At 63.4% G+C, this 449,737-nt stretch carries 445 protein-coding genes, 3 tRNA genes, 1 other RNA gene and 11 pseudogenes (1 of these 460 cut by a window edge); 270 read left to right on the top strand and 190 right to left on the bottom strand.

Translation table 11 applies throughout. From position 1 onward, the window contains the following. Positions 1-947: the 3' portion of an FAD-dependent oxidoreductase gene (locus tag X756_RS159335; protein ID WP_031197325.1), read on the top strand. 283 nt of this gene lie to the left of the window's left edge; the window shows 947 of its 1,230 coding nt (coding positions 284-1,230); the start codon falls outside the window, past its left edge; its stop codon occupies positions 945-947. A 127-nt stretch (positions 948-1,074) separates the two neighbouring features. Here X756_RS159335 and X756_RS159340 read toward each other — a convergent pair whose 3' ends face one another. From X756_RS159340 to hslV, 5 genes are all read right to left on the bottom strand, one after another. Then, positions 1,075-2,031 (bottom strand): DUF1402 family protein, encoded by a 957-nt coding sequence (locus tag X756_RS159340; protein WP_023728855.1) that lies wholly within the window; start codon positions 2,029-2,031, stop codon positions 1,075-1,077. A 276-nt stretch (positions 2,032-2,307) separates the two neighbouring features. Then, positions 2,308-3,621 carry an ATP-dependent protease ATPase subunit HslU gene (hslU, locus tag X756_RS159345; RefSeq protein WP_023672325.1) on the bottom strand — a complete coding sequence of 438 codons (1,314 nt, stop codon included), beginning with the start codon at positions 3,619-3,621 and terminating at the stop codon, positions 2,308-2,310. A 1-nt stretch (position 3,622) separates the two neighbouring features. Further along, positions 3,623-4,225, bottom strand: a complete 603-nt coding sequence (locus X756_RS159350) for a DUF2585 domain-containing protein (protein WP_023728854.1) — start codon at positions 4,223-4,225, stop codon at positions 3,623-3,625. Positions 4,226-4,229: 4 nt separating this feature from the next. Beyond that, positions 4,230-4,757, bottom strand: coding sequence for a GNAT family N-acetyltransferase (locus tag X756_RS159355; protein WP_023728853.1), 528 nt, complete (start codon positions 4,755-4,757; stop codon positions 4,230-4,232). Continuing rightward, the gene (gene hslV / locus X756_RS159360; RefSeq protein ID WP_023672322.1) at positions 4,747-5,298 is read right to left on the bottom strand and encodes an ATP-dependent protease subunit HslV; all 552 of its coding nucleotides are present in this window, start codon (positions 5,296-5,298) and stop codon (positions 4,747-4,749) included. The genes X756_RS159355 and hslV overlap by 11 nt, the downstream gene beginning before the upstream one ends. 237 nt (positions 5,299-5,535) lie before the next feature. Between hslV and X756_RS1000000168615 the strand changes: the two are divergent. From X756_RS1000000168615 to coaA, 10 genes and pseudogenes are all read left to right on the top strand, one after another. Continuing rightward, positions 5,536-5,778: pseudogene (locus X756_RS1000000168615) on the top strand (imidazoleglycerol-phosphate dehydratase); the annotation flags it as partial. A gap of 4 nt (positions 5,779-5,782) precedes the next feature. After that, positions 5,783-6,211 (top strand): annotated as a pseudogene (locus X756_RS1000000168610) (imidazoleglycerol-phosphate dehydratase); the annotation flags it as partial. Positions 6,212-6,215: 4 nt separating this feature from the next. Then, entirely contained in the window at positions 6,216-6,692 is a 477-nt protein-coding gene (locus X756_RS159365; RefSeq protein ID WP_023728852.1) for a DUF2628 domain-containing protein, read from the top strand. Between the two features lies 1 nt (position 6,693). Continuing rightward, positions 6,694-7,344, top strand: a complete 651-nt coding sequence (hisH, locus tag X756_RS159370) for an imidazole glycerol phosphate synthase subunit HisH (RefSeq protein ID WP_023728851.1) — start codon at positions 6,694-6,696, stop codon at positions 7,342-7,344. A 1-nt stretch (position 7,345) separates the two neighbouring features. Continuing rightward, positions 7,346-7,636 carry a DUF1330 domain-containing protein gene (locus X756_RS159375; RefSeq protein WP_023672318.1) on the top strand — a complete coding sequence of 97 codons (291 nt, stop codon included), beginning with the start codon at positions 7,346-7,348 and terminating at the stop codon, positions 7,634-7,636. 3 nt (positions 7,637-7,639) lie between these two features. After that, positions 7,640-8,386: a 1-(5-phosphoribosyl)-5-[(5-phosphoribosylamino)methylideneamino]imidazole-4-carboxamide isomerase gene (gene hisA / locus X756_RS159380; RefSeq protein ID WP_023672317.1), complete on the top strand. Its 747-nt coding sequence runs from the start codon at positions 7,640-7,642 to the stop codon at positions 8,384-8,386. Continuing rightward, positions 8,383-9,219: an arginase family protein gene (locus X756_RS159385; RefSeq protein WP_023672316.1), complete on the top strand. Its 837-nt coding sequence runs from the start codon at positions 8,383-8,385 to the stop codon at positions 9,217-9,219. The genes hisA and X756_RS159385 overlap by 4 nt, the downstream gene beginning before the upstream one ends. Continuing rightward, positions 9,216-10,022: an imidazole glycerol phosphate synthase subunit HisF gene (hisF, locus tag X756_RS159390; protein ID WP_023728850.1), complete on the top strand. Its 807-nt coding sequence runs from the start codon at positions 9,216-9,218 to the stop codon at positions 10,020-10,022. The genes X756_RS159385 and hisF overlap by 4 nt, the downstream gene beginning before the upstream one ends. An 8-nt stretch (positions 10,023-10,030) precedes the next feature. Further along, on the top strand, positions 10,031-10,354 hold the full coding sequence (locus X756_RS159395; RefSeq protein ID WP_023672314.1) for a phosphoribosyl-ATP diphosphatase: 324 nt from the start codon (positions 10,031-10,033) through the stop codon (positions 10,352-10,354). 132 nt (positions 10,355-10,486) lie between these two features. After that, entirely contained in the window at positions 10,487-11,446 is a 960-nt protein-coding gene (coaA, locus tag X756_RS159400; protein ID WP_023728849.1) for a type I pantothenate kinase, read from the top strand. On the opposite strand, the gene X756_RS159405 is transcribed toward coaA, so the two are convergent. The 5 genes from X756_RS159405 to X756_RS159425 form a co-directional block, all read right to left on the bottom strand. Next, entirely contained in the window at positions 11,433-12,572 is a 1,140-nt protein-coding gene (locus tag X756_RS159405; RefSeq protein ID WP_050589217.1) for a phosphatase PAP2 family protein, read from the bottom strand. The two genes, coaA and X756_RS159405, sit on opposite strands and share 14 nt — an antisense overlap. Before the next feature lie 58 nt (positions 12,573-12,630). Beyond that, entirely contained in the window at positions 12,631-13,719 is a 1,089-nt protein-coding gene (locus X756_RS159410) for a phosphatase PAP2 family protein (protein ID WP_084569847.1), read from the bottom strand. A 79-nt stretch (positions 13,720-13,798) separates the two neighbouring features. Then, on the bottom strand, positions 13,799-14,437 hold the full coding sequence (locus X756_RS159415) for an alpha-ketoglutarate-dependent dioxygenase AlkB (protein ID WP_023728846.1): 639 nt from the start codon (positions 14,435-14,437) through the stop codon (positions 13,799-13,801). A 158-nt stretch (positions 14,438-14,595) separates the two neighbouring features. Further along, positions 14,596-15,030 (bottom strand): alternative ribosome rescue aminoacyl-tRNA hydrolase ArfB, encoded by a 435-nt coding sequence (gene arfB / locus X756_RS159420; protein ID WP_023672309.1) that lies wholly within the window; start codon positions 15,028-15,030, stop codon positions 14,596-14,598. A gap of 86 nt (positions 15,031-15,116) precedes the next feature. Next, complete coding sequence (locus X756_RS159425) at positions 15,117-16,727, bottom strand: phosphoenolpyruvate carboxykinase (RefSeq protein ID WP_023728845.1); 1,611 nt, start codon at positions 16,725-16,727, stop codon at positions 15,117-15,119. A 346-nt stretch (positions 16,728-17,073) separates the two neighbouring features. Between X756_RS159425 and X756_RS159430 the strand changes: the two genes are divergently transcribed. The 13 genes from X756_RS159430 to X756_RS159490 all read left to right on the top strand — a co-directional run bounded on the left by X756_RS159430 (position 17,074) and on the right by X756_RS159490 (position 35,147). Next, positions 17,074-17,775: a response regulator transcription factor gene (locus X756_RS159430; RefSeq protein WP_010912942.1), complete on the top strand. Its 702-nt coding sequence runs from the start codon at positions 17,074-17,076 to the stop codon at positions 17,773-17,775. An 84-nt stretch (positions 17,776-17,859) separates the two neighbouring features. Next, entirely contained in the window at positions 17,860-19,641 is a 1,782-nt protein-coding gene (locus X756_RS159435; RefSeq protein WP_023728844.1) for a sensor histidine kinase, read from the top strand. A 12-nt stretch (positions 19,642-19,653) separates the two neighbouring features. Further along, positions 19,654-20,115, top strand: coding sequence for an HPr kinase (locus X756_RS159440; protein ID WP_023728843.1), 462 nt, complete (start codon positions 19,654-19,656; stop codon positions 20,113-20,115). A gap of 164 nt (positions 20,116-20,279) precedes the next feature. Then, positions 20,280-20,681 (top strand): PTS sugar transporter subunit IIA, encoded by a 402-nt coding sequence (locus tag X756_RS159445; protein WP_023672304.1) that lies wholly within the window; start codon positions 20,280-20,282, stop codon positions 20,679-20,681. Then, on the top strand, positions 20,678-20,968 hold the full coding sequence (locus tag X756_RS159450; RefSeq protein ID WP_023672303.1) for an HPr family phosphocarrier protein: 291 nt from the start codon (positions 20,678-20,680) through the stop codon (positions 20,966-20,968). Before X756_RS159445 ends, X756_RS159450 begins: the two co-directional genes overlap by 4 nt. A 207-nt stretch (positions 20,969-21,175) precedes the next feature. Beyond that, positions 21,176-22,576 (top strand): adenosylhomocysteinase, encoded by a 1,401-nt coding sequence (ahcY, locus tag X756_RS159455; protein ID WP_023681401.1) that lies wholly within the window; start codon positions 21,176-21,178, stop codon positions 22,574-22,576. A 306-nt stretch (positions 22,577-22,882) separates the two neighbouring features. Next, on the top strand, positions 22,883-25,447 hold the full coding sequence (locus tag X756_RS159460; protein WP_023672300.1) for a PAS domain-containing sensor histidine kinase: 2,565 nt from the start codon (positions 22,883-22,885) through the stop codon (positions 25,445-25,447). An 8-nt stretch (positions 25,448-25,455) separates the two neighbouring features. After that, the gene (tsaE, locus tag X756_RS159465; RefSeq protein ID WP_023672299.1) at positions 25,456-26,967 is read left to right on the top strand and encodes a tRNA (adenosine(37)-N6)-threonylcarbamoyltransferase complex ATPase subunit type 1 TsaE; all 1,512 of its coding nucleotides are present in this window, start codon (positions 25,456-25,458) and stop codon (positions 26,965-26,967) included. Between the two features lie 14 nt (positions 26,968-26,981). Beyond that, positions 26,982-27,686, top strand: a complete 705-nt coding sequence (locus X756_RS159470; RefSeq protein ID WP_027049083.1) for a nucleotidyltransferase family protein — start codon at positions 26,982-26,984, stop codon at positions 27,684-27,686. Then, on the top strand, positions 27,683-30,820 hold the full coding sequence (gene addB / locus X756_RS159475) for a double-strand break repair protein AddB (protein ID WP_023728842.1): 3,138 nt from the start codon (positions 27,683-27,685) through the stop codon (positions 30,818-30,820). The genes X756_RS159470 and addB overlap by 4 nt, the downstream gene beginning before the upstream one ends. Next, positions 30,817-34,338, top strand: a complete 3,522-nt coding sequence (gene addA, locus X756_RS159480; protein ID WP_023728841.1) for a double-strand break repair helicase AddA — start codon at positions 30,817-30,819, stop codon at positions 34,336-34,338. The genes addB and addA overlap by 4 nt, the downstream gene beginning before the upstream one ends. 72 nt (positions 34,339-34,410) lie before the next feature. Further along, on the top strand, positions 34,411-34,734 hold the full coding sequence (trxA, locus tag X756_RS159485; RefSeq protein ID WP_023672297.1) for a thioredoxin: 324 nt from the start codon (positions 34,411-34,413) through the stop codon (positions 34,732-34,734). Between the two features lie 131 nt (positions 34,735-34,865). Continuing rightward, complete coding sequence (locus tag X756_RS159490) at positions 34,866-35,147, top strand: cupin domain-containing protein (RefSeq protein WP_023681396.1); 282 nt, start codon at positions 34,866-34,868, stop codon at positions 35,145-35,147. Positions 35,148-35,585: 438 nt separating this feature from the next. On the opposite strand, the gene X756_RS159495 is transcribed toward X756_RS159490, so the two are convergent. The 6 genes from X756_RS159495 to X756_RS159520 form a co-directional block, all read right to left on the bottom strand. Then, positions 35,586-36,005 carry a VOC family protein gene (locus X756_RS159495; protein WP_023693068.1) on the bottom strand — a complete coding sequence of 140 codons (420 nt, stop codon included), beginning with the start codon at positions 36,003-36,005 and terminating at the stop codon, positions 35,586-35,588. 27 nt (positions 36,006-36,032) lie between these two features. Next, positions 36,033-37,358: a folylpolyglutamate synthase/dihydrofolate synthase family protein gene (locus X756_RS159500; RefSeq protein ID WP_023728840.1), complete on the bottom strand. Its 1,326-nt coding sequence runs from the start codon at positions 37,356-37,358 to the stop codon at positions 36,033-36,035. A 62-nt stretch (positions 37,359-37,420) separates the two neighbouring features. Beyond that, positions 37,421-38,347, bottom strand: coding sequence for an acetyl-CoA carboxylase, carboxyltransferase subunit beta (gene accD, locus X756_RS159505; protein ID WP_023687437.1), 927 nt, complete (start codon positions 38,345-38,347; stop codon positions 37,421-37,423). A gap of 101 nt (positions 38,348-38,448) precedes the next feature. Continuing rightward, on the bottom strand, positions 38,449-39,288 hold the full coding sequence (gene trpA, locus X756_RS159510) for a tryptophan synthase subunit alpha (protein WP_023693067.1): 840 nt from the start codon (positions 39,286-39,288) through the stop codon (positions 38,449-38,451). 2 nt (positions 39,289-39,290) lie between these two features. After that, positions 39,291-40,541, bottom strand: coding sequence for a tryptophan synthase subunit beta (gene trpB, locus X756_RS159515; RefSeq protein ID WP_023687439.1), 1,251 nt, complete (start codon positions 40,539-40,541; stop codon positions 39,291-39,293). Between the two features lie 90 nt (positions 40,542-40,631). Further along, positions 40,632-41,291, bottom strand: a complete 660-nt coding sequence (locus X756_RS159520; RefSeq protein WP_023693066.1) for a phosphoribosylanthranilate isomerase — start codon at positions 41,289-41,291, stop codon at positions 40,632-40,634. A gap of 109 nt (positions 41,292-41,400) precedes the next feature. Here X756_RS159520 and X756_RS159525 point away from each other — a divergent pair, with 109 nt between their 5' ends. After that, positions 41,401-41,619: a hypothetical protein gene (locus tag X756_RS159525; protein WP_023672288.1), complete on the top strand. Its 219-nt coding sequence runs from the start codon at positions 41,401-41,403 to the stop codon at positions 41,617-41,619. 18 nt (positions 41,620-41,637) lie between these two features. Here the strand turns inward: X756_RS159525 and X756_RS159530 are convergent, their stop codons facing one another. The 4 genes from X756_RS159530 to X756_RS159545 form a co-directional block, all read right to left on the bottom strand. Continuing rightward, positions 41,638-42,396 carry a M48 family metallopeptidase gene (locus tag X756_RS159530; RefSeq protein ID WP_023693065.1) on the bottom strand — a complete coding sequence of 253 codons (759 nt, stop codon included), beginning with the start codon at positions 42,394-42,396 and terminating at the stop codon, positions 41,638-41,640. Between the two features lie 199 nt (positions 42,397-42,595). Further along, a complete protein-coding gene (locus tag X756_RS159535; protein WP_023672286.1) occupies positions 42,596-43,081 on the bottom strand; it encodes a DUF2852 domain-containing protein in 486 nt (161 codons plus the stop codon). Positions 43,082-43,198: 117 nt separating this feature from the next. Next, positions 43,199-44,341 (bottom strand): benzoate/H(+) symporter BenE family transporter, encoded by a 1,143-nt coding sequence (locus X756_RS159540; protein WP_023728839.1) that lies wholly within the window; start codon positions 44,339-44,341, stop codon positions 43,199-43,201. A 6-nt stretch (positions 44,342-44,347) separates the two neighbouring features. Then, positions 44,348-45,118 (bottom strand): alpha/beta hydrolase, encoded by a 771-nt coding sequence (locus X756_RS159545; protein ID WP_023728838.1) that lies wholly within the window; start codon positions 45,116-45,118, stop codon positions 44,348-44,350. 268 nt (positions 45,119-45,386) lie between these two features. On the opposite strand from X756_RS159545, the gene infC reads away from it, so the two are divergent. The 8 genes from infC (at position 45,387) to X756_RS159585 (ending at position 52,488) form a co-directional block, all read left to right on the top strand. After that, positions 45,387-45,923, top strand: a complete 537-nt coding sequence (infC, locus tag X756_RS159550) for a translation initiation factor IF-3 (protein ID WP_023744911.1) — start codon at positions 45,387-45,389, stop codon at positions 45,921-45,923. A gap of 132 nt (positions 45,924-46,055) precedes the next feature. After that, entirely contained in the window at positions 46,056-46,694 is a 639-nt protein-coding gene (locus tag X756_RS159555) for an isoprenylcysteine carboxylmethyltransferase family protein (protein WP_023681388.1), read from the top strand. Positions 46,695-46,877: 183 nt separating this feature from the next. Next, a complete protein-coding gene (gene rpmI / locus X756_RS159560) occupies positions 46,878-47,081 on the top strand; it encodes a 50S ribosomal protein L35 (RefSeq protein WP_006201248.1) in 204 nt (67 codons plus the stop codon). 39 nt (positions 47,082-47,120) lie between these two features. Continuing rightward, complete coding sequence (gene rplT, locus X756_RS159565) at positions 47,121-47,522, top strand: 50S ribosomal protein L20 (protein ID WP_023672281.1); 402 nt, start codon at positions 47,121-47,123, stop codon at positions 47,520-47,522. Between the two features lie 251 nt (positions 47,523-47,773). Next, positions 47,774-48,871 (top strand): phenylalanine--tRNA ligase subunit alpha, encoded by a 1,098-nt coding sequence (gene pheS, locus X756_RS159570; protein ID WP_023696008.1) that lies wholly within the window; start codon positions 47,774-47,776, stop codon positions 48,869-48,871. Then, positions 48,868-49,314 carry a GFA family protein gene (locus tag X756_RS159575; RefSeq protein ID WP_023714491.1) on the top strand — a complete coding sequence of 149 codons (447 nt, stop codon included), beginning with the start codon at positions 48,868-48,870 and terminating at the stop codon, positions 49,312-49,314. The genes pheS and X756_RS159575 overlap by 4 nt, the downstream gene beginning before the upstream one ends. Positions 49,315-49,316: 2 nt before the next feature. After that, positions 49,317-51,725, top strand: coding sequence for a phenylalanine--tRNA ligase subunit beta (gene pheT, locus X756_RS159580; RefSeq protein ID WP_023703775.1), 2,409 nt, complete (start codon positions 49,317-49,319; stop codon positions 51,723-51,725). Between the two features lie 160 nt (positions 51,726-51,885). Beyond that, complete coding sequence (locus X756_RS159585) at positions 51,886-52,488, top strand: nucleotidyltransferase family protein (protein WP_023728837.1); 603 nt, start codon at positions 51,886-51,888, stop codon at positions 52,486-52,488. Positions 52,489-52,636: 148 nt separating this feature from the next. Here X756_RS159585 and X756_RS159590 read toward each other — a convergent pair whose 3' ends face one another. Then, a complete protein-coding gene (locus tag X756_RS159590; protein ID WP_023703777.1) occupies positions 52,637-53,632 on the bottom strand; it encodes an aldo/keto reductase in 996 nt (331 codons plus the stop codon). A 96-nt stretch (positions 53,633-53,728) separates the two neighbouring features. On the opposite strand from X756_RS159590, the gene X756_RS159595 reads away from it, so the two are divergent. The 4 genes from X756_RS159595 (at position 53,729) to X756_RS159610 (ending at position 57,057) form a co-directional block, all read left to right on the top strand. Next, positions 53,729-54,619 carry a LysR family transcriptional regulator gene (locus X756_RS159595; RefSeq protein ID WP_023728836.1) on the top strand — a complete coding sequence of 297 codons (891 nt, stop codon included), beginning with the start codon at positions 53,729-53,731 and terminating at the stop codon, positions 54,617-54,619. Between the two features lie 150 nt (positions 54,620-54,769). Continuing rightward, positions 54,770-55,348, top strand: a complete 579-nt coding sequence (locus X756_RS159600) for a cytochrome b (protein WP_023728835.1) — start codon at positions 54,770-54,772, stop codon at positions 55,346-55,348. A gap of 68 nt (positions 55,349-55,416) precedes the next feature. Then, entirely contained in the window at positions 55,417-55,992 is a 576-nt protein-coding gene (locus tag X756_RS159605) for a YceI family protein (protein WP_023728834.1), read from the top strand. Positions 55,993-56,070: 78 nt separating this feature from the next. Beyond that, complete coding sequence (locus X756_RS159610; protein ID WP_023728833.1) at positions 56,071-57,057, top strand: Gfo/Idh/MocA family oxidoreductase; 987 nt, start codon at positions 56,071-56,073, stop codon at positions 57,055-57,057. Positions 57,058-57,141: 84 nt separating this feature from the next. Here the strand turns inward: X756_RS159610 and X756_RS159615 are convergent, their stop codons facing one another. Together X756_RS159615 and X756_RS159620 are read right to left on the bottom strand one after the other, a co-directional pair. After that, positions 57,142-57,990: an alpha/beta hydrolase gene (locus X756_RS159615; protein WP_245264447.1), complete on the bottom strand. Its 849-nt coding sequence runs from the start codon at positions 57,988-57,990 to the stop codon at positions 57,142-57,144. A 53-nt stretch (positions 57,991-58,043) separates the two neighbouring features. Next, positions 58,044-58,409 carry a VOC family protein gene (locus tag X756_RS159620; protein ID WP_023728831.1) on the bottom strand — a complete coding sequence of 122 codons (366 nt, stop codon included), beginning with the start codon at positions 58,407-58,409 and terminating at the stop codon, positions 58,044-58,046. A gap of 147 nt (positions 58,410-58,556) precedes the next feature. Between X756_RS159620 and X756_RS23540 the strand changes: the two genes are divergently transcribed. Then, entirely contained in the window at positions 58,557-58,865 is a 309-nt protein-coding gene (locus X756_RS23540; RefSeq protein WP_023681378.1) for a hypothetical protein, read from the top strand. A 32-nt stretch (positions 58,866-58,897) separates the two neighbouring features. After that, entirely contained in the window at positions 58,898-59,788 is an 891-nt protein-coding gene (locus X756_RS159625; protein WP_023728830.1) for a sigma-70 family RNA polymerase sigma factor, read from the top strand. 30 nt (positions 59,789-59,818) lie between these two features. Here the strand turns inward: X756_RS159625 and X756_RS159630 are convergent, their stop codons facing one another. Beyond that, positions 59,819-60,547 (bottom strand): GntR family transcriptional regulator, encoded by a 729-nt coding sequence (locus X756_RS159630; protein ID WP_023728829.1) that lies wholly within the window; start codon positions 60,545-60,547, stop codon positions 59,819-59,821. 160 nt (positions 60,548-60,707) lie between these two features. On the opposite strand from X756_RS159630, the gene X756_RS159635 reads away from it, so the two are divergent. Beyond that, entirely contained in the window at positions 60,708-61,250 is a 543-nt protein-coding gene (locus tag X756_RS159635) for an autotransporter (RefSeq protein WP_023728828.1), read from the top strand. 100 nt (positions 61,251-61,350) lie between these two features. On the opposite strand, the pseudogene X756_RS1000000169700 reads toward X756_RS159635, so the two are convergent. From X756_RS1000000169700 to X756_RS159645, 3 genes and pseudogenes are all read right to left on the bottom strand, one after another. Beyond that, a pseudogene (locus X756_RS1000000169700) lies at positions 61,351-61,515 on the bottom strand (LysR family transcriptional regulator); the annotation flags it as partial. Positions 61,516-61,547: 32 nt separating this feature from the next. Next, positions 61,548-61,624 (bottom strand) — tRNA-Arg (locus X756_RS159640). Between the two features lie 195 nt (positions 61,625-61,819). Next, complete coding sequence (locus X756_RS159645; protein ID WP_023728827.1) at positions 61,820-63,352, bottom strand: HAMP domain-containing sensor histidine kinase; 1,533 nt, start codon at positions 63,350-63,352, stop codon at positions 61,820-61,822. Between the two features lie 367 nt (positions 63,353-63,719). On the opposite strand from X756_RS159645, the gene rpmH reads away from it, so the two are divergent. The 6 genes from rpmH (at position 63,720) to yihA (ending at position 68,573) form a co-directional block, all read left to right on the top strand. After that, positions 63,720-63,854, top strand: coding sequence for a 50S ribosomal protein L34 (gene rpmH / locus X756_RS1000000167100; protein WP_008833937.1), 135 nt, complete (start codon positions 63,720-63,722; stop codon positions 63,852-63,854). A 16-nt stretch (positions 63,855-63,870) separates the two neighbouring features. Continuing rightward, positions 63,871-64,224: a ribonuclease P protein component gene (rnpA, locus tag X756_RS159650; RefSeq protein WP_023681360.1), complete on the top strand. Its 354-nt coding sequence runs from the start codon at positions 63,871-63,873 to the stop codon at positions 64,222-64,224. Positions 64,225-64,238: 14 nt separating this feature from the next. Beyond that, entirely contained in the window at positions 64,239-66,053 is a 1,815-nt protein-coding gene (gene yidC, locus X756_RS159655) for a membrane protein insertase YidC (RefSeq protein WP_023728826.1), read from the top strand. 340 nt (positions 66,054-66,393) lie between these two features. After that, positions 66,394-66,960 carry a fasciclin domain-containing protein gene (locus tag X756_RS159660; RefSeq protein ID WP_023673244.1) on the top strand — a complete coding sequence of 189 codons (567 nt, stop codon included), beginning with the start codon at positions 66,394-66,396 and terminating at the stop codon, positions 66,958-66,960. A 318-nt stretch (positions 66,961-67,278) separates the two neighbouring features. Next, the gene (locus X756_RS159665; protein WP_023681358.1) at positions 67,279-67,917 is read left to right on the top strand and encodes a CatB-related O-acetyltransferase; all 639 of its coding nucleotides are present in this window, start codon (positions 67,279-67,281) and stop codon (positions 67,915-67,917) included. After that, the gene (yihA, locus tag X756_RS159670; protein WP_023673242.1) at positions 67,914-68,573 is read left to right on the top strand and encodes a ribosome biogenesis GTP-binding protein YihA/YsxC; all 660 of its coding nucleotides are present in this window, start codon (positions 67,914-67,916) and stop codon (positions 68,571-68,573) included. The genes X756_RS159665 and yihA overlap by 4 nt, the downstream gene beginning before the upstream one ends. Positions 68,574-68,639: 66 nt before the next feature. Here yihA and X756_RS159675 read toward each other — a convergent pair whose 3' ends face one another. Beyond that, a complete protein-coding gene (locus X756_RS159675; RefSeq protein ID WP_023710413.1) occupies positions 68,640-69,383 on the bottom strand; it encodes a TetR/AcrR family transcriptional regulator in 744 nt (247 codons plus the stop codon). Between the two features lie 146 nt (positions 69,384-69,529). Here X756_RS159675 and X756_RS159680 point away from each other — a divergent pair, with 146 nt between their 5' ends. Both X756_RS159680 and X756_RS159685 read left to right on the top strand, forming a co-directional pair. After that, the gene (locus X756_RS159680) at positions 69,530-70,711 is read left to right on the top strand and encodes an HlyD family secretion protein (RefSeq protein WP_023728825.1); all 1,182 of its coding nucleotides are present in this window, start codon (positions 69,530-69,532) and stop codon (positions 70,709-70,711) included. A 21-nt stretch (positions 70,712-70,732) separates the two neighbouring features. After that, positions 70,733-72,328, top strand: coding sequence for a DHA2 family efflux MFS transporter permease subunit (locus tag X756_RS159685; protein WP_023728824.1), 1,596 nt, complete (start codon positions 70,733-70,735; stop codon positions 72,326-72,328). 117 nt (positions 72,329-72,445) lie between these two features. Here X756_RS159685 and X756_RS159690 read toward each other — a convergent pair whose 3' ends face one another. The 5 genes from X756_RS159690 to X756_RS159710 form a co-directional block, all read right to left on the bottom strand. Further along, positions 72,446-73,993: an FAD-dependent monooxygenase gene (locus X756_RS159690; RefSeq protein ID WP_050589216.1), complete on the bottom strand. Its 1,548-nt coding sequence runs from the start codon at positions 73,991-73,993 to the stop codon at positions 72,446-72,448. A gap of 151 nt (positions 73,994-74,144) precedes the next feature. Continuing rightward, positions 74,145-74,645 (bottom strand): peptide-methionine (R)-S-oxide reductase MsrB, encoded by a 501-nt coding sequence (gene msrB, locus X756_RS159695; RefSeq protein ID WP_023728822.1) that lies wholly within the window; start codon positions 74,643-74,645, stop codon positions 74,145-74,147. A 211-nt stretch (positions 74,646-74,856) separates the two neighbouring features. Beyond that, positions 74,857-75,414, bottom strand: coding sequence for a fasciclin domain-containing protein (locus X756_RS159700; RefSeq protein WP_023687459.1), 558 nt, complete (start codon positions 75,412-75,414; stop codon positions 74,857-74,859). Positions 75,415-75,634: 220 nt separating this feature from the next. Further along, positions 75,635-76,357, bottom strand: a complete 723-nt coding sequence (locus X756_RS159705) for an anti-sigma factor (RefSeq protein ID WP_023728821.1) — start codon at positions 76,355-76,357, stop codon at positions 75,635-75,637. Beyond that, positions 76,354-76,893 carry a sigma-70 family RNA polymerase sigma factor gene (locus X756_RS159710; RefSeq protein ID WP_023673234.1) on the bottom strand — a complete coding sequence of 180 codons (540 nt, stop codon included), beginning with the start codon at positions 76,891-76,893 and terminating at the stop codon, positions 76,354-76,356. Before X756_RS159710 ends, X756_RS159705 begins: the two co-directional genes overlap by 4 nt. Before the next feature lie 303 nt (positions 76,894-77,196). Here X756_RS159710 and X756_RS159715 point away from each other — a divergent pair, with 303 nt between their 5' ends. After that, positions 77,197-77,466: a hypothetical protein gene (locus X756_RS159715; protein ID WP_023728820.1), complete on the top strand. Its 270-nt coding sequence runs from the start codon at positions 77,197-77,199 to the stop codon at positions 77,464-77,466. A 100-nt stretch (positions 77,467-77,566) separates the two neighbouring features. Next, positions 77,567-78,460: an acetylglutamate kinase gene (gene argB / locus X756_RS159720; protein ID WP_013528489.1), complete on the top strand. Its 894-nt coding sequence runs from the start codon at positions 77,567-77,569 to the stop codon at positions 78,458-78,460. A 42-nt stretch (positions 78,461-78,502) separates the two neighbouring features. On the opposite strand, the gene X756_RS159725 is transcribed toward argB, so the two are convergent. From X756_RS159725 to X756_RS159735, 3 genes are all read right to left on the bottom strand, one after another. After that, positions 78,503-78,901, bottom strand: coding sequence for a RidA family protein (locus X756_RS159725; RefSeq protein WP_023687463.1), 399 nt, complete (start codon positions 78,899-78,901; stop codon positions 78,503-78,505). Positions 78,902-79,013: 112 nt separating this feature from the next. Further along, a complete protein-coding gene (bchE, locus tag X756_RS159730) occupies positions 79,014-80,561 on the bottom strand; it encodes a magnesium-protoporphyrin IX monomethyl ester anaerobic oxidative cyclase (RefSeq protein WP_023728819.1) in 1,548 nt (515 codons plus the stop codon). A 111-nt stretch (positions 80,562-80,672) separates the two neighbouring features. Beyond that, the gene (locus X756_RS159735) at positions 80,673-81,149 is read right to left on the bottom strand and encodes an Lrp/AsnC family transcriptional regulator (RefSeq protein ID WP_023728109.1); all 477 of its coding nucleotides are present in this window, start codon (positions 81,147-81,149) and stop codon (positions 80,673-80,675) included. A gap of 139 nt (positions 81,150-81,288) precedes the next feature. Between X756_RS159735 and phhA the strand changes: the two genes are divergently transcribed. Continuing rightward, entirely contained in the window at positions 81,289-82,125 is an 837-nt protein-coding gene (phhA, locus tag X756_RS159740) for a phenylalanine 4-monooxygenase (protein ID WP_023728818.1), read from the top strand. Between the two features lie 196 nt (positions 82,126-82,321). Here phhA and X756_RS159745 read toward each other — a convergent pair whose 3' ends face one another. The 3 genes from X756_RS159745 to X756_RS159750 form a co-directional block, all read right to left on the bottom strand. Then, the gene (locus tag X756_RS159745; RefSeq protein ID WP_023728817.1) at positions 82,322-83,761 is read right to left on the bottom strand and encodes a GMC family oxidoreductase; all 1,440 of its coding nucleotides are present in this window, start codon (positions 83,759-83,761) and stop codon (positions 82,322-82,324) included. Further along, positions 83,758-83,928: a hypothetical protein gene (locus X756_RS1000000169265; protein ID WP_023681346.1), complete on the bottom strand. Its 171-nt coding sequence runs from the start codon at positions 83,926-83,928 to the stop codon at positions 83,758-83,760. The genes X756_RS159745 and X756_RS1000000169265 overlap by 4 nt, the downstream gene beginning before the upstream one ends. A 179-nt stretch (positions 83,929-84,107) precedes the next feature. Beyond that, positions 84,108-84,869 (bottom strand): GGDEF domain-containing protein, encoded by a 762-nt coding sequence (locus X756_RS159750; RefSeq protein ID WP_023728816.1) that lies wholly within the window; start codon positions 84,867-84,869, stop codon positions 84,108-84,110. Between the two features lie 175 nt (positions 84,870-85,044). Between X756_RS159750 and X756_RS159755 the strand changes: the two genes are divergently transcribed. Next, positions 85,045-85,764, top strand: a complete 720-nt coding sequence (locus X756_RS159755; protein ID WP_023687469.1) for a pyrimidine 5'-nucleotidase — start codon at positions 85,045-85,047, stop codon at positions 85,762-85,764. Between the two features lie 80 nt (positions 85,765-85,844). Here X756_RS159755 and X756_RS159760 read toward each other — a convergent pair whose 3' ends face one another. Further along, positions 85,845-86,690, bottom strand: coding sequence for an LOG family protein (locus X756_RS159760; protein ID WP_023681343.1), 846 nt, complete (start codon positions 86,688-86,690; stop codon positions 85,845-85,847). A gap of 148 nt (positions 86,691-86,838) precedes the next feature. On the opposite strand from X756_RS159760, the gene dapD reads away from it, so the two are divergent. From dapD to X756_RS159775, 3 genes are read left to right on the top strand one after another with little or no spacing between them, the layout of a single operon-like run. Further along, positions 86,839-87,693: a 2,3,4,5-tetrahydropyridine-2,6-dicarboxylate N-succinyltransferase gene (gene dapD, locus X756_RS159765; RefSeq protein WP_023673222.1), complete on the top strand. Its 855-nt coding sequence runs from the start codon at positions 86,839-86,841 to the stop codon at positions 87,691-87,693. Beyond that, positions 87,690-88,094: a DUF805 domain-containing protein gene (locus X756_RS159770; RefSeq protein ID WP_081725464.1), complete on the top strand. Its 405-nt coding sequence runs from the start codon at positions 87,690-87,692 to the stop codon at positions 88,092-88,094. Before dapD ends, X756_RS159770 begins: the two co-directional genes overlap by 4 nt. A gap of 21 nt (positions 88,095-88,115) precedes the next feature. Then, positions 88,116-88,886, top strand: coding sequence for a hypothetical protein (locus X756_RS159775; protein WP_023728815.1), 771 nt, complete (start codon positions 88,116-88,118; stop codon positions 88,884-88,886). Between the two features lie 58 nt (positions 88,887-88,944). On the opposite strand, the gene X756_RS159780 is transcribed toward X756_RS159775, so the two are convergent. Then, positions 88,945-89,958 (bottom strand): 2-dehydropantoate 2-reductase, encoded by a 1,014-nt coding sequence (locus tag X756_RS159780; protein WP_023728814.1) that lies wholly within the window; start codon positions 89,956-89,958, stop codon positions 88,945-88,947. Positions 89,959-90,073: 115 nt separating this feature from the next. Between X756_RS159780 and dapE the strand changes: the two genes are divergently transcribed. After that, positions 90,074-91,264, top strand: coding sequence for a succinyl-diaminopimelate desuccinylase (dapE, locus tag X756_RS159785; RefSeq protein WP_023725314.1), 1,191 nt, complete (start codon positions 90,074-90,076; stop codon positions 91,262-91,264). Positions 91,265-91,266: 2 nt separating this feature from the next. Next, on the top strand, positions 91,267-91,872 hold the full coding sequence (locus X756_RS159790; RefSeq protein ID WP_023673217.1) for a hypothetical protein: 606 nt from the start codon (positions 91,267-91,269) through the stop codon (positions 91,870-91,872). Here the strand turns inward: X756_RS159790 and truA are convergent. The 4 genes from truA to def are packed head-to-tail and all read right to left on the bottom strand — an operon-like array spanning position 91,869 to position 94,625. Then, positions 91,869-92,624: a tRNA pseudouridine(38-40) synthase TruA gene (gene truA / locus X756_RS159795; RefSeq protein ID WP_023681338.1), complete on the bottom strand. Its 756-nt coding sequence runs from the start codon at positions 92,622-92,624 to the stop codon at positions 91,869-91,871. The genes X756_RS159790 and truA overlap by 4 nt on opposite strands. An 11-nt stretch (positions 92,625-92,635) precedes the next feature. Continuing rightward, complete coding sequence (locus X756_RS159800; protein ID WP_023728813.1) at positions 92,636-93,142, bottom strand: N-acetyltransferase; 507 nt, start codon at positions 93,140-93,142, stop codon at positions 92,636-92,638. Beyond that, complete coding sequence (gene fmt, locus X756_RS159805) at positions 93,139-94,089, bottom strand: methionyl-tRNA formyltransferase (RefSeq protein WP_023728812.1); 951 nt, start codon at positions 94,087-94,089, stop codon at positions 93,139-93,141. Before fmt ends, X756_RS159800 begins: the two co-directional genes overlap by 4 nt. Before the next feature lie 5 nt (positions 94,090-94,094). After that, on the bottom strand, positions 94,095-94,625 hold the full coding sequence (def, locus tag X756_RS159810; protein ID WP_023673213.1) for a peptide deformylase: 531 nt from the start codon (positions 94,623-94,625) through the stop codon (positions 94,095-94,097). Positions 94,626-94,728: 103 nt separating this feature from the next. On the opposite strand from def, the gene X756_RS159815 reads away from it, so the two are divergent. After that, positions 94,729-95,982 carry a DNA recombination protein RmuC gene (locus tag X756_RS159815; protein ID WP_023692996.1) on the top strand — a complete coding sequence of 418 codons (1,254 nt, stop codon included), beginning with the start codon at positions 94,729-94,731 and terminating at the stop codon, positions 95,980-95,982. Between the two features lie 101 nt (positions 95,983-96,083). On the opposite strand, the gene X756_RS159820 is transcribed toward X756_RS159815, so the two are convergent. From X756_RS159820 to X756_RS159835, 4 genes are all read right to left on the bottom strand, one after another. Further along, on the bottom strand, positions 96,084-96,890 hold the full coding sequence (locus X756_RS159820; protein ID WP_023728811.1) for a class I SAM-dependent methyltransferase: 807 nt from the start codon (positions 96,888-96,890) through the stop codon (positions 96,084-96,086). Positions 96,891-96,971: 81 nt separating this feature from the next. After that, positions 96,972-97,376: a GFA family protein gene (locus X756_RS159825; protein WP_023728810.1), complete on the bottom strand. Its 405-nt coding sequence runs from the start codon at positions 97,374-97,376 to the stop codon at positions 96,972-96,974. Between the two features lie 77 nt (positions 97,377-97,453). Then, on the bottom strand, positions 97,454-98,407 hold the full coding sequence (locus tag X756_RS159830) for a cation diffusion facilitator family transporter (protein WP_023728809.1): 954 nt from the start codon (positions 98,405-98,407) through the stop codon (positions 97,454-97,456). A 110-nt stretch (positions 98,408-98,517) separates the two neighbouring features. Next, positions 98,518-99,327, bottom strand: a complete 810-nt coding sequence (locus X756_RS159835) for a transglutaminase family protein (protein ID WP_023728808.1) — start codon at positions 99,325-99,327, stop codon at positions 98,518-98,520. Between the two features lie 71 nt (positions 99,328-99,398). Here X756_RS159835 and X756_RS1000000169260 point away from each other — a divergent pair, with 71 nt between their 5' ends. Together X756_RS1000000169260 and sugE are read left to right on the top strand one after the other, a co-directional pair. Beyond that, on the top strand, positions 99,399-99,665 hold the full coding sequence (locus tag X756_RS1000000169260; RefSeq protein WP_032999253.1) for a hypothetical protein: 267 nt from the start codon (positions 99,399-99,401) through the stop codon (positions 99,663-99,665). Between the two features lie 214 nt (positions 99,666-99,879). Then, positions 99,880-100,194, top strand: coding sequence for a quaternary ammonium compound efflux SMR transporter SugE (gene sugE / locus X756_RS159840; RefSeq protein WP_023681326.1), 315 nt, complete (start codon positions 99,880-99,882; stop codon positions 100,192-100,194). Positions 100,195-100,281: 87 nt separating this feature from the next. Here sugE and X756_RS159845 read toward each other — a convergent pair whose 3' ends face one another. After that, positions 100,282-100,710 carry a DUF6481 family protein gene (locus X756_RS159845; RefSeq protein WP_023673205.1) on the bottom strand — a complete coding sequence of 143 codons (429 nt, stop codon included), beginning with the start codon at positions 100,708-100,710 and terminating at the stop codon, positions 100,282-100,284. Positions 100,711-100,944: 234 nt separating this feature from the next. Between X756_RS159845 and X756_RS159850 the strand changes: the two genes are divergently transcribed. The 7 genes from X756_RS159850 (at position 100,945) to pmtA (ending at position 108,954) form a co-directional block, all read left to right on the top strand. Continuing rightward, positions 100,945-102,006: an LLM class flavin-dependent oxidoreductase gene (locus X756_RS159850; RefSeq protein WP_023728807.1), complete on the top strand. Its 1,062-nt coding sequence runs from the start codon at positions 100,945-100,947 to the stop codon at positions 102,004-102,006. Positions 102,007-102,116: 110 nt separating this feature from the next. Further along, the gene (locus X756_RS159855; protein WP_023681324.1) at positions 102,117-103,286 is read left to right on the top strand and encodes an AI-2E family transporter; all 1,170 of its coding nucleotides are present in this window, start codon (positions 102,117-102,119) and stop codon (positions 103,284-103,286) included. A gap of 82 nt (positions 103,287-103,368) precedes the next feature. Continuing rightward, on the top strand, positions 103,369-103,572 hold the full coding sequence (locus X756_RS159860; RefSeq protein WP_023714466.1) for an arylamine N-acetyltransferase: 204 nt from the start codon (positions 103,369-103,371) through the stop codon (positions 103,570-103,572). Between the two features lie 22 nt (positions 103,573-103,594). Next, positions 103,595-104,593, top strand: a complete 999-nt coding sequence (locus X756_RS159865) for an LLM class flavin-dependent oxidoreductase (RefSeq protein WP_023673201.1) — start codon at positions 103,595-103,597, stop codon at positions 104,591-104,593. 371 nt (positions 104,594-104,964) lie between these two features. Then, entirely contained in the window at positions 104,965-106,881 is a 1,917-nt protein-coding gene (dnaK, locus tag X756_RS159870) for a molecular chaperone DnaK (protein ID WP_023673200.1), read from the top strand. Positions 106,882-107,100: 219 nt separating this feature from the next. Continuing rightward, positions 107,101-108,231 carry a molecular chaperone DnaJ gene (gene dnaJ / locus X756_RS159875; RefSeq protein ID WP_023681322.1) on the top strand — a complete coding sequence of 377 codons (1,131 nt, stop codon included), beginning with the start codon at positions 107,101-107,103 and terminating at the stop codon, positions 108,229-108,231. 117 nt (positions 108,232-108,348) lie between these two features. Further along, positions 108,349-108,954 (top strand): phospholipid N-methyltransferase PmtA, encoded by a 606-nt coding sequence (gene pmtA, locus X756_RS159880; RefSeq protein WP_023687484.1) that lies wholly within the window; start codon positions 108,349-108,351, stop codon positions 108,952-108,954. A gap of 95 nt (positions 108,955-109,049) precedes the next feature. On the opposite strand, the gene X756_RS159885 is transcribed toward pmtA, so the two are convergent. Continuing rightward, the gene (locus X756_RS159885; RefSeq protein WP_210164338.1) at positions 109,050-109,949 is read right to left on the bottom strand and encodes a LysR family transcriptional regulator; all 900 of its coding nucleotides are present in this window, start codon (positions 109,947-109,949) and stop codon (positions 109,050-109,052) included. A 131-nt stretch (positions 109,950-110,080) separates the two neighbouring features. On the opposite strand from X756_RS159885, the gene X756_RS159890 reads away from it, so the two are divergent. The 4 genes from X756_RS159890 (at position 110,081) to X756_RS159905 (ending at position 112,420) form a co-directional block, all read left to right on the top strand. Beyond that, the gene (locus X756_RS159890; protein ID WP_023728805.1) at positions 110,081-110,692 is read left to right on the top strand and encodes a LysE family transporter; all 612 of its coding nucleotides are present in this window, start codon (positions 110,081-110,083) and stop codon (positions 110,690-110,692) included. A 120-nt stretch (positions 110,693-110,812) separates the two neighbouring features. Further along, positions 110,813-111,409: an NADPH-dependent FMN reductase gene (locus X756_RS159895; RefSeq protein ID WP_023728804.1), complete on the top strand. Its 597-nt coding sequence runs from the start codon at positions 110,813-110,815 to the stop codon at positions 111,407-111,409. After that, complete coding sequence (gene pyrF, locus X756_RS159900; protein ID WP_023728803.1) at positions 111,406-112,119, top strand: orotidine-5'-phosphate decarboxylase; 714 nt, start codon at positions 111,406-111,408, stop codon at positions 112,117-112,119. The genes X756_RS159895 and pyrF overlap by 4 nt, the downstream gene beginning before the upstream one ends. A gap of 13 nt (positions 112,120-112,132) precedes the next feature. Continuing rightward, a complete protein-coding gene (locus X756_RS159905; RefSeq protein WP_023687489.1) occupies positions 112,133-112,420 on the top strand; it encodes a DUF1330 domain-containing protein in 288 nt (95 codons plus the stop codon). Here the strand turns inward: X756_RS159905 and X756_RS159910 are convergent. The 8 genes from X756_RS159910 to X756_RS159945 form a co-directional block, all read right to left on the bottom strand. Beyond that, positions 112,375-113,691, bottom strand: coding sequence for a low temperature requirement protein A (locus X756_RS159910; protein WP_245264446.1), 1,317 nt, complete (start codon positions 113,689-113,691; stop codon positions 112,375-112,377). The genes X756_RS159905 and X756_RS159910 overlap by 46 nt on opposite strands. Positions 113,692-113,781: 90 nt before the next feature. Further along, positions 113,782-114,843: a hypothetical protein gene (locus X756_RS159915; protein WP_023728801.1), complete on the bottom strand. Its 1,062-nt coding sequence runs from the start codon at positions 114,841-114,843 to the stop codon at positions 113,782-113,784. Between the two features lie 103 nt (positions 114,844-114,946). Then, the gene (locus tag X756_RS159920) at positions 114,947-115,822 is read right to left on the bottom strand and encodes an SMP-30/gluconolactonase/LRE family protein (RefSeq protein WP_031237829.1); all 876 of its coding nucleotides are present in this window, start codon (positions 115,820-115,822) and stop codon (positions 114,947-114,949) included. Further along, entirely contained in the window at positions 115,822-116,463 is a 642-nt protein-coding gene (locus X756_RS159925; RefSeq protein WP_023687493.1) for a 2-dehydro-3-deoxy-6-phosphogalactonate aldolase, read from the bottom strand. Before X756_RS159925 ends, X756_RS159920 begins: the two co-directional genes overlap by 1 nt. Before the next feature lie 22 nt (positions 116,464-116,485). After that, complete coding sequence (locus X756_RS159930; protein WP_031237828.1) at positions 116,486-117,430, bottom strand: 2-dehydro-3-deoxygalactonokinase; 945 nt, start codon at positions 117,428-117,430, stop codon at positions 116,486-116,488. A gap of 5 nt (positions 117,431-117,435) precedes the next feature. After that, complete coding sequence (locus X756_RS159935) at positions 117,436-118,203, bottom strand: SDR family oxidoreductase (protein ID WP_023692985.1); 768 nt, start codon at positions 118,201-118,203, stop codon at positions 117,436-117,438. Between the two features lie 169 nt (positions 118,204-118,372). Further along, positions 118,373-119,722: an EAL domain-containing protein gene (locus tag X756_RS159940; RefSeq protein ID WP_023681311.1), complete on the bottom strand. Its 1,350-nt coding sequence runs from the start codon at positions 119,720-119,722 to the stop codon at positions 118,373-118,375. 100 nt (positions 119,723-119,822) lie between these two features. Beyond that, the gene (locus X756_RS159945) at positions 119,823-121,622 is read right to left on the bottom strand and encodes a hypothetical protein (protein ID WP_023728798.1); all 1,800 of its coding nucleotides are present in this window, start codon (positions 121,620-121,622) and stop codon (positions 119,823-119,825) included. A gap of 124 nt (positions 121,623-121,746) precedes the next feature. Between X756_RS159945 and X756_RS159950 the strand changes: the two genes are divergently transcribed. The 3 genes from X756_RS159950 (at position 121,747) to gshB (ending at position 124,164) form a co-directional block, all read left to right on the top strand. Then, on the top strand, positions 121,747-122,751 hold the full coding sequence (locus tag X756_RS159950; protein ID WP_023728797.1) for a glycosyltransferase: 1,005 nt from the start codon (positions 121,747-121,749) through the stop codon (positions 122,749-122,751). A 4-nt stretch (positions 122,752-122,755) separates the two neighbouring features. Next, entirely contained in the window at positions 122,756-123,130 is a 375-nt protein-coding gene (locus X756_RS159955) for a GtrA family protein (protein WP_023728796.1), read from the top strand. Between the two features lie 80 nt (positions 123,131-123,210). Then, positions 123,211-124,164 carry a glutathione synthase gene (gshB, locus tag X756_RS159960; RefSeq protein ID WP_023728795.1) on the top strand — a complete coding sequence of 318 codons (954 nt, stop codon included), beginning with the start codon at positions 123,211-123,213 and terminating at the stop codon, positions 124,162-124,164. A gap of 92 nt (positions 124,165-124,256) precedes the next feature. On the opposite strand, the gene X756_RS1000000168595 is transcribed toward gshB, so the two are convergent. Beyond that, positions 124,257-124,835, bottom strand: a complete 579-nt coding sequence (locus X756_RS1000000168595; RefSeq protein WP_156941326.1) for a hypothetical protein — start codon at positions 124,833-124,835, stop codon at positions 124,257-124,259. Positions 124,836-124,867: 32 nt separating this feature from the next. Between X756_RS1000000168595 and X756_RS1000000169695 the strand changes: the two genes are divergently transcribed. The 3 genes from X756_RS1000000169695 (at position 124,868) to X756_RS159970 (ending at position 128,354) form a co-directional block, all read left to right on the top strand. Continuing rightward, the gene (locus X756_RS1000000169695; RefSeq protein WP_031237823.1) at positions 124,868-125,287 is read left to right on the top strand and encodes a hypothetical protein; all 420 of its coding nucleotides are present in this window, start codon (positions 124,868-124,870) and stop codon (positions 125,285-125,287) included. Positions 125,288-125,506: 219 nt separating this feature from the next. Continuing rightward, the gene (locus X756_RS159965) at positions 125,507-126,571 is read left to right on the top strand and encodes a glycosyltransferase (protein WP_156933398.1); all 1,065 of its coding nucleotides are present in this window, start codon (positions 125,507-125,509) and stop codon (positions 126,569-126,571) included. A 250-nt stretch (positions 126,572-126,821) separates the two neighbouring features. Continuing rightward, entirely contained in the window at positions 126,822-128,354 is a 1,533-nt protein-coding gene (locus tag X756_RS159970) for a YifB family Mg chelatase-like AAA ATPase (protein WP_023701949.1), read from the top strand. Positions 128,355-128,561: 207 nt separating this feature from the next. On the opposite strand, the gene X756_RS159975 is transcribed toward X756_RS159970, so the two are convergent. Then, on the bottom strand, positions 128,562-130,733 hold the full coding sequence (locus tag X756_RS159975; protein ID WP_023728792.1) for a malate synthase G: 2,172 nt from the start codon (positions 130,731-130,733) through the stop codon (positions 128,562-128,564). A 123-nt stretch (positions 130,734-130,856) separates the two neighbouring features. Continuing rightward, on the bottom strand, positions 130,857-132,878 hold the full coding sequence (locus tag X756_RS159980) for a hydantoinase/oxoprolinase family protein (protein ID WP_023728791.1): 2,022 nt from the start codon (positions 132,876-132,878) through the stop codon (positions 130,857-130,859). 195 nt (positions 132,879-133,073) lie between these two features. On the opposite strand from X756_RS159980, the gene X756_RS159985 reads away from it, so the two are divergent. The 3 genes and pseudogenes from X756_RS159985 (at position 133,074) to X756_RS159990 (ending at position 135,056) form a co-directional block, all read left to right on the top strand. After that, positions 133,074-134,051 carry a threonine/serine dehydratase gene (locus X756_RS159985; RefSeq protein WP_023673293.1) on the top strand — a complete coding sequence of 326 codons (978 nt, stop codon included), beginning with the start codon at positions 133,074-133,076 and terminating at the stop codon, positions 134,049-134,051. Between the two features lie 8 nt (positions 134,052-134,059). Further along, positions 134,060-134,439 (top strand): annotated as a pseudogene (locus tag X756_RS01000000165165) (nuclear transport factor 2 family protein). Between the two features lie 17 nt (positions 134,440-134,456). Beyond that, entirely contained in the window at positions 134,457-135,056 is a 600-nt protein-coding gene (locus X756_RS159990; protein WP_023728790.1) for a DNA-3-methyladenine glycosylase, read from the top strand. A gap of 4 nt (positions 135,057-135,060) precedes the next feature. On the opposite strand, the gene X756_RS159995 is transcribed toward X756_RS159990, so the two are convergent. From X756_RS159995 to X756_RS160010, 4 genes are read right to left on the bottom strand one after another with little or no spacing between them, the layout of a single operon-like run. Further along, complete coding sequence (locus tag X756_RS159995; protein WP_023681282.1) at positions 135,061-136,197, bottom strand: ABC transporter permease; 1,137 nt, start codon at positions 136,195-136,197, stop codon at positions 135,061-135,063. Beyond that, a complete protein-coding gene (locus tag X756_RS160000; protein WP_023673289.1) occupies positions 136,194-137,114 on the bottom strand; it encodes an ABC transporter ATP-binding protein in 921 nt (306 codons plus the stop codon). Before X756_RS160000 ends, X756_RS159995 begins: the two co-directional genes overlap by 4 nt. Beyond that, positions 137,111-138,064 carry an HlyD family efflux transporter periplasmic adaptor subunit gene (locus X756_RS160005; protein WP_023728789.1) on the bottom strand — a complete coding sequence of 318 codons (954 nt, stop codon included), beginning with the start codon at positions 138,062-138,064 and terminating at the stop codon, positions 137,111-137,113. Before X756_RS160005 ends, X756_RS160000 begins: the two co-directional genes overlap by 4 nt. After that, entirely contained in the window at positions 138,061-138,765 is a 705-nt protein-coding gene (locus tag X756_RS160010) for a DUF1956 domain-containing protein (protein ID WP_023728788.1), read from the bottom strand. Before X756_RS160010 ends, X756_RS160005 begins: the two co-directional genes overlap by 4 nt. Before the next feature lie 90 nt (positions 138,766-138,855). On the opposite strand from X756_RS160010, the gene X756_RS160015 reads away from it, so the two are divergent. The 3 genes from X756_RS160015 to X756_RS160025 all read left to right on the top strand — a co-directional run bounded on the left by X756_RS160015 (position 138,856) and on the right by X756_RS160025 (position 141,220). Then, entirely contained in the window at positions 138,856-139,353 is a 498-nt protein-coding gene (locus X756_RS160015; protein WP_023728787.1) for a CYTH domain-containing protein, read from the top strand. Positions 139,354-139,439: 86 nt separating this feature from the next. Beyond that, positions 139,440-140,378, top strand: a complete 939-nt coding sequence (locus X756_RS160020) for a CHAD domain-containing protein (RefSeq protein WP_023728786.1) — start codon at positions 139,440-139,442, stop codon at positions 140,376-140,378. A 41-nt stretch (positions 140,379-140,419) separates the two neighbouring features. After that, on the top strand, positions 140,420-141,220 hold the full coding sequence (locus X756_RS160025) for a hypothetical protein (protein ID WP_023728785.1): 801 nt from the start codon (positions 140,420-140,422) through the stop codon (positions 141,218-141,220). Between the two features lie 7 nt (positions 141,221-141,227). Here X756_RS160025 and X756_RS160030 read toward each other — a convergent pair whose 3' ends face one another. Beyond that, positions 141,228-141,818, bottom strand: coding sequence for a TetR/AcrR family transcriptional regulator (locus tag X756_RS160030; protein WP_023728784.1), 591 nt, complete (start codon positions 141,816-141,818; stop codon positions 141,228-141,230). A 122-nt stretch (positions 141,819-141,940) separates the two neighbouring features. On the opposite strand from X756_RS160030, the gene X756_RS160035 reads away from it, so the two are divergent. Both X756_RS160035 and X756_RS160040 read left to right on the top strand, forming a co-directional pair. Next, positions 141,941-142,768: an oxidoreductase gene (locus X756_RS160035; RefSeq protein ID WP_031237821.1), complete on the top strand. Its 828-nt coding sequence runs from the start codon at positions 141,941-141,943 to the stop codon at positions 142,766-142,768. A gap of 64 nt (positions 142,769-142,832) precedes the next feature. Continuing rightward, the gene (locus X756_RS160040; protein WP_023703852.1) at positions 142,833-143,129 is read left to right on the top strand and encodes a YciI family protein; all 297 of its coding nucleotides are present in this window, start codon (positions 142,833-142,835) and stop codon (positions 143,127-143,129) included. Positions 143,130-143,271: 142 nt separating this feature from the next. Here X756_RS160040 and X756_RS160045 read toward each other — a convergent pair whose 3' ends face one another. After that, the gene (locus X756_RS160045; RefSeq protein ID WP_023728782.1) at positions 143,272-144,648 is read right to left on the bottom strand and encodes an adenylate/guanylate cyclase domain-containing protein; all 1,377 of its coding nucleotides are present in this window, start codon (positions 144,646-144,648) and stop codon (positions 143,272-143,274) included. A gap of 83 nt (positions 144,649-144,731) precedes the next feature. Beyond that, positions 144,732-145,502 carry a helix-turn-helix transcriptional regulator gene (locus tag X756_RS160050; protein ID WP_023728781.1) on the bottom strand — a complete coding sequence of 257 codons (771 nt, stop codon included), beginning with the start codon at positions 145,500-145,502 and terminating at the stop codon, positions 144,732-144,734. Between the two features lie 115 nt (positions 145,503-145,617). On the opposite strand from X756_RS160050, the gene X756_RS160055 reads away from it, so the two are divergent. Further along, positions 145,618-146,478, top strand: a complete 861-nt coding sequence (locus tag X756_RS160055; RefSeq protein WP_023728780.1) for an ATP/GTP-binding protein — start codon at positions 145,618-145,620, stop codon at positions 146,476-146,478. Positions 146,479-146,496: 18 nt separating this feature from the next. On the opposite strand, the gene X756_RS160060 is transcribed toward X756_RS160055, so the two are convergent. Both X756_RS160060 and X756_RS160065 read right to left on the bottom strand, forming a co-directional pair. Then, a complete protein-coding gene (locus tag X756_RS160060) occupies positions 146,497-148,242 on the bottom strand; it encodes a SulP family inorganic anion transporter (protein ID WP_023728779.1) in 1,746 nt (581 codons plus the stop codon). Positions 148,243-148,321: 79 nt separating this feature from the next. Then, complete coding sequence (locus tag X756_RS160065; RefSeq protein WP_023673276.1) at positions 148,322-148,591, bottom strand: helix-turn-helix transcriptional regulator; 270 nt, start codon at positions 148,589-148,591, stop codon at positions 148,322-148,324. Between the two features lie 79 nt (positions 148,592-148,670). Between X756_RS160065 and X756_RS1000000168590 the strand changes: the two genes are divergently transcribed. Beyond that, positions 148,671-148,862, top strand: a complete 192-nt coding sequence (locus X756_RS1000000168590) for a hypothetical protein (RefSeq protein WP_155924000.1) — start codon at positions 148,671-148,673, stop codon at positions 148,860-148,862. A gap of 16 nt (positions 148,863-148,878) precedes the next feature. Here the strand turns inward: X756_RS1000000168590 and X756_RS160070 are convergent, their stop codons facing one another. After that, the gene (locus X756_RS160070) at positions 148,879-149,589 is read right to left on the bottom strand and encodes a phosphatase PAP2 family protein (RefSeq protein ID WP_023703857.1); all 711 of its coding nucleotides are present in this window, start codon (positions 149,587-149,589) and stop codon (positions 148,879-148,881) included. A gap of 4 nt (positions 149,590-149,593) precedes the next feature. Continuing rightward, positions 149,594-149,935: a hypothetical protein gene (locus X756_RS160075; RefSeq protein WP_023673273.1), complete on the bottom strand. Its 342-nt coding sequence runs from the start codon at positions 149,933-149,935 to the stop codon at positions 149,594-149,596. 240 nt (positions 149,936-150,175) lie between these two features. Between X756_RS160075 and X756_RS160080 the strand changes: the two genes are divergently transcribed. Next, positions 150,176-150,400 (top strand): hypothetical protein, encoded by a 225-nt coding sequence (locus tag X756_RS160080; RefSeq protein WP_023673272.1) that lies wholly within the window; start codon positions 150,176-150,178, stop codon positions 150,398-150,400. 15 nt (positions 150,401-150,415) lie between these two features. On the opposite strand, the gene X756_RS160085 is transcribed toward X756_RS160080, so the two are convergent. The 3 genes from X756_RS160085 to X756_RS160095 all read right to left on the bottom strand — a co-directional run bounded on the left by X756_RS160085 (position 150,416) and on the right by X756_RS160095 (position 152,959). Further along, positions 150,416-151,096 (bottom strand): GNAT family N-acetyltransferase, encoded by a 681-nt coding sequence (locus tag X756_RS160085; RefSeq protein ID WP_023710370.1) that lies wholly within the window; start codon positions 151,094-151,096, stop codon positions 150,416-150,418. Next, on the bottom strand, positions 151,093-151,578 hold the full coding sequence (locus tag X756_RS160090; protein ID WP_023728778.1) for a MarR family transcriptional regulator: 486 nt from the start codon (positions 151,576-151,578) through the stop codon (positions 151,093-151,095). The genes X756_RS160085 and X756_RS160090 overlap by 4 nt, the downstream gene beginning before the upstream one ends. 232 nt (positions 151,579-151,810) lie before the next feature. Then, a complete protein-coding gene (locus X756_RS160095) occupies positions 151,811-152,959 on the bottom strand; it encodes an NAD(P)/FAD-dependent oxidoreductase (RefSeq protein ID WP_050589226.1) in 1,149 nt (382 codons plus the stop codon). A gap of 187 nt (positions 152,960-153,146) precedes the next feature. On the opposite strand from X756_RS160095, the gene X756_RS160100 reads away from it, so the two are divergent. Continuing rightward, on the top strand, positions 153,147-154,178 hold the full coding sequence (locus X756_RS160100; RefSeq protein WP_023728776.1) for a phosphatidylglycerol lysyltransferase domain-containing protein: 1,032 nt from the start codon (positions 153,147-153,149) through the stop codon (positions 154,176-154,178). A 188-nt stretch (positions 154,179-154,366) separates the two neighbouring features. Here X756_RS160100 and X756_RS160105 read toward each other — a convergent pair whose 3' ends face one another. Further along, positions 154,367-155,128, bottom strand: a complete 762-nt coding sequence (locus X756_RS160105; protein WP_023681263.1) for an ABC transporter permease — start codon at positions 155,126-155,128, stop codon at positions 154,367-154,369. Continuing rightward, positions 155,125-156,051: an ABC transporter ATP-binding protein gene (locus X756_RS160110; RefSeq protein WP_023728775.1), complete on the bottom strand. Its 927-nt coding sequence runs from the start codon at positions 156,049-156,051 to the stop codon at positions 155,125-155,127. Before X756_RS160110 ends, X756_RS160105 begins: the two co-directional genes overlap by 4 nt. A 270-nt stretch (positions 156,052-156,321) precedes the next feature. Here X756_RS160110 and X756_RS160115 point away from each other — a divergent pair, with 270 nt between their 5' ends. After that, positions 156,322-157,683 carry a cytochrome ubiquinol oxidase subunit I gene (locus tag X756_RS160115; RefSeq protein ID WP_023728774.1) on the top strand — a complete coding sequence of 454 codons (1,362 nt, stop codon included), beginning with the start codon at positions 156,322-156,324 and terminating at the stop codon, positions 157,681-157,683. Between the two features lie 108 nt (positions 157,684-157,791). Then, entirely contained in the window at positions 157,792-158,796 is a 1,005-nt protein-coding gene (locus X756_RS160120) for a cytochrome d ubiquinol oxidase subunit II (protein WP_023701932.1), read from the top strand. Positions 158,797-158,960: 164 nt separating this feature from the next. Here the strand turns inward: X756_RS160120 and msrA are convergent, their stop codons facing one another. The 3 genes from msrA to X756_RS160135 all read right to left on the bottom strand — a co-directional run bounded on the left by msrA (position 158,961) and on the right by X756_RS160135 (position 160,860). Then, positions 158,961-159,683: a peptide-methionine (S)-S-oxide reductase MsrA gene (gene msrA, locus X756_RS160125; protein ID WP_023728773.1), complete on the bottom strand. Its 723-nt coding sequence runs from the start codon at positions 159,681-159,683 to the stop codon at positions 158,961-158,963. 111 nt (positions 159,684-159,794) lie between these two features. Further along, entirely contained in the window at positions 159,795-160,079 is a 285-nt protein-coding gene (locus tag X756_RS160130) for a hypothetical protein (protein WP_023728772.1), read from the bottom strand. Positions 160,080-160,158: 79 nt separating this feature from the next. Next, positions 160,159-160,860 carry a DUF1223 domain-containing protein gene (locus tag X756_RS160135; RefSeq protein WP_023728771.1) on the bottom strand — a complete coding sequence of 234 codons (702 nt, stop codon included), beginning with the start codon at positions 160,858-160,860 and terminating at the stop codon, positions 160,159-160,161. Between the two features lie 194 nt (positions 160,861-161,054). Here X756_RS160135 and X756_RS1000000167085 point away from each other — a divergent pair, with 194 nt between their 5' ends. Continuing rightward, complete coding sequence (locus X756_RS1000000167085; RefSeq protein WP_156941324.1) at positions 161,055-161,570, top strand: endonuclease domain-containing protein; 516 nt, start codon at positions 161,055-161,057, stop codon at positions 161,568-161,570. Further along, complete coding sequence (lepA, locus tag X756_RS160140; protein ID WP_023673259.1) at positions 161,567-163,372, top strand: translation elongation factor 4; 1,806 nt, start codon at positions 161,567-161,569, stop codon at positions 163,370-163,372. The genes X756_RS1000000167085 and lepA overlap by 4 nt, the downstream gene beginning before the upstream one ends. 298 nt (positions 163,373-163,670) lie before the next feature. Here lepA and X756_RS160145 read toward each other — a convergent pair whose 3' ends face one another. Continuing rightward, the gene (locus tag X756_RS160145) at positions 163,671-164,840 is read right to left on the bottom strand and encodes an ATP-dependent helicase (protein WP_023728770.1); all 1,170 of its coding nucleotides are present in this window, start codon (positions 164,838-164,840) and stop codon (positions 163,671-163,673) included. A 744-nt stretch (positions 164,841-165,584) separates the two neighbouring features. Here X756_RS160145 and X756_RS160150 point away from each other — a divergent pair. The 4 genes from X756_RS160150 to X756_RS160165 all read left to right on the top strand — a co-directional run bounded on the left by X756_RS160150 (position 165,585) and on the right by X756_RS160165 (position 167,895). Then, positions 165,585-166,097, top strand: coding sequence for a hypothetical protein (locus X756_RS160150; protein ID WP_023728768.1), 513 nt, complete (start codon positions 165,585-165,587; stop codon positions 166,095-166,097). A gap of 294 nt (positions 166,098-166,391) precedes the next feature. Further along, the gene (locus tag X756_RS160155) at positions 166,392-166,739 is read left to right on the top strand and encodes a hypothetical protein (RefSeq protein ID WP_023728766.1); all 348 of its coding nucleotides are present in this window, start codon (positions 166,392-166,394) and stop codon (positions 166,737-166,739) included. Positions 166,740-167,055: 316 nt separating this feature from the next. Then, positions 167,056-167,427 (top strand): hypothetical protein, encoded by a 372-nt coding sequence (locus tag X756_RS160160; protein WP_023728764.1) that lies wholly within the window; start codon positions 167,056-167,058, stop codon positions 167,425-167,427. Positions 167,428-167,523: 96 nt separating this feature from the next. After that, entirely contained in the window at positions 167,524-167,895 is a 372-nt protein-coding gene (locus tag X756_RS160165) for an endonuclease domain-containing protein (RefSeq protein WP_023728763.1), read from the top strand. A gap of 110 nt (positions 167,896-168,005) precedes the next feature. Here the strand turns inward: X756_RS160165 and X756_RS160170 are convergent, their stop codons facing one another. After that, complete coding sequence (locus X756_RS160170) at positions 168,006-168,326, bottom strand: hypothetical protein (protein WP_023728762.1); 321 nt, start codon at positions 168,324-168,326, stop codon at positions 168,006-168,008. Between the two features lie 164 nt (positions 168,327-168,490). Here X756_RS160170 and mbfA point away from each other — a divergent pair, with 164 nt between their 5' ends. After that, positions 168,491-169,474, top strand: a complete 984-nt coding sequence (gene mbfA / locus X756_RS160175) for an iron exporter MbfA (protein WP_023728761.1) — start codon at positions 168,491-168,493, stop codon at positions 169,472-169,474. A gap of 160 nt (positions 169,475-169,634) precedes the next feature. Here mbfA and X756_RS160180 read toward each other — a convergent pair whose 3' ends face one another. The 3 genes from X756_RS160180 to X756_RS160190 form a co-directional block, all read right to left on the bottom strand. Next, a complete protein-coding gene (locus X756_RS160180; RefSeq protein ID WP_023728760.1) occupies positions 169,635-169,979 on the bottom strand; it encodes an antibiotic biosynthesis monooxygenase in 345 nt (114 codons plus the stop codon). Beyond that, positions 169,976-170,332: an NIPSNAP family protein gene (locus tag X756_RS160185; RefSeq protein ID WP_023728759.1), complete on the bottom strand. Its 357-nt coding sequence runs from the start codon at positions 170,330-170,332 to the stop codon at positions 169,976-169,978. The genes X756_RS160180 and X756_RS160185 overlap by 4 nt, the downstream gene beginning before the upstream one ends. 85 nt (positions 170,333-170,417) lie before the next feature. Continuing rightward, positions 170,418-170,621 carry a DUF1127 domain-containing protein gene (locus tag X756_RS160190; protein ID WP_023728758.1) on the bottom strand — a complete coding sequence of 68 codons (204 nt, stop codon included), beginning with the start codon at positions 170,619-170,621 and terminating at the stop codon, positions 170,418-170,420. 69 nt (positions 170,622-170,690) lie between these two features. On the opposite strand from X756_RS160190, the gene X756_RS160195 reads away from it, so the two are divergent. Next, positions 170,691-171,395, top strand: coding sequence for a winged helix-turn-helix domain-containing protein (locus tag X756_RS160195; RefSeq protein WP_023728757.1), 705 nt, complete (start codon positions 170,691-170,693; stop codon positions 171,393-171,395). A 111-nt stretch (positions 171,396-171,506) separates the two neighbouring features. On the opposite strand, the gene ligD is transcribed toward X756_RS160195, so the two are convergent. Together ligD and X756_RS160205 are read right to left on the bottom strand one after the other, a co-directional pair. Then, positions 171,507-174,017, bottom strand: coding sequence for a DNA ligase D (ligD, locus tag X756_RS160200; RefSeq protein WP_023728756.1), 2,511 nt, complete (start codon positions 174,015-174,017; stop codon positions 171,507-171,509). Positions 174,018-174,028: 11 nt separating this feature from the next. Beyond that, positions 174,029-174,895 (bottom strand): Ku protein, encoded by an 867-nt coding sequence (locus tag X756_RS160205; protein WP_023681243.1) that lies wholly within the window; start codon positions 174,893-174,895, stop codon positions 174,029-174,031. Between the two features lie 345 nt (positions 174,896-175,240). Here X756_RS160205 and X756_RS1000000167075 point away from each other — a divergent pair, with 345 nt between their 5' ends. The 3 genes from X756_RS1000000167075 (at position 175,241) to X756_RS160215 (ending at position 176,313) form a co-directional block, all read left to right on the top strand. After that, positions 175,241-175,390: a hypothetical protein gene (locus X756_RS1000000167075; RefSeq protein WP_196813601.1), complete on the top strand. Its 150-nt coding sequence runs from the start codon at positions 175,241-175,243 to the stop codon at positions 175,388-175,390. A gap of 179 nt (positions 175,391-175,569) precedes the next feature. Beyond that, positions 175,570-175,995: a DCC1-like thiol-disulfide oxidoreductase family protein gene (locus X756_RS160210; RefSeq protein WP_031237814.1), complete on the top strand. Its 426-nt coding sequence runs from the start codon at positions 175,570-175,572 to the stop codon at positions 175,993-175,995. Between the two features lie 63 nt (positions 175,996-176,058). Continuing rightward, positions 176,059-176,313 carry a hypothetical protein gene (locus tag X756_RS160215; RefSeq protein WP_023728754.1) on the top strand — a complete coding sequence of 85 codons (255 nt, stop codon included), beginning with the start codon at positions 176,059-176,061 and terminating at the stop codon, positions 176,311-176,313. Here the strand turns inward: X756_RS160215 and X756_RS160220 are convergent. Beyond that, entirely contained in the window at positions 176,276-176,737 is a 462-nt protein-coding gene (locus tag X756_RS160220; RefSeq protein WP_023728753.1) for a RidA family protein, read from the bottom strand. The two genes, X756_RS160215 and X756_RS160220, sit on opposite strands and share 38 nt — an antisense overlap. Before the next feature lie 235 nt (positions 176,738-176,972). On the opposite strand from X756_RS160220, the gene X756_RS160225 reads away from it, so the two are divergent. Next, positions 176,973-177,341, top strand: coding sequence for a YciI family protein (locus tag X756_RS160225; RefSeq protein WP_023681239.1), 369 nt, complete (start codon positions 176,973-176,975; stop codon positions 177,339-177,341). Between the two features lie 7 nt (positions 177,342-177,348). After that, positions 177,349-178,593, top strand: coding sequence for a DUF6596 domain-containing protein (locus tag X756_RS160230; protein WP_023728752.1), 1,245 nt, complete (start codon positions 177,349-177,351; stop codon positions 178,591-178,593). 9 nt (positions 178,594-178,602) lie between these two features. Here X756_RS160230 and X756_RS160235 read toward each other — a convergent pair whose 3' ends face one another. From X756_RS160235 to X756_RS160245, 3 genes are all read right to left on the bottom strand, one after another. Further along, positions 178,603-179,229 (bottom strand): glutathione S-transferase family protein, encoded by a 627-nt coding sequence (locus X756_RS160235; RefSeq protein ID WP_023681237.1) that lies wholly within the window; start codon positions 179,227-179,229, stop codon positions 178,603-178,605. A 199-nt stretch (positions 179,230-179,428) separates the two neighbouring features. After that, positions 179,429-180,403 carry a cysteine synthase A gene (gene cysK / locus X756_RS160240; RefSeq protein ID WP_023672045.1) on the bottom strand — a complete coding sequence of 325 codons (975 nt, stop codon included), beginning with the start codon at positions 180,401-180,403 and terminating at the stop codon, positions 179,429-179,431. Positions 180,404-180,653: 250 nt separating this feature from the next. Then, positions 180,654-181,268 (bottom strand): LysE family translocator, encoded by a 615-nt coding sequence (locus X756_RS160245; protein ID WP_023728751.1) that lies wholly within the window; start codon positions 181,266-181,268, stop codon positions 180,654-180,656. 178 nt (positions 181,269-181,446) lie between these two features. On the opposite strand from X756_RS160245, the gene X756_RS160250 reads away from it, so the two are divergent. After that, entirely contained in the window at positions 181,447-182,352 is a 906-nt protein-coding gene (locus tag X756_RS160250; RefSeq protein ID WP_023741988.1) for a hypothetical protein, read from the top strand. A gap of 23 nt (positions 182,353-182,375) precedes the next feature. Here the strand turns inward: X756_RS160250 and X756_RS160255 are convergent, their stop codons facing one another. From X756_RS160255 to hrcA, 3 genes are all read right to left on the bottom strand, one after another. Then, positions 182,376-183,725 carry a sorbosone dehydrogenase family protein gene (locus X756_RS160255; RefSeq protein ID WP_023728749.1) on the bottom strand — a complete coding sequence of 450 codons (1,350 nt, stop codon included), beginning with the start codon at positions 183,723-183,725 and terminating at the stop codon, positions 182,376-182,378. Between the two features lie 106 nt (positions 183,726-183,831). After that, the gene (locus X756_RS160260; protein WP_023728748.1) at positions 183,832-184,032 is read right to left on the bottom strand and encodes a hypothetical protein; all 201 of its coding nucleotides are present in this window, start codon (positions 184,030-184,032) and stop codon (positions 183,832-183,834) included. 36 nt (positions 184,033-184,068) lie between these two features. Beyond that, the gene (gene hrcA / locus X756_RS160265; RefSeq protein ID WP_023681233.1) at positions 184,069-185,154 is read right to left on the bottom strand and encodes a heat-inducible transcriptional repressor HrcA; all 1,086 of its coding nucleotides are present in this window, start codon (positions 185,152-185,154) and stop codon (positions 184,069-184,071) included. A 148-nt stretch (positions 185,155-185,302) separates the two neighbouring features. Here hrcA and rph point away from each other — a divergent pair, with 148 nt between their 5' ends. The 4 genes from rph to hemW all read left to right on the top strand — a co-directional run bounded on the left by rph (position 185,303) and on the right by hemW (position 188,424). Then, a complete protein-coding gene (rph, locus tag X756_RS160270; RefSeq protein WP_023710344.1) occupies positions 185,303-186,019 on the top strand; it encodes a ribonuclease PH in 717 nt (238 codons plus the stop codon). A gap of 190 nt (positions 186,020-186,209) precedes the next feature. After that, complete coding sequence (locus X756_RS160275) at positions 186,210-186,620, top strand: VOC family protein (RefSeq protein WP_023728747.1); 411 nt, start codon at positions 186,210-186,212, stop codon at positions 186,618-186,620. Then, positions 186,620-187,267: an RdgB/HAM1 family non-canonical purine NTP pyrophosphatase gene (rdgB, locus tag X756_RS160280; RefSeq protein ID WP_023692946.1), complete on the top strand. Its 648-nt coding sequence runs from the start codon at positions 186,620-186,622 to the stop codon at positions 187,265-187,267. The genes X756_RS160275 and rdgB overlap by 1 nt, the downstream gene beginning before the upstream one ends. Continuing rightward, complete coding sequence (hemW, locus tag X756_RS160285; protein WP_023710342.1) at positions 187,267-188,424, top strand: radical SAM family heme chaperone HemW; 1,158 nt, start codon at positions 187,267-187,269, stop codon at positions 188,422-188,424. The genes rdgB and hemW overlap by 1 nt, the downstream gene beginning before the upstream one ends. 24 nt (positions 188,425-188,448) lie before the next feature. Here the strand turns inward: hemW and X756_RS160290 are convergent, their stop codons facing one another. After that, the gene (locus X756_RS160290) at positions 188,449-188,637 is read right to left on the bottom strand and encodes a hypothetical protein (protein ID WP_023672058.1); all 189 of its coding nucleotides are present in this window, start codon (positions 188,635-188,637) and stop codon (positions 188,449-188,451) included. Between the two features lie 7 nt (positions 188,638-188,644). Continuing rightward, positions 188,645-188,830: a hypothetical protein gene (locus X756_RS160295; protein ID WP_023681229.1), complete on the bottom strand. Its 186-nt coding sequence runs from the start codon at positions 188,828-188,830 to the stop codon at positions 188,645-188,647. Positions 188,831-189,002: 172 nt separating this feature from the next. On the opposite strand from X756_RS160295, the gene rsmI reads away from it, so the two are divergent. Further along, positions 189,003-189,911, top strand: a complete 909-nt coding sequence (rsmI, locus tag X756_RS160300) for a 16S rRNA (cytidine(1402)-2'-O)-methyltransferase (protein ID WP_023728746.1) — start codon at positions 189,003-189,005, stop codon at positions 189,909-189,911. Next, positions 189,904-190,281 carry a YraN family protein gene (locus X756_RS160305; protein ID WP_023698068.1) on the top strand — a complete coding sequence of 126 codons (378 nt, stop codon included), beginning with the start codon at positions 189,904-189,906 and terminating at the stop codon, positions 190,279-190,281. The genes rsmI and X756_RS160305 overlap by 8 nt, the downstream gene beginning before the upstream one ends. A gap of 176 nt (positions 190,282-190,457) precedes the next feature. Here the strand turns inward: X756_RS160305 and X756_RS160310 are convergent, their stop codons facing one another. After that, positions 190,458-191,264 (bottom strand): undecaprenyl-diphosphate phosphatase, encoded by an 807-nt coding sequence (locus X756_RS160310; protein ID WP_023687560.1) that lies wholly within the window; start codon positions 191,262-191,264, stop codon positions 190,458-190,460. Positions 191,265-191,432: 168 nt separating this feature from the next. Between X756_RS160310 and X756_RS160315 the strand changes: the two genes are divergently transcribed. The 9 genes from X756_RS160315 (at position 191,433) to X756_RS160355 (ending at position 200,605) form a co-directional block, all read left to right on the top strand. Next, positions 191,433-192,125 (top strand): glutathione S-transferase family protein, encoded by a 693-nt coding sequence (locus X756_RS160315; RefSeq protein WP_023728745.1) that lies wholly within the window; start codon positions 191,433-191,435, stop codon positions 192,123-192,125. Then, entirely contained in the window at positions 192,106-193,260 is a 1,155-nt protein-coding gene (gene queG, locus X756_RS160320; protein WP_023728744.1) for a tRNA epoxyqueuosine(34) reductase QueG, read from the top strand. The genes X756_RS160315 and queG overlap by 20 nt, the downstream gene beginning before the upstream one ends. Next, positions 193,257-194,186 (top strand): SDR family oxidoreductase, encoded by a 930-nt coding sequence (locus X756_RS160325; RefSeq protein ID WP_023728743.1) that lies wholly within the window; start codon positions 193,257-193,259, stop codon positions 194,184-194,186. The genes queG and X756_RS160325 overlap by 4 nt, the downstream gene beginning before the upstream one ends. A 34-nt stretch (positions 194,187-194,220) precedes the next feature. Then, on the top strand, positions 194,221-195,315 hold the full coding sequence (gene mepA, locus X756_RS160330; RefSeq protein ID WP_023687564.1) for a penicillin-insensitive murein endopeptidase: 1,095 nt from the start codon (positions 194,221-194,223) through the stop codon (positions 195,313-195,315). A 137-nt stretch (positions 195,316-195,452) separates the two neighbouring features. Beyond that, on the top strand, positions 195,453-196,472 hold the full coding sequence (locus tag X756_RS160335) for a glucokinase (RefSeq protein ID WP_023728742.1): 1,020 nt from the start codon (positions 195,453-195,455) through the stop codon (positions 196,470-196,472). A gap of 423 nt (positions 196,473-196,895) precedes the next feature. Beyond that, positions 196,896-198,755 (top strand): ABC transporter ATP-binding protein, encoded by a 1,860-nt coding sequence (locus tag X756_RS160340; RefSeq protein ID WP_023681221.1) that lies wholly within the window; start codon positions 196,896-196,898, stop codon positions 198,753-198,755. Continuing rightward, positions 198,752-199,573 carry a 4-hydroxy-tetrahydrodipicolinate reductase gene (gene dapB, locus X756_RS160345; protein ID WP_023728741.1) on the top strand — a complete coding sequence of 274 codons (822 nt, stop codon included), beginning with the start codon at positions 198,752-198,754 and terminating at the stop codon, positions 199,571-199,573. Before X756_RS160340 ends, dapB begins: the two co-directional genes overlap by 4 nt. A 27-nt stretch (positions 199,574-199,600) precedes the next feature. Continuing rightward, a complete protein-coding gene (locus tag X756_RS160350; RefSeq protein ID WP_023728740.1) occupies positions 199,601-200,221 on the top strand; it encodes a 2,3-bisphosphoglycerate-dependent phosphoglycerate mutase in 621 nt (206 codons plus the stop codon). A gap of 299 nt (positions 200,222-200,520) precedes the next feature. Next, a tRNA-Leu gene (locus X756_RS160355) sits at positions 200,521-200,605 on the top strand. Positions 200,606-200,706: 101 nt separating this feature from the next. Here X756_RS160355 and X756_RS160360 read toward each other — a convergent pair. From X756_RS160360 to X756_RS1000000167060, 3 genes are all read right to left on the bottom strand, one after another. Further along, positions 200,707-201,051 (bottom strand): low affinity iron permease family protein, encoded by a 345-nt coding sequence (locus X756_RS160360; RefSeq protein WP_023672069.1) that lies wholly within the window; start codon positions 201,049-201,051, stop codon positions 200,707-200,709. Between the two features lie 200 nt (positions 201,052-201,251). Next, the gene (locus tag X756_RS160365) at positions 201,252-201,560 is read right to left on the bottom strand and encodes a DUF1236 domain-containing protein (protein ID WP_023681217.1); all 309 of its coding nucleotides are present in this window, start codon (positions 201,558-201,560) and stop codon (positions 201,252-201,254) included. Between the two features lie 48 nt (positions 201,561-201,608). Continuing rightward, positions 201,609-201,869 carry a hypothetical protein gene (locus X756_RS1000000167060; RefSeq protein ID WP_245264444.1) on the bottom strand — a complete coding sequence of 87 codons (261 nt, stop codon included), beginning with the start codon at positions 201,867-201,869 and terminating at the stop codon, positions 201,609-201,611. Positions 201,870-202,045: 176 nt separating this feature from the next. Here X756_RS1000000167060 and X756_RS160370 point away from each other — a divergent pair, with 176 nt between their 5' ends. Next, positions 202,046-202,345 carry a DUF1236 domain-containing protein gene (locus X756_RS160370; protein ID WP_023672073.1) on the top strand — a complete coding sequence of 100 codons (300 nt, stop codon included), beginning with the start codon at positions 202,046-202,048 and terminating at the stop codon, positions 202,343-202,345. Positions 202,346-202,390: 45 nt separating this feature from the next. Here X756_RS160370 and X756_RS1000000170515 read toward each other — a convergent pair whose 3' ends face one another. Then, the gene (locus X756_RS1000000170515; protein WP_348529816.1) at positions 202,391-203,050 is read right to left on the bottom strand and encodes a hypothetical protein; all 660 of its coding nucleotides are present in this window, start codon (positions 203,048-203,050) and stop codon (positions 202,391-202,393) included. A 408-nt stretch (positions 203,051-203,458) separates the two neighbouring features. Between X756_RS1000000170515 and X756_RS1000000169255 the strand changes: the two genes are divergently transcribed. The 3 genes from X756_RS1000000169255 to X756_RS160395 all read left to right on the top strand — a co-directional run bounded on the left by X756_RS1000000169255 (position 203,459) and on the right by X756_RS160395 (position 208,853). Beyond that, a complete protein-coding gene (locus X756_RS1000000169255; protein ID WP_084569837.1) occupies positions 203,459-206,650 on the top strand; it encodes an amino acid permease in 3,192 nt (1,063 codons plus the stop codon). Between the two features lie 230 nt (positions 206,651-206,880). Then, a complete protein-coding gene (locus X756_RS160390; RefSeq protein WP_023728736.1) occupies positions 206,881-208,548 on the top strand; it encodes an FAD-dependent oxidoreductase in 1,668 nt (555 codons plus the stop codon). After that, positions 208,548-208,853, top strand: coding sequence for a UBP-type zinc finger domain-containing protein (locus X756_RS160395; protein ID WP_023672079.1), 306 nt, complete (start codon positions 208,548-208,550; stop codon positions 208,851-208,853). Before X756_RS160390 ends, X756_RS160395 begins: the two co-directional genes overlap by 1 nt. A gap of 315 nt (positions 208,854-209,168) precedes the next feature. On the opposite strand, the gene X756_RS1000000167050 is transcribed toward X756_RS160395, so the two are convergent. From X756_RS1000000167050 to X756_RS1000000168570, 6 genes are all read right to left on the bottom strand, one after another. Beyond that, positions 209,169-209,342, bottom strand: a complete 174-nt coding sequence (locus X756_RS1000000167050; RefSeq protein ID WP_023728735.1) for a hypothetical protein — start codon at positions 209,340-209,342, stop codon at positions 209,169-209,171. Between the two features lie 150 nt (positions 209,343-209,492). After that, positions 209,493-210,674 carry a PLP-dependent aspartate aminotransferase family protein gene (locus tag X756_RS160400; RefSeq protein WP_023728734.1) on the bottom strand — a complete coding sequence of 394 codons (1,182 nt, stop codon included), beginning with the start codon at positions 210,672-210,674 and terminating at the stop codon, positions 209,493-209,495. After that, positions 210,671-212,104, bottom strand: a complete 1,434-nt coding sequence (locus X756_RS160405) for a pyridoxal-phosphate dependent enzyme (RefSeq protein WP_023687574.1) — start codon at positions 212,102-212,104, stop codon at positions 210,671-210,673. The genes X756_RS160400 and X756_RS160405 overlap by 4 nt, the downstream gene beginning before the upstream one ends. Before the next feature lie 227 nt (positions 212,105-212,331). After that, positions 212,332-213,699 (bottom strand): FAD/NAD(P)-binding protein, encoded by a 1,368-nt coding sequence (locus tag X756_RS160410; protein ID WP_023672083.1) that lies wholly within the window; start codon positions 213,697-213,699, stop codon positions 212,332-212,334. 16 nt (positions 213,700-213,715) lie between these two features. Further along, positions 213,716-214,192, bottom strand: coding sequence for an Rrf2 family transcriptional regulator (locus tag X756_RS160415; RefSeq protein ID WP_023728733.1), 477 nt, complete (start codon positions 214,190-214,192; stop codon positions 213,716-213,718). Positions 214,193-214,606: 414 nt separating this feature from the next. Further along, positions 214,607-214,768, bottom strand: coding sequence for a hypothetical protein (locus X756_RS1000000168570; RefSeq protein ID WP_023706948.1), 162 nt, complete (start codon positions 214,766-214,768; stop codon positions 214,607-214,609). Positions 214,769-214,997: 229 nt separating this feature from the next. Between X756_RS1000000168570 and tauA the strand changes: the two genes are divergently transcribed. From tauA to X756_RS160435, 4 genes are all read left to right on the top strand, one after another. Beyond that, entirely contained in the window at positions 214,998-216,011 is a 1,014-nt protein-coding gene (gene tauA, locus X756_RS160420; RefSeq protein WP_023710332.1) for a taurine ABC transporter substrate-binding protein, read from the top strand. Positions 216,012-216,171: 160 nt separating this feature from the next. Then, complete coding sequence (locus tag X756_RS160425; RefSeq protein WP_023728732.1) at positions 216,172-216,963, top strand: taurine ABC transporter ATP-binding protein; 792 nt, start codon at positions 216,172-216,174, stop codon at positions 216,961-216,963. Continuing rightward, positions 216,960-217,820 (top strand): ABC transporter permease subunit, encoded by an 861-nt coding sequence (locus tag X756_RS160430; protein WP_023687579.1) that lies wholly within the window; start codon positions 216,960-216,962, stop codon positions 217,818-217,820. Before X756_RS160425 ends, X756_RS160430 begins: the two co-directional genes overlap by 4 nt. Positions 217,821-217,901: 81 nt before the next feature. Further along, positions 217,902-218,084 carry a hypothetical protein gene (locus tag X756_RS160435; RefSeq protein ID WP_023672089.1) on the top strand — a complete coding sequence of 61 codons (183 nt, stop codon included), beginning with the start codon at positions 217,902-217,904 and terminating at the stop codon, positions 218,082-218,084. Between the two features lie 136 nt (positions 218,085-218,220). Here the strand turns inward: X756_RS160435 and X756_RS160440 are convergent, their stop codons facing one another. Beyond that, positions 218,221-218,508 (bottom strand): GIY-YIG nuclease family protein, encoded by a 288-nt coding sequence (locus X756_RS160440; RefSeq protein WP_023687581.1) that lies wholly within the window; start codon positions 218,506-218,508, stop codon positions 218,221-218,223. Positions 218,509-218,905: 397 nt separating this feature from the next. On the opposite strand from X756_RS160440, the gene X756_RS160445 reads away from it, so the two are divergent. The 4 genes from X756_RS160445 to X756_RS160460 all read left to right on the top strand — a co-directional run bounded on the left by X756_RS160445 (position 218,906) and on the right by X756_RS160460 (position 222,682). Further along, positions 218,906-219,859 carry a sulfonate ABC transporter substrate-binding protein gene (locus X756_RS160445; RefSeq protein ID WP_023687582.1) on the top strand — a complete coding sequence of 318 codons (954 nt, stop codon included), beginning with the start codon at positions 218,906-218,908 and terminating at the stop codon, positions 219,857-219,859. A gap of 69 nt (positions 219,860-219,928) precedes the next feature. Beyond that, complete coding sequence (gene ssuD, locus X756_RS160450) at positions 219,929-221,098, top strand: FMNH2-dependent alkanesulfonate monooxygenase (protein ID WP_023728731.1); 1,170 nt, start codon at positions 219,929-219,931, stop codon at positions 221,096-221,098. Further along, positions 221,095-221,871 carry an ABC transporter permease subunit gene (locus X756_RS160455; protein WP_023692926.1) on the top strand — a complete coding sequence of 259 codons (777 nt, stop codon included), beginning with the start codon at positions 221,095-221,097 and terminating at the stop codon, positions 221,869-221,871. The genes ssuD and X756_RS160455 overlap by 4 nt, the downstream gene beginning before the upstream one ends. A 7-nt stretch (positions 221,872-221,878) precedes the next feature. After that, positions 221,879-222,682 carry an ATP-binding cassette domain-containing protein gene (locus tag X756_RS160460; protein WP_023687585.1) on the top strand — a complete coding sequence of 268 codons (804 nt, stop codon included), beginning with the start codon at positions 221,879-221,881 and terminating at the stop codon, positions 222,680-222,682. Positions 222,683-223,002: 320 nt separating this feature from the next. Here X756_RS160460 and X756_RS1000000169250 read toward each other — a convergent pair whose 3' ends face one another. Then, positions 223,003-223,188, bottom strand: a complete 186-nt coding sequence (locus tag X756_RS1000000169250; RefSeq protein ID WP_023672095.1) for a hypothetical protein — start codon at positions 223,186-223,188, stop codon at positions 223,003-223,005. Between the two features lie 310 nt (positions 223,189-223,498). Between X756_RS1000000169250 and X756_RS160470 the strand changes: the two genes are divergently transcribed. The 4 genes from X756_RS160470 (at position 223,499) to X756_RS160485 (ending at position 226,688) form a co-directional block, all read left to right on the top strand. Next, a complete protein-coding gene (locus tag X756_RS160470) occupies positions 223,499-223,858 on the top strand; it encodes a septal ring lytic transglycosylase RlpA family protein (RefSeq protein ID WP_023672096.1) in 360 nt (119 codons plus the stop codon). Positions 223,859-224,109: 251 nt separating this feature from the next. Beyond that, positions 224,110-225,387, top strand: coding sequence for a polyhydroxyalkanoate depolymerase (locus X756_RS160475; protein ID WP_023728730.1), 1,278 nt, complete (start codon positions 224,110-224,112; stop codon positions 225,385-225,387). A gap of 192 nt (positions 225,388-225,579) precedes the next feature. After that, the gene (locus tag X756_RS160480; RefSeq protein ID WP_023698094.1) at positions 225,580-226,197 is read left to right on the top strand and encodes a transglutaminase-like cysteine peptidase; all 618 of its coding nucleotides are present in this window, start codon (positions 225,580-225,582) and stop codon (positions 226,195-226,197) included. Between the two features lie 284 nt (positions 226,198-226,481). Continuing rightward, positions 226,482-226,688: a hypothetical protein gene (locus X756_RS160485; RefSeq protein WP_023672099.1), complete on the top strand. Its 207-nt coding sequence runs from the start codon at positions 226,482-226,484 to the stop codon at positions 226,686-226,688. A 95-nt stretch (positions 226,689-226,783) separates the two neighbouring features. Here X756_RS160485 and X756_RS160490 read toward each other — a convergent pair whose 3' ends face one another. The 4 genes from X756_RS160490 to X756_RS160505 all read right to left on the bottom strand — a co-directional run bounded on the left by X756_RS160490 (position 226,784) and on the right by X756_RS160505 (position 229,552). Continuing rightward, a complete protein-coding gene (locus X756_RS160490; protein ID WP_023672100.1) occupies positions 226,784-227,152 on the bottom strand; it encodes a helix-turn-helix transcriptional regulator in 369 nt (122 codons plus the stop codon). Beyond that, on the bottom strand, positions 227,152-227,670 hold the full coding sequence (locus tag X756_RS160495; RefSeq protein ID WP_023692923.1) for a Smr/MutS family protein: 519 nt from the start codon (positions 227,668-227,670) through the stop codon (positions 227,152-227,154). Before X756_RS160495 ends, X756_RS160490 begins: the two co-directional genes overlap by 1 nt. Beyond that, entirely contained in the window at positions 227,667-228,767 is a 1,101-nt protein-coding gene (locus X756_RS160500; RefSeq protein ID WP_023728729.1) for a murein transglycosylase A, read from the bottom strand. The genes X756_RS160495 and X756_RS160500 overlap by 4 nt, the downstream gene beginning before the upstream one ends. An 80-nt stretch (positions 228,768-228,847) precedes the next feature. Further along, positions 228,848-229,552, bottom strand: a complete 705-nt coding sequence (locus X756_RS160505) for a Tim44/TimA family putative adaptor protein (protein ID WP_023672103.1) — start codon at positions 229,550-229,552, stop codon at positions 228,848-228,850. Between the two features lie 196 nt (positions 229,553-229,748). Here X756_RS160505 and X756_RS160510 point away from each other — a divergent pair, with 196 nt between their 5' ends. Together X756_RS160510 and secB are read left to right on the top strand one after the other, a co-directional pair. After that, positions 229,749-230,249, top strand: a complete 501-nt coding sequence (locus tag X756_RS160510; protein ID WP_023698096.1) for an FxsA family protein — start codon at positions 229,749-229,751, stop codon at positions 230,247-230,249. Between the two features lie 139 nt (positions 230,250-230,388). Beyond that, positions 230,389-230,889 (top strand): protein-export chaperone SecB, encoded by a 501-nt coding sequence (secB, locus tag X756_RS160515; protein WP_023672105.1) that lies wholly within the window; start codon positions 230,389-230,391, stop codon positions 230,887-230,889. Positions 230,890-231,148: 259 nt separating this feature from the next. Here the strand turns inward: secB and dnaQ are convergent, their stop codons facing one another. The 5 genes from dnaQ to X756_RS160540 all read right to left on the bottom strand — a co-directional run bounded on the left by dnaQ (position 231,149) and on the right by X756_RS160540 (position 234,890). Beyond that, the gene (gene dnaQ, locus X756_RS160520) at positions 231,149-231,853 is read right to left on the bottom strand and encodes a DNA polymerase III subunit epsilon (protein ID WP_023728728.1); all 705 of its coding nucleotides are present in this window, start codon (positions 231,851-231,853) and stop codon (positions 231,149-231,151) included. Between the two features lie 125 nt (positions 231,854-231,978). Further along, positions 231,979-232,563 carry a dephospho-CoA kinase gene (coaE, locus tag X756_RS160525; protein WP_023698098.1) on the bottom strand — a complete coding sequence of 195 codons (585 nt, stop codon included), beginning with the start codon at positions 232,561-232,563 and terminating at the stop codon, positions 231,979-231,981. 27 nt (positions 232,564-232,590) lie between these two features. Next, entirely contained in the window at positions 232,591-233,418 is an 828-nt protein-coding gene (locus tag X756_RS160530; protein ID WP_023698099.1) for a shikimate dehydrogenase, read from the bottom strand. Then, complete coding sequence (locus tag X756_RS160535) at positions 233,411-234,010, bottom strand: Maf-like protein (protein ID WP_023698100.1); 600 nt, start codon at positions 234,008-234,010, stop codon at positions 233,411-233,413. The genes X756_RS160530 and X756_RS160535 overlap by 8 nt, the downstream gene beginning before the upstream one ends. Positions 234,011-234,068: 58 nt before the next feature. Next, positions 234,069-234,890, bottom strand: coding sequence for a pyruvate, water dikinase regulatory protein (locus X756_RS160540; protein ID WP_023672110.1), 822 nt, complete (start codon positions 234,888-234,890; stop codon positions 234,069-234,071). A 400-nt stretch (positions 234,891-235,290) separates the two neighbouring features. Here X756_RS160540 and hemE point away from each other — a divergent pair, with 400 nt between their 5' ends. The 9 genes from hemE to X756_RS160585 all read left to right on the top strand — a co-directional run bounded on the left by hemE (position 235,291) and on the right by X756_RS160585 (position 245,935). Further along, a complete protein-coding gene (gene hemE / locus X756_RS160545; RefSeq protein ID WP_023728727.1) occupies positions 235,291-236,322 on the top strand; it encodes a uroporphyrinogen decarboxylase in 1,032 nt (343 codons plus the stop codon). Continuing rightward, positions 236,322-236,864: a protoporphyrinogen oxidase HemJ gene (gene hemJ / locus X756_RS160550; RefSeq protein WP_023692917.1), complete on the top strand. Its 543-nt coding sequence runs from the start codon at positions 236,322-236,324 to the stop codon at positions 236,862-236,864. The genes hemE and hemJ overlap by 1 nt, the downstream gene beginning before the upstream one ends. Positions 236,865-237,026: 162 nt before the next feature. Further along, the gene (gene rho, locus X756_RS160555) at positions 237,027-238,292 is read left to right on the top strand and encodes a transcription termination factor Rho (protein ID WP_023672113.1); all 1,266 of its coding nucleotides are present in this window, start codon (positions 237,027-237,029) and stop codon (positions 238,290-238,292) included. Positions 238,293-238,462: 170 nt separating this feature from the next. Further along, positions 238,463-239,443: an EamA family transporter gene (locus X756_RS160560; protein ID WP_023728726.1), complete on the top strand. Its 981-nt coding sequence runs from the start codon at positions 238,463-238,465 to the stop codon at positions 239,441-239,443. Between the two features lie 414 nt (positions 239,444-239,857). Next, positions 239,858-241,180 (top strand): tRNA uridine-5-carboxymethylaminomethyl(34) synthesis GTPase MnmE, encoded by a 1,323-nt coding sequence (gene mnmE, locus X756_RS160565; RefSeq protein ID WP_023728725.1) that lies wholly within the window; start codon positions 239,858-239,860, stop codon positions 241,178-241,180. A 436-nt stretch (positions 241,181-241,616) separates the two neighbouring features. Continuing rightward, on the top strand, positions 241,617-243,491 hold the full coding sequence (gene mnmG / locus X756_RS160570) for a tRNA uridine-5-carboxymethylaminomethyl(34) synthesis enzyme MnmG (RefSeq protein WP_023728724.1): 1,875 nt from the start codon (positions 241,617-241,619) through the stop codon (positions 243,489-243,491). After that, a complete protein-coding gene (gene rsmG / locus X756_RS160575) occupies positions 243,488-244,120 on the top strand; it encodes a 16S rRNA (guanine(527)-N(7))-methyltransferase RsmG (RefSeq protein WP_023728723.1) in 633 nt (210 codons plus the stop codon). Before mnmG ends, rsmG begins: the two co-directional genes overlap by 4 nt. Before the next feature lie 65 nt (positions 244,121-244,185). After that, the gene (locus tag X756_RS160580) at positions 244,186-244,983 is read left to right on the top strand and encodes a ParA family protein (protein WP_023672118.1); all 798 of its coding nucleotides are present in this window, start codon (positions 244,186-244,188) and stop codon (positions 244,981-244,983) included. Between the two features lie 61 nt (positions 244,984-245,044). Next, positions 245,045-245,935, top strand: coding sequence for a ParB/RepB/Spo0J family partition protein (locus tag X756_RS160585; RefSeq protein WP_023728722.1), 891 nt, complete (start codon positions 245,045-245,047; stop codon positions 245,933-245,935). 272 nt (positions 245,936-246,207) lie between these two features. Here the strand turns inward: X756_RS160585 and holA are convergent, their stop codons facing one another. Continuing rightward, positions 246,208-247,251 (bottom strand): DNA polymerase III subunit delta, encoded by a 1,044-nt coding sequence (holA, locus tag X756_RS160590; protein WP_023728721.1) that lies wholly within the window; start codon positions 247,249-247,251, stop codon positions 246,208-246,210. 497 nt (positions 247,252-247,748) lie between these two features. On the opposite strand from holA, the gene X756_RS160600 reads away from it, so the two are divergent. From X756_RS160600 to X756_RS160610, 3 genes are all read left to right on the top strand, one after another. After that, a complete protein-coding gene (locus tag X756_RS160600) occupies positions 247,749-248,618 on the top strand; it encodes a sugar ABC transporter permease (RefSeq protein WP_023728719.1) in 870 nt (289 codons plus the stop codon). Then, on the top strand, positions 248,615-249,439 hold the full coding sequence (locus X756_RS160605; protein ID WP_023728718.1) for a carbohydrate ABC transporter permease: 825 nt from the start codon (positions 248,615-248,617) through the stop codon (positions 249,437-249,439). The genes X756_RS160600 and X756_RS160605 overlap by 4 nt, the downstream gene beginning before the upstream one ends. A 71-nt stretch (positions 249,440-249,510) precedes the next feature. Next, positions 249,511-250,986, top strand: coding sequence for a M81 family metallopeptidase (locus X756_RS160610; RefSeq protein WP_023728717.1), 1,476 nt, complete (start codon positions 249,511-249,513; stop codon positions 250,984-250,986). A 161-nt stretch (positions 250,987-251,147) separates the two neighbouring features. On the opposite strand, the gene X756_RS160615 is transcribed toward X756_RS160610, so the two are convergent. From X756_RS160615 to X756_RS160640, 6 genes are all read right to left on the bottom strand, one after another. Continuing rightward, a complete protein-coding gene (locus tag X756_RS160615) occupies positions 251,148-253,202 on the bottom strand; it encodes a M3 family metallopeptidase (RefSeq protein ID WP_023728716.1) in 2,055 nt (684 codons plus the stop codon). A gap of 88 nt (positions 253,203-253,290) precedes the next feature. Continuing rightward, entirely contained in the window at positions 253,291-253,704 is a 414-nt protein-coding gene (locus X756_RS160620) for a hypothetical protein (protein WP_023728715.1), read from the bottom strand. 67 nt (positions 253,705-253,771) lie between these two features. Next, entirely contained in the window at positions 253,772-254,416 is a 645-nt protein-coding gene (locus X756_RS160625) for a carbonic anhydrase (RefSeq protein ID WP_023668613.1), read from the bottom strand. Between the two features lie 149 nt (positions 254,417-254,565). Further along, complete coding sequence (locus X756_RS160630) at positions 254,566-255,330, bottom strand: DUF429 domain-containing protein (RefSeq protein ID WP_023728714.1); 765 nt, start codon at positions 255,328-255,330, stop codon at positions 254,566-254,568. Next, positions 255,327-256,211, bottom strand: coding sequence for a pyridoxal kinase PdxY (pdxY, locus tag X756_RS160635; RefSeq protein WP_023668615.1), 885 nt, complete (start codon positions 256,209-256,211; stop codon positions 255,327-255,329). Before pdxY ends, X756_RS160630 begins: the two co-directional genes overlap by 4 nt. 133 nt (positions 256,212-256,344) lie before the next feature. Further along, the gene (locus X756_RS160640) at positions 256,345-256,596 is read right to left on the bottom strand and encodes a hypothetical protein (RefSeq protein ID WP_023728713.1); all 252 of its coding nucleotides are present in this window, start codon (positions 256,594-256,596) and stop codon (positions 256,345-256,347) included. Positions 256,597-256,759: 163 nt separating this feature from the next. Here X756_RS160640 and X756_RS160645 point away from each other — a divergent pair, with 163 nt between their 5' ends. From X756_RS160645 to ppa, 7 genes and pseudogenes are all read left to right on the top strand, one after another. Further along, positions 256,760-257,392 carry a LemA family protein gene (locus tag X756_RS160645; protein ID WP_023681434.1) on the top strand — a complete coding sequence of 211 codons (633 nt, stop codon included), beginning with the start codon at positions 256,760-256,762 and terminating at the stop codon, positions 257,390-257,392. A 239-nt stretch (positions 257,393-257,631) separates the two neighbouring features. Further along, positions 257,632-258,402, top strand: coding sequence for a YgcG family protein (locus X756_RS160650; RefSeq protein WP_245264455.1), 771 nt, complete (start codon positions 257,632-257,634; stop codon positions 258,400-258,402). Between the two features lie 49 nt (positions 258,403-258,451). Beyond that, positions 258,452-258,907, top strand: a pseudogene (locus tag X756_RS160655) (YgcG family protein); the annotation flags it as partial. A gap of 107 nt (positions 258,908-259,014) precedes the next feature. After that, a complete protein-coding gene (locus tag X756_RS160660) occupies positions 259,015-259,833 on the top strand; it encodes a YgcG family protein (RefSeq protein ID WP_245264454.1) in 819 nt (272 codons plus the stop codon). A 6-nt stretch (positions 259,834-259,839) separates the two neighbouring features. Next, the gene (locus tag X756_RS160665) at positions 259,840-260,478 is read left to right on the top strand and encodes a TPM domain-containing protein (protein ID WP_023728709.1); all 639 of its coding nucleotides are present in this window, start codon (positions 259,840-259,842) and stop codon (positions 260,476-260,478) included. A 168-nt stretch (positions 260,479-260,646) separates the two neighbouring features. Next, complete coding sequence (locus tag X756_RS160670; RefSeq protein ID WP_023668622.1) at positions 260,647-261,153, top strand: GNAT family N-acetyltransferase; 507 nt, start codon at positions 260,647-260,649, stop codon at positions 261,151-261,153. A 123-nt stretch (positions 261,154-261,276) separates the two neighbouring features. Then, a complete protein-coding gene (ppa, locus tag X756_RS160675) occupies positions 261,277-261,810 on the top strand; it encodes an inorganic diphosphatase (protein WP_023668623.1) in 534 nt (177 codons plus the stop codon). A gap of 227 nt (positions 261,811-262,037) precedes the next feature. On the opposite strand, the gene X756_RS160680 is transcribed toward ppa, so the two are convergent. Together X756_RS160680 and X756_RS160685 are read right to left on the bottom strand one after the other, a co-directional pair. Continuing rightward, on the bottom strand, positions 262,038-262,634 hold the full coding sequence (locus tag X756_RS160680; protein ID WP_023693212.1) for a hypothetical protein: 597 nt from the start codon (positions 262,632-262,634) through the stop codon (positions 262,038-262,040). 256 nt (positions 262,635-262,890) lie between these two features. Then, entirely contained in the window at positions 262,891-263,508 is a 618-nt protein-coding gene (locus X756_RS160685) for a TetR/AcrR family transcriptional regulator (RefSeq protein ID WP_023728708.1), read from the bottom strand. A 73-nt stretch (positions 263,509-263,581) separates the two neighbouring features. Here X756_RS160685 and X756_RS160690 point away from each other — a divergent pair, with 73 nt between their 5' ends. Further along, positions 263,582-264,865 (top strand): MFS transporter, encoded by a 1,284-nt coding sequence (locus X756_RS160690; RefSeq protein ID WP_031237802.1) that lies wholly within the window; start codon positions 263,582-263,584, stop codon positions 264,863-264,865. 263 nt (positions 264,866-265,128) lie between these two features. Then, on the top strand, positions 265,129-266,703 hold the full coding sequence (locus X756_RS160695; protein WP_023700189.1) for an alkaline phosphatase: 1,575 nt from the start codon (positions 265,129-265,131) through the stop codon (positions 266,701-266,703). A gap of 47 nt (positions 266,704-266,750) precedes the next feature. On the opposite strand, the gene X756_RS160700 is transcribed toward X756_RS160695, so the two are convergent. After that, the gene (locus tag X756_RS160700; protein ID WP_023753187.1) at positions 266,751-267,029 is read right to left on the bottom strand and encodes a hypothetical protein; all 279 of its coding nucleotides are present in this window, start codon (positions 267,027-267,029) and stop codon (positions 266,751-266,753) included. Between the two features lie 197 nt (positions 267,030-267,226). On the opposite strand from X756_RS160700, the gene typA reads away from it, so the two are divergent. After that, positions 267,227-269,056, top strand: a complete 1,830-nt coding sequence (gene typA, locus X756_RS160705; RefSeq protein ID WP_023681424.1) for a translational GTPase TypA — start codon at positions 267,227-267,229, stop codon at positions 269,054-269,056. 55 nt (positions 269,057-269,111) lie between these two features. Here typA and X756_RS160710 read toward each other — a convergent pair whose 3' ends face one another. Beyond that, complete coding sequence (locus X756_RS160710; protein ID WP_023712046.1) at positions 269,112-269,741, bottom strand: DUF1062 domain-containing protein; 630 nt, start codon at positions 269,739-269,741, stop codon at positions 269,112-269,114. A gap of 340 nt (positions 269,742-270,081) precedes the next feature. Beyond that, the gene (locus tag X756_RS160715) at positions 270,082-271,116 is read right to left on the bottom strand and encodes an L-idonate 5-dehydrogenase (RefSeq protein WP_023688852.1); all 1,035 of its coding nucleotides are present in this window, start codon (positions 271,114-271,116) and stop codon (positions 270,082-270,084) included. A 137-nt stretch (positions 271,117-271,253) separates the two neighbouring features. Here X756_RS160715 and X756_RS160720 point away from each other — a divergent pair, with 137 nt between their 5' ends. Further along, positions 271,254-271,865 carry a LysE family translocator gene (locus tag X756_RS160720; RefSeq protein ID WP_023688853.1) on the top strand — a complete coding sequence of 204 codons (612 nt, stop codon included), beginning with the start codon at positions 271,254-271,256 and terminating at the stop codon, positions 271,863-271,865. Between the two features lie 26 nt (positions 271,866-271,891). Here X756_RS160720 and X756_RS160725 read toward each other — a convergent pair whose 3' ends face one another. After that, entirely contained in the window at positions 271,892-272,455 is a 564-nt protein-coding gene (locus tag X756_RS160725) for a peroxidase-related enzyme (protein WP_023728706.1), read from the bottom strand. Between the two features lie 130 nt (positions 272,456-272,585). Here X756_RS160725 and X756_RS160730 point away from each other — a divergent pair, with 130 nt between their 5' ends. Further along, positions 272,586-277,376: an NAD-glutamate dehydrogenase gene (locus X756_RS160730; RefSeq protein WP_023728705.1), complete on the top strand. Its 4,791-nt coding sequence runs from the start codon at positions 272,586-272,588 to the stop codon at positions 277,374-277,376. Positions 277,377-277,638: 262 nt separating this feature from the next. After that, complete coding sequence (locus X756_RS160735; RefSeq protein ID WP_023728704.1) at positions 277,639-279,018, top strand: MFS transporter; 1,380 nt, start codon at positions 277,639-277,641, stop codon at positions 279,016-279,018. 117 nt (positions 279,019-279,135) lie between these two features. Here X756_RS160735 and purH read toward each other — a convergent pair whose 3' ends face one another. The 3 genes from purH to X756_RS160750 all read right to left on the bottom strand — a co-directional run bounded on the left by purH (position 279,136) and on the right by X756_RS160750 (position 283,718). Further along, complete coding sequence (gene purH, locus X756_RS160740) at positions 279,136-280,752, bottom strand: bifunctional phosphoribosylaminoimidazolecarboxamide formyltransferase/IMP cyclohydrolase (protein ID WP_023728703.1); 1,617 nt, start codon at positions 280,750-280,752, stop codon at positions 279,136-279,138. Between the two features lie 106 nt (positions 280,753-280,858). Next, on the bottom strand, positions 280,859-282,658 hold the full coding sequence (locus tag X756_RS160745) for a heparinase II/III family protein (protein WP_023728702.1): 1,800 nt from the start codon (positions 282,656-282,658) through the stop codon (positions 280,859-280,861). A 217-nt stretch (positions 282,659-282,875) separates the two neighbouring features. Beyond that, on the bottom strand, positions 282,876-283,718 hold the full coding sequence (locus X756_RS160750; RefSeq protein ID WP_023698251.1) for an AraC family transcriptional regulator: 843 nt from the start codon (positions 283,716-283,718) through the stop codon (positions 282,876-282,878). A gap of 93 nt (positions 283,719-283,811) precedes the next feature. Between X756_RS160750 and X756_RS01000000165160 the strand changes: the two are divergent. Beyond that, positions 283,812-284,749: pseudogene (locus X756_RS01000000165160) on the top strand (phytanoyl-CoA dioxygenase family protein). A gap of 19 nt (positions 284,750-284,768) precedes the next feature. Here X756_RS01000000165160 and X756_RS160755 read toward each other — a convergent pair. Together X756_RS160755 and htpX are read right to left on the bottom strand one after the other, a co-directional pair. After that, positions 284,769-286,154, bottom strand: coding sequence for an RsmB/NOP family class I SAM-dependent RNA methyltransferase (locus X756_RS160755; RefSeq protein WP_023712036.1), 1,386 nt, complete (start codon positions 286,152-286,154; stop codon positions 284,769-284,771). Further along, complete coding sequence (gene htpX / locus X756_RS160760; protein ID WP_023728700.1) at positions 286,145-287,170, bottom strand: zinc metalloprotease HtpX; 1,026 nt, start codon at positions 287,168-287,170, stop codon at positions 286,145-286,147. The genes X756_RS160755 and htpX overlap by 10 nt, the downstream gene beginning before the upstream one ends. Before the next feature lie 105 nt (positions 287,171-287,275). Between htpX and X756_RS160765 the strand changes: the two genes are divergently transcribed. Then, a complete protein-coding gene (locus X756_RS160765) occupies positions 287,276-287,482 on the top strand; it encodes a DUF1674 domain-containing protein (protein WP_023688862.1) in 207 nt (68 codons plus the stop codon). 109 nt (positions 287,483-287,591) lie between these two features. Here the strand turns inward: X756_RS160765 and X756_RS160770 are convergent, their stop codons facing one another. Next, the gene (locus X756_RS160770) at positions 287,592-288,257 is read right to left on the bottom strand and encodes an HAD-IA family hydrolase (protein ID WP_023693195.1); all 666 of its coding nucleotides are present in this window, start codon (positions 288,255-288,257) and stop codon (positions 287,592-287,594) included. 180 nt (positions 288,258-288,437) lie between these two features. On the opposite strand from X756_RS160770, the gene X756_RS160775 reads away from it, so the two are divergent. Together X756_RS160775 and X756_RS160780 are read left to right on the top strand one after the other, a co-directional pair. Further along, positions 288,438-289,307 carry a transglutaminase family protein gene (locus X756_RS160775; protein ID WP_023688863.1) on the top strand — a complete coding sequence of 290 codons (870 nt, stop codon included), beginning with the start codon at positions 288,438-288,440 and terminating at the stop codon, positions 289,305-289,307. Between the two features lie 387 nt (positions 289,308-289,694). Beyond that, entirely contained in the window at positions 289,695-290,963 is a 1,269-nt protein-coding gene (locus X756_RS160780) for a cyclopropane-fatty-acyl-phospholipid synthase family protein (protein WP_023688864.1), read from the top strand. Positions 290,964-291,029: 66 nt separating this feature from the next. Here the strand turns inward: X756_RS160780 and X756_RS160785 are convergent, their stop codons facing one another. Both X756_RS160785 and acs read right to left on the bottom strand, forming a co-directional pair. Beyond that, entirely contained in the window at positions 291,030-291,767 is a 738-nt protein-coding gene (locus X756_RS160785; RefSeq protein ID WP_023688865.1) for an MOSC domain-containing protein, read from the bottom strand. A 9-nt stretch (positions 291,768-291,776) separates the two neighbouring features. Continuing rightward, positions 291,777-293,732, bottom strand: coding sequence for an acetate--CoA ligase (gene acs, locus X756_RS160790; protein ID WP_023688866.1), 1,956 nt, complete (start codon positions 293,730-293,732; stop codon positions 291,777-291,779). A gap of 305 nt (positions 293,733-294,037) precedes the next feature. Here acs and X756_RS160795 point away from each other — a divergent pair, with 305 nt between their 5' ends. Beyond that, complete coding sequence (locus tag X756_RS160795) at positions 294,038-294,310, top strand: usg protein (RefSeq protein WP_023668649.1); 273 nt, start codon at positions 294,038-294,040, stop codon at positions 294,308-294,310. A gap of 60 nt (positions 294,311-294,370) precedes the next feature. Here X756_RS160795 and X756_RS160800 read toward each other — a convergent pair whose 3' ends face one another. Both X756_RS160800 and X756_RS01000000165155 read right to left on the bottom strand, forming a co-directional pair. Then, positions 294,371-295,405: an aldo/keto reductase gene (locus X756_RS160800; RefSeq protein WP_023688867.1), complete on the bottom strand. Its 1,035-nt coding sequence runs from the start codon at positions 295,403-295,405 to the stop codon at positions 294,371-294,373. A 43-nt stretch (positions 295,406-295,448) separates the two neighbouring features. Then, positions 295,449-296,593: pseudogene (locus tag X756_RS01000000165155) on the bottom strand (MFS transporter). Positions 296,594-296,716: 123 nt separating this feature from the next. Between X756_RS01000000165155 and X756_RS160805 the strand changes: the two are divergent. After that, positions 296,717-297,625: a LysR family transcriptional regulator gene (locus X756_RS160805; protein WP_023700207.1), complete on the top strand. Its 909-nt coding sequence runs from the start codon at positions 296,717-296,719 to the stop codon at positions 297,623-297,625. A gap of 51 nt (positions 297,626-297,676) precedes the next feature. Here the strand turns inward: X756_RS160805 and X756_RS160810 are convergent, their stop codons facing one another. The 4 genes from X756_RS160810 to X756_RS160825 form a co-directional block, all read right to left on the bottom strand. After that, complete coding sequence (locus tag X756_RS160810; protein WP_023700208.1) at positions 297,677-298,726, bottom strand: aldo/keto reductase; 1,050 nt, start codon at positions 298,724-298,726, stop codon at positions 297,677-297,679. Between the two features lie 132 nt (positions 298,727-298,858). Continuing rightward, entirely contained in the window at positions 298,859-299,260 is a 402-nt protein-coding gene (locus X756_RS160815; RefSeq protein WP_023728699.1) for a type II toxin-antitoxin system VapC family toxin, read from the bottom strand. Next, positions 299,260-299,514, bottom strand: a complete 255-nt coding sequence (locus X756_RS160820) for a type II toxin-antitoxin system Phd/YefM family antitoxin (RefSeq protein WP_023684084.1) — start codon at positions 299,512-299,514, stop codon at positions 299,260-299,262. Before X756_RS160820 ends, X756_RS160815 begins: the two co-directional genes overlap by 1 nt. 89 nt (positions 299,515-299,603) lie before the next feature. Then, a complete protein-coding gene (locus X756_RS160825) occupies positions 299,604-300,266 on the bottom strand; it encodes a YggS family pyridoxal phosphate-dependent enzyme (protein WP_023728698.1) in 663 nt (220 codons plus the stop codon). A gap of 148 nt (positions 300,267-300,414) precedes the next feature. Here X756_RS160825 and leuS point away from each other — a divergent pair, with 148 nt between their 5' ends. Beyond that, positions 300,415-303,042: a leucine--tRNA ligase gene (leuS, locus tag X756_RS160830; protein WP_023728697.1), complete on the top strand. Its 2,628-nt coding sequence runs from the start codon at positions 300,415-300,417 to the stop codon at positions 303,040-303,042. Continuing rightward, positions 303,029-303,625 carry an LPS assembly lipoprotein LptE gene (gene lptE, locus X756_RS160835; protein WP_023698237.1) on the top strand — a complete coding sequence of 199 codons (597 nt, stop codon included), beginning with the start codon at positions 303,029-303,031 and terminating at the stop codon, positions 303,623-303,625. Before leuS ends, lptE begins: the two co-directional genes overlap by 14 nt. An 89-nt stretch (positions 303,626-303,714) precedes the next feature. On the opposite strand, the gene fsa is transcribed toward lptE, so the two are convergent. Beyond that, positions 303,715-304,371 carry a fructose-6-phosphate aldolase gene (gene fsa / locus X756_RS160840; protein ID WP_023698236.1) on the bottom strand — a complete coding sequence of 219 codons (657 nt, stop codon included), beginning with the start codon at positions 304,369-304,371 and terminating at the stop codon, positions 303,715-303,717. A 90-nt stretch (positions 304,372-304,461) separates the two neighbouring features. Here fsa and X756_RS160845 point away from each other — a divergent pair, with 90 nt between their 5' ends. The 4 genes from X756_RS160845 (at position 304,462) to X756_RS160860 (ending at position 310,800) form a co-directional block, all read left to right on the top strand. Further along, complete coding sequence (locus X756_RS160845; protein WP_023728696.1) at positions 304,462-306,645, top strand: primosomal protein N'; 2,184 nt, start codon at positions 304,462-304,464, stop codon at positions 306,643-306,645. Positions 306,646-306,925: 280 nt separating this feature from the next. Next, positions 306,926-309,130 carry a TonB-dependent receptor gene (locus X756_RS160850; RefSeq protein ID WP_050589214.1) on the top strand — a complete coding sequence of 735 codons (2,205 nt, stop codon included), beginning with the start codon at positions 306,926-306,928 and terminating at the stop codon, positions 309,128-309,130. A 15-nt stretch (positions 309,131-309,145) separates the two neighbouring features. Further along, positions 309,146-309,520: a hypothetical protein gene (locus tag X756_RS160855; protein ID WP_155923829.1), complete on the top strand. Its 375-nt coding sequence runs from the start codon at positions 309,146-309,148 to the stop codon at positions 309,518-309,520. Continuing rightward, on the top strand, positions 309,517-310,800 hold the full coding sequence (locus X756_RS160860; protein ID WP_023728693.1) for an MFS transporter: 1,284 nt from the start codon (positions 309,517-309,519) through the stop codon (positions 310,798-310,800). The genes X756_RS160855 and X756_RS160860 overlap by 4 nt, the downstream gene beginning before the upstream one ends. A gap of 11 nt (positions 310,801-310,811) precedes the next feature. On the opposite strand, the gene X756_RS160865 is transcribed toward X756_RS160860, so the two are convergent. Continuing rightward, positions 310,812-311,978, bottom strand: a complete 1,167-nt coding sequence (locus X756_RS160865; RefSeq protein WP_023728692.1) for an MFS transporter — start codon at positions 311,976-311,978, stop codon at positions 310,812-310,814. A gap of 121 nt (positions 311,979-312,099) precedes the next feature. Between X756_RS160865 and X756_RS160870 the strand changes: the two genes are divergently transcribed. The 5 genes from X756_RS160870 to X756_RS160890 all read left to right on the top strand — a co-directional run bounded on the left by X756_RS160870 (position 312,100) and on the right by X756_RS160890 (position 318,902). Beyond that, a complete protein-coding gene (locus X756_RS160870) occupies positions 312,100-313,887 on the top strand; it encodes an IucA/IucC family protein (protein WP_031237796.1) in 1,788 nt (595 codons plus the stop codon). Next, complete coding sequence (locus X756_RS160875; protein ID WP_023728690.1) at positions 313,884-314,948, top strand: GNAT family N-acetyltransferase; 1,065 nt, start codon at positions 313,884-313,886, stop codon at positions 314,946-314,948. The genes X756_RS160870 and X756_RS160875 overlap by 4 nt, the downstream gene beginning before the upstream one ends. Further along, positions 314,945-316,765: an IucA/IucC family siderophore biosynthesis protein gene (locus X756_RS160880; RefSeq protein ID WP_050589212.1), complete on the top strand. Its 1,821-nt coding sequence runs from the start codon at positions 314,945-314,947 to the stop codon at positions 316,763-316,765. Before X756_RS160875 ends, X756_RS160880 begins: the two co-directional genes overlap by 4 nt. Then, a complete protein-coding gene (locus X756_RS160885; protein WP_023728688.1) occupies positions 316,762-318,096 on the top strand; it encodes a SidA/IucD/PvdA family monooxygenase in 1,335 nt (444 codons plus the stop codon). Before X756_RS160880 ends, X756_RS160885 begins: the two co-directional genes overlap by 4 nt. Positions 318,097-318,206: 110 nt before the next feature. Beyond that, on the top strand, positions 318,207-318,902 hold the full coding sequence (locus X756_RS160890) for an aspartate/glutamate racemase family protein (protein WP_023726135.1): 696 nt from the start codon (positions 318,207-318,209) through the stop codon (positions 318,900-318,902). A 16-nt stretch (positions 318,903-318,918) separates the two neighbouring features. On the opposite strand, the gene X756_RS160895 is transcribed toward X756_RS160890, so the two are convergent. Beyond that, positions 318,919-319,107: a hypothetical protein gene (locus tag X756_RS160895; protein WP_023728687.1), complete on the bottom strand. Its 189-nt coding sequence runs from the start codon at positions 319,105-319,107 to the stop codon at positions 318,919-318,921. Between the two features lie 138 nt (positions 319,108-319,245). On the opposite strand from X756_RS160895, the gene X756_RS160900 reads away from it, so the two are divergent. From X756_RS160900 to lepB, 7 genes are all read left to right on the top strand, one after another. Continuing rightward, positions 319,246-319,641: a DUF4345 family protein gene (locus X756_RS160900; RefSeq protein WP_023712021.1), complete on the top strand. Its 396-nt coding sequence runs from the start codon at positions 319,246-319,248 to the stop codon at positions 319,639-319,641. Between the two features lie 246 nt (positions 319,642-319,887). Next, a complete protein-coding gene (locus tag X756_RS160905; protein ID WP_023688887.1) occupies positions 319,888-320,448 on the top strand; it encodes a F0F1 ATP synthase subunit delta in 561 nt (186 codons plus the stop codon). Next, a complete protein-coding gene (gene atpA / locus X756_RS160910; protein WP_023684101.1) occupies positions 320,448-321,977 on the top strand; it encodes a F0F1 ATP synthase subunit alpha in 1,530 nt (509 codons plus the stop codon). The genes X756_RS160905 and atpA overlap by 1 nt, the downstream gene beginning before the upstream one ends. 34 nt (positions 321,978-322,011) lie before the next feature. Further along, positions 322,012-322,896 (top strand): F0F1 ATP synthase subunit gamma, encoded by an 885-nt coding sequence (locus X756_RS160915; RefSeq protein ID WP_023728686.1) that lies wholly within the window; start codon positions 322,012-322,014, stop codon positions 322,894-322,896. 70 nt (positions 322,897-322,966) lie between these two features. After that, complete coding sequence (gene atpD, locus X756_RS160920) at positions 322,967-324,538, top strand: F0F1 ATP synthase subunit beta (RefSeq protein WP_023668673.1); 1,572 nt, start codon at positions 322,967-322,969, stop codon at positions 324,536-324,538. 109 nt (positions 324,539-324,647) lie between these two features. After that, entirely contained in the window at positions 324,648-325,055 is a 408-nt protein-coding gene (locus tag X756_RS160925) for a F0F1 ATP synthase subunit epsilon (RefSeq protein WP_023668674.1), read from the top strand. A 525-nt stretch (positions 325,056-325,580) separates the two neighbouring features. Next, positions 325,581-326,327, top strand: coding sequence for a signal peptidase I (gene lepB, locus X756_RS24845; protein ID WP_032892998.1), 747 nt, complete (start codon positions 325,581-325,583; stop codon positions 326,325-326,327). 28 nt (positions 326,328-326,355) lie between these two features. Here lepB and X756_RS160930 read toward each other — a convergent pair whose 3' ends face one another. Next, positions 326,356-327,864 carry a mannitol dehydrogenase family protein gene (locus tag X756_RS160930; RefSeq protein WP_023728685.1) on the bottom strand — a complete coding sequence of 503 codons (1,509 nt, stop codon included), beginning with the start codon at positions 327,862-327,864 and terminating at the stop codon, positions 326,356-326,358. A 175-nt stretch (positions 327,865-328,039) separates the two neighbouring features. Here X756_RS160930 and uxaC point away from each other — a divergent pair, with 175 nt between their 5' ends. From uxaC to recQ, 9 genes are all read left to right on the top strand, one after another. Beyond that, positions 328,040-329,449 carry a glucuronate isomerase gene (uxaC, locus tag X756_RS160935; protein ID WP_023728684.1) on the top strand — a complete coding sequence of 470 codons (1,410 nt, stop codon included), beginning with the start codon at positions 328,040-328,042 and terminating at the stop codon, positions 329,447-329,449. A gap of 38 nt (positions 329,450-329,487) precedes the next feature. After that, the gene (locus X756_RS160940; protein WP_023728683.1) at positions 329,488-330,465 is read left to right on the top strand and encodes a TRAP transporter substrate-binding protein; all 978 of its coding nucleotides are present in this window, start codon (positions 329,488-329,490) and stop codon (positions 330,463-330,465) included. 166 nt (positions 330,466-330,631) lie between these two features. Further along, entirely contained in the window at positions 330,632-331,099 is a 468-nt protein-coding gene (locus tag X756_RS160945) for a TRAP transporter small permease (protein WP_245264453.1), read from the top strand. Further along, positions 331,100-332,380 (top strand): TRAP transporter large permease, encoded by a 1,281-nt coding sequence (locus tag X756_RS160950; RefSeq protein ID WP_023684106.1) that lies wholly within the window; start codon positions 331,100-331,102, stop codon positions 332,378-332,380. Between the two features lie 38 nt (positions 332,381-332,418). Continuing rightward, entirely contained in the window at positions 332,419-333,195 is a 777-nt protein-coding gene (locus tag X756_RS160955; RefSeq protein WP_023700229.1) for a FadR/GntR family transcriptional regulator, read from the top strand. Between the two features lie 23 nt (positions 333,196-333,218). Next, the gene (gene kduI, locus X756_RS160960; protein ID WP_023728681.1) at positions 333,219-334,076 is read left to right on the top strand and encodes a 5-dehydro-4-deoxy-D-glucuronate isomerase; all 858 of its coding nucleotides are present in this window, start codon (positions 333,219-333,221) and stop codon (positions 334,074-334,076) included. Beyond that, positions 334,073-334,840 (top strand): 2-dehydro-3-deoxy-D-gluconate 5-dehydrogenase KduD, encoded by a 768-nt coding sequence (gene kduD / locus X756_RS160965; RefSeq protein WP_023728680.1) that lies wholly within the window; start codon positions 334,073-334,075, stop codon positions 334,838-334,840. The genes kduI and kduD overlap by 4 nt, the downstream gene beginning before the upstream one ends. Before the next feature lie 10 nt (positions 334,841-334,850). Continuing rightward, positions 334,851-335,189, top strand: coding sequence for a cupin domain-containing protein (locus X756_RS160970; protein WP_023728679.1), 339 nt, complete (start codon positions 334,851-334,853; stop codon positions 335,187-335,189). Between the two features lie 264 nt (positions 335,190-335,453). Then, on the top strand, positions 335,454-337,292 hold the full coding sequence (gene recQ / locus X756_RS160975; RefSeq protein WP_023728678.1) for a DNA helicase RecQ: 1,839 nt from the start codon (positions 335,454-335,456) through the stop codon (positions 337,290-337,292). A 1,316-nt stretch (positions 337,293-338,608) separates the two neighbouring features. Here the strand turns inward: recQ and X756_RS160980 are convergent. Then, positions 338,609-339,547, bottom strand: coding sequence for an AraC family transcriptional regulator (locus X756_RS160980; protein ID WP_023728675.1), 939 nt, complete (start codon positions 339,545-339,547; stop codon positions 338,609-338,611). Between the two features lie 125 nt (positions 339,548-339,672). Here X756_RS160980 and X756_RS160985 point away from each other — a divergent pair, with 125 nt between their 5' ends. After that, entirely contained in the window at positions 339,673-340,566 is an 894-nt protein-coding gene (locus tag X756_RS160985) for an SDR family oxidoreductase (protein WP_023728674.1), read from the top strand. A 276-nt stretch (positions 340,567-340,842) separates the two neighbouring features. Here X756_RS160985 and X756_RS160990 read toward each other — a convergent pair whose 3' ends face one another. Then, a complete protein-coding gene (locus X756_RS160990) occupies positions 340,843-341,889 on the bottom strand; it encodes a class I SAM-dependent methyltransferase (RefSeq protein ID WP_023668687.1) in 1,047 nt (348 codons plus the stop codon). 267 nt (positions 341,890-342,156) lie between these two features. Between X756_RS160990 and X756_RS160995 the strand changes: the two genes are divergently transcribed. After that, positions 342,157-344,136: an EAL domain-containing protein gene (locus tag X756_RS160995; RefSeq protein ID WP_023728673.1), complete on the top strand. Its 1,980-nt coding sequence runs from the start codon at positions 342,157-342,159 to the stop codon at positions 344,134-344,136. Between the two features lie 140 nt (positions 344,137-344,276). Here the strand turns inward: X756_RS160995 and X756_RS161000 are convergent. Next, positions 344,277-344,366 (bottom strand) — tRNA-Ser (locus tag X756_RS161000). A gap of 369 nt (positions 344,367-344,735) precedes the next feature. On the opposite strand from X756_RS161000, the gene X756_RS161005 reads away from it, so the two are divergent. From X756_RS161005 to X756_RS161020, 4 genes are all read left to right on the top strand, one after another. Then, positions 344,736-345,443, top strand: a complete 708-nt coding sequence (locus X756_RS161005) for a 50S ribosomal protein L21 (protein WP_023700236.1) — start codon at positions 344,736-344,738, stop codon at positions 345,441-345,443. A 99-nt stretch (positions 345,444-345,542) separates the two neighbouring features. Beyond that, positions 345,543-345,812 (top strand): 50S ribosomal protein L27, encoded by a 270-nt coding sequence (rpmA, locus tag X756_RS161010; RefSeq protein ID WP_015315190.1) that lies wholly within the window; start codon positions 345,543-345,545, stop codon positions 345,810-345,812. Between the two features lie 132 nt (positions 345,813-345,944). Further along, entirely contained in the window at positions 345,945-346,532 is a 588-nt protein-coding gene (locus X756_RS161015) for a GNAT family N-acetyltransferase (protein ID WP_023688901.1), read from the top strand. A 21-nt stretch (positions 346,533-346,553) separates the two neighbouring features. Next, positions 346,554-347,087, top strand: coding sequence for a GNAT family protein (locus tag X756_RS161020; protein ID WP_023728672.1), 534 nt, complete (start codon positions 346,554-346,556; stop codon positions 347,085-347,087). An 11-nt stretch (positions 347,088-347,098) separates the two neighbouring features. Here X756_RS161020 and X756_RS161025 read toward each other — a convergent pair whose 3' ends face one another. Continuing rightward, the gene (locus tag X756_RS161025) at positions 347,099-347,962 is read right to left on the bottom strand and encodes an endonuclease/exonuclease/phosphatase family protein (protein ID WP_023728671.1); all 864 of its coding nucleotides are present in this window, start codon (positions 347,960-347,962) and stop codon (positions 347,099-347,101) included. A gap of 167 nt (positions 347,963-348,129) precedes the next feature. On the opposite strand from X756_RS161025, the gene obgE reads away from it, so the two are divergent. The 5 genes from obgE (at position 348,130) to X756_RS161050 (ending at position 353,822) form a co-directional block, all read left to right on the top strand. After that, positions 348,130-349,161, top strand: a complete 1,032-nt coding sequence (gene obgE / locus X756_RS161030; protein ID WP_023668691.1) for a GTPase ObgE — start codon at positions 348,130-348,132, stop codon at positions 349,159-349,161. Between the two features lie 2 nt (positions 349,162-349,163). Then, positions 349,164-350,342 carry a glutamate 5-kinase gene (gene proB / locus X756_RS161035; RefSeq protein ID WP_023712014.1) on the top strand — a complete coding sequence of 393 codons (1,179 nt, stop codon included), beginning with the start codon at positions 349,164-349,166 and terminating at the stop codon, positions 350,340-350,342. 3 nt (positions 350,343-350,345) lie between these two features. Next, positions 350,346-351,632 (top strand): glutamate-5-semialdehyde dehydrogenase, encoded by a 1,287-nt coding sequence (locus tag X756_RS161040; RefSeq protein ID WP_023712013.1) that lies wholly within the window; start codon positions 350,346-350,348, stop codon positions 351,630-351,632. A 203-nt stretch (positions 351,633-351,835) separates the two neighbouring features. Further along, entirely contained in the window at positions 351,836-352,468 is a 633-nt protein-coding gene (locus X756_RS161045) for a nicotinate-nucleotide adenylyltransferase (RefSeq protein WP_023728670.1), read from the top strand. A 73-nt stretch (positions 352,469-352,541) separates the two neighbouring features. Beyond that, positions 352,542-353,822: an MFS transporter gene (locus X756_RS161050; protein WP_023728669.1), complete on the top strand. Its 1,281-nt coding sequence runs from the start codon at positions 352,542-352,544 to the stop codon at positions 353,820-353,822. Positions 353,823-353,837: 15 nt separating this feature from the next. On the opposite strand, the gene X756_RS161055 is transcribed toward X756_RS161050, so the two are convergent. Next, complete coding sequence (locus X756_RS161055) at positions 353,838-354,692, bottom strand: mechanosensitive ion channel domain-containing protein (protein WP_023728668.1); 855 nt, start codon at positions 354,690-354,692, stop codon at positions 353,838-353,840. A 241-nt stretch (positions 354,693-354,933) separates the two neighbouring features. On the opposite strand from X756_RS161055, the gene rsfS reads away from it, so the two are divergent. The 8 genes from rsfS (at position 354,934) to X756_RS161095 (ending at position 363,276) form a co-directional block, all read left to right on the top strand. Next, a complete protein-coding gene (gene rsfS / locus X756_RS161060) occupies positions 354,934-355,311 on the top strand; it encodes a ribosome silencing factor (protein ID WP_023668698.1) in 378 nt (125 codons plus the stop codon). Positions 355,312-355,373: 62 nt separating this feature from the next. Then, positions 355,374-355,856, top strand: a complete 483-nt coding sequence (gene rlmH, locus X756_RS161065; protein WP_023728667.1) for a 23S rRNA (pseudouridine(1915)-N(3))-methyltransferase RlmH — start codon at positions 355,374-355,376, stop codon at positions 355,854-355,856. Between the two features lie 122 nt (positions 355,857-355,978). Then, positions 355,979-357,337, top strand: coding sequence for a murein hydrolase activator EnvC (locus X756_RS161070; protein WP_023728666.1), 1,359 nt, complete (start codon positions 355,979-355,981; stop codon positions 357,335-357,337). A gap of 1 nt (position 357,338) precedes the next feature. Further along, the gene (locus tag X756_RS161075; protein WP_023668701.1) at positions 357,339-358,664 is read left to right on the top strand and encodes a S41 family peptidase; all 1,326 of its coding nucleotides are present in this window, start codon (positions 357,339-357,341) and stop codon (positions 358,662-358,664) included. Between the two features lie 180 nt (positions 358,665-358,844). Then, positions 358,845-360,026, top strand: a complete 1,182-nt coding sequence (locus tag X756_RS161080; RefSeq protein ID WP_023728665.1) for a divergent polysaccharide deacetylase family protein — start codon at positions 358,845-358,847, stop codon at positions 360,024-360,026. Between the two features lie 2 nt (positions 360,027-360,028). Next, entirely contained in the window at positions 360,029-360,544 is a 516-nt protein-coding gene (locus X756_RS161085) for an RNA pyrophosphohydrolase (RefSeq protein ID WP_023728664.1), read from the top strand. A 272-nt stretch (positions 360,545-360,816) separates the two neighbouring features. Beyond that, the gene (gene alr, locus X756_RS161090; RefSeq protein WP_031237791.1) at positions 360,817-361,926 is read left to right on the top strand and encodes an alanine racemase; all 1,110 of its coding nucleotides are present in this window, start codon (positions 360,817-360,819) and stop codon (positions 361,924-361,926) included. A 93-nt stretch (positions 361,927-362,019) separates the two neighbouring features. Next, the gene (locus X756_RS161095; protein ID WP_023728662.1) at positions 362,020-363,276 is read left to right on the top strand and encodes a D-amino acid dehydrogenase; all 1,257 of its coding nucleotides are present in this window, start codon (positions 362,020-362,022) and stop codon (positions 363,274-363,276) included. 104 nt (positions 363,277-363,380) lie between these two features. Here the strand turns inward: X756_RS161095 and X756_RS161100 are convergent, their stop codons facing one another. The 3 genes from X756_RS161100 to X756_RS161110 form a co-directional block, all read right to left on the bottom strand. Further along, on the bottom strand, positions 363,381-365,534 hold the full coding sequence (locus X756_RS161100) for a phosphatidylserine/phosphatidylglycerophosphate/cardiolipin synthase family protein (protein ID WP_023728661.1): 2,154 nt from the start codon (positions 365,532-365,534) through the stop codon (positions 363,381-363,383). Beyond that, positions 365,531-365,971 carry a hypothetical protein gene (locus X756_RS161105; RefSeq protein ID WP_023728660.1) on the bottom strand — a complete coding sequence of 147 codons (441 nt, stop codon included), beginning with the start codon at positions 365,969-365,971 and terminating at the stop codon, positions 365,531-365,533. The genes X756_RS161100 and X756_RS161105 overlap by 4 nt, the downstream gene beginning before the upstream one ends. Before the next feature lie 123 nt (positions 365,972-366,094). Next, positions 366,095-366,976, bottom strand: a complete 882-nt coding sequence (locus X756_RS161110; protein ID WP_023728659.1) for a LysR family transcriptional regulator — start codon at positions 366,974-366,976, stop codon at positions 366,095-366,097. Positions 366,977-367,341: 365 nt separating this feature from the next. Here X756_RS161110 and X756_RS161115 point away from each other — a divergent pair, with 365 nt between their 5' ends. Next, the gene (locus X756_RS161115) at positions 367,342-368,838 is read left to right on the top strand and encodes a CoA-acylating methylmalonate-semialdehyde dehydrogenase (RefSeq protein WP_023728658.1); all 1,497 of its coding nucleotides are present in this window, start codon (positions 367,342-367,344) and stop codon (positions 368,836-368,838) included. Positions 368,839-369,041: 203 nt separating this feature from the next. Further along, positions 369,042-369,341: a hypothetical protein gene (locus X756_RS161120; RefSeq protein WP_023728657.1), complete on the top strand. Its 300-nt coding sequence runs from the start codon at positions 369,042-369,044 to the stop codon at positions 369,339-369,341. 36 nt (positions 369,342-369,377) lie between these two features. Here the strand turns inward: X756_RS161120 and X756_RS161125 are convergent, their stop codons facing one another. Next, positions 369,378-370,031 (bottom strand): GntR family transcriptional regulator, encoded by a 654-nt coding sequence (locus X756_RS161125; protein WP_156941346.1) that lies wholly within the window; start codon positions 370,029-370,031, stop codon positions 369,378-369,380. A gap of 105 nt (positions 370,032-370,136) precedes the next feature. On the opposite strand from X756_RS161125, the gene X756_RS161130 reads away from it, so the two are divergent. The 13 genes and pseudogenes from X756_RS161130 to X756_RS161190 all read left to right on the top strand — a co-directional run bounded on the left by X756_RS161130 (position 370,137) and on the right by X756_RS161190 (position 385,095). Next, positions 370,137-371,030: a dihydrodipicolinate synthase family protein gene (locus X756_RS161130; protein WP_023728655.1), complete on the top strand. Its 894-nt coding sequence runs from the start codon at positions 370,137-370,139 to the stop codon at positions 371,028-371,030. Between the two features lie 51 nt (positions 371,031-371,081). Further along, positions 371,082-372,419, top strand: a complete 1,338-nt coding sequence (locus X756_RS161135; protein WP_031197165.1) for an FAD-binding oxidoreductase — start codon at positions 371,082-371,084, stop codon at positions 372,417-372,419. Between the two features lie 13 nt (positions 372,420-372,432). Further along, positions 372,433-373,434, top strand: coding sequence for a 4-hydroxyproline epimerase (locus X756_RS161140; protein WP_023728653.1), 1,002 nt, complete (start codon positions 372,433-372,435; stop codon positions 373,432-373,434). A gap of 580 nt (positions 373,435-374,014) precedes the next feature. Further along, complete coding sequence (locus X756_RS161145) at positions 374,015-374,917, top strand: branched-chain amino acid ABC transporter permease (protein WP_023668715.1); 903 nt, start codon at positions 374,015-374,017, stop codon at positions 374,915-374,917. A gap of 4 nt (positions 374,918-374,921) precedes the next feature. Continuing rightward, complete coding sequence (gene livM, locus X756_RS161150) at positions 374,922-376,517, top strand: high-affinity branched-chain amino acid ABC transporter permease LivM (RefSeq protein WP_023668716.1); 1,596 nt, start codon at positions 374,922-374,924, stop codon at positions 376,515-376,517. Next, positions 376,517-377,524: pseudogene (locus X756_RS161155) on the top strand (ABC transporter ATP-binding protein); the annotation flags it as partial. The gene livM and the pseudogene X756_RS161155, both read left to right, overlap by 1 nt. A gap of 119 nt (positions 377,525-377,643) precedes the next feature. Then, entirely contained in the window at positions 377,644-378,372 is a 729-nt protein-coding gene (locus X756_RS161160) for an ABC transporter ATP-binding protein (RefSeq protein ID WP_023668718.1), read from the top strand. A gap of 112 nt (positions 378,373-378,484) precedes the next feature. After that, on the top strand, positions 378,485-378,832 hold the full coding sequence (locus tag X756_RS161165) for a DUF6867 family protein (RefSeq protein ID WP_023668719.1): 348 nt from the start codon (positions 378,485-378,487) through the stop codon (positions 378,830-378,832). 137 nt (positions 378,833-378,969) lie between these two features. Next, entirely contained in the window at positions 378,970-380,091 is a 1,122-nt protein-coding gene (locus X756_RS161170; protein WP_023668720.1) for a branched-chain amino acid ABC transporter substrate-binding protein, read from the top strand. 283 nt (positions 380,092-380,374) lie between these two features. Beyond that, positions 380,375-383,833, top strand: coding sequence for a pyruvate carboxylase (gene pyc / locus X756_RS161175; RefSeq protein ID WP_023728652.1), 3,459 nt, complete (start codon positions 380,375-380,377; stop codon positions 383,831-383,833). 148 nt (positions 383,834-383,981) lie between these two features. Next, complete coding sequence (locus X756_RS161180; protein WP_023668722.1) at positions 383,982-384,242, top strand: DUF2312 domain-containing protein; 261 nt, start codon at positions 383,982-383,984, stop codon at positions 384,240-384,242. Between the two features lie 93 nt (positions 384,243-384,335). Further along, a complete protein-coding gene (locus X756_RS161185; protein ID WP_023728651.1) occupies positions 384,336-384,776 on the top strand; it encodes a hypothetical protein in 441 nt (146 codons plus the stop codon). Positions 384,777-384,783: 7 nt separating this feature from the next. Then, on the top strand, positions 384,784-385,095 hold the full coding sequence (locus X756_RS161190) for a hypothetical protein (RefSeq protein WP_031196451.1): 312 nt from the start codon (positions 384,784-384,786) through the stop codon (positions 385,093-385,095). A gap of 62 nt (positions 385,096-385,157) precedes the next feature. On the opposite strand, the gene msrB (X756_RS161195) is transcribed toward X756_RS161190, so the two are convergent. From msrB (X756_RS161195) to X756_RS161215, 5 genes are all read right to left on the bottom strand, one after another. After that, positions 385,158-385,562: a peptide-methionine (R)-S-oxide reductase MsrB gene (gene msrB / locus X756_RS161195; protein WP_013529102.1), complete on the bottom strand. Its 405-nt coding sequence runs from the start codon at positions 385,560-385,562 to the stop codon at positions 385,158-385,160. 100 nt (positions 385,563-385,662) lie between these two features. Further along, positions 385,663-386,460, bottom strand: a complete 798-nt coding sequence (locus X756_RS161200) for a hypothetical protein (RefSeq protein ID WP_023712004.1) — start codon at positions 386,458-386,460, stop codon at positions 385,663-385,665. A 16-nt stretch (positions 386,461-386,476) separates the two neighbouring features. Beyond that, positions 386,477-387,667 (bottom strand): VWA domain-containing protein, encoded by a 1,191-nt coding sequence (locus X756_RS161205; protein ID WP_023728650.1) that lies wholly within the window; start codon positions 387,665-387,667, stop codon positions 386,477-386,479. A 306-nt stretch (positions 387,668-387,973) separates the two neighbouring features. Beyond that, positions 387,974-388,420, bottom strand: a complete 447-nt coding sequence (locus X756_RS161210; protein WP_023668728.1) for a GNAT family N-acetyltransferase — start codon at positions 388,418-388,420, stop codon at positions 387,974-387,976. A gap of 58 nt (positions 388,421-388,478) precedes the next feature. Further along, complete coding sequence (locus X756_RS161215) at positions 388,479-389,342, bottom strand: LysR family transcriptional regulator (protein WP_023698426.1); 864 nt, start codon at positions 389,340-389,342, stop codon at positions 388,479-388,481. Between the two features lie 142 nt (positions 389,343-389,484). Between X756_RS161215 and X756_RS161220 the strand changes: the two genes are divergently transcribed. Then, complete coding sequence (locus tag X756_RS161220) at positions 389,485-391,023, top strand: MFS transporter (RefSeq protein WP_023728649.1); 1,539 nt, start codon at positions 389,485-389,487, stop codon at positions 391,021-391,023. A 43-nt stretch (positions 391,024-391,066) separates the two neighbouring features. Here the strand turns inward: X756_RS161220 and X756_RS161225 are convergent, their stop codons facing one another. Beyond that, complete coding sequence (locus tag X756_RS161225; RefSeq protein ID WP_023728648.1) at positions 391,067-391,906, bottom strand: MoxR family ATPase; 840 nt, start codon at positions 391,904-391,906, stop codon at positions 391,067-391,069. A 149-nt stretch (positions 391,907-392,055) separates the two neighbouring features. Between X756_RS161225 and ssrS the strand changes: the two genes are divergently transcribed. From ssrS to X756_RS161245, 5 genes are all read left to right on the top strand, one after another. Further along, positions 392,056-392,211: non-coding RNA, 6S RNA (gene ssrS, locus X756_RS1000000167035), on the top strand. Positions 392,212-392,303: 92 nt separating this feature from the next. After that, entirely contained in the window at positions 392,304-392,888 is a 585-nt protein-coding gene (locus tag X756_RS161230) for a 5-formyltetrahydrofolate cyclo-ligase (RefSeq protein WP_023728647.1), read from the top strand. 83 nt (positions 392,889-392,971) lie between these two features. Then, positions 392,972-393,499: a DUF3592 domain-containing protein gene (locus X756_RS161235; RefSeq protein ID WP_023728646.1), complete on the top strand. Its 528-nt coding sequence runs from the start codon at positions 392,972-392,974 to the stop codon at positions 393,497-393,499. 56 nt (positions 393,500-393,555) lie between these two features. Then, positions 393,556-394,380, top strand: a complete 825-nt coding sequence (locus X756_RS161240) for a YmdB family metallophosphoesterase (protein ID WP_023728645.1) — start codon at positions 393,556-393,558, stop codon at positions 394,378-394,380. Between the two features lie 73 nt (positions 394,381-394,453). Beyond that, positions 394,454-395,215: a TerC family protein gene (locus X756_RS161245; protein WP_031205303.1), complete on the top strand. Its 762-nt coding sequence runs from the start codon at positions 394,454-394,456 to the stop codon at positions 395,213-395,215. Between the two features lie 22 nt (positions 395,216-395,237). Here the strand turns inward: X756_RS161245 and X756_RS161250 are convergent, their stop codons facing one another. The 3 genes from X756_RS161250 to X756_RS161260 are packed head-to-tail and all read right to left on the bottom strand — an operon-like array spanning position 395,238 to position 396,614. Beyond that, positions 395,238-395,720 (bottom strand): SRPBCC family protein, encoded by a 483-nt coding sequence (locus X756_RS161250; RefSeq protein WP_023728643.1) that lies wholly within the window; start codon positions 395,718-395,720, stop codon positions 395,238-395,240. Positions 395,721-395,748: 28 nt separating this feature from the next. Continuing rightward, the gene (locus X756_RS161255) at positions 395,749-396,111 is read right to left on the bottom strand and encodes a glyoxalase/bleomycin resistance/dioxygenase family protein (protein ID WP_023728642.1); all 363 of its coding nucleotides are present in this window, start codon (positions 396,109-396,111) and stop codon (positions 395,749-395,751) included. Between the two features lie 20 nt (positions 396,112-396,131). Continuing rightward, positions 396,132-396,614, bottom strand: a complete 483-nt coding sequence (locus X756_RS161260; RefSeq protein WP_023728641.1) for an SRPBCC domain-containing protein — start codon at positions 396,612-396,614, stop codon at positions 396,132-396,134. Positions 396,615-396,665: 51 nt separating this feature from the next. On the opposite strand from X756_RS161260, the gene X756_RS161265 reads away from it, so the two are divergent. From X756_RS161265 to X756_RS161280, 4 genes are all read left to right on the top strand, one after another. After that, positions 396,666-396,989 (top strand): helix-turn-helix domain-containing protein, encoded by a 324-nt coding sequence (locus tag X756_RS161265; protein ID WP_023728640.1) that lies wholly within the window; start codon positions 396,666-396,668, stop codon positions 396,987-396,989. Between the two features lie 179 nt (positions 396,990-397,168). Further along, a complete protein-coding gene (locus X756_RS161270) occupies positions 397,169-397,918 on the top strand; it encodes a YebC/PmpR family DNA-binding transcriptional regulator (RefSeq protein WP_023728639.1) in 750 nt (249 codons plus the stop codon). A gap of 82 nt (positions 397,919-398,000) precedes the next feature. After that, positions 398,001-398,789 carry an RDD family protein gene (locus X756_RS161275; RefSeq protein ID WP_031237788.1) on the top strand — a complete coding sequence of 263 codons (789 nt, stop codon included), beginning with the start codon at positions 398,001-398,003 and terminating at the stop codon, positions 398,787-398,789. Then, positions 398,786-399,097: a SelT/SelW/SelH family protein gene (locus X756_RS161280; protein WP_023668742.1), complete on the top strand. Its 312-nt coding sequence runs from the start codon at positions 398,786-398,788 to the stop codon at positions 399,095-399,097. Before X756_RS161275 ends, X756_RS161280 begins: the two co-directional genes overlap by 4 nt. A 33-nt stretch (positions 399,098-399,130) precedes the next feature. Here the strand turns inward: X756_RS161280 and X756_RS161285 are convergent, their stop codons facing one another. Next, positions 399,131-399,610, bottom strand: a complete 480-nt coding sequence (locus tag X756_RS161285) for a DUF1772 domain-containing protein (RefSeq protein WP_023728637.1) — start codon at positions 399,608-399,610, stop codon at positions 399,131-399,133. Position 399,611: 1 nt separating this feature from the next. Further along, positions 399,612-400,439, bottom strand: coding sequence for an NAD(P)H-binding protein (locus tag X756_RS161290; RefSeq protein WP_023728636.1), 828 nt, complete (start codon positions 400,437-400,439; stop codon positions 399,612-399,614). Between the two features lie 118 nt (positions 400,440-400,557). Between X756_RS161290 and X756_RS161295 the strand changes: the two genes are divergently transcribed. Next, positions 400,558-401,199: a TetR/AcrR family transcriptional regulator gene (locus tag X756_RS161295; RefSeq protein ID WP_023728635.1), complete on the top strand. Its 642-nt coding sequence runs from the start codon at positions 400,558-400,560 to the stop codon at positions 401,197-401,199. A 183-nt stretch (positions 401,200-401,382) separates the two neighbouring features. On the opposite strand, the gene rpmE is transcribed toward X756_RS161295, so the two are convergent. Then, positions 401,383-401,604, bottom strand: coding sequence for a 50S ribosomal protein L31 (gene rpmE, locus X756_RS161300; protein WP_023668748.1), 222 nt, complete (start codon positions 401,602-401,604; stop codon positions 401,383-401,385). 205 nt (positions 401,605-401,809) lie between these two features. Here rpmE and X756_RS161305 point away from each other — a divergent pair, with 205 nt between their 5' ends. Further along, positions 401,810-403,612 carry an ABC transporter transmembrane domain-containing protein gene (locus X756_RS161305; protein ID WP_023698435.1) on the top strand — a complete coding sequence of 601 codons (1,803 nt, stop codon included), beginning with the start codon at positions 401,810-401,812 and terminating at the stop codon, positions 403,610-403,612. Between the two features lie 10 nt (positions 403,613-403,622). Here X756_RS161305 and X756_RS161310 read toward each other — a convergent pair whose 3' ends face one another. After that, positions 403,623-405,110: a carboxypeptidase M32 gene (locus X756_RS161310; protein ID WP_023684161.1), complete on the bottom strand. Its 1,488-nt coding sequence runs from the start codon at positions 405,108-405,110 to the stop codon at positions 403,623-403,625. A 146-nt stretch (positions 405,111-405,256) separates the two neighbouring features. Here X756_RS161310 and X756_RS161315 point away from each other — a divergent pair, with 146 nt between their 5' ends. Continuing rightward, positions 405,257-405,610 (top strand): DUF1304 domain-containing protein, encoded by a 354-nt coding sequence (locus tag X756_RS161315; RefSeq protein ID WP_023728634.1) that lies wholly within the window; start codon positions 405,257-405,259, stop codon positions 405,608-405,610. Between the two features lie 79 nt (positions 405,611-405,689). Here X756_RS161315 and X756_RS161320 read toward each other — a convergent pair whose 3' ends face one another. From X756_RS161320 to X756_RS1000000166530, 7 genes are all read right to left on the bottom strand, one after another. After that, on the bottom strand, positions 405,690-406,115 hold the full coding sequence (locus X756_RS161320) for a hypothetical protein (RefSeq protein WP_023728633.1): 426 nt from the start codon (positions 406,113-406,115) through the stop codon (positions 405,690-405,692). A gap of 239 nt (positions 406,116-406,354) precedes the next feature. Next, positions 406,355-407,386 (bottom strand): peptidoglycan -binding protein, encoded by a 1,032-nt coding sequence (locus X756_RS161325; RefSeq protein WP_023728632.1) that lies wholly within the window; start codon positions 407,384-407,386, stop codon positions 406,355-406,357. Position 407,387: 1 nt separating this feature from the next. Further along, the gene (locus X756_RS161330) at positions 407,388-408,413 is read right to left on the bottom strand and encodes a MotA/TolQ/ExbB proton channel family protein (protein WP_023728631.1); all 1,026 of its coding nucleotides are present in this window, start codon (positions 408,411-408,413) and stop codon (positions 407,388-407,390) included. A 179-nt stretch (positions 408,414-408,592) separates the two neighbouring features. Beyond that, positions 408,593-409,213: a hemolysin III family protein gene (locus X756_RS161335; RefSeq protein WP_023694587.1), complete on the bottom strand. Its 621-nt coding sequence runs from the start codon at positions 409,211-409,213 to the stop codon at positions 408,593-408,595. A 206-nt stretch (positions 409,214-409,419) separates the two neighbouring features. Then, positions 409,420-410,220 (bottom strand): inositol monophosphatase family protein, encoded by an 801-nt coding sequence (locus X756_RS161340; protein ID WP_023684166.1) that lies wholly within the window; start codon positions 410,218-410,220, stop codon positions 409,420-409,422. 22 nt (positions 410,221-410,242) lie between these two features. Beyond that, entirely contained in the window at positions 410,243-410,809 is a 567-nt protein-coding gene (gene efp, locus X756_RS161345) for an elongation factor P (RefSeq protein ID WP_023668757.1), read from the bottom strand. A 141-nt stretch (positions 410,810-410,950) separates the two neighbouring features. Beyond that, positions 410,951-411,814: a LysR family transcriptional regulator gene (locus X756_RS1000000166530; protein ID WP_023728630.1), complete on the bottom strand. Its 864-nt coding sequence runs from the start codon at positions 411,812-411,814 to the stop codon at positions 410,951-410,953. A gap of 101 nt (positions 411,815-411,915) precedes the next feature. Here X756_RS1000000166530 and X756_RS161350 point away from each other — a divergent pair, with 101 nt between their 5' ends. Beyond that, positions 411,916-412,932, top strand: a complete 1,017-nt coding sequence (locus tag X756_RS161350; RefSeq protein WP_023728629.1) for an NAD(P)-dependent alcohol dehydrogenase — start codon at positions 411,916-411,918, stop codon at positions 412,930-412,932. A 9-nt stretch (positions 412,933-412,941) separates the two neighbouring features. Here X756_RS161350 and X756_RS161355 read toward each other — a convergent pair whose 3' ends face one another. The 3 genes from X756_RS161355 to X756_RS161365 form a co-directional block, all read right to left on the bottom strand. Beyond that, complete coding sequence (locus X756_RS161355; RefSeq protein ID WP_023698442.1) at positions 412,942-414,006, bottom strand: tetratricopeptide repeat protein; 1,065 nt, start codon at positions 414,004-414,006, stop codon at positions 412,942-412,944. A 46-nt stretch (positions 414,007-414,052) separates the two neighbouring features. Continuing rightward, on the bottom strand, positions 414,053-414,700 hold the full coding sequence (locus X756_RS161360) for a thiamine phosphate synthase (protein ID WP_023728627.1): 648 nt from the start codon (positions 414,698-414,700) through the stop codon (positions 414,053-414,055). A 143-nt stretch (positions 414,701-414,843) separates the two neighbouring features. After that, positions 414,844-415,761, bottom strand: coding sequence for a DMT family transporter (locus X756_RS161365; protein WP_023728626.1), 918 nt, complete (start codon positions 415,759-415,761; stop codon positions 414,844-414,846). 128 nt (positions 415,762-415,889) lie between these two features. On the opposite strand from X756_RS161365, the gene X756_RS0133525 reads away from it, so the two are divergent. Next, complete coding sequence (locus X756_RS0133525; protein ID WP_023704892.1) at positions 415,890-416,327, top strand: Lrp/AsnC family transcriptional regulator; 438 nt, start codon at positions 415,890-415,892, stop codon at positions 416,325-416,327. Here X756_RS0133525 and X756_RS161370 read toward each other — a convergent pair. Beyond that, on the bottom strand, positions 416,284-416,781 hold the full coding sequence (locus X756_RS161370) for a GNAT family N-acetyltransferase (protein WP_023728625.1): 498 nt from the start codon (positions 416,779-416,781) through the stop codon (positions 416,284-416,286). The genes X756_RS0133525 and X756_RS161370 overlap by 44 nt on opposite strands. A gap of 256 nt (positions 416,782-417,037) precedes the next feature. Here X756_RS161370 and X756_RS161375 point away from each other — a divergent pair, with 256 nt between their 5' ends. Next, positions 417,038-417,808, top strand: coding sequence for a sulfite exporter TauE/SafE family protein (locus X756_RS161375; RefSeq protein ID WP_023668765.1), 771 nt, complete (start codon positions 417,038-417,040; stop codon positions 417,806-417,808). Between the two features lie 7 nt (positions 417,809-417,815). Here X756_RS161375 and X756_RS161380 read toward each other — a convergent pair whose 3' ends face one another. Next, positions 417,816-418,367 (bottom strand): DUF2269 family protein, encoded by a 552-nt coding sequence (locus X756_RS161380; protein ID WP_023711980.1) that lies wholly within the window; start codon positions 418,365-418,367, stop codon positions 417,816-417,818. Between the two features lie 311 nt (positions 418,368-418,678). On the opposite strand from X756_RS161380, the gene X756_RS161385 reads away from it, so the two are divergent. The 6 genes from X756_RS161385 (at position 418,679) to X756_RS161410 (ending at position 423,299) form a co-directional block, all read left to right on the top strand. Then, complete coding sequence (locus X756_RS161385; RefSeq protein ID WP_023728623.1) at positions 418,679-419,059, top strand: hypothetical protein; 381 nt, start codon at positions 418,679-418,681, stop codon at positions 419,057-419,059. A gap of 384 nt (positions 419,060-419,443) precedes the next feature. Further along, positions 419,444-419,974 carry a DUF1465 family protein gene (locus tag X756_RS161390; RefSeq protein WP_023728622.1) on the top strand — a complete coding sequence of 177 codons (531 nt, stop codon included), beginning with the start codon at positions 419,444-419,446 and terminating at the stop codon, positions 419,972-419,974. 67 nt (positions 419,975-420,041) lie between these two features. Next, complete coding sequence (gene ruvC, locus X756_RS161395) at positions 420,042-420,548, top strand: crossover junction endodeoxyribonuclease RuvC (protein ID WP_023668769.1); 507 nt, start codon at positions 420,042-420,044, stop codon at positions 420,546-420,548. 10 nt (positions 420,549-420,558) lie between these two features. Continuing rightward, the gene (gene ruvA / locus X756_RS161400) at positions 420,559-421,179 is read left to right on the top strand and encodes a Holliday junction branch migration protein RuvA (protein WP_023728621.1); all 621 of its coding nucleotides are present in this window, start codon (positions 420,559-420,561) and stop codon (positions 421,177-421,179) included. A 43-nt stretch (positions 421,180-421,222) separates the two neighbouring features. Continuing rightward, complete coding sequence (gene ruvB, locus X756_RS161405; RefSeq protein ID WP_023688958.1) at positions 421,223-422,260, top strand: Holliday junction branch migration DNA helicase RuvB; 1,038 nt, start codon at positions 421,223-421,225, stop codon at positions 422,258-422,260. A gap of 136 nt (positions 422,261-422,396) precedes the next feature. Then, a complete protein-coding gene (locus tag X756_RS161410) occupies positions 422,397-423,299 on the top strand; it encodes a metallophosphoesterase (RefSeq protein WP_023728620.1) in 903 nt (300 codons plus the stop codon). 144 nt (positions 423,300-423,443) lie between these two features. Here X756_RS161410 and X756_RS161415 read toward each other — a convergent pair whose 3' ends face one another. Beyond that, a complete protein-coding gene (locus tag X756_RS161415; protein ID WP_023728619.1) occupies positions 423,444-424,694 on the bottom strand; it encodes a cellulase family glycosylhydrolase in 1,251 nt (416 codons plus the stop codon). A gap of 65 nt (positions 424,695-424,759) precedes the next feature. Between X756_RS161415 and X756_RS01000000165150 the strand changes: the two are divergent. From X756_RS01000000165150 to ftsH, 9 genes and pseudogenes are all read left to right on the top strand, one after another. Next, positions 424,760-425,324: pseudogene (locus tag X756_RS01000000165150) on the top strand (YbgC/FadM family acyl-CoA thioesterase). Between the two features lie 311 nt (positions 425,325-425,635). Next, positions 425,636-426,346 carry a protein TolQ gene (tolQ, locus tag X756_RS161420; protein ID WP_023673844.1) on the top strand — a complete coding sequence of 237 codons (711 nt, stop codon included), beginning with the start codon at positions 425,636-425,638 and terminating at the stop codon, positions 426,344-426,346. 9 nt (positions 426,347-426,355) lie between these two features. After that, positions 426,356-426,808: a protein TolR gene (gene tolR, locus X756_RS161425; protein ID WP_023673843.1), complete on the top strand. Its 453-nt coding sequence runs from the start codon at positions 426,356-426,358 to the stop codon at positions 426,806-426,808. Positions 426,809-426,815: 7 nt separating this feature from the next. Next, a complete protein-coding gene (locus X756_RS161430) occupies positions 426,816-427,973 on the top strand; it encodes an energy transducer TonB (RefSeq protein ID WP_023728618.1) in 1,158 nt (385 codons plus the stop codon). Between the two features lie 38 nt (positions 427,974-428,011). After that, positions 428,012-429,316 (top strand): Tol-Pal system beta propeller repeat protein TolB, encoded by a 1,305-nt coding sequence (gene tolB, locus X756_RS161435; RefSeq protein WP_023673841.1) that lies wholly within the window; start codon positions 428,012-428,014, stop codon positions 429,314-429,316. A 249-nt stretch (positions 429,317-429,565) separates the two neighbouring features. Next, a complete protein-coding gene (gene pal / locus X756_RS161440) occupies positions 429,566-430,072 on the top strand; it encodes a peptidoglycan-associated lipoprotein Pal (RefSeq protein WP_023684182.1) in 507 nt (168 codons plus the stop codon). Positions 430,073-430,283: 211 nt separating this feature from the next. After that, the gene (gene ybgF / locus X756_RS161445) at positions 430,284-431,366 is read left to right on the top strand and encodes a tol-pal system protein YbgF (protein ID WP_023726183.1); all 1,083 of its coding nucleotides are present in this window, start codon (positions 430,284-430,286) and stop codon (positions 431,364-431,366) included. Between the two features lie 51 nt (positions 431,367-431,417). Then, positions 431,418-432,824 carry a tRNA lysidine(34) synthetase TilS gene (gene tilS / locus X756_RS161450; RefSeq protein WP_023728617.1) on the top strand — a complete coding sequence of 469 codons (1,407 nt, stop codon included), beginning with the start codon at positions 431,418-431,420 and terminating at the stop codon, positions 432,822-432,824. A gap of 103 nt (positions 432,825-432,927) precedes the next feature. Further along, complete coding sequence (ftsH, locus tag X756_RS161455) at positions 432,928-434,853, top strand: ATP-dependent zinc metalloprotease FtsH (RefSeq protein WP_023728616.1); 1,926 nt, start codon at positions 432,928-432,930, stop codon at positions 434,851-434,853. Between the two features lie 66 nt (positions 434,854-434,919). Here the strand turns inward: ftsH and X756_RS161460 are convergent, their stop codons facing one another. Further along, positions 434,920-435,288 (bottom strand): helix-turn-helix domain-containing protein, encoded by a 369-nt coding sequence (locus tag X756_RS161460; RefSeq protein ID WP_023704885.1) that lies wholly within the window; start codon positions 435,286-435,288, stop codon positions 434,920-434,922. 185 nt (positions 435,289-435,473) lie between these two features. Between X756_RS161460 and X756_RS161465 the strand changes: the two genes are divergently transcribed. Together X756_RS161465 and X756_RS161470 are read left to right on the top strand one after the other, a co-directional pair. Next, positions 435,474-436,238 carry an SDR family oxidoreductase gene (locus X756_RS161465; RefSeq protein WP_023728615.1) on the top strand — a complete coding sequence of 255 codons (765 nt, stop codon included), beginning with the start codon at positions 435,474-435,476 and terminating at the stop codon, positions 436,236-436,238. A 19-nt stretch (positions 436,239-436,257) separates the two neighbouring features. Then, a pseudogene (locus tag X756_RS161470) lies at positions 436,258-437,136 on the top strand (NAD(P)-binding domain-containing protein); the annotation flags it as partial. Between the two features lie 73 nt (positions 437,137-437,209). On the opposite strand, the gene X756_RS161475 reads toward X756_RS161470, so the two are convergent. Further along, positions 437,210-437,662, bottom strand: coding sequence for a hypothetical protein (locus X756_RS161475; protein ID WP_023728613.1), 453 nt, complete (start codon positions 437,660-437,662; stop codon positions 437,210-437,212). A 240-nt stretch (positions 437,663-437,902) separates the two neighbouring features. Further along, entirely contained in the window at positions 437,903-438,901 is a 999-nt protein-coding gene (locus X756_RS161480) for a hypothetical protein (protein ID WP_023728612.1), read from the bottom strand. A 343-nt stretch (positions 438,902-439,244) separates the two neighbouring features. On the opposite strand from X756_RS161480, the gene glmM reads away from it, so the two are divergent. The 5 genes from glmM (at position 439,245) to serA (ending at position 445,702) form a co-directional block, all read left to right on the top strand. Further along, positions 439,245-440,597, top strand: coding sequence for a phosphoglucosamine mutase (gene glmM / locus X756_RS161485; RefSeq protein ID WP_023728611.1), 1,353 nt, complete (start codon positions 439,245-439,247; stop codon positions 440,595-440,597). Positions 440,598-440,848: 251 nt separating this feature from the next. Continuing rightward, the gene (locus X756_RS161490) at positions 440,849-441,664 is read left to right on the top strand and encodes an outer membrane protein (protein WP_023728610.1); all 816 of its coding nucleotides are present in this window, start codon (positions 440,849-440,851) and stop codon (positions 441,662-441,664) included. Between the two features lie 230 nt (positions 441,665-441,894). After that, positions 441,895-442,665, top strand: a complete 771-nt coding sequence (locus X756_RS161495) for an outer membrane protein (RefSeq protein WP_023728609.1) — start codon at positions 441,895-441,897, stop codon at positions 442,663-442,665. A gap of 201 nt (positions 442,666-442,866) precedes the next feature. Continuing rightward, on the top strand, positions 442,867-444,042 hold the full coding sequence (locus tag X756_RS161500; protein WP_023728608.1) for a phosphoserine transaminase: 1,176 nt from the start codon (positions 442,867-442,869) through the stop codon (positions 444,040-444,042). 58 nt (positions 444,043-444,100) lie between these two features. After that, complete coding sequence (gene serA / locus X756_RS161505) at positions 444,101-445,702, top strand: phosphoglycerate dehydrogenase (RefSeq protein WP_023728607.1); 1,602 nt, start codon at positions 444,101-444,103, stop codon at positions 445,700-445,702. A 63-nt stretch (positions 445,703-445,765) separates the two neighbouring features. On the opposite strand, the gene X756_RS161510 is transcribed toward serA, so the two are convergent. Both X756_RS161510 and X756_RS161515 read right to left on the bottom strand, forming a co-directional pair. Continuing rightward, the gene (locus tag X756_RS161510) at positions 445,766-446,230 is read right to left on the bottom strand and encodes a DUF2231 domain-containing protein (protein WP_023711969.1); all 465 of its coding nucleotides are present in this window, start codon (positions 446,228-446,230) and stop codon (positions 445,766-445,768) included. 105 nt (positions 446,231-446,335) lie between these two features. Next, positions 446,336-447,241 carry a DMT family transporter gene (locus tag X756_RS161515; protein WP_023699181.1) on the bottom strand — a complete coding sequence of 302 codons (906 nt, stop codon included), beginning with the start codon at positions 447,239-447,241 and terminating at the stop codon, positions 446,336-446,338. 208 nt (positions 447,242-447,449) lie between these two features. On the opposite strand from X756_RS161515, the gene X756_RS161520 reads away from it, so the two are divergent. After that, a complete protein-coding gene (locus tag X756_RS161520; RefSeq protein ID WP_023728606.1) occupies positions 447,450-448,748 on the top strand; it encodes an adenylosuccinate synthase in 1,299 nt (432 codons plus the stop codon). A 75-nt stretch (positions 448,749-448,823) separates the two neighbouring features. Beyond that, positions 448,824-449,737 (top strand): annotated as a pseudogene (locus X756_RS161525) (hypothetical protein); the annotation flags it as partial.

Below are 449,737 nucleotides of genomic sequence, written 5' to 3'. Positions count from 1 at the left end.
GTTCGGCCCTGCCCTACGACAAGCTGCTGCTGGCGACCGGCTCGACACCGCGCAAGCTGCCGATGCCGGGATTGGGGTCGCGCTGCGTCTACCTCCGCACCTTTGCCGACGCGCTGGCCATTCGCGCCCACCTCAGCCCGGCAAACCGCATCGCCATCATTGGTGGTGGCTTTATTGGCCTGGAGCTCGCCGCTTCGGCGCGCAAGCTCGGGGCCAGCGTCACGGTCATTGAGGCGCAGCCGCGCATCCTCATGCGCGGGGTGCCGGCGGAGATCGCTGAAATCATCCATCAGGCGCATGAGGCCGAAGGCGTGACCGTGCTCACCGGTCAGGGCATCGCTGATATCGCCGACGACGGCGCTGAGGTGCACATCATGCTCGCCGATGGGCAGGACATCGTCGCCGATCTCGCCGTCATCGGCATCGGCGCCGTGCCGGTGACCGGGCTTGCCGCGGAAGCGGGCCTGACCGTCGATAACGGCATCGCCGTCAATGGCGAACTCCAAACAATCGATCCCGACATCTTCGCCGCCGGCGATTGCTGCTCGTTTCCGCTCGCTGTCTATGCTGGCCGGCGGGTGCGGCTGGAAGCCTGGCGCAATGCGCAGGAACAGGGTGCGCTGGCCGCGAAGAACATGCTGGGCGCCCGCGAAGCGCATGCCGCGGTGCCATGGTTCTGGTCGGATCAGTATGGTTTGTCGCTGCAGATCGCCGGCCTTTCGGACGAGGGCAAAAGCACGGTCCGCCGCGATCTCGGCGACGGTGCTTTTATTCTGTTTCATCTGGCCGAGGATGGCAGGCTGGTGGCGGCGAGCGGCCTCGGTACGGGCAATGCCGTGGCGCGCGACATCAGGCTGGCCGAGATGCTGATCGCCAAGCGGGCTAGGCCGGCGCCGGAGGCGTTGGGGTCGCCGGATGTGAAGCTGAAGTCGTTGCTGGCAGCGTGAAGGACTGACTTACCCTCCCCTTGTGGGGAGGGTCGCTGCGAAGCAGTGGGGTGCGGCACCGGCCCCCACCCCGACCTGCGGTCCGACCTCCCCACAAAGGGGGAGGTAGACGGCTGAGCTAAGCCCGCTAAAACAGCGCCTTCAGCTCGTCCAGCTTGTCGTTGACCAGCCAGCCGTAATAATTCTCTTCCGGCAGTTTGACCGTCTCACCCGCCGCGCGGCGCTTGTCGTTCTCTGCTTTCAGCGCATAGGCGCGCTGCTCGGGATTGCCGACATTGTAGAGCGTCGCGGTCAGCCCCGGATTGCCTGAGATGTCGAAGCCGGCAATGTTTTTGTAGGCGTCGATCGACTTCCTGATCGTCGCTGCGACGTAGGGCAATGTCAGATCCGGATCCATGATGGTCTTGTAGACCCCATTGGGATCGCCGACATCGAGTTCGGGCAGCCCCGACACCTTGTGCACCAGATCGCTCATCTGCAGCGCGGTCAGCGGGTTGAGCTGGCCGAGGCCAAAGGTCTGGCCGGCATAATAGGGCTGGAAGAAGGTGGCGCCGAAGCGGTCGTTGGGAAAGCTGGTGCCGTCGACGGTCTTGCCGCGGAAGGAGCGGTTCCACACCTGCTCGCGGCATTCCCACAGGTCGTAGCTGTCCGACATTGTGCACTTCTTGAATTCCGGCCGCTGCACGAAATCGGTGATGTCCTCGCCGTCATAGGCGAAGGACAGCTTGCTGGAGAGGTAGGAGATCGCCTTGACGTAGTAGGTCTGCAGCCGGTCGTAGGCATCGACATTGTAGGTGTGCTCGCCGACGATGGCGCCGACGATGTGCAAGGGGTTGATGCCGTAACCGGCAGCCGCCTTCCTGATCTTGGCGCGCAATTCGGCGTCGTTCTGCAACAGAGCGTAGACCTTGCGGTATTTGGCCTGGAAGGTGGTGTTGGTGGCCTGGGTGCGGCGGCTGGAGGCGCCCGGTATGTCAGGCTGCACGACATTGCGGTTGCCCGCCGGCACCAATGTCGCCGCGTCAGCCGCGAACAGCGTCGCCACCAGCGTCAAGCCGAGAATGAGCAGGATCAGTTTTTTCATGCGCCGCCGCCTAGAGAATTGCCGCGCAAACTAGGTAAAGCTCCCGGTCGAGTCGAGAGCGCCCTTGCAGCCGGCAAGACGAAAGATGGCCGCATGATACCATCCGGCCACACACGATGATGTTTGCCGGAAACTGTTGCCTAAGCATCGGCCCAAAAATCGAAACCGATTTTTGGAAAGTCCGATGCGTCGATTCAATACTGTTAGAGCGACCTTTGCGCGTCCAAAGGACGCGCGGCGCTCTAATACCGGCGCCGGATGAACCGGCGCCCTCGTTTAAAGGATGAATCGCGACAAATCTGTGTTTCGCGAGAGGTCGCCGACATGCTTTTCCACATAGGCGGCATCGATGGCGACGCTGGTGCCGTTGCGGTCGGGCGCGTCGTAGGAGATCTCGTCCAGCACGCGCTCCATCACCGTCTGCAGGCGTCTCGCTCCGATGTTTTCGACGCTAGCGTTGAGGTCGACAGCGATGCCGGCCAGCGAATCGATGGCATCGTCGGTGAAGGTGAGGTCGACGCCTTCGGTCTTCATCAGCGCGATATACTGCTTGATGAGGCTGGCCTCGGTCTCGGTGAGGATGCGAATGAAATCGTCCTTCTCCAGCGCCCGCAACTCGACACGGATCGGCAGGCGGCCCTGCAATTCCGGCAACAGGTCGGACGGCTTGGAGACATGGAAGGCGCCCGAGGCGATGAACAGTATGTGGTCGGTCTTCAACGGTCCGTATTTGGTCGCCACCGTCGTGCCTTCGATCAGCGGCAGCAGGTCGCGCTGCACGCCTTCGCGCGAGACGCCGGCGCCCATGCCGCCTTCGCGCGAGGCGATCTTGTCGATCTCGTCGAGGAAGACGATGCCGTCATTTTCGGTCGCGTCGAGCGCCCGGCGCACCACCTCGTCCTGGTCGAGCAGCTTGTCGGACTCGTCGTTGACCAACAGCGCGTAGGACTCCTTGACCGTCGTCTTGCGCGCCTTGGTCTTCTTGCCACCCATCGCCTTCGACAGCATGTCGTTGATGTTGAGCACGCCGATATTAGCGCCCGGCATGCCGGGGATCTCGAAGCCGGGCATGCCGCCGGTGCCGGTGTCGGCAACTTCGATCTCGATCTCCTTGTCGTCGAGCTCGCCGTCGCGCAGCTTCTTGCGGAAGGAATCGCGGGTCGCCGGGCTCGCCGTCTTGCCGACCAGGGCTTCCAGCACGCGCTCCTCGGCATTGAGGTGCGCGCGCGCCTTCACGTCCTCGCGCATCTTCTCGCGCACCAAGCCGATGGCGATCTCGACCAGATCGCGGATGATCTGCTCGACATCGCGGCCGACATAGCCGACTTCGGTGAACTTGGTGGCCTCGACCTTGACGAAAGGCGCACCGGCGAGTCGCGCCAGGCGGCGCGAGATCTCGGTCTTGCCGACGCCGGTCGGGCCGATCATCAGGATGTTCTTCGGCATCACTTCTTCGCGCATCTGGCCTTCCAGCTGCTGGCGGCGCCAGCGGTTGCGCAAGGCAATGGCCACGGCGCGCTTGGCGTCCTTCTGGCCGATGATGAAGCGGTCGAGTTCCGAAACGATTTCACGGGGAGAGAAGGTGGTCATATCACTGAATTCCACTTTGCCACTGCTTGATGGACTCGAACGGATGCAGCAGCATGATCACGTTGAGCGTCAGATTGTCCCGGATGAGGTAGCCGACACCCAGTTCGAAGATGAGGGCGAGGCCGACGATGCTCCATATAGGTAGCTTTCTGGCCATCACAAACCCCAGCACCATGGCCAGCGTGTCGGACACCGAATTGATGATCGAGTCGCCATAGTAATCCAGCGAAATGGTGCCGGCGCGGTAGCGCTCGATGATGAACGGGCTGTTTTCCAGGAGTTCCCAGCCGCCCTCGATGACGACGGCGAAAGCCAGGCGCAGACCGATTGGCGAGCGCGGGAAGAGGACCCAGGCCAAGGCGTAGAACAGGAAGCCGTGGATGATGTGCGAGAACGTGTACCAGTCGGAAATATGCTGGGAATTCTCCGAACTGTTCACCACACCGTGCCAGAGTTTGACGTAACCGCAGGTGCAGATCGGCGTGCGGCCCATGCCGTAAAGCGCGCCGGCCTGGAAGATGAGCAGAGCGAGCACGAGCAGAAGCCCCATCCGCCAGCTGTCTTCATAGGCCGAGTAATTTTTGGCAGTGCCCGGTGTCGCCATCAACTCATTCCCCTTCTTCCGCGTCGCTCTCTTCGGCATCGACGGCCATCAGCACGACGTCCCCATATCTAGAGTGTCTGCGATCGATAGCCCTGAAGCCCGCCTTTTCATAGGCGCGGATGGCGCGGCCATTGTCGGGATGCGGATCGATTATGATGCGCGGCGCGCCTTCCTCGAACAGTTGCTCGACGAATTGCCTGACGATCGCCGAGCCATGACCTTTGCCGACAAGGTCCGGCACGCCGATCGACAGGTCGATGCCGAGCGTGCCAAACGGCTGGTCGGCATAGGGATGGCCGTCATCCAGATGCGGATCGTAGCTCTGCAGATAGGCGATCGGCCTGCCGTCGAGCTCGACGATCAGCGGCTCTACAGAAATAGAGTCAATGTGCTCCCGGATTTCGGCGATTTCCGTCTCCGGATCGTCCCACCATTCGGCGACATGCGGCTCGGCCAGCCAGCCGGCGATCATCGGCAGGTCTTTTTCGGTAACCGGTCGAAAATCATAGAGCACCGGCGGGTTAGCCGGCATCGAGCGTTTCGACAACAAAGTTGTTGTTGGTGTAGACGCAAATGTCGGAGGCGATCTGCATCGCCTTGCGGGCGATCTCCTCGGCATCCTTGTCGCTGTCCATCAGCGCGCGGGCAGCGGCCAGCGCATAATTGCCGCCGGAACCGATGGCCATGACGCCGAATTCGGGCTCCAGCACGTCGCCGGTGCCGGTGAGCGCCAGCGAAACCGACTTGTCGGCCACCAGCATCATCGCTTCCAGCCGGCGCAGATAACGGTCGGTGCGCCAGTCCTTGGCGAGCTCGACGCAGGCGCGCGTCAACTGGTCGGGATATTGTTCGAGCTTGGCTTCCAGCCGCTCCAGAAGGGTGAAAGCATCCGCCGTGGCGCCGGCGAAACCCGCAATGACATTGCCGCCTTTGCCGATGCGGCGCACCTTTTTGGCGTTGCCTTTCATGATGGTCTGGCCAAGGCTGACCTGGCCGTCGCCGGCGATCACCACCTTGTTGCCCTTGCGCACCGTCACGATGGTCGTGGCGTGCATACTCAGTTCATTCGACATTTTTAGCTCCGATTCGCGCGATCCCGATAAGGCGATTGGCGCGCGGTACGAGTGATTTCGATCGGCCATATGTATGCATGGGGCGGGTGATTGCAAACGGCGTCCGCCATGGCCGGTGGCTGTCCGCATCGCAACTGGCAATCGCCGGATCATGCTGCTAGAAGGCTTTCGTTTTCAAGCAAATGACAGCTTGGAACCCCGTCTTGAGTTTCGAACCCCTCAGCCAAGGACAAGGTCATGGCGTCCCGTTCCGCCGAAGTCAGCCGCAAGACCAAGGAAACCGAGATCAGTGTCTCGGTCCATGTCGACGGCACCGGAAAATCCGACATGTCGAGCGGCGTCGGCTTCTTCGACCATATGCTGGACCAGCTGTCGCGCCACTCGCTGATCGACATGACGGTGAAGGCCAAGGGCGACCTGCACATTGACGACCACCACACGGTCGAGGACACCGGCATTGCGATCGGCCAGGCGCTGGCCANCCAAGGGCGACCTGCACATTGACGACCACCACACGGTCGAGGACACCGGCATTGCGATCGGCCAGGCGCTGGCCAAGGCGCTGGGCGAGCGGCGCGGCATCATGCGCTATGCCTCTGTCGACCTTGCCATGGACGAGACGCTGACGCGGGCCGCGATCGACGTGTCGGGCCGTCCGTTCCTGGTCTGGAATGTCGCCTTCTCGTCCCCGAAGATCGGCACGTTCGACACCGAACTGGTGCGTGAATTCTTCCAGGCGCTGGCGCAGAATGCCGGTATCACGCTGCATGTCACCAACCATTATGGCGCCAACAATCACCATATTGCCGAGACCTGCTTCAAGGCGGTGGCGCGCGCGCTGCGTTTCGCATTGGAGCGCGACCCGCGCCAGCCGGAAGCGGTTCCCTCCACCAAGGGATCTCTGAAAGGGTAGGCTGATGGCCATCTATGTCGTGATGGAACCGCCAGGCCGCACCGAGGCGGCCGACGCACCCATTTTTGTCCGCGACGGTTTTTCCTGGCTGGCTTTCCTGGTGGCGCCGCTGTGGCTCGCCTGGCACAGGCTGTGGATCGAGGCGGCGCTCGCTTTCGTCGCCATGGGCCTGCTTTCGCTGCTTGGCGAAAGACTGGGGCTGGATTGGGCCGGCTCCGCACTGTCTTTACTGGTCTCGCTCTATATCGGGCTGGAAGGCCAAGGGCTGCGGATCGCAGCGCTGCGCCGCGGCGGCTGGCATGAATGGGGCGTCGTCGAAGCCGACAATCCTGACGATGCCGACATCCGCCAGTCACTGGACGCCGAGGCGCTTGCCGACGAGCCGGCGCCGCTGCCGCGCATCGTGCCGGACGCCAGCCTGGCCCGGCCGACGCAGACCGGGCTGACGCTGGGCCTGAGCCATACGCCGGGAAAAGCCTGAGATGCGGGTTGCCATCATCGATTACGGGTCGGGCAATCTGCGCTCGGCCACCAAGGCCTTCGAGCGCGCCGCGCATGAAGCCGGCATTGCCGCTGCCATCGAGCTGACCGCCGACGCCGAGCGGGTGCGCAGCGCCGACCGCATCGTTTTGCCCGGCGTCGGCGCCTATGCCGATTGCGCGGCGGGCCTGCGCGGCGTCGCCGGCATGTGGGAAGCGGTGGAAGAGGTAGCGATCGCCAAGGCGCGGCCGTTCCTCGGCATCTGCGTCGGCATGCAGCTGATGTCGGAGTGCGGCCTGGAAAAGACCGTGACCAAGGGCTTCGGCTGGATTGCCGGCGACGTCAAGGAGATCACGCCCGCCGATCCGGCACTGAAGATCCCGCAAATCGGCTGGAACACCATCGATCTGGAGCGCAAGCACCCGCTGTTTTCGGGTATTGCGACCGGGCCCAAGGGTCTGCACGCCTATTTCGTTCATTCCTACCATCTCGACGCGACAAGGCCGGACGAAGTGCTGGCCGTCGCCGATTATGGCGGCCCGGTAACGGCGGCGGTCGCGCGCGGTAACCTTGCCGGCATGCAATTCCATCCGGAAAAGAGCCAGGCGCTCGGCCTGGCACTGATCACCAACTTCCTGCGCTGGAGGCCTTGAGATGAGCAAGAAGGGCTACTGGATGGCGATGGTCGATGTGACCGATCCGGAAAACTATCCGAAATACATCGCCGCCAACAAAGCGGCGTTCGACAAATACGGCGCGAAATTCCTGACGCGAGGCGGTCAGTCGTCAAGCCCGGAAGGGCCATCCGGCAATCGCCATGTGATCGTCGAGTTCGAAAGCTACGAGGTCGCGCTGGCTTGCTTCCATTCCCCCGAATACCAGGCAGCGCTGAAATTCCGGCGCGCTTATTCGACCTCGCATTTCGCCATTGTGGAAGGGGTCTGAACGGTGATCCTGTTTCCGGCCATCGACCTCAAGGACGGCAAGTGCGTGCGGCTGAAGCACGGCGATATGGCGACCGCGACCATCTACAATGACGACCCTGCGGCCCAGGCCAAGGCCTTCGAAGAGCAAGGGTTTGAATGGCTGCATGTCGTCGACCTCAACGGCGCCTTCAAGGGCCAGAGCGTCAACAGCGCGGCGGTCGGCGCCATCCTCAAGGCGACGAAAAACCCGGTGCAGCTCGGCGGCGGCATCCGCACGCTGGCGCAGATCGAGGACTGGCTCGACCGCGGGCTGGCCCGCGTCATCCTCGGCACGGTGGCGGTGCGCGATCCCGACCTGGTCCGGGAAGCCTGCAAGGAATTTCCTGGAAAGATCGCCGTGGGCATCGACGCCAAGGGCGGCAAGGTGGCGGTCGAAGGCTGGGCCGAGGCCTCCAGCCTCGGCGTCATCGAACTGGCGCAGAAATTCGAAGGCGCCGGCGTTGCCGCCATCATCTACACCGACATCGACCGCGACGGCGTTCTGACCGGCATCAACTGGGACGCCACGATCGATCTCGCCGACGCGGTGTCGATCCCGGTCATCGCCTCGGGCGGGCTGGCCTCGATCGCCGACATCGTGCGCATGACCATGCCCGACGCAAAGAAACTCGAAGGCGCCATCTCCGGTCGCGCGCTCTATGACGGGCGCATCGACCCGGCCGAGGCGCTTGCGGTGCTGCAGGGCAAGGCGATGGAGACCCGGCCGTGAAAATCTCCATCATCCTGGCCTCCTATGACAGCGGCCACTATCACGGCGGCATGGGCCGAGGCCCGGATGCACTCATCGCCGGCGGGCTTGTCGACGCGCTGACGCTCTCCGGGCATGACGTCGTCGTCACCGATATCGGCAGGGTTGGCGACGAACAGCAGCGCGAGATCGCCACCGGCTTTGCCGTGTGCGGTGCCCTCTCCGGCGAGGTCCGCATCGCCATAGACCGCGGCCGGTTTCCCATCGTGCTCGCGGGCAATTGCCTGACATCGGCCGGTGCGGTTGCCGGCGAGGATGCCGATGCGATCATCTGGGCCGACCAGCATGGCGATCTCAACACCCCGGAGACGTCCATCTTCGGCTTTCTCGATGGCATGGCGCTGGCCACGGTTCTCGGCCTGTGCTGGAAGCCGATGGCCTCGGCCATCCCCGGCTTCAGGCCGATCGATCCGGCGCGCTGCGTGCTGGTCAACGCACGCGATCTCGATCCGGCCGAAACGGAGCTGTTGAAGACGTTGCCGGTCATCCGCACCGAATGCCCGGACTGGGCCACGGCGTGCGGCAGGCTGAAGGCGCCGGATGCGAAGCGGGTGCACCTGCATCTCGATCTCGACGTGCACGACCCCGGGGCGCTGCAGGCCAACCGTTACACCACGCCCGGCGGCCCGGAGCCGAAACAGCTGCGCCAGGCTGTCTGCGGCATGGCCGGCCTGCTGCCGATTTCCGGCATCACCATTTCCGCCTACGATCCGGCGTTCGATGCGCAGGCCGAGGTTCCGCCGCTGGTCGGCGAACTGCTCAGCGAGTTGCTGGCGACGATGGAGAAGGGCTGATGCTGAAGGCCCGAGTCATCCCTTGCCTCGACGTCAAGAACGGCCGCGTCGTCAAGGGCGTCAATTTCGTCGACCTCATCGATGCCGGTGATCCGGTCGAGGCGGCCAAAGCCTATGACGCGGCCGGCGCTGACGAGCTTTGCTTTCTCGATATCACCGCGTCGTCCGACAACCGTGAAACCATCTTCGACGTCGTCGCCCGCACCGCCGAACAATGCTTCATGCCGCTGACCGTCGGCGGCGGCGTGCGCCAGGTGGCCGATATTCGCAAACTGTTGCTGGCCGGCGCCGACAAGGTGTCGATCAACACTGCGGCGGTGAAGAACCCCGATTTCGTCGCGGAAGCCGCCGACAAGTTCGGCAACCAGTGCATTGTCGTCGCCATCGACGCCAAGAAGGTGTCGGCACCCAATGAAGCCGACCGCTGGGAGATCTTCACCCATGGCGGCCGTGAAAAGACCGGCATCGATGCGGTCGAGTTTGCGCGAAAAATGGTCGAACGCGGCGCCGGCGAGATTCTTTTGACCTCGATGGACCGTGACGGCACCAAGGCCGGTTACGACATTGCGCTGACCCGCGCGATAGCGGATGCGGTGCGCGCGCCGGTCATCGCGTCGGGCGGCGTCGGCACGCTCGACCATCTGGTCGAGGGCATTCGCGACGGCCACGCCGGCGCCGTGCTCGCGGCCTCGATCTTCCATTTCGGCACTTACACGATTGCGGAAGCCAAGGCGCATATGGCCGAGGCCGGGCTGCCGATGCGGCTGGACTACCCGGTTCAATCCACTCCACAAAGGCTGTAGGCTGCGCCATGGCTGAATTTTCGCTGTCCGATCTGGAAACGATCATTGGCGAACGCGCCCGTTCCGGCGACCCGGACTCGTGGACGGCAAAACTGTTCGCCAAAGGCATCGACAAGGCGGCGCAGAAGCTTGGTGAAGAGGCAGTCGAGACGGTGATTGCCGCCGTCAAAGGCGACAAAAATGCCCTCGTTTCCGAAAGTGCCGATCTCATATATCATTGGCTCGTCGTGCTTGGCATGGCCGGCGTTTCGCTGGGCGAGGTGCTGAAGGAGCTTGAGGGCCGTACCGGCCGTTCGGGCGTCACTGAAAAGGCATCCCGGCCGAAAGGCTGACCGCGAGAGCCGGATGATTTCGGGCCGAGGCCTTAAATCTGAATCCGTCTCTAAATTGATAGAGGGAGCATGATGTCGCCCGAAAACCGCTTCACACTTTTCGGCCTCATGCTCTAGAGGGCAGGAAACTCGATGGACCAGCTCGCTCCGACCGAGAAATATTCCCCCTATCGTTTCTTCTCGGCCGAGCAATGGTCGAACTTCCGCGCCGACACGCCGATGACGCTGGGCGAAGACGAGATCAACCGTCTGCGCTCACTGAACGATCCGGTCGACCTGGAAGAAGTCAAGCGCATCTATCTGTCGCTCTCGCGGCTGCTTTCGGCGCATGTCGAGGCCAGCCAGTTGCTGTTTCGCCAGCGCCAGGCCTTCTTCAACGCGCTGGATGTGGTCAAGACACCGTTCATCATCGGCATTGCCGGTTCGGTTGCGGTCGGCAAATCGACCACGGCGCGCGTGCTGAAGGAGCTTCTGGCGCGCTGGCCGTCGAGCCCCAAGGTCGATCTCATCACTACCGACGGGTTCCTGCTGCCCAACAAGGTGTTGCGACGCGACAATCTGATGGAGCGCAAGGGCTTTCCCGACAGCTACGATGTCGGTGCGCTGCTGCGTTTCCTCTCGGGCATCAAGTCGGCGCAGCGCAATGTCGGCGCGCCCGTCTATTCGCATTTGACCTATGACGTCATTCCCGGCGAGTTCGTCACCATCGACCGGCCAGACATTCTGATCTTCGAAGGCATCAACGTTCTGCAACCCGGCAAATTGCCGAAGGACGGCAAGATAGTGCCGTTCCTGTCGGATTTCTTCGATTTCGCCATTTATATCGACGCCGACGAAAAGCTGATCCACCAATGGTACATCGCCCGCTTCATGCGCCTGCGCGAGACGGCCTTCCGCAATCCGGACTCCTTCTTCCACCGCTATTCGCAGCTTTCGGAAGACGCCGCGCGCGCCATTGCGGAAGGCTTGTGGGCCAACATCAACCTGAAAAACCTGCGCGAGAACATCGTGCCGACACGAGCGCGGGCCGACCTCATCCTGCGCAAGGGCGCCAATCATCTGGTCGAGGAAGTGGCGCTCAGGAAACTGTGACCGCCGCCTCCGGGCTGGTCGCGATATCGGCCGATTGCGTATCCTGCGCCGGTCGCCGGACATAGCGCCGGTCGGCCGGGACGAGTTTGCGCGCCGCGACATAGACAATCACCGAGACAGCAGCTGCGGCATAGCCGTCGATTGCATAGTGCCACGCCAGATAAACCGAGCTGACGGCAACAAAGGCCACATAGACAAACGCTACAGCGCCGAGACGGCGATTGTACTCCCATGCAAAAAGTGCGTTGAGCATCGCCAAGCCGACATGCACGCTGGGAAAGGCCGAAATGCCTGACGCGAAACCGGTCTGCCTGGCCTCATGAAGCCTCCACAAATATTGCTGGTAGGAAACAGCGGAATTGGAGGATTCGGCGCCGCGGGCCAGGAATGCGAGCTGTTCGCCAAACCGCGCCGTGTCGCCCGTGACCATCCCGTAAAACGCCGGACCAGCCGACAGGAACAGTCCAGCCAATATGTTGCCGACGACGATCCAAACCACCATGAAGCAGATGACATAGCGCGTTCGAACCGACGCCGTCCGGGGCGATGTCGCGACGAAGAACAAGGCGCCAAAATTGAGGACAAACCAGAATACGTTGTAATTCCACTCGATGGCAGCCCGCACGAAATCGTTTTTGGCCACCAGATAGAGCCAGCGCCACGGATCGGCGCCGAAATGCAGGAACGCATCGATGTCGGCATGCAGCACGTCAAATGGAAAGCCGTCCTGCCAGACCGGCATTCCGTTCTTCACCGAGGTGAATGTGCCTTGAAAGATCATGAGCGCCATGAGGAGGCATAGACCCGAGAGCGAATATGCCAGCCGCGATGTCGAGAACACATATTTCGCCGCCAGACGGCGCCTGATGTCGGTGCGATGTATAAGCAGGCTTATGTCAACAATAATGGCGAAGGTCGGCAGCATCAGGCCGTTCAACAATATCCACCGCCCGAAATATATCGAATACGCGCTGCGGTCGGCCGCGCCTATTGCATACAGAAAAGCTAGTCCGGCCAATGTGTAGACGACGATGAACAGATAAACGCCTGAATCCCGGCGAATCAGCGGGATCGCTTGTTTGATGACTGCCCACAACTGACGGAAAACCACACTGCTCTTTGTCATTGTCCCGAGCCGACGTTGCAATGCCCGGGCACTTTATAAGGAAAATCTGTAGAATCGGTTAGTGCTGTGCGAGGACGCGCTCGCTCAAGAAAGTGTCGTCATTCGCCAGCCCCAATTTGCCACAGCCCCACCAGATGGCGAGCGCCGCGGCAATGCCGACAATTCCGTCCACGGCATAGTGCCACCCGAGGTGAATCGAGCCGAAGAACAACAAGACACCAAAGGCCAGCATGGCGTGACCGAACCTGCGATCAATTGAGTACGCGACAGCCACAAACAGCGCCGCCTGCGCGTTGTGCATGCTGGGCATGGCCGAAATGCCACCGGGCAAATCGACACGGCCAGTATAGACCTCCCAAAGAAAATCCTGTGTCAAGGATGACGACAGCGGATAGATCGAGGCAACCTCGTCGAGATAGCGCATCAGATCGGCATATGGCGAGGGTGCGCCCGGCACCATTTCCGCAAAGTAACAAGGTCCTGCCGAGGAGAACAACGTTGCTATGACCAGGCCGATCAGGATCCACGAAATGACCGTCGCCCGCCAGTAGCGAAGGCGGATCCGCTCAGGCACGCGCGGACTGACAAGCAACCCCACCCAGAACAAGAACACCAGCAGCATCCACAGAGTGTACACTATGTCCAACAGGCGAGTTACCCAAGGCATGCCGACGACCGGCTGAATGATTTGCCACGCCTGATTCCCACCCAGGAGATTTGCATCCCAGTGGGAGAAAGTTTCGTCCCACTGGAAGGGGGCGACAATCGGAATCATCATTTTGTTGTAGAGGAATGCCGCCATGAAGAGAGCCAACACGACGCTAGCGCAGAAACCCCGCGCAAGGGTATTCGACATGCCTCCGAGGGAAGCGACCGCGATGCTGACTGGTGACCCATGGCGACCCTGAACGAGCGCGCAGGAACCAACCACGGCAACAAGGATAGAGCCCAGCAAAGGCAAAAAGCGCACAATTCGACCGGTATATTCAACAATATGGGGCAGGATCGAATCGCCCCTGATTCTCGCGATGAGAAAGGTCAACACGACAAATGCGAAGATCATTGCACTGCGGCGGCCCTCACGCGCGAGCCATGCGGGAAACCGGTCCACATGCGAAGGACTTTGCACGATTTCAGAAGAAGCCATAGGAACGGCCCCAATCTTTTTGAGAACATTCCTTTGTGTCGCACCTATACTTTAACAAACAGTAAGTCGAAGAATACCTCTACTGCTCCAGGGTACGGTTGACCCGCCGCAGCGTCAGATTGATCCGGCCGCCATTTTTCAGCAGCGCCGAGGTCGACGGGTAGATGCGGTCGACGCCATGGAAGCAGAGCCGGCCTTCGCCGCCGAGCACGACGACGTCGCCGCTTTTCAGGCGGAACGATTTGGTGCCGCCGTCGCGTGTGGCCCCCCTGCCCGTCACTTGGCCGACCCGGAACAGGCAATCGTCGCCAAGTGACACCGAGACCACAGGCGCCGAAAAATCGGCTTCGTCGCGATCCTGGTGCAGGCCCATTTTGGCGTCCTGCGTATAGAAATTGACCAGGCAGGCCTCTGGCGGATTCGGATAGGCGGCGACCTCCCGCCACAATTGCATCAGCGCGTCCGGGATCGGCGGCCATGGCTCTCCGGTGAGTGGGTGCGTTGGCTGGTAGCGATAACCCAGTTCCCTGTCGGTGACCCAGCCGAGCGTGCCGCAATTGGTCATGCGCACGCTCATCTCCTTGCCGGTCCGCGGCATCGCCGGCACGTACAGCGGCGCCCGCTGTACAATGGTCCTCACCTCTTCGACCAGCGCTTCCTGCGCCGCGCGGGACAGATAACCAGGCATGTGGCGGACGCCTTTGGGCAGAACGAGCATGACTTCGCCTCCGGTTGATACTGAAACCATGCCACCGCCAATCAGAAACAGCGACCCGAAAGCCACGGTTGTCGGCCTCCCTTTCTGTGGCAATGGTGAAACCTTGCGGCTGCGGCTCCGAAGGGGAAGCCGCTTTATGCACGCAGTCGGCGCGGTCCTTAGTCGTTCTCTACCCGGCCGCGCAGCTTTTTGATCGTGCCGCGCCCTGCCTTGCTTTGCAGCCGCCGCTCCACCGAGCCTTTCGACGGCCTGGTCTTCTTGCGCGGCGGCGGCGGCGGTTCCGCGGCCTTGGCGACCAGCGCCGTCAGCCTTGCCCGGGCATCGGCCCGGTTCTGCTCCTGGGTGCGGAAGCGGCCGGCCTCGATGACGATGACGCCGTCCTTGGTGGCGCGCTGGCCGGCGAGCTTGATCGTGCGCGCGCGCACGCGTTCGGACAGGCCAGCCGCATTGGCGGCGTCGAAGCGCAATTGGACGGCGGTCGCCACCTTGTTGACGTTCTGGCCGCCGGGACCCGACGAGCGGATGAAATCCTCGTGTAGGTCGCCCGGATGGATTACGGCTTCGTCTGATATGATGATGTCGTCGATCGGCATGCCGCAGTCATGGCGCGGCGGACCAAAAAAGAAAAGGCCCGATCGAGACCGCGCCTTTCAAGGATGCTTCGGTGAAGACGCCTCGACTATTCCGCAGCTTCCTGCAGGCGGGGTGCTGCGCCGAGCACGACGGCATCGACATGGCTCTCGAATTTCTCGAAGTTGACGGCGAACATGCCGACCAATCGCGCTGCCTGCCGGTCATAGGCTGCCTTGTCGGCCCAAGTCGAACGCGGGTCGAGAATGGCGCTGTCGACGCCAGGCACAGCAACCGGCACCTCGAAGCCGAAATTGGCGTCGGTGCGGAAACCGGACGCCTTCAGCGAACCGTCAAGCGCTGCGGCCAGCAAGGCGCGCGTCGCCTTGATCGGCATACGCTTGCCGGTGCCGTAGGCGCCGCCGGTCCAGCCGGTGTTGACCAGCCAGCAATCGGCGCCGTGGCGGGCGATCAGCTCGCGCAGCAGATTGCCGTATTCCTTGGGGTGGCGCGGCATGAACGGGGCGCCGAAGCAGGTCGAGAACGTCGCTTCCGGCTCGGTAACGCCCTTCTCGGTGCCGGCCACCTTGGCGGTGTAGCCGGAGAGGAAGTGGTACATCGCCTGCGCCGGGGTCAGCCGTGCGATCGGCGGCATGATGCCGAAGGCATCGGCGGTCAGCATGATGATGTTTTTCGGGTGGCTGGCCCGTCCGCTCTTCGAGGCATTGGGGATGAAATCCAGCGGATAGGCGCAGCGCGTGTTTTCGGTGAGCCGGCCGTCGTTGAAGTCCGGCACGCGGTCGGCGTCGAGCACGACATTTTCCAGCACCGTGCCGAAGCGCTGCGTGGTGGCGAAAATCTCCGGCTCGGCCTCGGCCGACAGCCGGATCGTCTTGGCGTAGCAGCCGCCTTCGAAGTTGAAGATGCCGTGCGGTCCCCAGCCATGCTCGTCGTCGCCGATGAGCGTACGTGACGGATCGGCCGACAGCGTCGTCTTGCCCGTCCCGGAAAGCCCGAAGAAGATCGCCGCGTCGCCGGCCGGGCCCTCATTGGCCGAGCAGTGCATCGGCATGACGCCCTTTTCCGGCAGCAGATAGTTCAGCATGGTGAACACCGACTTCTTCATCTCGCCGGCATAGGAAGTGCCGCCGATCAGCACGATCTTGCGGGCGAGATCGACCGCAATCACCGTATCGGTGCGGCTGCCGTGACGGGCCGGATCGGCGCGGAAGGACGGCAGGTCGATGATCGTCATCTCCGGCACGAAATCCTCGAGCTCGGCGGCCTGCGGGCGGATCAAAAGATTGCGGATGAACAGCGAGTGCCAGGCGAATTCGGTGATGACCCGCGTCGGCAGCTTCAGATCGGCATCGGCGCCGCCGACGAGGTCCTGCACATAGAGATCCCTATTCGCGGCTTGGACAAGGAAATCGGCGAGCAGCATTTCGAACTGGCCCGCCGAAATCGCCTTGTTGTTGTCCCACCAGACATGGGGCTCGGTGGCGCCATCGCGGACGACAAACTTGTCCTTGGGCGAGCGGCCAGTGTGCTGGCCGGTCTCGGCAAGCAGCGCGCCGCCGGCGGTCAACCGGGCCTCGCCACGACGGATCGCTGCCTCATAAAGGGCGGCCGCACCAAAATTATAATGCACCGTGCCGGTGGTTTTCAGGCCGATACGATCGATCGCGCAAGCAGAATTGCGTTTGCCGACTTCCGACATCAAGGGTCCCTTCTTCTGGATTCGCCGCACTTTGCCGGCGCGTTTCCGGCGAGCCCGCGTTAGGGGCTGAGACGGTGAGAACCAGAAAACTCGAATGATATCAAATTATTAATCGATTTAAAAATTTTGAAAGTTGTTTAAATCGTTTATATGTGCAAAAAATCACGGTGGTTGCCCAAAGGATTGGCACACAGTGTTCGTCCAACCCGTGTAGAGGTTCCGATGGGGCCGCCGGCAAGCCGTCCACGACAGCGGTTGGAGCCTGTGCCACATTTTGTACCTAATTTGTCCTGCAAAAGCCCCTTCTCTAAGACAGAAGGGACAGCTCATGAGGGAGCCGCTTGAAATGGCAACAATCGCGCTTGTCGATGACGACCGCAACATTCTGACATCGGTGTCGATCGCCCTCGAGTCCGAGGGGTATCGCGTCGAGACCTACACGGATGGTGCGTCGGCGCTGGAAGGCCTGGCGGCGCGGCCGCCGAATCTCGCCATCCTCGACATCAAGATGCCGCGCATGGACGGCATGGAGCTGTTGCGCCGGATGCGGCAGAAGTCCGACCTGCCGGTGATCTTCCTGACCTCGAAGGACGATGAGATCGATGAGCTTTTCGGCCTCAAGATGGGCGCCGACGATTTCATCCGCAAACCGTTCTCGCAGCGCCTGCTGGTCGAACGGGTGCGCGCCGTGCTGCGCCGCGCCAGCGCCCGCGAAGCTGCGGCAAAGGCGCCCAGCCAGCAGGCCCGTTCGCTGGAACGCGGCCAGCTCGTCATGGACCAGGAACGCCATACCTGCACCTGGAAGGGCGAGCCGGTGACGCTGACGGTCACCGAATTTCTCATCCTGCACTCGTTGGCGCAGCGCCCCGGCGTGGTAAAAAGCCGTGATGCGCTGATGGATTCGGCCTATGATGAGCAGGTCTATGTCGACGACCGCACCATCGATAGCCACATCAAGCGGCTGCGCAAGAAGTTCAAGGCCGTCGATGACGACTTCGAAATGATCGAAACCCTTTACGGAGTCGGATACCGGTTCCGCGAAGCTTGAGTTGATGCATGTCGCCCAAAAGTGGTCGCGTTTTTGGGACGACGACATGCATAAAACCAAAGACTAGGCGGGAGCTGCTATTCGATGGCAGTGGATGTACAGCGGAGCAGACGAACGAGCGCTGTCAGGCGGTCGCGGATTCTGCCCGCATTCCTGTCGAGGTTGACGGTGCCGATGCGCCGCTTCCTCGGCCACCACATCTTTTCCAGCCTGACCCGGCGCATCCTGTTCCTCAACCTGGCCGGCCTCGCCGTGCTGGTCACCGGCATCCTCTATCTCAACACCTTCCGCGACGGGCTGATCGACGCCCGCGTCGAAAGCCTGATGACGCAGGGCGAGATCATCGCCGGCGCCATTGCCGCGTCGGCGACGGTCGAGACCGATTCGATCAGCATCGATCCAGAAAAACTGCTTGAACTGCAGGCCGGCGAAAGCCTGGGGCCGGGCTCCGACCAGCTCGACAATCTGGATTTCCCGATCAATCCCGAGCGCGTGGCGCCGGTGCTGCGGCGGCTGATTTCGCCGACGCGCACCCGGGCCCGCATCTATGACCGCGACGCCAATCTGCTGCTCGATTCGCGCCATCTCTATTCGCGCGGCCAGATCCTGCGCTACGACCTGCCGCCGGTCGAGGACGAGCAGCCGGATATGCTGGAGCGCGTGCAGAAATTCGTCTTCGACTTCTTCCGCAACAAGGACCTGCCCGTCTACCATGAGCAGCCCGGCGGCAACGGTGCGGCCTTCCCGGAAGTGGTCAAGGCGCTGACCGGCAGTCCATCGACGATCGTGCGGGTGAGCGAACAGGGCGAGCAGATCGTTTCGGTGGCGGTGCCGATCCAGCGCTTCCGTGCCGTCCTCGGCGTGCTGATGCTGTCGACGGAAGGCGGCGACATCGACAAGATCGTCGCCGCCGAACGCAAGGCTATTTTGCGCGTGTTCGGCATCGCCGCCCTGGTCACCGCCATCCTGTCGATGCTGCTCGCATCCACCATCGCCAATCCGCTGCGCCGCCTATCGGCGGCGGCAGTGCGGGTGCGGCGCGGCGTCAAGAGCCGCGAGGAGATCCCCGACTTTTCCGACCGCCAGGACGAGATCGGCAATTTGTCGGTCGCGGTGCGCGACATGACCAATGCGCTCTATGCCCGCATCGAGGCGATCGAAAGCTTCGCCGCCGATGTCTCGCACGAGTTGAAGAACCCGCTGACCTCGCTGCGCAGCGCGGTGGAGACCTTGCCGCTTGCCAAGAACGACAATTCACGCGGCAGGCTGATGGAGATCATCCAGCACGATGTCCGGCGTCTCGACCGGCTGATCACCGACATTTCCGATGCCTCGCGCCTAGACGCCGAACTGGCGCGTGAGGATGCCGCCACGGTCGATTTGAAGAAATTCATCACCGATCTCGTCGCCGTGTCGCGCGAAGCGACGCGCAACAAAAAGGCTGTCGAGATCGAATTCAAGGCCGCCAAGCTGCCGCAAGGCGTCAAAGGCTATTTCGTCACCGGCCATGATCTCAGGATCGGCCAGGTCATCACCAATCTGATCGAGAATGCCCGCTCCTTCGTGCCGGAGGACCACGGCCATATCGCCATTTCCCTGGCACGCTCGGGCAAGGTCAACATCGTCACCGTCGACGACAACGGCCCCGGAATCCGCACCGACGCCATCGACCGCATCTTCGAGCGCTTCTACACCGACCGCCCGGCGGGCGAGGCGTTCGGCCAGAATTCGGGGCTTGGCCTGTCGATATCCAGGCAGATCGTCGAAGCCCATGGCGGCACGCTGACCGCCGAGAACATCCCCGGCACCAAGCCCGGCGACATCAAGGGCGCGCGCTTCGTCGTTACGCTGCCGGCCGAAGGCTGATCGCGGCTGCGCATGCCCGATCCCACCGCGGAACCCGAGAACATCCATGCCACCGCAGTCCTGATTGGCGAGCGGGGCGTCCTGATCACCGGGCCGTCCGGCTCGGGCAAGACAACGCTGGCGCTGGCGCTCATCGACCATTTCAGCCGGCGCGGGCTGTTTGCGCGGCTGATCGGCGACGACCAGCTGTTTGTCGCGGCGCGTTTCGGGCGGCTGGTCTGCCATGCGCCCGCCAGCATTGCCGGCCTCGCAGAGGTGCCCGGGCTTGGTCCGAAGCCGCTTTTGTTCCAACCTGTGGGGGTCATCGACCTGGCAATCCGGATGGTTTCCGCAGACGCGATCGCGCGTTTCCAGGAAGAGTCGAGCGCGACCATTGCCGGCTGTGTGGTGCCGCGCATCGACCTCGTTCAGCGCAACGTCACTGCGGCTTTGCCGGCGGTAATGGCGCGGCTGGCGATTGCGCCTTTCGTATGATCCGCCGCCGGTTTTTTGCTGCAATGCGTCAAATTGGCCATGGCCGACGCAATTTTGGGCTTGTCAACGCGCCGCGCGTCGACAAGATAGCGCTCCCGCCGCCTGGGATGGCCGGCGAGCATAAAAAGCGCCTGTGAAGCGGCGATGACGGGAGCCACCATAGAATGATCGGACTCGTGCTTGTAACGCACGGTCAACTGGCCGCCGAGTTCCGCCATGCCGTGGAACATGTCGTGGGGCCACAAGACAATTTCGAAACCGTGGCAATCGGCGCCGATGACGATATGGAGCAGCGTCGGCGCGATATCGTCGACGCCGTCGGCCGCGTCGACACCGGGACCGGGGTCATCGTTCTGACCGATATGTTCGGCGGCACGCCTTCCAACCTCGCCATTTCGGTGATGGAATCCGGTCGCACCGAGGTCATCGCCGGCATGAACCTGCCGATGCTGATCAAGCTGTCGTCGATCCGCAAGGGCGACAACATGGCGACCGCGCTCGACGAGGCGCAGGCCGCGGGGCGCAAATACATCAATGTCGCAAGTCAGCTGCTGAGCAGCAAATGAACGCGCTGTCGCCCGGTGAGATCGTGCGCGAGTTCCCGATCGTCAACCAGCGCGGCCTGCATGCGCGCGCCTCGGCGAAGTTCGTCCAGGTCGCCAGCGGCTTCGACGCCACCGTCCATGTCGAGAAGGATGGTCTCAAGGTCGGCGGCACCTCGATCATGGGGCTGATGATGCTGGCGGCGAGCCCCGGTTATTCGATCCGCGTCACCGCCAGCGGCGCTGAAGCCGCAGCGGCGATGGACGCGCTGGAGCAGCTGGTCGCCTCGCGCTTCGGCGAAGAGTGCTGAAGTTTTTGCTTTGAACGCCGTTGTCCCAAAACCGCGGGATACTTTTGGGCGGCATGCATCCCCGTAAAACACATACGCGCATAAAGATTTCTTTATATCCCATTGTCGTCTTGGCGGCGATCTGCTAGTCAGGCCGGCATTCCGCGCCCTTCGACGCGCCGTGTGGCGCAGGCGCATTCTGAAGACAAATCACACCGGAGCACTGCCATGACAGGTAGCAAGGACTATGTGGTCGCCGACATCTCGCTTGCCGGCTGGGGCCGCAAGGAACTCGATATCGCCGAAACCGAAATGCCGGGCCTGATGGCCTGCCGCGAGGAATTCGGCGACAAGAAGCCGTTGAAAGGTGCGCGCATCACCGGCTCGCTGCACATGACCATCCAGACTGCGGTGCTGATCGAGACGCTGAAGGCGCTTGGCGCCGATATCCGCTGGGCCTCGTGCAACATCTTCTCGACCCAGGACCATGCGGCCGCAGCCATCGCCGAGGCCGGCATCCCGGTGTTCGCCGTCAAGGGCGAGTCGCTCGAGGAGTATTGGGACTACACCGACAGGATCTTCCAGTGGGCCGATGGCGGCCTCTCCAACATGATCCTCGACGATGGCGGCGACGCCACGATGTACATACTGATCGGCGCCCGCGCCGAGGCCGGCGAGGACGTGCTGTCCAACCCGCAGAGCGAGGAAGAGGAATACTTCTACGCCCAGGTCAAGAAGCGCCTGAAGGCCTCGCCCGGCTTCTTCACCAAGCAGAAGGAAGCCATTCGCGGCGTCACCGAAGAGACGACGACGGGCGTCAACCGGCTCTACCAGCTGCAGAAGAAGGGCCTGCTGCCGTTCCCCGCGATCAACGTCAACGACTCGGTCACCAAGTCGAAGTTCGACAACAAATATGGCTGCAAGGAATCGCTGGTCGACGGCATCCGCCGCGGCACCGACACCATGATGGCCGGCAAGGTTGCGGTCGTCTGCGGCTATGGCGACGTCGGCAAGGGCTCGTCGGCTTCGCTCAAGGGCGCCGGCGCCCGCGTCAAGGTCACCGAAGTCGATCCGATCTGCGCGCTGCAAGCGGCGATGGACGGCTTTGAAGTCGTCACGCTGGAAGATGCCGCACCGACCGCCGACATCGTCATCACCACCACCGGCAACAAGGATGTCGTCACCCTCGACCACATGCGCTCGATGAAGGACATGGTGATCGTCGGCAATATCGGCCACTTCGACAATGAGATCCAGGTCGCGTCGCTGCGCAACCTGCAATGGACCAACGTCAAGCCGCAGGTCGACATGATAACCTTCCCGGACGGCAAGCGGATGATCCTGCTGTCCGAGGGGCGCCTGCTCAACCTCGGCAACGCGACCGGTCATCCGAGCTTCGTGATGTCGGCTTCGTTCACCAATCAGGTGCTGGCGCAGATCGAGCTCTACACCAAGCCCGGCCAGTACCAGAACCAGGTCTATGTGCTGCCCAAGCACCTCGACGAGAAGGTGGCGCGTCTGCATCTCGACAAGCTTGGAGCCCGCTTGACCGAACTTTCCGGCGAACAGGCCGCCTATATCGGCGTGACCCCGCAGGGTCCGTTCAAGCCGGAACACTACCGCTATTAGCCAAAGCGGCGTTTACCACTAGATATTGAAGCCGGGCGATTGACTTTTCGCCCGGCTTCTTTTTTGCGCGGATGATTCTTCACGCCGATTCCAGCACGCGCTATTGTGCTGATTCGTGGGCCGGGACGAGGCCGGCGTACGCATCGAGAGCATGATTCGAACCGAAGGACCGCGTCAGCGAAAAGTGGGAAGCGGTTTTCGGAAAAGATCATGCCTTTAGAAAAGAGTTAGGTCAGAAGGGCGTTTCCATCAAACGTGATCCTGATCTAGGCGGTCTTGCATTCAGGCGGCGAAGAGGACCAAGGCATGCCGGGGGAAAACCCGCCTCGCGCGGGATCGGCCGTTTCCGGCGGCCATGACGATTCCGATAGCAATGGCTCCGTCACGACAGGCGGTGGCCTGAAGAGGCGCGTTGGCGCCCGCACCGCCGGCTTTCTTGCCACCTCAGCTCTTGCCGGCCCGCTCACCTCGTTTGCCGCCCATGCCGAGCCGGCCATTGCGCAGAAGGCCGGACTGTCGGTCAGCGCGGTCGAAGTCATCCAGCTCGCCATGTTCGTCGGCGTCATGGGCGCGGCACTGGTCTCGGCCATCTTCCTGATCCGCGAAAGAGCCCGCACCTCGGCGCAGAATGTCGAACTCAGAGCCCGCATTGCCGACATCAATGCGGCGCTGCAGCGCTCCGAGGCGCTGCTCAATCTGCGTGACCAGCGCGTCATCGTCTGGGCGTCGGAGAACAAGAAGCCGGAGCTGATCGGCACGCTGCCGCTGGAAAGCGGTGCGCCGGACGACCGTGCAGCCTTCCTCGCCTTCGGCCGCTGGCTGATGCCGCGCTCGGCGGCGGCGCTCGAAAATGCCGTCGCTGGTCTGCGCGAGAAAGCGAAACCCTTTGATCTCGTGATCGAATCGCAGGCCGGGGCGCCGCTTGAAGTGCATGGCCGCAAGAGCGCCGCGCATGTGCTGGTGCGCTTCGTCTCGCTGTCGGAAACTCAGAGGAGCCAAGCCAGGCTGAAGATCGAGAACCAGCGGCTGGCCGCCGACTACGAGACCATGATCGGCCTGCTCGACGCCTTGCCGATGCCGGCCTGGCTGCGCGCCACCGACGGGCGGCTGAAATGGGTCAACCGTGCCTATGCCGGAGCGGTCGAGGCACCGAACGCCGAGACCGCGGTGCGCGAAGCCAAGGAATTCCTCGGCGCCCAGGCGCGCGAACAGATCGCCGCGCAGCACAAATCGCGCCCGATCTTCGAACAGACGCTGTCGACGGTGATCGAGGGCGACCGCCGGGTGTTCGCCGTCACCGACTTCGCCGGTGCCGACGGCTCGGCCGGTCTTGCCTGCGACACCAGCGCCACCGAAACCATTCGCGGCGAATATGAGCGCACGGTGCGCAGCCATGCCGACACGCTCGACCAGCTCAACACGGCGGTGGCGATCTTCGATGCCAACGAGAAGTTGCGCTTCTTCAACCAGGCGTTCCAGAAACTGTGGGGGCTGGACCCGGGCTTCCTGCACAGCGCGCCCGACAATGCGCTGCTGCTCGACCGGCTGCGCAGCGAAGGCAAGATCGCCGAGCAGCCGGAATGGCGGCGCTGGAAAGAAGGCCTGCTTGGCGCCTACCGCGCGGTGGAATCGCAAGAGCATTGGTGGCATCTGCCCGACGGCAAGACCATCCGCGTGGTGGCCAACCCGCAGCCGAAGGGCGGCGTGACCTGGGTGTTCGAGAACCTGACCGAGAAGATGGACCTCGAAAGCCGCTACCAGACGGCGGTGCGGGTCCAGGGCGAAACGCTCGACAATCTGGCCGAAGGCGTCGCCGTGTTCGGTCCCGATGGGCGGCTGCGCCTGTCGAACCCGGCCTTTGTCGCGCTGTGGGGACTGAGCCAGGATGTGATCAAGCCCAACGTCCATGTCTCAGCGATCCGCGATCTCAGCGACCAGCGCGCCGTCGACAGCCCGTGGGGCGGGTTCGTCGCCGCCATCACCGGTTTCGACGACGAGCGCCGCGACCGCCATGGCCAGACCGAACTGAAGAACGGCACAGTGCTCAGCTACGCCGTCATCCCGCTGCCCAACGGCCAGGTGATGATGACCTTTGTGGACGTCACCGACAGCGTCAATGTCGAGCGCGCGCTGAAGGACAAGAACGAAGCGCTGCAGAAATCCGACCAGCTGAAGAACGAGTTCGTGCAGCATGTCTCCTACGAGCTGCGCTCGCCGCTGACCAACATCATCGGCTTCACCGAGCTTCTGTCGCTGCCGGCGACCGGGCCGCTCAGCCCAAAGCAGCGCGAATATGTCGAGCATGTCGGCTCGTCATCCTCGGTGCTGCTCACCATCGTCAACGACATACTCGACCTCGCCACCGTCGACGCCGGCATCATGCAGCTCGACATTTCGGAAGTAAGCGTCGAGCGCACCATCGAGGCCGCGGCCGAACTGGTCGCCGACCGGCTGCAAGAGCATTCGATCAAGCTCCGGATCGACGCCGCTGCGGCGCCGAAGAGTTTTCACGGCGACGAGACCCGGGTTCGCCAGATCCTCTACAATCTGCTCAGCAACGCCGCCAATTACGCGCCGGAGGCGAGCACTATCACGCTTGCCTGCCGGCATTTGGAGCAAGGTGTGGAATTCTCCGTCCATGACAACGGCCCCGGCATGCCGCCGGACCTGCTCGATTCGGTGTTCCGCCGCTTCGAGCCGCGCACCAATGGCGGGCGCCGGCGCGGTGCGGGCTTAGGCCTGTCGATCGTCAAGAGCTTTGTCGAGCTGCACGGCGGCAGCGTGCGCATCGAGACCGGCAAGGACAAGGGCACCACCGTCATCTGCACCTTCCCCGATGCACCGTCGGGCATCCGCGCCGCGGCCGAGTAGCGCGCTCGATGACCGTTGTTGTGCTGGAGCGTTTTCTCGCCGACGAGGCTGCGACCGCAAGGCTCGGCGAAGACCTGGCCATGGCGCTGCGGCCGGGCGACGTGCTGGCGCTCAAGGGCGATCTCGGCGCCGGCAAGTCGACGCTGGCGCGGGCCCTGATCAGGGCGCTGGCCGATGATGCCGGCCTCGATGTGCCGAGCCCTACCTTCACCTTGGTGCAAAGCTACGACACGCGCATCCCCGTGCACCATTTCGATCTCTATCGCCTGTCCTCGGCCGGCGAGATGGACGAGCTGGGTTTCGACGAGGCGCTGCTGCAGGGCGCTGCCCTTGTCGAGTGGCCGGAACGGGCGGAGGCCGCTCTTCCGAGAACGTCGATCTGGATCGAACTCGTCCATCAGGACGAAGGACGATTGGCGAAACTATCGGGCCAAGGCGTTGCCTTCGAACGCGTGGCCCGATCGCTGGCGATGCGCGATTTCCTCAAAACGGCCGGTTGGGGCGACGCCGCGCGGCGCCATTTCGTCGGCGACGCCTCGGCGCGCTCTTACGAGATTGTTTCGCTCGCCGGCCTTGCGCCGCGCGTGCTGATGAATTCGCCAAGGCTGGTGCTGGGGCCGCCGGTGCGCGACGGCAAGCCCTATGCCGTGATCGCCCACACGGCGCAGTCGGTCACCGCTTTCGTCGCCATCGACAAGGCGCTGCTGGCGCAAGGTGTCAGTGTCCCAAAAATCCATGCCGAGGATCTCGAACGGGGCTTTCTGCTGCTGGAGCATCTGGGCTCGGAAGGTTTTCTCGACGGCAATGATGAGCCGGTGGCCGAGCGCTACGCGGCAGCGGCCGAATTGCTGGCGATGATGCATGGCAAGACCTGGCCGCAGCGCATGGAGGCCGTGCCGGGCGTCTTCCACGAGGTGCCGCCCTTCGATCGCGCCGCCATGCTGATCGAAGCCGATCTCTTGGTCGATTGGTATGTGCCGATGGTGACCGGCAGCCCGGCAAGCGAGGCTTTACGCGCCGGCTATCACAGGGAATGGAACGCGGTTCTCGATCGGCTGGACACACAGGAATACACGCTGATGCTGCGCGACTTCCATTCGCCCAACATCATCTGGCGCGGTGACCGCAAAGGCCACGACCGGCTGGGCATCGTCGATGTCCAGGACGCGCTGATGGGTCCGGCGGCCTATGACGTTGCGTCGCTGGCCATGGATGCCCGCGTCACCGTTTCGCCCGATATCGAGCAGCGGACCGTGGACGCCTATGTCGCTGCGCGCCACGCCGCCGGCGGCTTCGATGAGGACGCCTTCCGCGCGGCCTATGCGATCATGGCGGCGCAGCGCAATTCGAAGATCCTCGGCATTTTCGTGCGGCTCGAAAAGCGCGACGGCAAGCCCTATTATCTCCGACACCTGCCGCGCATCCGCGATTATCTCAGGCGGGCGCTGGCGCACCCGGCGCTGGCTCAGTTGAAGGAGTTTTACATGGCACATGGCCTGCTGGAGGAACGGCTCCCGTGACCTTGACCACAGCGATGGTGCTGGCGGCTGGTCTTGGCAAGCGCATGCGGCCGATCACCGACACCATGCCGAAGCCGCTGGTGCGGATCGCCGGCAGGACCTTGCTCGACTGGGGGCTGGACAGTCTCGAAGCGGCCGGCGTCGAGAAAGCCATCGTCAACGTGCACTATCTGCCGGACCAGATCGTCGCCCATATCGCCCACAGGCGGGCGCCAAAGATCGTCATTTCCGACGAGCGCGACGCACTGCTGAATTCGGCGGGTGGCATCGTCAAGGCATTGCCGCTGCTGGGCAGCGACCCCTTCTACATCATCAACGCCGATACGTTCTGGATCGACAGCGGCCAGCCCAGCCTCGAGCGCCTTGCCCTTGCATGGGACGGCGCGAAAATGGATATTCTGCTGATGCTTACCGATCTCGACTCGGCCACCGGACACGGTGTCGGCACGGATTTCCTGATGGCGCCGGATGGCGGCCTGCGGCGCTCGAAAGGCGATCCGGCCGGGTTGATCTATGCCGGAGCGGCAATCGTCAATCCCGCCATCTTCAGGGATGCGCCGGCCGGGGCGCATTCGCTCAACACCCATTTCGACAAGGCAATCGCCTCTGGCCGTCTGTTCGGCATGCAGATGCGCGGAAGCTGGATCACCGTCGGCACTCCCGACGCCATTCCGCAGGCGGAAGCGGCCGCCGCCGAAGCTCTCGCGAAGGTGGTATGAGCGGCGCGCGCCGCGTTCTTTCGATCCCGCCCGGAGCGCCATTCCTGCCGACTCTGGCCGAGGCCTTGCTGGCCGGACGGCTGGTGCCCGGCTTCCGGTTCGACGGCGATCCGCTGGCGCTGGCTGATGTCACCATCTATGTGCCGACACGGCGCGCGGCCCGTGCGCTGCGCGGCGCTTTTGTCGACGCGCTTTCGGGACCGGAGGGGAGCCGCCGTTCGGCGATCCTGCCGGTCATCCGCCCGCTCGGAGAGTTCGACGAGGACGAAGCCGCCTTCGACGCCGGCACGCCGACCGAGCTTGAAATGGCGCCGCCGATCGCAGCCATCGAACGCCTGCTGCTACTGGCGCCGCTGGTGCGGGCCTGGAAGCGCACCTTGCCGGCGCATGTCCTTGATATGTTCAACGAAGAGATCGTCGTGCCGGCCTCCGCCGCCGATGCGATCTGGCTGGCGCGTGACCTCGCCCGGCTGATGGACGAGATCGAAACCGAAGGCACGGACTGGACCAGGCTTGCCGATCTGGTCACCGGCAATCTTGCCGGATGGTGGCTTGTGACGCTCGATTTCCTCCGTATCGTCACCGAGGCCTGGCCGAAATTACTGGAGGAGCGCGACCGCTCCAACCCGGCCGCGCACCGCAATGCGCTGATCCGGCGCGAGGCGAAGCGGCTGGAACGCAACCCGCCCAAAGGCCCGGTGATCGCCGCCGGCTCGACGGGCTCTATTCCCGCCACGGCCGAACTGCTTGCCACGGTCGCCAGCCTGCCCAACGGCGCCGTGGTGCTGCCCGGGCTCGATGGGATGCTGGACGAACCGTCTTTTGCCGCGATTGGGGCGCCCGGTGCGCGGCCGGCACTGCTTGGCCACCCGCAATACGGCATGGCCAAGCTGATCGGCAAGATTGGCGTGCTGCGTGGCGATGTCGAGGAAGTGGTCTCCGCCGAGCCCGCACTGGCGCTCCGCGCGGCCCTTGTCGGCGAGGCGCTGCGGCCGGCCGAGACCACGGAATTATGGGCCGAGACCCGCATATGCTTCAACGCCGTAGACATCGCCGAGGCCTTCGCCGACGTGACGCTGGTCGAAGCCGCCAGCGAACGCGACGAGGCGGCGGCGATCGCCATCGCGCTGAAAACCGCCGTGGAACAGCCGGGGCACAGGGCAGCGCTCGTTACCGGCGACCGCGGGCTGGCGCGGCGCGTCTCGGCCGAGCTGTTGCGCTTCGGTGTGATCGCTGACGATTCCGGCGGCACGCCGCTCGCCAACACGCCTGCAGCCAGCCTGCTGCGGCTCACACTTCACGCGGTATTCCGGCCCGGCGATCCCGTCGGCCTTTTGTCGCTGCTCAAGCATCCGCTGCTCGGGCTCGGACTTGAGCGCACCGGCGTGCGCCATGCCGCCGAGCTCATCGAACTCGTGGCGCTGCGCGGCGGCACCGGACGCCCAGACATCGCCGCCTTGCCAGCACTGTTCGAGGAGCGTCTCGCCGGGCTGAGCGGGGACAAGCGCCAGCCCTTCTGGTTTTCGCGCCTGAGCGTGCGCGGCATCGACGATGCCCGCGATATGCTGAGCCGGCTTGTGGCGGCGCTGGCGCCGCTGACTGCCTTTCGATGTGAAGAGAATGCCGATCTCGTCGCGTTGACCAGAGCGAGCGTCGCCGCGCTGGAAAATCTCGGCCGCACGGCGGAGGGCAGCCTGGCTGAATTTTATGCCGGCGACGCCGGCGAGAAACTCGCCGAGCTGCTGCGCGGTGTGGTCGCCGCGTCTGCATCGTTCGACTTCCCGGCCGACGAATGGCCTGATGTGATGGACGCGCTGGTAGCACCGGAAACGGTCAAGCCGGGGCAAGGCACAGACCGCAACATCGCGATATGGGGCGCGCTGGAGGCACGGCTGCAGAGCGTCGACACGCTTGTCATTGGCGGGCTGAACGAAGGCGTGTGGCCACGCAAGCCGGAAAGCGATCGCTTCATGTCGCGGTTGATGAAGACCGGCATCGATCTCGAGCCGCCGGAGCGGCGCATCGGCCTTGCCGCCCACGACTTCCAGATGGCGATGGGGGCGAAAAAGGTGGTGCTGACGCGCTCCGCCCGCGCCAGCGACGCACCGGCGGTGCCGTCGCGCTGGTTGCAGCGCATCCTCACCTTCATCGGCAAGGATCCTGCGGCCGCATTGCGCGGGCGCGGCGACGAAATGCTTGCCTGGGCGCGCGCGCTCGATGCCGGCGAGCGGCAGCATTTCGCGCCGCGACCGCAGCCGAAACCGCCGCTGAGCATGCGGCCCACCCACTTCTCGGTGACCGAGATCGAGACGCTGCGCCGCGACCCCTATGCGGTCTATGCCAAGCGTATTCTGAGCCTTCTGCCGCTCGAGCCGGTGATCCGCGACCCCGGCGCGGCCGAGCGCGGCACGCTGTTTCATGACATCCTGCATCTGTTCTCGACAGAGGTGGCGGATCCCCGCGCGCCCGAAGCTCTGGAACGCCTCATCGCTGCCGGCCGGACCTGCTTTGCCGAGATCGCCCTGCCCGCCGATGTCGAGGCTGTGTGGTGGCCGCGCTTCGAAAAGCTTGCCGCCAACATCATCGAATGGGAGCGCGGCCGCGCTCCCGCCGTCGCCCGGCGGCATGCCGAGGAGCGCGCCGAAAAGACCGCTGTCGGCCGCACCGGCGTGACGCTGTCCGGCTATGCCGACCGCGTCGACCTTTTGGCCGGTGGCATGGCCGACATTCTCGACTACAAGACCGGCTCGTCCCCGTCCAAGGCGCAGGCCCACACGCTGCTGGCGCCACAGCTGGCGCTCGAAGGGGCGCTGCTCCGGCGCGGCGCCTTCAAGGGGCTTGGCGCGCGCGAGCCCTCCCAGCTCGCATTCGTGCGGCTGAAGCCGAATGGCGAAGTGTTCGAGGAATCCATCCTCGACTACAACCGCCAGCCTCGGACCGCCGAAGACCTCGCCGAGGAGGCTTGGGCGCGGTTGGAAAAGCTGCTGGTCCACTATGCCGATCCGACGACCGGCTATCTGTCGCGGGCGCTGCCTTTTCGCGAGGGCGAGAGCGATGGCGATTACGACCATCTGGCGCGCGTGCTCGAATGGTCGGCCGGCGGCGACAGCGATGACGAGGCGGGGGAGGCATGAAAAAAGCCTATCCCATCCCCAGCGAAACCGCCGCCAGCCAGGCGCGCGCCTCCGACCCGAAGAACTCGGCCTGGGTGTCCGCCAATGCCGGCTCGGGCAAGACGCATGTGCTGGCCCAGCGCGTCATCCGGCTGCTGCTCAACGGCACCGATCCGTCGAAGATCCTGTGCCTGACCTATACGCGGGCGGCCGCCGCCAACATGTCGAACCGCGTGTTCTCGACCCTGTCGGAATGGACGGCGCTCGGCGATGCCGAGCTTGCCACAAAGATTGAGGCGGTGGACGGCCGCCGACCCGACCGCGACACGATGCGGCGGGCGCGCCGGCTGTTTGCCGAAGCGCTGGAAACGCCGGGCGGGCTGAAGATCCAGACCATCCACGCCTTCTGCGAATCGGTGCTGCACCAGTTTCCGCTGGAGGCCAACATCCCGGCGCATTTCGAAATGCTCGATCCGCAGATGGAGGCCTCGCTGTTTGCTGGCGCCCGCCGCGACATGATTTCGGGCACGTCAGCCGGAGACACCGGACTGGCCGAGGCCTTTGCCACCGTGCTGGAGCGCGGCGGCGAACACGGACTCGATGCGCTGCTCGCCGAAATCGTGCGCAAGCGCGACGGCTTACGCGGCTTCATCGATGCGGTCCGGCGCGACGGCGGCGGCTTTCAGGCCCTGTTCGACGAATTCCGTTTTCGCCCCGGGCAGAGCGCCGAAGACATAGCGGCATCGGTATGGCCGCTGCCGGGTTTCCTGCCGGACTTCTTTGCAGTGTTCGCCAGTGCCGCCGAGGCCACCGACGCCCGCACCGTGCTCAACAATCTCTTGCCCTATGCCCGCTTGGCCTTTGCCGAGACGGACCCGACCCGCCGGCTGCAGATGCTCGGCAAAGCCTTTCTCAAGGCCGATGGCGACCCCTATGATCCCTCAAAGTTGTTCAAGAAGGCGCTGCTCGGCCGGCTGCCCGACCTTCCCGAGCGCTATCTGGCGGCCGTCAAGTCGATAACAGACGTCTCCGACCGGCTGGCGCTGTTCCGGATGCTGGAAGGCACGGTCGCGGCGTTGACCATAGCCGACTGGCTGATCGTGCGGTACGAGCGCCTGAAGCGCAGCCGCGGCTTTCTCGATTTCAACGACCTCATCACCCGCACCGTCAACCTTCTGGCGCGGCCCGATGCCGGCCCCTGGGTGCAGTACAAGCTCGACCAGGGCATCGACCACATCCTGCTCGACGAGGCGCAGGACACCAGCCCCGACCAATGGGAGGTGGTGAAGCGGCTGGCGGAGGAGTTCTTTGCCGGCCACGGCCAGCGCGGCACGGCCAATCGCACGGTGTTTGCCGTCGGCGACGAAAAGCAGTCGATCTATTCCTTCCAGGGTGCCGCACCGGATTCCTTTGCCGACAGCCGGCTCTTGTTTTCCGGACGCGTGAACGCAGCCAATGCTTCGTTTGCCGACCTGAAACTGACCTGGTCGTTCCGTTCGACCGACGACGTGCTTGCCGCCGTCGACCGCGTCTTTGCCGATCCGGGCGTGCGGCGCGGCATCAGCCATGACCCCGATCCGCTCGACCACAAGGCGATCCGCAACGACGCGCCTGGCTATGTCGAGGTCTGGCCGTCGCTCGGCGCTGACGCCGTCGAGGAGCCCGACGACTGGACGTTGCCGGTCAATCATGCCAGCGCGCCGGCTGTGCGGGTGGCCGAGCACGTGGCTGCGACCATCCAGGCCTGGCTCAAGGACCGCGAGATCATCGAGGGCAAGGGACGCAGGCTGAGGGCCGGCGACATTCTTGTGCTGGTGCGCAAGCGCGACCGCTTCGTCCATGCGCTGTCGCGCGCGCTGAAGGACCGCGATATTCCCGTCGCCGGCGCCGACCGGCTGAGCCTGCCCGGCCACATCGCGGTCAAGGACCTGATCGCACTCGGCCATTTCCTCATCCAGCCGCAGGATGATCTGTCGCTCGCCGCCGTGCTCCGCAGCCCGGTTTTCGACGTGTCGGAGGAGACGCTTTTTACGCTTGGCGCCGGACGGCCAGCCGGAACATCGCTGATCGCCTCACTACGCCAGCATGCTGGCGACAATACCGCGCTGACCGATGTCGTTGCCCGGCTCGACGGCTGGGCCAACGAGGCGGCGTTCCGGCCCGTGTTCGAATTCTACGCCGGGGTGCTGGCGCGCGACGGCCTGCGCAAGAAGATGATCGCCCGGCTTGGACCGGAAGCCGGCGACATCCTCGACGAATTCCTGAGTTTCTGCCTGGCCGAGGAACGCACCGGACTGCCGGGGCTGGAAGCCTTTCTGGCGACGCTGGAGAACACCGGCCCGGAGATCAAGCGCGAGATGGACCAGACGCGCGACGAGGTCCGCGTGATGACCGTGCACGCCGCCAAGGGCCTGGAAGCGCCTGTTGTCTTCCTGGTCGATGGCGGGTCGGCGCCGTTCAGCGACCAGCATCTGCCGCGGCTCATGCCGTTCGACGCTTCGGGCCGCAATTTCGACGGCAAGGGCTATCTCTGGCGCTCGGCCGCCGATGTCGCCAACGGCTTCTCCAAGGCGGCCTCGGCCAGGGCGCGGGAGCTTGCCGACGACGAATACCGGCGGCTGCTCTATGTCGGCATGACACGCGCCGAGGACCGGCTGATCGTCTGCGGCTATCACGGCAAGCGTCAGCCCAGCACCGGCACCTGGCATTCGATCGTCAGCCGCGCGCTGCTGGCAGCGCCGGAAAGCACGGAGCGCCATCATCCCGCCAGCAGCGAGCCGGTGCATCGCTTCGTCATCACCAAGCTGCCGCCGGTGGCGCTGGCAGCCGCCGACGAGGCGCGGCTGCCGCAACCGCTTTTGCCGTTCTTGCCGGCAAACCTGTTTCGCCCTTTGCCGCCTTATGAAGAACTGCCGCGCCCGCTATCGCCTTCCGGCGCTTCGGCGCTGATCGACGAGGGCAAGGAGGCGGTCGTCGATACGCGTTCGCCGGTGCTGGACAGCGAAGCGGAGCCCGGTTTTGCCGTGATGCGCGGGCTGGCGCTGCACAAGCTGCTGCAGATGCTGCCCGGTTTTGCCGAAGACGAACGGCAAGGCGCGGCGGCGCAGTATCTCATTCGAGCCGGCGCCGACTGGTCGGAGGCCGAGCGCAACAAGGCGCTGGCTTCGGTGATGGCGATCCTCAGAGATTCGCGTTTTGCCGGGCTGTTTTCGCCGTCGTCCCGCGCCGAAGTGGCCGTCATGGGCAGTATCGAGGTCAAGGGCAGGCTGCGCTCGATCTCCGGCAAGATCGACCGGCTGGCGGTGACGCCCGGGCGCGTATCGATCGTCGACTACAAGACCAACCGGCCGGCGCCCGCAGGCCTGGCCCAGGTGCCGCCGGCCTATATACTGCAGCTGGCGCTCTACCGCGCGCTGCTCCAGCCGCTTTACCCCGGCCGCGCGGTGACGGCAGCACTGCTGTTCACCGAGGCACCGAGGCTTATCGAACTGCCGGCGCAGGCGATGGATGACGCCCTTGCCCGACTCACGGGAGCGTGACACAAGTTCTGCTTGAAGAAGGGCTGCTCAACCACCACATTTGGTGCGAGATAAATTTCGAAAGGATTTCGCATGGCCACCGTCAAGGTCGACAAGAGCAATTTCCAGGCCGATGTGCTCAACGCCTCGCAGCCCGTCGTCGTGGATTTCTGGGCCGAATGGTGCGGCCCCTGCAAGATGATCGGTCCGTCGCTGGAAGAGATCGCCAACGAACTCGGCGACAAGATCAAGATCGCCAAGCTGAACATCGACGAGAACCCCGAGCTTGCCGCCCAGTTCGGCGTGCGCTCGATCCCGACGCTGATGATCTTCAAGGGCGGCGAAGTCGCCGACATGAAGGTCGGCGCCGCGCCGAAGACCGCGCTGTCGCATTGGATCAATGGCAGCCTCGCCTGATCCTGTAGGAGTTTCTGAAGTTAAGCCCGGCCCTGGCGCCGGGCTTTTCTTTGGCGTTATCGCCTGACCTCTCTGGCCCTCGCGCCTGAAGGCTCCATGTCTTCTGCTTGAGGCTGGACAGGAGAGACAGAATGACCGGATCCGCCAAGGCCACCGTCTTCATCGACAACGAGCGCGTCATCGTCACCGAGTATCGGTTCCAGCCCGGCGACAACACCGGCTGGCATCGCCACGGCCACGACTATGTCGTGGTGCCGCTGATGGACGGCAAGGTGAAGCTGGTGACCAAGGACGGCGAGAGTTTTGCTGAAATGAAGAAGGGCGCGCCCTACTTCCGCAAGGAAGGCGTCGAGCACGACGTCATCAGCGCCAATGACGGCGAATACGCCTTCATCGAGATCGAGCTGAAATAGGCCTCAGACTGGTGCCGCGGCCACCGATGTCTATTTAGTTTGAGCCACGGTTTTTTTGGCCTGCCTAGGCTTGCCGGGCTTCCGTCCGGTCGCGGGCTTCAGGACCTGCCCATATCCCTCTATAGCGCCCGTATACACACGATAGAGAAACGTCTCTCGGCTTACGAAATACGCGACACTGGGCTGGCCGGATGCATCATTGGGGCGCGTCGGTCTGTGGGCCACTCGAACAATTGGGTGCGGTGGCTCGATGGCTCCCGGTAACATCACATGATCGCCGACCCGCGGAGCATATTCAAATATCAGCTCCTCCGGCGGGTCGTTGTCGACGGTAACAAGACACTTCACAACCATTCGAGCTTGCCTCCATGCTTCGCCAAGCATATCGGGGCTTCTGCCCGAGGGGCAACCGCCCGATAGATTCCCCGGGCCAAAATACTACCAGTCGGCGATGCGATCCCCGCCGGTGAATTGCGCGCTTTTTGCGGTGTATTCGAACAGCTCGATCTTCACGCCGTTGGGGTCGCGGATCCAGGCCTGAAACGTGTCGTCGCAGGCATGCTTCTTGGCCGTGATATCAATGCCTTTCGACTTGATGTGGGCGATCGCCGCATCGATGTTTTCCACCTCAAGGCAGAAATGGTTGATCTGGTTGAGCTCGCTATGGCTGGTGCCGTCCTTCTGGAACACCTCGACATGGCTGCGATCGCCGCAATTGAGGTAGAAGCCGAAGATCTTGCCGTCGCGCAGGAAGTTGAACTGCGTGTCGAGGCCGAGCACGTCGCGGTAGAAGGCCCGCGTCGCTTCCAGATCATGCGCGAAGATGCAGACATGGGCGAGTTGCTTCACCTTGATCATCACCGGCTCCCTCGCGAAAGTGTGGACTCAGGTCGGTGGCGTGCCGTTTTCGGCCAGCACCGCACCGGCGAGATACAGCGAACCACCGATCAGGATGCGCGGCGCCGGGCCGTCCCAGGTGTCGCGCAACAGCATCAGCGCGCTGGCGACGGAGCTGACCGGCTCGGCGGTGAGGCCGGCCTCGGTCGCCCGGATCGCCAGTTCGTCATTCGGCACACCGGCGTCGCTCATGCTCACCGGCACGGTGTAGACATGGCGGACCAGGCCCTTGAAGGCGTGGAAATAGCCGCTCTGGTCCTTGGTGTTGATCATGCCGGCAATCAAAAACAGCGGCCGCGGGTTCTTTTCCTCCTGCTCGGCCAAGGCTTCCGCCACCACCACGCCGGCGCCCGGATTGTGACCGCCATCGAGCCAGATGTCGGCGCCCTTGGGAGCGAGGTCCGCCAGCCGGCCCTGTGCCAATTTCTGCATGCGGCCCGGCCATGCGACGCTCGCCATCGCCTTCTCAGTGGCGCGATGACTGATTTCGAAACCGGCTGCCTTGACGGCGGCAATCGCTGCCGCCGCATTGGCGAACTGGTGGCGCCCGGGCAGGCGCGGTGGCGGCAGGTCCATCAGCCCGTCCTCATCCTGATAGACCATGCGGCCGTTTTCCTCGAAGGCGAGAAAATCCTGGCCGTAGACGAAGGTCGGGCAATCCAGCCGCTCGGCGGTTTCGATCAGCACTTGCAGCGCCGTCTCGCTCTCCTGCGCGCCGATGACCACCGGGCAGCCGCGCTTCATGATGCCGGCCTTTTCGGCGGCGATCAGTTCGACCCGGTCGCCGAGATAGGCTTCGTGATCCATCGACACCGGCATGATCACCGACACCGCCGGCCGGGCAACGACATTGGTGGCGTCGAAGCGGCCGCCAAGGCCGACCTCGATGATGGCGGCGGCAGCCGGATGTTCGGAAAACAGGATGAAGGTGACGGCGGTTAGGATTTCGAAGACGGTGATCTTCTGGCCTTGATTGGCCCGGGCGACGCGGGCGATGGCCTCGGCGAAGGTCTCGTCGTCGACCAGCCGGCCGCCGCCCTCGGCCGCCAGTCGGTAGCGCTCGGCCCAGTTCACCAGATGCGGCGAAGTGTGGACATGGACAAGGTGGCCGCCGGCTTCGAGCAGCGCGCGCGAAAAGGCCGCGCACGAGCCCTTACCGTTGGTGCCGGCGATATGGATGACCGGCGGCAGCCGCTCCTGCGGATTGCCGAGGCGTTCGAGCAGCCTTGTGATGCGGTCGAGCGAAAGGTCGAAGCCTTTCGGATGCAGCGCCATCAGGGCTTCGATTTCACGATCTGCGGCAAGCGTTGTCATGAGCGAATCCTACGCATGCGCGCAGGTGCACGCAATCGCGGTTTGCGGCCAGAAATGTCGCGTCAGGCCTGCGGGCGGGCTTCCGTCGGGATGACCGACGGCGGCAGGATTTCCGGCTCCAGCGGCTTTTGCTCCTGCGGCAGTTTGAGCAGGATTTTCAACAGCCGTGAAATCGTCTCGCGCAGTTCCAGCCGCGACACCACCATATCGACCATGCCGTGCTCCATCAGATATTCGGAGCGCTGGAAACCGTCCGGCAGTTTCTCCCGGATGGTCTGCTCGATGACGCGCGGGCCGGCAAAGCCGATCAGCGCGCCGGGCTCGGCAATGTGGACGTCTCCCAGCATGGCGTAGGAGGCGGTAACGCCGCCGGTGGTCGGGTTGGTCAAGACGACGATGTATGGCAGGCCGGCTTCCTTCAGCCGGTCGACGCCGATCGTGGTGCGCGGTAACTGCATCAGGGACAGAATGCCTTCCTGCATGCGCGCGCCACCGGAGGCGGCAAACAGGATCAGCGGCCGCTTGCGCTGCAAGGCGACCTCGAAACCGTGCACGATAGCGTCACCCGCGGCCATGCCGAGCGAGCCGCCCATGAAGGCGAAATCCTGCACCGTCACCACAACCGGCAGGCCTTCGACCGTGCCCAGCGCGTTGATGATGGCGTCTTCCAGGCCGGTCTTGGCCTTGGCGTCCTTCAGCCGGTCCGTGTAGCGCTTCTCGTCGCGGAACTTGAGCGGGTCCTGCATGACCTTGGGGTTCTCAAGCTGCTCGTATTTGCCGTCGTCGAGGAAGAATTTCAGCCGTTCCTTGGCCGAAATCTTCATGTGATGGCCCGATGACGGGATGACGAACTGGTTGGATTCCAGGTCCTTGTGAAACACCATCTCGCCGGTCTCGGGATCCTTGATCCAGAGATTCTCGGGCATGTCGGTGCGCCGGCCGAGCATCGAATTGATCCTCGGGCGAACGTAATTGGTGATCCAGTTCATCGCTTCGGCTCCTGTCCTGACGAAGAGTTGGCTCGTGCATGTCGCCCAAAAGTGGGAACCGGTTTTGGGATAACGACTTGCACAAGGCCTAAGTAGGGAAACTATTCGGCAGCAGCAAGGCGGGCCGAACGCACGCCCTGAGACAGTCCGCTGACCAGGGTGGCGACGGCTTCGGCCGGGTCGGCGGTCTTCTCGCCCTTCGGTCCCAACACATTGGCGACCGCGTTGACGATCGCGGTGCCGACGACGACGCCATCGGCATTGGCGCCGATAATGCGCGCCTGCTCGGCGGTCTTGACGCCGAAGCCGACGCAGACTGGCAAGTTGGTGTGGCCCTTGATGCGCTTGACCGCGGCGGCAACCTTGCCGGTGTCGGCCAAAGCCGAGCCGGTGATGCCGGTCATCGACACGTAATAGACGAAGCCCGACGTATTCTGCAGCACCTTGGGCAGGCGCTTGTCATCGGTGGTCGGCGTTGCCAGGCGGATGAAGTTGATGCCGGCCTTCAGCGCCGGAATGCAGAGTTCTTCGTCCATCTCCGGTGGCAGGTCGACGACGATCAGCCCGTCAATGCCGCTGGCGATGGCGTCCTTGAGGAAGCGATCGACACCGTAGATGTAGATCGGGTTGTAGTAGCCCATCAGCACGATCGGCGTTTCATTGTCGGTGGCGCGGAAATCAGCCGCCGTCTTCAGCGTCTTGACCAGGGTCTGGCCACCTTTCAGCGCGCGCAGGCCCGCGGCCTGGATCGCCGGGCCGTCGGCCATCGGATCGGAAAACGGCATGCCCATTTCGATGATGTCGGCGCCGGCCTTCGGCAGCGCCTTCATGATCGACAAAGCGGTGTCATAGTCGGGGTCGCCGCTCATGAAATAGGTGACGAGCGCCGGGCGGCCCTCGGCTTTCAGTTTTGCCATGCGGCGGTCGATGCGGGTCACCATGATCAGATCTCCATGCCCAGCATCGAGGCCACTGTGTGCACATCCTTGTCGCCGCGTCCCGACAGGTTGACGATGACGATCTGGTCCTTGTCCATATCCGGCACGATCTTGACCGCATGCGCGATGGCGTGCGCGGATTCCAGCGCCGGGATGATGCCTTCGACGCGTGTCGTCAGCTTGAAGGCTTCCAGCGCCTCGTCGTCGAGGATCGGCACATATTCGACGCGACCGGAATCGCGCAGCCAGGAATGTTCGGGGCCGACGCCCGGATAGTCGAGGCCGGCCGAGATCGAATGGCCGTCCATGATCTGGCCATCGGCGTTCTGCAGGAGATAGGTGCGGTTGCCGTGCAGGACGCCTGGCGCGCCGGCATTCATCGAGGCGCAATGCTCGATGCCGTCGAGGCCGCGGCCGCCGGCTTCGATGCCGATGATGCGGACTTGCCTGTCGTCGAGGAAAGGATGGAACAGGCCGATGGCGTTGGAGCCGCCGCCGACAGCCGCGATGATGGTGTCGGGCAGCCGGCCTTCCTGTTCGAGGATCTGGGCGCGCGCCTCGATGCCGATCACCGACTGGAAGTCGCGCACCAGCTCCGGATAGGGATGCGGACCTGCGGCGGTGCCGATCAGATAATAAGTGTCCTCGACATTGGTGACCCAGTCGCGCAACGCTTCGTTCATGGCGTCCTTCAGCGTGCCGTGACCGGCGGTCACCGGCCGCACTTCGGCGCCGAGCAGCTTCATGCGGAAGACGTTGGGGCTTTGGCGGGCGACATCGGTGGCGCCCATGTAAACGACGCAGGGAAAGCCGAAGCGCGCCGCGACCGTGGCCGCGGCAACGCCGTGTTGACCAGCGCCCGTCTCGGCGATGATGCGCTTCTTGCCCATGCGCTTGGCCAGCAGGATCTGGCCGAGGCAGTTGTTGATCTTGTGCGAACCGGTGTGGTTCAAATCCTCGCGCTTGAAGTAGACTTTGGCGCCGCCCCCGAGGCCCTTCGCCGAGGAAACCTCACGAAGATGCTTGGTCAGGCCTTCGGCGAAATACAGCTTTGACGGCCGCCCGGCATAGTGGGTCGACAGATTGGTCAACTCGGCCTTGAAGTCCGGATCGTTCTTGACCTCGTTCCAGTGCCGCTCGAGGTCGAGGATCAGCGGCATCAGCGTCTCGGCCACGAAGCGGCCCCCGAAGATGCCGAACATGCCCTGTTCGTCGGGTCCCGTGCGGAAGGAATTGGGTGTCGCCGGCTTGTTCATCGCCGATCTCCTGGTCTTGGTTCTGAGCATGTCTTATCGGAAAACCGGTTCCCACTTCTCCGGAACATGCTCGGGTTCGAAAGAAGTGCCTCAGGCAGCGCGGTCGTCGCGCGCGGCCCTGACGGCCCGGAAAAACTGCTCGATCAGCGCCGGATCCTTGACGCCCGGGCCGCTTTCCACCCCCGACGAAATGTCTATCGCGGGCGGATTGGCTGATATCAGGGCGTCGCCGATATTGGCGGCGTTGAGCCCACCGGAAAGCATGTAATCGAGCCCGGCGTCAAGGCCGGCCAGGATGCGCCAGTCAAAGGCGACGCCATTGCCGCCCGGAAGTTGCGAGCCCTTTGGTGGCTTGGCATCGAACATGAAGCGATCGGCAACGCCGATGAACGGCTTTAGCCGCTCGAGATCGGCTACCTCACTGACGGAGAACACCTTCATGACAGGCAGGCCGTAGCGAGCTTTCACCTCTGCCACCCGCTCGGGCGTCTCCGTGCCGTGCAACTGCAGGATGTCGGGGCGCATTTTGGCGACGATCTCATCCAGGAATGCGTCATCGGCATCGACGGTCACGGCGACCGCCCTGGCCTTGCCGATTGCCGCCTCGCGCAGGCGGCCGGCTGCCGCAGGCTCGACATAGCGCGGGCTTTTAGCAAAGAAGATGAAGCCGACATGGCTGGCGCCGCCGGCCAATGCCGCGGCCATTGCCTCATCGGTCTTCAATCCACAGATCTTGATATCGAGCGCCATGGCGCGGGGCTTGGCACGAAACCGGCCAAGAGTCGAGAAAAAGCATGCTGTTTGCCGGCAACGCCAAAGGCGCTACCTATTGATGGGAGAAGCAAGGCGGAGCAGACCAATGGCCGACCAGAGCATAGCCGAACTCAGGCAGAAGATCGCGCAAGCGCGCGACGTCATCGCGCATCTGATGCAAAAGGCCGCCTTCGACGGGGCAGAAGCGCACCGGGTCCTGGATTATTTCGGCAGCGATGCGTTCGAGCAGAATTTCCTGCCATGGCCGCGCCATGGCGACGAAGGGCTGCGGCCTGAAGAGCTTAATGCGGCCAATGATGATTGAGCGCGGCGCTGGCGCAGGCTAATCGAACACAATCGCCTGCAACGCCCCACCATTCCTCTTCAGCCAGTCCTTGCAGCGGTCGGTGTCGGGGCAGAGCTGCTCGCACAGTTTCCAGAATTTCGGGCCGTGGTTCATCTCCTTGAGATGCGCCACTTCATGCGCGACCAGGTAGTTTATCACCGGCGTCGGCGCCATCATGATGCGCCATGAGAAGGACAAATTGCCGTCGGAAGTGCAGGAGCCCCAGCGGCTCGACGTGTCCTTGAAGCGGATCGCCTTGGCGCGCTTGCCGATGGCTTCGGTATGCTTGACCACCAGCTTCTCGATGTCCTTCTTGGCCTCGCGCTTGAGGAAATCGGCGATGCGGCGCGGCAAATGTATGCGCTCGCCATGGACGATCAGCAGCGGACCGCGCTCGTCGCGCGACACGGTGACGGTGCCGCGTTTCGACGGTTCGTGGACGATGCGATGCGCGACGCCGCGTATCGGGATCTTGATGCCGGGGCGCACTTGCGGCCGTGTCGGGACCTTGGCCAGACGCTGCTCCAGCCAGCCCTGGTGGCGGTGAAGGAATTTCTCCACCTCGCCGCGGCGCAGGCCCGGCGGCACGGTGATGCGCAGCCCCTGGCCGCCCGAATCGATGCGAAGCGTCAGCCGCCGTGCGCGGGCGCTCTCGACAATCCTGAGCGGCAGTGTGCGGCCGGCAACGACGTGCTCTCGCTCTTCGACAGGCGAGGGTTTTGGTTTGGTCAGGTTGCGGAAAAAGCCGAAGGACATGGCTGAACGATACGCGATTCGAGGAAAACGACCAGAACAAAAAAGAAACGGCGCCGCTTCGCGCGACGCCGTCCATCATGCCAAGGCCTGTCTTACAGCGCCGCGCGTCTATGACGCGCACAGGACGCTGTAGCACTCTAATTTGGCGCATGAACCTTTCCGAAAATCGGTTTCGATTTTCGGGGTCATGCGCGCAGCCTCAGTCGTCAAGCAGGTTCGGGCCTTTACGCTTGGGGGTCGCGGGCTTGGCCGTTTCGGCCGAGCCTGTTTTCGCAGGCGCCGTCGACTTGTTGCGGTTGGCCATGAAGCGGTCGAACTCGTCCTGGTCCTTGGCGCGGCGCAATTCGCGGGCGTACTCATCGAACTCGCTCAGCATCTCGTCGAGCTTGCGACGCTCTTCGGCGAGGCGTTCGAGTTCCTTCTCGCGCCAGTCGTCGAAAGCGACATTGCCGGTGCGGGCCGAACCGTGGCCCCAGCGCGCGGCCTTGTCGGAACCGCGGCGGCAGCCGGCGAAGATGCCGTCCGTGGCGCGGTTGACGTCGCGCTTGAAGCCGTCAAGCCGGTCGCCCCAGATGATGTAGGCGAGCATGGCGAAGCCAAGCGGCCAGAACACCATGAAGCCGATCACCATCAACGCGATGGTCGCCGGCGTCCAGGCCGGGCGGATCAATGCGGATGTGTTCATTTTCTCCCATTCCTTCGGTTGGAGACAGCCAAGAGCGGCTGCGTGGATTCGAAATGGGATGAGAAAAACGGCGATTCAAGACAACGCCCGCCAAAACCGGACAACAGCCTGAAATGATTATCGCTTTTTGAGCGCTTCGAGGAAAAGCACAACCAGGCCGGCGACCAGGCCCCAGAAGGCGGCGCCAACGCCGAACAAAGTCAGCCCCGACGCGGTGACAACGAAGGTGACAGTAGCCGCCATGCGCTGGTCCTCGTCCTTGAGGGCGATCGACAGCGCGTTGGCGAGCGATCCCATCAGCGCCAGGCCGGCTACCAGAACGATCAGGCTCTGCGGCAGGACGGCGAAGATCGCCACCAGCGAGGCGCCGAAAACCGCGAAGATCAGATAGCCAAGTGCATAGAAGGGCCCGGTCTTCCAGCGCTCGGCCGGGTCGGGATGGACGTCCGGCCCGGTGCAGATCGCCGCAGAGATCGCGGCCAGATTGGTGGTCGAGCCGCCAAACGGCGCCGACAGCAGCGAGAACAGGCCGGTGACGCCGATCAGCGGGCCGGGTTCGGGGTGATAGCCGGCGGCGCGCAAGACGGCGAGACCCGACAGGTTCTGCGACGCCATGGTGACGAGGTAGAGCGGCAGCGCCAGGCCGATGACAGCTGCGGCGCTGAAATGCGGGGCAATCAGCGTCAGCGTCGACAGTTCCGGCGCCGGCAGTCCGCCGACGCGGCCTGTCAGGAATGCGGCGATGCCGCCGCCGATCAGCACCGCCAGCACCGACAGCGCCGGGTTGAACAGGCGAATGACGAAGAAGGCCGCGATCAGCGGCAGGATCAGCCAGGGGTCGACCGGAATGGTCTTGACGGCATTGAGCGCGAAGGTGACGACGATGCCGGCCAGCATGCCGGACGCGACCGACGTCGGTATCCTTGATATAAGCTGGGTCAGCGGCTTGAACAGGCCGGTGGCGATCAACATCAAGCCGGTGACGATGAAGGCGCCGACCGCATCGGCCATGGTAAAGCCGCTCGATGCCGCCATCAGCGCCAGGCCTGGTGTCGACCAGGCGGTGATGATGGGCATTTTCGTGCGCCAGGACAGCCACAGGCATTCGATCGCCATCGCCACGCACACTGCCGTCACCCAGCTCGCGGTCTCGGCCTGGGTGGCGCCAACCGCCTTGGCGGCGGCAATGACGACGGCCAGCGTGCCGCCGAAGCCGACGATTGCCGCGACAAAGGCGGATATCGGGATGGAAATGCGCATTCTCGCCTACCCCGCCCGCTGAACCATGTCGCCCACCGCCCTCAGCAGCATGTCGAGATCCTGCGGCCGCGACAGGCGGTGGTCGCCGTCGGGAATGAGCGACAAGATGACGTCGTCGGCTGGCAGCAGCGAGACCAGCTTCAGCGCATGGCTTGCCGGCACATCGGCATCGGCCAGACCCTGCAGGATGTGGACGGGGCAATGGGTATCGATCGGCCCGGTCATCACCCGGTTCACCCTGCCGTCCTCGATCAGCGCGCTGGTGTAGATGTAAGGCTCGGCGGAATAGTCCGAAGGTTCTTCGAAAAAGCCTTTCTCCCGGAGGTCGCGCCTCTGTTCCTCCGTCAGAGCCGGCTCGACCAGCTCGGCGGTGAAATCCGGCGCCGGCGCGAGCAGCACCAGGCCAACCACATTGCTGTCGCCCGCCTTGCGCATTTCCTGCACCATGCGCAGCGCGATCCAGGCGCCCATCGATGAGCCGACCAGGACCTGCCTGCCCTCGGTGAAACGCCGGAAGACGGCGAGGCTCTCGCCAAGCCATTTCGAGATGGTGCCGTCGGCAAAGGCGCCGCCGGATTCGCCATGGCCGGAATAGTCGTGGCGCAGATATGCGCGGCCTTCCCTGGCCGCCCAATCCGACAGCGTCTGCGCCTTCGTGCCCAGCATGTCGGATTTGTAGCCGCCGAGCCAGACGACGCCGGGCGTTGCGCCCGCCGCATGGCGCACAGCGATATCAATGCCGTCGACATCCAGCAGGGTTGGGGTGGTCGCGGTCATGGCTGTGGATCAATCCTGGTTCTGGGGGCCTGATTGTGGGAGCCTGATTTTACTCGCCGGTCTTTTGACACAGGCACAGGCGAGGCGGAAAGTGCTCGCGACATCCTTTGTTTGGTGCAGGCCTGCGATCAGGGTGATTTTCTGTCAGCGCTGTGCTATTGACTCCGCCCGCGCGCTCACCACATTGGCGCGTCCTGAACATTTCTAGATTGAAACCCTGAACGTCTAGATTGAAACCCTGAACGAAACGGCCAAGGAGACCACGACCATTCGCAGACCTTTCAAAGCAGCGGCGCCCACCAAGGATGGCCCGCGCTCCAACCGTGATATCCGGGTTCCCCGGGTCCAGCTGATCGACGCCGATGGCCAGAACCGCGGCGATATTTCCATCAACGACGCATTGCTGCTCGCCGAAGAGGCAGGCCTCGATCTGGTCGAGATCTCGCCCAATGCGGTGCCGCCTGTCGTCAAAATTCTCGATCTCGGCAAATTGAAATACGCCAACCAGAAGAAGGCGGCCGAGGCGCGCAAGAACCAGAAGGTCATCGAGATCAAGGAGATCAAGATGCGCCCGAACATCGACAGCCATGACTACGAAACCAAGATGAAGGCCGTGCGGCGCTTCTTCGAGGAAGGTGACAAGGTCAAGCTGACGCTGCGCTTCCGCGGCCGCGAGATGGCGCATATGGAACTCGGCATGCAGCTCCTGAACAAGGTGCGCGAGGAGACGGCTACCATCGCCAAGGTCGAAGCCGAGCCGAAGCTGGAAGGCCGCCAGATGATGATGGTGCTGGCCCCGCGCTAGATCAGTTCGGGCTTTGCGCTCTAAATCCGCCTGAATCCTGTCTCATGGCGTCCCGGCGATCGGCGGGACGCCGATTCTCCTGTCCAGACGCCGCGATCGCCGGCAAAGCTTCTCGACGATCGGATTCCCGACATGGCCAATGAAATCAACCCTGCGCCCATCAAGGAGCTGGGCGGCTACCAGCACATGCGCCGCATGGTGCTTGCGGTGCTGGTGGTGGTGCTGTTTGCGGCACTGCTGTTCGGCCAGTCGACCTTCCCGCCCGATACCCCGGTGCATGAAACGATCGAGATGGTCGGCGTGCTGCTGATCTTCCTTGGCGTCGTCGGCCGCTTGTGGTCGACACTCTATATCGGCGGGCGCAAATCCTCCGAAGTGGTCACCGGCGGCCCCTATTCGATCACCCGCAATCCTCTCTACGTGTTCTCGACCGTTGCCGCCGCCGGCGTCGGGGCGCAGATCGGCTCGTTCTCCGGCATCGTCCTGTTTGCGCTTTTGTGCGCCGGCGCCTTCCACATCGTCATCCTGCGCGAGGAACGGTATCTCAAGGAGGTTCTCGGCGCGCCCTATACAGCCTATCTGGCGCGGGTGCCGCGTTTCTTCCCCCAGCTGTCGCTCTACCAGGAAGGCGACACCGGCAGCTTCAAGCCGCGCCTCTTGCTGACCACCTTGCTCGACGGGCTGGTGTTTCTGGTGGCGTTGCCGGTGTTCGAGACCATCGATGGCGCCCAGCAATCGGGCATTCTGCCGGTGCTGTTTAGGCTGCCCTGATCGCGGAGAGAGCGTCGCAGCCGCTCGGGTGTTGCGCGCCAGCCCGCTTTGACGTATAGGACCGCCGTTCCAAGAAAACCGCCCGGCAGGGCATGCCGTGGCGGTTTCATTTGCTTTTCGGGCTTTGGTCCGCCCGAAGCGAACAAGAAGCGCGATTGTGCGCCACCAATACGGAGTAGCAAAATGCCCAAGATGAAGACCAAATCGGCCGCCAAGAAGCGGTTCAAGATCACAGGTACGGGTAAAGTCCTGTCGGCTGCGGCCGGCAAGCGTCACGGCATGATCAAGCGTTCCAACAAGTTCATTCGAAATGCCCGCGGCACGATGGTTCTGGCTGAACCGGATGGCAAGAAGGTCATCAAGAATTTTCTGCCGAACGGCCTCTGAGCATTCGGTTTCAGGAACAGCGTTTAAGGAGATCATGACATGGCACGCGTAAAAAGAGGCGTCACCTCGCACGCCAAGCACAAGAAGGTCCTGAAAGCCGCGAAAGGCTTCTACGGCCGCCGCAAGAACACCATTCGCATCGCCAAGCAGGCGGTCGAAAAGTCGATGCAGTATGCGTATCGCGACCGCAAGAACCGCAAGCGCTCGTTCCGCGCGCTGTGGATCCAGCGCATCAACGCCGCGACGCACGAGCATGGCCTGACCTATGGCCGCTTCATCGACGGCCTCAACAAGTCCGGTATCGAGATCGATCGCAAGATCCTGTCCGACATGGCCATCCATGAACCGCAGGCGTTCGCCGCACTCGTGGCCAAGGCCAAGGTCGCGCTCGAATATCTGAAGAACACCACCCCGAATGCTTTTGAAAGCGCTGTCGCCTAGAGCATGATGCCAAAAAGTTGCTGACTTTTTGGACAACATCATGCTCAGGGAAATTTAGCGAGGAGCGCGATCTTTCCGAAAAGTCTGCAACTTTTCGGGATCGGGCTCCGAGCCCAGCGCTTCCCAGCATTCGCAATTCTGATTGGGGAACCCGCGCTGGCACGGCTGGCGCGGGTTTTTCTTATGGCTGAACTTTCAACTTGAAAGTGACTTTCACCTCAAAGTTGACTCCCAACACAGCGAGTTTGACCGTGAACGACATAGCTACCGGCTTGGATACTCTCGAAAACTCCCTGCTTGCCGACGTCGCGTCGGCCGCCGATGAGGCTGCTATCGAAGCCGTGCGCGTCGCGGCTCTCGGCAAGAAGGGGTCGATCTCGGAATTGCTGAAGACACTGGGCGCGATGAGCGCCGAGGAGCGCCAGGTCAAGGGCCCCGCGATCAACGGCCTGAAGAACCGCGTCACCGAAGCGCTGACGACACGCAAGGCCGAGCTGAAGGATGTGGCGGTCACGGCGCGCCTTGCCGCCGAGACGGTCGACGTGACGCTGCCGGTGCGGCAATCGCCGGCCGAGCGCGGCCGCATCCATCCGATCAGCCAGGTCATCGACGAGATCGCGGCGATCTTCGGCGATCTCGGCTTTGCCATCGCAGAAGGTCCCGATGTCGAGAGCGACTATTACAATTTCACCGCGCTGAATTTCCCCGAAGGGCATCCGGCGCGCGAGATGCACGATACCTTCTTTTTCCAGCCGGACGAAAAGGGCGAGCGCAAGCTGTTGCGCACGCACACCTCGCCGGTACAGATCCGCACCATGGAGAAGCAGAAGCCGCCGATCCGCATCGTCATTCCCGGCAAGACCTACCGGCAGGATTCCGACGCTACCCACTCGCCGATGTTCCATCAGGTCGAGGGGCTGGTGATCGACAAATCGGCCAATGTCGCCAACATGAAGTGGGTGCTGGAAGAATTCTGCAAGGCTTTCTTCGAGGTGCCGCAGGTCAAGATGCGCTTCCGGCCGTCCTTCTTCCCGTTCACCGAGCCGAGCCTCGAGGTCGACATCCAGTGCGACCGCTCGCGGCCCGGCGAAGTGCGATTCGGCGAAGGCTCCGACTGGATGGAGATCCTCGGCTGCGGCATGGTCCACCCCAATGTGCTGCGCGCCGGCGGGCTCGATCCCGACGAATATCAGGGCTTTGCCTGGGGCATGGGCATCGACCGCATCGCCATGCTGAAATACGGCATGCCGGACCTGCGCGCCTTCTTCGACGCCGATGTGCGCTGGCTGTCGCATTACGGTTTCAGGCCGCTCGACATGCCGACGCTGTTCGGAGGTCTTTCCGCATGACGGCGCCGCACGCCGGTGGCTGCCGCTGCGGCGCGGTACGGTTCGAGGCATCAGTCGAACCGCACCATATCAGCTATTGCCATTGCGGCGATTGCCGGCGCGCCAGCGGTGCGCCGGTGTCGGCCTTTGTCGGCTTTCTGACCGAGCAGGTGGCTTTCACCGGCAAGGCACTGAAGATGTACGAGAACGGCCCGGTTACACGCTCGTTCTGCGGCATTTGCGGCTCGCCTATCGCCTATGTCGACGAGCGGCTGGAAGACCACATCTATTTCATGCTGGGCGCCATGGACATGCCGGCCTATTTCCGGCCGACGCACCATGCCTATGTGCGCGAGCAGCTGCCCTTCGTGCATATGCCCGACGACTTGCCGCGCCATTTGAAGACAAGCGTACCCAGACCCGATGGACAAGGTCCGGGCGGGTACAGACAAAACGGAACATAGTGATGAAACTCACCCTTTCCTGGCTCAAGGATCATCTCGACACCGACGCCACGCTCGACGAGATCGTCGAGAGGCTGACCTCGATCGGCCTCGAAGTCGAGCATGTCGACGACAAGGCCGGCCTGAAGCCGTTCGTCATCGCCAAGGTGCTGACGGCGGTGCAGCATCCCGACGCCGACCGGCTGCGGGTGCTGACCGTCGACACCGGCAATGGCGCAGCCCCTGTCCAGGTGGTGTGCGGTGCGCCGAATGCCCGCGCCGGCTTGATCGGCGCCTTCGCCGCGCCCGGCGCCTATGTGCCCGGTATCGACGTGACGCTGACCGTCGGCAAGATCCGGGGCGTCGAGAGCCATGGCATGATGTGTTCCGAGCGCGAGCTGGAGCTGTCGGATGAGCACAATGGCATTATCGACCTGCCGGCCGATGCGCCTGTCGGCACCAGCTTCGCGGCTTACGCGCATCTCGACGATCCGGTGATCGAGATCAATCTGACGCCGAACCGGCCGGATGCGACCAGCATTTACGGCGTCGCCCGGGACCTGGCGGCAAGCGGGCTTGGCCGGCTCAAGACCGCGCCGGTCGAAGCGGTCCTTGGCAAAGGTGAAACGCCGGTCAAGGTGACCATCGAGGCGCCGGAGCTCTGCCCCGGTTTCGCGCTGCGCCTGGTGAAAGGCGTGAAGAACGGGCCGTCGCCGAAATGGCTGCAGCAAAGGCTGATCGCCATCGGCTTGCGCCCGATCAGCGCGCTGGTCGACATCACCAACTACGTCACCTTCGACCGTGGCCGGCCGCTGCATGTGTTCGATGCCAAGAAGGTCGCCGGCAATCTCGTCGTGCGCCGCGCACGCGACGGCGAGAAGGTGCTGGCGCTTGACGGGCGCGAATACACGCTGACGCCGCAGATGTGCGTGATCGCCGACGACAATGGCGTCGAATCGATCGCCGGTGTCATGGGCGGCGAGCATTCCGGCTGCGACGAGAACACCACGGACGTGCTGATCGAATCCGCTCTTTGGGATCCGATCACCACGGCCCGCACCGGCCGTACGCTCGGCATCATCACCGATGCCCGTTACCGTTTCGAGCGTGGCGTCGACCCGGAATTCATTGTGCCCGGCGTCGAGCTGGCGACAAAGCTGGTGCTGGAGTTCTGCGGCGGAGAGCCGACCGAGACGGAGGTGGTCGGCTATGCCGGCTACAAGCCGAAGATCGTTTCCTTCCCGATCTCGGAAGTGAAGCGGCTGACCGGCATCGAGGTGCCGAAGGCGGAAAGCCTCGACATCCTGACCCGCCTCGGCTTCAAGCCGTCAGGCTCGGGCGACGTCGTCGATGTCGCTGTGCCGTCCTGGCGTCCTGACGTCGACGGCAAGGCCGACCTGGTCGAGGAAGTGATGCGCATCCACGGCGTCGACAACATCGCGCCGCAGCCGCTCGGCGCGCATGACGCGGTCAACTCCAAGATACTGACGACGCTGCAGGTTCGCACCCGCACTGCCAAGCGCTCGCTCGCCGTGCGGGGCATGCTGGAGGTTCTCACCTGGTCGTTCATCCCGGCCAAACACGCCGAACTGTTCGGCGGCGGCCAGACGGCGCTGAAGCTCGCTAATCCGATTGCAGCCGACATGTCCGATATGCGGCCCTCGTTGTTGCCCGGCCTGATCGTCGCCGCGCAGCGCAATGCCGACAAGGGCATCGGCGATGTCGCGCTGTTCGAGGTCTCCGGTACCTATGAGGGCGACGGCCCCGACCAGCAGCGGCGCGTTGCCGCCGGTGTGCGCCGCGGCACCGCCAAGCTCGACGGTTCCGGCCGCAGTTGGGCCGGCAATTCCGGTCCGGTCGGCGTGTTCGACGCCAAAGCCGACGCGATTGCAGCGCTGGAAGCCTGCGGCGCGCCGGTCGACAGGCTGCAGATCGAGCCAGGCGGTCCGGCCTGGTATCATCCCGGCCGCTCCGGCACGATCAAGCTCGGCCCGAAGACAGTGCTCGGCACCTTCGGCGAGTTCCACCCGAAGACGCTGGAGGGGTTGGACGTTTCCGGACCGATCTGCGGTTTCGAGGTCTATATCGACGCCGTGCCCGAGCCGAAGGCCAAGCCGACGAAAACCAAGCCAAAGCTGGAGCTGTCCGCCTTCCAGGCGGTGAAGCGCGACTTTGCTTTCGTCGTCGACAAGACGGTGGAGGCCGGCGCGCTGGTGCGCGCGGCGCTCGCCGCCGACAAGAAGCTGGTCACCGGCGTTTCGGTGTTCGATGTGTTCGAGGGGGCATCTCTCGGGACCGCCAAGAAGTCGATTGCCATCGAAGTATCTATCCAGCCGGTTGAAAAGACGCTCACCGACGAGGATTTCGAGGCGCTGGCCAAGCGCATCGTCGACAATGTCGGCAAGCAAACGGGCGGCATGCTGAGAACGTAGAGCGGCTAACGCCGCCCTACGTATTTCGACTTCACGCAATTCTTAGGGAAAGCGCGTCTTAGGGAAAGCGCGGCGCGCTTTCCCAGTAAAACCGCTACACACTTTTCCTGGAATTGCTTCTGAGGATTGCCGGCAGTTGCGAATCGCTCTCCAAAGGGCGATGGACCATCTGCGCTATTCCGGTCTGCCGTGCGAAGCCCAGCGCGAAGCGTTTCTCGCCATGGTGTTGGCGGATGCGCTCGTCAGCGACGCGCTGGAGCGGGCCCGCACGCTGGCGTTGCCGGACTGGCTGGTGGTGTCCGGCGCGCTCTACAACAGCGTCTGGAACCACCTGACCGGCAAGGCGCCGGGCTACGGCATCAAGGATGTCGATCTCTTCTACTTCGATGACAGCGACCTGTCCTACGAGGCCGAGGACGCGGTCATCCGTCGAGCCGCGCAGCATTTCGAGGGGCTGGCTCTGCCGGCCGAGGTGCGCAACCAGGCACGGGTGCATCTGTGGTATCCGCAGAAATTCGGCCAGCCCTGCCCGCGCTATACGAGTTCCAGCGAGTCGGTGAGCTATTTTGCTTCGAAGACGCATGCGGTCGGGGTGCGATACGATGCCGATGGGCAGCTTGAGGTCGTGGCGCCGTTCGGGCTGGATGACCTCTTCGCGTTTCGCATCACGCCCAACCGGCTGATGGATAACAGGCGCACGCATGAGGCCAAGGGGGCGAGGGCGAAGGCGTGCTGGCCGGAGATTACGGTGGTGCCGTGGTGAGACTTACCCTCCCCGTTGTGGGGAGGGTCGGCTCGCTGTCGCAGCGAGGCGGAGACAGAGAGACGGGGTGGGGGTGCGCCTCACGAGGACCCCCACCCCGATCCGCTTCGCGGATCGACCCTCCCCACAAGGGGGAGGGTAAAGGCACTCACCCATTCACCAGCGCCAACAGCTCCTCCGTATAGCGCTTGCCAACCACCTTGTCCGGCGACAGCGCATCGCCGATCGCCGCGACCTCAGCCGCGCTCAGCTCGATCCCGACCGCCGCCGTGTTCTGCTCGAGATGGCGTATCTTTCTTGCGCCGGGGATCGGCACGATGAAGTCGCCCTGGTGCAGCACCCAGGCCAGCGCCAGCTGGGCCGAGGTGACGCCTTTTTCCACCGCCAGCTTTTCCAGCGTCGCAACGACCTTGGCATTAGCGGCCATGGCGTCGGCCTGGAAACGCGGCAAGGTCCGGCGCCAGTCGTCGTCGCTGAGGGCCTCGGGCTTGGCGATGGTGCCGGTGAGCAGGCCGCGACCGAGCGGGCTGTAGGGGACGAAGCCGATGCCGAGTTCGCGGCAGACATCGAACACTTCGTCTTCGGGGTCGCGGCTCCAGAGCGAATATTCACTCTGCACGGCAGCGATCGGATGCACGGCGTGCGCCCGGCGGATGGTGGTGGCACTGACCTCCGACAGGCCCAGCGCCCGCACCTTGCCGTCGCGCACCAGTTCCGCCATGGCGCCGACCGTGTCCTCTATCGGCACGCCGGGATCGACGCGGTGCTGGTAGTAGAGGTCGATGACATCGGTATCGAGCCGTTTCAGCGAGGCTTCCGCCACTGCCTTGACGTGCTCCGGGCGGCTATCGACGCCAACCATACGTTCGAGGCCTGAGCCTTCCTCGGAAATCTTGAAGCCGAATTTGGTGGCGATCGTCACCCTGTCGCGCACCGGCTTCAACGCCTTGCCGAGAAGGATCTCGTTCTCAAAGGGACCATAGACTTCGGCGGTGTCGAAAAACGTCACGCCGATTTCGACAGCGCGGCGCAGCGTGGCGATTGCGTCCGCCTCGGCCTGACCGCCATAGGCGAAGCTCATGCCCATGCAGCCGAGGCCGACGGGGAAGACTTCGAGTTCAGTACCAAGTTTGCGGGTTTTCATGGCGCGTCTCCTTGTTGCGATGAAAGAGAGATAGCGCTTGGCTTTACGTTCGATAATTGGCTGTCATTCGCACGGGCTGTTCTATAAAATAGAGCAATGAACCGAGCGCATCTTTCTCAACTCGCTGTACTGGCAACAGTCGCCCAATGCGGCAGTTTTCGTGGCGCGGCGCGCGAACTGGCCATAGCGCCCTCGGCAGTGAGCCATGCCGTGTCCAGCCTGGAGGCGCGGCTCGGCGTGCGGCTTTTGGCGCGCAGCACCCGCAGCGTAGCGCCAACGGAAGAGGGCGCGCAGTTGCTCGAACGGCTGCGGCCGGCGCTGTCCGAGATCGATCTGGCGCTGGAAACGGCGATCGAGGCGCGCGACCGGCCGGCCGGGAACCTGCGGCTGACCGTGCCGCGCACCGCGGCCCACCTGGCATTGACGCCCAGGCTCGGCGGCTTTGCCGCGGCCTATCCTGACATCGTGCTGGAAATCGTCATCGAGGATCGCTTCACCGACGTCGTCGAAGGCGGCTTCGATGCCGGCGTGCGGCTCGGTGAGAGCCTGCAGCGCGACATGATCGCGGTGCGCATCGGACCGGACCTTCGCGGCGCCGTGGTCGGCGCGCCATCCTATTTCGCGACCATGCCAAGACCCCGCCATCCGCGCGATCTTGCCGACCACCGCTGCATCCGCTTCCGTTTTTCCAGCGGCATTCTTTACCGCTGGGAATTCGAGAAGGATGGCGAAGAGATCGAGATCGCGGCGCAAGGGCCGCTGATCCTCGACGAAGACCATCTGATCGCCCAGGCGGCGGTCGACGGCGCTGGGCTCGCCTTCGTCTTCGACGATTATGTGCGCGCGCCGCTCGCCGACGGTCGCTTGATCCGCGTGCTGGAAGACTGGTGTCCGCCCTTCGACGGTTTCTTCGTCTACTACCCCAGCCGCCGCCAGATGCGCCCGGCGCTGCGGGCGTTTGTGGATTTCTTCAAGGTCGGTGGTTAGCCACCTCCCCCTAGTGGGGAGGGTCGATCCGCGTAGCGGATCGGGGTGGGAGTCTTCGTACGGCGCTACCCCCCACCCCGTCGCTTCGCGCCGACCCTCCCCACAAGGGGGAGGGTGGAAGAAAGCCCAGCTGCCATTCGTTCACCAACCATGCCGGCATTCATCACCAACAACTCAACCCGCTACGGCTGGGCGGCGATCGTCCTCCACTGGCTGATCGGCATCCTGTTCATCGGCCAGTTCATGCTCGGCTTCATCATGGTGCGGTTGACCAGCCAGCGCACCGCCTTCGAGCTGATCCAGCTGCACAAATCCTTCGGCTTCCTGCTGCTCGGCCTCCTCATCCTGCGCATTGCCTGGCGGCTCGGCAATACGGCCCCGGCCTTGCCGGCCTCGGTCGGAGGCCTGGAGCGTCGGACGGCGCCGCTGGCGCATCTGGCGCTTTATGGCTTCCAGCTCGCGGTGCCGCTGTCCGGCTGGGCACTGGTTTCGGTGTCGATGCTGGAGATACCCAGCATGCCGTTCAACCTGTTCGTGATGCCGAACCTGCCGCTCGGCGTGTCCGATGCGGCGGAAAACTTCTGGGCGATAGCACACTGGTATCTCGCCTATGTCGGCATTGCCTTGGTCGCGCTGCATGCGCTGGCGGCGCTGCGGCATCATTTCTGGCTGCGCGACAGCGTGCTCACGCGCATGATCACGCCTTCGTCAGATCAGGACATGGAATAGCGCGCGCCGCGCATTCGTTCATTGGAGTGAGGGCGCAACACTTCGCCTGCCCCAGAAGGACAAAACCCATGTATGCGCGCATCTTCGGATTGGCGGCTGTTGCCGCTTGCCTTGCCATGCCTGTCTCCGCCGCTGTGGACCTCGGCGACGCCGCCGGCAGCTACACGGTCAACCGGGCCAGCTCCAGCATTCGCTTCTCCATCGGCAAGGTCGGTGGCGGCGGCCTCGACGGCGCCTTTGGCCGCTTCAAGGGCTCCATCCGCATCGACAACAGCGATGTCGGCCGTTCCGCGGTCAACTTCACCATCTATCCCGAAAGCGTCGGCACCGGCCAGGGCCGCATCGACGCCTTCCTGCGCTCCGATGCGGTGTTCGACGTCGCCAACAGCCCCGAAATCCAGTTCCGCTCGACCAGCGTAACCCGAACCAGCGACACCACGGCGCTGGTCAGCGGCCGGCTGACGGCGCGCGGCAAGACGTTTGCGGAAAAGTTCACTGCCGAGCTCGGCCGGCTGAAGGGTGGCGTCATTACGTTCCACGTCACCGGCAAGGTGCTGCGCTCCCGCTACGGCATGGATGTCGGCACGCCGATCTATTCGAATATCGTCGATTTCGACATGACGCTGACGGGCAAGCGAGGCTAGCAGGACCAGCGATCCGCATTGGCTTTTCCCGCAATTTCGGGCAAACCTCCTCGCCTGTAAATCGATAGGAGAAGCCTGATGTTCCGATGGGGTGTTTTGTCGACGGCCAAGATCGGCCGCGAGCAATTGTTGCCGGCAATCGTCGAGGCCGAGAATGGCGTTTTGTCCGCGATCGCCAGCCGCGACCTGTCGAAGGCCGAGGCCCTGGGCGAGCGGTTCGGCGCCAGGCATGCCTTTGGTTCGTATGAGGAGCTGCTGGCTTCGAAAGACGTCGACGGCGTCTACATCCCGCTGCCGACCTCGCAGCATGTCGAGTGGACGGCCAAGGCCATCGAAGCGGGCAAGCATGTGCTGGTGGAAAAGCCGCTGGCGCTCGACGCCAAGAATATCGCACCGCTGATCAAGCTGCGCGACCAGAAGAAGGTGCTGGTCTGCGAGGCCTTCATGGTCATCTACCACCCGCAATGGATCAAGGTGCGCGATCTCATCGCCGATGGCGCCATCGGCCGGCTGCGCCATGTGCAGGGCGCCTTCTCCTATTACAATGTCGATCCCACCAACATGCGCAACCAGCTCCATCTCGGCGGCGGCGCGCTGCCTGATATCGGCGTCTATCCGACGGTGTCGACGCGGTTTTCGAGCGGCAAGGAGCCACTCCGCGTGCAGGCGACGATCGAGCGCGACAAGAAATTCGGCACCGACATCTATTCCTCGATCCGCGCCGATTTCGGCGATTTCGAACTGTCCTTCTATCTGTCGACGCAGATGGCGGCGCGGCAGGTGATGGTGTTCCACGGCGAGAAGGGTTTCATCGAGGTGTTCTCGCCGTTCAATGCCGGGCTCTACGACCATCACCGCATCGAATTGCACAACCAGAACCATACGGAGGCGCAGGTGTTCCGCTTTCCCGGCACGCAGCAATACCGGCGCGAGGTCGAGACGTTTGCCAGGGCGGCACAGGGTGGCAAGGAGCGTGTCTTCACGCTGGAGGAGTCCGTGCTCAACCAGAAGGTCATCGACGCCATCTTCCGCGCCGGCGGCAAGGAAGGCTGGGAGGCCGTCTGATACAGCAATCTTAGCCGGTAATTTCATGGGAGAAGGGCGTCCGCATTGTGCATGCGGACGCCCTTTCCTATTGAACTGACGATCTCACGCGCCTCTGAGCGTCAGGTGCAAGGTCTCGGCGAAGCGGTCGGGATAGGGCGCAAAGCCCATGTGGTCGCCGGGGAAGGCGGCGCGCTTGCTGCCGAGCCTGTCGGCCAGCGCCTTGCCCATGCCGTCGATCGGCTGGCCGACGGACTCTTCGCCGATGCCGACCACGACCGGGCGGCCGCGCAGCGCCTCGATATCGGGACGATAGAGCGACAGCGGCATGACGCCATGCGCCAGCCAGTATTCGAAATTGCCGCTGACCCTGGCAAAGGTCTCGGCCTCCTCGGGCGACGGTTCGAACGAAGGCGGTCCGTCCTGCGGCCCGGCTTCATCCTGACCCGGCCCTTCCGACAGGCTGTTCTCGCTGAAGAATTTCTGCATCGCCGCCTCGACACCCTGGCTGCGATAGGTGTCGTGCAGGTCGCGCATGCCGGCCAGTGACGGCGACGGGTCGTCGAGCAGCATCATGCTGGGCGGCTCATGCGCCACCAGTGCACGAACCCGGCCGGGATGGCGGGCGGCGAGGTTGAGCCCGATCTGGGCGCCGCCGCTGGTGCCGAACACATAGGCCGGTCCGGCGCCAAGCGCCTCGATCAATCGCGCGGCATCGTCGCCATGGACATCGAGGTCCTGCTCTTGCGGCTCTCCGTCGAAGGTGCTGCGCGAATTGCCGCGCGGATCATAGGCGACCACCGTGTAGCGGTCGGCGAGGTGGCCCGCGACATCGGCGAAGACGCCGGCGTCCTGCGGTCCGCCGGGGATTATCAACAGTACGGGGCCGGAACCGCGCATCTCATAATAGAGGCTGGCGCCCGGTACTTTCAGCGTCGACGTTTGGGGGGTCATGTCCATCTCTCCTGTTGTTCTCATGTCAAAGTTCGGCTTTGCGCCGGGTCCGATCATTTGCTGGCGACAACCATGCGGTTGCCCTCGCTGTCGCGGAATTCGGCGACCGTGCGGCCCGGCTGCCAAGTCGCTTCCTGCGGCTCGGTGATGATTTCGACGCCGCGCGCCTTCAGGCCCGCGACCGTTGCCTCGACATCGCCATCAACGAGCACCAGCACGGGCTCAGTGCCCGGCGTGTCATCGGGGCGTTTGACGAAATGCAAATTGGTGACGGCGCCGGGAAATGTCAGCTCGATCCAGCGCCAGCCGCTGTCGCCCATCAGCTGGTCCGCCGACACCTGGCAAGCAAGATGGCCGGTGTAGAAGGCCTTGGCGCGGTCCTGGTCGAACACCGGCAATTCGGCAAACTGGATGTGCATGATGGGTCTCTCCTGCTCCTCGATGGCTGCCGCGCAGCCGTCCACGGGAAAGACGATCCGGACGATCGAAAAGATTCGCCGGGCGACGAATCTTTTCGAGGCCGCGAAACGTCTTCTCCGTGCAGAGTTGAAAAACAGGAGACGACAATGGGCTACAATCTCATCCGCTACGGCGTGAAGGACGAAAGCATCGCCGAGAACCGTATGCTGGTTGCACAGGTGTTCGAGGCACTCGACGACACGAAGCCGCAATCTGTGCGCTACCTCGTCCTGGAACTGGAGAATGGCGAGTTCATCCATCTTGTCAGCCAGGATGGCGACGGCCTGACCGGGCTCGCAGCCTTCAAGGCCTTCAGCGCCGATCATGCCGGACGCCGCTCGACGCCGCTTGCCAGATCGCCGGCAAAGATCGTCGGCAATTATCGTATGCTGGCCGGCGAGGTCGTGCCGGCTTGAATGCGAAGACCGGCATTTAGGGAACGGACAGGATGAACACAGCAAAACTCGACCGCGTTGCCCTGGAGGCGATGCTCGGCTCCTTGCGACCGAAGCTGCACCGCTACTGCGCCCGCATGGCCGGCTCGGTGATCGATGGCGAGGACATCGTCCAGGAGACACTGATCAAGGCACTGCAGGCCATCGACGGCGACGCCGCCGTCGAGCGTCCGGAGCAATGGCTGTTCCGCATAGCCCACAATGCCGCGCAGGATCATCTGCGCCGGCGCCAGCGGGAGCAGGCGCGCATGAGCGAGACCGACATGACGACGATCGAAGACCCCTCCGCAAGCGCCGATGCGAGGCTCGCCACCGCCGCCAGCCTGCGAAGCTTCATGCAGCTGGCAACAGTGCAGCGCAGCGCCGTGATCCTTGTCGACGTGCTTGGCCTCAGCCTGCACGAAACCTGCGAAGTGTCCGGCGCCACCCTGGCTGCGACCAAGGCAGCGCTCCATCGCGGGCGGTCGCAGCTGCGCCTGCTGGCGTCACAGGACGAGCAGGCGCCTGCCCCAAAGCTCGACGCCGACGACGAGCGGCGCCTGCGCCGCTATGTCGACCTGTTCAACGCGCGCGACTTCGACGCCGTGCGCGCGTTGATCGCCGAGGATATCCAGCTTGAAGTCGTCAACCGCACCCGCATGCGCGGCAAAGCGCAGGTTTCCAACTATTTCGGCAATTACGACCGTGTCCAGGATTGGGCGCTGTCGCTCGGCTTCGTCGACGGCAGGCCGGCCATCCTGATCCGCAACCCGCAAGCGGGAGATGACGCCGTGCGCGGCTTCATGCTGGTCGACTGGCAGGATGGAAAGGTCAGCCATATCCGCGATTTCCGCTACGCGCCCTATTGCCTTGCCGATGCGGACATCCGCTTCATCGACGGGTAAGCATCGGCCAGAGAGCGCAGGCTTCGTGCCTCAGGCGAAGCTTTGCAAATTGGCGTCCTGCAGCTTGGAGCCGGCGAGCAAGGTCTCGAGCACCTGCTTCTTGAGCGACAGGCACTGCGAGCGGGCAAGCTTTGCGATGGCCGAGACCTCGGCCAGCTCGCAGGCAAGCACCAACTCCTTCTGCTGGCCGATGATCGCTTGCGTGAAGTCGCGCGATTTGAAGCCGAGATGGAGGACACGCTCCGACTGGTCGAGCGTTTGGTCGAGCAGGCGAACCAGCCGCAGATTGCCGGAGAGTTCAGCCAGGGCCAGGCGAAAGGCGCGGTCGGCCGCTAGAAAGGCGACATGGCTGCGCAGCGTCTCCGGCTTCAGCACCTTCTGCGCCGCCAGCCTGATGTCGTCGAGCCCGCGTTCGGTGAGGTTTGCCGCGGCCACCCGGAACACTTCCGGTTCGATCAGGCTGCGGAGGTCGAAGATCTCGTTGACGTCGCGCAGGCTAAGCGGTGCGATGACATAGCCGCGGCGCGGCTCGCTCTTGATCAGCCCTTCCTGCGTCAGGCGGGCCAAAGCCGAGCGGATCGTCGCCTTCCTGATCTGGTAGCGGTCGCCGATCTGCTTTTCGGTCAGGCTTTCGCCGGGTTGCAGGACGCAGGCGACGATGTCGCTCTTCAGCTGCTCATAAGCTTCCTCGCTGCGCAATATGTCGGCGGTCGACGGCGCCTTGACGGCGGACGGTGACACTGATTTCGGAAGAGCCATATCTGCCTGCCCGTTTGGTCTGCCCGCGTGGTCTGCCCGCGTAGTCTGCCCGCGTAGTCTGCTTGCCGGTTTCGACCATCCGGTTGACGGGTCTGTCGGCATTCGCTAGCCTGAGCATCTCAGCTGTATTGGTTGAGCTTCCCAATGGAGATGACGACAAATGTCTCTTGCCGCCAACTCGCCTCTCTACGCCGTAACCGCCGATATCGTCAACGCAGCCAAAGGTGCTCATGCCATCGAACGGGTCAAGGCGGTGCTGCGCGAGCACACCGATCGCTTCCATGCATCAGGCGTGCTCGCGCATGAGGAAGACGACGATGAGGTGCTGCTGCATGCCAGCCCTGACTTGACCATCTACCACATCACGCTGTCGCCCGGCCTGCAGTACCCGCCGCACAACCATCTGATGGATGCGCTGATCGGCATCTACAAGGGCAGCGAGACCAACTTCATCTATCCCGTCGACGGCAGCGAGATCGATGCGCCGGAACGCCACGACATCGCGGCGCCCGCGGTGGTGCATATGAACCCGGATACGGTGCATGCGGTCGCCAACACCGGCAGCGCCCGCTCGGGCGCACTGCATGTCTATCTCGGCAATCTGACCGAGACCCACCGCCACATGTGGAGCCCGGGCAGCACCCACGCCGAGCCGTTTGACAATGAGCGGTATCTGGCTGGAGCGAGGCCTATTGGGCCCTGATCCGGGAAAGGCGGAAGAAAAGTGAGCGTGCTGCGCGGCGGCGTGAATGAGCATTCAGCGTCGCTGCGCCCAGATAACGGTCGCCGCGTACTCTCCCGTTTCAAGAACATCGCAGCGCGTTTATAGCGCAGTCAGGCTGACGACTGGGGTAATAAATGAAGAAGCCCGGAATAGGCGGCGTCCAGTTCTCCAGCACTCGGATGAGGCGGTGCTCGGCAACGTGTTCCGCGACCTGCTCTTCATATGCGAGCCCAAGACCGGCTAGCGGATCGCAGGAAATCGCAGATTCGGCAGAAATGGCGCGCCCGAAGAGATTCGAACTCCTGACCCCCAGATTCGTAGTCTGGTGCTCTATCCAGCTGAGCTACGGGCGCGCAACAGGCCATGCTTTACATAGCCCCGCTAACCGATCCTGACGACCGGCCGCGACAAGACGTGTTCCCTAGCGACTGAATTTCCGAAAAGCAAGCCAATCCGGCAAAAGTTTTGTCGCAGCTGCTTTCGACGGTGCCGATCAAGGTGTGCTGAGATTCAGCTAAGTCCGGCTTCGGCTGAATATCAAATACAGCTCAGGCCGGGCGGCGCAGGCCGCTGCGGGCCTGGTCGAGGCGGACCGGCTGGTCGGGGATGGTGACGGCGAAGGTGGTGCGTCCGCCGATCGATTCGACCAGCTCCACCGTGCCGCCATGGGCGCGGATCAGTTCGTGCGCGATGGCCAGGCCAAGGCCGGTGCCGCCGCTGCGGGCCGAGCCGCGAAACGCCGCGAACAGGTTTTCTCGAGCCTTCGCAGGCAGGCCGGGACCGGTGTCGGTGACAATGATTCGGCTTACGCTGCCTATGCGCTCGGCCGATACGGCGAGCCGGCGCACCAGCGCGCTCTCGGCGTCGGCCGCCATCGCCTGAACCGCGTTGCGACAGAGATTGGTGAGCACGCGAAACAGCTGGTCGGAATCGGCATCGACCTCGAAGGCGAGCTCGACGGCATTGACGAATTCGATGCCGTCCTCGATGTCGAGCAGGCCGTGGACATCATCGACCAGCTGGCGCAGCCGCAAGCGGCGGCGTGAGGGCGCCGGCTCCTGCGTGCGGCCATAGTGGAGCACGCCTTCGGAATAGGAGACGGCGCGGTCGAGCGCGCGCAAGAGCTTTGGCGCGAAGGCCTGCACCGTCGGGTCCTTGACCAGGCGCAAGCGGTCCGACATCAACTGCGCCGAGGCCAGGATGTTGCGCATGTCGTGGTTGATCTTGGAGACGGCGAGGCCAAGGTCGGCAAGGTGCTTCTGCTCCGACAGCATCTTTTGCAGCCGTTCCTGCATCTGCGACAGTTCGCGCTCGGCAACGCCGATCTCGTCGGCGCGGGCGGCCGGGTGGATGATGCGCCCTGGATCGTCGGGCGCCTCGGAGAAGGACAGCATCGAGCGCGTCATGGTGCGGATCGGGCCGATCATGATCAGGTCGATCGCGGCATAGACCAGCATTGCGGTGAACAACGAGATCAGCAGCGAGACGAAGGCGACGTTGCGCGAATAGCGCAGCATGGCGTTGCGCAGGGAATAGTCGGGCATGATCAGCTCGAATTCCTTGTCGCTGTCGCCGACCGGGCCGAACACCCTGAGCATGCGCTTGCCGCCGAAGAACAGCGTATCCAGCGCCCCGGTCATGCCCTTGATCATGCCGACATTGGCGATATCGATATGCTCGTCGACCTGCGGCGGCATCTCGGCCACCACCAGCAGGCGCGACACGCCGCCGTCGCGCACCGCGATCGCCTTGGCGCCGATTGCCATCAGCACGTCGTTCTGGGCGGCGCGGGAGAGCGAATTGGGCTCGCCCTGCACCAGCACGATCGACACCGCGGCAGCGGTGCTTAGCCGCTCCTTCAGCCAGGCCAGGCGGTAGCTGGCGATCCAGGGCAGGAAAATGAGGACTTCGGCCAGGAGCACGAAGACAATGGTGAGCAAGAGCAGCTTGGTCGACAGGCCGCGCGCCAAGGGCACTGAACGATTGGGCACCGAACGGCTCGCAACCGGGCGAACGGTCGCCGGGCTGGCATCGGCTGTCGCCGGGCCGCTCCCTTCATCCGCTGATGCAACTTCGCTCATTAAGGCCTGTCTTCACAAACGCTTGATCGGTTGAGATTAGGCGATTGCGGCTTTTTTGCCAATTTCATCCTTCGTTGGACGATGGTACCAGCAATAAAGATAGCCTCGAACTGGGTGTTCGCGCCGCGACGAACGGGGTGTCGCGTCGTGACGAACTGGCAGTTCGCACTGCGACGAACTGGCGTTCGCGCTGCGACGAACTCATAGTTCGCGCTGGATTGACTCCCAAAACCCTTCTTTCTATAAGCCGCTCACGCTCGGGCCATTCGTCCCGGCGCGGTTTCGATCGCGCCAATGCCGGCCCGGCAAAGCTCCTGTTACACAGTGACAGAATCAAGAAGGGCCGCACCCCGCGGTATTAAAACAAATGAAGCGTACCTACCAACCGTCCAAACTCGTCCGCAAACGCCGGCACGGTTTCCGTGCTCGCATGGCCACCAAGGGTGGTCGCGGCGTCGTCGCAGCTCGCCGCAACCGCGGCCGCAAGCGGCTCAGCGCCTGAACGGAAGACGAGATCGTTGCCCGCAACCGGCAAGCCAGTGGGACCAAACCCCAAGCGGCTTCTGAAACGTGCGGAATTCCTGGCCGTCCGCCGCGGTGAAAAGCGGCGCGGGCGGCTTTTTCTCGTTGAAGTTCTCGACCGCAAAGACGGTCTGCCGCCGCGCGTCGGCTTCACCGTCACCAAGAAGGTCGGCAATGCGGTTGTGCGCAACCGCGTCAGGCGGCGGCTGAAAGAAGCCGTGCGCACCCATGCCGCAAGTGACATGGCGCCCGGCAATGACTATGTCATTGTCGGGCGTGAAGACGTGCTCACCATTCCGTTCGGCCACTTGAAGGCCGAACTCTCCCGCCGTCTCAGCGGAACACGATAGGCCAAGGGCTTTCGATGGAAAATAACCGGAACTTCTACATCACCATCGTCTTGTCGGTGCTGATCCTCGGGCTGTGGCAATATTTCTATGTGCTGCCGCGGAGCGAACAGCAGCGCGAGGCGGCCCGCATCGAAGAGCAGCGGGCGGCGGAGCAGAAGAAGGCGGCCGAGGCCGCCAATCCCGGCGGCACGCCGGCGCCCGCGGCGCCCGGCGCCATTCCAAACGCGCACGGCACCTATGTCACGACGCCGGAAGGCCGCGCGCAGGAAGTGGCCAAGACGGCCCGCGTCAACATCGACACGCCGAGCCTGTCGGGCTCGATCAACCTCACCGGCGCCCGCCTCGACGACCTAAAGCTCAAGCACTACACCGAGACGGTCGACAAGACATCGCCGCAGATCCAGCTGCTCAATCCGCAGGCGCTGCCCACCGGCTATTATGCCGAGATCGGCTTTGTCGGCAGCGACACGACCGGCACGGTGCCGGGCCCGGAAACGGTCTGGAGCGTCGACGGCAATGCGACGCTGACGCCGGCGACGCCAGTGACGCTGACCTTCACCAACGACAAGGGCCTGACCTTCAAGCGCACGATCTCCGTCGACGGCGACTACATGTTCACCGTTTCCGATGCGGTGCAGAATTCAGGCTCGACCCCCGTCACGCTGTCCAATTACGGCCGCGTCATCCGTTTCGACAAGCCGGCCGTCGCCAGCTCCTATGTGCTGCATGAAGGCCTGATCGGCGTCACGGGAACCGAAGGCCTGCAGGAGCACAAATACGCCGACATCGAGAAGAACAAGCTCTATACGCCGAGCAAATCGACCGATGGCTGGCTTGGCATCACCGACAAATATTGGGCGGTCACCCTGGTGCCGACCGAGAAGCAGCCCTTCCAGCCGCACTATGCCTATTACGACAATGGCCGCCCGCGCTACCAGTCGGACTTCCTCACCGACCCGATCACCATTGCCGCCGGCCAGTCGGCGACGGTCGAGACCGAGATCTTCGCCGGCGCCAAGGAAGTCAACAAGATCAACGCCTACGCCCAGGATCGCCAGATCAGGCTGTTCGACCGGCTGATCGATTGGGGATGGTTCATCTGGATCACCAAGCCGATGTTCTACCTGATCGACACGCTGTACAAATTCTTCGGCAATTTCGGTCTGGCCATCCTTGCCACCACCGTCGTCGTCAAAACCCTCTTCTTCCCGCTCGCCAACAAATCCTATGCGTCGATGGCGAACATGAAGAAGGTGCAGCCCAAGATGCTCGAGATCCGCGAGAAATACGCGGACGACAAGATGAAGCAGCAACAGGCGATGATGGAGCTGTACAAGACCGAGAAGATCAATCCGCTCGCCGGCTGCTGGCCGGTGGCGCTGCAGATCCCGGTGTTCTTCTCGCTCTACAAGGTGCTCTACATCACCATCGAGATGCGGCACGCGCCGTTCTTCGGCTGGGTCCAGGATCTGGCCGCGCCCGATCCGACCTCGGTCTTCAACCTGTTCGGCCTGCTGCCCTTCGCGCCGCCGGCATTCCTGCCGCATATGGGCGCCTGGGCGGTGGTCATGGGCATCACCATGTTCCTGCAGATGCGCATGAACCCGACGCCGCCGGATCCGACGCAGGCGCAGATCTTCACCTGGATGCCGGTGATCTTCACCTTCATGATGGGCAGCTTCCCGGCCGGCCTCGTCATCTACTGGGCCTGGAACAACACGCTGTCGATCCTGCAGCAGGGCGTGATCATGAAGCGCCAGGGCGCCAAGATCGAATTGTGGGACAATCTGACGGCATTGTTCCGAAAGAAACCCTCGCCAGCTGAATAAACAGCGTGGCAATCAAAGCCCCGGCTCGTCCGGTGTTTTTTGTGGACGAGGCGCGCATCACGTTCCCGTGAGGCGCGAAACTTGCGGCGTGCAACCGGCGTGGCTGCTGCTTGTACCGCCAAGGCCGATCAACACCGATCAGCTCTAATCCGAAGACCGCTGTTTTTGATCCGTGACCCCGTCATGTCCATCGCGGGGATGCGGCGCGTGGAATGGGCATTCGCCTTTAAATATTTGTTATCATTATCCTTTTTTACTCTGCACCGAAACTTTCCCGCAATCGCCGCGTAACTCTTCCCGACAATCGAATCAACAATTGTCGCACCAGAAGGGTTCTCCAATGGCAAAGTCCATCCTCAAGGCATTCTGCTTTTCCGCCGGCCTGGCTCTATCGGGCCTCGCAGCTACGACGGCCTATACGCTCGCCAATCCCGCCGTTGGCGGCGCTGCGATGCTGACCTCGAAGAACATCGTCGAGAACGCCCTCAACTCGCCGATCCACAAGACGCTGGTTGCCGCCGTCAAGGCCGCCGGCCTGGTCGACACGCTGGAAAGCGCGGGACCCTTCACGGTGTTTGCGCCGACCGATTCCGCCTTCAAGAAACTGCCGGCCGGCACCGTCGCCACGCTGGTGAAGCCCGAAAATAAGGACAAGCTGACCAAGATCCTGACCGCCCATGTCGTGGCCGGCAAGATCTCGGCCAAGGATATGATGACCAAGGCCAAGGCGATGGGTGGCAAGTATGAAATGAAGACCGTCAGCGGCGACACGCTGATCGCCGAGGTAAAAAAAGGCGCGCTTTATATCGTCGACGAATCCGGCGGCGCCGCCAAGGTAACGGTCGCCGACGTCAACCAGTCGAACGGCGTCATCCACGTCGTCAACAAGGTGCTGTTGCCGAAGTAACGGCTTTACGCAACGGGGAATGACGGCGGGCTGCGACGGGCTTTCTCGGTCTGCCTTCCCCACCTCACGAGGAGGTGCCATTCTTTTGAAGCCGTCTTCGACACCACCGGGGTCCTGCTTGTCCTTCGCAGGGCCCCGTTTTTTTTGTTTCAGGGCGCCTTAGCCGACGGCGGCGGTCGACCTGATCGTGATCTGCCGCGGCACGAACTGAACATCGAAGCCCAGCAGGGCTCGCTCATCGGGCGATTGGTGCTATAGGGCGGATCACGCCATCTCGAATGGCGGCTTTAATTTGCGCCACTCTCGACGGATCTCGCCATGGACGGACCCAACCCAGACATCAAACACCCGATCCCGATGCACACCCGCGTCGGCTTCCTCAAGCCCCTGGTCACCGCGCCGAATATCGAGATCGGCGAGTTCACCTACTATGACGATCCTGACGGACCGGACAAATTCGCCGAGCGGTGCGTGCTGCATCATTATCCCTTCATCGGCGACAAGCTGATAATCGGCAAGTTCTGCGCCATCGCCGAGGGCGCGCGCTTCATCATGAACGGCGCCAACCATGCCATGTCCGGCTTTTCCACCTATCCGTTCAACATTTTCGGCCATGGCTGGGAGCAAGGCTTCGACCCGAAGACGTGGTCGCAGGAACTGCGCGGCGACACGGTGGTCGGCAATGATGTATGGATCGGCATGGATGCGGTGATCATGCCCGGCGTGTCGGTCGGCAATGGCGCCATCGTGGCGGCGAAATCGGTGGTGACGCATGACGTGCCGGCCTATGCGATCGTCGCCGGCAATGCGGCAAAGGTGGTGAAGATGCGTTTCGACGACAGGACGGTCAGGCGGCTGCTTTCCGTGGCGTGGTGGAACTGGCCGGTGGACAAGATCGGCCGCAACCTCAACGCCATTCGGGGCGCCGATATTTCCAGGCTGGAGGCAGCGATTTGAACGCGCTGGGCAACACCGTCATCGGAACCGACCTGTTCACCAAGGGGTGGATCTTCATCCGCGGCGTGCCGGCGATGAAGTTCCTGCCGCCGGAGGGGCCGCCGGAGATCGCCTTTGCCGGCCGCTCCAATGTCGGCAAGTCGTCGCTGATCAATGCGCTGGTCGGCCATAACGGGCTGGCGCGCACCTCCAACACGCCGGGGCGCACGCAGGAGCTCAACTATTTCGTGCCGGGCGGGTTTTCCGGCGAAGGCACCGACTTGCCGCCAATGGCGCTGGTCGACATGCCGGGCTACGGCTATGCCAGCGCGCCGAAGGAAAAGGTGGACGATTGGACCAAGCTGGTCTTCGACTATCTCAAGGGCCGCGTGACGCTGAAGCGGGTCTATGTGCTGATCGATTCCCGCCATGGCATCAAAGCCAAGGACGACGAAGTGCTGTCGCTGCTCGACAAGGCGGCGGTGTCCTACCAGATCGTGCTGACCAAGACCGACAAGATCAAGGCCGCCGGCGTGCCGCAGCTGATCGAAGAGACATTACTGAAGATCAAGAAGCGGCCGGCGGCGTTTCCGTTCGTGCTCGCCACGTCGTCGGAAAAGGGCGAGGGTCTGGACGAACTGCGCGCGGCGATCGTGCTGGCGGCCAATGGCGGTTAAAAGCAACTCCGGGAAAAGTGTGAAGCGGCTTTCCGTCCGGAGTTGCGAAAAAAGACCTTTGGCTAACTAGGCCTTTGCCTTGGACTTCGCCTCGAGCGCGATCATCTGGTGGCTTTCTTCCTCGGCAAGCTTTTCAGTGCCGTAGGACTTCAGGAACAGGCTGACGCCCGACCGCACGATGTGGTCGATTTCATCCTGGCTCGGCGCCTTGGTGCGGTAGGCGAAGATGCACTGGCGAAACAGGCCGGCGAGGCACAGTTCGGTGAATTGATAGGCGGCAAGATCGACATCATCGATCTTGAGCAGGCCGCGTTCGATGGCTGCATTGAGGAACTTGACCACCTTGTCGTGGCCGCGTTTGGGGCCACGTTCGTAAAACCGCGCGCCCATGTCCGGTATCCTGTCGGAGGCGCCGATCACGGTGCGTTGCGCCTGGATGACCTTGGCCGAGGTGATCTTCATCGACAGCACCTTGCCGAATTTCACCAGCGTCTGGCGCAGATCGTCGGCGCGGTCGAGCATGTCGTACATGTTCTTGAAGATGGTGCCGCGCTCTTCCTCGATCAGCGCCTCGAACAGCTCTTCCTTGTTGGCGAAGTAGACATAGATCGTGCCCTTGGAGACGCCGGCCTCGCGGGTAATGTCGTTCATCGACGCCGCTTCGAAGCCCTTGTCGATGAACACGCGCCGCGCGCCCTCAATGATCTGGCTGCGCTTGACCGGATCCTGGCCCGCCGCCGGGCGGCCGCGACGCGCACTATCCAGCACATCGCACCGATCATTTTCGACGTCGGGTAACGTGTCGGCCATTAAAGTCACACCTCGCGAAATAATTCGAACCGAGCGGTTCGATTGCTCTTGATATGGGCCCGCTTTAGCGCTATGTCAACGTTCGCATCGAACCGAACGGTTCAGTATAACACATTTTCCTTATGTAGCTACGGTAGCGAGATATCATGTCCTCGAACACGCCAACCACCGCCGAAGTCCGCCCCTTTCCCAACGCCAAGGTCTCGCCGGTTATCGAAGCGCCGGAAGCGCCCATCAAGCCTGCCGCCGAAGTTTTGGCCGAGGTGCCGGCCAAGAAGAAGCGGTCGGCTCGCTCGTTGATGCTGCCGATGATCGGCCTCGCTCTGCTCAGTGCCGGCGCCTGGTATGGCTATAATTACTGGACCGACGGCCGGTTCCTGATTTCGACCGACGATGCCTATGTCCAGGCCGACATGTCGTTCGTCTCGCCGAAGATTTCCGGCTATGTCGATCAAGTCAAGGTCTCGGAGAACCAGCAGGTCAAGGCTGGCGATCCGCTGCTGACGATCGATGACGGCGACTACAGAATAGCCGTTGCCCAGGCGGAGGCGCAGATCGCCACGCTGGCCAAGACGCTCGACCGTATCGACGCGCAGACCAAGGCGGCGCAAGCTTCGCTGCAACAGGCGCAGGCGCAGAAGGTCGCCGACCAGGCGGCAGCCGACAATGCCGCTCGCGCCCAGCAGCGCGCCGCGCAACTGGTCAAGACGCATGTCGGCACGCAGGCGCAACTGGACGATGCCCAGACCGCTCTCGATCAGGCCAATGCGGCCCTTGTCGGCGCCGACGCGCAGATTGCAGCCGCACAGGCCAATATCGGCGTGTTCGAAGCGCAGCGCGCCGAATCGGCCAGCACGCTGGCTTCGCTGCGGCTGAACCGCGACAAGGCCGCGCGCGATCTGTCCTTCACCGTGCTCAAGGCGCCTTATGACGGCGTCGTCGGCAACCGCTCGGTCGAGCAGGGCGACCTCGTCAGCCCCGGCCAGAAGCTCGCCGTCGTGGTGCCGCTGGACAAGCTCTACATCGTTGCCAACTTCAAGGAGACGCAGCTGGCCAAGCTGGTGCCCGGCGAGAAGGTTCGGGTCTCGGTCGACGCCACGGACGGCCATGATTTCGAAGGCACGGTGTCGTCGCTGGCGCCGGCTTCGGGTGCCGTGTTCTCGCTCCTGCCGCCGGAAAATGCCACCGGCAACTTCACCAAGGTGGTGCAGCGCATCCCGGTTCGCATCGACGTCCCGGCCGATGTGCTGAAGGCAGGCAGGCTGCGCGCCGGCCTGAGCGTCGTTGTCGCCGTCGACAGCCGCACGGCTCCGGCCGCGGCGAACTGAGCGAAAGCCGGGAGCAACGCCATGGCAACCGCAACCATAACAGCAGGAGCGGCGCCGGCCATGCCAGCGGTGCCGACGACCATCTCGACGCGCCGCCTCATCGCCTTCCTGGCGATGGTGTTCGGCATGTTCATGGCGATCCTCGACATCCAGATCGTCTCAGCCTCGCTGGCCGAGATCCAGGCCGGCCTCAGCGCCAGTTCCGACGAAATCCCATGGGTGCAGACCGCCTATCTGATCGCCGAAGTGGTGATGATCCCGCTGTCGGGCTTCCTCAGCCGGATGCTGTCGACGCGCGTGCTGTTTGCAGGCGCCGCGGCCGGCTTCACGGCGGCCAGCGCGCTGGCCGCGACCGCCACCAACATCGACCAGATGATCGTCTACCGAGCCATCCAGGGCTTTATCGGCGGCGGCATGATCCCGAGCGTTTTCGCCGCCGCCTTCACCATCTTCCCGCCGTCGCGCCGCGCCATGGTGTCGCCGATGATCGGCCTGGTGGCGACGCTGGCGCCGACCATCGGCCCGACCGTCGGCGGCTATATCAGCCATGCCATGTCGTGGCACTGGCTGTTCCTCATCAATGTCATTCCAGGCATTCTGGTGACGGTCACGACCTGGACCCTGATCGATTTCGACAAGCCCAATCTCGGCCTGTTCAGCAAGTTCGACTGGTGGGGCCTTGCCGGCATGGCGGCGTTTCTCGGCTGCATGGAATATGTGCTCGAGGAAGGTCCGAACCATGACTGGCTGCAGGAACAGGCCGTGTTCATCTGCGCCATCATCATGGTTGTCGGTGCGGCGCTGTTCTTCTGGCGTGCCTTCACCGCCGAGGAGCCGATCGTCGATCTCAGGGCCTTCACCAACGTCAATTTCGCCTTCGGTTCGCTGTTCTCCTTCGTCATCGGCATCGGCCTGTACGGTCTGACCTATCTCTACCCGGTGTTCCTCGGGCGCATCCGCGGCTACGATTCCATGATGATCGGCGAAGCCTTGTTCGTCAGCGGCCTGGCGATGTTCGTCACTGCGCTGATTTCCGGCATCCTGTCGAGCAAGATGGATTTGCGCATCATGATGATGATCGGGCTGTTCGGCTTCGCTGCCGGCACATGGTGGATGACGCATCTGACCGCCGACTGGGATTTCTGGGAATTGCTGATCCCGCAGATCCTGCGCGGCAGCTCGATGATGCTGTGCATGGTGCCGATCAACAACATTGCGCTCGGCACCTTGCCGCCGGACCGGCTGAAGAACGCGTCGGGCCTGTTCAACCTGACCCGCAACCTCGGCGGTGCGGTCGGCCTTGCCGTCATCAACACCGTGCTGATCGATCGCAGCGCCTTCCACTACGCCAGGCTGGCCGAGCATGTGGAATGGGGCAGTGCGGCGGCGCAGACCAAGCTGCAGAACATGACGCTCGACTTCCAGCAGACTCCCGGCCTCGACGCCACCAAGGCGGCGATCTCCAAACTGTCGGGCATGGTCCAGCAGCAGGCGTCGCTGCTGTCGTTCATGGATGTGTTCACCATGCTGACCGTGCTGTTCGCGACCATGGCGGTCTTCACCCTGGTCATCGCCAAGCCGGCGCCGCCCGCGGGCAGCGGCGGCGGAGGCCATTGAGCGCGCCGGACCCCCCGCCTGGCGCGCTCATGTGTGACCCCGGAAATCACCCCCGATTTCCGGGGTCACGCTTAAGCATCGATCGTTGTCAAGCTCCTTGGTCGAACACCCGGCGCGCTATGCTGCGGCAGGCGGCCCAAACCATTTGGTCAGCGAGTCGGTTAGCCCGGCTGCTTCAGGGCCGCCGACCCAGGCCACATAACCGTCAGGCCGGACCAGCACTGCGCGTGGGGCTTCGACTGCCCCCAGCACCGGAAGCTCCCATGCGCCATCGTAGCTGGCGTCGACCAGCTGAATCCGCTCCACCCACTGGCCGATACCAAAAGCGCCGGGCTCACCAAGATTAAGCAGCAGCGGCCGAGCGTCATGCAGCAGGGCGAAAACCGGCAGTGGACCGGCAGCGGTGACGAGGTCGAGATCCGGCATGCGACGCCCCAGCAGCGGATGCCCCTCGCCAAGATCGTAGTGGATGTCCAGGCCGGACAACATGCCGGCAAAACGCTTGCGCGGCTCTTCCATGCCGAGAAGTTCCGACACTGTATCGCGCAGCGCCTTGGTGCGCTCGTCTTCGCGACGGAGCACGACCGACGCCATGGTGTTTTTCATCACACGCGCGGCAATCGGGTGGCGCTCTGCCTGGTAGCTGTCGAGCAGGCTTTCGGGCGCAGTTTTCCTGACCACCTGGGCGAGCTTCCAGCCCAGATTGACCGCGTCCTGCACGCCGGTCTGCAGCCCCTGTCCACCGTCCGGTGGATGCACGTGCGCGGCGTCGCCTGCCAGCAGCACCCGCCCCTTGCGGTATGAGGCTGCCTGCCGGGTCATGTCGGTGAAGCGGGCCAGCGATGTTGGATTGTGGACGCCGTAATCGGTGCCGTAGACGGCAATGAGCGCCTCGCTGAGCTCATGCAATGTGGGCACGCCGCCGGCCCCGACCTCGCGTTCGGTCACCAGCACCCGCACCGTACCGTCTTCCAGTCTGCTGAGGCCGTGAATTCCGATGGCATCGCGGTGGATACCCCATTGCGGCTCTTCTGTTACCTCGATCTCGGCGATCAAATTGCTGGTTGTCGGCTCGGAACCGGGGAACTCTATGCCCCCCGCCTTGCGCACGAGGCTTCTGCCGCCGTCGCAGCCGACAAGATAATCGGCACGAAGCGACCCGCCATCTGTCAGCGCGACATCGACGCCGCCTGCATCCTGCACGAAGCCTGTCACCTCGCGGCCACGGTAGACCGTGACGCCAAGTTCATCGACCCAGCAGGCAAGGATGCGCTCGATGTGCTTTTGCCACAGCGCCAGCCCGTAATTGTGGCGGGTGGGGAAGTCGCTGATATCAAGCGAAACGCCGGCGAAACCCGCGACCTGGGCGGTCTGGCCTTGCGACAGGAACCGATCGGCAATGCCGCGCTGGTCGAAGATCTCGATGGTGCGCGAATGCAGGCCGCCGGAGCGCACGCCCGCGAGATCCTGGTTCTCGCGCCGCTCGACGATGGCGACATCGATGCCGGCCAGGGACAGTTCGCCGGCCAGCATCAACCCGGTCGGGCCGCCGCCGGCGATCACCACTTGATGGGAGATACGCGGCCGGTCCGCATCAACACCGCCGGTCGATTTGGCGGTCGATCTGCGCTCGCTAGCGCGAGCCCGTGCTTTGGTTCGTTGCATAGGTTCTGGCCCTCTCGTTAGGGCTGCGGAATCTACGCATAAAAAGCCGTCTGCCAATTCTTGAAGTTGACTGTTTTCGCTCCATTTCAAGAGATAGGAGGCGGTCGTCACGCCGGCGCCAAATCCCCACCCCGCTAAAGACGCCGAACGGTCAGGCAGTGGCCGGCTTGAAGCTGAGCGCAACGCCGTTGATGCAGTGGCGCAGGCCGGTGGGTGCGGGACCGTCATCGAAGACATGGCCGAGATGACCGCCGCAGCGGCGGCAATGAACCTCGGTGCGGGTCATGCCCAGAGAACGATCCGTGGTCTTGCCGACGCTGTTGGCGATCTCCTGCCAGAAGCTCGGCCATCCGGTACCGGAATCGAACTTGGTCTCCCAGGAATAGACCGGCAGGTCGCAGCCGGCGCAGGCGAAAATGCCTTTGCGGTGCTCGTTGAGCAGCGGGCTGGTGCCGGGATATTCGGTGCCTTCCTTGCGCAGCACATTGAAGGCTTCATCCGACAGGATGGCGTGCCACTCGGCGTCGGTCTTGGTGACCTCGAAGGTTTCGGCAGCTCTGGCGGACTGGGTTCCGCCCAAGCGTAGCGTTGGCAAGGCGCCGGCGACGGCCGCAAAGGCGACGCCACTCAAAAGCAAGTCGCGACGGTTCATGACGGAAATCCTCCTGCGGATCATTTTGCCAGATTTGGCCGCCACTGGAAAATCAAAAGCCGGTGACGGTTGCCCTGCAAACCGAACGCTCCAAGCCGGCTCCGCGTTTTGTGGCGGACGGCGTGGAGCGCTCGGAAGATTGCGCGGCCCGCGAAGGGGGAGCCGCGCAATCAGAGAGCTTACCGCCTGTTCGTCGGCGGCAGGGGCTTTGTTACATCTTCGGCAGCAGGACCTTGTCGATGACGTGGATGACGCCGTTCGACTGCTCGACATCGGCGATCGTGACATTGGCGACATTGCCGTTCTCGTCGGCTACGGTGACCTTGCCGCCATCGGCCTTGAGCGACAGCTCGCAGCCGCCGACCGTCTTGACCTTGTGGGTGCCGCCATCGGCCTTGGCCATCGAGGCGACATCGGCGCCCATCGCCTTGGCGCCGATGACATGGCAGGTCAGGATCTTGGTGAGCTTGTCCTTGTTCTCGGGCTTGAGCAGCGACTCGACCGTGCCAGCCGGAAGCGCGGCGAAGGCCTCATTGGTCGGCGCGAAGACGGTGAACGGGCCGGCGCCCTGCAGTGTCTCGACCAGGCCGGCAGCCTTGACGGCGGCGACCAGTGTCGTGTGATCCTTCGAATTGACGGCGTTCTCGACGATGTTCTTGTTGGCGTACATGGCGGCGCCGCCAACCATCGGATTCTCGGCATAGGCGATTGTGGCGAGGGCGGAGACGGCAATGGTACCGGCGAGCAAAAGGGTGGCGATTCTACGCATAGTGTTCGAACTCCTCGGGGTTATTGTTTCCTCTTTCGGAACAGAGGAGATACGAAATAGACCTGCCTGAGTTTCCGCGCGCCGGGAAAAATTTCCTTTATTTTGTCGGCGAATTAATCTCCCAGATCGAACCTCTAATCTCCAGCAGCGTATCCAAAACGAAAACAGCGGAAGATGTACTTCCGCTGTCTTCATTGTCACGTCATGGTTTTACGATCTATCAGATGCCCTTCAGGTCGCCCGCGGCAACGACCGGTCCGGTCGGCTGTCCCGTCGTCGAACCGCCCGTCGGCTCGACGCTGACAGCAAGCACGGCGCCTTGCGCCAGCTTCTGCTGCACGGCCGGGGTAACCGGGATATGGGCGACCTGGCCGGCGGGGATGAGGCCCATCGAGACCGGAGCATTCTTGCCTTCGATCATCCACAGTTCGAAGTCCTTGCCGGCGGCGCGTTCGCCCGAAACCAGCGACAGGCCGACATCGCGGCGGGAAGCGTCGTAGACGACAAGGTATTTGACATCGCTGCCTTCGGCAGCCAGCGAGGCGACGAGGCGCTCCTGCGGCACGACGACCGGCGACCTGACGTAAGGCACGGCGACATAGAGCACCAGGGCCGCGAGAGCCGCTGCGGTGAGGCCGCGCCAGAAGGCAAGGCTGGACCAGAGACTGCCGGTCGGGGCCGTCATCGACGCCGCGGTGGAGGAGAACAGCCGGCGATCGATAGCCGGCTTGATGGTGGCCGGCGGCTCTACCTCAGCATAAGCGGCAGCCATCGGCGAGAGGTTTACTTCCCAGGAATCGACGAGACGGGCAAAGCCGGTCTCCGCGTCGATGCGTCCGGAGGCTATCTGGCGCTCATCCGCCGGCAGCACGCCGAGAACGTATTCGGCTGCGAGCAGGTCGTCGCCTCCACGTTCCGGTCCATTTTCTTCTGCCAGGGTCATCTTTCCAGACATTCTCTAAGTTTCAACAGGCTGCGGCGCAGCCATGTCCGCATCGTGTTGAGCGGAACCTTGTGACGTTCCGCGAGCTCGGCGTAACTTTCGCCGTTCAAATAAGCACCCCGAACGGCTTGCGCCCGGTCTTGTTCCAACTCTTCAAGGCACTGATAGATGCGCTCGGATTCACCGCCCGCAACAACCATAGCCTCTGGCCCCGGACCGGGGTCAGCCACGTCGAGCGCGGCATCGATATCGGCAGCGGGCTTGCGTCGCGACCGGATGCGATCAATCGCATGATTGCGTGCTATGGCCACCAGCCAGGAGATTGGGCTTAGATCGGAAACAGCGAAACGGTCCGCCTTCGTCCACACTTTGACGAAGACCTCTTGCAGCGCTTCTTCCGCATCTCCGCGATCCTTCAATACACGAAGGCACACGCCGAAAAGTTTCGCACTGGTTTGCCGGTAAAGCAGATCGAACGCAGTCCGATCCTTCATCGAGGTCCGGACAATCAGGGTGGAGATATCCTGCGGCGTCATACGGACAAGCTAAGCGATCACGATTTATTTGCAAAGGCAGAAATCTTGTTGTCCACGCAATCGATGTCCGCGCCCGATCGCCAGTAATCGCCGGTCGGTTGCCAAGGAAATCGGCTGTCGTTAGCCTCCCGCAGATAGGGGAACAGCAATGTCGGCCGAACGGATGCTGTGGGAGAACGATGCGACCGGCTTGGCAGAGCTGTTGCACAGAGGCGAGATCTCTCCGCCAGACCTTGTCGATGCTGCGATCGCGCGCGCCGAGGCAACCCGATCATTGCGCATCCGCCGCTTGCCTGAGGCGCCATGGACCCGAAGGGGGCCGACGAGCTCATCGAAAACCTGCTCGACAAATTGCATTTGACCCGTCTCTTGGAGATCAGATCCTTGTTTGGGCAATTGATGGACAAGAGCCTGTGGTTCACCACTGGCCGGCGATCCAGAATGGCCTGCCGCTTGGCATCCAGGCCGTCGGCCGCCCCGGCGACGAGCAGGACGCTTTTGTCGCTTGCCGCGCAGATGGAGAAGGTTTCCGGGTGGCTGACGCGGCGGGCGCCGCTCAAGGTGCCGGCCTGATCCGGCAGATTTCATCATCGTGATAGCAAAGCTGTTTGCGGCCTGGGCCAATTCCCGCTAAGACGCCGCCGTCCTTACCCGCATCCAGGGAACCATGCCGATGACGGAGATCACCGCCACCGCCGAAATGCAGGCCGCCCTGCTCTCGCGGGCCCTGCCCTATATGCAGCGCTACGAGCACAAGACGGTGGTGGTGAAATATGGCGGTCATGCCATGGGCGATATCGAGCTCGGCAAGGCTTTCGCCCGTGACATCGCGCTGCTGAAGCAGTCCGGCGTCAACCCGATCGTCGTCCATGGCGGCGGGCCGCAGATCGGCGCCATGCTGGCCAAGATGGGCATCGAATCCAAGTTCGAAGGCGGGCTGCGCGTCACGGACCAGAAGACGGTCGAGATCGTCGAGATGGTGCTGGCCGGTTCGATAAACAAGGAGATCGTCGCGCTGATCAACGCCGAGGGCGAATGGGCGATCGGCCTGTGCGGCAAGGACGGCAACATGGTGTTCGCCGAAAAGGCGCGCAAGACCATGATCGACCCGGACTCCAACATCGAGCGTGTGCTCGATCTCGGTTTCGTCGGCGAGCCGGTCGAGGTCGACCGCACCCTACTCGACCTGCTGGCACGCTCGGAAATGATCCCGGTGCTGGCGCCGGTGGCGCCGGGCCGCGACGGCCACACGTACAACATCAATGCCGACACCTTTGCCGGCGCCATCGCCGGCGCCTGCCAGGCGACGCGCCTTTTGTTCCTGACCGACGTGCCCGGCGTGCTCGACAAGAACAAGAAGCTGATCGACGAACTGACAGTGGCCGAAGCCAAGGCGCTGATCAAGGACGGCACGGTGTCGGGCGGCATGATCCCCAAGGTCGAGACCTGCATCGAGGCGATCGAGCGCGGCGTCGAAGGCGTCGTCATCCTCAACGGCAAGACGCCGCATGCGGTGCTTCTGGAACTGTTCACCGAACACGGCGCCGGCACGCTAATCGTGCCCTGATCGGCAACTGGCTTGGCGGCCAGTTGGTCGGCTGGCCAGCCCTTAGGCAGGCTGGGGCAGGCGCGCGATGACCTTTATCTCGAAGTCGAAGCCGGCTAACCAGTTGACGCCGACCGCCGTCCAATTGGTGTAGGGCGGTTCACCGAACACCTTCAGCCGAACGGCATCGATCACGGGCCATTGCGTTGCCGGATCGGTGTGAAAGGTGGTCACGTCGACTATATCGTCGAACGTGGCGCCCGCTGCTTTCAGCACTGCCGCGAGATTGTCGAAGGCAAGCTGGACCTGCTTTTCGAAGACAGGTTCGGGCGACCCGTCCTCGCGGCTGCCGACCTGGCCCGAGACAAACAAAAGATCGCCCGATCGGATTGCAGCAGAATAGCGATTGATCTCGTAGAGAGCCTGCCTGCCGGCAGGAAAGATCGCGTCACGTTTGGTCATTTTCACTCCATTGTCCGGGGCACTCACATACGTCCCGTATGCATGAGGTGGGTACATACGCCGCGTATGTCAATACGCATACGGTACGTATCTATGAATGGCAGCGAGCCTGTCAGGCGCCGGCCGAGATCGCGACAGCCGCTTCGGCCGGCTTGAGCGGCGGGCGCATGACGACCATGGATTCCTCATCGGCATCCTGCGGCGCGCCCCAGAACTCAGCCAGCGTCGGACCATCCTTGAGGCGGCGGTCGCGGGCCAGGAAACCCCAGACCTCGCGGAACCACACGCGGCGGCCCATTTGGGTGTACCAGCGCATCGAATGGCGCTGTTCGGGATCGGGGTGGAAGAGAATGCGCGCCAGCGCCTTCGGCCGCGACTGCACCGCGACCTCGATCAGCTTGACCGAGAAGAACAGCATCCACGGTTTCAGCCGGGTCATCTGCAGCACCTGGTGCTTGTAGTCCCACAGCCGGGCATCCGTCTGGATCACCTTGCGGTCCTTGGCGATGCGGAAGAACGGCGTCCAGCGGTGCGGCGTGACATAGAGCGCCTGGATCTGGTCGGGGTCGTAGGCAAGCAGCTGGCGAAAGCCGCGCCACAGATCGCGAAAGGTCTCATCCTCGAACCCCGCCACCCAGGTCGCCATGGACAGTATGCCATGCTGGCGGAGCAGCCGGATCGCCTCGCGGTCGGATGAGGTGCTGCCGCCCTTGCGGATCAGTTGAAGCGTCTGCTGGTCGGTGTTTTCCATGCCGAGCAGCCAGCGGATGACGCCGGCCTTGCGATAGAGGTGCAGGATGTCGGCATCGCGCACGATGTCGTCGGCCCGGGTCGAGCCGACGATCAGCACCGGCACGTTCTCGGCGATCAGCGCATCGAGAAAGGCGCGCCAAACCTTCTTCGATACGGTCGGGTTTTCGTCGGCGAGGTTGATCAGTTCGACGCCGTGCTGGCGGTGCAGCCAGGCAATCTCCTGCGCAAATTTTTTGGGGTCGCGGTGCCGCCAGCGGGTCCAGAAACCGCGCTGGCCGCAATAGTTGCACAGATGCGGACAGCCCCGCGAAAACTGCATGACCACGGCGCGCTTGCCGCCCCAATAGCTGTAGCGGCGGTGATCGATCAGCTCCCAGCCGACGCGGTACTCGTCCAGATTGGCAGTGGTCCCGGCCGGCCGCGTCGCGAAGGGGCGGCCGAGATCGTCGCGATAGGCGATACCCGCGACATCGCCCAGCGGCCGGCGATTGTCCAGTGCCACGACCAGGGCAAGGATGGTTGCCTCGCCCTCGCCGCGCACGATGAAGTCGAAGACATCGCTCGCCGCCAATATGTCGCGCCAGTGATAGGTCGGGAACACGCCGCCATAGATCACCAGCGTCGCCGGCTCGAGCGCCTTGACCATGCGGGCGATCGCGAGCGCGGTGGGATGCGCCGAGGTCGAGCCGGAGTGGCCGATCAGGATGCAATCGGGCTGGCCGCTGAGCGCATCGCGCACCAGAGTTTCCAACGGCATCGGCCCGAATTCGGCATCGACCAGCCGGACTTTATGGCCGGCGTCGATAAGCGGGCCGCCCAGTGCCAGCAGGCCGAGCGGTGGCAGATGGTCATCGGGCACGCGGCTGCCGATGGCGGTGTGCGGCGGATTGATCAGCACGATGTTCATGACGGACCTTTGAGCGACGGTCCGCATGGCGTAGCCGGCGTTTCAGTTTCGCATTTGGGCTCCGTTCAGCAGTTTGCGTGCAGCTTTTCCGCAGAAATGGCGGTGCGTGTCCTACCGCCTGAGGTGGGCGAGCGGCACGTGGCCCGGGCCCTTGATGTTCTGCAGCACCAGCTGGGTGTGAACGTCGCGCACGCCGGCAAGGCGCATCAGGCGGTGCATGACGAAGGCGTTGAGTTCGTCGACCGACGGCACCATGACGTGCAGCAGGAAATCGTGGTCGCCGGTCATCGTCCAGCATGACGACACTTCATCCATGCGTTGCACGGCGGCGATGAAGGTTTCGGGCGAACCGTCGCTGTGGCTGGTGAGCCGCACCTGGATGAACACCTCGACCATCAGGCCGACGCCGCGGCGGTTGAGCACGGCGGCAAAGCCCTTGATGATGCCGGCCTCCTGCAGCGCCTCGAAGCGGCGGGCGCAAGGCGTCGTCGACAGGCCGATCTCCTGCGCCAGTTCGGACACGGGCTTGCGTCCATCGCGCTGAAGCACATCCAGCATCTTGATCTCGAAATCGTCGAACTGAGGCATTTTCACTCTCTTTCAGCTTCTGCTTGGTGATTTTTACCTCAAATCATGGACCCAAGCCATCATCAAAGCTGAATTGCCTCGCCGGCCGCCGCTAGACTCTGCGGACATATTCAAGTGTCACGATCAGGGGAGAAGAACCATGACGACGATGAGCGTTGCCGAATATGCCCGTGATTGCGCGGCGCAAGGCCTGCGTGGCGACTATTCAGTGTGCCGTTCCGACTTCACCGTGGCGCAGGGCTACAACTACATCGCCGACGAACAGGCGGTGTGGCGCACGTTGTGCGACCGGCAGACCAAGCTGACGCAGAAGCTGGCGCACCATTCCTATCTCGATGGGATCGCCGCGCTCGGCCTGCTCGACGAGATCCCGGATTTCGGCGCGGTCTCAGACAAGCTGCGCAAGCTGACCGGCTGGGAAATCGTCGCCGTGCCTGGCCTCATCCCGGCCGCGCCCTTCTTCGACCATCTCGCCAACCGGCGCTTTCCGGTGACCAACTGGCTGCGCACCAAGGACGAGCTCGACTACATCGTCGAACCCGACATGTTCCACGACTTCTTCGGCCATGTGCCCATCCTGACGCAGCCGGTGTTTGCCGACTTCATGCAGATGTATGGCGAAAAAGCCGAGAGCGTGATTGCGCTGGGCGGTGACGAGATGATCACCCGGCTCTACTGGTACACCGCCGAATACGGGCTGATACAGGAGGCGGGCCAGAAGCTGAAAGCTTTCGGCGCCGGGCTGATGTCGTCGTTCACCGAATTGCAGTTCGCCGTCGCGAGCCCGGACGCGCACCACGTGCCCTTCGACCTCGAAACGGTGATGCGCACCGGCTACGAGATCGACAAGTTCCAGCGCGCCTATTTCGTGCTGCCCTCTTTCGACGTGTTGCGCGATGCGTTCCGGACCGCCGATTTCAAGGCGATTGTTGCCCGTCGCAAGGGGCAGCCGGCCCTGGATCCAGCGACGGTTTAGCAAATCCTGAAGGGTTTGCGCGGCACCTATCCCCACCCTTAATCCCTCCCCACAAGGGGGAGGGAGATCTCGTTGGCGCTGATTCCGAGGGTTTCGACACCAAGGCATGGGTAGCGCCGGCAGCAATCCTGTCGCGCCCTTCGCTTTTTTGACAATCAGACGGTGATGACTTCGTCACACCGGGGGGATGACTTCATCACACCGTGATTACTTTGGTCAGATGGTCGCCTAGCCGGCAGGCCAGCGCTGTGATCGTCGTCGTCGGGTTGCATTCGCCCGACGTGCAGAATACCGAGGAACCACCGACATAGAGATTGTCCATGCCGTGCACCTTGCAGTTGGCGTCGACCACGCTTTTGCTCACATCGGTGCCCATGCGCGTGCCGCCCATGTGGTGGTGGCCGGCCAGTTCCTCATCCGTCGGGTAGTCCTCGCCATTGGTCAGCCAGTCCATGATGCGGACGCGGCCGAGGTCCTTCTCGATCAGCGTCGTTCCGAACAGCTTGAGCCCCTCGAGGATGGTGCGGCGCTCCAACGGCGACTTCTTCCAGTGCAGCTCGATGCGCGGCACGCCGGCACGGTCGACATCGGTCTTCGACAATTCGATATGGTTCGAGGCCAGCGGCGCCTGTTCCCAGGCGACGTAGAGCTGGGCGGCGCAGCGCAGGTTCTGGCTGAGCTGGTAGGCGACCCATTCGGCGGCCTCGGGCGCGGTGCAGGCGAGGTCGGCAATCAGGCTCTTGACGCCGGCATAGGGCGTCTCGATCAGGCGTATGCCGAAATTCATGATCTGCAGCCGCTCCATGGCGGCGAGCGTCGGCGAGAAGAACGCCTCGTTGACGGCATCAACCTTGAACTCCCTGTAATCGGCCAGGATGGCATTGCCGCCCTCGAAGGTCGGGTGCTCCATCCAGTAGCGGCCAAGTGCCGTGGCGTTCGGCACCACGCCGCCATTCGAGCGCTGGTTCGACCATAGAAGCAGCCGCGAATTCTCCAGCCCGCCGGCGCAGACGATGAAATAATCGGCGCTGAAGGCGCCGGCATCCTTGCCGTTCGACCACAGCCTGGCGCCGGTCACTCGTTTGCCGTCCCCGGCAAGTTCGGTGGCATAGGTGTTGAGCACGAGCGCTATGTTCTTGCTCTTGTCGAGCTCGTCGGAAAATTTCTCGCCAAAGCGCACGGCCGGGCTCTTGATCAGCTGCACCCAGCGTATGTCGTCTGAAATCGGCACATCGGGCTTGAAGTCGGGAAGCTCGAGTATGTCGTGCACCTCGGACAGATAGGGCTCGATGTCGGTCCGGGCGATTGGCCAGCCGGTGTCGGGCGCCCATGCCTTGGGCTCAAAGTCCTGCTTGTCGAGCACGCGGCACCAGCCGGCCCAGTGGTTCGACGACCCGCCCATGAAGCGCAGCCGGGTGATGTCGAGATCGAAATATTGATCGCCGACCGTGGAGCCGCGGTAGAAATCCTGCGACTCGTCGCTGAATTCGCGTGCGCCGGCCTCCAGCACCACGACCGGAATGCCGGCGGCGCCGAGCTTTCTGGCAATGGTGGTGCCGGCCGGCCCGGAGCCGAGAATGCAGACCTTGGGCTTGAAATCCGAGGCTCGAAACGCCTCATAGCTGTCGAAGATCATGCCAGGTCGCTCCGCTTCAGGATCCAGCCATTGACCACGACGATCTCGTCGGGATCGGCCGGGGGGCGGTCGCTGTCAGGCTGCTTGCGAAAAAGCTGTAGCGCCGGCATCGCAATCAGCGCCTGCACGATGGTGCGGCGCGATATTTTCCTGATGAAGAAACTCATGACACGTCTCTGGATGGGGGCTTCGATCCACGCATGGCGTTCCCTGAACGGCACAGGTACCGGCCAGACATGCCATTCCCGTGCCAAGCCTTGCCTGTGAACGAGTTACAACCCGGTAAACGGCGCAGTTGCGTGGAAACAATGTTGGCGAACCGTTTAACAGCCCCACCACCAACACCTCACGCAGCTTCGGAAATATCCCGGTCGAGGATCGACAAGTTGCGGCCGCGGTGCTTGGCCTCGTAGAGCCGGCGGTCGGCGGCGCGCATCAGGTCCGAGACATCGGCATCTTGCGCACAGGTGATGCCGCCGATCGAGACGGTCAGCGGCACCGTGCGCTCGTCGACCGGACGAAAACGGACCAGCTCGACTTCACGGCGGATGCGCTCGGCCACGCGCCGGGCTTCGGCTTCCGTAGCGCCGACCAGGAAGGCGCCGAACTCCTCACCGCCAATGCGGCCGAGCACGTCGCCGCTGCGGACGCCGCGCTCGATGGCGCTGGCGATCAACACCAGCGCATCATCGCCGGTCAGATGGCCGAAATTGTCGTTGATCGCCTTGAAATGGTCGGCGTCGATGATCAGCAGCGCGCCGCGATCGGATTTGCGTCGTGAACCGTCGAGCGCGGCAAAGAAGCTCTCGCGGTTGAGCATGCCGGTCATGTCGTCGCGGCTCGCCTTCGCCGACAGGCGCCGATGCGCGGCGGCGAGCTGGGCATGCGCGCGGGCGAGATCGCGATGCGCGCTTTTCAGTCGGTCGCTCTGCCAGAAGGTGCTGGCGCAGGCGATCCAGGCGAGCGCCAATGGGCACACCGTCGATGTCAGCCAGACAGTGCGGTCGACCGGAAAACCCATGGCCGGAACGATGATCAGCGTCAGCAAAAGCGAGATGGCTACCGAGCCGAATGCGACGGCGGCGGACTTTAAAACTATGCGACTCATCGCTGGCTCCCACTGAACCGTCTCTGTGCCAGCAAGCCCTGAAGGCCACCTTTCCGTGATGGCTAAAATTTGAATGGTGAGCCCATTTTTACAACTCTAGATGCACATAGGTTGTGGATAAGCTCTACATCAGAAAGGGGTTCGAACGGCAGATATTTCATGCCATAAGGACGCCATGACCACGCTGCCCGATCCCGCCCGCTTCGCCCATGTCACCGACTGGGTGTTCGACCTCGACAACACGCTTTATCCGCACCATTCGAATCTGTTTTCGCAGATCGACGTCAAGATGACGGCCTATGTCGGAGAACTGCTCACGCTGCCGCGCGAGGAAGCGCGCAAGCTGCAGAAGGAACTCTATCTCGAATACGGCACGACGCTGAACGGGCTGATGACGCGCCACGGCATCGACCCCGACGATTTTCTCGAAAAGGTGCACGACATCGACTATTCGTGGCTGGTGCCGGATCCGGTGCTGGGCACCGCCATCCGCCAGCTGCCCGGCCGCAAGTTCATCTTCACCAACGGCGACCGCAGGCACGCCGAGCGCACCGCGCGCCAGCTCGGCATACTCGACCATTTCGACGACATTTTCGATATCGTCGCCGCCGGGCTGACGCCGAAGCCGTCGCGGCAGACCTATGAGAAGTTTGCCGAACTGCACGCCGTCACCGGACACAATGCGGTGATGTTCGAGGATCTCGCCCGCAACCTCGAGGTGCCGAAATCACTGGGCATGACCACGGTGCTGGTGGTGCCGCGCAATTTCGAGCCGACCTTTGCCGAGATCTGGGAACGCGATCCGGCCAATGAGGACGACGTCGATTTCGTCACCGACGATCTCGCGACGTTTCTGACGGGGATAGTGGAGGGGGTAGAGGAATTGAGGAGCTGAAGAATTGAAGAACTGGTGAAAGGGAGACCGATCCGGACCTCCTTTTCCTCAATTCTTCAGTTCTTCAATTCCCGGTTCCCCTACTCCCCCAACTTGTAGAAGCGGCTGATGATCCCCCAGGCCTCGTCGGCGGTGTCGACAAAGTCGATGATATCCTGGTCGCCGGGCGTGATGGTGCCTTGTTCGGCCAGGAAATCGAGGTCGATCGCGCGCTGCCAGAACGCCTTGCCGAACAGGATCACCGGCACGCGCTCCATGCGGCCGGTCTGGATCAGCGTCAGCGTCTCGAAGAATTCGTCCATGGTGCCGAAGCCGCCCGGAAACACCGCGACGGCCTTGGCGCGCATGACGAAATGCATCTTGCGGATGGCGAAATAGTGGAAGTTGAAGCACAGCTCCGGGGTCACATAGGCGTTCGGCGCCTGCTCGTGTGGCAGGACGATGTTGAGGCCAATCGACGGCGCGCCGACATCGTCGGCGCCGCGATTTCCCGCCTCCATCACGCCTGGGCCGCCACCGGTGACGACGACGAATTCGCGGTAGTAGGACGTGGCCGATTGCTGTGAGCAGAGGCGGGCGAATTTGCGCGCCTCCTCGTAGTATTTGCTGTTTTCCTCGAGGTTTTTCTTCTGCGTCTCGTTCTTGGCGGCCCAGGCCTCGCCGCCGGGCTCGGGAATACGCGCGCCGCCGAACAGGATGACCGTCGAGCGGATGCCGCGCTCGGCCAGGATCATTTCGGGCTTCAAGAGCTCAAGCTGCAAGCGCACAGCGCGCAATTCCCGGCGCGTCATGAAGTCGGGATCGTTCCAGGCCAGCCGGTAGGTTTCGGCGCGAGTCTGCGGCGTGTCGGGCACGCTTTTCGAGCGCTCCAGATCCTCGTCCGAATGCGGCAGCGGCGTCCATCCCGCCTTTTCCATAGGAGTCATATGCTTTCTACCCGTCCCAACAGTTCACTTGCGCCGTCCCATGGCGCACCCGCGATTGACCCCCAATACGCCTTAACATAGGGTCCGCGCGACTTTCAAAACAAGGTTAAGGCCGACGGCCTTAACAGCGTGGTAACGGAGCGAATTCATGTCGAAGCCTGATCTGGCCAGCCTCGAAAAGACGATCGAGAAGGCCTTCGAGGAGCGCGACACGATTTCGACCGCGACTCGGGGCGAAACGCGCGACGCCATCCAGTCCTCACTCGACCTGCTCGACCGTGGCACCGTGCGCGTTGCCGAGCGCCAGGCCGATGGCAAATGGCATGTCAACCAATGGCTGAAGAAGGCGGTGCTGCTCTCGTTCCGGCTCTATCCGATGGAGATCATCAAGGGCGGCCCCGGCCAGGCGGTCTGGTGGGACAAGGTGGCGTCGAAGTTCGACGGCTGGAGCGCGGTCGATTTCGAGAAGGCAGGCTTCCGCGCCGTGCCGTCTTCGATCGTGCGCCGCTCGGCCTATGTCGCGCCGGGCGCGGTGCTGATGCCGTCCTTCGTCAATGTCGGCGCCTATGTCGATAGCGGCACCATGGTCGACACCTGGGCCTCGGTCGGCTCCTGCGCCCAGATCGGCAAGAATGTGCACCTCTCGGGCGGCGTAGGCATCGGCGGGGTGCTGGAGCCGATGCAGGCCGGCCCGACCATCATCGAGGACAATTGCTTCATCGGCGCGCGCTCCGAAGTGGTCGAGGGCTGCATCGTGCGCGAAGGCTCGGTGCTCGGAATGGGTGTGTTCATCGGCCAGTCGACCAAGATCGTCGACCGCGCCACCGGCGAAGTGTTTTATGGCGAGGTGCCGCCGAATTCGGTCGTCGTCGCCGGCTCGATGCCGGGCAAGGCCTTTCCGAACAACGAGCCGGGCCCTGGCCTCTACTGCGCCGTCATCGTCAAGCGCGTCGATGCCAAGACCCGGTCGAAAACCTCGATCAACGAACTGCTGCGTGATTGATCCTGTCCGAGCAACCAGAGCGCTCCAGATTGCCCAACACACCACCACTTCCCTGGCTTTTCTTCAGCCTCTCAGGGCGCGTCAGCCCAAGTGCCTACGTGCTCGCCGGGCTGCTGCTGGTGCTTGCACAGTTTTTCCCGCTCTACCAGTTGTCGAGACTGGAACCCGGCACCGCAACCAGCCAGAACTGGGCACTTGTGTTCTGGGTCGTTTTGCTGATCTCGACATGGTCGAGCTTTGCGGTAACCGCAAAGCGGTTTCATGATTTCGGCAAGCCGACTTATTACGCGTTGATCTCTCTTATCATCGGCCCCATTCTTCTCATCGTTCTAGCGTGTTTCCGGGGTGACCCCGGTCCGAACCGCTACGGCAAGCGCAGCAACGCGCCGGCTGAACCATGAGCGCCGACCGGATATCTCGCCATGCGCTACCGCACGCTTGATCCGAAACTGATCATCGACACCGCCGAGCGGCTGGAAGAGCGCGTCGCCGAGCGTTTTCCCGATGCCGGCCTGCGCGGCGTCGCCGCCGAACTGGTGTCGCTGTCGCGCGACCTGGCCAAGGCGGCGCAGGCGCTGGAAGCGCCGATCTGGTGGCTGCGCGGCGCCATCGTCGCCGCAGTTGCCGCCGGCGCGCTGATCTTCCTGTTCGTCGGCACCATCCTGCCGCTCATCCATATCTCGCAGGCCGACGATGCGGTGCAGTCGGTGCAAGGCATCGAAGCCACGATCAACATGATGATCCTTGCCGTGCTCGGCCTGCTGGCGCTGATCCGCACCGAGGAGCGCATCAAGCGCAAGCGGGTGTTTCGCCATCTGCATGGGTTGAGATCGCTGATCCATGTCATCGACATGCACCAGCTGACCAAGGATCCGGCAGCATTGTCCGCCAATTTCAGGCCGACCGCGCATTCGCCGGCGCGCATCACCAATGCCGCCGACCTGGCGCGCTACCTCGACTATTGCTCGGAGATGCTGTCGATCACCGGCAAGATCGCGGCGCTGTTTGCGCAGTCGGTCAATGACGATGTGGTCATCGACGGCGTCAACGACGTCGAGAACCTGGCGTCCAACCTGTCGCGCAAGATCTGGCAGAAGATCACGCTGATCGAGAACCACCCGGCGGCGCAGCCCCTGCCGGCGCCAGGCTCGGCGAGCAAAGCGCCGGCTCCGAGGCGCGCACCAAAGCTGTGACGCGGCGGGCCCACGCGCCTATTTTGCGGGCCAAGGCCCGAGGCTCGCGGCAAGTAGACTATCCAGTGACGATTTCCGGCGTCAGCCCGGGTGAGCCGCGCTTTTCCCGCTCGGCCTGCCGCACCAGCACGGTGACCCGCTTCAGCAGAGGCGCCGGCGTGCCGGCCTTTTCGGCGAGGCTCAGGACGGCCCCCTGCAGGTCACCGATCTCGGTCGGCCGACCACGCTGGAGGTCGTCCCACATCGACGAACGCGCCTGCGGGTCGATGGCGAGCATGCGGCGGGCGACCAGCCGGAACAGCCAGTCCGGCAGCCGGAGCAGTTTCGGCAGCAGGACGGGATGCAAGCCGCCGATTCGTGCCGGCGCGATATGTAACGCCTTCATCGCCGCCAGGGCCTCGTCGATCTGACCGGCCAGGATCCGCCGCCAGCGGCGGTCGGCAAGTTCGCTCGCCAGCGGCAGGCCGGACAAGGCGACAAGCGCGTTGTTGAGGTTGATCAGCAGCTTGCCCCACTGCACGGCTTTCATGTCGGGATGGGTTTCCACGCCAAGCCCTTCGACATCGAGAAGGCCGGCAAGGCCGGTCACGCCATCTTCGATCATGACCTTGCCGTTGCTGGCGCGATGCACGTGAAGCGGCAAATTGCCTATGGCCGACTGGACGACATTGAACGGCACCATGCCGGCGAGCACAGTCCGTCCACCGAGCCCGGCGCGTAACCGGTCGGCATTGCCGACGCCGTTCTGGAGGCTGACCACCACGACTTCGCCGCGCGCATGTCCGGCAACAAGCGACGCCATCTCCTCGGTAGCGCCGTTCTTGACCGTCACCAGCACCACGTCGGCACTGGCCAGGGCAGCGGCGGGATCAGTGGTGACGGACTCCGGCCGGATGGATCGGTCGCGATTATCGAGATCGGTGATGCGCAGGCCGCCGTCCAGCAAGACCGTCGCGATGCTTGGCCGCGCCAAAAACACCACCTTGCGTCCGGCCAGCGCCAGGCAGCCGCCGACATAGCAGCCTATGCTGCCGGCGCCGGCAATGACGATGGTCTTTTCGGCGTTGGCCATGCGATTATCTCGTGTTGGCCTGCACTATACGACAGGAAAACCATAACGTCGGCGGCAGGACCGGTCATCATCTCTGGCCGTGACAGGCCTTTCGCTTTCGACTATCGCTTTGCCCATGAAACTGCCGACCGATCCCGCCGCCAACCTCGCGACCCTCATACGCTGCGCCTCCGTAACGCCCGCCGAGGGCGGCGCGCTGGCTGCCCTGGAAGGCATGCTGAAGCCGCTCGGCTTTTCCGTCGAACGCCCGGTGTTTTCCGAAGACGGCACCCCCGACATCGAGAATCTCTACGCGCGTCGCTCCGGCAATGGGCCGCATCTGATGTTTGCCGGCCATACCGACGTGGTGCCGGCGGGCGACGAGGCGTCGTGGACGCATCCGCCCTTCGCCGCCGAGATCGCCAGGGGCGAGATGTATGGCCGCGGCGCCGTCGACATGAAGGGCGGCATCGCCTGTTTCATCGCCGCCGTGGCGCGCCATGTCGAGAAAAAGGGTGGTCCGAAAGGCTCGGTCTCGCTGCTGATTACCGGCGACGAGGAGGGGCCGGCGATCAACGGGACGACAAAACTGCTCGACTGGGCGGCGGCCAAGGGCGAGAGATGGGACGCCGCGATCGTTGGCGAGCCGACCAATCCGGACACGCTCGGCGACATGATCAAGATCGGCCGGCGTGGCTCGATGTCGGGCAGTGTCACGGTCAACGGCCGCCAGGGCCATGTCGCCTATCCATTGCTCGCCGACAATCCGGTGCGCGGCCTGATCAGCCTGGTCGACGCCTTGCTGTCGCCCGTCTTCGACAAGGGCACGAAGGATTTTCAGCCGACCAATCTGGAAGTGACCTCGATCGATGTCGGCAACCCGGCGACCAATGTTATTCCGGCCAAGGCGACAGCCACCTTCAACATCCGCTTCAACGACACATGGACTGCCGAGACGGTGCAGGCCGAGATCCATAACCGCCTCGACCAGGCGGCGAAGCGCAAGAAATACCGGACCGGCAAGACGCCGGTCGACTACGAGCTGATCTGGCGCGACCGGCCGAGCCATGTCTTCCTGACGCGCGACGACAAGCTGATCGAGACGCTGCGCGGCTCGATCAAGGCGACGGTCGGCAAGGAGCCGGCGCTGTCCACCTCGGGCGGAACCTCGGATGCGCGTTTCATCAAGGACTATTGCCCGGTGGTCGAGTTCGGCCTGGTCGGCAAGACCATGCACATGGTCGACGAGCGCGTCGCACTGGCCGACCTCGAGACGCTGACCCAAATCTACCAGCGCTTCATCGATGACTGGTTCGAGCAGGGCTGATCATGCTTTCGGTTGACGAGACCTCTTCATCGCTTAACGGCGCCTGGCGGCTGATGCTCGGGAAGGCCGACGGCTTGCGGCTGCTCGACCTGTCGGCGGACGGCTTCTGGAATTCCTTCTTCGCCATCGTCGTCGCCGCGCCGGCGATGATCGTCGGCTGGGTCGGCACGGCCAACGAGATCGGCGATCCCAATGCGTTCGCCGGCCGGCTGGGCATGTTGATTCGCCTGGCGACCGTCGACCTCGGCTCGTGGCTGCTGCCCCTGGTTGTGCTTGCCCTGGTCGCATCGCGCGCCGGCATCGGCGACCGCTTCGTCCACTATGTCGTCGCCAGCAACTGGGCGTCGGCGATCACCGCCTGGATGCTGCTGCCTTCAGCGCTGATCAGGCTTTTCCTGCCGTCCGGCAACCCGGTTGCCGAATTGGTGTGGCTGGTTCTGGTGGTGCTGTCGCTGGTACTCTCCTGGCGGATGACCAACGCCGCGATCGGCAAGGGCGCGGCTGTCGGCAGCGCCGTGTTCGCAGGCATGTTGGTGGTGTCTCTGGCCGTCTTGTTCGGCCTGGTGGCGCTGCTCGGCATCACGGTGCCGACCGCCGCTCCGGCCTAGAACTTTTCCGGATAGTCTACACCGACGAGAAAAAGCCCGTCGGGCGGCGCCACCTGGCCGCAGGCGGCGCGGTCTTGCGCCGCGAGCGCGGCCTTGAGGTCGGCGGCGGTCCAGCCGCCGTCGCCGACGCGTTTCAGCGAACCGACCATGGAGCGCACCTGGTTGTGCAGGAAAGAGCGCGCCGAGGCCCTGACTTCGATCAGGTCGCCCTGGCGGCTTACATCGAGCCGCTCCAGCGTCCGCACCGGACTGTTGGCCTGGCATTGCGTCGAGCGGAAGGTGGTAAAGTCATGTCGGCCGAGCAGGACTTTCGCCGCTTCGTGCATGGCGTCCGCATCGAGCCGCTTCGGCACCCACCAGACCTTGCCCTTTTCCATCGCTGCAGGCGCGCGCCGGTTGAGGATGCGGTAGAGATAGTGCCGTCCGGTGGCCGAGAAACGGGCGTCGAACTCATTGGGGACAACCGTCGCCTGCAGGATGGCGATGCGCGCGCCTGCCGCCTGCAGGTGCGCGTTGACGGCGTCGCGCACCTTGTCGTTTGGCCATGCCTTGGCGAGGTCGACATGCGCCACCTGGGCGGTCGCATGCACCCCGGCGTCGGTGCGGCCGGCGGCGCGTATCCGCACCGCCTCACCGCAGAATTTCTCGATCGCCTGCTCTATCGCCTGCTGCACCGAAGGCTGATCCGCCTGGTGTTGCCAGCCGGCGAAGAGGCTGCCGTCATATTCGATATCGAGACGAAAACGCGGCATACACCCTTCGTTCAGGCGGCGAGTGCGGTAAAGGCCTGGGCGTAGACCAGTTTGCCTTTTTCGGGTGCGTCACCCCAGGCCAGCGCCTGCAGCGCTTCGCCCTGATATTCGCTCTCGAACTTTTCGGCTCGCGCATGATTGTAGCCGAAGCGGCCGTAATAGGCCGGATCGCCCAACACAACGGCGAGCGTCTCGCCGGCATCCCTGAGGCGGATATGCGCCTCGCGGATCAGCGCACCGCCAATGCCCGAGCCGTGGAACGAAGGTTCCACCGCCAACGGCGCCAGCGCCACGGCTGCGAACTGCTTGCCGCCGTTCTGGACGAACAGCCTGGAAAACAGGATGTGGCCGACCACCTGGCCGTCTTCTTCCGCCACCAGTTCGACAACGGCGTCGCCGCCGGTGACCAGAGCGTCGACCAGCCCGGCCTCCGCCTGCTGGCCGAATGCGTGTTCCTCGACCAGGCGTATGGCCTCGCGGTCCCGCGGCGTCGCGCCGCGTATCGACATCATGCTCATGAGAACTTCATTCCTTTTTCGATCTTGGCCCCGCGCAGAAACTCCTTCGCGGCAGCAGGCTTTCCGCCCGCCCGTTGAACTTCGACCAGCCTGACCGCGCCCGACCCGCAGGCGACCGTCAGCCGGTCATCGAGAATTCCTCCCGACTCGCCCATGCTTTCAGAAAGCGTACCTTCAGAAAGCGTCGAGCGAAGCAGTTTCAGCCGTTCCGTGCGGCCGCCGATGTCGGCCTCGCACCAGGCGCCGGGGAATGGCGACAGCCCGCGAATGTGATTGTGGACCTCCGCAGCCGGGCGCGTCCAGTCCACACGTGTCTCCGACTTATCGATTTTCCTGGCGTAGGTCACCCCGTCAGCCGCCTGCAAAGTCGATGCCAGGGTATTTGTCTCCAATCGGGACAGCGCTTCCACCATCAGCGTGGCAGCAATATTCATCAAGCGGTCGTGCAGATCGCCGGCCGTCATATCGGGCTCTATGGCGCATTTTTCAACCAGTGCCACCGGACCGGTGTCCAGGCCCTCTTCCATGCGCATCACCATCATGCCGGTCTCGACGTCGCCGGCCATAATGGCGCGCTGGATGGGAGCTGCACCACGCCAACGCGGCAAAAGCGAGGCGTGGCCGTTGAGGCAGCCGAGGCGCGGAGCCTCCAGAATAGCCTTCGGCAACAGCAAACCATACGCGACGACGACCGCGACATCGGCACGCAACGCCTGGAAAGCAGCTTGCTCGGCCTCGCCCTTCAGCGACAGCGGCGTGCGCACTTCGATGCCCAGCCGCTCAGCCTCGCGCTGCACCGGCGACGGTGTCAGCTCCAGCCCGCGGCGGCCCGCGGCGCGCGGCGGCTGGGTGTAGACGGCTGCTATCTCGTGCCCGGCCTCGGCAATCGCGCGCAGCACCGGCACCGAAAACTCCGGCGTGCCCATGAAGATGACGCGAAGCGGCATCTTCCCTATCCCACCAGCTTGCCCGGCGCCTTGTCCTTGGCGAGCTTCTTGAACTTCTTGACCACCATGTCGCGCTTCAGCTTCGAGATGTGGTCGATGAACAGCACACCGTTGAGATGGTCGATCTCGTGCTGCAGGCAGGTCGCCATCAGGCCTTCGGCCTCGATCTCCTGCAGCTTGCCGTCGCGGTCGAGATATTTCACGCGCACCGAGGCGGGACGCTCGACCTCGGCGTAATAGTCCGGGATCGACAGGCAGCCTTCCTCGTAGACCGAGCGAGCGTCGGCGCTTTCGAGGATTTCGGGATTGATGAAGACATGCGGCGCCGGCGGCTCGTCTTCCTTGGCGAGGTCGATGACCAGCATGCGCAGCGGCTCGCCGATCTGGATTGCGGCCAAGCCGATGCCCGGCGCATCATACATCGTCGCCAGCATGTCGTCGGCCAGTTTGCGCAAAGGCGCGTCGACGCGTTCGACCGGTTTGGAAACCTGGCGCAGGATAGGATCGGGAAGGATGATGAGCGGCTTGATCGACATGGCGCCTCACCTAAAACGTCGCAGGAGAAGCGTCAACCGGTGCGAATCGGTCTCGTTCACGTTTTGATCTGTGCCAGGTCTGCGAATCGGCTATGCTGGCGGGATGAACGACCTGAGCACCATCCTTTCCGAACCCGTTGCCCGGCTTGGCGCCACGACGATCACGCTCGGCCATGCACTGGCCCTCGGTGCGCTGGTGTTTCTCGGCCTGTTCCTGGCGCTTGTCGTGGCGCTGTGGCGATCGGCCAAGGCGCGCACCATCGCCGCGGCGGAAGCCGCCGACCACGCCCGCGACGCCGAGGCGCGGATGGCCGGCATTTTGCAAAGCCAGGCCGAGATGCAGGGCCGCATGGGCGCCATCGCCGACGTGTTCGGCGCAAGGCAGGCCGAACTCAACCAGTCGATCGGCCAGCGCCTCGACGCCATGACCGGCAGGCTCGGTCAAACCATGACCGAACAGACCAAATCGACGCATGAGAGCCTCGCCAAACTGCAGGAACGGCTGGCGGTCATCGACACCGCGCAAGGCAACATCCAGTCGCTGGCCGGCCAGGTCGTGCAATTGCAGGCGATCCTGTCCAACAAGCAGACGCGCGGCGCCTTCGGCCAGTCGCGCATGGAGGCGATCGTCGCCGACGGCCTTCCGATGGGCGCCTACGAGTTCCAGGCAACGCTGTCAAACGGCAGCCGTCCCGACTGCCTGGTCAGGATGCCGAACGGTGCGCCGCAGCTTGCCATCGACGCCAAGTTTCCGCTGGAAGCCTGGAACGCCATCCGCGCCGCCGATGGCGCCGAACAACAGAAGATCGCGGCCCAGGCTTTCCGCCGCGACATCGAAATTCACGTCCGCGATATCTCGGAAAAATACCTGATCCAAGGCGAGACGCAGGACACCGCCTTCATGTTCGTGCCGTCGGAATCGGTGTTCGCCGAAATCCACGAGAATTTCGACGCCGTGGTCCAGAAGGCGCACCGGGCGCGTGTCATCATCGTCTCACCGTCGCTTTTGATGCTGTCGATCCAGGTCATCCAGGCCATCCTCAAGGACGCCCGCATGCGCGAACAGGCGCATCTGATCCAGGGCGAGGTGATCCGGCTGATGGAAGACGTCGCGCGCGTCGACGAACGCGTGCGCCGGTTGCAGACGCATTTTGGCCAGTCGGCCAAGGATATCGACGAGATACTGGTGTCGACGTCGAAGGTGACCAAGCGCGGCCAAAAGATCGAAGCGCTGGAGTTTGGCGAAAGCGAAGCCGAAGTGCGCGGTGGCGGACCCGCCAAGGCCGAAGCCGGGGTGCGGGTGGCGGACTCCAAGACGGGGCAGCTCAGGCTACGTGTCGTCGAAGGCGACGATTAAAGCGCGTCGCGCTGAACGGACTCATACGACGCGCTTTAAAAGTCTTTGTTTTGATGCATGTCGTTGTCCCAGAACCGCGGCACACTTCTGGGCGCCATGCATTAGACCGTAGCCACGATCACGTGCGCCTGGATCTTGGCCGCAACCTCGCCGCTGCCGTGTCTGGCTGCAATCACGGACGCGGCGTGATCGGTTGCGGCTTCCAGTTTTCCTCTAGCCTCGATTTCGTTGCGAAGCGGAGTTCCCTGGCAATAGGCAACCGCCGGAAGGCGCGGCGAGGAGGCACGGCTTTGTTCGGCCCTCGTGTCGATCACCACACGGGAGAAACCTGCGGCTTCCAACTCGCCGCGGATCAATGCAATGTCATTGTAGCCGTGCGGCGTGCGGGCGAGAAAGCGGGGCGGATCGTTCGGAAAAATCTCCGCAAGAGCATTCGTCACATCATTGGCGAATACATTCTCTTCGATGCGATCCCACACGTTGAACAGGAAATGGCCGCCGGTCTTCAGGACCCGCTTTGCTTCGCGATAGCCGGCGGCTCGGTCGGGAAAGAACATCGCGCCGAACTGACAGCAAACGAGATCGAAAGCCGCATCTTCGAACGGCAGCGCCAGAGCATCCGCCTGACGCCATTGTATGCTACTGTCGGGAGCTTGTCGCGAGGCCGCGTAGTCGAGCATAGGCTGGTTGAGGTCGGTCACGACATAGCTTGCGCCAGGGGACAGTTTTGGCGCCAATGCGCGGGTAACAACGCCGGTGCCGGCGGCGACTTCCAGGACGGCGCCGGGCGACAAGGACGCTGCCCGTCGTGCCAAATCCGCGGCGAACGGCTCGAAGATCAGCGGCACCATGTAGCGGTCGTAGTTTTCCGGAATCGAGCCGGCAAACACTTTGTCCGTTTCCGACATTGCTATCCCCCGCCATCCGTTTGATGGCTAGCCTAGCACATTATTGGCTGGTTTGGGCCGCGCTTAACCGGGAGGCAGGTGCTACTGCGCCTCTACGATGCTTACGCCCTCGAATTCCGGAAGCCAGTGCAGGGCCGATCGGTGCCATTTCTGTTGGGTCGGAACGAGATCCTCGCGTTGCCGCGCGGTCCCCGCCCTGATCCCATAGACCTTCGGCCCGTCGCCAACCGACGTTGCGTAAAGATGCGAACCGCAGTCGCCGCAGAACGCCTGGGCACGCTTGGCGCCGCTCGATCCCGTCTTGATATAGACCTTCGGTGTGCCCTTTGTGATCCTATAATGATCCTCAGGCGCGGGAACAGTGACACGAAAGGCGGTGCCGGTCAGTTGCTGGCAGTCGGTGCAATGACAGATAGAGGTCTTTTCCGGGTCGACCTCTGCTTCATAAGTTATGGCGCCGCAATGGCACCCACCATCGATTTTCATGGTTGATTCTCCGAAATCCGTCGGGTGATCTTAGCGGGACCAGGCGATGGGGCCAACGGTGGACTGCTGGTCCAGAACTAGTCCGACGCTGCCTCGACCTGCTTGCGCCGGTGCTCCCAGGTTCCGGTCGTCTGCGGCTTGACGAACAGCCTGGTGATCTCCGGCATTTCTTTTTTCAAGAGCGCCTCGATGCGCTCGACACAGGCTTCGATCTCAGGCGCCGTCAGATGGTCCTCGAATTCGATGCTCAGCCCAGCGACGATCTGTCGAGGGCCGAGATGGACGGTGAGAACGCCGTTGGCCCGCTGCACTGCCGGATCCTGCTGGGCGATGGCCAGCACCTTGGCCTGCACTTCCGGCGAGGCCGGCTCACCGATGAGCAATCCCTTGCTTTCGCGCGCCAGAAAGATGGCGGTGGCGCCGAGGATCATCGCGATGCCGATCGAGGCGACGCCGTCGAGTTCGGGCATGTCGAGGAGTTCGGCCACCAATATGCCGGCGAAGGCGACGAACAGACCGAGCAGGGCGGCGCTGTCCTCGAACAGGATCGTGTAGACGCTCGGATCCTTGCTCGATTGCACGGCCTGCAGCCAGCCTTGCTTGCCCTTCTGCTGGCGGAACTCCTTCAGCGCCACGTACCAGGAGCTGCCCTCGAACAGCATTGAGAGGCCCAGCACAATGTAGTTGATTTTGGGATTGGCGACCGGCTCAGGCGCCATGATGTGGACGACGCCTTCATAGAAGGACACGCCGGCGCCGAGCGCGAATACGAGCAGGGCGACAATGAAGCTCCAGAAATACAGCTCGCGGCCATGGCCGAGCGGATGCGTGCGGTCCGGCGGACGGGCGGCGCGGTGCATGCCGTAGAGCAGCAGCCCGCCATTGCCGGTATCCACCAGCGAGTGCACGCCTTCCGACAGCATCGCCGAGCTGCCGGTGAAGAAGGCGGCGACGAATTTGGTAACAGCAATAGCTAGATTACCGGCGAGCGCCGCGTAGATGACCGTCTTCGACCCGCCATGTGCTGCCATGCTGGCCCTCCAAGGAACCTGATGTAACGCCCCTGAGCACCACAGGCATCACAACGCACGAATCGCCCGGTCGTTCAGGGTCTTGTAGGCCAGCTTGCGGAAAGACGCCCCTATTCGATGATCTCGTCCGTCCACACCTTGAAACCGGCCAGCGTGCCCGGTCCGAAGATGTGGGTCAGCGGCACGTCGGCGGCGTCGCGACCCGACGCGATCAGGATGCGGCCGATGCGTGGCGAATTGTTGCGCGGGTCAAAGACATGCCAGCGGCCACCGAGATAGACCTCCATCCAGGCTGCGAAATCCATGCTCGCCCAAGGTTTGGGCAGGCCGATGTCGCTGATGTAGCCGGTGCAGTAGCGGGTCGGGATGTTTAGCGCACGGCAGAAGGTGACGGCGAGGTGGGCAAAGTCACGGCAGACGCCGCTTTGCTCGCGATAGGCTTCCGCCGCGGTGCGGGTCGGCCGCGCATTGCCGTAGCTGAAGACGATGCGGTTGTGGACGAAGTCGCAGACCGCCTGGACGCGCGCAATGCCAAGCGGCGTATGCCCGAACAGCCGCCAGGCTTCGCTGGCCAGCAGATCGCTCTCGCAAAAGCGGCTCGGCAACAGGAAGAGCAATGTGTCCGACGGCAGATCGCGCACCTCGTGCTGCCAGGCCATCAGGTCGCCCATCTCGAACGTGCCGGGGTCGCGGATTACCGAATCGGTGCCGAAGGTGAAGCGACCGGGCGGGGCAACGAAACGGTTGCACCAATTGCCGAAACTGTCGCGGTAGCTCTGGATCGGCACCGGCGGGTTGGAGGTCAGGAAATCCGGGCGCTCGAGATCGGAGGCCCTGGAGTAGTGGACGTTGAGCATCGCGATCAGCGGCGTTTCCTGCGGAAAATCGAAACTCATCTCGCTGCCGATGCGGATTCGCATTGTCGTCCTGACCGCACTGCCTGATCATCGCCGGGCGAAGGCATGGCCGATGCTGCAGTGCGAAGACAACCATGGCACGGACCGCAATGGTTTACGAGCAAATTAGAAACCGGTTGAAAGCGGCCCGCGGCGCCGGCGACGGACGCCAGCCCTCTTGCAGTCCGGCGTTTCTCTTGTTTCACTTGGCCTCCCAGCAACTGGAGGAACGAATCATGGCTAAAGGTGCGATGAAGGCGGGCAAGGAAGCTCGCAAGCCGAAAAAAGACGCCAAGAAGCCCGCCGCGGCTCCGGCGCTGAAGGCGCCGCCCGTGAAGGCGATGAGGCTCAAGGAAAAGTAAGCCCGCCTTAGGTCGTCAATATCTTGGGACGGCTGAGATCCGGGCAAACCGTTTCGGCGCAGATTTTGACACCGGCGGCATGAACGATGCTGCCGGTGTTTTGTTGATCGGACCGGCGCAGCCGCTTATACCGAAGCGGCGAGGACGACCTCGCGCCTTTCTCAAAAGTCCGGCCGGGACGGCCCGCCATGCTCATGGAATGGAGTGCATCCCGATGTCGTGGATTTTTCTGTTTTTCGCTGGTCTGTTCGAAATCGGCTGGGCGATCGGCCTCAAATACACCGACGGCTTCTCGAAGCCGTTGCCGACGGTGCTAACCGTCGCCTCGATGATCATCAGCCTGGGCCTGCTTGGCCTGGCGCTGAAGACGCTGCCCGTCGGCACGGCCTATGCTGTGTGGACCGGCATCGGCACGGTCGGCACGGCGCTGCTTGGCATCTGGCTGCTGGGCGAGCCGGCGACGGCCATCCGGCTCGCCTGCATCGCGCTCATCGTCTGCGGCATTATGGGGCTGAAGCTCGCCGCCTGAGTTCCGAGGCATCAAATCCTTAAATTAGGCAAACGCCATCAGGGCCGCTGCAAGGCGACCCTGATGGCGATCGTTTCGATCGAAGCGTTAGCGGGCGGAGAAGCCCGGAGGCGTCCTGCCGGTACGCTGCTTGCGCGCCGCATAGCGTGCGTCGCGCTTGGCCTTGCGTTCGGCTTCGTCTGCCAGCAAACGGGCAATGCGCTCGTTTTCTTCGGCTTCCTTGATCTTCGCTTCAGCCTGCGCTGCCTCTTCGGCCGCAATACGCGCCGCTTCGGCTGCTGCCTCGCGCTCGGCCTTCTCGACCGCCTCGCGTGCCAGCTTCTCCTGCTTCAGCCTGGCCTTTTCGGCCTCGCGTATTTCGCGAGCCTCAAGAATCGCCTTGCGTTCGGCCTGTTTGGCCAGAACCGCAGGATCATCAGCCGCCGGCTTTGACTTGAAGCGCTCCAGAAGCGCCTTCTTTGCCTCGTTCGCGGCATTGCGCCGCTCGAAAATGTCTTTTTCCCTGTAGATAGCCAAGTCCACTTCCCTGAAGTCAATTCGCGACGCTTACATACGCGCGAAAACCGAGAGTTCAAGCGCCAAAACGGTATGCCAGCCATGAAAGTTTAGGCTGTTGCAGCCGGGAGACGCGTTTTCCCTGAAACAACGCCGGCCGAAACCGACATGCACTGTTCACCATCCGCCCCTCTGGCGGCCGGGGCGGCTCGCCGCTACCTCTAGCGGCAAATCAGAACATTTGGATGACATGCCATGGAACTCGGTCTCTACACTTTCGCCGACGTCAGCCCGGAGCCCGGCCCCGGCGCGATCGGCCCGCATCAGCGACTACGCAATCTGATCGAGGAGATCGAGCTGGCCGACCAGGTCGGCCTCGACGTTTTTGGTCTGGGCGAACATCACCGCCCCGACTATGCCGCGTCCGCGCCGGTGGTGGCGCTGGCCGCTGCCGCCGAACGCACCAAGCGCATCAAGCTGACCAGCGCGGTCACCGTGCTGTCCTCCGACGATCCGGTGCGCGTTTTCCAGCAGTTCGCAACGCTCGACCTTTTGTCGGGCGGCCGGGCCGAGATCATGGCCGGGCGCGGCTCGTTCATCGAATCCTTCCCGCTGTTCGGCTACAATCTCGAGGACTATGACGAGTTGTTCGCCGAAAAGCTCGATTTGCTGCTGGCCATACGCGACAGCGTCAAAGTCACCTGGTCCGGCAATCTGCGCGCGTCGATCAATGACCGCGGCGTCTATCCGCGGCCGCTGCAGGACAAATTGCCGATCTGGATCGCAATAGGTGGAACGCCGCAATCTGCGGCGCGCGCGGGCGTGCTCGGTTTGCCGCTGGCACTGGCCATCATCGGCGGCGAGCCGGCGCGGTTTGCAGCGCTGTTCGACATTTATCGCGATGCCGCCAGGCGGGCCGGTACCGACCCCTCGGGCCTTGCCACCAGCATCAATGTGCACGGCTTCATCGCCGGCACCACTGAACAGGCGGCCGACGATTTCTATGGCCCGCAGGCCGAAGTGATGAACCGCATCGGCCGCGAGCGCGGCTGGGGCCCGACCTCGCGGGCGCATTTCGATCAGTCGCGTGGTCCGAACGGCGCGCTGTTCGTCGGCGATCCGGAGCAGGTGGCGGAAAAGATCGTCGCCCAGCACAAGATCTTCAACAATGACCGCTTCCTGCTGCAGATGGCGATCGGCGCCATGCCGCACGCCAAGATCATGAAGGCGATCGAACTGTACGGCACCAAGGTGGCGCCGATCGTGCGCAAGGAGACCGCCAAGCCCGGCGTCGCCGTCGCAGCGCCAGCCGCCTGAGCGACGGGCGGCCCGGATTGAGGGCCTTGCCGGCTAACGGAACCTTGGGCTTGCAGAGGCGTTTCCGTCAGGGGAAAGCACCAATTGCGGTGCGCCGCTGAGGGAAAATCATGAAAGCCGAACCCGCCGCTTTGGGTGCTGGCCTTGCCGAGACCGAAGAGGCGAGAGTTGTGGCGCGTGCCGACACGCATCTGATGCGTTCGCTGCTCATCGGGATCTTCCTGTTCATGGCCATCTACGCGCTGTATTTCGCGCGTGCTTTCTTCATGCCGGTCATCCTCGCCTTCCTGCTGACGCTGACGCTGACACCAATCGTGCGCTTCCTGCGCAAGCGCGGCATTCCGGAAGTGGTTTCGGCGACAATGTTGGTCGTGCTGTCGATCTGCGTCTTCGGCGTTGCCGGCTATCTGCTCAGCGGCCCGGTCATCGACCTTCTCAACAACACCTCGTCGATCGGCCAACAACTTACCGAACGGCTGGCGCAATTGCGGCGTCCGCTCGAGAGGATCATGCAGATCTCGCATCAGATCGAACAGATGACGGAGACCTCGCAGGAGCCGGGCATCCAGAAGGTGGCGATGGCGCAGTCCGGCGTCCTGTCGGCCGCCGCCAGCAACGTCCTGTCGGCGGGGACAAGCCTGACCATCATCTTCGTGCTGTCACTGTTCCTGCTGGCGTCAGGCACGATGTTCTATGAGAAGATCATCCAGTCCTTCGCCAGCCTCAGCGAGAAGAAGCGGGCCTTGCGCGTCGTCTATGACGTCGAGCGCGAAATCTCGCATTATCTGCTCACCGTCACCGTCATCAATGCCGGTCTCGGCGCGGTTATCGGCCTTGGCCTGTGGGCGCTCGGCATGCCCAACCCGCTCGTCTGGGGAACGATGGCGGCGCTGCTCAACTTCCTGCCCTATGTCGGCGCGCTGATCACCATCGTGCTGGTCAGCGTCATTGCGATGATCAGCTTCGACTCGATCACCTACGCCCTTTTGGCGCCGGGCTTCGTGCTTTTGTGCGACATCGTCGAAGGCCAGTTCGTTACGCCGATGGTTGTCGGCCGACGCCTCGAGATCAACGCCGTGGCGATCTTCATCGCCATCGCCTTCTGGTCCTGGCTTTGGGGCTTTGTCGGCGCGCTGATGGCGGTGCCGCTGCTGGTCGTCGTCAAAGTGTTCTGCGATCATTTCGATGGCCTCAGCCATGTCGGCAATTTTCTCGCCGCACAGCAGACGGCCGTGGTGGAGGAGGAAGCGGCCGAAGAGAACGGAAAGGCCGCGCCATAAGCTTGCCGCGCCTGTCCGTCATCTCGCATTTGTTGTCTTCAGGCGGAGTGCCTATATCGAGCCGGTCAACCCGGACCCTCCGATGAACGATACCTCCTTCGACCTCGACGCCTATTTCGACCGCATCGGCTATCGCGGCCCGATCGATGCTCCGCTCGGCACGCTGAGCGCGTCGCATCGCCAGCATCCGCAGGCGATCCCGTTCGAGAATATGGACCCGTTGCTTGGCACCAGCTCGACATCCTCATTCCCGACCGCGCCTTCGAAACAAGGGGCAGGCAGTTGAACATCGTAGAGGCTTGAGGCCCATGACCGCACTTTCCGTTCTCGACCTTTCGCCGATCGTCGAAGGCAGCGACGCCTCGCAATCGCTGGCAAATTCGCTCGACCTGGCCCGCCATGCCGAGCGGCTCGGCTACAGGCGCTACTGGCTGGCCGAGCACCACAACATGCCGGGCATCGCCAGCGCGGCGACCGCCGTGGTCATCGCCCATGTCGCCGGCGGCACCAAGACCATCCGCGTCGGCGCCGGTGGCATCATGCTGCCCAACCATGCGCCGCTGGTGATTGCCGAGCAGTTCGGCACGCTGGCGGCACTGCACCCCGGCCGCATCGACCTCGGCCTCGGCCGGGCGCCCGGCACCGATATGGGAACAGCGCGCGCGCTGCGCCGCAATCTCGAGGCGTCAGACAATTTCCCCCAGGATGTCGTCGAGCTGATGGGCTATTTCCAGCCGGCCGCGGAAGGCCAGCGTATCCACGCCGTGCCCGGCGAAGGCCAGAAGGTGCCGGTCTGGATCCTCGGTTCCAGCCTCTATGGCGCGCAGCTCGCCGCCATGCTCGGCCTGCCCTATGCGTTTGCCTCGCATTTCGCGCCGGCCGAACTCGACCATGCGCTGGAGATCTACCGTTCGCGCTTCCAGCCTTCGGAACAGCTGGACAAGCCCTATGTCATGCTCGGCCTCAACGTTTTCGCCGCACCGACCGATGGAGAGGCCAAACTGCTGTTCACCTCGTTGCAGCAGGCCTTCGTCAATCTGCGCACGGGGCGGGCCGGCCGCCTGCCGCCGCCGGTCGAGGGCTATGACCAGACGCTCGAGCCGATGGCAAAAACCATGATTTCGCAGGCGCTGTCCTGCGCCGTCGTCGGCTCTCCCGAAACCGTCCGGCAAGGCATAGACGCGTTCGTGCGCCGCACCGGCGCAGACGAGCTGATGGTGACCGCGCAGATCTTCGATCATGCGGCACGCGTGCGCTCGTTCGAAATCCTGGCCGAGGCGCATAAATCGCTGTCGCAGGCCGCGTGACGCTTTTGCCTGTGTCTGCTGTGGGCAGGCGCCTTCCTCAGCCAGGAGCCGCCTCTCTCACGCATAGGTGACGTTTTCTTGTGGTTTCGAAGCCCTGACTGGGCGCTTCGCCGGGGGATCGCGCAGATCCTGGGGCTTTGAGCGCGGTTTGAGCACATCCGGGCCGCCGGGCGGCTGTTCAAGGGCGCCAAGCGCGGCGCGGTGGATGCCATGCGCAGAATGCTTGCGCCCGATGCCGCCTGTTCTTATATACGCGCCAAGCCGCCCAGTGCCGGAATGCCGGTTGCCGGAGCGGAATTTCTTGTGAACAGGGGCTTTCGTCGGAACGCCTTACGGGTCCTGAGAGCCTGCTTAGCGGAGAGACTAGAAAAATGGCAAAAGTAATCGGTATCGATCTCGGCACCACCAACTCCTGCATCGCCATCATGGATGGCAAGGAGCCCAAGGTCATTGAAAATGCGGAAGGCGCGCGCACGACGCCTTCCATCGTCGCCATCTCGGGCGACGGCGAACGTCTCGTCGGCCAGCCGGCCAAGCGCCAGGCGGTCACCAATCCTGAAAACACCATCTTCGCGGTCAAGCGCCTGATCGGCCGCCGCTATGACGACCCGGTGACGGAGAAGGACAAGAAGCTTGTCCCCTACAAGATCGTCAAGGGCGACAATGGCGATGCCTGGGTCGAGGCCGGCGGCAAGAAGCAGTCGCCCAGCCAGATCTCGGCCATGATCCTGCAGAAGATGAAGGAAACGGCGGAGGCCTATCTCGGCGAGAAGGTCGAGAAGGCGGTCATCACCGTTCCGGCCTATTTCAATGACGCCCAGCGCCAGGCCACCAAGGACGCCGGCAAGATCGCCGGCCTTGAGGTGCTGCGCATCATCAACGAGCCGACGGCTGCAGCACTTGCCTACGGCCTCGACAAGAAGGATGGCAAGACCATTGCCGTCTATGACCTTGGCGGCGGCACGTTCGACATTTCGGTGCTCGAAATCGGCGACGGCGTGTTCGAAGTGAAGTCGACCAATGGCGACACCTTCCTCGGCGGCGAGGATTTCGACATGCGTCTCGTCGAATATCTGGCGGCCGAGTTCAAGAAGGAACAGGGCATCGACCTGAAGAACGACAAGCTTGCGCTGCAGCGCCTCAAGGAGGCGGCTGAAAAGGCCAAGATTGAGCTGTCGTCGACGACGCAGACCGAAATCAACCTGCCCTTCATCACCGCCGACGCGACCGGCCCCAAGCACCTGACGCTGAAGCTGACCCGCGCCAAGTTCGAGCAACTGGTCGACGATCTCGTCCAGCGCACCATCGAGCCCTGCAAGGCGGCGCTCAAGGATGCCGGGCTGAAGGCTGGCGAGATCGACGAAGTGGTCCTGGTCGGCGGCATGACCCGCATGCCCAAGATCCAGGAGATCGTGAAGCAGTTCTTCGGCAAGGAGCCGCACAAGGGCGTCAACCCGGATGAAGTCGTCGCTTTGGGCGCCGCCATCCAGGCCGGCGTGCTGCAGGGCGACGTGAAGGACGTGCTGCTGCTCGACGTGACGCCGCTGTCGCTCGGCATCGAGACGCTGGGTGGCGTGTTCACCCGCCTGATCGAACGCAACACGACCATCCCGACCAAGAAGAGCCAGGTGTTCTCGACCGCTGAAGACAGTCAGTCGGCCGTGACCATCCGCGTCTTCCAGGGCGAGCGTGAAATGGCTGCCGACAACAAGGCGCTCGGCCAGTTCGACCTGGTCGGCATTCCGCCGGCGCCGCGCGGCGTGCCACAGATCGAGGTCACTTTCGACATCGACGCCAACGGCATCGTCAACGTTTCGGCCAAGGACAAGGGCACCGGCAAGGAGCACCAGATCCGCATCCAGGCCTCTGGTGGCCTTTCGGACGCCGACATCGAGAAGATGGTCAAGGACGCCGAAGCCAATGCCGAGACCGACAAGCAGCGGCGTGCTTTGGTCGAGGCCCGCAACCAGGCCGAGGCGCTGGTGCACTCCTCCGAGAAGTCGCTGAAGGAATATGGCGACAAGGTTTCGGAAACCGAGCGCACGGCGATATCGGAGGCTATCACGGCGCTGAAGGCTGCTGCCGAAGGCGACGATGCCGCCGACATCGAGGCCAAGTCGCAGACGCTTGCCGAAGCATCCATGAAGCTCGGCCAGGCCATGTACGAAGCTTCGCAGAAGGAAGCGGCGGAAGCCGACGCCAAGGCGGACGCGGCCAAGGATAGCGACGTGGTCGACGCCGATTTCGAGGAAATCGACGAAAACGACGAGAAGAAGAAGTCGGCCTGACCGGTTGACGGCAAATAAAGCGGAAAGCCCGGCGCAAAGCCGGGCTTTTTTGCAACCCTCGCTGAAAAAGTGCGGGCCTTGCCGAAAAAGTCACTGAAAAACACAGGCACAAGCGCGCCGGCCCTAGCATCCGGGCATCACCGCTCCTAAATCGAGGCAACGTGCCGGCAAACGACGCAACATGCATCAAGACGTTGAGCATCCGGACTGCGGGAAAAGATGAAAGCTGATTTCTACGAGACGCTGGGCGTGCAAAAGGGCGCCGACGAGAAGGAGCTCAAGAGCGCTTTCCGCAAGCTCGCCATGCAGTTCCATCCCGACCGCAATCCCGGCGATCACTCCTGCGAGCACAAGTTCAAGGAAATCAACGAAGCCTACGAAACGCTGAAGGACCCGCAGAAGCGCGCGGCCTATGACCGTTTCGGTCACGCCGCCTTCGAGCAGGGCGGCATGAATGGCGGCGCGCAAGGTTTTGGCGCCGGCGGCTTCGCCGACATTTTCGAAGATATTTTCGGCGACATGATGGGCGGGCGCCAGCGCCGCTCGTCGGGCGGCCGCGAACGCGGCGCCGATTTGCGCTACAATATGGAAATCACGCTGGAAGAAGCGTTTGCCGGCAAGACCGCGCAAATCCGCGTGCCGGCCTCGATCTCATGCACGGAATGCTCCGGGACAGGCGCCAAGCCCGGCACCCAGCCGGTGACCTGCTCGATGTGCCATGGCCACGGCAAGGTACGAGCGACGCAAGGCTTCTTCTCGATCGAGCGTACCTGCCCGCAATGCCAAGGCCGCGGCCAGACGATCAAGGACCCGTGCCCGAAATGCGCCGGCCAGGGCCGCGTCACCGAGGAACGCTCGCTGTCGGTCAATATCCCGGCCGGCATCGAGGACGGCACCCGCATCCGGCTTGCCAATGAGGGCGAGGCGGGCCTGCGCGGCGGCCCATCGGGCGACCTCTATATTTTCCTGGCCGTGAAGCCGCATGAATTCTTCCAGCGCGACGGCGCCGATCTCTACTGCAAGGTGCCGATATCGATGACGACGGCCGCCCTTGGCGGCTCGTTCGAGGTGACGACGCTGGACGGCAGTCAGACCAAGGTGAAAGTGACCGAAGGCACGCAGAACGGCCGCCAGTTCCGCCTCAAGGGCAAGGGCATGCCGGTGCTGCGCCAGCCCAATGTCGGCGACCTCTATATCCAGACCGCGGTCGAAACGCCGCAAAACCTGTCGCGCCGCCAGCGCGAGCTGCTGGAAGAGTTCGAGCAGCTGTCGTCGAAGGACAATTCGCCCCAGTCGAGCGGCTTTTTCGCCCGCATGAAGGACTTTTTCGAATCCTTCGGCGAGCACTGAACCCAAACCAAGGCCGCCACGCTTCCCGAACGTCATCAACATCTTATGCCAGATCGCGCCTTGCCTTGGACCTGTTAGCTGCTAAGTAGCGTTCGGGGAGTGTTGAGGAGAACTTGCATGGCACGTGGTCCGGGATTGCGGAAGGCGCTGGCGGAAAAGTTCGACGACGAACTCAAATTCTTCAAAGGCTGGATCGACAAGCCGAAGTCGGTCGGTTCGATCGTGCCGACAAGCTCCATCACCGCCCGCAAGATGGCTTCCATCGTCAATCCGAAGTCCGGCCTGCCGGTGCTTGAAGTCGGCCCCGGCACAGGCGTCATCACCCGTGCAATCCTCGCCCAGGGCGTTAAGCCCGAAAACCTGTACGCGGTCGAATATTCCACCGATTTCGTGCGCCATCTGCGCCAGCTCTATCCCGGCGTCAACGTCATCGAGGGCGATGCCTTCAATCTCAACGCCACGCTTGGCGAGAAGAGCGGGATGGTTTTCGATTCCGTCGTCTCCGGCGTGCCGCTGCTCAATTTTCCGGTCGCACAGCGGATCGCCTATATTGAAAGCCTGCTAGACCGCATCCCGGTTGGACGGCCGATCGTGCAGCTGACCTATGGGCCGTTGTCGCCGATCCCGCCCGGCCGCGGCAATTACACGGTCAAGCATTTCGACTTCATCTTCCGCAACATCCCGCCGACGCAGCTGTGGATCTACCGGCGCGAAGCGCATTAGCTGGTATTGGGGGCGGGAGAAGTCTCTGGCGCCTTGTAGAGGATCGACGTCTCCCGAAGGAAGTTCGATTGAGGGTCGATCCACATCCTTGACTGTTATCCGCCTCGCAAACTCGTGGCGACCTCTCTGATCGCCGCGCACATGGCCCGCACGGCCGTTGCTTCGGCGCTGCTGGAGAACAGAAGCAGCAGAGGCCGACGCGCACGCGGCTCAAGAGGACGCCTCGCAACGATTCGCTGCCAATCGGCCGGAAACGCCAGGCCTGGCGCAATCGACAAACCGCGCCCGGCCCCCACCAGAGCAAGCAGCGCCGCCATATCGCTCGCCGACAGGATGACAACTGGCGCAACGCCAAAATCCTGGAACAATTCGGCAAGCATTGGTCCGCAGCCGCCGCTCGACATGATGAATGGCTGGCCGTCGAGAGCGCGGATCGGAAATGACCCGCCTTGGACTGAGTTCTTTTGCGATGACGCCACAAAGAGTTCGTCGTCGACAAGTTCCTCGGCTTGGCAATTGCCGGCGATGTAGGACAGTCCAATATCGGCGGCACCGCGATCGACCCACTCCGCCACCTCGGTATCCGTGCCCAAGAGCAGTTCGACAGCAAGCTCCGGGTGCCGGACGGAAGTAATGTTCAACGCATATGGAGCAATCTTTACCGAGGCGCTGCTGACCAGCGCGAGCCGTACTCTGCCTTTGATGGAGTGTTCCCGTAGGCCGACAAGACGGCCTAAAGCATGCAAAGCGGCGCGCGCCGCGTCCAAAGCCGCCTCGCCGGTTGCGGTGAAAGCGACACCGCGCCGATCACGTATGACGAGGGGCGCGCCAACGATCTCCTCCAGCGCCTTCATTGCATGGCTTATGGCCGATTGAGAAAGACAGAGCCGCTCGGCCGTTTTGGTGAAGCTGCGCGTCTCGCTGAGCGATGTCAGGACGCGCACCATTGTGATGTTGATATTAGCTTTGTTCATGGCTGCCGAAATATCTTTCATTTCGCTCATATTAAAGAGCGCTGTAGGTTTTGTGAAGGTGAGGGAAACGACCCTCGAAATCGGCGAGCGGCTTTCCTGGCCTCTCCGGCATGCAGGCGTGCGGTACGACGAGACTGAAACTGGAGTATCGCATGAGCTACCTTCCGCAATTCCTGACCCTTGCTTCGGTCTTCCTGCTCGGCGCCATGAGCCCAGGACCCGATTTTGTAGCCGTGACTTCCCATGCGCTGATCAGCCGTCGCGCGGGGTTCCATGTGGCGCTTGGCATTGCCGCAGCGATCATGGTGTGGGCGGCTCTCGCGATGTGTGGCCTGGGCCTCGTACTGACGCAGATTGCATGGGCTCACCTTGCCGTCCGGATCGCCGGTGCCGTGTATCTCGGTTACCTGGGCAGCAAGATCCTTTTGTCGGCTTGGCAGGCGCGGCCACCGCTGGCCGTCGGTGGCGCAGAGACTACGGCTCCTTGGCGAAGCGGATTCGTTGTCGGAATTACAAATCCGAAGACGGCCGCGTTCTTCGCGAGCCTGTTCATATCGGTATTGCCGATGCAGGCTCCGATCTGGGTCCAGGCAGTGTCGCTGGCCATAATTGGGCTGGTCGCAATGGCGTGGTTTGGGCTTGTCGCGCTGATGTTCTCCACAAGAAGGGTTCGGGCGGTATATGGCAGCGTCCGCAGGCCGATAGATGCCTTGCTCGGAGTTGCACTCATCGCGCTGAGCGCAAGAATTGCGGTCACCCACTAGCAATAGCCCAGCTGCTCGGCACACCCTTCACGCGCTTGCCCCCGATCGTTTCCGTTTTTTGAGCCAGTGCGTTGATTTGCGCAGCCTCTGGCTGTACCTGTCCGGGAACAAGAGTGGCCAATGGCTGTGATCGCGAAAATCCTCGTCTTTGCCGGCTCGGTGCGCAGCGGCGCCTTCAGCGGCAGGACCGCCGATGTGGCGCAGAAGGAGCTGGCCATGCAAGGCGCCGAGGTGACGCGCATTTCGCTGGCCGACTATCCGCTGCCGATCATCGACGAGGACCTCGAAAAGGAAAAAGGCGTTCCCGACAACGCCGTGAAGCTCGGCCGGCTGATCGCCGCCCATGACGGGCTGCTGATCGCGACGCCCGAATATAATGGCTCGATCCCGCCATTGCTCAAAAACACGATCGACTGGGTGAGCCGGGTGCGCCTGGATGGCGGCCGGCCGGTGAGGCCGCTTGTCGGCAAGGTCGCCGGCCTGTGCTCGTCTTCCAACGGACATTTCGCCGGGATCCGCTGCATCAACCATCTGCGCGCCGTGCTGGTGCGCTGCCAGCTGGAGATGGTGACGCCGGAATGCTCGGTATCCGATGGCGGCAATGCCTTCGACGGCGACGGCAATTTCAGGGATGATAGACTGACCAAATCGATGGAGCACCTATGCCGCACGCTGATCGAAACCTCGCGCATGCTGTCGACCCGGACCGGGGCATGATTTCCACAGCCATGCAGGCCCATACGATGAGAGACAGGCTGATCGTCGGCCTCGACGTGCCGACGGTGAAAGAGGCCGAACAGGCGGTGCGCGAACTCGACGGCGTCGTCTCCTTCTACAAGATCGGCTATCAGTTGGCCTTCGCCGGCGGGCTCGACTTCGCCAGGGAGTTGGCCAGCGGCGGCACGAAGATCTTCCTCGACATGAAGCTGCTCGACATAGACCACACCGTGGCGAAGGGTGTCGAGAACATCGTGCGCATGGGCATGACGATGCTGACCATTCATGCCTATCCCAAGGCGATGAAGGCAGCTGTGGAAGTGTCGCGCGGCAGCGACCTGTGCCTGCTGGCGGTCAGCGTGCTGACCTCGATGGACGAGCAGGACGTGATCGACGCCGGCTATGAATACGACCCGCACACGCTGGTGCTGAGGCGCGCCAAACAGGCGCTGCATGCAGGCATGGGCGGCGTCGTCTGCTCGGCCGAGGAGGCGGAAGCGGTGCGCCGCATCGTCGGACCCGACCTGGCGGTGGTGACGCCGGGGATACGGCCCAAGGGCAGCGACCATGGCGACCAGAAACGCGTGGTGACGCCCGGCCAGGCGATCCGCAACGGCTCCAGCCATCTTGTTGTGGGCCGGCCAATCGTGGCGGCAAGCGACAGGCGCGCGGCGGCGGAAGCCATACTGGAAGAGATGCGCGCCGCGTAATGAGGAGAAGAAAATGCCCAAGGGATACTGGATAGCCCGCGTCGATGTGCGCGACGCCGAAGGCTACAAGGACTATGTCGCTGCCGCCAAGCTCGCTTTCGACCGTTTCGACGTGAAGTTCCTTGCCCGTGGCGGTGAGCATGAAAAGGCCGAGGGGGCTGGCCGCGCCCGCAATGTCATTATCGAGTTCGAATCGCTCAGCGCGGCGCACGATTGCTACCACTCGCCGGAGTACCAGCGCGCCGTCGCCATCCGTCAGAAAGTAGCCGATGGCGAGATCGTGCTGGTCGAGGGTATCTGACGCGCGAAGCTGCTCTGCTCAGTGCGGCGCTTCTCCTGCGCCAGCACCTCCAGTCGATGGCGGTGCCCCGACAGCTCATAGCCGACAACGGTGACGGCCGGCGCTAGCGTGAGTAAGATGAGGCAGACCGCCATGTCGACGCCGGCAAGGGCGGCGATGATGGCAAGTGCGACGACCGCAGCCGTTCCCGCCAGCAGCCAGACATGGAGGGGATCGAAGCGCTGGACGAGATAATAATACAGCGCGTAGATCGCCCCCAGGAACACGCCTAGCGGAATGGCAACTGACAGCAGCGTCGCCACCGGGCCGATATGGGTCTTGTGCTCGATGAAATAGGCCGCGACATGCAGCCCGGCGCCGGTGGCGACGATGGCAGCGACGATCAGCATCTGGCCATAGCCCCAGATAAAAGAGCGATTGCGGTGCTGGTGCAGCACCGTCCCCGAGGGCAGCATGTAATAGACCCACCACATGCCGAAGGTGAGACCCATTCCGGCAATGCCGATCAAGGCGGCATCGAGGTTCCAGCCCTGCTCCTCGACCACGGCCGACAGCGTCGCCAGCGTGCCGACCACCCCTTCGCCCAGCGCGATGATGGCGAACAGGCTGTAGCGCTCGGCGACGTGGTGCGCGTGCCAGGGCGTGCCGCCATCCCTGCGCTCGGCGATCGCCGGCCCGGCAAGCTCGATGAGAACCAGGATGGCGCCGAAAGCCAGGCTGGTCTCCAGCGAGAAATCGACCAGTATCTGCACCACCCAGCCGATCTGGGCGATCGCAATGGCGACGGCGTAGGTCAGGCAGGCACGCCGCCGCCCAGGGTCCTGCCGCGCCGCGCGCAGCCATTGGAAGATCATGGCGACGCGCATGATGACGTAGCCCAGCACCATCACCGAATTGTTGAGGTGTTCGCCATGCTCGATCGAGGCGAACATGCGCGGCAGGCCGATGGCCAGCACCAGCACGCCGATCATCTGCACCATGGTGACGAGGCGGAAGATCCAATCGTCGGTGTCATAGGCGGAGGAAAACCAGGAGAAATTGATCCACGCCCAGCAGATGGCGAAGCTGGCAAAGCCGAAGGCGATCAGCGCCGCCGCGTAGTTGCCCTCGGCCAGGGCGTGCGCCAGTTGCGCGGCGGCAAGGCTGAAGGCGGTGACGAAGGTCAGATCGAACAGCAGCTCGAGCGGCGTGGCGACGCGATGCGCCTCATGCGGATCGCGCCCGGCCATGCGCCTGATGTGATGGTGGAGGGAGCTTGCTGGTGTGCTCATCGCGCGGCCTTGCCTGAGGACTGTCCCGCGACACTAAAGGTGGAGCAGAAGCCGTCAAGGCGCGGCACGTCGTGCCGGTCCCCGCGGCTTTCAGATCGCCTGTCGGTTCAGTCGGTTCGCCGCCGTCTCGGCAACCGCATCGGCCAGCGTCATGCTCCATTGCAGCCGGCAATAGGCGCGGAAATCGAAGCAGGGCAGGCCGGGACAGACTTCGAACTCGATGAGGTGGGCATGATCGGTGGCCTCGACCCTGAAATCGATGGAAAACACGTCGCGCAGGCCAAGTCCGCTGACCAGCCGCTCGGCGATGCGGCGGATGGTTGCCGCGGCTGCCGGCTGGGTGTCGGCGACCGGCTCCAGCACCGGCTCGCTGTATAGCCCAGCCGCCTTGGCGGCCTCGCCGGTGTCGCCGTAAAGCGTCATCGAGTCCGCCATGGTCTGGAAATCGCCGCCGGAGTCGACGAACGCAATGCCGAGCGCTTCCGCCCCGGCATCCGTTTGCAGCCCAAGGAAGCTGGCGCGGACATTGCGACCGCCGACATAGGGCTGGACGACGACATCGTCGCGATAAGCGGCATAGACCCGCCGGCTAAGCTCCAGCGCATGGGCCAGGTCGTTGCAGCGTGAATCCGGCCAGATGCCTACCTTGGAGCCGAGCCGGTTCGGCTTGACGAACCAGCCGGCTTCCGAAGCTGGCGGGTCGGCCAGCCAGCGGCCGTCGCGGGCCAGGCCTGCCTGCGGCGCCGGCAGGCCGAGCGCGCAAAGCACGGCGCCGGAACGGAACTTGTCCTGGCAAAGCGCGAACAGCGCATCGTCGGCTCCGATGGTTCTAAGCCCATTCAGCCTGGCAAGTGCGGGCGCCGCAGCACCGCGGAAATAGGCAATGCCGTCGGTCAGCGTCCAGACCAGCGTGGTTGCGGGATCCGCCTTCGCCAGCGCTGCCGCCGCATCGTCGAGTTCGACCGGCAGGAAGGCGAGGCCGCGCCGCCCGCAAGCCGCAGTGAGCTCATCGAATTCGGGCGCGAGATCGGTCGATTGCGCCAGATAGGACGAGATTTCCAAGGCACGCTCGGCAGTAAAGCCATCGGCGACCAGCCTGTCGAAACAGGCCTTTTCAGGCTCGTAGACGAGGATCAAGGTCGGGCGCGGCATGGGTCAAAGCTTCTCGGTGATGCAGCCACACCATCGCACGGCCAATGCGATCGGCTTGCGCGAAATCGACCCGCGCCCGCCGCCTGCACGACAACCGGTACGCTCAGGCGATCAGCACGCGCGGCTCGAAGCGGCCGTTGACGGGGATGTCGAGCAGGAAGGTCATGCCGGCCTGTGGGTCGAGCTTGCGCTGCTTGTCGTCCTTGCCTTTCCAGGCCGAGGTCACCGCCAGCCGATCGGCCTTGGCCCCGACAAAGGCCGGGCACGAGGACTGCCCCGCCGGCACGGCAATTTCGCGCAACAATGTGCCGTCCGGCGCATAAGCTTTCACTGCCTTGCCGCCCCAGACGGCATTCCACAGCACGCCGTCACGATCAACGACCGAGCCGTCGACAAAGCCCTTGGACGAGCGATGGTCGACGAACACTTTAGACTCGCCGACGGGCAGGCCAGTCGCCGGATCGCAGGCGACCCGCATCAAGAGGCCGGTCGAGGTGTCGGTGTAATAGGCAATCGAGCCGTCTTCGGAAAAACAGATCGAATTCGATACTGTGACGCCGGTGTAAAGCGTGCGCAATTCGCCCTTGAAGAACCAGTAGATGGCGCCGGCGCCCTTCTCCTCACCCTTGCCCATCGTGCCGACCCAGAAGGCGCCACAAGGGTGGACGCGCGAATCGTTGGAGCGGGTCAGCGCATTGTCAGCCTCGATGGGCGTATGCAGCGTCAGCTTGCCGGTCGAGACGTCGCGGACATGCAGGCCAGTCTCGGTGGCGATGAGCTGGCGATTGTCATCGACAATGGCGATGGCGCTGGCCATCTGGCCGAGCTCATGGACTTTCCGCGCGCCGGACGTGACACCCTGCTCCAGCAAAAGCCCGTTGACGATGTCGAACCAGAACAGCGTATCGGTTGCGGGATCGTAGCTCGGCCCCTCGCCGAGTTCACAGACATGGTCCGAAAAAACCGAAACCTTGTCCATCATGCCGCTCCGCCGAAGGCCGCATCCCAGGCCGTCACCGCCGCCTGCGCGCGCGAGGCCACCTCGTCGACGCTGATGCCGGGTTTGAACAGGCTGGAGCCAAGACCAAAAGCAGTCACCCCGGCGGCTTTGTAGCCGGCAAAGTCTTTGTCGGAAACGCCGCCGACGGCGCCGACCACGGTATCGGCCGGCAGCACGGCGCGCATCGCCGAAATGCCGCTAGGCCCGAGCACGCTTGCCGGGAAGAATTTGAGCGCCGAAGCCCCAAGCCTAATCGCCTGAAAAGCTTCGGTGGGGGTGAACACGCCTGGCATCGTTACCATGCCATGGTGCATGGCGCGGGCCATGACGTCGGCATCGATGTTGGGGCTGACCAGCAGCCTCCCGCCGGCCTTGGCCAAGGCGTCGACATCGGCTGAAGTCAGCACCGTGCCGGCGCCGACCAGCGTCGTCTTGGGCAAAGCGGTGACAATGCTGGCGATCGATGAAAACGGCTCCGGCGAATTGAGCGGCACCTCGATGGCTTCGATACCGGCGTCAAACAGCGCCTGGCCGATGGCAACCGCCTCGCTGGGTTTGAGGCCGCGCAGAATGGCGACAAGGCCACGCTTCAGCTTCGGGAAAGGTGCGGTCTGGGTCACGCTGTCACTCCACTCTGGTGAGTCATTTGGCGATCATGCCATTTTCCCGCGCCGCCTCGATAAGGCCGGCACGCACCGCCTCGTCGGCGTCGACCGTCCTGACGGCAAGCCCTGCAAGGTCTAGCGCCTGGCGGTAGAGGGCTGCTAGCGAGCCGGACGCAACCAGCACGATTGCGGTGGTGCTTTCGCCATAGCGGCGGCCCGCCGAGGCGATCTCGCCGCCGATCAGCAGGCCGGACAGGCAAGCGGCGGCATCGTCGGCCTTGAGGTTCTGCAGCAAGCCGGCGGCGCGGATCGAGAACAGCCGCGAGGTGACATCGCCGCCCTCCGCCAAAGCCTTGCGGCACCATTCCTGGAAGAACGGATTGTCCGGAGTGACCGGCTTCGGGCTCTCGCCCAGCGAATGGCGCAGGATAGAGTGAGTGGTCAGCACCGAAAACAGCTCGCCGGTCGGCCAGGTGCAGAAGCCGTCGACCGCGCCGTCTGCGACCAGAACCCATTTCGAATGGGTGCCGGGCATGCAGACGAGATGGCGACCTTTTGCCGGCAAACCGGCGCCGGCAAGCTGGGTTTCCTCGCCGCGCATTACGTCCGGCGCATCTTCCAGGCGCTGCGCCAGGCCAGGCACGATGCGGATGTCGCGGCTCTGGCCGGGAATGCGGGCGGCCCCCGCGAGAATGGCACTGAGCGGCGCCGGCACGGTGACGTAAGGCGCTTCCAGCCAACCCTGGCGCGAGCCGGCCATGCCGCAGATGATGACCGGCAGTGTGTCAGGTGCGCCGAGCGCCGCCAGATGGCCCTCGAGGATGGTCGAAAAGCCTTTTTTCTGCGCGGTGATCAACCCATCATCGCCGCGACGCTCGGCAAGCACCCCGCCCGCCCCGTCGACCAGCCAGACCCGCATGCGGGTCGTGCCCCAGTCGACGGCGGCGACTGCCGGCGTGCCTTTTGCCGGATTTTGATTCACCGGACTCACAGGAAACCCCCGTCGACGATCAACATCTGCGCCGTCAGCATACGCGCGGCGTCGGAGGCCAGGAACAGCACTGTGCCGACGATGTCGTCGGGCTGCATGACCTGCTTGATGCATTGCTTGGCGACATGGGCGGCGAGCCTCTCCTCGGTGACCCAGAGTTCCCGCTGCCGCTCGGTGATCACCCAGCCCGGCGCAATCGCATTGACGCGGATGCCGTCGACCCCAAGCTTGCCCGCGAGACCTTTGGTGAGGCCGAGTATGCCGGCCTTGGCGGCGGTGTAGGCCGGCATATCGGGGTGGTTGATGAGATAGGAGGTTGAGGTGAAGTTGATGATCGACCCGCCGCCGGCCCGCTTCATGCCCGGCGCGACCGCCTGTGCGGTGAAGAAATGCGGGCGCAGATTGACGGCGAGATTGTTGTCCCAGAACTCGACGGTAACGTCGGCGACCTCGTGGCGTTCGTCCCAGGCGGCATTGTTGACCAGCACGGTGACGTCGCCATGTGCCTCAGCCGCTTTGGCGGCCGAAGCGCGCAACGCCTCGACGTCACGCAAATCGGTCTTGAGGTAGAGCGGTCGCCGGCCAAGTTCTTTTTCGACGCGGTCGGCAAGCAGCGTGCTTAGGCCATCGGCGATGTCGATGAAGGCGACATGGGCGCCCTGGCGAACGAAGCCCTCGGTCAGTGCCGCACCAATTCCGGAACCGCCGCCGGTGATCAGCACCGAGGCTCCCCTGAGGTCGGCAAAATCGGCCGATGGCATCATATTTTTCTCTCCCGATCCGGTCGGCGCGCATCCTATCCAGCCAAGTCCGGGGAGCAAGGGCGAAAACGGCGATTTGTTTGGCTTATGTCAGACAAAAGGACGCAAGATGGCGGCCACAGTCGATCTTGGCTCGCACCGCTGACTTGCTCGACGCAGGCAAGACCGCCGGTCAGACTGCCTTGGCGTAGAGGGCGCCGCGATAGGAATCGCGGAGGTAGCCGAGCGTGGCGTCGGCGTCGACCGGTTTGCCGAAGAGATAGCCCTGGCCGCCGGCGCAGCCGAACTGGACGAGGCGGTCGGCCTGCGCCTCCTCCTCGATGCCTTCGGCGACGACATCCATGCCGAGCCCTTCGCACATGGCCAGAATGGCGCGGATGATGTGTTCCGACGGGCGGTCGTCGAGGATCGAGGAGACGAAGGCGCGGTCGATCTTGAGCTTGTCGAAATGGAATTCGCGCAAGCGGCCGAGCGAGGACTGGCCGGTGCCGAAATCGTCGAGCGAGACTCGGATGCCGACGCGACGCAGGTCCTCGACGATCTTCTCGGCCGAGGCCGGATCGTTCATCAGGCCGGTTTCGGTGATCTCGATCTCCAGCCGTCGCGGATCGAAGCCGGTGCGGTCGAGGATCGACAATATGTGCAGGCCGGTGTTCTGGTCGACGAGTTGCGAGGGCGACAGGTTGAAGGACAGGAACAGGTCCTTCGGCCAGCTGCGCGCCGCTTCGGTCGCCTTGCGCAGCACCAGCTGCGATAGCGGGCCGATGATGCCGCGCTCTTCGGCGATCGGGATGAACACGGTCGGCGGCACCACGCCGAGGTCGCGATCGGTCCAGCGCGCCAGCGTCTCGAAGCCGATGGTGCGGCGGGTGGTCAAATCGACGATGGGCTGGAAATGCGGTTCGACCTCACCGGCCGAGACGGCACGGCGCAGCGCCTGTTCGATGCGGGTGACGCGCTTGGCCGCCTCTTCCATTTCGCGGGTGTAGACGACGACGCGGCCACGGCCCGAACGCTTGGCGTGGTAGAGCGCCGTTTCGGCCTTGTTGACGAGGATTTCCGTGGTTTCGTCGCCGGAATAAAACAGCGAGCAGCCGACCGAGGCCGAAAGCCTGGCGGTGCGTTCGCCGACATCGTAGGGCGCCGACAGGATCTCGATCATCATGCGCGACTTCTCGGCCGCCGCCTCCTCCGAGAACACCATCGGGTAAAGGAAGGCGAATTCATCGGCGCCGATGCGGCAAACGGTGGAGTGGCTGTCCATCGAAGCGCGCAGCCGCATCGCCACCTGGATCAATATGTCGTCGCCGGCCTTGTGGCCGAACAGATCGTTGATCGGCTTGAAGCCGTCGAGGTCGAGAATGCCGACCGTGAACGGCGCGGGATCGTCCGCACGGTCGCTGATCAGGCGATCGACCTTGTCGAAGAAGCGGCGATGGTTGCCAAGCCCGGTCAGCGCATCGGTGAACGCCAGATCCGAGTTTTCCCTGCTTGCCTGCCCGGTGCCAAACGTCGTTTGCATCGGTATCCCTGTTTGTGACGCCCGAAATTTAGGCTGAGACTGGCAGCAAAGCGTTTAGGAAGCGTATCGCGAAATCGATTTTTCGCTGGCGAATGATGCTTTAGCGGACGCGGTAGAGTTCGACCGGGTCTCCGCGCGTTTCGGCCACCGGTTCGAGCCAATCGGGGACGCTTCCCTGCATCAGCCCGGCCAGGAAGCCTTGCGGCGCCTTGGCGGCGAGCACCTTGCTTTCGGCGCTGCCGCGGCACAGCGCCACCAGGCCGACGTGATGAGCCGCCGCGATCGTCCCCGCCTGGTCCGCCGATCCGAGGAAGGCATCGAGCGCAAGCAGATCGCCGGCGATGTTGCGATGATAGGGGCCGGCAAAGACGCGGTGCCCGGAATATGCCAGGATGGGCGAGCCGAGATTGGAAATGGCAAGCACCGTGGTGTCCGGCAGCCGGGCCAACGCCGCGAAAGAGGCCTTGCGCTCGCAGGACGGATCGCTGTCGGTGTCCTGTGCCTCGACCGAGACCTTGTTGGCCTCGAATACGCTCGACGTCGCGGCGGCAGCACCGGCCCAGACGGCATTCACCGACACCACCCAGACCGCCGCCATGCGCAGCGATACGCTGCGCGCAGGGCTGATCCTCGCCCGTTCGCGCCAGCTTGCGATCCAGGCCGACAGCGGGATGACGGCAAAGGCGATCGAGAATGTCGAGCCGCGGACCTGCCAGGCGCTGACGATGAAGGCGCCGACCAGCAAGGCGCCGACGAGGCTGTCCTGGCGGCGCCATGGTCCGCGCAGGCGAAGCGCCATCAGCGCGATCGCCACCAGCGGCGTGACATAGCGCGCCGCCAGCGAGGCCGGCTCATTGACGGCAATACTGAACAGCGACTGCGCCTCGTCGATGTGATCGAGCCACAATTCCTTGAGGCGCGGATCGAGGTTTGCGTAGGGAGCCGCAAGGCATTGCGGAAACAGCGCCACGACGACGGCGCCCAGCCCAAGCGCGAGCAGGCTAAGCGAGATCAGGCGGCGGCTGGCCGTGCCATTGGACACCGTGAGCGACGTCACGGCGGCAAGCCCCAGTCCGGCGATTGCCGCCACCACGAACTGCACAGCCGAGAAGGCATCGCACTGCGGCTGGCCCATGGCCGATGGCGGGATGGTGGTGACGAAGACGAGGGCTGAAACCCCGGCAAAGCCGAGACCGAAATCCCTGGCGATCCGGCGTTCGCCGCCGGGATCGACGACGAACAGCAAAGCGATGCAGGCGCCGATGGTGGCGACATAGGGCGCGGTTTCCATGCCGACGGCCAGCGTCAGGGCCGCACACAGCCCGGAAATCAGCGCCGCCCAGCGACGCGCCGGCGCCTCGAGCAGCAGGCTGAGGCTGGCCATGGTCAGCGTCAGCTGGACATTGTGATGATCGAGCGCACCCGGCAAGAAAATGCCGATGAAATGCAGCGCCGCCGCGCCGATGACGATAGCGGGCAGCACGGCGCCGACGCCGGCGAAGCTGCGTGCCGCACGGGCCGTAAAAAACACCGCCAGGCAAAACAGCAGCGACGGCCACAGCACCTGTGCGATCGCTTCGGCCATGGCCATGCTGCCGGTCAGCGCCGAGGCGGCGAGGATGATGGCGGCGAGCGGTGCGTCGACCAGCCGCGACCAGTGCATGACGAAACCGCCTTCCGGCCCCATCCTGTACTGATGCAGGTCGAACCAGCCCTGGCCGGCCAGCATGTCGCGAACCTCGACCAGCCGCAGCAGGCTGTCATTGTCGCCGCCGGCATTGCTCAATTCGCGAAAGCCCGTGGCGGCATTGACGGCCAGCACCACCAGCATGGCAAGCAGCGCCAGCGTCATATCGGACTTCCAGGAGGAAGCACCCGCCTTGGCTGCGTTCATCATCATGACCTTCGTCGGAAAGACTGCGGCCTTAAACCTAGCCTTAACAGCTTCAATAAATAGTAAAGTCGCCTGAGCGAGGCCGCATATGAGCGCGGCCGGAGGCTCCGCCGGGCGTCGGGAGACGGAAATGCCGCACGAAGTCCGCCATGAGCCGGCCATTGCCGTGCTCCTGCCTTGCTACAATGAGGAACTGACCATCGCCGAGGTGGTGCGGCGCTTTCGCGAGACGCTGCCATCGGCCGAGATCTATGTCTATGACAACAATTCGCGCGACCTGACGGCATTAAAGGCCCGCGCGGCCGGCGCCATCGTCATCCGCGAGCCGCGCCAGGGCAAGGGCAATGTCGTGCGGCGCATGTTCGCCGACATCGATGCGGACATCTATCTGATGGCCGATGGCGACGGCACCTATGCGCCGGAAGATGCCTCGCTGCTGATCAACATCCTGCAGACCGAGCGCTGCGACATGGTGGTTGGCACCAGGCGCGGCGTCACCGACGATGCCGGCCGTTCCGGCCATGCCTTTGGCAACCGCATCTTCAACAGCCTCTACAAGCGGCTGTTCGGCACCGACTTCACCGACATCTTCTCCGGCTACCGCGTCTTCTCGAGGCGTTTCGTCAAGAGCTTTCCCGCGGTTTCCGGCGGCTTCGAGATCGAGACCGAAATGTCGGTGCATGCCTCGCAGCTGAAACTGCCGGTGAGCGAGATCGCGCTCGATTATGGCCGCCGGCCTGAGGGATCGTCGTCGAAGCTGTCGACCTATCGCGACGGCGCCAGGATCCTGTGGATGTTCGCCATGCTGATGAAGGAGACGCAGCCGCTGCGCTTCTTCGGCGCCTTCGCCATTTTCTTCCTGGCATCGAGCCTTACCCTGATGACGCCGGTGCTGATCGAATTCGCCCAGACCGGCCTCGTGCCGCGCATGCCGACCTGGGTGCTGTCGGTCGGCCTGCTGCTCTTGTCGATGCTTGCGATGGTGACCGGACTGATCCTCGATTCGGTATCGCGCGGACGCGCCGAGCAGAAGCGCATTTTCTATCTCTCCGTCCCGTCGGGCCGGGTCGAACGGCGCGAACGCACGAGCGAAACAGCGAAGGCCGAACCGGGCAAGACGCCCCGGGCCGCCTGAGGCCGTGAGCCGGCTCGCCCGCTTCGTCCTGGCCGGCGGCGTCGGTTTCGTCGCCGATGCCGCGGCGCTCTGGCTGCTCTTGGCGGTGACGCCGCTCGGTCCCTCCGTCGCCCGTGTCCTGTCGATCGGCTTTGCGCTGTGCGTCACCTGGCAGATCAACCGGCACCTGACCTTTTCGCCGTCGAGCCGCGGCGTGGCGCAGGAGGGCGCGCGCTATGGCGGCGTCGGCATCGCCACCAGCATTGTCAACTATCTCGTCTACTGCGCCATCCTGTTCGCGCTGCCGGCAATGCCGCCGCTGGCGGCACTTGCCGTCGCTTCGCTGGTCGCCATGGCGCTGTCCTTCGTCGGTTACTCCCGGCTGGTCTTCGACCGTTAAAGGTCTGGGCCAAGCAAGCGCGATTGGCAGAAGCCGCCAAGTTCCGTATATCGGCGACAGAGCCTGCTGGAGACCAGAAGATGCCCCTGAAGATCGCCGTCCAGATGGACCATGTCTCCACCGTCTCGATTGCCGGCGACACGTCGTTTGCGCTGTCGCTGGAGGCGCAGCGGCGCGGCCACCAATTGTTCCACTACACGCCCGACCGGCTGTCGATGCTGGGCGGCAAGGTGTTTGCCCGCATCGAAGAGATGAAGCTCCGCGACGAGAAGGGCAATCATTATACGCTGGGCGACAAGGTGCGCACCGACCTGTCGGAGATGGATGTGATCCTGCTGCGCCAGGATCCGCCCTTCGACATGAATTACATCACCACCACGCATATTCTGGAGCGCATTCACCCGAAGACATTGGTCGTCAACGACCCGGCCTGGGTGCGCAACAGCCCGGAAAAGATCTTCGTCACCGAATTCCCCGATCTGATGCCCGAAACGCTGATCACCAAGGATCCCCAGGAGGTCGCGGGCTTCCGCAAGGAATTCGGCGACATCATCGTCAAGCCGCTCTATGGCAATGGCGGCGCCGGCATCTTCCATCTCAAGGAGGACGACCGCAACCTTGCCTCGCTGCTCGAAATGTTCGCCCAGCTGTCCCGCGAGCCGTACATCGTGCAGCGCTATCTGAAGGATGTGCGCAAGGGGGACAAGCGCATCATCCTGATCGACGGCGAGGCGGTCGGCGCCATCAACCGCGTGCCGGCCGACCACGATTCTCGCTCCAACATGCATGTCGGCGGCCGCGCCGAAAAGACCGAGCTGACGGAGCGCGAACGCGAGATTTGCGCCCGCATCGGCCCGTCGCTGAAAGAGCGCGGCTTCATCCTGGTCGGCATCGACGTGATCGGCGACTACATGACCGAGATCAACGTGACCTCGCCAACCGGCGTGCGCGAAGTGCAACGCTTTGGTGGCGCGGATATCGCCAGCCTGTTCTGGGACGCGGTGGAGGAAATGCGGCGCAATTCGGCCGCGTAGTGTGCGTTGCTACGGAGGACTTTGGTGGGTCCAGAGAAGCATCGAAGGATGCTCTTTATCGGGTAAGACTGCCGAGCAAGCGGCTCATCAAATCAAACTATGTCCCGGAAGCGCCGAGGCCTCAGTTTCGGAGGAAGGAGACCGATAAGTCTGGTCTGCAATTTTCGCTGTGGTGTTGCCCAGTCTTTCAGCAGAAAACCCGCGTCGGAGTTCTTTTCCAGCAATGCAAAAGCTGCAGACAGTCCGATCAGGTCGACCAAGGTCCTGCGCATTGAGTGGCGGGAGATTAAATGCTCCAGTCCCGGCGCCACTTCGCACCAACGATTGGCCAGTGCCCGCCGTATCGCTATTTCAGTATCAGGCGACATCCTGCCGAGGCCAACTCCGGTACCCAGGATGCGCCCGTCCGCCCAGCCATTGCCGCCGTGAAGCCGATAACTGCCAAGAGCCCGCCCAATCCTCACGGTTCCGCCGATTATATGGGCGGCACGAGCCATATAACCATCGGCACATATCTTTATTTCGTCCGGATCGGATGGACGCATGATTTCAAGCGGAGCTCGACGAAACATCATCCCCGATGTGGTTGACCAAAACCAACCCACGGTACCCCGATCAATAAATAATAATGTCGGGTCAGCTTCGGTGTCGACATGCAGGTAGCCGCTCATTTTCGGCATCGATCGTTCAGGTGGAATACGGGATGACCGCCCGCAAGCAGGTTGCCGGCCGTATCTATCACCACCTCATCGGAGCTCGACATTGCCGCGATACGGGTTTGGCTGAGATGCGCTCTCACATGGCATTCTATGAAGTCAGGATGCCAAGCATCGTCACCGTCAAGAAAGGAGATCAGGGGCCCGGCTGTCGCGTCAAGCCCGGTCATCATTGCTGTCAACTGCCCGCCATTTTGCAGTCGGGGCAGAAAGCGGAAACGACTGTCGCCAAGCTGGGACAGACACTCTTCAATCCTTCGGCGGGAACCGTCGGTCGAAAAATCATCGACCACCACGCATTCGAACGCAGTGTATGTCTGCGCCGCTACGGATCGGATCGCAGTGTCGATGAATGCCTCTTGATTGAAACAGCCTACGCAACGGATACGGTTGGTAGCGCGATGTGAGAACCAGCTCCGCTTGGGACGATGTTTTCTTTCAAGAGGCGCTTCTCCGTACACCAGATTTGATCGCCTGAGATATTCCGTCGATCAAATGGCGGTGTTTCTTTGCCAAATTTCTCTCTATCGAAGCGAGTTTTTCTCCGCACTCAAGATCGCAATTGACGCATGTTGACCCTACAGCACGGGTATCGCCCTCCTACCAAATTCGAGATTGTCAGAGCCATGCTGCGTCATGGCCACAACCTCAGAAAAGGGCACCCTTCCGCGAAGTCGCAACCTGCTCTTCAGGCCAGTTTGCTGTCGGACGATCCGTTCATATCCTATTCGGGAATGTCCGGTACGCCGCTCGGATTAGCAAGTCATATGCCTTTCCGTCCACGCAGCCACCGCGCCTGGTTTCTCATCTCGCCAACCTGGTCCGTCGAAAACAGTGCTAGCGTCAAAACCATCCGGACCTATGCCGTTCTGCATAGACTCAAGAACCCCCGTCACTCGCTAATCTTCCTATCCAACACTCAGGCAGAGGCTGATCTGTTGAACCAGTCCGGCGAGGCCGCCGTCCTGCACAACAAGACGTCAACAACCTCCGAACACATATTCAGGCCTCTCGATGACGTCCCTGTAGAATTTGATGCAATCTACAATGCGCAGCTGGCTCCGTGGAAGCGCCATGACTTGTCGCTTGGCATCCAGCGTTGCGCATTTGTCTTCTATCGAGATTCAAGCGGATCCTCCACGACGGAGTCGGAAAGAGCGCGAATAAATCGGCATAGGGAGCTCGCGCCGCATCACGTCTTTATCAACGAGTTTGACGGCACCGGCAAGCCGGTCCGATTGGCACCGGCTCAGGTGAACACGCATCTAAATCGTGCAGCCGTGGGAATCTGTCTCTCTCACCTGGAAGGACCAATGTTCGCCAGCACGGAATATCTTCTCGCGGGCCTTCCAGTGGTCACGACGCCGAACCATGGCGGCCGAGACCTTTATCTGGATGACGACTATTCGCTCACAGTTCCACCCGATCCTCGATCCATCGCGGAGGCTGTCTTAGCGCTGAAGGAGCGACGAATTCCCCGGGATTACATTCGTTCGCAAACTTTGAAACGAATCGAACGAGACCGCGGGCGGTTCATAGACCTTGTAAACGAGATTTTTCTGGAGAGCGGCTCTTCGCGCCGGATCGCCCTGCCTTGGCCTTTCAGATATCCTGTCATGGAGTGGCTTCCACCGCAGGTCGCGATCGATCGATCGCTTTCAGGTTCGGTCGATGCCTTCATCACCGCTTAGAAGCAACACCCTCAGATTGCCGAAGGGCCTAGTCGCCCTTGTTAAACGCGGTCGAGGAGGCGGAGCAGCCGTTCCATTTTGCTTAACCATCTTCCGTTTTTGCAACCGGCACAGCGCGCTGCAACCACCACGAATGCATGTTCCTGTAATGTTCTTGCCTTGGCCTGAAATCTATGGTTGTCTTGTCCTGACGTCGCTCGCGGTCTGAACCACAAGGCCGAGGCGAGCCGGTATCCGGGGGCAGAGCAAGATGGTGGCGCGGGTTCGCACGGTGGCTTTCCAGGGCATCGAGGCCGTGCCGGTTGATGTCCAGGTGATGATTGCGCCGGGCAAGGTCGGCATGCAGATCGTCGGGCTGGCCGACAAGGCGGTGGCCGAAAGCCGCGAGCGCGTGCAGGCGGCGCTCCATGCATCGGGCCTGTCGATGCCGTCGAAGAAGGTGACGGTCAACCTCGCTCCAGCCGATCTGCCCAAGGAAGGCAGCCATTACGACCTGCCGATCGCGCTCGGCCTGATGGCAGCACTCGGCGCCATTCCGGGCGACATGCTGGCCTCCTATGTCGTGCTCGGCGAATTGTCGCTCGACGGAACCATTGCCGCGGTTGCAGGCGCCCTGCCGGCGGCGATCGGCGCCAATGCCGAGGGCAAAGGCCTGATTTGCCCGTTCGGCTGCGGGCCGGAAGCGGCCTGGGCGGGAAAGGATTTCGACATATTGGCGCCGCGCAGCCTGATTGCCATCGCCAATCATTTTCGCGGCACGCAGGTGCTGTCGCGACCCGAGCCCGGCATTCATGTCTCGGCGCGCGACCTGCCCGACCTCTCAGACATCAAGGGCCAGGAAAGCGCCAAGCGGGCGCTGGAAGTGGCGGCGGCCGGCGGCCACAATCTCTTGATGGTAGGGCCTCCCGGCTCGGGAAAATCGATGCTGGCGCAAAGGCTGCCTTCGATCCTGCCGCCACTGGCGCCGAAGGAACTCCTGGAAGTCTCGATGATCGCCTCGGTGGCCGGCGAGCTCGGCGAAGGCAAGCTCACCGACCGGCGGCCGTTCCGCGCCCCGCACCATTCGGCCTCGATGGCGGCAATGGTCGGCGGCGGCATCAGGGCGCGGCCGGGCGAAGTATCGCTTGCCCATAACGGCGTGCTGTTCCTCGACGAGTTTCCCGAATTCACGCCGCAGACCTTGGATGCGCTGCGCCAACCGCTGGAGACCGGCGACTGCATGATCGCGCGCGCCAACCACCGCGTCACCTATCCGGCCCGCATCCAGCTGGTGGCGGCGATGAACCCGTGCCGTTGCGGCATGGCCGGCGAGCCCGGCTATCGCTGCCTGCGCGGCGAACGCTGCCGCACCGATTACCAGGCGCGCATCTCAGGCCCGTTGCTCGACCGCATCGACCTCAGGATCGAGGTACCGGCGGTCTCGGCCGCCGACCTGATCCGGCCCGACCGAGCGGAGAAAAGTGCAGCCGTCGCCCAGCGCGTGGCGCGCGCCCGCACCATCCAGCGCGAACGTTTCGAGCGGCTGGGCGTCACCAGCGCCACCACCAACGCCCATTGCTCGCCTTCTGTCATCGAGGACATCGCCGCGCCGGACGCAGCAGGCCTGTCGCTGCTGAAAGACGCCAGCGAGAAACTCGGCTTTTCTGCGCGCGCCTATCACCGCGTGCTCAAAGTGGCGCGCACACTGGCTGACCTCGACGCCAGCGAAACCGTCGGCCGAATTCACCTGGCCGAGGCGATTTCCTACCGCATGATGTCGGAGCGGGTAGCGCAGGCGGCGTAATCCTCCCCCCTTGAGGGGAAGGTGACCGCGAAGCGGCCGGGTGGGGTCGCCGAAGAATGCTCGATTTTTTTTTGAAGCCGAGCCGAGAAAGGGCCTCTGCGATGACATTGCTTGTAGTGTCGTCCGAAGGGAGTCGGCGCACTTCACGCAGGACCCCACCCGGCCCTTCGGGCCACCCTCCCCTCAAGGGGGAGGGAAACGCAGGCGCTAATTCGCCCGCTCTTTCGCCTTCAGCTCCAGCCGCCGTGCGTGCAGCACCGGTTCCGTATAGCCATTCGGCTGTTCGCGGCCTCTAAACACCAGGTCGCAGGCGGCGTGGAAGGCGATGGAATTGTCGAAATCGGTGGCCATCGGGCGGTAGAGCGGGTCGCCGGCGTTCTGCAGGTCGACGATCGCCGCCATGCGGCGCAGCGAATCCATCACCTGGATTTCGGAGCAGACCTTGTGGTGCAGCCAGTTGGCGATGTGCTGCGAGGAGATGCGCAGCGTGGCGCGGTCTTCCATCAGGCCGACATCGTTGATGTCGGGCACTTTCGAGCAGCCGACGCCCTGGTCGATCCAGCGCACGACATAGCCGAGAATGCCTTGCGCATTGTTGTCGAGCTCGCGCTGGATCTCGTCGGGGGTCCAGTTCGGCCGCACCGCCACCGGCACGGACAATATATCATCGAGCTTCGCCTTCGGCCGGCTCTTGAGCGCCGCCTGGACGGCATGGACATCGACCTTGTGATAGTGCGTGGCGTGCAACGTCGCCGCCGTCGGCGACGGCACCCAGGCGGTGTTGGCGCCGGCCTTGGGATGCGCGATCTTCTGTTCCAGCATCGCCGCCATCAGATCGGGCATCGCCCACATGCCCTTGCCGATCTGGGCATGGCCGGCCAGCCCGCATTCGAGCCCGGCGTCGACATTCCACGCCTCATAGGCGGAAATCCAGGCGGCCTGCTTCATGTCGCCCTTGCGGATCATCGGGCCGGCTTCCATCGAGGTGTGGATCTCGTCGCCGGTGCGGTCGAGGAAGCCGGTGTTGATGAACACGACGCGTTCCCTGGCGGCGCGGATCGCCTCCTTGAGGTTGACGGTGGTGCGCCGCTCCTCGTCCATGATGCCCATCTTGATGGTGTTTTTGGCCATACCGAGCAGCGCTTCGACGCGGTCGAAAATCTCGACTGCGAAGGCGACTTCCTCCGGCCCATGCATCTTCGGCTTCACCACATACATCGAGCCCGCGCGGGAATTCATCCGGCGCCCGTTGGCCCCGACATCGTGCAGCGCGATCAGCGCCGTCATCGCCGCATCCAAGATGCCTTCCGGCACCTCGTTGCCATCGCGGTCGAGGATGGCCGGATTGGTCATGAGGTGACCGACGTTTCGCACCAGCATCAGCGAGCGGCCAGGCAAGCTCAGCGCGCCACCACTGGGCGCGGTCCAGGCGCGGTCCGGATTGAGTTTGCGCGTGAAGGTTTTGCCGCCCTTGCTGATTTCCTCCGCCAGATCGCCCTTCATCAGGCCGAGCCAGTTGCGGTAGACGATGACCTTGTCCTCGGCATCCACCGCCGCGACCGAATCCTCGCAGTCCTGGATGGTGGTCAGCGCCGATTCCAGGATCACGTCGGCAATGCCGGCCGGGTCGGTGCGGCCGATCTGGTTGGTGCGGTCGATGAGGATCTCGATGTGCAGGCCGTTCTGGACCAGCAGGATGGCTTCCGGGTTGGCGCCGTCGCCACGATAGCCGGCAAATTGTTTCGGGTTGGCCAGCGTGGTGCCGCCGGCGCCGGCGCCGAGCCGCAAGGTGCCACCCGAAACCGTCAGCCCGTTCACGCCGGCCCATTTGCCCGAGGTGAGCGGCACGGACTCGTCCAGAAAACTCTTCGCCCAGGCAACCACCTTGGCGCCGCGCACGGGGTTGAAGCTTTTACCCTTCTCGGCGCCACCGGTCTCGGCAATGGCGTCGGTGCCGTAGAGCGCATCATAGAGCGAGCCCCAGCGGGCATTGGCGGCGTTGATCGCATAACGCGCATTCATCACCGGCACCACCAGCTGCGGCCCGGCAACCGTGGCGATCTCGGGGTCGACATTGTCGGTCGACACGGAAAAGGCCGGCCCTTCGGGCACGAGATAGCCGATCTCACGCAAGAAGGTTTTGTAGGCCTCCATGTCGATGGGCGCGCCATTGGCGCGGTGCCAGGCGTCGATCTGTTCCTGCATGGCGTCGCGTTTGGCCAACAACGCCCGGTTCTTCGGCGCGAGATCATGGACGATAGCCGAAAAGCCGTTCCAGAAGGCGTCGGCGGCAATGCCGGTACCCGGCAGCGCTTCGCCGACAAAGTCATGCAGTTCGCGGGCAATCCGCAATCCGGCGATCTCGACGCGATCGGTCATCAGGGCTTCTCCAGATGAAAGGCTTTGCGGCCTTTGGCATGTCAGGGGTGAAGGGTCAATTCAGCTTAGGGTGAAGGCGGGGAATTTGAAGCTGCTGATCTCTCCCCTCGTGGGGGAGATCACCTAAACCGCAATCCTCGGCCGACCCGATGCAACCGCCACCACATGCGCTTCGATAAACATCCGTTGGGCCTCAACCGTAGACACCTTGAACTCGGTCGAAACGTCGATCTCGGCATTATCCGTGCCGGCATCCTTCGCGCGCGCGGCTACGATCGCCCGCACATCAGCCTCCGCTGCCGCGATCGCCTCGGCCTCGTCCGTGAAGTCGCGCACCGTTTGCCCCGACGCCAAACGAAACAAACCTTCCTTAGGCTGGCTGACGCGGGCTTCGGCCGAGACGCGGACCTGGCCGACGACGGCGCCGAGTGCGTTGGCGACGTCGGTATCCTCCGGCACAACGCACTCATTACCGACCAGCTCGGCCAAGCCGGCATAGTGCAGCGGCGCCGAGGCGCCGAGGCCGATGACCGGACGATCGAGCGCGACGCTGAGCCTTGCGATGCCGGGATGGGAATCGACGGCGCGCTGCACCAGCGCATGCGCGACGGTGGCGGCGCCATCCAGCCCGTCTTCGGCAAAGGCGGTCTCCAGAATGTATTCGGCCGACCAGCGCGTCAGCGTCAGCAGCACGCGTTCGGAAATCACCTCCGGAGACGGCGCGATGTACTGGCCGCGGCCGTCGCGCTTGCGGGCAAACAGTTCGGCGCCGAGCCGGGCCGCAAGCGGGTCCCAGTTGGCCTGCTTGCCGAGCACATGCGCGGCGTCCGAAGGGGTGAAGCCCGAGATATGCACAAGACCGCGCGAGACCAGCCGGTTCAGCGTGGCGTTCTGGGCGTTCGAGGTGAGCAGCCTGTCGATGGCGAGCGGCACGGCACCAATGAGTTCATACAGTTTCGCCTCGGGCGCGGTCAGGCCGGCGGCGAGCCTGTCCGGCACGCCCGTGCGCAGCGCAAAGCGGCCGTCCATGCGGCCGGGGTTAGGCGCCCTGAGCTGGCGCTCGAGCTCCGATGTCACGGAAACACCATGCATCATGCCGGCCAGCGCCAGCGGCACCAGGCGGCGCGGCCCGAGCAGGATTTTCGGGTTGAGCGCGCCATCTTCCAGTGCCACTTCGGAATCGCCGCCGAGGCCGAAAGTGCGCATGGCGACCGCCTCGACCATGGTGCGGAAGCCGCCGACGGTGGCGCCTTCGGGATCGAGCCGAGGACGGCCGCCGTCGAGCACGGCGATATCGGTGGTGGTGCCGCCAATGTCCGACACCATGGCGTTGTCCAGGCCCGTCATGTGGCGGGCGCCGACCAGGCTGGCGGCCGGGCCGGAGAGGATGGTCTCGATCGGCCGCTGGCGGGCAAACGCCGCCGAAACCAGCGCGCCATCGCCGCGCACCACCATCAAGGGCGCTGCGATGTTGCGGGCTTCCAAAAATCCTTCGGTTGCCGCCACCAGCCGGTCGATCATCGAGATCAGCCTGGCGTTGAGCAAGGTGGTGAGCGCGCGACGCGGACCGCCGAGCTTGGCCGACAATTCATGGCTGGCGGTCACCGGGAGGCCGGTCTTTTCACGGATGAGGTCGCGCGCGGCGAGTTCATGCGCCGGGTTGCGGGTGGCGAAATAGGCGCAGACGGCAAAGCCCGACACCGAGGCGCCGAGTTCAGGGAGTGCTGCTTCCAGCCCCGACAGATCGAGCTTGGCCGCATTGCCGTGCACGTCATGGCCGCCCGGACAAAACACCACCGGATCGGTGCCGAGCGCCGTCTTCAGCCCGTCGCGCGCAAGGTCGGCCCCGGTAAAGCCGATCATGATGAGCGCCACACGCCCACCCTGGCCCTCGACCAGCGCATTGGTGGCGAGCGTCGTCGACATCGACACGAGTTTGATCGCGGCCGGATCGGTGGCCGATTTTCCCAGCACCGCATCGACCGCGCCGGAAATGCCGACGGCAAGATCGTGCCGCGTGGTCAGCGCCTTGGCCTTGGCCAGCACCTTGCCTTTTGGCCCGCCTTGTTCCGACCACAGCACGGCATCGGTATAGGTGCCACCGGTGTCGATACCGAGGAACAGGGGTTTTGGCTTGGCGGTCATGTCTGGCGGTCCGGGATTCTGCTCCCCCGCCCTTAGCCGATACGGCCCGGCGGATAAAGGCGGGAGAGGTGGGCCAGTTTGACCCTCGTCGCCGCTCATGCCCGCCAAACTTTGTAACGGTCACATTTTTTCATTGGTGCGTGGCCTGCCTTTGCGTGCACCATGCGCCGATCTCATCCCTTTCAGGACTTCGCCATGACCACGCTTCCCGGCATCGCCGACATCCATGCCGCCGCCGCGCGGCTCTCCGGCCTGATCGCCGAAACGACCTTGATCGAATCGCTGGAACTCAACAAACGCTTCGGCGGCCGCATCCTGTTCAAGCCGGAGACGCTGCAGCGCACCGGCTCGTTCAAATTCCGCGGCGCCTACAACAAACTGTCTTCGCTGAGCGAAGAAGAGCGCAGCCGCGGCGTCGTCGCCTTCTCCTCAGGCAACCATGCTCAGGGCGTCGCCGCGGCGGCTGCCATGTTCGGCGTCAAGGCGGTCATTGCCATGCCGGCCGACGCGCCGGCGATGAAGATCGCCAATGTTCGCAAGATGGGCGCAGAAGTGGTGCCGTTCGACCGCTTTCGCGACGACCGCATGACGGTGGTGCGACCCTACATGGACAAGGGCATGGTGCTGGTGCCTCCTTTCGACGATCCGGCCATCATCGCCGGCCAGGGCACGATCGGTCTCGAACTGATGCGCCAGGCAAAAGCGCTCGGCGTCAGCCTCGATGCGGTCGTCATTCCCTGTGGAGGCGGCGGCCTGACGAGCGGCATTTCGATCGCCGTCAAGGATGCCTCGCCGGCCACAGCAGTCTGGGCCGTTGAGCCCGAGCATTTCGACGACACCCGCCGCTCGCTGATCGAAGGAAAAAGGGTTTCCAACGAGCCCGGCCACAGTTCGATCTGCGATGCCATCCTCACCGCAGAGCCCGGTGCCATCACCTTCGAGATCAACCGCAAGAACCTCGCCGGCGCCATCGCCGTCTCCGACAAGGCGGCCGCACAGGCGGTGCGCGACGCCATGGCTCATCTCAAGCTGGTGGTCGAACCCGGCGGCTGCGTGGCGCTGGCGGCGCTCTCGTCAGGCGAGATCGAACTGTCGGGCAAATGCGTCGCCGTCGTGCTGTCAGGCGGCAATGTCGATTTCACCACCTATGCCGAGATCATGGCCGCGGCCTGAGAACCGATATGGCAGACGCTGAGATAAGGGCGGCTCTCGATCGCCATTGGGCTGCCTCCGATGCAATGATCTCGAGACGGAGCATCAGATCTATCGCGAGGACGCGGTGCTCGATTATCCGCAATCAGGCGAGCGCATCAGCGGACGGCACAACATCCAGTCGTCGCGCGCCACGCAGCCCAACCGGAAGCGCTTTGCCGTGCGGCGGATCACCGGGTCAGGCGACCTCTGGATCACCGAATGTGTCCTGACCTATGACGGGATTCCGTCCTATACGGTGAGCATCATGGACTTCGTCGATGGCAAGGTGGTTCGCGAGACCCAGTATTTCGGCGATCCGTTCGAGCCGGGGCAGTCGCGCGCGCAATGGGTCGAACGGATACCTTGAAACACGGCGGCGGTAGCATGACCGGCCACCATCCGCTCGATCGTGCCGAACTGCCTGATGATACGGCCGATCTCGCCCGCTATCTCATCGGCAAGCTCGTGGTGCGGGAGCTGCCGGAAGGCATCGTCAGCGGCCGTATCGTCGAGACCGAGGCCTATGTCACCGGCGACGCCGCCGGGCACGGCTATCGCGGCATGACGCCGCGCAACCGTTCGCTGTTCCTTGGGCCCGGACACGCCTACGTCTATCTCGCCTATGGGGTCTCCTGGATGCTCAATGTCTCGAGCGAGGGGCCGGGCACCGGCACCGGCGTGCTGATCCGGGCGCTGGAGCCGCTCGAAGGCATCGCCATCATGCGGCTGAACCGGGGCGTGGAGCGCCTGCGCGACCTGGCGCGCGGGCCGGGGCGCCTCGCCCAGGCATTGCGGATCGACCGTTCGCTGGACGGCCTCGATCTGTGCCGCCAAGGCCCGCTATGGCTGGCAGCCGACGAGCACGAGCCCGGCGACATCGGCCAAGGCATCCGCATCGGCATCACGAAGGATGCGGACCGCCCGCTGCGGTTCTATGTGAGGGGCAGTCCGTTCGTCAGCGGTCCACGATCGCTCAATTCCTGAACGCTCAGTCGAGCGTGCGCCTGAACCGCACCAATGCGACGCCGGCAAACAAGGCCACGAACCCGACCAGCCAGGCGATCTCGCCCGCAACCGCCGGCAGTTCAGCGCCCTTCAGCATCACCGCGCGGGTGATGCGCAGAAAATGCGTCAGCGGGAAAATCTCGCCGAAGGTCTGCGCCCAGCCCGGCATGCCGCGATAGGGGAACATGAAGCCGGACAGCAGGATCGACGGCAGGAAGAAGAAGAAGGTCAGCTGCAGCGCCTGCATCTGCGTGCGGGCGATGGTCGAGATGGTGTAGCCAAGCAGCACCAGCGCCAGCACGAACACCAATACGGCGGTAAGCAGCAGCGACATCGAGCCGGTGAAAGGAATGGCGAACAGAAGCTTCGACGCCGCCAGCACCACCACCACCTGGACGCCGCCGACCACCAGATAGGGCAGCACCTTGCCCAGCATGATCTCGAACGGGCTGGACGGCATGGCGAGCAGGTTTTCCATCGTGCCGCGCTCGGTCTCGCGGGTCAGCGCGATCGAGGTCATCATCACCAGGGTCATCTGCAGGATGACGCCGAGCAGGCCGGGCACGATGTTGTATTGCGAGATGCCTTCCGGATTGTAGCGCTGGTGCACCACCACATCGAGCTGGCCCCTGGCGGCCTCACTCGCCGCCTCCTGCATGCCTTGCGCCCGAAGCAGCGCCTGGCTGGCCACTTTGCTTAGCGTCGAGATGGCGCCGCTGGCGGCGGCCGGGTCGGTGGCGTCGGCCTCGATGAGTATCTGCGGATTGTCGCCACGCTCCACCCGGCGGCCGAAATCGGCCGGGATGGTGACGACGAAGGCGACATCGCCGCGCGCCATCAGGAATTCGGCAGCCTCGGCACTTTGCGCAACATGGTCGAAGCGGTAGTAGCCGGTCGTCTGCAGGGCCGCGACAATGGCGCGGGTGTAGGGGTCGTTGCTGGTCGCCACCAGTGCGGCAGGCAGGCTTTTGGGATCGTTGTTGATGGCGTAGCCGAACAGCACCAGCTGCAAAAGCGGCACGCCCAGCATCATGGCGAAGGTGATGCGGTCGCGCCGCATCTGGATGAATTCCTTGATCAGCAGCGCACCGAGCCTGGCGAAGGAGAAGACGCTGTTCATGCCATATTGTCCTTCGAGCCGGACATGAACTGGATGAAGACGTCCTCGAGGCTGGTCTCGCCGGGTTTTACGCTGACGCCCTTGTGCTCCTTCTCGACATCGGCGAGCGCCTTTTCGAGCTTTGCCTTGTCGGAGCCGACGACATGCAGCGTCGCGCCGAACGGCGCCACCTGGTCGACGCCGGGCCGGTCCCTGAGTGCATCGGCGACCTGGTCGAGGCGCGGTCCCTGCAGCACGAAGGTGGTCAGACCGGCATTCGTCACCACCTCGTCCACCGTGCCGGTGGCCAGCATCTTGCCGTAGGAGATGTAGCTGATGCGGTGGCAGCGCTCGGCTTCGTCCATGTAGTGGGTGGACACCAGCACGGTCAGACCGCCGCTCGCCAGCCGGTGGATCTCGTCCCAGAATTCGCGCCGCGCCTTCGGATCGACGCCGGCGGTCGGCTCGTCGAGCAGCAGCAGCTTCGGCTTGTGCATGATGCAGGCGGCCAGTGCCAGCCGCTGCTTCCAGCCGCCCGACAGCGTGCCGGCGAGCTGGTTGCGGCGGCTCGTGAGGCCAAGCTCTTCCAGCGTTTTCGACACATGCTCCTCGACCGGCTTCAGTCGGTAGAGCCGCGCCACGAATTCGAGATTCTCGCCGATCGTCAAATCCTCGTAGAACGAGAATTTCTGCGTCATGTAGCCGACTTCGCGCTTGATGCGGAGCGACTCGGTGCGGATGTTGAAACCCAGCACCGTACCTTCGCCCTCGTCGGGCGTCAGCAGGCCGCACATGATGCGGATGGTCGTCGTCTTGCCGGACCCGTTGGGCCCGAGAAAGCCGACGATCTCGCCCTCGGCCACCGTCATCGTCACATGGTCGACGACAGTCTTGTCGCCGAAGCGCTTGACCAGGCCATGAACGTCGATGGCGTTCATTTTGCGGAGGCCGCCAGCTCGACATCGACGATCTGTCCCGGCTGCAGCGCTTGCGCCTTGCCCTCAGGCCGCGCCTCGACGAGGTAGACCAGCTTCTGCCGGTTCTCGAGCGAGTAGATCACCGGCGGGGTGAATTCCGGGTCGGGCGAGACATAGCTGACGCGCGCCTTCACCTCCGGCCCGCAGCCGTCGCAATGGACGACAAGCAGCGTGCCGACCTTGATCGACGAGAACGCACTTTCCGGGACATAGACGCTGAGCTTTACCGCACCGTCCGGCAACATCGAAATGACAGGCGCGGTCGGACCGGCGGTGTCGCCGGGATTGCGGATGACGTCATTGATGCGGCCGGGCGAGGGTGCCGCCAGCACGCGCTTCGACAGCCGCCACTCAGACTGCTTCAACGCCGACTGCGCCTGTTTGACCTGATTGTCTGCCGCCTTGATCGTTTCGGGACGCGCAGGCAGACCGCCGACGGCAAGGTTGGCCTGCGCCTGGCCGACCTGCGCATTGGCGGTCTCCAGCGTCGCGGCGGCGGTGTCGTAGTCGGCCTGCGTGCCGGCGCCACGCTTGAACAGGTCGGCGGCGCGGTCGTATTTGCGCTTGGCATCCGTGGCCTGGGCCTTGGCCATGTCGACCTCGGCCTTCAGCACCGCGATCTCCTCCGGCCGCTTGCCGATCTGCAGGTCGGCAAGCTGCGCCTGCGCCTGGGCGAGCGCGGCCCCTGCCTGGGCGACGGCGATTTTTGCGTCGGCGCTTTCGAGAGTCACCACCGGCGTGCCTGATACAACACGGTCGCCGCGCTTGACCGCGACGGTCTCGACCTGCGCCACCTCGATCGGAGCCAGGAAGACATAGTCGCCCTCGACATAGCCGACGGCAAGCGGCGCTGCCGGCGCGCAGGCGCCGAACAGCTTGGCCGCGAGAGGCAGGGAACAGAGAAAACTCATCGCTTGCCCTCCTTGCGGGCGACCGGATTGCGGGCCGCCAGTATGGCGCCAAGATTGCCTGTCACCGCCGCCACCACCTTGGCGGCCTCGGTGTTGCCGATCTCGCGCCAGCCCATACGACGCATCACTGCTTCGCGACCGATGCGGAAATAGATGACCTGGCCGATCAGCGTGAAGACCACGAGCTTGGTGGCCTCGCTTTCGGCCGGCTCGCCCGTCGCCTGTTCCCAGATCTGGCAGAGGCGGCGATGCGTCGGTTCGAACACCCCGTCATAGATGCGGTCGAGTGCGGCGGTCGGATGCGTCAATTCCCTAAGTACAAATTGTACGATATCGCCAGCTTCCGGTCTGGCTACGATAAACGCCACCATCGCTTCCAGCGCGGCGAACAATTGTGCCCTCGCCGCCTCCGGGCCGGCTTGACCCGGCAATTGCGTGCCGCCGAGCGCCTGGCCGGCAACCGACTGGATGGTTTCGACGATGTGGTCGGCGGCGGCCGCGCGCAACCCTTCCTTACCGCCGAAATGATAGGCGATCGAGCCGATGTTGGCCTTGGCCTCGGCGGCGATCTCACGCGTCGACGTGCCGTCGAACCCTTGCCGTCCGAACAGCTTGAGCGCCGAAAGCACGAGTGCGGCGCGCGTCTGCTCTGCGGGGGATGTCTCCTGGCGGGGCGTTTTATCGGCTACGGTTTTGATCATGCTGGGCACTTAATCAATCGATTGATTAAAGTCAATTGATTATCCGCGGCGGCTTGCCATGTCGGGCCGCAGACGCTTTAGTGGGCGGCCATGGGCAAGGAAGTCGAACGCAAGTTCCTGGTCTCCAGCGCCGAATGGCTGGAAATGGCCGAGGCGAATATACGCATTCGCCAGTTCTATCTTGCCGCAACACCCGGCCGCACCGTGCGCGTGCGCATCAGCGACGGCAGTTCGGCGAAGCTGACGCTTAAATTCGGCAGCAAGATCCGCGAGCGTGACGAATACGAATATGAAATTCCACTGGCGGACGCAGAGGAGATGCTGGCCTTCGCCATCGGACATGTCATCGAGAAGACACGCCACCATGTTAGGCATCGCGGCTATCTCTACGAAGTCGATGTTTTCGGCGGGATTCTAGCCGGCCTTGTGGTGGCCGAACTGGAGACGCCGGAGGATGTACCTGACGAAATGCTGCCTGATTGGCTCGGCCGCGAAGTGACCGGCGAGCAGAGATTTTACAACGCGTCGCTCGCCCTAGAGCCGGATGATTTTAGGTCGGGTCGACCTAAAATTGGAATCCGGCTCTAAATCAAAAGAGATGGAGCATGATGTCGTCCGAAAACCGCTTCACACTTTTCGGCATCATGCTCTAGGGGGATTCCGGAGATCGCCGCATGAGCTTTCGCATCGATCCGCGCCTGCCGCTGACCGGCGAGGTCAGGCGTATCCTTGGCGAGGAGATCGGCAAGGCGCTTGCCCATCTGGCCGTCGCGCGCGACCAGCCGGAGCAGGCATTGCACAAATGCCGCAAGCGGCTGAAGAGCGCGCGCGCCTTGCTGCGGCTGGTCCGTTCCGGAAATGAAACATTCTGTCGGACTGAGAACCAATGCTACCGTCAGGTGGCGGCGCTGCTTGCCGGGCCGCGCGAGGCGACCGCGCTGGTCGAGACCGTCGACCGGCTGGCAGCCGCCTTTCCCGAGCAGGTTGCCGGCGGCGGCCTCGACAGCGTGCGCGACCGGCTGATTGCCCGCCAGCATGAAATGCATGCCGGCGCCGGCCTCGACGCCGCCATAGGCGCGGCCACCGCCGCCTGCGAGGAAGGCCTCATCAGGATAGAGCGGCTGCTGCTCCCCGATCTGCCTGAGCATGCAGCCGATGTGCTTGCGGAAGGCGCTCGCAAGACCTTGCGCCGTGCCAGGAAGGCGCTGGACCGGGCGGGATCGCGCGGCGAAGCAGAGGATTTCCACGATCTGCGCAAGGCTGCCAAGACCCACTCGATGCATTTGTCGCTGCTCGGCCGGCTGTGGCCGACGCCGATCAAGGTGCGGCGCAAGACGGTCGACGAACTGGGCGAAAGGCTCGGCGAACTGCACGACGTCTTCGTCATGCGCGTGTTGCTCAAGGCCGACGGTGAGCCGCTCGGCGATGCGCAGGACACAAGGCTTCTTGGCAAGCTTTTGAAGCGCTCGGAAAAAAGCCTGAAGAAGAGCTGCCTCGCCGGAGCGGCCGAGCTGTTCGGCGACAGCCCCAAGCGCTCGACAAAGAAACTCGCGCGCAATGTGCGCGACGACCTCGCCGGCCCGGTATTGTCGAAAGAGGTCCCGGTCGGTTGATCATGGCCGAGGACGTCACCTCGTGCTAGTCACACTTTACCATGACCGCGCCGCGCGACACGCTTCTCGACCGACTTGGCCGCTGGCTTGCCGGCCGGCTGCAGGACGAATCCTCGGGCTATGAGCCCTACACGCCGTCCGACGCCGAGACGTTGCGGCGCACGCTCGAACCCGGCGACATCCTGCTCATCGAAGGCAACCAGAAGATCTCCGCGGCCATCAAATACCTGACACAGTCGACCTGGTCGCATGCGGCCTTCTATATCGGCGATGCGTTGTCCGAACCGGAGGACGGATCGGAACGGCGTCCGCTGATCGAAGTCACGCTCGGCGAAGGCTGTGTCGCCGTGCCGCTGTCGCGCTACCGCACCTACAACACCCGTATCTGCCGGGCGAGCGGGCTGGCGCCGGAAGACCGCGACCATGTCGTCGCCTTCATGATCGGCAAGCTCGGCCTGAAATACGATCTCAAGAACATCTTCGACATGCTGCGCTTTTTCCTGCCGACGCCACCGGTGCCGGTGCGCTGGCGCCGCCGCATGCTGGCTTTCGGTTCCGGCGATCCGACGCGCGCCATTTGCTCGACGCTGATCGCCGAAGCCTATGGTGAGATCCGCTACCCGATCCTGCCCGAGATCACCCGCGCGCCCGGCCGCGCCTCGGCGCAGTCGAACTATTCGCGCCGCGAAATCCTGCACATCCGCCACCACTCGCTCTACACGCCGCGCGACTTCGACCTGTCGCCCTTCTTCCGCATCGTGAAACCGACGCTGGAATTTGGTTTCGACTACCGGGCGGTGACCTGGGAAGATAGGGCCGCTGAGGCGAAGGCCGCCGAATAGCAACCATTCAAACCGGCGCCGATGGCGAGTGGCGCCCTATGAGATCATTCGAGACAGTGTCGATGATCTCAGCGGAAAGCGTCGGATCGGGCACGACGCGGGAGAGGATCACCGATCCGACCATTTCCGCTAGGAATGCGATCGCGGCACTCCGCTTCGCGGCCGGGTCGCTTCCAGGCAGGAGTGAAATGATCAACGCGATATAATTGCTGACGATGCTTCCGAAGAACGATCGAAGCGCTGGATCGTCGTGCCGGGCGGCATCGGCCGCCAGTGCGGTGAGGCTGCATCCGTGCCCCGGATTGTCGCGATGATGGTCCGAGATGTAGTGGCGCACGAGCGTCTCAAACGGAGTATCGGTCGAAGCGAGCCGGGCGGATAGATCGGCGCTCATGTCACTGAAGGCCCGCTGCATGGCCTGAACGATGAGGTCGTCCTTCGACTTGAATTGTCGGTAGAAGCCTCCGTGGGTAAGCCCGGCCGCGCTCATCAGATCGGCAATGCCGATCCCGTCGATCCCTTGTTCGCGGAAGAGCTTTGCGGCGGTATCGATGACCCGCTCTCGATTTAACTCGACCATCTCCTTGCTCACCTTCACGACCGCATCCTCTCCTATTGATGATGATCGACATATAAGACGTGGCGGAGGCGCTGACAATGATTATGGCGGTCATTATCACCCAATGATTACGATCATAATCATTACGCAGGAAAGTTGAGATGACACAAGTTCAGTCGCGCGCCGAGAAGATCGCGCTGATCACCGGCGCTTCGGGTGGCATCGGGCATGCGGCCGGACTTGCGCTCATCCGGGCGGGGTATCGCGTGTTCGGCACCAGCCGCCGAGCTGCGCCCAACGAAGTGCGTCAGGGCATTCACATGGTCCCTTGCGACGTCACCGATGATGGGTCCGTCAGAGACGCCATCAAGCAAGTTGTCGCCCTCGCCGGCCGGATCGACGTACTGGTAAACAATGCGGGCCGCAGCCTGATCGGCGGCGCCGAGGAATCATCGGTCGCTCAAGCCCAAAGCCTGTTCGACATAAATGTCTTCGGCATCGTTCGCATGACCAATGAAGTGCTGCCCATCATGCGCAGACAGGGCGAGGGCCGGATCATCAACATCAGTTCGGTGTCCGGTTTCCTGCCGGGGCCATTCACCGCCCTCTACACCGCCACCAAACACGCAGTCGAAGGATATTCCGAGTCGCTCGATCACGAACTTCGAACGTTCGGCATCAGGGTTTCCCTTGTCGAGCCCGCCTTCACCCGCACCGGACTGGAAGAGAACGCCGAACAGCCTGACCGGATTTCCGGCGTCTACGAACAGGGGCGCTCAGCCATGAATTCGACCTGGCGCAACAGAATCGCGAGCGGCGATCCGGTGGAAGCCGTGGCCGACAAAGTGGTACAGGCAGCCACCGAAAAGACGCCGAGCATGCGCTATACGCCTGGCAAAACGGCAGGCCGTCTTCGCTTCATGCGGCGCTTCGTGCCCGAAAACAGGTTCGACAAGAGCTTCCGCAAGCAGATGGGCGTGGCCGATTGATCTAAAATCACGGCATCGCCAGGCCAGTCCGGCAGGCGAGCCTCCTTTCGCCGAGGAGCGACGAATGAAGTCCTATTTGTGCAAATATATTCCGCCGCGTTCCGACTTTCTGGCAACGATGACCACCGATGAGGAAGAGTGGATGAAGCAGCACGGAGCATTCCTGGATGACCTGCTTGAAAAGAGGCTTATCGTCGCGCACGGCCCCGTGATGGACCCGGCTGGCGGTTATGGGGTGTCGCTCTATCGGATTGCCGATGATCTGGACATAGAGGCGATCACCTCGGAGGACCCGATCGTGAAGAATGGCGCCGGGCACTACGAACACCATCCGATGCTGCATTTGAAAACGCACGGCTAACCATTTCGACCAAACCGCATCGATGCGGCAGCGAAAGTCGCTCTCGAACGGGCCAGCTTTGCGCACGCTGGCGGGCGCGATCCTGTCGAGGTTTCTGGCGTCCATCCTGCCGAGGTGCAGGCGTCTCACATGGCGGCCTGCATCACGCCGAAACCGCAATAGCGCCCTGGTTTTCGGCTCTGTGTTCGACCCAGACATGGACCGGTTCGTCCCGGCCGCGGATGCTAACCGGTCCATGGTCGCGCGCATTCAACCGTGTCGTGGGCGATTCCGCCTTCGCGGCCTCAATCAGTCGTGACCCAAAGCAAATATTCGCCTGAAGCTCCCGGCAGAGCGCCTGCAAACGGCTGGCGACGTTGACGGTGTCGCCCACCACCGCGAAGGACAGGTTGCGCTCGCTGCCGACCGCGCCGAGGACGACGGCGCCATATTGTGCACCGATCCGAACGTCCAGCGGCGGATATCCTCTGGACACACGCTGGACATTCCAGTCTTCGATAGCGGCGATCATCGCTTCAGCGCACCGGATGGCCCGGGTTGCGTCGTCATGGCTGGCTTGCGGAACCCCGAAGGTCGCCATGATGCAATCGCCGATATAGTTGTCGACGGTGCCATGGTGGTCGAAAACGACCTGCTCCATGCGACGGTGGAACTGACGCAGTAGTTCGAACACTGCTTCGGCCGGATGATCCTCGGAATAGTGTGTGAAGCCGACGATGTCGGCGAACAGCACCGCGATATCCTGCCGGCGGACCGGGCCGAAGGGCTCGTCATCCGTGGCGAGCTGGTCGACGACATTGGGCGAAAAATGCCGGGCGAGATTGGCGCGGGCGCGCTCCGCCTTGACATAGTCTTCCGACAGATGTCGGGAACGAGAGACGACCAGCGCCATGATCGCGCCGATAATCAGCACAACCAACACATTGGTCGCCTGCGCGAACGTATCGACGAAATTGGGGTTGAGATAGAGATTCAGTCGCTCTGTCAGCGGCAGCGAATAGAGGTTCGTTGCCGGAATGACGGTTCCCGCATGAAAAACCACCCATCCCACCCCGATCGTCCACGTCAAGGCCGCGAGCGCGCCGAGATAGAGCGCCAATCGTGTCGAAAGGGTCAGCGCGCCAAGGCATACGAAAATCAGCAGGAATTTGAAGCTGCCCTCGCGCAGTTGCATCGCGGCCGGCGCGACCTCGAGGGAAAACGGGTTGGGCGTTACCAGCAGAACGGTCAACAGAATGATGTCCAGCGTACCGACGAGGTAACCGATCCACCATGGCGCGTTGCGACGGCGCGCAAAGCGAAACTGGATCAGGCCGACGAGTTGGAACAGCGCGAGGCCCGCCAGCACGAAGAGCAGCGAGGCATCCCAGCGGCTGATCAATGAAAAGAAGCAGGAGATCACGGCGAGCGATGCCGTGCGCGCCCAGAACTGCAATGCAGCACCCTGGCGTTCTGCGCGCTCCCGCAAATTTTTCAGGCGCGAATAGCGGCGAAGTTCAAGTGTTGGCGCGGTCGGCATAGGATCACTTCGATTTTGCGGGGACGGTCACGCATTCGGCAAACCCGCCCCGTACAGTCTGGCAAATCAGCGCGCGAACTCTATCATGGTTTCGTTTTTGAAACGCGGCCGGCATCCCTGGGGTGCGGGCCGATCGGCATGATCGCCGGAAACGGGGTTGCGCCAAAAGCAAACGTCCATTTGTAGCCGGTCAGCCCGTCTTCCGGCGTCGTGTGCTGGTCGTGATGGGCGAGCAGTTTGGCGCGCTCGGCCAGTTCCTCCGCCTCGCGCTTCACCATCTCCGCCGTCTCCGGCCGCATCCGCCTGGAGAAAGAGACGAAGGTCGCTTCCCGCTCCAGATGGGTGATCGCCCAGCCGATGAAATTCTTGTTTGTCATCTCGAACAGCGGCCTGAGCGGCCCTTCGAAATTCCACTGGATCGGTGTGTCGACCAGCAGCCGTGCCGACAGCCCGCTGCCCAGCGCAATGAGGCCGAGCGCTTCGAGATCGCGCAGGTAGAGGAACATCGACGCTTCGCTCAAGCCCTGCGAGCGCATGACGCCCTCGGGCGTGAATTTCTCCGATAGCATGACGAAGATGAACAGCAACGCCGGCCGTCCGGCAAGCTTGCGCTCGACCTCCGGCGCGATGCGGTTGACCGGTCCCGGCCCCCGGTTCATCGACCCCAGCACGTTTTCCAGCTCGACGCCGGCGGCAGCGCAGATCCCGACGAGACGGTCGAGCTTGCAGTTGCGCTCGTGGAAGATGCGCTTGACCGTCGGCTCGGAAACGCCCATCCGCCCGGCAAGCTCACGATACGTGACGCCCTTGGCCTTCAGCGTCCGCTTCAGCGCCTCGAAGATCAGACTGTTCATGGAATGCACCTCTTTTGCGCCATTTCGTATCGGTTTCCGATACTAGCTCGAATCGTCCTTCCGGAAAAGTATCGAAACGCCTAGCTCTCCGCCATCCATCACAGGAGACCTGGCCATGAAAACCCTCATCCCCTCTATTTGTCTCGCCGCCTTCGCTATCGCGCTCGTGCCTGCGGCCGAGGCCGCCGAACTCTGGCGCGCCTCGGGCTTCGAGCAACCGGAATCGGCGCTGTTCGATGCCGCCAACCACCGCATCATCGTCTCCAACATCGTCGGCAATCCCGGTGAAGCCGACGGCAACGGCTATCTCTCGGTGCTATCGCTGGACGGCAAGGTCGTTAGCCGGCACTGGACCGCCGGCATGGATGCACCGAAGGGCTCGGCGATCTCCGGCGGCAAGCTCTACGTCGCCGACATCACCAAGGTGCGCATCGTCGATCTCGCCAGCGGCAAGCTCATCTCGACCATCGATGTGCCCGGCGCCGTTTTCCTCAATGACGTGACATCGGACAGTTCGGGCAAGGTTTATGTCACCGACATGCTTGCCGATGCGATCTACCGCATTGACGGCGACAAGCCGGAACTTTTCGTGAAGGATGCGAAGCTCGCCGCACCCAACGGCATCTTTGCCGATCGCGACCGGCTGATCGTGGCGTCCTGGGGCAAGGGCATCAAGCCGGACTTCAGCACTGCCGCGCCCGGCGGCCTGCTGTCGGTCGATCTCGCCAGCAAGGCAATCACACCGCTGCCCGGCGCGCAAAACTTCGCCGACCTCGATGGCGTCGTCGCCATCGGCGACAGCATCTACGCCACCGCCTACATGACCGGCAGGCTCTATCGCTACAAGGTTGGCGGCACGCCGGAGGCTGTGGCGCAGTTCAAGCCGGGCAGCGCCGACATCGGCACCGACGGCAAATCCGTGATCTATGTGCCGCTGATGAACGAGGGCGAGATCGAGGTGCTCAGTCTGGACTGACGGCGCACATTTGCCGGCTCAGCCAACGGGCGCGGTTTTGAGTTGCGCCCGCGCATCCTTGATCGAAGCGGCAAAGGTCACCAGCGGCCGCTTGACGCCGTGGTTGATCAGCATGCGCCGCGTCTGCGGCGAGGCGCCGGCGATGATGAAACGCACGCCGGCGCGTTTCGCCTTGTGCGCCGCGCCCTCGATGACATTGGCCGCGGTGGAATCGAAGAACGGCACCGCCGAGCAGTCGAGGATGAAGTTCTTGCGCTGGTCGGCGATGCGGTCGAGCACCGTGCCGACAGTCGAGGCGGCGCCGAAGAAGAAGGCGCCGGAGATGCGATAGACGACGGTGTCGGCGTCGCTTGCCTCGCTTGCATCGTAGGCGCGGCCGCTGCTGTCGGCGACATCGTCCTGCACCAGCGGCAAATCCGCCTCCACGGCGATCGACTTGGCCATACGATCGATGAACAGGATCGAGCCTAGCGCGAAGCCGACGACGATGCCTTCGGTGAGGTCGCGGAAGACGACGATCAGGAAGGTTGCCATCAGCACCAGGGCATCGCCGCGCGAAGCGCGCAGCAATGTGGCGAAGGCCTGCTTCTCGAACATGTTCCAGCAGACAACCGCCAGCACCCCGGCAAGGGCGGCAAGCGGGATGTAGCTGGCCAGCGGTGCGGCCACCAGCATGAAGACCAGCAGAAAAAGCGAATGCAGCATGCCGGAAACCGGCCCATGCGCGCCGGCCCGCACATTGGTGGCGGTGCGGGCGATGGTGCCGGTGGTGCAGATGCCGCCGAACAGGGCAGACGCGATGTTGGCAAAGCCTTGCGCCACCAGTTCGCAATTGGAACGGTGACGCCGCCCGGTCATGCCGTCGGCGACCACGGCCGAGAGCAGCGATTCGATGGCACCGAGCAGCGCAAAAGCCACCGCATCCGGCAGCACCGCAAGCGCCTTGTCGAGGTTGAGTGCCGGCAGTGCCGGCAACGGCAGGCTGCGCGGAATGCCGCCATAGCGCGTGCCGATCGTTTCCGCCGACAGCGAAAGCAGCGCCACGACAAGGGAGGCCAGTCCGACGGCGATCAGCATGCCCGGCCAGCCGGGCCGCCAGCGCTTCACCCCCACGATGGTGGCGATGGTCAACGCCGCCACCAGCGTCGCCGAGATGTTGAGCGTGCCGGCCGCGTGGCCGATCGCGATTAGTTTCGGCAGCAGCGGCCCGGGCTCCGGCCCGGCAAGCCTCAGCCCGAACAGTTCGACGATCTGGCCGGAGAAGATGATGATCGAGATGCCGGCGGTGAAGCCGACCGTCACCGGGTAAGGGATGAATTTGATATAGGTTCCGAGCCGGAGATAGCCGATGGCGAGCAGGAAGATGCCGGCCATCATCGTCGCCAGCAGCAGCCCATCGACGCCTTCGCGCTGCACCGTCGCCGCAACCAGCACGATGAAGGCGCCGGCCGGGCCGCCGATCTGGAAGCGGCTGCCGCCGAGCGCCGAGACGATGAAGCCGCCGACAATGGCCGTGAACAGGCCGCGCTCCGGCGTCACGCCCGAAGCAATCGCAATCGCCATCGACAGCGGCAACGCGACAATAGCGACGGTCAGCCCGGCCATGAAGTCGGCCTTGAACTGCGGCAGGCGGTAACCTTCGCGCCAGACCGTCACCAGCTTGGGCGTGAACAGCTCTGAAAATGTCGGCTTTGCCGACTTCTGGGCCGACTGCTGCACCGACTTCTGGGCCGGTTGATGCACTGCCCGCCGGATCTGATCCATGGACTGCCTTCCGCTTGCGTGAAGGCGGCGGGATCGTCGGCAGGACTGTCGGCGGTCGCCGTCGCGACTATATGCCGGCTCAGCCTTGCGGGTTCGGCGGCGCGACCGGCTTGAGGCGCACGCCCCGGCCGCCGCGCTCGCTGGTCTGGTTCTCGCCGATGAGCTCCACCCCGGCCTCGTCGAGAGCCTGGATAACCTTCATCAGCGTATCGACCACGCCCCTGACCACGCCGTCACTCGCTTCCATGCGCTGGATTGTCGGAAGCGAAACGCCGGCACGCTCGGCGAGCGTCTTCTGATCGATGCCGGCCAGCGCCCTCGCGGCGCGCATCTGCGCGGCAGTGATCATCGGTCGGAACCCCCGTCTGAGTCTGCGGAGACGACGTGTAATACAATCATAGTGATGTTTCAACCATCATAAAGCATACATGAAACATGATCTCTCCACAAAGCCGGATGGCGGGATACGGGATGAGCATGCTACGTTACCGCCTTGGCTCTTATTGGCGGGGAAATATCCGTTGAAGATTTTCAGGACCTTGACGACGTCGGCAGCCTTGCTGTCGGCGGTTTTTCTGCTGGCAGGCTGCGGACACGGGCTGATCAACCGGCTGATTTGAATGTCGCTCCGGATCGTCAGTCTTCGGGCTCGTTGCCATCGGCCACCGCCTTGTTCCGCTGCAGCATTCGCGCCGCCAGCCAGCACAGCGTCGCCCAGGTGAAGCCGGCGCACCATCCCGCCAGCACGTCGGAAGGCCAGTGGACGCCGAGATAGACGCGGCTGACGCCGACCAGCAGCGTTACCAGCACCGCCAGGCTGAGGACATAGATTTTCGTCGTTCGTCCCGGCAGGAAGCGCGCTGCCAGCGAGCCCAGCGTGAGATAGGTCACCGCCGACAGCATGGCGTGGCCGCTGGGAAACGACAGCGACGTCTCGTTGGCCAGGTGCGAGACAAGATCGGGGCGCGGCCGGTCGACGCCGGCCTTGAGCAAGGTCGACAGCAGCTGCCCGCCGGCCACCGCGACAAAGATAAGCAGCGCCGTCCTCGGCCTGCGGATCAGAAGGAGGTAGACGATCACCGCCGTTACGATCAGCACCAGCACGCTGGAGCTGCCGAGGCTGGTGATGTCGCGCATCGCGCCTTCCAGCCATGCCGGGCCGACGGGAACATCCGGCTGACCCACTTTTCGGAAAGCGAGCAGGATCTCAGTATCGAAAGCGTGCGGCGTGGTGGCCCGCGCCACCTCCATCAGTTCCTCGAAGCCCCACAGCCCGGCGGCTATCACCAGCCCGGCCAGCAGCACCGGAAATTCAAGCCAGTTGGTGAACGCACGCGGGGTCTTCATCGGATTACAGTCGCCCCTGCAGGTAAGGCCCGAGCGAGATCAGCACCACCGCCGCGATGGCCAGCACGATGCCGGTCGCCTGCAAGGCATTGACGCGTTCGCCGAAGAACACCAGCGCCACCACATTGACCGCCACCAGCTGGATCACCGCCGACAGGCTGAACGACACCGACATGCCGAACTCACGAACCAGCCGCAGCATCATCAGATTGCCCGCCGTATACAGCGCCAGTGTCAGCACGATCTTGCCAAGGCTTGGCGCCAGCCCCCATTGCTTGGCCGCGATTGCCGCCAGCAGGAAGATCACCGTCGAAACGACGAGCTGCGCCAGTCCCCAGAAACTCACTTTTGTGCCTCGCTGTCGTTTGTGGCAGCCCTTGTTTCGCAAGCGCGCCGACACGTCAAGCAGACTGCGGCGAGACAGGCCCGACGATGACGAGAGGTGGCTGAATGAATGGCAGCACGATCGCGGTCTGATTGCAACGCTCGGGCCGGATTAACGCAAACCCAGGCAGCTGCCCACCCAAGCCCCGGAAAAGAATGGACATTTAAACATGGCGCCCTACCTCTTCTGGAGGAGAGTGCCATGCCAAAGTCCGTCTATGACCGTGGCCTGCTGAAACCCGACGACATCGCCAGGCTGCAACGCGTGTTCGACGAAGCCTGCCGCAGGCGCGACGTGCATCCCGATTCGGCGGAGGCGCGGGAGATCGCGCTGAACCTGCTTGCGCTGCACAATGCCGGGATGGTCGAGGAAGATATGCTTATGGAAACCGTGGGTTTCCGCAGGTTGGAGCCGAAATCAGCCTGAGGCCCGCAAGGCGGCCTATCCGGCGCGCTGCACGACGGCCACATTCATCTCTGCCCTCAGCCTGAAGCCGATGGACTCGTACAACCGGACCGCGCCGGCATTGCTGGCATAGGCATGCAGGTAGGGAACTTCGCCGCGCGCAAAAATTCGGTTGGCCACGAACACCGACAGCAGCCGGCCGAGGCCGCTGCCGCGAAATTCGGGATGCGAGCAGACGCCGCTGAGTTCGCTGTAGCCGGGCTGCTTCATGCGCTCGCCGGCCATCGCCGCCAGCCGGCCGTCGATCTTCACGCCCCAGAACTCGCCGAGGCTCAGCGCCTTGAGCGTGAACGGGCCGGGCCTGGTCAGTGACGCCAAAGCGAGCATCCCGGCCGCGTCGTCCTGCGTCAGCTGCTGCACACGCTCGTCCGACACGGCAGGCAATGGCGCCGCAGCAACCATCTGAACACCGAAGGCGGTCACGGTCGCGGTCAGTTCCGGCGGCAAGGCAATGGGGTCCGCCTGGAGCATGAACACGCTCTCACCCGCAGGAATGAGGCTTGCGAGCGCCTGCAGGCTCTCAGCGTCGTCTGCCCCGGAAGCCGCGAAGGGGACGATCGAGGAGGGATAGCGCCTGGCGAGCCTGTCGCCATACGCAAAGATCCGATGCCGCGTGTCGAGCGCGCTCCAGACCGGACGATCGAGGACATGGCTCATGGCGCGACATCCTGTTTCACACGACGGTCGAGTGGGGCCGCCGCCAGGCCGTCCTCTATTGCCGAGAGTTGTTGTAGAAGCGGCCCCGCAAGGCCTTTGCACAAGTCGGCAACGGCGTTCTCGATGCGCGGCCAAACGTCCCGCTTCGCCCTGTCGACCAGGCGCTGGCCGTTGGCGGTCAGCGAGATCATCCTGCGGCGCTGGTCGTCGTTCGATGGCGCGGCCTCGACCAGCCCCAACTCGGCCAGCAGCGCCACGCTGCGCGTCACCCCCGGCTGGGTGATCCCCAGTGACTGCGCCAGCTCGCCGACAGGCAGCGGCCCGAGCCGGTCCAGCGCGGCCAGCAGAGGATACTGGCTGGACTGCACCGGCACCTCCAGCCCATCGAGCATGCGCTGCGTATCGGCCTGCAACTGCTCGCCGATACGCTTCAGCCTGCTGCCGAGGGTGAGGTAGCCAAGGGATCGAATGATGTCTTCCATGGTCGGTTTGTCCAATTTTGATAACATGTTATATAAGATGACATGAAGTGGATACAAGCGCCTGCGTTGGGAGATTGGCCGCAAGCTCTCAGCTTCGTCATCCCACTGGCGAAGCAGCCGCGCAGCGGCGTCGCGAAGACCCGAGAATGACGAAGGGACAGGGCGCTTCGGCTAACCGCCAAAATATACGATCCCGCCATGCAGATGTGTCGGACCAAGCGCACCGCAGCGTCTACAACCCCTTGGCGATCTGACGGGCAATTGCTTCGGCCTGCAGGCCGGCGCTGTGAAAATAGCTGGTCAGGCTTGGCCGCATGCCGATGAACCACAGGCCGGGCTGGCCGCTCGGGGTGCCGCCATTGGCCTTCGGCACGCCCTTGGCGTCGAGCACGCCGAGATCGCCCAGCATGGCCTCCAGGCCGGTGCGATAGCCGGTTGCCGCGATCACTACATCCGGCTCGAGCACCGTGCCGTCGTTCAGCCGCACGCCGGCGCCTTCGAAAGCCGCCACCGGCGCCACCACCGAAATCCGTCCGGCCTTCAGCGCTGCGACGGCGCCGTCGTCAACGGCAATAGCGATCTGCTCGACGCCGAGCCGGCTGGCGCCGCCCTTCGGCGCCGGCGGCAGGCCGAAGCGGGTGAGGTCGCCGAACACCAGCCGCTGCGTCGCGGCAATCGCGGCATCGGCAATCCACGTTGGCAGCATCGCCATGAAACCGCCGAAGCGCGCCACGGCGACCTTGCCGATCCGTTTCGGCATCAGCGACGGACCCTGCCTGGCTGACAACCAGATGGCCTTGGTGTCGGCACGGGCGAGGTGGTTGAGCACGTCGAAGCCGGAATTTCCGGCCCCGACCACCAGCACGCTTTTGCCCACATAGTCCTGCGCTGTGCCGAAATCGGCAGCGTGGACAAGTTTGCCGGTGAAAGTCGCCTTGCCTTGCCAGTCCGGCGTCCATGGCAAGCGGTCGCGGCCGGTGGCGACGATGACATTGCGGGCGCTCAGCGTTTCCCGGCCCGTATGGACGAGCCAGCCATTGCCTCTGCGTTCGATCCGCTCGACGGCGGTGCCGAATTCGACCCTTATGCCGCGCGCGCGGGCAAAATCCTCGAGATAACCGACGATGGCATCCTTGTTCGGAAAGGCGGCGGTGCGTGGCGGATAGGCAAGGCCGGGCAGGGCCGATAGCGCGCGATGCGTGTTGAGGGTCAGCTTCTCGTGCCGCCCTCGCCACGGTTCGGCGATCCGCGGCTCCTTTTCAAGCACGACGACCCGCACGCCGCGCCGGCCAAGCGCGTCGGCGGCCGCCAGCCCCGCCGCTCCGGCGCCGATGACGATAACCGTATAGTCGGGTCCTTTCGGCCCCAGGACGATAGGCATCGTTTCGCTTGTCGTAGCCGCCATTCGGTCGAGATTTCCTTTTAGGTGCGCCATGGGGACCCGTCCTATATGGCACGTCCCATATGGCACAGGGGCGATATGATCGATAATGAGGTCGCGTCAATGCGACTGATTCGAGGCCTTGGGGGCAAGCCTCTGTTTATCATCGGCACGCGGAAGCTCGACCATGCCCTCCTTGCGTATCTTTCTCGACAGACTGCTGGAGGGCGCCGCAGCCAAGGTGCCGCGCCAGGATTTTTCGCATGTCGAGCGGCTGGCGCTTGTCCGCCAGCACGGCGACTTCTCGCTGGCCTATTCGACCGCCGTGCAGCAAAAACTGTCCTATTTCGGCGACGCCGACGGCTACATCGCCTTCGGCACCAAGATGAAGCACCATTTCGCGCTCGGTGACCCGGTGGCCCATCCGGCTGATCGGCCCGACTATATCAGGCGCTTTGTCGAAGCCGCCGACAGCCCGTGGTTCGTGCAGATCGGCGAACCGACGGCGCGCGTTCTGGCCGGGCTCGGCTACCAGGTCAACCGTCTCGGCGTCGACACGCGGCTGGAACTGCCGGCTCACGATTTTTCCGGCAAGCGCAACGAAACCGTGCGGTATTCCGAACGCTGGCTGTTGAAGAAGGGGTTTTCTTTTGGCGAAGGAGCGGTCTATCTCGACGAGGTCCAGCGCCTGTCACAGAACTGGCGGGCCGACCGCATCGTCAAGCGCTGGGAGATGGCGTTCCTCAACCGCCCCTTTGCCGATCATCTCGGCATCGATATGCGCCGTTTCGTGCTCTACAGCCCGGAAGGCGAGCTCGTCGCTCTGCTCGATTTCGATCCGATGTTCCGGGATGGCAAGGTGATCGGCTACACCACCTCGTTCAAGCGCAAGCACATCGATGCCTCGCCGCATGCCGAAATCGGGCTGACCAAATTCGCCGTCGACCGGTTTCGCAATGAGGGCATTTCGGTCGTCACGCTCGGCCTGTCGCCGATGCTCGATGTCGGAGCCAACGGCTTTGCCGAATCGAGCTTCTGGCGCAACGCCTTCGAGCGGGCCTATGAGTCTCCCTGGGTCAACCGCAGCAAGTTCAACCTCAAAGGCCAGGCGGCGTTCAAGCGCCGCTTCCACGGCATCGAGGAACCGACCTACATCGCCTTCCGCCAAGGAAGGCTGATCGAGATGCTGGGGTTGCTGCGCCTCATCAAGGCGATCTAGCAAGATCCGTGGCGGCCAACGTGGCCAATTTGCCCTCAGCAAAACTGTTGATTTGACCGGCGCACGGGCGATCGCCTATTTGCATGTCGCTCAAAAGTGGTCCCGGTTTTGGGATAACATGCATAAAAACAAAGACCTAAAGCGCGTCGCCTGAGTCCGTTCAAACGCGACGCGCTTTAGGCGCCAGGTCAATTCCTTAGCCGGTAGCCGGTGCGGAAGATCCAGGCGACGATTGCGATGCAGATGGCGAGGAACACCATCGTCATGCCCAGGCTGACGGCGACCGAGACATCGGACTTGCCGTAAAAGCTCCAGCGGAAACCGCTGATCAGGTAGACGACCGGGTTGAACAGCGTCACCGTGCGCCAGGTCTCGGGCAGCATGTTGATCGAATAGAAGCTGCCGCCGAGGAAGGTCAGCGGCGTGATGATCAACAGCGGCACCAGCTGCAATTGCTCGAAGCTTTTCGCCCATATGCCGATGATGAAGCCGAACAGGCTGAAGGTCACCGCCGTCAAGACAAGGAAGGCCAGCATCCAGAACGGATGCTGGATGGTGAGCGGCACGAACAGCGAGGCCGTCGCCAGGATGATCAAGCCGAGGATGATCGACTTGGTCGCGGCGCCGCCGACGTAGGCGATGACGATCTCCAGATACGACACCGGCGCCGACAAGAGCTCGTAGATGGAGCCGACGAATTTCGGGAAATAGATGGCAAAGGAGGCGTTGGAGATCGACTGCGTCAACAGTGAGAGCATGATCAGGCCGGGCACGATGAAGGCGCCGTAGCTGATGCCGTCGATCTCGGTGATGCGCGAGCCGATGGCCGAGCCGAAGACGACGAAATAAAGCGATGTCGAGATCACCGGCGAGACGATGCTCTGCAGCACGGTGCGGAACGCACGCGCCATCTCGACCCGGTAGATCGCCCATACTGCTCGCCAATTCATGGCTCTTGCCTCAACAGATTGACGAAGATCTCCTCGAGCGAGCTGTTTTGCGTGTCCATGTCGCGGAACTGGATGCCTGCCGTCTCGAGTTCGCGCAGCAGCGATGCGACGCCGGGGCGTTCGCTCTGGTTGTCATAGGTGTAGGTCAGCTGTGTGCCATCGTCCGACAGCTCCAACGCGTAGTGCGAGAATGCACCGGGAATGGCGGTGAGCGGGTTGCGCAATTCGACGATCAGGCGCTTGCGGCCGAGCTTGCGCATCAGTTCGGCCTTGCCCTCGACCAGGATGATCTCGCCGCGGTTGATGACACCGACACGGTCGGCCATCGCCTCGGCCTCTTCGATATAGTGCGTGGTGAGGATGATGGTGACGCCGTCGTCGCGCAACCGTCGCACCATCGCCCACATGTCCTGGCGCAGTTCGACGTCGACGCCGGCCGTCGGTTCGTCGAGGAACAGGATGCGCGGCTCATGCGACAGCGCCTTTGCAATCATCAGCCGCCGCTTCATGCCGCCCGACAGCGTGATCGCCTTGGCGTCCTTCTTGTCCCACAACGACAGGTCGCGCAGCACCTTTTCGACGAAGCCCGGATTGGGCGCCTTGCCAAACAGGCCGCGGCTGTAGGTGACCGTTGCCCAGACGCTCTCGAACGCATCGATGGTCAGCTCCTGCGGCACCAGCCCGATCAGGCTGCGCGCGGCGCGGTAGTCTCGGTTGATGTCGTGGCCGTCGACGGTCACCGTTCCCGACGAACGGTTGACGATGCCGCAGACGATCGAGATCAGCGTCGTCTTGCCGGCGCCGTTCGGTCCCAGCAGCGCGAAAATCTCGCCGCGTTCGATGTCGAGGTTGATTTCCTTCAGCGCCTTGAAGCCGGTGGCGTAGGTCTTGGTGACCCCGGAAATCGAAATGATGGAAGGCAAATTCGTGGAAGACATGAGGCCGAAAACGACTGTTTGAAAGAGGCGGGGATTATTATTGCGCTGAATGTCGGTGCGCAGGCTCGGAAGTCAATGCCGCTGCTGACAATTGCGGACAAACGTTCCCCTTTTGCCGTTTCGTCATGGGGGTGTCGGGGCGCTGACGGTTCGATACGATCTGCTGCGACAACGCGCCCCGCGTGACGCCAAGCCGCTTTGACCGGACCGCATCCGCCGCCTATTCTGCGCCAACAAACAGCAGCCGGAGCCCGCATGGACCCGCTCATCCTGTCGCGAATGCAGTTCGGGGCGAATATCTCGTTCCACATCCTGTTTCCGACCATCACGATTGCGCTTGGCTGGGTGCTGCTGTTCTTCAAGCTCCGCTACAACGCCACCAATGATTCCGCCTGGATGCGCGCCTATTTCACCTGGGTGAAAGTGTTCGCGCTGTCCTTCGCCATGGGCGTGGTCTCGGGCGTCACCATGAGCTTCCAGTTCGGCACCAACTGGCCGGGCTATATGGAAAAGGTCGGCAACATCGCCGGGCCGCTGCTTGCGTACGAGATCCTCACCGCCTTCTTCCTCGAAGCGGCCTTCCTCGGCATCATGCTGTTCGGCTTCCGCCGCGTCTCCAACCGCGTCCACACGCTGGCGACCGTATTGGTCGCCGGCGGCACCACGCTGTCGGCCTTCTGGATCATCGCGCTGAACTCCTGGATGCAGACGCCGGCCGGCTTCGAGATGATCGACGGCAAGGCGCATCCCATCGACTGGTGGGCGATCGTCTTCAACCCGTCCATGCCCTACCGCCTGACGCATATGCTGCTTGCCTCCGGCCTGACGGTGTCGTTCCTGATTGCCGGCCTGTCGGCGCTGCGCTATCTCACCGGCGACCGGTCGGAATCGATGTGGAAGGCGCTGCGCACCGGCGTCTTCACCGCCGCCATCCTGATCCCGATCCAGATCTTCGCCGGCGACCAGCACGGGCTGAACACGCTGGAGCACCAGCCGCAGAAGATCGCCGCCATGGAGGCGAACTGGAACACCGGCCCCAACGTGCCGCTGGTGCTGTTTGCGCTGCCCGACGAGGCGGCGAAGGAAAACAAATTCGAAATCGCCATTCCCGACGGCGCCAGCCTGGTGCTGCGCCACGCCACCAGCGGTATCGTGCCGGGGCTCAACGACTATCCCGGCCTGCATCCGCCGGTCTTCCCGGTGTTCTGGGGCTTCCGCATCATGGTCGGCACCGGCATTTTGATGCTCATCGTCTCGTGGTCGGCGACCTTCTTCCTCAAGCGCCGCCACAGCCTGCCGAGGCCGCTGGCCATGCTGATGGTGCCGATGGCGCTGTCGGGCTGGCTGGCGACGCTGGCCGGCTGGTACACCACCGAAATCGGCCGCCAGCCCTGGCTGGTCACCGGCGTGCTGAAAACCGCCGACGCTATAGGCCCGGTCGCCGGCAGCCATGTCGCGCTGACGCTCTCCATCTATCTCATCCTCTATGTGCTTTTGCTGATCGCCTATCTCGGCGTGCTGGTGCACCTGGCGCTAAAGGCCGCCAAGGACGGCGATACCTCGCCGCTGCCGGGCGTCATGAAGACGGCGATGTCGCAACCGGCCGCAGCGGAGTGAGGAATGGTCCGCGTAGCGGACGAAAAGCCAACGATTTGGCTCTTCGAATGACGAACGCCCGGAGCCATAGCGAAGGGCAGAACCGTTGATGAGAGGGATGACAGACCGATGACCTTCGACTGGCCAACCGCGCTGCCCCTGATCTTCGCCGGCCTGATGGGCCTCGCCATCCTGATCTACGTCATCCTCGACGGTTTCGATCTCGGCATCGGCATCCTGTTCTCGGTCGCCGAAGATGCCGAGCAGGACACCATGATCGCGGCAATAGGCCCGTTCTGGGATGCCAACGAGACCTGGCTGGTGCTGGCCGTCGGCCTGCTCCTGGTCGCCTTCCCGCTGGCGCATGGCGTCATCCTCACCGCGCTCTACATTCCGGTCTTCGTGCTTTTGGTCGGCCTCATCCTGCGCGGCGTCGCCTTCGATTTCCGCGCCAAAGTGCCTGCCGGCAAGAAGCATCGCTGGAACCGCATTTTCTTCCTCGGTTCCGTCATCGCCTCGCTGGCGCAAGGCTATATGCTCGGCGTCTATGTGCTTGGCCTCGATGTCGGTTTTGGCGGCATCGCTTTCGGGGCGCTGGTGGCGCTCTGCCTGTCGGCGGCCTATGCAGCGATGGGCGCAGCCTGGGTCATCTACAAGACCGAGGGCGAATTGCAGAGGAAGGCGGTGGCCTGGCTGCGGACAGCCCTGGTGCTGACCGCGCTCGGCATGGCGGCGGTGTCGCTGGCGACCCCATTCGCCAGTCCGCGCATCTTCGCCAAATGGTTCGTCTGGCCCGAAATGCTCTATCTGTCGCCGCTGCCGATCCTGTCGGCGCTGCTGTTCCTGTGGCTGTGGCGGCAGACCTTCCACCTGCCCAAGCCCGACGATCGCCACGCGCTGCGGCCGTTCCTGACGCTCGCCGCCATCTTCGCGCTCGGCTTTGCCGGGCTTGCCTGGTCGTTCTATCCTTTCGTGGTGCCCGACAGGCTGACCATCTGGCAGGCGGCGTCGGCGACGGAAAGCCTGGCCATCATCCTCGCCGGCACGGTCGTCGTGTTGCCGGTGATCATCTTCTATTCGTTCTATGCGTATCGGGTGTTCGGCGGGAAGGCGACGGATCTGACGTATGATTGAGGGGAGCTGATCTCCCCCCTTGAGGGGGAGATGGCCGGCAGGCCAGAGGGGGTCGCCGCGCGTGGAGCGCTAACCTTCTTCTGCCGCAGGAGGTCGCGTCCGGTCGGACCGACCCCCTCTGTCGCCTCCGGCGACATCTCCCCCCCGGGGGGGAGATTAGGTGCTCAGCTCTTCCCCGCCAGCACCAGCACCGGCTTCTCGCTGTACAACCCCGGGAACAGCGCCTTCAAATTCGCCACCTTGGGCAGGTCGTTGTAGACGATGTAGGGGTAGGTCGGGTTCAGCGTCAGAAAGTCCTGGTGATATTCCTCGGCCGGATAGAAGGTTTTGCCCGTCTCCAGCGTGGTGACGATCGGCTTGGCAAACACTTTCGCCTGGTCGAGTTGGGCGATGTAGCTCTGGGCGATCTTCTGCTGCTCGCCATTCTCGGCAAAGATGGTCGAGCGGTACTGGGTGCCCGAGTCGGGGCCCTGGAAGTTCAACTGCGTCGGGTTGTGGGCGACCGAGAAATAGACCTGCAGCAGCTGGCCATAGGTCACCTTGGACGGATCGTAGGTGATCTCGACCGATTCGGCGTGGCCGGTGCGGCCGCTGCCCACCGTTTCGTAGACGGCGTCATCCTTGGCGCCGCCGGTGTAGCCGGAGACGGCCTTGGTCACGCCCTTGACGTGCTGGAACACGCCCTGCACGCCCCAGAAGCAGCCGCCGGCGAAGATAGCCTTCTCGCTGCCGCTGGCGGCCTTCTCGTCCATTGCCGGCGGCGGGATCACCACCGCGTCCTCGGCCGAGCGCGCAGGGCTCTGCCAGAAGGCGGCCGCGGCGGCGGCGATGAGCGCGGCAAGCGCGCTCTTGAAGATCGGCGTTCTCGTCCTTGCAATGCCGGTCATGTCTGATCTCCTTGATGGTGGCGAAGACTATACGACAGAACGTCCCGCCTGGTTTCTCAAATTGCCGTGCGCCGGCCCGGCCACTGTGCGGCCGGGCCATGGGACCCAGCCTTATTGCGCGGGCGCCATGGCGTCCGCCGGCTTCATCGCATTCGTTGCGGGTTTCATGGCATCGGCCGGCTTCATGGCGTCGGCGGCGGGTTTCATCGCATTCGTCGCCATTGGGTCGGCTGGCTTCATGGCATCGGTCGCCGGCGCCATGGCATCGGTCGCGGGCTTCATCGCATCGGTTGCCATCGCCGGCTTCATGGCGTTGGTCGCTTCGTCGGCACGGGCGCCGGCGGCGAAGCCGGTCATCGAAAGCGCAAGGGCGAGCGCGGTCAGGGTCTTGGTCATGATGGTATTTCCTCCTTGAAGAGGGCGCGCGGATGCGAGCCCGGTTATGCCGCGCTAGCGGCGTTGCGTAGAAAAAGAATCAGTCGGCGGCTGCAGCCAGGATCGGCCCACCACCCGGCGACTGCACCAGCACCGCGGTGCTCAGCCCGCCGCTTGCCGCCGGCAGCGGCAGTGTGGTGGCGTCGCCGCTCCAGCTGCCGAGTTTCTCCAGCGAGTGCACGACATTGGCATGCGGCAGCGTGCGCCCGGTATTCTCGCCGCGCGCCACCGGCACTTCAATGACGCCCTTGTTGTAGCGGACCAGCCAGACATCGGCGCGGCCGGCCGGCGCGGAACCGGCGCCGATGCTGATCTTGCCACCGTCGAGCGACAGCATCGGCCCCTTCGTGTGACCGCTCGCGGAAATCAGCTGCTCGATCTCGCCTGATGCCGCGCCCACCGCATCGGCACCGCCATTGACCACCACCTGCGGCGTGAACGGGCCGGAACGGCCGAGCGACGGCTCATAGCGCACCTGGCGCTGGGTGAATTCCTCGCGGCCGAAAATGTCCTTCCAGCCGAGACAGTCCCAGTAGGTGACGTTGAACGACAGCGCCAGAACACCCGGCTCGTCCTTGACCTTGATCAGGTTGGCATTGGCCGGCGGGCAAGACGAACAGCCCTGGCTGGTGAACAATTCGACCACGGTGAGCGGCTGGGCGAAGGCGGTGCCGCCAAGCATCATCAGCGCGGCGCCTACGGCAGCCAGCATGCCGGCGCGTTTTGGGTTAAGTCCAGTCATCGGGGGTCTCCGTTGCGGCGGGTTCATCCCACACTTCGTCGCTGCCCGAGGCTTCGTTACATGGTTCACCGCTTCGTGATTGGGGGCGGACGCGTCGTTGCCTTCTCCCCTTGTGGGAGAAGGTGGATCGGCGCGAAGCGCCGAGACGGATGAGGGGTGTTCCAGCGGAGTGAGACGTTGGTTAATCTAACGTCATGCCACATCAGCCCGTCGCTCCTGCCAAACGAAACGTTGCCCGTTCGCTCCGACGTGAAATGACGGAGGCGGAAGACAAACTGTGGCACGAACTACGTGACCGCAGGCTCGATCGGATCAAATTTCGGCGCCAAGTTCCTGTTGGAAAATACGTCGCCGATTTCGCTTGTCTTGAATCACTCCTCATCATCGAGATCGATGGGAGTCAGCATGCGGACTCAGAGTCAGACCAGGCCCGTAGAACGGAACTGGAGGCGAGAGGCTTTCGTGTGTTGCGCTTTTGGAACGACGATGTCCTGAAAGACATGGACAGCGTCTGCACCACGATAATCGCTTATGTAAGGGATGTCAGTTTGCAGCCATGCGGTGAAAGAACGCCGGCGTCAAGCTGGAACACCCCTCATCCGTCTCGGCGCTGCGCGCCGATCCACCTTCTCCCACAAGGGGAGAAGGCAAGGGCACCGCCACCCCGCTTGCCCCTGCAACCCGCCCCTGCTAAAGCCGCCCCATCATGAGCACGCCTCTCGACCACATCCGCAATTTCTCCATCGTCGCCCATATCGACCATGGCAAATCCACGCTTGCCGACCGGCTGATCCAGTCCACCGGCGGGCTGGAGCTGCGCGACATGAAGGAGCAGGTGCTGGACTCGATGGACATCGAGCGCGAGCGCGGCATCACCATCAAGGCGCAGACGGTGCGGCTGAAATACCGCGCCAACAATGGCGAGGACTATATCCTCAACCTGATCGACACGCCCGGCCATGTCGACTTCGCCTATGAAGTGTCGCGTTCGCTGGCCGCCTGCGAGGGCTCGCTGCTGGTCGTCGACGCCTCGCAGGGTGTCGAGGCGCAGACGCTGGCCAATGTCTACCAGGCCATCGACAACAACCACGAGATCGTCGTGGTGCTGAACAAGGTCGACCTGCCGGCCGCCGAGCCCGAGCGCATCCGCGAGCAGGTCGAGGAGGTCATCGGCATCGACGCCTCCAACGCCGTGCTGATCTCGGCCAAGACCGGCCTCGGCATTCCCGACGTGCTGGAGGCAATCGTCCACCAATTGCCGCCGCCGCGCGAGGGCGATGCCTCAGCACCGCTCAAAGCCATGCTGGTCGACTCCTGGTACGACGCCTATCTCGGCGTCATCGTCCTGGTGCGCATCATCGACGGCGTGCTGAAAAAGGGCGCGACCATCCGCATGATGGGCACCGGCGCAAAACACCTGGTCGAGCGCACCGGCGTGTTCACGCCCGCCCGCATCAATGTCGACGAGCTCGGCCCCGGCGAGTTCGGCTTCTTCACCGGCTCGATCAAGGAAGTGGCCGACACCCGCGTCGGCGACACCATCACCGAGGATAAGCGCCAGACCGCGCATGCGCTGCCCGGCTTCAAGCCGGCGCAGCCAGTGGTGTTCTGCGGCCTGTTCCCCGTCGACGCCGCCGATTTCGAGGATCTGCGCGCCGCCGTCGGCAAACTGCGCCTCAACGACGCCTCCTTCTCCTATGAAATGGAAACCAGTGCCGCGCTCGGCTTCGGCTATCGCTGCGGCTTCCTTGGCCTGCTGCATCTCGAAATCATCCAGGAGCGGCTGGAGCGCGAGTTCAACCTCGACCTGATCGCCACCGCGCCGAGCGTCGTCTACCGGCTGCTGCTCAATGACGGCTCGGTCAAGGAACTGCACAACCCCGCCGACATGCCCGACGTGGTGAAGATCTCGGCCATCGAGGAGCCGTGGATCCGCGCCACCATCCTGACCCCCGACGACTATCTCGGCGGCATTCTAAAGCTCTGCCAGGACCGGCGCGGCATCCAGGCCGACCTCTCCTATGTCGGCAAGCGCGCCATGCTGATCTACGACCTGCCGCTCAACGAAGTCGTCTTCGACTTCTACGACCGGCTGAAGTCGATCTCCAAGGGCTACGCCTCCTTCGACTATCATCTGACCGACTACAAGGAAGGCGACCTGGTGAAGATGTCGATCCTGGTCAATGAAGAGCCGGTCGACGCGCTGTCCATGCTGGTCCACCGCACCGCGGCGGAAAAGCGCGGCCGCCAGATGTGCGAGAAGCTGAAAGAGCTGATCCCGAACCATCTGTTCAAGATCCCGATCCAGGCCGCGATCGGCGGCAAGGTCATCGCCCGCGAAACCATCTCGGCGCTGCGCAAGGACGTGACCGCCAAGTGCTACGGCGGCGACGTGTCCCGCAAGCGCAAGCTGCTCGACAAGCAGAAAGAGGGCAAGAAGCGGATGCGCCAGTTTGGGAAGGTGGATATACCGCAGGAGGCGTTTATCCAGGCGCTTAAGATGGGGGATTAAGCGGTCCGGCCTTCGGCCGGACGCATCGACCCGGTGGGTGTTCCATCGCGTAGCGCAGCAGAAACTTGCCGTCAAAAATCTCAGCGTCTAACGGGCGCAGGCCGCCTTGGGCCGAGCTCTGCGAGGAAGCGGCTTGCTTGTGCGTTCGCATTTCCGTTATTCAGATTGAATGCTTCCGCATATCCAAATTGTCGAAAGCTCGACAACGTCAGCTCTCCTGGCTTATTTTCGTCCGGTACGGATTTAACTCGCGTCAGCGCTACATAAAATAAGCGCCTTTGTTCTTGTCGCTTTCTTTCTACCTCTGCAGGGGTGTCATCTGCGTCCGGAAACCTAGGGAGCAAGCCATCAACAAGGCTAGTAATATATATACGATGGGGCTCCCTAGCCCCTTGCTTCCATAAAGCGTCATTATGCGAACGTAGTCGACGTCATCCGGATAATTGGGCTCATAGATTTTCTCCAAAATGAGCTTCCGGACGTCGCTAATCTCGGTATCCTCGTCGATTTCGCCTTCGAACAGCTCGCGTATGCGCGTAAACGAGGGGTCACCCGGAGGGAAAAGTGCATCTAGCACATCAGAGGCGCTGTCCAGCTCCGAGATCATTTCGATTTCATTCTGAATCTCTCTAAATCGAGTTCTCAGCGTCTGGCACTGCGGCAACTGCAAAGTACCAGCCTCAGACCGCTCAAGAGCTTCCCATGGCGATATGTCATGTTCCGTGCATTTCGCACGTAAGCGTCTGTATTGCCCCGCTCGAAAATCATTACTCCCGTACCCTAGGAGCCATCTAAGTGCTGGCCGGTCATCTCGATCTCCTGCCACCATGAGGAGCGCCAATTTCTCCGTAACCTCATCCGTTTCAAGCTCGCTTTCGGATAGGTAGTCGCGACAAGCTATGCCTGCCACGCGGAGGGCATCTGAAATTTTTAATCCGAGCTTCTTTCTGGGAGTTAGAACGATAATATCGCCTGGATCGGAACCGGCGGCGATCTTCTGTACAATATCAGCTGCAATCCCATTGGCCTCCTCATCAATTCCTGCGAATTGGACTATGCTGACAATGCCGTCACCGTTCCCCTGGCGTGCCTCTAGTGGATGCGCATTGCCCCCCGGGTTGTGAGCGATAAGGCTGTTTGCCATCGAGACTACTCGCCCAGGACACCGATAGCAGGTGGTCAATTCGTGATCAGACCGGTCTAAATTGTCATCCTCCCACTCGATGATCCCCTCGGGATGTGCATGCTTGAAACTGTAGATTGATTGATTCTCATCGCCAACAATTATGACGTTTGCATCCCGTCCAAGGAGTTTTACGACACTCTGCTCGACCTTATTCAGGTCTTGATATTCGTCGACAAGAATATAGTCGAATAAATCAAACTCTGGCGACGCTGGGTTATCTCTGAGATAGATGTACAAAAATGGAATCGCCTCGCCGAGAAGAATGCATTTATGAAATGTCATCCAGTCAACAAGAGCGTGTCGAAATTCTCGGTCGACCGCATCTGCCGCCTCTATAGGATCATCGTCTTGAGAACGAGCGAAGGCAGCTTCATATGCCTTAATCCGCTTCTCGCGTGCACCCTTATGCCAAATCGATTGTCTCCGAGATCATATAGGAGTGGTTCAATTTCGAAATTTAGGAGCGGCCTTGTAACGCGTCCAAGTAAATTGATCACCCACTGTTTTCGAAGTATCCGCATAGCAAAGCTATGTAGGGTTCGTGCCTGAATCTCGTCTGCACCCTCAACATCGAGCTTGTTCAACTCTCGTCGAACGTCTTCGGCGGCTATTCGAGTAAAGGTGACCGCCAAAATTCGCTCTGGATCTGCGCCGCTCTCGACTAGTCGCGCGACACGCCTCCTCATAGAAAACGATTTTCCAGTGCCAGGCCCCGCAATTACACGAAGCCTATTCGCCGCATCGGCAGCTATTTCATAAGCTGATGTTCCCACCAGCAAGTCATCGTCCCAAGCCATGAATTCACCCCTCCCTTTATTTATTTTAGTTTGGCTCATTGTAGATCGACATCGAGCTTTGTGGTCAATCTCGTTTCTGCACGCTTCATGATGTTTCTACAAAGCGACTAGATGAGGTTGTTTGTGTGAACCGCGCGGGTTCGTACTGCAACAGCCTGCCTCTCCTTGAGGCCGCCATTGGAGAACATCCCTTCCTGAAGTATCCTGAGGCGGTATGGGGGAGGTCTCGATGCGCTCCAATCTCGACACCATAGCCGCAACCGGCCTCGCCATCGGTGGCGCCTTCGGCCTGGCCGGCACTTTCGTCGCCAGCGCTCCGCTGCGCGAAACGCTCTGGGCGATCGACGGCGTGGCGCTCGTGGTCGCGACCGCGCTGCTGACGATGAAGTACCAGCGGCTGGGGAATGACTGCGTCGCGGCCGGGTTCCTCACCTTTCTCGCCGGCGAAAGCCTGCTGCTCGCCGGCAATGCGGCGGGGCTGGAGGCCAGCGTCCCCTCCTATGTCGGCGGCATCTCGCTGTGGGCGGCAGCGCTCGTCCTGATCAGCGCGGCGAACACCTTTGCGCTGTGGATGCGGCTCACCGGCCTCATCGCCGCCATCCTGTTTGTCGTGACGGTGGCCATGGTGCTGTGGGGCGCGCCCTTGCTGCCGATTTCGGCGCCACTGCCCGCCGCCGGCTATCCGTTCCTGGTGCTGGGGTTTGCCGGCTGGATCTGGACGTTGCTGAAGTCGCCGAGGTGATTGACGCGATCCGGCCGCTGGCGCCGCATGTGAAGTGGGGCAGTCGGGGGCGTAGGGTATCACGAGGCCGCCCCCTCATCCGGCCGCTTCGCGACCACCTTCTCCCCGCTGGGGAGAAGAGGCGAGCACCAGCGCCGAGCGAGCTCCTCTCCCCTCGGGGAGAGGTCGGATTGCCCCGAATTGCCTTTCGCAATTCGGCTGGCAATCCGGGTGAGGGGGACTTGCCTAGCCGTGGCTCTAGGCCCGGCCCTCGCGGCGTGCGACCCTCGCATCTCCGATTCGGGACCGCCCGCCATGCTCCGCCTCACCCTTGCCGCCCTGCTCCTCGCCACCCCGGCGCATGCCGCCGATATGGCGTTCTTCGTCAAGAACCTGCGCAGCCAGGCGGTCGCGGTGGAGCTGTTCAGCCGGGACCGCAAGATGTCGTGGCCGGGCGGCGACCAGGTGTTTCTGATCGAGCCCAGCTCGCAGAAATCGGTGCCGATCTCGTGCAATTCGGGCGAAAACATCTGCTATGGCGCCTGGGTGAATGGCAATGATGCGGTCTCCGCCGGGGTCGGGCCGGATAATGACCAGCCATGCGATACGTGCTGTTTCATCTGCATGGAGAAGACGACGGAGACGATCGATCTGGTTGAGTGAGGGGCGGGGCGCCGAAGCTGCTGATCTCCCCCCTCGTGGGGGAGATGTCCGGCAAGGCAGAGGGGGCGCGAAGGATCGCCAGCGTATGGATCAGCAAGCCTAAAATTGAAATGACGCGGCTGCAGGAATGAGAGGTCGGCGGGACAGCGCCCCCCTCTGCCTTGCCAGGCATCTCCCCCACGAGCGGGGAGATCAGCAGCTCCACCAACCTCTCCCAATCCCCCCAAAATCAGTCAGCCGCTCCCCTTCAATGTCAGCCGCCATCATGCAATGCTGGCCCCCTCGGCCGGGGGGCCGATTGCCTCGGGGGAACACCATGTCTTTCACTTGTCTGCGCCGCATCTTCGTCGCGCTCTCGCTTGCCGCGATGTTTGCGCCGGCCGCGCACGCCGCCGACATCACCTTTGCCGTCAAGAACAGCCATCCCAACGCCATGCGGCTCGAGCTCTACAGCCAGGACCGCGACTATGTCTGGCCGGGCAACGACAAGGATTTCTATCTCGACGATGGCGAGACCAAGCAGATCCCGGTCTCGTGCGACGAGGGCGAGTCCATCTGCTACGGCGCCTGGGTCGACGGCGACGAGGGAACCTATTGGGGCGTCGGCCCCAACAACAAGGAAAGATGCGAGGATTGCTGCTACACCTGCAATGGCGGCGAGACGGAGGAAATTGAACTGACTCCGTAGGAAGTACAGCCAATCTCCCCCCAAGTGGGGGAGATGTCCGGCAGGACAGAGGGGGGCGCCATAGAGCGCAAGCCTCCGCAACCACCGAGCATCGTAATGCCGCACACGCCTCTATCGCCTCGACATCGCGCAAACGCCAGATCGATGCGCAAAGTCCTGACGCCAGCCGAACTCAAGCTCTGGAACGAACTTCGTGCCCACCGGCTGATGGGGCTTGGCTTCCGGCGACAATTTCCGATTGCCGCCTACATCGTCGATTTCGCTTGCCCGGAGAAGAAGCTGGTCATCGAAGTCGATGGCTCCCAGCATACGGACGGCGGCGCGGCTGCCGGGGATGAAACGCGGACATCGCACCTCGGACAAGATGGCTGGACCGTCCTTCGGTTCTGGAATGACGACGTCATCCGCGACGTCGACAATGTCTGCCAGCATATTGTGATTGCGGCTGGGCTTGGCGGCGCATCCTGAACGGTGCCGGTGCTGGGCTTTAGGCAGGGAAAGGTCGGCGGGACAGCCCTGGCCTGCCGGCCATCTCCCCCACGAGGGGGGAGATCGGGTTCCGCCTTGGCTTTCGCCAATTATCCCAGCAACGCCCTTTGACGCTTCGGGCCGCCCGCCTTGCGCCAGGAATTGAACCGGTGCGTCGCGGCGGCAAACGAGATCTTCATCTGCTGGGCGACCGAGTAGCGCGACCTGCCTTCGTCGAACAGGCGGTAGCAGCATTCGACGCCCTCCTCGGTCAGCTTGCCGTCGGGCGCCTTGTTGTGCGGATTGGCGGGGTCGAATTTTTCGACTTGCTGTTCGACCAGGCCTTTCAGCCGCTGCAAATCGGCCTCGATGCTGGCGATCAGATCGAGGACGGGTTTCGGATCGAAGTGGTCATGCGGCTTTGCCGTCATCTCTTGGATACCTTTCGCTTTGCGTGTCGCGACAATATAGGTGAACATTTGCCGATAATGAAGGCCGCGTTGCGATCCGGCGCTTCAACATTTCTTGACTGGTGATTGACCGCGGAGACTGCAGCGCCTAGTTTAGAATTGTTCTAAACTGGGGTGAATTTCTCATGCTTTCCCGTGTCTTCGGTTTCGGCCGCCGTCCTTTCGAAACGCTGTCGGAACAGGAGATCCTGGCCCTGGCAATTTCATCCGAAGAAGATGACGGGCGCATCTACCGCGCCTATGCCGACGGGCTGGCGGACAGTTTTCCGCAATCGGCGAAAGTGTTCGAGGCGATGGCGGCGGAGGAGGACGGCCATCGTGATTCCCTGATCGAGCTTTACCGCAAGCGTTTCGGCGAGCGCATTCCGCTGCTGCGCCGCGAGCACGTGAAAGGCTATTACGAGCGCAAGCCCGACTGGCTGGTGCGGCCGCTCGGCATCGAGCATGTGCGGCGCCAAGCCGAAGAGATGGAGCGGCAGGCCTATCGCTTCTATGTTGAAGCGGCCAAGCGCACCGGCGATGCTTCGACGCGGAAACTGCTCGGCGACCTGGCCGCGGCCGAGCAAAGCCATGAGAATTCGGCGCATCGGCTGGAGCAGAAACTCGTGCCGGGCGAGGTCAAGGACGAGGAAGCCAGCGCCGAGCAGCGCCAGTTCATCCTGACCTATGTCCAGCCGGGACTGGCCGGGCTGATGGATGGCTCGGTGTCGACACTGGCGCCGATCTTTGCCGCCGCGTTTGCCACGCACGACACCTGGCAGACGCTGCTGGTCGGCCTCGCCGCCTCGATCGGCGCCGGCATCTCGATGGGCTTTACCGAAGTCGCTTCGGACGACGGCAAGCTGTCGGGGCGTGGCTCGCCGATCAAGCGCGGCCTCACCGTCGGCATCATGACGACGCTGGGAGGCCTCGGCCACGCGCTGCCTTACATCATCCCGCATTTCTGGACGGCGACGGCGGTCGCGGCCGTGGTGGTGTTCTTCGAATTGTGGGCGATCGCCTTCGTGCAGAACCGCTACATGCAAACCCCGTTCCTGCGCGCGGCGTTTCAGGTGGTGCTGGGTGGGGCGCTGGTGTTTGCGGCCGGGGTGCTGATCGGGAATGCGTGAGCGCCAAGCGCCCCCTCACCCAGCCTCCGCTTCGCTCGGCTGACCTCTCCCCGAGGGGAGAGGAGATTTTCGAAGCCTGCGCCAGTCTCTTCTCCCCAGCGGGGAGAAGGTGGCCGCGAAGCGGCCGGATGAGGGAGCCTGGCGCGACGCCGATACCTAGTCACCCATTCACCGCCCTGCTATCCTCTGGCGCCTCGTCCCTCTCCGTCAGCCCGTAATCCCGCAGCACATGCGCAATGCGCAGCCGGTAGCCGGCAAAGATTCCGCCACGGCCCGCATGCTGCGCCTGGCGGTGCTCTTCCGTGTTGCGCCAAGCTTTCACCGCTTCCTCGTTGCGCCAGAAGGACAGCGACAGGACGCGGTTCGGGTCGGCCAAGCTCTGGAAGCGCTCGATCGAGATGAAACCATCGATGCCGTCGAGCAGCGGCCGCAACTCGGCAGCGATACCGAGATAGGCATCGCGCTTTCCCTCAGCCGGTTGCACCTCGAAGATGACAGCGATCATGCTTCCTCCTTGACCGCGGTCTGGAACAGCTGCCGCGGTCCATGCGGCCCCGACACCAGCTTCAGGAAGATGCGGTCCTCTTTCAAGATGAACTTTTCGCGGCGAGCGAATTCGTAATTGGCCTTGCCCGCCGGATCCGCGGCGAGACGGGCGCGATAGGCTTCGTAGGCCGCGAGGCTGTCGATGTTGTAGGCGGCGTAGGCGGTGGTGGCCGAGCCCTCGTGCGGGGCGTAGTAGCCGATCAGATCGGCGCCGCAGCGCGGGATCGCCTGGCCCCAGGCCTTGGCATATTGCTCGAAGGCCGGCTTGCCGAACGGGTCGATCTCATAGCGGATGAAGCAAGTGATGGTCATCGTGATCTCCTTGGGTTTCGCGTGGATAGTTCGAGCGAAGTCGAAACGTTGTGCCGCAGGGTCTGCTAAGCAAAAGCGCTGGCGGTCAGGCCTGCCAGAAGGATTTTGCGCATTCGCGGCGCACATCCTCACGGGTCAGGCCGAGATCGCGCAGCAGATGGTCGTCGACCTCTGCGAGGTCGAGCCGCTGCCCATGGCGGTCGTACCAGCGGGCGAGCAGCCGCCGTTGCAGCCAGGTGACGAATGGAAACCGCCGGCGGCTGGCGAGTGGGGCGGAAGCGGTTGGCATCGGCGTTCTCCTTGATCCCGCCCGACAATAATGCTTATCTGACGAGAATGCTTCGATGGAGACCTAACTATGCGTGAAGGACCCGACATTGCCCGCATCGCCAGCCTGGTCGGCGATCCGGCGCGGGCAAACATGCTGAATGCGCTGATGGGCGGCACGGCTTTGACGGCCAGCGAACTGGCGCTGGAGGCCGGCGTCTCGCTGCCGACGGCGTCCTCGCATCTGTCGAAACTGATGGAGGGCGGGCTTTTAACTTTGGCCAGCCAGGGACGGCATCGCTATTACGGCCTCGCCGGGCCGCAGGTTGCCGGCATGATCGAGGCCATCACCGGGGTGGCCGAAGCGGTTGGTCCCAAGCGCGTGCGGCCCGGCCCGCGCGACGGCGCCATGCGCGTCGCCCGCGTCTGCTACGACCACCTCGCCGGCGAACATGCGGTGGCGATGCTCGACCGCCTCGTCGCGCGCGGCATCCTGTTGCGCGACGACAATGAGATCAGGCTCGGGGAGATCCGGCCGGGGGAGATCAGGCTCGGGCCGTCGGCAGCATCGCATTTTTCCGCGATCGGCATCGATGTCGGCGCCAAGCCGCGCCGGCCGGTCTGCCGCGCCTGTCTCGACTGGAGCGTGCGCCGCTCGCACCTCGCGGGAACGCTCGGCGCGGCTATTCTGGACAAGATCCTGTCGGAGAAATGGGCAAGGCGGGAGAAGGACAGCCGCGCGGTGGTGTTTTCACCGCCGGGGAAGCAGGCGTTCGAGCGGGTGTTTTTGGCGTAGAGGTTCGGCAGCGCTAATTGGGCGACGCTGGCGGTACAGCACCCCCCTCTGTCCTGCCGGACAGAGGGGGGTGTGACGGAACGCTTGCGTAGCAGGTGAGGCGCGCGACGCTCACCCCCGCTTCAGCACCTTCCCCTGCTTGAAAAAGTCCACCCACGGATCGGCCTCCGCTAGTTCCTTCAGCGTCGTCTTGCCCCCGATCGGGAAGGAATTCGGCGCTAACCCTTTTTCGACCTCCGCCCAGGTCACCGGGATCGACACCGTCGCGCCCTTCTTGGCGCGGGAAGAGTAGGGCGCGACCGTGGTCGAGCCCCTGCCGTTGCGCAGATAGTCGACGAAGATTTTTCCGGTGCGCGCCTTTTTCGACAGCGTCGCCGTGTAGCGGTCGGGCGCGGCCTGCTCCAGCGCCTTGGCGAAATCATGGGAGAAGGTTTTGACTTCCTCCCAATCCGCCGAGGGTTTCAGCGGCACCAGCACGTGATAGCCCTTGCCGCCTGACGGCTTGACGAAGTTCGGCATCGACAGATCGTCAAGCTTGCCTCTGATGTCGAGTGCGGCCTCGCGCACCGCCTTGACGTCGACGCCTTCATCGGGATCAAGATCGAAGATGATCTGATCCGGCTTTTCCAGCTCCTCGATCTTGCAGCCCCAGATGTGGACCTCAACCACGCCATACTGGACCAAGGCGGCAAGGCCGTCGAAATCGCGGATGAACAGGATTTCCTCGCCATCGGTCGGGTCCTTCATGCGGGCAATCTTGTCGCTCATGCCGGCCGAGGCATGTTTCTGGAAGAAGCGCGGACCGCCGATGCCGTCCGGCGCCCTGACCAGGCTGAGCGGCCGGTTGACGACGAACTGCTCCATGCGCGGCCAGACCAAGGCATAGTGCCCAAGCAGAGCCTGCTTGGATATTTTTTCCTCGGGCCACAGCAGCTTGTCGGGATGGGATAGTTTTACGCTGGTCGTGATCGTCGCGGGCGCCTTAGCCCCGGCGGCCTTGCCGGCGCCGCTTGCCGCAGGCTTTGCCTTGTTCGCCGCCTTCGATGGCTTTTCCTGCACGACTTCCTCCGCCGGCTTGTCCTCGCGCAGTCCCTGGAACGACGCGTGGCGTATTATACGGTCCGAGGTCCAGCTGCGGAACTCCACTTCGCCGACAAGTTTGGGCCTGACCCAGACCAGGCCCTTGCCCTTCGGCACGGCGGCGGCAAAGGGCGAGGCGTCTGCCTTCAGCGCATCGAGTTTTTTCTTCAGATCGGTGGCGCTCCTGGCTGTGAAGCCCGTGCCGACGCGGCCGGCGTAGTGGAGCTTGCCGCCCTCGTGGTAGCCGACCAGCAGCGAACGCAGGCCGCGGCCGGTCTTGTCCGAGGGCAGATACCCGCCGATGACGAATTCCTGGCGGGCCGTGCATTTCGATTTCACCCAGCCTGGGCCACGGCCGCTGCGGTAGGGCGCATCGGCGCGCTTGGAGACGATGCCTTCGAGGCCCATGCGGCAGGCGTGCTGCAGCATGATCTTGCCGGGCTCGGCGAAATGGTCGCTGAAGCGAACAGCGGCATTTTCGGCCGTCTCGCCGAGCAGCTCCTGCAGCGCCTGCTTGCGCTCGACCAGCGGCTCGCGGCGCAAATCCTTGCCGTCAAGCCGCATCAGGTCGAACACATAGTAGGTGAAGCGGTCGGTTCGATTGGCGGAGAGATCCTGCTGCAGCAGCGAGAAAGACGAAACGCCGCTGTCGGCGAGCACGACGATCTCGCCGTCGATGATGGCGTCGCTGCATTTCAGCTGGGCCAGTTCCGCGACGATCTCGGGGCCGAATTTCTCCGTCCAGTCGAGGCCGGTGCGGGTCAGCAGCCGCACCTCCGTGCCGGCGATCTGCGCCTGCATGCGGTAACCGTCGAACTTGACCTCATGCAGCCAGTCCTCGCCGGGCGGCGCCTCGCGCTCCAGCGTCGCCAGTTGCGGCTCGACGAAGTCGAGGCGCTTGCCGGCTTTCGCCTTGCTGGATGCCGCGGGCTTGTTGGAGTGCCAGACCTTCGGCTTCTTGCCGTCGGCGGTTTTGCCTTCCGCGACCTCTTCGATGGTCAGGCCGGACTTCACCGATTTCGGGGCGTCCTTCAGGATATCCTCGCCGGGGCGGGCGGCGGCATCGTCGGATTTGATCAGCAGCCAGTTTTCGCGCTTTTCGCCCGGGCGGGGTCTTAACCTGACCAGATGCCACCGCCCATTCAGCTTCTGGCCGTTGAGTTCGAAGTCGATATGGCCCTTCTTCATCGCCTTGGCCGGGTCGATCTCTGGCGTCCATGTGCCTTCGTCCCAGACGATGACGGTGCCGCCGCCATACTCGCCCTTGGGAATGGTGCCCTCGAAGCCGGCATAGTCGATCGGGTGGTCCTCGACATGCACGGCCAGCCGCTTTTCGTGCGGGTCGAGGCTCGGGCCTCGCGTCACCGCCCAACTCCACAACACGCCCTCATGCTCGAGGCGGAAATCATAGTGCAGCCTGGTCGCGTCGTGCTTCTGGACGACGAAGATGCCGCCGGGCTGCTTGCCGCGCGCGACCTTGCCCGCCGGCTCGGCCGTCTTCTTGAAATCGCGTTTGGACTGATATTGTTCGAGGCTGGCCACGGCGCCGACCCTCAAGCCGACTTGCGCTTGGGCGCAGAAGCTTTCGCCTTGCCGCTTTTTGCCGCCGGCTTGGCCTTCTTCGCCGGGCCTTCCGCCTGGCCGCCATCGGACAGGCTCTTCTTCAGCGCGTCGAACAGATTGACGACATTGGACGGCTTGGGCGCGGCCTGCGCTTTCGGAGCCTTCTTGCCGGCCTTCTTGGCGCGGATCAGTTCGAGCAGCGCGTCCTCATACTTGTCCTCGAATGTCGACGGATCGAACTTCCCCTTCTTCTTGTCGATGATGCGTTCGGCCATATCGGTCATCTCCTGGTCGGTCTTCACCGCCTTGATGTCGCCGAAGATGCTCTCCGGCTCCCGCACCGTGTTGCCGTACCGCAAGGTGGTCAGCACCATGCCTTTGCCGCGCGGCTCGATCACCACGGGCCGCTCGCGGCTATAGAGCACGACGCGCGCCAGCCCGGCCATCTTCTTGTCCGCCATGGCATCGCGGATGACGGCAAAGGCCTCCTCCGACACCTTGTCGGCGGGCGTGACATAATAGGGCGTGTCGAGATAGATCTGCTCTATCGAGGCTTTGTCGACGAAGCCATCCAGCGCCATCGTGTGCGAGGACTCGATCTGCACCGCTTCGATCTCTTCGTCCTCGATATGGACGAACTCACCGGGGCTCACCTCATAGCCCCTGATCTCGTCGCCATCGCCCAGCGGCTTGCCGGTTTCAGAATCGACATAGATGCGCTTGACCGTGTTGCCGGTCTTGCGGTTGAGCACCCGGAACGAAACTTTTTCGGCGTGGGTGACGACGTTGGTCAGTTCGACAGCGCAGGTGACCAGCGACAGTTTCAGATAGCCCTTCCAGGCGGGGCGAGGTGCCATGGCGAACTCCTGCGCGATGCGGTTCAAGCGAGAACGGGCAAGGCCCGTTCCGGTTCCGGGCGCGCAACCAGGGGCATTTCGGCAGCGAGCATGGAAATTTCGAGAGGCTCGCCAAATCTGAAACAGAACCGCGCCCAAGCGACATCCAGACGAAACATATGTGATGCAAAAGTCACAATGCCGGAAATGGCGACGAACTACACCGAAAGACCCCCAAACAGCCGCATTCCGGCCACGAAGCATGGGGTTTTCGACCAAAGATTAACATCGTGTTCACCGACTATTCACGCCTCGACGCTATGATCCCCGCAATCGGACGGGACATCCGAAAATCGGGACAGGGACTTGAGTAAAATGAAATTCTGGGGCCACATCGCCGGCTATGCCGCCGCCATCCGCGAGTTCATCGCGCCGACCTATCGGCCGGAGCGCTACTACATGCGCGGCCCGGGTCCGGCCTGCGCCCGTCGCGGCAGCTCGCTCGGCGCGCACTGATCATGACGTTCGAAACGCGTCACGACAGCCGGATCTGCAGACCGGAGGCCGATCCCCGCGCAACCACCTATCGCGCCGAGCGCCCCGCGCTGGCCGCGAGAAGCCGTGCGACAACTCCGCGGCTTTGATCCCGCTGCCGGCGGGCTTAGTGTCTGAAGACACAAGTTGCCGGATGTCCCGTGACTTCTTCTCCTGAACCCTTCGATGCCAGCCAGTCATTGATCGTTTTCGACGGCGTCTGCGTGCTGTGCTCGGGCTTCGTACGCACGGTGGTCGGGCTCGACCGCAAAAACCGCTTCCGCTTCGCCACGGCGCAGTCGCCCTTCGGCGAGGCGCTGTTCCAGAGATACGGGCTGCGCACCGACAGCTACGAGACCAATCTGGTCCTTGTCGGCGGCGCTCCCTTCATCCGGCTGGACAGTTTCATCGCGGTGATGGCCGAACTCGGCTGGCCGTGGCGGGCGGCGAAGGCCCTGCTGCTCATCCCGCGCCCCTTGCGTGACTGGCTCTACGAACGCATCGCCAAAAACCGCTACGCCATGTTCGGCCGCAAGGACAGTTGCGAGATCCTGTCCGCCGCGATACGTGCGCGCGTGATCGGCTAATCGCATGTCACTCAAAAGTGACCTCGGTTCCGGGAAAACGACATACGCAAAAAGAGCGGCGCCATGAGGCTTCTGGTCGTTGGCGGCTATGGCATTTTCGGCGGCCGCATCGTGCAATTGCTGGAGAGCGAGCCACGCCTGATCCTGCTCGTCGCCGGGCGCTCACTGGGCAAGGCCGAGGCCTGGTGCAAAACCCGCACCGGCGCGGCGGCGCAGCTCGTGCCGGCGCGGTTCGGTCGCAACGGTGACCTCGCGCAAGGCCGGCCTGTTCGTTCGCGCCTCAGTCCGGCAGCGCCGCGACGGCGACGATCTCGATGACGATGTCTGCCTGGGCAAGCGCTGCGACGCCGATTACCTCCGAAGGCGGCGGATTGTTGTCGCTGCAATGCTTCGGACAATACTCGGCGAAAAACGCGTCCAGCACGTCGAGACGAAAATTAGGCGAGCTGAGGACGCCGCCGTCGGGAAATGGCCCTTTGACGAAAAAGGTCAGCCTGATGAGATGGTCGAGCCCGCTGCCAAGTTCTTCCAGATCCGATTTGATGTTGCCGAGAACTTCCCGCCACTGCGCCGCGGCATTGCCGGCGAAGCCGCCACCCTTCTTGCCGGCCGGATCGTAGTCAGCCGATGTCGCGGTGTTGCCGCAGAGATAGACGGTGCCTTTCGCACCGCTGACGACCGTGCCTTTGCCCCATGGCATCAACCGGCCGTTCTTGAATTTCTTGTGGGTCACGAGTTCCATTCTCTTCTCCCATGCCTCGTGTGACGTGCCCGCCAACGACAGAGGATAGTGCTGTGCGGAGCCACGGCCAGTCCGCTGCCGGTCATCCGCCAGCAGACGGAGGAACATCTGGTCCTTGCGAAATCTCCTGGCGGAGGCGAAAGTTTTTTCTGAAGCCCGTCGAAATCGGCCGCCGCCGCGCGACATACGTCTGGCCCCGCTAGGACGCGGCCTTCGAAACCACGGGAGAAGACCCATGCGATACATGCTTTTGATCAACAGCGACGAAGCCGCGCAGGCGAACACGCCAATCGAGAAGGCTCAGCAGATGAGCGCAGCATATGCCGCCTATACCGAAGCGTTGAAGAAATCCGGCGCATGGCTCGCCGGCGAACGGTTGCGCCCGACCCAGGCGACCACCTCGGTGCGGATCACAGACGGCAAGACCAACGTGATCGACGGCCCCTATGCCGACACCAAGGAGCAGCTTGCCGGCTTCTACATGATCGAGGCGGCCGATATCGATACCGCCATCGACTGGGCGGCGCGCTGTCCGGCGGCGAGCGCCGGCACGGTCGAGTTGCGGCCGATCTGGGAAATGGCCGACTACATGCCCAAGAAATGAAACCGTGATGGACAATCGCCCGGAGATCGCGCGGGCGGCGGCCGAAGCGGCCGCCCGGCAGAGTTACGGCAAGCTGGTCGCCTACCTTGCTGCGCGCACCCGCGACGTAGCCGGCACCGAGGACGCGCTGGCCGAGGCCTTTGCCGCGGCCCTTGAGCGCTGGCCACAGACCGGCGTGCCCGAGAAGCCGGAAGCATGGCTGCTGGCCGTGGCGCGCCGGCGGCGCGTCGACGCGGTGCGCCGTCGGCTGACCAGCGAGGCGAGCCGCGACCATCTCAAGCTGATGGCCGAGGAGATGGAGGCGAGCATGGAAGACGAAGACCTTCCCGACGAACGTCTCAGGCTGATGTTTGCCTGTGCGCATCCGGCGATCGAAGCCAGCGTGCGGGCGCCGCTGATCCTGCAGACGGTTCTGGGTTTCGACGCGGCGACGATCGCCTCGGCCTTCCTGGTTTCGCCGGCGACGATGGGCCAGCGTCTGGTGCGCGCCAAGAGCCGCATCCGCGAGATCGGCATTCCGTTCCGCGTGCCGGATCGCGCCGAACTCGGCGAGCGGCTGGGAACGGTGCTGGAAGCGATCTACGCGGCTTTCGCCGAAGGCTGGACCGACCCGGCAGGGACCGAGACGAGAGCGCGCAATCTGGCGACCGAAGGCATCTGGCTCGGGCGGCTGGTGGCATCGCTGATGCCGGACGAACCGGAAGCGCTCGGCCTGCTGGCGCTGATGTTGTTTGCCGAGGCGCGCCGCCCGGCGCGGCGCGATGCGGCTGGAGATTATGTGCCGCTCGCCGAACAGGATTGCCGTCTTTGGGATCACGCGCTGATCGACGAAGCCGAGTCGCTGCTGGGCCACGCCGCCACCATTGGCGTCATCGGCCGCTACCAGCTCGAAGCGGCGGTACAATCGGTGCATGCGACGCGGCGACGGACCGGCCAAACCGATTGGGCGGCGATCCGTAACTTCTACGATGCGCTGTCGGCGATATCAGGCTCGCCGGTGATTTCGATCAACCGCGCCGTGGCGATTGCCGAGGCCGAAGGGGCGGCGGCAGGACTGGCGGCGCTCTACGTGCTGGGCGACGACAAGCGGCTCAACGACTATCAGCCCTATTGGGCCGCTCGCGCCGGCCTGCTGGCCAGGCTCGGCAATGCGGCGCAAGCGGTCGAAGCCTATGACCGGGCGATCGGCCTTGAACGCGACCCCGCCGTGCGCCGCTTCCTGCAGGCGAAACGGGCGATCCTGCGAAATTGAAGCGTCCGTTCAGGCCGGCCACATTTCATGCGTGGTGTTGAGCCGTTTCATCAGCGGATGCGCGCGCAGCGCCGACCATAAGCGTTCGATGTTCGGCCAGTCGGCTCGCGCCTTGTCCATATCGGGGTGCCAGGCCACCAGCATGACGAGGTAGATGTCGGCCAGCGACATCGCGTCGCCGACCAGCCAGCCGCGCCCCTCGAGGGCTGCATCGACAATGGCGAAGCCGCGGTCCATCTCGGCAATGGCTGCCTGCTTGACGGCTTTCTTGCCGTCGGCATCGGCGGTGTAGCGATGGGCATAGTAGAGGCGCAGGATGGCGGGGTAGAGCACCGATGACATGAACGCCATCCAGCGCAGGAAACCGGCGCGATCCGGCGATCCGGCGGCCGGCGCCAGACCCGCCTCCGGATGGCGCTCGGCAAGCAGGATGCAGATCGCCGCCGATTCGGTTATCGATTGACCGTTGGGCAAGGTCAGCACCGGAACCTGGTTCAACGGGCTGATGTCGAGGAAAGCCGGGTCCGGCGGATCCTTCTTGGGCACATCGATCTGGTCGAATTGCGCGTTTGCCAGCGCCAATGCGGCCTCGACGACAAAACCGCCGCTGCCTGGGCGCGTGTAAAGCTTGTACATGTGATTCTCCCCCTGCCCGCGCGAAGCAGGCCGGGGCGATTTGACCCTGAAGCCGCCTCCCGCTCAAGCCGGTGGCGGACGCCACGGCCGGGTTTTCTGCGGTCCAGCCATGAGACTTCCGATGTCGGAGGGACAGCACCCCCGATGCCCGGCAGGGCAGAGGGGGGTGCGAAGGATCGCCGCCTATCCAGTTAAGACGTTAAGCCCCCAGCCCGTCGAACAGGATCGTCGACAGATAGCGCTCGGCGAAGGACGGGATGATCACCACCAGGTTCTTGCCCTTGTTCTCCGGCCGCGACCCGACGGCGATGGCGGCCTGCAGGGCAGCGCCCGACGAGATGCCGACCGGCACGCCTTCAAGGCGGGCGACGAGGCGGGCGTTGGCGACCGAATCCTCGTTGGAGACCTTGACGATCTCGTCATAGATCGAGGTGTCGAGGATCTTGGGCGCAAAGCCGGCGCCGATGCCTTGGATCTTGTGCGGGCCGGGCTGGCCGCCCGACAGCACCGGCGAGGCCTCCGGCTCGACGGCGACGACATGCACCGAGGGCTTGCGTTGCTTCAGCACCTGGCCGACGCCGGTGATCGTGCCGCCGGTACCGATGCCGGCGACGAAGATGTCGACCCCGCCATCGGTGTCGTTCCAGATCTCCTCGGCGGTGGTGCGGCGGTGGATCTCCGGGTTGGCCGGGTTTTCGAACTGCTGCGGGATGACGGCGTCAGGCAGGGTGGCGGCCAATTCGTCGGCCTTGGCGATGGCGCCCTTCATGCCTTTCGGCCCTTCCGTCAGCACCAGTTCGGCGCCCAGCAGCGCCAGCATCTTGCGGCGCTCCACCGACATGGTTTCGGGCATGGTCAGGATCAGCTTGTAGCCCTTGGCGGCGGCGGCGAAGGCGAGCGCGATGCCGGTATTCCCCGAGGTCGGCTCGATCAGCGTCGTCTTGCCGGGTTTGATCCGGCCCGACGCTTCCAGCGCCTCGATCATGGAAACGCCGATGCGGTCCTTGACCGAGGCGATCGGATTGAAGAATTCGAGCTTGGCAAGAAGGTTGGCAACGACGCCCTTCTCCTTGGCGAACTTGTCGAGCCGCACCAGCGGCGTGTCGCCGATCGTCTCGGTGATCGAGTTGTAGACACGGCCGCGGCCGGGCACGCGCGCGGAAGGCTTGTTCATTGGTTTCGCTCCCAAATCAGATCAGGCAATTGGCGTCGGCGGACAGAATAGGGCTTTCGCCCGCGCAAGATAGGCTGCCGGCCGAAAATATCGAGTGGGCCGCTTGCTGAAAACGCTTGTCCCCTCAAGCCGCATTTTCCGGATGGACCGATCGGCGGAATGGATGGGCCTGAACCGATCTACTGACGTGCGGCAATGGCAGCGGCCGCGCCCACCATGAAGCCGGCGGCGGTGCGGTTCAGCGCCTTCNCTACTGACGTGCGGCAATGGCAGCGGCCGCGCCCACCATGAAGCCGGCGGCGGTGCGGTTCAGCGCCTTCAGCGCGCGTGGCGATTTCAGGAACCAGCGCGCCTTGGCGGCCAGCGCAAGATATGGCACCAGCACCACGAAGAGCACAATGACGGTGAGCGCGACCAGGATGCCGTAGTCGGCGAGCGTGATGGTCTTCAGGTCGACGATGGTCGGCGTGATGGCGAGGTAGAAGATCATCGTCTTCGGGTTGCCCAGCGTGACGGTGAGGCCGGCAAGGAAGCTCGATACCAGGCCGCCCTTGCCTTTCCTGGCCTCGACAGTCTCGGGCGTGATCCCGGCCGTCCAGAAACGCCAGCCGAGGAAGGCGAGATAGGCGACGCCCAGCCATTTGATGACGAGAAACACCATGCCGAAGCTTTGCGCGACAAAGGCAAGGCCGAGCACCACCGCGGTGAGATAAATGAGGTCGCCGAGCATCAGGCCGAACGACATCGCCAGCGACGAGCGGAAGCCGGATCCGAGCGCCCGCGCCACAAGCGCGGTGACGCCGGGGCCGGGAACGGCGGCGATGCCCAGCGCAGCACTATAGGCAAGGAAGCCGGTGAGGGTCATGACGGTCGCACCTCGTGAAACGACTCTGATGCCATGAAAGCCTGCAACGGCAAAACGGATTCGATTGCGCCAACCAGGACATGAAAGCCGGTCATCATCGCCTGAAAGCGAGAGATGGTTCACTTACGCCCCGAAGGCGGTCGGCTATCTCGCATGGCTCCGAACGGCAGGAGCACCCATGTTAGCCAAAAGACTTCACATCCAGCTCATGAAGTGGATGCCCAACAACTATTCCGAAGCACGCGGTCATGTCCACGAGCTGGAATGGTATCTGTGGTTCGAGGGGCGTCAGGCTTTCAGCCTGTTCGACAAGGGCGATAGCGATGTCGTTCCGCAGACTGGATATTTTACCGACAGCCGGGACCCTGGCGCTCACCCCATTCGTCCGATGATCTATCCGCTGGTCGTCAACAACCGGTTCAAGGTGCGACTGGTGGCGATGGAGCGTGACGGACCGCAAAAGATAGACCCCGACGACACCGCCAAAGGCGAATTCTACATCGACCTCGACACCAAATATCCGCCGGTCTCCGACTGGCGCATCATCGCTGCCGATCCGCGCAACACCGACCTCAACGTGGAAGCGTCGTTCCAGCTGCAATGGCTGGACTATGTAGATACCGCCGAGATTGCCGAGGATGGCCCGCCACGCATCATCGACAAGTCCAACTATCCCTATCCCTGGGGCGCCAATGTGATGGTGTTCGAGCACTGGCTCGGGCTTGGCCGCAAGGCGCCGCTCAAACTCATCGACCCGAACCGCGCTTCGCGCCGCGAATACTGGATGATCAATGGCAATGCGGCCCGGCGCATGGTGCAGGACCTCTATCGCTTCAACGTCAACCAGCTTGGCGTCGCCAACGACACCATCAGCAGTGTTTACGTGCCGAAGCTCAATGCCGGCCACGTCACGGTGACGCTTTACGAACACGATTTCAGCGACGGCCGCTTCGCGCAAGGGGCGAAGAAGTCCTTCGGCTCGGTCGGCCTCTTCAATCTCAGGGATACCGGTTTCGATGACCGTGTCTCATCGGCCGAGGTGATCCATACCTATCCCAAGGTGATCCATCGGGACGTACATTAGGGCCGGTTGCGCAGTTCGCCGGCTCAGGACGGGCCGTCGACATGGGTGATGCGCCAGATGGTGCCGTTGCCATCCTCGGTGACGATAAGCGCACCGTCCCTGGCCACCGCGACGCCGACCGGCCGGCCCCAGACGGCGTCGTCGGAGAGGACGAAGCCGGTGATGAAATCCTGGTACTCGCCGGTCGGCTTGCCGTCGCTAAATCTCAGCCGCACCACCTTGTAGCCGGTCCTCATACCACGGTTCCAGGAGCCGTGCAGGGCGACGAAGGCGTCACCCTTGTACTCTGCCGGGAAATTGCCGCCGTCATAGAACGCGATGTTGAGCGGCGCCGAATGCGCCTGCATCAGCACGTCGGGCACGGTGACCGAGCCGGCGAGGTCTGGGCGCGCGCCCTCGTGACGCGGGTCCTCGTTGGCGCCGATATAATACCAGGGCCAGCCATAGAAGGCGCCGTCCTTGACGGAGGTGGAATATTCGAACGGCACATCGTCGCCGAGACCGTCGCGCTCGTTGACGACACACCACAGCGCGCCGGTCGCCGGCTGCACGGTCATGCCCGAACAATTGCGCAGGCCGGTAGCGAGGATGCGGCCATTCTTGCCGTCGGGGCCGAAGGCCAGCACGTCGGCACGGCCATCCTCGGAACCCCAGGTGGCGCCGAGTGGCTGTGATTTTGCCCAGGCGTCAACGCCGCTATTCGGTGCCTTCCCCATGCCCTCCGCGACGTTAGATCCGGAGCCGACCGAGAGATACAGCGTCTTCCCGTCCGGCGAGAAGGCGATATCGCGGGTCCAGTGGCCGCCGGTAGGGATGTCGGAGACAATCGTCTCCGGTTCGCCGGAGGCTTTAAGGTCGCCGTCGCGATAGGCGTAGCGAACCACGCTGTCGTTGTTGGCGACGTAGACCCATTGCGGCTTGTCGCCAGGCGGGTAGAAGGCGATGCCATAGGGCTCGTTGAGATCGTCGGCAAAAATGCCCTCTTCGGCCGGCTTCGCGCTACCCTTGGCCAGCCGATAGACGCGGATCTGGTTGGCGTCACTGTCGGCGACGAACAGGTCGCCGTTCGGCGCCACGCGCACGACCCGCGGATTGGAAATGCCGGAAGCAACCAGTTCGGCCGAAAACCCAGGCAGCAGGACGGGCTTCGCGCCCTCGGGCCGATCGCCAAGGCCGGCGCTGTTGGAGGCGGATTCGGTGATGTTGGGTCTTTTCAGATCATCCGGCCTAATCAGCCGGCGCACACCTGGCTTGTCGGCCTTCCAGTCGCCGAAAGCGTCCTTGCCGGTCAGCAGCAGTTGATCAGCCTGCTGGGCGAAGGCGCTGGTGGCCAGAAGCAGGGCAAGGCCTGCGAAGCCGGCAATCCGGATCATGCTGTTCTCCTCGAACTCGCGCCGGTCGGCGCGTCACGACAAGGGAGATATTGTGCGGCCGCCGCAAAAGAGAAGCGTGCGCGCGCAGATTCGACGAGAGAACCGCTCAACTTTCCCCTTCGACGTCCAGATCGTCGTCGAGACGCTTTTCCAATGCGACGAGATCTTCCGGCAGCGGCAAGCCCATGGCGCGCATTTCGCGCAGTTTTTCGCGCAGCTGCTCCTGGATTTCGTGCTCGTCCTCCGGCTGGTTGACCATTTCTTCGAGCAGCATGCTGATCTGGGCCTTGAACGATTCAAGCGCCATTCTGCGCCCTCCTTTACGGTGATCCCGGCTTCGGAATTATCTTAACATCCGGGTAATCAATTGCGCCGTGTAGTCGACCATAGGCACGATGCGGGCATAATTCAGCCTGGTCGGGCCGATGACGCCGAGCGCGCCGACGACGCGGGCGTCCTTGTCGCGGTAAGGCGCCACGACCAGCGACGAGCCGGAGAGCGAGAACAGCTTGTTTTCCGAGCCGATGAAGATCCGCACGCCGGGGCCGTCCTCGGCGAGGTCGAGCAGCTGGATCAGCCCGTCCTGCGTCTCCAGATCCTCGAACAGGTGGCGCAGCAATTCGATATCGGCCTGGGCGGTGACGTTTTCGAGCAAATTGGCGCGGCCGCGCACGATAAGGCGCGCCGGCAGGCCGCTATCGGCGCCGGCCCACACCGCCAGGCCTTTCTCGACCAGGTCCTGCGACAACGTGTCCAGCGCTGCCCGGGTCTCGTCCTTGATACGGGCGATCTCGATGCGCGCCTCGGCGAGCGTGCGGCCCCTGATATGGGCGTTGAGGAAGTTGGAGGCCTCGTGCAGCTGCGAGACGGTGATGCCGGCCGGCAGGTCGACGACGCGGTTCTCGACATCGCCATTCTGCGACACCATCACCGCCAGCGCCTTGGTCGGCTCGAGTTGGATGAACTCGATGTGCTTCAGCGCCACCTCGTTCTTGGTGGCGAGCACCAGGCCGGCGCCGCGCGACATGCCCGACAGCATCTGGCTGGCCTCGGTCAGCATGTGTTCCAGCGTCGCGCCCGAGCCGGAGGCGCGCACCTGCGCCTCGATGACCCGGCGTTCCTCGTCGGAGAGATCGCCAAGCTCCATGAAGGCATCGACGAAGAAGCGCAGGCCGGTCTGGGTCGGCAGGCGCCCGGCCGAGATGTGCGGGGCATAGATCAGGCCGAGATGTTCGAGGTCGCTCATCACATTGCGGATGGTGGCCGGCGACAGCGACGACGGCAGGATGCGCGACAGGCTGCGCGATCCCACAGGCTCACCGTCCTTCAAATAGGATTCGACGATGCGCCTAAAAATGTCGCGCGAACGCATGTCGAGCGATTGCAGCGCGGGCGCCAGCAAACTGGGTTCGGTGACTGCCTTGGTCATTCGAGCCAAAAACCTCCGGCTCAAGGATATAGACTTCCATCGCCCCCGCGCAACCCGGCGTCTGTATGGGGGCCTTTTCCTTTGCGCCATGGGCTGCATGCGTCTACAAGCCGCCGACGCAACCATAAAAGAACAGAAAGAGGCCTCGATGCGCCCTTCCAAACGCCAAGCCGACGAAATGCGCGCCATCTCCTTCGAGCGCGGCGTCTCCAAACACGCCGAAGGCTCGTGCCTGGTGAAATTCGGCGACACGCATGTGTTGTGCACGGCGAGCCTGGAGGAAAAGGTGCCAGGCTGGATGCGCAATTCCGGCAAGGGCTGGGTGACGGCCGAATACGGCATGCTGCCGCGTTCGACCGGCGAGCGCATGCGCCGTGAAGCCTCGGCCGGCAAGCAAGGCGGCCGCACGCTCGAAATCCAGCGGCTGATCGGCCGCTCCTTGCGCGCCGTTGTCGACCTGCAGGCACTGGGCGAACAGCAGATCACCGTCGACTGCGACGTCATCCAGGCCGATGGCGGCACCCGCACGGCCTCGATCACCGGCGGCTGGGTGGCGCTCTACGATTGCCTGCGCTGGATGGAAGCGCGGCAGATGGCCAGTGTTGCCAAGGTGCTGAAGGACCATGTCGCGGCAATTTCCTGCGGCATCCACGACGGCAAGCCGGTCATCGACCTCGACTATATCGAGGATTCGTCTGCCGGCACCGACGCCAATTTCGTCATGACCGGCAAGGGCGGCATCGTCGAGATCCAGGGCACCGCCGAGGGCGAGCCGTTCTCGGAAGGTCAGTTCGCGGAGCTGATGGGGTTGGCCAAGAAGGGCATTCAGCGGCTGGTGAGCTTGCAGCAGATGGCTGTGGCCTGATTGAATTTAACGTGATGACGTCGGCGATCCTTCACACACCCCTCTGGCCTGCCGGCCATCTCCCCCGCAAGGGGGGAGATCAGAGGTCGCTACCGTTTTCGCCAACCATCAACGTTGAGACGCCGCCAGCGGAACTGCCAATCTCCCCCCTTGCGGGGGAGATGCCCGGCAGGGCAGAGGGGGGTGCCTCGTGACTCCCTCCGCGATTCTGGAATCGGCACTTTACGTCACTGATTTGCCGGCTGCCGAGACCTTCTACTCCGATGTCCTCGGCCTCCCTCTCCTCGGCAAGGTCGACGGCCGCCATCTCTTCTTCCGCTGCGGCCCGGGCGTGCTGCTGGTCTTCAATGCCGAAGCCACCAAAATCCCGCCGGCGCCCGATGCGCGGCTGAAAGTGCCGCCACATGGCACGGTCGGCGAGGGCCATCTCTGCTTTGCCGCAAGTGCGGATGAACTCGCACAGTGGAAGGCGCAACTTGAGGCGAAAAACATCGCCATCGAAAGCGAATTCGAATGGCCGCAGGGCGGGCGCTCGATCTACATACGCGACCCCTCGGGCAATTCGATCGAATTCGCCGAGCCAGGGATCTGGGGCCTTTGATGCATTCTCTCGATGGAAAGAAGATCGTCGTTGCCAGCCACAATGAAGGCAAGCTGCGCGAATTCGCCGACTTGATGGGTCCGTTCGGCTTCGAGGCGAAGTCGGCCAAGGACTACGGCCTGCCGGAACCGGAGGAGACCGGCACCACCTTCGAGGAAAACGCCTACATCAAGGCCTTCGCCGCGGCTAAGGCGACCGGCCTGCCGGCGCTGTCGGACGATTCGGGCCTGTGCGTCGACGCGCTCGACGGCGCCCCCGGCGTCTACACCGCCAATTGGGCCGAAGCTCCCGATGGCAGCCGCGACTTCGGCATGGCCATGCAGCGCACCGAAGTGGCCTTGCAGGAGGTCGGCGCCGCCAAGCCAGCGCAGCGCAAGGGGCGGTTCGTCGCCGTCATCTGCCTGGCCTTCCCCAATGGCGAGGCTGAATATTATCGCGGCGAGGCTGAGGGAACGCTGGTGTGGCCGCCGCGCGGCGAACTCGGCTTCGGCTACGACCCGGTGTTTTTGCCCGACGGTTTCGACAAGACGTTCGGCGAGATGAGCGCTGAGGAAAAACACGGCTGGAAGCCCGGTCAGCCGACGGCGCTGTCGCACCGCGCCCGCGCCTTCCAGAAATTCGCCCGCGCCAGGTTAGGCTCAGCTTAATGTCGCTGGACCGCAGCCCGGGCTTCGGCGTCTACATCCATTGGCCGTTCTGCGCGGCCAAATGCCCGTATTGCGACTTCAACAGCCATGTCCGTCACCAGCCGGTCGACCAGGAGCGCTTTGCCCGCGCCTTCGAGACCGAGCTGAAGACCATGCGCGAGCGGACCGGGGCGCGCGAGGTGACCAGTATCTTTCTCGGCGGCGGCACACCGTCGCTGATGCAGCCGCAGACGGTGGCGGCGGTGCTGGACGCCGTGGCGAAGAACTGGACGGTGCCCGACGGCATCGAGGTGACGCTGGAGGCCAATCCATCCTCGGTCGAGGCCGAGCGCTTTCGCGGCTACCGCGCCGCCGGCGTCAACCGCGTCTCGCTCGGCGTGCAGGCGTTGAACGACAAGGATCTGCGCTTTCTCGGCCGACTGCACAATGTCGACGAGGCGCTGCATGCCATCGGGCTGGCACGCGAAATCTTTCCGCGCCTCTCCTTCGACCTGATCTACGCCCGCCCCGGCCAGACGCTGGACGACTGGCAGGCGGAGCTCGAACAGGCGATCGGCCATGCCGCCGACCATCTGTCGCTCTACCAGCTGACCATCGAGGAAGGCACGCCGTTCCATGCGCTGCATGCGGCGCACAAGTTTACCATTCCCGACAATGACCGGGCCGCCGATCTCTATGCGCTGACTCAGGAGGTCACCGCGGCGCATGGCCTGCCGGCCTATGAGATTTCCAACCACGCCAGGCCGGGCGCCGAGAGCCGGCACAATCTGACCTATTGGCGGTATGGCGAATATGTCGGCGTCGGACCGGGCGCGCATGGCCGCTTTATCGAGAACGGCCACCGTGTTGTGACGATCGCCGAGCGGATGCCGGAGACCTGGGCCAATCTGGTGGAGGCCAGGGGCCATGGCGTCACCGGCGGCGAGATCCTGACGCGCTCCGAAGAGGCCGACGAGTTCCTGCTGATGGGGCTGAGGTTGGCCGAAGGCATCGACCTTTCCCGCTACGAGGCGTTTTCCGGGCGTGGCCTGTCGAGCGCCCGGCTGACCGTGCTGCAGGATGAGGGGCTGGTGGCGCCGATCGGCAATGCCAGGCTACGCGCCACGCCAGCCGGCATGATCGTGCTCGATGCCGTGGTGGCGGATTTGGCGCGATAACGCCTTTGAAAAACGTGCTCTTCGTCAAGCGTCGTGCTTGAAGCGGCGCTTGCCGCGGTGTTTCTCGGCATGCGCCTCTCCGGTCCGGGCCGGCTTGGCGTCGCTCTTGTCCCGGCGGACGCTGTTCTGGTCGTTCATCGGATGCGGCGGCGCGCCTTCGCGGGCGCTCTTCGTTTCAAGACGGGTGATGAAGATATCGAAACGATTGGGCATCGTACGGTCAGTGCTCCGTCGTGCTGTCCGGTTTGTTGTCCGAAAGCCTGACATTCGTCGGCAAGGCGGTGGCCGCCCGACTGGTCAGGCCGGTGTCGCTCTCGGCGAGCGCACGCTTGCCCTTTGGCGCGGGCACGCGGTTGCGCCCGGCATAGTAGGGCTCGAAAACGTCCTGCAATTCCAGGCTGTCCATCCTGTCCTCCTCCTCAAGAGACTCAGGTATTCAATCCGCCAGCCACGCTTTCGTTCCCCACTGTGGCAAAGACATGGCCGCCGGGTTACATCGGCGTCAGGTTTGGCCCGACGTTCGGGAGTTTTGCAACCCGGCGCGCGCCATGCCAAACAGGGCGAAATGGAGAGACCCGGTGACCGGCGAGAAACGCAGCTATGTGATCGGGCAGACCGAGATCGCAGTCCGGCCGCTGGCGCCGGCGCTGTATCTGGTGGCGACGCCGATAGGCAATCTCTCCGACATCACGCTACGCGCGCTGGAAACGCTGGCGGCCGCCGACGTCGTCGCCTGCGAGGACACCCGCGTCTCGCGCGTGCTGCTCGACCGCTACGGCATCCGCCGCCGCACCACGGCCTATCATGAACACAATGCCGGCGAGGCCGGACCGAAGCTGATCGCGGCACTCGAGGCCGGGCAGAGCGTGGCGCTGATTTCGGATGCCGGCACGCCGCTGATCTCCGACCCAGGCTACCGGCTGGTCGGCGAAGCGCTGGAGCGCGGCCTGCGCGTGGTGCCGATCCCCGGCCCATCGGCGCCGCTGGCGGCGCTGACGGCGTCGGGCCTGCCGTCCGACGCCTTCCTGTTTGCGGGGTTTTTGCCGGTGAAATCTGGGCAGCGGCTGACCAGGCTGGAGACCTTCAAGACGGTGCCGGCAACGCTGATCTTCTTCGAGTCGCCACGCCGGCTGGCCGATACGCTGCTTGCGATGGTCGAGGCGCTGGGTGGTGGGCGCAAGGCCGCCATCGGCCGCGAGCTGACCAAGACTTTCGAAGAGATGCGGACGGGAACGCTGCAGGCGCTGGCCGACCACTATGCGGCGGCTGACACGCCGAAGGGCGAGATCGTCATCTGCGTCGGACCCGCCGAGATCAAGGCCGACCAACCCGCCGACATCGACCGGCTGCTGCTGTCGCTGGCCGCCGAAATGCCGGCGTCCAAGGCGGCGGCGGAAGCGGCGAAGATGACAGGCGGGCAGAAGCAGTCGCTCTACCGCCGGCTGCTGGAACTCAGGAATGCGGTTGGAGAAGGCGAAGGTGGCTGAGCGCCCGGCCGCCAGCCGCCAAAAAGCCTATCGGCGCGGCCATCGCGGCGAGTGGCTGGCGGCAGCGGCGCTGATGCTGAAAGGTTATCGCATCCTCGCCCGCCGGCATCGCACCCGCTTCGGCGAGATCGACCTGATCGCCAGGCGCGGCGACCTGGTGCTGTTCGTCGAGGTCAAGGCGCGGCGCACGCTGATGGAAGCGATGGAGGCGATCGGCCACGAATCGGAGCGCCGCATCGAGGGCGCCGCCGACATCTGGCTGTCGCGGCAGCCGGACTACGGCAGATTGTCGATGCGCTTCGACATGATCGCGGTGCTGCCCTGGCGCTGGCCGGTGCATGTCGAGAACGCGTTTTTTGGGAGGAGTTAGCGGCCTTTACCCTCCCCCTTGTGGGGAGGGTCGGTGAGCAAGCGACTCGACGCGTCGTTGGCGAAACGGGGCGGGGGTGTGGCGCCCCCACCCCGATCCGCTTTGCGGATCGACTGACCGGGGCGAGCCGCCGGTCTCGCCCGTCCTTCGGACCCCCACAAGGGGGAGGGTAAAGCTCACCCCCAAATGAAAAGCGCCACCAACCCAACCGCTCCCACCACCAGGCGCCACCAGCCGAACAGCGAATAGCCGTTGCGCGAGACGTAATCGAGCAGGAAGCGGACGACGATCAGCGCGGTAAGGAAGGCGGCGATGAAGCCGATAGCGATGATCGGCAGGTCGGCGCTGCTCAGCACGTTGCGGTTCTTGAACAGATCGAAGGCGAAGGCGCCGACCATGGTCGGGATGGCGAGGAAGAAGGAGAATTCCGCCGCCGCGCGCTTGTCGACGCCCAGCAGCAGCGCGCCGACGATGGTCGAGCCGGAGCGCGACGTGCCGGGGATCAGCGACAGGCACTGGAACAGGCCGATCTGCAGGTAAAGCCTTGTCGGGAAGCGCTCGACATCGCGATAGACCGGCTGCAGCTTCATGCGGTCCACGACCAACAGCACGACGCCGCCGATGATCAGCATGATGCAGATCAGCCTTGGCGATTCGAACAGCACCGTTTTGATGAAATCATGCGCCAGCGCGCCGATGATGGCGGCCGGCAGGAAGGCAATCAGGATGCCGATGACGAAATGCCGCGTCAGCCGGTCATGCGGCAGGTCGAGCAGCATCTGCCACAGGCGGCGGAAATAGACGCTGAGGATCGCCAGGATGGCGCCCAGCTGGATCAGGATCTCAAAGGCCTTGCCGGTGGAATGGAAGCCGAGGAAATGGCCGGCGAGCAGGATATGGCCGGTCGAGGAGACCGGGATGAACTCGGTCAGCCCCTCCAGCAGGCCGAGCAGCAGGGCTTCGACGATGGTGTGGCTATCCATGGCAACCTCGGCATTCAAGGGACGGAAGGAAACGGCTTGCGAATGGCTTGCTTGTCACGGCGCGGAAGTCCCCCTATAGGTCGCAGCACCGTGACGGCCGCATGACGGGCCGCCAAGACTTACCGGTGCGGACGGCGATTCGCCAGTGCGCCTTAATATCGCGGAATCATGCTGACGCTTTTCCATCACCCGATGTTCGCCACCTGCCGCTTCGTGCGCCTCGCCTTCGGCGAATATGGCGAGGAGCTGGCGCTGATCGAGGAAAAACCGTGGACGCGGCGCAAGGAATTTCTGGCGCTGAACCCGGCCGGCACCTTGCCGATCCTGCTTGCCGAGGGCGACGTGCCGATCGTCGGCGCCATGGTGATCGCGGAATATCTCGACGAGACACGTGGCGTCCTGAAGCGCGACAAGAGGCTGTTTGCGGAAGACCCTATGCAGCGCGCCGAAATCCGCCGCCTCACAGACTGGTATCTCAACAAGGCCGAAGGCGAAGTGACCCGGCATCTGGTGCGCGAGCGGGTGCTGAAGCCGGTGATGCCGGAAACGGCGGGCGGCGGTTCCCCCGATTCGGCGGCGATCCGCGCGGCGCGCGCCAACATTCGCCAGCACATGAAGTACACCAACTGGCTGGCCGGCACCCGTCATTGGCTGGCCGGCAGCAAGGTCACCTATGCCGACCTGGCGGCAGCGGCGACGCTGTCGGTGCTGGATTATCTCGGCGAGATCGATTGGCGCGAGCATGCCGCGGCGCGCGAATGGTACACGCGGGTGAAATCGCGGCCGTCGTTCCGGCCGCTGCTCTCCGACCGGGTTCGCGGCCTGTCGCCGGTTTCGCATTATGCGGACCTCGACTTCTAGAAGCCAAACCCTGCGCGCGCTGATCGACGCCGAGGCGCGGCGCGCCGGCTTCGATGCGGTTGCCGTCACCACGCCTGACGCGATCCCGCTGGCGCCGGCCAGATTGGCAGAATTCGTCGCCGATGGTTTTCACGGTTCGATGGCTTGGATTGCGGAGACGCTCCAACGCCGCAGCGAGCCTTCGACGCTGTGGCCCGAGGTGCGCTCGATCATCGTGCTGGCAATGAATTACGGCCCCGACCACGATCCGCGTGCGCTGCAGGCAAGGCGCGATCTCGGCGCGATCTCGGTCTATGCGCAAAACCGCGACTATCACGAAGTGATGAAGGGCCGGCTGAAGGAGATCGCCGGCAAGATCGTCGCGCGGGCCGGCGGCGACGTGAAGGTTTTCGTCGATACGGCCCCGGTTATGGAAAAGCCGCTGGCTGAGGCCGCCGGGCTCGGCTGGCAAGGCAAGCACACCAATCTGGTCAGCCGCGAGCACGGCTCCTGGCTGTTTCTCGGCACCATCTTCACCACGGCGGAGCTCACGCCAGATTCGACCGAGGTAGACCATTGCGGTTCCTGCCGCGCCTGTCTCGACGCCTGCCCGACCGATGCCTTTCCGGCGCCCTATCGGCTCGATGCCAGGCGCTGCATCTCCTACCTGACCATCGAGAACAAGGGGCCGATCCCGCAAGAATTCCGCGAAAAGATCGGCAACCGCATCTATGGCTGCGACGATTGTCTCGCCGCCTGCCCGTGGAACAAGTTCGCCCGCGCCGCCTCGGAGGCCAAGCTCGCCGCGCGCGATGAACTGCGCGAACCGCCGCTGGCGGAACTGTTGCAGCTGGACGACACGGCGTTCCGGACCTTTTTCTCCGGCTCGCCGATCAAGCGCATCGGCCGCGACCGCTTTGTCCGCAATGTGCTGACCGCCGCCGGCAATTCCGGCGATGTTTCGCTGGCCGGCCCGGTGCGCGATCTGCTTGGCGATGCCTCGCCGCTGGTGCGCGGCGCGGCGATCTGGGCGCTGGCGCGGCTGGTGACGGCCGCCGAATTCAACGGGCAGGCGGCGATCTACTTGAAAACCGAAACCGACACTACAGTGCAGGACGAATGGCTGTCCGCATTGCCAATCGAGGCGCATGCATGAGCGAAAAACAGGTTTTTATCTTCGGCGCCGGCTATTCGGGCAAAGCCTTTGCACGGGCCAATGCGGAGGCGATTACGATCTTCGGCACCACGCGCTCATCGGAAAAATTCGACGCGCTGCGGCAGGTCGGCATCGCGCCGCTGCTGTTCGACGGCGCCCTGACCCCTGAAATCGGCGATGCGCTGGAAAAGACCCCCCATCTCATCGTCTCCGTGGCACCGGAGGAGGCCGGCGACCCTGTGCTTCTCGCCGCGCGAAAGGCGATCGAGGCGATGCCGGCGCTTCGCTGGATCGGCTATCTCTCGACCGTCGGCGTCTATGGCAATTATGACGGCGCCTGGGTCGATGAAACGGCCGAGTGCCGGCCGGTGTCGAAACGCTCGTCGATGCGAGTGGCGGCCGAGCGGGACTGGCTGCAGCTTGGCCTCGAGACCGGCAAGCCGGTGGCGATCCTGCGGCTTTCCGGCATTTATGGGCCGGGACGCAACGCGCTGGTCAATCTGGAAAACGGCACGGCCAGGCGGCTGGTCAAGCCCGACCAGGTGTTCAACCGCATCCATTGCGACGACATCGCCGGTGCGCTCTGGCACCTCATCGGTGGCAATAGAGGCGGCATTTTCAACGTCACCGATGACGAGCCGGCGCCGCCGCAGGATGTCGTCACCTATGCCGCTTCGCTGATGGGCGTCGAGCCGCCGCCGGAGATTCCTTTCGAGACCGCCCAACTTTCGCCCATGGCGCGGTCCTTCTATGGCGAGAACAAGCGCGTCGCCAACGCCGCGATCAAGGCAGCGGGCTACCGGTTCCGCTATCCGGACTACCGCGAGGCGTTCGATCGGATGTGGGCCGACGGCAGCTGGCGCGACGGCGAGCCGCGCAGCCCGATGAAGGTAGATAATCGAAACGCGAGCCCGAGGGTGATATGATTCGATTGTGTTGCGGACTTTTGCAGTGGGGTTCATGACGATTTCGATGCGATCCTTGACCGGCAGACGGCCGTTCCTGACGGCGGCGCTGGCGATCGTGGCGCTGGCCGGGCTGGTGGCGGGCGCAATCACGGCCGAGCCACGGGCAAAAGACCTGTTCGGCGCCAAGAAGCTGCCGGCGGTGGCTGCGGCGCAATCCTTCGGCTTCTATTCAAAGGGCTGCTTCACCGGCGGCGTCGCCATTCCGATGGACGGCCAGAACTGGGAGGTGATGCGTCCCTCGCGCAACCGGCGCTGGGGTCATCCAACGATGATTGCGCTGATCGAGAAGCTGTCGCGCGATGCCGCCGCCGACGGCTGGCCGGGGCTTCTGATCGGCGACATTTCGCAGCCGCGCGGCGGCCCGATGCTGACCGGGCACGCCTCGCACCAGATCGGCCTCGACGCCGACATCTGGCTGACGCCGATGCCCGACCGCAAGCTTACGACCCAGGAGCGCGAAAACATCAGCGCCACGCTGATGGTCGACGACAAGACGCATCTGGTGAAGGACAGGCTGTGGAAGCCGATACATACCAAGCTGTTGAAGCGCGCCGCGAGCTATCCGGAAGTCGAGCGCATCCTGGTCAATCCAGGCATCAAGAAGAAGCTGTGCGACACCGTCACCGGCGACCGTACCTGGCTGAGAAAAATCCGGCCGTTCTGGGGCCATGACTATCATTTCCACATCCGCATCGGCTGCCAGCCGGGTTCGCCCAACTGCAAGGGACAGGAAGCGACGCCCGACGATGACGGCTGCGGCAAGCCGCTGGCCTGGTGGTTTACCGAGGAGCCGTGGCGCCCCAACAAGAACCCGGATGCGCCCAAGGCGCGCGACCTGATGACGATGGCGAACCTGCCGAAACAATGCCAGTTCGTGCTTGACCAGCCCGACGCGGACTCGGCCGAAGCCGTCACCTATCGCGGCGGCGGCGTGCCGATCGCCGCCAGGGCGCCGGAACCCGACGCGCCTCCGCCTATTGCGGGCAATGCGGGCGGCTTGCCAAACGCAGCCAACGCCTTCACCGCCACGCCGGAGATCGGCATTCCCCTGCCAAGGCGACGGCCGCCGGCAAACGTCGGACAGTGATGGCGAACTGACGCTTTCCCTTTCCGGGGCCATGCGCTAGTCAATCGATTGAACACCGGGCGATTGAACACCGGGCGATTGAAAAACCGGGCGATTGAAACGGTCGCAACGGCGCCGCAAAGGGGACGAGCAAGAGCATGTCAGGCGACGACGACACCGCGTTGCGGTTTCCAGTGCTGATCGGCGACATCGGCGGCACCAATGCGCGCTTTTCGATCGTGATCGACGCAAATTCGGAAGCCGGTGAGCCGCATATCGTGCAAACCGCCAATTTCTCCACCATAGACGAGGCGATCCAGGCGGCGGTGCTCGACCGGTCGTCCGTCCGGCCGAATTCGGCAGTGCTGGCGATCGCCGGACCAGTCGATGGCGAGGAGATCCCGCTTACCAACTGTCCCTGGGTGGTGAAGCCGAAGCAGATGTTTGCCAATCTGGGCCTGGGCGACATCGTCGTGCTCAACGATTTCGAGGCGCAGGCGCTGGCCGTCGTGGCGCTCGGCGAAGAGCATATGGAAAAGATCGGCGGCGGCACGCCGGAGGAGAATGCCGGACGCGTCGTGCTCGGCCCCGGCACCGGCCTCGGCGTCGCCGGGTTGGTTCATGCCCTCCACCACTGGATACCGGTGCCTGGCGAAGGCGGCCATATGGATATCGGTCCGCGGACGCCGCGCGATTTCGAGGTGTTCCCGCATATCGAAAAGCTGGACGGCCGCATTTCGGGCGAGCAGATCCTGTGCGGGCGCGGTCTGGTCAATGTCTACCGGGCGGTCGCCAAGGCCGACGGCAAGCCGGCGCCGTTCACCACGCCGGCCGAAATCACCGGGGCGGCCCTGGCCAAGACCGATGCGGTCGCCGAGGAAGCGCTGGCGCTGTTCGTCACCTGCCTCGGCCGCACCGCCGGCGACCTCGCGCTGGTGTTCATGAGCCGCGGCGGCGTGTTCTTGACCGGCGGCATCGCGCAAAAGATCGTGCCCGCGCTGAAGGAAGGCAATTTCCGCGCCGCCTTCGAGGACAAGGCGCCGCACAGCGCGCTGATGGCCTCGATGCCGGTCTATGTCATCACCCACCCGCTGGCGGCACTTCTGGGCCTTGCCGCCTATGCCCGCAACCCTTCGCTGTTCGGCGTCCAGACCGCGGGGCGGCGCTGGCGGGCATGATCCATTTCGTCCCGAAAACGGGTATTTTCTTGGAAATGGCTGCCGCTTTCGTGACCCCAACCTCGGGCCGCGACGAAGTTTCGCCATAGGCAAGCCGTAGCCGGGGCGCTAAGAGGGGGCCGAATTCCAGCCTGGCATCCCTAGATGCCGGTTGATTTCAGATCGAATCGACCTGAAATCATCCGGCTCTAAATCAAAGAGATAGAGCATGATGTCGTCCGAAAACCGCTTCCCACTTTTCGGCATCATGCTCTAGCAAACCACGAAGCGCCCGCGATTTGACCGCTCAAAGTCCACTCAAACTNGATCGAATCGACCTGAAATCATCCGGCTCTAAATCAAAGAGATAGAGCATGATGTCGTCCGAAAACCGCTTCACACTTTTCGGCATCATGCTCTAGCAAACCACGAAGCGCCCGCGATTTGACCGCTCAAAGTCCACTCAAACTGAAAGTCCAGCCAGCTGAGGTCACTGCGGTGCTGCGCCGCATCCTGGCCGAAAACGGTAGTGAATATCGCTGGACCTATGTCGTTGCCGTCGGCTGCCTGCTGATTGTTTCCGCCACCACCGCCTTCACGGCGTGGATCATGGCCCCGATGATCAACGAGATCTTCTACGAACGACGCGGCGACATGATCGTCTGGATCTGCGCGGGGTTCATGGCCGCCTCCGTGCTGCGCGGCTTCGCCGGTTACGGCCAGGCGGTCGCGTTGGCCAAGATCGGCAACAATCTGGTCGCCCGCTACCAGAAGCGCAGCTTCGACCACCTGATGAAGCTCGGCGTCGACTTCTTCAACGATACGCGTTCCGGTCGGCTGGCGGCACAGGTCAACGAGAATGTCGGCGGCGTTCGCGATCTGCTGTCGCTGACGCTGACCTCCATCAGTCGCGACGCGGTCTCGCTGATCGCCCTCGTCGGCGTCATGATCTACCAGGATCCGGTGTTGTCGCTCAGCTCGCTGCTGATCGGGCCGCCGCTGATCTGGGCCGTCGTCTACATCACCCGCCGATTGCGGCGCATCAACCGGGAATCGGTGCTGATCAACTCGCGGCTGAACGGGTCCGTACAGGAGGCCACGCAAGGCATCGCCATCGTCAAGGCCTTCACCCTGGAAGCCGAGCTGGCGCGCCGGATCGGCATCATGGCCGATACGGCCGAGCAGCGTAACAACAAGATCGCCCGGGTCGCGGAGCGGCTGTCGCCGATTTCCGAGATTTTGGGCGGTCTCGCCATTACCTCCGTCCTTGCCTATTCCGGCTACCGGGCGCTGGTGCTCGGACAACCACCAGGCGCTGTGTTTTCCTTCATCACCGCGCTGATCATGGCCTACGATCCGGCACGGCGCCTGGCTCGTACGCAGGTCGGTATGGAACGTGCCCTGGTCAACGCCCGGATGATTTACGAGCTGCTCGACCTGGAGCCTAAACAGGGCGATGCGCCCGACGCGGTCGAAGCCAGGATCACCACCGGCGAGGTTCGCTTCGACAATGTGACGTTCGGCTACAGCGCCGACATGCCGGTGATCAGGAACCTGAGTTTCACCGCCGCGGCCGGCAAGGTTACGGCGGTGGTCGGGGCCTCGGGTGCCGGCAAGACGACGCTCGTGGCGCTGCTGCAGCGCTTCTACGATGTCGACAAGGGTTCGATCGAGATTGATGGCCAGGACATTTCCAAAGTCACCAAGCACTCGCTGCGCGGCTCGATCGCCTATGTCTCGCAGGCGCCCTATCTGTTCGAAGGCAGCATACGCGACAACATCCGTTTTGGCCGACTTTCGGCGACCGACGCCGAGATCGAGCGGGCGGCGGTGCTGGCGGCGGCCGACGAGTTCATCCGTCAGCAGCCGCAGGGCTACGACACGCCCGTCGGCGAGGGCGGCTCGACACTTTCCGGCGGCCAGCGCCAGCGCGTCTCGATTGCGCGGGCGATCGTGCGCAACGCGCCGATCCTTTTGCTCGACGAAGCGACCTCGGCGCTCGACAACGAGGCCGAGGCGCGCGTCCAGGAGGCGCTGACCCATGTGATGGAAGGGCGCACCACCATCGTGATAGCGCATCGCCTGTCGACGGTCGTCAACGCCGACCACATTATCGTGCTTGAAGAGGGGCGCCTGGTCGAGGAAGGCACCCATGCCGCACTGATGGCCGATCCAAACAGTGTCTACGCCCGCTTCCACCGCATTCAAGGCAAGAACGGACTGGGGCTTGTCGACGACTCGAAGCCCGTCCAAACTCCGGTCCGGCGCAGCCGCGCCAAGAAGGCGGTGGGGAGAACAGCATGAGCGAATCCGGCGAAATGGGCCTGGTGGTGGTGGGGGCGGCCGGCCGCATGGGCCAGACGCTGATCCGCGCCATCCATTCGATCCCCGGCGCCCGCGTCGTCGGCGCGGTCGAACGAACCGGATCGCCCTATCTCGGCAGGGATGCGGGCGAGCTTGCCGGCATCGGCATCATCAATGTGACGATCGGCGACGATCCGCTGCCGGTGTTCGCCAAGGCCGACGGCGTGCTCGATTTCACCATGCCGGCAGCCACCGTCGAATTCGCAGGCTATGCCGCGCAGGCACGCATTGCCCATGTCATCGGCACCACCGGCTGCTCGGCGGAAGACGACGCCAGGATCGAGGCCGCGGCGCGCCACGCGACGATCGTCAAATCCGGCAATATGAGCCTCGGCGTCAATCTTCTGGCGGTGCTGGTCGAGCAGGCCGCGCGCGCGCTCGGTCCAGAGGATTTCGACATCGAGATCCTCGAAATGCATCACAAGCACAAGGTCGACGCGCCGTCGGGCACCGCCTTGCTGCTCGGCGGAGCGGCGGCGGCGGGACGCGGCATTTCCCTTGCCGGCAACGATGTGCGGTCACGCGACGGCCATACCGGCGTGCGCAAGCCAGGAACCATCGGCTTTGCCAGCTTGCGCGGCGGCTCGGTGGTCGGCGACCACAGCGTCATCCTGGCCGGAACCGGCGAGCGCATCACGCTGTCGCACCATGCCGAGGACCGCGCCATCTTTGCCCGCGGCGCGGTCAAGGCCGCGCTCTGGGCGCGCGGCAAGAAGCCCGGACTTTATTCCATGCGGGACGTGCTCGGCTTGAGCTAAACTATCCATAATTTTGAAGGAGCAAACATGTCGGGAACTCTCGTGCTCGTGCGCCACGGCCAGAGCGAATGGAACCTGAAGAACCTGTTCACCGGCTGGCGCGATGTCGACCTTACCGAGCAGGGCCACAAGGAGGCCAAGGAAGCCGGCCAGAAGCTCAAGGCACGCGGCTTGAAATTCGACATTGCCTTCACCTCGGCGCTGATCCGGGCGCAGAAGACCTGCCAGCACATTCTCGACGCGGTCGGCCAGAGCGATTTGAAGACGATCCGCGACCAGGCGCTGAACGAGCGCGACTATGGCGATCTCTCCGGCCTCAACAAGGACGACGCGCGCCAGAAGTGGGGCGAGGAGCAGGTGCACATCTGGCGCCGCTCCTACGACGTGCCGCCGCCCGGCGGCGAAAGCCTGAAGGACACCGGCGCCCGCGTCTGGCCCTATTACCTGCACGACATGCAGTCGCATGTTCTGAAAGGCGGCACCGTGCTGGTCGCCGCGCATGGCAATTCGCTGCGCGCGCTGATCATGGCGCTGGACGGCAAGAGCGGCGAGGAGATCGTCGAGCTCGAGCTCGGCACCGGCGTGCCGGTGATCTACAAGCTCAACGCCGATTCCACTGTGGCGTCGAAGGACGTGCTGGAGGGGTGAGGTTTTCGGCCAGCGCATTCGCCAAGTCGGCGCTGCCCCTCATTGCCCTGCCGGGCAGTTCTCCCGGTATAGTGACGGGGAGAAGGGGCTGGCCGCAGCCTCGGCGCTCTTCTTGTGACGCAGGTGACCGGCGAAAATCATCGATGAGAGCGCCCCTCTCCCCGTCACTGTACGGGGAGAGGATGCCGGCAGGCAGGTGAGGGGCGGCGCTGACCCCCGGGAAACTAAGCCGGCAGGCAGCGGCCCTCGAAAAAGCGCGTTGACACATATCGTTTGCCCGCTTACATGAGCCCGCACCAGCCCAGATGGCGGAATTGGTAGACGCGCACGGTTCAGGTCCGTGTTCCGCAAGGAGTGGAGGTTCGAGTCCTCTTCTGGGCACCAAATTCCCGTTTCGGATAAGTCCGAAATGATTTAGACGCGAAGCAAAAAAGCCCGGTTCCCGGGCTTTTTTGCTGATGGATGACAGATAGTCCAGCGGAGGGTCAATGCGGCGGGCGAACCGCTTTCATTGCTTCTTCTTCGAGTGTCTGGAGCTTCTCCCGAATCTCCTCCGGCTCGGCATGCTCCAAGCCGACGACATCGTTTCTGGTCTCATTCAGCGAAACGATAATCTCATCAAGCTTGGCGTGAATGGCGGCCGTGTCGCGGTAACCCTGGATCAGCACAACGCCGGTGATCACGATGGCCGCTACCGACAATGCGTAGGTGACCACATTCGTCAGGCCGAATGGCACCAACGCAGTACAGAGCAGCATGGCTACAAGAAGGACATAGAAGCCCGGTGGCCGGGATAGAAAGTCGCCCATCACAAAGAGGAAGCGGTTCATATCCAGGCCGCGGTCAAAAATGCCACGAGTGCGGTGACGGCTACGCAAATTGGAATTGCTGCGAGTAAGGCAGCTTCCAGGACCCAAGTTTCCTTGTCGCTAAACATCAGACATCCTCCCGTTCAGAAAACGGCTGCCCGTAGAGCCTTCACAGCGCAGCCACAGCCCGCCGCTCCTGATCGGAGCGGCGGGCTCGCGCGTTACTCGATGATCTGCACGACCTTGCGCGTGTCGGGATCGACGAGAACCGCATGATCTCCGACTACCGTATACTTGTAGCGGACATCCGGAACGTCGATTGCGTGGAGCTCGACAGTGTCGGGAAGTGCCGTGCCGACGTTGAGTTCGACGCCGAGCAAACTGACTGAGGCCAGCTTCTGCTTATGGATATATTCGCGAATGACCGTCTGTTGTTCGGGCTTGAGAACAATAACGTCCTCGGCAAACGAGGTGCCGATGCCCGCCATAAGGACGAGGGCGCCGGCGGCGCTGACGAAATATCTGGTCATGGGAATTTCCTTTTCATAGGTCAGTTCGGAAGCGTGGATACGAGCAGATCAGCCGCCACTCGCAGGGGCTGGGGCAGGTGCCGCAGGCTTTGCGGGTGCAGCCGGAGCTTCCACCTTTGGCGCTTCAACTTTGACGTTGATATCCTTGCCGCCGTTGCCGCGGATATTGATGACGCCGGTAAAAATAAGCAATACTACGACTGCAATAAGTGCAAGAACAACAGCAATTGCAGTGCCGCCCCCACCACCAGAATTAACAACAGTTGGGCCGTCGGCCATGTGTTCCTCTCCTGTTTTATTTAGTTGCATTTGGGAAACGCCTGCCCCGCTTGAACGTTCCGCCTCGGGACTTGGGTCTTAGCTGATATCCGACTTTGGTCTGGTTCGCCGCGGACTGAAGTCACAGGAACAATCTGGCTGATCTCAAGTTCGGTCCCTCGGCGAACAGGCGTGGTGCCGTCGCCGGATTACGCGAGGAGAAAACCATGAAAATCCACTTTGCAAGTGCCGCTGCAGGCTTGTTGCTTTTGGCTGGGGTCGGCGCCGCCGCAGCTCAGGATGTCGTCATCACACCGGAGCAGGATACGGTCGTCCGCGAATACGTAAAAAAGCAGCCGCTGGCTTCGGTGAAGATCCCGGGCGTGGAGCTGAACGTCGGCAGTGCCTTGCCTGATACGGTCGAGCTGCACGAAGTTCCCAACGTCAAATACCGCTATGTCGTGGTCGACAACCGCACCGTCCTGGTCGACCCCGGCACCCGGAAAATTGTGAAGGTCTACGACTGATCGAATAGCTGCCGCCCGCCGCCGGCCATGGCGGCGGGCTGTGGATCACATTGCGCTCCAGGATGGTCGAAAATGATCGATGACGTCGAGACATCGCCAGCCCTCCATACCCGCCTGGGTTCTCTCAGGGCGAGAATGCGCGATGCGCGCATAACAGAGGCCGACATGAAGACCTTTCAGAAAGTCGCATCCATCATGGTTGGCGGCAGCGGCCGCATCAGCGGCGATGACCTGATTGCAGCGTCGTTCGTCCTCGAGGACCAGCCGGAAGGCTTGTGAGGCGGAGTACTCACGTGTGCAGGCGCCCGCAACGCTGATCCCAAGTGTTCTGGTGCTGAACACATTCCTGCTGCGGGCCGGCGTCGAAGGCGTGCCCGCTGGCGAGGTCGCGTCGCGCTCAAGCATCGTCCAGAACACCATGTCGCCGCATGTGAAGATACCCGGCCATGCGAGCCGATGCCGGCGCCGTATCAGCGCGGCCGGCAGAACCGGCAGGCCGGTCCAGAGCGTCGCCACGCCTATGGTCACAAATGTCACCGAGGCCAGTTTGGTCCAGATCGGATGATGGTAGCGGGCGATCGCCATCTCGACCGTACGGGCGCCGGCCTGGGAAGGACCCACCAGCGCGCCGAGGCCGACCGCCGCGCCCAGCGTGGTCGGCGCGCTGTTTACCCTGCAACGCGCGGCTATGCGGCGTGCTCGCACAAGTTAGCTCCAACTTGAGGCACGGCGTGAAGTCTCGGTGCCTGCCCCCACGATGGCGAGGTACGAAGTCAAAGGCGGTCACGCTCCGCAATCACGAGATTTGTCGATAATAAGCGATATTAGGCTGTATTCGCGACTATTCGATCTCTCTTCCATAGTGGGCGATTACTTGGAAATGATATCCCGGGTCGGAGGAGATCGAGCCATTCGGACCGGCATCAGCATGATTGAACCGCAGCCACCGGAAGTTGACAGTGATCATCAGCGGGATCGGATTTGGTACGAAGTCTTAATACGTCTCACCTAAGTTCCAACTTTGACTTCGGGAGCGCGACGTTCGACAGAAATATCTCCGCAGGTTACATTCGCCAGTCAGACAGCGCTCCGCACTCGAATGGATGTCTCTGAATGCCGGGCCTCACGCCTTCACGACCGCACCCGAGAACCTTGGGATGGATGGGCACGACAGCGCTCGCCATGGGTGGCAGCAATCAAAGCCTGTTTCTGATTGCCGCCCTTTTTGTCGGCCAAGGGAATATTCCCGGTCAAGGAAGCGCTGCTGTTCCTTTGCTCGTTGTTGGTCTGCTTCTAGGCTGGGCCGCCGCGCCGGCTTGGACCGAGTTGGTTCTCATGTGGCCAAACCGCGTCGGCGGTATCTCTGCAGCGTGCGCCGAAGCCTTCCGACCTTACAGTCCCGTTCTCTCCGCTCTGACCGGCACCTGCTATTGGTGGGGTTGGGTGCCTACCTGCGGACTGACAGCGGTTCTTTCAGCGTCTGCAATCCAACAATGGTACCTGCCGGGCCTCCCCGTGGAGGCGGTCGCCTGCGGGCTTATCGCATTCTTTACGGCGATCAACCTGTGTGGAATCAAGTGGGTGGTCCAACTGGCGATCCCGATCGCCACGGCCTCCGCGACGCTTGCGTTTCTCTCATCCCTCGTACCGGTCATCAGTGGCTCGGTCGACTGGCGGCAGGCGACGGATTTTGCCCTGACCAGCCCGTTTACCGGCCTGTTCGGCGACATCACGTCGGTGATGGCGGGACTGTACCTGATCGGGTTTGCCGCACCGGCATTTGAGGCTGCAGCCTGCCATGTTGGCGAAACCATCGATCCCAACCGCAACATTCCTCTAGCGATGTGGGCCAGCGCCGCAATGGCCGGCGTCTATTTCCTGGTTCTGCCGGTTGTCTGGCTGGGTGTGCTCGGACCGGAGCCGCTCGGCACCGACCTCGCCATAGCTCTCGGGCCTACCTTTGCGCCCTTGTTGGGGAGTTTCGGCAAGGCGGCCGCCATCTGGCTCATCATGCTGAACATGTTCCATGGAACGTTGCAGCCATTGGCAGGCGCCGCGCGGACCCTTGCGCAGCTGAGCGAAGACGGCCTGCTGCCGAGCTTCCTGGCCAGGCGCACCTCAACAGATTGTCCCTGGGCGGCAACGCTGCTCACAGCTGCTGCGGCAATCGGCTTCATGCTGTGCGGGTATCCGCTCTGGATGATCGCCGCGGCCAATTTTACGTACCTGATCAGCATCTGCATGCCAAACATCGCAGTCTGGCTCTTGCGCCGTGACAGTCCCGAAGCCGAGCGACCCTTCCGGGCTCCCAGGGGAACGATCATCCTTGGCGTAGGCGCGGCTGCAATATGGCTGTTGACTGCCATACTGGGATTTCAGCAATTTGGCCTTCCTACCGTCCTGTTCGGTCTGGCTTTGGCATATTCGGGTGCTGCGCTCTACGCCTGGCGCACGATGGAGGATCGATACGCACTCGGTCTACCCTTGCTGCCACATACGCTTCACCTGAAGCTTACCGGAGCCATGCTTTTTGTGCTCGTGCTTGACGGTGCCGGCTATTTCCTGGCGATCGGCAGCGTTCCCCAAGGCGACACTTCATTGGTCGCCGCGCTGGAGGACATTTTTGTCGTTGTCGCGCTGCTGACCATCAGCGTTGGCCTGATCTTGCCGGGAATGATCACCCATTCGGCAACCGAGGTGAGCAACGCGGCAAAGCGTCTGACATCCGGAACGCTGAAGGATTTCTCTCTTGCCATGGTCGCCCTGGGGCGGGGAGACCTCGCTGCGGCGCACGCCTCCGTGAACATCATGCCGGTTACCGTAAACTCTCGTGACGAACTTGGAGAGATGGCCGAAAGCTTCAACCTGCTCCAGGACAAGGTGAGGGAAGCCGCCCACGGCCTGGACGACGCGCGCGAGAACATGAACGTAGCGCGCAGCGAACTGATGGCACGGCACGAGGAAATCGCGCATCTCGCGCACCACGATCCGCTTACCGGCCTGGCGAACCGAGCCGCGCTTGCAGCACACTTGGCCACGACGCTCGAGCGTGCAAAAGCAACGCACGCCAGCTTTGCCGTCTTCAGCATCGACCTTGACCATTTTAAAGAGGCGAACGACGTTTTCGGGCACGCCGCCGGCGACGATCTGCTTTGCACCATCTCCCGGCGTCTCCAAACTGCGGCGCCTGAGGCCTTTATCGCGCGCATGGGCGGGGACGAATTCACGGTTGTCCTGGCCATGGATGACCGGTCCGCGAGTGCCAAGGACGTTGCGGACCGTCTGTTCGAATCGGCGGCAGGCAAATTCGAAATCCGGGGCCAGCACATTTCGATCGGGGTGAGCATCGGGGCGGCGATCTATCCGAAAGACGGAGAGAATGCAGCGGCGCTGATGGCAAATGCCGACGCAGCGCTCTACCGGGCCAAGGCGGACGGCCGTCGAATGGTGCAATTCTTCGATCCTGAGATGGATAAGCGGCTAAGAGAGCGCTACGCCTTGCAGCGAGATTTGCGCTCTGCGGTCGGCCATGGCGAACTTGTGCTTCATTATCAGCCGCAAGCCAGGATGGACGGTGAAATCTTTGGTTTCGAGGCACTCGCCCGATGGCACCATCCAAAGCGTGGGCTCATCTCCCCAAACGCGTTTGTCTCGCTTGCCGAACAGGATGGCACGATCGTTGAGATAGGTGAATGGACGCTCAGGCAGGCGTGCAGAGACGCGGCCTCCTGGCCCTCACCGCTGCAGATCGCCGTCAACCTCTCTCCCGTGCAGTTCCGTTTCGGGGACCTGGTAGGCCTCGTTCATTCTATCCTCTACGAGACCGGCCTTGCTCCGGGGCGGCTGGAACTGGAAATCACGGAAGGGGTTCTCATCCGCGACCGGGCAACCGCCTTGTCGGTTTTGCGGAGGTTGAAGGCGTTGGGCGTCAGGGTCTCGATGGATGATTTTGGCACGGGGTATGCCTCGTTGTCCTCGTTGCAGGCGTTTCCATTCGACAAGATCAAGATCGATCGCAGTTTTGTTTCGGGTGTCGGTTCGAATGCCCAATCGGCCGCCATCGTTCGCACGATACTCAGCCTGGGGAATGCGCTGGCCTTGCCTGTCATCGCGGAGGGTGTCGAAACAGAGGACGAGCGTGCCTTCCTGATGAAGGAAGGATGTCCCGAAATCCAAGGATATCTGGTGGGGCGCCCGCATCCGATAGCGCTCTACAAAGATGTGACGAATGGGCTTTCGCCGGGATCTGCCTTCGGGGAGCCCGAGGATACCACCGCACCCCAGGCGCTTGGCGTAACGCGATAGCCGCGGCGCCGTTCGTCGGCGCGCTGCTCCTGCAACACACCGGTGATCGAGGACTGCCGACGGTACTGCTCGGGCTCGCCCTTATAAAGGTCGCACTGGTCGGCGCGCTGTTTGCCTTGCGGGGCCATGCGAAGCATCCGAACCAGCTGGCGCGGGAGCCACCTCCCCTTCCGGCCAGTCCTCCAACAAACCACTTCAAACCCGGCCGTCTCGGCGCTACGTTCGCACCTATGGCCCCACCCACCCAGCCGATCACCGTCACCCGCCGCGACCAGATGTTTCCCATCCTGGGCGACGCCGATATCGAGCGCATGCGCCGGTTCGGCGAGGCGAGTTCCTATGCCGCCGGCGAGCACATCGTCACCGCCGGCACCGTGGCGCCGGGGCTGATCGTCATCCTGTCGGGCACGGTCGATATCACCCAGGATGTCAGGCCCGGCCGGCGCGAGACCATCGTCACTCATGGTCCGGGCAATTTCATCGGCGAGCTGGCGCAGCTTTCCAGCCGGCCGTCGCTGGTCAATGCGGAGGCGGCCGAGCCGGTCGAGGCCTTCGTCATCCCCTCGCAGCGGCTGCGCGACCTGATGGTGCAGGAGGCAAGCCTTGGCGAGCGGATCATGCGGGCGCTGATCCTGCGCCGCGTCGGGCTCCTGGAAAGCGGCAGCAGCGGACCGATCGTCGTAGGTCCGACCGGCAATGGCGACACGCTGCGGCTGCAGGGGTTTCTGCGCCGCAGCGGCCAGCCGCACCGCGCGCTCGATTCCGACAGCGACCCGTGCGCCAAGACGCTGATTGAGCATTTTCATGTCGACCCGCACCATCTGCCGATCGTGCTCTGCCCCAACGGCAAGCTGATGCACAATCCCGGCGAAACCGAACTTGCCCGCTGCATCGGCCTGCTGCGGCCGATCGATCCCGACATGGTCTATGACGTCGCCATTGTCGGCGCCGGGCCGGCGGGGCTGGCGGCCGCGGTCTATGCGGCATCCGAAGGGCTGTCGACCATCGTGCTCGATTGCCGCGCCTTCGGCGGCCAGGCCGGCGCCTCCGCGCGTATCGAGAACTATCTGGGTTTCCCCACCGGCATTTCCGGCATGGCGCTGATGGCGCGCGCCTACAACCAGGCGCAGAAATTCGGCGTCGAAATAGTCATCCCCGACGAGGCCAAGCTGCTCGGTGCAGCAGGCGAGGGCTACACGCTCGCCGTCGGCGACGGTGAAAGCCTGCGCGCACGCACGGTGGTGATCGCCAGCGGCGCGCGCTACCGCCGCCTCGACATCGCCAAGCTGGCCGAGTTCGAGGGCACGTCGGTGCATTACTGGGCCTCGCCGATCGAGGCGCGGCTATGCACAGGGCAAGAAGTGGCGCTGGTCGGCGCCGGCAATTCGGCGGGGCAGGCGGCGGTCTATCTCGCCAGCCAGGTGCGCAAGGTGACGATGCTGGCGCGCCGCGGCGGCCTCAGGGAAACCATGTCGCGCTATCTGGTCGAGCGTATCGAGGCGCAACCCAACATCGAGGTGCTTGGCGAGACCGAGATCGAGGCGCTGGAAGGCGAAGGCGGCAATCTCACCCAGTTGCGTTGGCGCAACCCCGGCGGCGTCGAGATGCGGCCGATCCAGCATCTCTTCCTGTTCATCGGCGCCGACCCCAACACCGATTGGCTGGCTGGGTGCGATATCGCGCTCGACGCCAGGGGTTTCGTGCGCACCGGCGCCGACATAGGGGCGGGCCAGATGGAGACCAGCCGCAGCGGCGTGTTCGCCATCGGCGACGTGCGCGCAGGCTCGGTCAAGCGGGTCGCCGCCGCCGTCGGCGAAGGCGCCCAGGTGGTGGCTGCCTTGCACGCCTATCTCGCGCGACCCAACGCAGCAGCGCCCGAACTGGCCAGGAGAGCATAATGGATGAATGCAAACACACGCGCGACATCAAGACGGTGACGCCGAGCGCGCTCGGTTGCGAGGAGTGCCTGAAGAGCGGCTCCATGTGGGTGCACCTCAGGCTGTGCCGCACCTGCGGCCATGTCGGCTGCTGCGACGACTCGCCCAACCGCCACGCCACCAAGCATTTCCACGCCACAAAGCACCCGATCATCGAAGGCTACGACCCGCCGGAAGGCTGGGCATGGTGCTTTGTCGACGAGGCGTTCATCGACCTGGAAGGCGACGTGACGCCTCAGAACGGCCCGATCCCGAAGTTTTTCTGAGGCGAGCCAGGCTGGCAGCTGTGCCCTTATCGCACCAAAGGCGATCGTGTATGGCGTCCGCCCGAAGGTCAGGGCAATCGGATAGGGCGCGCCCCCACTCCGTCTCGGCTTCGCCGAGCCACCTCTACCCCCACATTCGTGGGGGAGAGGAAATGTCAACCACCGAGCTCGCAGCCTTGAAAGGCTTGGGTTTCCTCATCCCCATGGACATGGGGGAGAGGTGGCCGCGAAGCGGACGGAGTGGGGGCAGGCGCTGTCCTACGCGATCGCCCCGCCCTTGTGGGAGGCTAGGTCCTTCTCCACAAGAAGCCCTGTTTATTTTATGGAGCCAGTAACCGTGCGGTCGAGGGCGTCGGAACTGTGGTCGTTGCCGGCAAGAGCGGCAATGATCAGAAGGCTGGCGACGACCGGGACAAACAGGATGGCCACGCGGGCCTGCACATAAAAAATGGCGCGCCATTCGCTGCGCTTTTCCGGGTTGTTGTCCATCACACTCACTCTCGCCATGCCTCCCCGGGGCGGGACATAGCGGCGAAGAGTTAAGCAAAAGCTGCTGAATGTGTTAACGCGCGGCGGATTGGGATTTAATCTCGACGGTCAGCGCCGCCCCTCATTGTCATCGGTACGCATCCGGTACGCCTACCCCCGCAGCGCCTGGTCCAGGTCGGCGATCAGATCATCGCCATCCTCTATCCCCGCCGACAACCGCACCAGCGAATCCGAAATGCCGATTTCCGCGCGCTTTTCCGCCGGGATCGAGCCGTGCGTCATCAGCGCCGGGTGTTCGATCAGGCTTTCGACGCCGCCGAGGCTTTCAGCCAGCGTGAACAGTTGCGTCCGTTCCAGGAAGCGTTTGGTGCCGGCGAGGTCGCGGTCGAGGTCGACCGAGATCATGCCGCCGAAGGCATGCATCTGTTGGACGGCGATGGCGTGCTGCGGATGGCTGGCCAGGCCGGGATAGACGACGCGGCGCACATCTTTTCGCGCCTCCAGCCACTGCGCAATCTTCAGGCCGTTCGTGGAATGCCGCTCCATCCTGAGCGCCAGTGTCTTGATGCCGCGCAGCGCGAGAAAACTGTCGAAGGGACCGGAGATGGCTCCGATGGCGTTCTGCAGGAATTTCAGCTGGGCGGCGAGGTCCTTGTTGTCGTCGACGATGGCGACGCCGCCGACCATGTCGGAATGGCCGTTGAGATATTTCGTCGTCGAGTGCACGACGATGTCGATGCCGAGTTCCAGCGGCCGCTGGATGTAGGGGCTGCAGAACGTGTTGTCGGCGACCGTCAATACGCCCTTGCGCCTGGCGAGTGCCGCAACGCCTTCGAGGTCGACGATGCGCAGCAGCGGATTGGTCGGAGTTTCGACCCAGAGCAGTTTTGTCTCCGGGCGAATCGCTGCTTCCACCGCCGCCAGATCGGTGAAGTCCACAAAACTCACCTGCAGATTGGCCGAGCGCTTGCGCACCCGCTCCATCAGCCGGAACGAGCCGCCATAGATGTCGTCGGTTGCAACGATATGGGCGCCGCTGTCGAGCAGCTCGAGCACGGTCGAGATCGCCGCCAGGCCGGAAGCGAATGCAAAGGCGGCCGAGCCGCTTTCGCGATCGGCCACCCCGCGCTCGAAGGCGAAGCGGGTCGGGTTCTGGCTGCGGGCGTACTCAAACCCCTTGTGCACGCCGGGCGACTGCTGGCCATAGGTCGAAGTCGCGTAGATCGGCACCATCACCGCGCCGGTCAGCGGGTCATGGCTCTGGCCGCCATGGATGGTGCGCGTGGAAAAAGCCAGGCGGTTCTTGCCCGATGGGGATGTTTCAGCAGTCATCGTGCGCGCCTCAAATGGTTGATCAGGTCGATACGGGTTATCAGGCCGACGAACTCGTCGCCATCGAAGATGATGGCGACCTCGTTGCGGTCGAACACCGGCAGCAGCGCATCCAGCGTCTGGCTGGCCTGCAGCGTGTGCAGATTGGAGGTCATGGCGGTGCGCACCGGGGCGTTGAAGCGGTCCCAGCGGCCGTCATAGGGGCCGTCGACCTTGGCCAATATATCGCCCTCATCGATAATGCCGACCAGCTTGCCATTGTCCAGCACCGGCAGCTGCGAGACATCGGAGCGGCGCATGCGGCCATAGGCGTTGAGCAGGCTTTCGTCGGGGCCGACATAGACGGTGTCGCCGGTGCGGTGCGAGCGCATGACAAGGTCGCGCAGATCGCCATGCTGTTCCTGTTCGGCCAGCCCCTGTTCGGCCAGCCAGAAATCGTCGAACACCTTGGACAGATATTTGTTGCCGCTGTCGCAGACGAAGGTGACGACGCGTTTCGCTGTCGTCTGCTCGCGGCAATAGCGAAGCGCGGCCGACAGCAGCGTGCCGGAAGACGAGCCGGCGAGAATGCCTTCCTTCGAAAGCAGGTCCCGCACGGCCAGCATGCTCTGCTTGTCTGGGATGGAATAGGCTTTCCTGACCAGCGACAGATCGGCATTGGGCGGCACAAAATCCTCGCCGATGCCTTCGACGGTCCAGCTGCCGGCCTCTTCCATCTTGCCGGTCTTGATCAGCGGCGCCAGCACCGACCCCACCGGATCGGCCAGCACCATTTCGGTCTTCGGCGATGTTCTGGCGAAGTAGCGGCCAAGCCCGGTCAGCGTGCCGCCGGAGCCGACGCCGACGACCACGGCGTCGAGGTCGCCATCGAGCTGGGCAAGGATTTCCGGTCCGGTGGTGGTCTCATGCGCCTCGGGGTTGGCCGGGTTGGCGAACTGGTTGGCGTAGAAGGCGCCGGGCGTTTCCGATGCGATCTTCTCGGCCATGTCCTGGTAATATTCGGCATGGCCCTTGCCGACATCGGAGCGCGTCATGCGCACTTCGGCGCCGAGCGCGCGCAGATGCTGGATCTTTTCGCGCGACATCTTGTCGGGCACGACGAGGATGATGCGGTAGCCCTTGGGGATGCCGACCTGGGCGAGGCCGAGACCGGTATTCCCGGCGGTCGCCTCGACGATGGTGCCGCCGCGCTTCAGCTTGCCTTCCTTCTCGGCCGCGGCAATCATCGACAGCGCAATGCGGTCCTTGATCGAGCCGCCGGGATTCTGGCTTTCGAGCTTGATGAACAGCCGGCACTTGCCGGTGTCGAATTTGGTCAGTTCGACCACCGGCGTCTGGCCGATGAGGTCGAGCACCGAGGCGTATGGCGGACGCAGGCGCGATAACGTGCCGTCCGAACTGCCTGGCGCAGCTTTTCCGTGCTCGCTCATGTCGATGTGCTCCCTTGAACAAGCGACCGCCTCGGGGGCAGAGCGGCAGCGTAGCTTCTTTTCCGGCCGTTTGCAGTCGGAAAGAAGGTAGATCGTGCCAATCAACCGGCGAGAGGGGGAATGGAATTCCAGTTTGAAGCCGGCTTTGGACTCAAGCCCAACACCCTCCGTAGCGATCCTTCCCACCCCCCTCTGAGGGGCGTGCTATCCCGCCGACGTCAACAGCTTTACCCTAGCAGCTGCTTGCTCAGCCTAGCGCATTGCACGCGGATGTCGGGGATGGCGTCGATCTCGAAGAAGGTGCCGCGGGTCAGCGGCCCGACGGCGAGGATCTTGGCCGATGCGGTGCCGTCGCCGGCGATGATTTCGCACTTGGCTGTGACATCGAGACCAAGCCGCAGCGGGTCGGGCCGCGCCAGGCCGCGGTCGACCAGCGAGCGCACGACGCTGTTCGACGTCGTCGAGATGTCGCGGGCGATGCCGGTGCAATCATAGATGCGCGCGACCTGCAGCGTTTCCAGCGCCTTTGTGTGGCGAGACTGGATGCCGACGGTGAATCCATCGCCAGCCTCGATGCCGACGACACGGCCGGCGACCGGGCGGATGCGGCCGGTGCGCACCGCTTCGGTGACGCGGGCATGCACCTCGGGCGCCAGCCGATGGCGATGGATGTCCCACCAGGCCTTGGTGTGCTCAACGAAGCGGCGCTTGGCCGAGGACGGCCAGTTCTGCCAGATCTTCTGATTGAAGGGTCGCAGCCCATCGACGACGTCGCGCCAGTCGATGCCGGCCTTCTGGTTTTCGCGGATCAGATCGCGGAACCAGCCGACGAAATAGGAGAGCTGCGTGCCGAGCGGAATGTCGGCGACGTCGAGCTTGATCGGGTTGCCCTTGCGGTGCGGCGACGGCAGCAGCCCGCGCCGCGATACGGCGACGATCTCGCCGCGATGGCCGCGCTGCTCGAGCGACAGGAAGGCGTCGACCATGCTGAGCCCGGTGCCCAGCACCAGCACGCGGGCTTCAGGATCGAGCGCGGTGTCGGCCTCGGTGCCCATGCGGATTGCGTGCCCTTGGCCGGCGCCGGGCTGCTCGTCATGGCCGGTGGCAAGCACCGCCAGATGCGCGACGACGCTGGTGCCGTTGGCCAGCACAACTTCGACGCCGGACGATGTCGGCGAGATCGACAGGCTTTCCTCGCGAATCAGCCTGAGACGGCCGGTTTCCTTTTCGCGCGCTTCGAGTTCGTCGAGCACTTCCTTGAGGTAGCGGGCATAGACGCTGCGCGGTGCATAGAAGGGTGTCTGCGGCGTCTGTTCCTGGCTTATCAGGCCGCGCCCCTGCAACCAGCGCCAGAAATTCAGGGGATCGTCGGCATAGGCGCTCATCCCCGCGGCGCTGACATTCAGCACGTGCGCCGATAAGAGCGTCGAATAGGCGATGCCCTGGCCGAAATGCGGACGCTTTTCGATCAGCGTGACGCGAAGGTCCGGGTTGGGCGACTTCAGCAGATGCGCGGCAAGCACGACGCCGCTGGCGCCGCCGCCGACGATGATGATCGAGCTGCGGATGATCGAATTGGCGCGCGCGACGCTCATGCGAGCACGCTCAGGATCAGGCGGGGACCTTTTGCGCCGGCGCAAGCTCGTCGATGTCCCTCGCGACCGGAAGGTCGTCGAGGACGATGTCGCGCATCTCGGCCAGCGTGCGCTGGTCGAGCACCTCGGCGACCGCCTGCCGGACCTCGAGCATCAGATGTCGGACTTGGCATGTCGCCTCATTGCAGTCTTCACAGCGCTGATACTGGGTGCGGCTGGCGCAGGGGATGGGCGCCAGCGGTCCGTCGAGGACGCGCACGACATGGCCGACCTTGATCTCGTCGGCCGGGCGCGCCAGGCGATAGCCGCCATCCTTGCCCTTGCGGCTCTGGACGAAACCGGCATTGCGCAATTCGCCCAGAATGGCGTCGAGGAATTTCTTCGGGATGTTGTTGCCGCTGGCGATGTCGCCGACGAAGGCGAGCTGTCCCACCGGCAGATGCGCCAGATGGACCAGCGCCTTGAGGCCGTACTTGCCTTTTTTGGTGAGCATAGACCGAATGTTTCTCTGTCAGGCGATGGCCCAAACCATCGGTTGCGAAACGCCTGACGTGCCTCCCCGCCGCGTGCAAGCTGCTTCGACACATAAATTCTACTGACATGATATACAAGCCGAGAAACCTTGATTTTGCTTCGTTTTCACGCCGCAGGGGCCACTTTAGCAAGGCTTTGTGCCGTTACGGTCACAGCCAGCCGCGAGCGATTGCGGCGATGAACGGCGGCTCCTGCTCCCAATGTCGATAAGATTACTATACTTACCCTCGAACACGCGGAACGTGTTTTCAAATCAACCGTCTTTTACAGCATGGATTTGCGCCATTTGGGGCTTTGCCGGGAATTTTGGGTCGCAGCCCGCGGATCGGCGAACATGACTCCCGACAACTCGGGCGCCGCCCTGCGCCCGATATCAGGACGCCGCCTTGCCGCTCTGCGACCGGGCGGCCTTGGCGGCCACCGGCACGCCGCTTGACCGCAGCATCCAGCGGTGGCCGTCGCTGCGGAAGTCGGTGAGGCTCAACGGCTCGACATCGATCCTGCGGCAGGCCGCAAGCGGCGCGCCGAGCACCAAATCAGGCCTCTTCCGTAGCGAGGGTTGGCAGGACCAACTCTTCAGCACCTTTGGGGCGCCGTTTGCGTTTGTGCACGGTCCGACACGGGCCGGTCACCGCGCCCGCATCAGCCGTTGGTTTTTTTCTAACAAGTGCTTTTTCCTTGGAACGATTTAACTCTACAAGAATGATAGAATTAGCTGACTATGAACAGGCATCCGGTTTTTCTCATTTTTCATGGAGCCTTTCATGTCCAGCATTTCGCGACGCATTGTCCTCCTGTCGTCGGCAGCTTTGGCGGGTGCGGCCTTCCTCGGCCCGGCCCAGGCGCAGGACCTCAACATCACCATTGGCTACCAAACGGTGGTCGAACCTTCGAAAGTAGCACAGGCCGACGGCGCCTATGAAAAGGCGACCAAGGCAACGATCGACTGGCGTAAGTTCGATTCCGGTGCCGATGTCATCGCCGCCGTCGCATCCGGTTCGGTCGATATCGGCTATGTCGGCTCGAGTCCGCTGGCCGCGGCCGCCAGCCGCGAACTGCCGATCCAGACCATCTTTGTCGTCGGCCTGATCGGCCAGTCCGAAGCGCTGGTCGCCCGCAATGGATCCGGCATCGAGAAGATCGCCGACCTCGCCGGCAAGAAGGTGGCGGTGCCGTTCGTGTCGACCACGCATTACAGCCTGCTTGCCGCGCTGAAGCACGAAAACGTCGACCCGAAGTCGGTCGAAATCCTTAATCTCAGGCCACCGGAAATAGCCGCCGCGTTCGCTCGCGGCGACATAGACGCGGCCTATGTCTGGGATCCGGCGCTCGGCCAGATCAAGACGACAGGCAAGGTGGTGCTGGATTCCTCGCAGGTTGCCGCCTGGGGCGCGCCGACCTTCGACGCCTGGATCGTGCGCACCGACTTCGCCGAAAAGAACCCGGACGCCGTGCGCGATTTCGTCAAGGTGACCGGCGAATCCTATGCCCAGTTCCTGGCCAAGCCCGAGGCATGGTCGGTTTCGTCGCCGGAAGCGGCCAAGATCGCCAAGATCACCGGTGCCAAACTGGAAGAGGTGCCGCAGCTCCTCAAGGGTTACGTCTTCCCGACATTGGAAGAGCAGGCTTCCGACAAATTCCTCGGCGGCGGCACGGTCAAGGCGATCGAGGCAGCTTCGGCCTTCCTCAAGGAGCAGGGCAAGATCGACGCCGTGCTGCCCGACTATTCGAAATACGTGTCGTCGAAATACGTGACCGAGGCTCTGGCCTCGAACTGATCTTCTGTTTTACGCAATTCCGGACGGAAAACCGCTTCACACTTTTCCTGGAATTGCTCTGAACACGCGCGGGTTCCCCTTCCCTGACGCCGCGTGCTGCCTGTCCCGGATCCGCTTAACGAGGGCCGGGGCAGGCTGATTTTCTTCCGGAGCCCCTTTCATGCCGCATCTCGTACTCGACCCGCATCTCGTACTCGACAAGGTCTCGGTTCACTATGACGGCCAGGCAGCGCCGGCGGTCGACCGAGTTTCCATCGATGTCGCCAAGGGCGATTTCGTCGTGCTGGTCGGCCGCTCCGGCTGCGGCAAGACCTCGCTGCTCAATGTCGCCGCCGGCCTGGTCGAACCCGCGCGCGGGGTCGCCACGATCGACGGCAGGCCGATCACCGGCCCAGGCTCCGACCGGGCGGTCGTGTTCCAGAACGATGCGCTGTTTCCCTGGCTGACGGCCCGTGAAAACGTCGCCTTTGCGCTCAGGCTGCGCGGCGTGCCGCAAGCCGAGCGCGCGCGCCGCGCCGACCAGTTGCTGGCGCTGGTCAAGCTTGACGGCGTCGGCGACAAACGCATCTGGGAATTGTCCGGCGGCATGCGCCAGCGCGTCGGACTCGCCCGTGCACTCGCCGCCGAACCGGAATTCCTGCTGCTCGACGAACCGCTCGGCGCACTCGATGCGCTGACGCGCGAGCGCATGCAGACGACGCTGCTCGACCTGTGGACCGCAAGCCGGGTCGGCGTGCTGATGGTCACGCACGGCATCGAGGAGGCGCTGGTGCTGGCCACAAGCATCGTCGTTTTGGCGCCCGGACCGGGCCGCGTGGTGCGGACATTCGAGACCGGTTTCAGCCGCCGCTATGCCGCAGGCGAGCCGATCCGCGCCATCAAGGCCGATCCAGTCTTTGCCGCGGCGCGCGGCGAGCTGACCGATGCGATCTTCGAAGGAGAGGCGGCATGAGCGTCACCTCCTACAGCGAGCGGCCGGCCACCGGGACCGGCGAGGCCGATGCCATTTCGGTGCCGTGGTCGCGGCCGGTGCGGAAGCGGCGCGGGGTTTCCTCGCGGGCGATCAGCGCCGTCACCATCCTGGTCGTGCTGGCGGCATGGGCGCTGTCTGCGCGCCTGCAACTGGTGTCGCCGGTGTTCCTGCCGTCGCCCGCCGCCGTGTGGACCAAGTTCATCGTGGTGATCAAGGACGGCTTCGTCGACGCGACTTTGCTCCAGCATATCGTCGCCAGCCTCGGTCGCGTGTTCGCGGCGCTGCTCGCGGCCATCGTCATCGGCGTTCCGGTTGGGCTGGCTATCGGCATTTGGACGGTCGGGCGCGGCATCTTCGATCCCTTGCTCGAATTTTTGCGGCCGATCCCGCCGCTCGCCTATCTGCCGCTGGTCATCATCTGGTTCGGTATCGGCGAACCGTCAAAGATCCTGGTGATCGCCATTGCCATGCTGGCGCCGGTGGCGCTGTCGACGGCCTCGGGCGTGCGCGGTGTCTCAAAGGAGCGCATCGATGCGGCCCGTTCGCTTGGTGCGACGCAGCGCCAAGTGGTGCGCCATGTCATCCTGCCCAGCGCGCTGCCGTCGATCCTCACCGGCCTGCGCATCGCGCTCGGCGCCGGCTGGTCGACGCTGGTTGCAGCCGAGCTGGTGGCGGCAACGCGCGGCCTCGGCTTCATGATCCAGTCGGCCGCCCAGTTCCTGGTCACCGATGTCGTGGTGATGGGAATAGTGGTGATCGCGACAATAGCCTTCGTGCTGGAATTCATCATCCGCCGGATCGAGCGTCAGCTGGTTCCGTGGGCGGGAAAGGAATGACAACAAGTTTCTGCGGGTTTGACCGGCTGCTTCCCTTCGCAGCACGGCGACCGCCGACCCCGGAACAGAAGGAGTGATGTCATGACCCAGTCCACCGCGGTGCTGTTCGCCCATCTCGGCAACTGGCTGCTCGCCTGGCGGGAGAACTCGTCGTCGCAGCCGCAGCCGAAATCGCCGGCCCCCGTGCAACTCGACGCCGAACGCGACCGCCTGCCGCCACGCGACGAGGGATTTTACTGGGCCTGGCAGTATTGGTCGCAGTGAGGTGATGGTGATTAGCGCCAGCCTTCGCGATTTCGTCATCCTAGGGCGAAGCAAGGAGCGAAGCGACGCGGCGCAGACCCTAGGATCCATGCCGAGACGCTGATGCTACGCTCCAGGGGAGCAACAAACCGGGCGCCTACCACCCGGTTCCGCCAAACAGCTCAAACCACTCCGGATTGGCCTTCTCTATCAGTTCGATCTTCCACTGTCTCGGCCATCGCTTCAGCGACTTCTCGCGTTGAATGGCATCGGTGATGTCGAAGAATTCCTCATACCAGACCAGCCGTTGAACACCGTAGCGGCTGGTGAAGCCTGCGCCCTGGCCGGATTTGTGTTCAGGCATGCGGCGGGCGAGATCGTTGGTGACGCCGATGTAGATCGTGCCGCGTTTTTGGCTTGCAGTCATGTAGACGTAGCCGGTCATGGTTTCAGGGTATCGAGCCTCGGTTCGCGCACAAGCGACATTCTGATCCGTTCCACTCTACGGCAAACGTCACGGCATGGATCCTAGGGTCTGCGCCGCTTCGCTTCGCTCCTTGCTTCGCCCTAGGATGACGAGCGCTGGGTTCTGAAGAAAATATTTCCACGTCAAGCAGCCANATCAGCGTCTCGGCATGGATCCTAGGGTCTGCGCCGCGTCGCTTCGCTCCTTGCTTCGCCCTAGGATGACGAGCGCTGGGTTCTGAAGAAAATATTTCCACGTCAAGCAGCCAACTCGCAAAATCGTTTCTCTACTAAATTTATAGACCTACCTAGCCTTGTCTCTCATCCACGGCAGGGAGCCCTTCCCGGCGCCGGTTCGCAGCGAAGGAAGAGGGATCATGTTCAGCCTGACCAGACGCGTTTTCGGCCTTGGCCTTTTGGCGGCGGGCATTGCTGCCTCGCTCAGTGCCTCGGCGCAGGAGTTGAAGCAGCTCAACATCGGCTATCAGAAGACCGGCCTGCCGGTCATCGCCCGGCAGCAGCAGGTGATCGAGAAGGCGCTGAGCGACAAGGGTGTCGCGGTGAAATGGGTCGAATTCACCGCCGGCCCGCCGCTGGTCGAGGCGCTCAATGTCGGCGCCATCGATGTCGGCTGGACCGGCGACGCACCGCCAATCTTCGGCCAGTCGGCCGGCGCCAACATCGTCTATGCGGCGGCACTGCCGGCCAATGGCGACGGCGAAGCGATCTTCGTCAAGCCGGCATCGCCGATCCAGTCGCTCGCCGACCTCAAGGGAAAGCGCATCGGCGTCGGCAAAGGCACCAGCGCGCACAATCTGCTGGTCGCGGCACTCGAAAAAGCAAACATCCCCTTCGACCAGATCACCCCGGTCTATCTCAGCCCGGCCGATGCTGCGGCGGCTTTCGCCAGCGACCAGATCGATGCCTGGGCGGTCTGGGATCCGTTCTACGCCATCGCCGAGACACGCTACCAGCCGCGCGTGCTGGCGCGCTCCAGCGAGGTGCTGAAGGTGAACACCTATTTCCTCGCCAACAAGGATTTCGCCAAGGCGCATCCGGAGACGATCGCCACGACGATATCGGCGCTCGGCGTGGCGGCGAAATGGGCGGACGCGAACCGCGACAAGGTTGCCGCGGCGCTGCATGAGGTGACCGGCGTGCCGCTCGATGCACAGACGATCGCGGCCAACCGCACCAAATTCGGCATCTTCCCGATCACCGACGAGATCATCGCCGGCCAGCAGGCGACAGCCGATCGCTTCTACAAGCTCAAGCTGATCCCGAACGCGGTGCGCATCTCCGACGCCGTGTGGACCGCACCGGGCAATTGAACTTTCTTGTGTGGCGCCGGGCGGAAAACGCCCGGCGCCTTTGCCGTTTCAAGCTTCAGGGATTTCGCCATGACCGCTTCATCAAGCCCGCAAGCCGGCCCGCTCGATTTCTTCTGGTTCATCCCGACGCATGGCGACGGCTCCTATCTCGGCTCCGAACAGCAGCAGCGGCCGCCGGAGTTCGCTTACTTCAAGGAGGTCGCACAGGCCGTCGACCGGCTCGGCTTTCCCGGCGTGCTTTTGCCGACCGGGCAGAATTGCGAGGATTCCTGGATCACCGCCTCCGGCCTTGCAGCGCTGACGGAAAAGCTCAAATTCCTGGTGGCGCTACGGCCCGGCGTGACGTTGCCCACCTTCGCGGCGCGCCAGACGGCGGCGCTCGACCGGCTGAGCAATGGCCGCCTGCTGCTCAATGTCGTGGTCGGCGGCAACCCGACCGAGCTTGCCGGCGATGGCGTGTTCCTGCCGCATGATGAGCGCTATGCGCAGGCGCAAGAGTTCCTGACCATCTGGCGCGCGCTGGTGTCGGGCGAGAGCGTCAACTTCAACGGCAAATATTACCGCGTCGACAATGGCCGCCTTGACCTTCTGCCGCAACAGGAGCGGCCGCCGCTCTATTTCGGCGGCTCGTCCGATGCCGGCCAGGAGCTCGCCGCCGATCTCGTCGATATGTACCTGACCTGGGGCGAGCCGCCGGCGCAGGTGGCGGAAAAACTCAGCGCGGCGCGCAAAAAGGCTGAACGGCGCGGCCGCAAACTGCGTTTCGGCATCAGGCTTCATTTCATCGTGCGCGAGACCGAGGAAGAGGCCTGGCGCGCCGCCGACCGGCTGATCAGCCACGTCACCGATGCCCAGATCGAAAATGCCCAGGCCCGCTTCACCAAGGAGATGGACTCTGTGGGACAACGGCGCATGGCCGAACTGCATGGCGGCCGCCGCGACAGGCTGGTGGTTTCGCCCAATCTGTGGGCCGGCGTCGGCCTGGTGCGCGGCGGCGCCGGCACCGCGCTGGTCGGCTCGCCGGAGCAGATCGTCGAGCGCATCCGCGAATATCAGGCGATCGGCATCGACACCATCATCGGCTCTGGCTACCCGCATCTCGAGGAAGCCTACCGCGTCGCCGAGCTTCTGTTCCCGCGTCTCGGCCTGGGCACCAGGCGGGCACGGGCGCATGAGAACATCGCCAATGAATTCGCCGTCGGCTTCCACGGCGCCAACCGCCTTCAGGCGTCGTCATGAGCCTGGCTCAACGGGCCAAACAGAACGGCATCGGCTGGCTGCTGCCGGCGTTGGTCATAATTGGCTGGGAAGCCGCCAGCCGCGCCGGCGTGATGCCGGCCAATGTGCTGCCGGCGCCGAGCGCGGTGGCCGAGGCCTTCTGGCGGCTGACGCTATCGGGCGAGCTGATACAGAACATCGGCGTCAGCACGCTGCGCGCGCTGGCCGGCTTTGCCATCGGCGGCTCGATCGGCTTTGCACTCGGCCTTGCCAACGGGCTGTCGGCGCTCAGCCGCGGCCTGACCGACACGACGCTGCAGATGATCCGCAACATCCCGCATCTGGCGCTGATCCCGCTGGTCATCCTGTGGTTCGGCATCGACGAGGAAGCAAAACTGTTCCTGGTGGCGCTCGGCGTGTTCTTCCCGATCTACGTCAACACGCTGCTCGGCATCCAGAGCGTCGACCCGCAGCTGGTCGAGATGGGCAGGGTCTACGGCATGGACCGCCGCGCGTTGTTTTTTCAGGTGATCCTGCCCGGCGCGCTGCCGGCGATCTTCGTCGGCCTGCGCTATGCGCTGGGCATCATGTGGCTGACGCTGATCGTTGCCGAAACCATCTCGGCCAGTTCCGGCCTCGGCTACATGGCCATGCAGGCACGCGAATTCCTGCTGATCGATGTGGTCGTGCTGTCGATCCTGATCTATGCGCTGCTCGGCAAGCTTGCCGACAGCTTCGCCCGCCTGCTCGAGCGGCTGTCGCTCGGCTGGCATCCCGCCTTCCAGAACGCCTGAGGGTTCGATGCCAACCGCCAGCCTGACCGCCATCCGTTCCTTCGTCGCCGCGCCGGAACCGTCACGGCCGGAGGAGGCCGTCGAAAGGCAGCGCGCCTTTGCCTTCAAGGGCGTGGAAAAGCGCTTTGGCGACAAGGTCGTGCTCGACGGCATCGATCTCGATGTGCCCGTCGGACAGTTTGTGGCCGTCATCGGCAAGAGCGGCTGCGGCAAGAGTACGCTGTTGCGGCTGCTGGCCGGGCTCGATCGGCCAACCGCTGGATCCCTTACATTCGGGCCGGAGGCGAAGGCCGGCGCCGGCGAAGAGAGCCGCTTCATGTTCCAGGAGCCGCGGCTGTTGCCCTGGGCCAGCGTGGTGAAAAACGTCGAGGTCGGGCTGACCGGGCTTGCCACCGGTGCGGAAGCCAGGCGGCGCGCGCTCGCCATCCTGGGTGAAGTCGGCCTCGCCGACCGCGCCGACGAATGGCCCTCGGTGCTGTCGGGCGGCCAGAAGCAGCGCGTGGCGCTGGCGCGTGCACTGATCGGACAGCCAAAGATTCTGGCGCTCGACGAGCCGCTCGGCGCACTCGATGCGCTGACCCGCATCGAAATGCAGCAGCTTCTGGGACGCATCTGGCTGGAGCAAAAATTCACCGCCGTGCTGGTCACGCATGACGTCGCCGAGGCGGTTGCGCTCGCCGACCGGGTGGTGGTGATCGACGAGGGCCGCATCGCGCTCGATCTCGACGTGTCGGTGGCGCGGCCGCGCCGGCGCGGTTCGGTCGAGCTTGCCAGGCTGGAGGGCAGGATTCTGGATCAGCTGTTCGGGTAGTGCTGTCGCGGGCAGGGCATTCTATCCGAACCGGATAGATAGGTAACAGAATGGACCGGCAATATGGGGTGGCTGTTTTCTTGCTCGCCGGGTTGGCCCTGTTTGCGACTGCGGGTTTGACCAGCGCCTTCCCCCACTCCGTCACCGCTTCGCGGCGCCACCTCTCCCCCCTCCGGAGGGAGAGGAAGGGAGCCAGGCCGCATAAGTTCGCGCCCCTGCAAGGCTCGCGCCTTTCCTCTCCCCCGTCGATCGGGGGAGAGGTGTCGAGCGAAGCTCGACGGAGTGGGGGTCGATCTGTGGCGGTCGACTTTCGTCGCAACTCACCCCGGCGAACGGCTCGCCCATACCAGCCCGGCGAAACCGACCAGCATGGTCACGATGCCGATATAGAGCCATTGCGACTGGCCGGTCATGAAGCTGCCGCCGACCACGCCAATGCCTTGCAGCGACCACAGCGCGCCGATGGCCAGTACGATCAGAGCCAGCAGATATTTGAGCAGTCTCATCGTTGGAATTTCTTTTCAAAGTCGATGGTCAACTGCGCCATGACCGTGATGACAGAGCGAAAGGACGGCGCCCAATCGCGCTCTCTTCTACTTGTAATATAACGTCCTGCCTTGCTCACGGAATCTGTGAAACAGCTCGCAATATCGCCGGCGATACGGCCGCGCCACACGAAAGATGCCTGACAAACTGTTTCCCAGCGACTCCAAACGTGTGCCGGTGCCACGGAACTGCCCGATGCTTGCCGCATTTCCCGCCTTATTCGGCACTTAACGGCTGGGGTCTGTCGAAAACGGAGCCAATCCCCCCAACATGAAGAAAACAAACCAGACCGCGCTTGTCGCGGTAACGATCGCGGCTGGCCTAATGGTCGGTGCATCCGCCTCCTCCGCCGCTGGCCAGTGCGGCCGCGCCTCCTGGTACGCACTGCATTCCAGGACCGCCAATGGCGAACGCATGAACCCGTCGGCGCTGACCGCCGCGCACCGCAGCCTGCCTTTCGGCACCAAGTTGAAAGTGACCAACCAGAATAATGGCCGCAGCGTCATCGTGCGCATCAACGACCGCGGCCCGTTCATCAAAGGGCGCGTGCTCGATCTGTCCAAGGGCGCCGCCGGCCAACTCGGCTTCATCGGCTCCGGCCATACCTCGGTGTGCATGGCGCGCGTCTAGATCTGTCCAAGTCCGGCCCGATCGGCCGGACACATCCTGCCCCGTTGTCCAACAGCCTTGCATTTTGCAGTGCACATTGAGCCGGCTGCACCCGCCCAACGCGGTTTCTCAAGGCCTTGGACGAAAGATTGGCATATGTCACGCCACGTGACGTATTGCATCGCAGCAATATCTTGTTAACCTCCGCGCGAGACATTCAAGGCTCGGCGCTGTCCGTCGTCCCTTCGGTCACGGCAGCTGCGGAGTACCTGATGTTCTACCAGCTCTATGAAATGAACCATGCCGCCCTGCAGCCCGCGCGGCTTTATGCCGATGCGGTGCGGCTGTTCTACACCAACCCGCTCAACCCGTTTTCGCATACGCCGTGGGGCCGCTCGGTCGCCGCCACCGCCGAACTGTTCGAGCGCACGACGCGCCGCTACAGCAAGCCGCATTTCGGCCTGAGCAAGACCGTGGTCGACTGGAAGAGCGTCGAGGTCAGCGAAAAGACGGTGTGGTCGAAGCCGTTCTGCAATCTTACCCGCTTCGAGCGGTCGGTGCCCGCCGGGCGAAAGGCCGACCCCAAGCTTCTCATCGTGGCGCCGATGTCGGGCCATTATGCGACGCTGCTGCGCGGCACGGTCGAGGCGATGCTTCCCGATGCCGACGTGCACATCACCAACTGGGTCGATGCCCGGATGGTGCCGGTGACCGACGGCCATTTCGACCTCGACGATTATATCGACTACATCATCGACATGCTGCATGCGCTGGGGCCGGACACCCATGTGATGGCGGTGTGCCAGCCTTCGGTGCCGGTGCTGGCGGCGGTGGCGCTGATGGAAAAGCGCGGCGATCCCTTCGTGCCCTCGACCATGACGTTGATGGGCGGGCCGATCGACACCCGCCGCAATCCGACCGCGGTCAATCTTCTGGCCAAGGAAAAGGGCATCGACTGGTTCCGCGACAACGTCATCATGCACGCGCCCTGGCCGGTGCCGGGCTTCGGCCGCGAAGTCTATCCGGGCTTCCTGCAGTTGTCGGGCTTCATGAGCATGAACCTCGACCGGCACATCACCGCCCACAAGGACTTCTTCATGCACCTGGTCAAGCATGACGGCGACAATGCCGAGAAGCACCGCGATTTCTACGACGAATATCTGGCGGTGATGGACCTGACGGCGGAATTCTATCTGCAGACCGTCGACACGGTGTTCGTGCGCCATGCGCTGCCCAAGGGCGAGATGACGCATCGCGGCGAGGTTGTCGACACCAAGGCGATCCGCAATGTCGCGCTGTTCACGGTCGAAGGCGAGAACGACGACATTTCCGGTCTCGGCCAGACCCAGGCCGCCCACGATCTCTGCCCCAACATCCCGGCTGACCGGCATGCGCATTACATGCAGCCGGCCGTCGGCCATTACGGCGTCTTCAACGGGTCGCGATTCCGCTCGGAAATCGTGCCGCGCATCGTCGATTTCATCACAAGCTACGGCCGCCAAACACGCGTAGCGGTGAAACCCAAGCTGGTCCGCTCCGCCAAAGGCTGAGGCTCGATCCGGCTGCAGCGTGCATTGCCCGCAAAAGCGGGGCGATTTTGCGCGCCACAGGCGTTCTGTTGCACAATAGACGCTGTTGGGCGGGCGCGGGTAACCATGCCGAAGAATCTGGCTCCCCCGATAATTGACACGGGGTGTAAATCCCCTTTAACCTTTCGTTAAGAACAAGGGCGAACGGGGACAATGACTTCCTCACCGATGGCACGGACGCTGCGCTTGTGGGCGGCAGCAGGGCTGGCGATCTCTGCGTGCTGGGCAGTGCCGGCACTTGCAGGCGGCGCCATGGCGACGGGCGGCATGACCTCGCAGCCGATCGGCCACTATGATTTCTGTAAAACCCAGCCCGGCGAATGCTCGATCCGGCCGAGCAACCTCAACCCCGCCGCGATGACCGACGCCTTCATGCGCAAGCTGATCAACGTGACGTCAAGGGTCAACGCCGCCGTCAAGCCGATGAGCGACTACGACATCTATGGCAAGGACGAGGTCTGGGCCTATCCCGACAAGGGCGTCGGCGATTGCGAAGACTATGTGCTGGAAAAGCGCCGCCTGCTCTCGCGCTCTGGCGTGTCGCTGGCCGATCTCTTGATCACCGTCGTGCGCAAGCCGGACGGCGAAGGCCATGCCGTGCTGACCGTGCGCACCGACAGGGGCGACTACGTCCTCGACAATCTGACCGACAAGGTGAAGATCTGGGACGCCACCGGCTATCGCTTCCTCAAGCGGCAGGCCATCGACAACACCGGCCGCTGGGTCTCGATCCGCGGCGGCCAGCAGGTACTGGTCGGCGCGGTTCAGTAAGGACACGACGCTTTCGAACGAGCGGGATATCGGCCCGCGCGCCATCTTCAGGATGAGTCAGCGCTGCCCTCATCAACGCTGCGGAATAGGTGCCGGCGCAGCGGCTATCTCCCTTCCCCCGTCACTACGGGGAGAAGGTGCCGGCAGGCGGATGAGGGCAGCGCTGCCCTCGAAATCTTATCTCTCGAAACGCCTCCTCAAAAAATTTCGCTACCTGCGTGAACCAAACCGTCTCCAGCGGCGACACACAGCCGTAAACAGAAACCCAACCATGGAGACTTCAAATGACTGCTTTCCTGCGTAATGCTTTCCTCGCCGCCATCGCGGTATCGTCCCTGGCCGGATCCGCTATGGCCGACCAGACCGGCTGCGCCAAGAACAACCAGTGGGGCAATCGCTGTTGCGATCTCACCTCGGACTGCCTGGGTGGCGGTCGCGGCGGCGATCATGACAGCACTGGCGGCCGTGGCGGCCAGGCCGGCGCGAAGTAATCTCGCTATATGCCCGCTGACTAACGGCCGGCGGGCATCGCCTTCAGGATGAAATGCCGGCGCTATTGATGAGCATTCGTGGCCTTGGCGCCGCCCTACTTACGCCGCTCCAGTGCCGCCCGGATCGAGCCGGTGATGCGGGCAAGCTCGGCTTCGTCCAGCTTCTCGATGTTTTCGGCCAACAGATTGGCCAACTCGGTGGCAGCAGGACTGAGGCCGGACGTATCGAGTCTCACCCGCGGATGTGAGGCCTCGGCCAGACGCGCCAGCTCTTCGGCATCGTCCCAGATGACGTTGAAATAGCCGATGATCTTCTGGATCAGCGTCCAGGTCGGCGCGCCGCGGCGGCCATGTTCCAGCGCCGACAGATAGGCGGCGCTGACTCCGATCGCCTGCGCCATGTCCTTCTGGCGCAAGCCGCGCTCGGCTCGAAGCGCCCGCAGTTTTTCGCCGAACGGCGTCATCAGCGGGTTCGCCTGAGCCGAACGTAGAGCGCGCCCGAACCGCCGTGGTTGCGGGCGGCGTGATCGTGGCTGGAGACCAGCGGCCGGAAGGCAGGCGTCGACAACCAGGCAGGCACGGCGCGCCGCAAGACGCCGTCGCCGCCCGACGACGACCCTTTTCCCGTAATGACTAGGACATAGCGGACCCCGCCGGCATGGGCCCGGTGCAGGAACGAAAACAGCAGCGAATAGGCCTCGTCCTGGGTCATGCCATGCAGATCGACGCGGCCTTCGATCGGCAGCCGGCCCTTCTTCAGCTTGTCCAATGTCGGCTCGTCCAGCGCGTGCGATACATGCTGCGCCTTCGGCTTGGCGGCGAGGACCGGACCGACAGCGACCGGCGTCTGTGCCGGCTTGGGGTCGACGACAATGTCGGGAATCTCGACCGCAGTCCGGCCCTTCAACGGTCGGGCGGTGCGCGCCACCAGGTTCCACAGCACCCGGTCGTCTTCATTGAGTTTATCGGGGCGCTTGTTCATCGATTCGATTCCGAAACGAGAGCGCGTGGAACCAAGGCATAGAAATCGGCCGCATTGCGAACGACGCCGGCGATCTCGCCGGCCGCATCGCCGGAGCCGGCGAACAGATCGCCCCGCGCCGGCCCGGTGATGGCCGAACCGGTGTCCTGCGCAATCATCAGCCGCCGGAACGGTTTTCCATCGAAGGCGGTCAGCGACGGAGCGTCGATGTAGAAGGGCGTGCCGAACGTATGCAGCAGCCGGTCGACGGCGAGCGAGCGGCCGGGCGTCAACGGCACCTTGGCGGCGGCGATAGGACCGAGTGCGGCATCGTCGACATCGGCTTCGCGAAAGAAGATGTAGGAGCGGTTCTGCCAGAGGATCTCGTCGACGCGATCCGGATGCGCCCTGAACCAGGCGCGGATAGACTGCATCGTCACTTTTTCCAGTCGGATTTCGCCGAGTTCGGCGAGAATCTTCCCCGGACCGCTGAAACGTTGGCCGGATTTGGCGGCGTAGGTGACGCGGCAAAGCCGGCCGTCGGTCATCTTCAGCCTGGCCGCACCTTGCACATGGATGAAGAAGACGTCGACCTTGTCGGCAAGCCAGGCGATTTCCAGGCCTTGGCCGGCCAGCGCGCCTCTCTCGATCTCACTGCGGTCGAAATACTCCACCAGGTCCTGCGGCGTGTCGCGGGCGAAGGCGAGATAGTCGTCCATCCCTCGAGGACGGTTGGCATCATCGATGTCGACGAGATCGGAAGGCCGCGCCAGCAGCGGCACCGTGAATTCATCTGTGCGCACTGGTGAGGCCTCGGCCTCGGGCTCGTAGAAGCCGGTGACCAGGCCGAGGTTTTCGGATCGAATCTGGACCGGGGCGAAATGGCGCTCGAAAAAAGCCTTGGCCGCCGACCGATTCGCCGGCGAAACGGTGCGCGCCTCGTCATAGGCGCCGGCAAACGCGTTGAACCGGACGCCCAACGAACCGGTGCGGTAGGGCTTGTTCAGGACATGAAAGGCCGAACGGCGGAAGGCTTCGAAAGCGGGCAGATGGTCATCGGAATTCCAACCGGGAAGATCATCGAAAGACTTTTCCACGAAAAGCGGCGAGAGCGACACCTCAGCCTCGCCACTGCCGATGTTTGCCTGCATGTCGCTATCCCAAAAAAGGCTGCCCGCACCGGGCGACATGCATAGGCTCAGTCTTCTTCCTCGGTGGCGACCAGCTTCCAGTTCGGATCGCGCGAGCGTGTGTCGCGGGCGAAGGTCCAGACATCCTTGACCTCGGCCACCGTCTCGGGATCGCCATCGATGACGGCACCCGCCTTGTCGCGGGTCGCCGAAATCAGTTCGCTCACGATGCGCAGCGTGATGTGGGCCTCGCCGCCCTTCATCTCGGCCGAGACGATGTCGGCCTTGTCGATGCCGACGAAGGAGGACTGGATCTTTTCGGCTTTCGCCTCGCGGTCGCCAATCGCGGCAACGAAGCCGTCAAAAACCTCGCGCGACAACAGGTTCTTCAGCGTTTTTCGGTCGCCATCGGCATAGGCCATGACAATCATCTCGTAGGCCATCTTGGCGCCGTCGACGAAGACTTTGGGGTCGAAGGAGGGATCATTATCCTTGATCGCGCGCAGGCCCTTGTTGAGGTCGGTGTCGGGCTTGGCGAAGGCATCGATGGCCGCGTAGGTCTCGGCAGCCGTCTCGCCCGGCATGCGCTTGCGTGGCAGCGAAACCACATTTTCGGGCTTCTGGGTCGCGTCCTTCTCGGTGCGGCTGGCCGTGTACGGATCGAAGGGCGGGCGCTCGCTGCCCGTGCGGCGGCCAAGCACGTTGCGCAGCTGGAAAAAGATCACCACCGCCGCAATCAGAAAGAAAATGGTGCCGAAGTCGAAGAATCCCATATCTTTCGCCAATCAATCCCTGACCTGGCCGGGACCGCCAGCCAATCGGGCGGCGGTCGCATGGCGTTAAACATGCAAAGCATATAGAACGCATGGCGCAATCATTCAAATCAAAGGCAGGCATACCTATCTAACGGCCTCAGTGCCAGCGGCGATTATGCGCCGCCCGGCAAACATGGAAACGATCGGTCAAGACTTGCGCATTTCCTTCCTTCCTCTGTTCCTGCTTGCGCTGCCGCTGCTGGAAATCGCCGGTTTCGTCATTGTCGGCCGCGAGGTCGGGGCGCTCGCCACGGTCGGCCTGGTGTTGGCTTCAAGCATTGCCGGCGTGCTTCTGCTCCGGCACCAGGGTTTTGGCGTCATGGCGCGGGTCCGCGCCGAGATGGCCGGCGGCGGCGACCCCAGCCGCCAGCTCGCGCATGGCGCCATGATCGTGGTCGCCGCGATCCTGTTGATCATCCCTGGCTTCATTACCGATATTATCGGCCTGCTGCTGTTCCTGCCGCCGGTGCGCGACCTTGCCTGGCGCAAGCTCAAGGGCCGCATCGTCGTCGCGACCGATTTCACCGCCGGCGGTTTTCGCGGCAGGTCGCGCGACAAGGTCATCGACCTCGACGACCGCGACTATTCGCGCGAGGACGATTTCAAGCGCGGTCCCGACCATAACTCGCCGTGGCGCCGCCTGAAGGACGACTGAACGTCACCTTGCCAACGACTGACTATTGACCCCTTTCGGCCTGAAGGCGGCAAACCTTGTCTTGTCTTGCCGACCATGCTAGCCAACGCCCGATTTCAATTCGGTCAGCGCTGCTGTCCAGGCAAAAGGAACAAGGCTCATGGCCAGCAAAGATGACGCGCCGGTCGGCGCCGCCAACGGCAACGGCGAAACGGCGCAGCCGTCGCTCAACGTGCTTGCCCAGTATGTGAAGGACCTGTCCTTCGAAAGCCCCGGCGCGCCGAACTCGCTGCGCGGCCGCGACAAGGCCCCAGGCATTGCGATCAACGTCAATGTCAATGCCAACCCGCTCTCCGACAAGCAGTTCGACGTCAATCTGACCTTGAACGCCAAGGCGTCCTTCGACCAGGAAGTGCTGTTCAATGTCGAACTGGTCTATGGCGGCGTCTTCGCCATCGCCGGCTTCCCGCAGGAGCACATGCTGCCGATCCTGTTCATCGAATGCCCGCGGCTTTTGTTCCCGTTCGCCCGCCAGATCATCGCCGAAGCCACCCGCAATGGCGGCTTCCCGCCGTTGATGCTCGACCCGATCGATTTTGCACAGATGTTCCAGCAGAAGCTGGCCGAGGACCAGGCGGCATCGAAGGTCAAGGTGAGCTGAAGGCAAGCGTCACGCGCATGAGTTGAAAGCCCGGCTTCGTGCCGGGCTTTTATATACTGAGATGCTGGCGGGACAGCACGCCCTCTGCCTTGCCAGGCATCTCCCCCTTAGGGGGAGATTGGCCGTCATCGCGACCTTCGCCAAATTTAGACGTTGCAGGAATGGGCTGGAGCGGCGAAGCTGCTGATCTCCCCCCTTGAGGGGGAGATGGCCGGCAGGCCAGAGAGGGGAGTGACGGAACGCTACCTCCGCGATCCGTTCACCCCGCCGCCACCTTCAGCCACAGCGCCTTTTCGCCCAGCGTCGCCACCAGCCCCGCATGCGCCGCTCGCTCGCCTTCAGTCAGGCGCGGCGGCAGGGCGATTGGCCTGACGGCGATCGAGATGTCGATGTCGGCAACGTCGCCATTGCTGTTGAGCTGCACCACGACCGCGTCGAGGACAAGTGCGGCCTGCTTTCCGCCGATGAGTTCGATGTAGACTTCGGCCAGGAGCTCGGAATCGAGCAGCGCGCCGTGCTTGGTGCGGTGGCCGTTGTCGATGCCGTAGCGGCGGCAGAGCGCGTCGAGCGAATTGGGTCCCATAGGGTGCTTGCGCCGCGCCAGCGCCAGCGTGTCGACGACGCGCCCGGTGTCTATGGCCGGCTGGCCGAGCCGCCCGAATTCCGTGTTGAGGAAGCCGATGTCGAAATTGGCATTGTGGGCGACGAGCTTGGCGCCGTCGGTGAAGGCGAGCCATTCCTCGGCGATTTCGGCAAAGGTCGGCTTGCCGACGAGGTCGGCGGCGCTGATGCCGTGCACGGCTTGCGCCTCGACATGGACGGCGCGCCCCTGCGGATTGATGAATTTGTGGAAGGTGCGGCCGGTCGGGAAGCGGTTCACCAGCTCGACGCCGCCAAGCTCGATGATGCGGTCGTCGCGCATGTCGAGTCCGGTGGTTTCGGTATCGAAAATGATCTCACGCATAGAATCAACCTACTCCTGGAGGAGTAGAATCATGGAGCGGAACAAAATGGCAATGGGTAATGCCGACAGCCTGCCGTCAGGGGCCTGATGGGCGCGACTTATCCCCCAGGAGTTAGCAGGCGAGCTCAGCGTCCTGAGAGCTCGGCAATGATCGCGCCGACCGCGGTGCGGGCGGCGTCCATGCCTTCACCGGTGTCGATGACGAAATCGGCCTGCCGGCGCTTTTCGGCGTCGGGCACCTGCTTGGCCAGGATTGCCGCCAGCTTTTCCTCACTCATGTCAGGACGCGCCAGCACGCGGGCGCGCTGGATATCGGCCGGCGCGGTGACGACGACGACCTTGTCGACACGGTTGCGGCCGCCGGTTTCGAACAGCAGCGGAATGTCGAGCACGACGAGCGGCGCGCCGGCGGCGCGGTGCCTTGCCAGAAAGGCATCGGCATCGGCCCGCACCAGCGGATGGACGATCGCCTCCAATGTCTTCAGCGCAGCAGCGTTGCCGAGCACGCGGCGCGCCAACTCGGTGCGGTCGACCGAACCGGCAATCACGGTGCCGGGAAAGGCCGCCTCGACGAGAGGTGCTGCCTTGCCGGCATAGAGGCGATGCACGGTCTCGTCGGAGTCATGCACCGGCACGCCGGCGTCGACGAACATTTTCGCCGTCGTCGACTTGCCCATGCCGATCGATCCGGTGAGGCCGAGCACGGTCATCATTTGGCGCCCATCATTTGCGACCCATCATTTGGCGAGGATGTCGGCGACGATCATCTGTCGCAACTCAGGCGTGACCTGCGGCATCTTGCCGAACCAGCGTTCGAAACCGGGCACAGCCTGGTGCAACAGCATGCCGAGCCCGTCGACCGTCTTCAAATTTCTCGCGCGGGCAGCGGCAAGCAGCGGTGTTTCCAGCGGCACATAGACGATGTCTGCGACAATGGCGTGAGCTGGCAGGCCGGCCGGATCGGCGGCCAGCGTCGCATCGCCATGCATGCCAAGTGCCGTCGTGTTGATCAGCAAGCCGGCATCGCCAAGCAAGTCGCCGACCGCGCCATGCGCCGAGACGCCGGCCCCGAAGCGGTCGGCGAGTTCCTGCGCCCGCGCCAGTGTGCGGTTTACGATGCGGATATCGTTGATGCCGCGCACTTTAAGCGCGTGGATGACCGCGCGCGACGCGCCGCCGGCGCCGAGCACCACGGCCGGAGCGTTTCTCTCCCAGCCCGGGGCATGCTCGTCGAGATTGCCGGCAAAGCCGATCCAGTCCGAATTGCCGCCCCACAGCACGCCGTCGTCCAGCCACAGCATGTTGACCGCGCCGATCATCTCCGCCGCTTCGTCGCGGCGCTCGACCCGGGCGAAGGCGACTTCCTTGTGTGGAATGGTGACGTTGCCGCCCTGATAGCCATTGGCCTCGAGCGACGAGAGGAACTCGGGAAAATCGGCCGGCGCGACATCGATCGCATAATAGCTGCCGTCGATGCCGTATGTGTTCAGCCAATAGCCGTGGATCTTCGGCGAGCGCGAATGCGCGATCGGATGGCCGGTGACGAAAGCTTTTTTCTCAACCATCGATGGCTCCGAGCGCACGCAATTCCGCCAGCACCGGTAACAGCGGCAGGCCGACAATGGTGAAATAATCGCCTTCGATCTTTTCGAACAGCTGGATGCCTTCGCCCTCGATCTGGTAGGCGCCGACGCTCGACAACGCCTTGGCGCCGACGCGGGCCAGGTGCCGGCCGACGAAGGCCGGATCGAGCTTGCGCATGGTAAGGCTGGCGATGCCGACATGGCGCCACAGCACCTTGCCGTTACGGCAGAGCACGGCGGCGCTGTTCAGCTGATGCGTCTTGCCTGACAGCGCCAACAGATGGCGGCGGGCGCCTTCCATGTCGGCCGGCTTGTGGAACACTTCATCTCCCAGTGACAAAGTCTGGTCGCAGCCGAGCACCAAGGCGCCCGATCTGCGTTCGCTGACCTCGGTCGCCTTGGCTTCGGCGAGTATCAGGGCGACATCTTCCGGCGACACACCGCTGTCCTGCAACGGCGCCTCGAGCGCACGCTCGTCGACATCGGCAGGCACCGCTTCGATGCCGAGCCCGGCATTGATGAGCATTGCTTTGCGGAACGGGCTGCCGGAGGCGAGGATGATTTTTTCGGTCATGGGTTCTGGGCCTGGTCGATAGTGGTTGATTGGGGCAGGAGGTCGCGTTGCCATCCCATCATCTATTCTTCCCCCGCAGGGCAACAATGGCTGCCGCGGTCTCTTCGATCGAGCGGCGGCTGACGTCTATCATCGGCCAATTGTGGCGGGTGCAGATCTGGCGGGCATAGGCGAGCTCTTCGGCGATCGAGGCACGGTCGACATAATCGGTCGCTTCGTAGGTGCTGCTGTTGCCGAGCACGCGGTTCTGCCGGACATGCGAGATGCGTTCGGCGGTGGCGATCAGCCCGACGATCAGCGGCTTGGTGGCAGCGACCAGGCTTTCGGGCACCGGCACGCCGAGCACGATCGGGATGTTGGCGGTCTTGATGCCGCGGTTTGCGAGATAGATGCTGGTCGGCGTCTTCGATGTCCTGGAAATGCCGATCAGCACCACATCCGCGTCGTCCATATTGAGCGGCAGCTGGCCGTCATCATGCTCCATGGTGAAATTGAGTGCGTCGATACGGTGGAAATAATCGGCGTCGAGCACATGCTGGGCGCCGACGCGGCGGCCGGCCGGCGTGCCAAGATAGGACTGGAAGACGGTGAGGACCGGCTCCAGCACCGAAACACAGGGCAGCCCCATGGTGGCGCAGCGCTCGTCAATGCCGCGCGCCAGCTTCTGGTCGACGACGGTGTAGAGGATGATGCCCGGTTCCTCCTCTATGTCCTCGAAGACTTTCGCCACCTGCTTTTCGGTGCGGATGAGCGGATAGATATGCTCGATGGCTCGCGCATCCTTATATTGCGCCGAGGCGGCTCGGCCGGCCGCCAGCAGCGTCTCGCCGGTGGCGTCGGAAATCAGGTGCAGATGAAAGAAGCTCTGGGGTTTGTTCACAGGGGGCGCCTCAGGCTGTGGGCTTGTGTGGATAAATAGGGACCGCAAAGGCGACCGGCTGGAGGCGACTGTATCAGAAGGCCAGTTGTCCACAATTCGATGCGCTGTCAGCTCCACGGTGCGGCTGGGGACAAATCTGGGGACGGGCGTTTTTGCCAGCGCTTCATCCACAGAGGCGGTTTTTCAGCTGCTACGCCAAACCATTGACTCCAGTGATGGAATCCTGGTCATCCACACTCTTTCCCAATCCCGCGGAAGAAACACGCGACAAAATGCTGGCTGGCCTTTTCCAGGGCAAAGCGGGACAGGTGACAACCACCGATACCAACAGACTCTTAGAATCAGAAGATTCTAGAAATAGACTATTTAATTATAGAGAAGGCAGGGAAGAGAGCGCTCAATGCCCGAGAACCGCATCGTGCTGGACGTGCTGAGAGGCGAGGCAGTGTTTCCGCCGCCGCTCTGGATGATGCGCCAGGCCGGGCGCTATCTGCCGGAGTACCGCGAGACCAGAAAGCGCGCCGGGTCCTTCCTCGATCTTTGCTACAATCCTGATCTGGCCGTTGAGGTGACGCTGCAGCCGATCGAGCGCTTTGGCTTCGATGCCTCGATCCTGTTCTCGGACATTCTGGTCGTGCCGCATGCGCTGGGGCGCGATGTCCGCTTCGAGGAGGGCCGCGGGCCGCTGCTGACGCCAATCACTGCAGCTGAGATTTCGGCTCTCAACGGCGAAACGTTTCACGTGAATCTCGAACCGGTCTACGAGACGGTTCGCCGGCTGCGGGCAAGATTGCCTGACGAGACCACGCTGATCGGCTTCTGCGGCGCGCCGTGGACGGTGGCGACCTACGTGATCGCCGGCCACGGCACACCCGACCAGGCGCCGGCGCGGCTGTTTGCCTATCGCGAACCGACGGCCTTCAAGCATCTCCTGAAAGTGCTCGCCGATCACTCCGCGGCCTATTTGATCCGCCAGATCGAAGCCGGTGCCGACGTGGTGCAGATTTTCGATTCCTGGTCCGGCGTGCTTGATGATGCGTCTTTCGAGCAGTTCTGCGTGCAACCGGTGGCGGAGATCGTCAGGCAAGTTCGTGCGGTTCATCGCGATGTTCCGATCATAGGCTTTCCCAAGGGCGCCGGCGCCCGCTACGAGACCTATCGTGAGAAGACCGGGGTGACGGGGCTGGGGATCGACTGGACCGTGCCCCTGTCGGCTGCGAACGAACTGCAGCATTCAGGTGCGGTCCAGGGCAATCTCGATCCCTTGCGGCTTGTGGCTGGCGGCAAAGCCCTGTCGGACGGCGTCGATGCGATCCTCAAGGCGCTGGGCGACGGACCGCTGATCTTCAATCTCGGCCATGGCATTACGCCGGAGACGCCGGTGGCGCATGTCGAGGCGATGGTGAAGCAGGTGCGGAGCGCGACACGCTGATGGCTCAATCGGATAATACGGGCGGCAACAGCACTCGTGGGGCGATGATGCGCATGACCATCGGCATCGGAGTGCTGGTTGTTCTCACCGCACTTTTGTTTTTCTTTGCGCCTGAGGGTTTCTATCCCTGGGCGAAGGCAATCCATATCCTGGCCGTCATCTCCTGGATGGCCGGCATGCTCTATCTGCCGCGATTGCTGGTCTACCACGCCGACGCAGAGAAGGGGTCCGTCCAGTCGGAGACCTTCAAGGTGATGGAGCGGCGTCTGCTGCGCGGCATCATCAATCCGGCGATGATTGTCACCTGGGTGTTCGGGCTTTGGCTTGCCTGGAAAGTGTTTGGCTTTCACGGCGGCTGGCTGCACGCCAAGATGGGCTTGGTGCTGTTGCTGTCGGGTGTGCATGGCTATCTGGCCGGTGCTGTCAGGAAATTCGCCGAGGACCGCAATGAAAAACCGGCGCGGCACTGGCGAATCGTCAACGAGATCCCCACATTGCTGATGATCGCCATCGTCATCCTGGTTGTCGTCAAGCCGTTCTAGGCCCATTTCGGTCGACAAAACGCAGCTTGCTCTTTCCCCCGACCGACGATAAAAGACGGGTCTTCCTTCCCGTCATGCGCCGCCCTTGATGCTTTCGGCCGCGCCCGGCATTTATCGCATCCAGCCGATATATTTTCCCCAAAGCAGATTCAGAGTCCGTCTATGCAAGAAATGAAACTCGCAGAGTTCAAGAACAAGAAGCCGCCAGAGCTGATCGCCTATGCCGAATCGCTCGAAGTGGAAAACGCCAGCGTCATGCGCAAGCAGGAACTGATGTTTGCCATCCTGAAGAAACTGGCCGCCCAGGACGTCGAGATCATCGGCGATGGTGTGGTCGAGTTGTTGCAGGACGGTTTCGGCTTCCTGCGCTCAGCCAATGCCAATTATCTGCCGGGTCCCGACGATATCTACATCTCGCCCTCGCAGATCCGCCGCTTCTCCTTGAAGACCGGCGATACCGTCGAAGGGCCGATCCGCAGCCCAAAAGAGGGCGAGCGCTATTTCGCCCTTCTCAAGGTCAACACGATCAATTTCGACGATCCCGAAAAGATCCGTCACAAGATCCATTTCGACAATCTGACGCCGCTCTATCCGACCAAGCGGCTGAAGATGGAGATCGACAATCCGACCGGCAAGGACATCTCGTCGCGGGTGATCGACCTGGTGGCGCCGATCGGCAAGGGACAGCGCGCGCTCATCAACGCGCAGCCGCGTACCGGTAAAACGGTGCTGATGCAGAATATCGCCCACTCGATCACGGCCAATCATCCGGAATGCTATCTGATCGTACTTCTGATCGACGAACGGCCAGAAGAAGTGACCGACATGCAGCGTTCGGTGAAGGGCGAGGTCGTGTCCTCGACCTTTGACGAACCGGCGGTGCGCCACGTCCAGGTCGCCGAAATGGTCATCGAAAAGGCCAAGCGCCTGGTCGAGCATGGCCGCGACGTCGTTATTCTGCTCGATTCGATCACCCGCCTCGGCCGTGCCTACAACACCGTTGTGCCGTCCTCCGGCAAGGTGCTGACCGGCGGTGTCGACGCCAACGCGCTGCAGCGGCCAAAGCGCTTCTTCGGCGCGGCCCGCAACATCGAGGAAGGCGGCTCGCTGACGATCATCGCCACCGCGCTGATCGACACCGGCAGCCGCATGGACGAAGTCATCTTCGAAGAGTTCAAGGGCACCGGCAACTGCGAAATCCAGCTCGACCGCAAGGTCGCCGACAAGCGCATCTACCCGGCCATGGACATTTTGAAGTCCGGCACCCGCAAGGAAGACCTGCTGGTCTCCAAGCAGGATCTGCAGAAGATCTTCGTCCTGCGCCGCATCCTGGCGCCGATGGGAACCACGGATGCGATCGAGTTCCTGATCGACAAGCTGAAGCAGACCAAGACCAACGCCGATTTCTTCGATTCGATGAACACGTAAGCAGTTTCACCGGATCATCGGTCATGCATGAAACCCCGTTCCGGGAAACCGGGACGGGGTTTTTCATTGCGGGGGCAAACAGGTCGCATTTCCGACAGGGCGTGGCCTTGGGCGGCAATTTCCATCGCCGTCGTCATGCGAGTAATCCCGTCTCGAAGATCGGAGGCCGCATGAAGAAAACAATCCCGACCCTGATCGGCTTCTCGGCCATTCTGACATGGTCGTTCCTGGCGCTGCTTTCGACTGCGGCTGGACCGATTCCGCCCTTTCAGCTGGCGGCGATGACGTTTCTGCTTGGCGGGTTGGCCGGCGCGTCGAGCTGGCTTGTCCGTCCGGCGGCGACCAAGTCGCTGCGCCAGCCGTGGCAGGTCTGGGCGCTCGGCACAGCGGGGCTGTGCATCTATCACTGCGCCTATTTCTTCGCCATCCAGTCGGCGCCGCCGGTCGAGGTCAGCCTGATCGCCTATCTCTGGCCGTTGCTGATCGTCGTCTTTGCCGCCTTCCTGCCTGGAGAAAAGCTTAGGGCCCATCACATCGCCGGCGTCGTGCTCGGCCTTGCCGGCGCCATTGTGGTGATCACCAAGGGCGGCACGATCGGACTGGCCAATGGTGTGATGAAGGGGCATGTCATCGCGCTGTTCTGCGCTTTCATCTGGGCCGGCTATTCGGTTTTATCGCGCCGCTTTGGCAAGGTGCCGACCGATGTCGTCGCCGGCTACTGCTTCATCACGGCTGCGGTCGCCTTGGTGCTGCACCTGACGCTTGAGGCTACCGTCTGGCCACAGACGGCGACGCAGTGGAGCGCCATCGTCATCTTGGGCGTAATACCGCTAGGCGCCGGCTTTTACGCCTGGGACTATGGCTGCAAGCACGGCGACATCATGATCCTCGGCGCCCTCTCCTACGCGGCGCCCCTCTTCTCGGTCATCGTGCTTCTGCTGGCAGGCTTTGGTATGTTTCACTGGTCGGTGGCTGTTGCTTGCATCCTGATCACGGTCGGAGCGGTGGTCGCGGCCAAGGATTTGCTGTTCGCGCCGCGGCCGCCATCCATTGATGTGACGCGGCTTCCTTCGGCCTTGGACGGAAACACGGGTTGCCGGGGTCGCAACAGCGGCTCGGTTCCTACGGATCCGGCCCCACGGGCAGGATAGCCGGTACATAGCTCCGGTCTGCCGGTCTGCGGCCGGATGCCACTGGCCAATGTTAAGTCGATTCGCATCCGTTCCGATCGCGGAGACGATCGGCGTGACGCGGGTCGGGATTCCGATTCGCAACCGGAACGAGGCTTGCCTCATGGGGAGATGGGCTCCAGCTTCACGGTTCCGGGCCAGGAACAGGCATTAACGATACCGGCCTGCCGTAGGGCTTGCTGGCCCGCCCAGAACTGCTTGGCGTCGGGATTAGGACCCGACTGCTCGCACATGGATGACAAGGCGGCTATACAGATTTGGTAATGTCCGGCCGCTCCCGCGATCGACCTTGATATTGACGAACAGCCGGTTCATGACGGCCGCGGCACTGTGGGATTGTCGACCGGACAGCTAGGCGACCGGTGAGAAGGGCAAATGATTTCAGGCGATTCGATCGTTGCGCTTTCCAGCGGGCGCCTGCCCGCCGGCATCGCTGTCATCCGCATTTCCGGACCGAAGACTCGATTCGTCGTCGAAACGGTTGCCGGTGGTAAGGTCAAGGACCGGGTTGCAACCCTGCGCAAGCTCCGAACGGTGGACGGGTCGCTTATCGACAACGGCCTGGTGCTGTTTTTTCCGGGGCCGAACAGTTTTACCGGCGAGGATGTCGCCGAGTTCCAAGTCCATGGCGGCCGCGCCGTGGCCGGCAAGATGCTGGAGATCATTGCCGGGTTTGACGGCGTGCGTCATGCGGAACCTGGTGAATTTACGCGCCGGGCTCTTCTCAACGGCAAGCTGGATCTGGTCGAGACGGAGGCGTTGGCCGATCTGGTCAACGCCGAAACCGAAGCGCAGCGGCGCTTTGCCGTGCAGAATGCCGAAGGAGTGCAAAGCGAACTCTATCTTGGCTGGCGCCGTCGGCTGATCCATGCACGGGCGATGATCGAGGCGGAAATCGACTTCGCCGACGAAGACGACGTGCCCGGTTCGGTTTCGGACACGGTCTGGTCCGATGTGCGCGCAATGGTGGGCGAGATCGGCCGGCATGTCGATGGCTTCCATGCCGCCGAGATCATCCGTGACGGGTTTGAGGTTGTCATCCTCGGTGCACCGAACGCCGGAAAATCCAGCCTGTTCAACGCGCTGGCCAGGCGTGAGGCGGCGATTGTTACCGACGAGCCCGGCACGACGCGGGACTTGCTCGAAGTGGTGCTGGATGTCCACGGAGTGCGGGTCAGGGTAACCGACACCGCGGGCCTGCGCGAGGCGCCCGGCAAGATCGAAGCGATCGGTATCGAAAAGGCGCGGGCCAAGGCGCACACGGCTGACCTGGTGCTGTTGCTGGAAGATCTGGCGGACCCGAGTGCGATCGGCAACATGCCTGTCGAGGCCCCGGCTTTGAGAATCGGCACCAAGGTCGATCTCTTGAAAGGTTCGCCGCGATTGGAGGCGTATGATGCGTTGATCTCGACGGTGGACGGCACTGGGTTGGCTGAACTCCTGGCCGAGATCGGCAGGCGCGCCGCGGCTGCTATCGGCGATGCCGGTGACATCCTGCCGTCGCGGTTGCGGCATGTGGAGCTGCTCAATGAGACCAGGCGCTTTCTGATCTCGGCTTTGTCGGGGCAAGAGCGCGGCCAGGAGCTGCGGGCGGAGGAGCTGCGTCTTGCGGCGGACCGGCTCGGCCGGATTGTCGGCGCGGTGGATGTCGAGGACCTGCTGGACGTAATCTTTTCGCAGTTTTGCATTGGGAAGTGACTCACGTGAAACAGGGGGGCGCGCTGTGTGAGTGACTCACGTGAAACACAGGGGGCGGCCCAAGTGCGTGTTTCACGTGAAATGAGGAGTTTGGCAAAAACGGCAAGTGCCGAAGGCCGGCCCCGCCCCTCATTGTCCTCCCGGGCATTTCTCAAGTGCAGTGACGGGGAGAAAGATACTGCTATCCGGGATTTCGCCAACACCGGAGCGCGCCAGCGCTTGAGCTCTACCCTTCTCCCCGTTCACCGGGAGAAGATGCCGGCAGGCAGATGAGGGGCAGCGCCAGCCGAGGTAATTGTCCCCGCTTCCCTGACTCACGTGAAACACCTCTGCGGCTTTCAGCACTCCGTTCCCCGTGAACGAATTAACCTGCAATCCTTGACAGCGTCCTCTCGTGGGGACATGTGTCGGGAAATCTCTGAATCTGGAAGGGACAATGATCGATCACTATGATGTGGTTGTGGTGGGCGGTGGCCATGCCGGGTGCGAGGCTGCGAGCGCTGCCGCGCGCGCCGGCGCCATGACCGCGCTGGTCACGCTGCGCTTCGACACGATCGGTGTCATGTCCTGCAATCCGGCGATCGGCGGCCTCGGGAAGGGCCATCTGGTGCGTGAGATCGACGCCATGGACGGGCTGATGGGCCGCATCGCCGATGCTGCCGGCATCCAATTCCGCCTGCTCAATCGCCGCAAAGGCCCTGCCGTGCGCGGGCCGCGTACGCAGGCCGACCGCAAGCTGTATCGGCTGGCCATGCAGGAAGCGATTCGGCAACAGAACGGTCTCGACGTCGTCGAAGGCGAGGTACTGGACTTCGACATCGTGGATGGACGCATCGCCGCTGTGCTCCTGGCCGACGGGCGCCGGTTGGCGTGCGGCGCCGTGGTGCTGACCACCGGCACCTTCCTTCGCGGCCTCATCCACATTGGCGACAGGAAGATTGTCGCCGGGCGGATGAACGAGCAAGCGAGCCTTGGCCTGTCGGCGACGATGAGCCGCGCCGGTTTCGCGCTTGGACGGCTGAAGACCGGCACGCCGCCGCGGCTCGATGGCCGCACCATCGACTGGCCGTCGCTGGAAAGCCAGGCGGCCGACGAACATCCAGTGCCGTTCTCGCTGCTCACCGACACAATCAAGAATCCGCAAATCCATTGCGGCATCACGCGTACGACACCGGCGACGCACGAGCTGATCCGCGCCAATCTCGGCCGCTCCGCCATGTATTCCGGCTCGATAGAGGGGGTCGGACCACGCTATTGCCCGTCGATCGAAGACAAGATCGTCAAGTTCGGCGATCGCGAAGGCCACCAGATTTTCCTCGAGCCGGAAGGGCTGGACGACGACACGGTCTACCCCAATGGCATTTCGACCTCCCTGCCCGAGGATGTGCAACTCGACATTCTCAAAACTATACCCGGGCTAGAGCGGGCGACCATGCTGCAGCCCGGCTACGCCATCGAATACGACCATGTTGATCCGCGCGAGTTGGAGCCGACGCTTGAGGCCAAACGTATTGCGGGGCTTTTCCTAGCCGGTCAGATCAACGGCACCACCGGTTATGAAGAAGCCGGAGCGCAGGGCCTGCTCGCCGGGCTCAACGCCGCGCGCAAGGCGGCGGCCGACGACCAAATCGTGCTCAGCCGCACCGAAGCCTATATCGGTGTGATGGTCGACGACCTCACCAGCCGCGGCATTGCCGAGCCCTACCGCATGTTCACTTCGCGGGCGGAGTTTCGCCTATCGCTGCGCGCCGACAATGCCGATGAAAGGCTTACGCCTCTGGCAAATCGGCTTGGTATCGTGTCGCCGGAGCGGACGCAGCGGTTCAATCAAGTCACACAGGATCTTGATAGGGCGCGCGAACTTGCAGTTGCGACGACGATGACGCCCAACGAAGCGGCGCGGCATGGGCTGGAGATCAACAGGGACGGCGTGCGCCGCTCCGCTTATGAATTGCTCGCTCATCCCGGCGTCGATATATCCTGGCTGGCCCGTGTTGCGCCGGCCTTTGGCGCAATCGACGTCATAACCGCTGAGCGGCTCGAAACGGAAGCGAAATATTCGGTTTATCTTGATCGCCAGCAGGCGGATGTCGGACAGATCCGCCGCGAGGAAAGCCGGCTGATCCCGGCGTCGGTGGATTTCGCCGATGTTCCTGGCCTGTCCAATGAGCTGAAGCAGAAGATGCTAACGCGTCAGCCCCGGTCGATCGCTGACGCGCAGCGTATGGAAGGCATGACGCCGGCGGCGCTGGCCATCATCGTCGCGCACGTCCGCAACGCCGAATCGGCCGCCCAAAGGGCCGTTGCGTGAGCGCTGCCTCATGGGCGAGCCTGCAAGAGGCCGCGGGACCGGTTTCACGTGAAACATTCGATCGCCTGGTGACGTTCGAACAGTTGTTCCTGAAATGGAACCGCAGCATCAATCTTGCCGCGCCGTCGACGCTGGACGATGTCTGGGGCCGCCATATTCTTGACAGCGCGCAGCTGGCGCGAATCGCACCGCAGGCCAAACGCTGGGCCGATCTCGGTTCGGGCGGCGGTTTTCCGGGCCTGGTAATGGCCTTCCTGCTGGTCGAACGCGATGGCGCGTCGATCTATCTGGTCGAGAGCAACCGCAAGAAAGCATCGTTTTTACAGGCGGTCATTGGCCAGTTCGGTTTGCCGGCACGGGTCGTCGCCCGGCGCATCGACGACAGCTATGCGCTTGTTTCCGAACCGGAAATCATCACGGCGCGGGCGCTGGCCGCGCTGCCGGCGCTGCTCGATCTGTCGGCGCCGTGGCTGACCAAGGGATCGCGGGCGCTGTTCCACAAAGGCCGGGATTACCGCTCCGAGGTGGAAGAAAGCACTCACCGCTGGGCTTTCGATCTGGTAGAACATCCGAGCATTACCGACGCCCATGGCGTCATCCTCGAAGTGACCGATCTGCAGACTGCGTAAGCTCTCCTTCGCAACCTTGGCGACGCAATGAATACCTGGCCCACATGAATACCTGGCACAGACCCATGAAAACCGGACCTCGCATCATCACCGTCGCCAACCAGAAGGGCGGCGTCGGCAAGACAACCACCGCCATCAATCTGGCCACGGCGCTGGCCGCGATCGGCGAAAAGGTGCTGATCGTCGATCTCGACCCGCAAGGCAATGCCTCGACGGGTCTCGGTATCGACCGCAAGGACCGCACCGTCTCCTCCTACGATGTGCTGACCGGCGAACTGGGCCTGGAAGAGGCCGCCATTCCAACGGCGGTGCCCGGCCTGTCGATCGTGCCGTCGACGCTCGATCTGCTCGGCATCGAGATGGAAATCGCCTCGGCGCCGGATCGCGTGCTTAAGCTGCGCAACGCGCTGCGCGCCGCCACCGAGCGCGGTGCGCCGTTCGGCTATGTGCTGATCGACTGCCCGCCCTCGCTCAACCTTTTGACTTTGAATTCAATGGCGGCAGCCGATTCTGTTCTTGTGCCGCTGCAGTGCGAGTTCTTCGCGCTGGAAGGGCTAAGCCAACTCCTGGAAACGGTGGAGCAGGTGCGCCGTTCGATCAATCCGGACCTGATCATCCAGGGCATCGTGCTGACCATGTATGACGGCCGCAACAACCTCGCCAACCAGGTGGTGCAGGACGTGCGGGCACACATGGGCGACAAGGTCTACGAGACCATCATTCCTAGGAATGTGCGAGTGTCCGAGGCGCCGTCCTATGGCAAGCCGGCGATTCTCTACGACCTGAAATGCTCCGGCAGCCAAGCCTATCTGCAACTGGCATCCGAAGTGATCCGCCGCGAGCGAAAATTGCGCGCGGCATGATTAGGCAAGTCGATAAACCAAGCCGATCCGGCGCCGAAACGATCAAGAATCTGGAATTGAGATGAGCGAAGACCTTTCGAGAAAGAGACTGGGGCGTGGACTAGCGGCGCTGATCGGGGAGATCGACCGCCCGGTGGCAGCGGCCGAAAAGCCAGGCCTGAATGCCGACGGCAAGGTGCCAATCGAGTTCCTGAGCCCGAACCCGAAAAACCCGCGCCGGCACTTTGGCGACGCCGACCTCACCGATCTCGCGCAGTCGATCCGCGAGCATGGCGTGGTGCAGCCGGTGGTGGCGCGGCCTTCGCCCACGCAGGCCGGGCGCTACGAGATCATCGCCGGCGAGCGCCGCTGGCGGGCGGCGCAGCGAGCCGGGCTGACCGAGATCCCGATCATCGTGCGCGACGTCAACGACCGCACAGCGCTCGAACTGGCGATCATAGAAAACGTCCAGCGCACCGACCTCAACCCGGTCGAGGAGGCGCTCGGCTACCAGCAGTTGATCGACGACCACGGCTACACACAGGCCGACCTCGGCAATGTCATCGGCAAGAGCCGGAGCCACGTCGCCAACACGCTGCGGCTGCTGAAGCTGCCCGACGTGATCCGCGACATGCTGGTCGACGGCGCGCTGTCGGCCGGCCATGCCCGGACGCTAGTGACGGCGCAGGATCCCGCCGGGCTAGCCAAGCAGATCGTCGAAGACGGGCTTTCGGTGCGCCAGGCCGAGGCGCTGGCGCAAATGCCGGCGGGCGGCACGCCGCCCAAGGCAAACCCGGCACACGGCGCATCGGGCAAGGATGCCGACACGCTGGCGCTGGAAAGGCTGATGACCAACACGATCGGCATGATCGTGACCATCGAGCACAAGGGCAAAGGCGGCGCGATCCGCGTGGACTACCGCAGTCTGGAGCAGCTCGACGAGCTATGCCGGCGGTTGAAGGATGAGCGGTAGAGGGTTGGGGTTGCGCCATATTTAGCCGGCGAATGAAGTTCTGGCTTAGGATGAAGAAAGGGCTTGGCGGTTGCCGGCCCTTCTTTTTATTGGGGATTGCCGAAGGGATCGAACTGCTGATCTCCCCCCTTGAGGGGGAGATGGCCGGCAGGCCAGAAGGGTCGTCTCCCATCAAGCGCCGACCTCGTTCGTCGTTGCGAAAGGCGCCAGCGCTCCACGCGCCGCGACCCCCTCTGTCGCCTTTGGCGACATCTCCCCCTCAAGGGGGGAGATCACCGCTGCGCCAGCCTCGCGCTCTCCACCGCAATGCCGAGCAGCGCCTGCCGCGCCAGCGCTTCCGACAAATCCGGCCTGCGCCTGGTCTGCAGCACGGCCGATTGCAGCCGGTTCAGCGCGCGGCTGAGCGCCTCGACGTTCCAGCGCTCCAGCGCCTTCTCCACCAGCTTGCGCCGCGAGAAAAACACCGGCGGACGGGCGCCGGCCACTGCCGAGGCGGCGTTGCGGCCGGCGGTGTCCATCTGGCCGCGCATGACCTGAAGCTGCTGCAGCTGCCGCATCGCCGAGGACAGTACCAGGAAAGGATGGCCGCCGGACAGGCAGTGGCGGGTGAAGGCGGTGTCGAAGTCACCGATCTTGCCTTCCAGCACAGCATCGACCGCGTCGTCGAAGGAGGCGCCGGAAACGTCGCCGGACATCGCCCTGACGTCATCGAGGCCAATGTCCTTCTGGCCGTGGGCGTAAAGCACCAGCTTTTCGATTTCACCGCGCGAGGCCAGCCGGTCGCCGCCGAGATTGCGGCGCAGCGCCTGGCGCGCATCGAGCGCCATTGACATGCCGGCCTTGCGCAACTCGTCGTCGATGACGCTGTCGATGTCGCGCGCTTCATCGGCATAACAAGGCAGCGCCATGGCGTTGTCGGCCGCCTCGACCACGGCGCGCAGCCCGACGCCTTTTTTCAGGTCGCCGGCCTCGATGAGAATGATCGCGTCGCGCGCGGGCTCCGCGGTCAGCGCCTTGACGTCCTCAGCCAGCGGCTTCTGGCCGCTGGCGTTGCGCACCCACAGAAGCCGCCGGTCGGAGAACATCGGCACGGTCCGGGCTTCGTCGAGCAGCCGGCCCTGGTCGCGATCGACCTCCGCGCCGTCGAGCCGTACGACGGAAAACGGATCGTCGAGCGGCAGGCCAGTTTTCGCGGCAAAGGTTTTGGCCCGCTCGGCGACCAAGCCGCGGTCGGGTCCGTAAAGCAGGACGATCGATATGCGCGCTTCCGGCTTCGCCAGCCACGAATCGACTTCGTATCCTTTTTTCTGCGCCATTAGCGGTGGTTAGCATGGGGAGAGGGCGGAGTGAACGTTCTCCAGAGAGTTCGAGACCCTATTGCCCTTCCTCTCCCTCCGGAGGGGGGAGAGGTGGCTCGGCGAAGCCGAGACGGAGTGGGGGAACCACCTGGCAACCGCCGCGATGGACATAGGAAGGGCAATAGGGGCAAACATCACCTCGCCTTGCGCCCCAAGGGTCGACATCCACTCCGTCGACCCCCACTCCGTCGAGCTTCGCTCGACACCNCGCATTGCTTTGGTGAACGGTCGACCCCCACTCCGTCGAGCTTCGCTCGACACCTCTCCCCCGATCGACGGGGGAGAGGAAGGGCTCCCTTCCGCAACCGTTGCGGAGGATGGGCAGGCAGGTGAGGGGCAGCGCAAACGTCCGCAGGAGATTCAAACCCTGAAGCGCTGCCTTAGACCGATATGCGAGATTGATCCGAGCTGGCGCGCCAGCGCCACTTATGTCCAACACGGTACGAATCCGGCCGATGCAAAATCGTTACCTGCCCTATTTATTGACCTTGCCCAGCCTGTTTCTGGCCGCAGTCGTCATCTTCTGGCCGGTCTGGGACCTGATCCAGATATCGACGCATGATGTCAGCCGTTTTGGGCAGCTGCGGGACTTCAACGATTTCGCCAATTATTCCGCCTTCCTCGCCGATCCCGATTTCCTGGCGGCACTCTGGCGCACCGGCCTGTGGACCGTGCTGGTGGTCGGCGGCGCGCTGCTGTTGTCCGTCCCCGTGGCGATGATCCTCAACACCGATTTCCACGGCCGCGGCATTGCCCGCGTCATCATCATGCTGCCCTGGGCGGTGTCGCTGACGATGACGGCGGTGGTCTGGCGCTGGGCGCTCAACGGCGAAAGCGGGATGCTGAACTCGGCGCTGATCGGGCTTGGCCTGATCCATGAAAACATCCAGTGGCTGGCGCGCGCCGAGACGGCATTCCCGATGCAGGTGCTCATCGGCATATTGGTGACGGTACCGTTCACCACGACCATCTTCCTCGGCGGCCTGTCGTCGATCCCCGACGACCTCTACGAGGCGGCGGCCCTGGAAGGGGCGACGCCGCTGCAGCAGTTTCGCGAGATCACCTTTCCGCTGCTGAAGCCGTTCATCAACATCGCCATCGTGCTCAACACCATCTACGTCTTCAATTCCTTCCCGATCATCTGGGTGATGACGCAGGGCGGGCCGGCCAACTCGACCGACATATTGGTCACCCATCTCTACAAGCTGGCCTTCCGCATCGGCAAACTGGGGGAAGCATCGGCAGTGTCGCTGCTGATGTTCGCCATCCTTTTGATCTTCACCATGATCTATGTGCGCCTCGCCATGCGGGAGCAACGCGCATGACGCCCAAGCTGAAGCGCACGATCATTGCCTGGCTGCTGCTTTCGCCGCTGCTCGTGGTGACGATCTTTCCGTTTGCCGTGATGTTTTTGACCGCGGTCAAGCCAAGGCAGGAGGTGCTGTCGCCGACCTGGTGGCCAAGCGAATTCCACTGGTCGAATTTTGCCGACATGTGGACGGCGACCGGCTTTGGCAAGGCACTGGCCAATTCGCTCTATGTCTCTGTTATCGCCACCGTCGGCGCCATCCTGATCTCGGTGCCGGCTGCTTACGCCATGTCGCGGTTTCGCTTTTCCGGCTACGGCGCCTTCCGCCAGTTCCTGCTGATCTCGCAGATGATCTCGCCGATCGTGCTGGTGCTTGGCCTGTTCCGGCTGATGGCCGCCTGGGGCCTGATCGAATCGACGACGGCGCTCGGCGTCATCTACATGGCTTTCAACGTCGCCTTCACCGTGTGGATGCTGCAGAGTTATTTCGACACCATCCCGCGCGATCTCGAGGAAGCAGCGTGGGTGGAGGGCGCCGGCCGCTGGCTGACCTTGCGAAAAGTGTTTCTGCCGCTTTGCCTGCCGGCAATCGCGGTCACCGCCATCTTCACCTTCATCAACGCATGGAATGAGTTCGTCGTCGCGCTCACAATGCTGCGCAGCCAGGAAAGTTACACGCTGCCGATCCAGGTGTTCTCGCTGGTCGCCGGTCGCTACACGATCGAATGGCACCATGTAATGGCGGCGACGCTGCTGGCGACGCTGCCGGTGGCGATTCTGTTCATCTGGCTGCAGCGCTATCTCGTCCGCGGGCTGGCGCTCGGGGCCGTAAAATAGCAATGCCAGGAAAAGTGTGGAGCGGTTTTCCGTCCGGAATTGCGAAAAACAAATAGCCGTACGGAGTTTTCATGCGCATCTTCACCGCCTCGCTGGCGACCGAAACCAACACCTTCTCGCCGGTGCCGACCGACCGGGCGTCGTTCGAGATGGCGTTCTATGCCGGGCCGGGCAAGCATCCTGATACACCGACCTTGTGCTCCTCGCCGATGGTCGCGCTGCGCCGGCGCGCGGCTGCCGAAGGGCTGACCGTCGTCGAAGGCACCGCCACCTGGGCGGAGCCGGGCGGGCTGGTGCAGCGGCAGACCTATGAGGCGTTGCGCGACGAGATTCTCGGCCAGTTGAAGGCAGCTTTGCCGGTCGACGCCGTCATCCTCGGCCTGCATGGCGCGATGGTGGCGCAAGGCTATGACGATTGCGAGGGCGATCTGCTGGAACGGGTTCGCGCAATCGTCGGGCCCGACGTGGTGATCGCGGTCGAGCTCGACCCGCACAGTCATCTGACCCCAAAGCGCGTCGCGGCATGCAATGTCATGGCCTATTTCCTCGAATTCCCGCACACCGACTTCTATGAGCGCGGCGAACATGTCGTCGAGCTTGGATTGGCGGCGGCGCGCGACGAGATCAAGCCGGTGATCTCGACGTTCGACTGCCGCATGATCCAGGTGCTGCCGACCAGCCGCGAGCCGATGCGCTCCTTCGTCGACCGCATCAAGGCGCTGCACGGCAAGGACGGCGTGCTGTCGGTCTCGGTCATCCATGGCTTCATGGCCGCGGACGTGCCGGAAATGGGCACGCGCATCCTGGTCGTGACCGACAATGACAAGGCCAAGGGCGATGCGCTGGCGGAGAGGCTAGGGCACGAGCTTTACGCCATCCGCGAAAGGACGGCGATGACGATGCTGAACACCGAGGACGGCATCGCGCGGGCACTGGCCGTGCGCAAGGAAAATCCCGGCAAGCCGGTTGTGATTGCCGACATCTGGGACAATCCCGGCGGTGGCGTCGCCGGCGACGGTACGGTCGTGCTGCGCGCCATGCTGGAACAGGGCGTGGACAATTTTGGCGTGGCGACGATCTGGGACCCGATCGCCGTCACATTTTGCCAGGCGGCAGGCGAAGGCGCCGTCATCGACCTGCGCTTCGGCGGCAAGGCCGGGCCGCTGGCCGGCGAACCGATCGATGCGCGCGTCAAGGTGTTGAAAGCCGTCCCCGAGGGCTGGCAGAGCTTCGGGCCGAGCCGGGTGACGCTCGGACCGACGGCGCTGGTGCGGTTCGAAGGCACCGAAATCGACATCATCCTCAACACCAACCGCACGCAGACCTTCGAGCCGGATGTCTTCTCCAACATCGGTGTCGATCCGTTGTCGAAGGACATATTGCTGATCAAGTCGACCAACCATTTCTACGCCGGCTTCGCACCGATCGCGGCGGAGATCATCTATGTCTCGGCGCCGAGCTCGTATCCGAGCAATCCGGCGGTGACGGATTACAAGAAGCTGACGCGGCCGGTTTGGCCAAGGGTGGCGGACCCTTGGCGCTATTGATCTCCCCACTTGAGGGGGAGATGTCGCCAAAGGCGACAGAGGGGGTCGCCTCGCGTGAAGCGCCGACCTTCATCTGCCGCAGGAGGTCGAGCCCAGTCGGACCGACCCCCTTCTGGCCGCTTTGCGGCCATCTCCCCCTCGAGGGGGGAGATAAGCCGGCGCTACACCAATCCCCGCTTCACCATCATCGCTTCCGGCGAAGGCATCTTGCCGCGGAACGCCGTGTACAGCTCCTCCGGATCCTTCGACCCGCCGGCGGCATAGATATTCTTCCGCAGCCGTTCCGCCAGCGCCGGGTTGAAGGGATCGCCGGTCTCCTCGAAGGCGGCGAAGGCGTCGGCGTCGAGCACTTCCGACCACATGTAGGAATAGTAGCCGGCTGAATAACCGTCGCCGGAGAAGATATGGCCGAAATGCGGGGTGCGATGACGCATGGCGATGGTGTCGGGCATATCAAGCTTTTCCAGCGTTTCGGCTTCGAAACGCAGCGGTTCCGCCGGCGCATCCGGCCGCGCGTGATACGCCATGTCGATCAGCGCCGACGCTGTGAACTCGACCGTGGCGAAACCGGCGCCGAACGTGCGGGCGGCCAGCATCTTGTCGAGCAGCGACTTCGGCATCGGCTTGCCGGTCTTAACATGCAGCGCATGCTTTTCCAGCACTGCGGGCACCGTCAGCCAGTGCTCGTAGAGCTGCGAAGGCAGTTCGACGAAATCGCGGGAAACCGAGGTGCCCGCCACCGACGGCCAGGTGACGTCGGTCAGCATGCCGTGCAAAGCATGGCCGAACTCGTGGAACAGGGTCTTGGCCTCATCGACCGACAGCAGCGCCGCTTCCCCCGCCGGCGGCTTGGCGAAGTTCATGATGTTGTAGATCACCGGCTTGGAGCCATCCCCAAGCTTGTAGCCAGACTTCAGCGCGCTCATCCAGGCGCCAGAACGCTTCGAGGATCGGGCGAAATAGTCGGCGAGGAACAGGCCGCGCTCGCTGCCATCGGCGTTCTTCACCACGAAGACGCGCGCGTCGGAATGCCAGGCGGCGATGCCCTTCTTCTCCTCGAAGGTGATGCCGAACAGTTTTGTGGCGACGTCGAAGCAGGCGTCGATGACCCGGTCGAGTTGCAAATACGGTTTCAGTTCCGCCTCGTCGAAGGCGAATTTTTCGGCGCGCAACTTCTCCTGGTAGAAGCGCCAGTCCCAGGCGGCGAATTTTTCGTTGCTGCCTGCCTTGGTCGCCAGCCGCTCCAGCTCCTTCTGGTCGGCGGCGGCCTTCTCCAGCGCTTTCTCCCAGACCGGGTCGAGGAGGTCGTGCACAGCCTTCGGCGTCTTGGCCATGGTGTCGTCGAGTTTCAGCGCGGCGAACGAGGCATAGCCGAGCAGCTTGGCCTTTTCGGCGCGCAATTTCAGCATGTCGCGCACCACTGCGGTGTTGTCGCTGGCGCCACCGTTCTGGCCGCGCATGGTGAAAGCGCGGAAGGCGGTCTCGCGCAGGTCGCGGCGTTCGGAGAAGGTCGTGAACGGCTCATAGATAGAGCGCGACAAGGTGACTGCGTAGCGGCCTTTCTGGCCGCGCGTCTCGGCGGCTTCGGCCATCGAACTCTTCACGAAGTCCGGCAGGCCCGCAAGATCAGCCTCGTCGAGGAAAAGCGCCCAGTCGCGCTCGTCGGCCAGCACGTTCTGGCCGAAGGTCGTGCCGAGCGAGGACAGCTCCTCGCTGATGTTGGCCAGCCGCTTCTTGCCGTCGGCGTCGAGTTTTGCGCCCGATCGCACAAAGCCTTTCCAGGTCTTCTCCAGCACCCGCAGCGTCTCGACGTCGAGTTTTAGCGTCTCCCGGCGCTGGTAGAGGTCGTCGATGCGGGCAAACAGTTTCTCGTTCATCGAGATCGCCGAGAAATGCCGCGACATCTTCGGCGAGATCTCACGCTCCAGCGCCTGGATCGCATCGTTGGTGTGGGCGCCGGCCCGGCACCAGAAGATCGACGAGACATGGTCGAGCGGCTCACCGGCGAGCTCGAGGGCTGCCAGCGTATTCTCGATGCTCGGCGCATCCTTGTTGCCGGCGATCGCATCGATTTCGGCGTCATGTGCCTTCAGCGCCGCGTCGAACACCGAGGAGAAATCGTCGTCGCCGATGCTGGCAAAATCCGGCAGGCCGAGCGGCCCTTGCCATTTGGTCAGCGGATGGGCGGCGAGATCGACGGTTTTCGTGGACGGCATGGGGGATCTTTCGATGATTGGCGGAGCTTGCTGACCGATGTAGGGCGATGACTGGCGCGGCGCAACAGCGCGGCCGTTCAAGCCCGCGTCAGAAGCCGTCGCAATTTTCCGCGATCGCCGCTTGCGAACTGGCGGTGATGCGGTTGCCGGTGACGGCGAACGTTTCCTGCATCAGCATGTCATTGTTGGGGAAATCATAGCAGGCGATGACAGTGGTGACGCCGGCCTCGCTCATTTCGACGCGATGCCGGATTGCGGCGCCGGCGACCGCGCCCTTCCATTCGTCGATCGACGCGATGAACTCCTGCTTCGACTGCACGACGCCGAGATCGTCGAGCTTGATGCGGACATCGTCGGCGAGCAGGTCCGACAATTCGGTGCGATCGGCGACCAGCAGCGCCGAATACCAGCGGTCGATAATGGCGCCGTCATCGGAGCGGGCAGGGACGAGCGAAATCAGCAGCGCCGCTACGGCGAAAGCGATCGCACGCCAAACCCGCATTCTTCCCTCCTCTTATTTGACCATGCCCTTATCCGAAAACCGGTTCCCACTTTTCGGGATCATGGGTCTACGTCAAATCCGGCCGCTCGAAGTCGCCAGTGTCCTTGTTCATCACCCAGAGCTCGCCTGTCGAGATGTCGAACCAGGCGCCATGCAGCGACAGCCGCCCCTTGCCTTCGAGGATGGAGACGCAAGGGAAGGTCCTGAGATTGGCGATCGAATAGCGGATGGAAATCCGCTCCAGCGCCGTCTGCCGTTCGGTTGTCGTCATGAACGTGCTGGACGAAACGGTTTCGGCCGCCGGCGCGATCAGGCTCATCCATTTGCCGATGAAGTCGCCGGGCGACAGCGGCGCCGAATTGGTGTCGAGCGCGGCGCGGATGCCGCCGCAGCGGCCATGGCCCATCACTACGATGTTTTTCACCTTCAGGCTCTGCACGGCGAATTCGAGCGCGGCCGAGGTCGAGTGGAACTCGCCGTCCGGCGCATAGGGCGGCACCAGATTGCCGACATTGCGCAGGACGAACAGTTCGCCCGGACCGGCGTCGAAGATCGCCTCGGGGGCAGAGCGGGAATCGCAGCAGGCAACGATCATGGTTTCGGGCGCCTGCCCTTCGCGGGCGAGCTCGCGATAGCGTCCGCTCTCGGTGAGATAGCGGCCATTCATGAAGTTGCGGTAGCCGGTCCAAAGATGTTCGGGGAGATGGGGCATGGGCTAGGGATGAAGCCTTTCGGGGTTAGCGACGGCAGCTCATTTCAAGTTAGAAAGGCTCTAACGGCAAATGCCCGTCGCGGGCAATGCCGAATTGCGGATGGCTTCGTCGCAAATCGCCATGCCGCACGCATGGCTCGCCGCTTGCCTCACGCCCAGATCGCCAGGGGAATGCCCAAACGGTCGGCAAGCGGCGGGTCGGGAAACGGCTTTGCCTCGCCGCCGGCAATGCGTCCGGCAATCAGCATCATCGCTGCGGCGTCGAGGAAATCGTCGGCGGCAGCACCGCGTTGCGGCGGCTGGTCGAGGAAAGCTCTGGTATAGCCGTGCCGGCAGAGCAGTGCCTTGCGCTCTTCCATCCCGGCAGGATTGACTGCGCCCTTGATCTTCTTCGGCAGCGTCATCGGTTTTTCGCCGTTCAGCCGGCAGAAGGCCACTTCGGGGTGCGATTCGAAGACGCGGCGGCGCAGTTGCGGACGTGCGATCAGCAGCGCGTCGATCTCGCGTATCTTGGCAAAGATGCCGAAGGCCTGGATCGAGACGCCGCGTGGCGGATCGGAGGTCGCCTTGGCCACCTCGCTGGCGCGCCGATGCGCCTCATACCAGGCCTCGACCGTGGTGAAGTCGCTGATGTCGGCGTAGAGGGCCGCGCGGGACGGGATAGAGAAGACGCTGGATTGCCGTGCTCCGAGCATTGGCCGTACCAAGGTCTCCGGCCCGCGCCCGCCTCTTTGCGAGACGTCCGGCAGGCCGATCGGCATGTCGACGGCCACTGTCGCATCGGCGGGCAAGGCGTCGAGCAGGGCCGCAAAGCTGGGAAAGACGCGGACTGACGGCGCGGCATCCAGATCGCGGCGGACGGCGATCCAGCCGGCCTTGCAGCCGTCTACGCCGACGACCACGGTCGAGGTCACGCCCGGCGGTCCCGCCCCGGATGCGTGAGGTGGCGCAGCTGCACCATCGCCATCGGATGCGACAGGCTCTGGGCATCGGTTTCAAGCTGCAACTCGTCGCCGCCACGCTTGGCGGTTCGCGCCAGGATTTCGTAGACGGCGGCGGTGGTCGATTGCAGCGCCTTGATCGGCGGCTGCCCCGACAGGATGCGGGCGAGGTAGACGGCCGCAGTCAGGTCGCCGAGGCCATTCGGCGGCTTGTCGATGAGGCGGTGTTCGGCCAGCAGCGCCTGGGTGCCGTCAAGCAGCAGATTGCCGGTGCCGCCGGTCATCATCGACTGTGCCGACGTCACCAGCATTGTTGACGGTCCGGCATGGAGGGCGGCCGAGATCACCGATTTCAGATCGGGCAAAGGCGCGCCGGCCATCCATTCCAGCTCATAGCGGTTGGGGGTGGCGATGTCGGCGATCGGCATCAGCCGGTCGCGCATCGCGGCGGCCGTCGGCTCGGGCACATAGAGCCCGCCGGAATCGCCCATCACCGGATCGCATATATAGATCGCGTCCGGCGTCTTGGCCTTGACCGCCGCAACCAGCGAGGCGACGGCCTCGGCCTGGCCGGCCTCGCCGAGATAGCCCGACAGCACCGCGCCCACCTCGCCCAGCCAGGGCGCGCGCTCGAGATCGGCCATCAGCGCCTTGAACTGGTCGAGCGGCGGCACGATGCGCGTGGCGCGGCCATGGCCCGGATGCCAGGGCAGGATGACCGTCGGTACCGCCCACACCGGAAAGCCCAGCGTCTCGAGCGCAAACACGGCGGCGCGGTTACCGACCGAGCCGCGGGCGACATGGCTGGAAATGACGATGACCGCGCGCGGCGCGTCGGCTTTTTCGCTGTTCATGGAAAATCCTAGATACGGATAATTTTTCGTTGAATCGTCATCCTGATCTATCTCTTTGGTGGGAGCATGATCTCCGGACAAAACGGTTCCCGCTTGTCCGAGAAAACCGGTTCCCACTCTTCAGGATCATGCTCTAGCTGCCCCGGGAGACGTAGTACACGAGCCAGATCAAAAGGCCGAGGGCGACGATGAGCCCAAGTGTGCGGCCGATGCGGGTGCCCCAGACCTCGATCGGATCGGATCGGTCGGCCTCGGCTGCGGTAACATGATCGCGGGCGCCTTTCGCTGCCCGTGACACCAGCGATGCGCCGCCAAGGCCGCCCTCGTTCGCCACGCGCTCGATAATGCGGCGCGATTCGCTGTCATCGTCGCGGCCTTCCGCCATGATCCTGTCCTGTTTGCCGGCAACCATATCGTGTTCGCGCGATCAATCACAGGGCCTCGCCGGCGCATGAATGCGCGCCAGGAATGCGCGCCAGCGGCAGACATTTTCTTGAGCGCGGATTGTGCTAATGCTTCGCATGCAACTTCTGTCGAGGGACCTCACCATGTTTGCCCAGCGCCTTGCCTTCCCTTTCCGCAGTCTGCCGGCCGTGCTGATGATGGCCGTCGTGCTGCCTCTGCTCGCCGGCTGCGGCTTCAACACCATCCCGACGGCGGAGGAAAACGCCAAGGCGGCATGGAGCGAGGTGCTGAACCAGTATCAGCGTCGGTCCGACCTCATTCCCAATTTGGTCGAGACGGTGAAGGGCTATGCCTCGCATGAAAAGGACACGCTCGATGCGGTGGTCGAAGCGCGCGCCAAGGCGACGCAGATCACGGTGACGCCGGAAACGCTGAAGGACCCCGAAGCGCTCAAGAAGTTCCAGGATGCGCAATCAGGGCTGACCAGCGCGCTGTCGCGGCTGATCGCGGTGTCGGAGGCCTATCCCGACCTCAAGGCCAACCAGAATTTCCTGGCGCTGCAGGCGCAACTCGAAGGCACCGAGAACCGTATCGCCGTGGCGCGGCGCGACTACATCCTGGCGGTCAAGGATTACAATCTGACGCTGAGGACCTTTCCGTCGGTGCTATGGGCAACCTTCTGGTTCCGCAGCAACGAGCCCTTCGCCAACTTCACCGTCGAAGAAGACAAGATGCAGCCGCCGAAGGTCGATTTCGGCACGAAGCAGGGCGGGTGATGACGTCTGGGTGAGCTTGGCCATTGCCAGCCTTGCGTTCCTTCACGCCCCCCTCTGTCCTGCCGGACATCTCCCCCTCAAGGGGGGAGATCAGGTGTCTTCTGTCCTTGCGCCAATTATCAGCGTTGCCGGCTGAGCGTCGGCAGCGAGATTGCCAATCTCCCCCCTCGAGGGGGAGATGTCCGGCAGGACAGAGGGGGACGCGAAGGAACGCCAACCTTGGTGTTCTTCTCGCCTTTCTGGCCGTCTTCCTGCCCCTCACCGCCTTCGCCGCCGATCTCCCCACGCTGACCGGCCGCGTCGTCGATAACGCCGGCATTATCGACGCGGGAACCAAAGCCGCGCTCACCCAGAAACTCGCCGATTTCGAGACAAAAGGCTCCGACCAGATCGTCGTCGCCACCATCCCCAGCCTCGACGGCGAGGAGATCGAGCCTTACGCCAACCGGCTGTTTCGCTTCTGGAAGCTCGGCCAGGCCAAGGAAAACAACGGCGTGCTGCTGCTGGTGGCGCCGAACGACCGCAAGATGCGCATCGAGGTCGGCTATGGGCTGGAAGGCACGCTGACCGATTTGCACACCAAGCTGATCATCGAAAACGACATGGTGCCGGCGTTCCGCGCCGGCGATTTCTCCGGGGGCATTTCCAAGGCCGTCGACGACATGGTGATGGTGCTGGAAGGCAATCCGGAGGAATTGGAGGCGCGCGGCGAGCGCAACCAGAAGCCGCCCATCAATACCGACAATCTGTTCTTCGGCGTCTTCATCAGCATCTGGGCAATCATGTTCTTCGGCAGCATGGCCGCCTCCATCCTGCCGCCGATCTTCGGCCAAAAACTCGGTCCCGGCCGCTATCGCTGGCTCGGCATGACATTCGAGCCGCACAAGCGGTCATCCAGCGGCGGCGGGTCTTCGGGCGGGGGCGGCTGGTCGTCGGGTTCAAGCGGTGGTGGCGGCTTTTCCGGCGGCGGCGGTTCGTCCGGCGGCGGCGGCTCCTCGGGAAGCTGGTGACGAGATGACAACACGCATCGCCAATCCCTGGCATGGCCGCTTCGCCACGATGACCGGCGCTGCCTTGCTGGTCTTGCTCGTCAGCTTCGCGGCGCTGGCGGCGGAACTGCCCGCCCTCACCGGTCGTGTCGTCGACAATGCAGGCATCATCGACGCTGCGACCGAGGCGGCGCTGACGCAGAAGCTGGCCGATTTCGAGACCAAAGGCTCCGACCAGATCGTCGTCGCGACGGTTCCCAGCCTCGACGGCGAGGAGATCGAGCCTTACGCCACCCGGCTGTTCAACGCTTGGAAGCTCGGCCAGAAGGCCAAGAACAATGGCGTGCTTCTGCTGGTGGCCGTGAACGACCGCAAGATGCGCATCGAGGTCGGCTACGGGCTGGAAGCCACGCTCACCAACCAGCACGCCACACGGATCATTGAAGGCATGGTGCCGGCCTTCCGCGCCGGGGATTTCTCCGGCGGTATTTCCAAAGCGGTCGACGACATGATCATGGTGATTGAGGACAGTCATGGTGGTTGAGGGGAGCTGGTGACGGCATGACAGTAGGCGTCTTCAATCCGCCAAGACCTGGCCGCGCAGCCGCGACGATCGGCATCGCCCTGTTGACGATGCTCACCATGCTGTTTGTAGCCTTGGCGGCAGACCTGCCGGCACTCACCGGGCGGGTGGTCGACAATGCCGGTATTATCGACGCCGCGACCAAGGCGGCACTGACGCAGAAACTCGCGGATTTCGAGACCAAAGGCTCCGACCAGATCGTCGTCGCCACGATCAACAGCCTCGACGGCGAGGAGATCGAACCCTACGCCAACCGGCTGTTCCGCTTTTGGAAACTCGGCCAGGCCGGCGAAAACAACGGCGTGCTTCTGCTGGTGGCCAAGAACGACCACAAGATGCGCATCGAGGTCGGCTACGGGCTGGAAGGCACGCTGACCGACCTGCACACCAAACTGATCATCGAAAACGACATGGTGCCGGCGTTCCGCGCCGGTGATTTCTCCGGCGGCCTTTCCAAGGCCGTCGACGACATGGTCATGGTGCTGGAAGGCAACCCGGAAGAGCTGGAGGCGCGCGGCAAGCGCAACCCGGCCGACCGCAGCACGCCCATCGATCCCGTCGTCGCGGTCTTCCTGATCCTGTGGGCGGCGATGTTCTTCGGCGGCCTGGCGATGGCCTTCCTGCCGCCGATCTTCGGCACCAAGCTGTCGCCGGGCGTGTATAAATGGCTGGGCATGACCTTTCGCTACGGCCAGGGGCCGAGCGGATCGTCCTCGGGCTCCAGCAGCTGGACAACAAGTTCGTCGTCGGGCAGCGGATGGTCATCGGGAAGTTCGGGCAGCAGCTGGTCTTCGGGCTCAAGCAGCGGCGGCGGGTTTTCAGGCGGCGGCGGTTCGTCTGGCGGTGGCGGGTCTTCAGGGAGCTGGTGAGAGAAGATGGCAACACGACCGATCAGCCCACAGGACCATGAGCGCATCGCCACCGCGATCCGCGCGGCCGAGGCCAAAACCGACGGCGAGATCTACTGCGTCGTTGCGCATGCCAGCGACGGCTATTTCTTTCCCGCCGCCTTCATGGCGACATCAGGCATGCTGATTGCCAGCCTCGCCGTCGCTTATGGGCTGGAAGCCTGGTGGCTGTCGATCCGGCTGCCGCATTTCGTCATTGTCCAACTGCTGGCACTGGCCTCGGTGTTGGTGCTTTTGTGGGCGCTGCCGGGCTTGCGCATCCATCTGGTGCCGCGCCGGCAGCGTTATCAGGCGGCACATCACAATGCGCTCAGGCAGTTCCTCGCCCGCAATGTCCACCGCACCACGGCGCGCACCGGCGTGTTGGTCTTCGTGTCGATCGCCGAGCGTTATGCCGAAGTGGTCGCCGATTCGGGCATCGACAGCAAGGTCGGCCAGCATGTCTGGGACGGCGTGGTGCGCGATCTCCTGCAGCATGCCGGTCACGACCGGCTCGCCGACGGCTTCGTCAAGGCGATCGGGCAGGTCGGCGCGGTGCTGGCCGAGCATTTCCCGGTGACGTCGGGCGATGCCAATGAACTGGACGATCATCTCGTGGAGATCTGAAAAGCCAGCACGCGCTACCCGGACGGACGCCTGACCGCGCCGGCTGGGTGCGTTTTCCAGGCAGGCTTTGCCCATTGTCAGCAGTGTCGCGATCGGCTGTGAGAAAGCGGTCGGCGGGCTGACCTCGACTCTTGCAAATGGCCGATGCGGGTTTATGGTTAACAAATCATGAATACGCTGAGCATCGACATCAGGAAAGCCGAACCGCGCGACGCCGGCGCCATTGCCGACGTGCACCAGCAGGCTTGGGAGGGCGCCTATTCCGGCATCATCCCGCATCGCTCGCTGACCTCGATGATCAACCGCCGCGGCGCCGACTGGTGGGCCAACGCCATCCGCCGCGCCGCCACCGTTCTGGTGGTCGAGATCGGCGGCACCATCGCCGGCTATGCCACGATCGGCAAGAACCGCGCCCGCGAGCTGAAGCAACAGGGCGAAATCTACGAACTTTACCTGCGTCCGGAATATCAGGGCATCGGGCTCGGCAGCCGGCTGTTCAAGGCGGCGCGGGCGCGGCTTGCCGACCACGGGCTGAAGGGAATGGTGGTGTGGGCGCTGGAAGACAACCAGAACGCACTTTCCTTCTATGCCGGCGCGGGTGGCCGTGACGTCGCCGAAGGCGTCGAGATTTTCGAGCAGAGGGCGCTCAAGAAGGTCGCCTTCGTCTGGGAATGACCGGTCTCGGTTACAAATCATCATAAACCGTGCGCTTCCGTTAGCGCTTCGCACCAATCGCCGCATTGCACCATGCCGCGCCGCCCGCTATCGATCTTGGACATCGAGAGAGGGATTTAAGCCATGCGAATCGAAGCCATTGCCATCGGAAAGAACCCGCCCGAGGACATCAACGTCATCATCGAGGTGCCGATCGGCGGCGAGCCGATCAAGTACGAGATGGACAAGGAGGCCGGCACGCTGTTCGTCGACCGTTTCCTGCATACGTCGATGCGCTACCCCGGCAATTACGGTTTCGTGCCGCACACGCTGTCGGGCGACGGCGACCCGATCGACGTGCTGGTCTGCAACACGCGCGCGCTGGTGCCGGGCTGCGTCATCAATGTGCGGCCGATCGGCGTGCTGGTGATGGAAGACAATGCCGGCCAGGACGAGAAGGTCATTGCCGTGCCCTCGCCGAAGCTGACGCTGCGCTACGAAAACGTCACCGAATACACGCAGCTGCCCGAGATCACCCGCGACCAGGTCCAGCACTTCTTCGAGCACTACAAGGATCTCGAGCCCGGCAAATGGGTCAAGATCGAAGGCTGGCACGATTCCAAATACGCCAAGAAGATGATCGTCGACGCGATCGCACGGGCGAAGGCGGCGAAGTAGCGCCGAGAGAGGCCTGCGTCTCGTTCAAGTAAGCGGCAAACGCCAGCGCGAGGCACCCCCCTCTGGCCTGCCGGCCATCTCCCCCTCAAGGGGGGAGATCGGATGTCGCAACGGCTTTCGTCAATTTTCAGCGCCGAAAGAAAAGCGCCGCCAGCGAAGCTGCCAATCTCCCCCCTTGAGGGGGAGATGCCCGGCAGGGCAGAGGGAGGTGCCTTGCACCCACGTGGCTAGTTATCCACCCGACCAAACGCCGGCACGTTGCCGATGACGGTGTGCTTGTCCTTGCCACAGGCGAAACTCTTCGCCTTTTCGTCCGCCAGCTTGCGCGCCTGGTCGTTGGCCTGAGGGTTGCCGGTGGCGAGCACGAGGCCGATGGTGCAGCCGTCGCGGGCTTCCATCTGGGCGACCTTGGCGACGAGCAGCACTTCGGTCGGCTTGTTCTCATCCTCGGGATTGCTGATCGAGCGGCGGTGGATCACCGCGAAGGGAACGGCAACGTCGCCCTTGGTCTCGATGCGCCATTCGACCTTGGCGCCGGACGAGTTGAAGCCGGAAAAGCTCTCCCAGACCGAGGTCATCTCGCCGCCGGGCGGAAACCCGTAGAATAGCGATTCACGCGCATCGTCGTAGGCGATCAGCACGGGATAGCCGCGATAGCCGGAGCAGGCGAGTTCGGCCCAGTCGCCGTCACCTTCCTCGGCCTGCGCATAGGTGACGCAATCCTTTTGCGAGTCGAGGTCGGTGTAGACGCTGGATATTCCGTCGGCATGGGCGGTTTGGGATAGGGCGGCGAGGGCGAATGGAACAAGCAGCAGGGTTCGCATGCGGACGTCTCCCGTGAAGTTCGCCCCAGCCTATCGCCAAATCTGCGGCCGGCCTAGCGTGCCAATCTCAACGTTGGCGCCACCCACATCGCCCTGCCGGGCAATTCTCCCCCTGAACGGGAGAAAGTGGCCGGCTGCGCCGCTGGCGACAACCTTGCAACGCTGGCAATTGGCGAAATCGTGATGAGAGCGTTCCTCGCCCCATTTCCGGGAAAGGATGCCGGCAGGTGAGGGGCGGCGCCAACGTTAGAAAATGCTATTTCTTCAAGCTCGCTTCGATCAGCAGGTCGGCGTTGCGGGCCACCGATTGCGCCGGGCCGCCGAGGCCGAAGAGCTGGCCGCTGATATAGGCGCCTTCGATCAACAGCAGCAGGCCGTCGCCGAGCGTGTCAGGGTCTTTAGCGCCCATCGCTGCGGCCATCGCGCGCAGGCGGTGGCGCAACTCCTGCTTGTTGGCCTCGCTGACGACGCGCGCCGGATGGCCATGTTCGGGATATTCCACCGCCGCGTTGGTCATGCCGCAGCCGCGATAGTCCGGCTTTTGCGCGCGCTTGCCGACGCGAGTCAGGAAAGCCCTGAGCTGTGCCCGCGGGTCGCCGGGATGGGCAGCCACGGCTTCGTCGAAACGCTCCCAGTACTCACGGTCATATTGCCTGAGATAGGAAGCGGCAAGCTCGTCCTTGGAGGGAAAGCTGCGGTAGAGGCTGGGCTTGGTGACGCCGGCGCGCTTGACGATCTCGTCGACGCCGATCGCCCGAATGCCGCGGCGGTAGAACAGGTCGTAGGCCACGTCGAGGATTTTCTTGGCAGCCTTGGGCGGTGCGGCTCCATGACCGCCCTTGATGATCAGTTCAATATTTTTGTCCGTTGGCATCATGCGACTCGATTGACGTGTTACCGATCGGTACGTATACATGTCCTCACCCTGCAACGTACCGGTCAGTAACATGATAGCTCAATCCCGTCCCTTTGGCCAGCGCTACGCTTTCGTCGTGGTTGGCGTCATCTTCCTCTGCTTGTTGATCGCGGCCGGGCTTCGTTCCGCACCCTCGGTGATGATGCTGCCGTTGGATAAAAGCTTCGGCTGGGGGCGCGATACGGTTTCGATTGCCGCCGCGGTCGGCATCTTCCTTTACGGCCTGACCGGGCCGTTTGCCGCCGCATTGATGGAGCGTATCGGCTTGCGCCGCACGCTGCTTGCCTCGCTTGTGATCATGTCGGGCTCGACCGCGCTCAGCCTGCTGATGACCGAGCCATGGCATCTGTTCCTCACCTGGGGCGTGTTTTCAGGTATCGGCTCCGGCGCGGTCGCCACCGTGCTCGGCGCCACCATCGTCAACCGCTGGTTCAAGACCAATCGCGGCTTGGTGATGGGGCTGATGTCGGCCTCCAGCGCCACCGGCCTCTTGGTGTTCCTGCCGCTGCTGGCATCGCTCGCCCAGTCGGGCGGCTGGCAGCCCGTCGCTACCGCCGTCTCGATCGCCACCGCCTGTCTTCTGCCGCTGGTCTGGCTGTTGGTTCCGGAGCGTCCCGCTTCGATCGGCATGGTGCGCTATGGCGCCGGGACCGATGACGTGCCGCCGGTATCGCCGGCATCGCAAGGCAATTTCCTGGCGCATACGCTGAACACGCTGCGCCGCGCTGCCGGCACCCGCGTCTTCTGGTATCTGTTCGCCACCTTCTTCATCTGCGGCTTCACCACCAACGGGCTGGTCGGCACGCATCTGATCTCCTTCTGCGGCGACATGGGCATCCCCGAGGTGCAGGCCGCGGGCCTGTTGTCGCTGATGGGCATTTTCGACCTGATCGGCACGACTTTGTCGGGTTGGCTCACCGACCGTTTCGACCCGCGCAAGCTGCTCGGCGTCTACTACGGCATTCGCGGCCTGGCGCTGATCTATCTGCCCTATTCCGGCTTCTCGGCGACCAGCCTGATCATCTTCGCGGTGCTCTACGGTCTCGACTGGATCGCCACCGTGCCGCCGACGCTCAGGCTCGCCAACGAGGCCTTCGGTGACCGCAGCGGCCCGATCGTGTTCGGCTGGATCGTAGCCGGCCACCAAGTCGGCGCCGCCACCGCCGCCGCCTTCGGCGGCACCATGCGCGAATTGCAGGGCAATTACGAACTGGCATTCCTGATCGCCGGCATGACGGCGATCGTGGCTGCGTGTCTGTCGCTGCTGATCAATACGAGCAAGCCGGCTTTCGATCCGGAGCCGCAAGCGGCGTAAGGCGCGGTACTAATCTCCCCCCTCAGGGGGGAGATGGCCGCGAAGCGGCCAGAGGGGGTCCGTGCGACCGGACTCAGCCTCTTGCGCATAGGAGGTCGGCGCTCCAAGCGAGGCGACCCCCTTCTGTCGCCTTCGGCGACATCTCCCCCCTCAAGGGCGGAGATCACCTGTCGATTGTTATCAAAGTTTCATCTTCCCGAGATGTGGCTGAAACATTGAAGCTGGAGCTTGCTGGCACCGTTCGAAGCCATCAGGAGACAGCCATGAACAAGATCTCGTTGACCCGCCGCGCTTTCGTCACCTCTGCCAGCGCCGCCGGTCTGCTCGGCGCATCGGGGCTCGCTTTGCCCTATTATTCGCGCGCCAGCCAGCGCCCGGCCTTCACCCATGGCGTCCAGTCCGGCGATGTCGATGCCTCGAGCGGCATGGTGTGGACGCGCACCGACCGGCCTTCGCGCGTCATGTTCGAAGTGTCGTCGACGGAAAACTTCGCCAATGCGACGCGGCTGGCGCCGCTCGATACCTCGCCGGCCAGCGACTTCACGGTCAAGCGCCTGCTTACCGACCTCGCCTCCGACCAGGATATCTTCTACCGGATGACTGCCGCCGACCTGTCGGATATCAACGCCGTTTCCGAACCGATCGTCGGCCGTTTCCGCACAGCACCCGCCTCGAAGCGCGACATAAAATTCGCCTGGTCGGGCGACACGGCCGGCCAGGGCTGGGGAATCGATGAGACCGGCATGAAAACCTACGCCACCATCGCCAGGCACACGCCGGATTTCTTCCTGCATTCCGGCGACACCATCTATGCCGATGGCGCCATGAAGGACGAGGTAGACCTGCCTGGCGGCGGCAAGTGGAAAAACGTCGTCCTGATCGACGGCAAGCGCAAGGTGGCCGAGACGCTGGATGAGTACCGCGACCAGTGGAAATACAACATGATGGACAAAAACGTTCTGGCCTTGAGCGCCATCTGCCCGACCTTCTACCAGTGGGACGATCACGAGGTGCTGAACAACTGGTCGGATTCGAAGAATCTCGGCGCCGACAGCCGCTACACCGAAAAATCCATCCATGTGCTCGCGGCGCGTGCGGCGCGCGCCTTCCATGAGATGACGACGATCCGCTACGAGCCGTCCGAGCCAGGCCGCGTCTACCGCAAGATCGCGCATGGGCCGCTGCTCGACGTGTTCTTCCTCGACATGCGCTCCTATCGCGGCCCGAACGGCCCCGACATGCAGGAGGACATGACGCCGCAGTCACGCATGCTGGGCGAACAGCAGACGAAATGGCTGAAGCGCGAGCTGACGAATTCCAGGGCGACCTGGAAGATCATTGCAGCCGACATGCCGCTCGGCCTCGTCGTCTGGGACGACGGCGCCAAGAAGGTCGGCGCGGAAGCCATCAGCAATGGCGACAATGGCCTGCCCAAAGGCCGCGAGCTCGAGATCGCCGACCTGTTGCGCTACATCAAGACTGCCGGCATCACCAACACGGTCTGGTTGACCGCCGATGTCCACTACACGGCGGCGCACTATTACAACCCCGACAAGGCGCGGTTCCAGGATTTCAATCCTTTCTGGGAATTCGTCTCGGGCCCGATCCACGCCGGTACCTTCGGTCCCAATGATTTCGACATGACCTTCGGCCCGGAGCTGAAATTCATCAAGGCGCCGACCACCGAACAGGGCCAGAACCTGCCACCCTCGGCCGGCCTGCAGTTCTTTGGCCTGGTGGACATTTCAGGGGCGACAGAGCAGCTGACCGTGCGACTGATGGATCGCGACGACATCGAGCTTTACAAGGTGACGCTCGATCCGGTGCGGTCGGCGTAAGCCTTTGGGTCGGTGCGAAGGATCGCTATGCCTGGAATGGGCAGCCGTCAGTCCGGGTAGCAAACCGTCGGAATCTTCGGCCACACCGCGCTGTCGCAGCCTGCAACCTGCTGCCTCTGCTTGAAAGAGGCGCTGACCGGGCCGGTGACCACGGGGTCGACGCCATCAGGGGCGTCGGCAAACATCTGCTCGGCCGTCCGGTCGGACGACGAAGCCGGATTGGCTTCCTTCACCGTGGCGGCCGATTGAGCGGCATTGGCCGCCAGCACGGCAGCGAATGCGACCGAAGCGATGAGGGGCCAAAATCGGTTGAGTTTGTCGGTCATGAATTTCGAACTACCCGGGCCCAGAAAGGTTCCCGCCTTGGTTAACAAAACCATCTCACACCGAGATGCTTAAGATTTGATGAGTATTTGGTGGTGCGCCTCCTCTTTCGCAATTGCGAAAAACCCTGTATGAGCCGCGCAACCGAAAGAGGCGGCGCCTTTTGGCCTGCTGCCTGCAACGCTCCCGAGACCACAAAATGAAAATTCGTAATATCGCGATCATCGCGCACGTCGACCATGGAAAAACCACCCTCGTCGACCAATTGCTGCGGCAATCCGGTTCCTTCCGCGACAATCAGCGCGTCGCCGAGCGCGCCATGGATTCCAACGACCTCGAAAAGGAACGCGGCATCACCATCCTGGCCAAGGCGACCTCGGTCGACTGGAAGGACACCCGCATCAACATCGTCGACACACCCGGCCACGCCGATTTCGGCGGTGAGGTCGAGCGCATCCTGTCGATGGTGGATTCGGCGATCGTGCTGGTCGACGCCGCCGAAGGCCCCATGCCGCAGACCAAGTTCGTCGTCGGCAAGGCGCTCAAGGTCGGCCTGAAGCCGATCGTCGTCATCAACAAGATCGACCGTCCGGACGCCCGCCACGTCGAGGTGGTCAACGAGGTGTTCGACCTGTTTGCAGCGCTTGACGCCACCGACGAGCAGCTCGACTTCCCGATCCTCTACGGTTCTGGCCGCGATGGCTGGGTCTCGGAAAATCCGGAAGGCCCGAAGGACCAGGGCCTGGCGCCGCTGTTCGACCTTGTCATCAAGCATGTGCCGGAGCCGACCGTTCATCCCGGCCCGTTCCGCATGATCGGCACCATCCTGGAGGCCAATCCCTTCCTCGGCCGCATCATTACCGGCCGTATCGAGAGCGGCACGCTGAAGTCCAACCAGGCGGTCAAGGTGCTCCACCATGACGGCACGCAGATCGAAACCGGGCGCATCTCCAAGATTCTCGCGTTCCGTGGCCTCGAGCGCCAGCCGATCGAAGAGGCGCAGGCGGGTGACATCGTTGCCATTGCCGGCCTATCCAAAGGCACCGTCGCCGACACGTTCTGCGACCTGGCGGTGACCGAGGCGTTGCATGCGCAACCGATCGATCCGCCGACCGTGACCATGTCTTTCCTGGTCAATGATTCGCCGCTCGCCGGCACCGAAGGCGACAAGGTGACCAGCCGCGTCATCCGCGACCGCCTGCTGCGAGAAGCCGAAGGCAATGTCGCGCTCAAGATCGAGGAATCGCCCGACAAGGATTCGTTCTTCGTTTCCGGCCGCGGCGAATTGCAGCTGGCCGTGCTGATCGAGACGATGCGCCGCGAAGGCTTTGAAATCGCCGTGTCGCGTCCGCGCGTCGTCATGCAGAAGGGCGAGAACGGTGAATTGCTGGAGCCGGTCGAGGAAGTCGTCATCGACGTCGACGAGGAGCACGCCGGCATCGTTGTGCAGAAGATGTCGGAGCGCAAGGCCGAGATGGTCGAGCTGCGGCCTTCGGGCGGCAACCGTCAGCGCATCGTCTTCCACGCGCCGACGCGCGGACTGATCGGCTACCAGTCGGAACTGTTGACCGACACGCGCGGCACCGCCGTGATGAACCGGCTGTTCCACGCCTACCAGCCCTACAAGGGCGAACTGCCGGGCCGCACCAACGGCGTGCTGATCTCCAACGAACAGGGCGAGGCAGTGGCCTATGCCATGTGGAACCTCGAAGACCGCGGCCCGATGGTCATCGACCCGGGCGTCAAGGTCTATCAGGGCATGATCATCGGCATCCATAGCCGTGACAACGACCTCGAAGTGAACGTGCTGAAGGGCAAGAAGCTGACCAACATCCGCGCCGCCGGCAAGGACGAGGCGGTGAAGCTGACGCCGCCGATCCGCATGACGCTGGAGCGCGCGCTGGCCTGGATCCAGGACGACGAGCTGGTCGAGGTGACGCCGAAGACCATCCGCCTGCGCAAGCTCTATCTCGACCCGAACGAGCGCAAGCGCTTCGAGAAGTCGGCCAAGGTTGTGGGCGCGGCGTAATCGTCTGATTGTCTAAATTCGAGAGGGGCGAAGCACCGGTGCTTCGCCCCTCTTGTCATTCACCCACGGCAGCCGAAATGATGGCTTCACGATCCGGCTCGTCGGCCAGGTCAATGCGAATCGCCGTGCCGTCGCCGGCCGGCTTGCGCAAAGCTCTGGCGCCTTCGGGAACAACAACCAGCAATCGTTTCTCCTCCAGCGCCTGAAGCCTTGATCGGGAGATGCCGAGTTCGCCGGCGAGCAGACGGTCGAGCCGCAGCGATGTCGGCATTTCCAGCCCAAGCCTGATTTCAAGCGCGGCTGCGGGTCGGCCTTCGCCGCCGAGCCGGTGTTTGTGAACGGCGACATCGGGAAACTCCTCGACGCGGCTGACCCGGTTTCGCAAAGCCACGACATCGAAGGCATGGCGGCGGGCGAGGGCCGGATCGTTGCTTTCGAGCGCTGCCAGCAGCGCGGGTTCGATGTCGCGGCGGTTGCAGCGTTCGAAAATGCCGAAATTCCACGAATTGTCGCAGTCGATGCAGCGATAGATCAGCCAGACATCAATGCGTTTGCCATTGGCGTTGACGCGGAATTTGTCGCTGCAGCGATAGGCTTTCACGGCGCTGCAGCGGTTGCAGTGGACCAGGGGTCGAGGCGCGATTTCGGGCGTGATTGCCCAGTGGATAGCGAGATGTTGGGACAAGCCGGAAGACCTTCCAGTGTGGAAGTTCTTCAGGTCGGCAATGGCGAGATGCCCATGCGGGCACGGCGTGGCGAGAGCTAGCTATGTCGGAAATCAGCTGTCACGGGCGGCAAAGCGCGCGACAACGGTTCAGCAGTGCCAAACCGGTCTCGAACCGCCGCCTGAGGAACACGTGAAATGGAGCAGGCACCGCTTAGTGCGGCGCCCTGCCAAGTGTGATCAGGGGAGTTGGCGAGACCGGCGGTTACTGAGGCAAAATGAAGCTCGAAATGAATGTCGGGACGGTTCTTCTAGCGGCAAGATGCCGAGCGGGCAAGGTTCATAGGGTGTCTCGCCCTGCTCAGGCGAAGGCGATCTGTACCTTCATCGATTTGTTGCGGTCGCCGGCGATCTCGAAAGCCGCAACCGCCTCGTCCATTGGATAGATGCCGGTCAGCAGCGGCTTGACGTCGACGCGACGGTTGTTGATCAGATCGACGGCCAGCGCGAACTCGTCGTGGAAACGGAAGGAGCCGCGCATTTCGATCTCCTTGGCGACGATGAGATTCTGAGGCAGCGACATGTCGCCGCCTAGGCCGAGCTGCACGAGCACCCCGCGCGGCTTCAGCACATCGAGCCCGGCTCGCACCGCGCGCTCATTGCCGGAGCATTCGAACATGACGTCGAAACTGCCCTTCTCGACATTGTAGCCAGCGAGCTTGTCGGCATCTGTGGCGACATTGATGGTGCGGTCGGCGCCGATCTCGTTGGCCTTGGCCAGAACCGCGTCCATGACATCGGTGACGACGATCTCACGCGCGCCGTGGACACGTGCGGCAAGGATGCTGAGCGCACCGATCGGCCCGCAGCCGGTGACCAAGACCCGCTTGCCGAGCAGCGAGCCGGCGCGGTTGACGGCATGCAGCGTTACCGCGAACGGCTCGGCAAAGGCGGCTTCGTTGATCGAGACATGGTCGGCGATCTTGTGGCACTGCCAGGCCTCGGCGACGAGGCGCTGGCGGAAGGCCCCCTGTATGTGCGGCATCGGCATGGCGCTGCCGTAGAATCGCATGTCGAGGCATTGGTTCTGCACGCCCTGCAGGCAGTAGCGGCACGCATTGCAGGGCCGGCTGGGCGAAATCGCGACGCGGTCGCCGACCACGAGGCTGGAGACGCCGGCGCCAAGCGCCTTCACCGTGCCGGCGACCTCATGTCCGAGGATCATAGGCTCGCGCAGGCGCACCACGCCGAAGCCGCCATGATTGTAGTAGTGCAGGTCCGAGCCGCAGATGCCGCCGGCCTCGACCGATATTTCGACCTGTCCGGCGCCAGGCGCGCCCGAATCGGTCTCTTCGATGCGCAGGTCTTTTGCGGCGTGGATGACGATTGATTTCACGGCCGCGATCCTTTCTCAAACCGCTGGCACGGGCAAGTCCGATCTCCGAAATGTGTCGCGTTCGTTGGCCCATCAGGCAGAGGGGTGCCAAATTGACGCCGACCGGATATCATTTGCCATCCAACGAAGGCTCCGCCATGCACCTCACCTCGCTGCTGATCTTCGCCGCCGCTCTCTTCGTTGCCGCCGGCTCGCCCGGCCCATCGATCGCCGCACTGGTTGCCCGCGTCATCTCGAAGGGCTTTCGTGACGTGTTTCCGTTCCTGCTCGCCATGTGGATCGGCGAGGCCATCTGGCTGTCGCTGGCGGTGTTCGGGCTGGCGGTCGTGGCGCAGACCTTCCATTTCGCCTTCGTCGTCGTGAAATGGATCGGCGTCGCTTACCTCGCCTACCTCGCCTTCAAGATGTGGACCGCACCTGTCGACGCAAAAGAAGGCGAGATGCCGCGCGAGGATTCGCCGGCAAAACTGTTCTTTGCCGGCATGGCGGTGACGCTCGGCAATCCCAAGATCATGATGTTCTATCTGGCGCTGCTGCCGACGATCATCGACCTCGCTTCGGTGAGTGTCATCGGCTGGGTCGAACTGACGGCGACGATGGCGGTGGTTCTGATCGCCATCGATCTCGCCTGGGTCGTCGCGGCCTCACAGGCGCGCAAACTGCTGAAGAGCAAGCGCGCCATGAAGATCGCCAACCGCATCAGCGCCACGACGATGGCCGGCGCTGCCGGGGCCATCGCGGCGCGTTGACCTCTCCTACGAGGAGAAGGAAACTTTCACCTCGCCATGGCGTGGTATTCGTCGTTCGGCCGCATGTCGATGGCCGTCGCCACGCGGTTCGACATGTTGAAGAAGGCGGCGGTCGAGGCGATGTCCCAGATGTCGCGGTTGGTGAAGCCGGCGTTGCGCAGTGCTGCCCTGTCCGCCTCGACGATCTTTGCCGGCTCTTCCGTCAGCTTGACCGCGAATTCGAGCATCGCCGTCTGCTTCGGTGAAAGATTGGCAGCGCGGAAGTTCATCACCATCATCTCGCCGAGAGCCGGATCGCCGGAGAGCTGGCGCACCGCCGCGCCATGCGCGGTCAGGCAATAATAGCAATGGTTGATCGAGGAGACGACGACCGCGATCATCTCCCGCTCCAGCTTCGACAGGCCGGATTCACCCAGCATCAGATCATTGTAGGTGTCGGTAAAGGCGCGCAGCTTCTTCTCGTCGAAGGCATAGGCAAGAAGCACGTTGGGAACCAGGCCGAGCTTTTCCTCGCATTTGGCGAAATAGGCTTTTGTCGCCTCGCTCAGCTCCGCGATACCGAGGTCAAGTGCGCTGATTTTGCCGGACATGGGGTCTCCTCCTGGTTCACCGCCGCCTGACCGTCGAATTCCTGTAATTCTTATCGAGCCGTCAAACCTTTGTCGCCAAACAGCGGTCATCTGCTACCATAGTCGTAAAAGCATGTGACGGGAGGACAACATGGCGAGCGTGAAATCCGCAGCTAAGCCGAAGAAAACAGCCACTGCCGGGGTGAAACCCGACGGGAAGCCGGCCAGGCTCGCCGACTATTTGCTGGCCCGCGCGCCGGCCGAAGACATCGCCGCCTATGACGCCGCCGACCTGGAGCGCGCCTCCGACCTGGCAGGACGTGCGGTCGCCGCCCACAAAAAGGGCCAAAGTGTCGTCGCCGTCGATGCCGAGTCGGGCGTATCCCGCGAGGGCCGCCCGATGACGATCATCACCGTCGTCAACGACAACATGCCGTTCCTGTTCGATTCGATCCTCGGCGAGATCACAGAAACTGCCGGCGAACCGACTTTGGTCACCCATCCGGTCATCGTCGTGCGCCACGGCAAGGCCGGCGTCGACGAGATCCTCGGCGACGGCAGCGCCCTCAAGGACGATGGCAATCACGACCGGCTGAGCGTCGTCCATGTCCATATTCCGCGCCTGACGGCGGAGCAGGCCGACGCGCTGGCCGACCGCCTGCGCAAGATGCTCAACCAGGTGCGCGCCGCCGTCAGCGACTGGAAGCCGATGCTCGCCCGTCTCGACCAGGCGATTTCCGAATTCCGCTATTCCGCCGTGCCGCTCGACAAGAAGAGCGTTGCCGAGGCCATCGCCTTCCTTGAATGGCTGCGCGACGACAATTTCACTTTCCTTGGCATGCGCGAGTTCAAATATTCCGGCGGCACGGAGAGCGGCAATCTGGAGCGCGCCGACAAGCCCGGTCTCGGCATCCTCGCCGACCCGGATGTGCTGGTGCTCCGGCGCGGCACCGAGGCGGTGACGACGACGCCCGAAATCCGCGCCTTCCTGCATGGGCCGGAGCCGCTGATCGTTACCAAGGCCAACGCCAAGTCGCTGGTGCACCGCCGCATTTATCTCGATTATATCGGCGTCAAAACCTACACCGCCAAGGGCACGCTTGCCGGCGAGTTGCGCATGGTCGGCCTGTTCACCTCGACTGCCTACACGCGCTCGGTGATGAAAATCCCGTATCTGAGGTCAAAGGCCGAGACCATCATCGCCAAGTCCGGCTTCGACCGGCACGACCATTCCGGCAAGGCACTGATCAACGTTCTGGAGAGCTATCCGCGCGACGAACTGTTCCAGGTGCCGGTGCCGATCCTGAAGAAGCACGCCGCGGCCATTCTCGGCCTGGTCGAGCGGCCGCGGGTGCGGGCGCTGGTGCGCGCCGACCAGTTCGACCGCTTCGTCTCGATCCTCGTCTTCGTGCCGCGCGACCGCTATGACAGCGTCGTGCGCGAGAAGATCGGCACCTATCTCAAGACCGTCTTCGAGGGCCGTTTGTCGGCTTATTATCCGGCGTTTCCGGAGGGCGGGCTGGCGCGTGTGCATTTCATCATCGGCCGCTCGGGCGGCAAGACGCCGAAGGTCGAGCAGGCGGCGATCGAAGCGGCGATCCGCGATATCGTGCGAACCTGGGACGACGCGCTGGCCGAAGCCGCGGAAGCCGTCGGCGGCGATCCATCGCTGAAGGCGATCGCCGCGCGTCTGCCTGAGAGCTATCGCGATTCCTTCAGCGCGGCCATCGCGCTGAAGGATGCGGGGCGCATCGCCGGCATCAGCACCGCCAACCCGATCGCCATCGACTATTACCGCCATGCCGAGCAGAAACCGCATCAGGCAGCGCTGAAGATCTACCACCACGGCAGCCCGGTAGCGCTGTCGCGTCGCGTGCCGGTGCTGGAAAACATCGGCTTCCGCGTCATCAGCGAGCGCACCTTCGAGGTTGGCGAGGACGGCGGCGACACCGTCTTCGTCCACGACATGGAGTTGGAGAACAGCTACGGCAAGCCGATCGACCTCAGCGATGGCGGCGCGCTGTTCGAGGACGCGTTCCTGTCGGTCTGGCGCGGCGACATCGACAATGACAGCTATAACGGGCTTGCCCAGACCGCCGGCCTGTGGTCGGGCGAAGTCAGCATTCTGCGCGCCTATGGCCGCTACCTGCAGCAAGCCGGTATCCCGCAGAGCCAGGATTTCATCGCGGCCGCGCTCAACCGCTATCCCGACATTGCGCGCGGCCTGCATGCACTGTTCGTCGCTCGTCTCGGCCCGACCGCCGAGACGGAAGGCGTCATCGCCGCCAAGCACCTCAAGGCCAAGATCAAGGACGCGCTGGAGGAAGTCCCTAACATCGATGACGACACCATCATCCGCCGCTATCTCAACCTGATCGAAGCCTCGTTGCGCACCAATCATTTCGTTGCGGGAACGAAGGCGCGGGGCCAGTCACTGGCGATCAAGCTGGACTCGCAAGCGGTCGAAGGATTGCCGGCGCCGCGGCCGTGGCGCGAGATCTTCGTCTACGGTTCCGAGGTCGAAGGCGTGCATCTGCGCTTCGGCCCGGTTGCGCGCGGCGGCCTGCGCTGGTCGGACCGCGCCCAGGATTACCGCACCGAGGTGCTCGGCCTGGTCAAGGCGCAGCAGGTCAAGAACGCCGTCATCGTGCCGGTCGGCGCCAAGGGCGGCTTCTATCCGAAGAAGCTGCCGATGAGCGCCGGCCGCGACGCCATCTTCGAGGCCGGCACCTCGGCCTACAAGAATTTCGTTTCCAGCCTGCTGTCGATCACCGACAATATCGGCCTCGATGGCGTCATACCCCCAGCCGGCGTCGTCAGGCGCGATCCTGACGACCCCTACTTTGTCGTCGCCGCCGACAAGGGCACGGCAACCTTCTCCGACACCGCCAATGCCATTTCGGAGAAACACGGTTTCTGGCTCGACGATGCCTTCGCCAGCGGCGGCTCGGCCGGTTACGACCACAAGAAGATGGGCATCACCGCCAAAGGCGCCTGGGAAGCGGTCAAGCGGCATTTCCGCGAGATCAACCGCGACATCCAGGCCACCCCCTTCACCGTCGTCGGCGTCGGCGACATGTCGGGCGACGTGTTCGGCAACGGCATGCTGCTGTCGCCGCAGACCAGGCTGATCGCCGCCTTCGACCATCGCGACATCTTCATCGATCCCGATCCAGACAGAGTGGCGTCGATGGCCGAGCGCGAGCGCATGTTCGCGCTGCCGCGTTCGTCCTGGCAGGACTATGACAAGACCAAACTGTCGGAAGGCGGCGTCATCGTCTCGCGCAGCCAGAAGTCGATCACGCTGCCTGCGGCAGCGGCGGCGGCGATTGGCCTCGCCAAGATCACCGCGACCCCGGCCGAGATCATGACCGCTATCCTCAAGGCGAACGTCGACCTTCTGTGGTTCGGCGGCATCGGCACGTATTTACGGGCCTCGGGCGAAACCAATGCCGAAGTCGGCGACCGCGCCAACGACGCCATCCGCATCACCGCGCTCGATGTGCGGGCCAAAGTGATCGGTGAGGGCGCCAATCTCGGCGTCACGCAGCGTGCCCGCATCGAATTCGGCATGAATGGCGGTCGCTGCAACTCCGATGCCATCGACAATTCGGGCGGCGTCAACTGCTCCGACGTCGAGGTCAACATCAAGATCGCGCTGGCGTCCGCCATGCGCAAGGGATCGCTGACCCGGCCGGCGCGCAACAAGCTGCTGGCCGAGATGACCGACGAGGTCGCCGGCCTCGTGCTGTCCAACAATTACGAACAGACGCTGGCGCTTTCCATCGCCCGCAAGCGCGGCCTTGCCGACATCGCGCACCAGAGCCGGTTCATGGCGGCGCTGGAGGCTCGGGGCCTGCTCGACCGCGCTGTCGAGACGCTGCCGTCGCCGGCCGCCCTTGCCGAGCGCGAGGCGCGTGGCGAGCCGCTGACCCGGGCGGAGCTTGGCGTGCTGCTCGCCTATGCCAAGATCGTGCTGTTTTCCGACATCGTCGCCAGCGACGTGCCTGACGACGCGCATTTCGACCGCGATCTGATGGGCTATTTCCCTGACCGGATGGCGAAGAAATATGCGGCCGAGATCCATGGCCACCGGCTGCGCCGCGAAATCATCGCCCGCGTCGTCGCCAACGATCTCGTCAATCGCGGCGGACCGTCATTCGTCAACCGGCTGCAGGAAGCCACGGGGCGCAGCGCGGCCGACGTGGTGCGCACCTTCGCCGTGGTGCGCGACGGCTTCGCGTTGCCGGCGCTCTATCGGGAGATCGATGCGCTGGACAGCCACATCGACGGCCAGGCGCAGCTCGATCTCTACCAGTCCGTCAGCCGGCTTATCTTCGTGACCAGCGGCTGGTATCTTAAGAACGATGCCGGCACCGCAGCGCTCGGCCAGCGCATTGCCGAACTGCAAGAGGCGCGCATGGCGCTGGAGCCGAAGCTGCTCTCGCTGCTACCGGCCTTCTCGCGCGAGCGGGTCGAGGAGCGGCGGCACGGCCTCTTCAAGGCCGGCGCCCCGGAAAAGCTCGCCGGGCAGCTGGCAATGGCCGATGTGGCGGGACTGATCCCCGACATCGCACTGACGGCGCGGACGGCCAATGCCGACGTCGTCGCCTCGGCCAAGGCGTTCTTCGCCGTCAGCGATGCCTTCCGCATTCCGCGCGTCGAAGAGGCGGCGCGTTCTATCACGCCGTCGGACTATTACGACCAGCTGGCGCTGTCGCGCGCCACCGACACGATCGGCGCGGCGCGGCGCGGCATCGCGGTGGCGGCTCTCGCCGGCCATGCCGGGACGGCGGATCCTGTGGCGGCCTGGCTGGAAGCCGGCGGCGAGCGCGTGGCGCGCATTCGCGAGCGGCTGCAGGCGCTGACCGAAGGCGGGGATATCACCGTGTCCAGGCTGTCGGTGGCTTCGGGGTTGATGAGCGATCTGACGGGGATGTGAGGCTCGGGACTTTACCCTCCCCCTTGTGGGGAGGGTCGCTGCGAAGCAGCGGGGTGGGGGTGCGGCACCGACCCCACCCGGACCTTCGGTCCGACGTCCCCACAAGGGGGAGGTAGAGGCGCGGCGCCTTTCTTCGCGTCTCTATGCAGGTAGACAGCGGCGACATCCAGGTGAGGGGCAGCGCGAATCTTTGGCGGTTTGCATGAGCATTCGAAACATGCAGACATGGCGTCCGACAAGCGCGGTGTCCGGGGGAATCATCATGGCGGCGGTAGAAACAGTGCAGCGGGCATCCGGGCGCGGCATCTGGGGATGGATGTTCTTCGACTGGGCGGCGCAGCCGTTTTTCACCGTCGTCACCACCTTCATCTTCGGGCCTTATTTCGTCTCGCGCATGGCGAGCGATCCGGTCTCAGGCCAGGCGGCCTGGGGCTACGGCATCGCTGTTGCGGGCCTGGTCATTGCCGTGCTGTCTCCCATCCTCGGCTCGATTGCCGACCAGACCGGGCCGCGCAAGCCGTGGATTGCGTTCTTCGCCTCGATCAAGATCATCAGCCTTTGCCTGCTATGGTTCGCCGCTCCCGGCTCGAACCTTTTCCTGGTGGTGCTGTTCTTTTCTCTCGCTTCGGTCGCGGCGGAATTCTCGACCGTGTTCAACGATTCGATGATGCCGCGCCTGGTGCCGAAGAGCGAGATCGGCCACGTCTCCAACATTGCCTGGGGACTTGGTTATCTCGGCGGCATGATCGCGCTGATCTTTGTCGTCGCCTGTCTGGCGGGTTCGTCGGAGACCGGCAAGACGATCATCGGCATCGACCCGCTCTTTGGGCTCGACCCGAAACTCGGCGAGGACGCGCGCGCCACCGGGCCGCTGTCGGCTGGCTGGTATTTCCTGTTCATCCTGCCGATGTTCTTCTTCACGCCGGACGCCATCAAAGGCATTCCGATCGGGCCGGCGGTGCGCGAGGGGCTGTCGGAACTGAAGTCGACGCTGACTGAAGTGCGCCGGCGCAAAGGCATCTTCCGCTTCCTTGTCGCCCGCATGATTTATCAGGACGGCGTCAATGCGCTGCTCGCTTTGGGCGGCACCTTTGCGGCAGCGATGTTCCATTGGTCGATCACCGAGATCGGCATGTTCGGCATTATTCTCAACGTCGTCGCCATCGTCGGCTGCCTGGTTGCCGCATGGCTGGACACCGCGCTTGGCTCCAAGACCATCGTGATGATTTCGCTCGTCCTGCTCAGCATCGCCACCATCGGCATCGTTTCCACCGGGCCAGGCTACACGCTGTTCGGCGCCTGGATGATGCCGGGAGCCGATAGTGGCGGCCTGTTCGGCACGGCGGCGGAAAAGGCCTACATTTTCTATGGCCTGTTGATCGGGCTGGCGTTCGGACCGGTGCAGGCGTCGTCACGCTCCTACATGGCGCGCAGCGTGACCGCAGCCGAATCCGGCCGCTATTTCGGCATCTATGCGCTGGCCGGAAGGGCGACGAGTTTCCTGGCGCCGTTCATGGTGGCGTCGATCACGCTCGCCAGCGGCTCGGCGCGGCTGGGCATGGCGGCAATCGTGCTGTTCCTCGGCGTGGGGATCGCGATATTGATCTGGACGCCGTACCCGGCGGATCAGCCGGTGGAATAGCGCGGCTCTTCCTTCTCCCCTTGTGGGAGATGGTGTCGCCGCAGGCGACGGGTGAGCGGTGTTCCAGAAGACACCAACGTCTCACTCCGCTGAAACACCCCTCATCCGCCTCGGCGCCTAATGCCTAAAATGCCTCACGCCCGCAAACACCATGGCGATGCCATGTTCATCCGCGGCGGCGATGACGTCGTCGTCGCGCATCGAGCCGCCGGGCTGGATCACCGCCGTGGCGCCGGCTTCGATGGCTGAGATCAGCCCGTCGGCGAAAGGGAAGAAAGCGTCGGAGGCGACCACCGAGCCCTTGGTCAACGGCTCCGCGAGGCCAGCTGCTTCCGCCGCGTCGAGCGCCTTGCGGGCGGCGATGCGCGAGGAATCGACGCGGCTCATCTGGCCGGCGCCGATGCCAACCGTGGCGCCGTCCTTGGCGTAAACGATGGCGTTCGACTTGACGTGCTTGGCGATGCGGAAAGCGAATTTGAGGTCGGCCATCTCGGCCGCCGTCGGCGCGCGCCTGGTCACCACCTTGAGCTCGAGATCGTCGACCACCGCGTTGTCGCGGCCCTGGACGAGCATGCCGCCAGCGACGGATTTCACAGTGATGCCGCCGGCGTGCGGATCGGGCAGACCGCCGGTGACCAGCAGTCGCAAATTCTTTTTGGCGGCGATGATGCGGACAGCGTCCTCCGACGCGTCCGGCGCAATGATCACCTCGGTGAAGGTTTTTACGATCTCCTGAGCCGCTTCGGTATCGAGGATGCGGTTCATGGCAACGATACCGCCAAAGGCCGAAACCGGGTCGCAGGCCAGCGCTCTCGCATAGGCAGCAGCCAGCGAAGCGTCCTCGGCGACGCCGCACGGGTTGGCGTGCTTGATGATGGCAACGGCGGCGCAGCGGTTGGGATCGAACTCGCCGACCAGCTCGAAGGCGGCATCGGTGTCGTTGATGTTGTTGTAGGACAGCTGCTTGCCCTGCAACTGGCGAGCCGTGGCGACCCCGGGCCGCTTGTCGCCATTGACGTAGAAGCCGGCGCTCTGATGCGGGTTCTCGCCATAGCGCATGACGCTTTCCAGCCTGCCGCCGAAGGCGCGCCAGGTCGGGTGCTCGATCTCAAGCGTTTCGGCGAACCAGCCGGAGATCGCCGCATCGTAGCTGGCGGTGCGGGCAAAGGCCTTGGCCGCCAGCTTCTGGCGGAAATCCAGCGACAGCGAGCCGATGTTCATCTCCAGCGCGTTCAGCACCGAGGCGTAGTCGCCGGGATCGGTGACGATGGCGACATAGGCGTGATTCTTGGCCGAAGCGCGGATCATCGCCGGGCCGCCAATGTCGATGTTCTCGACAACAGCGGCATAGTCGGCGCCGGAACGGCGGACCTCCTCGAACGGGTAGAGATTGCAGACGAGCAGATCGATCGGCTCGATGCGGTGATCGTGCATCGCCTTGGCGTGTTCGGGATCGTCGCGCACGCCGAGCAGTGCGCCATGCACCGACGGGTGCAGCGTCTTGACGCGGCCGTCCATGATCTCGGGAAAGCCTGTCAGTTCCGAGACGTCACGCACCGCCAGCCCCGCCTCGGCGATCGCCTTTGCCGTACCTCCGGTCGAGACCAGCTCGACGCCGGCCGCGACCAGCCCTTTGGCGAAGTCGGTCAGGCCGGTCTTGTCGAAGACGGAAAGCAGGGCGCGGCGGACCGGAACGAGGTCGGGTGCCGGAATGTTCTTGGCGGCGACGGCCATGGGCTGGCGGCCTTTCAGGGCTGATTGGAGAGCGTTGCCGGGCCGTAGCACATGAGGTCAGGAAATCAAGCCGGAAGCTCGATCAAGCCGGCGCCGGCAACGACGCTCAGCTGTTCTCGGGATAGCCGGCGATGCCGGTGCGCGTGAGCTGCCAATGCACCTCGGCGATCTCCGAGGCCTTGAAGGCGAGCACGATCTGGCGGCTGCGGCGCGGGCCGCCAAGGCCGGCGAAATAGATCGATTCCTCGACCTCCGGCACCACTTCGGTGCAGGTGAACACCCAGGTGTCGGCCTGGTCGGCGGTCAGCACCAGGCGGTCATGCTCGTCCTGCAAAAGGTTGATATCAGGGTGGATGTGGAAGCGCACCACGACGAAGTCGCGGCCATTGTTGCGGATCGCCGCACCGCCCGGGCGGAGGAAGCGATCCCTGCCGGCGAGCACATTGCCCTCGCTCGACAGTTTCAGCTCGCGCTCATGCAGGAAGCCAAAGCGCTGCATATAGCCGTCATGGCGGGCGATGAAGCCTTGCGTGCCCTTCTGGTCGATGCGCTTGCAAGGCACATGCTGCGGGCCGCCGAGCAAGGGTGAGCCGAGCAGGTCGTTGACGCGCAGCGAATGGGAAAACCGCGCCGACGAGGTGTCGTTGATGGTGGCGGTCGAATGCGCCGCAGTGGCACGGGCCAGCGGCCGGAACTCGGCAGCGCCATAGGTGTCGATGCCGGCATTGACGATATAATGCTGGCGACCGGACGAGAGTTCGAAGGCCAGGCACCCGGCATGCGCGGCGTTGGACACATCGACGGCCGGCGACGGGCCGGTATCGGCAATCACCGTAACGCCGCCCATACACAGCCGCTCATAGCCGGAATGCGGCGCGTGCAGCAGCGGCGCGCCGGCGGTGTCGTCGTGGCGCAAGATGGTGGCAATGCGGTCGTGGATGGTCGCGCCCATGCCGTTGAAGCGGGCCAGGCTGCCATCCTGATGGCGGAAGAAACGGAGCGCCGGCAGCATGCGGTCGATGGCGCCCATCAGGGCTGCCGGTGGCGTTTCGGCCTGATTGGCATAGGTCTGACGCAGCGGCAGGAGATCGGCGAGCAGTTCGAGAACCGCCATCGGGTTGCGCGAAATATGGCCGCCGTCGGGAAGGATCTGGCGGTCGAGTTCTTCCGCCAGGTTGCGGGTGGCGCCGCGCAGTGCCGAGGCCGGCGCCGGCAGCGACAGCGCGGCGAAGGCAAGCGCGATGCGAGCGCGCAGCCTGTCCTTGCCGTCCGGCATTTCGCGCGCCATCGAGCGGAGATAGCGGATCTGCACGGCGAGCGATTTCAGGAAGGCGCGATAGAACGGAAATTCGGCCCCTTGTAGGACAACCGAGGAGTGTTGCAACCAGGCAATGACTCGCTTGGCGGTAGTGCCGGGCTCCCAGGCTATGCCGGAAATCTGGTTGCCATGCATGGCGATCCAGTCGGAGACAAGCGCGCGTGCATTGGCGGCGGCCAGCTCGGTGCCGGCGGCGCGCATATGGCGCAGCCAACGGAAACCGTGCAGCGTCTTCACCCAGCCGCGGTTGGCGACGTCGATCTGGAATGGTGACTTGCCGCCGGTCTCGACCAGATGTCCCGACAGCGGATAGCGGCCATAGTAGATCTCGAGCGCGATCTGCGGATCGNTGCCGCCGGTCTCGACCAGATGTCCCGACAGCGGATAGCGGCCATAGTAGATCTCGAGCGCGATCTGCGGATCGGCGAGCCTGAGGTCGGGCGGTGCAATCAGGACGCGTTCGGGCGTGCGCCCGGAATAGCGCCAGCGATAGACTGGCCCTGCGCGAAGGCGCCGGCGCGTCTTGCGCCAAAACTCCTTAGCGACAAGCGTCCACAGACGTGTCGTGCTGCCGGCAGCCAGTGCCAAAACCCCTCCTCGTCGCCTGGAGATAGAGCATGCTGTCGTCCGAAAACCGCGTCACACTTTTCGGCATCATGTTCCGGTACCCCAGCACAAGCTTATATGATTCAAGAACTTATGCGAAGTCGAATTCCGCCGACGTGAAGCGCCTCACGCTGCCGGCCACCGACCCACCCCGAAAAAAGTCAAGCGCTTCGCGGGTTTAAGCCCGGCAATCCTGCACTCACTTGCGGTTGTGGCGAGACCGAAATTCGCTGGGCGAACAGTTTTCGCGGTCGCGAAACAGACGGGAGAAATAGAAGGCGTCGTGGATGCCGACGGCGGCCGCAATGGACTCGATGGGCGAATCGGAGGCGGCCAGCATCTGTTTGGCGCGGTCGAGCCTCGTGCGCAGTTGGAAGGCCTTGGGCGACATGCCGGCTGCCCGCGCAAATCTGCGCCGCAAGGTTGCCGGCGACATCGAGAATTTCGCGGCGAAGGCATCGAGATCGACCGGGTCGCACGCGCAGCGGCGCAATTCGTCGACGATGGGCTGCATGTCGGCGGCATCCTGGAGGCTGGGGTTTCGTTGACGGTTGTTCCAATCCATTGCCTGGCGGGCGGCACGCACGACGATGCGATGCATCGTGGCGGCGGCTTCTGCCTGGCTCAGCATCGTATCGAGCGACAGCTCACCATGCAGCCTGTCGAACAGCCGCTGCATTTTGCCGAGGTCGCGCAAGGGGACGACAGGGGCGTCCTCGGCAATCAGCCGCAGCCGGGTGAAATCGCGTATCAAGGCCCCGTCGAAGAGCGCCCAGCGTTCGAGCCAGCCCGATGCGTCCGGCCCGTAGGAATGCATTCTCCCGGGAAGCAGCCAGAACAGGGCCGGCGCTTGGATCGTCTGCATGCCGGCAGTCCTGGTTTCAAGCCAGCCTTGACCGTTCTCAATCAGCACCACGGCGAATTCCGGCAATTTGCGCGCTTGGATCGCCTGAGTGACGCGATGCCGACCAATCCCTGTAACCGACAGGCCGCCGGCCGCGGCCGGTGCGGATCTGTAGAGTGCGTAAGAGAGATCGTTCATGAGCGAAAAGTCCATGGCTTCGTTCTGTCCATGGGCGAGTCTGCGAACAGTATGACATTTCCAGCTAAGGATGAAAAATCGCAGGTGGCTGAAATGTCAAGCTCAACAGGTGGCACGCAACGACAGAGTCCTGTTGCGTCAATCGATCTGAACGCCAACGGCAAGACATTATCGATGGCGCCGAACCGGTTGGGTCATCTCGTGCCAACCGACGCCGGGGTCGGCATCGATGCCATTCGCGGCATCCTTGCCGAGCAAGGCTATGTCTGGCTGAAAAGTATGCTGCCGCGCCGCGACGTCATCGATTTTCGCGGCTGGGTGTTTTCGTATCTGGCCGACACCGGCTTGCTGCAGCCCGGGTCCGATCCCGCGCTTGGCCTGGCGGCGGCCGCCGGCACGTTCGACCGTCAGCTCGCCGATCGCCGGTTGATGGCGCTGGTTCGCTCCACCGCCTATGAAGGGTTTTGCGCACAGCCCCGGATGGCGCGGCTGATGGATGGGTTTGTCGGCGGGCTGTCCTATTTGCACAAGCGCAAGATCATGCGCTTCACCCAACCGGGCACCGCCGTGGCGACGCCGGCGCATTACGATCTCGTCTATCTTCGCGGCGGCACCAGCCGCATCGTCACCGCCTGGATCCCGATCGGCGACGTTCCCGTCGACATGGGCGGCCTGGTCTATCTCGAGGGATCGCACGCCATCGGCCTCGACATGGAAGCCCGGTTCGCCAGGGACAATGCCGGGCTGAGCCCGCAGGAGCGCATCAGCGCCTACAACAGGAACATGAGCGAGGGCGGCTGGGTGTCGAAGGACCTGCCCGACATGGCGGAGCGGTTCGATACACGCTGGCTGATCGCGGATTCGAGGCCGGCGATGTCGTCCTCCACTCGCCCTATATGATCCACGCCTCGACGACCAACCAGAGTGCGGAGGGGCGTATCCGGCTCTCCACCGATATCCGCTACCAGAATGTGGATGATGAGATCGATGCAAGGTGGGGGAAGCACTGGAGTCTGAACGACATGCTTTAGGCATGTCGTCGCGTCGGAGTCAGGCCAGACGTCGCATGCGGGCTGCGAAGAAGCCGTCCAGGCCGGAAACCCCTGGCGAACCACTGTCAAGATCGGCGGGTGTGGTGCGCAGCGTGCCTTGCGGGGTCAGGAAAGCGTCGATGCCGGCGATTTCGCCGGGCTGCAGTGGATCGTCGGCGACGGTTTTGTTGCCGGCCAGAAAGACGCGATACAGATCCTCGCCTTCGATTGGGTCCAGCGAACAGTTGGAAAAAACAATCCGACCGCCCGGTTTGACCAAAGTGACGGCGCGGGCGAGCAGCTTTGCTTGCAGATCGGCTAGCTTTTCGACGTCGGCTGCCGTCTTGGTCCATGGCACGTCGGGGTGGCGCCGAACCGTGCCGGTGGAAGAGCAGGGCGCGTCGAGCAGGACGGCGTCGAAAAGCTCCGCCGGCTGGTATTTCAGCAGATCGGCCTGCACGATCTCGGCGGACAGCCCGAGCCGTTCGAGGTTCTGCGTCAGCCGCGCCAGCCGGTTCTTCGAGGTGTCCACGGCGGTGACTTTGGCGCCGGCAAGGATCAGCTGAGCGGTCTTGCCGCCGGGGGCGGCGCAGAGGTCGGCGACGCGTAATCCTTTGACATCGCCGAACAGCCGCGCCGGAAAACTGGCGGCGGCGTCCTGGACCCACCATGCGCCTTCGCTGAAGCCCGGCAGTTCGGTGACGGAGGCGTTGAGCTTTTCCACTCGCACCGTGCCGGTCGGCAGCACGATGCCGCCGAGCTTTTCGGCCCACAGTTCGGGATCGGCCTTGACCGTGAAATCGACCGGCGCCTCAACGCGATGCGCCGCCAGGATCTGTCTGGTCATCTCGGCGCCATAGGCGGCCTTCAGCCGGTCGGAGAACCATTTTGGCGCCTCGTCGGTGGCGGCAAGAGCTGCCGGCAGTTCGGTCTCCTTGGCCCGCACCAAAGTGCGCAGCACGCCGTTAACGAGGCCGGAAAAGCGCTGCGTGCGTGGGTCCGACTTGGCGTGGGTCACAGCCAAATCGACGGCGGCGCTGTCGGGGATGTCGAGGAACAGGATCTGCGCCGCCGCAACATGCAGGATGTGCGACAGCGCTGTGGCGTTGGGCGGCAGCGGCTTTTCAAGGCGGCGGGCGAGGAGCCCGGCAATGGTCATGCGGTAGCGCAGCGCGGTTACCAGTATGGCGCGCACCAGGCCGCGGTCGCGCAAGTCGAGCACCTTGTATTGCGGATGGCCGTTCTCGTGGTCCGTCAGCCCGTCGAGCGGCGTTTTGGCGTCGATAACGGCGGCCAGCAGCCGCGCCGCGGCCTTGCGCGCGGCGAGGCCGGCGACGAATTCGTCCGAGCTGTTTTCGCGATCGCCTGAATGTGCGGGCCGGGATCTGGCGCCGCTCACGACCACGGACCTTTGGGTCCGGTCGGATTGCGGCCCCACGGATTGGCTTTCGGCTTGGCCGGTTTGGTCGGCTGCGTGGGGCGTGCTGCCTTACCCCACGGACCTTGCTCGGCATCGGCCGGCAATTCTTCGATCGGCTCTGGCGTCGGCGCCTGGCGCGGCGCCGGCTGGCGGCCTGCCATGTCGCGCGCCATCGCCTGCAGCGCGGCGATGCGGTTGTCGGTGTTCGGGTGGGTCGAAAACAGGCTGTCCATTCGCTCGCCGTGAAGAGGATTAATGATGAAGAGATGCGCGGTCGCGGGATTGCGTTCGGCATCCGGGTTGCGGATGCGTTCGGCGCCGCGGGCGATCTTGTCAAGCGCTGATGCCAGCCAAAGCGGATTTCCAACGATTTCGGCGCCGCGCCGGTCGGCCTCGTATTCGCGGGTGCGGCTGACCGCCATCTGCACGATCATGGCGGCGAAGGGCGCGACCAGCATCGCCACCAGCACGCCGACAAAGCCGAACGGGTTGTTGTTGTCGCGGCTGCCGCCGAAGAAGAAGGCGAAATTGCCGAGCATCGAGATGGCGCCGGCGAGTGTCGCGACAATGGTCATGGTCAGCGTGTCTCGATGCTGGATGTGGGCCAGCTCATGCGCCATGACTGCCGCCACCTCCTCATGCGACAGGCGCTCCAGCAGCCCGGTCGAGGCCGCGACCGCGGCGTTCTCGGGATTGCGGCCGGTGGCGAAGGCGTTCGGCTGCGGATTGTCGATCAGATAGGTCTTGGGCATCGGCAGGCCGGCCTGCTGGGCCAACGCCTCGACGATGGCGTGGAATTCGGGCGCGTTCTTCGCGTTGACCTCGACGGCGCGGTTCATCGACAGCACCATCTTGTCGGCATTCCAGTAGCTGAACAGATTGGTGCCCGCGGCGACCAGGAAGGCGATCATCATGCCGCCGGTGCCGCCGATCAGAAAGCCGACGCCCATGAACAGCGCCGTCATCGCGGCCAGAAGCATGGTGGTGCGTAGCGTGCTCATCATCTGCTCCCTGTGCGGCCGTGGCAAAAAAAGGTCGATCGGGGTGAACTCATGGCTATATGATGGGAAACGCCGCCCTTTGTTTCAATCCGCCCGGACTATCGCATGACCGACCAACCCAGCAAAGCCGATGCCGACCGGGAGAAGGACCTGACGCCGGCGGCCAGCCGAGCGCTGGCTGAAGCCGAGGCGCGCCGTGAAGCGTATCGCCAGAAGGAAGCTGCGTTGCCGAAGGAAATCGGCGGCCGCGGCGGCAAGGAACCCGGCCGCTACGGCGACTGGGAAGTGAAGGGACTGGCTAGCGATTTCTAGGGGTTCAGGAACGGAAGAACTGGGGAACTGGTGAGCTGAAGAGTTGAAGAAAAAGGCGCACAGCAGTTCTCCAGTTCTCCAGTTCTCCAGTTCTCCAGTTCTCCAGTTCTCAGGCCGCGCTGCGCTGTGCCCCCAACGTCATCCAGCCGCTGTCATCGATCGTGATGGAGACGGTTTCGTAGCCGCCAATCGAGTTGTGCTGAGTCGTCATTGGATGCTGGTGAGTGGCGCTGATCACCATCACCGACGCGCCCGCTGCTTCCGCCGCCGCGATACCGGCCGGTGCGTCCTCGAAGACCAGACAGTCGCCGATATCGACGCCGAGCCGTTTTGCCGCCAGCAGGAAACAGTCGGGCGCCGGCTTGCCGTGCGACACATCCTCGGCCGCGACCACCAAGGCGGGAACCGGGATGCCGGCGGCCCGCATGCGCAGCAGCGCCAACGGGCGCGGCGCCGAGGTGACGATCGCCCAGCGCTCTGGCGGCAAAGCGTTGAGGAACGGCACGGCGCCAGCGATCGGCAGCACGCCTTCGACATCGTCCGACTCGGCCTGCAACAGCACAAACGCCTCATGAACAGGGTCGACGCCGGGAAGCGCCAGCCTGGTGATGGTCTCGACCGCCCGCACGCCATGGATCGTCGGCAGGAAGGCTTCGACGTCGAGACCGTGCTTAAGCGCCCACGCCGCCCAGACGCGCTCGGCCGAGGCGATCGAATTGAGCACCGTGCCATCCATATCGAACAGGAACGCGGCGAATTTTCTGCCTGCAAACATCCGATTTTCCATGGGGTTAGGGATCGTTTCGGGAGGGTCGAAACATGTCGTGCGACCGTAACGTCGCCACGCCTGCCTGGGAAGCCGCGCGAGAGCCTTTTCGATAGTTCCAGGGAACCATGGTCCCGCCTCTGGCGTTTTGACCATACTGTTTTCCACGGGATCGAAGGGGCAATCATTGTGCTGATCCGGCTCGGCTACGAAATCGCCATTGAATGCGTCGGCGCCACGCCGGTCATCTCGCTGCTTGATATCCACAGGGATCGTCAGGCCGACATCAAACGGCAGACGCGCGTGCTGACGTCGCCTTCAGTGCCGAGCAAGGTCTATCACGATCTGTTCGGCAATACCTGCCGCCGCTTCACCGTACCCGCCGGCAGTTTCCGCATTCTCTATGACGCAGCCGTCGAGGACAGCGGCGAGCCTGACGCGGTCAACACGCTGGCCAGGGAAGTGCCGGTGGCGGAACTGCCGGACGATGTGCTCGGCTACCTCCTCGGCAGCCGCTATTGCGAGACCGATCATCTGAGCAGTCTGGCCTGGCAGCTTTTCGGCCATGTTCCCTCCGGCTGGGCGCGGGTGCAGGCGATCGTCGACTATGTCCACAACCGGCTGTCCTTCGGCTATGGCTATGCGCGGTCGACGCGCACCGCAGCCCAGGCGCATGAGGAGCAGGTTGGTGTATGCCGCGACTTCGCCCATCTAGCGATCACGCTCTGCCGCTGCATGAACATCCCGGCCCGCTATGTGAACGGTTATCTCGGCGACATCGGCGTACCGGCCGACCCGGCGCCGATGGATTTTTCAGCCTGGATGGAAGTGTTCCTCGACGGCAAGTGGTACACGTTCGACCCGCGCCACAACAAACCCAGGATCGGCCGCGTCGTCATCGCGCGCGGCCGCGATGCCACGGATGTCCCGCTGCTGCACAGTTTCGGCCCACACCAACTCTCGCTGTTCAAGGTGTGGACCTACGAGCAGGAAGGCAAGCTGTTCAATCCGCCCTATCACGGCGTCGACAAGACGATCAGCGCGCGGATGCTGGCGTGACCGGATTCTGATCTGCTTCGACACACAATCCGGAAATGGAAAAGGCCGCCGCTTCTTGACGAAGCCGGCGGCCTTCCGTGTTTCCGTCCGTGGCGCGGCCAATGGCGGCGACCGAGGTCACCCGCCGCGCTTATCGCGCCTTAACGGGAAGACTGCTTCCCGAAAGTGCAATCCGCTGAGGCCACGTTCTGGAAAACGAAATCACTCGACATCGGATCACCTCCTTTCGATTTGTTGCACACGTACAGATGATGGGGTGCGTTGCAGCAAAAAACAAGATGCCGATTTGAAATAGCTGGCGAGCCGCCTTTTGCGCCGGGTTGCGAAGAGCCGCGAGGGCGGGCAAAATCCATGCAAGGTGGATTGTCAGGACTCGGGAGGATGGCCATGGAGGCAGCCGAGAAGGCCGCGCGCATCGTGCGAACGGTGATCGAAACGCTGAAGCCGGGTTTTGCGGTCAAGCTGTGGACCGGCGAGCGGATCGGTCCCGCCATCGGGCCCGTGCTCACCATCAACGACCAGGACATCGTCTGGCAGGTGGTGAAGCGGCCATCGCTGTCGACGCTGATCGAGATGTGGATCTCCAAGACGATAGACATCGAAGACGGGACGATTTTCGATTTCTACGCACTGCCGTCGCAAGGCAAGCTCAGGACCAAGCTCAAGTCGCTGCCGAAGCTGGCGATCCTGCGCGACCTGCCGGCGGTGCTCCTGTCACGCAAGCAGATGAGTGCACGCACCGATCTGTCGGGTCGCAACCCCTATGTCAGCGGGTCGAGCCAGGAGGCGATCCAGCATCACTACGACATTTCGAATGCCTTTTACCGGCTCTTCCTCGACGAGCGCATGGTCTACAGCTGCGGCTACTTTAAGGATTTCGCCGATGGCATCGACCAGGCGCAGGCCGACAAGCTCGACCATATCTGCCGCAAGCTCAGGCTGAAGCCGGGCGAAAAGCTGCTGGACATCGGCTGCGGCTGGGGTGCCATGCTGATCCATGCGGCCAAAAATTACGGCGTCGTCGGCCATGGCGTGTCGCTGTCGCAGGCGCAGACCGATCTCGCCCGCGAGCGCATCCGCGCCGAAGGGCTGCAGGACCGCATCACCATCGAAATCAAATCCTATACGGAGCTCAAAGGCTCCTTCGACAAGATATCGTCGATCGGCATGTTCGAGCATCTCGGCCTCGCCAACCACGCCACCTATTTCAAGACCATCCATCGCTTGCTGAAGCCCGGCGGCATCTATCTGCACCACGCCATCACCAGGCGCAGCAAGGGCGACTTGAAGAAAACCTTGCGCAAGGGGCCGGAGTTCAAGGCGCTGCTCAAATACATTTTCCCAGGCGGCGAACTCGACACGATCGGCATGACGCTGGGCAATCTGGAGGCGCATGGCTTCCTGGTCTACGACGTCGAGAATCTGCGCGAGCACTATGCGCGCACCTGCCGGCTGTGGGCCGAGCGGCTACAGGCTCGCTTCGACGAGGCGGTCGCCGAAGTCGGCGAGGCCAAGGCACGGCTGTGGCTGCTTTATCTCACCGGCTGCTCGATCACCTTCGAGCGCGCCTCGGCGCAGATTTTTCAGACCGTCGTCACCAAACGCGCACGCGGGCCGAGCGGGCTGCCGCCGACACGGGCGGATCTGTATCGGTAGAGATAGGATTCGGGGCCGAACCCCACGCTTTCCAAGGTCTGCGATTCGCTGCCTCGCGGTAGAGGCCTACACGAACCGCATCGGCGCGCCGATCTCGACGCGGGCAGGCCTGTCCACAGTGCAATAGACGCCAAGATTGTGCGCGTTGTGGCGGACCAGATTGCGCAGGATGCCGGGATCGTGGTCGAAGCCGTCCTGGCTGATGATGGTGAAGCCGCAGCGGCGGCACGGCTCCGAGACGGTCACCAGCAGATCGCCGATGGCGAGCTTGCGGCCAATCCATTCGGTCTCGGGAAACGAGCCTTTGACCGCCGCCATGTCGACGACGATGTTGGGGCGGAAGCGGCGCGGATCGGGAATGCCTTCGGGGTGCAGCGCCTTGAGCCGCGCCAGCGATGCGGTGGTCAAGAGATGGATCGGCGCTTTGCGGTAGCGCGCCGCGGTGAGCGGGCCGGTGTAGCCGGGAGCGTTGTCCTGGCTGAACGGCCTGATCGAGGCGGCGAAGCCGAGATAGGCCGAGATGGCTTGGTCGCATTCCACACCCGGCACTGCCAGCCAGTCGCCGTCGGGAACGGCGATCTCCAGCTTGCGGTCCTTGCTCAGCCGGGTGCGGATGCGCGGCACCTTGTGCCACTTGGCGTCGCGGTCGGGCCGCGCGATCTCATTGTCCGAGACATCGACAAGGCCGAACAGCCGGTCGCCGTCGATGGTTTCAAGGCCGACCGAAATGGCGTCCTGGCGTTCGCCGGCAAGCGAACTTGCGGGGTAACGCCAGAGCTCCGTGACTGCGCCCAGTGCAGCCATCAAATCCCCTCAGCCCTTCTTGTTCTGGCGGTTGGCGATCAGATCATCGACCACGGCCGGATCGGCCAGTGTCGAGGTATCGCCGAGCGCGGAAAAATCGTCCTCGGCGATCTTGCGCAGGATACGGCGCATGATCTTGCCGGAGCGGGTTTTCGGCAGTCCGGGCGCGAATTGCAGCTTGTCGGGCGAGGCGATGGCGCCGATCTCCTTGCGGACATGGGCCACGAGCTCCTTGCGCAGTTCCTCGCTCGGCTCCACGCCTTTCATCAAGGTAACGTAGCTGTAGATGCCCTGGCCCTTGATGTCGTGGGGATAGCCGACGACAGCTGCTTCCGACACCTTCTCATGGCTGACGAGCGCCGATTCGACCTCGGCCGTTCCCATGCGGTGGCCGGAAACGTTGATGACGTCGTCGACGCGGCCGGTGATCCAGTAATAGCCGTCGGCGTCGCGGCGACAGCCGTCACCGGTGAAGTATTTGCCCTTGTAGGTGGAGAAATAGGTCTGCACGAAGCGGTCATGATCGCCATAGACCGTGCGCATCTGGCCGGGCCAGGAATCGGCGATGCAGAGATTGCCGTCGGCCGCCCCTTCCAGCACCCTACCTTCGCCGTCGACCAGCTGCGGCCTGATGCCGAAGAAGGGCCGCGTCGCCGAACCAGCCTTGAGGTCGGTGGCGCCGGGCAGCGGCGTGATCAGGATGCCGCCGGTCTCGGTCTGCCACCAGGTGTCGACGATCGGCACCTTGCCGTTGCCGACGATGTTGAAATACCACTCCCAGGCTTCCGGATTGATCGGTTCGCCGACCGAGCCCAGCACGCGCAGCGACTTGCGCGAGGTCTTCTTCACCGGTTCGTCGCCGGCGCCCATCAGCGCGCGCAGCGCCGTCGGCGCGGTGTAGAAGATGTTGACCTTGTGCTTGTCGATGACTTCCCAGAAGCGCGACTGCGAGGGGTAGTTCGGCACGCCCTCGAACATCAGCGTGGTGGCGCCGTTGGCGAGCGGGCCATAGACGATATAGCTGTGGCCGGTGACCCAACCGACATCGGCGGTGCACCAGTAGATATCGCCATCATGGTAGTCGAAGACATATTGGTGGGTCATCGCGACATAGACGAGATAGCCGGCGGTGGTGTGCAGCACTCCCTTCGGCTTGCCGGTCGAGCCTGAGGTATAGAGGATGAACAGCGGATCCTCGGCCTTCATCTTCTCCGGCTTGCAGTCGCCTTTCACCGTGGCGATCTCGTCATGGTACCAGATGTCGCGTCCCTGGACCCAGCCGGTCTTGCCGCCGGTGCGACGAACGACGACCACCTTATCGACCTTGGTGCCGGCCTTGGCGGCGATTTCGATCGCTCTGTCGGTGTTTTCCTTCAGCGGGATCGGCTTGCCGCCGCGCAGGCCTTCGTCGGCGGTGATGACGAAGGTCGACTTGCAGTCATCGATGCGGCCGGCCAGCGCGTCCGGTGAAAAGCCGCCGAAGACGATCGAGTGGATGGCGCCGATGCGGGTGCAAGCCAGCATCGCGTAGGCCGCTTCCGGGATCATCGGCATGTAGATGGTGACGCGGTCGCCCTTCCTGACGCCGTGCTTCTTCATCACATTGGCGAGCCGGCAGACATGCTCGTAGAGCTCGTTATAGGTGATCTTCTTGTCGTCGTAGGGATTGTCGCCTTCCCAGATGATGGCTGTCTGGTTGCCGCGCTTCTTCAAATGGCGGTCGATGCAGTTGTAGGAGACGTTGGTTTCGCCGTCCTCGAACCATTTGATCGAGACCTTGCCCTCGAAGGAGGTGTTCTTGACCTTGCTGAACGGCTTGAACCAGTCGATGCGCTTGCCGTGCTTGCCCCAGAACTTGTCCGGATTCTTCACGCTGTCGGCATACCATTTGAGGTAGGTGTCGTTGTCGATCAGCGCATTCTTCTTCCACGCCGGCTGGACGCGGTGGATCTTCACCTCGGACATGTCTTCACTTTCCTCCCAAACCACCCCGCCGGCTTGACCACAGCCAGGATCACGGCGACGCAGCCGCGAATTCGGCGGCATTATTAACAGTTCCGCGCTGACGGCAACATTAGACGTTGGATTCGCGTGGCGCGATGCCGCAGCTCCCGTTTCGGTTGTATCAGCACTCGGCAGCGGTCGCTGCTAACTGCATGTTTTCGTGCATAAAACCCGACTGGGATCAGGAAAATCATAGACAGTTAAGGAACGGCGCGCACAATTCGGTGTTGGGAGGAATGGAGAATCAACTAGGCCAAGGGGCTGTCATGCGCGATCATTCCGAAATGGACCTGATGCTCAAGGGGTATGGCCTGACCACGGCCAAGATTCTGTACCATTTTCCCGACCACCCGCATCTGCTGCAGAGCTTCATCTGGCAGGATTACGATCTGGCGCCGAAGTTTCCGGTGCTGATCAAGTTCATCGAGTTCTGGAAGGCCAGGCTCGACGGGCCGCTGCATTCGATCAGCTACACGCACCAGAAGCTGATCGCGCCGAACGAATGGCGGAAGGTGGATGGGGAGTTCGTGCTGCACTGAGCGGCAGTATAGCTGATCTCCCCCGCAAGGGGGGAGATTGGCAGCTTCAACGTCGTGCGATCACACCGCAGGCGGGTTCAGTCGGGCGAAACCTTCCTGGCGGCGATAAGGGAAGTACGGGTAGGGCGCGGTCACTTCGCTTGCGGCGTCGAGCTTTTTGACCTGCTCCGGCGTCAATGCCCAGCCGACGGCGCCGAGGTTCTGGCGCAGCTGTTCCTCGTTGCGGGCGCCGATGATGACCGAGGACACGGTCGGGCGCCGCAACAGCCAGTTGATGGCGATCTGCGGCACGGTCTTGCCGGTCTCTTCAGCCATCGCATCAAGCGCATCCATGACCCGGTAGAGATGTTGGTCCGCGACCGGCGGGCCGAAATCGGCGGTGTCGTGCAGCCGGCTCTTTTCCGGCAGGGGCTGGCCGCGGCGGATCTTGCCGGTCAGGCGGCCCCAGCCGAGCGGGCTCCACACCAGCGCGCCGATGCCCTGGTCGATACCGAGCGGCATCAGCTCCCATTCATAGTCGCGACCGACCAGCGAGTAGTAGACCTGATGCGCGGCGTAGCGCGGATAAGCATGCTTGTCAGCTTCCGCCAGCGATTTCATCACCTGCCAGCCGGAGAAGTTGGAGACGCCGACATAGCGCAGCTTGCCGGCGCGCACGAGGTCGTCCAGCGTCGACAACACCTCCTCGATCGGCGTGCCGGCATCGAAGGCGTGCAGCTGCAACAGGTCGATGTAATCGGTGCCCATGCGCTTCAGGGCGGCGTCGACGGCTTTGATCAGCCGCGAGCGCGACGAGCCGTAGTCGGCCGGTCTGTCGCCCATCGGCAGCGAAGTCTTGGTCGAGATCAGCACCGCGTCGCGGCGGCCTTTGATGGCTTCGCCAAGCACTTCCTCGGAGGCGCCGTTCGAATAGACATCGGCGGTGTCGAACAGATTGACGCCGGCCTCGAGGCAGATGTCGATCAGCCGCCGCGCTTCCTTGGCATCGCTGTTGCCCCAGGCCCCGAACAGCGGCCCGGAGCCGCCGAAAGTGCCGGCGCCGAAAGAGAGTGCGGGCACTTTCAGGCCCGATGCGCCGAGACGTCGATAATCCATTTTATGCTCCTTGATGATGTCGAAGAAGGATTGCGCGTGATGCTCATGACTGGGCGCAGACCGGCACCCCGATTGTGGGGGCGCGATCGAGGCGCAGCGCCAGGGCAGCGACGCCAAGAGCCGCGACCGGCAGCAAAGCGGCGATCCAGGTTAGTGAGCCGAGGCCGAGGTCATGGGCAATCACCGCGCCGCCAAGCCAAGCGCCGGCGGCATTGCCGAGGTTGAAGGCGGCGATGTTGAAGGACGAGGCGAGGCTCTGGCCCGCGCCTTGCGCCTTTTCCAGCACCCACATCTGCAGCGGCGCCACGGTGGCGAAGGCGGCGGCACCAAGCAGGCCGACATAGATGACGGCCAGGATTTGGCTGTGGACGGCGAAGGTCATTGTGGCCAGCACCAACGCCAGCACCACGAGGCTGCCGAGCACCGCCGGCACCAGCCAGCGGTCGGCGACCTTGCCGCCAAGCAGATTGCCGGCGATAAGACCGCCACCGAAGACGAGCNCTCGGTGAGCAGCGGGGCGATGTAGGTGAAGACGGCGAAGACGCCGGCATAGCCGAGCACGGTGGTGGCGAGGCCGAGCAGCACCGGCGTGCGGCGCAGCACTGCGAGGTCGGCGCGCAGATTGGTCTTCTCGGGCGCTTCCTTGCTGCGCGGCACCAGAAGCAGGATGACGGCAAAGGCTGCCAAGCCGACCAGGGTTACGGCCCAGAAGGTGGCGCGCCAGCCGAAGGTCTGGCCGAGCCAAGTGCCGAAGGGCACGCCGAGGATGTTGGCGATAGTCAGGCCGGTGAACATCAGCGCGATCGCCGAGGCTTTCTTGTTGGGCGCGACCAGGCCGGTGGCGACCACCGAGCCGACGCCAAAGAAAGTGCCATGGGCAAAGGCGGTGATGATGCGGGCGCCCATCAGCGTCCAGTAGTCGGGGGCGATCGCACAGGCGAGGTTGCCGAGCGTGAAGATCGCCATAAGGGCCAGAAGGACGGTCTTGCGGGGCCAGTTGCCGGTGGCGATGGTCAAAAGCGGCGCGCCGATGACGACGCCCAACGCGTAGCCCGAAATCAACTGGCCGGCGGCCGAGATCGAGACTCCGAGATCTTTGCTGACATCGATCAGCAGCCCCATGATGACGAATTCGGTGACACCGATGCCGAAGGCGCCGGCAGCGAGGGCGTAGAGAGCAAGAGGCATGGCGGTTTCCAGTTCGAACTCGATGAACGCGACCAGACCCGCGCCCCGACCGCAGAGATCGTGTTGCCATGCCTTGTGAACCAGACTTGCCTTGGGCATATTTCCTGTGAAATAGATTCACAAATGGCCAGACCCGATATCAACCGTTCCGGCGAGATCGAAGTGTTCGTCCGCGTCGTCGAGGCGGGCAGTTTCTCGGCTGCGGCTCGTTCGCTGCGTATGACACCGTCGGCGGTGAGCAAGCTGATCGCGCGACTGGAGGCAAGGCTCGGCGCGCGGCTGGTCACGCGCTCGACGCGCAAGCTGCAGCTGACGCCGGAAGGGACGGCGTTCTATGACAGCGGGGTGCGCATCCTGGCCGATATGGCGGCGGCCGAGCGCGAGGCGGCCGTGGGTGCCGCGCCGCGCGGACGGCTGCGCGTCAACTCCTATGTGCCCTTCGGGGTGCATCGGCTGATCCCGCTGCTGCCTGATTTCCTCGAACGCTACCCCGGGATTTCGGTCGATCTGGTGCTGACCGACAGCGTCATCGATTTGATGGCTGAGCGTGCCGACGTCGCCATCCGCGCCGGGCCGCTCGGCGAGTCGCGGCTGGTGGCGCGCAAGCTCGGGCAAAGCCGGATGACAGTCGTTGCCGCACCGTCCTATCTCAAGACGCATGGCACGCCGCTGGTTCCAGCAGATCTCGACCGGCACAATCGCATGGCTTTCGGCTTTGTCCGGCATGTCGATGGCTGGTCGTTTGTCGATGCAACCGGGAACGCCGTCATGGTGCCGATCACCGGAAACACGCTGGTCGGCGATGGCGAGTCGATGCGGTTGATGGCGGTCGGCGGCGCCGGCATCGCCCGGCTGGCACACTGGCATGTGGCCGATGACATCGCGGCGGGGCGGCTGACGGCGCTGCTGGAGGATTTCAATCCGGGCGACGAGGAGCCTACCCACGCCGTCTATGTCGGCCAGGGCCGGCATTTGCCCGCACGGGTGCGGGCGTTTCTCGACTTTCTGGTCGAGAGCGTGCGGATGAGCTGAAAAGACGTTGGGGAGCCAGATGACCCCCCAAGCATCAGGCGACAGCGATGACTATTTCTTCGGGGTGAACGGCGCCGGGCGGCGACCGGCGCCCTGACGCTCCAGCATCCAGCCGGGATATTCGGCCGGCAGCGCGCTGACCTCATCCAGTTTGGCGAGATCGTCGGCGTCGAGCTTCACCTCGGCCGCGGCTAGGTTCTGCTCGAGCTGCTCCATGCGGCTGGCGCCGATGATGACGCTCATGACGAAAGGTTTGGCCAGGACATAACCGAGCGCGACCGTAGCGACGCTGACATCGTGCTTTTTGGCGATGTCGCGCATGACGGCGACGGCTGCCCAGGCGCGGTCCTCATCGACCGGCGGGAAGTTGAAGGCGGCGCGGCGGCCCTCGCCATTGCCGGGCGCGCCGGGACCGTATTTGCCCGACAGCAGGCCGCCGGCCATCGGCGACCACACCATCAAGCCGAGCTTCTCCTCGTTGATGAGCGGCACGATCTCACGCTCGAGATCGCGGCCGGCGATCGAGTAATAGGACTGGATGGTCTCGAAGCGGGAGAACCCCTTGCGCTCGGCAATGCCCAGAGCCTTGGCGATGCGCCATGCCTGCCAGTTGGAGACGCCGACATAGCGAACCTTGCCGCTGGCAACCAGGTCATCAAGTGCCCGTAGCGTCTCGTCGATCGGCGTCACCGTATCGGTGCCGTGCAACTGATAGAGGTCGATATGGTCGAGCTGCAGCCGCTCCAGGCTGCCCTCGACCGAATCCATGATGTGGCCTCGCGAAGAGCCGCGCTCGTTCGGGCCCTGGCCCATGGCGCCATGCACCTTGGTGGCAATGACGACGTCCGAGCGCTTGACGCCGAGATCCCTGAGCGACTGGCCGAGCAGGCGCTCGGACTGGCCGAAGGAGTAGACGTCGGCGGTGTCGAAGAAATTGACGCCGGCGGCGATCGAACGGCCAACGATGTCGTTGACGCCCTTCTGGTCGAGGCTGGCGATCAGACCCCATTGGGCATTCTCGCCGGCGGCGCCGAAGGTCATTGTGCCGAGGCAGAGTTCGGAGACGAACATCCCCGTATTTCCGAGTTGATTGTAGCGCATGGTGGCTCCAGCAGATTGGTGATGACGCCAAGCAAATAGGAACGGCGCGTTTCGTTTCCAGTCGTGGCGCAATGATGGGCCAGCTCTGGCTCAACCTGCGGCCGACCCCAACACCGAATCAACACAGGCGGGTCAGGCTTCCCAAGGGTTGAACATTGTGACGCCAGTATCGTCGAAATCGGCGACGTTGCGTGTGACCAGTATGAGGTCGTGGAAGAGCGCCGTCGCGGCTATAAGCCCATCTGCGTCGCCGCGCGTGCGGATCGCGGAGATGCGACCCCATTGGGCAGCGATGCTCTCGTCTATGCCGAGAATTCGGTTTTCGTAGCTGTGGCGCAGACCGTGGAACCACGCTGCTAAATGGTTTGCAGTGTCGGGGTCGTTTCGCCGCTTCATTTCGATTCCGCGTGCGATTTCACCGAGCGTGATGACGCTTAGAAACAGAGACTGGCGCTCTTGCTTGATTATCCAATCCGCCACTGGCCCCTCTCGCTTTCGCGCACCCGACACGACGTTCGTGTCCAGAAGAAACATCAGAGGTCCACGTCTCTGCCGGGCCCCTTGGAGCGGCGATTGACCTCTTCGACGAAGTCGTCGTCCCACTCGGGACCGGAAAGAAGGTATTCCGCAAGTGAGGGCTTAGAGCCGACGAGCCTTTCGTATTCTTCAGCGGCCAACACGACAGCAGCGGGCTTTCCACGCAAGGTGATGGTCTGCGGGCCCTTTTCACGAGCCTGCTGAACCAGCTTCGAGAGATTGTTTTTTGCGTCCTGCAGATGCCAGTTCATGGAAGATACCTAGCTAGCTTGGCTAGATATAGCATTGCTGCAGCGATGCAGCAACAAATGCTACTGTTAGGGCCGCGAGATCACCGAGGTTATCGGCCGCCAAAAATCGCCGAGCCGACGCGGACGCTGGTGGCGCCGAAGGCTATGGCGGTCTCGAAGTCGCCGGACATGCCCATCGACAGTTTTGCGACCCCGGCCTCTTTGCCGAGCTTTTCCAGCAAGGCGAAATGCGGGCCGGGGTTTTCGTCGGCCGGCGGGATGCACATCAGGCCTTCGATGGCGAGGCCATGGACATCGCGGCAGCGGGCGACGAAGGCGACGGCGTCGCGCGGCTCGATGCCGGCCTTTTGCGGCTCAGAGCCGGTATTGACCTGGACGTAGAGTTTCGGCGTGCGGCCCTGGCGCACGATTTCCTTGGCGAGTTCGGCGGCGATCTTTTCGCGGTCGACGGTCTCGATGACGTCGGCGAGCGCAACGGCTTCCTTCGCCTTGTTCGACTGCAGCGGGCCGATCAGATGCAGTTCGATATCAGGGAATTCCGCTTTCAAGGCCGGCCATTTGCCTTGCGCTTCCTGCACGCGGTTTTCGCCGAAGACGCGCTGGCCAGCCTCGATGACCGGGCGGATGACGTCGGCCTCAAAAGTCTTCGACACCGCAACCAGCGTCAGCGAACCGGCGTCGCGGCCGGCCTCGCGCTCGGCGGCAGCGATCCTCGTCTTGACGGCGAAAAACTGTTCGACGGCGCTGGCCATGTCCATATCCTGCCTGTCTTTAATCGTCTTGGCCGGCTCGCCGCAGTTGACGGGTCCGGCAATCCATGGTGAACACCGCGACGACATTTACCTCGGCCACCGGGCCTTGTCCGGCGGTCTGCGCCTGCTTTTAAGTGAAAATCATCCGATGGCAACCGAACGATACAATCCGCGCGCGTCAGAGCCCAAATGGCAGAAGGCCTGGGCCGAAAAGAAGCTGTTCGAAGCGCATAACAACGATCCAAAGCCGAAATACTACGTGCTGGAGATGTTCCCCTATCCCTCGGGGAAGATCCATATCGGCCACACCCGCAACTACACGATGGGTGATGTGGTGGCGCGCTACAAGCGGGCCAAGGGCTTCAACGTGCTGCACCCGATGGGCTGGGACGCTTTCGGCATGCCGGCTGAAAACGCGGCGATGCAGAACAAGGTCCATCCCAAGGAATGGACCTACGCCAACATCGCCGCCATGCGCGAGCAGCTCAAGATGATGGGCCTGTCGCTGGACTGGGCGCGTGAGTTCGCCACCTGCGACGTCGACTATTACCACCGCCAGCAGATGCTGTTCCTCGATTTCGTCGAAAAGGGGCTGGTGACGCGCAAATCCTCCAAGGTCAACTGGGACCCGGAGGACATGACGGTGCTCGCCAACGAGCAGGTCATCGACGGCCGTGGCTGGCGCTCGGGCGCGCTGGTCGAACAGCGCGAGCTGACGCAGTGGTTCTTCAAGATCACCGACTACGCGCAGGACCTGCTGGACTCGCTGAATGGTCTCGGCGAGTGGCCGGAAAAGGTCAAGCTGATGCAGCAGAACTGGATCGGCCGCTCGGAAGGGCTGCTGATCCGCTGGCCGCTGGCCGCTCCGGTTGGCGATGCGAAGGAACTGGAGGTCTACACGACCAGGCCCGACACCATTTTCGGCGCCTCTTTCATGGCGGTCGCCGCCGACCATCCGCTGGCCAGGAAGGCCGCCGAGACCAATGTCGAGCTGGCCAAGTTCATCGACGAGGTCCGTCACATGGGCACCTCGGTGGCCGCGCTGGAGACTGCCGAGAAGAAAGGCTTCGACACCGGCATCCGCGTCGTCCATCCGTTCGACGACTCATGGAAACTGCCGGTCTATGTCGCCAATTTCGTTTTGATGGAATACGGCACCGGCGCCATATTCGGCTGCCCGTCGGGCGACCAGCGCGACCTCGATTTCGCCAACAGATACGGCCTGCCGGTGATCCCGGTGGTGATGCCGGAAGATGCCGACGCCAAGACCTTCCAGGTCACGGAAGAGGCCTATGTCGATGACGGCGTGATGATCAATTCGCGCTTTCTCGACGGCCTGAAGCCGGAGCAGGCGTTCGACGAGGTGGCAAAGCTCCTGGAGCAGAAGACCATAGGCGGGCGGCCAATGGCGGAGCGCAAGGTGAACTTCCGCTTGCGCGACTGGGGCATTTCGCGTCAGCGCTACTGGGGCTGCCCGATCCCGATGATCCATTGCGAGGATTGCGGCGTCGTGCCGGTGCCGAAGGCCGACCTGCCCGTCAAGCTGCCCGACGACATCGAGTTCGACCGTCCCGGCAATCCGCTCGACCGTCACCCGACCTGGCGGCATGTGAAGTGCCCGCAATGCGGCAAGGATGCGCGCCGCGAGACCGACACGATGGACACGTTCGTCGATTCGTCCTGGTATTTCGCGCGCTTCACCGCGCCCTGGGCCAATGAGCCGACGGAGCCCAAGGCTGCCGATGACTGGCTGGCCGTCGACCAGTATATTGGCGGCATCGAGCACGCGATCCTCCATCTGCTCTATTCGCGCTTCTTCACCCGCGCCATGCGTGCGACCGGGCATCTCGACCTGGCCGAGCCATTCAAGGGCCTGTTCACGCAAGGCATGGTGGTGCATGAGACCTACCGCGTCGGCGGTGCGTCGAACAATGGCCGCTGGCTGTCGCCGGCTGAGGTCAGGATCGAGGATGTCGGCGGCAAGCGCCGCGCCATCGAGATCGCCACCGGCGAAGAGGCGGCGATCGGCTCACTCGAAAAGATGTCGAAGTCGAAGAAGAATACGGTAAGCCCGGAAGACATCACCGACGGCTACGGCGCCGACACCGCACGCTGGTTCATGCTGTCGGATTCGCCGCCCGAGCGCGACGTCGAGTGGACGGACGATGGCGCCGCCGGCGCACATCGCTTCATCCAGCGTGTCTGGCGCCTTGTGTCCATTGCCGCCGAGACGCTTGACGGCGCCAAGCCGCAGGCGGCGCCGGAGGGCGAGGCGGGCGCCGTTTCCAAGGCCGCGCACAAGATCCTGAAAGCGATCGGCGAGGATATCGAGAAGCTCGGCTTCAACCGGGCCATCGCCCGCATCTACGAACTTGCCAATGCCTTGAACACGCCGCTCAACGACGTTGCCGAGGGCAAGGCCGATGCGGCGCTGAAAGGCGCCTGCCGCGAGGCGGTGGAGATCCTTGTGCATGTGGTCGCGCCGGTCATGCCGCATCTGGCCGAAGAGTGCTGGCACACGCTCGGCGGCACCGATCTGGTCGCCGAACGGCCATGGCCGGTCTACGACCCGGCGCTGGTGGTCGACAACGAGATCGTGCTGCCGGTTCAGGTCAACGGCAAGAAGCGCGGCGATTTGACAATTGCCCGCGACGCGGACCAAGGTGCGGTCGAAAAAGCGGTTCTGGCTCTCGACTTCGTGCAGAAAGCGCTGGAAGGTAAGGCGCCCCGCAAGGTGATCATCGTGCCGCAGAGGATCGTCAATGTCGTTGCCTGATTTCAAAAAGACGGGGCTTGACTTCGGAAAGACGACGCATGTGCTGCGCCGCACCGCGCTCTGCGGGCTTGTGGCCTCGATGACGCTGGTTTCGGCCTGCACGGTCAGGCCGCTCTATTCGAGCGCGCCGCTGACGGCAGGCTCGACTGTCAGCGCGTCGGCGGAGCTCGCCTCGATCGCGGTCAAGCCGGTCAAGACCCGCTATGCCCAGCAGGTCCGCAACAATCTGATCTTCGCCTTCGGCCAGGGTGCCGGCGAGACGACGGCACCGGTCTACATGCTCGATCTCGGTGTCACCGAACTGGTCGAATCGGCCGCGGTGGTGCAGATTCAGACCGACGAAGACGAGCCGACGGCAGGCACGGTGACGCTGACCGCAAACTATGTGCTGACCGATGCCAGGACCGGCGTGGTGATCGCCACCGGCAAACGGTCGATCCCATCATCCTTCGACAAGCCGACGCAGGAGTTCGCCTCCTACCGGGCACAGCTCGACGCCGAGAACCGCGCCGCGCGTGAACTGGCTGAAATGGTGAGCCTGTCGGTCGCCCAGGACTTGGTCAGGCACGGCAAGAAGGCCTGAGCATTCCCTGGCGCTGCCAACTAGACTTTTAGCAGTCCGCAACAAAAAGGCCGGTTTCCCGGCCTTTTTTCGTTTGTATCGAACCGATCTCAGCCGATCTTCTGGCCGGTCTTGGCCCAGTCGGCAGCGAACTGATCCAGGCCCTTGTCGGTCAACGGGTGCTTGACCAGCGCCTTCAGCGTCGCGGCCGGCGCGGTAACGACATCGGCGCCGATCAGGGCTGCCTGCTTGACGTGGTTCACGGTGCGAACCGAAGCGACGAGGATCTCGGTGTCGAAATCGTAATTGTCGTAGATCTGCCGGATCTCCTGGATCAGTTCCATGCCGTCCGCGCCGGTATCGTCGACGCGGCCGACGAAGGGCGAGATGAACGAGGCGCCGGCCTTGGCCGCCAGCAGCGCCTGGTTGGCCGAGAAGCACAGCGTTACATTGACCATGCGGTTCATCTCGGTGCGGATCGTCTTGCAGGCGCGCAGGCCGTCGAGCGTCAGCGGCACCTTGATGCAGACATTGTCGGCGATCTTGGCCAGGATGTTGGCCTCGGCCATCATGTCCTTGTATTCGACCGCAACAACCTCGGCCGAAACCGGGCCCCTGACGATGTCGCAGATCTGCTTGGTGACCTCGGCGATCTTACCGCCGGATTTCAGGATCAGCGAGGGATTGGTGGTCACGCCGTCGAGCAGCCCCAGGTCGTTCAGTTCCTTGATGTCCTTGATGTCAGCGGTGTCGACAAAAAATTTCATGGGGGTCTCCTGAAAGATTTCCATGTGCATGCCATGCACATTCGGGGTTGCCCTTTGATCTAGACCAAAGTCGGGGCAAGGTCACGCCCGATGATCGAAGATTCGCCCTTTGTCGCAGCCGCGCCGGTGCTGGTGCCGATGCCGGCCGAACGGCCCTACACCTACGCTGTGCCTGCCGGCGTGCGCGTGGTGCCGGGCTCGATCGTGCGCGTGCCGCTCGGTCCGCGCCAGGTTGCCGGCATCGTCTGGGATGGTGCGGTCGAGAATATCGACGCCAAAAAGCTGCGCCCGATCGAACAGGTCTTCGACTGCCCGCCGATCGACCGCGGCATGCGCCGCTTTGTCGACTGGCTGGCGCAGTACACGCTGTCGCCGCCCGGCATGGTGGCGCGCATGCTGTTGCGCGCGCCGGAGGCGTTCGATCCCGAACCATGGATCGAGGGCCTGCAGCGGACCCTCGTCATGCCCGACCGGATGACGGATGCCAGGACGCGCGTGCTGGAGACGGCGGAAGGGGGGCTTGCCTGGACGCGATCCGGCCTGGCGCACGCGGCGGGCGTGTCGTCGACGGTGGTCGAGGGGCTCAAGGCGCAAGGCGTGTTCGAGACGGTGATGATCCCGCCTCGACCGGTGGTCGCCGCGCCCGATCCTTCCTACGCCATGCCGGAGCTGATGCCGGACCAGGCAGACGCGGCCGCCATGCTGCGCGCCAATGTCACGGCCGCTGCTTTCAACGTCACGCTGCTCGACGGCGTCACCGGCTCGGGCAAGACGGAAGTTTATTTCGAGGCGGTGGCGGCAGCCCTCGACCAGGGCAGGCAGGTGTTGATCCTTTTGCCGGAGATCGCGCTGACGCATGCCTTCCTCGAACGCTTTCAGCAGCGCTTCGGCGCCAAGCCGGCGGAATGGCATTCCGACCTGCCGCCCCGAATGCGCGAAAAGGTCTGGCGACAGGTGGCGGAAGGCGGCGTGCGCGTCGTCGCCGGCGCACGCTCGGCGCTGTTCCTGCCGTTCCGCGAGCTCGGGCTGATCGTCGTCGACGAGGAGCACGACCCTGCCTACAAGCAGGAGGACCGTGTCTTCTACAATGCCCGCGACATGGCGGTGGTGCGCGGCCATATCAGCGGCTTCCCGGTGGTGCTGGCGTCGGCGACGCCATCGGTCGAAAGCCGGGTCAATGCGCAGCAGGGCCGCTACAGCAGGGCGGTGCTGTCGGCGCGCTTTGCCGAAGCCGCGCTTCCCGATCTCAAGACGATCGACATGCGGCGCGCGCCGCCGGCCCGCGGCGGCTTTCTGTCGCCGCTGCTGATCGACCAGATGCAACGTACGCTGGAGAAGAAGGAGCAGTCGCTGCTGTTCCTCAACCGGCGCGGCTATGCGCCGCTGACGCTGTGCCGTGTCTGCGGCCACCGCTTCGGCTGCCCGGTCTGTTCGGCCTGGCTGGTCGAGCACCGCTTTCGCGGCCAACTCGTCTGCCATCATTGCGGGCACAATGAGAAGCGGCCGGAGGCTTGTCCGGAATGCGGCACGCTCGACCATCTGGTCGCCTGCGGGCCTGGCGTCGAGCGGATAGCTGAAGAAGTCGTGGCGCATTTCCCCGACGCGCGCACGATCGTCCTGTCATCCGATTTGATGGGCGGGGTGCGCCGGCTGCGGCTGGAGCTCGAGGCCATCGCCAATGGCGAGGCCGACATCGTCATCGGCACGCAGCTGGTCGCCAAGGGCCATAACTTTCCCAACATGACGCTGGTCGGTGTCGTCGATGCCGATCTCGGCCTCGCCAATGGCGATCCGCGCGCCGCCGAACGGACCTTCCAATTGCTCAGCCAGGTGACTGGACGCGCCGGCCGCACCGGCAAGAAGAGCCTCGGCCTGCTGCAGACTTTCCAGCCGGACCATCCGGTGATGCGGGCGATCGTCTCGGGCGATGCCGAGGCCTTTTACGAGCGCGAGATCACTGAGCGCGAACGGGCAGCCCTGCCGCCCTTCGGCAGGCTTGCCGGCGTCATCGTCAGTGCGGTGACGCGGGCCGAGGCCGAAGGCCACGCGCGCGGCCTGCGCCGTGCAGCACCCCAGGCCAGCGACCTGTTCGTGCTCGGTCCGGCCGAGGCGCCGCTGTCGCTGCTCGGTGGGCGCCATCGTTTCCGTTTGCTGATCCAGGGTGAAAAGCGCGCCGACATCCAAGGCTTCATCCGCACCATGCTGGCCGAAGGGCCGAAGCAGCGCGGCTCGGTCCGCGTGCAGGTCGACATCGATCCGCAGAGCTTCTTGTAAGCACAAAGGCTGACGCCGCCGCCGCCCGCCCGTAAGCCGTTTGTCAAGAAAACTCAGCATCTTAGTGCCGGCTAAAATGCGCGCCGTTCATGTACCCGGCTCCCATCCGTTCGCTGACTAATCCTGATTTGAAAAGCCACAAAATAAATGTTGACTCGTTTTATCATGAATTATAACTGGGCCTTTCCGCTCTGGCGCTGGGGACCAGGGCATGGATGGGGACAGCATGCGCAGATTTTTCAGTACGCTTCTTTGGTCATCGGCTTTGGGTTCGTCGATTATGGCAGGCGCGGCATTTGCCCAGGAAGCCGCTCCGACGGACCAGCAGGGAGCCACCGTGCTCGATCAGATACTGGTCACCGGCCGCAATGAAAGGTCGATTTCCAGCGTCGCCCAGTCTGTCCAGGTCGTGGAACAGGAACAGGTCGAGGAAGCCGCGCAGGAAAATATCGACGCCGCGACCCTGATCAGCCGCATCGTCCCCGGCTACGCGCCACGCAACCAGACCATTTCCGGCGCTTCGGAAACCTTCCGCGGGCGCAGCGTTCTCATCATGGTCGACGGTGTGCCGCGCAACACACCGCTGCGGGACGTCTCACGCATCCTGTCGATGATCGGCCTGAATTCGGTCGAGCGCATCGAAGTCATCAATGGCGCGTCCAGCCTTTATGGCGCCGGCGCCACCGGCGGCACGATCAACTTCATCACCAAGCGCGGCGACAGCGACAAGCCGAAGGTGACGGTGCGCACCGGCGTCACCGCCTTCACCGAAAACCCCGGCAAGTCGGCCGGGCCAAGCACCAGTGTCTCGGTCGAGGGCAAGAAAGGCGATTTCGACTATTTCTTCTCGGCGTCCGGTGATCTGTCGCGCCGCACCTATGACGGCCACGGCAACGAGGTGGCTTCCGACGCCATGCTTGGGCAAGGCGGCGGCGACCGCACCGGCACGGGCAATCTCTTCGGCGTGGCCGGCTACCAGTTCGATTCCAGGCGCTTCGAGGCCAGCGTCGAGTGGACCTATGCCAACCAGAAGCCGGACTGGTTCACCGATTACACGACCAATCCCGTCTCCCCGGATTTCGGCGATCCCTATGAAGGCAAACCGCTGAAGGAAGATTCGAAATATCTGACCGCCAAATACACCGACAGCGACTTCGCGCTCGGAAACCTCGAGGTCAAGGCGTTCTACAACGACATCTTCAAGCAGTCGCCCTTTACCAAATTCTCGGCCGTCAACAGCCAGGTGTATTTACCGACGAACCCGACGCGGCCGGTGATCCTGCCGCCGGGTACGGACCCGACCGCCGACTTCAACCAGACGGCGCTGCAATCGCGGCGCGGCGGCGTCAACCTGACCGTCAACACGCCGATGGACTTTATCACTCAGGGCAGCACACTGACCTGGGGCGCCGACTACGTTTTCGATGCCACCGATCAGCAGCTGACCAACGGCCAGGACGCCATCTCGCCCACGACCCAGAACTCGGTTGCCTTGTTTGCGCAGGGCGAAATTCCGGTGACGGATCGCTTTCGCATCAGCGGCGGCGCGCGCTACGACCAGTTTTATCTCAACGTTGAAGACTTCACCCGGCCTGCCGCTGCCGTTCTGCTCGGCCGCAACATTATCGGCCTGCCGGCGATCCAGGTGACCGGCGGCTCGTTCGACTACGACGCCGTCACCTTCAACGCCGGCGCCGTCTACGATCTGACCGAAAGGATGCAGCTTTTCGGCAATTTCTCGCAAGGCTACAGCCTGACCGACATTGGCGGCTTCACCCGCCGGGCCGGGTTGAACTCCAACGCCGAAACCTGCGACGCCTATGGCACCGCCATCCGGCCGCTGCTGCCGTGCACCAACGCGCCGGATTACGCGATCAGCTATGCCGATATCGCGCCTGAACCCCAGCTGGTGAACACCTGGGAAGCCGGTCTGCGCGGCGATTGGGGCGACTATCGCGGCGGCGTCAGCACCTATCTGTCGACCTCGGACAACGGCGTCAGCTACGACATCGTCAACAACCGGGTATCGCAGCAGAAGGAACGTATCTGGGGCGTCGAAGCCAATCTCGAGGCAGACCTCAGCGGCATGTTCACGCTGGGCGGATCGGTCGGCTATGTCGAAGGCAAATACGACGCGGATCGCGACGGCCACATCGAAGCGAACGAGTATCTGCCGAACAACCGTGTCCCCTCGACCTACAAGGGCCTGGTCTATCTCACCACCCGTTTCGAGAACGAGCTGACCCTGCGCAGCGAGTTGGAGCTGTTTTCCGGACGCGACCGCATCGCCACCCAGGAACTGGACGGTGCAGCACTGGTCAATCTCGCCGTCTCGAAGACGTTCGGCAATGAAAGCGTGCTGAACCTTGCCGTGCGCAATGTGTTCGACACCTACTACATCAACCCTTCCGCATCGGCGACCCGCGGCGCCGACGTTCCGGGTCTGGGACGTTCGGTTGCGTTGTCCTACCAGATCACATTCTGAGGGGCGGCGGTGGCGGTGTCTCTCCAACGAAACGGTGCATTGGTCTCGCTGCTGGCAGAAGCGCCAGCCGATCCGGCGGATGGCGCGCGCTATATCGAGGCGCTCGGCCGCCTTTCGCAGGAACGGGAGCCGTTCGTGCTCCTGGTCGATATCCGCATCGAGATCGCGCTGAGCGACGCCCAGCGCAAGGCGCAAAACCTCTGGTACAAGGCGGAACGCGAGCAGCTCGAAAAAGCCTGCCGCGCCTGTGCGCTGGTGCGCCCCGCCGCCGACGAGAACATGCAGCGCGTCTGGCAAAGCCTGTTCGGCTTTCCAGTGCTCGTCACCCGCAGCCGGGCGGAGGCCGGCGCCTTCCTGAACGGTTACGCACCGAAGGACTATGTCAAATGAGCGCCGACGCAGACCGGCCGGCGCCCGCCGGGCTTTCGCGCCTGCGGCTTTTCGTCGTTCTCGCCTGCCTTTATCTGGCGCAGGCCATCCCGAGCTATCTGTTTGCCGCGGCGATCCCGCCGATCCTGCGCGAGCAGGGCGTGTCGCGCACCGCCATTGGCTTGATGGCGCTGCTGATGCTGCCGCTGGTGCTGAAATTCCTATGGGCGCCGCTGGTCGACCGCTTTCGGCCAATGGCCCGCGCCCATCGCGCCGGCTGGGTCATCATCACCCAGATCGGCGTCATCGCCGGCATCGCCGCCATGCTTTGGATCGAGCCGACCGATGTCGCCGGTATCTTTGCCGTCGGCCTTGTCGTGAGCCTGTTGATGTCGACCCAGGACATCGCCACCGACGGCTACGCGGCCAAATATCTCGACCCGAAGGACAGGCCGATCGGCAATGCGATCCAGGGCGGCGCCGTCGCGCTCGGCGTCGTTCTCGGCGGCACGCTCGGCCTGTTGGCTTATCATCATGCCGGCTGGCAAACCATGGTGGCCATGGTGGCCGCGCTGTCCATCATCCCGCTGGTCGCCGCCTTCGCCATGCGCGAGACCGATCCCGTCGCCAGCGCGCCGCAGGCGGCCATCGACCGCCCCTCGATCCTGCGCTTTCTGCGCCGGCCGGAGGCACGCCAGATCCTGTGGATCGCGCTCATCTACCGCGCCAGCGAGGGGCTGGTGAAGTCGATGGAAGGCTCCTATCTCGTCGATGCCGGCGTGCCGCTCGATATCATCGGTTATCTCTCGGGCGGTGCCGCGCTCACCGTCGGGCTCGGCGGCTCGGCGCTGGCGGCGCGGCTGCTGCACAACAGGGGCGCCGCCTCGGTGCTCGGCCTGCTCGGCGCGCTGCGAACCATCTGCTTCCTGATCTTCGCGCTGCACGCTTTCGGCGCTATCGCCGGCTTCTGGCCGATCTTCGGCGCGTCGTTCCTGCAGACGCTGGTGCGCTACATGGAGATCGTGGCGCTCTACAGCCTGTTCATGTCCGTCACGTCGTCGGACCAACCCGGCACCGATTTCACCATCCTGTCCTGCGCCCAGCTCATCGTCTACCTCGTCGGCTCCATGCTTGCCGGCCGCCTTGCCGACATGCTCGGCTACTCCGCGTTGTTCACCCTGGCGACAGTGCTGTCGGGCATCGCCGTGGTGGCGACCTATCGCATGCTGAATGCTCATTTCGCCGATGCCGCAAAGACCCAGCCAGGAACGCCGATGCCGCTGCCGGAGGTCGCCGAATGAGCGCGGGTTCGCTAGTGCTTATGAACCATGGCTGCAAGACCGGCGGCGGCCAGAGCCAGCGCCGCGCAGCCGGCCAGCGGCGCAAAGGGCCAGAGCGTGAAGGCGAAGCCGCCGGCCAATGCGCCGATGCTCTGGCCGAGCACATGGGTGCTGGTGAGCCAGCCGGCCGCCGCGCCCTGCTCGCCGGGCTCCAGGCGCTTCATCAGCCAGGCGGTGTAGCCGGGTGTCGCCAGGGCAATGCCGGCCGCCGCCACCACCAGAGACGCTGCCGAGGCAACATGGCTGGCCGTGACGGCCAGCGCCGTCATGCCGACGCAAACCATGAGACAGCCGACGACGACGCTGTTGCGCTCCGCCAGCCGCAGGCGCGCCATGAGCAGTCCCTGGACCAGAACCATGACGACGGCGACCAGCATCAGGGCCAGGCCGGTCAACGTCGTGGCCTGCGTCGCACCAAGGCCAAAACGCTGCTGGGTCATCGGGCCGAGCATCATCTGCACCTGTCCGAAGCCGAGCGTCAGGCACAAGCCCATCGCCAGGCAAGGCAGAGCGCGGCGATCGAAGGGCGATATTCCACGGCCGACGTCGGCCGCCCTGCCGTCGGTCCGTCCGCCGGCTTCCCCTTTGCCCCGCGCGAGCCACAGCAACAGCGGGCTGAACAGGAACAGGATGGGCGGCAGCAGCGGCGACAGGACGGCAGCCGTTGCCGCCAGCGCGCCGGCCAGCCGCCCCATGCTGACGCCGGCGCCAAGCAGTCCCAGCGCGGCCTGTCGCCTGTCATCGGCAACCGAGCGGCTGGCCCAGACCTGCGCCGTCGGCATGACGCCGGACGCGGCAAAACCGTACACGGTTCGCGAAAGCATCAGCAAAGCGATGCCCAGCGCGGCTCCCGTGCCGGCTATCAGCAGAATGGCGAACACCGCCTGGCCGGCCAGCATGGCGAGGCCGAGCAAGCGCAGCAGCCTGGCATGGCCAAGCCGCTCGCCCATGCGACCCCACAGCGGCGAGCCGACCAGAAAGGCCGCCGCGCCGACAGCAGTTGCCGCGCCGATGGCAAACGTGTCGAGCCTCAGCCGCTCCATCACCAGGGGAACGAGCGATACGAAGGCCGACTGGCCGAAGCCGATTGCCGAGACCGCGATTGCCAGGCGGCGAAGAAGCGAAGATCGATTTTTCATACTGGTCGTCATAACGCGAAGCTTATTTCCTGGTTAGAATAAATAATCAACAGAAATGTTCTAATAACCACAGCGTATAATATATAATACTACAGTATTGTGTGGATTTATGAGGATGCACATGGAACAAGTAAAGCCAGAATCTTCCTCTGCATTAAGCCCGTTCCTCAACGCGTTGCTGCGGGAATGGGATGGCTGGGAATTCGTCGACGCCAGCCAAACCGGGCTGTTTCGGCCGCAGGCGGCCGTGCTGCGTCTGAATTTCCCTGCCTCGCGCGCGGCGGTGCTCGTCGAGGCGCGGCATCGCTCGAAGGTTGGTTACCACGATTTCGCGATGCCGCTCTGGCGCCTCGATATTAGTAGCGAGGGGGCCGATGGCGAGGCGTCCGAGATCGACCTTTTCAGTCTTTTGGCGCTGATCCTGGCGGAGCCTGACATTGCCGGCCGGGCGACAGCGAAAAGCCGACTGACCTTCCTGCGCCGCAGCCTGGCCAGCATCGCCGCAATCGCTGACGCGACTGCGGCGCGTGGATCGTCGCGGCCCTTCTCCGAAGGCGATCCTGATTTCATCGATGCCGAAAGCGCCCTGCGCTTCGGCCATGCCGTGCATCCGGCGCCGATGAGTCGCGAAGAGTTCACGCACACGGATTCCGCGCGCTTCGGGCATGAATACTGCAATGCGTTCAAACTGCGCTGGTGGGCCGTCGACCCGACCATCCTCACTGGGGGCAGCGTCGAGCCGCTAGATGTCACCGAGATGGTCCGCGGGCTTGCCGCCAGCGATCCGCAGCTGCTTGCTCGGGCTGGCAAGCAACAGGGCAAGGTTCTCGTTCCGATGCATCCGTGGCAGGCCGTACGGCTCATGCTGGAAGACCGCGTCGAGCGCCTGTTTTGCGCCGGCCGTATCGTCGATGTTGGGCTCGGCGGACCAGCGTGGCGGGCCACGACCTCGCTGCGCACGGTTCATTCAGCTGAAGCCGAGTGGATGCTGAAATTCTCGCTCAGCCTGCGCCTGACTAATTCCAGGCGCATCGTCGAGGAGCATGAGTGCCGGCGCGGCCTTTCGGTGCACCGGCTGGTCAAGGGCAAGCTCGGCGGCGCCTTGCAGAGCCGCTGCCCGACCATGACGGTGCTAGGTGAGCCCGCCTGGTTCGGCCTGCGTGACGAAGACGGCCGGCTGATGACGGATACCATTGTCTCGTTTCGCGAAAACCCGTTTCGCGGCATGGGAAGTCCGCGGGCTGCCGTTCTCGGCGCGCTTTGCGAGCGCCATCCCGGCCGTACCGAAAGCCATCTGTCCGACCTGGTCCGCCGCATCGCCCGCGACGAGAAGCGACCTGTCGAGGAAACGGCGCGTTTGTGGTTCGAGCGTTTCCTTCATGCCGCCATCGAGCCGTTTATCGTTGCCTTCTCGGAATTCGGCCTGCTGTTCGGCGCCCATCAGCAGAACCTCGTCGTCGGCCTCGCCGGCGGCTGGCCGAATGCGCTCTATTTTCGCGACTGCCAGGGCACCGGTTATGTCGAGGAATTCCTGCCCAGGCTGCGCGAATTCGTGCCCGAGGCTGGTCAGGCGGGCGATCATGTCTTCCCAGCGGAAGCGGCCGCGAAGCTGTTCGGCTACTATCTGGTCGTCAATGGCGCTTTCGCCGCCGTCGCAGCCCTTGCCGCCGCTGGCCTCACCAACGAAGACGATCTGCTGGCGATATTCCGCCGCTCGCTCGAGCGGCTGGCCGCCACGCCGATGGCTGACCGGTCCTGCGTCGACTATTTGCTCAACGCGCCGACGCTCGCCGCCAAGGGCAATTTCCTGATCGCGCTGCGCGACATCAATGAGAACACCGAAGTGACCGACCCGCTGGCAGGTTACGTCGAGCTTCCGAACCCCCTGCATGTGAGAGAATACGCATGAACATCGAGGCTGCGAAAAACTGGTCACCCGCCACCGTCGCCGGCAACGAAGGATGGCAGCATCTGGCCTCGGCCGCGGAGCCGCTCGCCATTTGTGCCGGAGATGGCCATGTCAGCCTGGTCAACGCTGAGGGAACAGCGGTGGGACAGGCCCGCATCTCCGACGCGGATGGCCGCCTGCTCATCGACGATGTCGCGTTCATTGGCGGCCGCCTCGACCAACCGCAAATCCTGGCAGGTCTCGTCGACGCCGTGCTGCGCCTGCATCCTTCCTTCGACTGCGCCTTCCTGCCGGCGGCCAAGACGCTGTGGCCGGTTTCGGCGCTGGCCACCGAGACGGTTCCGGGTGAACCGGAATGCGCCGTCATCCATCGCTCGGTCCTGCGCCAGCTGCCGCTGCTGTGGCGCAGCCAGGCCTCGCATGTCACCTATCCGGCATTGACGACCGCTATCGGCCCGGAAGACCGGCTGCCGCCATTGCGCCAACCGCGCCCCTGCGGCCCGATGTACGAACGCTGGATTCCGGAAATCGGCCTCACCGTGTCGCTGCGGCCGATCGACCGCCGGACCGATCTCGACCTCTTCCATCGCTGGATGAACGATGGCCGCGTCGCCTTCTTCTGGGAACTTGCCCAGAGCCATGAGGATCTCGACAAATATCTCGCCGAGCAGGAAAGCGATCCGCATATTTTCGGCGTCATCGCCAGCTTCGACGGCGAGCCGACCGGCTATTTCGAGTTCTACTGGGCCAAGGAGGACCGGCTCGGGCCCTATTATGAGCCGCTCGACTGGGACCGCGGCTGGCATGGGCTGATCGGCAATATGCGCCATCTCGGCCGGCCGAAGACGCTGTCACTGTTCCGCTCCGTCACCCACTATCTGTTCCTCGACGAGCCGCGCACGCAGCGCGTCGTCGGCGAGCCACGCGCCGCGCACCAGAAGATGCTGAGCTATTGCGCCGGCGCCGCCTACGACAAAGTCAAGGAGTTCGACTTCCCGCACAAGCGCGCGGCGCTGGTCTGCTGCGAACGCCAGCGCTTCTTCCGCGAGGTGCCGCTGTGACGGTGCAGCAACCGATTGCCAAAGCGGGGGAGGCGACACGCTGGGCCGCGATCAACCGCGACGCCGTCGCCAAGGCCATTTCCGAACTGACCTTCGAGGAGTGCCTGTCGCCGCGCGAGCTTTCGCCCGGCCGATGGGAGCTGACGCCCGGCCCCGGCGTGACCTATCGCTTTGCCGCGACGCGGCGCCTGTGGGGCCAGATCGCCGTCCGTCCGGAGACGCTGACTCGCGACGCCGGCATCGAGCTGCCGGTCGACGATGCGGTCGCCTTCTTCGCCGACGCGCGCGAGACGCTCGGCATGTCGCCGGCAACATTCTGCACCTATGCGAAGGAGCTTTACAACACGCTGATGGCCGACATGCGGATCGCCAAGGCACGCGGCAATCGACCGGCCGCCGATCTAGCCGCGCTGCCGGATACCGAGTTGCAGGCATTGCTCGACGGCCATCCGAAGGCCCCTGCCAACAAGGGACGGCTTGGCTGGGGACGGGACGACTTCGAGCGCTACGCGCCAGAATCGGCCACCGCATTCCAGCTCTTCTGGCTTGCCGCCGCCAGCGATCGCTGCCTGCTGGCGCTTGACTGCGGGCTCGACGAAGAGGCGCTGCTGCAGGCCGCACTCGGCGACTACGAGCGCGCAAGGCTCGAAGCGGCTTTCAGCGCCGCCGGGATCTCGCGATCGACGCATAGGCTGCTGCCGGTCCACCCCTGGCAGTGGCAGGCGATGATCGCCTCGCAATATGGTAGCGAGATCGCCGCCGGCCGGCTGGTGCCGCTTGGCCAGTTCGGCGATCCGTTCCTGCCCTTGCAGTCGCTGCGCACGCTTGCCAATGCGGCGCGGCCCGAGGCGCTGCATGTCAAGCTGCCGCTGACCGTCCTCAACACGTCAGCGTGGCGCGGCGTGCCGGGCAAATACATGGCGATCGGCGCCGATCTGTCGCGCTGGCTGGCCACGGTGGCGGCCGCGGACCCGGTGCTCAAGGACGTCAAGGTGCTGAAGGAAGTCGGCGGCGCCTTCTATCCGCATCCGCACTATACCGGCGTTGAAGGTGCGCCCTATCAGTTTTGCGAGATGCTGGGCGCCATATGGCGCGAAAGCCCCGAAAAGGATCTGACAGCGGGCCAGCGGCCGATGATGATGGGCGCCCTGCCGCAGCGCGACGCCCATGGCAGGCCGATCGCCAGCGCCCTGATGGAGCAGTCCGGCCTTGGTCCGGAGGCATGGCTCGATCGCCTGTTCTCCACGGCCTTCGTGCCGCTCTACCACTTCATGTGCCGTTACGGCGTCGGCTTCATCGCCCATGGCCAGAACGTCACCATCATCCTCGACGGAGCGGCGCCTCTCGGCGTGGCGGTCAAGGATTTCCAGGGCGACCTCGACCTCGTCGACCAGCCGTTTCCCGAACTGGCCGGCCTCGACCCCAAAATCCTGTCGACGCTGAAGCGCCGGCCGCCGGCACATCTTCTCCAGCATCTGCAAACGGGACACATCGTCAGCGTTCTGCGCTTCCTATCCGAGGCGCTGGCCGCCTATGACCGCTTCGACGAGAGGACTTTCTACGCCATCCTGGCCGCCGCCATCCGGCGCTACCAGGCGCAGAACCCTGAGCTGTCGGAACGGTTCGCGCTCTTCGATCTGTTTGCTCCGAAGATCCCACGCATCGCCATCAACAAGGTGCGTTTCGCCATCGGCTACGGCGACAGCGGCGAACGCCCTCTGCCCGACCTTGGCACACCTCTCGACAATCCGCTTAACCCCGAGTCAGCCCGGCGATCTCCCATCAGCCCAGCCAGCTCCATAAGGAGTTCGCCATGACCCATACGCTTGACCTCGCAGGCATCGGCGTCGGGCCGTTCAATCTCAGCCTCGCCGCCCATCTCGATGCGGTGGACGGCGTCGAAGCGCGCTTCTTCGATCGGGCGACGCGGCTCGAATGGCACCCGGGCATGATGCTGCCGGGCGTCGAACTGCAGACATCCTTCCTCAAGGATCTCGTCACCGCGACGCATCCGACCAGCCCATGGTCGTTCATGTCCTATCTGGTCGCGCAGAAGCGGTTCTATGAATTCCTCAACGCGGATTTCTCAGCCATCCCGCGGCCGGAATTCGCCCGCTATCTCGGATGGGTCGGCGAGAACTTGTCTTCGCTGCGCTTCGCCAGCGCCGTCGACCGGATCGACTTCGACGGAACGAATTTCAGGCTGCGTATCGGCCGCGAGCAGGTGAACGCGCGCAATCTCGCCATTGCCGTCGGGCTGGTGCCCAACATCCCCGCCTGGGCGCGGGCGGCGGCCTCCGATCAATGCTTCCACAACGCCCAGGCCGCCAACCGCCTCGATCGCCTGAGCGGACAGCGTGTCGCCGTGATCGGCGGTGGCCAGAGCGGCGCCGAAGTGCTTCTGCATCTGATCTCCTCCGACCGCTTCGCCGGCCGCGAAATCGAGTGGATCTCGATGCGGCCGAATTTCCTGCCACTGGACGACTCGCCTTTCACCGACGAACTCTTCACGCCGGGCTATGTCGAAAGCTTCCATCGGCTGCCGCAAGGGCGGCGTGAGACGATCCTGGAACAGCAACTGCTTGCCGGTGACGGCGCATCGACGAGCACACTGAAGGCGATCTATCGCCAGCTTTACACGCTGCGGCACCTCTCGGAGGAAACGACGGCGGTCAACATGACGCCGCACCGCGAAGTGCTGAACGTGACGCGGGAAGGCAGCGAATACCGGCTGATCATGCGCAACGGCTTCGACGGCGCCATCGAGACGCGCACCGTCGATGCGGTGGTTCTGGCCACCGGCTATGCCTTTGCCATTCCTGATTGCATGGCGCCGCTCATGAACAGGATCGCGCTGGACGAGCGCGGTCATTACAGGCTCAACGCCAGCTTCGAGGTCGAATGGGACGGGCCCGACGACCGCCGGATCTACGCGCTCAATGCCGGCCGGCTCAGCCATGGCATAGCCGAGCCGCAGCTCAGCCTGATGGCTTGGCGCAGCGCCAAGATCGTCAATTCGCTGCTCGGGCGGGCACAGTTCGATCTCGATCTGCCCGATCCGCCGGTTGCCTGGAGTTCAAGGCACACGACACAAAGCCTGCATCATCTCGGCGCCAATGCGAGGATGACCGAATCGGGCGCGCGGTGATGTTTGTGGAGGCGGGCCGAAGAGCGTGGTACGGCGCGCGTTAAGGTTGACATCGACCCGTAAAGCTTTTCTGTGAGAGAGATCGTTCGGTCCTGCTGGAGGCTCAGCGCATGAAAACCCTTGGCCTCATCGGCGGCATGAGCTGGGAATCGACGGCGATCTATTATCGCCTGCTCAACGAGATCGTGCGCGAGCGGCTGAGCGGGCTGCATTCGGCAAAGCTGTTGCTCTATTCCTTCGACTTCGCCGAAATCGCCGACCGGCAGCATCATGGCGACTGGGACAGTGCGGGCGTGCTGCTGGCGGATGCGGCGCGCAAGCTGGAGGCGGGCGGCGCAGAGGGGCTTTTGATCTGCACCAACACCATGCACAAGCTCGCCGACCGGGTGCAGGCGGCGGTGTCGATCCCGCTTATCCACATTGCCGACGCCACGGCCGTCGCGGTCAAGGGCGCCGGCGTCAAGCGGCCGGCGCTGCTGGCGACCCGCTTCACCATGGAGCAGGATTTCTACAAGGGCCGACTGACGGAGAAATACGGGCTGCAGCCCGTGGTGCCGGACCAGGCCGGGCGCGACATGGTGCACCAGGTAATCTACGACGAGCTCTGCCGGGGCATCGTCAGCGCGGCATCGAAGGCGGCCTATATCGACGAGGTCGCCCGTCTGCGACGCGATGAGAAGATCGATGGCGTCATCATGGGCTGCACCGAGATCACCATGTTGATTGGCGAGCGCGATTTCGACATTCCGGTGTTCGACACCACGCGCATCCATGCCGAGGCGGCGGTCGCATTCATGCTGCCCTGAAGGGCCAAAACAGAGATCAGGGCTGGGCGGCCACGGCGACATTGCCGCTGCCGACCACTTTCAGCTTCCATCGATCTGCTTCCGTGCCGGCCAGATTGAGGTGCCCGGTCAGGAAATAAAGGCGATCGGTGTCGGGGCCTTTGGCTGTGCAAAACCGGTCCTGCAGATAGGAGGGAGGCGTCGCCTGACAATACAGGTTGGCCACGATGCTGGCCGGACGCGCGCGCGGCCTAAACAGCCTTCCGCTCCTTCACGAATTGCGCGCCAAAACTGCCGCGCGCTTGACTTCTTTTTGCAGCGACATTCAATGCATCCGGCATTGCTGTGAGGGGATGAAAGCAAGATGGAATTTGCGTTTCCGTGGCCGACCAGCGAAGGCGAATGGCTGGCTTGGTCCAGCGCCGTCGTCACCTTGGCGCTCGGTCTGCTGTTTTTCCTCGCGCCAGGGCTGGCATTTCGGATTCTGCGGCTGCAGGTCCGGCCCGAAAGGGCAGCGGCAATCGCGGAAGGGCGCGGCCGGATGTCGGGCTTCTATCTCGGCGTCAGCCTGTGCTGCATTCTGTTGGCGCAGCCGTGGCTCTATATGGCACTCGGCTTTTCCTGGCTGTTCACCGCTTTTGGCCGTTTGCTGTCGATGATGTCGGACGGCGCCAACACGCCTTTCAACTGGGCGTCGATCGTCGTCGAACTCGTCCTGGCCGCGTTGCCGCTTGCCTTCGTCTTCGGCTTTCTGCCCTGAATCGGCAGCCAATCCAAAGGCTTCGGTTGAACTCTGCGGCCGGATGCGACAATAGTGCCCGAAAAGCATGCGGGACGACGCATTGCGGTCTTAAAATGCCTGTGCTAGACGGCAATCGACTTTCGGCCGGGGATAGCGGAAGCCGCGCCTCCGTGCTTGGAAAAACTTAGTAAGGTCAAAGATTTAGCCAGAGTTTTTGCTCGCGCCAACAATCTGCGGCCCCTCAGACAAGAGAAAAGACGGTCCGTGGCTCAATCGTCATCGCCAATCTCGGGTGTCGCAGAACGCTACGCGGGTTCGCTGTTCGAACTTGCGCGGCAGTCGAATTCGGTGGCCAAGGTCGAGGCCGACCTCGACAGTTTCGCCAGGATGCTGGATGACAGCGCCGACCTGACGCGCCTCATCAACAGCCCGGTGTTCTCCAGCGAGGACCAGGCCAAGGCAATCGCGTCGATCGCCGACAAGGCCGGCATCACTGGCCTGACCGGCAATTTCCTGCGCGTCGTCGCCCGCAACCGCCGGCTCTTCGCGGTGCCCGGCATGATCAAGGCTTTTCGCAAGATCGCCGCCGAACAGCGCGGTGAGACATCAGCCGAGGTCACTTCGGCGCATGAACTGACGGCTGCCCAGCAGACCGAACTCAAGGCCGCGCTGAAAGGCGTCGCCGGCAAGGACGTGGCCATCACTGTTACCGTCGATCCGTCGCTGCTCGGCGGGCTGGTGGTCAAGATGGGCTCGCGCCAGATCGATACGTCGCTCAAAACCAAACTCAATTCGCTCAAGCTTGCACTGAAAGAGGTCGGCTGATGGACATCCGCGCCGCGGAAATTTCCGCAATTCTCAAAGACCAGATCAAGAATTTCGGCAAGGAGGCCGAGGTCTCCGAAGTCGGCCAGGTGCTGTCCGTCGGTGACGGTATCGCTCGCGTCTACGGCCTCGACAATGTCCAGGCCGGCGAAATGGTCGAATTCCCCGGCGGCATCCGCGGCATGGCGCTCAACCTCGAAGCCGACAATGTCGGCGTCGTCATCTTCGGCGCCGACCGCGACATCAAGGAAGGCGACATCGTCAAACGCACCGGCGCCATCGTCGATACGCCTGTCGGCATGGGCCTGCTCGGCCGCGTCGTCGACGCGCTCGGCAATCCGATCGACGGCAAGGGCCCGATCAAGGCGACCGAACGCAAGCGCGTCGACGTCAAGGCGCCAGGCATCATCCCGCGCAAGTCGGTCAACGAGCCGATGTCGACCGGCCTCAAGGCCATCGATGCGCTGATCCCCGTTGGCCGCGGCCAGCGCGAGCTGGTCATCGGCGATCGCCAGACCGGCAAGACCGCGATCATCCTCGACACGATGCTCAACCAGAAGGCCGTGCACGACAACGGGCCGGAAAAGGAAAAGCTCTACTGCGTCTACGTCGCCATCGGGCAGAAGCGCTCGACGGTCGCGCAGTTCGTGAAGGTTCTCGAAGAGCGCGGCGCCCTTGAATATTCGATCATCGTCGCCGCCACAGCTTCCGATCCGGCGCCGATGCAGTTCCTGGCGCCGTTCACCGGCGCCACCATGGGCGAATATTTCCGCGACAACGGCATGCATGCGCTGATCAGCTATGACGATCTGTCGAAGCAGGCCGTCGCCTATCGCCAGATGTCGCTCTTGCTGCGCCGCCCGCCGGGTCGCGAAGCCTATCCGGGCGACGTGTTCTACCTGCATTCGCGCCTGCTCGAGCGCGCCGCCAAGCTCAACGACGATCTGGGCGGCGGTTCGCTGACCGCGCTGCCGATCATCGAGACGCAGGCCAACGACGTGTCGGCCTACATCCCGACCAACGTGATCTCGATCACCGACGGCCAGATCTTCCTCGAAACCAACCTGTTCTTCCAGGGCATCCGTCCGGCGGTCAACGTCGGCCTGTCGGTGTCGCGCGTCGGTTCGTCGGCGCAAATCAAGGCGATGAAGCAGGTCGCCGGCTCGATCAAGGGCGAGCTCGCGCAGTACCGCGAAATGGCTGCGTTCGCGCAGTTCGGCTCCGATCTCGACGCCGCCACGCAGCGCCTGCTCAACCGCGGCTCGCGCCTGACCGAACTGTTGAAGCAGCCGCAGTTCTCGCCGCTCAAGGTCGAGGAGCAGGTCACGGTGATCTTCGCCGGCGTCAACGGCTATCTCGACAAGCTGGCGCTGAACCAGGTCGGCAAGTTCGAGCACGGCCTGCTCAGCCATATGCGCTCGGCCGGCAAGGACGTGCTGGACGGCATCCGCAAGGAAAAGGCGCTGTCGGACGATCTGCGCGCCAAGCTGAAGGCCGAGATCGACGCCTTCGCCAAGACCTTCGCTTGAGAAGAAGCCGGACGCTCGGGATCAGGTTTGAAGCATGCCTTCATTAAAAGACCTTCGTAACCGTATCGCCTCGGTCAAGGCGACGCAGAAGATCACCAAGGCGATGCAGATGGTCGCCGCGGCGAAGCTGCGTCGCGCGCAGGAAGCAGCGGAGGCGGCGCGTCCCTATTCCGAGCGGATGGGTGCGGTGCTGGCCAATATCACGCAGGCGATCGGCGGCGGCGGCGATGCCCCGGCGCTGATGACCGGCACCGGCAAGGACGATGTGCATCTGCTCGTCGTCTGCACGGCCGAGCGCGGCCTGTGCGGCGGCTTCAACTCGCAGATCGCACGTCTGGCCCGCGACCATATCCGCCGGCTTCTGGCCGACGGCAAGCAGGTCAAGATCATATGCGTCGGCAAGAAGGGTTTCGACATTCTGCGCCGAGACTATGCCTCGCTGATTATCGACCGCGTCGACCTGCGCGATGTCAAGAAGCTCGGCTTCGTCGATGCCGATGCGATCGCCCGTAAGATCATCCATCTGTTCGGCGAAGGCGGCTTCGATATCTGCACGCTGTTTTATTCGCAGTTCAAGTCGGTGATCAGCCAGATTCCGACCGCGCAGCAGATCATTCCTGCCGGCGTGGCTTCGGCTCCCGCCGAAGCGACCGCCGGTGGCAATGCCGTCTACGAATACGAGCCGGAGCCGGGCGAGATCCTCACCGACCTCATTCCGCGCAACATCTCGGTCCAGGTCTTCCGCGCGCTGCTCGAAAACGCAGCCGGCGAGATGGGCGCCAAAATGAGCGCCATGGACAATGCAACGCGCAATGCCGGCGACATGATCAACAAACTGTCGATCACCTATAACCGCCAGCGGCAGGCGCAGATCACCAAGGAACTGATCGAAATCATTTCGGGCGCCGAAGCGCTCTAGGCGCGACCGCCAGGAGGTCATCGACCTTCTGATGGAGCGTGAGAAACAAAGGACGAGAAGGGTAAAGACGATGGCGAAAGCAGCGACCCCCGCGAAGACGGCCCCCAAGGCGGCCGCAAAGGCTCCGGCAGCAGCGGCGAAGGCCGCTCCGGCCAAGAAGGCGGCCGCGCCCGCCAAGGCCGCGGCCCCGGCAGCGAAGACGACGAGCGTTGCCGTCAAGAAGACCGGCGCCATCGGCAAGGTTCGCCAGGTCATCGGCGCCGTCGTCGACGTGCAGTTCGGCGATCATCTGCCGGCCATTTTGAACGCCATCGAAACCTCCAATGTCGGCAACCGCCTGGTGCTCGAAGTTGCCCAGCATCTGGGCGAAAACACCGTGCGCTGCATCGCCATGGATTCCACCGAAGGCCTGGTTCGCGGCCAGGACGTCTATGACACCGGCGCGCCGATCACCGTTCCGGTCGGCCCGGGCATGCTCGGCCGCATCATCAACGTCATCGGCGAGCCGGTCGACGAAGAAGGCCCGGTCGACGGCATCGAGATGCGCGCCATCCACCAGCCGGCGCCTACCTATGTCGAACAGTCGACGGAAGCGCAGATCCTGATCACCGGCATCAAGGTGCTCGACCTTCTGGCGCCCTACGCCCGCGGAGGCAAGATCGGCCTGTTCGGCGGCGCCGGCGTCGGCAAGACGGTTCTGATCCAGGAGCTGATCAACAACGTCGCCAAGGCGCATGGCGGCTTCTCGGTCTTCGCCGGCGTCGGCGAGCGCACCCGCGAGGGCAACGATCTTTATCACGAGTTCATCGAGTCCGGCGTCAACAAGAAGGGCGGCGGCGAAGGCTCCAAGGCGGCACTGGTCTATGGCCAGATGAACGAGCCGCCGGGCGCGCGTGCCCGCGTCGGCCTGACCGGCCTGACGGTCGCCGAATATTTCCGCGACCAGGGCCAGGACGTGCTGTTCTTCGTCGACAACATCTTCCGCTTCACGCAGGCCGGTTCTGAAGTGTCGGCGCTGCTCGGCCGTATTCCTTCGGCCGTGGGTTACCAGCCAACGCTGGCCACCGACATGGGTGCGCTGCAGGAACGCATCACCACAACGACCAAGGGTTCGATCACTTCGGTGCAGGCGATCTACGTGCCGGCCGACGATTTGACCGACCCGGCGCCTGCGACCTCGTTCGCCCACCTGGACGCGACGACCGTGCTCAACCGCGCGATCTCGGAAAAGGGCATCTACCCCGCCGTCGATCCGCTCGACTCGACCTCGCGCATGCTCGATCCGCTGGTCGTCGGCGAGGAGCACTATGCCGTCGCCCGCCAGGTGCAGTCGATCCTCCAGCGCTACAAGTCGCTGCAGGACATTATCGCCATCCTTGGCATGGATGAGCTGTCGGAAGAGGACAAGCAGACGGTGGCCCGCGCCCGCAAGATCGAGCGCTTCCTGTCGCAGCCGTTCTTCGTCGCCGAAGTGTTTACGGGTGCGCCGGGCAAGCTGGTCGACCTCGCCGACACAATCAAGGGCTTCAAGGGCCTCTGCAACGGCGACTACGATCACCTGCCGGAAGCCGCCTTCTACATGGTCGGCGGCATCGACGAAGCGGTCGAGAAGGCTCAGCGCCTGGCGGCTGAAGCAGCGTAATCAAGGCAATAGGGAGTAGTCAGTAGTCAGTAGTGAATAGCGGCCGGGTGATCAGGACAGCTGTCCTCTCCCTACTCCCTACTCACTATTCCCTACTCACTAAATTGACATGGCTGAAGCTTTCAAGTTCGAACTGGTCTCGCCGGAGCGCCTCCTGGTTTCCGAGCAGGTCGAGTCCGTCGTCATTCCAGGCGCCGAAGGTGAAATGACAGTCATGGCGCACCATGCGCCAGTCATGACCACGATCAAGCCGGGCGTCGTCACGCTGAAGACCGCCGGCGGCAAGGAAGAGCGCTATGTGGTGTTCGGCGGCTTTGCCGACATCGTCCCTGCCGGCTGCACGCTGCTCGCCGAATCGGCGGTCGCCGTCGGCGATATCGACCGCGCCGATCTCGCCCGCCGCATCCAGGAAGCCAAGGAAGACGCCGCCGACGCCAAGGACGACCAGAGCCGCAGCAAGGCGGAGCAGTTCCTTAGCCAGCTTACCACGCTCGAAGGCGCGCTGCTGCCGGCGTAAGCCGCAGAATGACTTGAAGAAAAGGCCGGGCTCAGCCCGGCTTTTTTGTTGCGGCCGCCATCCTGGATCGTCTCGCATAGGCGCAGGGCCTTGGCGGGATTTCAGGGCGGGCAGCCAGCATGATCAGATCGGGTGGCGGCATGCCGGCTGCCAGTCAGGGCGAGATGAGCTTGTATTAGGCGATGGCGCCGGCGGAACCGCGATTTGGCTGCGGCGGTACAGTCGGATCGGGGCTTGCCCCTGCTTTCTGGTTGTTCGACAGTCCGGCTGTCTATCGATTTGGGGTGGCCGATGACGGAACAGACAACGCAACCGGAAGCGGCCTCGCGATCCCGGTGGACGACGGCGCTGATCGCGGCCTTTGGCGGTCCGTTCGGCGGGTTCCTTTGGATCGGCGCCGGCCGGCCGGCGGTTGCCAGCCTGGTGGTGATCAGCGCCATAAGCATTGCGCTGACATATGTGGGATTCCCGGTTCTGCCGGGGGTCGATCTCGCCTGGCTGGTGGATCTCTCCAGTTTAGGTCTCATGGTCCTGTGGGTAGCGCTCGTCGTGCCTTTCGCGTCACGATACAGACCGAACCGGTGGTATTCACACGGCCTTTCGGTGCTGCTGTTGGCCGTGCTGACCTCCTACGGAGCCGCGTTAGCGATCCGCACATTCCTCTTCCAGCCGTTTTCGACCCCGGCAGGCAGCATGACACCAACGCTGGAACTCGGCGACTATTTCTTCGTCTCGAAGTTTGCCTATGGTTACAGCCGCTACAGTGTTCCTCTTGGGCTGCTGCCCTTCGAAGGCCGGATCTTTGCCGCCGAGCCGAAGCGCGGAGATATTGTGGTGTTCAAATTTCCAGCGGATCCGAGCATCGACTACGTCAAGCGGGTCGTTGGACTGCCGGGCGACAAAATCCAGATGGTCGACGGAATCCTTCGCATCAATGGTGTGGCGGTCAAACTCGAGGATGTTGGTCCGTACAGCTCCGAGGACTCTCCCCAAAGCGCCAGACTGCAACGTGAAACCCTCCCCAACGGCGTTTCCTATTCCGTCATCAGTCTTACGGACAATTCAATAACCGACAACACGCGGGTGTTCGACGTGCCCGAAGGCCACTATTTCGTGCTTGGCGACAACAGGGATAATTCCTCCGATAGCCGGCTCAGTGTCGGCTTCGTTCCTGCCGAAAACCTGGTCGGCAAGGCAGTGCGACTGTTCTGGAATTCGCAAGGCACGGAGTATTCGTCGCGGCAGAGGCTGGACGCTCCGGCGGGACAATAGGCTTGAAATGGGCGGTTCCGGACCAGCTTCAGCCTACGTTTGTCGGCTCCGGTATGCCGAGCGCTGAGAGCGCAAGCACGATCCCGCCTTGCAGGATATGCTCGCGATGAGCGGCGACCAGTTCGATCAGCGTCTGCCGCTCGGGCTTGCCGCTGGCGAAGCCGGCCCAGTCGAACACCGCCGCTACTCGTTCCAGCATCCGTCGTTCGTCGAGCGCCGCCAGCGCCGCGTCGAGCGGATCGGTAAAGTGGGCTTCCGGCAGGTCCTTGCCGCGCGCCTCGCAGGCGGCGATCCAGGCGGCGATCACCAGCGTCAGATGCTCCGGGACCAGGCCGGCCTGGATGCGCTCGATGGCGGTAGCGACAATGCGTTGCGGCAATTTCTGGCTGCCGTCATTGGCGATCTGCGCGGTGCGGTGGGCCAGCGCGGTGTTGGAGAAACGTTCGGCAAGTTCGGCCGTATAGGCTGACGTGTCGAGCCCGGCATCCCCAGGCAATGTCGGGATGGCCTCGGCCCAGAGCCGGTCGACGAACGCGCGGATCGCGGGATCCGCGAAGGCGCGGTCGACGGTGACGTGGCCGCTGAGCAGGCCGATATAGGCGATGCCCGAATGGGCGCCGTTGAGCAGCCGAAGCTTCATGTCCTCGAACGGCCGGACATCCTCGACCATGGTGACGCCGAATTTCTCCCAGGCCGGGCGGCCGGCTGGAAACCTGTTTTCAATCACCCATTGCCGGAACGGTTCGGTCATCACCGGCCAGGCGTCCTCGAGGCCGAGTTCGACCGCGATGCGCGCCCGGTCGGCATCGGTGGTTGCCGGCACGATGCGGTCGACCATGCTCGATGGGAATGCAACGTCGCCGGCTATATGACCGGCGAGGGCAGCGTCGCCTGAAGCAGCAGCGCCGGCATCGCGCAGTTTTGCAAACCCGACCAGCAGCCGGTGCAGCGTGGCGCCATTGGCCGGCAGGTTGTCGCAGCAAAGCACGGTGAAGGGCGGCGTGCCGGCGGCCCGGCGTCGCGCCAGCGCTTCCGCCAGGAATCCATGCGCGGTCCTGGGCGATCCGGGATTGCCCAGATCGTGGACGATATCGGGATGGTTTTCGTCGAGGCTGCCGTCGGCCGCCCGGAGATAGGCCTTTTCGGTGATGGTCAGGGTGACGATGCGGGTGCGCGGGTCGGTCAGCGCGGCCAGCACCGCGCCGGGGTCTTCCGGCGCGACCAGCATCGACTGGATCGAGCCGATAATGTGCAGCGCTTCACCATCGCTGCCGCGCACCGCCAGCGTGTAGAGCCCGTCCTGCGGCGTCAGCGCATCGCGCGTGTCGGGGCTGCGCAGCGAGACGCCGACAATGCCCCAGCCGGTGTCGCCGGCCGCCAGGCAGTCATCGACATAGGCGGCCTGATGGGCACGGTGGAAGGCTCCAACGCCGAGATGGACGATGCCTGGGGCGACACTGGCGCGATCATAGGGGGGGACCGCGACCGAGGCCGGCAAGGATTGCACTGTTGCGTTGGAAAGGCGTCTGCTGGTCATGGCGCGGCTTGTCGCTGGATGGTGTGCGGGGCGGGATCTGCTAGCGGCGTAACATCCGCTCTTCCGCCGCACAATGACCTGACGCCGGTTAAAAGTCATCATACAACAATCAAGTTTTTGTATGTTGACATTATTTCTTTCCAATCCTACCGATATCGCCCCTGGGAGGAACGACGTGGCGGGACTGACCGATCCGGATCTGCTTTTTGCCGCCGAAGGGCGCGCGCTGTCGATCGCGCGCGATCTCCATGCCGGCATCAAGGACCTGCCGATCATCAGCCCGCACGGCCACACCGATCCGCGTTGGTATGCGCTCAACGAGCCATTCCCCGATCCCGCGCAATTGCTGGTGGTGCCCGACCACTACATTTTCCGTATGCTGTTCAGCCAGGGCGTGCGGCTGGAAGATCTCGGCGTCCCGACCCTCGACGGCTCGCCGGTCGAGACCGATCCCAAGGCGATCTGGCGGCGCTTCGCCGAGCACTATTACCTCTTCCGCGGCACGCCGACGCGGTTGTGGCTCGACCATGTGCTCGAGCATCTGTTCGGCATCGAAGAGCCGCTCAACGCCAGCACCGCTAGCCGCCATTACGACACCATCGCGGCGCTTTTGCAGCGCGACGATTATCGCCCACGCGCGCTGTTCGAGCGCTTCAACATCGAGGTCATCGCGACGACCGAGGGCGCACTCGACGATCTCCAATGGCACAAGACGATCCGCGACAGCGGCTGGCAGGGCCGCGTCGTCACTGCCTACAGGCCGGATGCCGTCGTCGATCCCGACTTCGAAGGATTTTCGGCCAATCTCGATCGCCTGGGCGAGATCGCCGGCTGCGACACCGGCACATGGGCCGGCTATCTCGACGCGCACCGCCAGCGCCGCGCCTTCTTCAAAAGTTTCGGCGCAACCTCGTCGGATCACGGCCATCCGACGGCCGAGACCGCCAATCTTTCCGATGCGGCGGCGGAAGAGCTGTTCAACCGCATCCGCCGCGGCTCGGACGACGAGCGCGAGCGCAAGCTGTTTCGCGCCCAGATGCTGACCGAAATGGCCAAGATGAGCCGCGACGACGGGCTGGTCATGCAGATCCATCCCGGCTCCTGGCGCAACCACTCGCCTGGTGTTTTCCAAAAATTCGGCCGCGACAAAGGCTTCGATATTCCGACCCGCACCGACTATGCCGCGGCGCTCAAACCCTTGCTCGACTGCGTCGGGCTGGAGCGCGACCTCTCCATCATTCTGTTCACGCTCGACGAGACCAGCTACGCGCGCGAACTGGCGCCGCTGGCCGGCGTCTATCCGGCGTTGAAGCTCGGGCCGGCCTGGTGGTTCCACGACAGTCCGGAAGGCATGCGCCGGTTCCGCGAGATGACCACCGAGACCGCCGGCTTCTACAACACTGTCGGTTTCAACGATGACACCCGTGCCTTTCCGTCGATTCCCGCCCGTCACGATGTGGCGCGCCGGGTTGACTGCGCCTTTCTCGCCCGTCTCGTCGCCGAGCACCGGCTGCGTGAGGACGAGGCGCATGAGCTGGCGCGGGAGCTTGCCTACACGCTTGCCAAGAAGGCGTACCGGCTGTGAGCCGGGCGCGTGGAATTTTAAAAGGGAGGAAGACAGTCATGTTGCATTTTTCAAAACTGATGGCAGCCACATTCGCCTTCGGCTCGCTGATGATCGGCGTTGCCGGCGCCCAGACCGTACTGCGCTCGGCCGACACCCATCCGGACGGGTATCCGACCGTCGAGGCGGTCAAATATCTCGGCGAGCTCATCAAGGAGCGCACCGCCGGCCGCTATTCGGTCGAGGTCTATCATTCGGCGCAGCTCGGCGAGGAAAAGGACACGATCGAACAGACGCAGACCGGCGTCATCGATCTGAACCGCGTCTCGATGGGTCCGTTCAACGGCATCGTGCCGGAAACCGCGGTGCCGTCGCTGCCCTACATGTTCCGTTCGGTCGAGCACATGCGCCATGTCATGGACGGGCCGATCGGCGACGAGATCCTCAAGGCCTTCGAGACGCATGATCTGGTCGGCCTTGCCTTTTACGATTCCGGCGCCCGTTCCTTCTACAACACCAAGAAGGACATCACCTCGATCGCCGATCTGAAAGGCATGAAGTTCCGCGTCATCCAGTCCGACGTGTTCGTCGATATGGTCAACGCGCTTGGCGCAAATGCCACGCCGATGGCGTATGGCGAGGTCTATTCGGCGCTCGAAACCGGTGTCATCGACGGCGCCGAGAACAACTGGCCCAGCTTCGAATCCGCCAAGCACTACGAAGTCGCCAAGCACTACACCGTCGACCAGCACCAGATCGTGCCGGAAGTGCTGGTGATGTCGAAGTCGAGCTGGGACAGACTGACGCCGGAAGACCAGGCGATCGTCAAGCAGGCGGCCAAGGACAGCGTCGTCAAGATGCGCGAATTGTGGGACGCGCAGGAGAAGAAGTCGCGAGAGATCGTCGAGAAGGCCGGCGTCAAGGTCAGCGAGATCGACAAGAAGCCGCTGATCGATGCGATGAAGCCGGTCTACGACAAGTATCTGAAGACGCCGGAGCTCAAGGACCTCGCGACGCGCATCCAGGCGACCAAGTGATTTTCTGGCGGGGCGGCATGGCGCCGCCCCGCCAATCGCTTTTAGGCGACGGAAAGACCGGGAGGATCGGATGACTGCGGGAACGGCCAGGAGCGGAGCGCCACCGCGCTTCAGTGCGGTGCTTTCGAAGATTTGCGACGGCGCGCTCTATCTCGCGGGCATCGGGATGGTCGCCATGACCGCGCTTGTTGCCTACCAGGTGTTTTCCCGCTTCGTGCTCAACGCGTCACCGAGCTGGACCGAAGTCACCGCCATCATGCTGATGAACTGGTTCATTTTCCTGGGCGCTGCCGTCGGCGTGCGCGAGAATTACCATATGGGCTTCGACGTGCTGCTCTATATCCTGCCCAAGGGCAGCAAATGGGCGCTGCGCACCCTGTCCGACCTGATCGCGTTCGGCTTCGGCTTCGGCATGGTCTGGTACGGCTGCAAGCTGGTCGGGCTGACCTGGCACACTGTCATCCCGGCGCTCGAACTTCCCGGCGGTTTCGACTATCTGCCGCTGGTTGGCGGCGGCTTTCTGATCAGCCTGTTCTCGGCCGAACGCATCGCGCTGCGCTGGTCCGGCGCCGACATCGACAAGGATATCAATCTCGAAGAAGTGCCGGAAATGCCGGCCGTGCAGGAGGCCTAGATGGAACTCTGGATCCTGTTTGGCGTCTTCACGCTTTTGATGTTTGCCGGCACGCCGATCGCCTTTTGCCTGGGTGCGGCGTCCTTCGCCACCGTGCTTTATCTCGGCCTGCCGCCCCTGGTGGTGTTCCAGCAATTGAAGTCGGGCATGTCGGCGTTCTCGCTGATGGCGATCCCGTTCTTCATCTTTGCCGGCGACCTGATGGTGCGCGGCGGCATCGCGCAGCGCATCGTTTCCTTTGCCGGCTCGCTGGTCGGTCATGTCCGCGGTGGGCTCGGTCAGGTCAACATCATCGCCGCGACGTTGTTCGGCGGCATTTCCGGCTCGGCTGTGGCGGAAGCCGCTGCCGTCGGCGGGCTGATGATCCCGCAGATGAAAGCGCGCGGCTACGGCGCCGACTATGCCGTCAACGTCACCTCAATGGCGGCGCTGATCGCGCTGCTTCTGCCGCCGTCGCAGAACATGATCATCTATTCGATCGCCGGCGGCGGCAAGATTTCGATTGCCGACCTGTTCACCGCCGGCATCCTGCCCGGCCTGCTGTTCGCCGCTTCGCTGATGGTCACCGCCTATTTCGTCGCCCGCAGCCGCGGCTACCCGGTCGAGGCTTTTCCCGGCTTCTCGCGTGTCGGCCAGCTGGCGGTCATCGCCATCCCCGGACTTCTGCTCATCGGCATCATCTTCGGCGGCGTTCGCTCGGGCATTTTCACGGCGACGGAAAGCTCCTGCATCGCCATCATCTACGCCTTGCTGGTCACCGTCTTCGTCTACCGGTCGATGGCCTGGGGCGATTTCGTCCATGCCACAAAGGGCGCGGTGCGCACGACCTCGATGGTGCTGCTGATCATCGGCACGGCGGCCTCGTTCAGCTGGCTGATGGCCTATCTAAAAGTGCCGGTGCTGCTGATCGCAGGCATGAACGCCATTTCCACCGACCCGCTGGTGGTGCTGCTTCTGCTCAACGTCCTGATGCTGCTGCTCGGTACCTTCATGGACATGGGGCCGATGATCATCATCTGCACGCCGATCTTCCTGCCGCTGGTCACCCATTACGGCGTCGACCCCGTGCATTTCGGCGTCATCACCATCCTCAATCTCGGCATTGGGCTCAACACGCCACCGGTCGGCACGGTGCAGTTCGTCGCCTGTGCCGTCGGCAAGATTACGGTCTGGGAAGCGATGCGCTCGATCTGGCCGTTCTATGGCGCGGGCATCGTGGTCCTGGGGCTGGTGACCTATATTCCGGCGATTTCGCTCTGGTTGCCGAGCGTGTTCAAATAGGGCGTCTTCAAATAGACGTCTTCAAACAGGGGTGCGATATGGCATCGGATAGCGCTGTTGATCTCAGGGTCGAGAGAAAACCCAAACTGTCGGAGACCGTCGTCGCAGCGATCCGCAAGCAGCTGCAGGCGGGCGAGATCCTGCCCGGCCACAAATTGCCGACCGAAGGACAACTGACCGAGACCTTCGGCGTCAGCCGCACCGTCATCCGCGAAGCGCTGGCCAAGCTCGCCGCCGACGGGCTGGTCGAGGCGCGCCAGGGCGCAGGCGTGTTCGTCACCGAGCACATCTCAACGATGTTCGGCGCGCTCGCCGCCGACATGGGCAGCAAGGATTCCATCGCGCTCAATGTGCTCGAAGTGCGCCTGGCCGTCGAAATCGAATCGGCCGGGCTCGCCGCCATTCGCCGCAACGCCGCGCAGGAAGCAGCGATCCAGGAAGCGTTCTTCGAATTCGAACGGCTGCTTCTCAACAGCGAGCCGACCGGTCCGGCCGATCTCGCCTTCCACCGGGCAATCGCCAGCGCCACCAACAACCCGTTCTATGTCGAGATGCTCGATGTGCTCGGACGCCGCGCCATTCCTTGCGACGTGACCTCGCCCTGGTCGACCGAACTGGTGCAATCCGACAGCTATCAGCGAGGGCTGCAACGCGAGCATCTGGTGATCCTGAATGCGATCACCTCAGGCGACGCCGAAGCCGCGCGCGAGGCGATGCGCGCTCATCTCACCGCCAGCCAAGAGCGCTACCGCGAGCGGCTGCACGCCCGCCAGGTCTACTACGCCGACTCGGTCAAGGCGTCGGCAACCAAATAGCCATTCATTCAGCTGGAGCAGCAATGACTCAAAGTCACCCGCATACCGATTTCACCTCGCGTTTCGCCATCGACCCGGTCGCCGCTGCTTCCATGGGCACCGACGAACTGCGTCACAATTTCCATATTGACGACCTGTTCCAGCAGGGACGCATCAGCCTGACCTACACCCATTATGACCGCATGATCGTTGGCGGCGCCGTGCCGGAAGGGACAGCGCTGCCGCTGGAGGCGATCAAGCCGACGGGGACCAAGAATTTTCTCGACCGCCGCGAGCTGATCATCGTCAACATCGGCGGCGCCGGCTCGGTGACGGCAAATGGCGAGACCCACCAGTTGCAGGCACGTGACATGCTCTATCTCGGCATGGGCAGGACCGACGTGTCGTTCGCGTCGGCCGACGCGGGCGCACCGGCCAAATTCTACCTGCTCAGCGCGCCGGCGCATCATACCCATCCGAGCCGGCTGATCCGCATTGGCGATGCCAAGCGCCTCGATCTCGGCAGCAAGGAAACCTGCAACGAACGCTCCATCTTCCAGTTCATCCATGCCGATGGCGTCAAGACCTGCCAACTGGTGGTCGGTATGACCCAACTGGCGCCGGGCTCGGTGTGGAACACTATCCCTTGCCATGTGCATGACCGGCGCATGGAGGCCTATCTCTATTTCGACCTGCCGGAGACGGCGCGCGTCTTCCATTTCATGGGCGAGCCGGACGAAACGCGGCATCTGGTGATGGCTAACGAGGAGGCGGTGCTGTCGCCGGGCTGGTCGATCCATTCGGGGGCCGGCACCTCGAACTATGCCTTCATCTGGGCGATGGCCGGCGACAATGTCGACTACACCGATGTCGACCCGGTGCCGCTGGGCGAACTGCGTTGAGCGGCCCTTCCTCCTTCAGCCTGGCCGGCAAGCGCGTCCTGGTCACCGGCGCGAACACCGGCATCGGCCAGGGCATCGCCGGCTCGATCGCGCGCGCCGGCGGCACCGTCATCGGTGTCGGCCGCTCGGCGATGGACGACACGGAAAGACAAGTCGCGGAAGCCGGTGGCCAGTTCGAGGCGGTGCGATGCGATCTTGCCGACCATGCGGCCGCCAAGGCGATGCTCGACCAGGTCTGGGAAAAGACCGGCCCGATCGACGGGCTGGTCAACAATGCCGGCATCATCCGCCGCGCCGATGCGGTCGATTTCTCCGAGGCCGACTGGGACGACGTCATCGACGTCAATCTGAAGACGCTATTCTTTCTCAGCCAAGGTTTTGCCAGGCGCGTGCTGACCAACCCGAGGCGGCGCGGCAAGATCGTCAACATCGCCTCGGTGCTGAGTTTCCAGGGCGGCATCCGCGTCGCGTCCTACACCGCGTCGAAACATGGCGCGCTCGGCATAACCCGGCTGCTGGCCTGCGAATGGGCGGCAAAAGGCATCAACGTCAACGCGATTGCGCCCGGCTATATCGAAACCAACAACACCGAGGGGTTGCGCGCCGATCCCGACCGCAGTGCCGCTATATTGGCGCGCATTCCGGCGGGACGTTGGGGCGGGCCGGAAGACATAGGCGATGCCGCCGTGTTCCTGCTGGCGCCAGCGTCCGACTATATGCATGGCGCGGTGGTTCCCGTGGACGGCGGCTGGCTGGCGCGATGAGGAGATGGTCATGATCGAGCATAAGATTTTCGCACAGCCCGGCGAGAGCGCCTGGACGCCGACGCCGGACGGCAACAGACGCCGCGTTCTCGTCTCCACCGATGAGCTGATGATGGTCGAGTTCGGCTTCGACAAGGGCGGCGTCGGCGCACTGCATTCGCACCCGCATGTCCAGGCCAGCTATGTCGCCGAAGGTCGCTTCGAGGTGACCATCGACGGCCGCACCGCGACCATCGAGACCGGCGGCAGCTTCATCGTGCCGTCCAATCTGGTGCACGGCGTCAAGGCGCTGGAGGCCGGGCGCCTGGTCGACAGCTTTACCCCGCACCGCGCCGATTTCCTGGCCTGAACCTCTTTCGGCAATTCCAGAAACAGGAAACCCGCGCCTCCTGGGGAGGCGCGGGCTGTTGCCTGTGCGCTCGTGGCGCAGCGGTACTCGAAACATCGCCGCAGGGTTGGACGGTGCCGCAACATGGTGAAGATAGGTTTAACGATGCCAATCAGGTCGATCGCCGGTGGGGTGTTGCTGCTGCTTGTTGTGGTCACGCAGGGGCTGCGCTAATCGTTCTGTCCACGCCGCTGCTTCGGGCGGCCGATCGCAAAAACATCAGTGATGCAGATATCGACGACAAGCGTGCCGACGCACGATCCCAAACGGCGCGTCCTCAAGGACGTGTTCGGCTTCGACGATTTCCGTCCCGGACAGGCCGCGGTGATGGAGGCGCTGCTTGGCGGCCGCCATGTGCTGGCCGTCATGCCGACGGGTGCCGGCAAATCGCTGTGCTACCAGGTTCCGGCGCTGGTCAAGGGTGGGCTGACCATTGTCGTTTCGCCGCTAGTGGCGCTGATGCAGGATCAGGTCGCGGCACTGCGCCTCGCCGGCGTCGCCGCCGATACGATCAATTCCTCGATCGACCGTGATGCCAATGTCGCGGCATGGCGCCGCGTCGCGTCGGGCCAGACGCGGCTGCTCTACCTCGCGCCGGAACGGCTGATGACCGAGCGGATGCTGGATGCGCTTGCCAGGCTCGATGTCAGCCTGATCGCCATCGACGAGGCGCATTGCATTTCGCAGTGGGGGCCGGCGTTCCGGCGCGAATATGAAGACCTGTCGCAGCTGCGTGGCATCTTTCCCGACGTACCGATCATTGCGGTGACGGCGACGGCGGACGAGACGACGCGCGCTGACATCGAGACGCGGCTGTTTGGCGGGCGTGTCGAAACACAGGTGCTTGGCTTCGACCGGCCCAACATCAAGCTTGCCATCGAGCCCAAGCAGGACAGCAAGCGGCAGTTGCTCAATTTCATCGGGCGCCATCAGGGACGCAGCGGCATCGTCTATTGCCTGTCGCGCAAGAAGACCGAAGAGATGGCGGCGTTTCTCGAAAAGAACGGCGTGACCGCGCTCGCCTATCACGCCGGGATGAGCAAGGAGGCGCGCGATGCGAATCAAAACGCCTTCATGACGCTGTCGGGCGTCGTCATGGTGGCGACCATCGCCTTCGGCATGGGGATCGACAAGCCTGATGTCGCCTATGTCTTCCACACCGACCTGCCGGGCAGCCTCGAAGCCTATTACCAGGAAATCGGCCGCGCCGGTCGCGACGGGCGGGCGGCTGAGGCGCATATGCTTTACGGCCTTGGCGACATCCGCATGCGCCGCATGTTCATCGACGACGAGGACGCCGCCGTCGAACACAAGCGCCGCTCGCATGGCCGGCTCGATACGCTGATCGGCTATTGCGAGACGGCCGAGTGCCGCCGCCAAGTGCTGCTCGGTTATTTCGGTGAAGAGGCGGTCCCTTGCGGCAATTGCGACAATTGCCTGGAACAGGCGCCGCGCGCCGACGGCACCGCCGAGGCGCGCCTCATCCTGGCGGCGGTGGCGCAGAGCGGCGAGCGCTTCGGCGCCGGCCATGTCATCGACATCCTGATCGGCCACGAGACTGAAAAGATCGCGGCAAGGGGGCATCACAGGCTGGCAGCCTTCGGCAATGGCGCCGCGCACAAGAAGGATTTTTGGCAATCTATGATTCGCCAGCTGATCGCGAACGGTTTCCTGATGCCGGACCCGGCCGGCCATGGCGGGTTGGCCATCGCGGACAAGGGCCACGCACTGGGCCGGGGCGAGGTGCCGTTCCAGTATCGGGTCGAGATGCGCACGCGCGCCGCGCGCCGTGCGGCTCGCGCCGGGCAGAGCCCCCAGAGCGAAAATGTCGATGCGTCGCTGCTCGCGACGCTGAAGACGCTGCGGCTGCGTCTGGCCAAGGAACGCCAGGTGCCGGCCTATGTGGTGTTTTCGGATCGTACACTGATCGACATGGCCGAGCGTCGTCCGCAAGACCTCGACGATTTCGCCGGGGTGAATGGCGTCGGCGCCGCCAAGCTCAAGGAGTTCGGCAAGGTTTTTCTGAGCGCCATTGCCGCGCACCTTTCCGAGACGCCAGGCTGAAAGGGTTTTGCTGGACCAAAGCCCGATCCGGCATCAGTACGCCTTCAACTTGCCCGCCCGCTTATCCTTTCATTTTGGCGCTACCCTGCCGTAGGGGAATGGCCTTCTAAATTGTATGGAACCGTGACGACAACACACATTCCTGAATCTATGCGGTCGATTCTTCGGATGTAGCCGTGACTATGGAAACCCGCTGTTGCGCGCGGATGGCGGTTTTCTCGGCCTTGGAGACGCTACGTCGGCAGCCGCTATCCGCTGACCCGAATGGTATGATTCAGACCATCTTTGTTGTTGAAAACCCGCGTTCGACGGGAGTATAAAACTCGAGGTTACCATTGCTTTTCGTATAGAGGCTGTGGTGGAAACGTGGGTCCAATCCGCAAAGCATTGCCTTGCGTGGAAGTGGTCGAACCGGCGGCGGATGGTCCGTTCGTGTGGCCAAGGAAGACCAGGAAATTACCCGATCATTCGTGATTGAACCGTTTGCGCTGTCCTATGCTGAGGGCCAGCGGATACGCCTGCATCTCGACAAGTTCGTTCGTCTGCAGAGAGGCTAAGCCCGATGAAAGACCGGTGGGAACCTGACCACCAGTTCATTGAAAGCGCCCGCCGTAGCCAGCTCCGAGCGGAGAGCCAACTGGACTCCCTGCAATCGACCATCGCCGAAACGCGACGCGTCCTAGAGGCTTCACGGAAGCTCTTGGAAAAGTTGCCGAGCGCGAAGACCATACCCAGCCATAGGGAATGGCCGGTGCAGGTTGGGCATGCTTGTGGGGCTTCACCGCACCGGCCACTGCGGGGAGATATGAGGCCCCCTGCGCCGCCTAAGATATAGGCATATTAGCAATCGCGCAATTAACCCTATTGCGCTACCCAGCCGTAGAGGCAAGGAAATCGGAGAAGTTGGTGCCGGTTAACCGCCAGCACGCGAGCAAGTCATTCTGAAAGCATGAAAAACGCGATTTTGCTCGTGCCAATTGAGCGTCTGAAATCTAGTTCCTGCTGCCGATTATCCCTAAGTTAACAGAAATACTTATATTCCCGAAGGGTTGCGAATCAGTCGATTGTCAAGCGCATGCCATGGAGCAAGCAAGGGATCGATCTGAGCAGAAGGGCCGCAGCGGTCGAAGCGCGCTGGGAAATCCGAGCGGCTTCGGCAATTGTCCGCTCTGGCTCGCCCGCTACAACTCGACTCGCGCAGTGTGGACGGAATCACCGGCCATGTGGACGAGAACCATCTGGCGATGTCGTTCACCGAGTTTCGTTCGCGCTTCAGCCTTTAAGGGCAAGGTGATCAAGGCGATCGGATCGCCGCCTCAGGCGGCTTCGCGTTCGGCCTGCGCAGTCAGGTCCGGCTCCCGGCGGCTGTACTGCCGCGGCGAACAGCCCATGACGCGCTTGAATGCCGTGCTGAAGGCGCTTTCGGATTCGTAGCCGAGCGCCAGCGCGATGGCGGAAACCGGATCGCCGGAATGCATCAGCCTGTCGCCGGCCAGCATCATGCGCCAGCGCGTCAGATAATCCAGGGGTGAGGCCCCGACCGTCTGCTTGAATCTGAGCGCAAAAGTCGATCGCGACATGCCCGCGCGCTCCGCCAGTTGCTGCAATGTCCAGCCATGCGCCGGGTCCTCGTGCATGGCGCCGATCGCCGCGCCGATCTGCCTGTCGGTAAGTGCGAACAGCCAGCCGACATTGCCTTGCGCGGTCATATGCAGGCGCAAGGCCTCGATCAGGATCATGTGGGCGAGGTGCTCGACGATGAGAAAGCCGCCGGGACGCCGCTGGCGCAATTCCTGCATCATCCGCTCCACCGGCCAGCGAAGCGCCGAATGGTCGCTCTCGCCGCGGATGTGGACGATGGGCGGCAGCATCCGCAAGAGGATGCCGGCATGGTCGCCGGACAGCGTGAAGCGACTGCTGACCAGGAGGAAATCGCCGCCGCCATTATGGACGGTGATGCCGCCGGTCCGCGCCGGTGAAAAGATCGTTCGCGCATCGACCGTCGGCAGGCCGAGATCGCTGGCAAGGCGGAAAGGCCGGCCGCGCGGCAACAGGAAGCAGTCGCCCACGTCCAACCGCACCGCGTCAGGGACGCCCTCGACCGACAGCCAGCATCGGCCGGACACCACGGCGCCGCATTTGATGGCGGCCTGCTGGTCAGGAAACTGGATCGCCCAGTCGCCACCGGTTTCCAGCCCAGCCGACAGGTAATTGCGGGGCTTCAGTAGCGACAGCACGTCTGACAGCGGATCCATGAGCGTTCTCGGACGATTGCGAAGATATCTCGGATTTTACAGTATAGATCGTATGATCTCAAACTTCTATCTCCTTCGCAACGGGCTGCCTGTACGGCCTCGACAAAAACCAAGGAGAAATCATCATGCGTGTGTTCGTTACCGGGGCAACCGGTTTTGTCGGTTCGGCTGTTGTGCGGGAATTGCTCGGGGCGGGCCATCAGGTGCTTGGCCTCGCGCGGTCGGAAGCAGGTGCGGAGTCGATCGTGGCCGCGGGTGCCGAGGCGCATCGCGGCGATATCGAGGATTTCGACAGCCTGCGCAGCGGCGCTGCCCAATCGGATGGCGTCATCCACACGGCCTTCAACCACGACTTTTCGAGATTCGCCGCCAGTTGCGCAGTTGACCAGCGCGCCATCGAAACGCTCGGCGCGGCGCTCGAGGGTTCCGAGCGGCCGCTGCTTGTCACCTCCGGCCTCGCCGGTTTTGCGCAGGGAAGGCCGGCAACCGAAGACGACAAACCCGCGCCTCCATCGGCCGCCATGCCGCGCGCTTCGGAAGCAACGGCCGTGGCGCTCGCAGCGCGCGGGGTGCGCGCATCGACGGTGCGGCTGGCGCCGACCGTCCATGGCGAGGGCGATCACGGTTTCGTGCCGATGCTGATTGCCATTGCGCGTGAAAAGGGCGTCTCGGCCTATGTCGGCGACGGCGCAAATCGCTGGGCGGCGGTGCACCGGTTCGACGCCGCCACCCTGTACAGGCTGGCGCTGGAGAAGGGGGCGGGCGGCGTCAGCTATCATGCGGTTGCCGAACAGGGCGTGGCGAGCAAAGAGATCGCCGAGATCATCGGCCGCCGGCTCGGCCTGCCGGTCGTTTCCATAGGCCCCGAGGACGCGGCTGCGCATTTCGGCTTTCTCGGGCATTTCATCGGCAGGGACTTGTCGGCGTCAAGTGAGCAGACCCGCACTGCGCTGGGATGGCAGCCGACCGGGCCGGGGCTCATCGCCGATCTCGATCCTGCCCGCTATTTCGAGGCCTGATCAGGCCGGCCAGTCGCGTTGCATTGCACGACCGACAGCCTGGCGATCAGCGGCAGTGCCAGCAAAACGGCCAGACGCAGCCCGCCGAGCGGGCAGCACCGTCGTGCTGCTGGAACCGCCGCCACATCTGTATGGCGGCAAGCAGAACGAACACGGCGTAGGCCGCCCGCAGCCCGGACGACCTGCTCGCCCGTCGCCGGAAAGCCGGCGAAGGCATGGCCTCGTCATGGCAGACCTACCTTGTTACGGGGATGCGCGCGCGATTCCCGCGCCTAGTTAGAGATCGCCCTTCCTCACCTTGCCGTAAACGATATTCCGGTTCGAGCCATAGTAGACTTTCGCGTCGAAAGGACTCCCGCCGAGGGCGGCATTGATGATGTCCCACATATCGTCGGCCGAACGTAGGATGAGCGGCCAATCCATGAAAGTCTCCATGTAACCATCCGTCGTTATCTCGTCGCTGAAATTGGCAAACAGGAATTCGCCACCGGGCTTGACGAGTTCCATGGCTCTTTGAAGCAGGCGGACGCCGATGGCACGCGGCAGGTAATCGTAAAGCCCCGATGCGTAGACGAGATCGAATGTGCCAAGGGCGTAGGCGCGGCGCAGGATGCCGCGTACGGAACCCTGGACTGCCTCGACTGCCGTGCCGGCAAAGTCGTGGTTCACCGTGGCTACGCTGACGGGGTCCTGATCCAGGCCGATCCAACGTTGCAGTTTATGCCTGGCCAACGCATCGGAGCGTTCGGCTTCCCTGAGGTGGCCGCAGGCAATCGCCAGCACCTCAGCCTTTTCCACACTGCTGGCCGTCTCGTCCACGGTCCTGGCCAGAATATCCCGCCGCTCGCGCCCCGCCACCGAACTGGCAGCTTCACTGGTGTACGCATAAATTTGCCGACCAAGTAAGGTCGACGAGGCCACGATCTCGTCGGCGATCGGATGCTTGTAGTAAATATCCAGCAGGCCTGCATCGCCTGAATACCCGCGCGGTTTTTCGACCGACCACCGCGTGAACGGGTCTTGGAGCAAATATTCCGCGACCCGATGCTGCTGAGCCAAAGGAACGAGTTTCTGCCAGACCGCGGGAGCAACCTGCCGGCGGAGCTTGTGGAGTCGCCCCGCCAAACGATGGACGACGGGGGCGGCCGGTTTGTTTCGCGCAAAGGCTTGATGAGCAAGGTCCAGTATCAGGGCGAGCTGGGCCGTGCTGTCCCTCAACTCGTCGGAGTCAGCCGCCTCTTCGGAGGTCGCAACATGTTTCTTCATCAGCCTGGTGGTGACCAGGCTGTATTGGTCGAGCTGCAGTTTTGGCTTGATAGGCATGCCGTTTACTCTCCGGTTTACCGCCCCGGTCCCCGGCCAGCAGCATAGGTGCGCCGCCAACCAATGCTAACAATTTTAATAAAATTTTAGTAAAATTTTAATCAACGGAACGGCCATCAATCCTGCAAACTGGCTAAATCCGAACCGCCCGTTTACCCTCGGTTAGTGACATCTGACTTTTCTTGCGGACAGGGACGTCTTCATTCCCCAACCGCAGGCGACGTCGGCTGTTGCATTCGCTACTGCAGATCGCGGAGGAGCGTTGCGATGCAACTGAGCGAGGACGTTGCCCAGAAGGTGGCGGCAGCGATTGGACGTCCGCGGTGGCATTCCGCCGATCCGGAACTCCTGACACTGTTCCTGCAGAAGGATGCCGATGAGAATCGCAGCCTTGTGCGATGGGGTATTGCGGCTGCTGTATTCAGCTATGTGGCCTATGGCCTTTTCGATTGGTTTCTCTTTCCGGATGTCGCCGGCCGGCTTGTTTTGACGCGCGTTACGCTAGGGATCACTTCCCTGGCGCTTGTCGAATTTGTCGCCCGACGGGGCTTTGCCCTTGCCACCTTGCACCTTGTAGCAGCGCTGGCGATTGTCTCCGGTGCCCTTGGGTGGCTCGTCTCCGCTGTTGGAACAGAGCATCAGGATGCCCTCTCCCATTTCATGGTTTTTGGCACCGTGTTCATCCTGGGTGCGAATCTGTTCTTCAACTTCCGTTTTTGGCTTTCAGCCCTTGCCTCCGCGACGGTCGCCGCAAGCTTTGTGTACGCCGCGATGTTCTCCCTTCAGGCCGACATCGCCGGTCGGGTCGTGTTGTCGGCCTATTTCGTGAACTGCCTCGTCTTGTCGCTTTATCTTTCGTGGCGGCTGAGTCTGGAGCGGTACCAGACTTTCCTGCACGCGCTTCGGGCACAATTCCAGGAGCAGGCTGCTATCAAGAAGGGGCAAAAGCTAACTGAAATCGCCGACACCGATCCGCTCACGGGAATGAAGAACCGCAGGGCGATCATTCGAGAATTCTCGGAGCTGCGCGAAGACTGGGCCGCGGACGACGACGAGATAGGCCTCATTCTGATCGACGTCGACTACTTCAAAAGGTTCAATGACGGACTTGGTCATCAGGCCGGCGACGATTGCCTAATCAAACTCGCCCATGTCCTTTCCGAGATGGCGGCTGCCAACAACGCCATCGCGGCCCGCTATGGCGGAGAAGAATTCGTCATTCTCTGCAAGGTCACCGGGCGGGCTCACCTTCATGAGATAACGAAGAAATTTTGTCGCGCTGTAGAGGATTTGGATATCTACCACCCTGATCGGGGCGACAAGCTCAACATCGTAACGATCAGTGCCGGGGCGTCGTTGACGCGCGCCGATCAGAGCATAGAGCTTAGAATCCTGCTGCAGGAAGCTGACCGCGCGCTCTACGCGTCCAAGTTTGCCGGTCGGGCTACGTTCACGATTTACGACCCGCACGCCACCAGCCAGGATCGCTCCGGCGAAAATCTTTCAGAACTGCTGAAGGTGGCAGTTTCCAACCAGCTCGTTTCTGTCGCTTACCAGCCAATTCGCGAGCTGGCGTCGGGCCGCGTGCTGGGCCACGAGAGTCTGATGCGGGTATGCGACTTCGACGGCACCATGATCAGTCCGTCCGTATTCATACCCGTTGCCGAGCAGACCGGAGCGATCGTGGAACTGGGTACGTGGCTGATCGATCGAGCCTGCGGTGACATGGCGGAATACGGATTGGGCTCGGTCGTGACGGTGAACGTATCCGTTCTTCAGCTCAAGGCTCCCAACTTTTCACTCCGGATCACCGAAATCCTTGGCAGGCACGGCCTTGCGCCCCAGAAACTGGCCATCGAAATCACCGAAGGCAGTGACATCTTTCTGGAGGCGCAAGCGGTCAGAAACGTGGAGCGGCTGCGAAAACTCGGCGTTCAGATCTGGCTGGACGACTTCGGAACGGGATTTGCCGGCTTGACATGGCTCCGCCGCTTCAAATTCGACGTGGTCAAGATCGATCGCAGCTTCCTCCACGATTGCCAGACGTCTCGTGGCTTGAGCCTGTTGCGGGACATGGTCGGGCTGCTTCGCAATCTCGGCCATGTCGTGCTCGCCGAGGGCGTCGAAACGGAGGAGCAGTACATATTGCTGCAGCGCCTGGGGGTAAATTTGATGCAGGGCTTCCTCACCGGGCATCCAGTCCCGATCGAAGAGGTAAACCAAATGAGGCAAGGCCTTGTTGCCTAGCGGCAGCCTCTTCGCTGAAGCTTCGGAGGGCATCCTGCTTCGTTCCGGTCCCCCTACGCTACTTCGTAGCTTCGGGCGACACTCCTACGCCCAGATGCGGTTCCGGGTGGCCTGCCACCCGAAGCCCGCAGGGCGTAGGGTGGCGGAGAGGGAGGGATTCGAACCCCCGATGGGCTTGCACCCATGCCGCATTTCGAGTGCGGTGCATTCGACCACTCTGCCACCTCTCCGCGGTCATGGTCGGCCGTTGCCGGCGCGGCGCACTAGATAACGGCTGGGCGGGCAGGTTACAAGGCCAAATTCACTGGGAAATTCAGCTTCCTGTGCGGGCTCTGTCTGGAGGGCTGCGTTGCGGCCACGTCGGCAGATGGGGCCAACCGGTCCTCGACCGGAGGGATCGGGCGCGGCAAGGAGGCCGCATGGCCAAGGAATCCGGCCGTTTGCCTTGACTCGTACCGAACCTTCGGTTAGGGGAAGCGCGCAATCGGCGTGGAGGGTTCTTCCACGCCGCTTGTTTTTCGAACCCGCAGACTGACAAAAAGACGGCCGAACCGCGTGACGCGGCTCATCGAGGCCGACCGAACAGCGAAAGGCAAAAAATGTTCGCAGTCATTAAAACGGGCGGTAAGCAGTATCGCGTTGCCGCCAACGATCTCCTGAAGATCGAGAAGCTCGAAGCCAATGTCGGCGATATCGTCGAAATCGGCAGCGTCCTCGCCCATGGCGAAGGCGAAAATGTCACCTTCGGCGCCCCGTTCGTCGATGGCGCTCTGGTCACGGCGGAAGTCGTCGAGCAGGGCAAGAACCGCACCGTCATCGCTTTCAAGAAGCGCCGCCGGCAGAATTCGCGCCGCAAGATCGGCCACCGCCAGCTTCTGACCACCGTGCGGATCGCCGAGATCCTGCTGGGTGGCGCCAAGCCTTCCAAGAAGGCCGCAGCCAAGGTGGAAGCCAAGGAAGTCAAGGCTGACGTAGCGCCCGAGGCGAAGGCCGAGGCCGCGCCGAAGGAAGCCAAGGCGAAGAAGGAAGCCAAAGCCGAGGCTGCTCCGAAGGATGAAGCCAAGACGGAGACCGCCGTCGCCGCGCCGCTGTTCAAGGCGCCGAAGGGCGAGCCGGACGATTTGGCCGTGATCAAGGGCATCGGCCCGGTTGCCGCCGGCCAGCTGCACGAGCAGGGCATCACCACCTTCGCCCAGCTTGCCAAGCTGTCGGACAAGGACGTGGCCAAGATCGACGCGCACATGCCCTTCAGCACCGACCAGATCAACGACTGGCGCGAGCAGGCCAAGGAACTGGCGAAGAAGTAAAACGAACCGGCGACAAGGTCGCCGGATCGGACTTGAAACGGAACGCGAACGCGTTCATAAGACCATTCAAGCGCCCCAGGGCGCATCGGAGTTAGTTAGATGGCACACAAGAAAGCTGGCGGCTCGTCGCGCAACGGTCGCGACTCGCATTCCAAGCGTCTGGGCGTGAAGAAGTTCGGCGGCGAAGCCGTCATCCCGGGCAACATCATCATCCGTCAACGCGGCACCACCTGGCATCCCGGCGTCAATGTCGGCATGGGCACGGACCACACCCTTTTTGCGCTCGAGACCGGCGCAGTCACCTTCAACAAAAAAGCCAACGGCCGAACCTACGTATCGGTCAACCCGATTACCAAAGCCGCGGAGTAGCCGGTTCCGCACTATAAAACCGGCGCCCATCTCGGGAACCGGTGTCTGGCCAAACCAGTGAATGGAGCCAGGAAAAGGATCAGGGGAGATGGGTTTTCCATCTCCCCTTTTTTCTTGCCTGGAGGACGTCGAATGGTTGCCGAAGCGGAAGACACCGAAGACGAAAGTTACGCGATAGATTGCCCGGTGCTGGCCACGGAGCGGCTGGTGATGCGCGCTCCCTGCGAAGCCGATATCGCGCAACTGGTCGAGCTTGCCGACAACCGTCATGTCGCCGAGATGCTGGCCCGCATGCCGCACCCCTATGGCGAGGCCGAGGCACGCGCCTTCCTGGCCATGACCCGGTCGCGCCGGGCCGGCATCGCCTACGCCCTGACGCTCGCCGGCACCGACATTTTCGTCGGCTGCGCCGGCCTCAACATGACCGATCGCGGGCTGGAACTCGGCTACTGGATCGGCGAGCCCTATTGGAAGCGCGGCTATGCGACGGAGGCCGCGCACGCGTTGGTCGACCTCGCCTTCCAACGGACGTCGATCCAGGTGCTGCAGGCTTCGACGCGGGTGATCAATCCGGCCTCGCGCCGGGTCATCCACAAATGCGGCTTCCAGTATGCCGGCCAGGGCATGCTGAACTCGATCGTCGCCGGCCAGGTGCCGGTCGAGCGGTACCGGCTGGACAGAAAGACCTGGATCAGCCTGCGCAACTGGGTCCACTTCTGATGGTTTGTTCCGAGCAAGCCGATGGCCGATTGTAGCAACCATATCGAAGCAGTCACGATTGCGCCGATGACGCCGCGCGATGTCGAGAGTTTTCACCAGGCGCTCGACATCGTTGCGCGTGAGCGGAAGTACCTGTCTTTCCTGGAAGCGCCGCCGCTCGATCAAACCCGAACATTCATAGTGGACCGCATCGGGAGAGGCGACCCAGGGTTCGTGGCGGTTGTTCGTGGCGAGGTTGTCGGTTGGTGCGATATCTCACGGCATGACCGGCAGATACATGCTCATCGCGGCACCCTTGGAATGGGAATTGTGCCGGACTATCGAGGACGTGGTCTGGGACTGCGGCTTATCAATGCCGCCTTGACGGAAGCACGCAACATCGGCTTCGTCCGCATCGAGCTTTCCGTGCATTCCGACAATGCCCGCGCCATCTCCCTCTACTACAAGGTCGGGTTTGTCACCGAGGGTGTGCAGCGTGACGCGGTCAAGATCGACGGCCGATACGTCGATGCGATCATGATGGCGATCGTCGACCGCAAAAACGCCGGCAGATGAACAATCGCCGGTCAGCCCATCTCGACCCAAATCGGGAGATGGTCCGAGCCGACCGCTTCACGGTCGACCCACAGGCGCTTCAGCGATCCGGCGAGCGAGGCCGAGGTGAAGATGTAGTCGATGCGCTTGTGGCGGCTTGTGTCTTCGGGTCGCGTGGGATCGACCCAGGTGACGACGTCTGGTGTGTTCAGGCGCTGGGCGACGTCGACGGCGAGATCGGCGGTCAGCGGCATGCCGAATTCATGGTCCGGGCGGCCGACGAGTTCGACATATTCGGGCGAGCCGGGCAGCATGTTGAAGTCGCCCATGACTATGAAGGCTTCGGGATAGGGCAGGTCCGGCAGGCCGATCTCGGGAATGCCGGAGAGGCCGCCGCCCTCGAAGGCATAGTTCAACAGGCGCTGGCGCAGGAAACGGATCTGGCTGGCGCGTTCAACCGGACTGCGATGGTCGAGATGCGTGGAATAGAAGCGGATGAAGCCGAGCGGGGTCTCGACCAGCGCCTCGAGCGCGCCGCGCTGGAAGTTCATCGCCTCAAGGCTGCGGCTGCGCGGCAAAAGCAGATTGCGCGACAGATGGATCGGCGTCTTCGACAGCACCATGTTGCCGAGCTGGAAAGTGGTGGTGATGGCGCGGCCGGCCTCCAGGCGCGAGCCGACATTGACCTCGAAATTGCTGCCGTAGGCGGCAAAATATTCGGGCAGCGCCTCGCCGATCTCGGCGACCATGTCGCGGTTGCCGTTCCTCGGATTGTTGCGGGTCACTTCCTGCAGCGCGATCACGTCGGCGCCGCGAACCGCCGCGGTGATGCGGCCGAGATCGTAGCGGCCATCCAGACCGATACCGTACTGGATGTTGTAGCTTACAACCTTCATTCCCGCGCCCCTCAAGCTCCGTCCGCGAACACTGCTACCGCGTCCCCGGCAAAAGGGCATCCGGCGCTTTAGTCGCAAAACGGCCTCGCCCTTGGCCGCGCCTTGGTTTAGAGCAAGGCGCAAGATCTAAAGCAAAGCCGCAAGGCCAACAGAAACTGCGTAGTCCAATGAAATTTCTCGATCAAGCCAAGGTTTATATCCGCTCCGGCGACGGTGGCGCCGGCTCTGTGTCGTTCCGGCGCGAAAAATTCATCGAGTTCGGCGGCCCGGATGGCGGCGACGGTGGCCGCGGCGGCGATGTCTGGCTGGAAGCGGTCAATGGGCTGAACACGCTGATCGACTATCGGTACCAGCAGCACTTCAAGGCCAAGACCGGTGTCCACGGCATGGGCCGCAACATGACCGGCGCCAAGGGCGCCGATGTGACGCTCAAGGTGCCGGCCGGAACCCAGGTGTTTGCCGAGGACAATGAGACGCTGATCTGCGACCTGACCGTGGTCGGCCAGCGCTTCCTGCTGGCCAAGGGCGGCAATGGCGGTTTCGGCAACCAGCATTTCAAGACCTCGACCAACCAGGCGCCTCGCCGCGCCAATCCGGGCCAGCCCGGCGAAGAGATGAATGTCTGGCTGCGGCTGAAGCTGATTGCCGACGCCGGCCTGGTCGGGCTGCCAAATGCCGGCAAGTCGACTTTTCTGGCAACCGTCACCGCAGCCAAGCCAAAGATCGCCGACTACCCCTTCACCACGCTGCATCCAGGTCTCGGCGTTGCCCGCATCGATGCGCGCGAATTCGTCATCGCCGACATTCCGGGCCTCATCGAGGGCGCGCATGAGGGTGTCGGCATCGGCGACCGGTTCCTCGGCCATGTCGAGCGCACGCGTGTGCTTTTGCACCTGGTCTCGGCGCAGGAGGAAAATCCTGGAAAGGCCTACAAGACCGTGCGCGCCGAGCTGGATGCCTATGGCAATGGGCTGATCGAGAAGGTCGAGATCGTGGCGCTGAGCCAGGTCGATATCCTCGACGCCGATGAGCGCAAGAAGAAGGTTGCGTCGCTCAAACGCGCTGCCGGCCGCGCGCCGATGCTGCTGTCGGCGGCCACCGGCGAGGGCGTCGAAGCGGTGCTGCGGGCGCTGATGGCGGTTGTCGGCGAAGCGCGCGACAGGGCTGCCGCTCCCGTCGAGACCCGCTGGGACCGATAGCGATGACGGCGCAGTCGCTGACAAAATACCGGCGCATCACGGTCAAGATCGGTTCGGCCTTGCTGGTCGACCGCACCAGCGGCCTGAAGCGCGACTGGCTGGCTTCGCTTGCCGAGGATATTGCAGTGCTGGCCAATGGCGGCGCCGAGATCCTGGTCGTGTCGTCCGGCGCCATTGCGCTCGGCCGGACCATTCTCGGTCTCGGCAAACGGGCATTGAAGCTGGAAGAAAGCCAGGCGGCTGCGGCCGTCGGCCAGATCGCGCTGGCCGGCGCGTGGTCGGATGCGCTGGGCAAGGGCTCGCTGAAATCGGGCCAGATCCTGCTGACGCTCGGCGACACCGAGGAGCGCCGACGCTATCTGAATGCGCGGGCGACGATCTCGACACTGCTCAAGATGAAGGCGGTGCCGGTCATCAATGAGAACGACACGGTGGCGACGTCCGAAATCCGCTATGGCGACAATGACCGGCTGGCGGCACGCGTGGCGACCATGATGGGCGCCGACCTGCTGGTGCTGCTCTCCGACATTGACGGGCTCTATACGGCGCCGCCGGCGCGCGATCCCGCTGCGAAATTCATTCCGGTGGTCGACCGCATCACGCCCGATATCGAGGCTATGGCCGGGGCGGCCGCATCAGAACTGTCGCGCGGCGGCATGCGCACCAAGCTCGATGCCGGCAAGATCGCCACCGCCGCCGGCACCGCCATGATCATCACCTCGGGCACCAGGCTGTCGCCACTGATGGCGATCGAGCGTGGCGAGCGCGCCACCTTCTTCAGGCCGAGCGCCAATCCGGTGAAAGGCTACAAGACCTGGATCGCCGGCCAGCTCGAACCGGCCGGGCGGCTCACCGTCGACGCCGGCGCCATCGGTGCGCTGCTGTCCGGCAAATCTTTGCTGCCGGCCGGCGTCAGGCTGGTCAGCGGCAATTTCTCGCGCGGTGACACGGTGGCCATCCTGTCGCCGGAAGGGCGCGAGATCGCGCGCGGGCTTGTTGCCTACGATGCCGCCGATGCCGTAAGGATCGCAGGCCTGAAGACAGCGGAGATCGAAACCGTGCTCGGCTACGAGGCGCGCTCGGCGATGATCCACCGCGACGATCTGGTGGTGAGCGATCCGGGTGACCAGATACGGGCTGCCGGCCAGGTATGGGCCGGGGGCGAGGTAAGCGGAGGATGAGACATGCTGAAGTTGCATGAACAATCCGGGGATGACACCGTCGCGCTGATGGCTGATATCGGCCGCCGCGCCCGCGCGGCCGCCCGACCGTTGGCGATTGCGACCGCCGCCGCCAAGGATGCCGCACTTCTCGCCATGGCCGACGCGATCATCGCGCGCCAGCAGCAGATTCTCGATGCCAACGCCATCGATGTCTCTAACGGACACGAATCGGGCTTGTCCGGCTCCTTCATGGACCGGTTGAAGCTCGATCCGGCGCGCACCCGTGCCATGGCGGATGGCATCCGTGAAATCGCCGAGCTCAGGGACCCGGTCGGCGATGTGATTGCCGCCTGGGATCGCCCCAACGGCCTGCAGATCGAGCGCGTGCGCACGCCGCTCGGCGTTGTCGGCGTCATTTATGAAAGCCGGCCGAATGTGACGGCGGATGCCGGCGCGCTCTGCCTCAAGGCCGGCAATCCGGTGATCCTGCGCGGCGGCTCGGACTCGCTCAATTCGTCCGCCGCCATTCATGCCTGCCTGGTCGAGGGGCTGAAGGCCGCCGGCCTGCCGGAAGACGCCATTCAGCTGGTGCCGACCACCGACCGCGCCGCCGTCGGCGAGATGCTGAAAGGGCTTGGCGGCAATCTCGACGTCATCATTCCGCGGGGCGGCAAGAGCCTGGTCGGGCGCGTGCAGAGCGAGGCGCGGGTGCCGGTCTTTGCCCATCTTGAAGGCATCTGCCATCTCTACATCGACCGCTCGGCCGATCTCGACATGGCGGTCAGGATCGCCGTCAACGCCAAGATGCGGCGCACCGGTGTCTGTGGCGCTGCAGAGACTTTGCTGGTCGACCGCGCGGTGGCCTCCACACATCTGGTGCCGATCCTCGACGCGCTACGCGCCGCCGGCTGCGAGATCCATGCCGATCAGGAAGTGATGAAGCTGTTCTTCGACGCCAAGCCGGCGACCGATGCCGACTGGGTGACCGAATATCTCGACGCCGTCATCGCGGTAAAACTGGTCGACGGGATTGCCGGCGCCATCGACCATATCGAGACGTTCTCCTCACACCACACAGAGGCGATCATCGCCGAGGATACCAAAGCGGTCGAGCGGTTCTTCAACGAGATCGACTCGGCGATCCTTTTGCACAATGCCTCGACGCAGTTCGCCGATGGCGGCGAATTCGGCATGGGCGCCGAGATCGGCATCGCCACCGGCAAGATGCACGCGCGCGGACCGGTTGGCGTCGAGCAACTGACCTCGTTCAAATACCGCGTGCGCGGGTCGGGACAGGTGAGGCCTTGAATCATTCGCGTCAGGGCTTAAGGCATTGAGCCCAGACACCCCCCTCTGTCCTGCCGGACATCTCCCCCGCAAGGGGGGAGATCAGGTTTTTCTTCCGCTTTCGCCAATCACTAACGTTGCAAGAAAAGTGCCTTTGCCGAAGCTGCTGATCTCCCCCCTTGCGGGGGAGATGCCCGGTGGGGCAGAGAGGGGTGCCTAGCACCATGCTGTCGTCCCTTCAGCCCGCCATCCCCTCGCACTACCTCCGTATGCCGCATGCCGAGAAAGGCCTCGCCGTCGGTCTGTTCGGCGGATCGTTCAACCCGGCGCATGCCGGCCATGCGCTGGTGGCGGAAATTGCCTTGCGGCGCCTCGCGCTCGACCAATTGTGGTGGATAGTGACGCCTGGCAATCCGCTGAAGAGCACCAGGGAACTGGCGCCGCTGAGCGACCGGCTGCTGCAGTCGGAGCAGATCGCCAAGAACCCGAAGATCAAGGTCACCGCCTTCGAGGCGGCGTATCATATTCGCTTCACCGCCGACACGCTGGCGCTGGTCAAGGCACGCAATCCCGGCGTCGACTTCGTCTGGATCATGGGCGCCGACTCACTCCGCGATTTCCACCGTTGGCAGCGCTGGCGCCAGATCGTCATGACCTTCCCCATCGCGGTCATCGACCGCCCGGGCGCGACGCTGTCCTTCCTGTCCTCGGTCGTGGCCAAGACCTTCGACTATGCCCGCGTCGACGAGGGTGACGCGCCCCGGCTCGCCCGCATGAAGGCGCCGGCCTGGACTTTTATTCACGGCCCGCGTTCGTCGCTGTCATCGAGTGCTATTCGCCAGCAAGCCAAGGGGTAACTCCTAAGGCCAGATCGCCGATGTCGCTTTTACGGCGGCCTTTCGCGATTGGCTGGGCGATGCTGCGCTGGATATGGCCAATTCAGTGAACCAGACCGACATCGACCCCAATCATGGCGCCCCGCCGGCGCCCGTGATCGCCATTGCCAGCGTAATCGTGTCGATGGCGCTGATCGCGGTCGGCAACGGGTTGATGTTCGCCTATATCCCGGTCCGGCTTGGCGTCGAGCGCTTCGATCCGACCTGGGCCGGGCTGATCATCACCGGCCTGTCTGCCGGCGGACTTGCCGGCTGTATCCTGACCGGGCCGCTGGTGCGCCGCGTCGGGCACGCCCGCGCCTTCATGGTGCTGTCGGCGCTGATAGCGCTGTCGAATGCTGCCATTGGCGCCGGCACCTACCCGCTGCTGTGGATCGCGGCGCGCGCGCTTTACGGTTTTGCAATATGCGGCCTGTTCATCGTCGCCCAGAGCTGGCTCAACGATGCCGTCGCAAACGCCATTCGCGGCCGGGTGATGGCGGTGTTTTACGTCGCCTATGTCGCCGGACTTGGCGTCGGCTATGCCCTGCTGGCGGCGGTCGACATCGCGACGGCGCAGGCGCCGCTGATCGGCATTGCCTTCACCGCGGTGTCGATCCTGCCGGTCGGCATGACGCGGTTGGCTCAACCGCCGCCACCTCGCGCAGCCTCCGTGGCGCTTGGCCGCGCCTGGCGGATCTCGCCGGTCGGCGTGGCCGGCATGCTGGCCGTCGGCGGCCTGTCGATGGCGATCGCCGGGTTCGCACCGATCCATGCCACGGCCAAGGGCTACAGCCAGGCCGATGTGGCGCTGCTTTTGTCGGCCATGCCCGTCGGCACGCTGATCCTGCAGATACCGCTCGGCTGGATTTCCGACCGTACCGATCGCCGTTACGTGCTGGCCGGCGCTGCGGCACTGGCCATCGTTGCCGGTATTATGGCTATCGGCTTTGACGGTGGCGCTCTGGCGGTGCTGGTGGTGATCTATGTGATCTGGGACGGCGCTTCGGAATCGATCTATTCGCTGGCCAGCGCACACGCCGCCGATCGCGCCGGCAAGGACGACATGGTGGCGCTGTCGAGTTCGCTGCTGTTTGCCTGGTCGCTGTCGGGGTTCATCGTGCCGGGTATCGTGACGGCCCTGTCGGCTGTCTATGGCACGCAGGCCTTCATTTATGTGGCCATCGTCATCGCCACCGTCTTCTGCCTGTTCGTGCTGTGGCGAGTGGCCACCACGCGCGCCGTCCCCGCTACGGAGACCAGCAGTTTCGCGCCGATGTCGGCGCAGGCGCCGCTGCCGGTGGAGCTCGCCTACGCCCCGGAAGATCAGCGCTGAACGGTTTCACAGCTCCTACTGCCTGGTGGCGGCAGTTTCCTGTCGAGCCTCCGGCGGAGGTGCGGGAACCGAAATGGCTTCGGCGTCGAACGCCTGCTTGACGCGTTTGGTGAGATCGATCTGGGTGGCGAAGAAATCCGTCGCCGTGGTCCAGTAGCGCAAGGTGATGGCGACGCTGGCATCGCCCACCGTGGCGACGAAGGCGATCGGCGCCGGCTCTCGCTTGACGCGGCGCTCGCCGCCGGCAACGCCCAGCATGGTTTTCTGCGCCAGGTCGATGTCGTTCCAGGAGCCGATGCTCAGCGTGATGTCTCCGCGGCGCACACCGTTGCGGGTAAAATTGCGCACCGGCTGGTTCCACAGCGTCGAATTGGGCGCCAGCACATAGACGCCGTCTGTCGTGCGGAGCTTGGTGGCGAACAGGCCGATTTCCTCGATTGTGCCGGAAATGGCGCCGACCTCGACATATTCGCCGATGCGGAATGGCCTGAGCGCCAGAAGCATGATGCCTGCGGCGATGTTCTGCAGCGTGCCTTGCAGCGCCAGGCCGATGGCCAGCCCGATGGCGCCGATGGCGGCGATGATCGAGGCCGTCTGCACGCCGAACTGGCCGAGCACCATGATGATGACCAGGATCAGGATGGCGTAGCGCACGATCTTCGAAAAGAAATGGCGCAGCGTCGCGTCGAAACCATGGATATGGCCGAGGCCGGCTGAGATCGATCGTTCTGCGAGCCCGGCGACGAGATAGCCGACGACCAGCAGGATGATGGCGCCGATGGCGGAGAAGGAATAGGAAACGATCAGTGTGCTGAGTTGCGCAAGGCCAGCCTGCACGGTGAGCAGCGTGTTCTGGGGGTCGATTGGCATCAGGAAAATCCGTTTGGGGGGTGTGTCGATAACCCCTGCCGCGGCCATGGGTTCCGATTTTTCTCAAGGCTCCGGAACCGGAAGTCTTGCACTGCGTTCGCGGTGGCAGGGCCTCCCGTCTTGAAACTGCAAGGGAACTCTGCCTATCTATAGGGTGTCACCTGATTTCGTGGGTGATTTGGTTGTTCTTGCTGCGAAAGGAAATACACTGAGAACAGCATTGCGGAAGAAGGCTGACATCATGCCTTCGCCGGCCAGGATCAGCGTAGATGACGCCGTGTCCCGTGCCATCAAGACAGTCCTTGCCAGTCTGGAAGACTCCAAGGCCGAAAATATTGTCTCAATCGACATTCAGCGGAAATCGAGCCTCGGCGACTATATGGTCATCGCGTCGGGCCGGTCGCACCGTCATGTCTCGGCTGTCGCCGACCACCTCCTCAAGGCGCTCAAGGATGCCGGTCTCGGCACGGCGCGCGTCGAGGGGCTGTCCGGCGCCGACTGGGTCCTGATCGATTCAGGCGACATCATCGTCCATGTCTTCCGCCCAGAAGTCCGCGAATTCTACAATCTTGAAAAGATGTGGCAGGCGCCGGACCTCGAGGAAGAGACCTTGCACTGAGCTTCGTCTCATGTCGTAACCATCCTGGGTGCGACATGGATTGAAAGCTCGCCGAGGCAGGGATGAAGATAGCAGTTCATGCCGTGGGCCGGATGAAGGCCGGCCCCGAGAGAGAGCTCGCCGACCGCTATTTCGAGCGTTTCGCCAAGAGCGGCCCGGCGATCGGGCTCGAATTCTCTGGTGTCGCCGAGATCGCCGAGGGACGAGCCCAGAACGCCAATGAGCGCCGCCGCGAGGAAGGCCAGAAGCTGCAGGCACAGCTGCAGCCGGGCACGGCGCTGTTCCTGCTCGACGAACGCGGCAAAAACCTGTCCTCAGACGATTTCGCCAGCCGTATCGGCCAGCTGCGCGATGGCGGACGCAAGGCGTTGGTCATCGCCATTGGCGGCGCCGACGGGCACGACCAGTCGGTTCGCGATCAGGCTGAGCTGATGGTCTCGTTCGGCGCGGCGACCTGGCCGCACCAACTGGTGCGTGTCATGCTGGGCGAGCAGCTCTATCGGGCGGCAACGATTCTTTCGGGACATCCCTACCATCGTTCGTAAATCAGTGGGTCGAGGGTCAATCGTCCGGATTTCCGCCCCAATGCGCGGCTGTTTTGTACTAGGCTTCGGTTCGATCATGGTTGATGGTTCGTTAACGAAGCCACGCATAGAGTCGGGCTTCAATGGCTGACAACGGGAAATCACGAACGGGCTTCCGGCACGCGCGCTGCGGCATCGCTGCGGCGGTGGTTTTGCTGTCGCTCGGGCTTGCACGGGCCGAAAATACGCTGGACGTGGCGCCCGACCCCGATCTGAGCCGTGCCGAATATGAGAAGGTGTCGGCCGAGATCACGCTGTCGTCCGAACGGCTGGCCAAGCTCGCCGCCGACATTGCTTCGGCCAAGAAGGACCATGCCTCGATCACCGCGGCGCTTATCCAGTCGGCTATGACCGAGCAGAAGCTCGGCCAGGACATCGAGGATATCGGCGCCAGGCTCGAAGGACTGAAGGGCGAGGAACAGAAGATCCGTGTCTCGCTGGCGGCGCGGCGCGACGTGCTGGCCGAGGTGCTGGGCGCGCTGCAGCGCATGGGGCTCAATCCGCCGCCGGCGATCCTGGTCAAGCCGGAAGACGCGCTGTCGTCGGTGCGCAGCGCCATCCTGCTCGGCGCAGTGGTGCCGGAACTGCGCCAGCAGACCGACAAATTGCTGGCCGACCTCAGGGAACAGACCCGGGTGACGGCCTCGATCGAGGCCGAGCGGACGCGGCTGACGGCGGCGGTCGGCGAGCAGACGGCGGAAAAGAAACGCCTCTCCATGCTGCTCGAAGCCAAGCAGAAGCTCGAGGCGGACACCTGGACGGCGATGGCCGCTGAAAAGCAGCGGTCCCAGGCGCTTGCGGCCAAGGCCGGCAGCCTGAAAGAGCTGATCGCTTCGCTTGAAGCCGACAAGAGCCGCAAGGCGGCGGATGCCGTCAAGGCAGGCGAACAGAAAGCGGCCGACAGCGATAAGCCGGACGCCGATAACGCCGATGCAGGCACAACCGCGTCGACGGAGCTGGCTTCGCTGCCCGTGCCGGAAGGCAACCGCCTCACCGCCGCCGCGCCGTTTTCGGCACTTCAGGGACAAGTCTCGCTGCCGGTCACCGGCAAGATCAAGCTGCGTTTCGGGGCCGATGACGGTAACGGCGCGGTGATGCTTGGCGACATGGTTGCGACACAATCGGGAGCCATCGTCACGGCACCGGCGGACGGAAATGTGCTTTATGCGGGGCCTTTTCGCTCCTATGGTCAACTCTTGATCCTCAATGCGGGAGACGGCTATCATGTCGTCCTGGCGGGGATGAGCAGAATCAGCGTCGCGTCTGGCCAGTCGGTGCTCGCAGGAGAGCCGGTCGGCGCGATGGGAGAGGCCCGGGTGGCAAGCACCTCGGCCTCGAAGAATGGAAATGCCACGCCGGAACTCTATGTCGAGTTCCGCAAGGATGGAAAACCCGTCGATCCGACCCCATGGTGGGCGGACCGCTTCTCTGGAAGGACGTGAAATGATGCGGAAACTGTCGCTTCTTATTGCCGGTGCGCTGATGGGCGCGTCAGCGATGAGCCTGGTCTATGGCGCGCCCGGCTCGACGGCGAACGCTGCAGGCTCCGAGACCTATAAGCAACTGGCGATCTTCGGCGACATCTTCGAGCGCGTGCGGGCGCAGTATGTGACGCCGCCGGACGACAAGTCGCTGGTCGAAAACGCCATCAACGGCATGCTCACCTCGCTCGACCCGCACTCCTCCTACATGAATGCCGAGCAGGCGCAGGACATGCGTGTGCAGACCAAGGGTGAGTTCGGCGGCCTTGGCATCGAGGTCACCATGGAGAACGACCTGGTCAAGGTGATCACGCCGATCGACGACACCCCGGCTGCCAAGGCAGGCGTGCTGGCCGGCGACTATATCGCCAAGATCGACGGCCAAGAGGTTCGCGGCCTGACGCTCAACGATGCGGTCGAAAAGATGCGCGGCCTGGTCAACACGCCGATCAAGCTGACCATCCTGCGCCAGGGCGCCGACAAGCCGATCGAGCTGACGGTGGTGCGCGATATCATCAAGGTCAAGGCGGTCAAGTTCCGGGTCGAGAACGACATCGGCTACATGAAGATCACCTCCTTCACCGAAAAGACCTATGACGACCTCGAGAATGCCATCGACACAATCAAGAAGCAGGTGCCGAACGACAAGCTCAAGGGCTATGTGCTCGATCTGCGCCTCAACCCGGGCGGCCTGCTCGACCAGGCGGTGAGCGTGTCCGACGCCTTCCTCGACCGTGGCGAGATCGTCTCGACCCGCGGCCGCGACCCGAAGGACGTCACACGCTTCGACGCCAAGGCAGGCGACGACATCGGCGCCAAGCCGCTGATCGTGCTCGTCAATGGCGGTTCGGCCAGCGCCTCCGAGATCGTCGCCGGCGCGCTTCAGGACCTGCGCCGCGCCACAGTGGTCGGCACGCAGTCGTTCGGCAAGGGCTCGGTGCAGACCATCATCCCGCTTGGCGAGAACGGCGCGCTGCGCCTGACGACGGCGCTCTATTACACGCCGTCCGGCAAGTCGATCCAGGGCAAGGGCATCACGCCCGACATCAAGGTCGACCAGCCGCTGCCGCCCGAACTGCAGGGCAGGGACCTGACGCGCGGTGAATCTGACCTCAAGGGCCACATCAAGGGCGCCGACGAGAGCGATACCGGCTCGGGCTCGGCTGCCTATGTGCCGCCGGATCCGAAGGACGATCTGCAGCTGATCTATGCCGAACAGCTGCTGCGCGGCCAAAAGACCGATCCGGCATTCCCGCCGAATCCGGAGAAGGCAGTGCTTAACCAGTGAAATCGACTGGTAGCTCTGGCTGCCCAATCGAAGCGATGCAATGCTGCCGGGACCGTGAGGTTCCGGCAGTTTGATTCGGGGGCAGCTGGGCGCTGTGCCTCAAAGGCGCAGGGGACGCGCCGTCAGTTTTGGATCTGCGCATGGCGAAGATTTCGCTGATCACGCGCCGGGGGATGCGGCTTGGCTGACATCGGCAAGGACATCGAACGCCCGCTCGGACAGACCGTCCGACCGCGTGCCGCGTCGCGCGGGATCAGCGCTGGCGCCGTCGCGGCGACGCTGGTCGTGCTGGCCGCGGTTGGCATCTCCGGCGCGATCGCGCTGCGCGAGAAGCCGTTCCGCAAACCGGAAGCAATCGCGGTCTCGACGCCGAAGGTGACGGCGGCGGCCGAGCCCGCGGCCGCAGCGCCCACTGCTCAAGCGACGGCGGCAGCGCCGAAGGCGGAAACGCCCAAGGCCAGCGGTCCGCAGATCATCCATGTGCAGTCCCAGGAGGGTGACGGCCCGCCCAATGCAGCCATCGTCATCCACGACCCGTCGACGATCGGCCAGAACCTGAAGATCGCGCATATCCCCGACAGGGCGCTGATCGAGGCCAGCGACACCGGCCCGTTGCCGGTTCGCGCCGCTGACGGCCGGCGGCCGTTCGATGTCTATGCGCGGCCGTGGTCGGGTTCGCGCGGCGCTCGCGTGGCAATCGTCATCGGCGGGCTTGCGGTGTCGCAGACCGGCACGCAGGCGGCGATCGCCAAGCTGCCGGCCGAAGTGACGCTGGCTTTTGCGCCGCAAGGCAACAGCATTGGCCGGTGGATGCAGGCGGCACGGCAGAGCGGGCATGAAGTGGTCATGCAGGTGCCGCTCGAACCGTTCGACTATCCCAATGTCAATCCTGGCCGCAATACGCTGACAGTGGCGGCAAGCCCGGACGAGAATCTGAAGAATCTGCGCTGGGCGCTGTCGCGGACCACCAACTATACCGGCGTCATGAACTATATGGGGGCTCGCTTTTCCGCCGACGCGACGGCGATGGGGCCGTTCATGGCCGAACTCGGCAAGCGCGGCCTTGCCTATGTCGATGACGGCTCGTCCGCACGGAGCCTGGCGTCCGATCTCGCATTGAAGGACGGTGTGCCGTTCGTCGCCGGCGATACGGCAATCGACGCCGTGCAGGACCGCGGCGCCATCCTGAAGAAGCTCGACGCGCTGGAAGCGACCGCGCGCGCCAAAGGCTCCGCCGTCGGCATCGGCTCGGCCTTCGACCTCACCGTCGATACCGTGGCGTCCTGGGCGGTCGAAGCGAAAAAGCGCGGTATCGAGATCGTGCCGATCTCGGCGGTGGCCATCGACCCGGAAAAAGGCTGATCATGACGAAGAAACCTGTGGACCCCGAGACGCTGCCATACCGCCCCTGTGTCGGGCTGATGATCCTCAATGGCGACGGGCTGGTCTGGGTCGGGCACCGCATCGCCGAGCCGGACAGCGAATTCGCCGGCACCACGCAGCTCTGGCAGATGCCGCAAGGCGGCATCGACGAGGGCGAGGAGCCGCTGCAGGCGGCCGGGCGCGAGCTCTATGAAGAGACCGGCATGCGCTCGGTCACGCTGCTCGCCGAGGCGCCGCACTGGATCAATTACGACCTGCCGCCCGATCTGGTCGGCATAGCCCTCAAGGGGCGTTATCGCGGCCAGACGCAGAAATGGTTCGCCTACCGCTTTCACGGCGAGGCCAGCGAGATCCAGATCAATCCGCCGCCGGGCGGCCACACCGCCGAATTCGATGAATGGGCATGGCGGCGAATGCAGGACCTGCCCGATCTGATCGTGCCGTTCAAACGGAAGGTCTATGAGGATGTGGTGGCGGCGTTCCGTCATCTTGCCTAGCTGGATGTGACGGTTCGCACGGCACCTTGATTCGTGCTTTATTGATCGGGACACCCGCAGCCACGAGACCCATATGAACGACGCCGGGCAATGGCCTCTTAGCGCAGCGTCTGGGCTGCCCCTCACCTGCCTGCCGGCTTTCGTCACTCGAAAAGCCAAGCAGTTGGCTTTTCGTCCGCTTTACGCGGACCGCTCCTCAACTCCCCGTATAGGGCCGGGGAGAAATATCCGGCAGGACAGTGAGGGGCAGCGCCGACTTCAGCGGGTCTGCAATGCATAAAGCCAAAGATTCGATCAGCGAAGCGGCGGCCGGCGCCATTCTCACCATCGATCTCGGCGCGGTTAGGGAGAATTACCGGCGGCTCAAGGCAAAGCTCGGCGGCGTACGCTGCGCCGGCGTCGTCAAGGCCGACGGCTACGGGCTTGGCGCGCGGCAAGTGGCGGCGGCACTGGTTGCCGAAGGCTGCGACAGCTTCTTTGTGGCGCATCTCACCGAGGGTGTAGCGCTGCGCGACGCACTCGGACCGAAGCTGGAAATCCATGTGCTGAACGGGCTGCCGCCGGGCTCGGAACCCGAAGCGGTGGCTGCCGACCTTGTTCCCGTCATCAACAGTAGCGGACAATTGAAGGCGTGGAGCAAAGCCGGCCAGAAGGCCGGCCGCAAGCTCAAGGCCGCCATCCAGGTCGACAGCGGCATGTCGCGGCTGGGCATGGCGCCGGCAGAGGTCGAGGCGCTTACGGCCGATGCTTTCGCCGGCGTCGATGTCGTTCTCGTCATGAGCCATCTGGCCCGTGCGGACGAACCGACCAATGCGGCCAATGACGCGCAACTTCGGGAATTCGAACGGCTGCGCAAAATGCTGCCCAAGGCGCCGGCGTCGCTGGACAATTCCTCCGGCATCTTTCTTGGGCCGCGCTATCAGTACGACCTCGCGCGTCCGGGCGCTGCGCTCTACGGCATCAATCCGACGCCTGATGAGGCGAACCCGATGCTGCCGGTGGTGCGGCTCGAGGCAAAGATCATCCAGACACGCGGCATCGATAAGGGCGCGGGCGTCGGCTACGGACATGCGTTTCTGGCCAGCGGTCCCTTGCGCGCGGCCACGATCTCGCTCGGCTATGCCGATGGCTGGCACCGGCGCGCGGCTTCGGCTGCCTGGCTCGACGGCGTGCGACTGCCCTTTGTCGGGCGGGTGTCGATGGATTCGATCATACTCGACATCTCGGCCCTGCCGGCCGGCCGGCTGCGCGAGGGCGACCTTGTCGAACTCCTAGGCCCCTCGCAGAGCGTCGATGACGCCGCCGGTCATGCCGGCACGATCGGTTATGAAATCCTGACCAGTCTCGGCCCCCGCTTCCACCGCCGCTATATCAACGAATAGAGCCGCGACACGCCGCCCCTTGGCGGACGCCGCAGAATCCGGCAGACAGGAGGCGGCGGCCCTCTGACGGAAGTCGTCGTGGAGAGTGATGCGATGAAGATCTTCGTGTTGGGCGGCGGCGTTATCGGGGTCACCACTGCCTATTATCTCGCTGAGGCCGGCCACGAGGTGACGGTGTTCGACCGCCAGAAAGGGCCGGCGCTGGAAACCAGCTTCGCCAATGCCGGCGAGATCTCGCCGGGCTATGCTTCGCCCTGGGCCGGCCCCGGCATTCCGCTGAAGGCAATCAAGTGGCTGTTGATGAAGCACGGCCCGCTGGTGGTGCGGCCGGCCTTCGATCCGTATATGTGGACATGGCTCATCAAGATGCTGCGCAATTGCACCGCGGATCGCTACGCCATCAACAAGGCGCGCATGGTGCCGCTCGCCGAATACAGCCGCGACACGCTGAAGGCGCTGCGCGAGGCGACCGGCATCGCTTATGATGAGCGGACCAAGGGCACGCTGCAGCTGTTTCGCACTCAAAAGCAGCTCGACGGCACCGGCGGCGATGTCGAGGTGCTGAAGAAATATGGCGTTCCCTACGAGTTGCTCGATCCCGAAGGCTGCATTGGGGCCGAGCCGGCGCTGGCCGGCGTGCGGGAAAAGTTTGTCGGCGGGCTGAGATTGCCCGGCGACGAAACTGGCGACTGCAAGATGTTCACCGATCGGCTGGCCGAGCTCTGCGTGGCGCGCGGCGTCACGTTCGAGTACGGCACGCAGATCCGGCGCTTCTCCAAGAACCGCAATCGCATCGTCAGCGTCGGCACCGACCAGCGCTCGCGCGCGGCCGACGCTTATGTGCTGGCGCTGGGCAGCTATTCGGCGCGCTTCATGCGCCTGCTCAGGCGCCCGATCCCGGTCTATCCGGTCAAGGGCTATTCGGTCACCGTTCCGATCAAGGACGCGGTCGCCGCCCCGGTGTCGACGGTAATGGACGAAACCTACAAGGTGGCGATCACCAGGCTCGGCGACCGCATCCGCGTCGGCGGCACGGCGGAGATTTCCGGCTTCGATCTCAGGCTGCATGAATCGCGCCGGCGCACCCTCGAACATTCGGTCGGCGATCTGTTCCCGGATGGCGGCGACCTCAAGGCGGCGTCCTTCTGGTGCGGGCTGCGGCCGATGACGCCGGACGGGCCGCCGCTGGTCGGCCGCACCGAGTTCTCCAACCTCTATCTCAACACCGGGCACGGCACGCTTGGCTGGACCATGGCCTGCGGCTCGGCTAAGGTGCTGTCCGACATCATCTCCAGCAAGGTGCCTGATATCGATGTGCGGGAGCTGGGGCCGGAGCGGTATTTGAGGTAGGGGTGCTTTTTAAAGCTGGCGGGCCAGCACCCCCTCTGTCCTACCGGACAGAGGGGGTGTAAAGGATCGCTACAGAACGGCATTCCTTCAGCCTCGCCAGCCCCTCAAAACGCCTCCTTCACCCAACCCTTCGAGAACAGCCATCGGTAGGCCCACGGTATCGCCACCTTGGTCGATACCGGGTTCGAATGGGCGACATAGTCGTCATAGACCGGCTGCATCCTGGCGTAGAAGGCAGGGTCGAGCACCGTCATGCCGTTCTCCAGATCGTGGAAGAAACTGCGGTTGTTGAGATTGACCGACGAGATCGTCACCAGCCTTTCGTCGATCATCATGATCTTGGAGTGCAGCACGACATCGGGCGCCTTGAATTCGCGGATGTTGATGCGGTCGCCATATTTCTCGACGAACAGCTTGTTGAGCGCGGTCAGCAGCTTGCCGCCAATATCGCCCTTGAGGTCGATGCGGCCGACAATGTCGATCCTGACGCCGCGCGCCAGCGCCCGCTGGATGGCCAGGCTGAGCTTCGGCGTCAGATTGAGGTAGGGATTGACGATCTCGATATGGTGCCGGGCAGTGTCGATCAACTCGACGAAGTAGGTCTCGAGCGCATGGTTGTCCTCATAGGGCACGGAAATGAAATGGCGCACCGTGCCCGGCGGGCGCCGGCTGTCGGAGCGCACCGGAATGGAGAAGGGTCTTGCGATGTTGGTGTCGGCGTCGCGCAGCCACAATGTCGAGAGATGCGCGGCCAGCGTCTCGACCGTGGCCGGGTCGGCAAACTCGATGTCGAAATCGCTCCAGTTCGAATAGTAGTTGAGCGAGAGGCCGTCGGTCTTGCCGTATTGCTCGAGGTTCGGATAGCGCGACAGGTCGATCGGCTTGTGGAACAGGAAGCCGTCATGAATGTTGCGGCCGCCGATGATGACGCGAGAGCGGGCGGGATCCTCGGCAAGTGTCGCCAGCATCTTGACGTGATGGGTCTTGTGCAGCTGTGACAGTTGCTCGTCGACCGGCGCGCCGTGGTCGGCCCGCCAACGATATTCCTGCAACTCGACATTGGGATAATCGGCCGCCAGCCGGTGCAGCAGCGCGTCGTCCTTGTCGCGCTCCAGCACGTCTGTGACCATGATGCGCACTTTGGTGCCGAGGCCTGCGTGATGGCGGATCAGCCGCTCAATGACGCGGCCGGAAAAATCGGCCTTGAACTCCAGCGACGACAGATAGACCAGCTTGAGTTTCGGCGCGCGCGAGAAATCGAGCGGCAGTTCGGGGTCGGCCTTGTCGAAGGCGCTGTCGGGTAAAGGCGCGCCGAGCAGCGCTTCGACCTTGGCGTTGAAGCCGTCGCGCGACTTGCGTAACAGGCGCGGTGACCCGAGCGGCAGCGAACAGCTCTGCGACAGCCAGCGGCCGGCGTAGAAGACGCGGGCGAGTTCATCCAGGCCGGATGGACCGGGCACTGGACAAAGCTCGTAGCGGCTGTCGAGCGCGGCTATCGCCGGATAGGCAACCTCTTCGCGCAGGATGGTGAGCGGGGCGCCTGCCGGCGCCAGACTGGAGCTGAGCTTCAGACTGCAGCGGTTCAAACCATCGCTGGGGAACAGGCTGGCGGTTTGCCCGGCCGACAGGCGGAGGCGGAAGGCGGCACTGCTCGCCACGCTGCGCGAGCCACCGCCGGCGCGAATCGCCAGCGCCCCGTCGCAGGCGCCCGATATCTCAACCGGCTGCTTTCCCGCCTGGCGCATCACGATCTCGATCGAGCGCGCCTGCAGGCCGGAAAAGCTGAACGTCTTTGGCGCGGAGGGCCGCGCGGCGGCGTCGACATAGAGCGTCTGCCGCGACACGCGCCAACGGCCGTTGAAATGGCCTTCGCCGGCTGTGCCGCTCACTGCCGGCATCTGTTCGGCGGTAACCGGCTTCGCCAGCCGTTCCAGCGTCCGGTAGGTGGCCTGGAAATCGCGGTTGGCGATGGCGTGGCGGTCATGTCCGAACGGACCGGTGCCGTTCGCCCTGTCGATGGCGCCGATCTGGTTGTGGGCGAGCAGCGCCAGAAACTGCCTTTCATAGTCGCTGGCACCGGCATCGCCGAAAAACGCTGCTGCTGCAGTCTGCGGTCCGGGCGTGCCGGCCGATACCGACGGCCGGCCGCAATCCTTCGCATCGGGGAAGAAATCGCAGCTGTGCCGGATCGGGGCGGCGCAACCGGCAAGGGCCGCCAGCCCCAGCCCGGCCAAGGCCAGGCAGATGGCGCGGTTCATCCGGTCGCACCGTTCATCGTCTTCAGTTCAGCCGGATCGCGCGGCGGCAGGAAGCCATGCGGAAACACCTTACAGACGGGAAGCGCGAAAGTGGCGATCAAAAGCTCGGCCTCGCCGCGCATCTTTTTCGGCGCTGTCTTGTCATCACGGATCGCCTTTGCCGAGGCGACGAGCGCGCCGTCGCAGTCGCAATGATTATGGCGCGCGATGTAGCAGGCGTCATGGATTTGGCAGGCGCTGTCGAGGCGATTGACAGGGCGAGCCGAGAGGTCGCCGGTGCGGGTGCCGGGACCGCAGTAATTGCCGAAGACGAAAGGCGACGGGCGGGCCATTGCGATACGGACCGGCTTGGGCAGTTCGGCTTCCGGAACTACGGTCCATGGATTGGCGCAGGCGGAAAGCGCGACAAGCGGCAAGATGGCGAGCACCGCTCGCATTTTGATCCGCACCAGCTTTGCAAAAAAGTGTCCCACCCGGCGCAGCCAATCCTTAATGATAGGCGACATCGCGCTTGTTGCCACACTGGCCGATTTTGTGGCGAGGGCAAGGCGGCGCGGCCATCAGACAAACAGCCCGCGCTCTCTCTCGACCGCCTTGGTGATGAAGTTGGCGACGATCTGCACGCGGCGCAGCGGTCGGACCGATTCATGATAGACCAGCCAGTAGGCGCGGCGGATCGGCGTCACGATGTCGACGGGGATCAGCTCCGGCATCGAGCGGGCGACAAAGGTGTGCAAGATGCCGATGCCAGCGCCCGAGCGCACCGCTTCGGCCTGGCCCAGCGCTGAGGAGATGGCGAAGCTGGTGCGCCAGTCCGGGCTGAACTCCGCCGCATAGTCGAGCGACGGGCTGACGATCAGGTCTGGGACATAGCCGATCAGCGTATGCTGGCCGAGTTCGGCAGCGGTCTCCGGTAAGCCGTGCGCCTGCGCATAGTCGCGCGAGGCAAACAGGCCGAGGGTGTAGTCGACCAGCTTTCCCGCCACCAGCCTGCCTTCGGTCGGCCGCTCGACGGTGATGGCGATGTCGGCCTCGCGCCGCGACAGCGAGAAGGAACGCGGCACCGGCACCAGCTGGATGGTGAGTTCGCGGTGCAGCGCGGTCAGCGCGCCAAGACGCGTGGCGAGGAATGCAACGCCAAACCCGTCGGGCGCGCCGATGCGCACGGTGCCTGAGATATCGTCGCCTTCGCCCGACACGGCGGAGCGCGCGGCGATCATGTCGGCTTCCATACGCTCGGCAATGTCGAGAAAGCGCTGGCCGGCCGGCGTCAGCTCGCTGCCGGTGGTAAGCCGGCGAAACAGTTTTGTGCGTAACGCATCCTCAAGCGCTGCGATGCGGCGCGAGACGGTGGCGTGATTGAGTTCCAGCCGCTTGGCGGCGCCAAGGATCTGCCCGGCGCGGGCCACGGCGAGGAAGATGCGGACGTCATCCCAGTTCATGGAGGTGGTCCGGGCTAGCGGCGAACGCGGCGTTCCCGCCCACCCCCCTCTGGCCTGCCGGCCATCTCCCCCGCAAGGAGGGAGATTGGCAGCTCCGCCACCTGCGTCTCTTTTGCTGCGTTGAAGATTTGCGAAGGCGGCGGCCACATCTGATCTCCCCCCTTGCGGGGGAGATGTCCGGCAGGACAGAGGGGGGTGTGACGGAGCGCAACCTTCGGGCCTTTCAGCAATCTGTAATTTGCGGCAATTAATGCACACTCGTCCTCCGTTGTCTATTTCTTGCACAACGGTTGCGTTTCCCCTCGCGTTGCCTTCGCGCCTGCAAAGGCGTTGAATGCTTCATCACAAACTCAGGGAGAGAAACCATGATCGAATACGGTCATTTCATCGGCGGCAAGCATGTCGCCGGGACCAGCGGGCGCAAGCAGGACGTCATGCAGCCCATGGACGGCTCGGTGCGCGGCACGGTGGCGCTGGCTTCGCCGGCGGAACTGCGTGCGGCTGTCCTGAATGCCAAGGAAGCACAGATCAAATGGGCTGCGACCAACCCGCAGCGGCGTGTGCGCGTGCTGATGAAGTTTCTGGAACTGGTTGCCCGCGACTATGACGAACTGGCCGATCTCCTGGCGCGCGAGCACGGCAAGACCATTGCCGACGCCAAGGGCGACATCCAGCGCGGCCTCGAAGTCGTCGAAGTCTGCATCGGTGCGCCGCACATGATGAAGGGCGAGTTCACCGACGGCGCCGGCCCCGGCATCGATGTCTATTCGATGCGCCAGCCGCTTGGCGTCGTTGCCGGCATCACCCCGTTCAATTTCCCGGCCATGATCCCGCTGTGGAAGATTGCCCCGGCGCTGGCCTGCGGCAACGCCTTTATCCTGAAGCCTTCCGAGCGTGACCCTGGCGTGCCGATGCGCATCGCCGAACTGTTCCTCGAGGCTGGCCTGCCGGCTGGCGTCCTCAACGTCGTCAATGGCGACAAGGACGTCGTCGACGCCATCCTCGACGATCCTGATATCAAGGCTATCGGCTTTGTCGGCTCGACGCCGATCGCGCATTACATCTATTCGCGCGGCACGGCGGCGGGAAAACGCGTGCAGTGCTTTGGCGGCGCCAAGAACCACATGGTCATCATGCCCGACGCCGACATGGACCAGACCGTCGATGCGCTGATCGGCGCGGGCTACGGCTCGGCCGGCGAGCGCTGCATGGCGATCTCGGTTGCCGTTCCCGTCGGCAACGACACCGCTAACCGGCTGATGGAAAAGCTGATCCCGCGTGTCGAAAGCCTCAAAGTCGGCCCGTCGACGGATTCGTCCGCCGATTTCGGCCCGCTGATCACGGCGCAGGCATTGGAACGCGTCAAGGGTTATGTCGACACCGGCGTCAAGGAAGGCGCCAAGCTGGTCGTCGATGGCCGCGGCTTCTCCATGCAGGGCTACGAGGATGGCTACTATATGGGCGGCTGCCTGTTCGACAATGTGACCGCCGACATGCGCATCTACAAGGAAGAGATTTTTGGCCCGGTGCTGTCGGTGGTGCGTGCGCCGACCTATGAGAGCGCCATCAAGCTAGCCAACGATCATGAGATGGGCAATGGCGTCGCCATCTTCACCCGTGACGGTGATGCTGCTCGTGATTTTGCTTCGCGCGTCCAGGTCGGCATGGTCGGCATCAACGTGCCGATCCCGGTTCCGATCGCTTACTACACGTTCGGCGGCTGGAAGGCGTCGTCCTTCGGCGACCTCAACCAGCACGGCCCGGACGCGTTCCGCTTCTACACCAAGACCAAGACGGTGACCTCGCGCTGGCCCTCCGGCGTCAAGGACGGTGCCGAGTTCGTCATCCCGACGATGAACTGACCGGACGATTTCGAAGATCGGCAAGAAGGCCTGGGTTCAACGTCCTGGGCCTTTCTTTGTACGAAACCGACATTGGCCATCACGTTAAAGCGATGGAACCAAGAGCCTGTCATCTGCCTTAAATTGCATTCCTGCCGTGGTGCAGGCCATCAAAATAGCGCCGGTTGCAGCCGGGGTTCTCGTCTGGCGCAAGGAGGTGTCAGATGACACGACGTCTTGTGGCGGCGATGTTCTTTGCGGTGTTCGCGATGTCCGGCATCGCCCAGGCCAAAGCCGATCAATGCGCGGCGCGGACCGACCTGGTCAAGGCGCTCGGCGAGAAGTTCCACGAAAGCCAAGCCGCACGTGGCCTGGTGAACCCGAATGTGGTGCTTGAGATCTTCGTCTCCGACCAGGGCACCTGGACCATCCTGGCCACCGACACACGCGGCCAAAGCTGCATCATCACGGCTGGCGAAGGCTGGGACGGGGCGGCTATGGCAGCAGTCTTGCCGGGCACCTGATAAAGACCGGTCGGAAGTCTGGAGCAGAGACGGAGTTCAGCGTGTGGCGGCCACTTCGGCATGGCCGCGCAGCAGTGCCATAAGGCGTTTGGCGTCCTTGGCGGCAGCCTCTTCGTCACCGGCCAGGATCGAGCGGATTAGCGCGACGTGGTGTTCGGCCGATTCGGCCAGTCCTGTGTCGGCCTTGTAGCGGAACCAGAAGCGGCGGCTGTGGGTCTGCAGGGGCGCGGCCAGACGGGCCGCAAACGGGTTGTCGGCGGCCATCGCCAAGGCCTCGTCGAGCGCCTTGTCGGCCTGGATGAAGGCCAGCACATTGCCCGAGATGACGGCCTTCTGCATGGCAAGGGCTGCCTCATGAAACAGGTCGGCGGCCTCACGGGTGACGAAGCGGGCGGCCGAGCGCGCCAGCACCACCTCGACACCGCGCCTGGCATTCAGCACGCGCAGCCAGTCGCCGGGATGCAGCGGGGCAATGGCGATGCCGGCGCGTGGCCTGACATCCAGCAGTCCTTCCCAGGCGAGGCGCTGGATCGCTTCGCGCACCGGCGTGCGTCCTAGCGCCAGCTTTTCGATCAGCGCGCCTTCCGTCACGAAGCTCGCCGGCGCCAGTTCCAGCGTCACGATCATATGCTCGAGTACATGGTAGGCCTTGGCGGCGGCCGGCTCGGGGTATGCTGTCTCACTGAATATCAAAGGTGGGCTCCTGATATATCTTCCATATATCACAACGGATTCCGCATTGACAGCCGGTTTTCCAACAGATATACGCCTGATATATCAGATGGAGAGACGATCATGTGGACCGGAGTTTTCCCCGCCGTCACGACCAAATTCACCGAAGACGACCGCCTCGACCATGCCGAAATGGAGCGCTGCTTTGCGTTGCAGATGGAGGCAGGCTGCGACGGTATCATCGTCTGCGGTTCGCTCGGCGAAGGGCCGATGCTGTCGCATGACGAGAAGATCGAGGTGCTGAAGACTGCCCAGAAAGTTGCCGGCAGCAAGCCGGTTCTGCTGACGGTCAACGAGGCAGGCACCCGGGAGGCGGCGAGCATCGCAAAGCGCGCGAGCCGGGAAGGCGCCAACGGGCTGATGGTGGTGCCGAGCCCGATCTATCACACCAACCCGGAAGAGACGGTCGCCGCCTTGCGCGCCGTCGCTCAGGCCGGCGACCTGCCGGTGATGATCTACTCCAACCGCCTCGCCTACCGCGTCGACGTTACCGTCGGCCAGATGGAAGAACTGGCCGCCGACAAGCGCTTCGTCGCCATCAAGGAGTCCTCCGACGACATCCGCCGCTCGACAGAGATCATCAACCGCTTCGGCGACCGCTACGATCTGTTCACCGGCGTCGACAATCTCGCCTTCGAGGCGCTGTCGGTGGGCGCCATCGGCTGGGTGGCGGGTCTGGTCGTCGCCTTCCCGCGCGAGACAGTCGCCATCTACCAGTTGATGAAGCAGGGCCGCCGCGAGGAGGCGCTTTCGATCTATCGCTGGTTCCGGCCGCTGCTCGATCTCGATGTCTCGACCTATCTGGTCCAAAACATCAAGCTTGCCGAAGTGCTCGCGATCGACACAAATGACCGCGTGCGCATGCCGCGCCAGCCGCTGTCGGGCGAGCGCCGCAAAGCGGTCGAGAAGATCGTCAAGGACGCGCTGGCGGTACGGCCGAAGCTGCCGCAGTTCTGAAGGCTTTCTTCTCCCCGTGCACGTGCACGGGGAGAAGATGGCGGCAGCCAGATGAGGGGCAGCGCCGACGTGCAAGGAAATTCCAGGGACACAGAGGAGGGCCGCCGCCCCTCATCCGCCCTTAGGGCCCCTTCTCCCCGTGAACGGGGAGAGAGGGTAGATATCGCCATTGTCGGTGGCGGCATTGTCGGCATCTGCGCGGCGGCCATGCTGGCCGAGGCCGGGCGCAGCGTCACGGTCTTCGACCGCACCGGCATCTGCAAGGAGACGAGCTCCGGCAATGCCGCCGCCTTCGCCTTCTCCGACGTGCTGCCGCTGGCGCATAAGGGCATGATGCGGCACTTGCCGAAATGGCTTGCCGATCCGCTCGGGCCACTCAGCATCCCGCCGGCCTACTTGCCGAAGCTGTTGCCTTGGCTGTTGCGCTTCTGGCGCGCTGGCGCACCAGAAAAATATGAGGCGAGCCTTGCTGCTCAGGCAGGCATGATGAAGCTCGCCGAGGCTGAATGGATGGGCCTGCTCGACCGTTCCGGCACGCGGCTGATGCTGCGCGAGGACGGCTCGCTGGAGCTTTATGAAAGCGAGGCCGAATTTCAGGCCGGGCTGCCGGGCTGGGCGGCGCGCGAGCGCTTCGGCATCGGCTTTCGCCATGTCGAAGGCGACGAACTGGCGCGGCTGCAGCCGGGACTGTCGCCGCGCTTCATCAAGGGCACCTTCGTGCCGGGCTGGAAGACCGTCGCCGATCCGAAACTGCTCGGCAAGGGGGTGTGGGCCTATGCCGAAAGGCTGGGCGCGCGTTTCGAAAAGGCGCGCATAGAGCGCGTCGCCGCCAATCCTGATGGCGCGACGCTGACGCTGACGGACGGCACGACCAGGCAGGCAAGACATCTTGTCGTGGCCGCCGGGGCATGGTCGCATCTGCTGACGAAGGCGCTTGGCGACACCATCCCGCTCGAAACCGAGCGCGGCTACAACACGACACTGCCGAAGACCGCTTTCGACGTGCAGCGGATGCTGATCTTTTCCGGCCATGGCTTCGTCATCACGCCACTCGAGACGGGCTTGCGCGTCGGCGGCGCCGTCGAGTTGGGCGGTCTCGACCGGCCGCCGAATTTTGCGCGCTCGAAGGCCATGCTGGAAAAAGCCAGACAGTTCCTTCCGGGGCTGGACGCGTCAGGCGGCCGCGAGTGGATGGGCTATCGCCCGTCGCTGCCGGATTCGCTGCCGGTGATCGGCACGGCGCGAACCGCGCCCAACGTTGTCTACGCCTTCGGCCATGGCCATCTCGGCCTGACCCAGGCGGCGGCCACCGGCCGCTTGATCCGCAATCTTGTTCTCGGGCAAACTTCGCCGATCGATCTTGCTCCCTTCAGCCCGCAACGGTTTTGAGTTCGAGGAAATCATGGCCAAAAAATCCTTCTTTTGCATCGACGGCCATACCTGCGGCAATCCGGTGCGGCTGGTCGCCGGCGGCGGCCCTTTGCTTCAGGGGTCGACGATGATGGAGCGGCGGGCGCATTTCCTGGCGGAGTATGACTGGATCCGCACCGGGCTGATGTTCGAGCCGCGCGGCCACGATGTCATGTCGGGCTCGATCCTCTATCCGCCGACGCGCGAGGATTGCGACATAGCCATCCTGTTCATCGAGACGTCGGGCTGCCTGCCGATGTGCGGCCACGGCACGATCGGCACGGTGACGATGGCCATCGAACACGGGCTGATCAAGCCGAAGACACCCGGCGTGCTCCGGCTCGACACACCGGCCGGGCTGGTCATCGCCGAATACAAACAAGTCGGCGACTATGTCGAGGAGGTGCGCATCACCAATGTACCGTCCTTCCTTTATGCCGAGGGACTGACGGTCGACTGCCCGCAGCTTGGCGAGATCACCGTCGATGTCGCCTATGGCGGCAATTTCTACGCAATCGTCGAGCCGCAGGCAAATTTTCGCGACATGGCTGATTATTCCGCCGGCGATTTCATCGCCTGGAGCCCTGTGGTGCGGCAGCGGCTCAACGAGAAGTACTCGTTCGTGCATCCGGATAACCCCGGCATCAACCGGCTGTCCCACATGCTGTGGACCGGCGAGCCGACGGTGGAGGGGGCCGACGCACGCAACGCCGTCTTCTATGGCGACAAGGCGATCGACCGCTCACCTTGCGGCACCGGCACCTCGGCGCGCATGGCGCAGCTCCATGCCAAGGGCAAGCTCAAGGCCGGCGACAGTTTTGTCCACGAATCGATCATCGGCTCGCTGTTCAAGGGCAAGGTCGAGAGGGACGTCACTGTTGCCGGCAAGCCGGCCATCATTCCCTCGATCGGCGGCTGGGCGCGGATGACCGGCCTGAACACCATCTTCATCGACGACCGCGATCCGTTCGCGCACGGGTTCGTCGTCAAGTGAGCTTGCCGGGTGCTGATCATCCGGCCCGACCCAGACCTCACGGCGAAACCAGTCGGCAAAGGTTAGTGCAGCGGTCGAGGCGTTCGCTGACACGGTCAGGTAGTATCCCTTGTCGCAGTTGCGCCGTGCATCAACCCGCCGCTGAACGGTACCGAACGGCATGCGCTCAGCGAGGAGGTGGACCAGCTTATTGATCGCAGACGGCAGCGCTTCCCTGCCCGGCGGCCATGGCTTGAGGCCAACAGCAGGAATCTTGCCCCCGCGGAAAGGAATGTGGCCAAACAACGATCCCTCTCCAAAATGCAACGATTCGTCTCACCACCCATTCTTGACGGCGAATTCTTCGAAATGATGTGCCTGGTCCGGCTGAATCGTCAAAGACATTGCGTTATGCCAATGATAGGGTCCGCGATAGTCCAGGGGTCGGGAGCAAAAAAACGGGCAATCGGAAGGCGTGCCGGCAAAACACGCTCAACGTTTGAAAAATCACGTTGCAATCCGGGCTCGAAACTTTACGACTAGGGGAAATACGAAAAGGAATGCGTCTGCATGGGCGACATTCCAGGGGAGCCATGTACACATGCAGTACTTTGTCCAGCAGCTTATCAATGGGCTGACGCTGGGATCGATCTATGGGCTGATCGCAATCGGCTACACGATGGTCTACGGCATCATCGGCATGATCAACTTCGCCCACGGCGACATTTTCATGGTCGGGGCATTCGCCGCCCTCGTCGTCTTCCTCATCCTCGGCTCCTTGTTCTATTCAGTGCCGGTCGTCCTGGCGCTGCTGATCATGATGATCGTGGCGATGCTGCTCACCAGCCTCTACAACTGGACGATCGAGAAGGTGGCCTACCGGCCGCTGCGCGGTTCGTTCCGGCTGGCGCCGCTGATCACCGCCATCGGCATGTCGATCGCGCTGTCGAACTTCATCCAGGTGACGCAAGGCCCACGCAACAAGCCGATCCCGCCGATGGTCAGCCAGGTCTACAACATCAACGGCATCAGCGTGTCGCTGAAGCAGATCATCATCGTCGTCGTCACCGCCCTGCTGCTGGCGCTGTTCTGGTACCTGGTCAACAGGACTTCCCTCGGCCGGGCGCAAAGGGCGTGCGAGCAGGACCGCAAGATGGCGGCGCTGCTCGGTGTCGATGTCGACCGTACGATCTCGATCACCTTTATCATGGGTGCAGCGCTTGCGGCCGTCGCGGGCACGTTGTTCCTGATGTATTACGGCGTCATCGCCTTTTCCGACGGCTTTGTGCCGGGGGTCAAGGCCTTCACCGCGGCCGTTCTCGGCGGCATCGGGTCTCTGCCGGGCGCGGTGCTTGGCGGGCTTTTGATCGGCTTCATCGAGAGCATGTGGTCGGCGTATTTCTCGATCGACTACAAGGACGTCGCGGCGTTCTCGATCCTGGCGATCGTGCTGATCTTCCTGCCTTCCGGCATTTTGGGCCGGCCAGAAGTCGAAAAGGTCTGAGACAATGGCGGTTTCCGTATCCTCGGAGCGCGACACCGTCGCCTCCCCCGTGCAGCGTGCATTGCGCGAAGCGTTCTATGCCGGCGCCATCTCGCTGGGGTTGTTCATTCTCTTCATCGGCCTGAAGACCGACCAGAACATAAGCAACCAGCTGATCCTGGTGCAGCGCTGGTTGCTGCTCATCACCGTGGTCGTGCTGACCATGCTTGGCCGCTTCTTCTACATTGCATATGGCCAGCCGTTCATGGCCAATCAGAAGATCACCAATGTCGCCACCGGCCTGTTGCCGGCGAGCGTCGCGTCGCGCTTCTTCCTGCTTCCGGCCTTCATCGTCGCCGTCGTGCTGGCGGTTGTCCTGGTTGCGTTCGGCAGCGCCCTGCCGGTGTTGGTGGGACCCGATCTGGCCGGCTACCTTCAGTTCCTGCGCGCATTGGCCGTCATTTACGCGCTCGCTTGCGTGATCTTCTATTTCCGCTCCTTCATCCACGCCAATTTCACCAAGCTCGGGATTGCGGCGCTGGTGCTATACCCGATCCTCGTCGTCGTGGTGCTGTCGATCTACGCGTGGTCGATAACCGGCGGCCTGCAGGGCTCGTTGAAGTGGGTCGACAATTTCGGCATCCAGATCCTGATCTATGTGATGCTGGCCTGGGGGCTGAACATCGTCGTCGGCCTCGCCGGCCTGCTCGATCTCGGCTACGTCGCCTTTTACGCGGTCGGCGCCTATGCCTATGCGTTGCTCGGTTCGCAATACGGCCTGTCGTTCTGGATCCTGCTGCCCGCCGCCGGCGCCATGGCCGCCTTCTGGGGCGTTATGCTCGGCTTTCCGGTGCTCAGGCTTCGTGGCGATTACCTGGCGATCGTGACGCTGGCCTTCGGCGAGATCATCCGCCTGGTGCTGATCAACTGGCGTGAAGTCACCAACGGCTCGGCCGGCATCTCCGGCATCCCGAAGGTCACCTTCTTCGGCCTGATGACGTTTAATTCGACCGACCCGAACTATATCGGCAAGGTGCTGCACATCGCCCAGTCAAGCGCCTACTACAAGATCTTCCTTTACTATCTCATTCTCGGGCTGGCGCTGCTGACCGCCTTCGTCACCATCAGGCTCAGGCGCATGCCTGTCGGCCGCGCCTGGGAGGCGCTGCGCGAGGACGAGATTGCCTGCCGCTCGCTTGGCATCAACACCACCACCACCAAGCTCACCGCCTTTGCCACCGGCGCCATGTTCGGCGGTTTTGCCGGCGCCTTCTTCGCCGCACGGCAAGGCTTCGTCAGCCCTGAATCCTTCGTCTTCCTCGAATCGGCGATCATCCTGGCCATCGTGGTGCTCGGCGGCATGGGCTCGCTGGTCGGCATCGCGGTCGCCGCGCTGGTGATGATCGGCGGCACCGAGGCGCTGCGCGAACTCGATTTCCTGAAAAGTGTCTTCGGAAAAGATTTCACCCCGGAGCTTTACCGCATGCTTTTGTTCGGCATGGCGATGGTCATCGTCATGCTGTGGAAGCCGCGCGGCTTTGTCGGCAGCCGTGAACCGACGGCATTCCTCAGTGAACGAAAAGCGGTCTCCTCCTCCTTCACCAAGGAAGGGCACGGCTGATGAGCGCGACCTCCATTCAGAAGACCAATCCGGGTATGAAAGACGCCATCCTCCAGGTCGAGCATCTTTCGATGAAGTTCGGCGGCCTGATCGCCATCGGCGACCTGTCGTTCCAGGCCAAGCGCGGCGAGATCACCGCTCTGATCGGACCCAATGGCGCCGGCAAGACCACCGTCTTCAATTGCATCACCGGCTTCTACAAGCCGTCGGAAGGCATGATTACGCTCAACCGGGCCGACGGCTCGAGCTTCCTGCTCGAACGGCTGCCCAATCATGAGATCCCGGCGCGCGCCAAGGTGGCGCGCACCTTCCAGAACATCCGCCTGTTCTCGGGCATGACGCTGCTGGAGAATCTGCTGGTTGCCCAGCACAACAAGCTGATGAAGGCATCCGGCTACACGATCCTGGGCCTGTTCGGGATCGGCGGCTACCGCAGAGCCTCGGCTGAATCGGTGGAGCTTGCCAAGCACTGGCTGGAGAAGGCCGACCTTGTCGATCGCGCCGACGATCCGGCCGGCGACCTGCCCTATGGCGCGCAGCGGCGCCTCGAGATTGCGCGCGCCATGTGCACTGGGCCCGAACTTCTGTGCCTCGACGAGCCTGCGGCCGGTCTCAATCCGAAGGAGTCGGCTGCGCTGAATTCGCTGCTGATGGACATCAAGAGCAGTACCTCGATCCTGCTGATCGAACATGACATGTCGGTGGTCATGCAGATTTCCGACCATGTCGTGGTGCTTGAATATGGCCGCAAGATTTCCGACGGCAGCCCGCAATCGGTGCGTACCGACCCGCGCGTCATCGCCGCCTATCTCGGCGTCGACGACGAGGAGGTCGAGACGGTGCTGACCGAGGTCGGCGATGAAGACGTCATCGAGCAGCTGGACATCGGGCCGGATTCGGCTCACGGACCAGGCACATCGTCTTCCTATCTCGCCGGCCCGGTAAGCGACACGATCGGCCACAGCCAGGGCGAGCGGGTCACAGTGTCGAAGGGAGCTTCAAAGGCCACCCAATACGATACAAGAGCCAACTCCGCGCCAAGAGCACCGTCCGAGCGTCTAACGGCCAAGTCCAAACCGGCGGCCACCAAATCCCCGACAGGCAAGCCGCGCGGAGGGCGTAAGTGATGGCCGAGACAACGCTGCTCGACATCAAGGGCGTCGAGACCTACTACGGCAACATCAAGGCGCTGAACGGCGTCGATGTCCACGTCAACCAGGGCGAGATCGTCGCGCTGATCGGCGCCAACGGCGCCGGCAAGTCGACGCTGATGATGACCATCTTCGGTGCGCCGCGCGCTCGTGCCGGCTCAATCACTTTCGCCGGCACCGACATCACCCAGATGCCGACGCACGAGATCGCCCGCATGCGCATTGCGCAGTCGCCGGAAGGCAGGCGCATTTTCCCGCGCATGACGGTGATGGAAAACCTGCAGATGGGCGCCGGTCTCGACAATCTCAAGCACTATGACGAAGATGCTGAGAAGGTGTTCGCGCTGTTCCCGCGCCTCAAGGAGCGCATTGCCCAGCGCGGCGGCACGCTGTCGGGCGGTGAGCAGCAGATGCTGTCGATCGGACGTGCGCTGATGGCGCGGCCTAAGCTGCTGTTGCTCGACGAGCCGTCGCTGGGTCTGGCGCCGCTGATCGTCAAGCAGATCTTCGATGCCATCCGCGAGCTGAACCGCACGCAAGGGCTGACCGTGTTCCTGGTCGAGCAGAACGCCTTCGGTGCGCTCAAGCTCGCCACGCGCGGCTATGTCATGGTCAACGGCAACGTGACCATGAGCGGCACAGGCAAGGAATTGCTCGCCAATCCGGAAGTGCGGGCGGCCTATCTCGAAGGCGGCCATCACTGATTTTGGAGCGGAATGTATGCATACGGTATTCCGCTCCAACTTGTTTGTTTGTCGCATGACCTTTGTCCGAAAAGTCTGCAACTTTTCGGGATCATGCTAGGGAGTCTTCATCATGCAAGGCATTCTTCACGAGGAACCTTCCATCTGGCAGTTCTTCTTCGTCACCTGTCTGCTCGGCGGCTGGGCGGCATGGATGACCGGCAAGGCCAGCGCCCAGACATGGCGCAGCCTGCCGGCGCTGTTCGCCTATCTGCTGGGCCTCGGCATCGGCATCAGGTTCATCCATCATGCCTTGTTCGGCGGCACGATGTTTTCGCTGCAATACTATGTCGTGGACACAATCGTGCTCATGATATTGGGGTTTGTCGGCTATCAATACACGCGTACGAACCAGATGGTGACGCAGTATAATTGGCTTTACGAACGGGCTTCGATCTTAAGCTGGAAACCGAAAGGTTGACGTTCATCATTAACGCCGTTCCGGGGATGAATCGGCGTGACAAGGGCCTGAAAATCGGCAAAGTACGCTTTCTGCGATAAGGGTGGGCATCGCATGAAAGTTTCATCCACGCCCACCTCGTAAATGGGAGCGTTTAAATGAAGAAATCACTTTTGTCCGCCGTTGCCCTGACCGCGCTTGTCGCGTTCGGTGGCAATGCATGGGCTGACGTTATCGTCGGCGTCGCAGGTCCGATCACCGGTCCGAATGCGGCCTTCGGTGCGCAGCTGCAGAAGGGTGCGGAAGCGGCCGTTGCCGACATCAACGCCGCAGGCGGCATGAACGGCGAGCAGATCAAGCTCGAAGTCGGCGACGACGTCTCCGATCCGAAGCAGGGCATTTCGGTCGGCAACAAGTTCGTCGGCGACGGCGTGAAGTTCGTGATCGGCCACTTCAACTCGGGCGTCTCGATCCCGGTTTCGCAGGAAGTCTACGTCGACAACAACATCGTCGAAGTAACCCCGGCGGCGACCAACCCGAAATTCACCGAGCGCGGCCTGTGGAACGTGTTCCGCACCTGCGGACGCGATGACCAGCAGGGCGGCATCGCCGGCGGCTATATCGCGACCAACTTCAAGGACGCCAAGGTTGCCGTCATCCACGACAAGACCCCCTATGGTCAGGGCCTTGCCGACGAGACCAAGAAGGCGATGAACGCAGCCGGCCTGACCGAAGTCATGTACGAAGGCGTCAATGTCGGCGACAAGGACTTCTCGGCGCTGATTGCCAAGATGAAGGACGCCGGTGTTACCCTGATCTATTGGGGCGGCCTGCATACCGAAGCCGGCCTGATCATCCGCCAGTCGGCGGACCAGGGCCTCAAGGCCACCCTGATGTCGGGCGACGGCATCGTCACCGACGAGCTGGCTGCGATCGCCGGCGATGCGGTTATCGGCACGCTCAACACCTTCGGTCCCGATCCGCGCCTGATCCCCGAGAACAAGGCACTTGTCGAGAAGTTCCGCGCCCAGGGCTTCGAGCCGGAAGCCTACACTCTCTACTCCTACGCCGCCATGCAGGTGATCGCCGAGGCCGCTGCCGTGGCCAAGTCGAACGACCCCGTGGAAGTGGCCAAGGCGCTGCACGAGAAGGGCCCGTTCAAGACCGTTCTGGGCGATCTCGCCTATGACGCGAAGGGCGATCCGAAGCTCCCGGGCTACATCATGTACGAATGGAAGAAGGGTCCGGACGGCAAGATCTCCTGGTTCCCGAAGTCGTAATTCGGAACACAGCTCTATGGAATGCCCGGCGCTCGCGCCGGGCATTTTTTCTTTTGGTGACAGGGCGGCAGCGAGGGTGGCTGGATAAGCCGCTAGCCGGGTCGAATTTGTGCGGGCACGACAATTAGCGTCACCTCGCGACGCCAATCGCACGCATCTTTTCGAGCGGTGGTGCTAGAATCGCATTTAAATCGGTTTAACCTCTCCCCGATTTTGGTTGCACTGCAGCATTTTCGCGTTAATCATGCCTCTGCCCCACCCTCCTGTCCGGAGCCTGCTTTCCTTGGCCATCACGAAGATCCTCGTCGCCAACCGGTCCGAAATTGCCATCCGCGTCTTTCGCGCGGCCAACGAGCTCGGCCTCAAAACCGTGGCGATCTGGGCCGAGGAGGACAAATATTCGCTGCATCGGTTCAAGGCCGATGAAAGCTACCAGGTCGGGCGCGGGCCGCATCTGGCCAGGGACATGGGGCCGATCGAAAGCTATCTGTCGATCGAGGAAGTGATCCGCGTCGCCAGGCTGTCCGGCGCCGACGCCATCCATCCAGGCTATGGCCTTCTGTCGGAAAGCCCTGAATTCGCAGATGCCTGCGCCGAGGCCGGCATCACCTTCATCGGACCGAAGCCCGACACGATGCGCCGGCTCGGCAACAAGGTCGCCGCGCGCAATCTGGCCATCGAGGTTGGCGTGCCGGTGGTGCCGGCAACCGAACCGCTTCCGGACGACATGGAAGCAGTCAAGCAGCTCGCCAAGACAGTCGGCTATCCGGTGATGCTCAAGGCATCATGGGGCGGCGGCGGGCGCGGCATGCGCGCCATCCGCGCGGAAGCCGACCTCGCCCGCGAGGTGATGGAAGGCAAGCGCGAGGCCAAGGCCGCCTTCGGCAAGGACGAGGTCTATCTCGAAAAGCTGATCGAGCGCGCTCGCCATGTCGAGGTCCAGGTGCTCGGCGACACGCATGGCAACGCTGTACATCTGTTCGAGCGCGACTGCTCGATCCAGCGCCGCAACCAGAAGGTCGTCGAACGGGCGCCGGCGCCCTATCTCAGCGAGGCATTGCGCCAGGAGCTTTGCGGCTATGCGCTCAAGATCGCGCGCGAGACCAGCTATATCGGCGCCGGTACGGTGGAATTCCTGCAGGACGCCGACACCGGCAAATTCTACTTCATCGAGGTCAATCCGCGCATCCAGGTCGAGCACACCGTCACCGAGCAGGTGACCGGCATCGACATCGTCAAGGCGCAGATCCACATACTGGACGGCTTTGCCATCGGCACGAAAGAGTCGGGCGTGCCGGCGCAGGCCGACATCAGGCTGAACGGTCACGCGCTGCAGTGCCGCATCACGACCGAGGATCCGGAGCATAGTTTCATTCCGGACTACGGCCGCATCACCGCTTATCGCGAAGCCGCCGGTTTCGGCATCCGCCTCGACGGCGGCACCGCCTATTCGGGCGCGGTCATCACCCGCTTCTACGATCCGCTGCTGGAGAAGGTGACTGCCTGGGCGCCGACACCGGCCGAGGCGATCGCCCGCATGAATAGGGCCCTGCGCGAGTTCCGCATCCGCGGCGTGGCGACCAACCTCACCTTCCTCGAGGCAATCATCAACCACCCGCGCTTCGCCGACAATTCCTATACGACCAGGTTCATCGACACGACGCCGGAGCTGTTCGCGCAGGTGAAGCGGCAGGACCGCGCCACCAAGCTGCTCAACTATCTGGCCGACGTCAGCGTCAACGGCCATCCCGAAACCCGCGGCCGTCCGATGCCCAAGGCCGATGCGGCAGCGCCTGTCGTGCCCTATCTCAACGGCAACGTGCCTGATGGCAGCAAGCAGAAGCTCGACGCGTTGGGGCCGGAGAAATTCGCTGCCTGGATGCGTGAGCAAAAAGAGGTGCTTGTCACCGACACGACGATGCGCGACGGCCACCAGTCGCTGCTCGCCACCCGTATGCGCACGCATGACATTGCCGGCATCGCCGGCACATATGCGCGGGCGCTGCCGCGGCTGCTGTCGCTGGAATGCTGGGGCGGCGCCACTTTCGACGTCGCCATGCGCTTCCTGACCGAGGATCCGTGGGAGCGGCTGAGCAAAGTGCGCGAAGCCGCCCCCAACCTTTTGCTGCAGATGCTTCTGCGCGGCGCCAACGGCGTCGGCTACACCAACTATCCCGACAATGTGGTGCAACATTTCGTCAGCCATGCGGCGGCCGGCGGCGTCGACCTGTTCCGCGTATTCGACTGCCTGAACTGGGTCGAGAATATGCGCGTCGCCATGGACGCGGTGGGCGCCGAGGGCAAGCTGGTCGAAGCGGCGATCTGCTACACCGGCGACATCCTCGATCCGGCGCGCGCCAAATACGACCTTAAATACTATGTCGGGCTGGCGAAGGAATTGCAGGCCGCCGGCGCCCATATCATCGCCGTCAAGGACATGGCCGGGCTTTTGAAGCCGGCTGCCGCCCGCGTGCTGTTCAAGGCGCTGCGCGAGGCGACCGACCTGCCGATCCATTTCCACACCCACGACACGTCAGGCCTGTCGGCGGCGACGGTGCTGGCCGGCGTGGAAAGCGGCGTCGACGCCATCGACGCGGCGATAGATTCCTTCTCCGGCAACACCTCGCAGCCTTGCCTGGGCTCGATCGTCGAGGCGCTGAAGGGAACCGAGCGCGATCCCGGCCTCGATCCGCAATGGATCCGCAAAATCTCCTTCTACTGGGAAGCGGTGCGCAACCAGTATGCCGCCTTCGAAAGCGACCTCAAGGGGCCAGCCTCGGAAGTCTATCTGCACGAAATGCCGGGCGGCCAGTTCACCAACCTCAAGGAACAGGCGCGTTCGCTGGGGCTGGAAACGCGTTGGCACGAGGTGGCACAAGCCTATCACGACGTCAATTTGATGTTCGGTGACATCGTCAAGGTGACGCCGTCGTCCAAGGTGGTCGGCGACATGGCGCTGATGATGGTGAGCCAGGATCTGACCGTTGCCGACGTCGAAAACCCAGCCAAGGACATCGCCTTCCCGGACTCGGTCGTCTCGATGCTGCGCGGGGATCTCGGCCAGTCGCCCGGCGGCTGGCCTGCGAAGCTGCAGAAGAAGGCATTGAAGGAAACCAAGCCGATCACCGTACGGCCGGGCTCGCTGCTCAAGCCAGCCGACCTCAAGGCCAGCCGCAGGGAGATCGAGCAGAAGCTGGAGCGCAAGCTCTCGGAGTACGAATTCGCCTCCTGGCTGATGTATCCGAAGGTGTTCACCGACTTCGCCGCCGCGCAGGAAACCTACGGGCCGGTCAGTGTGCTGCCGACGCCGACCTATTTCTACGGCATGAAGTCCGAGGATGAGATCTTCCTGGACATCGAAAAAGGCAAGACGCTTGTAGTGCGCTGCCTTGCGATCGGCGACGTCGATGAGAAGGGCATGGTCACCGTGTTCTTCGAGCTCAACGGCCAGCCGCGCCGTGTCCGGGTGCCGGACAGGGCGCATGGCGCCTCGGCGGCCAAGGCTCGGCGCAAGGCCGAGCCCGGCAACGAGGCGCATGTCGGCGCGCCGATGCCGGGCGTGGTCTCCGCCCTTTCGGTTGCCGCCGGCCAAGCTGTCAAGGCCGGCGACGTGCTGTTGTCGATCGAAGCCATGAAGATGGAGACGGCCCTGCATGCCGAGCGCGACGGCACAGTGGCCGAAGTGCTGGTCAAGGCCGGCGATCAGATCGATGCGAAGGATCTGTTGATCGCGTTTGGCTGACGCGCGGATCCATCACACTGGGGACGGCTGGCAGCAGCCGTTCACGAAGCGCCGATAATGGCTTGACCCGCCGCGCCTGCTCGGGCATCGAACCCGCTCCAATTTACCGCGCCAGAATCGCGGTGCGAAAAAGTAGCGGAGAAAAAACATGGCCGACGACATCACAGATACCAGCCAGACTGTTGCCGCCGGCCAGTTGCGCGCCTTCATCGAGCGCATCGAGCGGCTCGAGGAAGAAAAGAAGACCATCGCCGACGACATCAAGGAAGTGTTCGCCGAGGCCAAGGGCACCGGCTTCGACACCAAGGCGATGCGGTCGATCATCCGGCTGCGCAAGAAGGACCAGGCCGAGCGCCAGGAAGAGGAAACCATCCTCGATCTCTACAAGGCCGCGCTCGGCATGGTGTAAGGCTGTCTGGAAATTCCACTCCGGCTGATATCGCCGGAGCGAATTTCGAAACAGTCTCGGGCCAAGGAATGATGCTGGAACGGGCATCGAACCATGAGCGAATTCGACTTCGGCGCCCGCCGCGCCTCTGAATTCCGCCAACGCAGCTTCTGGGCGCTGTTCGCCGAACGGCATCCGGAGGAACGCGCTTCCATGGCGCGGCGCGGACCCTGGTTCTGGCAGCGCGGGCTGCCTGACTTCGCTCTGGTCCTGTCCATGTATGTCGCGCCGGCGCAAAGCCAAGTTGGCGTCTTTTTCGGCCGTAACGAGAAGTTCGGCGCGACCGGGGTCTGGTCGCGGCTGAAGCCGTTCCAACCGGCAATCGAAGACAGGCTGAAGCTCAGGCCGGAGCAGAGCTGCGAGGGCCTCGGCATCAATTCGATGTGGCGGGTGAACTGCTATGCCGAGGACAACTGGCCGGCCATGGCCGACTGGCTGGTGACGGAATGCTCGCGCTTCGAGCGCGCCGTCACCGACGTGCTGGGAGAGGGATAGCTATCAGGTGTTGGTGCAAAGCATCGGATCCTTCTTCGGCTCGCGCTGGCAAGGCGCGGTTCCGGTCGAGCGGTTGTTCTGGCGCGATCTAGTCCTTGTCGGCACGGCGATCAACATCACCTCGTCGGTGGCCGCGCTCATTCTGCTCGGCTTGAAGCTGCCGCTCGCCGTCGTCCTGGCGGTGCATTTCGCGCCCGTGCCCTACAACATCTTTCTGACCTTTGCCGTCTGGCGAACCACGGAAAAATCCAGTGGCGCCAAGGCTTCGTTGATGACGCTCGGGGCTACGCTTTGGCTGATCCTGGTGGTGGTTGTCTGAGAAGATTGACACGAAAAAGGGCGGCCGAAGCCGCCCTTTGAAGATGGTGGTCAAGCCGCGGCTTAAGCCGCCGGCTCGAATTTCAGCGCCACGCCGTTGATGCAATAGCGCAGGCCGGTCGGCGGCGGGCCGTCCTCGAAGACATGGCCGAGATGGCTGCCGCAGCGGGCGCAGTGGCATTCGGTGCGGACCATGCCGTAGCTGCGGTCGACGGTGTTTTCGACCGAACCGGGCACCGGATCATTGAAGCTCGGCCAGCCGGTGCCGCTCTCGAACTTGAGCTTGGATTCGAACAGCGGCTGGTCGCAGCCGACGCAGGAAAAGGTGCCGGCGCGCTTTTCGTAGAGCAGCGCGCAGCTTCCGGGCCGTTCGGTGCCATGGCCGCGCATGACCGCATATTGCTCGGGCGTCAGGCGGGCGCGCCATTCGGCGTCGGTGCGGGTGACAGGGTAGGTGTGGGTGTCCATTTGATCTCCTCAGCCTTGGCGGCTTGTTGTTGGTTGCAAGCTATATTCGCTTAGAGATAGGCGTTTGTTACGTGTTTTGCTCGCATTTTCAGCCGAGCTCCTACCCAATCGCCTGAAGATAGCGGGCGATCGACGCATGAAATGCCGTTCTTGCGCCGCCGATGATGTTCTGCTGCCACCACGCGCCGTAGATGTCGTCGAATTCGAAAGGCTCAAGTGCCGCCGCGATGCGTCGCACGGCCGGCGCATTGAGCGGAATGTAGTTCGGATAGCTGTACATGAAGCTGACATGGCGACGCGTCGGCGTCACCTGCAATATGTCGCCGGACAGCAGGGCGTTACCGTCATCGCGTTTCCAATGCAGCACCTGGCCGCCGGCAAAATGGCCACCGCAACGCACGAGTGTCAGCGACGGGTTTATGGCCAGCGTCTCGCCCGCCCAGCTGACGATGGCGTTGTGCGGCCGCATGATCCACTGGCGGTCGTCGGCATGGAGATAGATCGGCACGCCGCCAAACGCCTCGCTCCACTCGACCATCACCGAATAATAGTGGCAGTGCGAAATGGCGATCGCGGCCAGGCCGCCGCGACGGTTGATTTCGGCTACCGCCTCGTCGCTCACCATCGAGATGCAATCCCACAGCACATTGCCGTGCGGCGTCTGCGCCAGCAGCGCCCGCTGGCCGATAGCAAAGCGCGGCTCGATGCCGAAAGCGAGAACGCCGGCATCGTCCTTCATCACAAGCCTATGCCCGGCAGAGAGTTCTTCCCCAGTGGTCCAGGCCTGGCCTTCCCAGCGCACATATTGCCGCTCGTCCTCGCAGATCGGGCAATTTTCTGGAGGGGTCTGCGTTGCCGCGAACTGGACGCCGCATTGCGGGCAAAGAAAGCAGGTCATCGGTTTTCCTCTCATATCAACGCTTGCGTGAGAGCTGCTTCGTCGCGGCTTCCAACCCGGCCAGCGTCAGTGGGAACATGCGGCCGCCGAAGAGATCGCGGATCATCGCGATCGAATAGGTGAAGCCCCAGTTTTTCTGATTTTCGGGGTTCAGCCAGACCGCATTCGGCCATTGCTGGATGAGGCGGTCAAGCCAGACACTGCCGGCTTCCGGGTTCCAATGCTCGACCGAACCGCCGGGATGCGCGATCTCGTAAGGGCTCATCGAGGCATCGCCGACGACGATCACCTTGTAGTCGGGGCCGTATTTGTGAAGCAGATCGAAGGTCGGGATGGTCTCGGCATGCCTGCGCCGGTTGTCCTTCCAGACGCCCTCGTAAAGGCAGTTGTGGAAGTAAAAATATTCGAGCTGGCGGAATTCGGCGCGGGCGGCCGAAAACAGCTCCTCGACGCTTTTAATGTGGTCGTCCATCGAGCCGCCGACATCGAAGAACATCAAGAGCTTCACGGCGTTGCGCCGTTCGGGGCGCGTCTGCACATCGAGATAGCCGTGCTCGGCGGTGGCATGGATGGTGCCGGGCAGGTCGAACTCTTCCTCCGCACCCTCGCGCACCCAGCGACGCAGGCGCTTCAGCGCCACCTTGATGTTGCGGGTGCCGAGCTCGACGGCGTCGTCGAAATTTTTGAACTCGCGCTTGTCCCAGACTTTCACCGCACGGCGATTGCGGCTTTCATGCTGGCCGATGCGCACGCCTTCGGGATTGTAGCCATAGGCGCCGAAAGGCGAAGTGCCGCCGGTGCCGATCCATTTCGAGCCGCCCTGGTGGCGGCCTTTCTGTTCCTCCAGCCGCTGCTTCAGTGTCTCCATCAGCTTGTCGAAACCGCCGAGCGCCTCGATCAGTTTCTTCTCTTCCTCGGTCAGGTGCTTTTCGGCGAGCCGGCGCAGCCATTCCTCAGGGATGTTGGCGACACCGACGGCATCGGGGCCGGTGAGCGCCTCGATCCCCTTGAAGACATGCGCAAACACCTGGTCGAAGCGGTCGATATGGCGTTCGTCCTTCACAAGCGCGGCGCGGGCGAGGTAGTAAAAACCCTGGACGTCATAGTCGACCAGCCCGGCCTCCAGCCCTTCCAGCAGCGACAGATATTCCCTGACCGAAACGGGAACCCGCGCGGCCTTCAGTTCGAGGAAGAAGGGGATGAACATGGTTGGCCGTTATCTATGCCGAACGGTCACGGCGGAGTCGCCACGGGCACTGTCGATTTCGCCGGATTGCAGAAGATTTGCCACAGTACGTGGGTTGGGCATGGGCAAGTGCTTTGCGATGCGGGCTTCCGCCCCATTCGCGCATAGCCGACGCGGCATCGGCTATCGCTTCAGCCGGGTTTGCGCCGGCCCCGTGGCAGCCGGCGAGATAGGGCATCCGCACTCCCCAAACGCCGTCACTGCCATCCACGATTCCGACATAGCGGATCATTCGGCTCCTTCCGCGTTATTTCGATCGCGCTCGCATCATAGCAGATCATACTCGATAAAACCTGTCCGCCGCGCGACATGGTCGTAGAGCTTGCGCGCTGTGGCGTTGGTTTCGTGGGTCATCCAATAGACGTTCTTGACGCCGATCTTGCCGGCTTCCTGCTTGACCGCTTCAATGAGGGCCGCACCGATGCCCTTGCCGCGCACATCAGGGTCGGCGAACAGGTCCTGCAGGTAGCAGTTGTTTTTCTCCGACCAGCCGGAGCGGTGATAGAGATAATGGGTCAGGCCGACCGCCTTGCCGTCGAGCGTGGCGATAAACCCCTTCGGTTCGAATTCACCTTCCGTGAACAGTCGTTTCCAGGTGATGTCGTAGACCTCGTCCGGCAGCTTGGTCTCGTAGAAGGTGAGGTAGGCAGTCCACAGCCGCCGCCAGTCGGCATGGTCGGCCAGCGCCAGCGGGCGGACGGTGATCTCGGTCATTTCGGTTCCTCCAAAGCCTTATCGGATTCCGGCGGAATCAGATCGGAAACACCATCGCCTAATCCACCGGCGAATTGTACTCGCGAAATGCGGTCGCCAGCATTTGCAGCGCGTCACGCGCCCGCGGCGCCAGATTGTGCGAATGCAGCACCACCTCGGAGGGGTCAAGCGACGGCAGGCCGAGCTTGCGGCCAACCTCGATCAGGCCGGGCGGAGCGACGCAGTGAGCCAGCGCCGAAACGGCAAAGCCCGCCGATATCGCAATGTTGACGGCCGCGCCGCCGCCGCCGACGAAGGCCTCCTCCCAGGCGATGCCTGCTTTGTCCAGCGCCTCGACCGCCCGCACACGATCCGGACAGTTGCACACGGTGCTTAAGAGCGCGAGGCGCAACGGCGTTCCGCGCTGCCACTCGAAGGAAGGTGCGGCGAACCAGCCATAGTGGTTGCGCGACAAGGTCCGGCCAGGACGGCTGTCGCCTTCGCGGTGCACGATAACCGCGTCGAGCTCGCCGTGATCGAAAGCTTCCTTGAGCACCGTGCTGGTATCGATCCTCAAACTGAGCGTCAGCGATGGATCGTGCGCATGGAGCTGGGCAATCAGAATGGACAGCGCCGGACCGGCGGCATGATCGACAAAGCCGAGCGCAAGCCGGCACGGTGCTGATGCAAACTCCGCCATGGCGCGCTCGTGCGCGGCAAGGAAGTCGCGCGCGGCGGGGAGGAAGACGGCGCCTCGTGCCGACAGGCTGACGCGGCGCGGCGTTCTTTCGATCAATCGCGCGCCGAGCTTCTCCTCAAGGCGGCGCAGCTTGACGCTGATTGTCGCCTGCGTGCTGCCCAGCGCCGATGCCGCCTGGGTGAAGCTTTGCAGATCGGCCACCATCACAAAGGTTCGTACGGCGTCCACATCAAGACTGGTCATCGCAGCACTCCATTGGGCCAATCATTCCGTTTTGTCATTTCTGATATAGCCGAGCATAGCCTTTTTTCATGGTCGAGTCTCCTCTATCTCAAACCGGTCGCGGTTTGAAGAGCGCCTCATGCTCGGATGAAAAGAGATCGATATGCCAATTCAACGAAACACAATAGCGCTCACCGGCGTGTGCCTGGCGTCGCTGCTGTTCGGGCTCGAAATCTCCAGCGTGCCGGTGATCCTGCCGAAACTGGAAAGCGTGCTCGCCGCCGATTTCAAAGACCTGCAATGGATCATGAACGCCTACACCATTGCCTGCACCACGGTGCTGATGGCGACAGGGACATTGGCCGACCGTTTCGGCCGCAAGAGCGTGATGGTGATCACCACCGTCGCCTTCGGCCTCGCCTCGCTGCTGTGCGGCCTGGCGCCGAGTGCGGCGCTGCTGATCGCCGCCCGCTTCCTGCAAGGTCTCGCCGGCGGCGCGATGCTGACCTGCAGCGTCGCCGTGCTGTCGCATCAGTTCCAGGATGGCCGTGAACGCGGCAAGGCTTTTGTTGCCTGGAGCGTCGTCTCAGGCATCGGGCTTGGTTTCGGTCCCGCCATTGGCGGCCTGATCGTGGCGCTGTCGAACTGGCAGTGGGTGTTCCTCATCCACGTGCCGCTGGCGCTCCTGGCGCTCGCCTTTATCGGCGCCGGTGTCACGCAATCGCGCGATCACAATGCCCAGAAGCTCGACTGGGCCGGCATGCTGACGCTGTCGGCTTCTGTGTTCGGCTTCTCCTATCTGTTTACGCAGGGTGCGGATCTCGGGACCAGCGCCCGCATCGGCGTGATATCAGCCTCCGTGGCTGCGTTCATCGCTTTCCTTGTCGCCGAGAGGGTCAATCCCTATCCGATGTTCGATTTCTCCGTGTTCCGCATCCGCCAGTTTTCCGGCGCGATCATGGGCGCCATCGGCATGAATTTCAGCTACTGGCCGTTCATCATCTATCTGCCGATCTATTATTCCGGCGTTCTCGGCTACGACAGCACGACGACCGGCCTGCTATTGCTCGTCTACACGCTGCCCTTCATGGTGATGCCGCCGATCGCCGAGCGCATTCGCGCGCGCTATCAGGCACGAATTGCCATCCCGCTCGGTCTGCTGACGCTAGGGATCGGTTTCATCGCCATGTGGATCGGCTCCAGGCTCGAGGGCGCCACCTGGCTGACCATGCTGCCGGGCACGCTGATTGCCGGCATCGGCATCGGTCTCACCAATTCGCCGACCACAAACACCACGACCGGCGCGGTATCGCCGGATCGCGCCGGCATGGCGTCCGGCATCGATATCAGCGCACGCCTGATCACGCTTGCCATCAACATCGCGGTGCTCGGCCTGCTGCTGACGCAAGGTATCGTTTCCCACCTGCGGGCCACACTCGGCGCGGCTTTGGAGCCGGATGAATTGCGGGCACTGGCGGAAAGGGTCGCCACCGGCAATCTGGAGGGCCTTGCGCAGGGGACGCCGAAGCTCGCAGCCCTCGACCCATCCGGCGCCATCGTGCATGCCGCGCTGGTCAATGGTTTCGGCTGGGTCATGCTCTATTGCGGGATCGGCGTTCTCGCCCTGTCGGTCATCGGCTTCGTCATCTTCGGGCCGAAGCGCGTCGCGCCGCAGGAGACAGGGCTTGCGGCGGCCGAGTGATCGGCCGAAGCCCGCTCATAGCGCTCAGCCCGCCCGCCGATCCTTATCCCTGCCGCCTGGCCATGAAAGCAAGGCGCTCAAACAGATGCACGTCCTGCTCGTTCTTGAGCAGCGCGCCGTGCAGTTTCGGCAGCGCGTTCTTGGGGTCGGCGCGCAGATCCTCGGGTGCGATGTCGTCGGCGACCAGCAGGCGGATCCAGTCGAGCGCCTCGGAGGTCGACGGCTTCTTCTTCAACCCCTGCACATCGCGGATCTCGTAGAACTGGGTCAGGGCAGCACGCACCAAATTCTGCTTTATGCCGGGATAGTGCACGTCGACGATTTTGTGCAGCGTGTCGACATCGGGAAAGCGGATGTAGTGGAAGAAGCACCGGCGCAGGAAGGCGTCGGGCAGTTCCTTCTCATTGTTGGAAGTGATGATGACGATGGGGCGCACAGCGGCGCGGATCGTTTCGCCGGTTTCGTAGACGAAGAACTCCGTCCGATCGAGTTCCTGCAGCAGGTCGTTGGGGAATTCGATATCGGCCTTGTCGATCTCGTCGATCAACAGCACGACCTTCTTACCGGCCGCGAAGGCGTGCCAGAGCTTGCCGCGCTTGATGTAGTTTTTGATGTCGTTGAACCTGGCATCGCCGAGCTGGCTGTCGCGCAGCCGCGAGACGGCATCATATTCATACAGTCCCTGCTGCGCACGGGTGGTCGACTTGACGTGCCATTCGATCAGGTCGAGGCCGAGCGCCGATGCCACCTGGCGGGCAAGCTCGGTCTTGCCGGTGCCCGGCTCGCCCTTGACCAGCAATGGCCGCTCCAGCGCGATCGCGGCGTTCACCGCCACCATCAGATCCTTGTCGGCGACATAGGCCGCCGTGCCTTCGAAACGCATACTTGCTCCTCGGTTGGTCAGCGCGAGCGTAAGGACGCTGCTTGACCTGTGCAAGGGCGAGCCGGCTGCGACCAAAGCGTGTGAGATCGAAATGGAAACATCGGCTCATGTCACTAGCGCTTGACCGACCAGCCGCCTATATTGGGCTTGGCGGTCTGCGCTTCCCGGCAGGAGAACATTTTCCCCGGGGCCTTAACGATCCTTAGGGAGCTGTCCCTGGGAAGACCCGTGGGTTTTCTCATACGGCGCCCACCTACTTTGTAGGTTCCCGGGATCGCTCTCTCCACCGGTTGTGTGGATCGTCACTTACCTGTATCCGCCCAGTTTGGCGGATGATGTGGTAGAAAACGTCGCTCATGAAACGTCAGCCAGATCCGACCTTTTCTATCGTCCGCGCATGACATCTCCCAAAGACCTGAAAAAGCAGCTGCGCCTCGAGGCACTCGGCCGTCGCGATGCGCTCGATCCGCTGTGGCGGGTGGAGATCGCGCTTGAAATGGCCGAGACGGCGCCCGACCACCTCGCCATCGAGCCGGGTCAGATCGTTTCAGCTTTCTGGCCGATGCGATCGGAAGTCGACGTCAGGGCGCTGATGTTTGCCTTGCGCGAGAAGGGAGCCAGGCTTTGCCTGCCGGCCATCCTCGACAAGACCACCATCGTCTTTCGCGAACTGGTGCGCGGCGCGCCAATGGTCGAGATGGGTTTTGGCACGGTCGGTCCCCATGCGGAGGCCGAGGTTCTCGATCCCGCGGTGATGCTGGTGCCGCTCGCGGCCTTCGACAGCCGCGGTCATCGCATCGGGTATGGCGCCGGCTATTACGACCGCGCCATCGCCAGGCTGATCGACAAGGGCCAGCCGCCACGACTGATCGGCATCGCTTTCGATTGCCAGGAGGTGGGTCTGGTGCCGGATGAGGCGCACGACGTCATCATCCCGGAAATACTAACCGAGAGCGGTTTGCGCCGCTTCGATATCACTTAAAAGACCGCGATCCCGCTTAACGCGTTTCCAAGACGTGCCGGATAGTATTCCGGCAACACAGTCCGATCCGATGGCGGCCATCCATGTTTGTCTTCGCACGCTTCCTGCTGATGCCGTTCGTCCTTATCGCGGTGGCGCTGTTCGCGATGGCAGTGCATATTGTGGGAACTGCCCTGCATCACCAGTTCGCCTGGCAGCAGGCCGTTGCCACTGTGACGGATGTCAGTCCCTACAGTGAAACGCAGAGGAATGGCCTCACCGCGAAAGGCATCAACGTCGCTGTCACCTATGTCGCGAACGAAGCACCGATGACGTGGTCCGGCAAGGGAAAGGACATCGGCCTCTACACGGCGTCCAAAGGCGACGCGGTGGAGTTGTATTACAACCCTGCCAATCCATCGATCCTCGATACCGCGGCGATGAAGGGCTGGCGCGGCGGGCTGTTGCTCCTGGCCACTACTGGTGGGTTCACTGTTTTCTACGTCTGGTTCTTCTGGCTGCGCGGACGCACCGCACCGCCGGCGTCACCGATGATGCCTTCGGCAGTTCGCGTCGCGGGCGCGAGCGCAAAGCAGTCTCAACAGCAGCGTGGTACTTTCGGCCGGCGTTAGCGCCAATCGCCCGGGTAGCGCTTGCCTAGCGTCCGTGCCTCTGGATAGAAGTGGGCATGAGACTTCTCTTCCTCGGCGACATGGTGGGCAAATCGGGACGTACGGCGGTGTGGGAACAACTGCCCAGCCTGATCTCGGATTTCAAACTCGACTTCGTCATCGTCAATGGCGAGAACGCCGCCGGCGGCTTCGGCATCACCGAAGACATTTTTCGCGATACCATTGCAGCCGGTGCGGATGTCGTCACCACCGGCAACCATGTCTGGGACCAGCGCGACGCACTGGTCTTCGCGCCGCGCGAGGAGCGCTTCTTGCGCCCGTCCAACTTCCCCAAGGGCACGCCGGGGCGCGGTTCCGGCGTCTATATCGCCAAAAACGGCGCGCGCGTGCTGGTCGCCAACATTATGGGCCGGGTGTTCATGCATCCCGAGCTCGACGATCCGTTCCAGGCCGGCGAGCGCGAGCTGGCCGCCTGTCCGCTGGGCGAGCAGGCCGATGCCGTGGTCATCGACTTCCATGCCGAAGCGACCTCGGAGAAAATGTGCTTCGCGCATTTCGTCGACGGCCGCGCCAGCCTCGTCATCGGCACCCATACGCACCAGCCGACGGCCGACCACCAGATCCTCAATGGCGGCACCGGCTACATGTCCGATGCCGGCATGTGCGGAGACTATGATTCCTCGCTCGGCATGGACAAGGAAGAGCCGCTCAACCGCTTCCTGTCGAAAGTTCCGAAAGGCCGCTTCGAGGCGGCCACCGGACCGGCGACATTGTGCGGCGTCGGCGTCGACATTTCCGACCGGACGGGCCTGGCCGAAAAAATCGCGCCTTTTCGTCGCGGGCCGCGGCTCGAAGAAACCGCGCCATCCTTCTGGTCATGACATTGATATAGTCGAGTAAAGTACCTAACTGGCGACGAAACTGCTCTAGATCGTTAAAGAGGGGACGACCTCCATGCAGCTGATCGAGTTCTTTGCGCCGCATTTTCAATTTGTTTCCGATCCAACCGCGTGGGTCGCGTTGCTGACGCTGATCGTGCTCGAGGTCGTGCTCGGCATCGATAATCTGATCTTCATCTCGATCCTGACCAACAAATTGCCGGAAGCGCAGCGCGCCCGCGCCCGGCGTCTCGGCATCTCGGCGGCGCTGATCATGCGGCTGGTGCTGCTCGCAACCATCTCCATCATCGTGCAGCTGACGACGCCGGTGTTCACAGCGTTCGGCCATGGCTTTTCCTGGCGCGACCTGATCCTGATTGCCGGCGGCCTGTTCCTGGTCTGGAAGGCGACCAAGGAAATCCACCACACCGTCGATCCCGACGACCACAAGGATACGATGATGGGCGAGACGCTGCAGATCTCGCTTGCCGGCGCCATCTTCCAGATCCTGCTGCTCGATCTCGTCTTTTCGATCGATTCGATCATCACCGCCGTCGGCATGACCGACGAGATTGCCATCATGTACATCGCCGTGATCGTGGCGGTGAGCGTGATGATGCTGGCGGCCGGGCCGCTGGCCAACTTCATCGCCAAGAACCCGAGCATCGTCATGCTGGCGCTGGGCTTCCTGCTGATGATCGGCATGACGCTGATCGCCGACGGCATGGGCTATCATGTGCCGAAGGGCTACATCTACGCGGCGATGGGCTTTTCCGCCCTGGTCGAGGGCCTGAACATGCTGGCGCGGCGGCGCAAGAAATCCGGCGGCGGGCATTGAGGCTGGCGTCGCAGGGGCGGCCCTAGCGCCCCGGCACGCCGTTTGGGTAGCGGTCGCCGATCAGGCCAAGCGACAGGCCCTGTTCCAGCCATGCCTTTGCGCCGGCAAGAACCAGTGCAAAGCCGTCGGTCGAGCCGACCGCCTGCTTGACCTGCTCGTCGGCGGTGCCGGCGAAGCCGAAATTGCTGACCTCAAGAAAGGTCGCACCGTCAGGCGTTTCGGCGCCGGGCATCTCCGTGAATGTCCAGACCACAGTGGTCGGCGGATCGCTCCATTGCATGACGATCTTCTTGTTCTCGACGATCTCGCTGACATTGACCATCGCCGAGGCGCCGTACATGCGCCACTCCCAGCGAACCTCTTTGCCGCCATCCAGCCGGCCGCTGCTGTGGGTAAACCAGAATTTCGTGGTGATGGCCGGGTTGACGATCGCCTCGAAGACCTCGGCGACCGGCCGCCTGATCAGCATGCCGGCTTCGGCAGTCGGCGTTTTGTGAATTTCCATCGATGCTGCTTCCTTGTCCGGTTTGCGCTCACCAAGCGTCAGGCTCGCGCACCATGTGAACGATGCTGGCCGGGTTGGCGATCCAGAAGCCGCGAAAGCCTTCGCCCAGGGGCTCGACCGCGTCGCAACGGACGACGCCGGCCTTGGCGAGATGATCCGCAATGGCTGCAGAATCGTCGGTGAAAAGCTCAAGCCAGACTTCGGCCTGGCTCAGCATCGGCGCCTCGTCGATCCACAGACGGTTGGGGCCGAGCTCGAAGCCGATGGCTGGCGCCTTGGCGGTGAATGGATTCAAGCCGACGACGTCGCGATAGAAGGCGATCGTCGCCTCGTACTGATGTGACGGGACTTTCATGGCGATGTTGATTCCACCTGTCATTTTCGCGGTCATTGCGGGCTCCGTTGCGCGGTTCATCTGTTTGTCTCGTTGGCCGGCTCGCCCCTCATCTCGCCGCGGTAGTAGCCGTCGCGCAGGTTGATGCCGTATTCGACATAGGCCTTCATGCAAGCCAGCATCTGCGACCAGCCCTCGCAATTGAGGTAGGATTTCTGCAGGCCGACCACGCCTTCCGGCCAGCCGGATTCAGCAATGGTCACAAGGGTGCCGCCATCGTCCAGCGGCTCGAAGTTCATCTCGATGCGTGTCTTGTAGGCCGGCCTGTCGTCGGCATCTGTGGCATCCCAGCGCAGCACGATGCGGCTGTCCTTGACCACGTCATCGACCTCGACCGGCACCTTGTCCCACCAGACGACACCGACGCCGGCTTCCAGCGGCGCACTGGCGCCGCCGATGGTGGTGAAATAGCCGCTCAGCTTGTTCGGATTGACGACGGCGTCGAAGACTTCGGCGACCGGTTTGCCGATGCGGCCGGAAACGCTGAATCCAAGAGACATATCCACAGCTCCTTCCTTGATTGGCTCGACGATATGTTATAGAAACATAACATGTCAAGCCAAACCGCGGACGACCATGTTTTCAAGGCGTTGGCGCATTCGCGCCGGCGCGAATTGCTGGATCGGCTGAAGGACGCGCCGCAGACGACCGGCATGTTGTGCGAGGCCTTTCCCGACATCGACCGCTGCACCGTCATGCTGCATCTCAAGGTGCTGGAAGAGGCCGAACTGGTGGTGGCGAAGCGCAAAGGGCGCGAGCGCTGGAACCATCTCAACACGCTGCCGATCAAGCACATCCATGACCGCTGGATCAGCCAGTATGCCGGACATGCGCTCAGCATCATCGACCGGCTGAAATCCGATCTCGAGGGCTGAACCGGCGCGGCTGGACGAATTGAGCCGATTTATCTATAAGCCGGCCATTCCGACAGAGAACGCCGTGCATCCATTGCGTTGCACCTTGGACGGCTCTGAAAATTTGAATTCGAGTATCCGGGAGACGAGGTGAGACCACCTCGCTTCGGGATGCTCTAGCCGAAGACGACAGGGGTGCCATGGCTGGCCATTCACAGTTCAAGAACATCATGCACCGCAAGGGCCGCCAGGACGCGGTGCGGTCGAAAATGTTTTCCAAGCTGGCGCGCGAAATCACCGTCGCCGCCAAGAGCGGGACGCCCGACCCATCGATGAACCCGCGCCTGCGCCTGGCCATCCAGAACGCCAAGGCGGTGTCTATGCCGAAGGACAACATCCAGCGCGCCATCAACAAGGCTTCGATGGGCGATGCCGAAAGCTACGAAGCGGTGCGCTATGAGGGTTACGGCCCGGGCGGCGTGGCGCTGATCGTCGAGGCGCTGACCGACAACCGCAACCGCTCGGCCTCGAATGTGCGCGCCGCCTTCACCAAAGCCGGCGGTGCGCTTGGTGAAACCGGTTCGGTGTCGTTCATGTGGAACCGTGCCGGCGAGATTTACTATCCGGCCTCCGCCGGCAGCGCCGACAAGGTGATGGACGCGGCGATCGAGGCCGGCGCCGATGACGTCGAGTCCGACGAAGAAGGCCACACCATCTACTGTGCCTTCGAGAGTATGGGCGAAGTGTCGAAGGCGCTGGAAGCCTCGCTTGGCGAGGCCGAATCGGTGAAGCCGATCTGGCAGCCGCAGAACAATGTCCCGGTCGACGAAGAGCGGGCGCAATCGCTGATGAAACTGGTGGCAACGCTCGAGGACGATGACGACGTGCAGAGCGTCTACGCCAATTTCGAGGTTGACGACGAGACCATGGCCAAGCTCAGCGCGGCATAGGCCAGTGCAATACAGTCGCATGCGAATATTGCTGTCTGAGGGCGGCCTGCCTATAGGTTAGTCAGTTATCACGGGGGGGCCGATGACCGACTATAAAGAGGCAAGTTTTGCCGATGCGATGGCCTGGCCTCGCCGGCCCGGCATATGGCGCAGGCTTCTGGCGGCACTCATCGATTATCTTGTTGTCCTGATCGCTCTCTATTTGCTTGTCGGGGCTCTGTTTCTGCTGACCGATGGTGGCGTAAAGGGCAGCTTTTGGCTGAACTGGAAACTATGCCAGGAGGGTACGGTTCACGGTGACCCGACGCTTGCCCGTTATGACTGGCAGGTATGCAGGACATCAGTACTCGGTTTGCCTGTCGCCAAATGGGCCGTGGGAACGGCAGCTGGCTCGAAACCTGGAGAAACATCCTCCATGTCGATCGATCTGGATATGCAGGGGAATTTCAGGCCTGCGGCGCTGAACCTGGGTTTCCTCGAGCTGATCGCTCTCGCATCGTACCTTCTCATTATGGAGTTGAAGTCCGGTCGACCTATCGGCAAGCGGTTCGCTGACCTCATTGTCCACGATGAGGACGACAGACACAGGGTCGGCCTGCCGGCGAGGAAGGCTGTTCGACGGCAATTTATGAAGTTTCTCGGCGCATTGCCGATCGTTCTGACGGGGGCCTGGTATGCTTTTCAGACCTGGGGCACCCCTGCCGGTGGCGTGCAGGATTACTCCAGCCTGGAAATAGTGGTTGCATCCGCTGCCCTCGTTTTGGTGCTGATCTGGCCGGTCTGGATTGCGATATCCATAGCTCTGGGCGACGACCCGATACACGATCGATTCGCAAATACCACGGTGCGCATACAGGAGGCCCAGACATGAGTGTGCCGGAGAGGCCCCGCGTGGTCATCACCTATTGCACGCAGTGCCAGTGGCTGTTGCGGGCCGGCTGGATGGCGCAGGAACTGCTCTCCACCTTCGGCACGGATCTTGGTGAAGTGACGCTGGTGCCGGGCACAGGCGGCATCTTCACCGTTTCCTGCAACGATGTGCTGGTCTGGGACCGCAAGCGCGACGGCGGCTTTCCCGATGCCGCCAAGCTCAAGCAGCTGGTGCGCGACGTCATCGATCCGGGCCGCGATCTCGGTCATTCCGACCGCAAGGGTCACACGCAAAAGGACCCCGCTTGAGGCGAGGTCCTTGCGTTTGCGAAGTGCCATTTTTCAGAGCAATGCGAACATGAAGCAGGCCATCGACACGATGGCGGTGATGGTGCGGACGTGGTTCCACATCACCCATTGATTCAGATGGTTCGCCCACACGGCTGCGCCATTGGCGCTGGCCGGGTCGACGGCGGCGAGCGCATCGTTGAGCGGCACATTGAAGACCATGGTCACGATCGGGTTGCCGATCAAATAGATCACGGCACCGGCAAGCAGCCAGTATGAACCGGACTGGCTCCACCCCCCCATGATAACGGCGGCGATAAGCACCAGACAGAGCAGGCCGGTGCCGAACAGCGCCGTCATGAAGGTGGGCGTGATCACGGTGATGTTGATCGAATTCATCGCCGCGATGCCTTGGGGGACCGGCAGCCGGGCAAGCGCCGCCATGATAAAGTTGGAAAAGGCGAAGAACACGCCGCCGACGACGCCCGAGCCGATTGCAGCGATGATGGTGAGGGTGGGAAAAAGCTTGATCATCTCAGTTGCTCCAGATGCCGGTTGCAGCGGTTTCATTTGCGTAGGCGGAAAAGTCTTTCGGCGCGCGGCCGAGCACACGCTGGACGCCGTCGGTCAGCGTCTCGTTGCGGCCGTCAAGCACTTCGGTGAACAGCTCGTTGAGCAGCCAGGCGATTTCGGGCGGCAGTTCGTATGCCGCCGTCGCGGCGGTGAATTCGTCATGCGAGATCTTGATATAGCGGATGTCGCGGCCGGTCGCCTTGGCGATCTCGGCAACCGCGTCGGCGAAGCTTAGCAGCCGCGGCCCGGTCAACTCATAGAGCTGGCCGACATGACCCGGTTCGGTCAGCGCAACGAAGGCAGCATCGGCGATGTCGTCGACATCGACGAAGGGCTCGCCAACAGGGCCGACAGGCAAAGCCACTTCGCCTTGCCGCAAGGACTCGACGAGAAAACCTTCGCTGAAATTCTGCGAAAACCAAGCGCAACGCAGGATCGTCCAGTCAGCGCCCGAGGCTTTGACCATCTCTTCGGCGCGCTGGGCTTCGGTCTCGCCGCGGCCGGAGAGCAGCACCATGCGGGTGACGCCATTTGCCACCGCAAGCCTGGCGAAGGCGCCGACGGTCTCGGCGGCGCCCGGCACGGCGATGTCGGGATAGTAACTGATGTAGACGGCGCCCACGCCCTGCATGGCAGGCTCCCCGGTCGCCGGAACCTCCCAGTCGAAGCGGGGGCTGCCGGAACGCGAGCCGATGCGCACGGGAATGACCTGTGAGGTCAGCCGCTCGGCGAGGCGACGGCCGGCCTTGCCAGTGCCACCGAGGATCAGGACTGGTTTGGTGTCGGTCATTGTGGTTTTCCTCTGTTTACAAATATGAGTAATCCTCACATTTGCAAAACGTGATAAACCCTCGTATTTTGGGAGTCAAGCCGTCTGTTGGCAGATTTTGTCGAGACCGGAGGCCGTCATGGAAGACACAGCAACGCCCGCATCTGCCCAGGAGCAGGTCGCATCGCCGCGACGGGCGCCCACCCAGCAGCGCAGCCGCGAGCGGGTCGAGCGCATGCTGGCCGCAGCCTCGGCGCTGATTGCCGAGCAAGGCAGCGACGCCATGCGCATGGGCGAGGTGGCGGAACGGGCCGCGGTGTCGATCGGCTCGCTCTACCAGTTCTTTCCCGACAAGCGGGCGATCGTCTGGGCGCTGGCCGAGCGCTACACCGCCGAAAGCCAGGCCTGCATCTCCTCGGCGCTCAAGGATGTCGTCGACGCCGAGGGCCTGCGGCAGGCGTTTTCGGAGCTGGTGGATATCTACTATCAGCTGTTCCTGGCCGAGCCGGTGATGCGCGACATCTGGTCGGGCACGCAGGCCGACAAGGCGCTGCGCCAGCTCGAACTCGCCGACAGCCGGGCAAATGCCGAATTCCTGACCATGGTGCTGAAGCGGCTGCATCGCGGCGCCGATCCGGTGGCGCTGGAGACCACAGCGTTTCTGGTCTGGCAGATGGGCGAGGCTGCCGTGCGGCTGGCGATCTCGGTCGATCGGCAGGAGGGCGACAGGCTGGTCGCCGCCTACAAGCGCATGGCGCTGCGGGAATTGGTGGACGGGTAGGCTCGCACCACTCTGGGAAGGGTCGCTTCGAAGCAGCAGGGGGAGGCGTCGGACCACCCGACCCTTGGGCCGACCTCCCCACAAGCGGGAGGTATCGGCGCGTTAGCTTGAAGCGACTGACTTTGGCGGCAACAAAAAACCCGCCACAAAGGCGGGTTCTTGATTCAGCGATACAGGTAAACTTTAGAGGCCGAAGCCTTCGAAGCGCTTCTTGAACTTCGACAGGCGACCGCCGCGGTCGAGCAGGGTCTGCTGGCCGCCGGTCCAGGCCGGGTGCGTGGTCGGGTCGATATCGAGGTTCATCGTATCGCCTTCCTTGCCCCAGGTCGAACGGGTCGAGTATTCGGTGCCATCGGTCATGACGACCTTGATGGTGTGGTAGTCGGGATGGATATCGGCCTTCATTGTCGTGCTTCCTGGCTTGTGGCGCTACAGACTGGCCCGCGGCCTGCGTCGATGCGCCCCTTTTTAAAACTCGAAGCCGCAGCTATTGAAAAGCCACGGCTTCTAAAACGGTCGGCGAGCCTATACATCAGCCGGAATTGAATCACAAGGCCACGGCAAGCGCATATTGAACGCGCCCACCTGGAAGCGGCCAGAGGAAACGGTAATGGCGGACATCAGCGGCGAGCAAGACGGGCGCAGGCGCTCGCTCGGGCCGCTCAGGCGCCTGTATCCCTATATATTCCGCTACCGCAAACTGGTCATAGGCGCCCTCATTTCGCTCGCCATCGCCGCGGCGACGACGCTGGCGCTGCCGCTGGCCGTGCGGCGCATGATCGACCACGGTTTCAGTGCTTCCGGCACCGTCGTCATCGCCGAGTATTTCGCCGCCCTGGTGGCGATGGCAGCCATTCTGGCGGCGGCGTCGGCCGGACGCTACTACTTCGTCATCACGCTCGGCGAGCGGGTCGTTGCCGACATCCGCAGCGACGTGTTTTCGCATGTCACGACGCTTTCGCCGTCCTTCTTCGACACCGCCCAGTCGGGCGAGATCGTCTCGCGGCTTGCCGCCGACACCACGCAGGTGAAATCCGCCGTCGGCGCCACCGCCTCCGTGGCGTTGCGCAACGTCATCCTCGGCCTTGGCGCGGTGGCGATGATGGTCGTCACCAGCCCGAAACTGTCGGGCCTGGTGATCGCGGCCATTCCGCTCATCGTGCTGCCGCTGGTCGCGTTCGGCCGTTCGGTGAGGCGCCGGTCACGGCAGGCGCAGGACACGCTGGCGCAAGCGACCGCCTATGCCAGCGAGCAGATCGGCGCGGTGCGCACGCTGCAGGCGTTCACCAACGAGACGCTGGTCACCGGGCGGTTCTCGGCCGCGGTGGAAGCCGCCTTCCAAGCGGCGCGCTCGTCGATCTTCTCCCGCTCGCTGCTCACCTTCTTTGCCATCTTCATGATCTTTTCCTCGGTCGTGGCGGTGTTGTGGTTCGGCTCGCGTGACGTGCTTGCCGGCACGATGTCGCCCGGTACGCTCGGCCAGTTCCTGCTTTACTCCGTGTTTGCCGCAGGCGCGCTGGGCGCACTGTCGGAAGTCTGGGGCGAGCTTGCCCAGGCGGCGGGTGCGGCCGAAAGGCTGACCGAGATACTCGACGAGACGCCGGCGATTCAACCGCCGGCCAATCCGCTGCCGCTGCCCGCCAAGGCGACAGGCGCGATCAGCTTCGACGACGTCTCCTTCTCCTACCCGGCAAGGCCGGACCGTGCCGCCGTCCACGGCTTGAGTTTTCAGGTCAAGCCGGGCGAGACGGTGGCGATCGTCGGCCCGTCGGGCGCCGGAAAGAGCACCGTCTTTTCGCTGATTCTGCGCTTCTACGATCCCGAAACCGGCCGCATCGCCATTGACGGCGTCGACGTGCGCGAAGCCGATCCGGCTGAAGTGCGGGAGCGCATTGCGATCGTGCCGCAGGATGTCACCATCTTTGCGGCAAGCGCGCGCGACAATATCGGCTTTGGCCGGCCGGGCGCGACGAATGCCGAGATCGAGGCCGCCGCCGGGGACGCGCTGGCCGACGAGTTCATCCTCAGGCTCGACAAGGGCTACGATAGCCAGGTCGGCGAGCGCGGCGTCACCTTGTCCGGCGGCCAACGTCAGCGCGTGGCGATCGCCCGCGCCATCCTGCGCGACGCGCCGATCCTGCTGCTCGACGAAGCCACGTCGGCGCTCGACGCCGAAAGCGAAACGCTGGTGCAGACGGCGCTGGAACGGCTGATGCAGGGCCGCACCACCATCGTCATCGCCCACCGGCTGGCGACCGTGCTGAAGGCCGACCGCATCCTGGTCATGGATGGCGGCCGCATCGTCGAGGAAGGCACGCACCAGAGCCTGGTCGCCAAGGGCGGCATCTATGCAAGGCTGGCCAAGCTGCAGTTCGAAACCGGAGCAAGCGCCTTCAGGGGTGCCGCGGAGTAGCAACCCGCAATCAGGCGGGACCATACCGCTTGCGGAGATGCTCGGTGAAATACGCGGCGTTGAGCTTTTCGCCGGTGGCGCGCTCAAGCAGTTCGGGCGTCGACCAGCGCGAACCCTGCGACCAGATCTTGTCGCGGCGCCAGTCATTGATGGCGGCGAAATTGCCGTTGGCAAGCTCGCTGTCGGCTGAAGGATGGTCGCGCGTCAGCGCAGCCCATTGCTGCGCCGCCATCATGGCGCCCAGCGTATAGGACGGGAAATAGCCGAAGGCGGCGCCCGGCCAATGCACGTCCTGCATCGGTCCGTCGGCTGGGTTGTCGATGGTCGAAAGGCCAAGATACTCCCGCATCTTGGCGTCCCAGGCTTCGGGCAGGTCGGCCGCCTGCAGCCGCCCCGAGACCAGCTCCTGCTCCAACTCGTAGCGCAGGATGACATGCAGCGGGTAGGTGACCTCGTCGGCGTCGACGCGGATCAGCCCGCGCTCTACCCGGTGCACATGCGGCAGGATGTCGTCCAGCGACCAGGCTTCGCCGAGATGCTTTTCCACCACCGGCAGCGCCCAGCGCCAGAATTCGGGGTTGCGGCCGACCTGTTTCTCGACGAACAGGCTCTGGCTTTCATGCACCGCCATGCCGCGCGCCTTGCCCAGCGGCCAGTGCGCCCAGGCCTTCGGCAGGTTCTGCTCGTAGAGCGCGTGGCCGGTCTCGTGCAGCACGCCCATCAAAGCCGACAGGAAATCGGACGTTTTGTAGCGGGTGGTGATGCGCACGTCGCTCGGCACGCCGCCGCAGAAGGGATGGTGCGATACGGACAGAGAACCGTGGGTGAGGTCGAAGCCGACCGAAGCCATCATGGCGAGACCAAGCTCGCGCTGCCGGTCGATCGCATAGCTGCCGGAGAGCGGCTTCACGGGATGCCTGGCCAGGCGCGCTTCCTGCGCGGCCAGGGCTTCCGGCACGAAGCCCTTCAGGAATGTCTTCAGCTCGGTGAACACCGGCGTGATGTCGGCGGCGCGGTTGCCAGGATCGTATTGCTCCATCAGCGCGTCGTAGGGATCGAGGCCGAGCGCGTCGGCGCGCAGGGCGGCTTCCTCGCGCACCAGCGCGATGACACCTTCGAGCGCCGGCAGGAATCCGGCCCAGTCATTCTTGGCGCGCAGGTCGCGCCAGAGCTGCTCGGAGCGCATACGCGCCACCGTCTGGCGCTCGACGAATTCGACCGGCAGGCAGGTCAGGTTGGTGTATTGGCGACGCAGTTCGCGGACCGCCGCCTGCTGCTCCTCGTTCAGCGCCTCCTGTTCGGCGGCGGCGAGCCAGTCGGCGATCTCCGGCGCCGTTGCCCTGATATGCAGCATCCCGGCCAGGGACGACATGGCTTCGGCGCGCTTCTCGCCGCCGCCGACGGCCATGTGGGTCGCCTCGTCGGCGCCGAGGATAGCGAGCGCATGTTCCAGCGCTTCGAGCTTGTGGCCGAGATCATCGAGCTTCTGAAAAGACATGACAGGTTCCGCGTTTTGGACCGCGGGAAAAGATACCAACGCGCCAGGATTGGCAACCCTCAAAGGTGGCTATGCAGCTTGCGCCGGTGAGCTGGTGCGTGGAATGCTGGCCGACGGTGGAACACCGCCATGGAGGGGAGACTAAGATGATCGGCAATATCCTGGTCGGGCTGGTGGCCCTGATCCACCTCTTTATCGTCTATCTGGAGATGGTGGCGTGGGACACACCGCGCGGGCACAGGGCGTTCAACCTCAAGCCGGACTTCGCCAGCGCATCGAAGGTGCTCGCCGCCAATCAGGGGCTCTACAACGGCTTCCTTGCCGCGGGGCTGATCTGGGGCCTCTATCTCGGCGCGGCGGGATTCCAGATCAAGGTGTTCTTCCTGCTTTGCATCGCCGTCGCCGGCCTCTATGGCGCGGCGACTGCCAGCCGGAAGATCCTCTATATTCAGACCGTGCCGGCGGTGCTGGGCCTCGCTGCGCTGTGGCTGGGCTGGTGACAAAAAAAGACGCCCTCGGAGCCAGATCCGGGGGCGTCAGACAGTCCCTTCCTCATTCCTGGAGATATCAGAGCGGATCTCAGCCGTTCGGATAATTCCCGCCGTCGGAGCCATCACCGATCATGAAGCCGCTGCCGGTGTCGGACATCAGCCTCTGATCGACATTGTCGAGGCGGCGCAGCAGATCGTGATATTGCGCGGCCGGGATCCGGCCATGGTCCGAAGCGGCGACCCGTTCGGCGGCCTGGCCGATATGCGCAGCACGCAGATGCAGCCACTGCGCTTCCGAGGTCGAGATGCCCTTCGTCTCGCGCGCATCCGTGATGCCCTGTTCGACGCCCCGCACCTGCTCGATCAGGCCGGTCACGCGCGGACCGGTCATGTCGGTCGGGTCGCTGGCGTCGAGGGCGCCCTTGTGATGTCCGGCGGCATAGGCGCCGGCGAGTGGAACAGTGACCAGAAGTGTCGTGAGGGTTGCAGTCCTGAGAGTCTTCAAAGAGCGCATGATGTGCGTCTCCTCCTGCTGTGGAAGGGGCAAGCGCTTTCGCTCCGCCTTCCGGAAGCGGGCCGTCCGGTTCCGTCGCGTCGCGATGGGAGGCATCGCCGGCGGTTCTCGGCCCTGCGCGTCAAAGTAGGAGCCCGGAAACGCGAAGTGTAATTAAAGAAAGATAATGTTTTCAGGCCTTGCCGACCTGGCGTTGCGCCCTAGAGCTGAGCCGGCAAACAATTTCGCGTGACTGAAAATCACCGTTCGGTGAGCTTCAGTTCAATGCGTCGGTTCTTGTTGCGGGCGTCTTCGGTGTCGGCGGGGTCGAGCGGCTGGAATTCGCCGAAGCCGGCCGCAACCAGCCGGTTGGCGGGGACGCCGTTCTCGATCAGGAACTTGACCACCGAGGTCGAACGCGCCGTCGACAATTCCCAATTGTCGCGATAGCGGCCGGCGCCGGACAGCGGCTTGTTGTCGGTGTGGCCGTCGACGCGCAGCACCCAGTTGATCTCGGGCGGGATTTCCTTTTGCAACTCGATGATGGCGTCGGCGAGCTTCTTCATCTCGACCTTGCCGGCATCGTTGATCACTTCGGAGCCGGTCGGGAACAGAACTTCCGACTGGAAGACGAAGCGGTCGCCGACGATGCGGATGTTCTCGCGATCGGCGAGGATTTCGCGCAGGCGGCCGAAGAAGTCGGAGCGGTACCGGTTCAGTTCCTGCACGCGCTGCGCCAGCGCGACGTTGAGCCGACGGCCGAGATCGGCGATCTTGGTGTTGGAATCGCGGTCGCGCGTTTCGGACACGTTGAGGGCGTCCTCGAGCGCGCCGATCTGCTTGCGCAGTGCTGCGATCTGCTGGTTCAGGATCTCGACCTGGCTCAGCGCCTGCTGGCTGATCTGGCGCTGGCTGTCGAGTTCGCCGCCGAGCTCCGCGGCGCGCTGGTTGGCGGCGTCGCCGGTGCCGGCGCCTTGCGCCAGCAACTGCTCGAGCCGGCTCTTCTCAGCTTCCGCCGCCGACAGCGACGCCTGCAGATTGGCCAGCGAATCGTCCTTGTCCTGCGCGCTCGAGCGCTCCAGCGCCAGCAACTGCGTCAGTTCGTTGATCTGCGAGTTGAGGCGCGTGAGCGCCGTATCCTTGCCGGAGAGTTCGCGTCCGAGCAGGAACTGCGCCAGCACGAAAACGGTGAGCAGGAACATGATGGCCAGCAGCAGCGTCGACAGCGCGTCGACGAAGCCCGGCCAATAGTCGATCCGGCGATCGGTGCGCCGGCCCCTGGCGAGAGCCATGCTAGTGGACCCCGGGTTTCTTCAGCGCGTCGGCGATCTTTTCCAGCGTGTTGCGCATCGCCTTCTGCTCGTCCGACTGGGCCTCGACCCAGTCGCGCATGATCTGCTGCTCGGAGCGCATGTTCTTGACCAGGCCGGAAATGCCGTCGGCGAGATTGGCCATGGCGGTGGCGACGCGCGGATTGGAGCCGCCGCCGCTTTCCTGCATGCTGCGCAGCCGTTCCGACAGGACCCGGATCTCGTCGGAGGATTCAGTCTTGGCCTGGTCGGCGACGGCGATGTCGGAGGAGAGATCGGTGACCGAGGACAGCCAGTTTTCAAGCTCGGTATAGAAGCGGGTCTGCGCGCGGCCGGCCTGCAGGTCGAGGAAGCCTAGCACCAGCGACCCGGAAAGGCCGAACAGCGAGGACGAAAAGGCCGTACCCATGCCGGCCAGCGGCGCCGACAGCCCTTGCTTCAGCGAATCGAGCACTGCGGCGGCGTCGCCGGTGCCGGGATCGAGCGATTCGATGGTTTCGCGGATCGAGCCGATGGTGTTGAGCAGGCCCCAGAAGGTGCCGAGCAGACCGAGGAACACCAGCAACCCGACGAGATAGCGCGAGGTGTCGCGGCTTTCGTCGAGGCGGGTGGCGATCGAATCCAGCATGGTGCGCATCGAAGACGTCGAGAAGGCGACCGTCGAGGAGCGGCCGATCATCGCCTTCATCGGAGCCAGCAGCACCGGCTCGGTGGTTTCGGAACCGGCGCGGAAGGAATTGACCCAGCGCACTTCGCGAAACAGTCGTCCGACCTGGGCGAAGGCGAGCAGGATGCCGACCACAAGGACGCCGACGATGAGGCCATTGAGGCCGGGATTGCTCCCGAAAGCGGTCGAGATCTGGCGGGTGAGGATGGCGGCGATGAAGGCGACGATGACCAGGAAGATGACCATGGTCAGGAGGAAGACCTGCGGGCTCGACAGTTTGTGCGGATCGTACATCAGGACATCAGAACGCCTGCCCACGCCGAAGGATCTGAGAAAAGCCATCCGTGCCCCGTTTCCGATGCTCTATTTGCCTTGACGCAATTCCGAACGGGAAGCCGCTCATACTTCCCTGGAACCGCTCCATTGCCGCCGATCACGTAATTCGCGACTCTAAACGGAATTGTGACCAAATTGAATGGCGCTTGGCAATATTGCCCGACTGTCGGGCCGCACCACGCCGTTCAGAGGCGGTTGACGACCAGGCAGTCGACCATGGCGGCAAGATGCAGCCCGGCGCCGGTGACGACAAAGCCGTGCCAGAGGGCATTGTGGAAGCGCAGGCGTTTCCAGGCGAAGAAGATGACGCCGCAGGAGTACACGATGCCGCCGGCGACAATCAGCGCGATCGAAGTCGTCGGCAACGTCGCCACCAGCGGCTTGACCAGGACGACGCCGCTCCAGCCGATGGCGAGATAGAAGACAATGGCCAGACGATCAAAGCGGCCGGGCAGGAACACTTTCATGGCAATGCCGGTCAAAGCAGCGGTCCAGACAAGGACAATCATCGGCAGCGCCAGCGGCGAGCCGTCGAGCTGGGCCAGAAAGGGCGTGTAGGTCGCGGCGATCAGGAGGTAGATCGCCGCATGATCGAAGCGCCGCAAGATCCACTTCGCCGGCGACGTCACCGGCCACAGATTGTAGGTCAGCGAAATCGACAGCACAGTCAGCAGCGACACCACGAAGAAGGCGGCGGCGATGTATTCGCCGGGACCGGCATGGAAGGCGGCCAGCGCCAGCAACGCCGAGCCGGCGGCTATTGCCAGCACGATGCCGACCGCGTGGACGATGCCATCGGCGATCATCTCCGCACGCGAATAGTGCCAACGCCCGACAAAAGGGATTTCAATTGGCTGGTCTGGCTGCGCTTCTCGCGAGGATAGTGAAGGTATGCTCGTCATAAAAAATCCTGCGTCACCCTTATCTGGGCGGCCGCCGGGCAGTATTTCAAGCTTTGATTGCGGTTTTGCGACTGCGGCGCTTCAGCACGCCGCGCCGGCATGCCAAGTGATCAGCGCGCCGAAAGCGGCTTCTTCACGGCCTTGAGCAGCGCGCGCTGGATGACCTCGTTGCCAGCGACGAGCGAACCCGCCTCGAGCATATCCTGGCCGCCATCCATGTCGGAGACGAAGCCACCGGCCTCGCGGATCAACAGCAGGCCGGCGGCAATGTCCCAGGCCGACAGGCCGGTTTCCCAAAAGCCGTCCATGCGGCCTGCGGCGACATAAGCGAGATCGAGCGCGGCGGAACCCAGGCGGCGCACGCCCGAGACCTCGGCCATCACATTGCGCAACTCGACGAGGAAATTGCCGTGCTGGCCGCGGCCGAGATGCGGCACGCCGCAGCCGATGACGCAGTCGGTGAGCTTGCTGCGGCCGGCAACGCGCAGCCGGCGATCGTTCATGAAGGCGCCGCCGCCGCGCTCGGCGGTGTAGAGCTCATCCATTGCCGGATTGTAGATGACGGCGGCGACCAACTGGCCCTGTCGCTCCAGCGCGATCGAGATGGAAAAGATCGGAATGCCGTGCAGGAAATTGGTGGTGCCGTCGAGCGGGTCGACGATCCAACGGTGCTGGTCGTCGTCCCCTGCGATCATGCCGCGCTCTTCCATCAGGAAGGCATAGCCCGGCCGTGCCTTCGACAGTTCGGCAAACAGGATGTCCTCGGCCTTGCGGTCGGCTTGGCTGACATAGTCGCCCGGTCCCTTCATCGACACCTGCAGGTTCTGCACCTCGCCGAAGTCGCGCGACAGCGAGCGGCCGGCCTTCATGGCGGCCTGGACCATGACATTGAGAAGTGCGGAGCGTGCCATCGTATCTGTTCCTGCCTACGTGTCAGTCTGCGCGGCGCATGTAGGTGAGTTCGTTGGTGTCGACGACGATGCGTTCGCCGGCGCCGATGAATGGCGGCACCAGCACGCGGATGCCGTTTTCCAGGACCGCCGGCTTGTACGAGGACGCGGCCGTCTGGCCCTTCACCACCGGGTCGGCCTCGGTGATGGTCAGCGTCACCTGGTCGGGCAGCGAAATGCCGATCGGCCTGTCCTCATAGAGCTGGACCGTCACCATCATGCCGTCCTGCAGGAAGGCGGCGCGGTCGCCGACGAAATCCTTCGCCAGCTCGAGCTGCTCGTAGCTCTGCGTGTCCATGAACACCAGTGCGTCGTCCTGGGCGTAGAGGAAGGAAAAATCCTTCAGGTCGAGCCGGATCTGCTCGACGGTCTCGGCCGAGCGGAAGCGCTCGTTGAGCTTGGTGCCGTTGATCAGGTTCTTCAGTTCGACCTGGTTGTAGGCACCGCCCTTGCCGGGCTTGACGGTGTTGGTCCTGACCGCCACCCAGAGGCCGCCATCGTGCTCGATGACATAGCCGGGACGGATTTCGTTGCCATTGATCTTGGCCATGATGAGATTGATCCGGGATGCTACCAACGGCTTGGCCGTTGGTATGGGGATGGTCGCTGGACAAGCGATTTCGGGCCCCCAAGACCACAAATCGGCAGGAGAGGCAAGGGATGCCAGATCGCCCGACAAGGGCTGGTAGCCTCAAACCTGGGCTGCAATGACTTTGCCGACGGCCTCGACTATGGCATCCGCAGCCTCAGTCAGCCGGTTGAGATGAGGCGAACGAAGTGCGGCGACCTGTAAGGAAAGGTCGACATCTTCCGTGTTGACGAGCATGAGGCCGTCGGGAAGTCCGCGCCTTGCAAGACGCAACGGCATCAGCCCAAGGCCGTGCCCCCGACGGACCCATTCCATCTGCAAGGCCGGATCCTGTATCTCCGCCGCGATCTCGAAATAACGCCTTCCGCCGACCAGAACGGACGTGAGCTTCTGGCGCGCGTCGCAAGGTGCCGGACTAAGCACCCACGGCATGGGTGTCCGGCCACCGTCTTCCGGATCGGCGACGGTGGACGCAGCTATGACGCCAAGACGTTCAGTGCCAAGCGCTTCCGGACCTGGCTTCTCCGACGATCGCAGAACAATCGTCACATCGAGCTCGCCGCGTTCGAACTGATCGATCAGTTCGGCGCTCCAGCCGGTCTTGAGCCGTAGCGACACTTTCGGGAACGCCGCCGCGGCGTTGGCGATGGCCCCCGCTATGTCGCGGTCCGAGAGGCCATGGGCGAGACCCAGGCGGAACAGTCCTTCCGGCTCGGTCTTTCCGGCGAAGGATTTCAGCGCTTCTACGGAAGCGATGATATCGCGGCCGCGCGCCAGCACTTCCAGCCCCGTCGGCGTCAGTCGCGGCGGCTTTTGCCGGCGGTCGAGCAGCGTCGTGCCAAGCATGTCCTCCAGCCGCTGGATCTGCCGGGTCACAGCCGGCTGCGTCAGCGGCAGGCGCCGGGCGACCTTCTGGATCGAGCCCTCCTCGGCAAACAGGGCGAGCGTGCGCAATTCCTCAAGCATAGCTAGAACCATGTCTCGTAAGCATAATCATTGTAAACATTATGAATTTGAAATCCATCGCCTGGCAAGCAATTTTCCTTTCAAACGAAAGGACGACGACAATGAAGGCAATCGAACAGCAGAAGCCGGGCGGCATCGACAATCTCAAGATGGTCGAACGACCAATGCCGGAGCCCGGCCGTCAGGAGATGATCGTCCGCGTCAAGGCGACGGCGCTCAACTATCGCGATGTCGAGATCGCGCGCGGCAGCTATCACACGACATTCCCCTTGCCGCTGGTGCCGCTTTCCGACGGCGTCGGCGAGGTCGTCGGGCTTGGCCCCGAGGTCAGCCGCTTCAAGGTTGGCGACCGGGTCTGCGGCACGTTCTGGCAGCGATGGGTCGGCGGCAGCTTCGCCATGGCCGAACCTTCCTACCAGCGCGGCGGCCCGATCGACGGTTTGCTGAGCGAATTCGCCCGGCTGGACGAACAGGCGGCTGTCATCGCGCCGGCGCATCTCAGCGACGTAGAGGCGGCGACATTGCCTTGCGCCGCCGTCACCGCTTGGCATGCCTTGTTTACGGAAGGCAACCTCAAGCCGGGCGAGACCGTGCTCAGCCTCGGCACGGGCGGCGTATCGCTGTTTGCCATGCAGTTCGCGAAGGCGGCCGGCGCGCGGGTCGTCGTTACGTCGAGTAGCGATGAGAAACTTGTCCGGGCCAAAGAGCTCGGCGCGCATCACGGCATCAACTACCGCGACAATCCGGACTGGTGGTCGGCCGTGCTGGCGCTGACCGATGGCCGTGGCGCGGACCACATCATCGAAGTCGGTGGTCCCCAAAGTTTCGCGCAGTCGCTCAAGGCGTCGGCGCGCGGCGCCCAGATCAACGTCATCGGCTATCTCGGCGGCAGCGAAGGGGTGATCAATCCGCTCGACATCTTCCGACGCCAGGTGAAAGCACGCGGCATACCGGTCGGCTCGCGCGAGTCCTTCGAAGCGATGAACCGGGCGCTCGCCGTCAATCGGCTGCGGCCGGTGATCGACCGGGTCTTCCCATGGGCAGAGGCAGCGCAGGCCTTTCGCCATCTCGAACACGGCTCTCCCTTCGGCAAGGTTGTGCTGGATCATACACAGTGACGTTGCGTGTCAGGGCAGGCGGTTGGCCTTCTGCAAGGCTTGCTTTGTCTGGTCGTCGGTCAGCCCTTGCAGGAAATCGTCCATCTCCGGATCGATAAGGCCGGCGCGGCGGGCGACCACATACCAGGCCCCAGCCAGGATCAGGTCGGGGTCGGTGCCGATGCCGCCCATATAGAGCTTTGCCAACCGGTTCTGGGCAGCGACATTGCCGCCTTCAGCTGCCTGCTTCATCCAGTTGAAGCCGGATTTCAGGTCGCGAACACCGCCCCGGCCCTCGATCATCCAGGCGGCAAGATCGATCTGAGCGGTGTCGTAGTTCTGCCTGGCAGCCTGTGCCAGCAAGCTGCGGGCCTTTCCATCGTCGCGGGTCTTGCCGCCGACGCCATTGGCATAGACCTGCGCCATCGCATACTGGGCGTCGGCAAGCCCTGTCGCCGCGGCACGCTCATAATAAGGCACAGCCCTGGCGATGCCGGCATCGCCCGGATCCTGCTGCACGAGCAATTGCGCGAAGTTGAACTGCGCCAGCCGGTTGCCGGCCTCGGCGGCGGCCTGCATCAGCGCAAAAGCTCCCTTCTCGTCCTTCTTGACGTAGCGGCCGTCGAGCAGCATCAGCGCATACTGGAACTGCGATTCAGGAATCCCCTGCTCGGCGGCCTGCGCATACCATTTGGCGGCTTCCGCTGGGTTGAGCGGCACGCCCAACCCGCGCGACAGGATCTCGGCCACCAGCGTTTGCGCCGCCGGGTCGCCATTCTGAGCCCGCACCAACGCTAGATTGTAGGCTGTCTTGTAAAGGCCGCGCTGGAAAGCGCCATAGGCGGGGTCCGCCGGCTTGGCGCCGAAACGTTCGGGGTTGATCGCGTCGGCCGACGGCAGCGGCGCGGTTGTCGCGGGCTGCGGCAGCGGCGTGTCGATCGGCTTGTCGATATGGACGCCGGAATCGGTGGCGCCGGCTTTTGGGGCACCCGCATCGGGGGCGACCGCATCCGGCACGCTGAGGGCGGGCGCGCTGGTGTCCGGCCTCGGCTGCGGCAGCGGAACGGTTTCCGCCGCGATCGCTGCCCCGCTCATCAAGGCCGCAACGAGAACCGCGAGAGGAAGTCCAGGTCGGCGCACGTCAGCCCTCGAAGCGCGGCGCGGTTTGGTCGAGCAGCGCATTGGCGGCGGCAATCGCCGCCTTCGGATCGGCGCCTTCGGCAAAGACGGCGCTGGACAGCGCCACGAACTCGGCGCCAGTGGCGGCCACCGCTTCTACCGAAGCGATGGCGGAACCGGCCATGACAATGCAAGGGATCTCAATCACGTCCGCCCACCATTGCCCGAGCGACAGGTTGCGCGGATGCGGTTCCGGCTTGTTGTCGTAGCCGAAGCGGCCGAAGAAGATGTAGTCGGGCCTGGTTTCGCCGAGTTCCAGCGCGTCGTCGCGCGTCTTGGCGCCACCGGCGCCGACCATCATCTTGCCCTGGAAGTGTTCGATGGTCTCGGCGAGCGCGTTCTTGGAAACCTCGACATGAATGCCGTCGGCCTGGACACGGCCGGCAATGCGGGTATCGCCGGCGATGATGACGGCGATGCCGGCCGCTTGCGCGGCCGGTACGATCTGTTCTGCGAAGGCCTGGAAGGCAGCCTCGTCCATGCCGTTTTCAGGCAGGATCAGGGAAGCGATATCACCGCCGTCGAAGGCAGCCGCAATGCGCTGCGCCGGAGCGTCCTTGGGCGCGATCAGCACGATGCGGCAGCGGTTGGGGGGTGTTGCGTCGTTCATTGGCTTTCGATCCCGGGTTTCGCCTATGCCGGGCGAAGATGGTTGCATTGCGGCATAGAACAAAGCGCCCGCCTTGAACAGGCGGGCGGGGAACGATGCGCTGGCTTTGGTTTACGATCGCCGGCGAGCAGACGCTCTGCGGCTCATTTGACGGCTTGCGGGCTTTCGGCCGGCGATTTGGCCCTCCACAAAGTCCAGCCGAGATTCATGCCGGCGGCGGCGATCAGGATGGCGGCTGCGCCAACGAGCTGGGCCGGATGCAGCCGGTGGCCGAAGGCCATCACATCGACCAGGATCGCAACGACAGGATAGATGAAGGACAGCGACCCCTGCAGATGCGTCGGCAGTTTCTGGATGGCGGCGTACATCAATATGTACACCAGGCCGGTGTGAACGACGCCAAGCATGGCCAGCATGGCCCAGCTCCAGGCATCGGCGGGCAAATGCGAGAGGTTGGCGAAGGGCGCCAGCATGACGACGCCGACGCAGACCTGGATCAGCGCGATCAGATGCGGCGGGGTGCCCTTGAGCTTCTTGGCGACGATTGCCGCGACAGCCCAGAAGAAGGCCGCTCCGAGCGCCATGACGATGCCGATGACATAATCTGTGCCGGTTATGCCGGAACCGACACCCGCATCGGGCCCTGTCTGCACGATCAGCAGCATGCCGGCGAAGGCGATGCCGAGCCAGGTCAGCTTGGCCAGGGTCAGCCGCTCGCCGAAGAACAGCGCACCGAAGCCGACCAGCATGAAGGGCTGCGTGTTGTAGACCGCCGTGGCAATCGAGATCGAGGCGCGGGAGAAGGCGCTGAACAGCAACAGCCAGTTGATGACGATAGCCGCGCCGCCAAGAGCGGCGATGGCAACAATGCGCAGCGTCAGCCTGCCGCGCAGCAGCCCGAGTGCCGCGCAGGTGATCAGCAGCGCCACCGCGCCGAAGGCGCAGCGCCAGAACACCACGTCCATAACGGGCTGGCCCGACATGACGACAAACCAGCCGATCGTGCCGACGATTGTCATCGCCGCCGTCATCTCGATCGTGCCGCGTACCGTGTTGTCCATGACAATACCTCTATCTGTTGAGGCCATAATCTCATGCCGTCTTGAGGGTTTATATACCCTATGAAAGGTGATAGGGGGGCAGGACCTTATTTAATAAGGCGCGCGCTGCCCTTTGCGAGGAGATGAAAATGCTGGACGAGTTGGACAGAAAGCTTCTCGACATCCTGATCCTGGATTCGCGGACTTCGTTGAAGGATCTGGCGCAGCAGGTCGGGCTGTCATCGCCGAGCGTCTCGGAACGGCTGCGGCGGCTCGAGGAACGCGGCGTCATCCGCGCCTTCACCATCGAGATCGACCCGGAGGCGCTGGGGTTTCCGTTGCAGGCGATCGTGCGGGTGCGGCCACTGCCGGGCAAGCTGCATATTGTCCAGAAGCTGATCGAGGAGATCCCGGAATTCGGCGAATGCGACAAGGTCACCGGCGACGACTGTTTCGTGGCCCGGCTCTACGTACGCTCCATCGGCGAGCTCGACAAGCTTCTCGACCGCATCGCCGACAAGGCGGAGACCAGCACCGCCATCATCAAGGCGCAGCCGATCCGGCGCCGTCCGCCGCCACTGAATTAAGCTCCAGCTTGTAGCCGATGTGGCTGGCCTTGAAGCCGAGCCGGTCATAGAAGCGATGCGCGTCCTGGCGGCTCTTGTTGGTGGTCAGCTGGACAATCTTGCAGCCGCGTTCGCGGCACTGTTCGACCGCCCATTCCAGCAAACGCTGCCCCAGCCTTTCGCCGCGCCGGTCCGCGGCGACGCGCACAGCCTCGATCTGGCCGCGCAAGGCGCCCTGCAGCGACAGCCCGGCGAGATAGCTGATCTGCAACGTGCCGATGACGCGGCCGCTATCCGTCATCACGGCAAGAAACTGGTTGGGGTCGGCGTCGATGGCGGCAAAGGCGTCGCGATAGGCCTTGGCGAGTGGCTCGGTCGCATCCTCGCGGCTGCGGCCAAGCGGATCGTCGGCGAGCATGGCTACGATGGCAGGCAGGTCGGCCGCTTCGGCGCGGCGGATGTGGGGTTCGCTCATTGTCAAAAACCTGGGGTCAAAAACCTGGGGTCAAAAACCTGGGGTCAAAACCTGGGGTCAAAACCTGGGGCCAAAACCTGGGGTCAAAACCTGATGCATCGGACGGCGCCCTTATGCATCGGCGGCGATCTTGCCGTAAATCCGGAACCGTCGCTTTACGCACAGTTGATCGACACGGCCGACATTTTCCCGGTCGCGGCGCAAGGGTTTCTGGGCTATTGCAGGGCAACCGTCTTCCCTCCAGCATTTCCAGTTCATGTCAGGTCTGCTCGCCGATCCGTGGTTTTATGCCGCCGCCATTCCGGCGGTGATACTTGTCGGGCTGTCGAAAGGCGGCTTCGGCGGCGCTGTCGGCTTCGTTGGCGTGCCTTTGATGGCGCTGGCCATGCCGCCGGTGCAGGCGGCGGCCATCCTGCTGCCGATCCTGTGCCTGATGGACATCGTTTCGGTGTGGACGTGGTGGGGCGTCTACGACAGAAAGATGCTGGTCGACATGATGCCGGGCGCGGTGATCGGCATTGGGCTCGGCTGGCTGACGGCAGCGCTCGTAACCGAAGAGATGGTGCGGCTGATCGTCGGCGCTGTCGCGCTGATCTTCGTGCTGCGCTGGCTCTATCTCCAGTTCCGCCACGGTTCCGACCATGCGGCGGCGCCCAACCGCATCGCCGCCGCCTTCTGGGGCACCGTCGCCGGCTTCACCAGCTTCGTCGCCCATGTCGGCGGGCCCCCCTTCCAGGTCTATGCGCTGCCGATCCGGCTCGATCCGAAGGTGCTGTCGGGGACATCGGCGATCTTCTTTGCCGCCACCAACGCGCTGAAGCTGATCCCCTACTTCGCGCTTGGCCAGTTCGACACCGCCAACCTGACGGCGTCGGCCGTGCTGATGCCGCTGGCGCCGCTGGCCACCATCGCCGGCGCCTGGCTGGTGCGGCGCATGCGGCCGGAGATTTTTTATCCCTTCACCTACGCGACCGTGGCCGTGGTCGCGGTCAAGCTGCTTTGGGACGGGATCGCCGGCCTGCTCTAAATCCCGCTCAGGCGGCTGCCGGTTTGGTTCGCGGGGCGCTCGCAAAGGTCAGCGATGCACCACCAACGACCACGACCGCCATGGCGCCGAGAGTGGCGATGTCGTGCGCGGTCGGCTTCAGCACCATGTCGGCGACGACGACGATCATGATGACGAAATCGAACTTGACGATCCGTATCATGCGGCGCCCAAACGATATGGCAGCCGGGGTCATGCCGTCCGCGGCAAGCATTGTGGCAAGCTTTTCGAACGAAGGCTTCAGCACGAGGATACCGGTCAGAAACGCGGCGGCGTAGCCGCAAAGGCCGATGACGACCCAAAGGTCGGAGAAGCCGGTCCATAGCGAAGTCAGCACCAGACCAGAAGCGAGGGTCGCGATAGACGCCGGCACGAACAGACGCAAGCCGAGTTTGTCCGTCGTTCTCAGCATGACCATCAGCGTCTCGTCGTCGCCGTCGCGATCGGCGAGTATCGAAACCAGCAGCATGGCGAAACCGCCGCCGAGCCAGAGGATCGCTGCCATGACATGCAGGAATTTGAAGAGAGAATACCAGTCCATTGCCGCTCCTTGTGCATCGTTCCGGGGGTAAACGCTGCTTTCGCGCGTCTGCTTCCGAAGGAGGGCGGATCATCTCCGTACATGTATCCAGAAGATGCCGCGTGGGTGCCGGCTTGTTGCGGTGGCGCCGTCGCCGGATTTTACCGCCAGCCCGCACAATACCCGGCATTTGCCGGATAGACGCCGTGTCGGCATTGGCTGGTTTCGCGGCATGATCCTGAAACCTGCGGGGACTAAGCCGCTCGCGACCGACGCTCCATTTTGGCCGCGCGCGGTCGGACCAAGTCTGCAACAACCAACGAGGGTATCCCATGCAAGGCGTAGCACGAAATTTCTTCACCCTGGCCGTCATCTATTCCCTGTGCGGCATGGCGCTCGGCCTGCATATGGCGATCTCCAATGACCATGGGCAGATGCCGACCCACGCGCACACCATGGTGGCGGGCTGGCTGATGTCGGCGGTGTTTGCTTTCTTCTACCACCTGTTTCCAGCGGTCGGGCAAAGGACGATTGCGGTCGTGCATTTCTGGCTGACAGCAATCTGCGGAATCGCACTGATGATCGGGCTTTACTTTGAACTTGCCGGCCATCCGGAGATCGAGCCGGTGCTGGCTTCCTCCTCGATGGGCTTTTATGCGGCAATGCTGCTGTTCGCCTTCATTTCCTTGCCGGCTGTATGGAAGAAGGCATGAACAAGCTGACGATCAGGCTTCGGGGGCCGTTGTGCTGATACGGCACAGAAGGGCAGCGGTCGAACAAGAAATATCCGCGCGTTAAGGGTTCATTAAGCTTTACAGGTGTTTACTATGTCCATCCAGTGATCTGGATTCTTACCGAGTGGTTGGAGCCACTTCGTTTGACGCCTCCCTGTTAAACTCCTGAGAGCCGCCTTATCCGCGGCTCTTTTTTTGTCTGCTTTTGGTCCGCTTGGCGCCCCTGCGCAGGCGTTAACCGTTTGTTAAACATGTGCTTGCCTTCGCCGGCGGCGAAGCGCATTTTCAAGCTTCAGTCATCTAGGGTGGCGGCGTGACGGCGAGAAGCCGAATCAGCCGACGGGGCAGTGCAGGGGCGTAGCGATGAACGAGCCTTCGAAGGGCAGCGCGAAAACCATCAAGCTGGCGGAACGCCGGGTTTTCTCCCAATCCTTCAAACCGCTCTACCAGGAAGGCATGGGCCTGGTCGAACAGGCAGCCGAGTATCTTGACGGCAAGGGCCGTGCCGAGGCCAAGAAGCTGTCCAGGCTGGCGGCGACGCTCTATGCGGCCGAATCGATGCGGCTGACCACAAGGTTGATGCAAGTCGCCTCCTGGCTGCTTTTGCAGCGGGCGGCAAATTCCGGCGAGATGACCCGCGACCAGGTCGCTTCGGAAAAATCCAAGGTGCGTCTCGACACCGCCTCGGCGCATGACGAAGCGGTCGGCTGGGGCGAACTGCCGAAGGATTTCCTCGACCTCGTCACCCGCTCGCTGCGCCTGCAGGCGCTGGTGCGCCGCATGGACGAAGAGATCTATGGCGGCGCGTTTGCCGAGACGCCTGCCGCCGCCCGCCGCGTCAATCCGGTTTCCGACCAGATCACGCTGCTGAACACGGCTTTCGCTCGAGGTTAAACGCTTCCCGTTTCCGGTTTGTTCACATTTCGCTGACATCGCTGTGCGCCGGAGGTAGACTTCGCGCATGAGGGAAGCGATTCGCATTATCGGTATCGATCCGGGGCTGAGGCGCACCGGATGGGGCATCGTCGAGAGCCTCGGCAACTCGCTTCGCTTTATCAGCTCCGGCACCGTACGCTCCGACGACAAGGCGGCACTGGCGACACGGCTCTGCCAATTGCATGACGGGCTGGCCGAGATCCTGCATGCGGCCATGCCGCAGGAGGCGGCCGTCGAGCAAACCTTCGTCAACAAGGATGCGGTGGCGACACTGAAGCTCGGCCAGGCGCGCGGCATAGCCATGCTGGTGCCGGCGCGTGCCGGCCTTGTCGTCGCCGAATATGCCCCCAATGCCGTCAAAAAGGCGGTGATCGGCGTTGGCCATGGCGACAAGAAGCAAATCCACATGATGGTAAAGGTGCTGTTGCCGAAAGCCGTTTTCGACACCGAACATGCCGCCGACGCGCTAGCTATCGCCATCTGCCACGCGCATCACCGGCAAAGCGTCGCCTACAGGATGGCGCTGGCATGAGGGATCACGCATGATCGGCAAATTGAAAGGCACGCTGGACGAGATCGACGAGGATTTCTGCCTCGTCGATGTGCACGGCGTCGGCTATGTCGCCTATTGCTCGGCGCGCACGCTGGCCGCGCTGCCTTCGCACGGCGAGGCGGTGGTGCTGTTCATCGAGACCTATGTGCGCGAGGACATGATCCGGCTCTACGGTTTCCAATCGGTGCTTGAGCGCGAATGGTTCCGGCTGTTGATGAGCAATGTGCAAGGCGTCGGCGCCAAGGTGGCGCTGGCCATCCTGTCGACGCTGGCGCCGGCCGACCTCGCCAATGCGATCGCGCTGCGCGACATCGCCATGGTCAGCCGCGCGCCCGGCGTCGGCAAGAAGGTGGCCGAGCGCATCGTCACCGAATTGAAGAACAAGGCGCCGGCCTATGCCGGAACCGCCTCCGGCGCCATCGGCCTGAAGCAGGAGCTCGGCGAAGGCGTGGCACCGGCACCGATTACCGACGCCGTCTCGGCGCTGGTCAATCTCGGCTATTCGCGCGACACCGCAGCCAATGCGGTCGCGGCGGCGCTGAAGACGGCCGGCGAGGACGCCGATGCCCCGAAGCTCATTCGTTTCGGGCTGAAGGAACTGGCGCGGTGAGTGATTGCTTGTCCGGTCCTTTGCCCTGTGCGAGGAAGGCCGCATGAGCCTTTCACCCCGCCTCATTGCCCCGGAAAAGCGCGGCGAGGATGCTGAGCAGACCTTGAGGCCGCAGACGCTCGCCGATTTCGTCGGCCAGGCCGCGGTGCGGGCCAATCTCAAGGTCTTCATCGAGGCCGCCAAGGGCCGCAGCGAGGCGCTTGACCATGTGCTGTTCGTCGGGCCGCCGGGGCTTGGCAAGACAACGCTGGCGCAGATCATGGCGCGCGAGCTCGGCGTCAATTTCCGCTCGACCTCCGGTCCGGTGATCGCCAAGGCCGGCGATCTCGCCGCACTTCTCACCAATCTCGAAGACCGCGATGTGCTGTTCATCGACGAGATCCACCGGCTCAATCCGGCAGTCGAGGAGATCCTTTACCCGGCGATGGAGGATTTCCAGCTCGACCTGATCATCGGCGAAGGTCCGGCGGCACGCTCGGTCAAGATCGATCTTGCTCGCTTCACGCTCGTTGCCGCCACCACCAGGCTCGGCCTTTTGACCAACCCGCTGCGTGATCGCTTCGGCATTCCGGTGCGGCTCAATTTCTATTCTGTCGAGGAACTGGAGCAGATCGTGCGGCGCGGCGCCCGCATCCTGCAAATGCCGCTTGGCGACGATGGCGCGCTGGAGATCGCACGTCGCGCCCGCGGCACGCCGCGCATCGCCGGCCGGCTGCTGCGCCGGGTGCGCGACTTCGCCTCCGTTGCCGGCGACGGTCACGTCGACAAGCAGGTTGCCGACGAAGCCCTGACGCGGCTGGAGGTCGACGCGCTCGGCCTCGACGCGCTCGACCGCCGCTATCTCTCGATGATCGCGCGCAATTTCGGTGGTGGGCCGGTCGGCATCGAAACCATCGCCGCCGGCCTGTCCGAGCCGCGCGACGCCATCGAGGACATTATCGAGCCCTATCTGATCCAGCAGGGTTTCATCCAACGCACGCCACGCGGCCGCGTGCTGACCGCCAATGCCTGGCGCCATCTCGGCCTCGACGCACCGAAGGATCTGGCGCAGCAGCAGATCAACCTGTTCCAGGAAGAGTAACGGAGATTTGTCCTCCGGAACGGGCTGTCTGCGCAGAATTTCCTCAAGCCTGCCAGCGTGAAGGCGCATTCCTGGATGCTATCGGGCGTCGTAGTGTCGGCGCGAACTGCTCCGATCAAGCGTCGGAGCCAGAAAAGTGATCACCAGACGCGGGTTCCTGAAATTCGTCGGGGGTTCGTTCCTCTCGCTGGCGTCGCTCAGTGCCTATGCGGTCGGCATCGAGCCGATGCTGTTGACCCATGTGAAGCGCTACCGGCTGACGCCGCCGCATTGGCCGGCGGGCTTGAAGCTGCGCGTTGTAGCACTTGCCGATATTCACGCCTGCCGCCCCTGGATGACGCCTGAGCGGATCGCTTCGCTCGTCGAGGGTGCGAACGTGCTGCAGCCCGATCTGATCGTACTGCTCGGCGACTATATCTCAGGCATGTCCCTGGTGACGAACCGGGTGGAGGCCCATGAATGGGCCCCGGCCTTGTCAGGACTGAAGGCGCCGCTTGGTGTCCTGTCGATCCTCGGCAATCACGACTGGTGGCACGATCCTTTCGCGCAGCAGGCCGGAGCGGGGCCGACTGTGGCGCGCAAGGCATTGCAGGAAGCCGGCATCTCGGTTCTGGAGAACGACGCTGTGCGTCTGGAAAAGAATGGATACGGCTTCTGGATCGCCGGACTCGCCGACCAGCTGGCCCTGTTACCGAACAAGGCCGCAGGCCGCGACAAATTTGAAGGCCTCGACGATCTCGACGGCACGCTGGCCAAGATCACCGACCAGGCACCGATCATCCTGCTTGCGCATGAGCCTGACATATTCCCGAAAGTGCCGTGGCGGGTTTCGCTGACGCTGTCGGGCCACACACATGGCGGGCAGGTCAGGCTGTTCGGCTATTCACCGGTGGTGCCGTCCCGCTTCGGCAACCGCTTTGCCTATGGCCATGTCGTCGAGAATGACCGCAATTTGATCGTGTCAGGCGGGCTCGGCTTCAGCATCGCGCCGGTGCGCTTTGGCATGCGGCCGGAGATCCTACAGATCGACCTCGGTTAGAGCATGCCGGTATTCAGGTGATGCCGGCCTGCAAATGAGGTGTTCCTGCGCTTCCGGTAGTCACGGACCAAAGTCCGCTCCGTTCCGGTTCTCGGACCCCCCATTTCCGACTCGGCCTGATCTGGATCTCGACATGCCCTAGGGCTAATGGAGCGAGCGGATTGCATCCATCACGGCGGGTTCGGCCTTTTCGCCGTTGAAGGCATCGACGATGCCGAAGGCGCCGCCAAAACTCCACACCGACCATGAGAAGCCATGCGCCTCGGCGCGCGCGATCATGTCCTTGACATAGGCGGCGCGGTATTTGGGCGGCATCACATAGGGGTTGCCATACTCCTGTCGGATCATGCCGAACTCGCCCAGCGTGATGTTTTCCGGCTTGATGGCGTTGGCCTTCGCCCAGGCCTCGACCTTTTCGAACGGCGCATCCATGACGCCGAGCAGCTTTTCGTCCTTGTCCATGCTGGCGGCTTGTTCATCGAGATAGGCGAGCAGGCCGTTCCGTCTGGTCCATGGCGCCTCGGCTTTTATCTTGGCGCGGATCGCATCCAGCGTCGCATCGAGCTCGGCGCGCGGCACCGCGGTCAGCGGATAGGGCAGCCCGGTAACATAAAGAATGAAATCGCCGGCCCAGGTCGCGCCCTGATGCGTCAGCAGGAACGGGTCGTAGGAGTGGAAGGTCCAGATGAGGTTGTCGTCGGGGATCGACTTTGGGTCGATCTTGACCAGCGAAGCGGCATTGGAATAACAGGCGCCGGTCAGGATCAGCGTCAGCCTGGTGGCCGAGGCGCGCGCGGCCGCGAACAGCTTTTGCTGACGCTCCGGCCACAGGCTGGTGCCATCGCTGTCGCAGTCGACGATAGGCTCGTTCATCGGCTCGAAAGCGACCTGCGCCGGGTCCTCAGTGGCAAGCGTGCGCGCCATTTTGCGGACGACCTCGACATAGGCGTCGAAGGTTGCGGGATCGTCCATCACCTGGCCCATGCCGATCTCGCGGCCGCCGCCGGCCGGGATCAGGTGCATGTCGACGATCACTTTCAGACCGGCCCGGTTGATCATGCGCGCCGAGTCCCGCACGCTGGCATAAAGGTCGTCACGCAGCGCCAGTGTCTGATCCGACATAAACGGCGAGGGATCGACCGGCATGCGCAGAAAGTCGAAACCGGCGGCCTTCAGCGCCTTGAGGTCATCCTCGTTCAGGAACTTGCGCCATTCCGGATAGGGCAGGATGGCTTGTCGGTCGTTCCATTTGTCTTCCCCGACCCAGGTCGTCCACTGGTCGAGGTTGAGGCCGCGCTTCATCGAAAAGCTCGCGGCCTGACCGGGAAGCGCAGACGACGCGAGCACCAGCAGCGCTGCCATCACGGTCTTGATCATCGCCGTCAACAGTGCCATCCGGTTTGCTGCGCTGGTGATTTTGGCAAGACAGGTGCCCCGCCGGGGGCAAAAAGGAAAGCGCGATGGACGATCATGGTGAATCGGCGGCGCTTGCTGCCGGGCTTTCCGGAGCCTTGACGGAATTCGGCCATCGGCTGATGGCGCGGGTCTACTATGCCGACACCGACTTCTCCGGCGTCGTCTACCACGCGCGCTATCTCGAATTCTTCGAGCGCGGCCGCTCGGACTATCTCAGGCTGGCNGACGTGTGCTCTTCCGATCTTCTCCGGCGTCGTCTACCACGCGCGCTATCTCGAATTCTTCGAGCGCGGCCGCTCGGACTATCTCAGGCTGGCGGGCGTCCACCACACAGAACTTCACGAAGGCAAGCACGGCGAACGGATCGTCTGGGTGGTGCGGCGGATGGAGATAGATTTCCGCTCGCCTGCCCGCATGGACGACATCCTGACCATCGACACATCAACGCAGGATATTTCCGGCGCCCGCATCGTCATGGCGCAGCAATTGAAACGCGGGACAGAGGTTCTGGTCGAAGCAAAGGTCGAGGCGGCGATCATCGGCGAGAACGGCCGGCCGAAGCGCTTTCCGAAAGAATGGATCGCGGCCTTTCTACCAGGAGCAAGCTGATATCCAGGCCTGCCGGCCGGCAACGAGCGGCCAATCGGCAGCGCATTCGATTGTGGATGGATGGCCCGCGTCGTGCCTTGGCGCGGCAATGCGCCGCGCCATATTTCCTAACCCATCCTTAACCATAACGGTTCATGAAGAGATCGGTGAAGATTGGAAGAATCCGCGCGCCTTCCTTTCACCAATATTTGCCCTGAAAAGGCCGCCAACGGTGCATTTGGGGTTAATCCGGAAGCCAAGCGCGAACGGACCACAAGGGATGCCCATGGGCCAGCCGCCAGCGATGCCCGGAAAATCTTAAGGACTGAAGCATGGAAACTACCGCACTCGCCGATCCGGCAGCGCAATTGTCGATTTGGGCGCTGTTCACACAGGCCAGTTGGGTGGTCAAGCTGGTCATGATCGGTCTGCTCTGCGCCTCGGTCTGGACCTGGGCGATCATCGTCGACAAGCTGGTCAGCTATGCCCGCATGCGTCTGTCGCTCAATCGCTTCGAACAGGTGTTCTGGTCGGGGCAGTCGCTGGAAGAGCTCTATCGCACGCTTGCCGACCGCAAGACCACGGGCATGGGTGCGATCTTCGTTGCGGCCATGCGCGAATGGAAGAAGAGCTTCGAGAAGGGGGCCAAATCGCCGCTCGGCCTGCAGACCCGCATCGACAAGGCGATGGACCTGGCGTTGACGCGCGAGATGGAGAAGCTGGAGGGCCGTCTCGGCTTTCTCGCCACCACTGGTTCGGCCGCACCCTTCATCGGCCTGTTCGGCACCGTCATCGGCATCATGACCTCGTTCCAGGCGATTGCCGGTTCGAAGAACACCAGTCTCGCGGTTGTTGCACCCGGCATTGCCGAAGCGCTGCTGGCGACGGCCATCGGTCTTCTCGCCGCCATACCGGCGGTTATCGCCTACAACAAGCTGTCATCCGACGCGAACAAGATCGCGGTGCGGATGGAAGGGTTCTCGGATGAGTTCTCCGCCATACTCTCGCGCCAAATCGATGAAAAAGTAGCGCCTAAGGGCTGAGGTAAGAAGATGGGTATGTCGGTTGGCATGGCAGGACGCGGCGGGCGCGGACACAGGCGGCGCGGCCGCCACCATGCATTGATGTCGGAAATCAACGTCACGCCGATGGTCGACGTGATGCTGGTGCTCTTGATCATCTTCATGGTCGCCGCACCTATGTTGACGGTCGGAGTGCCGGTCGACCTGCCGGAGACGAAGGCCAAGGCTATGAACGCCGATACCCAGCCGATCACCGTTTCGATCGACGCGGCCGGCAAGATTTTCCTGCAGGAGACCGAAATCCCAAGGGAAGAGCTGGTCGCCAAACTGCAGGCGATTTCCAAGACCGGCTACGAAGAGCGCATCTTCATCCGCGGCGACAAGGCGACCAACTATGGCGCCGCGATGGAGGTCATGGCCCTCATCCAGGCCGCCGGCTACAAGAATATCGGCCTGATTTCACTGCAGCAACAGGATCAGTAGACGCACGATGAAGACCGGCCTCACCACATCGGTGATACTGCATACGGTGGCACTGGCTTTCGGCCTGTTCACCCTGTCGGCGCCGGCCGCGCTGCCGTCCACGGATGTGGAGTCGATAGCGGTCGACATCGTTCCCATGGAAGCCATTGCGCAGACGCTGCAGGGCGACAAGAAGGCGGTGATGCACGATAAGCCGGCGCCGATGCCGACCAAGCGTCCCGACATCGTGCCAGATGCGCAGAAAATCGGCGAGAACAGCGTTGATACCGACAAGCCGGTGACGGACGAGCCCAAGCCGAAGCCGGTGGAGAAAACAGCGGCCCTTGCCCCGGCTCCGACGCCGACCGAAAAGCCGAAGACCGAGGACACGCCGAAGCCAAAGGAAGCGCCGAAGCCGACACCTGCGACGGAGGTGGCGCCGGAGCCGCAGCCGAAGGAAGAGGTCAAGCCCGAGCCGGTGAAGCAGGTTGAACCGAAGCCGACCCCGGTGAAGGAGCCTGCACCAACACCGCAGCCGGACACGACCGCCGCCATAGAGCCGAAGCCACGCGTGAAGCCCGACGCGGTCGCCGAAGCCATATCGGATCAGCAGCCTCTGGAAGAAGCGCAGCTTCCGACTTCCGCTCCTGCTCCCGAAGCACGGCCGAAGCCGCAGCCGGCGCAGGCCGAAAGCGCCAAGGCACCGGACCGCAAGGACGCTGACAAGCCAGTCAAGGAAGCCTCGTCGAAGCCGAAGTCGGATGACAAGCAGTTCAATGAGGCTGACATCAAGGCTTTGCTCGACAAGCAGAAGCCATCCGGCGGCGGCGCCAAGCGCTCGACCCAGCAGGCATCGCTAGGCGGCGACAAGGATCAAGGCCAGAAGCTGTCGAAGTCCGAGCAAGGGGCATTGGAAGAACAGCTCGCTGGCTGCTGGACCCTCCCGGTTGGGCTTGAGGGTTCTGAGGATTTCACCGTGGTGATCCGTTTCAGCCTGGATGCCTCCGGCAAGCTGGAGGGCCGTCCGACCGTCGAGAAGTCCAGCGGCAACCCCCAATTCGACAGCAGCGCGGTTCGCGCTGTGCAGAAATGCGATGTCGCCGGCCTGCAGGTGCCCGCCGGAAAGCATGACATTTGGTCCGACGTTCGCGTCAACTTCGATCCCAGAGCGATGCTTGGCCTGTAGCCTGAGCACCCAGAAATCAGCAAGAGAAGCGAGAAGACATGAAATCCATCCTCAAGCCGCTCCTGATGGTCGCCGCGATGGCGATGGGCATGAACGCCGTCGTCACCTTGCCTGCTCGAGCAACCCTCGAGCTCAACGTCAACAAAGGCAATGTCGAACCGATGCCGATCGCCATCCCAGATTTCCAGGGAGGGCTCGGCGCGCAGATTTCCGAGATCGTCACCGCCGACCTGAAGCGCTCCGGTCTCTTCGCACCGATAGACAAGAACGCCTTCATCGAGAAGATCGCCAATCCGGATGCGCAGCCCCGTTTCGACGACTGGAAGGTGATCAATGCGCAGGCGCTGGTCACCGGCAGCGTGAGCAAGGAGGCGGACGGCCGAATCCGCGCCCAGTACCGACTATGGGATATTTTTGGCAACCAGCAGATAGCCGGGGAGCAGTTTTTCGCCAACGACGCAAATCAACGCCGTGTCGCCCACATCATCGCCGATGCGATCTATGAGAAGCTCACCGGCGAGAAGGGCTATTTCGACACACGCGTCGTCTTCATCGACGAATCCGGCGCCAAGAATGCGCGCAAGAAGCGGCTCGCCATCATGGACCAGGACGGCGCCAATGTGCGCTATCTCTCCGATGGCCGCTCGATCGTGCTGACGCCGCGTTTCTCGCCGAATCGGCAGGAAATCACTTACATGTCGTATGAAAGCGGCCAGCCGCGGGTCTATCTGCTGCAGATCGAGACCGGACAGCGCGAACTGGTCGGCAACTTTCCCGGCATGACCTTTGCGCCGCGCTTCTCGCCCGACGGCCAGAAGGTGATCATGAGCCTGCTGCGCGATGACGGCAATTCCAACATCTTCGCCATGGATCTGCGAAGCCGCTCGACCACCCGGCTGACCAACTCGACCGCCATCGACACCTCGCCCTCTTATTCGCCCGACGGCAGCAAGGTGGTATTCACTTCCGATCGTGGCGGCCGTGCGCAGATTTATGTGATGGGCGCCGACGGCTCGGGCCAGACCCGCATTTCGTTCGGCGACGGCGTCTATTCGACGCCGGTGTGGTCGCCGCGGGGCGACCTCGTCGCCTTCACCAAGCAGACCGGCGGCGAATTCCAGATCGGCGTCATGAAGACCGACGGTTCGGGCGAGCGCATCCTCTCCTCGGGCTTCCAGCAGGAGGGACCGACCTGGGCGCCCAACGGCCGCGTGCTGATGTTCTTCCGCGACTCCGCCGGCGGCCCAAAACTGGTTTCCGTCGATCTCACCGGCCGCAACGAACAGTCGATCCCGACCGCGAATTTCGCGTCGGATCCCGCCTGGTCGCCGCTGCTGGAGTAGGTTCGGCCGAATTGCCACACCTGCTAAAAAGGGGCCCGTTTGGCCCCTTTTCCATTCATTAGTCGCGTTTCGGCCGCATTTCCGCCTAGGGTCCGCGCCAACTGTGACCGTGGATTTGAAGGTCGTGGACGGACGATCGAAACCAAACATTAACCGTATTTCTTGAATGCCGGTTAACCCAAACGTGGTTACTGGGTGATCAACGAAATCACTCGAAATACGATCACTCGAATACGAAGGAGAGGCGGCATGGGCCGTATCGCAGCACTTACCAGAAACCCGGCGATGATCGCCCTGATCGCGATGCTCGCCATCACCGGTTGCGCCTCGAAGAAAACCCCGAACAACGCTGCCGATCTCGGCCTCAATGGCGCGGGTGCCGCAACGCCGGGCTCGGCGCAGGACTTCACCGTCAACATTGGCGACCGCATCTTCTTCGACACGGACTCGACCGCGATCCGCGCCGATGCGCAGACGACGCTGTCGCGCCAGGCGCAGTGGCTCAACCAGTACAAGCAGTACGCCATCGTCGTCGAAGGCCATGCCGACGAACGCGGCACGCGTGAATACAATCTGGCTCTCGGCGCCCGCCGCGCCGCCGCCACCCGCGACTTCCTGGTCGCCAGGGGCGTTTCGGCGAGCCGCCTGAAGACCATTTCCTACGGCAAGGAACGTCCGGTCGCGGTCTGCGACGACATCTCCTGCTGGTCGCAGAATCGCCGCGCCGTCACCACGCTCTCCGGCGCCGGCTCCTGATGAGTAAGACGGCGGCCTTAGTCGCATAATTGCAACACTTCCATGCGAAAGGCGGCCTTGTGGCCGCCTTTTTCAGTTTCGGTCCCGGAAACAAACCCGGAAACAAAATTTGGCCGAAGTCTCGCCTCCTGCTAAGAGCCGAGGGCGTCGTGCCGGTCCCACTGTGATCGGAAGGCGCGAACAGGCTCACGATATTCACGGCGAGAGGCACATGCATTTCAGATCGGTCTTGAGCGGCACGCTTGCGCTGCTGCTCGTATCAGGCTTCGCGGCTTCTGCGAGCGGCACCGGACAACCCGCGGATAGCGGCTTTTCCTTCCATCTGCCGACGCTCGGCATTTTCGGCAAGAAGGAGAAGCCGGAGCAGCAACAGATCGCGCAGCAGCAGGACGGCACCGCCGCCGCGGGGCTGGAAGATCAGCTCCGGCAGATGAACGGCAAGCTCGAGGAACTCAACTTCCAGATCCTGCAGATGCAGGAGCAGATGCGCAAGCAGCAGGAAGACAACGAGTTCCGCTTCCAGCAGTTGGAAGGCGGCTCCAGCGGGCAGCCGCCGGCCCAGAAGAAATCGGAGGCCGCGCCGCAGGACGGTGGCGCGGGCACCGGCGTCGCCGAGGCCCCGGCAGACCAGGCGCCGGCCGGTGCCGGCGCGCAGTCGGATGGCGGCCAGAGCGTCGGCGAGGTCATCGTCGAATCGCAGACCGGCGATCCCGGCAAGGTGATCAACGGCACGCCGCCCAAGACCTTCGGCACCATTACCGTCGACAAGAACGGCAATGTAATCGACGCCGGCGGCAACACGCAGGCAGCGGCGCCGGCGGAAGGTGCGGCTCCCGCCGCCGAGGCGCCGGCTGCCGGGGCTAAGACCGGCAAGTCGGACGGCACGGTGGTGGCGGCGCTGCCTGCCACCAACAACCCGGAAGAGATCTACCGCAACTCCTACCAGTTCATCCTGTCGGGCGACTACAGCACCGCCGAGCAGGGTTTTCGCGACCACATCGCCCGCTTCCCGAAGGACGCCAAGGCGGCGGACGCGCATTACTGGCTTGGCGAATCGCTGCTTGGCCAGCAGAAGTATCATGACGCTGCCGAGGTTTTCCTCTCCGCCAGCAAGGACTATCCGAAGGCCAAGAAGGCGCCTGACATGCTCCTGAAGCTTGGCGTGTCGCTGGTCGGCCTCAAGCAGAAGGATGTCGCCTGCGCCACCTTCGGCGAGATCGGCAAGCGCTATCCCGATATTTCGGCCGCGCTCAAGGAACGCGTCAAGCAGGAGAGGGCGCTGGCGGCGTGCTAGTCTTTGCCGTGTCGTCCCTGAACCGGGACCACTTTTGCGCGACATGCATTGATGCTCGATACCGAGCCTGACCTTTCGAATTTTTCGCAGATCGACTTTACCAACGGCGCGCTTGCGGCCGTGTCCGGCGGCAGCGACTCGACCGCCCTCCTTCTTCTCCTCAAGGCTCACCTCGACCGCAGCGCCCCGACAGCCCGGCTGCTGGCGGTGACGATCGACCACGGCCTGCGTCCGGAAGCAGCAGTCGAAGCGCGCAGCGTGGCAAAGCTTTGTGCCGAGCGCGGCATCGCGCACCGGACGCTCAACTGGTCCGGCGCCAAGCCGTCGGCCGGCCTGCCCGCGGCGGCGCGCGAGGCGCGCTACCGGTTGCTGGCCGAGGCAGCGCAGGCGCAAGGCATCGGTGTGATCGTGACCGGCCACACCGCCGACGACCAGGCCGAGACCGTCCTGATGCGAGTCGCGCGGAATGACGGGCGAGAGCTTGCAGGCCGAGGTCTCGCCGGCATGGCGCCGGCCACCCTCTATGACTGGCGGATCTGGATCGCGCGGCCGCTGCTCGGCGTACGGCGCGCGGCGTTGCGCGCCTTCCTGCAGCGCGAACATGTCGGCTGGGCGGAGGATCCGACCAACATCGACACGAATTTCGAACGCCCGCGCATCCGGGCCGTGCTCGGCGAAGACCGGAGCGGGCAGCGTTTTGCCGAGGCAATCGGCCTGGCTGGGCGGGCTGCCGGCGATCGCGAGGAACTCGGTCGCCGTGCTGCCGCCCTGATTGGTGAATTTGCCAGCCGGCCGGCGAGGGGTCTCATCCGTCTCGATCTCGGTTTGGCGGAAGCGGATGACACGCAAGCCGCGGTCTATGCGCTGCGTGTTCTGCTGGCGGTGACGGGCGGCACCGCCTTGTTGCCGGATCAGGCGCGCAGCGAAGCGCTGTTCGAGCAAATGCGGGCCGGTCGGCTTTGCGCCACATTGTCGCGGGCGGTCGTCGATATCAGGCGAAACGGCATCTTCCTGCGCCGTGAATCGCGCGACCTGCCGCGTTCCGCGCCGGTAGCTGGCACTCTGCTTTGGGACGGTCGCCGGCGGATCACGCCACACATCGAAGCCGGGGCGATCACATTGGACGACAGTCCGGGTGCATGGTTGATCGCGCCGCTTGGCGCCGCTGCCGCCGCCAAAACGCCGATTGCCGGGGATGGCGCGCCGCCAAGCCTTGTGCGCGCCGCCCTGGCTGCGGAACCGGCGCTGTGGCGCGGCGGCGAATGCCGTGGTTTTGCAGGGGATGTAGCGGCGGCGGCGGCAATCGCGGTCAGCCCCGCCGCTGCCCCCTTTGCCCGTTTCCTGCCTTGCTTCGATCTGGTGTTGGCGCAGGCCGTGGCCGAGTTGATCGGCGCACCGCCTGTTCCGGCTTGCCCTTTGGCCGCCACAGTGCCGGTTGATCATGGCGCGAAAGCTTAACCCAGACGTGCTGTTATGCTTGGCAAGGGGGGGCGCTCTCCCTATGTTAGGCGCAAGTTTCCTCTCATGACGCGTGTCCCAGCGGGCACCAACGGGACAATTGATGAATCCGAATTATCGCAATCTCGCGCTCTGGGCGATCATAGCGGTCCTGCTCATTGCTCTCTTCAATCTGTTCCAGACGCCGCAGACTCGCGGGGCCTCGACCGACGTTCCCTATTCGCAGTTCCTGCAAGAGGTCGCGGCCGGCCGGGTCAAGACGGTGGTCATCGCCGGCGCCCGCATCACGGGCACCTACGCCGACAACGCCAATGGCTTCCAGACCTATTCGCCTGGCGATCCGCAGTTGGTCTCGCGGCTGCAGGACAAGAACGTCACCATCAATGCGCGGCCTGAGGCGGACGGTTCCAACTCGCTGTTCAGCTATCTGATCTCCTATCTGCCGATGATCCTGATCCTTGGCGTGTGGATATTCTTCATGCGCCAGATGCAGTCCGGCTCCGGCCGCGCCATGGGTTTCGGCAAGTCGAAGGCCAAGCTTCTCACTGAGGCGCATGGCCGCGTCACCTTCCAGGATGTCGCCGGCGTCGACGAGGCCAAGGAAGATCTGGAAGAGATCGTCGAGTTCCTGCGCGATCCGCAGAAGTTCCAGCGCCTCGGCGGCAAGATCCCGCGCGGCGTGCTTCTGGTCGGACCTCCCGGCACCGGCAAGACGCTGCTCGCCCGCTCCGTCGCCGGCGAAGCGAATGTGCCGTTCTTCACCATTTCGGGTTCCGACTTCGTCGAGATGTTCGTCGGCGTCGGCGCAAGCCGTGTGCGCGACATGTTCGACCAGGCCAAGAAGAATGCTCCCTGCATCATCTTCATCGACGAAATCGACGCTGTCGGCCGCCATCGCGGCGCCGGCCTCGGCGGTGGCAATGATGAGCGCGAACAGACGCTGAACCAGTTGCTGGTCGAGATGGACGGATTCGAGTCCAACGAGAGCATCATCCTGATCGCCGCCACCAACCGGCCCGACGTGCTCGACCCGGCGCTGCTGCGTCCGGGCCGTTTCGACCGCCAGGTGGTGGTGCCGAACCCCGACATCGTCGGCCGCGAGAAGATCCTCAAGGTGCATGTGCGCAACGTGCCGCTGGCGCCGAATGTCGACCTCAAAGTGATCGCGCGCGGCACGCCGGGCTTCTCGGGCGCCGACCTGATGAACCTTGTCAATGAATCCGCTCTGATGGCGGCGCGCCGCAACAAGCGCCTTGTCACCATGGCCGAGTTCGAGGACGCCAAGGACAAGATCATGATGGGCGCCGAGCGCCGCTCGTCGGCCATGACCCAGGCCGAAAAGGAACTCACGGCCTATCACGAGGCCGGCCACGCCATCCTGGCGCTCAACGTGCCGTCGGCCGATCCGCTGCACAAGGCGACCATCATCCCGCGCGGCCGCGCGCTCGGCATGGTCATGCAACTGCCAGAAGGCGACCGCTATTCGATGAGCTACAAATACATGATCTCACGGCTCGCCATCATGATGGGCGGCCGCGTTGCCGAGGAGTTCAAGTTCGGCAAGGAGAACATCACCTCGGGCGCCTCCTCGGACATCGAGCAGGCGACCAAACTGGCGCGCGCCATGGTCACGCGCTGGGGCTTCTCCGACAAGCTCGGCCATGTCGCCTATGGCGACAACCAGGAAGAGGTTTTCCTCGGCCATTCGGTGGCGCGCACGCAGAACGTCTCGGAAGAGACCGCGCAGATCATCGACGCCGAAGTGCGCCGGCTGATCGACGAGGCCTATGTCACGGCCAAATCCATTCTGACCAAGAAGAAGAAGGAATGGATCGCTCTGGCGCAGGGCCTGCTCGAATACGAGACGCTTTCGGGCGAAGAGATCAAGCAGCTGATCGCCGGGCAGAAGCCCGCGCGAGATTTGGGCGATGACACCCCCACAAGCCGCGGCTCGGCTGTGCCGAAGTCCGGCCGCCGCAAGAAGGGTCCCGAGCCCGAAGGCGGCATGGAGCCTCAGCCATCGAGCTGAGCTGACATCACTTGATGCAAGAAAACGCCGCGGCTCAATCCGCGGCGTTTTGCTATTCAGGGTCTCTCAAAGAGCATGCGGGACGGATGCATTTGCTTTGCCGGGGCGCACACCGTCAGTCCGGCCAGCATGTTGCTTGCCCCATCTGGCCAGCGGGATCAGGGCATTGTCCAGCTCGATGCCGAATTCGGTAATCGAGTATTCGACCCTCGGCGGCACCTCGGGAAAGATTTCGCGATGGACGATGCCGTCGGCCTCCATTTCGCGCAGCTGTTGGATCAGCATCTTTTCGCTGATGTCAGGCACCAGCCGCTTCAGCTCACCGAATCGTGCCGGCGCTTTGTGAATCTGCCAGAGCAGTAGCGCCTTCCATTTGCCGCTGATGACCTCCAGCGCCGGCCCCAATCCGCAACTATCTGGCTGTTTCTTTCCCATGTTTCATCCAATTCTGAGCAATCGGTGGGTAGCTTACATTTTTGTCGGTACTTGAGAAAAACCAAGCCGGTCCATAGCTTCAAACCAGCTCGCCGGCATCGGCGAACACCACAACATCATATCGGTACCTCGCTTCGACCTGCAAAGGCCGTCGGCGGCCGGATTTTGTCAAAAAGGGATGAATCATGACACGATACGCAAACAAGAAGGCCGTTGTCATCGGCGGGACGCACGGCATGGGGCTCGCCGTTGCCGAAACCCTGATCGAAAGCGGCGCCGAGGTCCTGGTCACCGGCCGCGACCAGCGCAACATCGAGGCCGCGCGAGCCAAGCTGCTTTCGCGAGCTCATGTCGTGCGGTCCGATATCTCAGACATGGCCGATATCGTCACGCTCGGTGCCGAAGTGGGGCAGAAGCTTGGCCAGATCGACTTCCTTCACGTCAATGCCGGGGTGGCCAATCTCGAACCCGTGGAGCGGGTCACCGAGGACAGTTACGATCGCACCTTCGACATCAACACCAAAGGCGCTTTCTTCACCGCGCAGCGCCTGCTGCCCCTCATCAGGGATGGTGGCGCCATAGTCTTCACCTCGTCGATCGCCGACGAATCCGGCACTGGCGGCATGAGCGTCTATTCCGGATCGAAGGCGGCACTGCGCGCCTTCGCCAAGGTCCTGGCCGCCGAGCTTCTGCCGCGCCGGATCCGCGTGAATGTGGTCAGCCCTGGTTTTATCGATACGCCGACGATGGGTGTGGCCGACGCCTCGGCCGAGGAGCGGGCCGCCTTCATGGCGATCGGCGACGCGGTCACGCCGATGAAGCGCCACGGCACGATGGAGGAGGTGGCGCGCGCAGTGCTGTTCCTGGCGTTCGACGCGACCTTCACCACGGGCGCGCGGCTGACCGTGGACGGTGGCCTTGGCCAGGACCTGACCCCGACACCGGCGTAACCGCGCAACCAAACCAAGGAGAAGCAGAATGAGCGACATAACAGTAATCGGTCTCGGCGCCATGGGCACTGCGCTTGCCGAAGCCTTTCTGAACCAGGGACATGCGGTGACGGTGTGGAACCGTTCTCCGGCAAAGGCTGAGGCTTTGGCAGCCAAGGGCGCCATTGTGGCCAAGAGTGTCGAGGAAGCCGTCAGATCGAGTCCACTGATCGTGGCGTGCCTGCTTGTCTATGACACCGCTCGTGAGGTGCTCGGCCCAAGCCGAGACGCGCTGTCGGGCCGCACATTGGTCAATCTCACCAACGGCACGCCCGAGCAGGCGCGGGCGATGTCGGGCTGGGCGGTGAGCCAGGGCGCGAGCTATATCGACGGCGGCATCATGGCGGTGCCGCCGATGATCGGCGGGCCGCACGCCCTGATTCTCTACAGCGGTTCGCGCCAGGCGTTCGATGCTTGTTGGGGGCAGCTCGGAGCGCTCGGCACCAGCAAATTCCTCGGTGAGGATGCTGGCCTCGCGCCGCTCTATGATATCTCGCTTCTGAGCGGCATGTACGGCATGTTCGCGGGCGTTCTGCAGGCGTTGGCATTGACGGGCGCAGCAGGAATCCCGGCCGGCGAGTTCATGCCGCTGCTGGCTTCCTGGCTTCAGTCGATGCAAGGCCTGCTGCCGAAATGGGCGGAACAGATCGACAGTGGCGATCACACCAGCAATGTCGTTTCCAATCTGGGCATGCAGGCTGATGCTTACGTCAATCTCATCGATGCCAGCAGGTCGGCTGACGTCAGCACCGAACTCGTCTTGCCGATGCAAAGCCTGATGAAGCGCGGGGTGGCTGCCGGCCAGGCCAATGCCGATCTTACAAGCCTGGTCGCACTGCTCTCGAAACAAGGCGCTTGACGGGGCAAGACCCAAGAGAAGGCCCGCCAACCTTGCGGTTGGGGGCCGTCGATCTTCAAACGCTGCTGGTCGATCAGCTCTTCAGCTTGGCGTTGCAGAGGCTGTAATAGCCGCCGCCCTTCTGGATCCAGCGAAGGCCGTTCAACGTACCCGCGTCCTTGTTGCCGTGGTAGCCCTGCAGGCAGGTCTTCATCCGCGCCTTCGAGGGCTTCTCGGTCTTGAATTCGGCGGCGAGGGTGGTCGGGAATGTCACGCCCGTCGGCGCTACAGCGGGGGCGACCGCCGCGCTGGTTTCCTTCTGCGGCTGCGGCTCGGTTTTGACCGCATCCGCATTGGCACTCTCCGCAGCTGACGTCGCACACTTCTCTGTGCGGAAAGCGGTCCAATCCATGCCGTTCAGAGTGCCGCCCTCCTTGGCTGTGCGATAGGCCTCGCCGCATTCCTTCATCGTCAGTGCGCTTGCAGGGGCGACGCTCCAAGCAATCCATGCCGTCACAGCCAATGCCGCCAATTTCAATCTGGACATAAGACCCTCCTGGTTGACAAAAGTTTGATGTCCTTTTGTATACCATTTGTTCTTTATATGTTCAACTGGAATCTTTGCGAACCAACCATAAGTCTGCGGTGGGCAGTGTGGGCGAATAGATGATGCCAACACCTTCCGCGGTATGTAAACGCGGGCAACGCCAGGTGTCTTCGAGCGCAATAAAAAGGCCCGCGCATGCTGCGATGCGCGGGCCATTGTCTGGAGAATATGGCTACGCGATCAGCTCTTCAGCTTGGCATTGCAGAGGCTGTAGAAGCCGCCGCCCTTCTGGATCCAGCGCAGGCCATTGAGCGTGTTGGCGTCCTTGTTGGCATAATACACCTCGAGGCAGGTATGCATGCGGCCCTTGGCCGGCGTCTCGCCGGCGTATTTCTTTGAGATCGCGGCCGGGAACTTGACACCTTTGGGAGCGCTGACCGAGGGCTTCTCGGGCTCGCTGGTATAGGTCGCCTCGCTCGGAGCGGGCACGGTGTCGTCGTCATCTGCGCCGGCGCCGCATTCGGCCTTGCGGAAGTCGTTCCACTTCTTGCCGCCCAGCGTATTGGCAGACTTGGCAGCCTGGTACTTGGCGCTGCAATCGGCCATGCTCAGGCCCTTGCCGCTGCTGTCGGCAGTTGCCTTGGTGGTTGCCTTGGCGGGCGCTGCCGCGGCCGAGGCCCCGGCGGCGCATTCGGTCTTGCGGAAGTCGTTCCACTTCACGCCGTTCAGTGTGCCGGCGGCCTTTGCCGCCTGGTATTTGGTGCTGCATTCCTTGGCCGTCAGGCCCTTGGCGCCATCGTCGGTTGTGGCTGCGGCCTTGGTCGTGGCCTTGGCCGGTTCTGCCGCGGCGGATGCGCCGGCGGCGCATTCGGTCTTGCGGAAGTCGTTCCACTTTGCGCCATTGAGCGTACCGGCGGCCTTGGCAGCCTGGTACTTAGCGCTGCATTCCTTGGCCGTCAGACCCTTGGCGCCATCATCAGCGGCGGCCTTGGTCGTGTCCGTCTTGGCCGCAGCTGCCTTCTTGGCCGCCGGCTTTGCGGTCTCGGTGGTGGCCGCCGCGTCGGTGCCGCACTCGGCCTTCCGATACTGATTCCAGGTCTGCCCGTTCAGCGTGCCGGCGTCCTTGGCGGCATTATACTTGGTACTACACTGGGCCATGGTCAGCGCGCTGGCGGGCGCCGCCATGAACAAGGTTGCGACGGCAAGACCCGTCAAAGTTGCAAGTCGGTGGATGAGCATGGCGTTCTCCCGTTGCTGCGCCCATAGGTTGTATCTGTGTCAATCAATAGCTCTCAACGCTAGGCTGCGCCAGATGCTAAACGGCGTTCTCCCGATAAGGTGATGGACCCTTGCGATCTGCCCCTCCAACAGTCCGGCTTACCGGCCCAATCTGCGCAGTGTGGCCCAGTGTGAATGTTATATTGCGGCAAGACCGTGTCATGATACGCTGCCAACGCTCCGAACAGCCTGCTACAATGATTTTCTAAGAATTGGTAATATACAATCACACAATGTGATAGTCGGGCTCGGACCAATTGTGGCATTACGAGCCGGCTGAAAACCGACGGGGATTCTGGTAAGCATGGCAGGACGTTATTTTGGCACCGACGGCATTCGCGGGCGCGCCAACAAGTTTCCGATGACGGCTGAGATCGCGATGCGGGTCGGCATGGCCGCCGGCCTGTCGTTCCAGCGCGGCAGCCATCGCCACCGCGTCGTGCTCGGCAAGGACACCAGGCTGTCCGGCTACATGATCGAAAACGCCATGGTGTCCGGCCTGTGCGCGGCCGGCATGGATGTGTTCCTGCTCGGCCCGATCCCGACACCGGCAGTCGCCATGCTGGTGCGCTCGCTGCGCGCCGATATCGGCGTCATGATCTCGGCCTCGCACAACCCTTATTACGACAACGGCATCAAGCTGTTCGGTCCCGACGGGTACAAGCTCTCCGACGAGATCGAGGAGCGCATCGAGAGCATGCTCGACAAGGATATCGAACTGGCGCTCGCCGATTCCGACGGGCTCGGCCGCGCCAAGCGCGTCGACGGCGTGCATGACCGCTACATCGAATTCGCCAAGCGCACGCTGCCGCGCTCGATGTCGCTGTCGGGTCTCAGGATCGTCGTCGATTGCGCCAATGGCGCAGCCTACAAGGTGGCGCCTGCCGCACTTTGGGAACTGGGCGCCGAGGTCATTGCCATCAATGTCGATCCGAACGGTTTCAACATCAACAAGGAATGCGGCTCGACCCATCCGGCCGGCCTGCAGAAGAAGGTGCATGAAGTGCGCGCCGATATCGGCATCGCACTCGACGGCGATGCCGACCGTGTCGTCATCGTCGACGAGAACGGCGCCATCGTCGACGGTGACCAGATCATGGCGCTGATCGCCGAGTCCTGGCACCAGAGCGGGCGATTGGCCGGCGGCGGCGTCGTCTCGACGGTGATGTCCAATCTCGGCCTCGAACGCTTCCTTGGCGACATGAAGCTGCAGCTGCATCGCACCAAGGTCGGCGACCGCTATGTCGTTGAGCATATGCGCGCGCATGGGTTGAATGTCGGCGGCGAGCAGTCGGGCCACATCGTGCTGTCCGATTTCTCGACCACTGGCGACGGGCTGGTCTCGGCGCTGCAGGTGCTGGCCTGCATCAAGCGGCAGAACCGGCCGGTCAGCGAACTGTCGAAGAAATTCGAGCCGGTGCCGCAGCTGCTGAAGAATGTCCGCATCGCCGGCGGCAAGCCGCTTGAGGAAGCCACGGTCAAGGCGGCGATCGAAGACGCGCGCAACCGTCTCGGCAAGGCCGGCCGCCTGGTCATCCGGCCCTCCGGCACCGAGCCGCTGATCCGCGTCATGGCCGAGGGCGACGACCCGCAGCTGGTCGAGGCCGTGGTCAACGACATCGTCGACATCATCTCGGAAACGCGCAGCGCCGCCTGATTGCGCTGCCTCCGACGGCAGGGGCGAACTGCCGGCTCAAGACTTCAAGCCCGCCTGCAGGCGGGCTTTTTGTTTCGGCCAGGGTTGGTCCCAGCGTCATGCCGGCGGAGGCCGTTTGCTAAAATGTCGAGAATTCGTGGTTAATCGACAGGGTTAAACGCCTTTTAACTTTTCCAATTCATTATCCACAACTGAGGTCAATCACATTCGGGCAAGTTGGACTTTCCCGACGGTTCTCAGGGGTGACAAACATGTTCAATACAGCAAAAAAGGCCCTCCTTGCCGCGCTGTTCGCAGGTGTGGCCGGGCCAGTATTCGCCGCCGATCTGGCGGAGCCGCCGGTGGTCGAAGAGGCGCCGGCGCCGATCGCCTACGAGCAGCCGGCCGATTTCGGCGGCTGGTACATCCGCGGCGACATCGACTATCATAAATCGGATTTGCGCGGCATCGACTATATCACCTACGGGCCGCCTCCCGGCAGCAATGTTTTCGATTCCGGCGAGCTTAAGGGCGGCTTCTCACTCGGCGCCGGCATTGGCTACAAGATCAACGATCATTTCCGTACCGACCTGACAGCCGACTATTGGTTCGCTTCGGACTTCAACGGATCAACCAACGATGGCGTTACGACATCGGTCGAAGTGTCGAAAATGAGCGCATTGCTGCTCTTGGCCAACGCCTATTACGATATCGGCACCTGGCACGGCATCACGCCTTATGTTGGCGCTGGCATCGGCGGCGCGCACGTCAAATGGGATACCGTCCACGACCCGAACACAACCGAGACCAACCCCGGGTCGAAGAATTGGCGCTTTGCCTACGCGCTCATGGCCGGCGCGTCCTATTGCCTTACGAACAGGGTGATCCTGGATGCCGGCTATCGCTACTCTCACATTGAGGGGGGCCGCATGTTCGACTTCGACGTGAGCAGTTCCGGGCCCGGCTTCGACCATGGCATCAACACACATGAGGTACGAGGCGGTCTGCGCTATCAGTTCGGCGGCAATAATGGTTGCACATCGCCGGAGCCCTACGTTCCAGAGCCGGAGCCGATCTACACCAAGTAGTCGCTTCGAAATCCAGGAATTCGCGAACCGCCCGGTCTTGCCGGGCGGTTTTCGTTTGCGGATGCTTGCGCGTTTTCAACCGACCGCGTGTGCCGAAGAAATCCAATCGAAATCAATTCGGTAACGCTCCGTTATCCTTAACCCTGACTTAACCACTATGGTTAACAATGCTTGGTGAAACGGCGCTTGCGATCAAAATGACGGGCGCCAATTTCAGGAGCCGGGGACCCATGAATTTCAAATCGCTGACAGCGCCGGCGCTCGCCGCACTCGTCCTTGTGCCGCTGACGCCGGCGCAGGCCGCGGACTACGATCCGCCGATCTATGTCGATCAGGCGCCGGACTATCAACCGGTCGAGGTCGGCTCGGGCTGGTATCTGCGCGGCGACGTCTCTTATCTGGCGCAGAAGAGCTACGAGGATCAGGATTTCACCTTCGCCCCCGCGAGCTTCAGCGAGAAGCAGGATCCGGCCTTTGCCAGCATCGGCTTCGGCTACCACTTCAACGACTATCTGCGCGGCGACGTCAATCTTGGCTATCTGCCCGGCAACAACATCGGCATCGGCTTTGACGATTCGGCGACGCCGCCGCCGGGTGGTGCGACCATCGCGTCGGCATCGCTGCAAAATTATTCCCTGTCGGGCATGGTCAATGGCTATGTCGATCTCGGCACTTATGTCGGGATCACGCCCTACCTCGGCGCCGGCATTGGGCTGGTCCGGAGCAAATACAAGCTGTCGGCGAGTTACTTCACCGACAATGTCGACCCTACGGATGATTTCGTCCGGAACGACAACAAGACCCAGTATTCCCTCGCCTACACGCTGGATGCGGGCCTGGCCTATCAGGTGACCAAGAATGTTTCTGTAGATCTCGGCTACCAGTACTTCTCCGCGCCGGATGCCGAATATGTCACGGCCGAGAGCCTGACCTCCTATCCGATCCGCAAGGGCATCAGCAATCATCAGGTCAAGCTCGGCCTGCGCTACGACCTCTGGTAGGAAGCTTGCTGTTCGGAAGCCCAACGGCGGATCTCTTCGATCCGCTGTTTGCGTTTTAGCCCACGACATGCTGATCCCGTATCGCCGGTATCCCGCCAGCGACAAAAACTTTCCTCTTGACGCCTGAGGGCTGAACGCATATCGCCGTCCGTGGGCCACCCCTCCCCAACGAGGGGCCACTATCTGGAAGGATAGACCACGATGACGACGCATACGAAGCCCGGACTCCGTCCGGCAAACCCCAATTTCTCCTCAGGTCCCTGCGCAAAACGCCCCGGCTGGTCGGTCGAGGCACTGAAGAATGCTGCGCTCGGCCGTTCTCACCGCGCCAAGATCGGCAAGACCAAGCTCGAACAGGCGATCGAGCTGACGCGCGAAATTCTCCAGGTTCCGGCCGATTGCCGCATCGGCATCGTGCCGGCGTCGGACACGGGTGCTGTCGAGATGGCGCTGTGGTCGCTGCTCGGCGAACGCGGTGTCGACATGGTGGCATGGGAAAGCTTTGGCTCCGGCTGGGTGACCGATGTGGTCAAGCAGCTGAAGCTCGCCGATATCAGAAGGATCGAGGCAGGCTATGGCGAGCTGCCGGATCTCACCAAGATCGATTTCAACCGCGATGTGGTCTTCACCTGGAACGGCACGACCTCAGGCGTGCGCGTGCCGAATGGCGATTTCATTCCAGCCGACCGCAAAGGCCTGACCATCTGCGACGCGACCTCGGCCGCATTCGCGCAGAGGCTCGATTTCCAGAAGCTCGATGTCGTCACCTTCTCCTGGCAGAAAGTGCTGGGCGGCGAGGGCGCACACGGCATGCTGATCCTGTCGCCTCGCGCCGTCGAGCGACTGGAAACCTACAAGCCGGCGTGGCCGCTGCCGAAAATCTTCCGCCTGACCTCGGGCGGCAAGCTGATCGAAGGCGTCTTCAAGGGCGAGACCATCAACACGCCGTCGATGCTGTGCGTCGAGGACTATCTCGATGCGCTTCATTGGGCGAAGTCGATCGGCGGTCTCGATGCGTTGATTGCCAGAGCCGATGCCAATGCCGCCGTGCTCGATGGGTTTGTCGACAAGTCGTCCTGGCTCGGCCATCTCGCAGTCGATGCGGCGACACGGTCCAACACGTCCGTATGTCTGTCCTTCACCGACGCCGATGTCGCGGCGCTCGACGCCGACGGGCAGGCGGCCTTCGCCAAGGCGATCGTCTCTGTGCTCGACAAGGAAGGCGTCGCCTACGACATCGGCTCCTATCGTGACGCACCTTCCGGTCTGCGCATCTGGTGCGGCGCCACCGTCGAGACCTCCGATCTCGAGGCGCTGCTGCCCTGGCTCGACTGGGCCTTCGCCACGCAGAAGGCTTCGGTGAAGGCAGCAGCCTGAGAATTCGTGGCGGCCTGCGGGCCGCCATTTCCCGACAATCCAGTTCAAGGAGGCCGCCATGGCGCCCCGCGTTCTCGTCTCTGACAAACTCTCCACCACCGCCGTCCAGATATTCAAGGACCGCGGCATCGAGGTCGACTATTTGCCCGATCTCGGCAAGGACAAGGAAAAGCTGCTCGAAGTCATCGACCAGTATGATGGTCTTGCCATCCGCTCGGCGACCAAGGTCACGGAAAAACTGATCAACGCAGCGACAAGACTCAAGGTCGTCGGCCGCGCCGGCATCGGTGTCGACAATGTCGACATCCCCGCGGCGAGCCGCAAGGGCATCATCGTGATGAACACGCCCTTCGGCAATTCGATCACCACGGCCGAACATGCGGTGGCGATGATCTTTGCACTCGCACGGCAGATCCCGGAGGCCAATGCCTCGACCCATGCCGGCAAATGGGAAAAGAACCGCTTCATGGGCGTCGAGATCACCGGCAAGACGCTGGGTGTCATCGGCTGCGGCAATATCGGCTCGATCGTCGCCACGCGCGGCGTCGGCCTGAAGATGCATGTCGTTGCCTTCGACCCGTTCCTGTCGGACAAGCGCGCCGAGGAACTCGGCGTCGACAAGGTCGAGCTGGACGAGCTTTTCGCCCGCGCCGATTTCATCACGCTGCACACGCCGCTGACCGACAAGACGCGCAACATCATCGACGCGGCGGCGATCGCCAAAATGAAGAACGGCGTGCGCATCATCAATTGCGCGCGTGGCGGGCTCATCGTCGAAGCCGACCTGGTCGCGGCGCTGAAGAGCGGCAAGGTGGCGGGCGCCGGCGTCGATGTGTTCGAGGTCGAACCGGCGGAGAACAACGCGCTGTTCGGCATGGAGAATGTGGTGGCAACGCCGCATCTCGGCGCCTCGACAGCGGAAGCGCAGGAAAATGTCGCGCTCCAGGTGGCCGAGCAGATGGCCGACTATCTGATCAAGGGCGCGGTTTCGAATGCCATCAACATGCCCTCGATCACGGCCGAGGAAGCACCGCGGCTGAAGCCGTTCGTCAAGCTCGCCGAAGTGCTCGGCGCCTTTGTCGGCCAAGTCACCGAGGACCCGATCAACGAGGTCGAGATCCTGTTCGACGGCTCGACCGCGACGATGAACACGCGTGCCCTGATCAGTGCCGCGCTTGCCGGACTGATCCGGCCGCAGGTCGCCGACGTCAATATGGTGTCGGCGCCGATCATGGTGAAGGAGCGCGGCATCATCGTCGCCGAGGTCAAGCGCGACAAGTCGGGCGTGTTCGACGGCTACATCAAGCTGACGGTGAAGACCGAGCACATGACGCGCTCGATCGCCGGCACCTGCTTCTCCGACGGCAAGCCGCGCTTCATCCAGATCAAGGGCATCAATCTCGACGCCGAGGTCGGCCAGCACATGCTCTACACAACCAATGCCGATGCGCCCGGCATTATCGGCCTGCTCGGCACGGTGTGCGGCGAGAACGGCGTCAACATCGCCAACTTCCAGCTCGGCCGCAACCGGCCGGGCGGCGACGCGATTGCGCTGCTCTATCTCGACGCGCCGTTCCCGGAAAAAGTGCTGGAACAGGTCAAGGCGCACAAGTCGATAGGCTCGGCCAAGCGGCTGCAGTTCGACGTCAACGCGATGTAGTTGACGGCGTGGCGGACGCGGCGGTCCTCCCCCATCATTGGGGCGGCCGCCGCACAGGCCGGTTCAGGTCAATTCGTCTGAGCCGTCGGAGACGCCCACGCGATGCCGATAGACCAATTCCCAGCCCTTCCAGCCTGTAAACAGCAGGACCAGAACCACGATCAGCGACAAGATAAAGCCGGTCGGAATCACGGCCGCCGCTCCAGCGACATAACGCGAGTACCAGTTGTAAAGCTCGATCAGCACGACGAGAACGTTGCCGCCGGCATGGAGCCATGCTGTCGTGAGATTGCGGATCTGAACATCGCCGAGGACATCCGTCAGGCCGGTAAGAGCGGCCAAGGCGCCCATGATCAGGCCGGCGCCGAGAAGCCAAAGCGATCCGGTGACCCACCCGGGATCGGCTGTCTGCCAGAAAATCAGATCGCAAACGAAGGTGCCGACAAAGAAGGCGATCGGAAACGGAATCAGCATTGGATGAATGGGGTGACCGGCGATGCTTGCCGTGCTGCGAGGGTTATGGCTCATCTTGTTGCCTCCCACGCAAGCAAACTCCGCCAGAGGTAAAATGTTCCAGGTCGGCGCGCGGCAGCAGTTATCGCGACGGCGGCGCAGCGCGGCAGCAGCCAAATGTTATCCGCGGCGGTTCGGTGCCGCCATCTTGCGCCCGCTGTATTCGGCGAGCGAAATGCCGCCCAGCACCAGGACGAGCGCCAGCGCCTGGTAGAGCTGGAATGTCTCGCCGACGATCAGCACTGACAGCAGCGTGCCGAAGATCGGCACCAGATTGATGAACAGCCCGGCACGGTTGGCGCCGATCAGTTCGTTGCCCCTGATGTAAGTGATCTGCGAAATGACCGAAGCGCCGATCGCGGTATAGACGATGACCACCCAGCCGCTGATATCGGGGACGATAACCTTGCCGGCGGCGACCTCCCACAGGAAGAACGGCAGCGAGGTGATGAGGGCAGCGATCGCCAGGGACAACATCAGGCTCTGCCAGCGCATCACCGGCTTCAGCCGCAGCCCGACCGAATAACCGCTGTAGAGGACGACCGCGACCAGCATGATGGCGTCGCCGAAATTGAGTTCCAATGTGAGCAGCCGGCGCGGATCGCCGTGGCAGGCAGTCAAGATGACACCGAAGATGGTCAGCACCACGCCCGCAATCTGCGCCCAGCTCACGCGTAGGCGGAAGAAGAAGAAATTGGCAATGATGATCAAGACCGGCATCGCCGCCTGTTCGATCGAGACATTGATCGCCGTCGTGTAGTTGAGCGCGGTGTAGAAAATGGTGTTGAACAGAGTGAAGCCGCTGGCGCCAAGTGCAGCCAGGACGAACCAGTGTTTGCGCACCACCGGCCAGTCCTCCCTGATCGTGCGCCAGCCGATCGGCAGCAGGATCGCGACGGCCAGCACCCAGCGCAGGAAGACCAGCGTCATCGGCGAGACGTGACCGACCGCCAGCTTGCCGGCGACGGAATTGCCGCCCCACAGCAAGGTGGTCAGCAGCAGGAACAGGTAGGCGCGTCGATGCATGCGGGATTCCGGCCGCCTGGGAAGTTGTGTTTGCCGGCCTATTGCCCCCGCCGACGCAAGTAAATGATGTCAAAGCCGAAAATTGTTGTGCCTCAGGGCATTTTCGACGGCAAAGAAAGGTCGCGCTTGCGAGGTCTTGACGCTATAGAGGCCTGTCGTTTCGAACCATATCCAGGCCGCCAGGGCGGCATCTCAAGGGAAAAGAAACATGGCCAATGTGGTGGTCGTCGGCTCGCAATGGGGCGACGAAGGCAAGGGCAAGATCGTCGACTGGTTGTCGGAGCGCGCCGACGTGGTCGTGCGCTTCCAGGGCGGCCACAATGCCGGCCATACGCTGGTCGTCGACGGCAAGGTCTACAAACTGTCGCTGCTGCCGTCGGGCGTGGTGCGGCAAGGCAAGCTGTCGATCATCGGCAATGGCGTCGTCTTCGACCCGCACGCCTTTGTCGCGGAAGTGGCAAAACTCAAGGCGCAAGGCGTCGAGGTCACGCCGGACCGCCTGAAAATAGCCGAAAACACCGCGCTTATCCTGTCGCTGCACCGGGAGCTGGACGGATTCCGCGAGGACGCCGCCTCCAATTCCGGGACGAAAATTGGCACGACGCGTCGTGGCATCGGCCCCGCCTATGAGGACAAGGTGGGCCGGCGCGCGGTTCGGGTGATGGATCTGGCGGATTTGGAAACGCTGCCCCTCAAGGTCGACAGGCTGCTGACGCATCACAATGCGCTGCGTCGCGGGCTTGGCCATGGCGAAGTCACGCATGAGGCGATCATGACCGAGCTGACCTCGGTCGCCGATGAGATCCTGCCCTATATGGACCGCGTCTGGAAAATCCTCGACCACAAGCGCCGCGCCGGCGAACGCATCCTGTTCGAGGGCGCGCAAGGCACGCTGCTCGACATCGACCACGGCACATATCCGTTCGTCACCTCGTCCAACACCGTTGCCGGCCAGGCAGCCGCCGGCTCGGGGGTGGGCCCCGGCGCCATCGGCTATGTCCTGGGCATCACCAAGGCCTATACGACGCGTGTCGGCGAAGGCCCGTTCCCGACCGAGCAGAAGAACGAGATCGGCGAATTTCTCGGTACGCGTGGCCACGAATTCGGCGTCGTCACCGGGCGCAAACGCCGTTGCGGCTGGTTCGACGCCGTGCTGGTGCGCCAGGCCGTCGCCGTCAACGGCATCAAGGGCATCGCGTTGACCAAGCTCGACGTGCTCGACGGGCTGGATGAGATCAAGGTCTGCACCGGCTACCGTCTCGACGGCGAAACGATCGACTATCTGCCGGCCAGCCAGGGCGCGCAGGCGCGTGTCGAGCCGGTTTACGAGACGCTCGAAGGCTGGAAAGGCACCACCGCCGGCGCGCGCAGCTGGAACGACCTTCCGGCGCAGGCCGTCAAATACGTCCGTTACATCGAGGAGCTAATCGGCGCACCCGTCGCGCTCCTTTCCACCAGCCCGGAACGGGACGACACGATACTTGTGACCGATCCGTTTCAAGACTAGTTTTCTGAAGCCTTTCCGGGCATCGCGGCCGATTTGCGGGGGCCGGCGCGGAAACAAATACAGGTCGACTGAAGCATGGCAGATTTCGTTGCTATTCTGAAAAAGGCGCTCGACAAGCACGGCGACGAAACGCCCGAAAAGCGTACGCGGATCTATGAAAGCGTTCGTACCATGCTGGCTAAGAAGCTTGCGGAGTATTCGCCGCCGCTGGCCGCCGAAGCCATAAGCACGCAGAAGCGATCCCTGGAAGATGCCATCTCGAGCGTCGAGCGCGACTATGCCAGGGCACTGCCGGCATCCGATCCGCTGGCGGAGCTGGAGCACATCTTCTCCTCCATAGACCGCAACAAGAACCAGTCCAGTCATGTAAAGCCTTCCGCCACGCCTGCGCCGGCCTGGCAGCCGGCGAAACCCGTGCAGCCGGCGCCGACCACCAGGACAGAGCCGAGCTGGCAGAGGCCCGCTCCGACACCGCCTCCGCCTGTGGCGCGTGCAGAAACCATCGACAAGCAAGCCGCGGAGCTGGACGCCGACGACGATAGCGCCGATGTCTTTGCCAATGACGAGCAGCCGGCGGCGGACACGTTCCAACGCCTGCGCCCAGCCGAGCGCAGGCGCAGCTATGGCGGGTTGATCGCGGCTGTCGTCGCGCTTCTGGTGGTCGCCGGCGGCGGCTATGGCATCTGGCTGAACAAGGATGCCTTTGGCTCGATGCTGGGCCTCGGCGGCGACACCAAGACGGTCTCGACCGAACCGCTGGTAAAGCCGGCGCCGGCCAAGCCCGCGGCCGATGCACCGGCACCGGCCGCTGCCGGCGAGGGAACGAAGTTCACCCAGCGCCTATCGCCCGAAGGCGGTGAAACCGACCCCGGTCCCGCGGCCGGTCAAAGCGGCATCGGCGAGGGCGAGTCCGTCGCCGCGCTGACCACACCGCCACCCCCGGCTCCAGCGCCACCTGCGGCTCCAGCGCCTGCGACCCCGCCGGCCGG

It is taken from the genome of Mesorhizobium sp. LNJC405B00 (assembly GCF_000502615.1).
GTDB lineage: Bacteria > Pseudomonadota > Alphaproteobacteria > Rhizobiales > Rhizobiaceae > Mesorhizobium.
Note: the sequence above shows the minus strand (reverse complement) of the source record. Positions and strands in the feature narration are given on the sequence as shown.

Excerpts from the sequence above, each read along its gene's own strand:
- hrcA (WP_023681233.1), bottom strand. The coding sequence starts at position 185,154 with ATGACCAAGGCAGTCACCGAACCCAGTTTGCTGGCGCCCGCGCTGCAA.
- hslU (WP_023672325.1), bottom strand. The coding sequence starts at position 3,621 with ATGACCACCTTCTCTCCCCGTGAAATCGTTTCGGAACTCGACCGCTTC.
- X756_RS23540 (WP_023681378.1), top strand. The coding sequence starts at position 58,557 with ATGGGCTACAATCTCATCCGCTACGGCGTGAAGGACGAAAGCATCGCC.
- X756_RS159375 (WP_023672318.1), top strand. The coding sequence starts at position 7,346 with ATGAGCAAGAAGGGCTACTGGATGGCGATGGTCGATGTGACCGATCCG.
- X756_RS160485 (WP_023672099.1), top strand. The coding sequence starts at position 226,482 with ATGACTGCTTTCCTGCGTAATGCTTTCCTCGCCGCCATCGCGGTATCG.
- X756_RS159970 (WP_023701949.1), top strand. The coding sequence starts at position 126,822 with ATGGTGGCGCGGGTTCGCACGGTGGCTTTCCAGGGCATCGAGGCCGTG.
- X756_RS159990 (WP_023728790.1), top strand. The coding sequence starts at position 134,457 with ATGACCGGCCACCATCCGCTCGATCGTGCCGAACTGCCTGATGATACG.
- X756_RS161230 (WP_023728647.1), top strand. The coding sequence starts at position 392,304 with ATGACATCTCCCAAAGACCTGAAAAAGCAGCTGCGCCTCGAGGCACTC.
- X756_RS161235 (WP_023728646.1), top strand. The coding sequence starts at position 392,972 with ATGTTTGTCTTCGCACGCTTCCTGCTGATGCCGTTCGTCCTTATCGCG.
- X756_RS160735 (WP_023728704.1), top strand. The coding sequence starts at position 277,639 with ATGGCGGCGGTAGAAACAGTGCAGCGGGCATCCGGGCGCGGCATCTGG.
- X756_RS159430 (WP_010912942.1), top strand. The coding sequence starts at position 17,074 with ATGGCAACAATCGCGCTTGTCGATGACGACCGCAACATTCTGACATCG.
- X756_RS160660 (WP_245264454.1), top strand. The coding sequence starts at position 259,015 with ATGCTCACCATGCTGTTTGTAGCCTTGGCGGCAGACCTGCCGGCACTC.
- ahcY (WP_023681401.1), top strand. The coding sequence starts at position 21,176 with ATGACAGGTAGCAAGGACTATGTGGTCGCCGACATCTCGCTTGCCGGC.
- X756_RS160820 (WP_023684084.1), bottom strand. The coding sequence starts at position 299,514 with ATGAACTGGCATCTGCAGGACGCAAAAAACAATCTCTCGAAGCTGGTT.
- X756_RS1000000169255 (WP_084569837.1), top strand. The coding sequence starts at position 203,459 with ATGCCGGGCCTCACGCCTTCACGACCGCACCCGAGAACCTTGGGATGG.
- X756_RS159820 (WP_023728811.1), bottom strand. The coding sequence starts at position 96,890 with ATGTCGGAAACGGACAAAGTGTTTGCCGGCTCGATTCCGGAAAACTAC.
- X756_RS159645 (WP_023728827.1), bottom strand. The coding sequence starts at position 63,352 with ATGAGCGAAGTTGCATCAGCGGATGAAGGGAGCGGCCCGGCGACAGCC.
- X756_RS159495 (WP_023693068.1), bottom strand. The coding sequence starts at position 36,005 with ATGATCAAGGTGAAGCAACTCGCCCATGTCTGCATCTTCGCGCATGAT.
- X756_RS159850 (WP_023728807.1), top strand. The coding sequence starts at position 100,945 with ATGGAACTCGGTCTCTACACTTTCGCCGACGTCAGCCCGGAGCCCGGC.
- X756_RS160890 (WP_023726135.1), top strand. The coding sequence starts at position 318,207 with ATGAAAACCCTTGGCCTCATCGGCGGCATGAGCTGGGAATCGACGGCG.
- dnaJ (WP_023681322.1), top strand. The coding sequence starts at position 107,101 with ATGAAAGCTGATTTCTACGAGACGCTGGGCGTGCAAAAGGGCGCCGAC.
- X756_RS160160 (WP_023728764.1), top strand. The coding sequence starts at position 167,056 with ATGTCTTTCACTTGTCTGCGCCGCATCTTCGTCGCGCTCTCGCTTGCC.
- rpmI (WP_006201248.1), top strand. The coding sequence starts at position 46,878 with ATGCCCAAGATGAAGACCAAATCGGCCGCCAAGAAGCGGTTCAAGATC.
- X756_RS160765 (WP_023688862.1), top strand. The coding sequence starts at position 287,276 with ATGACCGACCAACCCAGCAAAGCCGATGCCGACCGGGAGAAGGACCTG.
- X756_RS160990 (WP_023668687.1), bottom strand. The coding sequence starts at position 341,889 with ATGCCTATCAAGCCAAAACTGCAGCTCGACCAATACAGCCTGGTCACC.
- X756_RS160100 (WP_023728776.1), top strand. The coding sequence starts at position 153,147 with ATGCCCTCCTTGCGTATCTTTCTCGACAGACTGCTGGAGGGCGCCGCA.
- tilS (WP_023728617.1), top strand. The coding sequence starts at position 431,418 with ATGCTCGATACCGAGCCTGACCTTTCGAATTTTTCGCAGATCGACTTT.
- X756_RS159460 (WP_023672300.1), top strand. The coding sequence starts at position 22,883 with ATGCCGGGGGAAAACCCGCCTCGCGCGGGATCGGCCGTTTCCGGCGGC.
- X756_RS160095 (WP_050589226.1), bottom strand. The coding sequence starts at position 152,959 with ATGCCTATCGTCCTGGGGCCGAAAGGACCCGACTATACGGTTATCGTC.
- X756_RS160435 (WP_023672089.1), top strand. The coding sequence starts at position 217,902 with ATGACCCAGTCCACCGCGGTGCTGTTCGCCCATCTCGGCAACTGGCTG.
- X756_RS160940 (WP_023728683.1), top strand. The coding sequence starts at position 329,488 with ATGTTGCATTTTTCAAAACTGATGGCAGCCACATTCGCCTTCGGCTCG.
- X756_RS161340 (WP_023684166.1), bottom strand. The coding sequence starts at position 410,220 with ATGGCACGCTCCGCACTTCTCAATGTCATGGTCCAGGCCGCCATGAAG.
- rph (WP_023710344.1), top strand. The coding sequence starts at position 185,303 with ATGCGCCCTTCCAAACGCCAAGCCGACGAAATGCGCGCCATCTCCTTC.
- X756_RS161170 (WP_023668720.1), top strand. The coding sequence starts at position 378,970 with ATGAAGAAATCACTTTTGTCCGCCGTTGCCCTGACCGCGCTTGTCGCG.
- X756_RS160900 (WP_023712021.1), top strand. The coding sequence starts at position 319,246 with ATGGAATTTGCGTTTCCGTGGCCGACCAGCGAAGGCGAATGGCTGGCT.
- hslV (WP_023672322.1), bottom strand. The coding sequence starts at position 5,298 with ATGTCGAATGAACTGAGTATGCACGCCACGACCATCGTGACGGTGCGC.
- X756_RS160350 (WP_023728740.1), top strand. The coding sequence starts at position 199,601 with ATGTCGGGAACTCTCGTGCTCGTGCGCCACGGCCAGAGCGAATGGAAC.
- X756_RS161285 (WP_023728637.1), bottom strand. The coding sequence starts at position 399,610 with ATGATCAAGCTTTTTCCCACCCTCACCATCATCGCTGCAATCGGCTCG.
- X756_RS159800 (WP_023728813.1), bottom strand. The coding sequence starts at position 93,142 with ATGAGCATGATGTCGATACGCGGCGCGACGCCGCGGGACCGCGAGGCC.
- X756_RS161390 (WP_023728622.1), top strand. The coding sequence starts at position 419,444 with ATGAACGAGCCTTCGAAGGGCAGCGCGAAAACCATCAAGCTGGCGGAA.
- ftsH (WP_023728616.1), top strand. The coding sequence starts at position 432,928 with ATGAATCCGAATTATCGCAATCTCGCGCTCTGGGCGATCATAGCGGTC.
- X756_RS159585 (WP_023728837.1), top strand. The coding sequence starts at position 51,886 with ATGGACCATCTGCGCTATTCCGGTCTGCCGTGCGAAGCCCAGCGCGAA.
- X756_RS160495 (WP_023692923.1), bottom strand. The coding sequence starts at position 227,670 with ATGAACAAGCGCCCCGATAAACTCAATGAAGACGACCGGGTGCTGTGG.
- proB (WP_023712014.1), top strand. The coding sequence starts at position 349,164 with ATGACGGCGCAGTCGCTGACAAAATACCGGCGCATCACGGTCAAGATC.
- X756_RS160955 (WP_023700229.1), top strand. The coding sequence starts at position 332,419 with ATGGCATCGGATAGCGCTGTTGATCTCAGGGTCGAGAGAAAACCCAAA.
- X756_RS159405 (WP_050589217.1), bottom strand. The coding sequence starts at position 12,572 with ATGACAAAGAGCAGTGTGGTTTTCCGTCAGTTGTGGGCAGTCATCAAA.
- X756_RS159910 (WP_245264446.1), bottom strand. The coding sequence starts at position 113,691 with ATGAGCACACCAGCAAGCTCCCTCCACCATCACATCAGGCGCATGGCC.
- X756_RS160115 (WP_023728774.1), top strand. The coding sequence starts at position 156,322 with ATGGACCCGCTCATCCTGTCGCGAATGCAGTTCGGGGCGAATATCTCG.
- X756_RS161515 (WP_023699181.1), bottom strand. The coding sequence starts at position 447,241 with ATGCATCGACGCGCCTACCTGTTCCTGCTGCTGACCACCTTGCTGTGG.
- kduI (WP_023728681.1), top strand. The coding sequence starts at position 333,219 with ATGACTCAAAGTCACCCGCATACCGATTTCACCTCGCGTTTCGCCATC.
- X756_RS160290 (WP_023672058.1), bottom strand. The coding sequence starts at position 188,637 with ATGCCCAATCGTTTCGATATCTTCATCACCCGTCTTGAAACGAAGAGC.
- X756_RS159470 (WP_027049083.1), top strand. The coding sequence starts at position 26,982 with ATGGTGCTGGCGGCTGGTCTTGGCAAGCGCATGCGGCCGATCACCGAC.
- X756_RS159705 (WP_023728821.1), bottom strand. The coding sequence starts at position 76,357 with ATGACCCTGGCAGAAGAAAATGGACCGGAACGTGGAGGCGACGACCTG.
- X756_RS160045 (WP_023728782.1), bottom strand. The coding sequence starts at position 144,648 with ATGCCGACCGCGCCAACACTTGAACTTCGCCGCTATTCGCGCCTGAAA.
- X756_RS160700 (WP_023753187.1), bottom strand. The coding sequence starts at position 267,029 with ATGACCGACAAACTCAACCGATTTTGGCCCCTCATCGCTTCGGTCGCA.
- X756_RS160145 (WP_023728770.1), bottom strand. The coding sequence starts at position 164,840 with ATGACATTTCATAAATGCATTCTTCTCGGCGAGGCGATTCCATTTTTG.
- X756_RS161050 (WP_023728669.1), top strand. The coding sequence starts at position 352,542 with ATGGCCAATTCAGTGAACCAGACCGACATCGACCCCAATCATGGCGCC.
- X756_RS160070 (WP_023703857.1), bottom strand. The coding sequence starts at position 149,589 with ATGAAGACCCCGCGTGCGTTCACCAACTGGCTTGAATTTCCGGTGCTG.
- X756_RS161370 (WP_023728625.1), bottom strand. The coding sequence starts at position 416,781 with ATGAGCGAACCCCACATCCGCCGCGCCGAAGCGGCCGACCTGCCTGCC.
- X756_RS159540 (WP_023728839.1), bottom strand. The coding sequence starts at position 44,341 with ATGCGCATTTCCATCCCGATATCCGCCTTTGTCGCGGCAATCGTCGGC.
- secB (WP_023672105.1), top strand. The coding sequence starts at position 230,389 with ATGGCCAGCAAAGATGACGCGCCGGTCGGCGCCGCCAACGGCAACGGC.
- X756_RS159885 (WP_210164338.1), bottom strand. The coding sequence starts at position 109,949 with ATGAAAGATATTTCGGCAGCCATGAACAAAGCTAATATCAACATCACA.
- X756_RS161335 (WP_023694587.1), bottom strand. The coding sequence starts at position 409,213 with ATGATCGCCGATGGCATCGTCCACGCGGTCGGCATCGTGCTGGCAATA.
- X756_RS161145 (WP_023668715.1), top strand. The coding sequence starts at position 374,015 with ATGCAGTACTTTGTCCAGCAGCTTATCAATGGGCTGACGCTGGGATCG.
- msrB (WP_023728822.1), bottom strand. The coding sequence starts at position 74,645 with ATGAACCGTCGCGACTTGCTTTTGAGTGGCGTCGCCTTTGCGGCCGTC.
- X756_RS161460 (WP_023704885.1), bottom strand. The coding sequence starts at position 435,288 with ATGGGAAAGAAACAGCCAGATAGTTGCGGATTGGGGCCGGCGCTGGAG.
- X756_RS160185 (WP_023728759.1), bottom strand. The coding sequence starts at position 170,332 with ATGACCATCACTTGCTTCATCCGCTATGAGATCGACCCGTTCGGCAAG.
- X756_RS0133525 (WP_023704892.1), top strand. The coding sequence starts at position 415,890 with ATGCTGGACGAGTTGGACAGAAAGCTTCTCGACATCCTGATCCTGGAT.
- X756_RS160225 (WP_023681239.1), top strand. The coding sequence starts at position 176,973 with ATGCGATACATGCTTTTGATCAACAGCGACGAAGCCGCGCAGGCGAAC.
- fmt (WP_023728812.1), bottom strand. The coding sequence starts at position 94,089 with ATGCCGCTTCGCGTCATCTTCATGGGCACGCCGGAGTTTTCGGTGCCG.
- X756_RS161210 (WP_023668728.1), bottom strand. The coding sequence starts at position 388,420 with ATGACCGAGATCACCGTCCGCCCGCTGGCGCTGGCCGACCATGCCGAC.
- typA (WP_023681424.1), top strand. The coding sequence starts at position 267,227 with ATGAAAATTCGTAATATCGCGATCATCGCGCACGTCGACCATGGAAAA.
- X756_RS161365 (WP_023728626.1), bottom strand. The coding sequence starts at position 415,761 with ATGGACAACACGGTACGCGGCACGATCGAGATGACGGCGGCGATGACA.
- ruvA (WP_023728621.1), top strand. The coding sequence starts at position 420,559 with ATGATCGGCAAATTGAAAGGCACGCTGGACGAGATCGACGAGGATTTC.
- X756_RS159600 (WP_023728835.1), top strand. The coding sequence starts at position 54,770 with ATGCCGGCATTCATCACCAACAACTCAACCCGCTACGGCTGGGCGGCG.
- trpA (WP_023693067.1), bottom strand. The coding sequence starts at position 39,288 with ATGGTGACCCGCATCGACCGCCGCATGGCAAAACTGAAAGCCGAGGGC.
- X756_RS160360 (WP_023672069.1), bottom strand. The coding sequence starts at position 201,051 with ATGAACCGCTTCCTCTTTGTGATGGGCGACTTTCTATCCCGGCCACCG.
- X756_RS160365 (WP_023681217.1), bottom strand. The coding sequence starts at position 201,560 with ATGACCAGATATTTCGTCAGCGCCGCCGGCGCCCTCGTCCTTATGGCG.
- X756_RS161385 (WP_023728623.1), top strand. The coding sequence starts at position 418,679 with ATGCAAGGCGTAGCACGAAATTTCTTCACCCTGGCCGTCATCTATTCC.
- X756_RS160245 (WP_023728751.1), bottom strand. The coding sequence starts at position 181,268 with ATGACCCTCACCGGCTTCCTTGCCTATAGTGCTGCGCTGGGCATCGCC.
- X756_RS160680 (WP_023693212.1), bottom strand. The coding sequence starts at position 262,634 with ATGCGAACCCTGCTGCTTGTTCCATTCGCCCTCGCCGCCCTATCCCAA.
- X756_RS160425 (WP_023728732.1), top strand. The coding sequence starts at position 216,172 with ATGCCGCATCTCGTACTCGACCCGCATCTCGTACTCGACAAGGTCTCG.
- rpmH (WP_008833937.1), top strand. The coding sequence starts at position 63,720 with ATGAAGCGTACCTACCAACCGTCCAAACTCGTCCGCAAACGCCGGCAC.
- X756_RS159915 (WP_023728801.1), bottom strand. The coding sequence starts at position 114,843 with ATGCCGCGCCCGACCTTGATCCTCGTCTACGAGCCTGAAAAGGCCTGT.
- rsfS (WP_023668698.1), top strand. The coding sequence starts at position 354,934 with ATGCCTTCGCCGGCCAGGATCAGCGTAGATGACGCCGTGTCCCGTGCC.
- X756_RS160415 (WP_023728733.1), bottom strand. The coding sequence starts at position 214,192 with ATGCTCACCAAAAAAGGCAAGTACGGCCTCAAGGCGCTGGTCCATCTG.
- X756_RS161380 (WP_023711980.1), bottom strand. The coding sequence starts at position 418,367 with ATGGACTGGTATTCTCTCTTCAAATTCCTGCATGTCATGGCAGCGATC.
- X756_RS160430 (WP_023687579.1), top strand. The coding sequence starts at position 216,960 with ATGAGCGTCACCTCCTACAGCGAGCGGCCGGCCACCGGGACCGGCGAG.
- X756_RS159745 (WP_023728817.1), bottom strand. The coding sequence starts at position 83,761 with ATGATCTTCGACAGCTATGAGGCGTTTCGAGCCTCGGATTTCAAGCCC.
- X756_RS1000000169265 (WP_023681346.1), bottom strand. The coding sequence starts at position 83,928 with ATGAGTTTCTTCATCAGGAAAATATCGCGCCGCACCATCGTGCAGGCG.
- bchE (WP_023728819.1), bottom strand. The coding sequence starts at position 80,561 with ATGAACATCGTGCTGATCAATCCGCCGCACACCGCCATCGGCAGCCGC.
- X756_RS160480 (WP_023698094.1), top strand. The coding sequence starts at position 225,580 with ATGACTTCCTCACCGATGGCACGGACGCTGCGCTTGTGGGCGGCAGCA.
- X756_RS160260 (WP_023728748.1), bottom strand. The coding sequence starts at position 184,032 with ATGGCGCTTGAATCGTTCAAGGCCCAGATCAGCATGCTGCTCGAAGAA.
- X756_RS161520 (WP_023728606.1), top strand. The coding sequence starts at position 447,450 with ATGGCCAATGTGGTGGTCGTCGGCTCGCAATGGGGCGACGAAGGCAAG.
- yidC (WP_023728826.1), top strand. The coding sequence starts at position 64,239 with ATGGAAAATAACCGGAACTTCTACATCACCATCGTCTTGTCGGTGCTG.
- X756_RS160770 (WP_023693195.1), bottom strand. The coding sequence starts at position 288,257 with ATGTTTGCAGGCAGAAAATTCGCCGCGTTCCTGTTCGATATGGATGGC.
- X756_RS161310 (WP_023684161.1), bottom strand. The coding sequence starts at position 405,110 with ATGTCTTTTCAGAAGCTCGATGATCTCGGCCACAAGCTCGAAGCGCTG.
- def (WP_023673213.1), bottom strand. The coding sequence starts at position 94,625 with ATGTCGATCAAGCCGCTCATCATCCTTCCCGATCCTATCCTGCGCCAG.
- X756_RS159710 (WP_023673234.1), bottom strand. The coding sequence starts at position 76,893 with ATGACGCCGCAGGATATCTCCACCCTGATTGTCCGGACCTCGATGAAG.
- X756_RS159715 (WP_023728820.1), top strand. The coding sequence starts at position 77,197 with ATGGACCCGAAGGGGGCCGACGAGCTCATCGAAAACCTGCTCGACAAA.
- X756_RS161350 (WP_023728629.1), top strand. The coding sequence starts at position 411,916 with ATGAAGGCAATCGAACAGCAGAAGCCGGGCGGCATCGACAATCTCAAG.
- hemJ (WP_023692917.1), top strand. The coding sequence starts at position 236,322 with ATGGCTCAATCGGATAATACGGGCGGCAACAGCACTCGTGGGGCGATG.
- X756_RS160025 (WP_023728785.1), top strand. The coding sequence starts at position 140,420 with ATGACCGCGCCGCGCGACACGCTTCTCGACCGACTTGGCCGCTGGCTT.
- alr (WP_031237791.1), top strand. The coding sequence starts at position 360,817 with ATGCATAAAGCCAAAGATTCGATCAGCGAAGCGGCGGCCGGCGCCATT.
- X756_RS159415 (WP_023728846.1), bottom strand. The coding sequence starts at position 14,437 with ATGCTCGTTCTGCCCAAAGGCGTCCGCCACATGCCTGGTTATCTGTCC.
- X756_RS160090 (WP_023728778.1), bottom strand. The coding sequence starts at position 151,578 with ATGGAAGACATCATTCGATCCCTTGGCTACCTCACCCTCGGCAGCAGG.
- X756_RS161160 (WP_023668718.1), top strand. The coding sequence starts at position 377,644 with ATGGCCGAGACAACGCTGCTCGACATCAAGGGCGTCGAGACCTACTAC.
- X756_RS159790 (WP_023673217.1), top strand. The coding sequence starts at position 91,267 with ATGCTTTCGGTTGACGAGACCTCTTCATCGCTTAACGGCGCCTGGCGG.
- X756_RS159985 (WP_023673293.1), top strand. The coding sequence starts at position 133,074 with ATGACCACGCTTCCCGGCATCGCCGACATCCATGCCGCCGCCGCGCGG.
- X756_RS159755 (WP_023687469.1), top strand. The coding sequence starts at position 85,045 with ATGACCACGCTGCCCGATCCCGCCCGCTTCGCCCATGTCACCGACTGG.
- dapB (WP_023728741.1), top strand. The coding sequence starts at position 198,752 with ATGAGCGAATCCGGCGAAATGGGCCTGGTGGTGGTGGGGGCGGCCGGC.
- dnaK (WP_023673200.1), top strand. The coding sequence starts at position 104,965 with ATGGCAAAAGTAATCGGTATCGATCTCGGCACCACCAACTCCTGCATC.
- rdgB (WP_023692946.1), top strand. The coding sequence starts at position 186,620 with ATGCATTCTCTCGATGGAAAGAAGATCGTCGTTGCCAGCCACAATGAA.
- X756_RS160475 (WP_023728730.1), top strand. The coding sequence starts at position 224,110 with ATGTTCTACCAGCTCTATGAAATGAACCATGCCGCCCTGCAGCCCGCG.
- X756_RS159725 (WP_023687463.1), bottom strand. The coding sequence starts at position 78,901 with ATGACCAAACGTGACGCGATCTTTCCTGCCGGCAGGCAGGCTCTCTAC.
- glmM (WP_023728611.1), top strand. The coding sequence starts at position 439,245 with ATGGCAGGACGTTATTTTGGCACCGACGGCATTCGCGGGCGCGCCAAC.
- X756_RS160600 (WP_023728719.1), top strand. The coding sequence starts at position 247,749 with ATGCAAAATCGTTACCTGCCCTATTTATTGACCTTGCCCAGCCTGTTT.
- tauA (WP_023710332.1), top strand. The coding sequence starts at position 214,998 with ATGTCCAGCATTTCGCGACGCATTGTCCTCCTGTCGTCGGCAGCTTTG.
- X756_RS159860 (WP_023714466.1), top strand. The coding sequence starts at position 103,369 with ATGAACGATACCTCCTTCGACCTCGACGCCTATTTCGACCGCATCGGC.
- X756_RS1000000166530 (WP_023728630.1), bottom strand. The coding sequence starts at position 411,814 with ATGCTTGAGGAATTGCGCACGCTCGCCCTGTTTGCCGAGGAGGGCTCG.
- tolB (WP_023673841.1), top strand. The coding sequence starts at position 428,012 with ATGAAATCCATCCTCAAGCCGCTCCTGATGGTCGCCGCGATGGCGATG.
- X756_RS160825 (WP_023728698.1), bottom strand. The coding sequence starts at position 300,266 with ATGGCCAGCGCCGTCGAACAGTTTTTCGCCGTCAAGACGAGGATCGCT.
- X756_RS160815 (WP_023728699.1), bottom strand. The coding sequence starts at position 299,260 with ATGTTTCTTCTGGACACGAACGTCGTGTCGGGTGCGCGAAAGCGAGAG.
- X756_RS160180 (WP_023728760.1), bottom strand. The coding sequence starts at position 169,979 with ATGATCGCTGTCATCTTCGAGGTGCAACCGGCTGAGGGAAAGCGCGAT.
- X756_RS1000000168590 (WP_155924000.1), top strand. The coding sequence starts at position 148,671 with ATGAAACATGATCTCTCCACAAAGCCGGATGGCGGGATACGGGATGAG.
- X756_RS160580 (WP_023672118.1), top strand. The coding sequence starts at position 244,186 with ATGAAAACCGGACCTCGCATCATCACCGTCGCCAACCAGAAGGGCGGC.
- X756_RS160795 (WP_023668649.1), top strand. The coding sequence starts at position 294,038 with ATGCGCGATCATTCCGAAATGGACCTGATGCTCAAGGGGTATGGCCTG.
- X756_RS159500 (WP_023728840.1), bottom strand. The coding sequence starts at position 37,358 with ATGACAACGCTTGCCGCAGATCGTGAAATCGAAGCCCTGATGGCGCTG.
- X756_RS161075 (WP_023668701.1), top strand. The coding sequence starts at position 357,339 with ATGATGCGGAAACTGTCGCTTCTTATTGCCGGTGCGCTGATGGGCGCG.
- X756_RS161200 (WP_023712004.1), bottom strand. The coding sequence starts at position 386,460 with ATGACCTGCTTTCTTTGCCCGCAATGCGGCGTCCAGTTCGCGGCAACG.
- X756_RS160055 (WP_023728780.1), top strand. The coding sequence starts at position 145,618 with ATGAAAACCCTCATCCCCTCTATTTGTCTCGCCGCCTTCGCTATCGCG.
- X756_RS161430 (WP_023728618.1), top strand. The coding sequence starts at position 426,816 with ATGAAGACCGGCCTCACCACATCGGTGATACTGCATACGGTGGCACTG.
- X756_RS160985 (WP_023728674.1), top strand. The coding sequence starts at position 339,673 with ATGCGTGTGTTCGTTACCGGGGCAACCGGTTTTGTCGGTTCGGCTGTT.
- X756_RS159835 (WP_023728808.1), bottom strand. The coding sequence starts at position 99,327 with ATGCGAATCCGCATCGGCAGCGAGATGAGTTTCGATTTTCCGCAGGAA.
- X756_RS160860 (WP_023728693.1), top strand. The coding sequence starts at position 309,517 with ATGAGCGCCGACGCAGACCGGCCGGCGCCCGCCGGGCTTTCGCGCCTG.
- X756_RS159490 (WP_023681396.1), top strand. The coding sequence starts at position 34,866 with ATGACCGGATCCGCCAAGGCCACCGTCTTCATCGACAACGAGCGCGTC.
- X756_RS161185 (WP_023728651.1), top strand. The coding sequence starts at position 384,336 with ATGAGCGAATTCGACTTCGGCGCCCGCCGCGCCTCTGAATTCCGCCAA.
- X756_RS161270 (WP_023728639.1), top strand. The coding sequence starts at position 397,169 with ATGGCTGGCCATTCACAGTTCAAGAACATCATGCACCGCAAGGGCCGC.
- X756_RS161305 (WP_023698435.1), top strand. The coding sequence starts at position 401,810 with ATGGCGGACATCAGCGGCGAGCAAGACGGGCGCAGGCGCTCGCTCGGG.
- X756_RS160390 (WP_023728736.1), top strand. The coding sequence starts at position 206,881 with ATGGCCCCACCCACCCAGCCGATCACCGTCACCCGCCGCGACCAGATG.
- ppa (WP_023668623.1), top strand. The coding sequence starts at position 261,277 with ATGCGAATCGAAGCCATTGCCATCGGAAAGAACCCGCCCGAGGACATC.
- mbfA (WP_023728761.1), top strand. The coding sequence starts at position 168,491 with ATGCTTTCCCGTGTCTTCGGTTTCGGCCGCCGTCCTTTCGAAACGCTG.
- X756_RS160150 (WP_023728768.1), top strand. The coding sequence starts at position 165,585 with ATGCGCTCCAATCTCGACACCATAGCCGCAACCGGCCTCGCCATCGGT.
- obgE (WP_023668691.1), top strand. The coding sequence starts at position 348,130 with ATGAAATTTCTCGATCAAGCCAAGGTTTATATCCGCTCCGGCGACGGT.
- X756_RS160850 (WP_050589214.1), top strand. The coding sequence starts at position 306,926 with ATGGCAGGCGCGGCATTTGCCCAGGAAGCCGCTCCGACGGACCAGCAG.
- X756_RS161465 (WP_023728615.1), top strand. The coding sequence starts at position 435,474 with ATGACACGATACGCAAACAAGAAGGCCGTTGTCATCGGCGGGACGCAC.
- X756_RS159780 (WP_023728814.1), bottom strand. The coding sequence starts at position 89,958 with ATGGCCAACGCCGAAAAGACCATCGTCATTGCCGGCGCCGGCAGCATA.
- X756_RS159690 (WP_050589216.1), bottom strand. The coding sequence starts at position 73,993 with ATGCAACGAACCAAAGCACGGGCTCGCGCTAGCGAGCGCAGATCGACC.
- X756_RS159675 (WP_023710413.1), bottom strand. The coding sequence starts at position 69,383 with ATGGCCGACACGTTACCCGACGTCGAAAATGATCGGTGCGATGTGCTG.
- X756_RS161360 (WP_023728627.1), bottom strand. The coding sequence starts at position 414,700 with ATGAACGACGCAACACCCCCCAACCGCTGCCGCATCGTGCTGATCGCG.
- atpD (WP_023668673.1), top strand. The coding sequence starts at position 322,967 with ATGGCGAAAGCAGCGACCCCCGCGAAGACGGCCCCCAAGGCGGCCGCA.
- X756_RS159995 (WP_023681282.1), bottom strand. The coding sequence starts at position 136,197 with ATGAACAGCGTCTTCTCCTTCGCCAGGCTCGGTGCGCTGCTGATCAAG.
- X756_RS161215 (WP_023698426.1), bottom strand. The coding sequence starts at position 389,342 with ATGACCAGTCTTGATGTGGACGCCGTACGAACCTTTGTGATGGTGGCC.
- X756_RS160215 (WP_023728754.1), top strand. The coding sequence starts at position 176,059 with ATGAGGCTTCTGGTCGTTGGCGGCTATGGCATTTTCGGCGGCCGCATC.
- X756_RS161325 (WP_023728632.1), bottom strand. The coding sequence starts at position 407,386 with ATGGCTCTCGCCAGGGGCCGGCGCACCGATCGCCGGATCGACTATTGG.
- phhA (WP_023728818.1), top strand. The coding sequence starts at position 81,289 with ATGACGACGATGAGCGTTGCCGAATATGCCCGTGATTGCGCGGCGCAA.
- X756_RS159890 (WP_023728805.1), top strand. The coding sequence starts at position 110,081 with ATGAGCTACCTTCCGCAATTCCTGACCCTTGCTTCGGTCTTCCTGCTC.
- X756_RS160930 (WP_023728685.1), bottom strand. The coding sequence starts at position 327,864 with ATGACCAGCAGACGCCTTTCCAACGCAACAGTGCAATCCTTGCCGGCC.
- X756_RS159355 (WP_023728853.1), bottom strand. The coding sequence starts at position 4,757 with ATGCCGGCTAACCCGCCGGTGCTCTATGATTTTCGACCGGTTACCGAA.
- pmtA (WP_023687484.1), top strand. The coding sequence starts at position 108,349 with ATGGCACGTGGTCCGGGATTGCGGAAGGCGCTGGCGGAAAAGTTCGAC.
- X756_RS160080 (WP_023673272.1), top strand. The coding sequence starts at position 150,176 with ATGCCAAAGTCCGTCTATGACCGTGGCCTGCTGAAACCCGACGACATC.
- atpA (WP_023684101.1), top strand. The coding sequence starts at position 320,448 with ATGGACATCCGCGCCGCGGAAATTTCCGCAATTCTCAAAGACCAGATC.
- rho (WP_023672113.1), top strand. The coding sequence starts at position 237,027 with ATGCAAGAAATGAAACTCGCAGAGTTCAAGAACAAGAAGCCGCCAGAG.
- X756_RS1000000168595 (WP_156941326.1), bottom strand. The coding sequence starts at position 124,835 with ATGAGCGGCTACCTGCATGTCGACACCGAAGCTGACCCGACATTATTA.
- X756_RS159685 (WP_023728824.1), top strand. The coding sequence starts at position 70,733 with ATGGCAACCGCAACCATAACAGCAGGAGCGGCGCCGGCCATGCCAGCG.
- tolR (WP_023673843.1), top strand. The coding sequence starts at position 426,356 with ATGGGTATGTCGGTTGGCATGGCAGGACGCGGCGGGCGCGGACACAGG.
- X756_RS160980 (WP_023728675.1), bottom strand. The coding sequence starts at position 339,547 with ATGGATCCGCTGTCAGACGTGCTGTCGCTACTGAAGCCCCGCAATTAC.
- X756_RS159815 (WP_023692996.1), top strand. The coding sequence starts at position 94,729 with ATGAACGACCTGAGCACCATCCTTTCCGAACCCGTTGCCCGGCTTGGC.
- X756_RS161040 (WP_023712013.1), top strand. The coding sequence starts at position 350,346 with ATGCTGAAGTTGCATGAACAATCCGGGGATGACACCGTCGCGCTGATG.
- X756_RS159410 (WP_084569847.1), bottom strand. The coding sequence starts at position 13,719 with ATGGCTTCTTCTGAAATCGTGCAAAGTCCTTCGCATGTGGACCGGTTT.
- X756_RS161495 (WP_023728609.1), top strand. The coding sequence starts at position 441,895 with ATGAATTTCAAATCGCTGACAGCGCCGGCGCTCGCCGCACTCGTCCTT.
- X756_RS160085 (WP_023710370.1), bottom strand. The coding sequence starts at position 151,096 with ATGAGCCATGTCCTCGATCGTCCGGTCTGGAGCGCGCTCGACACGCGG.
- argB (WP_013528489.1), top strand. The coding sequence starts at position 77,567 with ATGACGGAGATCACCGCCACCGCCGAAATGCAGGCCGCCCTGCTCTCG.
- X756_RS160060 (WP_023728779.1), bottom strand. The coding sequence starts at position 148,242 with ATGGATCAGATCCGGCGGGCAGTGCATCAACCGGCCCAGAAGTCGGTG.
- X756_RS161085 (WP_023728664.1), top strand. The coding sequence starts at position 360,029 with ATGACGAAGAAACCTGTGGACCCCGAGACGCTGCCATACCGCCCCTGT.
- X756_RS159615 (WP_245264447.1), bottom strand. The coding sequence starts at position 57,990 with ATGACCCCCCAAACGTCGACGCTGAAAGTACCGGGCGCCAGCCTCTAT.
- X756_RS159365 (WP_023728852.1), top strand. The coding sequence starts at position 6,216 with ATGGCCATCTATGTCGTGATGGAACCGCCAGGCCGCACCGAGGCGGCC.
- X756_RS160690 (WP_031237802.1), top strand. The coding sequence starts at position 263,582 with ATGATAGCTCAATCCCGTCCCTTTGGCCAGCGCTACGCTTTCGTCGTG.
- X756_RS160605 (WP_023728718.1), top strand. The coding sequence starts at position 248,615 with ATGACGCCCAAGCTGAAGCGCACGATCATTGCCTGGCTGCTGCTTTCG.
- X756_RS160155 (WP_023728766.1), top strand. The coding sequence starts at position 166,392 with ATGCTCCGCCTCACCCTTGCCGCCCTGCTCCTCGCCACCCCGGCGCAT.
- msrB (WP_013529102.1), bottom strand. The coding sequence starts at position 385,562 with ATGGACACCCACACCTACCCTGTCACCCGCACCGACGCCGAATGGCGC.
- X756_RS160120 (WP_023701932.1), top strand. The coding sequence starts at position 157,792 with ATGACCTTCGACTGGCCAACCGCGCTGCCCCTGATCTTCGCCGGCCTG.
- X756_RS159440 (WP_023728843.1), top strand. The coding sequence starts at position 19,654 with ATGCCCGATCCCACCGCGGAACCCGAGAACATCCATGCCACCGCAGTC.
- X756_RS160490 (WP_023672100.1), bottom strand. The coding sequence starts at position 227,152 with ATGACGCCGTTCGGCGAAAAACTGCGGGCGCTTCGAGCCGAGCGCGGC.
- X756_RS161330 (WP_023728631.1), bottom strand. The coding sequence starts at position 408,413 with ATGGCTTTTCTCAGATCCTTCGGCGTGGGCAGGCGTTCTGATGTCCTG.
- X756_RS161275 (WP_031237788.1), top strand. The coding sequence starts at position 398,001 with ATGACCGACTATAAAGAGGCAAGTTTTGCCGATGCGATGGCCTGGCCT.
- X756_RS160725 (WP_023728706.1), bottom strand. The coding sequence starts at position 272,455 with ATGTCCGGCAAAATCAGCGCACTTGACCTCGGTATCGCGGAGCTGAGC.
- X756_RS161220 (WP_023728649.1), top strand. The coding sequence starts at position 389,485 with ATGCCAATTCAACGAAACACAATAGCGCTCACCGGCGTGTGCCTGGCG.
- X756_RS159450 (WP_023672303.1), top strand. The coding sequence starts at position 20,678 with ATGAACGCGCTGTCGCCCGGTGAGATCGTGCGCGAGTTCCCGATCGTC.
- X756_RS159940 (WP_023681311.1), bottom strand. The coding sequence starts at position 119,722 with ATGCAAACGACGTTTGGCACCGGGCAGGCAAGCAGGGAAAACTCGGAT.
- X756_RS160925 (WP_023668674.1), top strand. The coding sequence starts at position 324,648 with ATGGCTGAAGCTTTCAAGTTCGAACTGGTCTCGCCGGAGCGCCTCCTG.
- X756_RS160685 (WP_023728708.1), bottom strand. The coding sequence starts at position 263,508 with ATGCCAACGGACAAAAATATTGAACTGATCATCAAGGGCGGTCATGGA.
- addA (WP_023728841.1), top strand. The coding sequence starts at position 30,817 with ATGAAAAAAGCCTATCCCATCCCCAGCGAAACCGCCGCCAGCCAGGCG.
- X756_RS161260 (WP_023728641.1), bottom strand. The coding sequence starts at position 396,614 with ATGTCTCTTGGATTCAGCGTTTCCGGCCGCATCGGCAAACCGGTCGCC.
- X756_RS160505 (WP_023672103.1), bottom strand. The coding sequence starts at position 229,552 with ATGGGATTCTTCGACTTCGGCACCATTTTCTTTCTGATTGCGGCGGTG.
- X756_RS160750 (WP_023698251.1), bottom strand. The coding sequence starts at position 283,718 with ATGAACGATCTCTCTTACGCACTCTACAGATCCGCACCGGCCGCGGCC.
- X756_RS160720 (WP_023688853.1), top strand. The coding sequence starts at position 271,254 with ATGCACCTCACCTCGCTGCTGATCTTCGCCGCCGCTCTCTTCGTTGCC.
- X756_RS160460 (WP_023687585.1), top strand. The coding sequence starts at position 221,879 with ATGCCAACCGCCAGCCTGACCGCCATCCGTTCCTTCGTCGCCGCGCCG.
- X756_RS161140 (WP_023728653.1), top strand. The coding sequence starts at position 372,433 with ATGGCCAAAAAATCCTTCTTTTGCATCGACGGCCATACCTGCGGCAAT.
- X756_RS160870 (WP_031237796.1), top strand. The coding sequence starts at position 312,100 with ATGGAACAAGTAAAGCCAGAATCTTCCTCTGCATTAAGCCCGTTCCTC.
- X756_RS159950 (WP_023728797.1), top strand. The coding sequence starts at position 121,747 with ATGCCGCACGAAGTCCGCCATGAGCCGGCCATTGCCGTGCTCCTGCCT.
- X756_RS160205 (WP_023681243.1), bottom strand. The coding sequence starts at position 174,895 with ATGGCACCTCGCCCCGCCTGGAAGGGCTATCTGAAACTGTCGCTGGTC.
- accD (WP_023687437.1), bottom strand. The coding sequence starts at position 38,347 with ATGAACTGGATCACCAATTACGTTCGCCCGAGGATCAATTCGATGCTC.
- rplT (WP_023672281.1), top strand. The coding sequence starts at position 47,121 with ATGGCACGCGTAAAAAGAGGCGTCACCTCGCACGCCAAGCACAAGAAG.
- X756_RS160035 (WP_031237821.1), top strand. The coding sequence starts at position 141,941 with ATGACACAAGTTCAGTCGCGCGCCGAGAAGATCGCGCTGATCACCGGC.
- X756_RS159635 (WP_023728828.1), top strand. The coding sequence starts at position 60,708 with ATGTCTCTTGCCGCCAACTCGCCTCTCTACGCCGTAACCGCCGATATC.
- X756_RS159700 (WP_023687459.1), bottom strand. The coding sequence starts at position 75,414 with ATGCGTAGAATCGCCACCCTTTTGCTCGCCGGTACCATTGCCGTCTCC.
- hisH (WP_023728851.1), top strand. The coding sequence starts at position 6,694 with ATGCGGGTTGCCATCATCGATTACGGGTCGGGCAATCTGCGCTCGGCC.
- lepB (WP_032892998.1), top strand. The coding sequence starts at position 325,581 with ATGGTCCTGTGGGTAGCGCTCGTCGTGCCTTTCGCGTCACGATACAGA.
- addB (WP_023728842.1), top strand. The coding sequence starts at position 27,683 with ATGAGCGGCGCGCGCCGCGTTCTTTCGATCCCGCCCGGAGCGCCATTC.
- X756_RS159395 (WP_023672314.1), top strand. The coding sequence starts at position 10,031 with ATGGCTGAATTTTCGCTGTCCGATCTGGAAACGATCATTGGCGAACGC.
- X756_RS160455 (WP_023692926.1), top strand. The coding sequence starts at position 221,095 with ATGAGCCTGGCTCAACGGGCCAAACAGAACGGCATCGGCTGGCTGCTG.
- X756_RS159855 (WP_023681324.1), top strand. The coding sequence starts at position 102,117 with ATGAAAGCCGAACCCGCCGCTTTGGGTGCTGGCCTTGCCGAGACCGAA.
- X756_RS159965 (WP_156933398.1), top strand. The coding sequence starts at position 125,507 with ATGCTGCGTCATGGCCACAACCTCAGAAAAGGGCACCCTTCCGCGAAG.
- X756_RS160255 (WP_023728749.1), bottom strand. The coding sequence starts at position 183,725 with ATGATCCGGATTGCCGGCTTCGCAGGCCTTGCCCTGCTTCTGGCCACC.
- X756_RS160440 (WP_023687581.1), bottom strand. The coding sequence starts at position 218,508 with ATGACCGGCTACGTCTACATGACTGCAAGCCAAAAACGCGGCACGATC.
- X756_RS160325 (WP_023728743.1), top strand. The coding sequence starts at position 193,257 with ATGAGCGAAAAACAGGTTTTTATCTTCGGCGCCGGCTATTCGGGCAAA.
- X756_RS1000000167050 (WP_023728735.1), bottom strand. The coding sequence starts at position 209,342 with ATGGACAACAACCCGGAAAAGCGCAGCGAATGGCGCGCCATTTTTTAT.
- X756_RS160395 (WP_023672079.1), top strand. The coding sequence starts at position 208,548 with ATGGATGAATGCAAACACACGCGCGACATCAAGACGGTGACGCCGAGC.
- acs (WP_023688866.1), bottom strand. The coding sequence starts at position 293,732 with ATGTCCGAGGTGAAGATCCACCGCGTCCAGCCGGCGTGGAAGAAGAAT.
- serA (WP_023728607.1), top strand. The coding sequence starts at position 444,101 with ATGGCGCCCCGCGTTCTCGTCTCTGACAAACTCTCCACCACCGCCGTC.
- coaA (WP_023728849.1), top strand. The coding sequence starts at position 10,487 with ATGGACCAGCTCGCTCCGACCGAGAAATATTCCCCCTATCGTTTCTTC.
- trxA (WP_023672297.1), top strand. The coding sequence starts at position 34,411 with ATGGCCACCGTCAAGGTCGACAAGAGCAATTTCCAGGCCGATGTGCTC.
- msrA (WP_023728773.1), bottom strand. The coding sequence starts at position 159,683 with ATGACCGGCATTGCAAGGACGAGAACGCCGATCTTCAAGAGCGCGCTT.
- X756_RS159530 (WP_023693065.1), bottom strand. The coding sequence starts at position 42,396 with ATGTCCTTCGGCTTTTTCCGCAACCTGACCAAACCAAAACCCTCGCCT.
- X756_RS160170 (WP_023728762.1), bottom strand. The coding sequence starts at position 168,326 with ATGACGGCAAAGCCGCATGACCACTTCGATCCGAAACCCGTCCTCGAT.
- leuS (WP_023728697.1), top strand. The coding sequence starts at position 300,415 with ATGGCAACCGAACGATACAATCCGCGCGCGTCAGAGCCCAAATGGCAG.
- X756_RS159935 (WP_023692985.1), bottom strand. The coding sequence starts at position 118,203 with ATGATGCCATCGGCCGATTTTGCCGACCTCAGGGGAGCCTCGGTGCTG.
- X756_RS160005 (WP_023728789.1), bottom strand. The coding sequence starts at position 138,064 with ATGAGTTTTCTCTGTTCCCTGCCTCTCGCGGCCAAGCTGTTCGGCGCC.
- X756_RS159605 (WP_023728834.1), top strand. The coding sequence starts at position 55,417 with ATGTATGCGCGCATCTTCGGATTGGCGGCTGTTGCCGCTTGCCTTGCC.
- X756_RS161015 (WP_023688901.1), top strand. The coding sequence starts at position 345,945 with ATGGTTGCCGAAGCGGAAGACACCGAAGACGAAAGTTACGCGATAGAT.
- X756_RS159350 (WP_023728854.1), bottom strand. The coding sequence starts at position 4,225 with ATGGCGACACCGGGCACTGCCAAAAATTACTCGGCCTATGAAGACAGC.
- X756_RS160800 (WP_023688867.1), bottom strand. The coding sequence starts at position 295,405 with ATGGATTATCGACGTCTCGGCGCATCGGGCCTGAAAGTGCCCGCACTC.
- rlmH (WP_023728667.1), top strand. The coding sequence starts at position 355,374 with ATGAAGATAGCAGTTCATGCCGTGGGCCGGATGAAGGCCGGCCCCGAG.
- X756_RS160640 (WP_023728713.1), bottom strand. The coding sequence starts at position 256,596 with ATGGCGGAAGGCCGCGACGATGACAGCGAATCGCGCCGCATTATCGAG.
- X756_RS159920 (WP_031237829.1), bottom strand. The coding sequence starts at position 115,822 with ATGGACAAGGTTTCGGTTTTTTCGGACCATGTCTGTGAACTCGGCGAG.
- X756_RS160165 (WP_023728763.1), top strand. The coding sequence starts at position 167,524 with ATGCCGCACACGCCTCTATCGCCTCGACATCGCGCAAACGCCAGATCG.
- X756_RS161280 (WP_023668742.1), top strand. The coding sequence starts at position 398,786 with ATGAGTGTGCCGGAGAGGCCCCGCGTGGTCATCACCTATTGCACGCAG.
- X756_RS160015 (WP_023728787.1), top strand. The coding sequence starts at position 138,856 with ATGGGCAAGGAAGTCGAACGCAAGTTCCTGGTCTCCAGCGCCGAATGG.
- X756_RS161375 (WP_023668765.1), top strand. The coding sequence starts at position 417,038 with ATGTCAGGTCTGCTCGCCGATCCGTGGTTTTATGCCGCCGCCATTCCG.
- X756_RS161130 (WP_023728655.1), top strand. The coding sequence starts at position 370,137 with ATGTGGACCGGAGTTTTCCCCGCCGTCACGACCAAATTCACCGAAGAC.
- X756_RS160875 (WP_023728690.1), top strand. The coding sequence starts at position 313,884 with ATGAACATCGAGGCTGCGAAAAACTGGTCACCCGCCACCGTCGCCGGC.
- X756_RS159665 (WP_023681358.1), top strand. The coding sequence starts at position 67,279 with ATGGACGGACCCAACCCAGACATCAAACACCCGATCCCGATGCACACC.
- X756_RS161045 (WP_023728670.1), top strand. The coding sequence starts at position 351,836 with ATGCTGTCGTCCCTTCAGCCCGCCATCCCCTCGCACTACCTCCGTATG.
- X756_RS159525 (WP_023672288.1), top strand. The coding sequence starts at position 41,401 with ATGGCCGACCAGAGCATAGCCGAACTCAGGCAGAAGATCGCGCAAGCG.
- X756_RS1000000169695 (WP_031237823.1), top strand. The coding sequence starts at position 124,868 with ATGACCGCCCGCAAGCAGGTTGCCGGCCGTATCTATCACCACCTCATC.
- X756_RS160315 (WP_023728745.1), top strand. The coding sequence starts at position 191,433 with ATGCTGACGCTTTTCCATCACCCGATGTTCGCCACCTGCCGCTTCGTG.
- X756_RS1000000167085 (WP_156941324.1), top strand. The coding sequence starts at position 161,055 with ATGCCACATCAGCCCGTCGCTCCTGCCAAACGAAACGTTGCCCGTTCG.
- cysK (WP_023672045.1), bottom strand. The coding sequence starts at position 180,403 with ATGAACAAGCCTTCCGCGCGCGTGCCCGGCCGCGGCCGTGTCTACAAC.
- truA (WP_023681338.1), bottom strand. The coding sequence starts at position 92,624 with ATGCCGCGTTTTCGTCTCGATATCGAATATGACGGCAGCCTCTTCGCC.
- recQ (WP_023728678.1), top strand. The coding sequence starts at position 335,454 with ATGCAGATATCGACGACAAGCGTGCCGACGCACGATCCCAAACGGCGC.
- X756_RS159340 (WP_023728855.1), bottom strand. The coding sequence starts at position 2,031 with ATGAAAAAACTGATCCTGCTCATTCTCGGCTTGACGCTGGTGGCGACG.
- X756_RS160695 (WP_023700189.1), top strand. The coding sequence starts at position 265,129 with ATGAACAAGATCTCGTTGACCCGCCGCGCTTTCGTCACCTCTGCCAGC.
- htpX (WP_023728700.1), bottom strand. The coding sequence starts at position 287,170 with ATGAGCACGCTACGCACCACCATGCTTCTGGCCGCGATGACGGCGCTG.
- purH (WP_023728703.1), bottom strand. The coding sequence starts at position 280,752 with ATGGCCGTCGCCGCCAAGAACATTCCGGCACCCGACCTCGTTCCGGTC.
- X756_RS160915 (WP_023728686.1), top strand. The coding sequence starts at position 322,012 with ATGCCTTCATTAAAAGACCTTCGTAACCGTATCGCCTCGGTCAAGGCG.
- X756_RS161320 (WP_023728633.1), bottom strand. The coding sequence starts at position 406,115 with ATGCGCTCTTTGAAGACTCTCAGGACTGCAACCCTCACGACACTTCTG.
- X756_RS161250 (WP_023728643.1), bottom strand. The coding sequence starts at position 395,720 with ATGGAAATTCACAAAACGCCGACTGCCGAAGCCGGCATGCTGATCAGG.
- X756_RS161225 (WP_023728648.1), bottom strand. The coding sequence starts at position 391,906 with ATGCGTTTCGAAGGCACGGCGGCCTATGTCGCCGACAAGGATCTGATG.
- X756_RS161510 (WP_023711969.1), bottom strand. The coding sequence starts at position 446,230 with ATGAGCCATAACCCTCGCAGCACGGCAAGCATCGCCGGTCACCCCATT.
- X756_RS161135 (WP_031197165.1), top strand. The coding sequence starts at position 371,082 with ATGAGGGGCAGCGCCGACGTGCAAGGAAATTCCAGGGACACAGAGGAG.
- X756_RS160235 (WP_023681237.1), bottom strand. The coding sequence starts at position 179,229 with ATGTACAAGCTTTACACGCGCCCAGGCAGCGGCGGTTTTGTCGTCGAG.
- X756_RS159620 (WP_023728831.1), bottom strand. The coding sequence starts at position 58,409 with ATGCACATCCAGTTTGCCGAATTGCCGGTGTTCGACCAGGACCGCGCC.
- X756_RS159555 (WP_023681388.1), top strand. The coding sequence starts at position 46,056 with ATGGCCAATGAAATCAACCCTGCGCCCATCAAGGAGCTGGGCGGCTAC.
- X756_RS160945 (WP_245264453.1), top strand. The coding sequence starts at position 330,632 with ATGGTCGCCATGACCGCGCTTGTTGCCTACCAGGTGTTTTCCCGCTTC.
- X756_RS159425 (WP_023728845.1), bottom strand. The coding sequence starts at position 16,727 with ATGTCGGAAGTCGGCAAACGCAATTCTGCTTGCGCGATCGATCGTATC.
- X756_RS160665 (WP_023728709.1), top strand. The coding sequence starts at position 259,840 with ATGGCAACACGACCGATCAGCCCACAGGACCATGAGCGCATCGCCACC.
- X756_RS160585 (WP_023728722.1), top strand. The coding sequence starts at position 245,045 with ATGAGCGAAGACCTTTCGAGAAAGAGACTGGGGCGTGGACTAGCGGCG.
- X756_RS159905 (WP_023687489.1), top strand. The coding sequence starts at position 112,133 with ATGCCCAAGGGATACTGGATAGCCCGCGTCGATGTGCGCGACGCCGAA.
- X756_RS159830 (WP_023728809.1), bottom strand. The coding sequence starts at position 98,407 with ATGGCAGCACATGGCGGGTCGAAGACGGTCATCTACGCGGCGCTCGCC.
- X756_RS161100 (WP_023728661.1), bottom strand. The coding sequence starts at position 365,534 with ATGAACCGCGCCATCTGCCTGGCCTTGGCCGGGCTGGGGCTGGCGGCC.
- X756_RS160785 (WP_023688865.1), bottom strand. The coding sequence starts at position 291,767 with ATGGCTGCACTGGGCGCAGTCACGGAGCTCTGGCGTTACCCCGCAAGT.
- X756_RS160805 (WP_023700207.1), top strand. The coding sequence starts at position 296,717 with ATGGCCAGACCCGATATCAACCGTTCCGGCGAGATCGAAGTGTTCGTC.
- X756_RS159660 (WP_023673244.1), top strand. The coding sequence starts at position 66,394 with ATGGCAAAGTCCATCCTCAAGGCATTCTGCTTTTCCGCCGGCCTGGCT.
- X756_RS159865 (WP_023673201.1), top strand. The coding sequence starts at position 103,595 with ATGACCGCACTTTCCGTTCTCGACCTTTCGCCGATCGTCGAAGGCAGC.
- X756_RS159625 (WP_023728830.1), top strand. The coding sequence starts at position 58,898 with ATGAACACAGCAAAACTCGACCGCGTTGCCCTGGAGGCGATGCTCGGC.
- X756_RS161295 (WP_023728635.1), top strand. The coding sequence starts at position 400,558 with ATGGAAGACACAGCAACGCCCGCATCTGCCCAGGAGCAGGTCGCATCG.
- X756_RS160670 (WP_023668622.1), top strand. The coding sequence starts at position 260,647 with ATGAATACGCTGAGCATCGACATCAGGAAAGCCGAACCGCGCGACGCC.
- X756_RS159610 (WP_023728833.1), top strand. The coding sequence starts at position 56,071 with ATGTTCCGATGGGGTGTTTTGTCGACGGCCAAGATCGGCCGCGAGCAA.
- rpmA (WP_015315190.1), top strand. The coding sequence starts at position 345,543 with ATGGCACACAAGAAAGCTGGCGGCTCGTCGCGCAACGGTCGCGACTCG.
- X756_RS159445 (WP_023672304.1), top strand. The coding sequence starts at position 20,280 with ATGATCGGACTCGTGCTTGTAACGCACGGTCAACTGGCCGCCGAGTTC.
- X756_RS161415 (WP_023728619.1), bottom strand. The coding sequence starts at position 424,694 with ATGGCACTGTTGACGGCGATGATCAAGACCGTGATGGCAGCGCTGCTG.
- X756_RS160135 (WP_023728771.1), bottom strand. The coding sequence starts at position 160,860 with ATGACTGGACTTAACCCAAAACGCGCCGGCATGCTGGCTGCCGTAGGC.
- X756_RS160780 (WP_023688864.1), top strand. The coding sequence starts at position 289,695 with ATGGAGGCAGCCGAGAAGGCCGCGCGCATCGTGCGAACGGTGATCGAA.
- X756_RS160950 (WP_023684106.1), top strand. The coding sequence starts at position 331,100 with ATGGAACTCTGGATCCTGTTTGGCGTCTTCACGCTTTTGATGTTTGCC.
- X756_RS161480 (WP_023728612.1), bottom strand. The coding sequence starts at position 438,901 with ATGCTCATCCACCGACTTGCAACTTTGACGGGTCTTGCCGTCGCAACC.
- ybgF (WP_023726183.1), top strand. The coding sequence starts at position 430,284 with ATGCATTTCAGATCGGTCTTGAGCGGCACGCTTGCGCTGCTGCTCGTA.
- X756_RS160010 (WP_023728788.1), bottom strand. The coding sequence starts at position 138,765 with ATGATCAAAACCGTAGCCGATAAAACGCCCCGCCAGGAGACATCCCCC.
- X756_RS161315 (WP_023728634.1), top strand. The coding sequence starts at position 405,257 with ATGATCGGCAATATCCTGGTCGGGCTGGTGGCCCTGATCCACCTCTTT.
- hemW (WP_023710342.1), top strand. The coding sequence starts at position 187,267 with ATGTCGCTGGACCGCAGCCCGGGCTTCGGCGTCTACATCCATTGGCCG.
- X756_RS160335 (WP_023728742.1), top strand. The coding sequence starts at position 195,453 with ATGTCAGGCGACGACGACACCGCGTTGCGGTTTCCAGTGCTGATCGGC.
- X756_RS159975 (WP_023728792.1), bottom strand. The coding sequence starts at position 130,733 with ATGACCGATCGCGTCGAGATCGCCGGATTGCGGATTGCCCGCGAACTG.
- X756_RS159760 (WP_023681343.1), bottom strand. The coding sequence starts at position 86,690 with ATGACTCCTATGGAAAAGGCGGGATGGACGCCGCTGCCGCATTCGGAC.
- X756_RS159680 (WP_023728825.1), top strand. The coding sequence starts at position 69,530 with ATGTCCTCGAACACGCCAACCACCGCCGAAGTCCGCCCCTTTCCCAAC.
- X756_RS161205 (WP_023728650.1), bottom strand. The coding sequence starts at position 387,667 with ATGTTCATCCCCTTCTTCCTCGAACTGAAGGCCGCGCGGGTTCCCGTT.
- X756_RS160470 (WP_023672096.1), top strand. The coding sequence starts at position 223,499 with ATGAAGAAAACAAACCAGACCGCGCTTGTCGCGGTAACGATCGCGGCT.
- X756_RS160295 (WP_023681229.1), bottom strand. The coding sequence starts at position 188,830 with ATGGACAGCCTGGAATTGCAGGACGTTTTCGAGCCCTACTATGCCGGG.
- X756_RS159535 (WP_023672286.1), bottom strand. The coding sequence starts at position 43,081 with ATGAACACATCCGCATTGATCCGCCCGGCCTGGACGCCGGCGACCATC.
- X756_RS161115 (WP_023728658.1), top strand. The coding sequence starts at position 367,342 with ATGATCGAATACGGTCATTTCATCGGCGGCAAGCATGTCGCCGGGACC.
- X756_RS160130 (WP_023728772.1), bottom strand. The coding sequence starts at position 160,079 with ATGACCAAGACCCTGACCGCGCTCGCCCTTGCGCTTTCGATGACCGGC.
- X756_RS1000000169260 (WP_032999253.1), top strand. The coding sequence starts at position 99,399 with ATGGCACGGACCGCAATGGTTTACGAGCAAATTAGAAACCGGTTGAAA.
- fsa (WP_023698236.1), bottom strand. The coding sequence starts at position 304,371 with ATGAAATTTTTTGTCGACACCGCTGACATCAAGGACATCAAGGAACTG.
- ruvB (WP_023688958.1), top strand. The coding sequence starts at position 421,223 with ATGAGCCTTTCACCCCGCCTCATTGCCCCGGAAAAGCGCGGCGAGGAT.
- X756_RS159775 (WP_023728815.1), top strand. The coding sequence starts at position 88,116 with ATGCGCTACCGCACGCTTGATCCGAAACTGATCATCGACACCGCCGAG.
- X756_RS160845 (WP_023728696.1), top strand. The coding sequence starts at position 304,462 with ATGATCGAAGATTCGCCCTTTGTCGCAGCCGCGCCGGTGCTGGTGCCG.
- X756_RS160615 (WP_023728716.1), bottom strand. The coding sequence starts at position 253,202 with ATGCCGTCCACGAAAACCGTCGATCTCGCCGCCCATCCGCTGACCAAA.
- X756_RS161070 (WP_023728666.1), top strand. The coding sequence starts at position 355,979 with ATGGCTGACAACGGGAAATCACGAACGGGCTTCCGGCACGCGCGCTGC.
- gshB (WP_023728795.1), top strand. The coding sequence starts at position 123,211 with ATGCCCCTGAAGATCGCCGTCCAGATGGACCATGTCTCCACCGTCTCG.
- X756_RS159735 (WP_023728109.1), bottom strand. The coding sequence starts at position 81,149 with ATGCCTCAGTTCGACGATTTCGAGATCAAGATGCTGGATGTGCTTCAG.
- X756_RS160530 (WP_023698099.1), bottom strand. The coding sequence starts at position 233,418 with ATGGTTGAGAAAAAAGCTTTCGTCACCGGCCATCCGATCGCGCATTCG.
- sugE (WP_023681326.1), top strand. The coding sequence starts at position 99,880 with ATGTCGTGGATTTTTCTGTTTTTCGCTGGTCTGTTCGAAATCGGCTGG.
- X756_RS161475 (WP_023728613.1), bottom strand. The coding sequence starts at position 437,662 with ATGTCCAGATTGAAATTGGCGGCATTGGCTGTGACGGCATGGATTGCT.
- dapD (WP_023673222.1), top strand. The coding sequence starts at position 86,839 with ATGTCGAAGCCTGATCTGGCCAGCCTCGAAAAGACGATCGAGAAGGCC.
- X756_RS160050 (WP_023728781.1), bottom strand. The coding sequence starts at position 145,502 with ATGAACAGTCTGATCTTCGAGGCGCTGAAGCGGACGCTGAAGGCCAAG.
- X756_RS161105 (WP_023728660.1), bottom strand. The coding sequence starts at position 365,971 with ATGCGAGCGGTGCTCGCCATCTTGCCGCTTGTCGCGCTTTCCGCCTGC.
- X756_RS161020 (WP_023728672.1), top strand. The coding sequence starts at position 346,554 with ATGGCCGATTGTAGCAACCATATCGAAGCAGTCACGATTGCGCCGATG.
- ruvC (WP_023668769.1), top strand. The coding sequence starts at position 420,042 with ATGAGGGAAGCGATTCGCATTATCGGTATCGATCCGGGGCTGAGGCGC.
- X756_RS160370 (WP_023672073.1), top strand. The coding sequence starts at position 202,046 with ATGAAAATCCACTTTGCAAGTGCCGCTGCAGGCTTGTTGCTTTTGGCT.
- X756_RS161255 (WP_023728642.1), bottom strand. The coding sequence starts at position 396,111 with ATGACCGCGAAAATGACAGGTGGAATCAACATCGCCATGAAAGTCCCG.
- arfB (WP_023672309.1), bottom strand. The coding sequence starts at position 15,030 with ATGCCGATCGACGACATCATCATATCAGACGAAGCCGTAATCCATCCG.
- X756_RS159520 (WP_023693066.1), bottom strand. The coding sequence starts at position 41,291 with ATGGCGCTCGATATCAAGATCTGTGGATTGAAGACCGATGAGGCAATG.
- X756_RS1000000169250 (WP_023672095.1), bottom strand. The coding sequence starts at position 223,188 with ATGAGACTGCTCAAATATCTGCTGGCTCTGATCGTACTGGCCATCGGC.
- X756_RS161110 (WP_023728659.1), bottom strand. The coding sequence starts at position 366,976 with ATGAACTGGGATGACGTCCGCATCTTCCTCGCCGTGGCCCGCGCCGGG.
- X756_RS160610 (WP_023728717.1), top strand. The coding sequence starts at position 249,511 with ATGCGCATCTTCACCGCCTCGCTGGCGACCGAAACCAACACCTTCTCG.
- X756_RS160105 (WP_023681263.1), bottom strand. The coding sequence starts at position 155,128 with ATGAATTGGCGAGCAGTATGGGCGATCTACCGGGTCGAGATGGCGCGT.
- X756_RS160620 (WP_023728715.1), bottom strand. The coding sequence starts at position 253,704 with ATGCGGGTTTGGCGTGCGATCGCTTTCGCCGTAGCGGCGCTGCTGATT.
- ssuD (WP_023728731.1), top strand. The coding sequence starts at position 219,929 with ATGACCGCTTCATCAAGCCCGCAAGCCGGCCCGCTCGATTTCTTCTGG.
- X756_RS160645 (WP_023681434.1), top strand. The coding sequence starts at position 256,760 with ATGTTTGCCCAGCGCCTTGCCTTCCCTTTCCGCAGTCTGCCGGCCGTG.
- X756_RS159750 (WP_023728816.1), bottom strand. The coding sequence starts at position 84,869 with ATGAGTCGCATAGTTTTAAAGTCCGCCGCCGTCGCATTCGGCTCGGTA.
- X756_RS160230 (WP_023728752.1), top strand. The coding sequence starts at position 177,349 with ATGGACAATCGCCCGGAGATCGCGCGGGCGGCGGCCGAAGCGGCCGCC.
- X756_RS161245 (WP_031205303.1), top strand. The coding sequence starts at position 394,454 with ATGCAGCTGATCGAGTTCTTTGCGCCGCATTTTCAATTTGTTTCCGAT.
- X756_RS1000000167060 (WP_245264444.1), bottom strand. The coding sequence starts at position 201,869 with ATGCAACTAAATAAAACAGGAGAGGAACACATGGCCGACGGCCCAACT.
- X756_RS161165 (WP_023668719.1), top strand. The coding sequence starts at position 378,485 with ATGCAAGGCATTCTTCACGAGGAACCTTCCATCTGGCAGTTCTTCTTC.
- X756_RS160020 (WP_023728786.1), top strand. The coding sequence starts at position 139,440 with ATGAGCTTTCGCATCGATCCGCGCCTGCCGCTGACCGGCGAGGTCAGG.
- X756_RS160995 (WP_023728673.1), top strand. The coding sequence starts at position 342,157 with ATGCAACTGAGCGAGGACGTTGCCCAGAAGGTGGCGGCAGCGATTGGA.
- X756_RS161180 (WP_023668722.1), top strand. The coding sequence starts at position 383,982 with ATGGCCGACGACATCACAGATACCAGCCAGACTGTTGCCGCCGGCCAG.
- tolQ (WP_023673844.1), top strand. The coding sequence starts at position 425,636 with ATGGAAACTACCGCACTCGCCGATCCGGCAGCGCAATTGTCGATTTGG.
- X756_RS161095 (WP_023728662.1), top strand. The coding sequence starts at position 362,020 with ATGAAGATCTTCGTGTTGGGCGGCGGCGTTATCGGGGTCACCACTGCC.
- X756_RS161240 (WP_023728645.1), top strand. The coding sequence starts at position 393,556 with ATGAGACTTCTCTTCCTCGGCGACATGGTGGGCAAATCGGGACGTACG.
- X756_RS161490 (WP_023728610.1), top strand. The coding sequence starts at position 440,849 with ATGTTCAATACAGCAAAAAAGGCCCTCCTTGCCGCGCTGTTCGCAGGT.
- X756_RS161025 (WP_023728671.1), bottom strand. The coding sequence starts at position 347,962 with ATGAAGGTTGTAAGCTACAACATCCAGTACGGTATCGGTCTGGATGGC.
- dapE (WP_023725314.1), top strand. The coding sequence starts at position 90,074 with ATGAAACTGCCGACCGATCCCGCCGCCAACCTCGCGACCCTCATACGC.
- dnaQ (WP_023728728.1), bottom strand. The coding sequence starts at position 231,853 with ATGCGTGAGATCATTTTCGATACCGAAACCACCGGACTCGACATGCGC.
- X756_RS160810 (WP_023700208.1), bottom strand. The coding sequence starts at position 298,726 with ATGCGCTACAATCAACTCGGAAATACGGGGATGTTCGTCTCCGAACTC.
- X756_RS159895 (WP_023728804.1), top strand. The coding sequence starts at position 110,813 with ATGGCTGTGATCGCGAAAATCCTCGTCTTTGCCGGCTCGGTGCGCAGC.
- coaE (WP_023698098.1), bottom strand. The coding sequence starts at position 232,563 with ATGACCGTGCTCGGCCTCACCGGATCGATCGGCATGGGCAAGTCGACG.
- X756_RS160885 (WP_023728688.1), top strand. The coding sequence starts at position 316,762 with ATGACCCATACGCTTGACCTCGCAGGCATCGGCGTCGGGCCGTTCAAT.
- pyrF (WP_023728803.1), top strand. The coding sequence starts at position 111,406 with ATGATTTCCACAGCCATGCAGGCCCATACGATGAGAGACAGGCTGATC.
- X756_RS160445 (WP_023687582.1), top strand. The coding sequence starts at position 218,906 with ATGTTCAGCCTGACCAGACGCGTTTTCGGCCTTGGCCTTTTGGCGGCG.
- X756_RS161500 (WP_023728608.1), top strand. The coding sequence starts at position 442,867 with ATGACGACGCATACGAAGCCCGGACTCCGTCCGGCAAACCCCAATTTC.
- efp (WP_023668757.1), bottom strand. The coding sequence starts at position 410,809 with ATGGCCAAGATCAATGGCAACGAAATCCGTCCCGGCTATGTCATCGAG.
- X756_RS160625 (WP_023668613.1), bottom strand. The coding sequence starts at position 254,416 with ATGCCCCATCTCCCCGAACATCTTTGGACCGGCTACCGCAACTTCATG.
- X756_RS160730 (WP_023728705.1), top strand. The coding sequence starts at position 272,586 with ATGGCGAGCGTGAAATCCGCAGCTAAGCCGAAGAAAACAGCCACTGCC.
- lptE (WP_023698237.1), top strand. The coding sequence starts at position 303,029 with ATGTCGTTGCCTGATTTCAAAAAGACGGGGCTTGACTTCGGAAAGACG.
- X756_RS159630 (WP_023728829.1), bottom strand. The coding sequence starts at position 60,547 with ATGGCTCTTCCGAAATCAGTGTCACCGTCCGCCGTCAAGGCGCCGTCG.
- queG (WP_023728744.1), top strand. The coding sequence starts at position 192,106 with ATGCGGACCTCGACTTCTAGAAGCCAAACCCTGCGCGCGCTGATCGAC.
- X756_RS160195 (WP_023728757.1), top strand. The coding sequence starts at position 170,691 with ATGCGTGAAGGACCCGACATTGCCCGCATCGCCAGCCTGGTCGGCGAT.
- X756_RS159575 (WP_023714491.1), top strand. The coding sequence starts at position 48,868 with ATGACGGCGCCGCACGCCGGTGGCTGCCGCTGCGGCGCGGTACGGTTC.
- X756_RS159980 (WP_023728791.1), bottom strand. The coding sequence starts at position 132,878 with ATGACCGCCAAGCCAAAACCCCTGTTCCTCGGTATCGACACCGGTGGC.
- X756_RS161290 (WP_023728636.1), bottom strand. The coding sequence starts at position 400,439 with ATGACCGACACCAAACCAGTCCTGATCCTCGGTGGCACTGGCAAGGCC.
- holA (WP_023728721.1), bottom strand. The coding sequence starts at position 247,251 with ATGGCGCAGAAAAAAGGATACGAAGTCGATTCGTGGCTGGCGAAGCCG.
- X756_RS159595 (WP_023728836.1), top strand. The coding sequence starts at position 53,729 with ATGAACCGAGCGCATCTTTCTCAACTCGCTGTACTGGCAACAGTCGCC.
- X756_RS160865 (WP_023728692.1), bottom strand. The coding sequence starts at position 311,978 with ATGAAAAATCGATCTTCGCTTCTTCGCCGCCTGGCAATCGCGGTCTCG.
- X756_RS160560 (WP_023728726.1), top strand. The coding sequence starts at position 238,463 with ATGAAGAAAACAATCCCGACCCTGATCGGCTTCTCGGCCATTCTGACA.
- pdxY (WP_023668615.1), bottom strand. The coding sequence starts at position 256,211 with ATGAACAGCGAAAAAGCCGACGCGCCGCGCGCGGTCATCGTCATTTCC.
- X756_RS159590 (WP_023703777.1), bottom strand. The coding sequence starts at position 53,632 with ATGAAAACCCGCAAACTTGGTACTGAACTCGAAGTCTTCCCCGTCGGC.
- X756_RS160535 (WP_023698100.1), bottom strand. The coding sequence starts at position 234,010 with ATGACCGAAAAAATCATCCTCGCCTCCGGCAGCCCGTTCCGCAAAGCA.
- X756_RS159545 (WP_023728838.1), bottom strand. The coding sequence starts at position 45,118 with ATGACCGCGACCACCCCAACCCTGCTGGATGTCGACGGCATTGATATC.
- mnmE (WP_023728725.1), top strand. The coding sequence starts at position 239,858 with ATGATTTCAGGCGATTCGATCGTTGCGCTTTCCAGCGGGCGCCTGCCC.
- mepA (WP_023687564.1), top strand. The coding sequence starts at position 194,221 with ATGACGATTTCGATGCGATCCTTGACCGGCAGACGGCCGTTCCTGACG.
- X756_RS160190 (WP_023728758.1), bottom strand. The coding sequence starts at position 170,621 with ATGCCAACCGCTTCCGCCCCACTCGCCAGCCGCCGGCGGTTTCCATTC.
- pheT (WP_023703775.1), top strand. The coding sequence starts at position 49,317 with ATGAAACTCACCCTTTCCTGGCTCAAGGATCATCTCGACACCGACGCC.
- X756_RS160400 (WP_023728734.1), bottom strand. The coding sequence starts at position 210,674 with ATGACTGCTGAAACATCCCCATCGGGCAAGAACCGCCTGGCTTTTTCC.
- X756_RS160410 (WP_023672083.1), bottom strand. The coding sequence starts at position 213,699 with ATGAGCGTCGCGCGCGCCAATTCGATCATCCGCAGCTCGATCATCATC.
- X756_RS159825 (WP_023728810.1), bottom strand. The coding sequence starts at position 97,376 with ATGAAAATCGATGGTGGGTGCCATTGCGGCGCCATAACTTATGAAGCA.
- X756_RS159945 (WP_023728798.1), bottom strand. The coding sequence starts at position 121,622 with ATGATGATGAACGCAGCCAAGGCGGGTGCTTCCTCCTGGAAGTCCGAT.
- mnmG (WP_023728724.1), top strand. The coding sequence starts at position 241,617 with ATGATCGATCACTATGATGTGGTTGTGGTGGGCGGTGGCCATGCCGGG.
- X756_RS161265 (WP_023728640.1), top strand. The coding sequence starts at position 396,666 with ATGTCAAGCCAAACCGCGGACGACCATGTTTTCAAGGCGTTGGCGCAT.
- X756_RS160250 (WP_023741988.1), top strand. The coding sequence starts at position 181,447 with ATGTTAGCCAAAAGACTTCACATCCAGCTCATGAAGTGGATGCCCAAC.
- X756_RS160970 (WP_023728679.1), top strand. The coding sequence starts at position 334,851 with ATGATCGAGCATAAGATTTTCGCACAGCCCGGCGAGAGCGCCTGGACG.
- X756_RS160000 (WP_023673289.1), bottom strand. The coding sequence starts at position 137,114 with ATGAACGCCATCGACGTTCATGGCCTGGTCAAGCGCTTCGGCGACAAG.
- trpB (WP_023687439.1), bottom strand. The coding sequence starts at position 40,541 with ATGAACAAGCCGGCGACACCCAATTCCTTCCGCACGGGACCCGACGAA.
- X756_RS160310 (WP_023687560.1), bottom strand. The coding sequence starts at position 191,264 with ATGGATAGCCACACCATCGTCGAAGCCCTGCTGCTCGGCCTGCTGGAG.
- X756_RS159435 (WP_023728844.1), top strand. The coding sequence starts at position 17,860 with ATGGCAGTGGATGTACAGCGGAGCAGACGAACGAGCGCTGTCAGGCGG.
- pal (WP_023684182.1), top strand. The coding sequence starts at position 429,566 with ATGGGCCGTATCGCAGCACTTACCAGAAACCCGGCGATGATCGCCCTG.
- lepA (WP_023673259.1), top strand. The coding sequence starts at position 161,567 with ATGAGCACGCCTCTCGACCACATCCGCAATTTCTCCATCGTCGCCCAT.
- livM (WP_023668716.1), top strand. The coding sequence starts at position 374,922 with ATGGCGGTTTCCGTATCCTCGGAGCGCGACACCGTCGCCTCCCCCGTG.
- X756_RS161120 (WP_023728657.1), top strand. The coding sequence starts at position 369,042 with ATGACACGACGTCTTGTGGCGGCGATGTTCTTTGCGGTGTTCGCGATG.
- X756_RS161355 (WP_023698442.1), bottom strand. The coding sequence starts at position 414,006 with ATGAGCGGGGCAGCGATCGCGGCGGAAACCGTTCCGCTGCCGCAGCCG.
- tsaE (WP_023672299.1), top strand. The coding sequence starts at position 25,456 with ATGACCGTTGTTGTGCTGGAGCGTTTTCTCGCCGACGAGGCTGCGACC.
- X756_RS160065 (WP_023673276.1), bottom strand. The coding sequence starts at position 148,591 with ATGATCACTGCCGCGCAGATGCGCGCCGCGAGGGCGCTGGCCGGCATC.
- X756_RS160220 (WP_023728753.1), bottom strand. The coding sequence starts at position 176,737 with ATGGAACTCGTGACCCACAAGAAATTCAAGAACGGCCGGTTGATGCCA.
- X756_RS160040 (WP_023703852.1), top strand. The coding sequence starts at position 142,833 with ATGAAGTCCTATTTGTGCAAATATATTCCGCCGCGTTCCGACTTTCTG.
- X756_RS160405 (WP_023687574.1), bottom strand. The coding sequence starts at position 212,104 with ATGAGCGAGCACGGAAAAGCTGCGCCAGGCAGTTCGGACGGCACGTTA.
- hemE (WP_023728727.1), top strand. The coding sequence starts at position 235,291 with ATGCCCGAGAACCGCATCGTGCTGGACGTGCTGAGAGGCGAGGCAGTG.
- X756_RS161005 (WP_023700236.1), top strand. The coding sequence starts at position 344,736 with ATGTTCGCAGTCATTAAAACGGGCGGTAAGCAGTATCGCGTTGCCGCC.
- rpmE (WP_023668748.1), bottom strand. The coding sequence starts at position 401,604 with ATGAAGGCCGATATCCATCCCGACTACCACACCATCAAGGTCGTCATG.
- X756_RS161055 (WP_023728668.1), bottom strand. The coding sequence starts at position 354,692 with ATGCCAATCGACCCCCAGAACACGCTGCTCACCGTGCAGGCTGGCCTT.